375 protein-coding genes, 3 tRNA genes and 13 pseudogenes are annotated in these 427,915 nt (G+C 71.4%); 239 read left to right on the top strand and 152 right to left on the bottom strand.

Annotated features, from left to right (window positions below):
* Positions 1-501: 501 nt before the first annotated feature.
* Together EJK16_RS11250 and EJK16_RS11245 are read right to left on the bottom strand one after the other, a co-directional pair.
* Positions 502-587 (bottom strand) — tRNA-Leu (locus EJK16_RS11250).
* A gap of 155 nt (positions 588-742) precedes the next feature.
* Positions 743-1,606 carry an SDR family oxidoreductase gene (locus EJK16_RS11245; protein WP_127129266.1) on the bottom strand — a complete coding sequence of 288 codons (864 nt, stop codon included), beginning with the start codon at positions 1,604-1,606 and terminating at the stop codon, positions 743-745.
* 60 nt (positions 1,607-1,666) lie between these two features.
* Between EJK16_RS11245 and EJK16_RS20250 the strand changes: the two genes are divergently transcribed.
* The 4 genes from EJK16_RS20250 to EJK16_RS11225 all read left to right on the top strand — a co-directional run bounded on the left by EJK16_RS20250 (position 1,667) and on the right by EJK16_RS11225 (position 7,424).
* The gene (locus EJK16_RS20250) at positions 1,667-2,905 is read left to right on the top strand and encodes a bifunctional GNAT family N-acetyltransferase/nucleoside triphosphate pyrophosphohydrolase family protein (protein WP_127129264.1); all 1,239 of its coding nucleotides are present in this window, start codon (positions 1,667-1,669) and stop codon (positions 2,903-2,905) included.
* 125 nt (positions 2,906-3,030) lie between these two features.
* A complete protein-coding gene (locus EJK16_RS11235) occupies positions 3,031-5,169 on the top strand; it encodes a M3 family metallopeptidase (RefSeq protein WP_240645941.1) in 2,139 nt (712 codons plus the stop codon).
* Between the two features lie 216 nt (positions 5,170-5,385).
* Entirely contained in the window at positions 5,386-6,603 is a 1,218-nt protein-coding gene (locus EJK16_RS11230; protein ID WP_240645940.1) for an NRAMP family divalent metal transporter, read from the top strand.
* A gap of 5 nt (positions 6,604-6,608) precedes the next feature.
* Positions 6,609-7,424: a putative hydro-lyase gene (locus EJK16_RS11225; protein WP_127129262.1), complete on the top strand. Its 816-nt coding sequence runs from the start codon at positions 6,609-6,611 to the stop codon at positions 7,422-7,424.
* A gap of 39 nt (positions 7,425-7,463) precedes the next feature.
* On the opposite strand, the gene EJK16_RS11220 is transcribed toward EJK16_RS11225, so the two are convergent.
* From EJK16_RS11220 to EJK16_RS11210, 3 genes are read right to left on the bottom strand one after another with little or no spacing between them, the layout of a single operon-like run.
* Positions 7,464-9,236 (bottom strand): biotin carboxylase N-terminal domain-containing protein, encoded by a 1,773-nt coding sequence (locus EJK16_RS11220; RefSeq protein WP_127129260.1) that lies wholly within the window; start codon positions 9,234-9,236, stop codon positions 7,464-7,466.
* A 13-nt stretch (positions 9,237-9,249) separates the two neighbouring features.
* On the bottom strand, positions 9,250-10,860 hold the full coding sequence (locus EJK16_RS11215; RefSeq protein WP_127129258.1) for a 5-oxoprolinase/urea amidolyase family protein: 1,611 nt from the start codon (positions 10,858-10,860) through the stop codon (positions 9,250-9,252).
* Positions 10,857-11,615: a LamB/YcsF family protein gene (locus tag EJK16_RS11210; protein WP_205739723.1), complete on the bottom strand. Its 759-nt coding sequence runs from the start codon at positions 11,613-11,615 to the stop codon at positions 10,857-10,859. Before EJK16_RS11210 ends, EJK16_RS11215 begins: the two co-directional genes overlap by 4 nt.
* 59 nt (positions 11,616-11,674) lie before the next feature.
* On the opposite strand from EJK16_RS11210, the gene EJK16_RS11205 reads away from it, so the two are divergent.
* On the top strand, positions 11,675-13,018 hold the full coding sequence (locus EJK16_RS11205; protein WP_127129254.1) for a M20/M25/M40 family metallo-hydrolase: 1,344 nt from the start codon (positions 11,675-11,677) through the stop codon (positions 13,016-13,018).
* Between the two features lie 126 nt (positions 13,019-13,144).
* Here the strand turns inward: EJK16_RS11205 and EJK16_RS11200 are convergent, their stop codons facing one another.
* The gene (locus EJK16_RS11200; protein ID WP_127129348.1) at positions 13,145-13,354 is read right to left on the bottom strand and encodes a DUF5703 family protein; all 210 of its coding nucleotides are present in this window, start codon (positions 13,352-13,354) and stop codon (positions 13,145-13,147) included.
* A gap of 133 nt (positions 13,355-13,487) precedes the next feature.
* On the opposite strand from EJK16_RS11200, the gene EJK16_RS19600 reads away from it, so the two are divergent.
* Positions 13,488-13,781: a DNA primase gene (locus EJK16_RS19600; RefSeq protein WP_164737302.1), complete on the top strand. Its 294-nt coding sequence runs from the start codon at positions 13,488-13,490 to the stop codon at positions 13,779-13,781.
* Positions 13,782-13,868: 87 nt separating this feature from the next.
* On the opposite strand, the gene EJK16_RS11190 is transcribed toward EJK16_RS19600, so the two are convergent.
* A complete protein-coding gene (locus tag EJK16_RS11190) occupies positions 13,869-14,852 on the bottom strand; it encodes an aldo/keto reductase (RefSeq protein WP_127129252.1) in 984 nt (327 codons plus the stop codon).
* 105 nt (positions 14,853-14,957) lie between these two features.
* Between EJK16_RS11190 and EJK16_RS11185 the strand changes: the two genes are divergently transcribed.
* Complete coding sequence (locus tag EJK16_RS11185; protein WP_127129250.1) at positions 14,958-15,809, top strand: undecaprenyl-diphosphate phosphatase; 852 nt, start codon at positions 14,958-14,960, stop codon at positions 15,807-15,809.
* A gap of 269 nt (positions 15,810-16,078) precedes the next feature.
* Positions 16,079-17,386, top strand: a complete 1,308-nt coding sequence (gene mshC / locus EJK16_RS11180; RefSeq protein ID WP_164737301.1) for a cysteine--1-D-myo-inosityl 2-amino-2-deoxy-alpha-D-glucopyranoside ligase — start codon at positions 16,079-16,081, stop codon at positions 17,384-17,386.
* A gap of 31 nt (positions 17,387-17,417) precedes the next feature.
* On the opposite strand, the gene EJK16_RS11175 is transcribed toward mshC, so the two are convergent.
* On the bottom strand, positions 17,418-18,371 hold the full coding sequence (locus EJK16_RS11175) for a PAC2 family protein (protein WP_240645939.1): 954 nt from the start codon (positions 18,369-18,371) through the stop codon (positions 17,418-17,420).
* A gap of 99 nt (positions 18,372-18,470) precedes the next feature.
* On the opposite strand from EJK16_RS11175, the gene EJK16_RS11170 reads away from it, so the two are divergent.
* Positions 18,471-19,181: an HAD family phosphatase gene (locus tag EJK16_RS11170; RefSeq protein WP_240645938.1), complete on the top strand. Its 711-nt coding sequence runs from the start codon at positions 18,471-18,473 to the stop codon at positions 19,179-19,181.
* Between the two features lie 31 nt (positions 19,182-19,212).
* On the opposite strand, the gene EJK16_RS11165 is transcribed toward EJK16_RS11170, so the two are convergent.
* Complete coding sequence (locus EJK16_RS11165) at positions 19,213-20,160, bottom strand: PD-(D/E)XK nuclease family protein (protein ID WP_205739710.1); 948 nt, start codon at positions 20,158-20,160, stop codon at positions 19,213-19,215.
* A 92-nt stretch (positions 20,161-20,252) separates the two neighbouring features.
* On the opposite strand from EJK16_RS11165, the gene EJK16_RS11160 reads away from it, so the two are divergent.
* From EJK16_RS11160 to EJK16_RS11125, 8 genes and pseudogenes are all read left to right on the top strand, one after another.
* Entirely contained in the window at positions 20,253-21,410 is a 1,158-nt protein-coding gene (locus EJK16_RS11160) for a site-2 protease family protein (RefSeq protein ID WP_127129246.1), read from the top strand.
* Between the two features lie 123 nt (positions 21,411-21,533).
* Positions 21,534-22,571 (top strand): tRNA (adenine-N1)-methyltransferase, encoded by a 1,038-nt coding sequence (locus EJK16_RS11155; RefSeq protein ID WP_205739722.1) that lies wholly within the window; start codon positions 21,534-21,536, stop codon positions 22,569-22,571.
* Between the two features lie 153 nt (positions 22,572-22,724).
* Positions 22,725-24,344: pseudogene (gene arc, locus EJK16_RS11150) on the top strand (proteasome ATPase); the annotation flags it as partial.
* A gap of 178 nt (positions 24,345-24,522) precedes the next feature.
* Positions 24,523-26,175, top strand: a complete 1,653-nt coding sequence (dop, locus tag EJK16_RS11145) for a depupylase/deamidase Dop (protein ID WP_127129240.1) — start codon at positions 24,523-24,525, stop codon at positions 26,173-26,175.
* A 49-nt stretch (positions 26,176-26,224) separates the two neighbouring features.
* A complete protein-coding gene (locus EJK16_RS11140; RefSeq protein ID WP_127129238.1) occupies positions 26,225-26,416 on the top strand; it encodes a ubiquitin-like protein Pup in 192 nt (63 codons plus the stop codon).
* A complete protein-coding gene (gene pafA, locus EJK16_RS11135) occupies positions 26,413-27,813 on the top strand; it encodes a Pup--protein ligase (protein ID WP_127129236.1) in 1,401 nt (466 codons plus the stop codon). Before EJK16_RS11140 ends, pafA begins: the two co-directional genes overlap by 4 nt.
* A 42-nt stretch (positions 27,814-27,855) precedes the next feature.
* Positions 27,856-28,803: an FKBP-type peptidyl-prolyl cis-trans isomerase gene (locus tag EJK16_RS11130; RefSeq protein WP_127129234.1), complete on the top strand. Its 948-nt coding sequence runs from the start codon at positions 27,856-27,858 to the stop codon at positions 28,801-28,803.
* 25 nt (positions 28,804-28,828) lie between these two features.
* Positions 28,829-29,263 (top strand): annotated as a pseudogene (locus EJK16_RS11125) (SRPBCC family protein); the annotation flags it as partial.
* Positions 29,264-29,268: 5 nt separating this feature from the next.
* On the opposite strand, the gene EJK16_RS11120 reads toward EJK16_RS11125, so the two are convergent.
* On the bottom strand, positions 29,269-29,871 hold the full coding sequence (locus EJK16_RS11120) for a dephospho-CoA kinase (RefSeq protein WP_127129230.1): 603 nt from the start codon (positions 29,869-29,871) through the stop codon (positions 29,269-29,271).
* 75 nt (positions 29,872-29,946) lie between these two features.
* On the opposite strand from EJK16_RS11120, the gene hisF reads away from it, so the two are divergent.
* Complete coding sequence (gene hisF / locus EJK16_RS11115) at positions 29,947-30,717, top strand: imidazole glycerol phosphate synthase subunit HisF (protein ID WP_127129228.1); 771 nt, start codon at positions 29,947-29,949, stop codon at positions 30,715-30,717.
* 101 nt (positions 30,718-30,818) lie between these two features.
* On the opposite strand, the gene EJK16_RS11110 is transcribed toward hisF, so the two are convergent.
* Positions 30,819-31,466, bottom strand: coding sequence for a TIGR03085 family metal-binding protein (locus EJK16_RS11110; protein ID WP_164737300.1), 648 nt, complete (start codon positions 31,464-31,466; stop codon positions 30,819-30,821).
* Positions 31,467-31,646: 180 nt separating this feature from the next.
* Between EJK16_RS11110 and EJK16_RS11105 the strand changes: the two genes are divergently transcribed.
* The 18 genes from EJK16_RS11105 (at position 31,647) to EJK16_RS11020 (ending at position 54,359) form a co-directional block, all read left to right on the top strand.
* Positions 31,647-33,680: an ABC transporter ATP-binding protein gene (locus EJK16_RS11105; RefSeq protein WP_240645936.1), complete on the top strand. Its 2,034-nt coding sequence runs from the start codon at positions 31,647-31,649 to the stop codon at positions 33,678-33,680.
* Positions 33,677-35,461, top strand: a complete 1,785-nt coding sequence (locus tag EJK16_RS11100; RefSeq protein ID WP_127129224.1) for an ABC transporter ATP-binding protein — start codon at positions 33,677-33,679, stop codon at positions 35,459-35,461. Before EJK16_RS11105 ends, EJK16_RS11100 begins: the two co-directional genes overlap by 4 nt.
* Before the next feature lie 192 nt (positions 35,462-35,653).
* Positions 35,654-36,040: a phosphoribosyl-AMP cyclohydrolase gene (gene hisI, locus EJK16_RS11095; RefSeq protein ID WP_127129222.1), complete on the top strand. Its 387-nt coding sequence runs from the start codon at positions 35,654-35,656 to the stop codon at positions 36,038-36,040.
* Positions 36,037-37,647: an anthranilate synthase component I gene (locus EJK16_RS11090; RefSeq protein WP_127129220.1), complete on the top strand. Its 1,611-nt coding sequence runs from the start codon at positions 36,037-36,039 to the stop codon at positions 37,645-37,647. The genes hisI and EJK16_RS11090 overlap by 4 nt, the downstream gene beginning before the upstream one ends.
* Positions 37,644-38,252: a Trp biosynthesis-associated membrane protein gene (locus EJK16_RS11085; RefSeq protein WP_127129218.1), complete on the top strand. Its 609-nt coding sequence runs from the start codon at positions 37,644-37,646 to the stop codon at positions 38,250-38,252. The genes EJK16_RS11090 and EJK16_RS11085 overlap by 4 nt, the downstream gene beginning before the upstream one ends.
* Before the next feature lie 107 nt (positions 38,253-38,359).
* Positions 38,360-38,641 (top strand): HGxxPAAW family protein, encoded by a 282-nt coding sequence (locus EJK16_RS11080; RefSeq protein ID WP_127129216.1) that lies wholly within the window; start codon positions 38,360-38,362, stop codon positions 38,639-38,641.
* A 79-nt stretch (positions 38,642-38,720) separates the two neighbouring features.
* The gene (locus EJK16_RS11075) at positions 38,721-39,251 is read left to right on the top strand and encodes a DUF4190 domain-containing protein (protein WP_127129214.1); all 531 of its coding nucleotides are present in this window, start codon (positions 38,721-38,723) and stop codon (positions 39,249-39,251) included.
* A gap of 132 nt (positions 39,252-39,383) precedes the next feature.
* On the top strand, positions 39,384-40,199 hold the full coding sequence (gene trpC / locus EJK16_RS11070; RefSeq protein WP_127129212.1) for an indole-3-glycerol phosphate synthase TrpC: 816 nt from the start codon (positions 39,384-39,386) through the stop codon (positions 40,197-40,199).
* Positions 40,196-41,530: a tryptophan synthase subunit beta gene (trpB, locus tag EJK16_RS11065; RefSeq protein ID WP_240645935.1), complete on the top strand. Its 1,335-nt coding sequence runs from the start codon at positions 40,196-40,198 to the stop codon at positions 41,528-41,530. Before trpC ends, trpB begins: the two co-directional genes overlap by 4 nt.
* An 11-nt stretch (positions 41,531-41,541) precedes the next feature.
* Positions 41,542-42,372, top strand: coding sequence for a tryptophan synthase subunit alpha (gene trpA / locus EJK16_RS11060; protein ID WP_127129336.1), 831 nt, complete (start codon positions 41,542-41,544; stop codon positions 42,370-42,372).
* 48 nt (positions 42,373-42,420) lie between these two features.
* Positions 42,421-43,491: a prolipoprotein diacylglyceryl transferase gene (lgt, locus tag EJK16_RS11055; protein ID WP_370276017.1), complete on the top strand. Its 1,071-nt coding sequence runs from the start codon at positions 42,421-42,423 to the stop codon at positions 43,489-43,491.
* A 363-nt stretch (positions 43,492-43,854) separates the two neighbouring features.
* Positions 43,855-48,426, top strand: a complete 4,572-nt coding sequence (gene gltB / locus EJK16_RS11050; protein ID WP_127129210.1) for a glutamate synthase large subunit — start codon at positions 43,855-43,857, stop codon at positions 48,424-48,426.
* Entirely contained in the window at positions 48,419-49,903 is a 1,485-nt protein-coding gene (locus EJK16_RS11045) for a glutamate synthase subunit beta (RefSeq protein WP_127129208.1), read from the top strand. The genes gltB and EJK16_RS11045 overlap by 8 nt, the downstream gene beginning before the upstream one ends.
* Positions 49,904-50,068: 165 nt before the next feature.
* The gene (gene pyk, locus EJK16_RS11040) at positions 50,069-51,493 is read left to right on the top strand and encodes a pyruvate kinase (protein WP_127129206.1); all 1,425 of its coding nucleotides are present in this window, start codon (positions 50,069-50,071) and stop codon (positions 51,491-51,493) included.
* 33 nt (positions 51,494-51,526) lie between these two features.
* Positions 51,527-51,823: a hypothetical protein gene (locus tag EJK16_RS11035; protein WP_127129204.1), complete on the top strand. Its 297-nt coding sequence runs from the start codon at positions 51,527-51,529 to the stop codon at positions 51,821-51,823.
* Positions 51,824-51,941: 118 nt separating this feature from the next.
* Positions 51,942-52,023: transfer RNA gene (locus EJK16_RS11030), tRNA-Leu, on the top strand.
* A 202-nt stretch (positions 52,024-52,225) separates the two neighbouring features.
* On the top strand, positions 52,226-52,840 hold the full coding sequence (locus EJK16_RS11025) for an ANTAR domain-containing response regulator (protein WP_127129332.1): 615 nt from the start codon (positions 52,226-52,228) through the stop codon (positions 52,838-52,840).
* 268 nt (positions 52,841-53,108) lie between these two features.
* Positions 53,109-54,359 (top strand): ABC transporter substrate-binding protein, encoded by a 1,251-nt coding sequence (locus tag EJK16_RS11020; RefSeq protein ID WP_127129202.1) that lies wholly within the window; start codon positions 53,109-53,111, stop codon positions 54,357-54,359.
* Between the two features lie 174 nt (positions 54,360-54,533).
* On the opposite strand, the gene EJK16_RS11015 is transcribed toward EJK16_RS11020, so the two are convergent.
* From EJK16_RS11015 to EJK16_RS10995, 5 genes are all read right to left on the bottom strand, one after another.
* Positions 54,534-55,340 (bottom strand): ABC transporter ATP-binding protein, encoded by an 807-nt coding sequence (locus EJK16_RS11015; RefSeq protein ID WP_127129200.1) that lies wholly within the window; start codon positions 55,338-55,340, stop codon positions 54,534-54,536.
* Positions 55,337-56,227, bottom strand: coding sequence for an ABC transporter ATP-binding protein (locus EJK16_RS11010; protein ID WP_127129198.1), 891 nt, complete (start codon positions 56,225-56,227; stop codon positions 55,337-55,339). Before EJK16_RS11010 ends, EJK16_RS11015 begins: the two co-directional genes overlap by 4 nt.
* Positions 56,217-57,203: a branched-chain amino acid ABC transporter permease gene (locus EJK16_RS11005; RefSeq protein ID WP_127129196.1), complete on the bottom strand. Its 987-nt coding sequence runs from the start codon at positions 57,201-57,203 to the stop codon at positions 56,217-56,219. Before EJK16_RS11005 ends, EJK16_RS11010 begins: the two co-directional genes overlap by 11 nt.
* A 15-nt stretch (positions 57,204-57,218) precedes the next feature.
* On the bottom strand, positions 57,219-58,709 hold the full coding sequence (locus tag EJK16_RS11000; RefSeq protein ID WP_240645934.1) for a branched-chain amino acid ABC transporter permease: 1,491 nt from the start codon (positions 58,707-58,709) through the stop codon (positions 57,219-57,221).
* A 108-nt stretch (positions 58,710-58,817) separates the two neighbouring features.
* Positions 58,818-59,273 (bottom strand): hotdog fold thioesterase, encoded by a 456-nt coding sequence (locus EJK16_RS10995; protein ID WP_127129194.1) that lies wholly within the window; start codon positions 59,271-59,273, stop codon positions 58,818-58,820.
* Positions 59,274-59,448: 175 nt separating this feature from the next.
* Between EJK16_RS10995 and polA the strand changes: the two genes are divergently transcribed.
* Positions 59,449-62,082 carry a DNA polymerase I gene (gene polA / locus EJK16_RS10990; protein ID WP_240645963.1) on the top strand — a complete coding sequence of 878 codons (2,634 nt, stop codon included), beginning with the start codon at positions 59,449-59,451 and terminating at the stop codon, positions 62,080-62,082.
* 125 nt (positions 62,083-62,207) lie between these two features.
* Here polA and EJK16_RS10985 read toward each other — a convergent pair whose 3' ends face one another.
* Positions 62,208-63,374 (bottom strand): Gfo/Idh/MocA family protein, encoded by a 1,167-nt coding sequence (locus EJK16_RS10985; protein ID WP_127129192.1) that lies wholly within the window; start codon positions 63,372-63,374, stop codon positions 62,208-62,210.
* 86 nt (positions 63,375-63,460) lie between these two features.
* Positions 63,461-64,954 carry a glycoside-pentoside-hexuronide (GPH):cation symporter gene (locus EJK16_RS10980; protein ID WP_127129190.1) on the bottom strand — a complete coding sequence of 498 codons (1,494 nt, stop codon included), beginning with the start codon at positions 64,952-64,954 and terminating at the stop codon, positions 63,461-63,463.
* Positions 64,955-65,372: 418 nt separating this feature from the next.
* Here EJK16_RS10980 and EJK16_RS10975 point away from each other — a divergent pair, with 418 nt between their 5' ends.
* From EJK16_RS10975 to EJK16_RS10960, 4 genes are all read left to right on the top strand, one after another.
* Positions 65,373-66,200, top strand: coding sequence for a sugar phosphate isomerase/epimerase (locus EJK16_RS10975; protein WP_127129188.1), 828 nt, complete (start codon positions 65,373-65,375; stop codon positions 66,198-66,200).
* Positions 66,197-67,084 carry a sugar phosphate isomerase/epimerase gene (locus EJK16_RS10970; RefSeq protein ID WP_127129186.1) on the top strand — a complete coding sequence of 296 codons (888 nt, stop codon included), beginning with the start codon at positions 66,197-66,199 and terminating at the stop codon, positions 67,082-67,084. The genes EJK16_RS10975 and EJK16_RS10970 overlap by 4 nt, the downstream gene beginning before the upstream one ends.
* Before the next feature lie 30 nt (positions 67,085-67,114).
* Positions 67,115-68,116: a Gfo/Idh/MocA family protein gene (locus EJK16_RS10965; RefSeq protein WP_127129184.1), complete on the top strand. Its 1,002-nt coding sequence runs from the start codon at positions 67,115-67,117 to the stop codon at positions 68,114-68,116.
* 114 nt (positions 68,117-68,230) lie between these two features.
* A complete protein-coding gene (locus EJK16_RS10960; protein ID WP_205739709.1) occupies positions 68,231-69,091 on the top strand; it encodes a sugar phosphate isomerase/epimerase in 861 nt (286 codons plus the stop codon).
* Positions 69,092-69,171: 80 nt separating this feature from the next.
* Here the strand turns inward: EJK16_RS10960 and EJK16_RS10955 are convergent, their stop codons facing one another.
* The 3 genes from EJK16_RS10955 to EJK16_RS10945 form a co-directional block, all read right to left on the bottom strand.
* Positions 69,172-70,038 (bottom strand): class I SAM-dependent methyltransferase, encoded by an 867-nt coding sequence (locus EJK16_RS10955; RefSeq protein WP_127129183.1) that lies wholly within the window; start codon positions 70,036-70,038, stop codon positions 69,172-69,174.
* A gap of 42 nt (positions 70,039-70,080) precedes the next feature.
* The gene (locus tag EJK16_RS10950; RefSeq protein ID WP_127129182.1) at positions 70,081-70,791 is read right to left on the bottom strand and encodes an SOS response-associated peptidase; all 711 of its coding nucleotides are present in this window, start codon (positions 70,789-70,791) and stop codon (positions 70,081-70,083) included.
* 142 nt (positions 70,792-70,933) lie between these two features.
* A complete protein-coding gene (locus EJK16_RS10945) occupies positions 70,934-71,524 on the bottom strand; it encodes a TetR/AcrR family transcriptional regulator (protein ID WP_127129181.1) in 591 nt (196 codons plus the stop codon).
* A gap of 284 nt (positions 71,525-71,808) precedes the next feature.
* Here EJK16_RS10945 and rpsA point away from each other — a divergent pair, with 284 nt between their 5' ends.
* Positions 71,809-73,284 carry a 30S ribosomal protein S1 gene (gene rpsA, locus EJK16_RS10940; RefSeq protein ID WP_127129180.1) on the top strand — a complete coding sequence of 492 codons (1,476 nt, stop codon included), beginning with the start codon at positions 71,809-71,811 and terminating at the stop codon, positions 73,282-73,284.
* A 153-nt stretch (positions 73,285-73,437) separates the two neighbouring features.
* Here the strand turns inward: rpsA and EJK16_RS10935 are convergent, their stop codons facing one another.
* Entirely contained in the window at positions 73,438-73,869 is a 432-nt protein-coding gene (locus tag EJK16_RS10935; RefSeq protein WP_127129179.1) for an OsmC family peroxiredoxin, read from the bottom strand.
* Between the two features lie 180 nt (positions 73,870-74,049).
* Between EJK16_RS10935 and EJK16_RS10930 the strand changes: the two genes are divergently transcribed.
* Entirely contained in the window at positions 74,050-74,904 is an 855-nt protein-coding gene (locus tag EJK16_RS10930; RefSeq protein ID WP_127129178.1) for a siderophore-interacting protein, read from the top strand.
* Here EJK16_RS10930 and EJK16_RS10925 read toward each other — a convergent pair.
* Both EJK16_RS10925 and EJK16_RS10920 read right to left on the bottom strand, forming a co-directional pair.
* A complete protein-coding gene (locus EJK16_RS10925; RefSeq protein ID WP_205739708.1) occupies positions 74,901-76,121 on the bottom strand; it encodes a glycosyltransferase family 4 protein in 1,221 nt (406 codons plus the stop codon). The genes EJK16_RS10930 and EJK16_RS10925 overlap by 4 nt on opposite strands.
* Positions 76,122-76,189: 68 nt before the next feature.
* Positions 76,190-78,316, bottom strand: coding sequence for a glycogen debranching N-terminal domain-containing protein (locus tag EJK16_RS10920; protein WP_127129177.1), 2,127 nt, complete (start codon positions 78,314-78,316; stop codon positions 76,190-76,192).
* Positions 78,317-78,497: 181 nt separating this feature from the next.
* Here EJK16_RS10920 and coaE point away from each other — a divergent pair, with 181 nt between their 5' ends.
* Positions 78,498-79,127, top strand: coding sequence for a dephospho-CoA kinase (gene coaE / locus EJK16_RS10915; protein ID WP_127129176.1), 630 nt, complete (start codon positions 78,498-78,500; stop codon positions 79,125-79,127).
* A 23-nt stretch (positions 79,128-79,150) separates the two neighbouring features.
* Here coaE and EJK16_RS10910 read toward each other — a convergent pair whose 3' ends face one another.
* The gene (locus EJK16_RS10910) at positions 79,151-79,744 is read right to left on the bottom strand and encodes a YdeI family protein (RefSeq protein WP_127129175.1); all 594 of its coding nucleotides are present in this window, start codon (positions 79,742-79,744) and stop codon (positions 79,151-79,153) included.
* 12 nt (positions 79,745-79,756) lie between these two features.
* Positions 79,757-81,544 (bottom strand): BCCT family transporter, encoded by a 1,788-nt coding sequence (locus tag EJK16_RS10905; protein ID WP_127129174.1) that lies wholly within the window; start codon positions 81,542-81,544, stop codon positions 79,757-79,759.
* A gap of 178 nt (positions 81,545-81,722) precedes the next feature.
* On the opposite strand from EJK16_RS10905, the gene EJK16_RS10900 reads away from it, so the two are divergent.
* The 4 genes from EJK16_RS10900 to EJK16_RS10885 all read left to right on the top strand — a co-directional run bounded on the left by EJK16_RS10900 (position 81,723) and on the right by EJK16_RS10885 (position 86,847).
* Positions 81,723-82,244 (top strand): MarR family winged helix-turn-helix transcriptional regulator, encoded by a 522-nt coding sequence (locus EJK16_RS10900; RefSeq protein WP_164737299.1) that lies wholly within the window; start codon positions 81,723-81,725, stop codon positions 82,242-82,244.
* Between the two features lie 79 nt (positions 82,245-82,323).
* Complete coding sequence (uvrB, locus tag EJK16_RS10895) at positions 82,324-84,420, top strand: excinuclease ABC subunit UvrB (protein ID WP_127129172.1); 2,097 nt, start codon at positions 82,324-82,326, stop codon at positions 84,418-84,420.
* Between the two features lie 296 nt (positions 84,421-84,716).
* Positions 84,717-85,871, top strand: a complete 1,155-nt coding sequence (locus EJK16_RS10890; protein ID WP_127129171.1) for a TerC family protein — start codon at positions 84,717-84,719, stop codon at positions 85,869-85,871.
* 118 nt (positions 85,872-85,989) lie between these two features.
* A complete protein-coding gene (locus tag EJK16_RS10885) occupies positions 85,990-86,847 on the top strand; it encodes an IclR family transcriptional regulator C-terminal domain-containing protein (RefSeq protein WP_240645933.1) in 858 nt (285 codons plus the stop codon).
* 9 nt (positions 86,848-86,856) lie between these two features.
* Here EJK16_RS10885 and EJK16_RS10880 read toward each other — a convergent pair whose 3' ends face one another.
* The gene (locus EJK16_RS10880; RefSeq protein ID WP_127129169.1) at positions 86,857-88,203 is read right to left on the bottom strand and encodes a lyase family protein; all 1,347 of its coding nucleotides are present in this window, start codon (positions 88,201-88,203) and stop codon (positions 86,857-86,859) included.
* A 288-nt stretch (positions 88,204-88,491) separates the two neighbouring features.
* Between EJK16_RS10880 and pcaC the strand changes: the two genes are divergently transcribed.
* Both pcaC and EJK16_RS10870 read left to right on the top strand, forming a co-directional pair.
* Positions 88,492-89,655, top strand: a complete 1,164-nt coding sequence (gene pcaC, locus EJK16_RS20640; RefSeq protein ID WP_127129168.1) for a 4-carboxymuconolactone decarboxylase — start codon at positions 88,492-88,494, stop codon at positions 89,653-89,655.
* Positions 89,656-90,489: an IclR family transcriptional regulator C-terminal domain-containing protein gene (locus EJK16_RS10870; RefSeq protein ID WP_127129162.1), complete on the top strand. Its 834-nt coding sequence runs from the start codon at positions 89,656-89,658 to the stop codon at positions 90,487-90,489.
* 160 nt (positions 90,490-90,649) lie between these two features.
* On the opposite strand, the gene EJK16_RS10865 is transcribed toward EJK16_RS10870, so the two are convergent.
* Genes EJK16_RS10865 through EJK16_RS10855 form a run of 3 tightly spaced genes read right to left on the bottom strand, consistent with a single transcriptional unit; the run spans position 90,650 to position 93,174 of the window.
* Positions 90,650-91,819, bottom strand: a complete 1,170-nt coding sequence (locus tag EJK16_RS10865; RefSeq protein WP_127129160.1) for a thiolase family protein — start codon at positions 91,817-91,819, stop codon at positions 90,650-90,652.
* A gap of 12 nt (positions 91,820-91,831) precedes the next feature.
* Positions 91,832-92,488 (bottom strand): 3-oxoacid CoA-transferase subunit B, encoded by a 657-nt coding sequence (locus EJK16_RS10860; RefSeq protein WP_127129158.1) that lies wholly within the window; start codon positions 92,486-92,488, stop codon positions 91,832-91,834.
* On the bottom strand, positions 92,485-93,174 hold the full coding sequence (locus tag EJK16_RS10855; protein ID WP_127129156.1) for a 3-oxoacid CoA-transferase subunit A: 690 nt from the start codon (positions 93,172-93,174) through the stop codon (positions 92,485-92,487). Before EJK16_RS10855 ends, EJK16_RS10860 begins: the two co-directional genes overlap by 4 nt.
* Positions 93,175-93,434: 260 nt before the next feature.
* On the opposite strand from EJK16_RS10855, the gene EJK16_RS10850 reads away from it, so the two are divergent.
* Together EJK16_RS10850 and catA are read left to right on the top strand one after the other, a co-directional pair.
* On the top strand, positions 93,435-94,361 hold the full coding sequence (locus EJK16_RS10850; RefSeq protein WP_127129154.1) for a LysR family transcriptional regulator: 927 nt from the start codon (positions 93,435-93,437) through the stop codon (positions 94,359-94,361).
* Between the two features lie 83 nt (positions 94,362-94,444).
* Positions 94,445-95,302, top strand: a complete 858-nt coding sequence (gene catA, locus EJK16_RS10845; protein ID WP_127129152.1) for a catechol 1,2-dioxygenase — start codon at positions 94,445-94,447, stop codon at positions 95,300-95,302.
* 65 nt (positions 95,303-95,367) lie between these two features.
* On the opposite strand, the gene EJK16_RS10840 is transcribed toward catA, so the two are convergent.
* From EJK16_RS10840 to EJK16_RS10830, 3 genes are read right to left on the bottom strand one after another with little or no spacing between them, the layout of a single operon-like run.
* Complete coding sequence (locus EJK16_RS10840; protein WP_127129150.1) at positions 95,368-95,655, bottom strand: YciI family protein; 288 nt, start codon at positions 95,653-95,655, stop codon at positions 95,368-95,370.
* Positions 95,656-95,700: 45 nt separating this feature from the next.
* Positions 95,701-96,426, bottom strand: a complete 726-nt coding sequence (locus tag EJK16_RS10835) for an MBL fold metallo-hydrolase (protein WP_370276015.1) — start codon at positions 96,424-96,426, stop codon at positions 95,701-95,703.
* Positions 96,427-96,449: 23 nt separating this feature from the next.
* Entirely contained in the window at positions 96,450-98,390 is a 1,941-nt protein-coding gene (locus tag EJK16_RS10830) for a glycoside hydrolase family 15 protein (protein WP_127129148.1), read from the bottom strand.
* Between the two features lie 239 nt (positions 98,391-98,629).
* Between EJK16_RS10830 and uvrA the strand changes: the two genes are divergently transcribed.
* The gene (gene uvrA / locus EJK16_RS10825; protein WP_127129146.1) at positions 98,630-101,485 is read left to right on the top strand and encodes an excinuclease ABC subunit UvrA; all 2,856 of its coding nucleotides are present in this window, start codon (positions 98,630-98,632) and stop codon (positions 101,483-101,485) included.
* 171 nt (positions 101,486-101,656) lie between these two features.
* On the opposite strand, the gene EJK16_RS10820 is transcribed toward uvrA, so the two are convergent.
* Complete coding sequence (locus EJK16_RS10820) at positions 101,657-101,917, bottom strand: endonuclease domain-containing protein (RefSeq protein ID WP_127129144.1); 261 nt, start codon at positions 101,915-101,917, stop codon at positions 101,657-101,659.
* Between the two features lie 329 nt (positions 101,918-102,246).
* Between EJK16_RS10820 and EJK16_RS10815 the strand changes: the two genes are divergently transcribed.
* The 10 genes from EJK16_RS10815 (at position 102,247) to EJK16_RS10770 (ending at position 112,356) form a co-directional block, all read left to right on the top strand.
* Positions 102,247-102,759, top strand: a complete 513-nt coding sequence (locus tag EJK16_RS10815; protein WP_127129142.1) for an OsmC family protein — start codon at positions 102,247-102,249, stop codon at positions 102,757-102,759.
* Positions 102,760-102,819: 60 nt separating this feature from the next.
* Positions 102,820-105,000: an excinuclease ABC subunit UvrC gene (gene uvrC, locus EJK16_RS10810; RefSeq protein WP_127129140.1), complete on the top strand. Its 2,181-nt coding sequence runs from the start codon at positions 102,820-102,822 to the stop codon at positions 104,998-105,000.
* 5 nt (positions 105,001-105,005) lie between these two features.
* Positions 105,006-105,956 carry an RNase adapter RapZ gene (gene rapZ / locus EJK16_RS10805; protein WP_127129138.1) on the top strand — a complete coding sequence of 317 codons (951 nt, stop codon included), beginning with the start codon at positions 105,006-105,008 and terminating at the stop codon, positions 105,954-105,956.
* Positions 105,957-106,123: 167 nt separating this feature from the next.
* Positions 106,124-107,107 (top strand): uridine diphosphate-N-acetylglucosamine-binding protein YvcK, encoded by a 984-nt coding sequence (yvcK, locus tag EJK16_RS10800; protein ID WP_205739720.1) that lies wholly within the window; start codon positions 106,124-106,126, stop codon positions 107,105-107,107.
* Between the two features lie 17 nt (positions 107,108-107,124).
* Positions 107,125-108,105, top strand: a complete 981-nt coding sequence (gene whiA / locus EJK16_RS10795) for a DNA-binding protein WhiA (RefSeq protein ID WP_127129320.1) — start codon at positions 107,125-107,127, stop codon at positions 108,103-108,105.
* 221 nt (positions 108,106-108,326) lie between these two features.
* A complete protein-coding gene (gap, locus tag EJK16_RS10790; protein ID WP_127129134.1) occupies positions 108,327-109,331 on the top strand; it encodes a type I glyceraldehyde-3-phosphate dehydrogenase in 1,005 nt (334 codons plus the stop codon).
* 124 nt (positions 109,332-109,455) lie between these two features.
* Positions 109,456-110,646 carry a phosphoglycerate kinase gene (gene pgk, locus EJK16_RS10785; RefSeq protein WP_127129132.1) on the top strand — a complete coding sequence of 397 codons (1,191 nt, stop codon included), beginning with the start codon at positions 109,456-109,458 and terminating at the stop codon, positions 110,644-110,646.
* Between the two features lie 4 nt (positions 110,647-110,650).
* Positions 110,651-111,448, top strand: coding sequence for a triose-phosphate isomerase (gene tpiA, locus EJK16_RS10780; protein ID WP_127129131.1), 798 nt, complete (start codon positions 110,651-110,653; stop codon positions 111,446-111,448).
* Between the two features lie 304 nt (positions 111,449-111,752).
* A complete protein-coding gene (gene secG, locus EJK16_RS10775; RefSeq protein ID WP_127129129.1) occupies positions 111,753-111,998 on the top strand; it encodes a preprotein translocase subunit SecG in 246 nt (81 codons plus the stop codon).
* Positions 111,999-112,008: 10 nt separating this feature from the next.
* The gene (locus EJK16_RS10770) at positions 112,009-112,356 is read left to right on the top strand and encodes an RNA polymerase-binding protein RbpA (protein ID WP_127129127.1); all 348 of its coding nucleotides are present in this window, start codon (positions 112,009-112,011) and stop codon (positions 112,354-112,356) included.
* Between the two features lie 194 nt (positions 112,357-112,550).
* On the opposite strand, the gene EJK16_RS10765 is transcribed toward EJK16_RS10770, so the two are convergent.
* The 5 genes from EJK16_RS10765 to tkt are packed head-to-tail and all read right to left on the bottom strand — an operon-like array spanning position 112,551 to position 120,133.
* Positions 112,551-113,477: a glucose-6-phosphate dehydrogenase assembly protein OpcA gene (locus EJK16_RS10765; RefSeq protein WP_127129125.1), complete on the bottom strand. Its 927-nt coding sequence runs from the start codon at positions 113,475-113,477 to the stop codon at positions 112,551-112,553.
* Positions 113,478-113,529: 52 nt separating this feature from the next.
* Positions 113,530-115,068 (bottom strand): glucose-6-phosphate dehydrogenase, encoded by a 1,539-nt coding sequence (gene zwf, locus EJK16_RS10760; RefSeq protein ID WP_127129123.1) that lies wholly within the window; start codon positions 115,066-115,068, stop codon positions 113,530-113,532.
* Positions 115,065-116,753 (bottom strand): glucose-6-phosphate isomerase, encoded by a 1,689-nt coding sequence (locus EJK16_RS10755; RefSeq protein WP_370276014.1) that lies wholly within the window; start codon positions 116,751-116,753, stop codon positions 115,065-115,067. The genes zwf and EJK16_RS10755 overlap by 4 nt, the downstream gene beginning before the upstream one ends.
* A complete protein-coding gene (gene tal, locus EJK16_RS10750) occupies positions 116,750-117,880 on the bottom strand; it encodes a transaldolase (protein ID WP_127129121.1) in 1,131 nt (376 codons plus the stop codon). Before tal ends, EJK16_RS10755 begins: the two co-directional genes overlap by 4 nt.
* A 57-nt stretch (positions 117,881-117,937) precedes the next feature.
* Positions 117,938-120,133 carry a transketolase gene (tkt, locus tag EJK16_RS10745; RefSeq protein WP_127129119.1) on the bottom strand — a complete coding sequence of 732 codons (2,196 nt, stop codon included), beginning with the start codon at positions 120,131-120,133 and terminating at the stop codon, positions 117,938-117,940.
* Positions 120,134-120,558: 425 nt separating this feature from the next.
* Between tkt and EJK16_RS10740 the strand changes: the two genes are divergently transcribed.
* Both EJK16_RS10740 and xerD read left to right on the top strand, forming a co-directional pair.
* On the top strand, positions 120,559-121,467 hold the full coding sequence (locus EJK16_RS10740; protein WP_240645959.1) for a heme o synthase: 909 nt from the start codon (positions 120,559-120,561) through the stop codon (positions 121,465-121,467).
* Between the two features lie 12 nt (positions 121,468-121,479).
* Positions 121,480-122,418 carry a site-specific tyrosine recombinase XerD gene (gene xerD, locus EJK16_RS10735; protein WP_127129115.1) on the top strand — a complete coding sequence of 313 codons (939 nt, stop codon included), beginning with the start codon at positions 121,480-121,482 and terminating at the stop codon, positions 122,416-122,418.
* 179 nt (positions 122,419-122,597) lie between these two features.
* Here the strand turns inward: xerD and EJK16_RS10730 are convergent, their stop codons facing one another.
* A complete protein-coding gene (locus EJK16_RS10730; protein ID WP_164737298.1) occupies positions 122,598-123,530 on the bottom strand; it encodes a type IV toxin-antitoxin system AbiEi family antitoxin in 933 nt (310 codons plus the stop codon).
* A 306-nt stretch (positions 123,531-123,836) separates the two neighbouring features.
* Between EJK16_RS10730 and EJK16_RS10725 the strand changes: the two genes are divergently transcribed.
* The 9 genes from EJK16_RS10725 to EJK16_RS10685 all read left to right on the top strand — a co-directional run bounded on the left by EJK16_RS10725 (position 123,837) and on the right by EJK16_RS10685 (position 132,635).
* Positions 123,837-124,694, top strand: coding sequence for a ParA family protein (locus tag EJK16_RS10725; protein ID WP_127129316.1), 858 nt, complete (start codon positions 123,837-123,839; stop codon positions 124,692-124,694).
* Complete coding sequence (locus EJK16_RS10720) at positions 124,684-125,634, top strand: ScpA family protein (protein WP_127129111.1); 951 nt, start codon at positions 124,684-124,686, stop codon at positions 125,632-125,634. Before EJK16_RS10725 ends, EJK16_RS10720 begins: the two co-directional genes overlap by 11 nt.
* Before the next feature lie 184 nt (positions 125,635-125,818).
* A complete protein-coding gene (scpB, locus tag EJK16_RS10715; protein ID WP_240645955.1) occupies positions 125,819-126,409 on the top strand; it encodes an SMC-Scp complex subunit ScpB in 591 nt (196 codons plus the stop codon).
* Complete coding sequence (locus EJK16_RS10710; RefSeq protein WP_127129109.1) at positions 126,409-127,170, top strand: pseudouridine synthase; 762 nt, start codon at positions 126,409-126,411, stop codon at positions 127,168-127,170. The genes scpB and EJK16_RS10710 overlap by 1 nt, the downstream gene beginning before the upstream one ends.
* A 120-nt stretch (positions 127,171-127,290) precedes the next feature.
* Positions 127,291-128,421, top strand: a complete 1,131-nt coding sequence (locus EJK16_RS10705) for a prephenate dehydrogenase (RefSeq protein ID WP_127129107.1) — start codon at positions 127,291-127,293, stop codon at positions 128,419-128,421.
* A gap of 5 nt (positions 128,422-128,426) precedes the next feature.
* Complete coding sequence (cmk, locus tag EJK16_RS10700) at positions 128,427-129,176, top strand: (d)CMP kinase (RefSeq protein ID WP_127129105.1); 750 nt, start codon at positions 128,427-128,429, stop codon at positions 129,174-129,176.
* The gene (locus EJK16_RS10695; RefSeq protein ID WP_127129103.1) at positions 129,176-129,898 is read left to right on the top strand and encodes a 1-acyl-sn-glycerol-3-phosphate acyltransferase; all 723 of its coding nucleotides are present in this window, start codon (positions 129,176-129,178) and stop codon (positions 129,896-129,898) included. Before cmk ends, EJK16_RS10695 begins: the two co-directional genes overlap by 1 nt.
* 5 nt (positions 129,899-129,903) lie before the next feature.
* Positions 129,904-131,490 carry a ribosome biogenesis GTPase Der gene (gene der / locus EJK16_RS10690; protein WP_127129101.1) on the top strand — a complete coding sequence of 529 codons (1,587 nt, stop codon included), beginning with the start codon at positions 129,904-129,906 and terminating at the stop codon, positions 131,488-131,490.
* On the top strand, positions 131,490-132,635 hold the full coding sequence (locus EJK16_RS10685; RefSeq protein ID WP_127129099.1) for a hypothetical protein: 1,146 nt from the start codon (positions 131,490-131,492) through the stop codon (positions 132,633-132,635). Before der ends, EJK16_RS10685 begins: the two co-directional genes overlap by 1 nt.
* A gap of 32 nt (positions 132,636-132,667) precedes the next feature.
* Here EJK16_RS10685 and EJK16_RS19595 read toward each other — a convergent pair whose 3' ends face one another.
* Positions 132,668-132,847 (bottom strand): hypothetical protein, encoded by a 180-nt coding sequence (locus EJK16_RS19595; protein ID WP_164737297.1) that lies wholly within the window; start codon positions 132,845-132,847, stop codon positions 132,668-132,670.
* 145 nt (positions 132,848-132,992) lie between these two features.
* Between EJK16_RS19595 and EJK16_RS10675 the strand changes: the two genes are divergently transcribed.
* A complete protein-coding gene (locus EJK16_RS10675; protein ID WP_127129095.1) occupies positions 132,993-133,397 on the top strand; it encodes a VOC family protein in 405 nt (134 codons plus the stop codon).
* Positions 133,398-133,476: 79 nt separating this feature from the next.
* Positions 133,477-133,550 (top strand) — tRNA-Pro (locus EJK16_RS10670).
* A 761-nt stretch (positions 133,551-134,311) separates the two neighbouring features.
* On the opposite strand, the gene EJK16_RS10665 is transcribed toward EJK16_RS10670, so the two are convergent.
* Entirely contained in the window at positions 134,312-135,235 is a 924-nt protein-coding gene (locus tag EJK16_RS10665) for an SDR family NAD(P)-dependent oxidoreductase (protein WP_164737296.1), read from the bottom strand.
* A 738-nt stretch (positions 135,236-135,973) separates the two neighbouring features.
* Between EJK16_RS10665 and EJK16_RS10660 the strand changes: the two genes are divergently transcribed.
* The 16 genes from EJK16_RS10660 (at position 135,974) to EJK16_RS10585 (ending at position 152,294) form a co-directional block, all read left to right on the top strand.
* Positions 135,974-136,897, top strand: coding sequence for a LysR family transcriptional regulator (locus EJK16_RS10660; RefSeq protein WP_164737295.1), 924 nt, complete (start codon positions 135,974-135,976; stop codon positions 136,895-136,897).
* A gap of 619 nt (positions 136,898-137,516) precedes the next feature.
* The gene (locus tag EJK16_RS10655; RefSeq protein WP_127129089.1) at positions 137,517-138,020 is read left to right on the top strand and encodes a nuclear transport factor 2 family protein; all 504 of its coding nucleotides are present in this window, start codon (positions 137,517-137,519) and stop codon (positions 138,018-138,020) included.
* Positions 138,021-138,067: 47 nt separating this feature from the next.
* Positions 138,068-139,366, top strand: a complete 1,299-nt coding sequence (locus tag EJK16_RS10650; protein ID WP_127129087.1) for a cytochrome P450 — start codon at positions 138,068-138,070, stop codon at positions 139,364-139,366.
* Between the two features lie 2 nt (positions 139,367-139,368).
* Positions 139,369-140,604 (top strand): NAD(P)/FAD-dependent oxidoreductase, encoded by a 1,236-nt coding sequence (locus EJK16_RS10645; protein ID WP_164737294.1) that lies wholly within the window; start codon positions 139,369-139,371, stop codon positions 140,602-140,604.
* A gap of 15 nt (positions 140,605-140,619) precedes the next feature.
* Positions 140,620-140,937 (top strand): 2Fe-2S iron-sulfur cluster-binding protein, encoded by a 318-nt coding sequence (locus tag EJK16_RS10640; RefSeq protein ID WP_127129083.1) that lies wholly within the window; start codon positions 140,620-140,622, stop codon positions 140,935-140,937.
* 96 nt (positions 140,938-141,033) lie between these two features.
* Positions 141,034-142,491, top strand: a complete 1,458-nt coding sequence (locus EJK16_RS10635; RefSeq protein WP_127129081.1) for an aldehyde dehydrogenase — start codon at positions 141,034-141,036, stop codon at positions 142,489-142,491.
* A 67-nt stretch (positions 142,492-142,558) separates the two neighbouring features.
* Positions 142,559-144,190, top strand: coding sequence for a GMC family oxidoreductase (locus EJK16_RS10630; RefSeq protein WP_127129079.1), 1,632 nt, complete (start codon positions 142,559-142,561; stop codon positions 144,188-144,190).
* Between the two features lie 72 nt (positions 144,191-144,262).
* The gene (locus EJK16_RS10625; RefSeq protein WP_127129077.1) at positions 144,263-145,555 is read left to right on the top strand and encodes a cytochrome P450; all 1,293 of its coding nucleotides are present in this window, start codon (positions 144,263-144,265) and stop codon (positions 145,553-145,555) included.
* An 85-nt stretch (positions 145,556-145,640) separates the two neighbouring features.
* Entirely contained in the window at positions 145,641-146,033 is a 393-nt protein-coding gene (locus tag EJK16_RS10620; protein WP_127129075.1) for an EthD domain-containing protein, read from the top strand.
* 23 nt (positions 146,034-146,056) lie between these two features.
* The gene (locus EJK16_RS10615) at positions 146,057-146,839 is read left to right on the top strand and encodes an NADPH-dependent F420 reductase (protein WP_370276011.1); all 783 of its coding nucleotides are present in this window, start codon (positions 146,057-146,059) and stop codon (positions 146,837-146,839) included.
* A 159-nt stretch (positions 146,840-146,998) separates the two neighbouring features.
* Entirely contained in the window at positions 146,999-148,027 is a 1,029-nt protein-coding gene (locus EJK16_RS10610) for an alcohol dehydrogenase catalytic domain-containing protein (protein WP_164737293.1), read from the top strand.
* Between the two features lie 533 nt (positions 148,028-148,560).
* On the top strand, positions 148,561-148,893 hold the full coding sequence (locus EJK16_RS10605; RefSeq protein ID WP_370276020.1) for an SDR family NAD(P)-dependent oxidoreductase: 333 nt from the start codon (positions 148,561-148,563) through the stop codon (positions 148,891-148,893).
* A 35-nt stretch (positions 148,894-148,928) separates the two neighbouring features.
* Positions 148,929-149,867 carry a VOC family protein gene (locus tag EJK16_RS10600; protein ID WP_127129067.1) on the top strand — a complete coding sequence of 313 codons (939 nt, stop codon included), beginning with the start codon at positions 148,929-148,931 and terminating at the stop codon, positions 149,865-149,867.
* Between the two features lie 40 nt (positions 149,868-149,907).
* Positions 149,908-150,222 (top strand): YciI family protein, encoded by a 315-nt coding sequence (locus tag EJK16_RS10595; protein ID WP_164737292.1) that lies wholly within the window; start codon positions 149,908-149,910, stop codon positions 150,220-150,222.
* On the top strand, positions 150,207-151,037 hold the full coding sequence (locus tag EJK16_RS10590) for an SDR family NAD(P)-dependent oxidoreductase (RefSeq protein WP_127129063.1): 831 nt from the start codon (positions 150,207-150,209) through the stop codon (positions 151,035-151,037). Before EJK16_RS10595 ends, EJK16_RS10590 begins: the two co-directional genes overlap by 16 nt.
* A 276-nt stretch (positions 151,038-151,313) precedes the next feature.
* Positions 151,314-152,294, top strand: a complete 981-nt coding sequence (locus tag EJK16_RS10585) for a VOC family protein (RefSeq protein WP_127129061.1) — start codon at positions 151,314-151,316, stop codon at positions 152,292-152,294.
* Between the two features lie 74 nt (positions 152,295-152,368).
* Here the strand turns inward: EJK16_RS10585 and EJK16_RS10580 are convergent, their stop codons facing one another.
* Complete coding sequence (locus EJK16_RS10580; protein ID WP_205739706.1) at positions 152,369-153,187, bottom strand: IclR family transcriptional regulator; 819 nt, start codon at positions 153,185-153,187, stop codon at positions 152,369-152,371.
* Positions 153,188-153,735: 548 nt separating this feature from the next.
* Between EJK16_RS10580 and EJK16_RS10575 the strand changes: the two genes are divergently transcribed.
* The 7 genes and pseudogenes from EJK16_RS10575 to EJK16_RS19590 all read left to right on the top strand — a co-directional run bounded on the left by EJK16_RS10575 (position 153,736) and on the right by EJK16_RS19590 (position 159,860).
* Complete coding sequence (locus tag EJK16_RS10575) at positions 153,736-155,148, top strand: MFS transporter (RefSeq protein WP_127129059.1); 1,413 nt, start codon at positions 153,736-153,738, stop codon at positions 155,146-155,148.
* 101 nt (positions 155,149-155,249) lie between these two features.
* A complete protein-coding gene (locus tag EJK16_RS10570; protein ID WP_127129057.1) occupies positions 155,250-156,644 on the top strand; it encodes a flavocytochrome c in 1,395 nt (464 codons plus the stop codon).
* A gap of 99 nt (positions 156,645-156,743) precedes the next feature.
* Positions 156,744-156,932 (top strand): hypothetical protein, encoded by a 189-nt coding sequence (locus EJK16_RS10565; protein ID WP_127129055.1) that lies wholly within the window; start codon positions 156,744-156,746, stop codon positions 156,930-156,932.
* Positions 156,933-157,524: 592 nt separating this feature from the next.
* Positions 157,525-157,719, top strand: coding sequence for a helix-turn-helix domain-containing protein (locus EJK16_RS10560; protein WP_240645932.1), 195 nt, complete (start codon positions 157,525-157,527; stop codon positions 157,717-157,719).
* A 3-nt stretch (positions 157,720-157,722) separates the two neighbouring features.
* Positions 157,723-158,040, top strand: a pseudogene (locus tag EJK16_RS20235) (site-specific integrase); the annotation flags it as partial.
* 341 nt (positions 158,041-158,381) lie between these two features.
* Positions 158,382-159,011 carry a tyrosine-type recombinase/integrase gene (locus EJK16_RS20230; RefSeq protein WP_240645931.1) on the top strand — a complete coding sequence of 210 codons (630 nt, stop codon included), beginning with the start codon at positions 158,382-158,384 and terminating at the stop codon, positions 159,009-159,011.
* 483 nt (positions 159,012-159,494) lie between these two features.
* A complete protein-coding gene (locus tag EJK16_RS19590; RefSeq protein ID WP_164737291.1) occupies positions 159,495-159,860 on the top strand; it encodes a hypothetical protein in 366 nt (121 codons plus the stop codon).
* Positions 159,861-160,156: 296 nt separating this feature from the next.
* On the opposite strand, the gene EJK16_RS10545 is transcribed toward EJK16_RS19590, so the two are convergent.
* The 5 genes from EJK16_RS10545 to EJK16_RS10525 all read right to left on the bottom strand — a co-directional run bounded on the left by EJK16_RS10545 (position 160,157) and on the right by EJK16_RS10525 (position 164,529).
* A complete protein-coding gene (locus EJK16_RS10545) occupies positions 160,157-160,672 on the bottom strand; it encodes a hypothetical protein (protein ID WP_240645952.1) in 516 nt (171 codons plus the stop codon).
* A 111-nt stretch (positions 160,673-160,783) separates the two neighbouring features.
* Entirely contained in the window at positions 160,784-161,323 is a 540-nt protein-coding gene (locus EJK16_RS10540) for a single-stranded DNA-binding protein (RefSeq protein WP_164737290.1), read from the bottom strand.
* 127 nt (positions 161,324-161,450) lie between these two features.
* The gene (locus EJK16_RS10535; RefSeq protein WP_127129045.1) at positions 161,451-161,750 is read right to left on the bottom strand and encodes a DUF1330 domain-containing protein; all 300 of its coding nucleotides are present in this window, start codon (positions 161,748-161,750) and stop codon (positions 161,451-161,453) included.
* Positions 161,747-162,712, bottom strand: a complete 966-nt coding sequence (locus tag EJK16_RS10530) for an aldo/keto reductase (RefSeq protein WP_240645950.1) — start codon at positions 162,710-162,712, stop codon at positions 161,747-161,749. Before EJK16_RS10530 ends, EJK16_RS10535 begins: the two co-directional genes overlap by 4 nt.
* Before the next feature lie 86 nt (positions 162,713-162,798).
* Complete coding sequence (locus EJK16_RS10525; protein WP_127129043.1) at positions 162,799-164,529, bottom strand: acetolactate synthase catalytic subunit; 1,731 nt, start codon at positions 164,527-164,529, stop codon at positions 162,799-162,801.
* Positions 164,530-164,715: 186 nt separating this feature from the next.
* Here EJK16_RS10525 and EJK16_RS10520 point away from each other — a divergent pair, with 186 nt between their 5' ends.
* A complete protein-coding gene (locus EJK16_RS10520) occupies positions 164,716-165,708 on the top strand; it encodes an NAD(P)H-quinone oxidoreductase (protein ID WP_127129041.1) in 993 nt (330 codons plus the stop codon).
* Between the two features lie 40 nt (positions 165,709-165,748).
* Here the strand turns inward: EJK16_RS10520 and EJK16_RS10515 are convergent, their stop codons facing one another.
* A complete protein-coding gene (locus tag EJK16_RS10515; protein ID WP_127129039.1) occupies positions 165,749-166,540 on the bottom strand; it encodes an IclR family transcriptional regulator in 792 nt (263 codons plus the stop codon).
* A gap of 234 nt (positions 166,541-166,774) precedes the next feature.
* Between EJK16_RS10515 and EJK16_RS10510 the strand changes: the two genes are divergently transcribed.
* From EJK16_RS10510 to EJK16_RS10470, 10 genes and pseudogenes are all read left to right on the top strand, one after another.
* Complete coding sequence (locus EJK16_RS10510; protein ID WP_164737289.1) at positions 166,775-168,004, top strand: ABC transporter substrate-binding protein; 1,230 nt, start codon at positions 166,775-166,777, stop codon at positions 168,002-168,004.
* Between the two features lie 77 nt (positions 168,005-168,081).
* The gene (locus tag EJK16_RS10505; RefSeq protein WP_127129035.1) at positions 168,082-168,948 is read left to right on the top strand and encodes a branched-chain amino acid ABC transporter permease; all 867 of its coding nucleotides are present in this window, start codon (positions 168,082-168,084) and stop codon (positions 168,946-168,948) included.
* Between the two features lie 71 nt (positions 168,949-169,019).
* The gene (locus EJK16_RS10500; protein ID WP_164737288.1) at positions 169,020-170,030 is read left to right on the top strand and encodes a branched-chain amino acid ABC transporter permease; all 1,011 of its coding nucleotides are present in this window, start codon (positions 169,020-169,022) and stop codon (positions 170,028-170,030) included.
* A gap of 89 nt (positions 170,031-170,119) precedes the next feature.
* Positions 170,120-170,464: pseudogene (locus EJK16_RS20635) on the top strand (ATP-binding cassette domain-containing protein); the annotation flags it as partial.
* A 57-nt stretch (positions 170,465-170,521) separates the two neighbouring features.
* Positions 170,522-170,761: a hypothetical protein gene (locus tag EJK16_RS20630; protein WP_370276019.1), complete on the top strand. Its 240-nt coding sequence runs from the start codon at positions 170,522-170,524 to the stop codon at positions 170,759-170,761.
* A complete protein-coding gene (locus tag EJK16_RS10490; RefSeq protein WP_127129029.1) occupies positions 170,748-171,476 on the top strand; it encodes an ABC transporter ATP-binding protein in 729 nt (242 codons plus the stop codon). The genes EJK16_RS20630 and EJK16_RS10490 overlap by 14 nt, the downstream gene beginning before the upstream one ends.
* Positions 171,477-171,557: 81 nt before the next feature.
* Positions 171,558-172,355 (top strand): SDR family NAD(P)-dependent oxidoreductase, encoded by a 798-nt coding sequence (locus tag EJK16_RS10485; protein WP_205739705.1) that lies wholly within the window; start codon positions 171,558-171,560, stop codon positions 172,353-172,355.
* A gap of 46 nt (positions 172,356-172,401) precedes the next feature.
* Positions 172,402-174,138, top strand: coding sequence for a thiamine pyrophosphate-binding protein (locus tag EJK16_RS10480; protein ID WP_127129025.1), 1,737 nt, complete (start codon positions 172,402-172,404; stop codon positions 174,136-174,138).
* 101 nt (positions 174,139-174,239) lie between these two features.
* Positions 174,240-175,712, top strand: a complete 1,473-nt coding sequence (locus tag EJK16_RS10475; protein WP_127129023.1) for an NAD-dependent succinate-semialdehyde dehydrogenase — start codon at positions 174,240-174,242, stop codon at positions 175,710-175,712.
* Positions 175,713-175,898: 186 nt separating this feature from the next.
* Positions 175,899-177,170, top strand: coding sequence for an ABC transporter substrate-binding protein (locus EJK16_RS10470; RefSeq protein ID WP_164737287.1), 1,272 nt, complete (start codon positions 175,899-175,901; stop codon positions 177,168-177,170).
* Between the two features lie 152 nt (positions 177,171-177,322).
* On the opposite strand, the gene EJK16_RS10465 is transcribed toward EJK16_RS10470, so the two are convergent.
* Both EJK16_RS10465 and EJK16_RS10460 read right to left on the bottom strand, forming a co-directional pair.
* Entirely contained in the window at positions 177,323-177,610 is a 288-nt protein-coding gene (locus tag EJK16_RS10465; RefSeq protein ID WP_127129020.1) for an SDR family oxidoreductase, read from the bottom strand.
* Between the two features lie 183 nt (positions 177,611-177,793).
* Positions 177,794-179,320, bottom strand: a pseudogene (locus EJK16_RS10460) (type IV secretory system conjugative DNA transfer family protein); the annotation flags it as partial.
* Between the two features lie 313 nt (positions 179,321-179,633).
* Here EJK16_RS10460 and EJK16_RS10455 point away from each other — a divergent pair.
* Positions 179,634-180,800, top strand: a complete 1,167-nt coding sequence (locus EJK16_RS10455; RefSeq protein WP_255411483.1) for an MFS transporter — start codon at positions 179,634-179,636, stop codon at positions 180,798-180,800.
* Positions 180,793-182,220: a glucose-6-phosphate dehydrogenase gene (locus tag EJK16_RS10450; protein ID WP_240645929.1), complete on the top strand. Its 1,428-nt coding sequence runs from the start codon at positions 180,793-180,795 to the stop codon at positions 182,218-182,220. The genes EJK16_RS10455 and EJK16_RS10450 overlap by 8 nt, the downstream gene beginning before the upstream one ends.
* A 285-nt stretch (positions 182,221-182,505) precedes the next feature.
* On the opposite strand, the pseudogene EJK16_RS19585 reads toward EJK16_RS10450, so the two are convergent.
* Positions 182,506-182,981, bottom strand: a pseudogene (locus EJK16_RS19585) (SCO6880 family protein); the annotation flags it as partial.
* Between EJK16_RS19585 and EJK16_RS19580 the strand changes: the two are divergent.
* Together EJK16_RS19580 and EJK16_RS10440 are read left to right on the top strand one after the other, a co-directional pair.
* Complete coding sequence (locus tag EJK16_RS19580; RefSeq protein ID WP_370276009.1) at positions 182,898-183,518, top strand: MFS transporter; 621 nt, start codon at positions 182,898-182,900, stop codon at positions 183,516-183,518. The pseudogene EJK16_RS19585 and the gene EJK16_RS19580 overlap by 84 nt on opposite strands.
* Positions 183,519-183,949: 431 nt before the next feature.
* Positions 183,950-185,419, top strand: coding sequence for a glucose/sorbosone family PQQ-dependent dehydrogenase (locus EJK16_RS10440; protein ID WP_127129014.1), 1,470 nt, complete (start codon positions 183,950-183,952; stop codon positions 185,417-185,419).
* A 132-nt stretch (positions 185,420-185,551) separates the two neighbouring features.
* On the opposite strand, the gene EJK16_RS10435 is transcribed toward EJK16_RS10440, so the two are convergent.
* Positions 185,552-185,755, bottom strand: a complete 204-nt coding sequence (locus tag EJK16_RS10435) for a hypothetical protein (RefSeq protein WP_127129012.1) — start codon at positions 185,753-185,755, stop codon at positions 185,552-185,554.
* 136 nt (positions 185,756-185,891) lie between these two features.
* On the opposite strand from EJK16_RS10435, the gene EJK16_RS10430 reads away from it, so the two are divergent.
* A complete protein-coding gene (locus EJK16_RS10430) occupies positions 185,892-186,221 on the top strand; it encodes a hypothetical protein (RefSeq protein WP_127129010.1) in 330 nt (109 codons plus the stop codon).
* 239 nt (positions 186,222-186,460) lie between these two features.
* Here the strand turns inward: EJK16_RS10430 and EJK16_RS10425 are convergent, their stop codons facing one another.
* A complete protein-coding gene (locus EJK16_RS10425) occupies positions 186,461-186,748 on the bottom strand; it encodes a hypothetical protein (protein WP_164737261.1) in 288 nt (95 codons plus the stop codon).
* Here EJK16_RS10425 and EJK16_RS10420 point away from each other — a divergent pair.
* Positions 186,711-186,866: pseudogene (locus tag EJK16_RS10420) on the top strand (putative PEP-binding protein); the annotation flags it as partial. The gene EJK16_RS10425 and the pseudogene EJK16_RS10420 sit on opposite strands and share 38 nt — an antisense overlap.
* 39 nt (positions 186,867-186,905) lie before the next feature.
* Here the strand turns inward: EJK16_RS10420 and EJK16_RS10415 are convergent.
* Complete coding sequence (locus tag EJK16_RS10415) at positions 186,906-187,907, bottom strand: MBL fold metallo-hydrolase (RefSeq protein ID WP_127129006.1); 1,002 nt, start codon at positions 187,905-187,907, stop codon at positions 186,906-186,908.
* A gap of 163 nt (positions 187,908-188,070) precedes the next feature.
* On the opposite strand from EJK16_RS10415, the gene EJK16_RS10410 reads away from it, so the two are divergent.
* Complete coding sequence (locus EJK16_RS10410; protein ID WP_205739704.1) at positions 188,071-188,937, top strand: tyrosine-protein phosphatase; 867 nt, start codon at positions 188,071-188,073, stop codon at positions 188,935-188,937.
* A 12-nt stretch (positions 188,938-188,949) separates the two neighbouring features.
* On the opposite strand, the gene EJK16_RS10405 is transcribed toward EJK16_RS10410, so the two are convergent.
* From EJK16_RS10405 to EJK16_RS10395, 3 genes are read right to left on the bottom strand one after another with little or no spacing between them, the layout of a single operon-like run.
* Positions 188,950-189,738, bottom strand: coding sequence for an SDR family NAD(P)-dependent oxidoreductase (locus tag EJK16_RS10405; RefSeq protein ID WP_127129002.1), 789 nt, complete (start codon positions 189,736-189,738; stop codon positions 188,950-188,952).
* 15 nt (positions 189,739-189,753) lie between these two features.
* On the bottom strand, positions 189,754-190,959 hold the full coding sequence (locus tag EJK16_RS10400) for an acyl-CoA dehydrogenase family protein (RefSeq protein ID WP_127129000.1): 1,206 nt from the start codon (positions 190,957-190,959) through the stop codon (positions 189,754-189,756).
* A complete protein-coding gene (locus EJK16_RS10395) occupies positions 190,959-191,993 on the bottom strand; it encodes a phosphotransferase family protein (protein WP_127128998.1) in 1,035 nt (344 codons plus the stop codon). Before EJK16_RS10395 ends, EJK16_RS10400 begins: the two co-directional genes overlap by 1 nt.
* A 136-nt stretch (positions 191,994-192,129) precedes the next feature.
* Here EJK16_RS10395 and EJK16_RS10390 point away from each other — a divergent pair, with 136 nt between their 5' ends.
* Complete coding sequence (locus tag EJK16_RS10390) at positions 192,130-192,882, top strand: SDR family oxidoreductase (RefSeq protein ID WP_164737284.1); 753 nt, start codon at positions 192,130-192,132, stop codon at positions 192,880-192,882.
* A gap of 33 nt (positions 192,883-192,915) precedes the next feature.
* Here EJK16_RS10390 and EJK16_RS10385 read toward each other — a convergent pair whose 3' ends face one another.
* Entirely contained in the window at positions 192,916-193,947 is a 1,032-nt protein-coding gene (locus tag EJK16_RS10385; RefSeq protein WP_205739702.1) for a TIGR03617 family F420-dependent LLM class oxidoreductase, read from the bottom strand.
* Positions 193,948-193,986: 39 nt separating this feature from the next.
* Positions 193,987-194,802, bottom strand: coding sequence for an enoyl-CoA hydratase/isomerase family protein (locus EJK16_RS10380; RefSeq protein ID WP_127128994.1), 816 nt, complete (start codon positions 194,800-194,802; stop codon positions 193,987-193,989).
* A gap of 159 nt (positions 194,803-194,961) precedes the next feature.
* Here EJK16_RS10380 and EJK16_RS10375 point away from each other — a divergent pair, with 159 nt between their 5' ends.
* The 5 genes from EJK16_RS10375 to EJK16_RS10355 all read left to right on the top strand — a co-directional run bounded on the left by EJK16_RS10375 (position 194,962) and on the right by EJK16_RS10355 (position 200,957).
* Positions 194,962-195,705, top strand: coding sequence for an SDR family NAD(P)-dependent oxidoreductase (locus EJK16_RS10375; RefSeq protein ID WP_127128992.1), 744 nt, complete (start codon positions 194,962-194,964; stop codon positions 195,703-195,705).
* A 49-nt stretch (positions 195,706-195,754) separates the two neighbouring features.
* Positions 195,755-197,059: an acyl-CoA dehydrogenase family protein gene (locus EJK16_RS10370; RefSeq protein WP_127128990.1), complete on the top strand. Its 1,305-nt coding sequence runs from the start codon at positions 195,755-195,757 to the stop codon at positions 197,057-197,059.
* Complete coding sequence (locus EJK16_RS10365) at positions 197,056-198,138, top strand: phosphotransferase family protein (RefSeq protein WP_127128988.1); 1,083 nt, start codon at positions 197,056-197,058, stop codon at positions 198,136-198,138. The genes EJK16_RS10370 and EJK16_RS10365 overlap by 4 nt, the downstream gene beginning before the upstream one ends.
* A gap of 33 nt (positions 198,139-198,171) precedes the next feature.
* Entirely contained in the window at positions 198,172-198,960 is a 789-nt protein-coding gene (locus tag EJK16_RS10360) for an SDR family oxidoreductase (protein ID WP_127128986.1), read from the top strand.
* A gap of 185 nt (positions 198,961-199,145) precedes the next feature.
* Positions 199,146-200,957, top strand: coding sequence for a sigma-54-dependent Fis family transcriptional regulator (locus EJK16_RS10355; RefSeq protein ID WP_127128984.1), 1,812 nt, complete (start codon positions 199,146-199,148; stop codon positions 200,955-200,957).
* A 75-nt stretch (positions 200,958-201,032) separates the two neighbouring features.
* Here EJK16_RS10355 and EJK16_RS10350 read toward each other — a convergent pair whose 3' ends face one another.
* Positions 201,033-202,295, bottom strand: a complete 1,263-nt coding sequence (locus tag EJK16_RS10350) for an acyl-CoA dehydrogenase family protein (RefSeq protein ID WP_127128982.1) — start codon at positions 202,293-202,295, stop codon at positions 201,033-201,035.
* 249 nt (positions 202,296-202,544) lie between these two features.
* On the opposite strand from EJK16_RS10350, the gene EJK16_RS10345 reads away from it, so the two are divergent.
* The 5 genes from EJK16_RS10345 to EJK16_RS10325 all read left to right on the top strand — a co-directional run bounded on the left by EJK16_RS10345 (position 202,545) and on the right by EJK16_RS10325 (position 207,669).
* On the top strand, positions 202,545-203,558 hold the full coding sequence (locus tag EJK16_RS10345) for a TIGR03617 family F420-dependent LLM class oxidoreductase (RefSeq protein ID WP_164737283.1): 1,014 nt from the start codon (positions 202,545-202,547) through the stop codon (positions 203,556-203,558).
* A gap of 2 nt (positions 203,559-203,560) precedes the next feature.
* Positions 203,561-204,364: an enoyl-CoA hydratase/isomerase family protein gene (locus EJK16_RS10340; RefSeq protein WP_127128978.1), complete on the top strand. Its 804-nt coding sequence runs from the start codon at positions 203,561-203,563 to the stop codon at positions 204,362-204,364.
* Positions 204,365-204,481: 117 nt separating this feature from the next.
* Positions 204,482-205,696 carry an acyl-CoA dehydrogenase family protein gene (locus EJK16_RS10335; RefSeq protein ID WP_205739701.1) on the top strand — a complete coding sequence of 405 codons (1,215 nt, stop codon included), beginning with the start codon at positions 204,482-204,484 and terminating at the stop codon, positions 205,694-205,696.
* Positions 205,693-206,802 (top strand): acyl-CoA dehydrogenase family protein, encoded by a 1,110-nt coding sequence (locus tag EJK16_RS10330; protein ID WP_127128976.1) that lies wholly within the window; start codon positions 205,693-205,695, stop codon positions 206,800-206,802. The genes EJK16_RS10335 and EJK16_RS10330 overlap by 4 nt, the downstream gene beginning before the upstream one ends.
* A gap of 42 nt (positions 206,803-206,844) precedes the next feature.
* A complete protein-coding gene (locus tag EJK16_RS10325; protein WP_164737282.1) occupies positions 206,845-207,669 on the top strand; it encodes an enoyl-CoA hydratase/isomerase family protein in 825 nt (274 codons plus the stop codon).
* Positions 207,670-207,743: 74 nt separating this feature from the next.
* On the opposite strand, the gene EJK16_RS10320 is transcribed toward EJK16_RS10325, so the two are convergent.
* Both EJK16_RS10320 and fabG read right to left on the bottom strand, forming a co-directional pair.
* The gene (locus tag EJK16_RS10320; protein ID WP_205739700.1) at positions 207,744-208,742 is read right to left on the bottom strand and encodes a phosphotriesterase; all 999 of its coding nucleotides are present in this window, start codon (positions 208,740-208,742) and stop codon (positions 207,744-207,746) included.
* 32 nt (positions 208,743-208,774) lie between these two features.
* Entirely contained in the window at positions 208,775-209,530 is a 756-nt protein-coding gene (fabG, locus tag EJK16_RS10315; RefSeq protein WP_240645928.1) for a 3-oxoacyl-ACP reductase FabG, read from the bottom strand.
* Between the two features lie 137 nt (positions 209,531-209,667).
* On the opposite strand from fabG, the gene EJK16_RS10310 reads away from it, so the two are divergent.
* Positions 209,668-210,402, top strand: a complete 735-nt coding sequence (locus EJK16_RS10310; RefSeq protein ID WP_164737281.1) for a thioesterase family protein — start codon at positions 209,668-209,670, stop codon at positions 210,400-210,402.
* Between the two features lie 55 nt (positions 210,403-210,457).
* Positions 210,458-211,495, top strand: a complete 1,038-nt coding sequence (locus EJK16_RS10305; RefSeq protein ID WP_127128968.1) for an LLM class F420-dependent oxidoreductase — start codon at positions 210,458-210,460, stop codon at positions 211,493-211,495.
* A 15-nt stretch (positions 211,496-211,510) separates the two neighbouring features.
* Here the strand turns inward: EJK16_RS10305 and EJK16_RS10300 are convergent, their stop codons facing one another.
* The 4 genes from EJK16_RS10300 to EJK16_RS19575 all read right to left on the bottom strand — a co-directional run bounded on the left by EJK16_RS10300 (position 211,511) and on the right by EJK16_RS19575 (position 215,048).
* A complete protein-coding gene (locus EJK16_RS10300) occupies positions 211,511-212,347 on the bottom strand; it encodes an enoyl-CoA hydratase-related protein (protein ID WP_205739699.1) in 837 nt (278 codons plus the stop codon).
* 78 nt (positions 212,348-212,425) lie between these two features.
* Complete coding sequence (locus tag EJK16_RS10295) at positions 212,426-213,334, bottom strand: SMP-30/gluconolactonase/LRE family protein (protein WP_127128964.1); 909 nt, start codon at positions 213,332-213,334, stop codon at positions 212,426-212,428.
* Positions 213,335-213,349: 15 nt separating this feature from the next.
* Positions 213,350-214,540, bottom strand: coding sequence for an acyl-CoA dehydrogenase family protein (locus EJK16_RS10290; RefSeq protein WP_127128962.1), 1,191 nt, complete (start codon positions 214,538-214,540; stop codon positions 213,350-213,352).
* 157 nt (positions 214,541-214,697) lie between these two features.
* The gene (locus EJK16_RS19575; protein WP_164737280.1) at positions 214,698-215,048 is read right to left on the bottom strand and encodes a nitroreductase/quinone reductase family protein; all 351 of its coding nucleotides are present in this window, start codon (positions 215,046-215,048) and stop codon (positions 214,698-214,700) included.
* A gap of 285 nt (positions 215,049-215,333) precedes the next feature.
* Here EJK16_RS19575 and EJK16_RS10280 point away from each other — a divergent pair, with 285 nt between their 5' ends.
* Complete coding sequence (locus EJK16_RS10280) at positions 215,334-216,497, top strand: acyl-CoA dehydrogenase family protein (RefSeq protein WP_127128958.1); 1,164 nt, start codon at positions 215,334-215,336, stop codon at positions 216,495-216,497.
* Positions 216,497-217,267, top strand: coding sequence for an enoyl-CoA hydratase/isomerase family protein (locus EJK16_RS10275; protein ID WP_127128956.1), 771 nt, complete (start codon positions 216,497-216,499; stop codon positions 217,265-217,267). The genes EJK16_RS10280 and EJK16_RS10275 overlap by 1 nt, the downstream gene beginning before the upstream one ends.
* Positions 217,268-217,282: 15 nt before the next feature.
* Here EJK16_RS10275 and EJK16_RS10270 read toward each other — a convergent pair whose 3' ends face one another.
* The 5 genes from EJK16_RS10270 to EJK16_RS10250 form a co-directional block, all read right to left on the bottom strand.
* Positions 217,283-218,323: an LLM class F420-dependent oxidoreductase gene (locus tag EJK16_RS10270; protein ID WP_127128954.1), complete on the bottom strand. Its 1,041-nt coding sequence runs from the start codon at positions 218,321-218,323 to the stop codon at positions 217,283-217,285.
* Positions 218,324-218,362: 39 nt separating this feature from the next.
* Positions 218,363-219,910 carry an AMP-binding protein gene (locus EJK16_RS10265; protein WP_127128952.1) on the bottom strand — a complete coding sequence of 516 codons (1,548 nt, stop codon included), beginning with the start codon at positions 219,908-219,910 and terminating at the stop codon, positions 218,363-218,365.
* A gap of 33 nt (positions 219,911-219,943) precedes the next feature.
* Positions 219,944-220,420 carry a Zn-ribbon domain-containing OB-fold protein gene (locus tag EJK16_RS10260; RefSeq protein ID WP_127128950.1) on the bottom strand — a complete coding sequence of 159 codons (477 nt, stop codon included), beginning with the start codon at positions 220,418-220,420 and terminating at the stop codon, positions 219,944-219,946.
* A gap of 32 nt (positions 220,421-220,452) precedes the next feature.
* Positions 220,453-221,529: a thiolase family protein gene (locus tag EJK16_RS10255; RefSeq protein ID WP_127128948.1), complete on the bottom strand. Its 1,077-nt coding sequence runs from the start codon at positions 221,527-221,529 to the stop codon at positions 220,453-220,455.
* 86 nt (positions 221,530-221,615) lie between these two features.
* Positions 221,616-222,722, bottom strand: a complete 1,107-nt coding sequence (locus tag EJK16_RS10250) for a hypothetical protein (protein ID WP_127128946.1) — start codon at positions 222,720-222,722, stop codon at positions 221,616-221,618.
* 145 nt (positions 222,723-222,867) lie between these two features.
* Here EJK16_RS10250 and EJK16_RS10245 point away from each other — a divergent pair, with 145 nt between their 5' ends.
* The 17 genes from EJK16_RS10245 to EJK16_RS10165 all read left to right on the top strand — a co-directional run bounded on the left by EJK16_RS10245 (position 222,868) and on the right by EJK16_RS10165 (position 241,811).
* The gene (locus tag EJK16_RS10245) at positions 222,868-224,013 is read left to right on the top strand and encodes a thiolase family protein (RefSeq protein WP_127128944.1); all 1,146 of its coding nucleotides are present in this window, start codon (positions 222,868-222,870) and stop codon (positions 224,011-224,013) included.
* A gap of 48 nt (positions 224,014-224,061) precedes the next feature.
* Positions 224,062-224,736, top strand: a complete 675-nt coding sequence (locus EJK16_RS10240; protein ID WP_127128942.1) for a TetR/AcrR family transcriptional regulator — start codon at positions 224,062-224,064, stop codon at positions 224,734-224,736.
* Complete coding sequence (locus EJK16_RS10235; RefSeq protein WP_127128940.1) at positions 224,733-225,599, top strand: enoyl-CoA hydratase-related protein; 867 nt, start codon at positions 224,733-224,735, stop codon at positions 225,597-225,599. The genes EJK16_RS10240 and EJK16_RS10235 overlap by 4 nt, the downstream gene beginning before the upstream one ends.
* 40 nt (positions 225,600-225,639) lie before the next feature.
* A complete protein-coding gene (locus EJK16_RS10230; protein WP_127128938.1) occupies positions 225,640-226,842 on the top strand; it encodes a phosphotransferase in 1,203 nt (400 codons plus the stop codon).
* A 134-nt stretch (positions 226,843-226,976) separates the two neighbouring features.
* On the top strand, positions 226,977-228,521 hold the full coding sequence (locus tag EJK16_RS10225; RefSeq protein WP_127128936.1) for a class I adenylate-forming enzyme family protein: 1,545 nt from the start codon (positions 226,977-226,979) through the stop codon (positions 228,519-228,521).
* A 122-nt stretch (positions 228,522-228,643) separates the two neighbouring features.
* Positions 228,644-229,648: a hypothetical protein gene (locus EJK16_RS10220; RefSeq protein WP_127128934.1), complete on the top strand. Its 1,005-nt coding sequence runs from the start codon at positions 228,644-228,646 to the stop codon at positions 229,646-229,648.
* A 5-nt stretch (positions 229,649-229,653) separates the two neighbouring features.
* Complete coding sequence (locus EJK16_RS10215) at positions 229,654-230,019, top strand: DUF6285 domain-containing protein (protein WP_127128932.1); 366 nt, start codon at positions 229,654-229,656, stop codon at positions 230,017-230,019.
* Positions 230,016-231,050 (top strand): phosphotransferase family protein, encoded by a 1,035-nt coding sequence (locus EJK16_RS10210; RefSeq protein WP_205739697.1) that lies wholly within the window; start codon positions 230,016-230,018, stop codon positions 231,048-231,050. Before EJK16_RS10215 ends, EJK16_RS10210 begins: the two co-directional genes overlap by 4 nt.
* 217 nt (positions 231,051-231,267) lie before the next feature.
* A complete protein-coding gene (locus EJK16_RS10205; RefSeq protein WP_164737279.1) occupies positions 231,268-232,290 on the top strand; it encodes an ABC transporter permease in 1,023 nt (340 codons plus the stop codon).
* A gap of 65 nt (positions 232,291-232,355) precedes the next feature.
* Entirely contained in the window at positions 232,356-233,393 is a 1,038-nt protein-coding gene (locus EJK16_RS10200; RefSeq protein WP_127128926.1) for a sugar ABC transporter substrate-binding protein, read from the top strand.
* A gap of 41 nt (positions 233,394-233,434) precedes the next feature.
* On the top strand, positions 233,435-235,624 hold the full coding sequence (locus tag EJK16_RS10195; protein ID WP_127128924.1) for an SMP-30/gluconolactonase/LRE family protein: 2,190 nt from the start codon (positions 233,435-233,437) through the stop codon (positions 235,622-235,624).
* Positions 235,621-236,691 carry a hypothetical protein gene (locus EJK16_RS10190; protein WP_127128922.1) on the top strand — a complete coding sequence of 357 codons (1,071 nt, stop codon included), beginning with the start codon at positions 235,621-235,623 and terminating at the stop codon, positions 236,689-236,691. The genes EJK16_RS10195 and EJK16_RS10190 overlap by 4 nt, the downstream gene beginning before the upstream one ends.
* Complete coding sequence (locus EJK16_RS10185; protein ID WP_127128920.1) at positions 236,688-238,178, top strand: sugar ABC transporter ATP-binding protein; 1,491 nt, start codon at positions 236,688-236,690, stop codon at positions 238,176-238,178. The genes EJK16_RS10190 and EJK16_RS10185 overlap by 4 nt, the downstream gene beginning before the upstream one ends.
* A gap of 41 nt (positions 238,179-238,219) precedes the next feature.
* A complete protein-coding gene (locus tag EJK16_RS10180; RefSeq protein WP_127128918.1) occupies positions 238,220-239,329 on the top strand; it encodes a phosphotransferase in 1,110 nt (369 codons plus the stop codon).
* Positions 239,322-239,588, top strand: coding sequence for a hypothetical protein (locus tag EJK16_RS10175; RefSeq protein WP_127128916.1), 267 nt, complete (start codon positions 239,322-239,324; stop codon positions 239,586-239,588). The genes EJK16_RS10180 and EJK16_RS10175 overlap by 8 nt, the downstream gene beginning before the upstream one ends.
* 228 nt (positions 239,589-239,816) lie before the next feature.
* The gene (locus EJK16_RS10170; protein WP_127128914.1) at positions 239,817-240,605 is read left to right on the top strand and encodes an enoyl-CoA hydratase/isomerase family protein; all 789 of its coding nucleotides are present in this window, start codon (positions 239,817-239,819) and stop codon (positions 240,603-240,605) included.
* A gap of 60 nt (positions 240,606-240,665) precedes the next feature.
* On the top strand, positions 240,666-241,811 hold the full coding sequence (locus tag EJK16_RS10165) for a flavin reductase (RefSeq protein ID WP_127128912.1): 1,146 nt from the start codon (positions 240,666-240,668) through the stop codon (positions 241,809-241,811).
* Positions 241,812-242,125: 314 nt separating this feature from the next.
* Here the strand turns inward: EJK16_RS10165 and EJK16_RS10160 are convergent, their stop codons facing one another.
* From EJK16_RS10160 to EJK16_RS10150, 3 genes are all read right to left on the bottom strand, one after another.
* On the bottom strand, positions 242,126-244,342 hold the full coding sequence (locus EJK16_RS10160; RefSeq protein ID WP_127128910.1) for a 3-hydroxyacyl-CoA dehydrogenase NAD-binding domain-containing protein: 2,217 nt from the start codon (positions 244,340-244,342) through the stop codon (positions 242,126-242,128).
* Positions 244,343-244,378: 36 nt separating this feature from the next.
* Positions 244,379-245,590 carry an acetyl-CoA C-acetyltransferase gene (locus EJK16_RS10155; RefSeq protein WP_127128908.1) on the bottom strand — a complete coding sequence of 404 codons (1,212 nt, stop codon included), beginning with the start codon at positions 245,588-245,590 and terminating at the stop codon, positions 244,379-244,381.
* 121 nt (positions 245,591-245,711) lie between these two features.
* Positions 245,712-247,508: a helix-turn-helix domain-containing protein gene (locus EJK16_RS10150; RefSeq protein ID WP_164737278.1), complete on the bottom strand. Its 1,797-nt coding sequence runs from the start codon at positions 247,506-247,508 to the stop codon at positions 245,712-245,714.
* Positions 247,509-247,692: 184 nt separating this feature from the next.
* Here EJK16_RS10150 and EJK16_RS10145 point away from each other — a divergent pair, with 184 nt between their 5' ends.
* The 3 genes from EJK16_RS10145 (at position 247,693) to EJK16_RS10135 (ending at position 251,125) form a co-directional block, all read left to right on the top strand.
* Positions 247,693-249,246, top strand: a complete 1,554-nt coding sequence (locus tag EJK16_RS10145; protein ID WP_127128904.1) for an AMP-binding protein — start codon at positions 247,693-247,695, stop codon at positions 249,244-249,246.
* Positions 249,247-249,314: 68 nt separating this feature from the next.
* Positions 249,315-250,379: a phosphotransferase family protein gene (locus EJK16_RS10140; protein WP_127128902.1), complete on the top strand. Its 1,065-nt coding sequence runs from the start codon at positions 249,315-249,317 to the stop codon at positions 250,377-250,379.
* Positions 250,376-251,125, top strand: a complete 750-nt coding sequence (locus EJK16_RS10135; protein ID WP_127128900.1) for a thioesterase family protein — start codon at positions 250,376-250,378, stop codon at positions 251,123-251,125. Before EJK16_RS10140 ends, EJK16_RS10135 begins: the two co-directional genes overlap by 4 nt.
* On the opposite strand, the gene EJK16_RS10130 is transcribed toward EJK16_RS10135, so the two are convergent.
* Positions 251,119-252,894 carry a sigma-54-dependent Fis family transcriptional regulator gene (locus tag EJK16_RS10130; RefSeq protein WP_127128898.1) on the bottom strand — a complete coding sequence of 592 codons (1,776 nt, stop codon included), beginning with the start codon at positions 252,892-252,894 and terminating at the stop codon, positions 251,119-251,121. The genes EJK16_RS10135 and EJK16_RS10130 overlap by 7 nt on opposite strands.
* Before the next feature lie 314 nt (positions 252,895-253,208).
* Between EJK16_RS10130 and EJK16_RS10125 the strand changes: the two genes are divergently transcribed.
* The 6 genes from EJK16_RS10125 (at position 253,209) to EJK16_RS10100 (ending at position 259,285) form a co-directional block, all read left to right on the top strand.
* Positions 253,209-254,429 carry an ABC transporter substrate-binding protein gene (locus EJK16_RS10125; protein WP_164737276.1) on the top strand — a complete coding sequence of 407 codons (1,221 nt, stop codon included), beginning with the start codon at positions 253,209-253,211 and terminating at the stop codon, positions 254,427-254,429.
* Positions 254,430-254,524: 95 nt separating this feature from the next.
* Positions 254,525-256,561, top strand: a complete 2,037-nt coding sequence (locus tag EJK16_RS10120) for an ABC transporter permease (protein WP_127128895.1) — start codon at positions 254,525-254,527, stop codon at positions 256,559-256,561.
* The gene (locus tag EJK16_RS10115; protein WP_127128893.1) at positions 256,558-257,334 is read left to right on the top strand and encodes an ABC transporter ATP-binding protein; all 777 of its coding nucleotides are present in this window, start codon (positions 256,558-256,560) and stop codon (positions 257,332-257,334) included. The genes EJK16_RS10120 and EJK16_RS10115 overlap by 4 nt, the downstream gene beginning before the upstream one ends.
* Entirely contained in the window at positions 257,327-258,055 is a 729-nt protein-coding gene (locus EJK16_RS10110; RefSeq protein ID WP_127128891.1) for an ABC transporter ATP-binding protein, read from the top strand. Before EJK16_RS10115 ends, EJK16_RS10110 begins: the two co-directional genes overlap by 8 nt.
* A gap of 9 nt (positions 258,056-258,064) precedes the next feature.
* A complete protein-coding gene (locus EJK16_RS10105) occupies positions 258,065-258,889 on the top strand; it encodes an SDR family NAD(P)-dependent oxidoreductase (protein ID WP_164737275.1) in 825 nt (274 codons plus the stop codon).
* A 24-nt stretch (positions 258,890-258,913) separates the two neighbouring features.
* Entirely contained in the window at positions 258,914-259,285 is a 372-nt protein-coding gene (locus EJK16_RS10100) for an EthD domain-containing protein (protein ID WP_127128887.1), read from the top strand.
* 44 nt (positions 259,286-259,329) lie between these two features.
* Here the strand turns inward: EJK16_RS10100 and EJK16_RS10095 are convergent, their stop codons facing one another.
* Both EJK16_RS10095 and EJK16_RS10090 read right to left on the bottom strand, forming a co-directional pair.
* Positions 259,330-260,868, bottom strand: coding sequence for a class I adenylate-forming enzyme family protein (locus tag EJK16_RS10095; protein WP_164737274.1), 1,539 nt, complete (start codon positions 260,866-260,868; stop codon positions 259,330-259,332).
* 91 nt (positions 260,869-260,959) lie between these two features.
* The gene (locus EJK16_RS10090) at positions 260,960-261,745 is read right to left on the bottom strand and encodes an enoyl-CoA hydratase-related protein (RefSeq protein ID WP_164737273.1); all 786 of its coding nucleotides are present in this window, start codon (positions 261,743-261,745) and stop codon (positions 260,960-260,962) included.
* A 444-nt stretch (positions 261,746-262,189) separates the two neighbouring features.
* On the opposite strand from EJK16_RS10090, the gene EJK16_RS10085 reads away from it, so the two are divergent.
* The 4 genes and pseudogenes from EJK16_RS10085 (at position 262,190) to EJK16_RS10075 (ending at position 265,389) form a co-directional block, all read left to right on the top strand.
* Complete coding sequence (locus tag EJK16_RS10085) at positions 262,190-263,272, top strand: acyl-CoA dehydrogenase family protein (protein WP_127128881.1); 1,083 nt, start codon at positions 262,190-262,192, stop codon at positions 263,270-263,272.
* Positions 263,273-263,292: 20 nt separating this feature from the next.
* Complete coding sequence (locus tag EJK16_RS10080) at positions 263,293-264,411, top strand: acyl-CoA dehydrogenase family protein (RefSeq protein ID WP_127128879.1); 1,119 nt, start codon at positions 263,293-263,295, stop codon at positions 264,409-264,411.
* Between the two features lie 3 nt (positions 264,412-264,414).
* Positions 264,415-264,657, top strand: a pseudogene (locus tag EJK16_RS20225) (alcohol dehydrogenase catalytic domain-containing protein); the annotation flags it as partial.
* 63 nt (positions 264,658-264,720) lie between these two features.
* A complete protein-coding gene (locus EJK16_RS10075) occupies positions 264,721-265,389 on the top strand; it encodes a zinc-binding dehydrogenase (RefSeq protein ID WP_240645946.1) in 669 nt (222 codons plus the stop codon).
* A 28-nt stretch (positions 265,390-265,417) separates the two neighbouring features.
* Here EJK16_RS10075 and EJK16_RS10070 read toward each other — a convergent pair whose 3' ends face one another.
* Genes EJK16_RS10070 through EJK16_RS20445 form a run of 3 tightly spaced genes read right to left on the bottom strand, consistent with a single transcriptional unit; the run spans position 265,418 to position 267,707 of the window.
* Positions 265,418-266,200, bottom strand: coding sequence for a thioesterase family protein (locus tag EJK16_RS10070; RefSeq protein WP_127128876.1), 783 nt, complete (start codon positions 266,198-266,200; stop codon positions 265,418-265,420).
* The gene (locus EJK16_RS10065; protein WP_127128874.1) at positions 266,197-267,318 is read right to left on the bottom strand and encodes a thiolase family protein; all 1,122 of its coding nucleotides are present in this window, start codon (positions 267,316-267,318) and stop codon (positions 266,197-266,199) included. Before EJK16_RS10065 ends, EJK16_RS10070 begins: the two co-directional genes overlap by 4 nt.
* The gene (locus EJK16_RS20445; RefSeq protein WP_255411489.1) at positions 267,318-267,707 is read right to left on the bottom strand and encodes a Zn-ribbon domain-containing OB-fold protein; all 390 of its coding nucleotides are present in this window, start codon (positions 267,705-267,707) and stop codon (positions 267,318-267,320) included. Before EJK16_RS20445 ends, EJK16_RS10065 begins: the two co-directional genes overlap by 1 nt.
* 147 nt (positions 267,708-267,854) lie before the next feature.
* Here EJK16_RS20445 and EJK16_RS10055 point away from each other — a divergent pair, with 147 nt between their 5' ends.
* From EJK16_RS10055 to EJK16_RS10040, 4 genes are read left to right on the top strand one after another with little or no spacing between them, the layout of a single operon-like run.
* Positions 267,855-269,018, top strand: coding sequence for an acyl-CoA dehydrogenase family protein (locus EJK16_RS10055; protein WP_127128870.1), 1,164 nt, complete (start codon positions 267,855-267,857; stop codon positions 269,016-269,018).
* Between the two features lie 33 nt (positions 269,019-269,051).
* A complete protein-coding gene (locus EJK16_RS10050) occupies positions 269,052-269,486 on the top strand; it encodes a hypothetical protein (protein ID WP_127128868.1) in 435 nt (144 codons plus the stop codon).
* Between the two features lies 1 nt (position 269,487).
* The gene (locus EJK16_RS10045) at positions 269,488-269,952 is read left to right on the top strand and encodes a MaoC/PaaZ C-terminal domain-containing protein (protein ID WP_205739696.1); all 465 of its coding nucleotides are present in this window, start codon (positions 269,488-269,490) and stop codon (positions 269,950-269,952) included.
* Entirely contained in the window at positions 269,949-271,064 is a 1,116-nt protein-coding gene (locus tag EJK16_RS10040) for a CaiB/BaiF CoA-transferase family protein (RefSeq protein WP_164737272.1), read from the top strand. Before EJK16_RS10045 ends, EJK16_RS10040 begins: the two co-directional genes overlap by 4 nt.
* 59 nt (positions 271,065-271,123) lie before the next feature.
* Here the strand turns inward: EJK16_RS10040 and EJK16_RS10035 are convergent, their stop codons facing one another.
* Positions 271,124-271,585, bottom strand: a complete 462-nt coding sequence (locus EJK16_RS10035) for a pyridoxamine 5'-phosphate oxidase family protein (protein WP_127128866.1) — start codon at positions 271,583-271,585, stop codon at positions 271,124-271,126.
* Positions 271,586-271,700: 115 nt separating this feature from the next.
* On the opposite strand from EJK16_RS10035, the gene EJK16_RS10030 reads away from it, so the two are divergent.
* The 5 genes from EJK16_RS10030 (at position 271,701) to EJK16_RS10010 (ending at position 275,387) form a co-directional block, all read left to right on the top strand.
* Positions 271,701-272,117 carry an SRPBCC family protein gene (locus tag EJK16_RS10030; RefSeq protein WP_164737271.1) on the top strand — a complete coding sequence of 139 codons (417 nt, stop codon included), beginning with the start codon at positions 271,701-271,703 and terminating at the stop codon, positions 272,115-272,117.
* Between the two features lie 105 nt (positions 272,118-272,222).
* The gene (locus EJK16_RS10025; RefSeq protein ID WP_127128862.1) at positions 272,223-273,806 is read left to right on the top strand and encodes a class I adenylate-forming enzyme family protein; all 1,584 of its coding nucleotides are present in this window, start codon (positions 272,223-272,225) and stop codon (positions 273,804-273,806) included.
* A gap of 45 nt (positions 273,807-273,851) precedes the next feature.
* Positions 273,852-274,310 (top strand): MaoC family dehydratase, encoded by a 459-nt coding sequence (locus EJK16_RS10020; protein ID WP_304999942.1) that lies wholly within the window; start codon positions 273,852-273,854, stop codon positions 274,308-274,310.
* On the top strand, positions 274,307-274,825 hold the full coding sequence (locus EJK16_RS10015; protein ID WP_127128860.1) for a thioesterase family protein: 519 nt from the start codon (positions 274,307-274,309) through the stop codon (positions 274,823-274,825). The genes EJK16_RS10020 and EJK16_RS10015 overlap by 4 nt, the downstream gene beginning before the upstream one ends.
* Positions 274,826-274,952: 127 nt before the next feature.
* Positions 274,953-275,387, top strand: a complete 435-nt coding sequence (locus EJK16_RS10010; RefSeq protein WP_127128858.1) for an acyl-CoA thioesterase domain-containing protein — start codon at positions 274,953-274,955, stop codon at positions 275,385-275,387.
* A gap of 41 nt (positions 275,388-275,428) precedes the next feature.
* Here the strand turns inward: EJK16_RS10010 and EJK16_RS10005 are convergent, their stop codons facing one another.
* Both EJK16_RS10005 and EJK16_RS10000 read right to left on the bottom strand, forming a co-directional pair.
* The gene (locus EJK16_RS10005; RefSeq protein ID WP_240645926.1) at positions 275,429-275,962 is read right to left on the bottom strand and encodes a MarR family winged helix-turn-helix transcriptional regulator; all 534 of its coding nucleotides are present in this window, start codon (positions 275,960-275,962) and stop codon (positions 275,429-275,431) included.
* Between the two features lie 51 nt (positions 275,963-276,013).
* Positions 276,014-277,183, bottom strand: a complete 1,170-nt coding sequence (locus tag EJK16_RS10000) for an acetyl-CoA C-acyltransferase (protein ID WP_127128854.1) — start codon at positions 277,181-277,183, stop codon at positions 276,014-276,016.
* A gap of 167 nt (positions 277,184-277,350) precedes the next feature.
* Here EJK16_RS10000 and EJK16_RS09995 point away from each other — a divergent pair, with 167 nt between their 5' ends.
* The 12 genes from EJK16_RS09995 (at position 277,351) to EJK16_RS09940 (ending at position 293,438) form a co-directional block, all read left to right on the top strand.
* Positions 277,351-278,850, top strand: coding sequence for a CoA-acylating methylmalonate-semialdehyde dehydrogenase (locus EJK16_RS09995; protein WP_127129295.1), 1,500 nt, complete (start codon positions 277,351-277,353; stop codon positions 278,848-278,850).
* A gap of 15 nt (positions 278,851-278,865) precedes the next feature.
* Positions 278,866-280,008 carry an acyl-CoA dehydrogenase family protein gene (locus EJK16_RS09990; RefSeq protein ID WP_127128852.1) on the top strand — a complete coding sequence of 381 codons (1,143 nt, stop codon included), beginning with the start codon at positions 278,866-278,868 and terminating at the stop codon, positions 280,006-280,008.
* Complete coding sequence (locus tag EJK16_RS09985; RefSeq protein WP_127128850.1) at positions 280,005-281,069, top strand: enoyl-CoA hydratase/isomerase family protein; 1,065 nt, start codon at positions 280,005-280,007, stop codon at positions 281,067-281,069. Before EJK16_RS09990 ends, EJK16_RS09985 begins: the two co-directional genes overlap by 4 nt.
* Positions 281,066-281,989, top strand: coding sequence for a 3-hydroxyisobutyrate dehydrogenase (mmsB, locus tag EJK16_RS09980; protein ID WP_127128848.1), 924 nt, complete (start codon positions 281,066-281,068; stop codon positions 281,987-281,989). Before EJK16_RS09985 ends, mmsB begins: the two co-directional genes overlap by 4 nt.
* A complete protein-coding gene (locus EJK16_RS09975) occupies positions 281,986-282,762 on the top strand; it encodes an enoyl-CoA hydratase (protein ID WP_127128846.1) in 777 nt (258 codons plus the stop codon). Before mmsB ends, EJK16_RS09975 begins: the two co-directional genes overlap by 4 nt.
* A 66-nt stretch (positions 282,763-282,828) precedes the next feature.
* Complete coding sequence (locus tag EJK16_RS09970) at positions 282,829-283,605, top strand: electron transfer flavoprotein subunit beta/FixA family protein (RefSeq protein WP_127128844.1); 777 nt, start codon at positions 282,829-282,831, stop codon at positions 283,603-283,605.
* A gap of 11 nt (positions 283,606-283,616) precedes the next feature.
* On the top strand, positions 283,617-284,603 hold the full coding sequence (locus tag EJK16_RS09965) for an electron transfer flavoprotein subunit alpha/FixB family protein (RefSeq protein ID WP_127128842.1): 987 nt from the start codon (positions 283,617-283,619) through the stop codon (positions 284,601-284,603).
* Between the two features lie 804 nt (positions 284,604-285,407).
* A complete protein-coding gene (locus EJK16_RS20215; protein ID WP_240645925.1) occupies positions 285,408-286,190 on the top strand; it encodes a cytochrome b/b6 domain-containing protein in 783 nt (260 codons plus the stop codon).
* 81 nt (positions 286,191-286,271) lie between these two features.
* Positions 286,272-287,276: a glucose-6-phosphate dehydrogenase (coenzyme-F420) gene (gene fgd, locus EJK16_RS09955; RefSeq protein WP_127128837.1), complete on the top strand. Its 1,005-nt coding sequence runs from the start codon at positions 286,272-286,274 to the stop codon at positions 287,274-287,276.
* A gap of 200 nt (positions 287,277-287,476) precedes the next feature.
* Positions 287,477-287,956, top strand: coding sequence for an aspartate 1-decarboxylase (gene panD / locus EJK16_RS09950; protein WP_127128835.1), 480 nt, complete (start codon positions 287,477-287,479; stop codon positions 287,954-287,956).
* 23 nt (positions 287,957-287,979) lie between these two features.
* Positions 287,980-291,423: a pyruvate carboxylase gene (locus EJK16_RS09945; RefSeq protein WP_127128833.1), complete on the top strand. Its 3,444-nt coding sequence runs from the start codon at positions 287,980-287,982 to the stop codon at positions 291,421-291,423.
* Between the two features lie 74 nt (positions 291,424-291,497).
* A complete protein-coding gene (locus tag EJK16_RS09940) occupies positions 291,498-293,438 on the top strand; it encodes an MFS transporter (protein WP_205739695.1) in 1,941 nt (646 codons plus the stop codon).
* A gap of 97 nt (positions 293,439-293,535) precedes the next feature.
* On the opposite strand, the pseudogene EJK16_RS09930 reads toward EJK16_RS09940, so the two are convergent.
* The 6 genes and pseudogenes from EJK16_RS09930 to EJK16_RS09915 form a co-directional block, all read right to left on the bottom strand.
* Positions 293,536-294,575 (bottom strand): annotated as a pseudogene (locus EJK16_RS09930) (integrase core domain-containing protein); the annotation flags it as partial.
* Positions 294,576-294,883: 308 nt separating this feature from the next.
* Positions 294,884-296,239, bottom strand: a complete 1,356-nt coding sequence (locus EJK16_RS09925; RefSeq protein WP_164737270.1) for an amidohydrolase family protein — start codon at positions 296,237-296,239, stop codon at positions 294,884-294,886.
* Entirely contained in the window at positions 296,229-296,720 is a 492-nt protein-coding gene (locus EJK16_RS20210; protein ID WP_240645945.1) for an LLM class flavin-dependent oxidoreductase, read from the bottom strand. Before EJK16_RS20210 ends, EJK16_RS09925 begins: the two co-directional genes overlap by 11 nt.
* Positions 296,721-296,728: 8 nt before the next feature.
* Positions 296,729-296,887, bottom strand: a complete 159-nt coding sequence (locus tag EJK16_RS20205; RefSeq protein ID WP_240645967.1) for a hypothetical protein — start codon at positions 296,885-296,887, stop codon at positions 296,729-296,731.
* Positions 296,888-296,900: 13 nt separating this feature from the next.
* A pseudogene (locus EJK16_RS20200) lies at positions 296,901-297,242 on the bottom strand (gamma-glutamyltransferase); the annotation flags it as partial.
* Positions 297,243-297,314: 72 nt separating this feature from the next.
* Positions 297,315-297,923 (bottom strand): annotated as a pseudogene (locus EJK16_RS09915) (aldehyde dehydrogenase family protein); the annotation flags it as partial.
* A gap of 8 nt (positions 297,924-297,931) precedes the next feature.
* Between EJK16_RS09915 and EJK16_RS09910 the strand changes: the two are divergent.
* Positions 297,932-298,300, top strand: a complete 369-nt coding sequence (locus tag EJK16_RS09910; protein WP_127128823.1) for a TetR family transcriptional regulator C-terminal domain-containing protein — start codon at positions 297,932-297,934, stop codon at positions 298,298-298,300.
* Positions 298,301-298,403: 103 nt separating this feature from the next.
* A complete protein-coding gene (locus EJK16_RS09905; protein ID WP_127128821.1) occupies positions 298,404-298,682 on the top strand; it encodes a hypothetical protein in 279 nt (92 codons plus the stop codon).
* Positions 298,683-298,850: 168 nt separating this feature from the next.
* Here the strand turns inward: EJK16_RS09905 and EJK16_RS09900 are convergent, their stop codons facing one another.
* The 7 genes from EJK16_RS09900 to EJK16_RS09870 all read right to left on the bottom strand — a co-directional run bounded on the left by EJK16_RS09900 (position 298,851) and on the right by EJK16_RS09870 (position 308,203).
* Positions 298,851-299,846, bottom strand: coding sequence for a hypothetical protein (locus tag EJK16_RS09900; protein WP_127128819.1), 996 nt, complete (start codon positions 299,844-299,846; stop codon positions 298,851-298,853).
* A 201-nt stretch (positions 299,847-300,047) separates the two neighbouring features.
* The gene (locus EJK16_RS09895) at positions 300,048-300,851 is read right to left on the bottom strand and encodes an SDR family NAD(P)-dependent oxidoreductase (protein WP_127128817.1); all 804 of its coding nucleotides are present in this window, start codon (positions 300,849-300,851) and stop codon (positions 300,048-300,050) included.
* A gap of 408 nt (positions 300,852-301,259) precedes the next feature.
* Positions 301,260-302,795, bottom strand: coding sequence for a UxaA family hydrolase (locus tag EJK16_RS09890; protein ID WP_127128815.1), 1,536 nt, complete (start codon positions 302,793-302,795; stop codon positions 301,260-301,262).
* 770 nt (positions 302,796-303,565) lie between these two features.
* The gene (locus EJK16_RS09885) at positions 303,566-304,189 is read right to left on the bottom strand and encodes a flavodoxin family protein (protein ID WP_127128813.1); all 624 of its coding nucleotides are present in this window, start codon (positions 304,187-304,189) and stop codon (positions 303,566-303,568) included.
* Between the two features lie 157 nt (positions 304,190-304,346).
* On the bottom strand, positions 304,347-306,590 hold the full coding sequence (betT, locus tag EJK16_RS09880; protein WP_127128811.1) for a choline BCCT transporter BetT: 2,244 nt from the start codon (positions 306,588-306,590) through the stop codon (positions 304,347-304,349).
* Between the two features lie 285 nt (positions 306,591-306,875).
* Positions 306,876-307,604 (bottom strand): SDR family NAD(P)-dependent oxidoreductase, encoded by a 729-nt coding sequence (locus tag EJK16_RS09875; protein WP_127128809.1) that lies wholly within the window; start codon positions 307,602-307,604, stop codon positions 306,876-306,878.
* 77 nt (positions 307,605-307,681) lie between these two features.
* Entirely contained in the window at positions 307,682-308,203 is a 522-nt protein-coding gene (locus tag EJK16_RS09870) for a pyridoxamine 5'-phosphate oxidase family protein (RefSeq protein WP_127128807.1), read from the bottom strand.
* Positions 308,204-308,626: 423 nt separating this feature from the next.
* Here EJK16_RS09870 and EJK16_RS09865 point away from each other — a divergent pair, with 423 nt between their 5' ends.
* Positions 308,627-310,762: a DEAD/DEAH box helicase gene (locus EJK16_RS09865; protein WP_127128805.1), complete on the top strand. Its 2,136-nt coding sequence runs from the start codon at positions 308,627-308,629 to the stop codon at positions 310,760-310,762.
* Positions 310,763-310,815: 53 nt separating this feature from the next.
* Here the strand turns inward: EJK16_RS09865 and EJK16_RS09860 are convergent, their stop codons facing one another.
* Positions 310,816-311,820, bottom strand: coding sequence for a LacI family DNA-binding transcriptional regulator (locus EJK16_RS09860; protein ID WP_164737268.1), 1,005 nt, complete (start codon positions 311,818-311,820; stop codon positions 310,816-310,818).
* 286 nt (positions 311,821-312,106) lie between these two features.
* Here EJK16_RS09860 and EJK16_RS09855 point away from each other — a divergent pair, with 286 nt between their 5' ends.
* The 12 genes from EJK16_RS09855 to EJK16_RS09800 all read left to right on the top strand — a co-directional run bounded on the left by EJK16_RS09855 (position 312,107) and on the right by EJK16_RS09800 (position 326,310).
* Positions 312,107-313,081 (top strand): ribokinase, encoded by a 975-nt coding sequence (locus EJK16_RS09855; protein WP_127128801.1) that lies wholly within the window; start codon positions 312,107-312,109, stop codon positions 313,079-313,081.
* Positions 313,082-313,178: 97 nt separating this feature from the next.
* Positions 313,179-314,222 (top strand): BMP family protein, encoded by a 1,044-nt coding sequence (locus EJK16_RS09850; protein ID WP_127128799.1) that lies wholly within the window; start codon positions 313,179-313,181, stop codon positions 314,220-314,222.
* Positions 314,223-314,334: 112 nt separating this feature from the next.
* Positions 314,335-317,391 carry an ATP-binding cassette domain-containing protein gene (locus EJK16_RS09845; protein WP_127128797.1) on the top strand — a complete coding sequence of 1,019 codons (3,057 nt, stop codon included), beginning with the start codon at positions 314,335-314,337 and terminating at the stop codon, positions 317,389-317,391.
* A complete protein-coding gene (locus EJK16_RS09840; protein WP_127128795.1) occupies positions 317,391-318,332 on the top strand; it encodes an ABC transporter permease in 942 nt (313 codons plus the stop codon). Before EJK16_RS09845 ends, EJK16_RS09840 begins: the two co-directional genes overlap by 1 nt.
* A 13-nt stretch (positions 318,333-318,345) precedes the next feature.
* Entirely contained in the window at positions 318,346-319,290 is a 945-nt protein-coding gene (locus tag EJK16_RS09835) for a nucleoside hydrolase (RefSeq protein WP_127128793.1), read from the top strand.
* Entirely contained in the window at positions 319,290-320,228 is a 939-nt protein-coding gene (locus EJK16_RS09830) for a nucleoside hydrolase (RefSeq protein WP_205739694.1), read from the top strand. Before EJK16_RS09835 ends, EJK16_RS09830 begins: the two co-directional genes overlap by 1 nt.
* Positions 320,229-320,242: 14 nt before the next feature.
* Positions 320,243-321,190 (top strand): nucleoside hydrolase, encoded by a 948-nt coding sequence (locus EJK16_RS09825; protein ID WP_164737267.1) that lies wholly within the window; start codon positions 320,243-320,245, stop codon positions 321,188-321,190.
* On the top strand, positions 321,183-322,205 hold the full coding sequence (locus EJK16_RS09820; protein ID WP_127128789.1) for a nucleoside hydrolase: 1,023 nt from the start codon (positions 321,183-321,185) through the stop codon (positions 322,203-322,205). The genes EJK16_RS09825 and EJK16_RS09820 overlap by 8 nt, the downstream gene beginning before the upstream one ends.
* A complete protein-coding gene (locus tag EJK16_RS09815) occupies positions 322,202-323,011 on the top strand; it encodes an SDR family oxidoreductase (RefSeq protein WP_127128787.1) in 810 nt (269 codons plus the stop codon). The genes EJK16_RS09820 and EJK16_RS09815 overlap by 4 nt, the downstream gene beginning before the upstream one ends.
* A gap of 98 nt (positions 323,012-323,109) precedes the next feature.
* Entirely contained in the window at positions 323,110-324,282 is a 1,173-nt protein-coding gene (locus EJK16_RS09810; RefSeq protein ID WP_127128785.1) for a sugar MFS transporter, read from the top strand.
* A gap of 155 nt (positions 324,283-324,437) precedes the next feature.
* A complete protein-coding gene (locus EJK16_RS09805; protein ID WP_127128783.1) occupies positions 324,438-325,367 on the top strand; it encodes a pseudouridine-5'-phosphate glycosidase in 930 nt (309 codons plus the stop codon).
* Positions 325,348-326,310: a carbohydrate kinase family protein gene (locus tag EJK16_RS09800; RefSeq protein WP_164737266.1), complete on the top strand. Its 963-nt coding sequence runs from the start codon at positions 325,348-325,350 to the stop codon at positions 326,308-326,310. The genes EJK16_RS09805 and EJK16_RS09800 overlap by 20 nt, the downstream gene beginning before the upstream one ends.
* 299 nt (positions 326,311-326,609) lie before the next feature.
* On the opposite strand, the gene EJK16_RS09795 is transcribed toward EJK16_RS09800, so the two are convergent.
* From EJK16_RS09795 to EJK16_RS09775, 5 genes are all read right to left on the bottom strand, one after another.
* Positions 326,610-326,960 carry a WhiB family transcriptional regulator gene (locus EJK16_RS09795; RefSeq protein WP_370276004.1) on the bottom strand — a complete coding sequence of 117 codons (351 nt, stop codon included), beginning with the start codon at positions 326,958-326,960 and terminating at the stop codon, positions 326,610-326,612.
* Between the two features lie 248 nt (positions 326,961-327,208).
* Positions 327,209-327,970 (bottom strand): SDR family NAD(P)-dependent oxidoreductase, encoded by a 762-nt coding sequence (locus EJK16_RS09790; protein WP_127128777.1) that lies wholly within the window; start codon positions 327,968-327,970, stop codon positions 327,209-327,211.
* Positions 327,971-327,973: 3 nt separating this feature from the next.
* Positions 327,974-329,521: a sugar ABC transporter ATP-binding protein gene (locus EJK16_RS09785; RefSeq protein WP_127128775.1), complete on the bottom strand. Its 1,548-nt coding sequence runs from the start codon at positions 329,519-329,521 to the stop codon at positions 327,974-327,976.
* Positions 329,522-329,569: 48 nt separating this feature from the next.
* Positions 329,570-330,700, bottom strand: coding sequence for a sugar ABC transporter substrate-binding protein (locus tag EJK16_RS09780; protein ID WP_127128773.1), 1,131 nt, complete (start codon positions 330,698-330,700; stop codon positions 329,570-329,572).
* 90 nt (positions 330,701-330,790) lie between these two features.
* Entirely contained in the window at positions 330,791-331,849 is a 1,059-nt protein-coding gene (locus EJK16_RS09775; RefSeq protein WP_127128771.1) for an ABC transporter permease, read from the bottom strand.
* A gap of 283 nt (positions 331,850-332,132) precedes the next feature.
* Here EJK16_RS09775 and EJK16_RS09770 point away from each other — a divergent pair, with 283 nt between their 5' ends.
* The 8 genes from EJK16_RS09770 to EJK16_RS09735 all read left to right on the top strand — a co-directional run bounded on the left by EJK16_RS09770 (position 332,133) and on the right by EJK16_RS09735 (position 341,609).
* The gene (locus tag EJK16_RS09770) at positions 332,133-333,158 is read left to right on the top strand and encodes an alpha/beta fold hydrolase (protein WP_127128769.1); all 1,026 of its coding nucleotides are present in this window, start codon (positions 332,133-332,135) and stop codon (positions 333,156-333,158) included.
* Positions 333,143-334,126: a helix-turn-helix domain-containing protein gene (locus EJK16_RS09765; RefSeq protein ID WP_127128767.1), complete on the top strand. Its 984-nt coding sequence runs from the start codon at positions 333,143-333,145 to the stop codon at positions 334,124-334,126. Before EJK16_RS09770 ends, EJK16_RS09765 begins: the two co-directional genes overlap by 16 nt.
* 151 nt (positions 334,127-334,277) lie before the next feature.
* Complete coding sequence (locus EJK16_RS09760) at positions 334,278-335,486, top strand: acyl-CoA dehydrogenase family protein (RefSeq protein ID WP_127128765.1); 1,209 nt, start codon at positions 334,278-334,280, stop codon at positions 335,484-335,486.
* Positions 335,487-335,514: 28 nt separating this feature from the next.
* The gene (locus EJK16_RS09755) at positions 335,515-336,102 is read left to right on the top strand and encodes a flavin reductase family protein (RefSeq protein ID WP_370276003.1); all 588 of its coding nucleotides are present in this window, start codon (positions 335,515-335,517) and stop codon (positions 336,100-336,102) included.
* 16 nt (positions 336,103-336,118) lie between these two features.
* Positions 336,119-336,844 (top strand): alpha/beta fold hydrolase, encoded by a 726-nt coding sequence (locus EJK16_RS09750; protein ID WP_127128763.1) that lies wholly within the window; start codon positions 336,119-336,121, stop codon positions 336,842-336,844.
* Between the two features lie 67 nt (positions 336,845-336,911).
* Positions 336,912-338,141, top strand: a complete 1,230-nt coding sequence (locus tag EJK16_RS09745) for an amidohydrolase family protein (protein ID WP_127128761.1) — start codon at positions 336,912-336,914, stop codon at positions 338,139-338,141.
* A gap of 202 nt (positions 338,142-338,343) precedes the next feature.
* Positions 338,344-339,825: a SulP family inorganic anion transporter gene (locus EJK16_RS09740; RefSeq protein WP_127128759.1), complete on the top strand. Its 1,482-nt coding sequence runs from the start codon at positions 338,344-338,346 to the stop codon at positions 339,823-339,825.
* Between the two features lie 92 nt (positions 339,826-339,917).
* Entirely contained in the window at positions 339,918-341,609 is a 1,692-nt protein-coding gene (locus EJK16_RS09735; RefSeq protein ID WP_205739693.1) for an FAD-dependent oxidoreductase, read from the top strand.
* 15 nt (positions 341,610-341,624) lie between these two features.
* Here the strand turns inward: EJK16_RS09735 and EJK16_RS20520 are convergent, their stop codons facing one another.
* From EJK16_RS20520 to EJK16_RS20625, 5 genes and pseudogenes are all read right to left on the bottom strand, one after another.
* A complete protein-coding gene (locus EJK16_RS20520; protein ID WP_127128757.1) occupies positions 341,625-344,207 on the bottom strand; it encodes a DUF4153 domain-containing protein in 2,583 nt (860 codons plus the stop codon).
* A complete protein-coding gene (locus tag EJK16_RS09725; RefSeq protein ID WP_127128755.1) occupies positions 344,207-344,899 on the bottom strand; it encodes a response regulator transcription factor in 693 nt (230 codons plus the stop codon). The genes EJK16_RS20520 and EJK16_RS09725 overlap by 1 nt, the downstream gene beginning before the upstream one ends.
* A 157-nt stretch (positions 344,900-345,056) precedes the next feature.
* Positions 345,057-345,722 carry an SIMPL domain-containing protein gene (locus EJK16_RS09720; RefSeq protein ID WP_127128753.1) on the bottom strand — a complete coding sequence of 222 codons (666 nt, stop codon included), beginning with the start codon at positions 345,720-345,722 and terminating at the stop codon, positions 345,057-345,059.
* Between the two features lie 59 nt (positions 345,723-345,781).
* Positions 345,782-346,366 (bottom strand): annotated as a pseudogene (locus EJK16_RS09715) (NAD(P)/FAD-dependent oxidoreductase); the annotation flags it as partial.
* Positions 346,357-346,470, bottom strand: a pseudogene (locus EJK16_RS20625) (FAD-dependent oxidoreductase); the annotation flags it as partial. The pseudogenes EJK16_RS20625 and EJK16_RS09715, both read right to left, overlap by 10 nt.
* Positions 346,471-346,693: 223 nt before the next feature.
* Here EJK16_RS20625 and EJK16_RS09710 point away from each other — a divergent pair.
* Positions 346,694-347,482, top strand: a complete 789-nt coding sequence (locus tag EJK16_RS09710; protein WP_240645922.1) for a DUF4386 domain-containing protein — start codon at positions 346,694-346,696, stop codon at positions 347,480-347,482.
* Positions 347,483-347,486: 4 nt separating this feature from the next.
* On the opposite strand, the gene EJK16_RS19565 is transcribed toward EJK16_RS09710, so the two are convergent.
* The 6 genes from EJK16_RS19565 to EJK16_RS09680 form a co-directional block, all read right to left on the bottom strand.
* Positions 347,487-348,824, bottom strand: a complete 1,338-nt coding sequence (locus tag EJK16_RS19565) for a VTT domain-containing protein (protein ID WP_164737265.1) — start codon at positions 348,822-348,824, stop codon at positions 347,487-347,489.
* Between the two features lie 16 nt (positions 348,825-348,840).
* The gene (locus EJK16_RS09700; RefSeq protein WP_127128751.1) at positions 348,841-349,584 is read right to left on the bottom strand and encodes an anti-sigma factor; all 744 of its coding nucleotides are present in this window, start codon (positions 349,582-349,584) and stop codon (positions 348,841-348,843) included.
* Positions 349,584-350,180 (bottom strand): ECF RNA polymerase sigma factor SigK, encoded by a 597-nt coding sequence (gene sigK, locus EJK16_RS09695; protein WP_240645921.1) that lies wholly within the window; start codon positions 350,178-350,180, stop codon positions 349,584-349,586. Before sigK ends, EJK16_RS09700 begins: the two co-directional genes overlap by 1 nt.
* Positions 350,181-350,309: 129 nt before the next feature.
* A complete protein-coding gene (locus tag EJK16_RS09690) occupies positions 350,310-351,020 on the bottom strand; it encodes a hypothetical protein (protein WP_127128747.1) in 711 nt (236 codons plus the stop codon).
* Between the two features lie 213 nt (positions 351,021-351,233).
* Positions 351,234-351,707 (bottom strand): hypothetical protein, encoded by a 474-nt coding sequence (locus tag EJK16_RS09685; protein ID WP_205739690.1) that lies wholly within the window; start codon positions 351,705-351,707, stop codon positions 351,234-351,236.
* A complete protein-coding gene (locus tag EJK16_RS09680; RefSeq protein ID WP_127128745.1) occupies positions 351,704-351,940 on the bottom strand; it encodes a hypothetical protein in 237 nt (78 codons plus the stop codon). Before EJK16_RS09680 ends, EJK16_RS09685 begins: the two co-directional genes overlap by 4 nt.
* Positions 351,941-352,049: 109 nt before the next feature.
* On the opposite strand from EJK16_RS09680, the gene EJK16_RS20515 reads away from it, so the two are divergent.
* Together EJK16_RS20515 and EJK16_RS09670 are read left to right on the top strand one after the other, a co-directional pair.
* A complete protein-coding gene (locus tag EJK16_RS20515; RefSeq protein WP_304999941.1) occupies positions 352,050-354,332 on the top strand; it encodes a LuxR C-terminal-related transcriptional regulator in 2,283 nt (760 codons plus the stop codon).
* Between the two features lie 19 nt (positions 354,333-354,351).
* Positions 354,352-356,868, top strand: a complete 2,517-nt coding sequence (locus EJK16_RS09670; RefSeq protein WP_127128741.1) for a PEP/pyruvate-binding domain-containing protein — start codon at positions 354,352-354,354, stop codon at positions 356,866-356,868.
* A 41-nt stretch (positions 356,869-356,909) separates the two neighbouring features.
* Here EJK16_RS09670 and EJK16_RS09665 read toward each other — a convergent pair whose 3' ends face one another.
* Positions 356,910-358,172: an amidohydrolase gene (locus EJK16_RS09665; RefSeq protein WP_127128739.1), complete on the bottom strand. Its 1,263-nt coding sequence runs from the start codon at positions 358,170-358,172 to the stop codon at positions 356,910-356,912.
* 231 nt (positions 358,173-358,403) lie between these two features.
* Between EJK16_RS09665 and EJK16_RS09660 the strand changes: the two genes are divergently transcribed.
* On the top strand, positions 358,404-359,279 hold the full coding sequence (locus EJK16_RS09660; RefSeq protein WP_240645920.1) for a trimeric intracellular cation channel family protein: 876 nt from the start codon (positions 358,404-358,406) through the stop codon (positions 359,277-359,279).
* 148 nt (positions 359,280-359,427) lie between these two features.
* Here EJK16_RS09660 and EJK16_RS09655 read toward each other — a convergent pair whose 3' ends face one another.
* Both EJK16_RS09655 and EJK16_RS09650 read right to left on the bottom strand, forming a co-directional pair.
* A complete protein-coding gene (locus EJK16_RS09655) occupies positions 359,428-359,667 on the bottom strand; it encodes a hypothetical protein (protein WP_127128737.1) in 240 nt (79 codons plus the stop codon).
* Positions 359,668-359,904: 237 nt separating this feature from the next.
* Positions 359,905-360,069 (bottom strand): helix-turn-helix domain-containing protein, encoded by a 165-nt coding sequence (locus EJK16_RS09650; protein ID WP_240645919.1) that lies wholly within the window; start codon positions 360,067-360,069, stop codon positions 359,905-359,907.
* A 215-nt stretch (positions 360,070-360,284) separates the two neighbouring features.
* Here EJK16_RS09650 and EJK16_RS09645 point away from each other — a divergent pair, with 215 nt between their 5' ends.
* Genes EJK16_RS09645 through EJK16_RS09615 form a run of 7 tightly spaced genes read left to right on the top strand, consistent with a single transcriptional unit; the run spans position 360,285 to position 369,613 of the window.
* Positions 360,285-360,875: a biotin/lipoyl-containing protein gene (locus EJK16_RS09645; RefSeq protein ID WP_127128735.1), complete on the top strand. Its 591-nt coding sequence runs from the start codon at positions 360,285-360,287 to the stop codon at positions 360,873-360,875.
* The gene (locus EJK16_RS09640; RefSeq protein WP_127128733.1) at positions 360,872-362,281 is read left to right on the top strand and encodes an acetyl/propionyl/methylcrotonyl-CoA carboxylase subunit alpha; all 1,410 of its coding nucleotides are present in this window, start codon (positions 360,872-360,874) and stop codon (positions 362,279-362,281) included. Before EJK16_RS09645 ends, EJK16_RS09640 begins: the two co-directional genes overlap by 4 nt.
* Entirely contained in the window at positions 362,278-363,738 is a 1,461-nt protein-coding gene (locus tag EJK16_RS09635) for a pyruvate/oxaloacetate carboxyltransferase (protein ID WP_127128731.1), read from the top strand. Before EJK16_RS09640 ends, EJK16_RS09635 begins: the two co-directional genes overlap by 4 nt.
* Positions 363,735-364,601: an HAD-IIA family hydrolase gene (locus EJK16_RS09630; RefSeq protein WP_127128729.1), complete on the top strand. Its 867-nt coding sequence runs from the start codon at positions 363,735-363,737 to the stop codon at positions 364,599-364,601. The genes EJK16_RS09635 and EJK16_RS09630 overlap by 4 nt, the downstream gene beginning before the upstream one ends.
* Positions 364,598-366,511 carry a PEP-utilizing enzyme gene (locus tag EJK16_RS09625; RefSeq protein ID WP_127128727.1) on the top strand — a complete coding sequence of 638 codons (1,914 nt, stop codon included), beginning with the start codon at positions 364,598-364,600 and terminating at the stop codon, positions 366,509-366,511. The genes EJK16_RS09630 and EJK16_RS09625 overlap by 4 nt, the downstream gene beginning before the upstream one ends.
* 9 nt (positions 366,512-366,520) lie before the next feature.
* A complete protein-coding gene (locus EJK16_RS09620) occupies positions 366,521-367,612 on the top strand; it encodes a PEP/pyruvate-binding domain-containing protein (RefSeq protein ID WP_127128725.1) in 1,092 nt (363 codons plus the stop codon).
* A 3-nt stretch (positions 367,613-367,615) separates the two neighbouring features.
* Positions 367,616-369,613: an acetoacetate--CoA ligase gene (locus EJK16_RS09615; RefSeq protein WP_127128723.1), complete on the top strand. Its 1,998-nt coding sequence runs from the start codon at positions 367,616-367,618 to the stop codon at positions 369,611-369,613.
* 61 nt (positions 369,614-369,674) lie between these two features.
* Here EJK16_RS09615 and EJK16_RS09610 read toward each other — a convergent pair whose 3' ends face one another.
* Positions 369,675-370,457 carry an IclR family transcriptional regulator gene (locus EJK16_RS09610; RefSeq protein WP_127128721.1) on the bottom strand — a complete coding sequence of 261 codons (783 nt, stop codon included), beginning with the start codon at positions 370,455-370,457 and terminating at the stop codon, positions 369,675-369,677.
* A 74-nt stretch (positions 370,458-370,531) separates the two neighbouring features.
* Here EJK16_RS09610 and EJK16_RS09605 point away from each other — a divergent pair, with 74 nt between their 5' ends.
* The 3 genes from EJK16_RS09605 (at position 370,532) to EJK16_RS09595 (ending at position 372,446) form a co-directional block, all read left to right on the top strand.
* Positions 370,532-371,137 carry a biotin transporter BioY gene (locus tag EJK16_RS09605; RefSeq protein WP_127128719.1) on the top strand — a complete coding sequence of 202 codons (606 nt, stop codon included), beginning with the start codon at positions 370,532-370,534 and terminating at the stop codon, positions 371,135-371,137.
* 91 nt (positions 371,138-371,228) lie between these two features.
* Positions 371,229-371,975: an SDR family NAD(P)-dependent oxidoreductase gene (locus EJK16_RS09600; RefSeq protein ID WP_127128717.1), complete on the top strand. Its 747-nt coding sequence runs from the start codon at positions 371,229-371,231 to the stop codon at positions 371,973-371,975.
* A 183-nt stretch (positions 371,976-372,158) separates the two neighbouring features.
* Complete coding sequence (locus EJK16_RS09595) at positions 372,159-372,446, top strand: hypothetical protein (protein ID WP_127128715.1); 288 nt, start codon at positions 372,159-372,161, stop codon at positions 372,444-372,446.
* A 51-nt stretch (positions 372,447-372,497) separates the two neighbouring features.
* On the opposite strand, the gene EJK16_RS09590 is transcribed toward EJK16_RS09595, so the two are convergent.
* A complete protein-coding gene (locus EJK16_RS09590; RefSeq protein WP_127128713.1) occupies positions 372,498-373,364 on the bottom strand; it encodes a hypothetical protein in 867 nt (288 codons plus the stop codon).
* Between the two features lie 319 nt (positions 373,365-373,683).
* On the bottom strand, positions 373,684-374,652 hold the full coding sequence (locus tag EJK16_RS09585; protein WP_164737263.1) for a metallophosphoesterase: 969 nt from the start codon (positions 374,650-374,652) through the stop codon (positions 373,684-373,686).
* 70 nt (positions 374,653-374,722) lie between these two features.
* Between EJK16_RS09585 and EJK16_RS09580 the strand changes: the two genes are divergently transcribed.
* The gene (locus EJK16_RS09580) at positions 374,723-374,947 is read left to right on the top strand and encodes a hypothetical protein (protein WP_127128709.1); all 225 of its coding nucleotides are present in this window, start codon (positions 374,723-374,725) and stop codon (positions 374,945-374,947) included.
* A 100-nt stretch (positions 374,948-375,047) separates the two neighbouring features.
* Here EJK16_RS09580 and EJK16_RS09575 read toward each other — a convergent pair whose 3' ends face one another.
* The gene (locus EJK16_RS09575) at positions 375,048-377,195 is read right to left on the bottom strand and encodes a beta-glucosidase (RefSeq protein WP_205739688.1); all 2,148 of its coding nucleotides are present in this window, start codon (positions 377,193-377,195) and stop codon (positions 375,048-375,050) included.
* Between the two features lie 349 nt (positions 377,196-377,544).
* Positions 377,545-377,982: a DUF3592 domain-containing protein gene (locus tag EJK16_RS09570; protein ID WP_127128707.1), complete on the bottom strand. Its 438-nt coding sequence runs from the start codon at positions 377,980-377,982 to the stop codon at positions 377,545-377,547.
* Between the two features lie 274 nt (positions 377,983-378,256).
* Between EJK16_RS09570 and EJK16_RS09565 the strand changes: the two genes are divergently transcribed.
* Positions 378,257-378,505, top strand: coding sequence for a WhiB family transcriptional regulator (locus tag EJK16_RS09565; RefSeq protein WP_205739713.1), 249 nt, complete (start codon positions 378,257-378,259; stop codon positions 378,503-378,505).
* A 148-nt stretch (positions 378,506-378,653) separates the two neighbouring features.
* The gene (locus EJK16_RS09560; RefSeq protein WP_127128703.1) at positions 378,654-379,823 is read left to right on the top strand and encodes an NAD(P)/FAD-dependent oxidoreductase; all 1,170 of its coding nucleotides are present in this window, start codon (positions 378,654-378,656) and stop codon (positions 379,821-379,823) included.
* Between the two features lie 82 nt (positions 379,824-379,905).
* On the opposite strand, the gene EJK16_RS09555 is transcribed toward EJK16_RS09560, so the two are convergent.
* The gene (locus EJK16_RS09555; protein ID WP_127128701.1) at positions 379,906-382,503 is read right to left on the bottom strand and encodes a fibronectin type III domain-containing protein; all 2,598 of its coding nucleotides are present in this window, start codon (positions 382,501-382,503) and stop codon (positions 379,906-379,908) included.
* Between the two features lie 368 nt (positions 382,504-382,871).
* Between EJK16_RS09555 and EJK16_RS09550 the strand changes: the two genes are divergently transcribed.
* Positions 382,872-383,654, top strand: a complete 783-nt coding sequence (locus EJK16_RS09550; RefSeq protein ID WP_127128699.1) for an SAM-dependent chlorinase/fluorinase — start codon at positions 382,872-382,874, stop codon at positions 383,652-383,654.
* A 27-nt stretch (positions 383,655-383,681) separates the two neighbouring features.
* Here the strand turns inward: EJK16_RS09550 and EJK16_RS09545 are convergent, their stop codons facing one another.
* A complete protein-coding gene (locus tag EJK16_RS09545; RefSeq protein WP_127128697.1) occupies positions 383,682-385,664 on the bottom strand; it encodes an APC family permease in 1,983 nt (660 codons plus the stop codon).
* 259 nt (positions 385,665-385,923) lie between these two features.
* On the opposite strand from EJK16_RS09545, the gene EJK16_RS09540 reads away from it, so the two are divergent.
* The gene (locus tag EJK16_RS09540) at positions 385,924-387,054 is read left to right on the top strand and encodes an ATP-binding protein (RefSeq protein ID WP_240645918.1); all 1,131 of its coding nucleotides are present in this window, start codon (positions 385,924-385,926) and stop codon (positions 387,052-387,054) included.
* Positions 387,051-387,719, top strand: coding sequence for a response regulator (locus tag EJK16_RS09535; protein ID WP_127128695.1), 669 nt, complete (start codon positions 387,051-387,053; stop codon positions 387,717-387,719). The genes EJK16_RS09540 and EJK16_RS09535 overlap by 4 nt, the downstream gene beginning before the upstream one ends.
* 4 nt (positions 387,720-387,723) lie before the next feature.
* Here the strand turns inward: EJK16_RS09535 and EJK16_RS09530 are convergent, their stop codons facing one another.
* The 17 genes from EJK16_RS09530 to EJK16_RS09450 form a co-directional block, all read right to left on the bottom strand.
* Positions 387,724-388,047, bottom strand: coding sequence for a WhiB family transcriptional regulator (locus tag EJK16_RS09530; protein WP_127128693.1), 324 nt, complete (start codon positions 388,045-388,047; stop codon positions 387,724-387,726).
* A gap of 287 nt (positions 388,048-388,334) precedes the next feature.
* On the bottom strand, positions 388,335-388,976 hold the full coding sequence (locus EJK16_RS09525) for a TetR/AcrR family transcriptional regulator (protein WP_127128691.1): 642 nt from the start codon (positions 388,974-388,976) through the stop codon (positions 388,335-388,337).
* Positions 388,977-389,154: 178 nt separating this feature from the next.
* Entirely contained in the window at positions 389,155-390,087 is a 933-nt protein-coding gene (locus tag EJK16_RS09520) for an MFS transporter (RefSeq protein WP_127128689.1), read from the bottom strand.
* A gap of 78 nt (positions 390,088-390,165) precedes the next feature.
* Positions 390,166-390,393 carry a hypothetical protein gene (locus tag EJK16_RS09515; protein WP_127128687.1) on the bottom strand — a complete coding sequence of 76 codons (228 nt, stop codon included), beginning with the start codon at positions 390,391-390,393 and terminating at the stop codon, positions 390,166-390,168.
* Positions 390,394-390,697: 304 nt separating this feature from the next.
* On the bottom strand, positions 390,698-391,951 hold the full coding sequence (locus EJK16_RS09510) for a M18 family aminopeptidase (RefSeq protein WP_127128685.1): 1,254 nt from the start codon (positions 391,949-391,951) through the stop codon (positions 390,698-390,700).
* 56 nt (positions 391,952-392,007) lie between these two features.
* Positions 392,008-392,424, bottom strand: a complete 417-nt coding sequence (locus EJK16_RS09505; protein ID WP_240645917.1) for a YchJ family protein — start codon at positions 392,422-392,424, stop codon at positions 392,008-392,010.
* A gap of 101 nt (positions 392,425-392,525) precedes the next feature.
* Positions 392,526-392,906, bottom strand: coding sequence for a VOC family protein (locus EJK16_RS09500; RefSeq protein ID WP_127128683.1), 381 nt, complete (start codon positions 392,904-392,906; stop codon positions 392,526-392,528).
* A 94-nt stretch (positions 392,907-393,000) separates the two neighbouring features.
* Positions 393,001-393,288 (bottom strand): hypothetical protein, encoded by a 288-nt coding sequence (locus EJK16_RS09495; protein ID WP_127128681.1) that lies wholly within the window; start codon positions 393,286-393,288, stop codon positions 393,001-393,003.
* Positions 393,289-393,449: 161 nt separating this feature from the next.
* Complete coding sequence (locus EJK16_RS09490) at positions 393,450-393,875, bottom strand: DUF1810 domain-containing protein (protein WP_127128679.1); 426 nt, start codon at positions 393,873-393,875, stop codon at positions 393,450-393,452.
* A 59-nt stretch (positions 393,876-393,934) separates the two neighbouring features.
* Positions 393,935-394,141, bottom strand: a complete 207-nt coding sequence (locus EJK16_RS09485; protein ID WP_127128677.1) for a hypothetical protein — start codon at positions 394,139-394,141, stop codon at positions 393,935-393,937.
* A 403-nt stretch (positions 394,142-394,544) separates the two neighbouring features.
* Positions 394,545-395,936, bottom strand: a complete 1,392-nt coding sequence (locus EJK16_RS09480; protein ID WP_255411480.1) for an LLM class flavin-dependent oxidoreductase — start codon at positions 395,934-395,936, stop codon at positions 394,545-394,547.
* Positions 395,933-397,252 (bottom strand): monooxygenase, encoded by a 1,320-nt coding sequence (locus EJK16_RS09475; RefSeq protein WP_127128675.1) that lies wholly within the window; start codon positions 397,250-397,252, stop codon positions 395,933-395,935. Before EJK16_RS09475 ends, EJK16_RS09480 begins: the two co-directional genes overlap by 4 nt.
* Positions 397,249-398,889 (bottom strand): ABC transporter ATP-binding protein, encoded by a 1,641-nt coding sequence (locus EJK16_RS09470; protein ID WP_127128673.1) that lies wholly within the window; start codon positions 398,887-398,889, stop codon positions 397,249-397,251. The genes EJK16_RS09475 and EJK16_RS09470 overlap by 4 nt, the downstream gene beginning before the upstream one ends.
* Positions 398,886-399,779, bottom strand: a complete 894-nt coding sequence (locus EJK16_RS09465) for an ABC transporter permease (RefSeq protein WP_127128671.1) — start codon at positions 399,777-399,779, stop codon at positions 398,886-398,888. Before EJK16_RS09465 ends, EJK16_RS09470 begins: the two co-directional genes overlap by 4 nt.
* Positions 399,776-400,699: an ABC transporter permease gene (locus tag EJK16_RS09460; RefSeq protein ID WP_127128669.1), complete on the bottom strand. Its 924-nt coding sequence runs from the start codon at positions 400,697-400,699 to the stop codon at positions 399,776-399,778. Before EJK16_RS09460 ends, EJK16_RS09465 begins: the two co-directional genes overlap by 4 nt.
* A complete protein-coding gene (locus tag EJK16_RS09455) occupies positions 400,699-402,354 on the bottom strand; it encodes an ABC transporter substrate-binding protein (protein ID WP_127128667.1) in 1,656 nt (551 codons plus the stop codon). Before EJK16_RS09455 ends, EJK16_RS09460 begins: the two co-directional genes overlap by 1 nt.
* A 704-nt stretch (positions 402,355-403,058) precedes the next feature.
* A complete protein-coding gene (locus tag EJK16_RS09450; protein WP_127128665.1) occupies positions 403,059-403,592 on the bottom strand; it encodes a DoxX family protein in 534 nt (177 codons plus the stop codon).
* 181 nt (positions 403,593-403,773) lie between these two features.
* On the opposite strand from EJK16_RS09450, the gene EJK16_RS09445 reads away from it, so the two are divergent.
* The 4 genes from EJK16_RS09445 (at position 403,774) to EJK16_RS09430 (ending at position 407,841) form a co-directional block, all read left to right on the top strand.
* Positions 403,774-404,844 (top strand): hypothetical protein, encoded by a 1,071-nt coding sequence (locus tag EJK16_RS09445; protein ID WP_127128663.1) that lies wholly within the window; start codon positions 403,774-403,776, stop codon positions 404,842-404,844.
* Between the two features lie 2 nt (positions 404,845-404,846).
* Positions 404,847-405,884 carry an ABC transporter ATP-binding protein gene (locus tag EJK16_RS09440; RefSeq protein WP_370276018.1) on the top strand — a complete coding sequence of 346 codons (1,038 nt, stop codon included), beginning with the start codon at positions 404,847-404,849 and terminating at the stop codon, positions 405,882-405,884.
* A 40-nt stretch (positions 405,885-405,924) separates the two neighbouring features.
* Positions 405,925-406,812 (top strand): ABC transporter permease, encoded by an 888-nt coding sequence (locus EJK16_RS09435; protein ID WP_127129274.1) that lies wholly within the window; start codon positions 405,925-405,927, stop codon positions 406,810-406,812.
* 141 nt (positions 406,813-406,953) lie between these two features.
* Positions 406,954-407,841, top strand: a complete 888-nt coding sequence (locus tag EJK16_RS09430) for a hypothetical protein (RefSeq protein ID WP_127128661.1) — start codon at positions 406,954-406,956, stop codon at positions 407,839-407,841.
* Positions 407,842-407,860: 19 nt separating this feature from the next.
* On the opposite strand, the gene EJK16_RS09425 is transcribed toward EJK16_RS09430, so the two are convergent.
* From EJK16_RS09425 to EJK16_RS09415, 3 genes are read right to left on the bottom strand one after another with little or no spacing between them, the layout of a single operon-like run.
* Complete coding sequence (locus EJK16_RS09425) at positions 407,861-409,390, bottom strand: SpoIIE family protein phosphatase (protein ID WP_127128659.1); 1,530 nt, start codon at positions 409,388-409,390, stop codon at positions 407,861-407,863.
* On the bottom strand, positions 409,387-410,184 hold the full coding sequence (locus tag EJK16_RS09420; protein WP_127128657.1) for an alpha/beta fold hydrolase: 798 nt from the start codon (positions 410,182-410,184) through the stop codon (positions 409,387-409,389). The genes EJK16_RS09425 and EJK16_RS09420 overlap by 4 nt, the downstream gene beginning before the upstream one ends.
* Positions 410,185-410,231: 47 nt before the next feature.
* A complete protein-coding gene (locus EJK16_RS09415; RefSeq protein ID WP_127128655.1) occupies positions 410,232-411,011 on the bottom strand; it encodes a DUF4386 domain-containing protein in 780 nt (259 codons plus the stop codon).
* 138 nt (positions 411,012-411,149) lie between these two features.
* Between EJK16_RS09415 and EJK16_RS09410 the strand changes: the two genes are divergently transcribed.
* The 5 genes from EJK16_RS09410 to EJK16_RS09390 all read left to right on the top strand — a co-directional run bounded on the left by EJK16_RS09410 (position 411,150) and on the right by EJK16_RS09390 (position 416,799).
* Positions 411,150-411,371, top strand: coding sequence for a hypothetical protein (locus EJK16_RS09410; protein WP_127128653.1), 222 nt, complete (start codon positions 411,150-411,152; stop codon positions 411,369-411,371).
* 161 nt (positions 411,372-411,532) lie between these two features.
* A complete protein-coding gene (locus EJK16_RS09405) occupies positions 411,533-413,062 on the top strand; it encodes an ABC transporter substrate-binding protein (RefSeq protein WP_127128651.1) in 1,530 nt (509 codons plus the stop codon).
* Positions 413,063-413,088: 26 nt separating this feature from the next.
* Positions 413,089-414,033 (top strand): ABC transporter permease, encoded by a 945-nt coding sequence (locus EJK16_RS09400; RefSeq protein WP_127128649.1) that lies wholly within the window; start codon positions 413,089-413,091, stop codon positions 414,031-414,033.
* A gap of 1 nt (position 414,034) precedes the next feature.
* The gene (locus EJK16_RS09395; RefSeq protein ID WP_127128647.1) at positions 414,035-414,919 is read left to right on the top strand and encodes an ABC transporter permease; all 885 of its coding nucleotides are present in this window, start codon (positions 414,035-414,037) and stop codon (positions 414,917-414,919) included.
* The gene (locus EJK16_RS09390) at positions 414,916-416,799 is read left to right on the top strand and encodes an ABC transporter ATP-binding protein (protein WP_127128646.1); all 1,884 of its coding nucleotides are present in this window, start codon (positions 414,916-414,918) and stop codon (positions 416,797-416,799) included. The genes EJK16_RS09395 and EJK16_RS09390 overlap by 4 nt, the downstream gene beginning before the upstream one ends.
* Before the next feature lie 105 nt (positions 416,800-416,904).
* Here the strand turns inward: EJK16_RS09390 and EJK16_RS09385 are convergent, their stop codons facing one another.
* From EJK16_RS09385 to EJK16_RS09365, 6 genes are all read right to left on the bottom strand, one after another.
* A complete protein-coding gene (locus tag EJK16_RS09385; RefSeq protein WP_240645942.1) occupies positions 416,905-418,491 on the bottom strand; it encodes a ribonuclease J in 1,587 nt (528 codons plus the stop codon).
* Positions 418,492-418,651: 160 nt separating this feature from the next.
* The gene (locus EJK16_RS09380; protein ID WP_205739686.1) at positions 418,652-420,256 is read right to left on the bottom strand and encodes a peptide chain release factor 3; all 1,605 of its coding nucleotides are present in this window, start codon (positions 420,254-420,256) and stop codon (positions 418,652-418,654) included.
* A 164-nt stretch (positions 420,257-420,420) separates the two neighbouring features.
* The gene (locus EJK16_RS09375) at positions 420,421-420,957 is read right to left on the bottom strand and encodes a DUF2243 domain-containing protein (protein ID WP_240645916.1); all 537 of its coding nucleotides are present in this window, start codon (positions 420,955-420,957) and stop codon (positions 420,421-420,423) included.
* A complete protein-coding gene (locus tag EJK16_RS20175) occupies positions 420,954-421,118 on the bottom strand; it encodes a hypothetical protein (RefSeq protein ID WP_240645915.1) in 165 nt (54 codons plus the stop codon). Before EJK16_RS20175 ends, EJK16_RS09375 begins: the two co-directional genes overlap by 4 nt.
* A 30-nt stretch (positions 421,119-421,148) precedes the next feature.
* The gene (locus EJK16_RS09370; protein WP_127129270.1) at positions 421,149-421,565 is read right to left on the bottom strand and encodes a hypothetical protein; all 417 of its coding nucleotides are present in this window, start codon (positions 421,563-421,565) and stop codon (positions 421,149-421,151) included.
* A gap of 151 nt (positions 421,566-421,716) precedes the next feature.
* Positions 421,717-421,998 carry a dsRBD fold-containing protein gene (locus EJK16_RS09365; RefSeq protein WP_127128642.1) on the bottom strand — a complete coding sequence of 94 codons (282 nt, stop codon included), beginning with the start codon at positions 421,996-421,998 and terminating at the stop codon, positions 421,717-421,719.
* 457 nt (positions 421,999-422,455) lie between these two features.
* Between EJK16_RS09365 and EJK16_RS09360 the strand changes: the two genes are divergently transcribed.
* Positions 422,456-422,950 (top strand): hypothetical protein, encoded by a 495-nt coding sequence (locus EJK16_RS09360; protein WP_127128640.1) that lies wholly within the window; start codon positions 422,456-422,458, stop codon positions 422,948-422,950.
* A 70-nt stretch (positions 422,951-423,020) separates the two neighbouring features.
* On the opposite strand, the gene EJK16_RS09355 is transcribed toward EJK16_RS09360, so the two are convergent.
* Positions 423,021-423,956, bottom strand: a complete 936-nt coding sequence (locus EJK16_RS09355; RefSeq protein ID WP_127128638.1) for a carbohydrate kinase — start codon at positions 423,954-423,956, stop codon at positions 423,021-423,023.
* A 232-nt stretch (positions 423,957-424,188) separates the two neighbouring features.
* Here EJK16_RS09355 and EJK16_RS09350 point away from each other — a divergent pair, with 232 nt between their 5' ends.
* Together EJK16_RS09350 and fucP are read left to right on the top strand one after the other, a co-directional pair.
* Positions 424,189-424,491, top strand: coding sequence for a putative quinol monooxygenase (locus tag EJK16_RS09350; protein ID WP_127128636.1), 303 nt, complete (start codon positions 424,189-424,191; stop codon positions 424,489-424,491).
* A 156-nt stretch (positions 424,492-424,647) separates the two neighbouring features.
* Entirely contained in the window at positions 424,648-425,988 is a 1,341-nt protein-coding gene (gene fucP, locus EJK16_RS09345; protein ID WP_127128634.1) for an L-fucose:H+ symporter permease, read from the top strand.
* A 128-nt stretch (positions 425,989-426,116) separates the two neighbouring features.
* Here fucP and EJK16_RS09340 read toward each other — a convergent pair whose 3' ends face one another.
* Entirely contained in the window at positions 426,117-426,758 is a 642-nt protein-coding gene (locus EJK16_RS09340; RefSeq protein ID WP_240645914.1) for a vitamin K epoxide reductase family protein, read from the bottom strand.
* 166 nt (positions 426,759-426,924) lie between these two features.
* Here EJK16_RS09340 and EJK16_RS09335 point away from each other — a divergent pair, with 166 nt between their 5' ends.
* The gene (locus EJK16_RS09335) at positions 426,925-427,821 is read left to right on the top strand and encodes a hypothetical protein (protein WP_127128632.1); all 897 of its coding nucleotides are present in this window, start codon (positions 426,925-426,927) and stop codon (positions 427,819-427,821) included.
* Positions 427,822-427,915: the final 94 nt, after the last annotated feature.

Below are 427,915 nucleotides of genomic sequence, written 5' to 3'. Positions count from 1 at the left end.
TAACCACCAACAACGACCCACCCCCGTTCTGACCGGGACGGACTGACACGGCCTGTCCGGGGTAAACCCTCGCGTAGCTGCTCGCGTAGCTGCTCCCGTTCGAGCCGACAGACTCGCGTCTCGCCGCTCACCGCGGTCAGCTCCCGCGTGACACCGACGCCCGCGACTGGCCACGCACCTAGTCAGAGCACGACGACCACGGACCCGCGTCACAGCACGACGACGAAGATGCCTCCGTCGCCCGTCCCCGCGGCAATGACACGGCCACGTTGAGGATCTCGGCGCCGTTCTGGGTCAGCGTTTCAGACAGGTAGTGGTTCTTGATCGCGATCTCGGTGGTATGCGGGGGCATCAGCGCCAACGCCGCGGCAGCGCGTGCCGCTACCGGGGCGGCCCGGACGGCTTCGAGAGCGTGAGGGTTGCGGTCATGGGACCGGTGAACGACAAAACCCCCGACCGCGTTACCGCGTGTCAGGGGCTTGTCGTCGCTGTCTCAACGAGTGTCCGGAGGGGGACTTGAACCCCCACGCCCGATAAAGGGCACTAGCACCTCAAGCTAGCGCGTCTGCCTATTCCGCCACCCGGACAGGTGGTGCTGCCGCCGGTTGGAACCGGTCTTGCGACCGCTTCCGTCTTGCTGGGCAACGCCAGAAAAGATAGCACGCGCTCGGGGCCGGATCCGAACCGGGAGGCCCGCCGGACCGCCATTGGTGACCGATGCCACACTCGCGGCGTGGGTTGGTCAGAAGACCGGCTTGCCTCCCGTGACACCGAGGACGGTGCCCGAGACATAGCTCGCCTCGTCGCTGGCGAGATACACGAAAGCCGTGGCGACCTCGACCGGCTGCCCGGGACGACCCAGCGGCGTGGCCTTGCCGAACCCCTCGACGTCGGGCTTGGTGGCGGGCTGTAGCGGCGTCCAGATCGGGCCCGGTGCCACGGCGTTGACGCGCACGCCCTTCGGTCCCAGCTCGGCCGCCATGTTCACGGTGAGGTTGTTCAGTGCCGCCTTGGTCGCGGCGTAGTCCATGAGGGACTCGGACGGCTCGTACGCCTGGATGGAGGTGCAGTTGATGACGCTCGCGCCCGCTGTGAGGTGGGGGAGGGCCGCCTGCGTCAGCCAGAACGTCGCGAATACGTTGGTGGCGAAGGTCTGCTCGAGCTGGGCTGCTGGGACGTCCTCCAGCCCACCCGGTTGGGCCATCTGAAAGCCCGCATTGTTCACAAGCACGTCCAGGCCGCCGAGGGCGTCGACGGCCTTGCTCATCAGGGCGACGTTGGCCTCCTGGGTGCGCTGGTCGGTGGGCAGCAGCACGCAGGTGCGCCCGGCCGTCTCAACGTGCTTCTTCGTTTCCTCGGCGTCGGCCTGCTCCTGGGGCAAATAGGCGATGGCGACGTCGGCGCCCTCCTTGGCGAACGCGATCGCGGTGGCCCGGCCGATGCCCGAGTCACCGCCGGTGATCAGGGCCTTCTTGCCGACCAGACGCTCGCGGCCGGTGTAGCTGGTCTCGCCGTGGTCGGGGACGGGCGTCATGTCGTCGGTGCGCCCCGGCCACTCCTGCTGCTGCTGCGGGATGTTCTTCAGGGCTTCGGTGTCGATGTCCATGCGTGCCAGGATGACCGGCCGGGCGTCGGCCCGCACGCCCGGCGTCGTATCGTCGGGCTCATGGATCCCTTCCCGCTGAGCACGCCCGACGGCACGTTGCTGCTGACCGCCCCGACCTCCGCGGACGTCGACCGGATCACCCAGCTTTGTCAGGAGCCGGAGATCCAGCGCTGGACCACCGTCCCCAGCCCCTACCGGCGGGTGGACGCCGAAGCCTTTACCGGCCAGGTCGTTCCCGCCGGCTGGCGGAAGGACTCGCCCACGTGGGCCGTCCGGACCGTCGGCCCGGACGGGACGGCGACGCTCGTGGGCATGGTCGGCCTCGAGGACGTCAAGCACGGCAAGGGCGAGCTGGGGTACTGGCTCGCGGCCGAGGCAAGCGGCCAGGGGATCATGCACCGTGCGGTTGGCCTCGTCCTCGACGCCGGGTTCGGGCAGCTCGGCCTGGAGGTCGTGCAGTGGCGCGCGGACGTGCCCAACTGGGCCTCGTGGCGGGTGGCCTGGCACCACGGCTTCCGCAAGGAGGGCACGGTCCGGGCGCTGAACCCCTCGCGCGGGCAGTGGAAGGACGGCTGGATCGGCACGCTGCTGCGCACGGACCCGCGCACGCCGTTCGCGCCGTGGGACGGGCCCGGGCGGGCGAGCGACTCGGAGGGGGCGGCGGGCTACACGGCCGGGGCGACCGCCACCGAGCCGACCGCTACCGAGCCGACCGCTACCGAGCCGACCGCTACCGAGCCGACCGCTACCGAGCCGACCGCTACCGAGCCGACCGCTACCGAGCCGGCGAGCTCCCCGGCGGTGGGCAGCCCGGCGGACGGCGCGCCCTCGGCCCGCGACCCCGAGGCCCTCGTCCGCCAGTTCCACCAGACGTACCACCTGCCCGTGGTCGCGGACGCCCCGAGCGTCGACCGGGACCGGGTGCACATGCGCATGGCGCTGGTGGCCGAGGAGCTCGCCGAGCTCGTCGAGGCGGTGTACGGCGAGGCCGCGGGCGCCGAGATGGCCGCCGCGTTCACCCGGGCCGTGGCGGCCGACGACGGCACGCGGGACACCGTCGAGGCCGCCGATGCGCTGGGTGACCTCACATATGTCATCTACGGCATGGCGCTTGAGTGCGGCATCCCACTCGAGGACGTGCTCGCCGAGATCCAGGCCTCCAACCTCTCCAAGCTGGGTGCCGACGGCCGCCCGATCTATCGCGAGGACGGCAAGGTCCTCAAGGGCCCCGGCTTCTTCCCGCCCGATGTCGTGGGCGTGCTGGCCCGGCACGGGTACCGGTCGCCCTCGCGCCACTGACCCGGCGGCGGGCCGCGCCCGCCGGACAGCCGTACCACGCCGTCAGGCCCCGCTGGGCGGGCCGGCGACCCGGAACGGTCCCGGACACACACCGGTCCTGAGCCGAACGACGGCACAATGGCGGCATGCCTGCTGATGCCGCCCCCACCGCCGCGACCGCCATGCTCGACGCGTCCAACCCGTTCGCCGCGCCGTCGACGCTGGCCTACGGACTGCCCGACTTCGCCGCGGTCCGTACGGAGCACTTCCGGCCGGCCATCGCGGCCGGCATGGCAGCGCAGCGGGCCGAGTGGGAGGCGGTGGCCACGGACGAGGCCGTTCCGGACGTCCGGAACACCCTCGAGGCGATCGAGCGCTCGGGCACGCTGCTGCGCCGCGTCATGGCCGTGTTCCACACCCTGGCCAGCTCGGTCGGCGGGGACGAGATCCATGCCATCGAGTCCGAGGTCGCCCCCCAGCTCGCCGCGCACGGTGACGCGTTCTGGCTCGACCGGCGCCTCTACGGGCGGCTCGAGTCCCTCGCCAACGCGACGGCGCTGCTCGACCTGGATGCGGAGACGGAGTGGCTGCTGCAGACGTACCGCAAGAACTTCCGGCGCGCCGGCATCCGGCTCGGCGACGCGCAGCACGAGCGGCTGCGCGAGCTCAACGGCCGGCTCGTCAGCCTTGAGACCGAGTTCTCCCAGCGCGTCGTCAAGGCCATGGAGGCGGGCGCCGTCGTCGTCGACGATCCGGCGCAGCTCGCGGGACTGGACGCGGGCACGGTCGCGGGCCTGGCGCGCAACGCCGCCGAGCGGGCGGGCCTGACGCTGGCGGTGCCCGGGGCGGCCCACCTGATCACCCTGCAGCTGCCCACCCAGCAGCCCCTCCTCGCCCGGCTCACGGACCGCGGCCTGCGCGCCCGCCTGCTCGCCGCGTCGACCATGCGCGGCACCGGCGTCGACGCCGCCTCCGACACGCGGGCCACCCTCCTCGAGATCGCCCGGCTGCGGGCGGAACGCGCCCGGCTGCTCGGGTACGCCCACCACGCGGCGTACGTGGCCGAGGACGGCACCGCCTCCACGACCGAGGCCGTCTCGGAGATGCTCGCCCGGCTGGCCGCACCGGCCGCCCGCAACGCGGAGCGTGAGGCCGCCGAGCTGCGGCAGGTGCTGGCGAACGACCCGGCCGCCGGGACGGGCGCGGCCCTCGTGGCGTCCGACTGGGCCTACTACGCCGAACGCCTCCGCAAGGAGCGGTTCTCGGTCGACGACGCCGTGCTGCGCCCGTATCTCGAGCTCGACCGCGTGCTGGCCGACGGCGTCTTCTTCGCCGCCAACCGGCTCTACGGCCTGACCTTCCGCGAGCGGCCGGACCTGGCCGGGTACGCCGACGGGGTGCGGGTGTGGGAGGTGCTCGAGGAGGACGGTACGGGTCTCGGGCTCTTCGTCGGCGACTGCTACGCCCGCGCCGGCAAGCGCGGCGGCGCGTGGATGCACAACCTCGTGGACCAGTCGCACCTGCTCGGTGAGAGGCCGGTGGTGGTCAACAACCTCAACCTCACGGCGCCGCCGCCCGGCGAGCCGACGTTGCTGACCTGGGACGAGGTGCGCACGTGCTTCCACGAGTTCGGCCACGCGCTCCACGCCCTCTTCTCGGACGTGCGCTACCCGTCCCTCTCCGGGACCTCGGTGCCCCGCGACTTCGTCGAGTACCCCTCGCAGGTCAACGAGATGTGGATGGAGAACCCCGCGGTCGTCGCCCGCTTCGCGCGCCACCACGTGACGGGAGAGCCGTTGCCCGCGGAGGTGCTCGAGAGGGTCCTCTCGGTGGGCGCGCACGGGGAGGGGTTCGCGACCACCGAGTACCTCGGGGCCGCCCTGCTCGACCAGGCCTGGCATCAGGTCACCCCCGAGCACGTGCCCACCGACGTCGCCGACGTCGAGATCTTCGAGCGTGAGGCGCTCCAGCGGGCGGGGGTGGGGCTGGAGCTGGTGCCGCCGCGCTACCGCTCCACCTACTTCAACCACACCTTCGGTGGCGGGTACGACGCCGGCTACTACTCCTACATCTGGTCCGAGGTGCTCGACGCCGACACCGTGGAGTGGTTCAAGGAGGAGGCCACTGACGGCGACGGCGGGCTCAACCGCCGCGCGGGTGGGCGGTTCCGGCGGGCGCTGCTCTCGCGCGGGTACTCCCAGGACCCGATGGCCTCCTTCCGGGACCTGCGCGGGCGGGATCCCGTCATCGACCCGCTCCTGGTGCGTCGCGGGCTCACCGACTAGCACGACCCGCCCGGCCCATCCGGTCGCCCGGCCCATCCGGTCGCCCGACCGGTCTGGTCGCCCGCCTGCGCGCGTGCCGACCGGCGCGTGTCGCCTCATCATGGATGGCGGGCGCCGGGACGGGCCGGCTGCGGCTCGCCTGCGCCCAGGCAAAGCCAGTCCGGGCGCCGCCACGCCGGCGCACGGCAGCACCCGCCGTCGCAAAGGGGTTCAGAGATGAGCACGCCGACGCCTGTACCCGCCCGCACCGCCAAGCAGGACCGCTCCGCCCTGCTGGGGGCCATGTTCCTCATGGCCACCAGCGCCATCGGCCCCGGGTTCATCACCCAGACGACCAACTTCACCGTCCAGCTCGGTGCGGCGTTCGCGTTCGCCATCCTCGCGTCGGTGGTCGTCGACATCTGCGTCCAGCTCAACGTGTGGCGCGTCATCGGGGTCAGCGGGCTCCGCGCGAGCGCGCTCGGCAACCGGGTGCTCCCCGGCGTGGGCGTGCTCCTCTCGGTCCTCGTCTTCGCCGGCGGCCTGGTGTTCAACATCGGCAACACCGCCGGCGGCGGCCTCGGCATCAATGCCACCTTCGGGCTGGACCCGACCATCGGCGGCGTCATCACCGCGGTGATCGCCATCGCCGTGTTCCTCAGCCGACGCGCCGGCATCGCCATGGACCGGATCGTCGTCGTGCTCGGGGCCCTGATGATCCTGCTGACGCTCTACGTCGCGATCGTCTCCCAGCCCCCGGTCGGCCAGGCCCTGAAGAACATGGTGCTGCCCGAGAAGGTGGACTTCTTCATCATCACCACCCTCATCGGCGGCACGGTCGGCGGGTACATCACGTACGCGGGGGCGCACCGCATGATCGACGCCGGCGTCCACGGTCCAGAGAGCATCCGGCAGATCAGCCGCAGCTCCGCCATGGGCGTGGTCATCACCGGCCTCATGCGTTTCCTGCTCTTCCTGGCGATCTTCGGCGTCGTCGCGGGCGGGGCGCAGCTCGTCGGGGAGAACCTCGCCGCCAAGGCGTTCGGCATCGCGGCCGGCGAGCTGGGCCTGCGGCTGTTCGGCGTGATCCTGTGGGCCGCCTCCATCACCTCGGTCATCGGCTCCGCGTACACGTCCATCTCCTTCATCACCCGGCCGACGACGGCCCCGCGCACCCGCAGCCTCCTCACCTGCTTGTTCATCGCCGTCAGTGCGGCGATCTTCGTCCTGGTGGGGCAGACCCCCTCGGCGCTGCTCATCTTCGCCGGGGCCTTCAACGGCCTGATCCTGCCCATCGGGTTCGCCGTCATCCTGTGGGTGGCGTGGCGGCGCCGGGACCTCCTGCACGGCTACCGCTACCCGCGCTGGCTGCTGGCCCTCGGCGTGCTCGCCTGGCTGCTCACCCTCTACTTCGGCTACAACTCCCTCGCCGGCATCTCGGCCCTGTGGAAGTGATCGCCATGACCTCCTCGACAGTTTCGCCCGCCGACCTCGCCGACGTCGCGGGGCTCGCGCCCGCCGCGGCGCGCGGCCTCTTCCGGGAGGGGCTCGTCACCCCGACCGCGGGGTGGTCGCACGGCTACGCCCAGGCGAACCTCATCATCGTGCCGCGCGAGCACGCCTTCGACACCCTGCTCTTCGCCCAGCGCAACCCCAAGCCCTGCCCGATCCTCGGGGTCCTCGACGCCGGGGAGGTCAGCGGCCCGCTGTTGCCCGGTGGGGACATCCGCACGGACCTCCCGCTCTACACGGTGTACGAGCACGGCGAGAAGGTGGAGGACACCACGGACATCCTCGGCCGCTGGCGGGACGACCTCGTGACCTTCATCGTCGGGTGCAGCTTCACGTTCGAGACGGCGCTGCAGGACGCGGGGATCTCCATCGCCCACATCGAGCAGGGGGTGAACGTGCCGATGTACCGCACGACCACCCGCTGCGCCGGCGCCGGCAGCATGTCCGGCCCGCTGGTGGTGTCCATGCGGCCCATCCCGGCCGGCGCCGTCGCCGACGCGGTCCGCATTACCGCGCGGTACCCGGCCGTGCACGGCGCCCCCGTCCACGTGGGCGACCCGGAGGCCCTCGGCATCCGCGACCTCGCCGTCCCGGACTTCGGGGACCCCGTGACCATCGCCGACGGCGAGATCCCCGTCTTCTGGGCGTGCGGGGTCACGCCCCAGGCCGCCGTCATGGAGTCGAGGCCGCCGCTGGCCATCGGGCACGCCCCCGGGCACATGCTGATCACGGACGCGAGGGACTCGGCCTACCAGGTGCCGTGACGGCCGCGGCCCTGAACGAGGGAGCGTTGGCCGCCGGCCTCAGGCCTCGATGAGGGCGAGCGTCGCGCCGGCCGTGACCCGGTCCCCGGCGGCGGCCCGGGGCTCGCCGAGGACGCCGTCGCGGTGCGCGGTCACCTTGGTCTCGGTCTTCATGGCCTCCAGGAGCAGGACGGCGTTGCCGCGCGTGACCTGCGCGCCGGGCTCCACGAGCCACCGGACCACCGTGCCGCCCATGGGGGCGGTCAGGGCCGCCGCGTCTTCCGCCACGGCCGGGCCACCGCCGCGCTCACCGCCGCCGTCCTGGCCGCCTCCGTCCTCGCCCCCGCCGGCGGACCGCGCCGTCGCCAGGCCGGCGAGCAGGTCCGCGGGCAGGCCCAGGACCACCCGGCGGCCGTCGACGTCGATGACCACGCGGCGCCGGCCCGCGCCGGCCGGCCCCTGCGCGAAGTCCGGGTCGGCAGGGACGCGGGTGGCGAACTCGTCCTCGATCCACGTGGTGTAGATCCCGAGCCCGTCGGGCGAGGCGAAGTCCGGGTCCGTCAGGACGGCGCGGTGGAAGGGCAGGACGGTGGCGACCCCGGCGATCTCCATCTCCGCCGCGGCCCGGCGCGCGCGGCGCAGGGCCTGCTGCCGGTCGCGGCCGTGCACGACCACCTTGGCGAGGAGGGAGTCGAAGTCCCCGGAGACGACGGAGCCGGCGCGGACACCGGTGTCCACGCGCACGCCCGGCCCGCTGGGGGCGTCGAAGGTCGTGAGCGTGCCCGTCGAGGGCAGAAACCCCCGGCCGACGTCCTCCGCGTTGATCCGCAGCTCGATGGCGTGCCCGACCGGGTCCGGGTCGGCGACCACGGGCAGCACCCCGCCGTCGGCGACGGCGAACTGCAGCTGGACGAGGTCGTGCCCGCTGGTGACCTCGGTGACGGGGTGCTCCACCTGCAGGCGGGTGTTGACCTCGAGGAAGGACAGGACCCCGTCGGCGCCGAGGAGGAACTCCACCGTCCCCGCGCCGACGTACCCGGTCTCGGCGCAGATGGCGCGCGCGCTCTCGTGGACGCGGCGGCGCTGCTCCGGCGTGAGGAAGGGGGCGGGGGCCTCCTCGACCAGCTTCTGGTGGCGGCGCTGCAGGGAGCAGTCCCGGGTGCCCATGACGACGACGTTGCCGTGGGTGTCCGCCATCACCTGCGCCTCCACGTGGCGGGGCCGGTCGAGGAACCGCTCGACGTAGCACTCGTCCCGGCCGAACGCGCCCCGGGACTCCCGCTGCGCCGAGGCAAAGGCGTCCTCGACGTCGTCTAGGTGGCGGACCACGCGCATGCCGCGCCCCCCGCCGCCGAACGCCGCCTTGATCACGACGGGCAGCCCGTGCTCCTCGGCGAAGCGGTGGGCCGCGGCCGGCGTGGGCACCGGCCCGTCGCTGCCCGCCACGAGCGGGGCCCCGACGCGGCGGGCGATCTCACGGGCCTGGACCTTGTCGCCGAGCACGCGGATGGCCTCCGGGGGCGGGCCGATCCAGGTCAGGCCGGCGTCCAGGACCGCCTGGGCGAAGGCGGCGTTCTCGGCGAGGAAGCCGTAGCCGGGGTGCACGGCGTCGGCGCCGCTACGGCGCGCCACATCCAGGAGCTTGCCCGCGTCGAGGTACGTCGCGGTGGCCGAGGAGCCCTCCAGGGCGTACCCCTCGTCGGCGAGCTGGACGTGCAGGGCCGCGGCGTCGGGGTCGGCGTAGACGGCGACGGAGGCCAGGCCCGCGTCGGCGCAGGCGTGCACGACCCGGACGGCGATCTCGCCGCGGTTGACGATGAGAACCTTGCGCACGGGTGGCCTCCTTTCACCGCGCCGGGCGGCCGGGGTCGACGGGCGCGAACCGGATCTCGTCCCCCGGGCGCACCTGCGCGAGCCGGTCGAGGTCGGCGTCCCGGACGACGGCGATGACGGGGTAGCCGCCGGCCGTGGGGTGGTCGGCGAGGAAGACCACCGGCAGGCCGGAGGCGGGGATCTGGACGGCCCCGGCGACGGTGCCCTCGCTGGGCAGCTCCTCCGCCCGCGCGCGGGCGAGGGGCTCGCCGGCCAGCCGGAGGCCGACGCGGTTGGACTGGTCGGTGACCGTCCACGCCTGGGCGTACAGACGTCTCAGCGACTCGGCGGTGAACCAGTCCTGGCGGGGGCCGGGCACGACGGCGACCGTCACGGTTCCGTCCGGCCAGTCCCGTTCCGGGTCGGGCAGGGCGACGACGGCGCCCGGCCGGGGCGCGAGCACGGCGAGCGTGGCCCCGGCCTCCAGGGGCGGCGGCCCGATCCCGGACATCGTGTCGGTGGCCCTGCTGCCCAGGACCTCCGTGACGTCGAGCCCGCCGCGGACGGCGACGTAGGCGCGCAGCCCCGCGGTGGGGTTCCCCACGGCGAGGGTCTGCCCGTCGCGCAGCGCGAAGGGGGCGTCGGTGGGCGGGCGGAGGACGACGGCGTCGTTGTCCGCGAGGACGGCGAGGGGGACGCGGGCGCCGGTGACGGCGAGCACCTGGTCGCCGCGGGCGCGCAGCCGCAGGTCGCCCAGCAGCGTCTCGATCACCGCGGCCCCGCGGTCGTTGCCGACCAGCCGGTTCGCCCGGACGGCCGCGCCGCGGTCGAGCGCCCCCGAGGGGCACACGCCCAGGTCGAGGTAGCCGGGCCGGCCCAGGTCCTCGACGAGGCTCTGCAGGCCGGGCGTGACGACGGTGAGCGCGCCACCGGGCGGGTCGGTGCCGACGGGGGCCTCGGCGTCCGCGGGGGCCTCGACGCCCGTGGGCGCCTCCGCGCCAGCGGGGGCCTCGACGACCTCGCGCACGGCGTGGTAGCGGACGCGGTTGCCGGGTCGGACGAGGGCCGGCTCGGGCCGCCCCAGGTCCCACATGCGCGCGCCCGTCCGGCCGATCAGCTGCCAGCCGCCGGGGGACTCGCGCGGGTAGACGGCCGAGAAGCCGCCCGCGAGCGCGACCGAGCCCGCCGGCACGGACGTCCGCGGGCTCGTGCGGCGGGGGACGTCGAGGACGTGGTTCTCCCCGACGAGGTAGGCGAAGCCCGGCGCGAAGCCGCCGAAGGCCGCCGTCCAGACCTGCCCGGTGTGGGCGCCCACCACGCCCTCGGCGCTCAGTCCGGTGAGCCGGGCCACCTCGGCCAGGTCCTCGCCGTCGTACACGACGTCGATCGTGACCAGCCGGTCGTCCTTGGCGCCGCCGCCCCGCGCGGGCATCTCGGCGACCTGCCGGGCGAGCCGGTCCACCGCGGCCGGGCCCGTGGCGCGCACCAGCACCGTCTCGGCGGCGGCGAGGACGTCGAGCTGTCCGTCGAGGGGGTCGCTGACGAGGGCGGCGTGGAGGTCGACCACCTCCTGCAGGCTCCCGCACTCCACCAGCAGGGCACGGTCACCGACCGGGCGGACGCTGCGTGGGGGAGCGGCGGTCACAGGAAGCTCGTGACCGTGACGCCCGCGTCCTCCAGGGCGCGGCGCACGGCCGTGGCGATGGCGACGGCGCCCGCGGTGTCCCCGTGCACGCACACGCTCTCGGCGTCCACGCCGACGACCTGCCCGTCGATGGTCTCGATCGTCGACTCCTTCGCCATCCGCACCACCCGCGCGGCGATGACGTCGGGGTCGTGGAGGACCGACCCCTCCAGGCGCCGGGAGACCAGCGAGCCGTCGGCGTTGTAGGCCCGGTCGGCGAAGGCCTCGACCACGGGCCGGAGGCCGGCCTGACGCGCCTCCTCCTGGATCACGCTGCCGGGCAGGACCAGGATCGGGAGCGAGGGGTCAAGCGTCCGGATCGCCTCCACGACGGCGCGGGCCTGCTCGCGGTGGTGCGCGATGGTGTTGTACAGCGCGCCGTGCGGCTTGACGTAGCGCACGGACGTGCCCGCCACCGCCGCCATGGCCTGCAGGGCACCGATCTGGTAGATCACGTCGTTCGTCAGCTCGGTGGGGGAGACGTCCATGAACCGCCGGCCGAAGCCGGCGAGGTCGCGATAGGCCACGTGCGCGCCCACGGTCACGCCTGACTCCGCCGCGGCGGTGCACGTGGCGCGGGCGGTGACCGGATCACCGGCGTGGAAGCCGCAGGCGATGTTCGCGCTGGAGACGACCTTCATGATGGCCGCGTCATCGCCCATCGACCACGAACCGAAGGACTCACCGACGTCGCTGTTGAGGTCCATGCGCCCGATTCTCCACCGCCACCGGACCGGCGTCACGCGCTACGGGCCGGGGTCGGTAGCCTGGCGGTATGAGCGCCGAGACCATTCCCAGCCCGGCCCCGGCGAGCACGCGGCCCGAGGACGAGGTGGTCGGCATCTGCCGGGACCTCATCCGCATCGACACCTCCAACTTCGGGGACGGCTCCGGGCCGGGGGAGCGCGCCGCCGCGGAGCTGGTGATGGCGCTGCTGACCGAGGTCGGGTGGGAGCCCGAGCTCGTCGAGTCCGAGCCCGGGCGTGCCAGCGTCCTCCTGCGCATCCCCGGCACCGACCCGGCGCGCCCGGCGCTCGTCCTGCACGGCCACACCGACGTCGTCCCGGCCCACGCCCCGGACTGGTCGGTCGACCCCTTCGCCGGCGAGGTCCGGGACGGGATGATCTGGGGCCGCGGCGCGGTCGACATGAAGGACATGGACGCGATGATCCTCGCGGTCGTGCGGGACATGGGGCGCACGGGCTGGCGGCCGCCGCGCGACGTCGTCGTCGCGCTGATGGCCGACGAGGAGGCGGGCGGCAAGCTCGGCGCGCACTGGCTCGTGGACCACCGCCCGGAGGTCTTCGCCGGCGCCACCGAGGCCGTCAGCGAGGTGGGCGGGTACTCCGTCGAGGTCGACGGCCGGCGGGTCTACCTCCTCCAGACGGCGGAGAAGGGCCTGGCCTGGCTGCGCCTGGTGGCCGACGGCACCGCCGGCCACGGCTCCCAGGTCAACACGGACAACGCCGTCACCCGGCTGGCCGGGGCGGTCCACCGCATCGGCGCGCACAGCTGGCCGATGCACCTGACCGGGACGGTCCGCCAGCTCCTGGCGGGCGTGGCCGACCTGACCGGCACCACGTTCGACCCCGACGACCCGGCCGGCGTCGCGCGCCTGGTCGACGCGCTCGGCCCGGCGAAGAAGTTCGTCGGCGCCAGCCTCGGCCCGGGCGCGAACCCCACCCAGCTCGCCGCCGGGTACAAGGCCAACGTGGTGCCGGGGCACGCCACGGCCGCGCTCGACGTGCGGTTCCTCCCCGGCCAGGAGCAGGAGGTCATGGACACCCTCGCCCGCCTCGCCGGGCCCGGGGTGCGGTTCGAGGACATCCACCGGGACACCGCGCTGGAGGTGCCCTTCGAGGGGGACCTCGTCGACGCGATGGTCGCCGCCCTCGACGCCGAGGACCCGGGCGCCGTCGTCCTGCCCTACCTCCTGTCCGCCGGGACCGACAACAAGGCGCTGAGCCGCCTCGGGATCACCGGGTACGGCTTCGCGCCGCTGCGCTTGCCGGCGGACCTGGACTTCGCCGGCATGTTCCACGGCGTGGACGAACGGGTGCCCACGGACGCCCTGCGGTTCGGCACCCGCGTGCTCGAGCGGATGCTCCGCACCTGCTGATGCCGCGGGGCCGCCCGACCGGCGCCGCTGGGCTGGCGCCAGCGGGCGCCGCTGGACGGCCCCAGCGGGCGCCGCTGGGGCGGCGATACCGGGGGGCGGCGATACCGGCGCCGCGGTCCCGCCGGGTCAGAGCGTGCTGGGGACCTTCATGGCCTTGCGGCGCAGCCACACCTTGCGCGTGCCCCCCACGTAGACCCGCGTCCGCGCCAGCTCCCAGCGGCCGTACTCCGCCTCGTCCGTGAGCAGCCGGCGCACGTCGCCGCGGCTCACCGAACCCGGCAGGGTGACGGTGCGGTACTCGAAATACGTCGTGCCCGACCCGGTGCGCCGTGCCATATCCACGGATCGGTGGTTCATCCTCGGCATGTCCACATGCTCCCCCGCGCTCTCGGTAGACGCGAAATCTACCGTGTCCACGCTGGTCAGGGGCGGGGCTGTGCCACCCCGGCACGGGCGCTACGCTCGGCACATGGCTAATGACCCCCGCGCTGCCCTCGACCGACTGATCGCCGCGTTCGAGGCGCACTACGACGCCGTGGCGGCGGCCCAGGACAGCGACGCGCCGGCCGTGGTGGCGGCGGCGAACACCCTCATGGACGCCTTCGACACCTACGACGACGCGCTGTTCACCGGGTTCGGGGTCGACACCCCCTTCGACATCTACTCCGAGGACGACGACGAGGACGACGACGAGGAGTACGAGGACGACGACCCCCTCGCCGAGGGCGAGCTCGACGACGAGTTCGTCGACGAGGAGGAGTAGGCGCCCGGCGGCAGACCGACACACAACCCGCCGTCGCCCGTCGCCCGACGGCGGACGGCGCCGCGCGCGGCGCCGTCGGCGGTGCCCTCAGAACCGCTCGGGATAGCCGATCTCGATGCCGGTGACCTCGTCGAGGACGCTACGGATCGGCTGGGGAAGCGCGAGGTCGTCGCCGGCGAGCACCCCGCGCAGCTGGCCGGCGGTGCGCGCCCCGGCGATGGCGCAGCTGACCCCGGGCGCGTCGCGCACCCAGGCGAGCGCCACCTCGAGGGGCCCGCGCCCCAGGCCCGAGGCGGCGGTGGTCACGGCCTCGACGACGCCGTGCGCGTGGTCGTTGAGATACGGCTCGACGAAGCCGCGCAGGTGCGGCGACGCGGCCCGCGAGCTCGCCGGGACGGTGCTGCGGTACTTCCCGGTGAGCACCCCGCGCCCGAGCGGCGACCACGCGAGCACGCCGGCGCCGAGCGCCCGGGCGGCCGGCAGCAGCTCCCGTTCGATGCCGCGCTGGAGCAGGGAGTACTCCACCTCGACGGCGGCCAGGCCGGGCGCCGCGCCCGCCCCCGCGGAGAGCAGCGTGGCGGCCTGCGCCGTCGCCCACGCCGGGAAGTTCGACAGCCCCACGTAGCGGGTGCGGCCGGTGCGGACGGCGTGCTCCAGCGCACCGATCGTCTCCTCGATCGGTGTCGAGAAGTCCGGGGACTGCACGAGCCACAGGTCGAGGTGGTCGGTGCCGAGCCGGGCCAGCGAGGCGTCGAGCGTGTCCAGCAGCGTGCCGCGTGAGGCGTCGACCACGCCGCCGCCGTCCGCGGTGCGCCGCGACCGGACGCCGGCCTTGGAGACCAGGACCACGTCCTCGCGGTCCACCGCGCTGGCCAGCAGCGAGCCGATGACCCGCTCGGCGTCGCCGTCGCCGTACGTGGCGGCCGTGTCCACGAGGTTGCCGCCGGCCTCGAGAAACATCTCGAGCTGGTCCGCGGCCTCGTGCGCGTCGGTGTCCCGGCCCCACGTCAGGGTGCCCAGACCCACGCTCGAGACCGTCAGACCCGTGCGACCGACCCTCCGCTGCTGCATAACCCCACGGTAGTGGCCGGTGGGCGCGGCTCCCGCGCACGTCCACGGTCCCGCGGCGCCCGGGCGGACCGGGGGCGGCAGGCGGGTGCCGTATGGTATCCGACCGTGACATGGTGGGAAGCAGTGATCCTGGGCCTCGTGCAGGGCCTGACCGAGTTCCTCCCGATCTCCTCGAGCGCGCACCTGCGCATCGTCGGGGACCTGATGGGGGCCGACCCGGGTGCGGCGTTCACCGCCATCACCCAGATCGGCACGGAGGCGGCCGTGGTCCTGTACTTCCGCCGGGACATCGTCCGCATCGTCAGGGCCTGGTTCCGGGCACTGCCGGTCGGTCCGTGGAAGAACACCGTGCCGAGCGACGACCCTGACGCGCGCATGGGCTGGTACGTCATCGTCGGGTCGATCCCGATCGTCGTGCTCGGCCTGCTGTTCCAGGACGCCATCGACACCACGTTCCGGAACCTCTACCTCACGGCCGCGAGCCTGGCCGTGTTCGGCGTCATCCTCGGTGCCGCGGACGCCACCTCACGCCGCACGAAGACCCTGGACCACATGACGTGGCGCGACGCCGTGCTCCTCGGCCTGGCCCAGTCCCTCGCCCTCATCCCGGGCGTCTCGCGCTCGGGCGGCACGATCACCGCGGGCCTCCTGCTGGGCTTCACCCGGGAGGCGGCGGCGCGGCTGTCCTTCCTCCTGGCCATCCCGGCGGTGCTCGGCTCGGGCTTCTACAAGCTGTTCACCGACGGCACGGGCGGCACGGGCGGGGCTGGCGCCGGGGCGACGGTCATCGCCACGCTGGTGGCGTTCGTGGTGGGCTACGCCGTCATCGTCTGGTTCCTGAGGCTCGTCTCCACCCGCAGCTACCTCCCCTTCGTCATCTACCGGCTGCTGCTCGCCGTGCTCGTGGTGGTGCTCCTCGGCGCGGGGCTGCTCTCGGCGGTCCCCTCCGCGGTGTGAGGGGCCCGTCACATCCAGCCCGACAGCCTGAACGGCCGGCGCAGCGTCAGGACGATGGTCACCATGGCCGCGAGGGTCAGCGGGTACCCGAACGTCCAGCTCAGCAGGGCAGGCACCGGAACGTGACGGGCTCCACATCGACGTCCGCGGTGGCCTCCTCGAACCGCCGCGACGACGGCACCGGCGTGTCCACACCAGCGTCATGACTGCACATGGTGCTCCGGCGTCCGTACCGGGGCCCGGGACGTCCGGCGGTTAGAGTCGGGCGTGTGCATGCCTGGACCTCTCCCGCTCTGCCCGACCTCCCTGGCTCAGGTGCCGACGTGCACCTCTTCGACACGCCCGCCGGTGCGCTAGCGCCCACGCGGCCGGTGCGCGACGAGCCGGCCACGCTCTACGTCTGCGGCATCACGCCCTACGACGCCACGCACCTGGGCCACGCGAACACCTACGTCGCGTTCGACCTGCTCGTGCGGGCCTGGCGCGACGCCGGCCGAGAGGTCAAGTACGTGCAGAACGTGACGGACGTCGACGACCCCCTGCTCGAGCGGGCCACAGCGACGGGCCGGGACTGGCGTGAGCTCGCGGACAGCCAGATCGACCTGTTCCGCTCCGACATGACCACCCTGCGGGTCGTCCCGCCCACGCACTACGTCGGCGCCGTCGAGGCGATCCCGCTCGTCGTGCGCAGGGTCGAGGAGATGCTCGACGAGGGCTCGGCCTACCGCGTGCCGCTGCCCGCGGGCGAGGGCGCCGGCGGCGACGACCCGGGCCTCGGCGACGTCTACGCGGACCTGTCCGGCGACCCGCTCTTCGGCACCGGCGCGGACCTGCCGGTGGACCGCATGCTCGCCGTCTTCGCCGAGAACGGCGGCGACCCCGAGCGCCAGGGCAAGCGGCAGCCGCTCGACCCCCTGCTGTGGCGGCGCAGCCGCCCGGGGGAGCCCGACTGGGACGGCGCGAGCCTGGGGACCGGCCGGCCGGGCTGGCACATCGAGTGCGCGTGCATCGCGCGCGCCTACCTCGGCCCGCTCGTCGAGGTCCAGGCCGGCGGGCGGGACCTCGTCTTCCCGCACCACGAGATGAGCGAGTCCCACCTGCGGGCCATCACCGCGCAGCCGGCACCCGTGCTGCTGCACGCCCACGGCGGCATGGTCGCCTACGAGGGCGAGAAGATGAGCAAGTCGCTGGGCAACCTCGTGCTGGTCTCCCGGCTCGTCGCCGAGGGCACCGACCCGATGGCCGTCCGCCTGGTGCTGCTGGCCCATCACTACCGCGCCGACTGGGAGTACACGGACGCCGCCCTCACGGAGGCGACCGGGCGCCTGGAGCGGTGGCGCGCGGCGATGGGCCTGCCGTCCGGCCCCGAGGCGGACACGCTCCTGGCACGCGTGCGGGCGGCGCTCGCGGACGACCTCGACGCCCCGACAGCCCTGGCGGCCGTGGACGAGTGGGCCGCCCGGGCCCTCGAGGCGTCCGGCGGGCGGCCCGGCCCGGACGGTGCCGTCACGGGCTCGGGCGGCGCACCCGACCTGGCGCGCCGCACGGTCGACGCGCTGCTCGGCGTCGCGGTGTGACGGGCGCCTACCGCCCGGCGGGAGCGGGCGCCTACCGCCCGGCGGGGCCGGGCGGCCCGCCCTTGTCGCCCTTGTCCCCGCGGATGTCCCGGCGCCGCAGGTAGCGCTCGAACTCCCGCGCGATGGCCTCCCCGGAGGCCTCGGGCAGCTCGGCGGTGTCCTTGGCCTCCTCGAGCTGTTGGATGTACTCGGCGACGTCGGGATCCTGGCCGGCGAGCTCGTCGACGCCGGCCTGCCAGGCGCGGGAGTCCTCGGGGAGGTCGCCCACCGGCAGCGGCTCGCCCACGAACTCCTCGAGCCGCAGCAGGATCGCCAGGGTCGCCTTGGGGGAGGGCGGCTGCGCCACGTAGTGGGGGACGGCCGCCCACACGCTCAGCGTGTGCAGGTCCCGCTCCCCGGCCATGTGGGCGAGCACGCCGACGATTCCCGAGGGCCCCTCGTAGTCCGAGCCCTCCACGCCGAGGAGCGCCTGCACCTGCGTGTCGTTCGAGGTGGTCTGCACCGGGATGGGCCGCGAGTGCGGGACGTCGGCCAGCAGCGCGCCGATGCCCACGACGGTGCCCACGCCAAGCCCCTCGGCGACGTCGAGGATCTCGTCGCAGTAGTCACGCCACCGGAACGAGGGCTCGATGCCCTGCACGAGCACGACGGTCCTGCCGGTCATCGGGGCCCGGGCCACGGAGATGGTGGTGGACGGCCAGGTGAGGGTGCGGCGGCCGTCCGGGCCGACACCCACGTGCGGCCGGTTGACCTGGAAGTCGTGATAGTCCTGCGGGTCGAGCTCGTGGACGACGTCGGCGTCCCAGGCGTCGGCGATGATCTCCAACGCCTGCGTGGCGGCACCACCCGCGTCATTCCATCCCTCGAAGGCCGCCAGGAGGAGCGCGGGAGGCGCGCCCGGGGAGGGCTGCGCCTCGTCCGCGTCGGCGGCCTCGGGCCCCTCCGCCCGGGGCGTCCCCATGCCGGGGTCGTCGGTGCTCGTCATACGTCCACCCTAGGCGCCCACCCCGGCGGGGTCGCGCGACGGCACACCCCCGCATGCCGGGTCGCGGCGCGCCCGCCGGCGGCCGGTAGGGTCGGGCGCGTGCACACCCCCCACCTTCCTGCGGCGGTCCTGTGGGACATGGACGGCACCCTCGTCGACACGGAGCCGTACTGGATGGCCGCGGAGACCGCCGTCGTCTCCCGCCACGGCGGCACCTGGACCACCCTGCAGGCGCTCGAGCTGGTGGGCAACGACCTGATCACCTCCGCGCAGATCATCCGGGCCCGCACGGGCATCCCCGGCACCGACGAGGAGATCGTCGCGGAGATCCTCGCCGGCGTCGTCGCCCGGGTCGCGGCCGACGGGGCGCCCTGGCGGCCCGGCGCGCTCGAGCTGCTGGCCGGGCTGCGCGCGGCGGGCGTGCCGTGCGCGCTGGTGACGATGTCCTACCAGGTGCTCGCGGACGCCGTGGTGGCAGCCGCGCCCGCCGGCGCGTTCGACGCGGTCGTCACGGGCGACCAGGTCAGCCACGGCAAGCCGCACCCCGAGGCCTACCTCACCGCCGCGCGGCGGCTGGGCGTGGACATCACCCGGTGCGTCGCCATCGAGGACTCCTCGGTGGGCGTCGCCGCGGCGCTGGCGTCGGGGGCCCGCACGATCGCCGTGCCCCTCATGGTTCCCGTCGCGGCGCAGGACTCCCTGAGCCGGCTGCGGTCCCTGGCCGACGCCGACCTCGACCTCCTCGGCCGGGTGCTCGGCGGCGAGGTGGTCGACGCCCTCGAGCCGGCCCCGGACACCCTGCGCGGCTGAAGCCGGTCGCCGCCCGTCGTCGCCGGTCGGGTCAGCGCGTCGCGACCGAGAGCAGGTGCTCGACGCCGGCGGCGGGGAGCTCGGGCGGCTGGCCGCCGAAGGCGGGGCACAGCGCCTGGAAGCTGCACCAGTCGCACAGCCGCGACGTCTTGGGGGCGAAGTCTCCCGACCGTGCCGTGGCGGCGATCGTGCCCCAGAGCTCGTCCAGCTCACGCTCCAGCGCGACGAGCTCGGCCTCCTGGGGGTCGTGCGTGAGCGTGCGGCCGTCACCGAGGTAGACCAGCTGGAGCCGCGCCGGGACCCTCCCGTGCAGGCGCCACAGCATCAGCCCGTAGAACCGCATCTGGAACAGCGCCTCGTTCTCGAAGCGCGGCCTGGGGGACTTCCCCGTCTTGTAGTCGACCACCCGCACGGCACCGTTGGGGGCGACGTCCACCCGGTCCACGAAGCCCCGCAGGAGGACGCCGGAGCCCAGCTCGGTCTCCACCAGCATCTCCCGCTCGGCCGGCTCGAGGCGCTGGGGATTCTCCATCTGGAAGTACTGGGTCAGGAGGCTCCGGGCCTGGGCGAGCCACGCACCGAGGTCCTCCGGGCCCGTGAACATCGAGAGCACCTCCGGGCGCCGCTCCCGGAGCGCGGCCCACTCCGGGTCGAGGAGGGCGTGCGCGGCGTCCTCGGTGCGCCCGGCGGCGGGCAGGTCGAAGAGGTGCTCGAGGACGGCGTGCACGAGGGAGCCCTTGACCGCCGCGGGGCTCGGCGGTTCGGGGAGGCGGTCCACGGTGCGGAAGCGGAAGAGGAGCGGGCACTGCATGAAGTCCTTGGCCCGCGACGGCGACAGGGCGGCCCGCCGGCGCCGGCTCGCGGCCGCCGCGTCGGGCGACGTCGCGGTGTCCGGCGTGGTCGCCCGGTCCGGGGAGACCACGCCGTCGGGGGCTGTTCCGTCGGCCGGGGCGGTGAGCGTGCTGGGCTGGTCGGGCATACCTGCACGCTAGCTCCCCCCACCGACACCGCCGCGCAGGGTGTGGACGGCGTGGCCGCGGGCGGGCGGCGGCGGCCCCGTAGGCTGGGACGATGAACCGACCTGCCGGCGCCACCAGGCGCCTGGGTGCCCGCACCACCTCCGGCTGGGTGATCGGGCGGGTCGGCGGCACGCCGGTGATCCTGGCGCCGTCCTGGCTGGTCATCGCCGCGGTCCTCGTGTTCCTGTACTTCCCGCTCGTGCGCGGCATCGTCCCGGGCGCGAGCGTCGGCACGGTCGCGGCGACCACGGGCGCCTTCGTCGTCATGCTGTTCGTCTCGGTCCTCCTCCACGAGCTGGCGCACGGCCTGACGGCGCGCCCGCTCGGCGCGCAGCCGCGCGAGTACGTCGTCACCTTCTGGGGTGGGCACACCTCCTTCGACCGGGAGCTCCCCGGCGCCTGGTCCTCGGCGGCCGTGTCCGTCGCCGGGCCGGCCGCCAACGCCGTGCTGGCGGGCCTCGCGTGGGCGGCGCTGCAGGCGGGCACGCCGAGCCAGCCGCTCCAGCTGGTGCTGTGGGGCGCCGTGATCTCCAACGCGTTCGTCGCCGGCTTCAACCTGCTGCCCGGGCTGCCCCTGGACGGCGGGAAGGTCCTCGAGGCCCTGGTGTGGAAGGCCACGGGCGACCGCACGCGCGGCACCGTCGTCGCCGCCTGGGGCGGGCGGGTGGTCGTCGTCGGCGTCCTGCTCGTGGTCGTCGGGCGGCCGCTCCTCCAGGGCCACCGGCCCGACCTCGGCACCGTGGTGTGGGTGGCGCTGCTCGGCTCGTTCCTGTGGGCGGGGGCGAGCCAGTCGCTGCGCGCCGTCCGCGTCGAGCGGTCCGCGCGCGACCTCGACCTGCGCACCCTGGCGGCCCCGGCCGTGGTGCTGCCCACCTCGGCGTCCCTGGCCGACGCCGACGCGGTCCTCGCGGACCGTGGCCCGGCCGGCGTCGTCCTCGCCCACGACGGCGTGCTCGTGGCGCTCCTCGACCCCGCCGCCGCCGCCCACGTGCCGCCGGCGCGCCGGGCCACCACCGCGCTGCACGCCGTCGCCCGCACCCTCGCCCCCGAGCAGGTGGTGAGCGTGATGGCGGGCCCGGCGGCGCTCGCCGCGATGGCTCGCGCGCAGGGGCACGGCCCGGTGGCGGTGCTACTCGACCACGGCACCGTGCTCGGGGTGGTGGAGGTCGCCCGCGTGGCCGCCCGGCTCGGGGAGCAGGGCCGGCGGTAGCGACCCGCCCCCGTAGACTCGCCCGTCGTGACCCGCCACCTGGACGACAGCCCCACCGACCCGACCGAACCCGTCGGCGCCGCGCTCGCCACGGGCCCCGCCGAGACCGACGGGGCACCCGACGTGCCGGGCGGCCCGGCCCGGCGCCGGGGCCCGCTGCGGGCGGGCGAGCGCGTGCAGCTGACCGACTCCAAGGGCCGACTCCACACGATCCTGCTCACCCACGACGGGTACTTCCAGAGCCACCGCGGCTCGTTCCGCCACTCCGAGCTCATCGGGCGCCCCGACGGCACCGTGCTCACCACCGCGAGCGGCCACCAGCTGCTCGCGCTGCGCCCCCTGCTGAGCGACTACGTGCTCTCCATGCCCCGCGGCGCCGCCGTCGTTTACCCCAAGGACGCCGGGCAGATCGTGCAGATGGGCGACATCTTCCCCGGGGCCCGGGTCGTCGAGGCCGGCGTCGGCTCCGGCGCGCTGAGCATGAGCCTGCTCTCCGCCGTCGGCGAGCGGGGCTCCCTCCTGTCCGTGGAGCGGCGCGAGGACTTCGCCGACATCGCCCGCGGCAACGTCGAGTCCTGGTTCAGCGGCCCCCACCCCGCGTGGGAGGTGCGCGTCGGTGACCTCGCGGACGTGCTGGACACGCTGGCGCCCGGCTCCGTGGACCGGATCGTGCTGGACATGCTGGCCCCGTGGGAGAACCTCGACGCCGTGGCCCGCGCCCTCGCCCCCGGCGGCGTGGTCATCGCCTACGTCGCGACGACGACGCAGCTGAGCCGCTTCGCCGAGGACGCGCGGTCCGCCGAGAGCTTCACGGAGCCGCAGGCCTGGGAGGCGATGGTGCGTACCTGGCACCTCGAGGGCCTCTCCGTCCGGCCCGACCACCGCATGATCGGCCACACCGGGTTCCTCGTGACCGCCCGGCGGCTGGCGCCCGGCAGCACGCCCCCGCAGCGCACCCGCCGGCCCGCCAAGGGCGCCTACCCCACGGCGGAGGAGGAGTGGTCGCCCGAGGACGTCGGCGAGCGGGCCATCTCCGACAAGAAGGTCCGCCGGGTGCGCCGGGACATCCACCGCCGGGCCACGATGGAGCAGACCGGGATGGCGAGCCAGCAGGTGGAGGCTCCCCGCCCGGGTGACCCGCTCTCCCACCCCGAGGTCTAGGCCCGCGCCGCACGACGGCGCCGACTGGGCGGCGGCCGCGGCCCCGCGCGCGCCGGGCCAGAAGTGCCGCCTGCGGCGCGGTCCCGCGGACGCCGGATCACGGTGTCGGGGGCTCGGCCTACGCTGGAGACGTCGAACGAGGAAGGGACCGTCATGGCAGAAGCGGACCGTTACAGCGAGGCCCGCGCCCGCGAGCTCGAGCAGCAGGCGATCTCGCTCGCGAGCAAGAACGAACGCCTCGCGACCGCGCTCGACAACGCGCGCCAGCGTCTGGTGCAGATCCAGGACCAGCTCGACAACGTCTCCAAACCGCCCGGCTCGTACGGCACGTTCCTCGCCGCGCACCTCGAGGAGCGGGAGGCGGACCTGTTCGTCGGCGGCCGGAAGATGCGCGTGGCCGTCTCGGCCGCCGTGCCCCTCGGGGCGCTGCGCCCCGGCCAGGAGGTGCGCCTCAACGAGCAGTTGCTGCTCATCGGGGCTGGCGCCTTCGAGACCACGGGCGAGATCGTGACTGTCAAGGAGATCCTCGACGGCGACCGGGTCCTGGTGCTGGCCCGCGCCGACGACGAGCGCGTGATGCGCCTGGCGGGCCCGCTGCTCGCCACCGGGGTGCGCGTGGGCGACGCCCTCACCGCGGACATGCGCACCGGGTTCGTGACCGAGCGCGTGGTCCGCTCGGAGGTCGAGGAGCTCGTGCTCGAGGAGGTCCCCGACACCGACTACGCCGACATCGGCGGCCTGGGACCCCAGATCGAGCAGATCCGCGACACCGTCGAGCTGCCGTTCCTGCACCCCGAGCTCTACCGCGAGCACGGCCTCAAGCCGCCCAAGGGCGTGCTGCTCTACGGCCCGCCCGGCTGCGGCAAGACCCTGATCGCCAAGGCCGTGGCGACGTCGCTGGCGGCGACCGCCGCCGAGCGCGGCGGGCCGCCCCACGAGCGCCACGGCACCGAGTCCCGGTCGAGCTCGCCGCGCAGCTACTTCCTCAACATCAAGGGCCCCGAGCTGCTCAACAAGTACGTGGGGGAGACCGAGCGCCAGATCCGTGTCATCTTCGCCCGCGCGCGGGAGAAGGCCGTCCAGGGCATCCCGGTCGTGGTGTTCTTCGACGAGATGGAGTCCCTCTTCCGCACTCGCGGCACAGGGGTCTCCTCCGACGTCGAGACCACGATCGTGCCCCAGCTGCTCAGCGAGATCGACGGTGTCGAGAAGCTCGAGAACGTCATCGTCATCGGCGCCTCGAACCGTGAGGACATGATCGACCCGGCCATCCTGCGCCCGGGCCGGCTGGACGTGAAGATCAAGGTCGAGCGGCCCGACGCCGACGGGGCACGGGAGATCTTCGCCAAGTACCTGACCACCGACCTGCCGCTGCACGCCGACGAGCTTGCCGCCCACGACGGCGACCCGGCCGCGACCGTGGCCGCCATGATCGACGCGGTCGTGACCGCCCTGTACGCGACCGCCCCCGAGAACGAGTTCCTCGAGGTCACCTACGCCAGCGGCGACCGTGAGGTGCTCTACTTCAAGGACTTCGCCTCCGGGGCGATGATCGCCAACATCGTCGACCGCGCCAAGAAGCGTGCGATCAAGGACCTGCTCGCCACCGGCGGGCGCGGCCTGCGCACGATCCACCTCCTCACCGCGCTCGCGGCGGAGATGCGCGAGAACGAGGACCTGCCCAACACCACCAACCCGGACGACTGGGCCAGGGTCAGCGGCAAGAAGGGGGAGCGCATCACCTACATCCGCACCTTGGGCACCGGCCACGCGGACCTGGACGCGGAGGGCCGCGCGGTCGTCCCGCACGGCGGCACCGCGCCCGCCGGCGGGCACGCCGAACCCACCACGGTCGACGGCGTCCACCCCGCTGCGGCCGACCGGGTGGGCGAGCGCGAGGTCGACACCATCGCGCCGGCCGGCGGCTACCTCTAGGCCCGGGGAGGGCAGCATGAGCGTTCACCGCCCGATGGGCATCGAGACCGAGTACGGCCTCGTTGAGCCCGGGAACCCCGGGGCTAACCCGATGGTGCTCTCCGCGCACGTGGTCGCCGCCTACGCCGCCGCGCCCGGCAGCGCCGGTCGCGGCGGCCACGTGCGGTGGGACTACGCCGGGGAGGACCCGCTGGCGGATGCCCGCGGGTTCCGGCTGGACCGGGCCAGCGCCCACCCGTCGCAGCTGACCGACGACCCCGACCGCCCGGCCCCCTCGGCGGAGGACGACGACGCGGTCGCCGGCGGGACCCGCACCTCGATGCTGCGCCGGCCCACCGCTGAGGAGCTCGCCCTGCCGACCGCGAACAACGCGGTGCTCACGAACGGGGCCCGCCTCTATGTCGACCATGCGCACCCCGAGTACTCCAGCCCGGAGGTCACCAACCCCCTCGACGCCGTGCGCTGGGACCGGGCCGGCGAGCTCGTCATGCGCGGCGCGATGGACGCGCTCCGCGCGCAGCCCGCGCTGCCCGACGTGGTGCTGTACAAGAACAACGTCGACGGCAAGGGCGCGGCCTACGGCACCCACGAGAACTACCTGGTGCGCCGCGAGGTGAACTTCGGCGACATCATCCGCTACCTCACCCCCTTCTTCGTCACCCGTCCCGTCTTCTGCGGCGCCGGCCGCGTGGGCCTGGGCCAGCACAGCGAGCGCCCCGGGTTCCAGATGTCGCAGCGGGCGGACTACGTGGAGAACGACGTCGGCCTCGAGACCACCTTCAACCGGCCGATCATCAACACCCGCGACGAGCCGCACGCCGACGCCGGGCGGTTCCGCCGCCTCCACGTCATCGGCGGGGACGCCAACCTCATGGACGTGTCCACGTACCTGAAGATGGGCACCACCTCGCTGGTGCTGTGGCTGCTCGAGGCGGACGCCGTGCCGCTCGCGCTCGACGCGATGATGCTGGCCAACCCGGTGGGGGAGACGTGGCAGGTCAGCCACGACACGACGCTGACCCACCGCCTCACCCTGGCGGACGGCAGGGAGATGACCGCCCTGCAGATCCAGCGCGTCTACCACGGCGTCGTCGCCGACGCCCTGAGCCAGGCCGGACGCACCGACCAGGCCACCCACGACGTCCTGGAGCGCTGGGCCGGCGTCCTGGACCGGCTGGCCACCGACCCCGCCTCCGCGGCCGCCGAGGTCGAGTGGGTCGCCAAGCTCCAGCTGCTGGACCGCATGCGCGAGCGCGAGGGCCTGCCCTGGCACCACCCCCGACTGGCGGCGCTCGACCTGCAGTGGTCCGACCTACGTCCGGAGCGCTCGATCCTCGCGCGCCTCGTCGCCGCCGGCCGCGTCGAACGGCTCGTCACGGACGCCGAGGTGGCCGCCGCCGAGCACACGCCGCCCGCCGACACCCGCGCCTGGTTCCGCGGGCAGGTCGTCGCCCGGTATCCCGGTCAGGTGGCCGGGGCCAGCTGGGAGTCCGTGGTGCTCGACGTCCCCGGCGCCAAGCACCTCGTGCGCGTGCCGATGACGGACCCGCTGCGGGGCACCCGCGCGCACGTCGGCGCGCTCCTCGAGGGCGCGGACACCGCCGCCGAGCTGCTCGAGGCCCTCACCGCCGGCACGCCCGCCGCCGCACCCGGCCCCGCGGCCGGCTGAGCGGCCTAGGATCAGTACGACGAGCCGTTCTTCGACAGGGAGAATTCCCATGGCACAGCAGGAGCAGCGACACACCATCCGCCGCGAGGACCCGGGCACCGACGCCATCGACCCGCCCGTCGCCGTCGCCGCCCAGACGCGAACCCAGCAGGTCGACGACCTGCTCGACGAGATCGACTCCGTGCTCGAGGCCAACGCCGAGACCTTCGTGCAGGGCTTCGTGCAGAAGGGCGGCCAGTGACCGCTCGGCGCATCTTCGGCGTCGAGACCGAGTACGGGATCACCTGCGCGCAGCCGGCGCCCGCCCAGGGCGCCGGCACCACGGGCGTGTCCGCGGACGACGCCGCGCGCTACCTGTTCCGCAAGGTGGTCGCGTGGGGGCGGTCCTCCAACGTCTTCCTGCGCAACGGCGCGCGCCTCTACCTCGACGTCGGCTCCCACCCGGAGTACGCCACGGCCGAGTGCGACGACTTCCACCAGCTGGTCGTCAACGACCGCGCCGGGGAGCGGATCCTCGACCGGATGGTCGAGGACGCCAACGCGCTCCTCGCCGACGAGGGCGTGGCCGGCACGATCCACCTGTTCAAGAACAACGTGGACTCCGCGGGCAACTCCTTCGGCTGCCACGAGAACTACCTCGTGCGCCGCCGCCGGGACTTCCAGGCCATGGGCCAGGCACTGATCCCCTTCTTCATCACCCGGCAGATCCTCACCGGCGCCGGGCACCTGCGCCCCCGCGCCGGCGGGGGCGCCTCCTACGCCTTCTCCCAGCGGGCGGACCAGACGTGGGACGCGATGAGCTCGGCGACCACCCGCTCCCGGCCGATCATCAACACCCGCGACGAGCCGCACGGGGACGCCGACCTCTACCGGCGCATGCACGTCATCGTCGGCGACTCCTCCGTGGCCGAGACCACCACGATGCTCAAGGTCGGCATGACCGACCTCCTCCTCGGGATGCTCGAGGACGGCGTGAAGCTGCGCGACCTCGCCCTGGCCGAGCCGATGCGCGCCATCCGGGAGATCTCCCACGACACCACGGCCACCGTGCCCGTGGAGCTCTCCACCGGGCGGCGGATGAGCGCCCTGGACATCCAGGAGGAGTTCCTGGCCCGCGTGACCGGCTACCTGGACGCGGGCGGGTTCACCGCCGAGCTCACCGAGGTGCAGCGCCGGGTCCTCGAGCTGTGGGAGCGGGGGCTGCTGGCCCTGCGGACCGCGGACCGGACCCTGGTGGACACCGAGCTCGACTGGGCGATCAAGGCCACGCTCATCGAGCGCTACCGCTCCAAGCACAACCTCGGCCTGGACGACCCACGTGTGGCGCGTCTCTCCCTCGCCTACCACGACATCTCGCCCGCGCGCGGGCTGGCCACCACGCTCGCCCGGCGCGGGCTCATGGCCCGCATCACCACGGACGAGGAGGTGGCCGCGGCCGTGGACACCCCGCCGGCCACCACGCGCGCCAAGCTCCGCGGGGAGTTCGTGGCCACCGCGCAGGACCGGCGCCGGGACATCACCGTCGACTGGGTCCACCTGAAGATCAACGACGCCGCCCAGCGCACCGTCGTCCTCAAGGACCCCTTCGCGCCGGTCGACGCGCGCGTCGACGCCCTCATGGCGGCGCTGCAGAACTGACGGCCGCGCGGGACGCCCGGCGCCCCGACGTAGGCTTCCCCCGTGGAGCAGGACGCAGCGACAGTCACCGACCCGCGCCGCCGTGCGCACCGAGCGGCCACCATGGTCGTCGCCGCGCTGCTGGCAGTGGTCCTGCTCGTCGCCTGCACCGACGCCCAGGACCGGGACGATCCCGCCGCCGACGACGTGTTGGTCTCCGGCTCCTTCGGGTCCGTCCCCGTGGTCACCTTCACCCCGCCGCTGCCGCTCGAGGACTCGAAGGTCGAGACCCTGATCCAGGGGGACGGGCGTGAGCTGGCGGCCGACGCGCCCCTCCTGATGACCCTGACCGCCTACGACGGCGAGGACGGCAAGCTGGTCGAGGGCCGGGAGGTCGGCGTCGCCCGCACCCTGATGCTGACTCCGGAGGACGTCGGCGACGACCTCTACCCGGTGCTGCTGGGCACCCGGGAGGGCAGCCGCCTGCTGGTGCGCCAGCCCATCAACCAGGACGGCACCGACCGGATGCTCATCCTCGTCATCGACGTCCGTTACACCCGGGCCGCGGGCGAGGCCGTGACCCCGCCCGAGGGCCTGCCGACCGTGGCCCTCGCGGAGGACGGCGCGCCGAGCATCACGCTGCCCGAGGGCGAGCCGCCCGCCGCGCTCGTCGTCCAGCCGCTCATCCGGGGCGAGGGCCGCCAGGTGCGGCCGGCCCAGGACGTCACGGTCCAGTACACCGGGGTCGCGTGGGAGACGGGCGAGCCGTACGACTCCACGTGGGCCACCGGCAAGGTGCCCCAGACGGTGGCGATCGACGAGACCTTCCAGGGGCTGCGGGACGGCCTCGTGGACCAGACCGTCGGCTCCCAGGTGCTGCTCGTCATCCCGCCGGGCCTGGCGCAGGGGACCAGCACCCTGGTCCTCGTCGTCGACATCCTGGCCACCTCCGGCGGCGACGACGCCACGGTCGTCTCGCCGTCGGGCGGCGCGGTGACCGGCAACGACTGACGCGGCGCGCTACTCGCTCACCTCCACGTGGCGGATCCCGGCCGGCCCGGAGGAGGTGTGGGCGGCCCTGTGGGACGTCGGCTCCTGGCCGCGGTGGTGGCGCGACGTCGCCGAGGCGCGGACGCTGCGCCCCGGCGACGAGTCCGGCGGCGGACGGCGCGCGCTCCTCGTGTTCCGCAGCCCCCTGGGCTACCGCCTGGCCTTCGAGACCGAGATCGTCCACGCCGAGCGGCCCCGGTGCTTCCGGGCCGTGGTCTCCGGCCAGCTGCGCGGCACCGGCACCTGGACCCTGACGCCGTCCGGGGACGGGGTCGTCGCCGTGATCACCTGGGTCGTCGAGGTGCGGAGCCGCTGGATGCGGGCGCTGTCCCCGGCGGCCGCGCCGGCGTTCCGGTGGGCGCACCGCCGGGTCATGCGCCGCGGCGAGCGCAGCCTGGTGCGGTACCTGGCCCGTCGCTGACCTGTTCAGCCCGTGCGCACCACCAGGTCCGCGGCCGCGCGGGCGTCCCGGGCGTCCAGCAGCGCCTGCTCCTGCGCGCTCCAGGCGTCCCACAGGTCCGCCCACGCGCCGTCGTCACGGGCCATCGCCCGACGCCGCCGCTCGGCCTCCGGCGCGTCCAGCCACACGAGCACGTCGACGAACGGGGCGCAGGCGGCCGAGCCCGCCCCGCAGCCCTCGAGGACAAGCACGCGAGGCAGCGGCGCGCCCGGTGCGGGGACGGTCAGCGGGCCGTCCAGCTCGCCGGCGCCCCAGTCGAAGCGCCGGACCGTCCCCGGCAGACCGCGGGAGAGAGGCTCCAGCACCCCGGCCGCCACGGCGCCGACCCCGACGCCCAGGCCGTACCAGCCCCGGTAGGCGTCCTCCAGGGCGAGGAGCGCGACGGCGCCCGGGCCCGCCAGGTCGGGGAGCGCGCGCAGGCGGTCCACGACCTCGCCGGCGAGGTCGGACTTGCCCGAGCCGGATCGCCCGTCGATCCCGACCACCAGCGGGCCCGGGGCGGCTCGGCCGGTCAGGGCCGTGCGGACGAGCGCGGCGACCGCCGCGGCCGGCGGTGTGTGGGCCGTCATGACGTCCGACGCTACCGGGCGGCTAACCTCGGTCTGTCACCGGCCCGCGCGGGCGTGGCAGAGAGCGAGCAAGAGATGAGTGTGGCGGTCCGGGTCATCCCGTGCCTTGACGTCGCCGACGGCCGGGTGGTCAAGGGCGTGAACTTCCAGGGTCTGCGGGACGCCGGCGACCCCGTCGAGCTGGCCCGGCGCTACGACGCCGAGGGCGCGGACGAGATCACCTTCCTCGACGTCTCCGCCTCGGCCGAGGCGCGCGAGACCACCATGGAGATCGTCTCCCGCACCGCCGAGCAGGTCTTCGTGCCCCTGACCGTCGGCGGCGGCGTGCGGGCGGTCGCCGACGTCGACCGGCTGCTGCGCGCCGGGGCGGACAAGGTGGGCATGAACACGGCCGCCATCGCGCGGCCGGAGCTCATCAGCGAGGTGGCCGAGCGGTTCGGCAACCAGGTCATCGTGCTCTCCGTCGACGCGCGCCGGTGCACCGGCGAGACGCGCACGCCGTCGGGCTACGAGGTCACCACCCACGGCGGGCGGCGGGGGACCGGGATCGACGCGGTCGAGTGGGCGGTGCGCGGCGCCGAGCTGGGCGCCGGGGAGATCCTCCTGAACTCCATGGACGCCGACGGCACCAAGGACGGCTACGACCTCCAGATGCTCACCGACGTCCGCGCCAAGGTGACCGTGCCGCTGATCGCCTCCGGCGGGGCGGGAAAGGTCGAGGACTTCACCGCCGCCGCCCGGGCCGGCGCGGACGCCGTGCTCGCCGCCTCCGTCTTCCACTTCGGGACCCTGACGGTCGGGCAGGTCAAGGACCACATGCGCGCGGCGGGCCTCCCGGTCCGCTAGCCGCAGAAGGAGGCAGCGTTGCTGGGGTTGGAGGGGGGGCTCGAGCGGTCAAGTCCTCGCAGCGTTGGTGGGGGAGGGCAGCGTTGGTGGGGTTCGAGCGGTCAAGTCCTCGCTCGGCCGACGACGGCGAGGAACTGGTCGACGGTCTCCGGTCGGCCCGTGACGTCCACGTCGGCGGCTTCACGCCGCCCCGCCGCGTGCAGGGCGAGCTCGACGGGGTCGCCGGTGAGCAGGACGGCGTCCGGGCGGCGGCGAACGACCTTCCGCGGGCCGCCGGGGACGGCCAGGACGACGCCGACGGGGCTGGTGCGGTAGCCGAGCCTGGCCATGGTCGCCACCTGGCCCCAGATGGCCCGGACCTCGTCGGTGGGCAGGACGCGGGGCTCGGCCGGGTCGGTGCCGGCGCGGCGGATGTCCTCGTGGTGGATGACGTACTCGAGCAGGTGCCCGCGCTCGCCCAGCCACCCCATCGGCTCCCAGGGCGTGAACCCCCGCTCGAACCGGCGCACCAGCGCCTCGTAGCCGTCCCGGGTGCGGGCGCCGTCGACGAGGCGGCTCATGAACGGCTCCCGGCCCGGCGTCCGCGTGACGACGGCGTCCGCCCCCGCACGGAGCGGATGGTGCTCCCGCTCGACGAGGTGGGCGAGCAGGTGCCGCACCGTCCATCCCTCGCACAGCGTGGGTGCGTCCGGGTCCGCCCGGCGGAGGGTCTGCACGAGCGCCGCCCTCTCGGTCTCCATCCACGTCATGCGCACGCCTCCAGCATCGGGTGCCCCCATCGTGTCACCGCCCCGGCGCGAGGGCGCGGCCTGGTTAGTACTTGACCTGTCGGCGTCAGAAGAGGGGGCCTGTCGGTACCTCCGGAAGGGGGTGTGGGAGGATCACCGTGCCGGGATCGCCGGACACCCTGCCCGAAGGAAGTATCAGCCGTGCCCGTCCCCGCGTCCGTGCCGCGCCCTGACGCGCGCGCGGCGACGCGCCCCTACGCCCTCCGCGGCGGCACCCTGCGCCGGAGCCTGGGCCTGATCCGCCGCGGGCTGGCCGACTCGCCGCGCACGTCCACCGTCGCGATCCTCGCCTCCGCGGTCTACGGCGTCGGCACCGTCGCCTCCGGGTGGCTCCTCGGCCGGCTCACCGACACCGTCGTCGCGCCCGCCCTCGAGGCCCGGTCCGTCGAGCCCGCGCACGTGTGGTGGGCGGGCGCCGTGCTCCTGGCCGTCGGCGTGGTCACCGCCGTCGGTGTCGCGCTGCGCCGCATCTACGCCGGGTGGGCCACGTACGAGGTCCAGGCGGCGCACCGGCTGCGCGTCACCCGCCAGTACCTGCGGCTGCCCATGAGCTGGCACCGCCGCCACCCCACGGGGCAGCTGCTCTCCAACGCGAACGCCGACGCCGAGGCGGCCGGCGGGGTCTTCGTCGTCCTGCCCTGGGCGCTGGGCGTCGCGGTCATGCTCGTGGTCGCCGCGGTGGCCATGGTCCTCGCCGACCCGCTGCTGGGCGCCGTCGGCGTCGCCGTGCTGCCGTTGATCATCGTCGCCAACGCCGTCTTCCGGCGGAAGATGTCCCCGGCGGCGACGCGGTCGCAACGCCTGCGCGCGGAGGTCTCCGACGTCGCCCACGAGAGCTTCGAGGGCGCCCTGCTCGTGAAGTCGCTCGGCGCGGAGAGCGTCGAGGAGGCGCGCTTCGCCGCCAAGGCCGAGGAGCTGCGCGCGGCGAACGTGGAGATGGGACGCATCCGCTCGGTCTTCGACCCGGTCATCGAGCTGCTGCCGTCGGCGGCGACCCTGGCCGTCATCGCGGTGGGCGCCTGGCGGGTCCGCGGCGGCAACGCGGAGACCGGCGACGTCGTCACCATCGCCTACCTCCTGACCGTGATGACCATGCCGGTGCGCGCCATCGGCTTCCTCCTGGGCGAGCTCCCGCGCTCCCTCGTGGGGTACGAGCGCATCGCCCGCGTCGTCGACGCCACCGGCGCCCTGCCGAGCGGCAGCACGCCGCTGACCGGGACCGGCGGCCTCGACGTGCGCCTGGAGGACGTGGGCCTGACCGTCCCCGCGCGCATGGCCCCCATGGCCGACGACGCGCCGGCCGCCCGGCCGGGGGCGGCGCCGGGCGCGGTCGACCTGCTCAGCGGCGTGTCCCTGCACGTCCCGCCGGGCGCCACGCTCGCCCTGGTCGGCCCCACCGGGGCGGGCAAGTCGACGCTGACCGCGCTCGTGGCCCGGCTGATGGACCCGACGTCGGGGCGGGTGCTGCTGGACGGCGTCGACGCCGCCGCGGTGGACGCCGCCAGCCGGACCGACGCCGTGGCCCTGGTCAGCCAGTCCACGTTCGTGTTCGACGACACCGTGCGCGGGAACATCACCCTCGACGACACCGGCCGCTTCGGCGACGACGAGGTCTGGGCCGCCCTGCGGACCGCCCGGGCGGACGGGTTCGTCCGCGCGCTGCCCGGCGGCCTGGACGCCACGGTCGGCGAGCGCGGCGCGACGCTCTCCGGCGGGCAGCGCCAGCGCCTGGCCATCGCCCGCGCCCTCGTGCGCCGGCCGCGGCTGCTGATCCTCGACGACGCCACCTCCGCCGTCGACCCCCTCGTCGAGCAGCAGATCCTCGCGGGCCTGGGCCCGGCCGGCCGTGGCGCGGACCGCGCGGTCACCGTGCTCCTGGTGGCCTACCGCACCGCCACCATCGCCCTCGCGGACCGCGTCGTGCACCTGGACGGCGGCCGGGTGGCGGGGGCCGGCACCCACGCCGAGCTCCTCGCCCGCGACGCCGGCTACCGCGCGCTCGTCACCGCGTACGCCGCGCGCACCGCCGAGCGGGAGGCCGAACGGGCCGCCGAGCGCGAGGCCGAACGGGTCGCCGCGCGCGGGGCGGGCGACGCCGCGGCCCCCGCGGCGACGGGCGGCGCCAGTCATGCCGACACCGCCAGGCGCGCCGTCGCCCCCGAGGAGGCCCGATGAGCTCCGAGATCTCCTCGGCGAGCGGCCTCGGGGTGGTCGCCACCGTCCGGCGCGGCCTGCAGCTCTCCCCGGCCATGACCGAGGGCATCGCCGGGACGCTGGCGCTCGCGGCGGTGGCCACGGTGGGACGCGTGGTGGTGCCCGTGACGGTCCAGCAGGCCACCGACCACGGCATCCTCACGCCGGGCGGTCCCGACGTCGGCCGCGTGGTGCTCTCGTGCGTGCTGGGCCTGGTCGTCCTCCTGGTGACCGGCCGCGTCAGCGCGCTCGTCAACGTGCGCCTCTACCGCACCAGCGAGCGGGGCCTGGCCCAGCTGCGCGTGCGCACCTTCCGCCACGTCCACGACCTCTCCGCCCTGACGCAGTCCGCCGAGCGGCGCGGCTCCCTCGTCTCCCGGGTCACCTCCGACGTCGACACCATCTCGCTGTTCGTGCAGCGCGGCGGGCTCATGCTCATCCTCAACGCCGGGCAGCTGCTGCTGGCGAGCGCCGCCATGCTGATCTACTCCTGGCGGCTGGCGCTGCTGGTGTGGCTCTGCTTCGTGCCGATGCTCTTCCTCGCCCCCCGCGCCCAGAAGGCGGTCTCCGCCGCCTACGCCGGGGTGCGGGTGCGCGTGGGGATGATGCTCTCCGCGATCTCGGAGTCGGTGGTGGGCGCCGAGACCATCCGCGCGTACGGCGCGTCCGCCCGCACGCAGGACCGCGTCGACGTGGCCGTGCGCGCGCACCGCGGAGCCGCGGTGCGCGCCCAGACCTACGTCTCCCTCGCGTTCTCCTCCGGGGTGGTCCTCTCCGGGGTGGCGCTCGCGGCGGTGGTCGTGGCCGGGACCTTCCTCGGGGTGCGCGGCGAGGTGAGCATCGGCGCGCTGCTCGCGTTCCTGTTCCTCGTGCAGATGTTCACCGGGCCGGTGCAGAACGCCACCGAGATGCTCAACGAGCTCCAGAACGCCGTCGCCGGCTGGCGCCGGGTCATCGCCGTGCTCGAGACGCCCGTCGATGTCACCGACCCGGCCCACCCGGTGGTGCCGCCGCGCGCCGCGGACCGGGCGGCGCGCGTCGACTTCCGCGGCGTGCGCTACGCGTACCCCCACGGCCCCGAGGTCCTCCACGGGATCGACCTGACGATCGAGCCCGGCACCCAGGTCGCTGTCGTCGGGCAGACCGGTTCCGGCAAGACCACGCTCGCCAAGCTCCTCGTCCGGCTCATGGACCCGACCGACGGGGAGGTGCTCCTCGGCGGCGTCGACCTGCGCGACCTGGCCCTCGCCGACCTGCGCTCCCGCGTGGTCCTCGTGCCGCAGGAGGGCTTCCTCTTCGACGGCACCCTCGCCCAGAACATCGCCTACGGGGCCCGTCCCCGCACGCCGGGTGACGTCGCGTCCGCCGTCGCCGCGCTCGGCCTGGACGCGTGGACTGCCGCGCTGCCCGGCGGGCTCGACACCCCGGTCGGGCAGCGCGGGGAGTCGCTCTCCGCGGGGGAGCGCCAGCTCGTCGCGCTGGCCCGCGCCTACCTCGCGGACCCCGACCTGCTCGTCCTGGACGAGGCCACGTCCGCGGTCGACCCGGCGACCGAGACCCGCATCAACCGCGCGCTGGACCAGCTCACGGCCGGCCGGACGTCCGTCACGGTCGCCCACCGGCTCTCCACCGCCGAGGCCGCGGACCTCGTCGTCGTGGTGCACGACGGCGAGATCGTCGAGTCCGGCACCCACCGCGGCCTCCTGGCCGCCGACGGCCTCTACGCCCGCATGTACGGCTCCTGGGTCGTCCAGACGCGCTGACCGGCGGCGCGACGCGGTCGACGTCGAGTCGATTGCGGGCTCATAAGCCGTAAATAACGTACGGATAGTCCGTACGTTATTTACGGCTAGGTCCTCGGCGGCCTCGGCGGCCTCGGCGCGACGCGCGGCCGAGGAGCCAGCTGTCCCGGACGCGGACGTGGCCCCGGCGCCCGGCCGTGGCAAGATCGACCGGTGCCCGAGACCACTTCCCTGGACCCCACCATCGCCGCCCGCCTCAAGCGGGACGAGCACGGCCTCGTCTGCGCCGTCGTCCAGCAGCACGACACCGGCGAGGTGCTCATGCTCGGCTGGATGGACGACGAGGCGCTCGGGCGAACCCTGACCAGCGGGCGCGTGACGTTCTGGTCGCGGTCGCGGCAGGAGTACTGGCGCAAGGGGGACACGTCAGGCCACACGCAGCACGTCAAGAGCGTGGCCCTGGACTGCGACGGCGACGCGCTCCTAGTGCGGGTCCACCAGGTGGGTGCGGCCTGCCACACCGGCACCCGCACGTGCTTCGACGCCGGCGGCGACCTCGGCGCCGTCGTCGGGACCGCCCCGGGGGAGGGGGAGTCGTGAGCGCCCCGACGAGCCCGGGCGCCGTCGTCAGCGCCGAGACGATCGAGTGGGGCCAGACCTGGCCGGCGCTGCCGGCGTTCCGGCAGATGGCGGCCGACCGCCGGGTCATCCCCGTCGTCCGGCGGCTCCTCGCCGACGACGTCACCCCCGTCGGCCTGTACCGCCAGCTCGCCGGCGGGCGGCCCGGGACGTTCATCCTCGAGTCCGCCGAGCACGACGGCGCGTGGTCGCGCTGGTCCTTCGTCGGCGTGACCTCCCGCGCCACGCTGACCAGCCGGGACGGCCACGCGCGGTGGAGCGGCGACGTCCCCGTGGGCGTCCCGGAGTCGGGCCCGGTGCTCGAGGTCCTCGCCACCACGCTCGAGCAGCTGCGCACCCCCTCCGTCCCCGGCCTGCCGCCGCTGACCGGCGGGCTCGTCGGCGCGATCGGCTGGGACGTGCTGCGCCAGTGGGAGCCCACCCTCCGGGCGACGGCCCCGGTCGAGCACGACACCCCGGAGGTGGCGCTGTGCCTGGCGACGGACATGGCCGCCGTCGACCACCACGACGGCTCGGTCTGGCTCATCGCGAACGCCGTCAACTTCGACAACACGGACGCGCGCGTGGACGCCGCGCACGCGGACGCCGTCGCCCGCCTCGACGCCATGCAGGCCGCGCTCGCCCGCCCGACGGTGACGCGCGCCGCCGTGCGCGTGCCGGGCGCGGAGCCCGAGCTGCGCTTCCGCACCCCGCGCGCCGACTTCGAGCGCTCCGTCCTGGCCGCCAAGGAGGCCATCCGCGACGGCGAGGTGTTCCAGGTGGTGCTCTCCCAGCGCCTCGACATCGACTGCGCGGCCGACCCGCTCGACGTCTACCGGGTGCTGCGCACCATCAACCCCAGCCCGTACATGTACTACCTGCAGCTGGCCGACGGCGGTGCGGACGGCGCGTCCGACGGCGCGAGCGGCGCGGGCGCCGGGTTCGCCGTCGTCGGGTCGAGCCCCGAGACGCTCGTGCACGTCCAGGACGGCCAGGTCACCACCTTCCCGATCGCCGGCTCGCGCCCACGGGGCGCCACCCCGGCGCAGGACAAGGAGCTGGCCGAGGAGCTCCTCGCCGACCCGAAGGAGCTCGCCGAGCACGTCATGCTCGTCGACCTCGCCCGCAACGATCTCGCCAAGGTGTGCCGCCCCGAGACGGTCGAGGTGGTCGAGCTCATGGAGGTCAAGCGCTTCAGCCACATCATGCACATCTCCTCCACCGTGGTGGGGCGGCAGCGCCCCGAAGCCAGCGCGCTGGACTGCCTGACCGCGACGTTCCCCGCCGGGACGCTCTCCGGCGCGCCGAAGCCCCGGGCCATCGAGCTCATCGACGCCCTCGAGCCGGCCCGCCGCGGGATCTACGGCGGCGTCGTCGGGTACTTCGACCTCGCCGGCAACGTCGACATGGCCATCGCCATCCGCACCGCCGTCATCCGCGACCACCAGGCCACGGTGCAGGCCGGCGCGGGGATCGTGGCCGACTCCGTGCCCGCGACCGAGTACGAGGAGACGCGCAACAAGGCCGCCGCGGCCGTCCGCGCGATCCAGGTGGCCGCCGGGCTGCGTCCCCTCGTCGACGCGACGTGAACCGGCTGCTCGAGCGGCGCACCGTCGTCCTGGCCGCCCTGCTGCTCGCGGTGGCGCTCGTCGCCCTCGGGGCGGCGCCGTGGGTCCACGCCACGGTCGCGACCGTCATCGACGTCCGCGACGTCAGCGTGAGCGGCTCGGCCGCGGCGCCCGCGCTGACCGCCGGTGCGCTCGTCGTCGGTGCGGCGGCCCTGGCCGTCGGGATCGGACGCCGGGTGGCCGCCGCCGTCGGGGGCGTGGCGCTGCTGGTCGCCGCCGTGCTGGTCGAGGCCGCCGTCGTGAGCTTCCTCCGGGACCCGCGCTCCCCGGCGCTGACCGCGGCCTCCGAGCTGAGCGGGGTGCGCCAGCTCTCGGGCGAGGTCGTGACGACACCGTGGCCGTGGGTCGCGGTGGTCGTCGGTGCGGCGGTGGCGCTCCTCGCGCTCGTGCCGCTGCTGCGCGGCGGGCGCTGGCAGGCGGCCGGCCGGCGGTTCGAGCGCGGCGAGCCTGGGCGCGCCCGCGGCCGGTCCGCGTCGAGCGACGCGACCGACGCCCGGACCCGGGCCATGGACGACTGGGACGCGCTCGGTCGCGGCGAGGACCCCTCCACCGAGGCGGAGGAGTAGCCCGCGGGCGGGGCGGCGGGGGCAGCCGTGGGCGCGCCCGGCGCCGCGGCACCGCCGGTGTCGATAGGGTAGGACCAGCACAGACGCGCCATCACAGAGGAAGAGACATGCCCCAGAGCCCCGAGCCGCAGACCTACTCGCTCCCGTCCGCCGCGCCGTACACGAACCACGGCAAGACGAAGGCGGCGTGGACCCTGATGTGGGGCATCTGCCTCGGGGTCCTCGTGGTGGGTCTCGGGCTGATCCTCCAGAACAACGCGGTCGAGATCGCCGGCGTCGTCATCGTGGTCGTCGCGCTGGTCGCGAGCCAGATCATGCGCGGGATGGGGCTCGGGCAGCCCGCGGCGGCCAGCGCGCCGTCGAAGGAGCCGGACTGGTACGGCGCCTGACCCGACCGCCCGGCCACCGGCCGGTGACCAGCACGGCCGGACCGATGGTCGGTGCGGCGTTCCACTGGAGGATGACGTCATGAGCACCCCATGGGCGGACCAGCCCGGCAACGACGCCCCGCGGGAGACGCCCGGGCAGCCGCCGTCCCACGGGCAGGGCACGCCCGGGTACGCGCAGCCCGACACCGGGTACGGCCAGCCGGCGCCGCAGTACGGCCAGCCGGCGCCGCAGTACGGCCAGCCGGCGCCGCACTACGGCCAGCCGGGCCATTTCCCCACCCCGGCGTACGGGGCCGGCTACGGCGCGCCCGCCGCGGCGACGGAGAAGAACAACCTCGGCATCATCGCGCTCGTCGCCGCGCTGGTCGGTGCCGCCAGCCTCGTCGTCCCCCTCGTCGGACTGTTCCTCGCGCCCATCGGCGGCATCGTCGGCGTGGTGGCCGGGATCATGTCGATCCGCGCGGCCCGGGCCGGCCGTGCGACCAACAGGGGCATGGGTATCGCGGGCCTGCTCGTGGGGATCGTGCTCCTGGCGCTCCTCGTCCTCGCGGTGGTCGGCGCGGCGATCCTTTTCAGCAGCTACGACTTCAGCTCGTACGACTTCAGCTAGCGCGCGCGCTCTCGCGGGCCGCGTCGCCGCCCGCGGTCACAGGCCGTCAGGTGTCCCGCGGTGGACAGCGACGAGAGGCGTCAGTGGCGCGGCCTACCATGGGGCCAGCCGACAACGAAGGGGGACAGCGCTGTGACCGTGCTGGAAGACATCGTCGCAGGGGTCCGTGAGGACCTCGCCGAACGTGAGGCGCAGCGTCCGCTGGACGTGCTCAAGGAGATGGCGCAGCGGCAGGACAGCGCCAAGGACGCCGTCGCCGCCCTGCGCGGCGAGCACGACGCCGTCACCATCATCTCCGAGGTGAAGCGGTCGAGCCCGTCCAAGGGCGCCCTCGCCGACATCGCGGACCCGGCCGGGCTGGCCTCCGAGTACGAGGCCGGCGGCGCCAGCGTGATCTCCGTGCTCACCGAGCGGCGCCGCTTCGGCGGGTCCCTCGAGGACCTCGCCGCCGTGCGCGCCGTCGTGGACATCCCCGTGCTGCGCAAGGACTTCATCGTCACCCCCTACCAGGTGTGGGAGGCGCGGGCCTACGGCGCGGACCTGCTGCTCCTCATCGTCGCGGCGCTCGAGCAGGAGGCCCTCGTCTCCCTCATCGAGCGGACGGAGTCCCTCGGCATGAACGCCCTGGTCGAGGCCCACAACCGCGAGGAGGCCCAGCGCGCCGTCGACGCGGGGGCCCGCGTGGTCGGCATCAACGCCCGCAACCTGCACACGCTCACCGTGGACCGCTCCGTGTTCGCCCAGGTCGTCGATGTCGTCCCCGCCGGCATCCTCAAGGTCGCGGAGTCCGGCGTCCGGGGCCCGCACGACGTGCTGGACTACGGCCGCTCCGGGGCGGACGCCGTCCTCGTCGGGGAGGCGCTGGTCACCCAGGGCAACCCGCGCGGTGCCGTCGCGGACATGGTGGCCGCCGGCGCGCACCCGTCCCTGCGGGCGGTGCGCAAGTGAGCGACCTGCAGACCGGCCACCTCGCGGACGCGGCCGGACCCTACTTCGGTGACTTCGGCGGGCGCTTCGTCGCCGAGGCGCTGGTCGCCGCGCTGGACGACCTGACGCAGGCCTGGGAAGAGCTCAAGGTCGACCCCGAGTACCTCGCCGAGATCGACCACCTCAACCGGACCTACACCGGCCGCCCCAGCATCATCACGGAGGTGCCCCGCTTCGCGGAGCACGCCGGCGGCGCCCGGATCATCCTCAAGCGCGAGGACCTCAACCACACCGGCTCCCACAAGATCAACAACGTTCTCGGCCAGGCCCTGCTGACCCGCAAGGTCGGCAAGAAGCGCGTCATCGCGGAGACCGGAGCGGGACAGCACGGGGTGGCCACGGCCACGGCCGCCGCGCTCCTCGGCCTCGAGTGCACCATCTACATGGGCGAGGAGGACACGCGCCGCCAGGCGCTCAACGTCGCCCGCATGCGGCTGCTCGGCGCCGAGGTCGTGCCGGTCACCGCCGGTTCGCGCACCCTCAAGGACGCCATCAACGAGGCGTTCCGCGACTGGGTGACCAACGTCGAGACCACCAACTACATCTTCGGTACCGCCGCGGGCCCCCACCCCTTCCCGGCGATGGTCCGCGACCTGCAGAAGATCATCGGTGACGAGGCCCGCGCCCAGGTGCTCGAGCTGACCGGCCGCCTGCCCGACATCGTCGCGGCCTGCGTCGGCGGCGGCTCGAACGCGATCGGCATCTTCAACGCCTTCCTCGACGACGAGGGCGTGCGCCTGGTCGGCCTCGAGGCCGCCGGGGACGGCGTCGAGACGGGACGGCACGCGGCCTCCATCACGGGCGGCGACCCCGGGGTGCTGCACGGCGCCCGGACCTTCGTACTCCAGGACGAGGACGGCCAGACCAAGGAGTCGCACTCGATCTCAGCGGGGCTCGACTACCCGGGCGTGGGCCCCGAGCACTCGTGGCTCGCCAGCATCCACCGCGCCGAGTACCAGCCCGTCACGGACACCGAGGCCATGGACGCGTTCCGGCTGCTGTGCCGCACGGAGGGCATCATGCCGGCGATCGAGAGCGCCCACGCCCTCGCCGGCGCCATCCGCCTCGGCCTGGAGGCCAAGGACGCCGGCCGGCCCGCCCCCACCATCCTCGTGAACCTGTCCGGGCGCGGGGACAAGGATGTCGAGACCGCCGCCGCCTGGTTCGAGCTCCTCGACGCGGGCGAGCACGACGGCAACGTGCCGGAGACCTCCGCGGACCCCGGCGACGGGACCAAGACCGGCTCGGTGGACGGCGCCGGGTACAACGCCACCGGCAGCGTGGAGAAGTGAGCAGCGCACCCATGACGAACACCCCGACCACCGCCGCGACGACGTCGAAGAGCGCGGCGGCGATCGACGCCGCGAAGGCACGCGGGGGAGCGGCCCTCGTGGGCTACCTGCCCGTGGGGTTCCCCGACGTCGACACCTCGGTGCGCGCCGCGCGCGCGCTCGTCGCCGCCGGCGCGGACGTCATCGAGCTGGGCCTGCCCTACTCCGACCCGGGGATGGACGGCGAGGTCATCCAGCGGGCGGCCCAGGCGGCGCTCGACGGCGGCACACGCACCGCCGACGTGCTGCGCGCCGTCGAGCGCGTCGCCGAGACGGGCGCCGCCGTGCTCGTGATGACCTACTACAACCCCGTCTACCACTACGGCGTGGACCGCTTCGCGCGCGACCTGGCCTCCGCCGGCGGCGCCGGCCTCATCACCCCGGACCTGATCCCCGACGAGGCCGCCGAGTGGGTCGCCGCCTCCGACGCCCACGGCCTCGACCGGGTCTTCCTCGTCGCGCCCAGCTCGACGGACGCGCGCCTGCGGATGACCTCCGAGGCCTGCCGGGGCTTCGTCTATGCGGCCTCCACCATGGGGGTCACGGGAGCCCGGGCGAGCGTCGACGACCACGCCCGCGGCCTGGTCGCCCGCACCCGGGAGGCGGGGGCCGAGCGCGTGTGTGTCGGCCTCGGCGTGTCCAACCGCGAGCAGGCAGCGGAGATCGCCGCGTACGCCGACGGCGTCATCGTCGGCTCGGCGTTCGTGCGGGCCCTCATGCGGGACGACGGCGACGCGGACGCCGGCGTGCGCGACCTCAGCGTGCTCGCCGAGCAGATCGCCGCGGGGGCCCACGGGGCCTGAGCCCGGACGCGGCGGCTCGCCGCGGCACCGGACCAGTACGCTGCGCAGGTGCTCCCCGACCTCCTCGCCTCCGCGCCCGGCCTGCTCCCCTCCGGGATCCCGAGCCCCTCGCAGGGCGTGTGGCACCTCGGGCCGGTGCCGCTGCGCGCGTACGCGATCGCCATCCTCCTCGGCGGGATCTTCGCCTGGTGGATCCTCGACCGGCGCTACACCGCCAAGGGCGGCCCCAAGGACACGGCGGTCGACGTCGTCTTCTGGATGGTGCCCTTCGGGATCGTCGGCGCACGGTTGTATCACGTCCTCACCACGCCGGACCCGTACTTCGGGCCGGACGGGAACCCCTGGAACGCGTTCGCCATCTGGAACGGGGGCCTGGGCATCTGGGGGGCTGTGGCCCTCGGCGCGGTGGGCGCCTGGATCGGCCTGCGGCGCCGCGGCCTGCGGCTGGCCCCCTTCGCCGACGCGCTCGCCCCCGGCCTGCTCGTCGCGCAGGCCGTCGGGCGGCTGGGGAACTACTTCAACCAGGAGCTCTACGGCAGGCCCACCACGCTGCCCTGGGGCCTGGAGATCGACGACGCCCACCTCGTCGCCGGAGCCGCGCCCGGCACGCTGTTCCATCCCACCTTCCTCTACGAGATGCTCTGGAACCTGGCCATGGTGGCCGTGCTGGTGTGGGCGGAGCGGCGCTTCCGGCTGGGCCACGGCCGGGTGTTCTGGCTCTACGTCATGCTCTACACGCTCGGCCGGGTCTGGATCGAGATGCTTCGGATCGACGAGGCCGAGATGGTCCTCGGGCTCCGGCTGAACGTCTGGACCTCGATCGTCATCTTCCTCGTCGCCCTCGTGGTCTTCGTGGTGGTCGGGGCCCGGACCCGCGGCCAGGCGGACAGCCTGTGGCTGCCCGGCCGTGAGCCGCACGACGACGACGTGGACGCGTCCGCGGGCGCAACCGTCGCGGCATCCACGGGCTCCGTCCCGTCGACGGACGCAGCAGCCGCATCCACGGACTCCGCCGCTGAGAAGGCCGACGCCGCCGAGGAGGCCGTCGCCGACGACGGGGCCACCGGACGCGGGCCGGCGCAGGGCACCGGTTCCGGGCACGGTCCCGTCCGCGCCTGAGGCGCCCCGCCCGCGCCTGAGGCGGCCGACCCGCGCCGGAGGCGGCCGACCCGCGCCGGAGGCGGCCGGCCCGCGCCCCCGGCCGCCGTCCCGTGACCCGGTCGCTGACCCGCTCGCGCGGGCCGCGCCTGCCCTCCTCTTGACAGGTGCGGCGGCCAGGCATTTCTCTGGAACGGAGCGCGCCGTCGTACGGGCGTTCCGGCGTCACGCCGTCGAGTGTCAAGCATGTGGACACCTTGTGTTTCGCACTGGTCATCAGCGAGTAATATCGCGGCACCCGAGGGACGACGGCGCCCCACCGGCATCACTTGCTCGACGATGCGGGGAGCCTTCTGGGCGCCTCGCGGTGAGGACGACACCCGGATGGATGCAGCTCAACCCACGGCCGGCCCCTTCAGCGCGCCGGCCCGCACCGGCCTCTACGACCCCGGGCACGAGCACGACGCGTGCGGCGTCGCCTTCGTCGCCACCCTGCGCGGCACGGCGGGCCGGGACATCGTCGACGCCGGGCTGACCGCCCTGACCAACCTCGACCACCGCGGCGCCGTCGGGGCGGAGGAGAACACCGGCGACGGCGCCGGGATGCTCACCCAGGTGCCCGACGCCTTCCTGCGGGCGGTCGTCGACTTCGACCTGCCCGCCGCCGGGCGCTACGCCGCCGGCCTGGTCTTCCTCCCGGGGGCCGGGAAGGGAGAGGACGCCCGCGCCGACGCGGTGGCCCGCATCGAGGCCATCGCCGCCGAGGAGGACCTGACCGTCCTCGGCTGGCGCGAGGTGCCCGTGGACGCGTCCATGATCGGGCCGAGCGCGCTGGAGACCATGCCGACGTTCCGCCAGCTCTTCGTGACCGGCGGCGAGCTGGCGGGCCTCGAGCTCGACCGGCGCGCCTACCGGCTGCGCAAGCGCTCGGAGCGGGAGACGGGCATCTACTTCGCCTCGCTCTCGGCGCGCACCCTCGTCTACAAGGGCATGCTCACCACGACCCAGCTGCGCCCGTTCTTCCCGGACCTGTCCGACGAGCGGTTCGCGAGCGAGATCGCCCTCGTGCACTCGCGCTTCTCCACGAACACCTTCCCGTCGTGGCCGCTGGCCCAGCCGTTCCGGATGGTCGCGCACAACGGCGAGATCAACACGGTGCGCGGCAACCGCAACTGGATGGCGGCACGCGAGGGCATGCTCGGCTCCGACCTGCTCGGCGACCTCGACCAGCTGCTCCCGGTGTGCACCCCCGGCGCCTCCGACTCGGCGACGTTCGACGAGGTCCTCGAGCTCCTCCACCTCGCCGGCCGGTCGCTGCCGCACGCGGTGCTCACGATGATCCCCGAGGCGTGGCAGAACCACACGTCCATGGACCCGGCCGTGCGGGCCTTCTACGAGTACACCTCCACGCTCATGGAGCCGTGGGACGGCCCGGCGGCGATGACGTTCACCGACGGCACGGTCATCGGCGCCGTCATGGACCGCAACGGGCTGCGCCCGGGGCGCTTCTGGGTGACCGAGGACGGGCTGGTGATCCTCGCCTCGGAGTCAGGCGTGCTGGACATCGCCCCGGAGAGGATCGTGCGGAAGGGGCGGCTCGAGCCGGGCCGGATGTTCCTCGTGGACACCGGCTCCGGCCGGATCGTCGAGGACGAGGAGATCAAGCGCACCCTCGCCGAGCTCCACCCCTACCAGCAGTGGCTCGACGAGGGCCTGGTCCGGTTCGAGGACCTGCCGGAGCGAGAGCACGTCGACCACTCCCGCCTCTCCGTCGTGCGCCGGCAGCAGACCTTCGGCTACACCGAGGAGGAGCTGCGCATCCTCGTCGCGCCGATGGCCGCGACCGGCGCCGAGGCGATCGGCTCGATGGGCACCGACACCCCCGTCGCGGTGCTCTCCTCCCGGCCGCGCCTGCTCTTCGACTACTTCAGCCAGCTCTTCGCGCAGGTGACGAACCCGCCGCTGGACGCCATCCGCGAGGAGCTCGTCACGGCGCTGGGCGGGGCGATCGGACCGGAGCCGAACCTCCTCGAGGACACCCCGGAGCACACCCACAAGCTGGTCGTGCCGTTCCCGACGATCGACAACGACCAGCTCGCCAAGATCCGGAACATCGGCAAGGTGCCGCACCTGGGCCACGGGTTCACGTCCGTCACCGTCTCGGGCCTCTACCCCGTCGCCGGGGGCGGCGCCGCGCTGCAGGCACGGCTGGAGGAGATCTTCGCCGAGGTCGACGCGGCCGTGGAGAGCGGCGTGAGCTTCATCGTCCTGTCCGACCGCGAGTCGACGGCCGAGCTCGCCCCGATCCCGTCGCTGCTCCTGACCTCGGCCGTGCACCACCACACGCTGCGCCAGCACACCCGGACGAAGATCTCCCTGATCGTCGAGGCCGGGGACGTGCGCGAGGTCCACCACGTGGCGCTGCTCATCAGCTACGGCGCGGCGTGCGTGAACCCGTACCTCGCGATGGAGAGCGTCGAGCACCTCGTGCGCTCCGGCGTCGTCTCCGGGGTCACGCCGCAGCAGGCGGTGAAGAACCTCATCAAGGGCCTGGGCAAGGGCGTCCTCAAGGTGATGTCCAAGATGGGCATCGCGACCGTGGCCTCCTACCGCGGGGCGCAGGTCTTCGAGGCCATCGGCCTCTCCGACGACCTGGTGGAGGAGTACTTCACCGGCACCCCCTCCCCGCTGGGCGGGGTGGGCCTGGACGTCATCGCCGCCGAGGTCGCCGCCCGGCACGCCACCGCCTACCCCCGCTCGGGCATCTCGCCGGCGCACCGCACGCTGCGCATGGGCGGGGAGTACCAGTGGCGCCGCGAGGGCGAGCCGCACCTGTTCGACCCCGAGACGATCTTCCGGCTGCAGCACTCCACCCGCACCCGCCAGTTCGACATCTTCCGCAAGTACACCGACGGCGTGAACGCCCAGTCGGAGCGGCTGATGACGCTGCGCGGGCTGATGACGTTCAAGGACGGCCGCGAGCCGATCAGCATCGACGAGGTCGAGCCGGTCAGCTCGATCGTCAAGCGGTTCTCGACCGGGGCGATGAGCTACGGCTCCATCTCCGCGGAGGCGCACGAGACGCTCGCGATCGCCATGAACATGCTCGGTGCGAAGTCCAACACGGGCGAGGGCGGCGAGGACACCGACCGCCTGCACGACCCGCGCCGGCGCTCCGCGATCAAACAGGTCGCCTCGGGCCGGTTCGGCGTCACGTCGGACTACCTCACCAACGCCGAGGACATCCAGATCAAGGTCGCCCAGGGCGCCAAGCCCGGCGAGGGCGGCCAGCTGCCCGCGCACAAGGTCTACCCGTGGGTGGCCAAGACGCGGCACTCGACCCCCGGCGTCGGGCTCATCTCCCCGCCGCCCCACCACGACATCTACTCGATCGAGGACCTCGCCCAGCTCATCCATGACCTGAAGAACGCGAACCCGGCGGCGCGCATCCACGTCAAGCTGGTCAGCGAGATCGGGGTGGGCACGGTCGCCGCCGGCGTCGCGAAGGCGCACGCGGACGTCGTCCTCGTCTCCGGGCACGACGGCGGCACGGGCGCCAGCCCGCTGACCTCGCTCAAGCACGCCGGGGCGCCGTGGGAGATCGGCCTGGCCGAGACCCAGCAGACGCTCGTGCTCAACGACCTCCGCGACCGGATCGTGGTCCAGACCGACGGCCAGCTCAAGACCGGCCGCGACGTCGTGGTCGCGGCGCTGCTCGGCGCCGAGGAGTTCGGCTTCTCCACGGCCCCGCTGGTCGTGGAGGGCTGCATCATGATGCGCGTGTGCCACCTGGACACCTGCCCGGTGGGCGTCGCCACGCAGAACCCCGAGCTGCGCAAGCGGTTCACCGGCAAGGCCGAGCACGTGGTGACGTTCTTCGAGTTCATCGCCCAGGAGGTGCGCGAGCTGCTCGCCTCCCTCGGCCTGCGCTCGATCGAGGAGGCCGTCGGCCAGGTGGACCTGCTCGACACGCGCAAGGCGGTGGACCACTGGAAGGCCTCCGGCCTGGACCTCGCGCCGCTGCTCGCCAAGGTCGAGCCCAAGGAGGGGTCGGCCCTGCGCCAGGTCCGGCACCAGGACCACGGCCTCGAGAAGGCGCTGGACAACCAGCTCATCGCCCTGTCCGAGCCGGCCCTCGAGCGCGGCGAACGGGTCACGATCGACCTGCCGGTGCGCAACGTGAACCGCACGGTCGGGACCATGCTCGGCCACGAGATCACCCGCCGCCACGGCGCGGAGGGCCTGCCCGACGGCACGATTGACATCACCCTGACCGGCTCGGCCGGTCAGTCCTTCGGCGCCGTCCTCCCGCGCGGCATCACGCTGCGCCTGGTCGGTGACACGAACGACTACGTCGGCAAGTCCCTCTCCGGCGGGCGCATCGTCGTGCGGCCCGACCCGCGGTCGATCTTCCCCGCCGAGGACAACGTCATCGCCGGGAACGTCATCGCCTACGGCGCCACCTCGGGGGAGATCTACCTCCGCGGCCGCGCCGGCGAGCGGTTCGCGGTGCGCAACTCGGGGGCGACGGCGGTCGTCGAGGGCGTGGGCGACCACGCCGCCGAGTACATGACCGGCGGGACCCTGCTCATCCTGGGCCCCACCGGGCGGAACTTCGGCGCCGGCATGTCCGGCGGCACCGCGTACCTCCTCGACGTCGACACCGGCCAGGTCAACGCGCCGGCCCTCGCCGGCGGCGAGCTGATCCTGGCGGAGCTCGACCCGGAGGACCACGCGATCGTCGTCGACCTCCTGCGCCGGCACCGCGACCTGACCGGCTCGTCGGTGGCCGGGGAGCTGCTGGAGGACCTCGGCACCCTGGACGGGCGGATCACCAAGGTGCTCCCGCGTCAGTACGCCGCCGTCTCCGCCGCCCTCGTCAAGGCGGCCGAGGACGGCCTGGACCCGAGCTCGCCCGACGTGTGGGCCAACATCATGGAGGCGACCCGTGGCTGACCCGCGCGGATTCATGCAGTACACCGAGCGCGAGCTCCCGAAGCGCCGGCCGGTCCCGGTGCGCATCATGGACTTCCACGAGGTCTACGAGCGCCGCGCGGAGGACGCCGCGGCGCTCACCCGGCAGGCCAGCCGCTGCATGGACTGCGGCGTGCCGTTCTGCCACAACGGCTGCCCGCTGGGCAACCTCATCCCGGAGTGGAACGAGCTCACCCGCCACGAGGACTGGCAGGGCGCGATCGAACGCCTGCACGCGACGAACAACTTCCCGGAGTGGACCGGGCGCCTGTGCCCGGCCCCCTGCGAGACGGCGTGCGTGCTGGGCATCAACCAGCCGCCGGTGACGATCAAGAACATCGAGCAGTCCATCGCCGACAACGCCTGGGAGCTGGGCCTCGTCCGGCCGCGCATCCCCCAGCGGCTCACGGGGTACACGGTCGCCGTCATCGGCTCCGGCCCCGCGGGCCTCGCCGCCGCGCAGCAGCTCACCCGCGCGGGGCACACGGTCGCCGTGTACGAGAAGGACGACCAGATCGGCGGGCTGCTCACCTACGGCATCCCGGACTTCAAGATGGAGAAGGACCAGGTCACGCGCCGCCTCGCGCAGATGGAGGCCGAGGGCACCCGCTTCCGTCCCTCCGTCGACGTCGGCGGCCCGGGACCCGGCTCGCTCAGCGGGCAGGACCTCCTCGAGCGCTACGACGCCGTGGTCCTCGCCATGGGCTCGACCGTCCCCCGCGAGCTGGGCGTGCCCGGACGCGACCTGGGCGGGATCCACCCCGCCATGGAGTACCTCGTCCAGGCCAACCGGGCGGTGGACGGCCAGGACGTGCCCGGCCAGGTCCTCGCCGAGGGCAAGGACGTCGTCATCATCGGCGGCGGCGACACCGGGTCGGACTGCCTCGGCACCGCCACGCGCCAGCGGGCCCGGTCGGTCACCCAGATCGACATCAACCCGCTGCCCTCCGGCGACCGGCCCGAGAACCAGCCCTGGCCGACCTACCCGAAGGTCTACCGGGTCTCGACCTCGCACGAGGAGAACGGTGAGCGCCTCTACGCCAGCTCCACCGTCGAGTTCCTCTCCGACGGCTCGGCCGGCGAGGGGCAGGTCACGCACCTGCGCCTGGTGGACGTGGACCGCACGTCCGGGCAGACCGTGCCGGTCGAGGGCACCGAGCGGGTCATCCCCGCCCAGCTGGTGCTCCTCGCCCTCGGCTTCACCGGCGTGCCGCGCACCGGCCTGGTCGAGCAGCTCGGCCTGGAGCTGGACCACCGCGGGCGGGTGGTGCGCGATGAGAGTTTCGCCACCTCGGTGCCCGGCGTCTACGTGGCCGGTGACGCCGGACGGGGCCAGTCCCTCATCGTCTGGGCGATCGCGGAGGGGCGCTCCGCGGCGTCCTCCGTCGACGCGTTCCTGCGCGGGGAGACCGAGCTTCCGGCCCCGATCCTGCCCTCCACGGTGTCCGTGTCCGCCTGAGCGGCGCCGCCGCCACCGCACCCCCCGGCGGCCCGGCGGTCCCTGCCCCGGGGCCGCCGGGGGGCGCGGGCGGCCGCCCGGGGACCGCCGGGCCGGCGAGGCAACTCGTGGCACCCGGGACCTCGCGCGGGCGGCCTGGGACCTCCAGGCTCTAGGCTGGGGACCATGCGCAGAGCGAAGATCGTGGCCACCCTCGGCCCCGCAACAGAGTCCCCCGAGAAGGTCCAGGAGCTGGTCGACGCCGGCATGGACGTCGCCCGGATCAACCGGAGCCACGGAGCCGTGGAGGAGCACGAGGCGGTCTACCGCAACGTGCGCGCCGCCGCGCAGGCCTCCGGCCGGGCCATCGCGGTGCTCGTCGACCTCCAGGGCCCGAAGATCCGGCTGGGCAACTTCGCCGACGGGAAGGTCGCGCTCCACGAGGGCGACACCTTCACCATCACCACCGAGGACGTCTCCGGCACCGCCGAGCTCGCCTCAACCACCTACAAGGGCCTGCCCGGCGACTGCCACCCGGGCGACCGCATCCTCATCGACGACGGCAAGGTCGCGGTGCGCGTCCTCGAGGTGGACGGCCCCCGCGTCGTCACCCGCGTGGAGGTGGCCGGCGACGTCTCCAACCACAAGGGCCTCAACCTCCCCGGCGTCGCGGTGAACGTGCCCGCCCTGTCCGAGAAGGACAAGGAGGACCTCCGCTGGGCCCTGCGCATCGGCGCGGACCTCATCGCCCTGTCCTTCGTGCGCTCCGCCGCCGACGTCGAGGACGTCCACGCGATCATGGACGAGGAGGGACGCCGCGTCCCGGTCATCGCGAAGGTCGAGAAGCCGCAGGCCGTCGAGAACCTCGTCGAGGTCGTCGACGCCTTCGACGGCATCATGGTCGCCCGCGGGGACCTCGGCGTGGAGCTGCCGCTCGAGCAGGTCCCGCTCGTCCAGAAGCGCGCGATCGAGCTCGCCCGCCGCAACGCCAAGCCCGTCATCGTCGCCACCCAGATGCTCGAGTCGATGATCACGAACCCCCGTCCCACCCGGGCCGAGGCCTCCGACGTCGCCAACGCGATCCTCGACGGCGCCGACGCGGTCATGCTCTCCGCCGAGACGTCCGTGGGCGCGTACCCCATCGAGACCGTGCGGACCATGGCGCGCATCGTGGAGAACACCGAGGAGAACGGCGGCGAGCGGATCGCCCCGCTGGGGTCCAGCCCGCACACGCGCGGCGGCGTCATCACCCGCGCGGCCGCCGAGATCGGCGAGATGCTCGAGGTCAAGTACCTCGTCACCTTCACCCAGTCCGGTGACTCCGCGCGCCGGATGTCCCGCCTGCGCTCGCCCATCCCGCTGCTCGCCTTCACGCCGTCGACCGACGTGCGCAACACCCTCGCGCTGACGTGGGGCGCGCAGACGTACACCGTGCCCGAGGTCAGCCACACCGACGACATGGTCAACCAGGTCGACCAGCTCCTGCAGACCACCGGTCTGGCGGAGGAGGGCGACCGGGTCGTCATCGTCGCCGGGATGCCCCCGGGCAAGGTCGGCTCGACCAATTCGATCCGCATGCACAAGATCGGGGAGACCTACACCAAGGCCTGATCTCAACCCGAGGACCGGGCCGGGGGAGGGACGATGACCGGCGTCGCGCGGTGGACGGTCGCACTGGCGGCCGCGAGCGTGGTGTGCTGGCTGTTGTCCTTCTCCTGGGTCCTCGGCGGGGCCATCCCCGTGGGCGTCCCCGCGGGGTGGCGGGTCTCGCCGTGGGTCGTCGCCGAGCTCGCCGCCATCCCCCTGGGGGTGGCGGCGGCCGTGTGCGGGGCGGTGGAGCTCGGCAACAGCGCCTCCCCGGGCCGGCGGTGGATCACGCTGGCGGCGTGGGCCGGCGGTTTCGCGGCCCTGCTGGCGACGATCGGCGTCGCCAGCTCGTAGGCGCCGCGGCGCGCATCCGCGCCGGCCCTCCTCGCCGGGCCGCCGGTCTCGCGCACGTGCCGGCGCGGACGGTGGCACGGGCACCCCGCGGGCCGCGCTAGCCTGAGGCCCGCAACACGCTCCTGTGGTGGAACTGGCAGACACACCGCACTCAAAATGCGGCGCCGCGAGGCGTGCGGGTTCGAGTCCCGCCGGGAGCACCGTCCGGCCGCCGGATCCCACGGGGGTGCCGGGGACGGGGTGTTAACCGTGTCACGTGACCGGGGGGCAGGGCTGCCCGGGAGCCTCACGGGCTATACGCTTGCACGCGTGACAGACAAGCAGACCGAAGCTCCCACCAGTGGCGACGCGGCCACCTCCAGCGACGACGCACCGGAGAACCCCGCCGCTGACGCCGTCGAGCTGCCCGGCCCGGAGGCCGGCGCGAGGCAGGAGGCCGTCGGTCGGCGCCGCGTGGTCGTCGCCGAGGACGAGACCCTCATCCGCCTGGACATCGTCGAGAGCCTGAACGACGCCGGGTTCGACGTCGTCGGGGAGGCCGCCGACGGGGAGGCCGCGGTGCGCCTGGCCACGGAGCTCGAGCCCGACGTCGTCGTCATGGACGTCAAGATGCCCGTCATGGACGGCATCACCGCCGCCGAGCGGATCATCGCGGGCCGTACGTGCGCGGTCGTGATGCTCACGGCGTTCTCGCAGAAGGAGCTCGTGGAGCGGGCGCGCGACGCGGGGGCCATGGCCTACGTCGTCAAGCCGTTCACCCCGGCCGACCTGCTTCCCGCCGTCGAGATTGCGATCTCGCGCCACCAGGAGATCACCTCGCTCGAGGCGGAGGTCGCCTCGCTGTCCGAGCAGTTCGAGACCCGCAAGCGCGTGGACCGCGCCAAGGGGCTGCTCATGACGAAGATGGGCCTGTCCGAGCCCGAGGCCTTCCGGTGGATCCAGAAGACGTCCATGGACCGCCGCCTCACCATGCGCGAGGTGGCCGACGCCGTCATCGAGCAGGTCGGCTCCAAGTAGGCCCACGCCCGTCGACGCAGGCCCGGCCCTCCTTCTGGAGGGCCGGGCCTGCGTCGTCGGCCCGCGCCCTCGCACGGTCCGTCCCCTCGCACGGCCCGCGCCGGCGGGGCGTGCGTGCGCGCCCAGGAGCGCCCGGCCGCCCCGACCGGCGCCGCAATCGTGACCGTTCCGTGATGGTCCGGTCGCGAATTCCAGGACACGGACACATGTCCCCAATACGTTTCTCCCACGACGGCGTGACCTGGGCGCTGCGGACGAAGGAGACGGTATGAGTCGCAGGAGAACAGCGGTCCGGTCCCTCGCGCTGGCGGCGGCGGTGTCCCTCACCCTCGCCGCCTGCGGGTCCGCGGAGGGGGAGGGCGAGCCCGCCGAGGGCGGCAAGGGCCTGGTCCTGGGCACGCTGCTGCCCCAGACGGGTTCGCTCTCGCAGCTGGGACCGCCCGAGATCGCGGGCGTCGACCTCGCGGTGAAGGAGATCAACGCGGCCGGCGGCGTGCTCGGCGCCGACGTCACGACGTCGCACAAGGACTCCTCGGACGCCGACAACGCCCAGGTGGCGACGCAGTCGGTCACCGAGCTGCTCAGCGAGAACGTCTCCGTGATCATCGGCGCGGCCTCCTCGCAGGTCACGCTGAACGTCATCGACGACGTCGTCGGCGACGAGACGGTGATGTTCTCCCCGGCGAACACGTCGGCGACGCTCTCGGGGTACAGCCCCTTCTTCTTCCGCACCGCTCCGCCGGACACCGTCCAGGGCGACGTGCTGGGCAACCTCATCCTCGCCGACGGCGTCTCGAACCTGGGCATCCTCGTCTTCAACGAGGACTACGGCACCGGCCTGCGGGACGTCATCCAGGGCGTCGTGGAGGGCGCCGGCGGCACCGTGACCTACGGCAAGCCCGGCGAGGAGTTCGACCCGACCGAGCAGAACTTCGCCACGATCGTGGGCAACGCGCTGGCGACCTCGCCGGACGCCATCGCCATCGTGACCTTCACGACCCAGACCCCGCTGATCATCGCCGAGCTCGTCAACCAGGGTTTCGACATGTCCAAGGTCTACTTCGTGGACGGCAACCTGCAGAACTTCGGCGCCGACTTCGACCCCGGCACCCTCGAGGGCGCCCAGGGCACCCAGCCCGGCGCCTTCCCGAGCGAGGAGTTCCAGGCGCGGCTCAAGGAGGTCGACCCGGACCTGAAGGACTACAACTACGCGGCCGAGTCCTACGACGCCGCGGTGCTCTCCGCCCTGGCGGCCGTGCGCGGCGGCGCCACCGACGGGCCGACCATCAAGGACAACATGGCGGCCGTGTCCGGCGCCGACGGCGGCACTGACTGCACCGGGTTCGAGGAGTGCGCCAAGCTCCTCGAGGACGGCGAGGAGATCGTCTACAAGTCCGTCTCGGGCAGCGGTCCCTTCAACGCGGACAACGACCCGTCCGCCGCCAACATCGGCATCTACCTCTTCGACGCCGAGAACAACAACGCCTTCCAGCGGGCGGAGTTCGGCGAGATCGGCTGACCTGCGGCGCGGCGACGAGGGCGGGGCCCCGGTGGCGACCACCGGGCCCCGCCGTCGTGCGTGCCACGTGCCACGTGCCACGTGCCACGTCCGTGCCCGGCCCCGTCCTCGCGCGTGCCCCGCCCCCCTCACGCGTGCCCGGCGCCGCCGGGTGCCGGGCCGTGACCGTGGGTGCTACGCCCCCGGCGGGCGGGCGGCGTCGGCCTTCTCGACGTCGGTGGCGAGGGTGCCGAGATAGAGCTCGACGACCTTGGGGTCGTCCATGAGGTCCCGGCCGCGGCCGGAGTAGGCGTTGGCGCCCTGGTCCAGGACGTAGGCCCGGTCGCAGATCTGCAGGCACCGGCGGGCGTTCTGCTCCACGATGACGATGGAGACGCCGGCCTTGTTGATCTTGCGGGTGCGGATGAACGTCTCATCCTGGCGCACGGGGGACAGGCCCGCGGACGGCTCGTCCAGGAGCAGCACCGAGGGGTCCATCATCAGCGCGCGGGCCATCGCCACCATCTGGCGTTCCCCGCCGGAGAGGGAGCCGGCGCGCTGGCGCCGGCGGTCGCCGAGGGTGGGGAAGATGTCGACGATCGCCGCGAAGCGGTCGGCGAACCTCCCCGGCGACTGGTAGAGGCCCATCTGGAGGTTCTCCTCGATGGTCAGCGAGGGGAACACGTTGTTGTTCTGCGGGACGAAGCCGATGCCGCGGCGCACGAGGGAGTCGGCGCGCTCGTTGGTGATGTCGTCGCCGTCCAGGACCACGGAGCCCGACCGGACCGTCACGAGGCCGAAGAGGGCCTTGAGGAGGGTGGACTTGCCCGCGCCGTTGGGGCCGATGATGCCGACCAGCTCACCGGGGTGGACCTCGAGGTTGCAGCCACCCAGGATGTTCACCCCCGGCAGGTAGCCGGCGACGACGTCCCGGGCGCTGAGCAGCGGGTCGCCGTCGGGGGCGCCGGCGTGGGTGGTGGTCTGGCTCGCGGCGGTGGTCATCGGTCCTCCTCGAGCAACGAGTCGTCGCCCAGGTCGGTGTCGTGGTGGGCGCCGAGGTAGGCGTCGATGACGGCCTGCTCGTGCATGACCGTGTGCGCGGGGCCCTCCGCCACGATCCGCCCCTCGGCCATGACCACGACCCAGTCGGAGACGTGCCGGACCATGTGCATGTCGTGCTCGACGAACAGCACGGTCATGCCCTGGTTGCGCAGGTCGGTGATGTGCCCGAGCAGGGACTGCGTCAGCGCCGGGTTCACCCCGGCCATGGGCTCGTCGAGCATGATCATCTCGGGGTCGCTCATGAGCGCCCGCGCCATTTCGAGGAGCTTGCGCTGCCCGCCGGAGAGGCTGCCGGCGAAGTCGTCCCGCTTGGCGTCGAGCCTGAAGCGGGTCAGGAGGTCCATGGCCTTCTCGGTGACCTCCCGCTCGCGCGCCCGCCACAGCGGGGGCAGGAGCGCGACGGCGGGGTTCTCGCCCGGCTGCTGCCGCGCGCCGAGCCGCATGTTCTCCAGGACGGTCATGCGGCCCAGGGCCTTGGTGAGCTGGAACGTGCGGACCATGCCGGCGCGGGCGACCTTGGCGGCCCCCATCCGCTCCACGCGCCGGCCGTCGAAGGACCACCGCCCGGAGCTGGGCCGGTCGAAGCCCGTCAGGAGGTTGAAGAAGGTCGTCTTGCCCGCGCCGTTGGGCCCGATGAGCGCGGTGATGGCGTGCCGGGGGACCTCGAGGTGGTCCACGTCCACCGCCTTGATGCCGCCGAAGCTGCGGGTGACGTCGTCGGCCACGAGGATGGGGTCGGCCTTCGGCGCGCCGGGGACGTGCTCGGCGCGGCCCAGGTCGGGTACGGGCGCCCGCGCTGCGGCGGGCGTCTTGGCCTCAACGGACATTGATCGCCAGCTCCTTCTTGTCGCCCAGGAGGCCCTGCGGCCGGAAGATGATGAGCAGCATCAGCGCCACGCCCACGAGGATCCATCCGAAGGCCTCGATCTGGGCGACGCTCAGGACGTCTGCGGGGACGGCCGCGCGCATGACCGACTTGATGAGCATGAGGCCGGCCCAGAAGAGCATCGAGCCGAGGATCGGGCCGAAGACCGTCGCGGCCCCCCCGAGCAGCAGGATGGTCCAGATCCAGAACGTCGTCGGCCTGCCCATGGCATCGGGCTGCACGGCCCGGGGCAGCACGTACAGCACCCCCGCCAGGGCGCCGATCGTGCCGCCGAGGATCAGGGACTGCATCTTGTAGGAGAAGACGTTCTTGCCGAGGGAGCGCACCGCGTCCTCGTCCTCCCGGATCCCCTTGAGCACCCGTCCCCAGGGGCTCTTCATGAGCCGCCAGACGAGCAGGGCGACGAGCGCCACCACGGCCCAGCCGACGATCCGGAGCCACCAGCTGTTCGAGGCGTTGATGGCGTACGTGAACGGGCCGAGGGAGAACGTCCCGTCGGGCAGCGGGGAGGCGCCGGCGAAGGTGTGCTTGAAGGCGTTGCCGAGCAGGCCGTTGGACGCACCGGTGAGGTCGGTGAGCGCCGTCGACCGGCCGACGAGGCGGACGATCTCCGCCGCGGCGATGGTCACGATGGCGAGATAGTCCCCGCGCAGCTTCAGGGTCGGGATGCCCAGGATGATCGCGAAGACGACGGCGCAGCCGATCGCGACCGCCACGGCCGCCCACAGCGGCCAGCCGGCGATGGTGGAGATCGCGAAGCCGTAGGCGCCCAGGAGCATGAAGCCGGCCTGGCCCATGTTGAGCAGCCCGGTCAGGCCGAAGTGCACGTTCAGGCCGATGGCCGCCAGGGCGAACGCGGCGGTGGTGGGGGCGAAGAGCTCGCCGGCGACATTCGTGAGCAGGTTGGACCAGTCCATGTCGAGCCCTTTCCGTTAACCGACTCGTTGCGCGCGGCCGAGGAGGCCCTGAGGCCTCAGGAGCAGGACGACGATGAGGATGACCAGCGCGGCGGCGTAGCGCATGTCGCTGGGGATGACGAGGGTGGACAGCTCGACGACCAGGCCGATCACGAGAGAGCCGGCGAGCGCGCCGAACGCGGTGCCCAGCCCACCCAGGGTCACGGCCGCGAACATGAGCATGAGCAGCGCCGTCCCCATGTTCCACCGGGTGGCGCTGAGGTAGAGCCCGAGCAGCACGCCGCCGAGCGAGGCGAGCCCGGTGCTCAGCGTCCACACGAGCCGGACGATCCGGTCCACCCCGATGCCGGACGCCGCGGCGAGGGCGGCGTTGTCCGAGACGGCGCGGGTGGCCCGCCCGATCCGGGTGCCGGTGAGGAAGTACGCCACCGCGATCAGGACCATCACCGCGATGATGACCGACACCGCCGACTGCTCGGTCAGGCGGACCGGGCCCAGCCGGATGATGCCCGGGTTCGAGGTGACGATGCGCAGGCTGCCGCCGCCGGCGAGGAGGTTGAAGGCGTACTGCAGCGCCATGGACAGCCCGATCGTGACGATGATCTGCTGCGTGACGCCGACGCCCCGGCGGCGCAGCGGCGCCCAGATGGCGGCGTCCTGCAGGTACCCGGACAGGAGCCCGACGGCGACGGCCAGGACGCCGGCCACCACCAGGGGCAGCCCCACCACCTGGACGAGGTAGTAGGCCAGGAGCGCCCCGAGGGTGACCTGCTCGCCGTGGGCGAAGTTGCTCAGCCCGGTGGTGCCGTAGATGAGCGAGAGCCCCACGGAGGCGAGGGCCAGCATGAGGCCGAAGATGAGGCCGCTGACCACGAGCTGGATCACGCGCCCCGCGGTGATGTCCGAGCCGGCCGCCGCGGCGCTCTCCGGCGAGACCTCCGCCTCGCTGCCGCCCGCGGTGGTGCCGGCGGCGGTGGAGCCGGTCGTGGCCTCGTCGGGGCCCGTCGAGGCGTCGGGGGGCGGGGTGGCCGCGGCGGCGCCCCCGGCGGCGGGGGCGCCCAGCGGGAAGAGCGCGCCGGCGGTGCTGCCGAGCTCGACGGTGACGGTGCGCGGGTTGTTCGCGGGGTCGCGCAGCGTCTCCCCGGGCGGGAGGGTCGAGGCGTCGACCGCGACGGCGTACTCGCCGGCCGCGGTGACCGCGGCCGTCCAGCGGCCCTGCCCGTCCGTGGTGGCCACGACCCGGGTGCCCGCGCCCTCGACGGTGAGCGTCACGCCCGCGGCGGGCTCCCCGGCCGCGGTGCGGATCGTGCCGCCCAGGCAGCCCGTCGCGGCGTCGGGGGCGCACGCGGCGGTGGCGGCGCCCGCCGGGGCGGTGGTCCAGGGGAGGGGCGCCAGGGCGAGCAGCGCCGCCACGGCCAGGGCCAGGAGGACCGGGAGCGCGCCGAGCGGCGCACGAGCACGGGTGGCGCCGAGCGGCGCAGAAGCACGAGTGGCACCGGGTGTCACCGGGAGCCTCCGTCCGGTCGGCTGATCACGCCCGGCGGCCCGCGGTGGCCGCCCGAGTGGTGGTGAGCCTAGGGGAGGAGGTCTGCGAATCTGGTGACGTTCACCACATCAATTCGTCACGGAAGCGTTCCGGTTCGTCGCGGCGTCACCGCCGGGCCTCTCGACGAGCATGCAGCTCAGCCGTGCGGTACAGGTGCGGCGGCCCTCGTCGTCGACAATCACGATCTCGTAGGTGGCCGTGCGCCGGCCCTCGAACAGCGCGGTGGCGGTGGCGGTCACGGAACCGGCGCTCACCCCCCGGTGGTGGGTCGCGCTGATCTCGGTGCCCACGGCGGCGCGGCCGGGCCCCGCGTGGATCGTGGCCGCGAAGGAGCCCACCGTCTCCGCGAGGGCGGCGGAGGCCCCGCCGTGCAGGAGGCCGTGCGGCTGGGTGTTCCCGGCCACCGGCATGCGGGCCACCACGCGCTCCGGCCGCGCCTCGAGCACCTCGATCCCGAGCCGCTCGACGAGGGTGCCGACCGAGGCCGCGCGCAGCGCGGTGAGGACATCGTCCGTGTCGTTCATGTCTCAAGGGTGGCACGACGGTGCCGGCGCACCGCGCCGCCCACCAGCGACGGCGCGGCCCGCCGCCCCCGCCGGGGCCCGGGCGCGGCCTGTGCCCGCGAACCCGCCGCCACCTAGGGTGTCCTGTGTGACCGACAGCCAGCCCCCGCGTCTCCTCCTCGTCGACGGCCATTCGATGGCGTTCCGCGCGTTCTACGCCCTGCCGGTGGAGAACTTCTCCACCTCGACCGGGCAGCCCACCAACGCCGTCTACGGGTTCCTCTCGATGCTCATCAAGATCATGGCCGAGGAGGAGCCCACGCACGTCGCCGTCGCGTTCGACGTCTCCGACGTGACGTTCCGGACCCAGGAGTACGCGGAGTACAAGGGCACGCGCGACGAGACGCCGCAGCCCTTCCGCGGGCAGGTGCCGCTCATCCAGGAGATCCTCCACGCCATGAACGTGGCGGTCCTGGAGAAGGACAACTACGAGGCGGACGACATCCTCGCGACCCTGTCCACCCAGGCGGCCGCCGCCGGGCTCGACGTGCTCGTCTGCTCCGGGGACCGGGACACCTACCAGCTCGTCAACGAGCAGGTCACCGTGCTCTACCCCGTCAAGGGTGTCTCGACCCTGACCCGGATGACGCCCGAGGCTGTCACCGCGAAGTACGGGGTCGAGCCCGCGCGGTACCCGGAGATCGCCGCCCTCGTGGGGGAGACGAGCGACAACCTTCCCGGCGTCCCCGGCGTCGGGCCCAAGACCGCCGCCAAGTGGATCAACCTCTACGACGGCCTGGACAACGTGGTCGCCCGCGCGGACGAGATCGGCGGCAAGGCCGGGCAGAGCCTGCGTGACAACCTCGACCTGGTGCTGCGCAACCGGCGCCTCAACCACCTCCTGACCGACCTCGAGCTGCCGCTGGGCGTCGACGACCTCGCGCGTCGTCCCCTCGACCGCGAGGAGGTCCACCGCGTCTTCGACGCGCTGGAGTTCGACACGCTCCGTGAGCGCCTCTTCGCGACGATCCCCGAGGGGGAGCCGGAGGAGTCCGCCCACGGCCTGGACGTCGACGTCGTCCACGCCACCGACCTCGACGGCGGCCTGGGGCCGTGGCTGGAGCAGCGCCGCGGCGCACGCCTCGGCCTGGACGTGACCGGCCGCGCCGCCTCGGGCACCGGTGACGCGTGGGCGCTCGCCGTCGCCGATGACGACGGCCACGCGGTCACGGTGGACCTGACGGACCTCGACCCCATGGAGGAGGAGGTGCTCGCGCGCTGGCTCGCCGACGCCGACGCCCCCAAGGCCCTGCACGAGGCCAAGGCCGCGTGGCACGCGCTGGACGGGCGCGGCCTGGCGCTGTCCGGGATCACGTTCGACACGGCGCTCGCGGCGTACCTGTGCCACCCCGACCAGCGGCGGTTCGCCCTGCCGGACCTCAGCCTGCGTCACCTGGGCCGCGAGCTTCGCCTCGACGAGGACGAGGGCGGCCAGGGCCTGCTCAGCCTGGACCCCGAGGGCACCGACAAGCTGGCCGGCCTGCGCGCCGGCGCCATCGTCGAGCTGTCCGGGGCCCTGGCGTCCGAGCTGGCCGACCGGGGCGCGGGTGCGCTGCTCGACCGGCTCGAGCTGCCCGTGCAGCGGGTCCTCGAGCGCATGGAGAAGTCGGGCATCGCGGCGGACCTGACCAACCTCGAGTCGCTCCGGTCGGACTTCGACCACGCCGTCGAGCGGGCGGCCGCCCAGGCCTTCGAGGCGATCGGCCACGAGGTGAACCTCTCCAGCCCCAAGCAGTTGCAGGAGGTGCTGTTCACCGAGCTCGACATGCCCAAGACCAAGAAGACCAAGACCGGGTACACCACGGACGCCGACGCGCTGGCGGACCTGTTCGTCAAGACCGAGCAGCCCTTCCTGGCGCACCTCCTCGAGCACCGCGACCAGATCCGGCTGCGGCAGACGGTCGAGGGGCTGCTGCGCTCGGTCGCCGAGGACGGGCGGATCCACACCACCTTCCAGCAGACCATCGCGGCCACCGGGAGGCTGAGCTCGACCGACCCGAACCTGCAGAACATCCCCGTCCGCACCGAGGACGGCCTGCGGATCCGCGAGGGGTTCGTCGTCGGGGAGGGCTACGAGACCCTGCTCACGGCCGACTACTCGCAGATCGAGATGCGGATCATGGCGCACCTGTCGGGCGACGCAGGGCTCATCGAGGCCTTCCGCTCGGGCGAGGACCTCCACTCGTTCGTGGGGTCCCGGGTGTTCGAGGTGCCCACGGACCAGGTCACCTCCGCCCAGCGCAGCAAGATCAAGGCCATGAGCTATGGCCTGGCCTACGGGCTCAGCGCCTTCGGGCTCTCGCGCCAGCTCAAGATCGACGTGGCGGAGGCGCGCGCGCTGATGGAGGGCTACTTCGAGCGGTTCGGCGGGGTGCGGGACTACCTCCGCAGCGTCGTCGACGAGGCGCGCAGGACGGGGTACACCGAGACCATCATGGGTCGGCGCCGGTACCTGCCCGACCTGACGAGCGACAACCGGCAGCGTCGTGACATGGCCGAGCGCATGGCGCTGAACGCCCCGATCCAGGGCTCCGCCGCGGACCTGATCAAGGTCGCCATGATCAACACGCACCGGGCGCTCGAGGCGGGCGGGCTGCGGACCCGGATCCTCCTCCAGGTGCACGACGAGCTGGTCCTGGAGGTCGCGCCCGGCGAGGCCGTGGAGGTCGAGCGGATCGTCCGCGAGCAGATGGGCTCCGCCGCGGACCTGTCGGTCCCGCTCACGGTGTCCGTGGGCACCGGCCGGTCCTGGCGCGACGCCGCGCACTGACGCCCGCGCCGCCGCACGCGCAGGCCCGCGACGCCGTCGGGCACGGCGGTGGCGGCAGCGCGAGGCCCCGCTGCCCGGTCTGGGCGGCGGGGCCTCGCGCGGTCATCGCGCCTGGGAGGAGAGCGTCAGCGGCGCTCGGGGAACTTGCCCTCCGCGGCGATGCGCGTGTTCAGCTCGGTGAGGTACTCGTCCTCGTCGAAGTCGAGCGGCACCTCCCGGCCGGTCCAGCTGGACAGGTGGATGGCATTGGCCAGGCGGACGCCGTTGATGCCGTCCGACCCCGGGGCGAGCAGCGGAGTACCGTCCAGGATGTTCGCGGCGAAGTTCTCCAGCACGCCGGAGTGCTGCGCACCCCAGGCGGACTCGAACTCGATGACCTCGGACGAGTAGTAGTCGGCGGTGTCGACAGTGCCCATGAAGAGCTTGCGGACGTCCTCCATGCCCATGTTGGCGCTGAGCTTCTGCTCGTCGTCGACGAGGCGGGTCACCGTGGCGGTCTTCGAGCCGTCGACCACGATCTTGCCCTTGTCGCCGAGGATCTCGAAGCGGTCGGTGCCGGCGAGGTCGTGGGTGGCGGTGACGAAGACGCCGGTGGCGCCGTTGCCGTAGTCGACCAGCGCGGTGACCTCGTCCTCGACGGCGATGTCGCGGCGGAAGCCGTACGCCACCTTGGAGAACACGGACGTGGGCACGCCGCAGATCCACTGCCACAGGTCCAGCTGGTGGGGGGCCTGGTTGACCAGGACGCCGCCGCCCTCGCCGCCCCACGTGGCGCGCCACTCGCTCTGGTCGTAGTAGCCCTGCGGGCGCCACCAGGTGGTGATGATCCAGCTGGTGTGGCGGATCTTGCCGATCTCGCCGCCCGCGACGATCTCCTTGATCCGCTGGTAGAGCGGGTTGATGCGCTGGTTGAACATGATGCCGAACGTGAGCTCCGGCTTCGTCGCGGCGAAGGCGTTGAGCTCCTTGACCTGCTTGGTGTAGACGCCGGCGGGCTTCTCCACGAGGGCGTGGACGCCGCGCTCGAGCGCGGCCATGCCCATCTCGGGGTGGAGGTAGTGCGGCACGCACGTGATGACGGCGTCCACGTCGCCGCTGTCGAGCATGGCGACGTAGTCGTCGTAGAAGGGCACGCCGGGGTACTCCGCCGCGACCGTCTCCTTCTTGGCCGGGTCGGTGTCCGCGACGGCGCCGATCTCCATGTTCGGGACCATGCCGTCCTTGATGAACTTCGCGTACATCGATCCCTGCGTGCCGAGCCCGATGATGCCGAGCCTCACCTTGTTCGCCATGAGATGGCTCTCCGTTCAGTCGTGCGTGGGTTGTTGGTCAGTGCGCGCCGGCCCCGGGAGCCGGCAGGGCCGGCTCCCGGGGGTGGTCAGTTCGCCGAGTCGGCCAGCGCGGCGGCCTTCCGTGCCTCGGTCTCGGTGGTGATCTCCTTGAACCGCGAGTCCGTGAGGGGGTACCTCGCCATGATGAGCACGGCGAGCAGGGCCAGGGCGGCGGGCACCAGGCCGGCCGCGATGCGGATGCCCTGGATGGCCTCGGGGGACTGGACGGCCGCGGCGCCGACGTAGCCGGTCAGGCCGATGATGCCGGCGGCGGCGAAGCCGCCGAAGGCCTGGCCGAGCTTGCGGACGAAGGAGAACACCGCGTACGTGGTGCCCTCGGTGCGGCTGCCGGACTTCCACTCGCCGTACTCGACGGTGTCGGCCTCCATGGCCCACATGAGGGTGTTGAACAGGCCCTGGCCCACGCCGAGCAGGAAGTACGCCACCAGGGCGACCGCGGGGGTCGAGGCGGGGGCGACGAACAGCAGAAGGGCGCCGACGATGAAGACCGCCCCACCGATGAGGTAGCCGCCCTTCTTGCCGAAGCGGATGACGATCTTGGAGACGAAGGGCGCGACCACGAAGATCGCGCCGGTCATGAGCAGCGACAGGACCGGGTAGAGGCCGGCGTTGCCGAGGACGTCGCGGGCGTAGTAGATGCCCAGGGTGTTCAGCGCCAGGACTGAGGTGATCATCGCCAGCGCGCTCGCGCACAGGAACATCAGCGGCTTGTTCTTCACCACGATCTTCAGGGCGGCACCGAACTTCACCGAGTCCTCGGCCGGGCGGACCACCTGCTCCTTGGCGGTGAGGAAGGTGAAGAAGTACAGCAGGAAGCCGACCACGACGAAGATCAGGGTCAGGGTGGTCAGGGATGACTGGAGGCCGGTGGAGGCCTCGGCGCTGGCCGCGGCCTGGGCGGCGTCGAGCTGGGCCTGGGTGGCGCCGGAGCCGAGCTCGGCGGACTTGCCGGCGAAGAGGTTGGCCGCGCTCCAGCGCTGCACCTGCGGGGCGACGACGAGGGCGAGCATGAGGCCGGTGGCGGCCGCCCCGAGGGACCGGAAGGTAGCGAGCTTCGCGCGCTCGGTGGGCACCTGGGTCATCGTGGCCGCGAGCGAGCCGTACGGGATGTTGACGGCGGAGTAGAGCGTGGAGAGGACGGCGTAGCTGACGTAGCCCCAGAACAGCTTCATCCCGACGGTGTCGGAGGCCGGCAGGGTGAAGGCCCAGACGCTGGCGAGCAGGAGCGGGAGGGAGCCGAAGAGGATCCACGGCCGGAACTTGCCCCACCGGGTGTGGGTGCGGTCGACGAGGCGGCCGATGAGCACGTCGACGAACGCGTCGTAGATGCGCACGACGAGGAAGATGGTCCCGGCGGCGGCCGCGGGGATCCCCACGACGTCCGTGTAGTAGAGCAGCAGGAACATCGACGCCATCGAGAAGGCGAGGTTGTTCCCGGCGTCCCCGGCCGCGTAGCCGAGATAGTTCTTCAAGGTAAGTCTCTTGGTCGCCGTGTGCGGCGACGCCTGTGTGACGGCCATGTGTATTCCTCGTTCCGCGCCGTTTGGCGGGCGCTGGTGCGGCACCTTTGCGGGATTCACTATGGGCGTGGCGCGGGCGGCGACAAAACGGTTGCCATATGTTGTCACCCGGCCTGACCCGGGCCCCGCGGGTCGCCGCGACGATGGTGCAGGTCAGGGCGGCGCGGCCCCCGCCGGCTGTCTTCATCCCGCGCGAACCGCGGGCTGTCGCGGCCTTGCGGTGCCGCGAGGGACCGCGGCGCGGGTCGGCGTGGTGTGCCCGGGCCGCGCCCCACCCGGATGGCGACGCGCGGTTCGCCGACCACGCCGCGGGGCGCGCTGCAACATGTGGCAACCAGTTGTTGCCCTCGATGCGGGCGTGACATAAAGGGGGAGCATGATTTTCAGTTCTCGCCACTCAGTGAGGAGTCGCGCCCAAATGTGGACGCTTTCCGGATTTTCCGACGAAATTTCACCCGACCTCGAGCAGCAGTGCGCCCTCGTAAAAAAGCTTGGGCTGAAATACATCGAGTTTCGCAGCGCGTGGGGCACCAACGTCCTCGACCTGGACGAGGAGCAGCTGGCGCGGGCGACGGAGATCCTCGCTGCGCACGGACTCCAGGTCTCCAGCATCGGCTCGCCGATCGGCAAGATCTTCATCGACGAGGACTTTGGTGCCCACCTCGAGCGGGCGAGGCACGCGGTGGAGGTCGCGAAGCACTTCGACGCCCCGTACATCCGGGTCTTCTCGTTCTTCATCCGCCCCGGTGACGACCCGGACGACCACCGCGACGAGGTCATCCGCCGCATGCGGGCGCTGGCGGACGTGGCCGAGGAGGGCGGCGTCATCCTCCTGCACGAGAACGAGAAGGACATCTACGGCGACATCCCCCGCCGCTGCCTCGACATCGTCGAGTCGGTGGCGTCCCCCAGTCTCAAGGTCGCGTGGGACGCGGCGAACTTCGTCCAGGTCGGGGTGCACCCGTTCACTGAGGCGTTCCCGCTGCTCCGCCCGCACCTGGAGTACGTCCAGATCAAGGACGCACACCTGAGCAACGGCGAGGTCGTGCCCGCCGGCGGCGGTGACGGCCAGGTGGTCGAGACCATCCGTGCCCTCAAGGCGGACGGCTTCGACGGCTTCTTCTCCCTCGAGCCGCACCTGAGCACGGCGCACAGCCTGGGCGGCTTCTCCGGGCCCGAGCTCTTCACCGAGGCGTTCGAGGCCTTCACCGGGATCCTGGCGCGCGAGGAGATCTCATACGCATGAGCGGGCGCCGCACCTGCCGGGTGGCCGTGAACCCGATCCTGTACTGGGACCGGGACCGCGGCGTCGACAGGTCGCCGGCGGTGTTCGCGCAGGCGTTCGCCGACCTGCAGGACATCGGGTTCACCGCCGTGACGGCGGACGTGCCCGAGGACGTCAGCACCACGGACTACCACCACTGGATCTCCCTGTACGGGCTGTCGCCCTCGCCCGGCCTGTTCAGCGCGCGGTTCGACGAGACGGTGGACCTCGCGAGCGAGATCAACCGCGCGAGGCGGTTCGCCGCCGAGCAGGTCGCCCTCGGTCTCGACCGCACGATGGTCGCCGGCGCCATGGTGCCGGCCCGGGAGCTCCGCCCGGCCGTGGGGGCGGACTTCTCCTACGACCGGCTCGCCGGCGCGGTCGACCGGCTGGGGGCCCTGTGCCTGGCCCTGCAGGAGGAGGGGCTCCGGGCCCTGCTCCACCCGCAGGTGGGTGGCCTCTTCGAGACCGAGGAGGAGGTCACCACGGTGCTGGACACCCTCGGCGCGGACGTCATCGGATTCGGCCCGGACACCGGCCACCTGCGGTGGGCCGGGATGGACCCGGCCCAGATGGTGCGGCGCTACGCCGGGCGCGTCGGCGGCATCCATCTCAAGGACGTCTTCGGCGACCACCTCGAGCCCGGCCGGCTGGGGCGCATGAGCTACCGCAGGACGGTCGAGACCGGCCGGCTCTGGGCGGAGCCCGGCCGCGGGGTCGTCGACCTCGACGCGGTGCTCGCGGCCATGCCGGACGGGTACGACGGTGACTACATGATCGAGATCGACCGGACGAGCATCGACTCGGCCTACTACTCCCTCAAGGAGGCCTACGCGTGGGCGACGCGGGCCTTCGCCCTGACCTAAGACCCTGACCCCTGAACCAGAGGAGCACCCATGCCAACGGCGGCAATCATCGGCTGCGGCGACGTCTCGACCATCCACGTGGAGGCCATCACGGCCATCCCCGGCATCGAGCTGGTGGCGGTGTGCGACACCGACCCCGACGTGCTCTCCGCCGCGGCGAGCGCGAACGACGTCCCGGGCTTCGCCGACCACCGGCAGCTCCTCGAGGAGATGCATCCCGACGTCGTCCACATCTGCACCCCGCACCACCAGCACGTCCAGGTGGCCATCGACTGCCTCGCGGCCGGGGTGAACGTCATCATGGAGAAGCCGCTGGCGCACACCAGGGCGGAGGGGGAGCGCCTCGTCGAGGCGGCCGAAAGCAGCCGGGCGAAGATCGCCGTGTGCTTCCAGAACCGATACAACGCCACGTCGCAGGCGATGCGGGCGCTGCTGGACTCCGGGGAGCTCGGTGAGGTCCTCGGCGCCTCCGCCACGGTGATGTGGCAGCGCTCGGCCGAGTACTACCGCGCCAAGCCATGGCGGGGACGCTGGGAGACCAGCGGCGGCGGCGTGCTCATCAACCAGGCGATCCACACGCTCGACCTGCTCCAGTGGCTCGTGGGGGACGTCACGGAGGTGCGCGGGCACGCGGCCACCCACCTGTTCGCGGACGTGATCGAGGTCGAGGACACCGCGGAGATGGTCCTCACGCACGAGGGCGGGGCCCGCAGCGTCTTCTACGCCACCCTCGGCAACGTCGTGCACGACCCGGTCACGCTCGAGATCGTCACCGAGAACGCCACGATGTTCCTGCGCAAGGACCTGACTGTCACGTACGCGGACGGCCGCACCGAGGTGGTGGCGGAGCGCGCCGCGCCCTCGGCGGGGCGCTCGTACTGGGGCGTCTCCCACGAGCTGCTCATCCGTGACTTCTACGACCGGCTGGCGGACCAGGGGCCGTTCTGGATCAGCCCGCGAGAGGCGTCCGCGTCGTTGCGCATCCTCAAGGAGGTCTACGCGCAGAGCGGCGACCTCATCCGCGAGGTCTGACCGGCCGGCACGCACGCCCGGCCGGCACGAACACCGGGCGCCCCGGCGCGTCCCACGAACCATCCGCACGAACAACCACCAACACGAAACAACCACCAACACGAAGGAGCTGGCATGGCGAAGATCGGCGTCCAGGCAATGATGCTGAAGAAGAAGATCGAGGAGGACGGCGCCTTCGCGACCCTCAAGAAGGTCAGCGAGCTCGGCTTCAACGCCGTCGAGATCTCCCAGATCCCGATGACCCCCGAGAACGTGGCCGAGATCAACCGCGCCCGCACCGAGCTCGGGATGGAGATCGCCTCGCTCTCGGCCACCCTTGACTCCAAGCCGGGCGGGGCCAACGACTCGCTCGTGACCGACTTCGACAAGGTCGTCGCGGACTGCAAGACCCTGGGCGCCACCATCGTCCGCATCGGCATGCTGCCGTTCGACGCCATGGCCTCCCTGGACGCCGTCCTCGAGTTCTGCCGCACGGCCGACGAGACCGCCGTCCGGCTCGCCGAGCACGGGATCGGGCTCTACTACCACAACCACCACATCGAGTTCACCAAGTACGACGGCAGGTACCTCCTGGACCTCATCCGCGAGAACGCCCCGCACCTGCGGTTCGAGATCGACGTGCACTGGGTCCAGCGCGGCGGGCTGCACCCGCAGTCCGTGCTGAAGGAGTACGCCGGCCTAGTCGACCTCGTCCACCTCAAGGACTACCGCATCGGGAAGATGCCCCCCGCGGCGTTCGAGGCCCTGGGCAAGGGCGACTACCCGGCGTTCATGGCGGCGTTCACGGGCGTCGTGCAGTTCGGGGAGGTCGGTGAGGGGAACCTGGACTGGAAGGGCGTCATCGACCAGGCGATCGAGAGCGGCGCGAAGTACCTCCTCATCGAGCAGGACGACCAGTACGGCCGGGACCCCTTCGACTGCCTCGCGACGTCGCACGAGAACCTCGTCGCACTCGGGTACTCGCACCTGTTCTGACCCGCCCCGGCCCGTTCGGGACCGGGAGACGACGGCCGCGCCGGCACCGCCGGCGCGGCCGTCGCGGTCCGGGCGCGGGCCTATCGATCCTGCCCGCCGCCGGGCTTGCGGGTCACGAAGATCGCGGTGCCCGGCAGAAGCGCGCCGCGCTCGGGCCCCCAGCCGCCCCAGACGTTCTCGTTGCCGGCCGGCCACTCGGGCTCGACGAGGTCCTCGACGACGAGGCCGGCGGCGACGACGTCACGGACGTGGTCGCCCAGCGTGCGGTGGTACTCCGCATAGAGGGGGGCGCCCGCGCCGTCGGTCTCCACGTACGGGGTGCGGTCGAAGTAGGACCGGTGGACCCGCAGCCCGCCGGCGCCCGGGTCGTCGGGGAACGCCCACCGGATCGGGTGCGTCACGGAGAACACCCACCGCCCGCCCGGCCGGAGCACCCGGGCCACGGAGGCGTGGACGCGCGCGGCGTCCGGGACGAACGGGATGGCGCCGAAGGCCGTGAACGCCACGTCGAAGGCGCCGTCGGCGAAGGGCAGGTCGCGGGCGTCGGCGAGCACGGCCGGCACGGCGACCCCGGTGGCGGCGTCGAGCTCGCCGGCACGCGCGAGCATGCCGGCGGCGACGTCCGTGGCGACCACGGGCACGCCGCGGGCCGCGAGCCAACGCGAGCACTGCGCCGCGCCGCACCCCACCTCGAGCACGCGCGCGGCGCGCAGCTCCTCCAGCGGCCCGAGCAGCTGGGCGTCGCCCTCGCGCAGGCCCTCCGGGCACCAGCAGAAGTCCGCCGCGCCGAGGAAGTCGCCGTGCTCGGCGAGGTACTCGCCCGCTCCGGCGCTCCACCAGGCCGCGTTCGCGCGGGCGGCCGCCTCGCCGTCCACGCTCTCGTACGCCGCGCGCCCGAGCGGCGCCGCGGGTGCCGGCGTCGGGTCAGCGTCGGGATCGTCGCGCATGGGCCCGGTCTGCGTGACCCGGGCGGGCGCCCGGCGGAGGCGTCACCGGGCCTCCTCGACCAGCTCGGGACCGTCGTTGCGGACGTTGCCGACGGCCTTGCCCACCCGCCGCGGGGTGAGCGTGGGGGAGGGCATGGCGTCGATCATCGCCCGCACGTCGGCCGCGTCGGTGGTGGCGGGGTCGAGCCAGTCGTCGACGAGGTCGGGCGGGACGATCACGGGCGTGCGGTCGTGGATGTGCCCGAGCGCGTCGGTGGCCGTGGTGGTCAGGATCGTGTTGGTCCACAGCCACCTGCCCGGGTGGTCGTCCGGCAGCGTCGGGTCCGGCCACAGCTCGTACAGGCCCGCGAAGGCCAGCGGCGCGTCGCCGTGGAGGAAGTAGGGCTGCTTCTGCCCGTCCTCGAGCTTCTGCCACTCGTAGTAGCCGTCGGCGGGGACGAGGCAGCGACGCCGGAGCGCGGCCGCCTTGAACGACGGCTTCTCGGTGATGGTCTCGGAGCGCGCGTTGATCAGGCGGGCGCCGGTCCTGGGGTCCCGCGACCAGGACGGCACCAGCCCCCACCGGGTCGTGCGGAGCTGGCGGGTGGCGGCCCCGTCGGGCTCGCCACGCGGCGAGCGCTCGAGGACGGCACGGACGTCCTGCATCGGGGCGACGTTCCAGGACGGTCCGAGGTCGTCGCCGACGATGTCGTCGACCCGGAAGGCCGCGGCCAGGTCGGTGTCCCGACGGGCGTTGGCGTAGCGACCACACATGCCTCAAGTGTGCGGGATCGCCGGGCGCTGGGCGGGGAGCCCCGGCCGCGCCGCGCTCCACCGCCGCCGAGCACGGTGCCGGGCGCCGCGGTCCGCCGTCGCCGCGGTCCGTCGCCGCCGGGGGCGCCGTCGGCGGGCGGACCTACGCGGCGAGGGACGGCTGCAGCGGTTCGGGCAGCATGTCGACGAAGCGGTCGACGGTGCACGCGATGTCGAGCTCCCGGTCGGCGATGACGGCCTCGATGAGCCCGTAGGCACCGAACCCGAGGGTGAGCGCGAGGGCCCTGTCGTCCATCCCGGGCCGGTCCCCGCGGGCCGTGGCGGAGGCCAGCGCCCGCTCGGTGCACAGAGTGAGCCGGTCGCACAGGCCGCGCATCAGCACCGGGTCGCCGTCGGTGCACAGGAAGTGCCGGTAGACCTCCCGGTCGTCGGCGACCTGCTCCAGCACGGCCACGAGCCAGCTCGAGAAGCTGTGCCGGGCACGGCCGGAGGGGCCGTCGACGCGGTCGAGGAGCTCGGTCAGCAGGGACCCGGCGAGCTCGGAGACGGTGTCGAAGTGCTTGTAGAACGTGGTGCGGTGCACGCCGGCGGCGCGGCACAGGGCGGTGATGTCGATGTCGGCGGTGGGCGTCCCGTCGGCGATCTCGCACAGCGCGTGCTGCAGGGCGGCGATCGTGCGGCGGGCCCGCGGGTCGCGGCGGGCCCCGGGGTCGCCGTCGTGTGAGTGCGTCATACAACTCATGATCGCGTCGTTCGTCCGAAATGACGCTGGCCGATATGTGCCACGGCACCTACCTGCCTCCCTGTGGCGTCGGTCCCACGTGCGCCGGCGCCGCCCGCGCGGCCGCGCCGTCGTCACCGGCGGATGCGCCGCCAGGGCCGGCGCATGGTTGCCCGGTCTCCGTCGGCGCCGGTAGGATCACCTCTGGCGTACGTATGCATTCACGCCATTTGAACGATCAGCAGCACTCACCTCTGTCCACAACTATTCCTGTCCGCATCGGAGTCCACAGCTCAATGACCACCACTACGCCCACGCAGCCGACGTACCCCCAGGTCGCGATCAACGACATCGGCTCTGAGGAAGACTTCCTCGCCGCTATCGACGCGACCATCAAGTACTTCAACGACGGGGACATCGTCGAGGGCACCATCGTCAAGGTCGACCGGGACGAGGTCCTCCTCGACATCGGTTACAAGACCGAGGGCGTCATCCTCTCCCGCGAGCTCTCGATCAAGCACGACGTCAACCCCGACGAGGTTGTCTCCGTCGGCGACCAGATCGAGGCGCTGGTCCTCCAGAAGGAAGACAAGGAGGGCCGCCTGCTCCTGTCGAAGAAGCGCGCGCAGTACGAGCGGGCGTGGAGCACCATCGAGAAGATCAAGGAAGAGGACGGCGTCGTCACCGGCACCGTCATCGAGGTCGTCAAGGGCGGCCTGATCCTCGACATCGGCCTCCGTGGCTTCCTGCCCGCCTCCCTGGTCGAGATGCGCCGCGTGCGCGACCTCCAGCCCTACGTGGGCAAGGAGCTCGAGGCCAAGATCATCGAGCTGGACAAGAACCGCAACAACGTCGTGCTCTCCCGCCGCGCATGGCTGGAGCAGACCCAGTCCGAGGTGCGCTCGCACTTCCTGCAGACCCTGCAGAAGGGCCAGGTCCGCACGGGCGTCGTCTCCTCGATCGTCAACTTCGGTGCGTTCGTGGACCTCGGCGGCGTCGACGGTCTCGTCCACGTCTCCGAGCTGTCCTGGAAGCACATCGACCACCCGAGCGAGATCGTGGAGGTCGGCCAGGAGGTCACCGTCGAGGTCCTCGACGTCGACATGGACCGCGAGCGCGTCTCGCTGTCCCTCAAGGCGACGCAGGAGGACCCGTGGCAGGCCTTCGCACGCACCCACGCCATCGGCCAGGTCGTGCCCGGTAAGGTCACCAAGCTCGTCCCGTTCGGTGCGTTCGTGCGGGTCGAGGACGGCATCGAGGGCCTCGTCCACATCTCCGAGCTGGCCCAGCGCCACGTCGAGCTGCCCGAGCAGGTCGCGAAGGTCGGCGACGAGCTCTTCGTCAAGGTCATCGACATCGACCTCGAGCGTCGCCGGATCTCGCTGTCCCTCAAGCAGGCCAACGAGGGCGTCGACCCCAACAGCGAGGACTTCGACCCCTCGATGTACGGCATGGCGGCGGAGTACGACGAGGCCGGCCAGTACAAGTACCCCGAGGGCTTCGACCCGGAGACCAACGAGTGGCTCGAGGGCTACGACACCCAGCGCGAGGCGTGGGAGAACCAGTACGCCCAGGCCCAGGCCCGCTGGGAGGCGCACAAGAAGCAGGTCGCCGCGGCGATCGACGCCGACACCGAGGCCGCCGAGGTCGGCACCCCGGGCGCCGGCACCGCCGGCCCGACGTCCTACACCTCGGCCCCGGTCGAGGCGCACGGCACCCTGGCCTCCGACGAGGCCCTGGCCGCGCTGCGCGAGAAGCTCACCGGTCACTGAGCCCCAGGGCTCACCGGGCCTGACGGCCCGGCGGGTCGGATGACCCGCTGACCACGGACGAGGCCCGTCACCCCTTTCGGGGGTGGCGGGCCTCGTGCCGTGCTGGACGCGCACACCGTGCCGGCGCCACCCCTGCCCGAGGTGGCGCGCCGGTCAGGCGAGGGTGGCGGTGAGGGTGATGTCCGTGCCCTTGAGGGCCTGGCTCACCGGGCAGTTCTCCTTCGCGGAGCCGGCGATGCGCTGGAAGTCCTCCGCGGAGATGCCCTCGACCTGGCCCTCGACGGTCAGGTGGATGCCGGTGATGCCCGAGCCGACGGCGAACGTGACCTCCGCGGCGGTGCGCAGCCGGGTGGGGGACGTGCCGTTCTCCTTGAGCTCGTTGGAGAACTGCATCGCGTAGCAGGTCGCGTGCGCGGCGGCGATGAGCTCCTCAGGCGACGTCTTCGCGCCGTGCTCCTCGGTGCGGGCCTTCCAGTCGACCTCGAACGTCCCCAGGCCCGAGCTGTCCAGCGACGTGCTGCCCGAGCCGGAGAACAGGTCGCCGTTCCAGGTGGTGGTGCCCTTGCTCACGAGTGGTGTCGGCATGATGCTCCTCTCCTGCGGGCCGGTCCCTCCGGCCCGCGACGGTCGGGTCCATCCTGCCTCGGCGGGCTGCGGCGCGCAGCGCCCGGGAGCTGCCGGCGGTCCGCGCGGCACCGTGCGGCGGCCGTCCGGCCGTGATGGGCGCGTGGGCGTGACCGCACGGCGGCGGGCTAGGGTTCGGCCATGCCTGAGAACCTCGCCGCGGCCCCCGCTCCCGTCCTCGCCCGCGAACGTGTGCGCCACTCGCTGGCGGCGCGCCGGCTCACGGTGCTGCGCCGGGAGGCCCTGAGCCCGCGGATGCTCCGGCTCACCCTCGGCGGGGAGGAGCTGGGCGGCTTCGTGGCCGACGGCCCCGCCGACCACGTCAAGCTGTTCGTGCCCGACCCGGCCACGGGTGAGCTCCACGTGCCCCGGGTCGGTCCCCAGGGCATGGAGCGGCCCGCCGGCGCCCCGGTCGTCCGCGACTACACGCCCCGCGCCGTGCGGCCGGGGGAGATCGACATCGACGTCGTCCTCCACGACCACGCGGGCCCGGTCTCCGCCTGGGCGGCGCAGGCGGCGCCGGGCGACGCCGTCGCCATCGCGGGCCCGCGCGCCTCCCAGCTCGTGCCCCTAGGCGCGGACCACCTGCTGCTCGGGGGCGACGAGACCGCCCTGCCCGCGCTGGCGCGCTGGCTCGAGCGGGTGCCCGTCGGCACGCCGGCGGACGTGCTCGTCGAGCTCTCCGACCGCGCGGACGAGGGCTACCTCGCCGCCGCCGTCCGCCCCGAGCACACGGTGCACCACCTCTACCGCGACGGGCGTGAGCCCGGCACCACGACGCTCCTCGCCGAGGCCGCGCAGGAGCTGGTGCCGCGCGACGGCACCGGGTACGCCTGGTTCGCGGGGGAGGCGACCTCCCTCGTGCCGCTGCGCCGGTGGCTGCGCGGCGAGTCGTCCTTCGCGGCCGGGAACGTCAAGGTGGACGGCTACTGGAAGCGTGGCGTGGTCGCCCTCGACCACCACGCCCCGATCGATCCCCAGGACACGGACGACTAGGCCGTGACGTCCCGGCCGGGCGGCCGGGAGTGCGGCGGGACGACGGGCGCGGCGTGCCCGCCGGTGTGCGGCGCGGGCTCGCCGACCGCCCGCTGGGCCGCCGCCCCGGCGACCGTGAGGGTGAGGCCGGGCCGCGGCGCCTCCCGGCGCGGTGCCGGCCGGGTGGTGGGCGTGCCGCGGCGGGTACGCAGCAGGACGCTGCGGTACACGTCCTCGTAGCCGGCGGCCATCACCTGCGGCGTGAAGCGCACGAGGACCTCCTGGCGACAGCGCGCCGGGTCGATCTCGCCCACGGCGTCGAGGGCGTCGGCCAGCTCGTCGGTCTCGTCGCAGACGATGCCCGTGACCCCGTGCGCGACCACCTCGGGCACCGAGCCCCGGCGCATGGTGACCACCGGCGTGCCGGCGGCCATCGCCTCGATCATCACCATGCCGAAGGGCTCCTCCCACTGGATCGGGAAGAGCAGGCACCGCGCCCGGGCGAGCAGGTCCGCCTTGCGGTCGCCCCCCACCTCGCCGAGCCACTCCACCGCGTCGCCGAGGCGCGGCCGGATCTCGGCCTCGAAGTACGCTCGCTCCTCCGGCTCGCTGCACTTGGCGGCCAGCCGGATGCCGCGGCCCGCGCACCGTGCCGCGTCGATGGCCAGGTGCATCCCCTTGTCGGGGGTGCAGCGGCCGAGGAAGAGGACCCACTCCTCCTTCTCCGCGCAGAACCGCAGGTCGGCGGGATCGATCGCGTTGTGCACCGTGCCGCACCAGTGAAGGTCCGGTGCCCACCGCCGCTGCGCCTCGGAGATCGCGACGAGGTGGACCGTCGCGCCGAGGTGCCGGTAGTACTGGCCCGGCTCGCCGGCGACCGGACCGTGGACGGTCACGACCGTCGGCGTCTCCCGCCCGCGGGCCAGCAGCGGACCGGCGAGCGTGTGGTCGTGGACGACGTCGACGTCGAGGTCCGCCAGGATCCGCGCGGCGGCGGCGGCGTGGAGGACCTCGGGCAGCGGCTGCCCCAGCCGGGGGCCCTGCGGCTCGCGGAAGGTGCGGCGGAAGTGCGCGGTGGTGCCGTTGCGGCCGGCCCCGATGAGGGTGACGTCGTGCCCGCGGGCCACCAGGGCGTCGGTGAGCTTGGCGAGCACGGTCTCGATGCCCCCGTAGCCCCTGGGCGGCAGCTCGTAGAACGGTGGAGCGACCATGGCGATGCGGAGTGACGCGGCATTCATGGGAAGACGCCCTCTCGTGATCTCTGCGGACCCGCGTGCGCGGGCCCGGCTCCGGGCCCCCGAGCGGCTCAGGCGGGGGTCATGCAGTCACAGCCTTCGTCGACCACCCGGATTCCCGCGGGCAGCCCGGTCACGACGGCGCTGCCGTTCGTGACCTCCACGTCCACCCTGGTCCCGGCGATCGGCACGCCGTGCAGGCGGAGCGGCTCGAGCTCGGGCGGGACGGCGGGATCGAGCCGCAGGCAGCCGTGGGGCACGCAGGCCTCGGCGCCGAGGAGCACCCGGACGAGCTCGAGCGGTGCGGCCGAGGCCCACGCCTGCGGCGAGCACGCCGTCGGGTAGGGGACCGGGGCCGCGTACTCGGACCGGTCGAACCCGCAGATCAGCTCCGGGAGGCGCCCGTCGAACGCCTCGGCGGCGGTCAGGATGGCGGAGGCCACCCTCTGGGCGTGGCCGTCGAACCCGTACCGGCGCAGGCCGCCGGCGATGATGGCGTTGTCGTGGGGCCAGACGGACCCATTGTGATAGCTCATGGGGTTGTAGGCGCCCATCGAGCTCGCGAGCGTCCGGACGCCCCAGCCGCTGAACATCTCCGGCGAGAGCAGGAGCTCGGCGACCGCGGGCGCCTTGTCGGTGTCGACGATGCCGGTCCACAGGGCGTGGCCCATGTTGGAGGCGAGCGCGTCGACCGGGCGCTTCTCCCCGTCGAGGGCGAGGGCGTACCACCCGCGCTCGGGCAGCCAGAACCGCTCGTTGAAGGCCCGCCTGAGCTCGGCGGCCCGCTGGTACCACGGGCGACCGGCGCCGGCGCCGTCGAGGACCTCGGCGAGCAGGGCGCGGGAGCGGTACGCGGCGTAGACGTAGGCCTGCACCTCGCATGTCGCGACGGGACCCTCCGGGATCCGCCCGTTGGCGTAGGTGATGCCGTCGAAGGAGTCCTTCCAGCCCTGGTTCAGGAGGCCGCGGTCGGTGGCCCGCTGGTACTCGACGAAGCCGTCCCCGTCGGCGTCGCCGTGCCGCACCACCCAGTCGAGCGCCCGGTCGACGTGCGGCATGAGAGCGCGGACCCGGTCCGGGTCCGCGCCCCAGCGCAGCAGCTCTCCCACAAGCATGACGAACAGCGGGGTGGCGTCGGCGGTCCCGAAGTACCGGTTTGCGCCGAGGGCGACGGAGCCGTTCACGCCGAAGCGGATCTCGTGGACGATGCGCCCCGGCTGTTCCTCGGTGAGCGGGTCGACGCCGCCGCCCTGGTGCGCGGCGAGCGTCTCCGCGGTGCCGAGCGCGAGCGACCGCTCCATCGAGACGGTCATCAGCGAGGTGATGATGGAGTCCCGCCCGAACAGCGCCATGAACCAGGGCGCCCCGGCGGCGACGACCGGGAGCTCGGGCCTCGCGGGGTCCTGGATCTGGAGGGCCCCGAGGTCACCCGTGCTGCGGGCGAGGGTGGTGCGCACGGCCTCGTCGGGCACGTCGATCCGCGGCGTCGCCCCGAGCCACGCGCGACGGCGCAGCGCGGCGGCCGTCTCCTCGATGGCCTGCCCCTGCGGGAAGGACTGCGGGGGCTCCTCGCCGTCGACGACGGGGGCGACCTGGATGGTGGTGCACCACATGCCCCGCGCGGGAACGAGCGCCCGGTACGTGAGGTGGTCGGAGCCCGTCGTGGCGCCGGGCGCGATGATGCGCACTTCGTGGGAGTGCTCGTGCCAGTCCCGGCGGAGCCTGATCACGCCGTCATCGTGTGCGACGGAGTGGTGACCACGATCGCGCGGGCGCCCCTGCTTCACCTCGAACAGGTCGCCGAAGTCGGCCTCCAGGCGCACCGTGACCTGGCACGCGGTCGCCTCCCGGCCCAGGTTGCGCAGCACGAGGTCCTCCCTCATGCCGGCCCCGACGAAGCGGTGGCGCTCCACCAGCAACGTGCTGTCCGCCAGGCCCGTGAGCGGCCGCGCCCGGCCCACAAAGGTGGCCTTGTACGTGTCCTCGCCGAGCACCGTGAGGGCCTCGACCGGCTCGTCGTCGACCCTCAGCTCCCAGCGCGAGAGGAGGCGGGTGTCGCGGTAGAACAGGCCCTGGGTCAGGCCGTGCTCGATGTCGCCGCACGGCGTGCTGAGGCAGAACGACGACCCCTCCAGGAGGGTGACCGTCGCGCCGGTGACGCGCACCGGGCGCCGGATGTGCGTCTGCGTCTGCGTCATGCCCTGCCCTCCGCCGTTCTACCCCACGGCGCGTGGTTCCGCGGTGCTGGCGCGGCGGTGCGCGGGGGCTCGTCGACAAGTGTAGAGCGGGCTCGGGCGTGGTGTGCGGCGGGCACCGGCCAGGTTCGGCGGGCGACGCGGCGTCCCGCCCCGCACGCGGCCCGGCGCTAGGCTCGGCGCCGTGCTCACCATCGGCCTGACGGGCGGCATCGCCTCGGGCAAGTCCACGGTCTCGCGGGAGCTGGCCCGGCTCGGCGCGGTCGTCATCGACGCCGACGAGATCGCCCGCGCCGTCGTCGCCCCGGGAACCCCCGGGCTCGCGGCCGTGGTGGACGCGTTCGGCCCGGAGGTGCTGCGACCCGACGGCGCCCTGGACCGTCCCGGCCTCGGCAGGCGCGTGTTCGGCGACCCGGCGGCGCTCCGGCTGCTGGGGGAGCTCACACACCCGCTCATCGGCGCGGAGACCGCCCGCCGCCAGGCGGCGGCGCCGCCGGAGGCCGTCGTGGTGCACGACGTGGCCCTCATCGTCGAGAACGACCTGGCCGGCAGGTACGACGTCGTCGTGGTGGTCGGCGCCGACGAGGACGTCCGCCTCGGCCGGCTCGTGCGGGACCGCGGGATGTCCCCCGAGGACGCGCTGGCGCGGATCCGCGCCCAGGCCTCCGACGCGCGGCGGCGTGCCATCGCCGACGTCTGGCTGGACAACTCGGGGACCCCGGAGGAGCTCCTCGCGACGGTGCGGCGGCTCTGGGAGGAGCGGCTGGTCCCCGAGAACGCGAGGCTGCTCGCGCAGGCGCGCGGGCGCGCCTGAGCCGGCCTGCCCCGCGCGGCACCTCAGTCCGGCATCCGCGTCTGCGGGTACGGCGTCTCGCGCCGGGCCAGCATGGCGACCACCTCGGTGATCTTCCGGGCGCGGCTCTCCGGCCTCTTGAGGGAGCCGATCCGGTATATCAGCGCGTACCGGTTCGTCGCGGTCAGGACGTCGAACATGGCCTGGGCGGCCGCGTCGGCGGCCACCGCGGCGGCCAGGTCCGCCGGGACCTCGGCCGCGGCCTGGCCCGCGTACGCCCGCTCCCAGCGGCCGTCCGCCTGGGCGAGACGCACCGCGGCGCGACCGGCGTCGGTCATCCTGCCCTCGCGCTCGAGGCGGGTGACGTGTTCGACGTTGCGGGCCGACCACGCGCTCCGCGGGCGGCGCGGCGTCATCCGCTGCAGCGAGCTGCCGGCGTCCCGCGCGGCGCCCTGCCCGTCGATCCAGCCGAAGCACAGTGCCTCGTCGAGGGCCTGCGCGTACGTCAGCGACGTGACCGTGCCGCCCTTCTTGTGCAGGACCAGCCAGACGCCGGGGGAGGAGCCGTGGTGCTCCGCCAGCCAGGCGCGCCACGCGGGCGCGTCGGGGACGAGGAGCTGCGGCAGCTCGACGGCCATGGTGCCCTCACGTCAGCCGTCGTGCCCGCGGCGTCGCAGCAGGCGGCTGCGCAGACGGTCCGCCGCCGCGCTCCGTTCGATGGGCCGGTTCGGCGGTGTGTCGGGCCCGCCCAGCTCGCCGACGACCGCGGTGACCAGGCGCTCGCGCACCAGGGCTCGCCGGATCTGCTCGGAGGTCGCGTGGTCCGCGCCGAGGGACCGGTACAGCGCCACGCACATCGCGATCATGACGATGCTGAACGGGGCGGCCACGAGGATCGCCATCGTCTGCAGGGACGCCAGCGCGCCACCGGCGCCACCGGTGCCCAGCAGCACCGCGGCGATCGCGCCGGAAAGTACGGCCCATGTCAGGCGGGTCCACAGCGGCGGGTTGGGGTCCCCGCCCGTGGAGAGCATCGAGACCACGTAGGAACCAGAGTCCGAGCTGGTGACGAAGAAGATGACGACGAGCAGGATCGCGAGGCCCGAGAGCACGGGGCCGCCCGGCAGCGCCTCGAGCATCTGGAAGAGGGCCGTGTTGTTGTCCACCTTGCCGTCGGTGATGAGGCCGCCGTCGCCGAAGAGCTCGCGGTACAGCGCCGTCCCGCCCATGATCGAGAACCACAGGAAGGTCACCAGGGTGGGGGCCAGCAGCACGCCCACGATGAACTCGCGGACCGTGCGGCCCCGTGAGATCCGGGCGATGAAGATGCCGACGAACGGTGACCAGCTCATCCACCAGCCCCAGTAGTACGTGGTCCAGCTCGCCAGCCACGCCTCACCCGCGGCGCCCTGGTACGGCAGCGTCGCGAAGGAGAGCCGCACGATGCTCTCCAGGTACGAGCCGACGGACTGCACGAACTCGCGCAGCAGAAAGAGCGTGGGTCCCGCCAGGAGGACGGCGAGGAGGAACAGGCCCGCGAAGACGAGGTTGATGTTCGAGAGCCACTTGATGCCCGCGTCCAGGCCCGTCGCGACCGAGAGCGCGGCCATGCCCGCGATCACGATGATCAGGACCACCAGCGCCGTGCGGGTGAGCTGCAGCACGCCAAGGTGGTCGAGCCCGGCACCGATCTGGACGACGCCGAAGCCGAGCGACGTCGCCACGCCGAACATGGTGCCGACGACGGCGACGACATCGACCACGTGGCCCCAGCCGCCCTGGACCCGCTCGGTGCCCAGCAAGGGCTCGAGCGCCCAGCGCAGGGACACGGGGCGACGACGCCGGTGCACCACGTAGGCCATGGACAGGCCGACGACGATGTAGATCGCCCAGGCGTGCAGCCCCCAGTGCAGGAACGTGTACGTCATCGCCCCCTGGGCGAGGGTTTCCGGCCCGCCCACCGCCCGCGGCGGCGGCGACGCGAAGTGGTTCAGCGGCTCCGCCACGCCCCAGAACACCAGGCCGATGCCCATCCCCGCCGCGAACAGCATCGCGAACCAGGTGAACATCCCGTACTGCGGCTTCTCCTCGTCACGCCCGAGCTTGATGTCACCCAGCCGGGAGAACGCCAGGTAGAGGGCGAACAGGACGAAGCCGGTGACGATGAGGACGTAGTACCAGCCCAGGGAGCTCACCACGACGGTGTTCGCCGCGGCCATGAGCGAGCCCAGCCACCGGGGGAACGCCACCGCCACGAGCACGAACGCCAGGACGATCGCCGCGGCCGGGATGAAGACCTTCAGGACGACACCGTGGGAGGTCACCACGGGCCGGGTCGTCGAACCGACCCTCTCGAGGGCGACGGCGCCGGCGGGCACGTCGGTCTCTGTGTCGGGCTGCGCCGGGTGCTGACGCTGACCGGTCCTGTCGTCGTCCATGGCACACTCCCGCGAGATCGACGCCTCCGAGGATGCCCCAGGAGGGGTGGTGCCGCCAAGGGGGTGCCGGGGACCGGTGCGTCGCCGCGGCCGCCGCCAGGAGGACGGCCGCTCGTGCTCACGACTCCGGTGCGCCTCGATGGCGGGCGGCCGATTTGGTTGGTGTAGCCTCACTAATGTGGAGACCATCGGGGGCCGCGCAGCTGCCGCGGAGGACGGCGCCGGAGAGGGCTCGAGCGAAACCGAGGACGGGCTTCAGGCAGCGTTCGCGGCGATGCTGCGGTGGGCGAGCCGGGCGAGCGTGCGGACCCGCCTCTGGGGCGGCGACGGCACGGAGCTGACGCCCACCGACGCGTGGCTCGTCGAGGCCCTCGCAGGCCACGGCCCGATGCGGGTGTCGACGCTGGCCGCGTGGCAGGGCGTGGACAAGTCCACCGTCACGCCGCAGGTGCGCCGGCTGGAGCGCGCGGGCCTTGTGGACCGGGTGCCCGACCCCCAGGACGGGCGCGCCGCCCTGCTCAGCCTCTCCCCGCGCGGGCGCGAGGTACGGGACCGCGTGCGGACCTCGGGCACCGAGGTGCTCGCGGAGCAGCTCGCCTCGTGGAGCGCGGCCGACCGCCGGACGTTCACGGAGCTGCTGACCCGCTTCGCCGCCGGGCTCGCGGGCGGGCCCCCGGCGGGCCGCCGCGACCCGGCCTGAGGCGCCGGCGCCGCCAGGGTCCCGCCGGGGCGCCGCGGCCGCGGCGCCCCGTGTCGGTGCCGGGACGTACCGTTACCACATGCGTCCCGTGACCGATCTGCAGCGTTCAGTCGCCCCGTTCGAGGTCATCTCGGAGTACACGCCCTCGGGGGACCAGCCCACGGCGATCAAGGAGCTCACGGAGCGGCTGACCGCGGGGGAGAAGGACATCGTCCTCCTCGGCGCCACCGGCACGGGCAAGTCGGCCACGACCGCCTGGCTCATCGAGCAGGTGCAGCGGCCGACCCTCGTGATGGCGCCCAACAAGACGCTCGCGGCGCAGCTGGCCACCGAGTTCCGCGAGCTGCTGCCCAACAACGCGGTCGAGTACTTCGTCTCGTACTACGACTACTACCAGCCCGAGGCGTACATCGCCCAGACGGACACCTACATCGAGAAGGACTCCTCGATCAACGACGAGGTCGAGCGGCTCCGGCACAGCGCGACCAACTCCCTCCTCACCCGCCGGGACGTCGTCGTCGTCGCCTCCGTGTCGTGCATCTACGGCCTGGGCACGCCCCAGGAGTACGTCGACCGCATGGTCCAGCTGCGGGTGGGGCAGCAGGTGGATCGCGACGACCTGCTGCGCCAGTTCGTCCAGATGCAGTACGTGCGCAACGACATGGCGTTCACCCGCGGCACGTTCCGGGTGCGGGGCGACACGATCGAGATCATCCCGGTCTACGAGGAGCTCGCGATCCGCATCGAGCTCTTCGGCGACGAGATCGACGGCCTGAGCACCCTGCACCCCCTCACCGGCAACACCGTGCGCACCGAGGACGCCGTCCACCTCTTCCCCGCCACGCACTACGTGGCCGGCCCGGAGCGGATGGAACGCGCCATCGCCGGCATCGAGGAGGAGCTGGCCTGGCGCCTGGAGGAGCTCGAGCGCCAGAACAAGCTCCTCGAGGCCCAGCGGCTGCGCATGCGCACCACCTACGACATCGAGATGATGCGCCAGATCGGCACCTGCTCCGGCATCGAGAACTACTCCCGCCACATCGACGGCCGCGCGGCCGGCACGGCGCCCAACACCCTGCTGGACTACTTCCCCGAGGACTTCCTCCTCGTCATCGACGAGTCCCACGTCACCGTCCCGCAGATCGGGGCCATGTACGAGGGGGACATGTCCCGCAAGCGCACGCTGGTCGAGCACGGCTTCCGGCTGCCCTCCGCGATGGACAACCGGCCGCTGCGGTGGGAGGAGTTCCTGGAGCGGATCGGGCAGACCGTGTTCCTCTCGGCCACGCCCGGGCCGTACGAGCTGAGCCAGTCCGACGGCGTGGTGGAGCAGATCATCCGCCCCACCGGGCTCGTGGACCCGGAGGTCGTCGTCAAGCCGACGCAGGGACAGATCGACGACCTGCTCGGCGAGATCCACGACCGGGTGGAGCGGCACGAGCGCGTGCTCGTGACCACGCTGACGAAGAAGATGGCGGAGGACCTCACCGAGTACTTCCTCGAGCGCGGCGTGCGCGTCCAGTACCTGCACTCCGACGTCGACACCCTGCGCCGCGTCGAGCTGCTCCGCGAGCTGCGCATGGGCAAGTTCGACGTGCTCGTGGGGATCAACCTCCTGCGGGAGGGCCTCGACCTGCCCGAGGTCTCCCTCGTCGCGATCCTCGACGCGGACAAGGAGGGCTTCCTGCGGTCGTCGACGTCGCTGATCCAGACGATCGGCCGCGCCGCCCGCAACGTCTCCGGGCAGGTGCACATGTACGCCGACAAGATCACCCCGTCGATGGCGCAGGCCATCGAGGAGACGACGCGCCGGCGCGAGAAGCAGGTCGCGTACAACACCGAGCACGGCATCGAGCCCACCGCCCTGCGCAAGAAGATCGCCGACGTCACGGACATGCTCGTCCGGGAGGACATCGACACGGCCGAGCTCCTCGAGGGCGGGTACCGCGGGGCCGGGAAGGGGCCCGGCACGCGCGAGCGGAAAAAGACGGGGGAGTCGGTGCGCGAGAAGCTCGCCGGCGCCGCGGCCGGGGACCTCGCCCAGCTCATCCAGGAGCTCTCGGACCAGATGCACGGCGCGGCGGAGGAGCTCCAGTTCGAGCTCGCCGGCCGCCTCCGGGACGAGATCTCCGACCTCAAGAAGGAGCTGCGCCAGATGACGGCGGCGAACGCGTAGCCGTGGCGGACGCGTAGCGGCGGGCCCGTCGCCGCCGCCCGCGGGACGCCGACGAAGGGCCTGAGCGTAACGTCACCGCGGAGCGTCGTCGCCATCCGGCCCCGCCTGCCGTATTCTTTCCGCAGCGGAGGGGAGTATTCCCCGAACAGTGACGTCGTCATCACGGTGGGTGAAGCAGCCCACCCGGCGTCATCGGCCCGGACCACGACGGTCATCCAGCCCCTCACCAGGGTCGAGGATTGCCCGGACCAGGCGGAAGAGACCTCCGGTACCTGCCCCTACGTACCGGAGGAACTGTGGAAGTTCATGCACTCGGTTGGATCATTCTCGCGGCGGTCGTCGTCGTCCTCATCACCATCGACCTCGTCGGGCACGTCCGCACCCCGCACGCACCCTCGATCCGCGAGGCGGCCCGCTGGACGGCCTTCTACGTGTCCCTGGCGGTGGTGTTCGGCCTGATCCTCTGGGGGGTCTACGGCGGTCAGTACGCCGGCGAGTACTTCGCCGGCTACATCACCGAGTACAGCCTCTCGGTGGACAACCTCTTCGTCTTCATCATCATCATCGGGGCGTTCCGGGTGCCGCGGGAGTACCAGCAGAAGGTGCTGCTGGCCGGCATCATCATCGCGCTGGTCCTGCGGCTGGTGTTCATCCTGGTGGGCGCCGCGGTCATCCAGAACTTCTCCTGGGTCTTCTTCCTCTTCGGCGCGTTCCTCCTGTACACCGCCTACACGCAGGCCCGTGAGGGCACGGGTGCCGCCCCCGCCGAGGTGGAGGAGGGGTATCACGAGAGCGCCGTCGTGCGGTTCATCCGCCGCGTCCTGCCCGTGACGGACGGGTTCGTCGGCGACAAGATCGTCCACCGCCACGGCGGCAAGACCTTCATCACCCCGCTGCTCATCTGCATCTTCGCGCTGGGCACGGCCGACCTGATGTTCGCCGTCGACTCCATCCCCGCCGTCTTCGGACTCACGAAGGAGCCGTACATCGTCTTCGCGGCCAACGCCTTCGCGCTGCTCGGGCTGCGTCAGCTGTACTTCCTCATCGACGGCCTGCTCGACCGGCTCGTGTACCTGCACTACGGGCTCGCGGCGATCCTCGGCTTCATCGGCGTCAAGCTGGTCGTTCACGCCCTGCACGAGAACGAGCTGCCCTTCATCAACGGGGGCGAGCACTGGACGGCCATCCCCGAGCCGACCATCGTCGTCTCGCTGTCCTGGATCGTGGGCGTCCTGCTCATCACCGTCTTCGCCAGCCTCGCGAAGAACAAGAAGGATGCGCGCGTGGCCGCTGCGGAGCGCGCCGTGGCGGAGGCGCGCGCCGTCGGCGAGCACCACGTCACCCCCGCCGCGACGTCCGGCACGGCCGCGTCGCCGAGCGCGGCCGAGGCCGACGCGTCGGTGGAGGCCCGCCCCGCCGAAGAGCAGGCCGGCACGCCGACCCGCGACTGAGCACGCGCCGCACGGGGAGACCCGCGCGGCCACGGCACGCCCATGTGGCCCGGCCCCTCCCGAGGGGCCGGGCCACGTGCGTCCGGGGCGCGTCCGTCCGGCCGCTAGCATGCCGAGGGTGAGAGCTGGGGACGGCGTGAGCCACGGTGTGGAGGGCACGGCCGCCTCCGGGCGCGACGCGGACGCGGACGTCGACGCCGTCCGGGCGCCCGAGACCATCCGCGCGCTGGAGCGCGGGCTGTCGGTCATCCGGGTCTTCGACGCCGACCACCCGAGCCTCACGCTCAGCGAGGCGGCCGCCCTCTCGGGGATGCCGCGGGCCGGCGCGCGGCGGGCCCTGAACACCCTCGTCGAGCTGGGCTACGCCGAGCAGGTGGGGCGCGAGTTCTCGTTGCGGCCGCGGATCCTCGAGCTCGGGTTCGAGCAGCTCGCGGACCTGACCCTCGCCGAGGTCGTCGACCCCCACGTGCAGGAGCTGTCCGAGCGCGTGGGCGAGTCGGCGTCGGCGTCGGTCCTCGACGGGGGCGAGATCGTCTACATCGCCCGCGCGGCCACGCGCAGCGTCATGCGGGTGCACATCCGCACCGGCACGAGGTTCCCGGCCGAGTCGACCTCGATGGGGCGCGTGCTGCTCGCCGCCCGGTCCGACGACTGGCTCGACGGCTTCATCGCCTCCGTCAGGGTCGAGCGCCGCTCCTCCTTCACGACGACGGACACCGCGCGGCTCCGCGCCATCCTCGAGCAGACCAGGGAGCAGGGCTACGCCCACGTCGACCAGGAGCTCGAGGAGGGCGTGCGCTCGCTCGCGGTGCCGGTGCACGACCGGGACGGGGCCGTGATCGCCGCGGTCAACGTCGCCACCGCCGTCGCCCCCGGCAGCCCGAGCGACCTCGTCCGGCGGGTACTGCCGGAGCTGCGCCGCACCGCCGCGGCCATCGACGCGGACCTGCGCCCGTTCGGGCACATGGAGCCCTGACCGGGCGGCTCAGCGGTCCAGGCTCGCGAGGGCCCGGTCGATCAGGCCGTCGACCGCCCCGAGCGCGGACGCCGGCACGAGGGCCCCCATCAGCACCTCGCGGGAGACTCGGTCGGTCCTGGCCGTCAGCGCCTCCACGAGCTGGGCGTCGGAGAGCCCCTGCCCGTGCTCGGCCGTGGCCGCCGCGAGCGCCTCCGTGACCACCCGCTGGGCCTCGCCACGCCCCAGGGCGGGGGCCAGGCGGGTGGCCAGCGCCTCGGCCATGACGGACGGGCGCGCCCGGTCCAGGTTTGCCTGCACCGCCTCCGGGCGGACGTCGAGGCTCGCCAGCAGCTGGTCGACGCGCTCGGCGGCCCCCTGGGCGAGGAGGAGCAGCTCGCGCAGCGGCTGCCACTCCGCGTGCCAGTGCCCCGTCGCGCGCTCGTGCTCCTGCAGGGACGCCGCGAACACCGTGGCGACGAGCCCGGGGCCGCGCACGGCGGCGGAGCGGACGAGGACGGACGTGACGGGGTTCGCCTTGTGCGGCATCGCCGAGGAGCCGCCGTGGCCCGGGCCGCCCCCCTCGCGCACCTCGCCCACCTCGCTGGTGGCCATCTGCACCACGTCCGTGGCCACCTTCCCGGCCGCCGCGAGCACCGACCCCAGGGCGGCGGCGAGCTCCCGCACCCGGGACCGTTCGGTGTGCCAGGGGGCCTCGGGCGCCACGAGGCCCAGCTCGCGGGCGAACGCGTCGACGACGTCGGTCCCGGCGCCCCCGTAGACCGCGAGGGTGCCGGCCGCCCCGGCGAGCTGGACCGCCAGCCGCTCGGTGCGCACCCGCTGGAGGTCCCGCGCCGCGGCCCGCAGGCCGGTCGCCCAGCCCGCCGCCTTGAGGCCGAAGGTGGTCGGCACCGCCACCTGACCGAGCGTGCGCCCCGCCATCGCCGTCGCGCGGTGCTCGCGGGCGAGCCGGGCCGCGGAGCCCACGGCGCCCTGCAGGTGCGCGAGCACCGCGTCCGCCGCGCGCGCGCCGAGCAGCATGAGGGCCGTGTCGACGATGTCCTGGCTCGTGGCCCCGACGTGCACCCAGGGCCTGACCTCTGGCGGCACGGCGGCGAGGAGGTCCTTCACGAGCGGGACGACGGCGTTGCCCGCGCCGCGGGCGCGGCGGCCCAGGTCGCCCGGGTCGATCTCGAGCCCGGCCGCGGCGCGCTCGAGCGTGGCCGCGGGGTCGCCCTCGGCGGGGACGACCCCGCAGGACTGGGCCGCGCGCAGCAGGGCGACCTCGGCGCGCGTCATGGCGTCGATGACGGCGCGGTCGTCGACGGCCGGGGTCGCCTCGCCCGGCGAGGGTCCGAACAGCTCGTCGTCAAACATGGCGGCCTCCAGGTCGGCTCGCCCCGCGGGCCTGCGGGGCCGTCGCGCGCCATCCTTCCATCGTTGTTCGCGCACGCGGCGGACCGTGCGGCTGGCGTCGCCGCGGCGATCCGGTCCGGGCCGCGCGGCGGCGGCCGCGTGTCCGCGAAACGGCTGCGCTGCCAGTAGATTCGGGCAGAGGGGGGGCCGCCAGGGCCTCGTCCGGCACCACCCCAGAGTTCGTCAGACGAACCGGCGGACCGGTCCGCTCACGCCGGCGCCGCCGTCGCCGACCACCGAAGGAGCGCCATGCAGGACGCCGAGTACCTCCCGGCTCACGAGATCAGCGGGCCCGAGCACGCTCCCGTCGTGGTGATGGGCTCGTCGCTGGGCACCGACCGGCACATGTGGGACGCCCAGGTCCGGCTGCTGGAGCGGCGCTACCGCGTCGTGCGCTACGAGTTCCGCGGGCACGGCGCCTCGACGTCCCCGCCGCGCCCGGCGGGCCCGGCGACGATCGCGCAGCTCGGCGAGGACGTCGCGCGCCTCATGGACCACCTCGGGGTGGGCAGCGCGCACCACGTGGGGCTGTCCCTGGGCGGGATGGTCGCGCTCTGGCTCGCGGAGCACCGCCCCGAGCGGGTGCGCCGCGTCGCGGTCGTGTGCAGCGCGGCCTTCTCCCCGACGACCGAGAGCTGGCTCGAGCGCGCGGCCACGGTGCGCGAGCAGGGGATGGGCGCCATCGTCGACCCGGTCACGGCCCGGTGGTTCACCGAGACCTTCACCGACGAGGAGACGCGCGGGCGCCTGCGCGAGACGTTCCTCGCCGTCGAGCCCGAGGGCTACGCCCAGTGCTGCGAGGCCATCGCGGGGATGGACCTGCGCCCGGACCTCTCCCGCATCGCCGCGCCCGTGCTCGTGCTCGGCGGCCGGCAGGACACCGCCCTCCCCGCCGCGATGTCCGAGGAGATCGCGGCCGGCGTGCGCGCCGGGGGCGCCGAGGTCCGTCTCGAGCTCGTCGACGACGCCGCCCACATCGCCGCCGTCCAGCAGGCCCCGACCGTCACGCGCTACCTCCTGGACCACCTCGACGCCGAGCGGCCCGGGCACGCGGCCGGCATGACGGTCCGGCGCGAGGTGCTCGGGGACGCCCACGTGGACCGGGCGCAGGAGCGGACCACCCCCTTCAACGCGGACTTCCAGGACTTCATCACCCGCTACGCCTGGGGTGACGTGTGGACACGGCCGGGCCTCGACCGGCGCACGCGCAGCGCCATCACCCTGGCCGTGCTCATGACGCTGGGCCACGACGGGGAGTTCTCCATGCACGTGCGCGCGGCGCTGCGCAACGGGCTGAGTGTCGACGAGCTCCGGGAGGTGCTCCTGCACGTGGCCGTGTACTCCGGCGTGCCCGTCGCCAACCACGCCTACGCGCTGGCGGCCGAGGTCCTGCGCGACGAAGGGCTTCTCTGAGTGCCCGCCGCCCCCCGAGACGAGGACCGGGACGCGGCGGCCCCCGCCGAGGGGCTGCAGTCGCTGGCCCGGGGCCTGGGCGTGATCAGGGCCCTGGCCCAGGCCGACGAGCCGCTCACCCTGGCGCAGGCTGCCCACGCCGCGGGCCTCAACCGCGCGGTGACGCGGCGCGTGCTGCTCACGCTCGTGGAGGTCGGCTACGTCCTGGTCCGAGGGCGCGAGTTCAGCCTGCGCCCGCGGGTCCTCGAGCTGGGTGCGGCCTACCGGTCCAGCCTGCTGCTGCCCGAGCTCGGCGCCGGGCCGATGCGCGCCCTGGTGGGCGCCACGGGGCAGTCGTGCTCGATGGCGGTGCTTGACGGGGCGGAGATCGTCTACGTCCAGCGGATCCCGGGCAGCCGCATCATCGACGCGGTGATCCACATCGGCACGCGGGCGCCGGCCCACGCGACAGCCATGGGGCGCGTGCTGCTGGCCGCCCTCGACGACGACGCGCGCGAGGAGGTCCTCGGCGCCGGGCCGCTCCCGGGCCTGACGGAGCAGACCCTCACCGACGCCGGCGCGCTGCGCGCGGAGCTGGCGGCGGTGCGCGAGCGGGGCTACTGCCGGGTCGACCAGGAGTTCGAGCGCGGCCTGACCACGCTGGCTGCCCCCGTCCGCGACGAGGCCGGCGCGGTGCTGGCGGCGGTCAACCTGCCGCTGAGCACGTACGCGCTGCCCGGCGGCGTGGTGCCCGAGCACCAGGTCACGGCGCTGCTGCGCACGGCCGACGCGATCTCCGCCGCCGTCGCGCGGCGCCGCGAGCGCATGCCGGGGCCCGCGGCGGCCACTCCCTGAGCGACCGGTTGCGACGGCTCGCGACGCGCGCCGCGGCGGCCATCCCCCACGAGCCCCCGGCGGCCAACCGCACGAGCACCCGGCGGGCCGCCGCGCCGGGCGAGCCGGGAACGGGACGGCCCGGCCCCCGCAGGGACCGGGCCGTCCGGAGCGGCGCCGCTCAGGCCTCGAGCACGACCGCCAGGCCCTGGCCGACGCCGATGCAGATCGCGGCCACGCCGATGCCGCCGCCGCGGGCCCTGAGGGCGTGGGCGAGGTGGCCGATGATGCGGCCGCCGGAGGCGCCCAGTGGGTGCCCGATGGCGATCGCGCCGCCGTCGACGTTGACCTTCTCCGGGTCGAGGTCCGGCCACTGCTTCAGGCACGCGAGCGACTGGGAGGCGAAGGCCTCGTTGAGCTCGACGAGGTCGACGTCGGCCCAGGTCTTCCCGGCGCGGCGCAGGGCGATGTTGGCGGCCTCGACCGGTCCGGCGCCGAAGAGCTGCGGCTCGAGGGCCGAGACCCCACGGGAGACGACCCTGGCCAGCGGCTCGCCGTCGAAGCTCTCGCCCGCGAGGAGGACGGCAGAGGCGCCGTCGGTCAGCGGCGACGCGTTACCGGCGGTGACGGTCCCCTCCTCGGCGGGACGGAACGCGGGCCTGAGCTTGCCGAGCGCCTCGATCGAGCTGTCGCGGCGGACGTTCTCGTCCCGGTCGAGGTCGACGCCCGGCACGGCCACGAACTCGGCGTCGTAGCGGCCCTCGTCCCACGCCGAGGTGGCCAGCCGGTGGCTGCGCAGGGCGAACGCGTCCTGGTCCTCGCGGGAGATCCGGTACATGTCGGCGAGGATCTCCGCCCCCTCGCCCAGCGAGACCGTCCACTCCGCGGGCATCCGCGGGTTGACCAGGCGCCAGCCCAGGGTGGTCGAGACCAGCGTCTGGTCGCCGGCCGGGAAGGGACGGTCGCCCTTGAGGAGCACCCAGGGCGCGCGGGACATCGACTCGGTGCCGCCGGCGAGGATCACGTCGGCGTCGCCGGTCTCGATGGCGCGCGAGCCCTGGATCACGGCCTCGACGCCGGAGCCGCAGAGGCGGTTGACCGTCACGCCGGGGACCGAGACGGGCAGCCCGGCGAGCAGGGAGGACATGCGCGCGACGTCGCGGTTCTCCTCGCCGGCGCCGTTGGCGTTGCCGAAGATGACGTCGTCGATCCGGGCCGGGTCCAGGTTGGGGTTACGCTCGACGACCGCCTTGATCACGGCAGCGCCGAGGTCGTCCGGGCGGACCTTCGCCAGGGCCTTGCCGTACCGCCCGAACGGCGTCCGGACGGCGTCGTAGATGTAAGCGGACACGTTGTTCCTTCCTCAGCGGACCGGGACGGCCCGGTCGATGAGCGCCAGCCCGGTGGACTCGCGCAGGGTGTCGATGGTGTCGTCGCCGTAGATCTCGGTGACGGCGACGCCGTCGGCGGTGAGGTCGAAGATCGCCACGTCGGTGTACACGCGGCTGACGCAGCCGATGCCGGTGAGCGGGTAGGTGCAGCTCTCGACGAGCTTGGACTCGCCCTTCCTGGTGTAGAGCTCCATCATCACGAACGTCTGCTTCGCGCCGATGGCCAGGTCCATTGCGCCCCCGACGGCGGGGATGGCGCCGGGCTTGCCGGTGTGCCAGTTCGCGAGGTCGCCGGTGGCCGAGACCTGGAAGGCGCCCAGGACGCACAGGTCCAGGTGGCCGCCGCGCATCATGGCGAAGGAGTCGGCGTGGTGGAAGTAGGAGGCGCCGGGCAGCTCGGTGACCGGGATCTTGCCGGCGTTGATCAGGTCGAGGTCGATCTCGTCCCCGTGGGCCTCGGGGCCCATGCCCAGCATGCCGTTCTCGGTGTGCAGGGTGACCTGCCGCTCGGCCTCGAGGTAGTCCGAGACCTTGGTGGGCATGCCGATGCCGAGGTTGACGTAGGCGCCGCGGGGGATGTCCCGGGCGACGCGCTCGGCGATCTCGTCGCGGGTCAGTCGTTCGGTCACTGTCCGGCCTCCTCGTGCGCCGGCGTCGGCTCCACGACGGCGACGCGGTTGACGTACACGCCCGGGGTGATGACCACCTCGGGGTCGATGGCGCCGGTCTCCACGACCTCGCTGACCTGCACGACGGTCGTCCGGGCGGCGGTGGCCATGATCGGGCCGAAGTTCCTGGCGGTCTTGCGGTAGACCAGGTTGCCGACCCGGTCGGCGCGCAGCGCCTTGATGAGGGCGAAGTCGGCGTGGATCGGGTGCTCCAGGACGTAGTCGCGCCCGTCGATCCGGCGGGTCTCCTTGCCCTCGGCCAGCAGCGTCCCGAAGCCGGTCGGGGTGAAGAACGCGCCGATGCCGGCGCCGGCCGCGCGGATGCGCTCGGCGAGGTTGCCCTGCGGCACCACCTCGAGCTCGATCTCGCCCGCGAGGTACTTCGCGTCGAAGTGCCACGAGTCCTTCTGGCGCGGGAAGGAGCACACGATTCTGCGCACCCGCCCCAGCCGGATGAGCTCGGCGAGCCCGACGTCGCCGTTGCCCGCGTTGTTGTTGATGACCGTGAGGTCCGTGGCGCCCTGCGCGATGAGCGCGTCGATGAGCTCGACCGGTTGCCCGGCGGTGCCGAAGCCCCCGATCATCACGGTCGCGCCGTCGGGGATGTCCTGGACCGCCTCAGCGGTGCTCTCGGTGACCTGCAGCATCGGTACCGCCTCCCCGTGTTCGGTATGCGCACACCTGCGCGCGGAATGAACACATCGTGTCGTGGGTGCCCGGGTAAGTCAAGGAACGGCCGCACGCCGTCGCTCACCGCCGGCCTCACAGCGGCGCCCGGGGCCCACTCAGTCGCAAGGGGCATGAATCGGGACGCCAGAAGTATTTGTGCGAATAAATGCGCACGCCTATGCTCGTGGAGCCGTCGTGTGCCGTCCGTCACACGCGTGCGCCACGGGAGGGGAGGGCAATGGAGCTCCGGCACTTGAAGTACTTCGTCGCGGTCGCGGAGCACCGGCACTTCGGCCGTGCGGCGGAGCACCTGCACATCTCGCAGCCACCGCTCTCGCAGCAGGTGCGCCAGCTCGAGCGCGAGCTCGGCACGGAGCTGCTCAGCCGCACCACCCGCAGGGTCGACCTCACCGAGGCCGGGCGGGCCTTCTACACCGACGCCGTGGCGATCCTCGCCGACCTCGACGCCGCCCGCGCCCGGGTGCGGGCGCTCGCCCAGGGGTGGTCCGGCCTCCTCCGGGTCGGCTTCACCGGGTCCGCCTCCTACCGTCAGCTGCCCCAGGTCGCGCGGCTCAAGCAGACCTACCTGCCCGACGTCGAGCTCCAGATGTCCTCGGAGATGCTGACGCCGACGCAGGAGCGGGCCCTCGTGGAGCAGCGCCTGGACGTGGGGCTCCTCCGGCCCCCGGTGCAGATGCCGGGACTGACGACGCGGACCCTCGCCGTCGAGCCGCTCGTCCTCGCGGTGCCCGCCGGCCACCGCCTGGCGGGTGCCGCGGCCCTCGGCATCGCCGACCTGGCGGGCGAGGTGCTCCTCACCTACCCCGGCGGCGCGGGGTCGGTGGTGGGCGGCGCCGTGGAGTCGGCGCTGCGCCAGACCGGCACGCGCGTCGCGCGCACGCACGAGGTCGAGCAGACGTCCAGCATGGTCGCGCTCGTCGCGGCCGGCCTCGGCGTCGCGCTCGTGCCGGACTCCGTGCGCGCCCTGACCCTCGAGGGCGTGCGCTACCGCGAGATCGCCGGCGCCGGCACGGTCGAGCTCGCGCTCGCCTGGCGCGAGGACGACGCCTCGCCGGTCGTCGCGCGGTTCGTCCGCATGCTCGGGGACCACCTCGGACCGAGCAGGCCGAAGGAGGCCGACGCGCTCACCACCGCCGTCGCGTGAGTGTTCTCCGCACCATCCCCGACGCACCCCACCCCGACACATCCCACCCGACACACCTCACCCCAGAGAGACGAAGGAGTCCCATGAACGCCCACACCGAGACCGCGCCCGCGGCCGCCGCCTCCGGCGGCAGCGCCACCGACAAGTTCCTCCACAAGGAGGTCAGGGCGGACACCTCGCCCGAGCGCCTCTCCGCAATCATCCGGGACGTCCTCGCGGCACTCTTCGAGGTCATCCGCAAGCACGAGATCACGTACGCCGAGTACGACGCGCTCAAGGCGTGGCTGATCAAGGTGGGGGAGGACGGCGAGTGGCCGCTCTGGCTCGACGTGTTCGTCGAGCACGAGGTCGAGGCCGTGGTCAACCGCAACCGGCAGGGCACGGCGGGCTCGATCGAGGGCCCGTACTACGTGCCGGGCGCCCCCGAGCTGCCCGCGGAGTGCGACCTCCCCAGGCGCGCGGACGAGGAGGGCACGCTGCTGCTGTTCCAGGGCCAGGTCCGGGCCGTCGACGGCACCCCGCTCCCGGGCGCGACGATCGAGCTGTGGCACGCCGACAACGACGGCTACTACTCCCAGTTCGCCGAGGGCCTCGGCATCCCGGAGTGGAACCTGCGCGGCACGATCGTCACGGACGCCGAGGGCCGGTTCCGGATCAGCACGATCCAGCCGGCGCCCTACGCCATCCCCACAGATGGCGCGACGGGCCAGATGACCATCGCGGCGGGCTGGAGCCCGTTCCGTCCGGCGCACCTGCACCTGAAGGTCTCGCACCCCGGCTACCAGCTCATCACGAGCCAGCTCTACTTCGAGGGCGGGGAGTACACGGACAACGACATCGCCCAGGCGACGAAGCCCGAGCTCATGCTCAACCCCACGCCGCGCACCGACGGTGGCGCGGGCAACGAGGTCACCTACGACTTCGTGCTCGACCCGGAGTAGGACCGGAGAGAGCACGACCCGCCGGTGGCGCCGCACTCGTGCGGCGCCACCGGCGTACCTCGTCGTCAGGCGAGGGAGCCGATGACCGGCTGCCAGGCGCGCGCGGCGCGGTGCGTGATCAGGTGTGCCCGGTGGAGGGGGTCCGGGTCCAGGGCGTCGAGCGCGGCATGGTGGTCCGCCGCCCGGATGAGGATCAGCGCGCCGGGGGCGGCGTTGTCGAGCCACGGGCCGGAGGCAATGAGCGTCCCGGCCTCGTGCAGCGACTTGAGGAAGGCGCGGTGCTGGGGGCGCAGCGTCTCGATGTCCTGGGTGCGGGTGGTGTCGTAGTGGTACTCCACGGCGAAGATCGTCATGCTCCAGAGAGTAGCCGTGGGGGAGGTGCCGCCGGGCCCCCAGGCTCACCAGCCGCGCGCCCGCCACTCGCCCAGGTGCGGGCGCTCGCGGCCCAGGGTGGTGTCGTCGCCGTGGCCGGGGTAGACGCGGGTGTCGTCGTCGAAGCGGTCGAACACGCGGCGCTCCAGGTCGTCCATGAGGCTCGTGAAGTCTCGGGGTGACGTGGTGCGGCCGGGCCCGCCGGGGAAGAAGGAGTCGCCGGTGAACAGGTGCACCCTGCCGGGGTGCGGTCCGTCGTCGGGCTCGGTCAGCGCCAGCGCCACCGACCCGGGGGTGTGTCCGCGCAGCGCGACCACGTCGAGCGTGAGGTCGCCGACGACGACCGTGTCGCCGTCGGTCAGCGTGCGGCCGGCGGGGACCGGGAGCTCCGCCGCGTCCGGCGCGCCGGCCAGGGTTAGTGCGCCGGTCGCCGCGACGACCTCGGGCAGGGCCCGGTGGTGGTCCCAGTGCCGGTGGGTGGTGACGACGGCGTCGAGACGCCCCGAGCCCTCGGCCACCAGGGCGAGCAGCCGGGGGGCGTCGTCCGCGGCGTCGACGAGCAGCTGCGCGCCGTCCGCGGCGGTGACCAGGTAGGCGTTGTTGTCCTCCCCGGAGACCGACGCCTTGCGCACCGTGACCCCGCCGAGACGGTGGACGGCGGAGGGGCCGCCGTGGGTGACGTGGGCGCCGGCGAGGTCGTCGGCGGGCTCGGCGGCGGTCATGGCGGTTCCTTCGTCGGTGGGCTCGGTCATGCTGCTCCTACTGCTGGGAGGGGTCACGGGCGGTCCGCCGCGGGCCGGGGGTCGGCGGTGTCCTCGCCCGTGCGTGTGCCCTGTTCTGCGGGGATGACCGGCTCGGTCGGCGCCGCGGCGCCGACCGGGACCGGGGCGGACTCGGCGACGGACAGGGAGTGCGCCGCCCGCACAAGCGCCAGGTGGGAGAACGCCTGCGGGAAGTTGCCGGTGAAGCGCCGGTTCACGGGGTCGTACTCCTCGGCGAGCAGGCCGACGTCGTTCGTGACCGCGACCAGCTCGTCCATGTTCCGGCGCGCCGCGGCCGTGTCGCCGGTCCGGGCCAGCGCGTCCACGAGCCAGAAGCAGCAGGCCAGGAACGGGTGCTCCCCGCCGCTGAGCCCGTCCACCCCGGTGCTCGTCAGGTACCGGCGCACCCACGGCCCGTCGGCGAGCTCGGCCCGCACCCGGGCGACGGTGCCGAGGATCCGCGGGTCGTCCGGCGGGAGGAACCCCACCTGGACGAGCTGCAGCAGGGAGGCGTCGGTGTGCTTGGCGCCGTAGTGCTGGACGAAGGAGTTCAGCGCCGGGTCGAACCCGTTGGCCAGGACGTCGGCGCGGATCTCCTCCCGCGCCGCCCGCCACGCCTCGGCGGGGCCGTCCAGGCCGTGCTCCTCGACCCCGCGGACGGCGCAGTCCAGCGCCGCCCAGCACATGACCTTGGAGTGGGTGAAGTGCCGGCGGGGGCCCCGGACCTCCCAGATGCCGTGGTCCGGCAGGCGCCAGTGCCGGAGCATGTTGTCGACGAGGTGGCGCTGCAGCGCCCAGGAGTGACGGCTCTTGTGCAGGCCCGCACGGCGGGCGAGGTCCAGGGCGAGCATGACCTCCCCGAGCACGTCGTTCTGGTGCTGGTTCACCGCGGCGTTGCCCACCCGCACGGGGACGGACCCGGCGAAGCCGGGGAGGTGGTCGAGCTGGCGCTCGGGCAGCTCGCGGGAGCCGTCGAGCCGGTACATGATCTGCAGCTTTTCCGGCTCCCCGGCCGCCGCGCGCAGCAGCCACTGCCGCCACTTCTCGGCCTCGCCCCGGAAGCCGAGGTCCACCAGCGCCTCGAGCGTGAGGGCGGCGTCCCGCAGCCAGGAGTAGCGGTAGTCCCAGTTGCGCTCGCCGCCGATCTCCTCGGGCAGCGAGGTGGTCGCGGCGGCGGCGATGCCCCCGGTCGGCTCCTGGGTCAGCAGTCGCAGCACGAGCAGGGAGCGGGTCACCTCTTCGCGGTACGGGCCGTCGTACGTGTTGGCCCGGGACCAGCCGGCCCACAGGGTCTCCGTGCGGGCCAGCTCCGCGTCGACGTCCGGCAGCACCGGGATGGGGTCCCAGGAGCTCGTCCAGGTCAGGACGTGGTCGACACGCTCGCCGGCCGCGACCTCGAAGACGTCCTGGTGGCGCCCGTCGGCGGCCCTCGGCAGGCGGTCGCCGTGCAGGGTGAGGGAGTCCGGGCCGGCGATCGCGCGGATCACCCGCACGCCGTCGGGGTCGATGTCGCGGTGGATCCACGGCTTGGTCTTGCCGTAGCTGAAGCGCACCATCCACTCGTGCACGAAGGTGACGCGCCCCGACAGGCCCTCGACGCGGCGGATGAGGTCGGCCCGCTGGTCCTCCAGCGGCATGGTCTCGATGACCCGCGCGCGCCCGGTCGGCGTCGTGTACGTGGTCTCGAGCACGAAGCTGTCACCGACGTACCGGCGCTCCGCCGTCACCTCGCCGTCCTCGGCGACGGCGGTCAGCAGCCAGCGCCCGTTCTCCGGCGTGCCGAGCAGGGCGGCGAAGAACGCCTCCGAGTCCAGCCACGGCAGACACAGCCAGTCGACGGAGCCGCGCCGGGAGACGACGGCGACCGAGTGTGAGTCGCCGAGGACGGCGTAGTCCTCGATCCGTTCGGGCCCGGTGGGGAGGGCGGCGATGAGATCGGCGGCGGTGGCAGGCATCTCCGCCATCCTCGCAGAGCGGTGCCGCGGCGGCGCGCCGGCATTGGAGGGTGACTGGTCAAGTCCTCGCACGCGGTCGCCCGCCTCCCGGCCGCGAGCGGTCAAGTCCTCGCGCGGCCCGCGGGCTGGGATGCGCCGGGCGCCGGTGGGGGCGTTTGGGAGGCGCGTGGGCGGCGAGCGGCGCCACCTGTGATCGAACACATGTGCGCCACTCTGGTGCGGCCACGTATCATCTCCGGGTGAGCGATCACCTTCTCGTGCGCGGTGCGCGCGAGCACAACCTCCGTAACGTCAGCATCGACCTCCCGCGCGACAAGCTCGTCGTGTTCACGGGGCTGTCCGGGTCGGGCAAGTCGTCGCTGGCCTTCGACACGATCTTCGCCGAGGGGCAGCGGCGTTATGTGGAGTCTCTGAGCTCCTACGCCCGGCAGTTCCTCGGGCAGATGGACAAGCCGGACGTCGACTTCATCGAGGGGCTGTCCCCGGCCGTCTCGATCGACCAGAAGTCCACGAACCGGAACCCGCGCTCGACCGTGGGCACGATCACCGAGGTCTACGACTACCTGCGGCTGCTCTTCGCCCGGGCGGGAACCCAGTACTGCCCCGTGTGCGGGGAGCAGGTCACCGCACAGACGCCGCAGCAGATCGTCGACCGGCTGCGCGAGATGCCCGAGGGCACCCGCTTCCAGGTCCTCGCCCCCATGATCCGGGGGCGCAAGGGGGAGTACTCGGAGCTGTTCCGCGACCTCCAGACCCAGGGCTTCGCCCGCGTCCGCGTCGACGGGCAGGTCGTGCCGCTCTCCGACCCGCCCACGCTGGAGAAGAAGCTCAAGCACGACATCGAGGTGGTCGTCGACCGCCTCGTGGTCCGCGAGAACGTCCGCCAGCGCCTCACCGACTCCGTCGAGACCGCGCTGCGCCTCGCCGACGGCCTGATCGTCGTCGACCTGGTCGACCTCGACGCCGACGACCCCGGGCGCGAGCGGCGCTTCTCGGAGAAGCGCTCGTGCCCCAACGACCATGCGCTCACGCTCGAGGAGATCGAGCCGCGGACCTTCTCCTTCAACGCCCCGTACGGCGCCTGCCCCGAGTGCACCGGCATCGGCGCGCGCCTGGAGGTCGACCCGGAGCTGATCGTCCCCGACGAGGAGCTCAGCCTCGCCGACGGCGCCGTCGCGCCTTGGGCCGCGCAGTCCGAGTACTTCCTGCGCCAGCTGCGCGGCCTGGCGGAGCAGCTGGACTTCTCCGTCGACGTCCCGTGGCGCGCCCTGCCCAGGAGGGCCAAGGACGCGGTGCTCCAGGGCAACGACTACGAGGTGAAGGTCAAGTACCGCAACCGGTGGGGCCGGGAGCGTTCGTACACCTCCGGGTTCGAGGGCGCGATCTCCTTCGTCAAGAGGAAGCACGCCGAGACGGAGTCCGAGTGGTCGCGCGAGCGCTACGAGGGCTACATGCGGGAGGTGCCGTGCCCGGTCTGCAAGGGCGCGCGCCTCAAGCCCGAGGTGCTCTCGGTGCGGCTGGGGACCCTGTCGATCGCCGAGCTCTGCGACCTGTCCATCGCCGACGCCAAGGCCTACCTCGACACCCTGGCCCTCGGGCAGCGCGAGGCCGCCATCGCCGGCCAGGTCCTCAAGGAGATCCACGCCCGCCTGGGCTTCCTCCTCGACGTCGGCCTGAACTACCTCTCCCTGTCCCGGGGCGCCGCGACGCTGTCGGGCGGGGAGGCTCAGCGCATTCGGCTTGCCACCCAGATCGGCTCGGGCCTGGTGGGCGTGCTGTACGTGCTGGACGAGCCGAGCATCGGCCTCCACCAGCGCGACAACCGCCGCCTCGTCGAGACCCTGACCCGCCTGCGGGACCTGGGGAACACCCTCATCGTCGTCGAGCACGACGAGGACACCATCCGCGCCGCCGACTGGATCGTCGACATCGGCCCGGGCGCCGGCGAGCACGGCGGCCGGGTCGTCCACTCGGGCGACCTAGCCGGGCTGCTCAGCGCCGAGGAGTCGGTGACGGGGGCGTACCTCTCGGGCCGGCGGCAGGTCCCCGTCCCGGCCACGCGCCGCAAGGTGGACAAGAGCCGCCAGATCACGGTGGTCGGGGCCAAGGAGAACAACCTCAAGGACGTCACCATCTCCTTCCCGCTGGGGACGTTTATCGCCGTCACCGGCGTGTCCGGGTCGGGCAAGTCCACCCTGGTGAACTCGATCCTGTACCAGGTGCTGGCGAACGAGCTGAACCGCGCCCGGGGCGTGCCGGGCCGGCACAAGCGGGTCACCGGCCTGGACGGGCTCGACAAGGTCGTCCACGTGGACCAGTCGCCCATCGGGCGGACCCCGCGGTCGAACCCAGCCACCTACACGGGCGTGTGGGACCACGTGCGCAAGCTCTTCGCCGAGACCACCGAGTCCAAGGTCCGCGGCTACGGCCCCGGGCGGTTCTCGTTCAACGTCAAGGGCGGGCGGTGCGAGGCCTGCAAGGGCGACGGCACCATCAAGATCGAGATGAACTTCCTGCCCGACGTCTACGTCCCGTGCGAGGTGTGCGGCGGCGCGCGGTACAACCGCGAGACCCTCGAGGTGCACTTCAAGGGCAAGACGGTCTCCGACGTCCTGCACATGCCCATCGCGGAGGCGGTGGAGTTCTTCGCCGCGGTCCCCAAGATCACCCGGTTCCTGCGCACGCTGGTGGACGTCGGCCTGGGCTACGTCCGGCTTGGGCAGCCGGCGACCACGCTCTCCGGCGGTGAGGCGCAGCGCGTCAAGCTCGCCGCCGAACTACAGAAGCGCTCCAGCGGCCGCACGGTGTACGTGCTCGACGAGCCCACCACCGGGCTGCACTTCGAGGACATCCGCAAGCTCCTGGAAGTTCTCCAGGGACTGGTCGACAAGGGCAACACCGTCATCGTCATCGAGCACAACCTCGACGTCATCAAGAACGCCGACTGGGTCATCGACATGGGTCCCGAGGGCGGCTCCGGCGGCGGGACCGTCGTCGCCACGGGCACGCCCGAGCAGATCGTGAAGGTGCCGGAGTCGTTCACGGGCCAGTACCTGGCGGAGCTGCTCGCGGCACGGGTGCTCGTCGCGAGCTGACCGCGGGCGACGGCGGAGCCGACCGGGTGGTGCGCCGCCCCGTCGGCTCCGCGCGGGGGCGGCGGGGCTCACCCCGTCACTCGCCGTCGCCGTGCGTGGGTGCCGACGGGGCTCATCACCGGGCCGGCCCGCCGGCTGCCCTCCCTTCTGGCGCACCGGCCGCGGCGGCGGTCATCGAGCAGCACGCGCGAGCGTGCGGGCGATGAGCTCGACGACGGCCCCTGGCTGCTTCGTCTGCCGCCGATCGATGACGAGCACGGTCCAGCCTGCTGCCCGGAGGTTGTTGATGCGCACGCGATCCTTCGCGATCTGCTCGGGAGCGTCGTGGTAGGCGCCGTCGTACTCGACCGCCGCCCGCAGCTCCGGCCAGGCGAGGTCGACCCGGGCGACGAACGCTCCGTTGTCCAGCCCGCTGTAGTTGACCTCGGACATCGGGAGGCCCGACTCCAGCACGTGACCCGGAGGCGCGACTCCGGTGGCGACTCAGCCAGCCCCGAGACCATCGTCAGCGCCCGATCAAGCAGGCGGCTGCCGCGGGCGCCGGGGTGCGCGCGGCGGAAGGCGATCACTGCCGGGACGGTGATGCCGCTCGCGCGGACGAGCGCGTCGAGGAGCGGCACGGTCAGCATCGGCGGTCCGAGGCGGCCGACTTCGGTGCGGAAGGTGTCGCTCGGCGTCGGGTGCGGACGGACGGTGTCATTGGGCGTGGGGACGTCCCGGAACCCCTCGCCCACCCCAGGGCGGACGGCTAGCGTGGGGTCATGGGAGCACTCCAGACGTACAACGTGACCGTCGACTGGACGGGCGCCGACGAGCGTGGCACCGCCAGCTACACGAGCTACTCCCGCGACCACGAGGTGCGCGTCGAGGGCAAACCCACCCTGCTCGCCACCTCTGATCTCAAGGTGCGCACGGACGTGAGCCGGTACCGCGCGGAGGAGCTCTTCGTCGGCTCCATCTCCCAGGCCCAGATGCTGTGGTTCCTCCGCACGGCGGCCAAGCACGACGTCGTCGTGACGGGGTACTTCGACAAGGCGACCGGCACCCAGCGGATCGAGGGCGCCGGTGCCGGCCCGTTCGTGGAGGTGGTTCTGCGCCCCCGCGTGACCTACGCGGAGCCGGGCATCACCGAGGAGCTCGCCGCTCGGCTCCACCACGAGGCCCGCGAGCACAACCACGTCGCGCGGTCCGTGCACTTCCCGGTCCGCGTCGAGCCCGCGGTGCCCGCCGCCCCGGCGCAGAGCGCGGCCGGCGCCGTGCCCGTGGCCGACTGAGGGCCTGGCCGGCCCCCACCCCCGGCCGGCGTGTGGGCACCCTGACGTAGGCTTCCTGGCATGGCCGACCCGTCCACGTACCGCCCTCGGCCGGGTGAGGTGCCCGATGCCCCGGGCGTCTACCGCTTCCGGGACCCGCACGGGCGGGTCATCTACGTCGGCAAGGCCAAGAGCCTGCGCAGCCGCCTGGGCAGCTACTTCCAGGACCTCTCGGCGCTGCACCCTCGCACCCAGCAGATGGTCACCACGGCCGCCTCGGTGGAGTGGACCGTGGTGGGCACCGAGGTGGAGTCCCTCTCCCTGGAGTACGCCTGGATCAAGGAGTTCGACCCGAGGTTCAACGTCAAGCTCCGCGACGACAAGTCCTACCCGTTCCTCGCCGTGACGATGGGGGAGGACGTGCCCCGGGTCCAGGTCATGCGCGGGGCCAAGCGCAAGGGCACCCGCTACTTCGGTCCGTACACCCACGCGTGGGCGATCCGCGAGACCGTCGACCTGCTGCTGCGGGTCTTCCCCGTGCGGACGTGCTCCGCCGGTGTCTACCGGCGCGCCGAGTCCTCGGGCCGCCCGTGCCTGCTCGGCTACATCGACAAGTGCGCCGCCCCGTGCGTGGGCCGGATCTCCCAGGACGACCACCGCGCGCTCGCCGAGGAGTTCTGCCGGTTCATGGAGGGTGAGACCGGCCCGTACCTGCGCCGCCTCGAGCGCGAGATGCGCGAGGCCGCCGGGGAGCAGGACTACGAGCGCGCCGCCCGCCTGCGCGACGACGTCGCCGCCCTGCGCCGGGTGGTGGAGAAGAACGCCGTGGTGCTCCCCGACGGCACGGACGCGGACATCTTCGCCCTCGTCGCCGACGACCTCGAGGCCAGCGTGCAGGTCTTCCACGTCCGCGGCGGGCGCATCCGGGGCCAGCGCGGCTGGGTGGTGGAGCGCGTCGAGGAGCTGGACGAGCCGGGGCTGGTGGAGCACATGCTCCTCCAGGTCTACGGCGGCGCGGACCGGGCGCCCGTGGCCCCGCGGGACTCCCGCTCCGTGGGCAAGGCCCGCGCGCGCGCCGTCGACGGGGAGGCCACCAGCGTCGACGACGTCGCGCACGCCCCCACCACCGCCGTGCCCAAGGAGATCCTCGTCCCGGCCCTGCCCGCCGACGTCGACGGCATGACGGAGTGGCTCTCCGGGCTCCACGGCTCGCGCGTGAGCATCCGCGTACCCCAGCGCGGGGACAAGAAGGCGCTCGCGGAGACCGTACGGACCAACGCGACCCATGCCCTCGCGCTGCACAAGGCGCGCCGCGCCGGGGACCTGACGTCCCGCTCCAAGGCGCTGAGCGAGCTGCAGGAGGCCCTCGAGCTGCCGGAGTCGCCCCTGCGCATCGAGTGCTACGACATCTCCCACACGCAGGGCACCTACCAGGTGGGCTCGATGGTCGTGTTCGAGGACGGCGTGCCGAAGAAGTCCGAGTACCGGCACTTCGTGGTCCGCGGGGAGAACGGCGAGGGCGCCCGGGACGACACCGCCGCGATGGACGAGGTGCTGCGGCGCCGCTTCAAGCGCTACGTCGCGGAGCAGGAGGCGCTCGTGGCCGGCCCGGACGCCGCGACGGCGTCCCTCGACCCTGTGGCCGCCGCCCTGGACGGCGGGGACCCGGACGACGCCGGCCCGGACCTCGACACCCTCGACGACGACGGCGTGCCCCTGCGCTCCGGACCGGTGGACCCGCGCACGGGTCGCGCCCGCAGGTTCGCGTACCCGCCCAACCTCGTGATCGTCGACGGCGGCCAGCCGCAGGTCGCGGCGGCGCAGCGGGTCCTCGACGACCTGGGGATCGAGGACGTCGCCCTGGTCGGCCTGGCCAAGCGGCTGGAGGAGGTCTGGCTCCCCGGCGACGACTTCCCCGTGGTGCTGCCGCGCACCAGCCCGTCCCTGTACCTGCTGCAGCACCTGCGTGACGAGTCCCACCGCTTCGCCATCACGCACCACCGCTCGCGGCGCGCCAAGGCGATGACACGGTCCGTGCTCGACGACGTACCCGGGCTCGGGCCCACCCGTCAGGCCGCGCTGCTCAAGGCCTTCGGCTCCGTGAAGAACATCCGGGCCGCCACCGTGGAGGAGGTCGCCGCCGTCAAGGGCATCGGTCCGCGCACCGCGCAGGCCATCCTCGGCGCCCTCGGGCCCACCCCATCCGGCGGTGAGGCGACGGCGGACCCCGGGCCTGCCGACGACGACTACCTGGCATCCTGAGAGTCATGGACACCCAGGGCACCGACGAGAGCAGGCCGCCGACAGTGCCGGAGGGAATCCCTCTGCTGGACGCCCAGGCGCGGCTGCCGGAGGCCACCCCGCCGGAGCTGCTCATCATCACCGGCATGTCCGGGGCGGGCCGCTCGCGCGCCGCGGCCGCGCTGGAGGACCTCGACTGGTACGTGGTGGACAACCTGCCCCCGCGGATGCTGGCCGCCCTGGCCCGCATGATGACCCCCACCGGCGGCGGGGTGCACCGCCTCGCCGCGGTGGTGGACGTGCGCAGCCGCGAGTTCTTCGCCGAGCTCGTCGCCGTGCTCGACGAGCTGCGCGTGCAGGGCACCGACTACCGCATCGTCTTCCTCGACGCCACCGACGAGGAGCTCGTCCGCCGCTACGAGTCCGTGCGCCGGCCCCACCCGCTGCAGGGCGACGGCCGCCTCATGGACGGCATCGCCGCGGAACGCAAGCTCCTCGCGCACCTGCGCCGCCGCGCGGACGTCCTCATCGACACCACCGAGCTGTCCGTGCACGACCTGGCCCGCAAGGTCCGCGAGCTGGTCGCGGGGGAGGGCGAACGCCCGCTACGCCTGACCGTCGTCTCCTTCGGCTTCAAGTACGGCCTCCCGCTCGACGCCGACCACGTGGTCGACGTGCGTTTTTTGAGCAACCCCTACTGGGTCACCGAGCTGCGCCACCTCACCGGCAAGGACAAGGAGGTGCGCGACTACGTGCTCGGCCAGGACGGCGCGGAGGCCTTCGCCGACCGCTACGTCGACGCCATCGCGCCGGTGCTGGACGGCTACATCAACGAGCTCAAGCCGTTCGTGACGATCGCGGTGGGCTGCACGGGCGGCAAGCACCGCTCGGTGGCCATGACGGAGGCGATCGCCGCGCGCCTGCGCGAGCGCGGGCAGTCGGTCCGCACCCTGCACCGGGACCTGGGGCGCGAATGAGCCGGCAGCCCGAGCCGAAGGTGCCGCCGGAGCCGGAGCCGGAGCCCCGACCCCGGTTGCCGCGGTCTGCCATGCCCACCGGACCGGCCGACGCCTCGCTCGCCGCCCTCCTCGGCGGGCCGGGGATCCCCGAGGTGGTCCCGGGCACGGCGCGGGCGCGCGCCGGCATGCAGTCGGGGGCCCGGGGCCCCGCCGTCGTCGCCCTCGGCGGCGGCCACGGGCTCGCGGCGACCCTCGGCGCGCTGCGGCACGTGTCCCAGAACCTCACGGCCGTCGTGACGGTCGCGGACGACGGCGGCTCCTCCGGGCGCCTGCGCGAGGAGCTCCGCGTGCTGCCCCCGGGCGACCTGCGCATGGCGCTGTCGGCCCTGTGCGACGACGGCGAGTGGGGGCTGACCTGGCGCGACGTGCTCCAGCACCGGTTCTGCTCCGAGGGACCGCTGAACAACCACGCGGTGGGCAACCTCCTCATTGTCGCGCTGTGGGAGCTCCTCGGGGACGAGGTCGCGGGCCTGGACTGGGTCGGGCGCCTGCTCGGCGTGCGCGGCCGGGTGCTGCCCATGGCGGCGGTGCCGCTCGAGATCGAGGCCGACGTGCGCTCCGCGGGGCAGCTGCGCACGGTCCGCGGCCAGGCGCAGGTCGCGCTCAGCGAGGGACGGGTCGAGCACGTGCGCGTGCTGCCCGAGAACCCGCCCGCCCGGCCGGAGGCGCTCGAGGCGGTGCGGGACGCCGACTGGGTCGTGCTCGGCCCGGGCTCCTGGTACTCCTCCGTCATCCCGCACCTGCTCGTCCCCGACCTCTCCGAGGCCCTGCACACCACCCGCGCCCGGCGCGCGCTCACGCTGAACCTCTCCGCCCAGGCGGGCGAGACCTACGGGATGAGCGCCGCCGACCACGTGCGCAGCCTGCACGAGCACGCCCCCGACCTGCGCCTCGACGTGATGATCGCCGACCCCGCCGCGGTGGAGGATCTCGACGACCTCACCGAGGCCGCGTCGGCCTGCGGCGCCGTCCTGCTCCTGCGGCAGGTGGGGGTGGGCGACGGCAGCGCGCGGCACGACACGCTCCGCCTCGCCGCCGCCTACCGGGACGCGTTCGAGGGCGTCCTGGGGGACGTGGACGCGGCCGGCGGAGGAACCACCCGCCGATGAGTGCGAAGATGACCGGCATGTCGTTGACCTCCGCCGTGAAGGATGAGCTCGCCCGCCTGAGGGTGGAGAAGGTGTCTGCCCGGAAGGCGGAGGTGGCCGCGACACTGCGTTTCGCCGGCGGCCTGCACATCATCTCCGGCCGGATCGTCGTCGAGGCCGAGCTCGACACGGGCATCGCCGCCCGCCGCCTGCGCCAGACCATGCACGAGGTGTACGGCCACTCCAGCGACATCATCGTCGTCTCCGGGGGTGGGCTGCGCCGCGGGAACCGGTACGTCGTGCGGGTCGTCAAGGACGGGGAGTCCCTCGCCCGCCAGACGGGCCTCCTCGACACCCGGGGCCGCCCGGTGCGCGGGCTGCCCCCGCAGGTGGTCTCCGCGGGCGTAGCCGAGGCCACCGCCGCCTGGCGCGGGGCGTTCCTCGCGCACGGCTCCCTCACCGAGCCCGGGCGGTCGAGCTCCCTGGAGGTCACGTGCCCCGGCCCCGAGGCCGCCCTCGCGCTGGTGGGCGCCGCGCGCCGGATGAGCATCGTCGCCAAGGCCCGTGAGGTCCGGGGCGTCGACCGGGTCGTCATCCGCGACGGCGACGCGATCTCCGCCATGCTCACCCGCATGGGGGCGCACGACGCCGTCCTCGTCTGGGAGGAGCGGCGCATGCGCCGGGAGGTCCGCGGCACCGCGAACCGGCTGGCCAACTTCGACGACGCGAACCTGCGTCGCTCGGCCCGAGCGGCCGTGGCCGCCGGGGCGCGCGTCGAGCGGGCCTTCGAGATCCTCGGCGACGAGGTGCCCGAGCACCTGATCCAGGCGGGCCGGCTGCGCCTCGAACACAAGCAGGCCAGCCTCGAGGAGCTCGGGCAGCTCTCCGACCCGCCCCTGACGAAGGACGCCGTCGCCGGGCGCATCCGCCGGCTGCTCGCGATGGCGGACAAGCGCGCGCACGAGCAGGGCATCCCGGACACCGAGGCCATCCTGACGCCGGACATGCTCGACCTCTGATCGCCGGGCGGGCCGCCCCGGTGGGGTGAGTCCCCTCACAGCAGCGGGCGGCGGACCATGGTCCTCGTGTCGTTCTTCCCTTGAATGGGTAAACTCGTCCGTGCTGGCCACGGCCGGTCCGCGCGGCCTCGGCCGCGCGGATGCCGTGGTCGGAGCACCGTCACCGGTGCTGAGGATTCCGGACAATGCGTGCGCCGAGCGGCGCACTCCAGGAGGACATAGTGACCATCCGCGTCGGTATCAACGGCTTCGGCCGCATCGGCCGTAACTTCACCCGCGCCGTGCTCGAGTCGGGCGCTGACATCCAGATCGTGGGCGTCAACGACCTGACCGACAACAAGACCCTCGCCCACCTGCTGAAGTACGACTCCGTGTTCGGCGTCCTCAAGGAGGCCGTGTCCTTCACGGAGGACTCCATCACCGTGGGCAACCAGACCTTCAAGGCGCTGGAGGAGAAGGACCCCGCCGCCCTGCCGTGGGGCGAGCTCGGCGCCGACATCGTCATCGAGTCCACCGGTCGGTTCACCGACGCCACCAAGGCCAAGGCGCACATCGACGCCGGCGCCAAGAAGGTCATCATCTCCGCGCCCGGCAAGAACGAGGACGCCACCTTCGTCGTGGGCGTGAACCACACCGAGTACGACCCGGCGAGCCACCACGTCATCTCCAACGCGTCCTGCACCACGAACTGCCTGGCCCCGATGGCCAAGGTCCTGGACGACGAGTTCGGCATCGTGCGCGGCCTGATGACCACGATCCACGCCTACACCGCGGACCAGAACCTGCAGGACGGCCCGCACAAGGACCTGCGCCGCGCCCGCGCCGCCAACCTGAGCATGATCCCCACCTCGACCGGCGCCGCCAAGGCCGTGTCGCTCGTGCTGCCCCAGCTCAAGGGCAAGCTGGACGGGTACGCCATGCGCGTGCCGACCCCGACGGGCTCCGCGACCGACCTCACCTTCACCGCCAGCCGCGAGGTCACGGTCGACGAGGTCAACAACGCGATGAAGAAGGCCGCCGAGGCTGACACGCTGGGCGTCCTCGAGTACACCGAGGACCCGATCGTCTCCGCGGACATCGTCGGCAACCCGCACTCGAGCATCTTCGACGCGGGCCTGACCAAGGTGATCGGCGACCAGGTCAAGGTCGTCTCGTGGTACGACAACGAGTACGGCTACTCCAACTCCCTGGTGAAGCTCACCGAGTACGTCGGCCAGCGCCTCTGACCGGTCGGCTCCGGCCACGCACAACAAACGGACGTCCGCGTGCGCAGCTTCTCGCTCGCGCACGCGGACGTCCGCGCGTCGGGGCCCGCCGCCCCGGCGCACCGACGACATAAGGAGAATGTCGATGAAGACCATCGAGGACCTCGGCGACCTGCGCGGCAAGCGCGTGCTCGTCCGCTCTGACTTCAACGTCCCGCTGGACGGGACGACCATCACCGACGACGGCCGCATCCGTGCCGCGCTGCCGACGCTGGAGGCGCTCACCGGCGCCGGCGCGAAGGTGGTCGTCACCGCGCACCTCGGACGCCCCAAGGGCGCCCCGGACGCCAAGTACTCCCTCGCCCCCGTCGCCGAGCGTCTCGGCGAGCTGCTGGGCAAGAAGGTCACCCTGGCCAAGGACACCGTCGGCGAGGACGCCCAGGCCGTCGTCGCGGGCCTGGGCGAGGGTGACGTCGCCCTGCTCGAGAACATCCGCTTCGACGCTCGCGAGACCTCCAAGGACGACGCCGAGCGCGGCGCCCTCGCCGATGAGCTCGCCGCACTGGCGGACGCCTACGTCTCGGACGGCTTCGGCGTCGTCCACCGCAAGCAGGCCAGCGTCTACGACGTCGCCAAGAAGCTCCCGCACGCGGCCGGCAAGCTGGTCTTCAAGGAGATCGACTCCCTGTCCAGGGCCACCGAGGAGCCGGCCCGGCCCTACGTCGTCGTGCTGGGCGGCTCGAAGGTCTCCGACAAGCTCGGGGTCATCGCCAACCTCCTCGGCAAGGCCGACCGCCTGCTCATCGGGGGCGGCATGGTCTTCACGTTCCTCGCCGCCAAGGGCTACGGCGTGGGCACCTCGCTGCTCGAGGAGGACCAGGTCGAGACCGTCCGCGGCTACCTCGCCCAGGCGGAGGCGAAGGGCGTCGAGATCGTCCTGCCCACCGACATCGTCGTGGCGCCGGAGTTCAAGGCCGACGCCCCCGCCACCGTCGTGGCCGCCGACGCGATCCCGGCCGACCAGATGGGCCTGGACATCGGCCCGGACTCGGCCGCGCTGTTCGCGTCCAAGATCGCGGACGCCAAGACCGTCGTGTGGAACGGGCCCATGGGCGTCTTCGAGTTCGACGCCTTCGCCGCCGGCACGAAGGCCGTCGCGCAGGCGATGAGCGACGCGGACGGCTTCACCATCGTCGGCGGCGGCGACTCCGCCGCGGCCGTGCGCATCCTCGGGTTCGACGAGTCGACCTTCTCGCACATCTCCACCGGTGGCGGCGCCTCGCTGGAGTACCTGGAGGGCAAGACCCTCCCCGGCATCGCCGTCCTGGAGGACTGAGACCATGGCAACCAACCGCACCCCGCTCATGGCGGGGAACTGGAAGATGAACCTCGACCACCTCGAGGCGATCGCGCTCGTGCAGAAGCTCGCCTGGACCCTGAAGGACGCGAAGCACGACCACGAGCAGGTCGAGGTCGTCGTCCTCCCGCCGTTCACGGACCTGCGCTCGGTGCAGACCCTCGTCGACGGGGACAAGCTCGACGTCCGCTACGGCGCGCAGGACGTCTCCGCCCACGAGTCGGGCGCCTACACGGGTGAGATCTCCGCGGTCATGCTGGCGCGGCTCGGCGCGAGCTACGTCGTCGTCGGGCACTCGGAGCGCCGGGAGTACCACCAGGAGGACGACGCCCTGGTGGCCGCCAAGGCGAAGGCCGCGCTCGCCAAGGGCATCACGCCGATCATCTGCGTGGGCGAGGGGCTCGACATCCGCAAGGCCGGCGAGCAGGTGGGGCACTGCCTGCGCCAGGTCGACGGCGCCTACGCCGGCCTCACCGCCGAGCAGGCCGCCACGACCGTGATCGCCTACGAGCCCGTCTGGGCCATCGGCACCGGGGAGGTCGCCACGCCCGAGGACGCCCAGGAGGTCTGCGGCGCGATCCGCGCCCGCCTGGCCGAGCTCTACGACGCGTCGGTCGCCGACGCGGTCCGCGTGCTCTACGGCGGGTCGGTGAAGTCCTCCAACGTGGCCTCGATCATGGCGAAGGACGACGTCGACGGGGCCCTCGTGGGCGGCGCGAGCCTGCAGGCGGAGGAGTTCGCCGCCATCGTGCGCTACCAGGACCACAAGGTAGGCCTCTGACCGACCGACCCCGGGTTGGCTGACAGGGCCCAGGTTGGCTGACAGGGGCCCAGGTTGGCTGACAGGTCATGTCCTGACGCGACGGTCGCAGTGTGGCTGACAGGCCCAGGTGGCTGACAGGTCATCTCCTGACCGAGCGCCGGGCCGCCCCGCACGCCCTGCCCGATCTACGACCGGGCGAGGGACGCGGGGCGGCCGACGCGTTGATGGCGCGGTCTGCTACTTCCAGACCACCTCATCGCTTATCCTTGTTCCGGCGCGCCCGGCGCGCCGGAACACCCAAGACGACGAACGGACACGCCCCGTGGATGCACTGCGGATCATCCTTCAGGTGGTGCTGGTCATCACCAGCATCTTCCTCATCCTGACCATCCTCCTGCACAAGGGCAAGGGCGGCGGGCTGTCCGACATGTTCGGCGGGGGCATCTCCAGCAGCATCGGCTCCTCGGGTGTCGCGGAGCGCAACCTCAACCGGATCACGGTCGGGATCTCCCTCGTCTGGGTGACCTCGATCGTGCTCATCGGGTTGATCCAGAAGTTCGAGATCTGAGGAGGCCGACGTGGCTGGAGGAAGTGCGATCCGCGGCTCGCGCGTCGGCGCGGGGCCCATGGGCGAGACCGAGCGCGGCGAGGCCGCGCCCCGGGAGTGGGTCTCCTACTGGTGCTCCCAGGGGCACGAGGTGCGACCCAGCTTCGCGAAGGGCCCCGACATCGTCATCCCCGAGACGTGGGACTGCCCGCGCTGCGGGATGCCGGCCGGGCAGGACAAGGAGAACCCGCCCGTGCCGCCCCGGAACGAGCCGTACAAGACGCACCTCGCCTACGTGAAGGAGCGCCGGTCCGAGGAGGACGGCGCAGCACTCCTGGCCGAGGCGCTGGCCGCCCTCCGGGAGCGCCGCGGCGGCTGACACGCTCCGGGCACCGTGACGGCGCCTGGGGAACTTCGGACCCGAGGTGACCTGGGAACTTCGGACCTGAGACACGAACGCAGGACGCCCCCGGCACCATGTGCCGGGGGCGTCCTGCGTTCGTGCTGCGCCGTGCGGTGAGGCCTTGGCCTCCCACCGTGTGAGGACTTGACCTCTCACCAAAAAAGGCGGGGTTAGTCCAGCTCCAGCAGCACCAGGCCCTCGGTGAGGACCTGGCCGTAGGTCGTGTCCGGGTCGAGGCGCCGCAGCTCCTCGATGAGGCTGTTCTGGATCTCGCGCTTCGGGAGGTTGAGGCGCTGGTCCGGGCGCCCGGGGCGCGAGAGCAGGGCGATGGTGGAGTTCTGCGGCCGGGTCAGGTTGATCGGGCCGGACTCCCGCTCGAGGACGACGCCGCTGATGGCGTCGTGCCCGTCGCCGTTCATCGTGACGGGCACGCCCAGGCGCATCGCCAGCCAGCCCGCGAGCAGCGCGATCGACGGGTGCGAGGCTGAGCCCGAGACCGCCGCGGCCGTGATCGGCTCGAAGGGCGGCTCGTCGAGGGTGGCCGCGAGGATGCTCCGCCACATCGTCACGCCCGCCCACGCGAGGTCGCTGTCACCGGGGGCGTAGTTCTCCGCCAGGGTCGCCAGGACGGCGCCCGGGTCGGCGCACCGGGTGGTGTTGGTGATCCGGCGCTGCGCCATGAGCCCGATGGGCTCCTTCGACGGCGCCGCGGGCGGCATCCCGGTCCACCAGGCCACGATCGGCGTGTCCGGGAGCAGGAGGGGCATGACGAGCGTGTCGGGCCGGGAGCCCGCCCCGCCGTGGGGGCGCAGCACCACGACCTCCGAGGCGCCGGCGTCGCTCCCCACGCGGATCTCGGCGTCCAGGCCGGACTTGTCCTCGGCCGCGCCGTCGGGCAGCACGACGATCACCCGGGCGGGGTGCTCGTGCGACGCGACGTTGGAGATGTGGATGGCGTCCTCGGCGGAGGCCTCGTCCTCGGCGAGGATCACGAGCGTGAGCACGCGGCCCAGCGCCACGGCGCCGCCCTCCTCGCGCAGCGACACCAGCCGGTTGCCCACCGCGGCGGACGTGGTGTCCTCGAGGGTGACGATCATGTGCGGTCCTTCCTGGAGCTGTTCGACGTGGCGGGGGCGTGCGCGCGGGGCGTCACGGGCGGCGCCACTCGCGGCCGTCGCGGGCGAGCATCGCGTCCGACCCGGCGGGCCCCCACGTGCCGGGCACGTACTGCTCGGGCTGCCCGAGCTTCTCCCAGGCGGCGATGATGGGGTCGAGGATCTTCCACGACAGCTCGACCTCACGCTGCCGGGGGAACAGCGGCGGGTCGCCCAGGAGCACGTCCAGGATGAGCCGCTCGTACGCCTCGGGGGAGTTCTCGGTGAACGCGTGGCCGTAGCCGAAGTCCATCGTGACGTCGCGGACCTCCATCGCGGTCCCGGGCACCTTCGCGCCGAAGCGGATGGTGACGCCCTCGTCCGGCTGGACGCGGATGACGAGCGCGTTCTCGCCCAGCTCCTGGGTGGCCGCGAGGTCGAAGGGCAGGTGCGGCGCGCGCTTGAAGACGACGGCGATCTCCGTGACGCGCCGACCCAGGCGCTTGCCCGCGCGCAGGTAGAACGGGACGCCCGCCCAGCGGCGGGTGTCCACGTCCAGGCGCATGGCCGCGTAGGTCTCGGTGATGGAGGAGTCGGGGATGCCCTTCTCGTCCAGGTAGCCGAGGACCTGCGCGCCGCCCTGCCACCCGCCGGCGTACTGCCCGCGCGCCGTGTGCGCGGCCAGGTCCTCCGGGAGCCGGACGGCGGAGAGGACCTTCTCCTTCTCGGCGCGCAGGGCGTCGGGCTCGAAGGAGACCGGCTCCTCCATCGCCGTCAGCGCGAGGAGCTGCAGGAGGTGGTTCTGGATGACGTCCCGCGCCGCGCCGATCCCGTCGTAGTAGCCCGCCCGGGTCCCGATGCCGATGTCCTCGGCCATCGTGATCTGCACGTGGTCGACGTAGTGCGCGTTCCAGACCGGCTCGAACAGCTGGTTGGCGAAGCGCAGCGCCAGGATGTTCTGGACGGTCTCCTTGCCCAGGTAGTGGTCGATGCGGAAGACCGCGTCGGGCGGGAAGACCTCCGAGACGACCTTGTCGAGCTCCTGGGCGGAGGCGAGGTCGTGCCCGAAGGGCTTCTCGATGACGACGCGGCGCCACCCGTGGCCGTTGTCCCGGCCGGACAGGCCCGAGCGGGAGAGCTGGCGCAGCACCACGGGGAACGCGTCCGGCGGCACGGAGAGGTAGAAGGCGTGGTTGCCGCCGGTGCCGCGCTCGGTGTCGAGGGCGGCGACCGTCTCGGCGAGGCGGTCGAAGGCGGCGTCGTCGTCGAACTCGCCCTGCACGAACCGGAACCCGGACACGAGCTGCTTCCAGGTGCGCTCGTCGAAGGGGGTGCGGGCGTGCTCGCGCACGGCGTCGTGGACGACCTCGGCGAACTCCTCCGTGCTCCAGTGCCGGCGGCCGAAGCCCGTGAGGGCGAACGACGGCGGCAGGAGCCCCCGGTTGGCGAGGTCGTAGATCGCCGGCATGAGCTTGCGCTTGGCGAGGTCGCCGGTGATGCCGAAGATCACCAGCCCGGCCGGCCCGGCGATGCGCGGCAGGCGCCGGTCGCGGGCGTCGCGGAGCGGGTTGAGGACCTGTGTCGTCTCGGTCATGCGGTTGCCGGTCCCATCAGTAGGCCGGCGAGCCAGGAGAGCGCGTCGGCGTTGGTCACATGCAGGCGCAGCACCGGCCGCCCCAGGTCGGCGAGCACGCGGGCGTCGCCCGCGGCCTGCGCCGAGATCAGCGTGGCGAAGTCGAAGTCGCGGCCGGGGATGTTGACCTCGTGCTGCGGCGTCCCGGTGATCTGCAGGAACACCCCGACCGGCGGGCCACCCTTGTGGTACTGGCCGGTGGAGTGCAGGAACCTCGGTCCCCAGCCGAAGGTCACGGGCCGGGCGGTCCGCGCCGCCAGGGCGGGGCGGACGTCGTCGAGGAGGGTCGCGGCGCGGCCCTCGCGGTCGAGGTAGGCCATGACCGCGACGTACCCGTGCTCACCCAGCTGGCCGAGCAGCCGCTCGAGGGCCTCGTCCACGGTGGCCGCCGCGCCGAGCAGCCCGGCCGAGGCGCGCACCTCGACGCCGGAGTCGACGAAGGCGGGGGCCCCCGCGGCGGGGGCCCCGTCCAGCAGCCCGCGGGTGGCCGCCTTGGCGGACTCCACGTCGGGCTGGTTGAAGGGGTCGATGCCGAGCAGGCGGCCCGCCACGGCGACGGCGTACTCCCACAGGAGCATCGTGCCGCCGAGGGTGCCCGCGACGGTGACCTCGGTGGCGTCGGCGGCGGCCGCGTCGACGGGCGTGTCGACCTCGTCCGCGAGCGGGAGCAGCACCACCGGGAGCACGTCTGCGGCCGGCGCGGCGAGCTCCGGCGCGCCCGCCCCGACGACGACGGGCAGGAGCCCCGTGCCCTCCTTGCCCGTCGACTCGGCGACGAGCTGCTCGGCCCAGTCCCCGAAGTGGAACAGGCCCGAGCCGCCGTCGCGGATGACGATCTTGTCGCGCAGCGGCGACGTCCCACCGAGCGCGGCGCCGAGCACGAGCGCGGGGTTCGCCTCGGAGTCCTCCGCGAAGAACGGCGCGACGGCGGCCGCCTCGTCGAGCAGCTGCTCGACGTCGACGCCCGCCAGCGCCGCGGGCACCAGCCCGAAGGCCGTCAGCGCGGAGAAGCGGCCGCCGACGTTCGGGTCGGCCTCGAAGACGGCGCGGTACCCCGCCTCGGTGGCCGTGGCCCGCAGCGGCGAGCCCGGGTCCGTGACGACGACGATGTGCCGCGCCGCGTCCAGGCCGGCGGCCGTGAATGCGGCCTCGAAGGTGCGCCGCTGGGAGTCGGTCTCGACCGTGCCGCCGGACTTCGACGAGACGACGAGGACGGTGCTGCGCAGGTCGCCCTCGAGGGCGCGGCGCACCTGGTCGGGGTGCGTCGAGTCGAGGACGGTGAGCTGGGCGCCGGCGGAGCCCGCGAGGACCTCGGGGCCGAGCGAGGAGCCGCCCATGCCCGCGAGGACCACCCGGTCGATGCCCTCGGCGAGCAGCTCGGCCCGCAGCTTGTTCAGCGGCGCGAGCAGCGGCCGGGAGGTCTCGTGCAGGGCGGTCCAGCCGAGGCGGACGGCGGCCTCGGCCGCGGCCGCCTCGCCCCACAACGTGGCGTCGTGGGCGGCGATGCGGCTCGCGACCTTGTCGGCCACCAGACCCGGCACGTGCGCGGAGACGGCGCTCGCGCCGTCGCCGGTGGCGCTGACCTCGATCAGCGCGCCCTCCTCGGGACCTACCCAGGCCACCGTGGCGGTAGAGCCCTCACTCACGCGACGACCGCCTTGGCGCGTTCCAGCGCCGTGGTGACCGTCTCGAGCAGCTCGGCCCAGCTCTTCTCGAACTTGTCGACGCCCTCGACCTCGAGGAGGTCGGTGACGTCCGCGTAGGACACGCCCACCCGCTCGAGGCTGTCGAGCAGGGCGCGGGCCTCGTCGTACGTGCCGTGGACCGTGTCGCCGCGCAGGTTGGCGTGGTCGGCGGCGGCGTCCAGGGTCTTCTCGGGCATGGTGTTGACCACGCCGTCGACCACGAGCTCGTCGACGTACATGGTGTCCGGGTAGGCCGGGTCCTTGACGCCGGTGGAGGCCCACAGCGGGCGCTGGGGGTGGGCCCCGGCCGCGGCGAGCTCCTGCCAGCGGGGCGTGGAGAAGATCTCCTCGTACGCCTCGAAGGCGAGGCGAGCGTTCGCGATACCGGCCTTGCCCTTGAGCGCGGCCGCCTCGTCCGTGCCGATGGCGTCGAGGCGCTTGTCGATCTCGGAGTCGACGCGCGAGACGAAGAAGGACGCGACGGAGCGGATGGTGCTCAGGTCGATTCCGGCGCGCTGGGCGCGCTCGAGGCCGTCGATGTAGGCGGAGGTCACGGCCCGGTAGCGGTCCAGGGAGAAGATCAGCGTGACGTTGACGCTGATGCCCTCGCTGATCGCCTGGCTGATGGCGGGGAGCCCCTCCTGGGTGGCGGGGATCTTGACCATCGTGTTGGGGCGGTCGACGGTGGACCACAGGACGCGGGCCTGCTCGATGGTCTTCTCGGTCTCGCGCGCCAGGCGCGGGTCGACCTCGATGGACACGCGGCCGTCCTGGCCGTCGGTGGCGCGGTAGACGTCGGCGAACAGGTCCGCGGCCGTGCGGACGTCGTCGGTGGTGACCGCGATGACGGCGTCGTCGACGCTGGTGCCCGCGGCGGCCAGGGTGGCCATCTGGGCGTCGTAGTCGGTGCCCTTGGACAGGGCGCCGGCGAAGATCGTCGGGTTGGTGGTCACGCCCACCACGTGCTTCTCGGCGGTCAGGGCCTTGAGGCCCCCGCCGGTGAGTCGGCCGCGGGACAGGTCGTCCAGCCAGATGGAGACCCCGCTCTCGCTGAGGGTGGCGAGGCGGTCGGTCGTGGTGTCAGTCATCTCAGACTCTCCAAAGGTGTGCACTGGGGAACGAAGCTCGTGGTGGGCGTGACGGTGCTACTTGGGCAGGTCGCCCGTGCCGGCCTGGGTCGGCGTGGTGCCCTGGGTGGGGGCGGCGTCACCGGCGGCGGCGGCGATGGACTCCTTCGCGGCGGCGGCGACGGCCTCGGCGGTGATCCCGAACTTCTCGTAGATCACCTTGTAGTCCGCGGAGGCGCCGTAGTGCTCGAGGGAGACGGAGCGGCCGGCGTCGCCGACCAGGTGGCGCCAGCTCATCGCGAGGCCGGCCTCGACCGAGACGCGGGCACGGACGGCGGCGGGCAGGACCTGCTCGCGGTACGCCTCGTCCTGCTCGGCGAACCACTCCTGGCTCGGCACCGAGACGACGCGCGCCTTGATGCCCTCGGCGGCGAGCTGCTCGCGGGCCGCCAGGGCAAGCTGCACCTCGGAGCCGGTGCCCATGAGGATGACGTCGGGCGAGCCGCCGTCGGCCTCGGCCAGGACGTAGGCGCCCTTCAGGGTGCCCTCGGCGCCGGCGAGCGTGTCGCCGGTCGCCTCGCCGTCACCGCGGGCCGGGTTCGGCACGTCCTGACGGGTCAGGATGATGCCGGCGGGCCGGTCGATGCGCTCGAGGATGCCGCGCCAGGCGTAGGCCGTCTCGGCGCCGTCGGCGGGGCGGACGACGTCGAGGCCCGGGATGGCCCGCAGCGCCGTGAGGTGCTCCACGGGCTGGTGGGTGGGGCCGTCCTCGCCGAGGCCGATCGAGTCGTGGGTCCACACGAAGGTGGACGGGATGCCCATGAGGGCGGCCAGGCGCACCGCGGGGCGCATGTAGTCGGAGAACGTGAGGAACGTCCCGCCGTAGGGGCGGGTCAGGCCGTGCAGCGTGATGCCGTTGAGGATCGCGCCCATCGCGTGCTCCCGGACGCCGAAGTGCAGCGTCCGGCCGTAGGGGTTGCCCGGGAACATCTTGGTCGAGCGCTCCACGGGGAGGAAGGACGGCTCGCCCTTCATCGTGGTGTTGTTGGAGCCGGCGAGGTCGGCGGAGCCGCCCCACAGCTCGGGCAGGACCGGGGCGAGCGCGTTGAGCACCGTGCCGGAGGCCGCGCGGGTGGACACGGCCTTGCCTCCCTCGAACGTGGGCAGCTTCTCGGCCCAGCCCTCGGGCAGGTCGTGGGCGCGGAGGCGCTCCAGCAGCTCGGCAGCCTCGGGGTTGGCCGTGCGCCACGCCGCGAAGGCGGCGTCCCAGGTCTCGTGGGCCGCCTGGGCGCGTGCGGCGACGTTGCCCCGGGTGTGGGCGATGACGTCGTCGGCGACGTCGAAGGCCTTCTCCGGGTCGAACCCGAGGACCTCCTTGACGGCCTTGACCTCGTCGGCGCCGAGCGCGGAGCCGTGGATGGCGCCGGTGTTCTGCTTGTTCGGGGCCGGCCAGCCGATGATGGTGCGCAGCGAGATGATCGAGGGCCGGCCCGTCTCGGCCTTGGCGGCCTCGATGGCGGCGTAGAGGCCCGCGACGTCCTCGGAGTACTCGGTGCCGCCGTGGGTGAAGTCCACGCTCTGCGTGTGCCAGCCGTAGGCGGCGTAGCGGGCGAGGACGTCCTCGGTGAACGCGATGTTCGTGTCGTCCTCGATGGAGATGTGGTTGTCGTCGTAGATGACGACGAGGTTGCCGAGCTGCTGCGTGCCGGCCAGGGAGGAGGCCTCGGAGCTCACGCCCTCCTCGAGGTCGCCGTCGGAGGCGATGACGAAGATGTGGTGGTCGAAGGGGCTGGCGCCCGGGGCGGCCTCGGGGTCGAGCAGGCCGCGCTCGCGGCGGGCGGCCATGGCCATGCCGACGGCGGAGGACAGGCCCTGGCCGAGCGGCCCGGTGGTCATCTCGACGCCCTTGGTGTGGCGGAACTCGGGGTGGCCCGGGGTCTTCGAGCCCCAGGTGCGCAGCGCCTCCAGGTCCTCCAGCTCGAGGCCGATCCCGGCCAGGTACAGCTGGATGTACTGGGTGAGGGAGGAGTGGCCCGCGGAGAGGACGAAGCGGTCCCGGCCCAGCCAGCCCTCGTCTGCCGGGTCGAGGTGCATGACCTTCTGGTAGAGGAGGTAGGCGGCCGGGGCGAGCGACATCGCGGTGCCCGGGTGTCCGTTGCCGACCTTCTGCACGGCGTCGGCGGCGAGCACGCGCACGGTGTCCACCGCGCGCTGGTCGAGCTCGGACCACTCCAGGGCCGTAACCTGGTTGGTCGTGGCGGGCGATGCGTTCACAAGTCCTCGTTTCCGTCCCGGGTGCCCCCGGGTCTGCTCGGAGAAGGTGCCAGGATCGCGGCGCTCCGGCCGCGGCACCTCGGTGGTTGGTCCAGTCCGACCTTACCGCCGGGGGGTCCCTTCGGACCCGGCGGGTTCGGCGGCGAGACTCGCCGTGGACGGCGTTGTCAAGGTTCCGGAGGTTCCGGACCAGGGCGCACCGTCCACGTACGATGGAAGAACCGAGTGCCGAGCAATATTCCGTTGCCGGTTCACCTGTGACGCGCCTCATGCGCGTCCGCAGCAGATGGGGAGCAGAGGTCCGCGTGCACAGTGCTCAGCCAGCCGCCAGCCGGCCCGTCCACGACCCCGCGGCGCACGTCGCGGTCGTGGGCGCTGAGGCGCCGGGGCGTGATGCGCTCCCGCCGGCGTCGGTCGCGGGGCCCCTGCACCCGACCGGGACCGCCCGTCCGACCCGCTCGAGGTTCTGGGCGTACGTCGCCCTGACGAAGCCCCGGATCATCGAGCTCCTGCTCGTGACCACGATCCCGACGATGATCCTCGCGGCCGGCGGCTGGCCGGGCACCGGGCTGGTGCTCCTCGCGCTGGTCGGCGGGGCGTTCGCGGCCGGCTCGGCGAACGCGTTCAACATGTACCTGGACCGGGACATCGACCGGCTCATGAACCGGACGAAGCAGCGCCCGCTCGTCACGGGCGAGCTCACCGGGCGGCAGGCCCTCGTCTTCGCCACGGTGCTCGGCGCCGTGTCCATCCTGTGGTTCGCGGTGCTGGTCAACGCGGTCTCGGCGCTCCTGACCCTGGCGGCGATCCTGCTGTACGTCGTCTTCTACACGATGGTGCTCAAGCGGCGCACCTCGCAGAACATCGTCTGGGGCGGGGCGGCGGGCTGCATGCCGGTGCTCATCGGCTGGTCGGCGGTGACCGGCTCGCTGGACTGGGCCGCGCTGGTGCTGTTCGCGATCATCTTCTTCTGGACGCCGCCGCACTACTGGCCGCTGTCGATGAAGTTCAAGAAGGACTACGCCAAGGCCGGCGTCCCGATGCTGCCGGTGGTCTCCAGCGACGTGGTGGTGGCCCGGAACATCCTGGCGTACGCGGTCGTCATGATCGCCGTGACCTTCGCGCTCGTCCCGGTCGCCTCCATGGGCTGGCTCTACACGGCGGCCGCGGCGGCCGCCGGGGCGTGGTTCCTGTACTCCTGCGTCCAGCTCTACCGCCGGGCCCTGCACCCGGGGCGCGGCAAGCTCGCGGCGATGAAGGTCTTCCACGGCTCGATCACCTACCTCACCGTGGTGTTCGTCGCGGTGGCCGTCGACCCGTTCCTGCCCTTCTAGGCCCAGCGGCGGATGGCGGCAACCACGGCGCTGGGGCGTGCGCTGGGGGAGTACCTCGCGCACCTCGCCGTCGAGCGCGGGATGAGCGAGCACACGGTCGCGGCGTACCGCCGGGACCTCGAGCGGTACTGCGGCTATCTCGAGGCGTGCGGCGTGACCGGCCTGGACGAGGTCCGCGAGAGCCACGTCGTCGCCTACGTCGAGACCATCCGCACGGGCGCGGACGGGCGCAGCGCGCTCGCGGCCTCCTCGGCGGGCAGGGCCGTCACCGCCGTGCGCGGCTGGCACCGGTTCGCCCTCGGGGAGGGGACGGCGACGGCGGACCCCACCGCGGACGTGCGCCCGCCGGTGTCCTCGAAGCGGCTGCCCAAGGCCATCAGCGTCGAGGAGGTCGAGCGGCTCCTCGAGGCGGCCTCGCTCGGCGGCGGGGCCACCGCGCTGCGGGACCGGGCCCTGCTCGAGGTCCTCTACGGCACCGGGGCCCGCATCAGCGAGGCCGTCGGGCTGACGATCGACGACCTCGAGCTCAACGGCGAGGTCGCCGCCGCCCACCTGTTCGGCAAGGGCCGGAAGGAGCGTGTCGTGCCCGTCGGGCGCTACGCCGTCGAGGCGATCGAGGCGTACCTGGTGCGCGGCCGGCCCGAGCTGGCTGCCGCCGGGCGGGGGACGCCGGCGGTGTTCCTCAACACCCGCGGCAACCCGCTGAGCCGGCAGAGCGCGTGGGCGGTGCTCCAGCAGGCGGCCGCCCGGGCCGGGCAGGACCAGCACATCTCCCCGCACACGCTGCGGCACTCCTTCGCGACGCACCTGCTCGCCGGCGGGGCCGACGTGCGCGTGGTCCAGGAGCTCCTCGGGCACGCATCGGTGACGACCACCCAGATCTACACCCAGGTCACCGTCCAGACGATGCGCGAGGTCTACGCGGCCGCGCACCCCCGCGCCCTGGGCTGACCCCTGAGGTGGTGAGAGGTCAAGTACTAACCCGCAAGTCCCCCCCGCAGCCGGTGAGAGGTCAAGTACTGACAGGGACGGCGCGGAGGGCGACGGCGGACCAGGGGCGCCGTCGGGCGGGCAGCGGCCGGTACACGGCACCGGTTCGCACCGCCGTCGGCCGCCTGGCCAAAGCCCGGTCACCACACGCGGCGGGCCGGGACGCCGGAGATTCCGAGCGCCTCGATGATCGTTGCCTCGACGACCGGACGCCGGCCGAGGACATCCCCGACGTGGAACGCGTAGGTCGTCCAGCCCCACCGGCGCTCGATGTCCGTCCGGCGCGCCTGGTCGTGCCGCGCCTGCTCCGTCGTCGTGCGATGGAACTTTTCGCCGTCGAACTCCAGCGCGACCTTCCGGTCGCGGTAACCCATGTCAAGCCGGTAGATCTCACGACCGGTCTCGTCCCGGAGACGGATCTGGAGGTCCGGCATCGGCAGGCGTGACTCGTGGATGCGCAGCCGCGTCCACGACTCGCCGGGCAGCTCGGTGCGGGCGTCGGCGAGGGCGAGCATCGCCCGGGCGCGCGCGATCCACCGTTGACCCGGCATCGCGGAGATCCGGTCGGTGACCTCGTCGAGGGTGATCAACCGTTGGTGGCTGAACATGTCGAGGGCGGCGAGGCCCATGTACCGTTCCGTGTACCGCGCGAGATCCAGCGCGGTGCGGGCCGGTGACGTCACGCGCAGGCCCGAGACCGTGACGACGTCCCCCGGCGGCAGGTCCGCGACGTATCCGACCACGTCGGGCCGCCGGACCCGGTTGAGCAGCATGTCCGTGCTGCTGACGACCTCCAACGCGGGTGGCTCGCGGAAGCGCCCGGGCGGCCGGATGTCGACGCCGTGCAGCCAGGCGGCGGACTCCCGCGCCAGCGCCGCCCCCTCGGGGACGAGCAGGCCAACCGCGCGGACCAGCGCATCCGCGTCGGTGGCCAGGTCGGCGGGGGAGTAGATGCCGCGGAAGGGGCGGACGAGGCCGCCCGCGCGGGTGAGTGCGGTGAGCTCGCGCGGGGTGACGCCGGCGCCCAGCGCGCGAGCGAGCGTGAAGGGCTCGTCTGTCGGGAGGCGCGTCATGGACGCAGGGTTCCGCGGCGAACCGCCGTGCCGCGCGGGGAGCCCGTCCGTCTGTGGAACGCGAGGCGTCGGCCGGCGCTGTGGACGGCACGAGGAGCGCGGGCCGTGCGAAGCCGGCCGGTCAGGACTTGACCGGTCGCCAACATGCGGGCCCGGCGATAGCCGCGCCGTTAGAACTTGACCGGTCACCAACATCACCAACATCACCAACATCACCAACATTGCGGGGGCGACGCGCGCCGGGCGGTGTTGGGACGGCCGCGGCGCGTCGACTAGCGTGGCGGGGTGAGCATCGAGCAACCAGGAATGATTCCGACGATCGTCGTGGGTGCGAGCCCCGACGGCGCGGTGGACGACTTCCCGGTCCCCGCGCCGCTCGACACCCACGGACCCGCGCGCGTCATCGCGATGGCCAACCAGAAGGGTGGCGTGGGCAAGACCACCTCCACCATCAACCTCGGCGCGGCGCTGGCGGAGTACGGCCGCCGGGTGCTCATCGTGGACTTCGACCCGCAGGGCGCCGCCTCGGCCGGCCTGGGCATCAACGGCCACGAGCTCGACCGCACCATCTACAGCCTGCTCATGGAGCCGCGCTCGGACGTGCGCGAGATCATCGAGCACACCGCCGTCGAGGGCCTCGACCTGGTGCCGGCGAACATCGACCTCTCGGCGGCGGAGGTCCAGCTCGTCAACGAGGTGGCCCGCGAGCAGGCGCTGACCCGGGTGCTGCGGCCGGTGATGGACGACTACGACGTCGTCCTCATCGACTGCCAGCCCTCGCTCGGCCTGCTCACCGTCAACGCGCTGACCGCGGCCCACGGCGTGCTCATCCCGCTGGAGGCGGAGTTCTTCGCCCTGCGCGGGGTCGCCCTGCTCGTCGAGACGATCGAGAAGGTCCAGGACCGGCTCAACCCGCGCCTGCGCATCGACGGCATCCTCGCGACCATGGTGGACCTGCGCACGCTGCACTCCCGCGAGGTCATCGACCGGGTGCGCGAGGCGTTCGGCGAGAAGGTCTACACCACGATGATCTCCCGCACGGTGAAGTTCCCCGACGCCTCCGTGGCCACCGAGCCGATCACCACCTACGCACCCACCCACCCCGGTGCGGAGGCCTACCGGCGCCTGGCGCGCGAGCTCATCTCCCGTGGCGATGCCGCCTGACACAGCGCCGACGGCGCAGCTCCTCGCCCCCCGGGCGGAGGAGCCTGAACCACCCTCCGCGGCACCGTCACCGCACGCGCCGCCCGCACCCGAGCGGCAAGCACCCGAGCCGCCCGCACCGGCCGGCGCCCGCGTCGCCACGTTCGAGCTGACCCTGGAGAACTTCACCGGACCGTTCGACCTGCTCCTCTCCCTCATCGCCAAGCACCGCCTGGACATCACCGAGGTGGCCCTGGCCGAGGTCACGGACGAGTTCATCGCCCACCTCTCCGCCCAGAGCGAGTGGGACCTGTCCCAGGCGAGCGAGTTCCTCGTCATCGCCGCCACCCTCCTCGACCTCAAGGCAGCCCGCCTCCTGCCGCGCGGCACCGTGGAGGACGACGACGATCTCGAGCTCCTCGAGGCCCGCGACCTGCTCTTCGCCAGGCTGCTCCAGTACCGCGCCTTCAAGGAGGTCGCCGAGCATCTCGGCGCCGAGTGGACCGCGAACGCGAGGTCCTTCCCCCGCAGCGTGCCGCTCGAGCCGCACCTGGCCGCCCTCCTGCCCGAGCTCGTCCTGCAGGTCGGCCCGCAGGAGATCGCCCGCCTCGCCGCCGGCGCCTTCGCGCCCAGGCCCGGCGCGCCCCAGGTGGAGATCACCCACATGCACGACCCCGTCGTGCCCGTGCGCGAGCAGGCCGCGCTCCTCGTCGAGCGCCTCCGCCTGCACCGCAGGGCCACCTTCGCCACCCTGACGGCGGACGCCGGCTCGACCGCCGTCGTCGTCGCGCGGTTCCTCGCCCTCCTGGAGCTCTTCCGTGAGCGGGCCGTCACCTTCGAGCAGGCCGAGGCGCTGGGGGAGCTGACCATCCTGTGGTCGGGCACCGAGGACGGCGAGGTCGTGGTCGACGCGGAGTACGACGGCGAGGAGCCCGCCAAGACCGGAGGCAGTGTTGAGTAGGACACGTTTCTCGCCGACAGGCGGCTCCCCGGCGGGGGTCACGCTGCCCGAGGAGGCCCCCGCGGACGACGTCCTGGCGGACGGGCTCCTCAGGGACGGCGCCGGCCCCACGGGCGACGCCGCGTCCGCCGTCACCCGACTCCTGCGCGACGGCGACGCCCCCCTGCCCGGGGACGGCGCCCACCTGCGCGGCGACGACGCCCCCTCTTCCGACGTCGGCCCGTCCCCGGAGCACTTGGCGGCGCTCGAGGCCGTCCTCATGGTCGTCGACGAGCCCGTCCCGGCGACGCAGCTCGCCGGGGTGCTGGACCTGTCGATGGCCCAGGTCAGCGCCCTGCTGGAGGAGCTGGCCGCCGACTACCGCGGGGAGCGGCAGGGACGGCGCCGGGGCTTCGAGCTGCGCGAGGTCGGGGGCGGCTGGCGCGTGTACTCGGCGCCCGCCCACGCCGACGTCGTTGGGCGCTTCGTCATCGACGGGCAGACGGCCCGCCTGACGCAGGCCTCCCTGGAGACCCTCGCCGTCATCGCCTACCGCCAGCCCGTGGCGCGCGGGCGCATCGCGGCCATCCGCGGCGTCAACGTCGACGGCGTGGTGCGCACCCTGCTCGCGCGGGGCCTGGTCGAGGAGGCGGGGCGCGACGCCGACGGCGGACCGATGCTCTACCGCACGACCGCATACTTCTTGGAGAGGATGGGGCTGGGATCCCTGGCGGACCTGCCGCCCCTCGCCCCCTTCCTACCCGACCTGGACATGCTGGACGACGGAGAGCTGTGATGAACGAGAACGGCAAGGACAGAGACGTGCACGTGCCCGGAGGGGTGCGGCTGCAGAAGGTGCTCGCCAGCGCGGGCCTCGGCTCGCGACGCGCCTGCGAGGACATCATCTCCACCGGGCGGGTGACCGTGGACGGGCAGGTGGTGCGCGAGCTGGGCGTGCGCGTCGACCCCGCCACCGCCGTCATCCACGTGGACGGCATGCGCGTCCAGCTCGACGACTCCATGGTGACCGTGGCCCTGAACAAGCCCGCGGGCGTGGTCTCCACGATGGACGACCCGGACGGCCGGCCCAGCCTGGCGCAGTACGTCGCCGACCGCCCCGAGCGGCTCTTCCACGTCGGTCGCCTCGACGCCGAGACCGAGGGCCTGCTCCTGCTGACCAACGACGGCGAGCTCGCGCACCGCCTCACGCACCCCTCCTACGAGGTGCTCAAGACCTACCTGGCCACGGTCGAGGGCCGCGTGCCCCGCGGGATGGCGCAGCAGCTCAAGAAGGGCATCGAGCTCGAGGACGGCCCCGTCCAGGTGCACTCCTTCACCGTCAAGGAGACGGCGCCCGACCAGACGCTCGTCGAGATCGTCCTGCACGAGGGCCGCAACCACATCGTGCGGCGGCTCTTCGAGGAGGTCGGCTTCCCGGTCACCCGCCTCGTCCGCACGCGCATCGGCCCGATCGTGCTGGGCAACCTGCGCCCGGGCCGCACCCGCGTGATCTCCGGCACGGAGCTGGGCACGCTCATGCGCGACGTCGGGATGTGATCCTGGTCGCGCCGTGCCGGGCGTGACGGCGCGACGCCGGAGGTCGGCCCGGTCACCCGGCCGGGCGGCCCGGCGCGGTCGGCCGCCGGACCCGGCACGCGGTGGCGGTACCCTCCTCGGGTGCCCCAAAACCCCGCGTCCGCCGTCCCCGTCGCGACCACGGGCCCGGTGCGGGTCGTCGGCACGGGCCTGCTGGGCGCGAGCCTCGGCCTGGCGCTGACCGCCGTCGGGGTGCCCGTCCAGCTCGAGGACGCCTCCCCGGGCTCCCTCGCCCTGGCCCGCGACATCGGCGCCGGCCGGCCGGCCGCCCCGGGGGACCCGGAGCCCACGCTCGTCGTGGTCGCCACCCCGCCCGACGTCGCGGGGCCCGTCGTCCTCGCGGCGCTGCGGGCGCACCCGGGCGCCGTCGTCACCGACGTCGCGTCGGTCAAGGCCCGCGTGGCGGAGCACGTCGAGAGCCGCGGCGGCGACGACGTCGCCCGCTACGTCGGCTCCCACCCCATGGCGGGCCGCGAGCGGTCCGGCGCCGCAGCCGCCGACGCGGACCTCTTCGCCGGCCGCCCCTGGGTCATCGTGCCCGGGCCGCGCTCGCGGCCCGACGCCGTCCTGGCGGTGCGGACCCTGGCCGTGGACGTCGGCGCGGCACCCGTGACGCTCGGCGCCCAGGAGCACGACGACGCCGTCGCCCTGGTCTCCCACCTGCCGCAGCTGGCCGCCTCGATGGTGGCCGCGCGCCTGAGCGAGGCCCCCGAGGCCGCCCTGGGCCTGGCCGGCCAGGGCCTGCGCGACGTCACCCGCATCGCCGCGTCCGACCCGCAGCTGTGGGCCACGATCCTGACCGGGAACGCCGGGCCGGTCGCCCGCGCCCTGCGCGCACTCGGCGAGGACGTCGCCACGGCCCTGGCGGCGCTGGACCGCGCGGCCGCCGACGGTCCCGGGGCCGAGGGCTCCACGGGGCCGCTCGCCCGCGTCATCGCCGCCGGCAACACGGGGGTGGCGCGCATCCCCGGCAAGCACGGCGGGGCGCCGCGCCGCTACGGCGAGGTCACCATCCTGGTGCCCGACGAGCCCGGCGAGCTGGGCCGGCTGTTCGGCGAGGTGGGGGAGGTGGGCGTGAACATCGAGGACCTCCATCTCGAGCACTCGGCCGGCCAGCGGGTGGGCCTCGCGACCCTCTCGGTGTTGCCGGCCGCCGTCGCCGTGCTGGAGACCGAGCTGGGCCGGCGCGGCTGGCACGTGGTGGCGGGATGAGACTCATGGACCTTAACGAGGAGAACACGGTGGAGCAGGCACGGCAGGGCGGGCACGGGATCGTGGTCGCGATCGACGGCCCGTCGGGCACCGGGAAGTCCACCGTCTCCAAGCGCGTGGCCGCCGAGCTTGGCCTGGCCTACCTCGACACCGGCGCGATGTACCGCGCCGCCACGTGGTGGTGCCGGCGCAGCGGCGTCGACCTCGACGACGCCGCCGGCGTGGCGGCCGCCGTGCGGGCCATGCCGCTGGACATGGTCACCGACCCCGCCGGGCCCCGCGTGGTCTGCGACGGCGTCGACATCACCGCCGCGATCCGCGACGCGGACCTCACCGCCGTCGTCTCCAAGGTCGCCACGAACCTCGAGGTGCGTGCCGAGCTGTGCCGCCGCCAGCGCGCCGTGATCACGGCCGAGGCCACCGGGGCGCCCGGCAGCCGGGCTGGCGGGCGCGGCATCGTGGCCGAGGGCCGGGACATCACGACCGTCGTCGCCCCCGACGCCGACGTCCGGATCCTCCTGACCGCCGACGAGCAGGCCCGCCTGGCCCGCCGCGCGCGGGAGCGGCACGGCAGCGTGGACGCCGCCACCATCGCGGCCACCCGCGACGAGGTGGTCCGCCGCGACGCCGACGACTCCACCGTCTCCGCGTTCATGACCGCCGCGGACGGCGTCATCACCGTGGACACCTCGACCTTCGAGGTCGAGGACTCCTATCGTGCGGTGCTCGGCCTCGTCCTCGCGGCGGGTCGCTGATGGCAGCCACCCGGGGCCAGCGGGTGCGCCCGCAGGACATCTACCGCTGGGGGCCGACGTGGTCGCGCCGCGTGGGGTGGTTCCTCGACCACGTGTACTGGAACACCCGGGTGCACGGCGCCGGGAACGTGCCCGCCACCGGGCCCGTGATCATCGCCTCCAACCACACCGGCGTGGTCGACGGGCCGGTGCTCCACGGGGCGCTGCCGCGCGGCTCGCACATCCTGGTCAAGCAGGAGTTCTTCGACGCCAGGATCGGCTTCCTCATGACCTGGTCCGGCCAGATCCCCGTGGACCGCACCTCCGGCCGCGCCGCGCTGGCCGTCGGCAAGGCGCTGCTCGACGAGGGCCGCGTGGTCGGGATCTTCCCCGAGGGCACCCGCGGGCGCGGCGACATCAGCTCGGTGCGCGCGGGCGTGGCCTGGCTCGCCGTCCAGTCCGGCGCGCCCGTGGTCCCGGCCGCGTGCCTGGGCACCCGGCGCACGGGGGACCGGCGCGGCCACGTCCCGGCGCCCCGGGCCCGGCTCGACGTGGTCTTCGGCGAGCCCATCCGCCTGGGCCCGCCCGCCGCGAGCGGCCGGGAGACCATGAACCGGGCGATGGAGACGATCACCGCGGGCCTGGCCGCCCACGTGGACCGCGCCATCGCGCTGACGGGGGTGCCGCTGCCGGACGACTCCGGCCTCCCTGTTCGTCCGTTCCGCGACGACAAGGGAGAATGAGCCTTATGAGCACCGAACCCACCCGCGCGCGCGCCGAGACACCCCCGGCCCAGGCCGGGCCCGCCGAGCCCCTGCACGCCGCAACCACCTCGCCCGACGACTCCGCGCCGGCGACCGACCCGCGCACCCCCGAGGAGCGCGCGGCGGCCGAGGCCGAGGAGAACCGCCGCGCCGAGGCGCTGCGCGCCGGCCTGGCCGAGTACGTGCTCGACGAGGAGGACCTCGCAGACCTGGCCGAGGAGGGCGGCGAGGGCCCGGCCGGGCGCCACCACGCCGGGCTGCCCGTGCTCGCCGTCGTCGGGCGCCCGAACGTGGGCAAGTCCACCCTCGTCAACCGCATCCTGGGCCGCCGCGAGGCCGTCGTCCAGGACACCCCCGGCGTCACCCGCGACCGCGTGAGCTACCCGGCCGAGTGGGGCGGGCGCCGCTTCACCGTCGTGGACACCGGCGGCTGGGAGGTCGACGTCGCCGGCATCGACGCGCGCGTCGCCGAGCAGGCCGAGGTGGCCATCAGCCTCGCGGACGCCGTGATGTTCGTCGTCGACGCCGTCGTCGGCCCCACCGACACCGACGAGCAGGTGGTCCGGCTGCTGCGCCGCTCCGGCAAGCCCGTCATCCTCGCGGCGAACAAGGTCGACTCGGCGGTGCAGGAGGCCGACGCCGCGATGCTGTGGTCGCTCGGCCTGGGTGAGCCGTACCCCGTCTCCGCCGTGCACGGCCGCGGCTCGGGCGACCTGCTGGACGCCGCCATGAAGATCCTGCCCGAGGTCTCCGCCGTCGCCGGCAAGATCCCCGAGGGCGGCCCGCGGCGCGTCGCCCTGGTGGGCCGGCCCAACGTCGGCAAGTCCTCGCTGCTCAACGCCCTCGCGGGCGCCGAGCGCGTCGTGGTCCACGAGACCGCCGGCACCACCCGCGACCCCGTCGACGAGCTCATCATGCTCGGCGACCGGCCGTGGTGGTTCGTCGACACTGCGGGCATCCGCCGCCGCGTGCACCAGACCTCCGGCGCGGACTTCTACGCCTCGCTGCGCACCCAGGCCGCGCTTGAGAAGGCCGAGGTCGCGGTCGTGCTGATCGACGCCTCCATGCCGATGACGGAGCAGGACACGCGCGTGATCCAGCAGGTCATCGACTCCGGCCGCGCGCTCGTGGTGGCCTACAACAAGTGGGACCTCATGGACGAGGACCGCCGCCCGTTCCTCGAGCGCGAGATCGAGCTGGACCTCGTCCAGATCCAGTGGGCGCCGCGGATCAACGTCTCGGCGAAGACGGGCTGGCACACCAACCGCCTGGTCAAGGCGCTGGAGACCTCGCTGGAGTCGTGGGACAAGCGCATCCCCACCGGCCGGCTCAACGCGTTCCTCGGCGAGCTCACCGCCGCCCACCCGCACCCGGTGCGCGGCGGCAAGCAGCCCCGGATCCTGTTCGCGACCCAGCCGTCCACCCGGCCCCCGCGGTTCGTGATCTTCGCGAGCGGGTTCATCGAGGCCGGGTACCGCCGGTTCATCGAGAACCGCCTGCGGGAGGCGTTCGGCTTCGAGGGCAGCCCGATCGAGATCAGTGTCCGGGTGCGGGAGAAGCGCCGCCGCTGATGGGTGCGCCACCGGGCCGGGGCTCGGCCAGCCGGGGTGCCGCCGACCAGACGGCGGCGCCCGGGTCAGTGGGCGCGCCTGGCCCGACGGCGGCGCCCGGTCCGACGGCGGCGCCCGCCCCGCGGCCGCCGCGGCTCCTGCGCTGGGGGCTGCCCCGCGACCCGGAGGGCACCGGGCACGTCACCGGCTTCGTCGTCACCGCGCTGCTGACGGTCGTGGTCACCCGCGGCTACCTGCAGCTGACCGGGTTCCCACAGATCGGCGGCGGCGTGTTGCACGTGGCCCACGTGCTCTGGGGCGGCCTCATGATGGCGGTGGCGATGGTGCTGCTGCTCTCCTTCGCCGGGCCGGTGATCCGGCCGATCGCCGCGTTCGTCGGCGGCATCGGCTTCGGGCTCTTCATCGACGAGGTGGGCAAGTTCCTCACCCGGGACAACGACTACTTCTTCACCCCGGCGCCGATGATCATGTACGTGACCCTCGTGCTGGTCATGATCGCCGCCGACACGCTGCACGGCCGCCGCGCCCATCACCCCACCGAGTACCTCGCCGGGGCCGCCGACCACGCCGTGGCCGGGCTCGCCGGGGGGCTGAGCAAGCGCCGGCGGGCCATCGCCGTCGACCTCCTCGCCCAGGGGCGCGCCGCGCCCGGCGGCGCGGAGACCGAGGCGCTCCTCGCCGCGATCGCCCCGGACGAGGAGGAGATCCTCGACCCCCTCGACGTCGCGCGCCGGCGCGTGGGGCGCGCCATGGGTGCCGTGGCGGCCCGGTGGGCGACGGCGACGACCGGCGTGCTGCTCGCGGTCCTGGTGGTCGCCGCCCCCGCCACGCTCGCACTCTCTCGCGCCCAGGGGGACCGCACCCCGGGCTGGGCCGGCTGGGGGGCGCTCGCGGCGACGGCGCTGACCATCGCCGTGGCCGGGCGCGGTCTCGTGCTGGTGCGCCGCGACCGACCCCGTGCGTTCCAGTGGCTCCGCGGCGCGTTCCTAGTCAACCTCTTGCTCACCGAGGTGGCGCTCTTCCGCGTCGAGCCCTGGCTGGCGACGGCGGGGCTGTGCGTCGCCGTCGTGGGGCTCGGGGTGGTCGTGGCGGAGCGGCACCGGCTCCAGAGGCTGGGCGATGCGGTGGCGGCGCCGACGGCGTAGGCACCGCCGTCGGGGTGCGCGCCGCCGTGGGCCTACACCCCCTCGGGGGTGTCGGAGTCCTCCTCGCCCTCGAACGAGCTGGCCTTGCCCGCGCCCATCCCGGCGCCCGACTCCTTGTTTGGCACGCCGCCCTCCTCGGCGGGCTTGCGCTGCCTCTCCTGGAGCTCCTCCTGGCTCAGGTCCGTGAGGTCCCCGCTGTCCTGCTCGCTCATGGCTGACTCTCCTTCGCGTGGGTGTCCGGCGTCCTCCGAGTGTGTGGCAGGCAACCCGGCGCGGCAACGCGACGGCGTACCCGCGGGCGTGCGCGGTAGGTTGCTCGGAGAAGCACAGTCCCCGCGACCGCGCCGAGGAGCCCCCATGATCAAGATTGCGACGACGAGCGTCTTCGTCTCCGACCAGCACAAGGCCCACACGTTCTACACCGAGGTGCTCGGGTTCGAGACACGGATGAACGTCCCCGTCGGCGAGCATCTCTGGCTCACCGTCGGTGCGGTGGGGGCGCAGCACGACGTGTCGTTGCTGCTCGAGCCCGGCGACAGCGAGATCGCCAAGAACTACACCACGGCGCTGTACGCGGCGGGCCTACCGGTGATGGTCTTCTCGGTCGACGACATCCACGCCGAGTACGAGCGGCTCACCGGACTGGGTGTCGCCTTCACCCAGGAGCCCACCGCGCACGGCCCCGTCATCACCGCGATCCTGGACGACACCGTGGGAAACCTGCTGCAGCTGGCGCAGTACGTTGAGCACCCGGAGATGTGAGTCGGGCGTCACAGTGCGGCGGATTCGGCCGCGGAGGCCATGCTGAGGTAATCTCTACGAGGCCCGCCAAGCGGGCCAACGGGCTGTGGCGCAGTTTGGTAGCGCACTTGACTGGGGGTCAAGGGGTCGCAGGTTCAAATCCTGTCAGCCCGACAGAAACGAAGTAAAACCGCAGGTGAGAGCCTCGTCCGGGACAATCGGGCGAGGCTCTCTCGCGCTCGGTGGGCGTTGCTGAAGTCAAGACGTCACCAGCCGGTCATGCCTGGCTCCTCAGCTAGAAGCACTGGAATCACGCCAATTCCACGCGGTCGGGCCGCGCCCGTGCCGTTACCACGCCAGTCATGTAGCCATCGATGTAGCCATGACACACCGGATGGTGCACGAGCCGGATGACGTGGGGGCTCCGTCGCGGCCTCGGGTAGGGCGTCATCGGGCCACGCCAGGACCCGCGCTGAGTCGGACCGCCTGCTCGGCGTGCAGTCTGGCGCGGCCATGCCTCCGTGGCGGTTGCGTCGTCTAGCGGGGCGAAGATGAGCTTGTGGTCGTCCTGTGTGACGACGGCCGAACTCAGTCCGGCCTCAAACCGATTGCCCGGTCGCGGCTGGGGGTGTCGGCGTCGCGGACGAGTTGGTCGAGCAGGAGCCGCCGCGGGATGACATGCTCGATGACGATCCCCATGCCCCCATCTGGCGCGCGCGGTTCGCCTATAGGCAGACCGGTCGGGGGAGTCGCGGGAGCTCCCAGATGTCCCAGAGCGTCTCCCGCAGCACCCCGTGGGTGTCGGGCACGCAGAACGGCAAGAAAGCCGGCCGCGTCGGCGAGGTGCCCCTTGCTGACTGGTCAGGCGCCCGCCGGCTGCCCGGCTCTGGCTCACGGAATGGTGCAGAGCCGGGCAGGTCGGTTACGTCGTGGTGTCAGGCGCCCAGGTCGGCCGTGTTGATGTCCTTGAACGCGTCGGCCACCGAGGGGTTGGACGCGATCATCTCGGAGGCGAACTGGTCGCCGGTCACCCTGAACGGCTCGACCGTGTCGGAGTCGGCGCGGAGCTCGTCAGCCTTCTCAGCCCACTCTTCGGCCGACCCGTCCGCCACGAAGACGCGCGGAAGGCCCGAGAGCACCAGCCGGCCCGCGTGGTTGCCGCCGACCTGGAAGAAGTCGCCGTGCACGGTGGTGTCCTGGTGGGCCAGGTACGTGATGAATGCGGCAACCTTCTCGGGACCCATGGCATCACGCAGGGTCGAGATGATGGTGGGGTGGCTGTAGGCGGACTCCGTCATCGGGGTCCAGGCGGTCGGCATGATCGTGGTGACCTGCACGCCGACCCGGTCGCCCTCCATCGCCAGGGTGTTACCGAGCGCCCAGATCGCGCCCTTGGCTGCGCCGTAGGCGGCCGCGCCCGGGTTGGCCAGCACACCGCTGGAGGAGATCAGGATCAGCCGCCCGGAACCCGACTCGACGAGGTGCGGCCACGCGGCGTGGGCCAGTTCCACGGTGCCCTTGAAGGAGACGTCGAAGACCTTCCAGAACTCGTCCTTGGGCTGCTCGCCGAACAGGCCGACCCGGAGAATGCCGGCGTTGGCGACGACGACGTCGAGCTGACCGAAGCTGTCGATCGCGGTCGTAACGATGCCCTCAGCAGCTGCCGCGACGTCGTGGGTGTCGGCGACAGCCTTCCCGCCCGCGTCGGTGATCTCCTTGACGACAGCCTGCGCGTTGGCCGCGACCACGTCATTGACCACGACACGCGCACCGCGAGAGGCCAAGGTCATCGCGTGGGCCTTGCCCATGCCCTGCCCGGCGCCCGTGACGATCGCGACGCGACCATTGAAGTCCAACATGAAGTCCTCCTGTTCGATGCTGACGGAGCACCGTGCGAGATGCAGGAGCTGCCGCCATGTACTTGCAACCGTGACAACAAACTCTCGGTCGCAGTCCTTTCCCATACGTCCCCGGACCGTGCCATCCAAGAGCGCGCAAGGAGCGCGACTGAGCGCTCCTAGGCGGTACACACCACCGCAGGCTGCAGGATCTCTACAGGACCGGGCAGGCCATCAACCCGTCCGGTCGGGTGGTCGATATCGCCGGCGCCGCCGTCGGGGGCTGTGCGCAGTCAGTCAAGTCTCCGACGGGTGCCACGGCAGCGCTCAGATGACTGGAAACGTCCCCGGGCGAGGAGGCCGCCTTCCGGCGGCATCGACGCCCGCCACGTCGCCGCGCGCCGCGGACGACAGGGTCGGCGCTGCCGTCCCGGCCGCATGATCCGACACCTTCCACCTCGTTATCCGAACCAGGCCCGCGGCTCGGCGACGCCAGACCTCGCGCGAGACGTCGAAGGAGACTCAGCAATGACCTATCACGACGCTGTCTGCGCGATGGGGGTCCAGGGCGCCTCATCGGTTGCCGGCGTCCGCTCGTCAGACGGGCTGACCTCCCAAGGTCAAGACCGCCGCAGAGACGACTTTGTCCTGGCCGTGACGCCTTCCTAGACTCGGGACTGCATGCGGGGCGTTCAGCCATTCGGTACGCACGCCCACGCCGAGGTCCAACCCAAGCACGGACGCAGCCGGAGGACGCAATTGCTCGACGTCGAGCTTCTCAAGATCTTCCTTGCGGTGGCCGAGGAGGGCAGTATCCACGCGGGCGCCCGGAAGCTGATGGTGGCCCAGCCGGCCGTCTCCCGCTCGCTCCAGAAGCTGGAGCGAGAAGTCGGGGCCCAGCTGCTCGTCCGATCCCATCGTGGCGTGGACCTCACCCCGGCCGGCGGTGAGCTTCTTGCGCACGTGCAGGACATCATCCAAAGGATGGAGCGGGTGTCTGACGCCGTCCGCCGCGCCGCTCGACCCAGCCGCCCTGTCACGGTCGGCGTGATCGCCGGAGCCGTCTCGGCATCGAAGCTGACCGAGGCGATCTTCGCGGCCTACGCCGAACGCGTCCGGGGAGTGGAGATCCACGTCCAGGAACTCACCTTCGTCGACCAGTTCAGTCGTATCGAGCAAGAAGCCGTTGATGTCGCACTGGTCCGGCCGCCGTACCGGGGGGAGCAACTCGTGGTCGAACCGCTCTTCGGAGAGCCCCTCGCTCTTGGCTGCCGCGCGGACAACCCGATCGCACGCTTCGCGCGGGTCGACGTCGACGGCATCCTCGACCTGCCGATGGTGGAAATGATCGGGGTGCCGGACTACTGGAACGACTTCTGGTTGCTCAAGCAGCAGCGAGGAGGTAGGGCCGAGGTGCATCGCCGTCCGGTGGCCACTATGGCGGAGCTCCGCTACGCCATGATGACGACGGGTGGCGTCATGCCGATCTCCCAGGGCTCGGTGGGGTACATCGCCTCGGAGCCGATGGCGGCGGTGATTCTTGACGGTGCGCCGCTGTCCGTCGCCGCGGTCGCCACGCGCCGGGGCGAGGCGCGCCCGGAGGTGCTGGAGTTCGCGGCCTGCGCCCGGCGCGTGACACGAAAGTTCGTCAACCGCATCGAGGGCGGCGTGCTCCTGACCTGACCAGGGAACCTCTACATTGCCTTGGTCAACGATTAGATGGCGCCGCGACCTGCGGTGCACACGGACCGTGGGAGCAACACGCCCGAAGGGCACCACGACGGGCAGGCGTGTCCACATGGTCCGTCACCGGCCGCGTCACGGGACTAGGGGCGCACGTCGTGCGAGTCGCCCTCGAGCGAGGGCATTCGTGGTCGTGGACGCTCGACACCCGAGGTCCACGGGCGGCGCCGTCTGGATGACCCGCACCTCGCTGGGCGAGAGGGGCGACCTCCGCCACGTCGTCCCGGTGTGTCATGCGGGTGGGCGCGAGCGTCCCCACCTGACCTGAGGTTCGCCCTCGCACGAACCTGCCGGCCGGGCCCCAACGCGGAATGGCCGGCGCGCTTGCTGTCCGGCACCTGAGCGCCACCACAGGTGATGCGGGCGAAGCATCCCCTGATGCCCAATCAACGGCTACCGGGACCTTTGGCCCACCGGCAGGCTGAAGGAGTCAGCAGGAGCCGTCGACGCAGACGAACCTACCCACCGCGACACGACGAGGACGTCGTCAGTGGATGTGGTCGCCGCAGACGGCACCGACGCACCGGGCTCCTCCGGGGCCGCGTCAGAGGGGGAAACCATGGCCGGAACCATCGTCACCGAAGACATGACCGTCGTCGAGCTCGCTCAACGGCTCGCTGAGGTGCTGCGCCGTCTCCAGGTCCTCGAGGACAAGGAAGCCCTCGGCAGCCTGATGAACAGGTACTGCCGGACATCCGATGCCAAGGACTGGGACGGATGGATGCGGTGCTTCGTCGAGGACGCGGAGTTCGACTTCGGGCCGTTCGGCACTCACCACGGACGCGAGAAGATCCGCGAGGTCTGCGAGGCCGCTGAGGCGTCGTACGTCGACATGCAGCACTCGATGACCAACATGCAGTTCGAGATCGCCGCAGACTCCGCCACCGGGACGGCGTACCTGTGGTTCGCCGGCATCCCCGACCCGTCGAAACCGGGGGAGCACTTCGACATCGGTGGCCCCTACCGGTGGGAGTTCCGACGCACCGACGAGGGCTGGCTCCTCAGCAAGATGCAGCTGCGCATGGTGTGGACCCGCGGCAACGAGGACGCGAGCGTCTTCTGACCGAGCCCCCGCCTACGACTGAGCACACCACCGAAGAGGAGAAACAGATGTCCACCGTTATCGACCAGGAACAGGTCGTCATCCCCGACGACGTCGCGCGCTCCGTGATCCTCCCCTCCTCCTACCGGGACGAGGCAGGCATCGTCCACCCGGCCCTCGCCTGGCTTCGGGCGAACATGCCGTTCGCCCGGGCGGAGGTGGACGGGTACGCCCCGATCTGGTTGGCGACGAAGCACGCCGACATCATGGAGATCGAGAAGACCCCGAAGATCTTCCGCAGCGGACTCGGTGAGCCCTACATCAACTCCAGCGTCGACACCGAGTTCCTCAAGGAGATGAACGAGGGCCGGCGCGGGCTCGACACCCTCGCCAACATGGACGCGCCGGAGCACACCAAGATCAAGAACGTCACCAGCGCGTGGTTCATGCCGGCGAATGTCCGCACCCGCGAGGAGTCGATCCGACGAATCGCACGGGCGTCGGTGGAGAAGCTGCTGTCCTTCGACGGCGAGTGCGACTTCGTCAAGGACGTCGCCCTGTACTACCCGCTGCACGTCGTCATGAGCCTCTTCGGCGTCCCCGAGCAGGATGAGCCGACCATGCTCAAGCTGACGCAGGACATGTTCGGCAACTCCGACCCGGAGCACCAGCGGAAGGACGTCCCCGCCACCCCCGAGGCCGCCGCACGTGCCTGGCGCGCGGCCATCCTGGAGTTCCACGCCTACTTCAACGAGCTGGCCGCCGCCCGGAGGGCGGAGCCCACGGACGACCTCGCCTCCATCATCGCTAACGCCAAGGTCGACGGCGAGTACCTTCCCGACTCCTTCGTGAACGGCTACTACATCGCGATCGCCACAGCCGGTCACGACACCACCTCCGCGACCACGGCGACGGCGATCCAGCAGCTGGCGAGCCGTCAGGAGCAGTTCCAAGCAGCCCAGGCCGACCCGAGCCTGATCCCCGGACTGGTAGACGAGGCACTGCGCTGGGCCTCGCCGGTGAAGCATTTCCACCGCATCGTCGGCGAGGACACCGACTTCCGCGGCCGCCGTCTCGAGGCCGGGCAGAGCGTCATGCTCATGTACCCCTCCGCGAACCGCGACGAGGACGTCTTCGACAACCCGTGGGAGTTCGACATCACGCGCCGCCCGAACAAGCACATCGCGTTCGGGTACGGGCCCCATCAGTGCATCGGACAGCACGTCGCGAAGCTCGAGATGCGCATCTTCTTCGAGGAGCTCCTGCCCCGGCTCAAGTCCTTCGAGCTCGCCGGGCCCGTCAACTACGTCGAGGCCAACTACCTCTCCGGCTTGAAGACCCTGCCCATCCGCTTCCGGAAGGCATGACGATGGGCCCGTCCAGCGCGCCCACCAGCGTCTTGGTCGTCGGGGCCGGCCACGCCGGCACCGCCACGGCGGTCGCGCTCCGGCAGTACGGCTTCGCCGGGCACGTGACGGTCCTCGGTGCCGAGGCGGAGCACCCGTACCATCGCCCGCCCGTCTCCAAGGCGTACCTGTCCGACGACGCCCAGCCGGAGCTCCTCAAGGGCCCCACCTGGTTTCAGGACAACGACGTCGATCTCCGTCTCGGCCGACGCGTCACCTCGGTCGACCATGGTTCCGGGCGCGCAGTGCTGGACGACGGCGACGTCCTCTCGTTCGACACCCTCGTCCTCGCAACCGGTGCGCGGGCGCGCGCTATTCCGCTGAGCCTGCCGCGCGCCGGGTGCTGGACACTCCGCACGTTCCGCGAGGCGGTCGCGTTCCGCCAGGTGCTGCGGAACGGCGCACGGATCGTCATCGTCGGCGGCGGGTTCATCGGCCTCGAGGTGGCCGCCGCCGCACGGCGATCCGGCTGCGCCGTCACGGTCGTCGAGCGTGAGGCGCGGTTGCTCCAGCGCATCGCGAGCCCGGTGCTCTCCCAGGCCGTCACCCGTTATCACCGGGACCAGGGCGTCGAGATCATGCTCGAGGCCTCGGTGACGGAGATCGTCGAAGGAGCGGACGGCAGCGCCCGCGCCGTGCGCCTCGCGGACGGCACGGAGCTCGAGTGCGACGCCGTGGTCATCGGGGTCGGAGCCGATCCGCGCGATGATCTCGCCCGGGAGGTCGGCGCCGACTGCGACGGCGGCGTCCTGGTCGACGGGGGCGCGCGCACCAGCGTCCCCGGCGTCTACGCGGTCGGGGACGTCACGCGGCGAGAGGTCGCCGGCTACGACGGGCGCTTCCGGCTCGAAAGCATCCCGAACGCCGGCGAGCAGGCGAAGCAGGCGGCTGCCGCCATCGTCGGCGCGCCGCCCCCGCGGCCCGAGGTCCCGTGGTTCTGGTCCGACCAGTACGACCTGAAGGTCAAGATCGCCGGTCTCCTCGTGGGGGCCAATCATCACGTCGTCCGAGGCGATCCGGACGCCGGGCAGTTCGCGATCTACCACCTCGACGCCCAGCAGCGCCTGGTGGCCGTTGAGGCCGTGAACTCGGCGGGCGACTTCATGGCCGGCAAGAAGTGGATCGCCTCCCGCGCCACACCGTCGGTCGACCTGCTGCCCGATTCCACTGTCCCCCTGCGGGAGCTCGTCCCCGCCTGATTCTCGGAGGTTCCGATGAAGATCACCTACACCACCGCCGACGGCGTCCCGCAGCCCGTCGAGACCGAGCCCGGCATGAGCCTCATGGAGGCGGCCGTGCTCAACGGCGTCGACGGCATCGTCGCCGAATGCGGCGGCGGCTGCTCCTGCGCCACCTGCCACGTCTACCTCGACCAGGGCTGGTGCGACACGTTCGACGAGCCGGCCCCCGAGGAGTCGTCGCTGCTGGAGTTTCTCGATGGCGTCGAGCCGAACTCACGCCTGTCGTGCCAGCTGCTCTTGCGGCCCGACCACGACGGGCTGTGCGTGCGCACGCCGGCCTCCCAGGGCTGAACGCCCCAGCACCAGCCATCCCCGAACAGTCACCGCCGCTCGGCCGAATCCCAGCGCAGCGCTCGGCGGGCAAGCCCCCAACGAAGAGGAGTAGTCATGACCGTGACACAGGAAACCATCACCCGCGACCGCCTATACATCGGCGGTGAGTGGGTCGCGCCGACGACGGAGCGGACCTTCACCGCCGTCTCCGCCTCCACCGAAGAGGTCATCGGCCACGCGCCCGAGGCCGCCGAGGGCGACGTCGACCGTGCCGTCACAGCCGCGCGCGCCGCGTTCGACGACCCGCAGGGCTGGTCGCGGTGGGACGTCGGGCGCCGCGCCGATACGATCGAGCGCTTCGCGGACGCCGTCGAGAAGCGGGCCGGCCAGACCGCCCGCCTCGTCAGCAACCAGAACGGCATGCCAATCTCGATGTCCGAGGCGGTCGAGGGCGGCTTCCCACCAGTCGCGCTGCGCTACTACGCGGGCCTGATCCGCGACGGGATCGAGGAGCGCCGCGAGGGCGTCTTCGGACGGGCCACCCGGGTTCGCCAGGAGCCCGTCGGCGTCGTCGCCGCGATCGTCCCCTGGAACTTTCCCCAGGCGCTCGCCTTCACCAAGATCGCCCCCGCGCTGGCTGCGGGCTGCACGATGGTCATCAAGCCCTCGCCTGAGACCGTCCTCGACTCCTACCTGATCGCGGAGGCCGCCGAGGAAGCCGGCATCCCGGCGGGTGTCCTCAACTTTGTGCCCGCCGGGCGCGAGGTCGGCGCCTACCTGGTCTCCCACCCGGGGGTCGACAAGGTCGGGTTCACCGGCTCGACGGCCGCCGGTCGCTCCATCGGTGAGGCCTGCGGGCGGCTCCTGCGCCCGGTCACCCTCGAGCTCGGCGGCAAGTCGGCCGCCATCGTGCTGGACGACGCCGACCTCGCGTCGCACACGGCGGACTTCGTCAATGCGACCCTGCAAAACCAGGGACAGACCTGTTACGTCTCCACCCGTATCCTCGCCCCGCGGTCCCGCTACGGCGAGGTGGTCGACTGGATCACCGAGACCGTCGCCGCGCTCAAGGTCGGAGACGCGCTTGACCCGGTGACCGAGATCGGGCCGCTCGCCTCCGAGCGGCAGCGCGAGCGGGTCGAGGGTTACATCGCCAAGGGGATCGCCGAGGGCGGGCGTCTGACGACCGGTGGCAAGCGGCCCGCCGGCCTGGACCGTGGCTACTTCGTCGAGCCGACCGTCTTCGCCGACGTCTCCAACACCGACACGATCGCCCGCGAGGAGATCTTCGGCCCGGTCCTCGCCGTCATCCCCTACGAGACGGACGCCGAGGCGATCGCACTCGCGAACGACAACGAGTTCGGGCTCGGCGGGTCGGTGTGGAGCCGCGACACCGAGCGGGCGATCGAGGTGGCCCGGCACGTCGACTCCGGCGGCCTGGGCATCAACTACTACAGCCACGACATCGGGTCCCCGTTCGGCGGGGTGAAGGCCAGCGGTCTCGGCCGAGAGCAAGGCCCCGAGGGGCTGGCCGCCTACCAGGTATCCAAGACGATCTACAACGTGCCGTGACGGCCACCGGCGGGTTCCGCCCGTGCAGTCACCTCCACCCATCAATGACGAAGATTGGACAGACACCATGACGGAGTACGACTACATCGTCGTCGGCGCGGGCTCCGCCGGCTGCGTCGTCGCAGGACGTCTCAGCGAGGACGGACACCGCGTCCTCCTCCTCGAGGCGGGCGGGGACGACGACGACGACCTCATCCGCACGCCGCTCCTCTTCTCGGGCCTGTTCCAGGGCGAGAAGGACTGGAACTACAACTCCGAGGCGGAACCAGGACTCCATGGCCGACGCGTCTACCTGCCGCGCGGCAAGGTCCTCGGCGGCAGCTCCTCGCTGAACGCCATGTTCTACATGCGAGGCACGCACGAGGACTTCGACCAGTGGGCCACCGACCACGGGGCGACCGGCTGGTCCTACGAGGAGGTGCTGCCCTACTTCAAGCGGTCCGAGAACAACCCCGACATCCGCGACGAGTACCACGGCACCGACGGACCGCTCCACGTGACGACCCAGCGCTGGTTCAGCGGCTACGCCGACGCCTACATCGAGGCAGCCCTCAACCTCGGGATCGAGGCCAACCCCGACTTCAACGGGGAGAAGCAGGCAGGGGTGGGTCTGCTCCAGGTCACGGTTCGCGATGGCCAGCGGTGCTCAACCGCCGACGCGTTTCTGCGGCCGGCGCTCGGCCGCTCGAACTTCACCCTCGTCACCAGGGCGACGGCGCGACGGGTCCTCGTCGAGAACGGACGAGCCGTCGGCGTCGAGTACGAGCACGACGGCGAGGTCGTCACGGCGCACGCCCGGGGCGAGGTCGTCCTCAGCGCCGGTGCCTACAACACCCCCCAGCTCCTCATGCTCTCGGGCCTCGGACCCGCGGAGCACCTGCGGGAGGTGGGCGTCGACGTCGTCCTCGACCTGCCCCAGGTCGGGCAGAACCTCCAGGACCATCCCTTCACCCTCACGCACTACGCCACCGACCAGCCCAACACCCTCGCAGTGGCGGGGGCGCACGGCGCCCTCGAGGAGTGGACGCAGTCCCGGTCCGGCGTGCTGAGCTCCGCCGCGGGGGAAGCAGCAGTCATGTGGAAGTCCGACCCGGCGCTGGCCAGCCCGGACTTCCAGATCATCTTCGTCCCCGGCTGGTTCTGGGACCACGGCTTCCGGGCGCCCTCCACGCCCGGCATGTCGATCGGCCTGTCCTACAACGGCCCGTCATCACGCGGGTCGGTCAAGCTGCGCTCCTCCGACCCGCACGCCGCACCGAGGATCGTGAGCAACCTCCTGAGCCAGCAGTCCGAGGTCGACGCCGTGCTGAGGGCGCTTGACTTCGTCACCGAGCTGACCAACCAGGAGCCGCTCAGGGGGCTGATCACGGAGCGGGTGAACCCCGGCCCGGCGGTCGACAAGGACATGATGGAGCACTGGGTCCGCGCCGAGACGCAGCACATGTACCACGCGGCCGGCACGTGCCGGATCGGCACCCCGGAGACCGGAGTCGTCGACCCCGAGCTCCGGGTGCACGGCATCGAGGGCCTTCGCATCGCCGACGCCTCCGTGATGCCGCAGATCACCAGCGGAAACACCAACGCCCCCTCGATCATGATCGGCGAGAAGGCGGCCGACCTCCTCAAGGGCATCCGATCCGCGCGCGAGCCGGAGGCGGCGCAGTGCCCCTTCCTGGCCGCGACGACCGGCGTGGCGTGACCAGCACCTCCTGACGAGATGGCCGGTGGCGGCCCGAGCCGCCACCGGCCACGCACCCGAAAGGCGTCAACGATGACAGATCTGCTCAGCTCCACCCGTGTGCCGGACGACCTCGCGCAGGCCGTGATGCTCCCCGGGCCCTACGCGGACGAGGAACACATCACCTACCCCGCACTGGCCTGGCTGAGGAAGAACCAGCCGTTCGGCCTCACCCACATCGAGGGCTACGACCGGACGTGGCTCGCGACCAAGCACGCCGACATCATGGAGATCGAGAAGACGCCGCAGATCTTCTCCAGCGCCATGGCCGACCCGTTCCTGCTCGACAAGGCCGGTCGGGAGTACATGCGCGCCACCAACGGCGACAAGCGCACCCAGGACACCCTCGCCTACATGGACGCGCCCGAGCACACCAAGATCAAGAACGTCACGACGGCGTGGTTCATGCCGGCGAACGTCCGCAAGCGGGAAGAGGACATCCGCACGCTGGCGAAGAGCGCCGTCGACCGCCTCATCACAGGCGAGCGCACGGTAGACATCGTCAAGGACTTCGCGCTCTACTACCCGCTCCGCGTGATCATGAGCCTGTTCGGCGTCCCGCCCGAGGACGAACCCAGGATGCTGCACCTCACCCAGAGCCTGTTCGGCACCACGGACGAGGACACCAAGCGGGACGACGTCGACGACAGCGACGGCGCCAGCGCGCGGGCATGGAAGGCGACGCTCCAGGAATTCTTCGACTACTTCAACGTCCTGTCGGCCGACCGCCGCCGGAACCCGACCGACGACCTCGCATCGATCATCGCCAACGCCAAGGTCGACGGCGAATACCTGCCCGAGTCATTCGTCAACGGCTACTACGTAGCCATCGCCACCGCCGGGCACGACACCACGTCCTCGACGATCTCGGGCGCGATCGAGCAGTTCTGCCGCCATCCGGAGCAGCTCGAGGCCGTCCGCGCCGACCCCAGCCTCGTGCCAGGGGTCGTCGAAGAGGCGCTCCGCTGGGTCTCACCCGTCAAGCACTTCTTCCGTGTCGTCAAGGAGGACACCGAGTTCAGGGGCCAGACCCTCCTCCAGGGCGACGGCGTCATGCTGCTCTACCCCTCCGCGAACCGCGACGAGGAGGTCTTCGAGAACCCCGACACCTTCGACATCACTCGCAAGCCCAACAAGCACATCGCGTTCGGGTACGGCCCACACCAGTGCATCGGGCAGCACGTCGCCCGTCTCGAGATGCGCATCCTCCTCGAGGAGCTCATCCCGCGTCTGGCGAAGGTTGAGCTCGCCGGAGAGCCGCAGTACGTGGCCGCCAACTTCCTGTCCGGACCGAAGACGCTGCCGGTCCGGATCACTCCGGCCTGACGCCCGTCCCGAACTCACCTCCGCCGGGGCAACCAGCGGAACGCCCCCAACACAAGTCCAAACACCACAAAAGAAGGAAGACACCATGGCCGACGGACCCTACCTCGCCTTCGAGGTCTACCGCTGGGCAGGCACCACGTACGAGGAGTTCCGCACGCACTACAAGGACGTGCACGCACAGATCGGGAAGAAGATCCCCGGCCTCGTCTGGTACGAGACGTTCATGAACAACAACGCCCAGGAGGGGTGGCCAGTCATCGGCGGCGCCCCCAAGCCCGACGCCCTGGTCGTCATGCAGTTCGACTCCGAGGAGTCCAAGCAGAACATCGGCAACTCGCCGGCATGGCTGGAGGCCGCCGAGGACGACATCGGGTTCTGCAGCCACTTCGAGATCTTCGATGTGGAGCGGTTCACCTGGATCCCCGAGGCGTCACCTCGCGAGCCGCACCGCGAAGAGGCTGCCGTCGGCGTGGAGTGAGCAGACCCGGGCTCGCAGGCGGGATGCCTCGGGAGGTAACTCTCGTGGCATCCCGTCGTCCGAGAAGAGGTCGGTCCCCAAGGCGGGGACGGCAGGAGGTACTCGTGGCAGGAGACGGCATGACGATTGGAATCATCGGGAGCGGCAACGTCGGCAGGGCGGTGGCACGCCTGGCCGTGCGGGCGGGATTTGACGTCGTGCTGAGCAACTCGCGAGGGCCGGAGAGCCTGGCGGATGCGGTCTCCGAGCTCGGCGAGCACGCACGCGCGGGCTCTGCGGCCGACGCCGCACGGAACGGGCGCGTGGTCCTCGTGGCGGTGCCCCTGAAGGCGTGCGCCGACCTACCGGTGGAAGCCTTCACCGACAAGGTGGTGATCGACGCGACCAACTACTACCCCGCTCGCGACGGGCAGATTCCCGAGCTCGACGACGCGTCGACGACGACGAGCGAGCTGCTGCAGGCGCACCTGGCGAACTCCAAGGTCGTCAAGGGTCTCAACAGCATCGCTGCCGACACGCTGCCCCGGCTTGCCCGTCCCGCCGGCTCGGACGATCGAACCGCCCTGCCGGTCGCGGGCGACGACCAGGCCGCGAAGGCGGCGGTGATCGACCTGCTCGACCGGCTGGGGTACGACGCGGTGGACGCCGGCCCGTTGTCCGAGGGGTGGCGCTTCCAACGGGACACCCCCGCGTACGTCGCCCCGTACATGGGACCTGGTGGCGTCGCCGACGCCCGGCCCACATCTGCCGAGAGAATCCGGACGGAGCTGCGCCAGGCGGACCGGGACCACCAAGCCATCTCGTGACGCCCGGTGCTACTACCGGTCCGTCCGTTCGCTCAACCTCACGGCAGATGCCGCCGGCTCGAACGGAGGTTGGGGCGGTCCAGGTGCGCCGACGAAGTTCTACGATCAAAGAGCGGTGTCGCTGTGCGGTGCACCGTCGAACGGATTGGACTGATGTCGATGGCAAGCATGCAGGCATACCAGATCGTTGAGTGGGGCAAGCCGCCTGAGTACCGCGAGGTCTCCGTCCCTGAGCCCGGCGCGGGTCAGTTGCTTGTGAAGATGGCCGGCGCGGGGCTGTGTCGGACAGACCTGAACATCATCAAGAGCCCGTCGGGATTCTGGCCCGACCCACCCTTCACGATCGGTCATGAGAACGCCGGCTGGGTCACCAAGGTGGGATCGAGCGTCGAGGGGTTCGCCGAGGGCGACGGAGTTCTGGTCTCTTCCATGTATTACTGCGGCTACTGCGAGAAATGCGCTCGCGGTATGCATGAACAGTGCCGGAACATCGGCCTCCCCGGGTACGGCGTCGGCTATGACGGCGGGCTCGCCGAGTACATCCTCATCGAGGCGAAGCACGCCATCCAGCTCGGGACGCTCAGCCCCGTGACGGCCGCACCTCTCGCCGATGCTGCCGCGACGTCGTATCACGCGGTCAAGCTGATGCTCGACTTCCTGGTGCCCGGCAGCACCGCTGTGGTCATCGGCGTCGGTGGTTTGGGTGCCTACGCGGTGCAGTACCTCAGACTGCTCTCCGGCACCCGGATTATCGGTGTCGACACGGCTCGGGGCCGCCTGGAGGACGCCGCACGGCTGGGTGCCCACGAGACGGTCCTGTCCGACGAAAACGCGGCCGAGAACATTTTGGAGCTCGCGCCTGCGGGCGTCGACGGCGTGTTCGACTTCGTCGGCCGCACGGAGACGATGGGCACCGGCGTGAAGATCCTCAGCCAGGGAGCGCGCCTGGTGGTCGCCGGCATCGGCGGCGGCGAGATCCCCATGGGCTGGGAGAAGATCGCCATGAACGCCGGGTTCATCAACACCCGTGGATTCAACGTGCCCGACCTCAACGAGATCGTCGCTCTGGCCCGCGACGGCCGGATCGAAATGGCCGCAACCCATTTTCCCTTTGACAAGATCGAGGACGGACTGCAAGCCCTCGAGGGCGCATCGGTGAAGGGCCGCGCCGTCGTCACCTTCGACTGACCGCTCTCCAGGCTGGCAGGTGGCCGCACCACACGTCATGGGTGCGGCCACCTGCTGCGGCTGGTAGGCCTTCCCATCGCGTTGCAAACTAATGCCGCTCCGACGCGGCGTCACAACAGGAGCTGTCGCGATCGCTTCTCAGCCACCGAGAACGCGCCTTGTGGGACCAAACCCCCAACTGCCATGGTTTCAGCATTGGCGCTGCCACGGGAACGCAGGGACGGAAAGTTCGCCGACGCAGCAGGCTGTGATACTTCCCGGTACTGCAGAGGAGAAGCGGCGTGGCTTCCGACATCAAACTACGGCAATGGTGTTCCTCTACTTCACGCCGATCACCGCAGGAATTACTTCTTGGCTGTTTGTGGTGAAGCTCGCCTCTATCTCGGTCGACGCCTAGCCCGCCGGGCGCGAACGTAAGCGGCCGAGGTGCGGACGGCCGAATGGGCGCGACCTGAAAGAACTTCTGTGAGTGATGTTAGGAGAACTGCCATGAGCGCGGAAACCGCGGCGGACCCAGCTCCAACTATTGCGCCATCGCCACGCTGCCTGACGGAGTCCTGTCTCACTACGGCTTCGCGAAGATGGCCGTGCTGCAATACACCCGCAGCCTGGCGACGGAGCTCGGGCCGGACGGCATTCGAGCCAACTGTGTCTCGCCGGGCATCACATACTCCGCCCGGGTCGCCGCGCAGGCGAGGGCACGCAACCTCGGCACCGAGGAGGACCTCCTGCGCATCCCCCTGCGACGGTTCGGCCAACCGGACGACATCGCGAAGGCGGTCGAGTTCCTGTCGGGCGACATGTCGTCGTACGTGACGGGACAGTGCCTGTCCGTCTGCGGCGGCAACGTCGTCACGCCCAACTAGGGCATCACGCAACACAAGGACGAGGAGAACAAGGCATGAGCTATCAGGTACCGATGATGTTCCACCCGACTCTCATCGTTGACGATCTCCCGCAGGCAACGGAGTGGTTCCAGCGGGTGTTCGGAAGGCGCGGCATCCGGTGGGAAGAAAAGTACGACTTCTCCAAGATCAACGCGGACTACCCGACGGAGTACTCCATCTTCATCCACCTCGGCGACGTCGTGCTGGACGTCCTGTCCCCGAAGCTGCTGACCCTTCCGGGAGGGAAGGAGGCCCTGTATCCGCAGGGTGAGGGCCTTGTAGACATCGCGTGGTACGCCGAGGACGCTCGCGAGGTCGCGCGCCACCTGGTCGCCCATGGTGTCCGCGTCCGTGACCAGGAGGGCGCGCTCGTCGAGGGCGGCATTCTGCCCGTCTCGCACCTCGCCGACGACTGCTACATCCTCTGGACGCTGCCTGAGGACACCGGACTGACCTACGAGTTCCTGGAGATGGGGGAGCAGCATCGCGAGTTCTACTCGCGCGTGGGCGACCCACGTCTCGATCCCGGCTGGTCGCTCCCGCCGGTGAGCGCCTCCGACCCGCTCGGTGTGGTCCGCCACCTGCACCACACCATTCTCACCCCCGACCTAGAACGGGCCGAGCGCCTGTACACGGAGGTGTTCCGGGGAAAGATCCGGCGCCGGGGCCCGGATGAGACTTGGGACGCAGACAGCGTCCTCATCGAGTTCGCCGACTCGGTACTCCAGTTCGCCCGGCCCCGCTCGGGCACCGTGACCGACCTCTTCACGGGTGAGCCGGCCAGCGGCGACAGCTACGTGGGCATGACGTTCCAGGTGGTGGATGTCGACAAAGTAGCGAGTCACCTCGCCAAGCAGGGCGTGAGTTACGAGCGGACGAACGGCTCGTTGTCCACCATGCCGCCGGAGACCATGGGCGTCCGGTGGACCTTCACCGAGAACGACGGCCAATAGAACACGACGTCAGGGAGGACTCGCTGTGGCGATATTTGCTGTGACGTACAGCTATGGACCTGAGAAGGCGGAGACCCGGGCGGAGCTACTCGATCAGCACCGCGGCTGGCTGAGGAGGTTCGACGAGGAGGGCCGGATCTTGGGGGCCGGCGTGTTCGCGGACAAGTCGGGCGCACTCCTGGTGCTCAGCGCCGCATCCCTCGAGGAGATGGAGGACGAACTGGCGAAGGATCCCTTCGCCGAGGCCGGAGCAATTCACGGCACCGTCGTCACGGAGTGGACACCCAACTGGGGTGCGTTCTCCCAGGGCCTCGTGCCAGAAGGGAATGGCCAGAGCCCATGCGGACCTGGCTGATCACCGGAGCGTCGCGAGGGTTGGGGGCCCAGCTCGTCCGCGTCGCGCTGGAGCACGGGGACAACGTCATCGCGGGGATGCGAGATCCATCATCGATCCTGGGGGTCGGTGACATCCCGCGCGCGTTGCTGCCGGCAGCCCTCGACGTGACCGATGCAGCGTCGACAGCGCGAGCCGTGGCTGCGGGTCTGGAACGGTTCGGCAAGATTGACGTCCTCGTCAACAATGCGGGCCGTCACCTTCGCGGCGCAGTCGAGGAGATCTCCGACTCCGAGGCGCGCGCAGTCTTCGACGTCAACTTCTTCGGCGCACTGAACGCCATTCGCGAGGTCCTCCCGCACTTCAGGACGCGGCGGACGGGCCGCATCATCAACATCGGTTCCATGTCGGGCTTCCGCGGCACCCCGGGGGCGGGGATGTACAGCGCAACGAAGTTCGCGCTCGAGGGCCTGAGCGAGGCGCTGTCGGGCGAGCTCGTCTCCCTGGGGATCCACACAACCGTCGTAGAGCCAGGCGGCTTGCGAACGGACTTCCTCGACGCGTCGTCCCTGCGGGAGGCGACCTCCCGCATCGCTGACTACGAACCGACACCGGCAGGTGCCAGCCACCGCGCGTGGGTCCGGGAGAGCAACCACTCACAGCCTGGTGACCCCAGGAAGGCTGCGGAAGCGGTCTACACGGTCGCCACGGCAGAGCACCCTCCGACACACATGCCGCTCGGTAGCGACGCCATTGCCGCATGGGAGAAAAAGCGGGCCGAACTGTCGGAGGAGATCGCTGATTGGCGGCCGCTCTCTGACATCGGGCTCGAATGACCACCGCAAAGCCGGACGGCCCGACACCCAGACCGCTCTCGATCAGTGAGAAGAGCCCTAGGTGGAATCCGTTCCCTTAGGCAATGTTGGGGGACGTCGGTGCGATGACACGACGCGCACCGAACCGAACAACAATTCGTCGTGCTGCGTGCGGAAGGAATCACCCCGTCAAGCCTCGGCCGCGCCGCGCGCAGCAACGAGCCCCTTTACTCGCGCTGTCGCAGGCGACCATAGATCCGCACAGCCCTCGCAGATCCCAGCAACAGGAGCGCAACCATGACAACCGTCTCACCCGTGATTCGTCCCGACGATAGGACGAGCCCGAGCGTCTTCGCCCTCTACCACCCCACGCTCGGCGTCCATGATCTTGAGGCCGCCCGAGAGTGGTTCAACCGGGTGTTCGAGCTTCCCGACCTGCGTTGGGAGGAAACCCTGGACCTGGACCTGCTTCAGCCCGACTATCCCGTCAACTACTCGTTCTTCATGTTCATCAAGGACTTCCATTTTGTGGTTCTTTGCCCCGAGTTGCACGCCCGCGGTGCGCTGGCCGGCCAGTCCCGGTACGAGGGTGTTCCGGACGGCATGATCGGGATCGGATGGTACACCGACGACGCCGTTGCCACATTCGACCGGCTCGCGGCGTTCGGGTTTCCGGCCCACGACCAGAAGGGGCAGGTCATCACGCCCGAGAATGTGCCCACGTCGTCGATCGCGCCCGACATTCTCGTGGGGTTCACGTTCCCGGAGCAGGCCGGGATGCGGCACGAGTTCGAGGAGCTCGGGGAGCGGCATCGCGAGTACTACTCGCGCAAGGCCGACCCGCGTCTCCGACCCGGATGGACGAGGACCCCGGTCGACCCCGGCGACCCTCTCGGTATTGTGCGCAGCTCGCACCACACGATCGTCACGGAAGATGTTGAACGTGCGAAGAAGCTGTACGTCGAGGCTGCGGAGGGCCATGTTCTAGCCCAGAGCCGAAATGGCGAGCTTGGCGCGGAGAGCACGTTCGTAGCGCTGGGTGACGCCGTCGTCGAGTTCGCCGTCCCGGACGCGGGCAGCGAGCTGGAGGCGAAGGTGTCCGGGGGGAGCGACTACTACCTTGGCATCAGCCTCGAGGTAGCGGACCTCGATGCAGCCGCCTCCCATCTGGCGCGTGTCGGCCTGACGCCGCGCCGTCCCAGCGACGGAGCTGTCACGATCGAGCCGGAGGAGGCGTTCGGAATGCAGTGGCGGTTCATCCGCGAACTTCCTTACTGACAGAGCCGCGAGCTGCCCGGTCTCGCGACTCCTTGCCGGGGCACGCACGAAACCGTACGCGCGTGCCCCGCGGTTTAGCTGGCCCCGGTCGCGCGGCGGATCTGCTGCCTGAGCAGGTTCAGCCGCGGATCAAGCGGTTGGTTCTCCGCGCGCACCGCTCGGGCGATGACGCGTGCCGTTGTGCTCAGGGCGGGCAGGAGCGTGAGCTGTTCCGCGACGCCGCGGGGTGTGGTGACCGACAGCGCGGCGATGGCAGTCGAGCCCGCGCCGAGAATGGGCACTGCCAGACCTGTTGTGTCGGCGTGTATCCATCCCGGCGCCAGGGCGTAACCGGTTCGTCGCGTCTCGGCAACGATCCCCCGGAGGGTGGTGCGATCCACGACAGTCTCCTTGTTGAACACCGTGATCCTCCCGGTCGTGAGCAGCTCCTCCTGGGTTGCCGGTGAGGAGAAGGCGGCGAGAACGATCCCTGGTGCGCATGCGAGGGCCGGGAGGCGGGTTCCGGGGCCGGCCAGATTCGTTGCACTCGTGTGTCTCGAGGAGAGCTTCTCGATATAGAGGACATCGTTCCTGTCCAGCACGGAAAGCTGCGTGTGCTGCTTGACCACGGCGTGAAGGTCTTCCATGAAGGGCAGCGCAATCTCGCGCAGGGAGAGTGCGCTGGACGAGCGGGTCGCAAGCTCCCACAGGCGTAGGCCCACCCGGACCCGGCGATCCGGTTCGCGTTCCAGCAAGCCGGAGCGAACTAGGTCGCCCACGATGCGGTGTGCCGTCGGGACGGGCAGCCTCGCCCGCCGGGCGATGTCCGACGCCGACAGAGAGCGCTCTCCTGGGCCGAACACCTCGAGGACACGAACAACACGCTCGATCATCGTCTCGCTACCAACCGGCATCGTGGCACACCTCCATCGACCGCGGCCGGCGCCGCCCGACGCCGGCCGCGAACCCTGTACGTGACGGCCAGGTCAGCACCGTCGGCGCCGGCACGAGGCATTGGGCCCATGCTTTCACACGCTAAGGGGCGCGTAGCGCCGGGCCTGCGCAGCCCTCGAACACGACGCGGATGCGCGGGCCAGGGTTCCCGTTGAACGCGGCGTTGCCGATGTCAGCCTCCGGAAACATGCTCCTGCCGACACATCTCGCTTCGTGGGCTTCTCGCCTAGTGAGAAGACTACTGTCCCGTTCGGGAGTGGTCAGGCAGGGTCCTCTAAGTCGGTAGCCGCTGATCGAACTGTCCTCGGCACCTATCGGCGTGGGTGTCGAACAAGCCAGCACAGATTCTCGTGCGGCAGAGGCCGACGTCCGCTCGTCTCAACGACAGCTGGCTCGTCTCAAAGACGACTGAGCCGGATGTACGACGCTGAGCATTGCAGGCCTCGTCATGACGAGGATCGGTGACCTCTCGTCACTTCGAAATTCCCTCCTGGAAGGCGAACGGAATATGACGCATCAACAGCGTGTCGTAGGCAAGGAGACTGCTGGCCGGTCCACCAACCAGACGAAGAAGGCAGCACTATCTGCCTTCCTCGGCGGGGCCCTCGAGTACTACGACTTCGTGCTCTTTGCCGCAGCGGCAGCCATCATCTTCCCGACGGTCTTCTTCCACAACTCCGAGTCCGCGACCCTGCTCTCCTTCGCGACATTCGGCGTGGCTTATCTAGCTCGTCCGCTCGGCGCCGTGGTATTGGGGCACTTCGGCGACAAGTTCGGACGCAAGAAGGCCTTGCTGGCCAGCCTCCTCATCATGGGGCTCGCCACATTCGTCATTGGGATCCTGCCCAGCTACGATCAAATCGGATTCGTGGCACCAGTCCTGCTCGTCGGCATGCGACTGCTGCAAGGGTTCTCCGCGGGAGGGGAGGTCGCTGGTGCTAGCTCGCTGACGATCGAACATTCGCCCGAGGGGCGACGGGCGTTCTGGGGCAGCTGGACCGTTCAAGGCGTGGGTGCCGGCATGCTGCTCGCAACACTCGTCATGATCCCCGTTGCTGCCATGCCGGACGAAATTCTCTTCTCCTGGGGCTGGAGGCTGCCCTTCCTGGCGAGCATCGTCGTCCTTCTCGTCGCCTTCTTCGTGCGCAGGACGCTCGAAGAGCCGGAGGTGTTCGAGGACGTCAAGCAGAGCGGTCGGACCGCGAAGGTGCCCGTAGTCGAAGTTTTCCGAGAGAACTGGCGCGGAGTTTTGCGCGTAGTCTTCGCCACTCTCTACTTCGTTCCCGATTCGATCATGAACGTTTTCGGTGTTGCATTCGCAGTTTCGATGGGCATCGACCGGACGACCGTGCTGTGGTCAGCTGTCGTGACGCAGATCGTGGCGCTTATGACCAGGCCAGTCGCCGGAATTCTCGCGGACAGGTTCGGCCGTAAGCCCGTTTTCGTGGTCGGCGCACTCGGAACGGCCGCCATGACCTTCGGGTTCTTCTCGGCCGTGTCCACCGGGAATATCCCGATGATGTTCGTGACCAATGCCCTGATGGTGGGCTTGTTCCTCGCGTGCTGCGGCGCCATCTACCCCGCCTTCTACGCGGAGATGTTCACCGCGAGAACCCGATACACCGGTATGGCAGTGGGCCTGCAGCTTGGCTCTGTCGTGTCCGGCTTCGCGCCCTCCGTCGCCACGTTGCTCACCCGAAGCGACCCGACGAACTGGCTGCCGGTTGCCGGCATGACAGCCGCTGCATTGGTGATTGCCGCCGTCGCCGCGTTGACGGCCCGGGAGACCCACAGGACCCCGCTCCACGAACTCGGCCTGGGCAAGGGAAACGTCGTCCATGCGCCCGGTTCGCCGGTCATCCACAACCGCCCGGACCACGACGATGCTCCGGACGCCGTTCCGTCCCTGATCCAGAACTGAGTCCCGCACCGCGTACGCGGCAAGCATCTCCAACAGCTTCCGGGCGCTCATCACGTCCGGAACGCGTCCCTCGATTGAAAAGTCACGAAAGCGAGTGCGACATGACCACCTCTGAACACGTCTTCGATCTTGTCGTGGTCGGTTCCGGCATTGCCGGGCAGACGGCCGCGACCGCCGCGGCGGAGGCCGGGCTGGCGGTGGTGCTGCTGGAGAAGACGGAGAGGCTGGGCGGCTCGTCGGCGATGAGCGGTGGCTGGTTCGCGTTCTCCGGCACGGATGAGCAGGCCGCGGAGGGTGTCGAGGACTCGGCTGAGCTGTTCCTGCGCGACATGCTCGAGGTAGGGGAGTACCTCAACGACCGGTCGCTGCTGGAGGCCTACCTGGCGAACCAGGAGGAGACGTACCGGTGGCTGAAGTCCCACGGCGTGGTGTTCCGGGAGGTGGAGATCAGCTCGGGGCAGTCCGCCCGGCGCGGCCACAACTCGGTCATCACGGAGGTGCTGGCCACGCTGCACCGGGCCTACACCGACCTGGGCGGGCAGACCCGGCTGAGCTCGCGCGCCACGGGCCTGGTGCGCGACGACGCCGGCACGGTCACCGGCGTCCTGGCCGAGACCCCCGACGGCGAGGCGCTGTTCACCGGTCGCGCCGGGGTGGTGCTGGCCACCGGCGGGTTCTCCCGCGGCACCGACCTGCTGAAGGTCTTCGCGCCCGAGCAGCTCGCCGCCATCCCCTACGGCGGGAGGGGCAACACCGGGGACGGGCTGAAGATGGCCTGGAAGCTCGGCGCCGGCATGGCGGACATGTCCTTCGTCTCGGGCACGTACGGCTCCCACCCGGACACCGGGGAGGAGTTCCACGAGCTGCTCACCGCCTACTACATGGGCGCGATCATCGTGAACACCCACGGGCGGCGGTTCGTGGACGAGTCCCTGGACTACAAGACCCTCGGCCGGGTGGTCCTGGACCAGCCGGGCGGCCTGGGCTTCGAGGTCTTCGACGCGACGGTCCGGGCGAAGTCCCACCGCGGAATCCCGCTGAAGGACATCGACACCCTCGAGGAGATCGGCCACGTCTTCAAGGCCGACACCCTCGCCGAGCTCGCCGAGGTCGCCGGCATCGACCCCGCCGCCCTGGTGGAGACTGTGGCCCGGTACAACGCCGCCGTCTCGGGGCAGCTCGAGGACGAGGTGGGCCGCACCAGCCTGTGCAACGGCGTCGGGGATCTCCTGCCGATCGAGACCGCGCCGTTCTACGCCTACCCCGCCAAGTCGTTGATGACCACGACCTACTGCGGCATCACCATCGACCCGCGCGGCGAGGTCGTCGACGTCGACGGGGAGGTCGTCGCGGGCCTGTACGCGATCGGCGAGGTCACCGGCGGGTTCCACGGCGCCGCCTACATGACCGGCACCTCGCTGGGCAAGGGCACCGTCTTCGGCCGCATCGTCGCCCACCACGCCGCCGCCAAGCTCGCCGCCGGCCTCCGCGCCTGACCCCCACACGTGGTGGCTGGTCGCGCCTCGAGCCGACCAGCCACCGCACCCACCCAGCGCCCATCCTGACCTCGTTCGCCACCGAAAGGTGAGGCAACAATGACTCAGCGTCTCAACATCGATGTGGTCGGGCGTGTGGACGCCGCCATCGTCGGCTCCGACGTTTCGGGCTCCGACGCCGCGATGACCGCCGTCCGGGCCTGGACGCGAGCGGCACTGCCGGAGAAGTCGCAGACCTTCGGCGGCTCGGCCGCCCTCTCGGCCGGGATGTTTGCCTTGCGGCGATGACGTCGAAGCGGACGTCGCCGGTAAACATTTCAGCGGTGCGGGTAGTTGAACGGGCTGTGCCTGCAGCGGTTCGAAGTCGTGCGTGGGAAGAGCCTCCCTTCAGCACAGGGGAGTGGTGCTGGCGCGGAGACCCAGTCGCGAGCCTCAAGGAGGTGAGCGTGTAGCCAAAGATGTAGCCATGAAACGGCCTCCGCCCCGGTTCGGAAGGGTTCGCCGGCGTCGATGAAAGATTCTGACCTGCATATACGTATCGGGGCGGACGGGTGCGTATGGGGTGCCTTGATCTGGGGGTCAAGGGGTCGCAGGTTCAAATCCTGTCAGCCCGACCGCGTGAGAGCCTCGGACCTGCGAACCTGCAGGTCCGGGGCTTGTTCGTTCCGGAGCAGGACTGGTGACCGTGACCGGAAGGTTGCCAGTCGTGAGTCACGGGACATTTATGGGACAAGAACCCGTCCCAGGAGGCCGGATTGGGTCTCGAAACCGCCCCTGCTCGCGGACGACGGTCCGAGCAGGGCTGAGGGGGCTGGGGCGAGTCACGCGCCTAAGGTGCATGACGAACCACACCGCCCCTGGCGGCGGGCTTGAGCCGCTGATGAGCATCGACACCCTCTCGGAGATCCTCGGGGTGCCGGTCAACACGATGAAGGACTGGCGCACGAAGGGCGAAGGCCCGGTCGCCTACAAGATCGGCAACCACCTGCGCTACGCCGTCAAGGACGTGCAGGTGTGGCTGGCCACGTGCCGCGAGCAGGCCGCCGGCATCGCCCCCGCTGTCGGGAAGCGGTGATCGATGATGGCCCGACCCCGCACCCCCATCGGTACCTTAGGCTCGCCGAGCTATGAGGAGCTGCCTAGCGGCACGGTCCTCGTGCTGGTCCGCTTCCGCGACTTCGACGGACGCACCCGCAAGATCAAGGCCACCGGCAGGTCCAGGGCCGGGGCGCTGCGCAAGCTCAAGAATAAGATCGCCGACGACGCCCTGGCTGAGACGTCGGACGAGCTGACCGGCGACTCCCTGTTCGGCGAGCTCGTCGACGCGTGGCTGGAGTCCCTCGACGACACGAACCGGCTCGCCCCGACGACTCGACTTCGGTACGAGCGAGACATGCGCACGCTCGTGATGCCGGCCTTCGAGAACTACGCGCTGCGGGAGATCTCCTTACGCAAGGTCGACCGGCTCCTCAAGCAGCGCTACAAGCGCTCCTACGACAGAGCCCAGAAGGCCAAGGTCGTGCTCAACCTCGCGTTCAAGCTCGCCGTGCGTTGGGAAGTCCTCGAACGTAACCCCGTCCGCGGCGTCGACACGCTGCACCGCCCGCCCCGGCAGGCCCAGGCGCCGAGCCTGGAGACCATCAGGCTCGTCCGTGACCTCGTCGCTGAGTGGGAGAAGGGTGCCGAGGGCAAGCCAGGCCCAAAACCGGACGGTCAGGTGCTGCGGTCATCGAGACGATGCTCGGCAGCTCGGCCCGCATCGGCGAGGTCCTCGCGCTGCGCCGGCGCGACGTCGACGTGGCGTCCGATCGACCCAGCGTCACGATCGCCGGCACGATCGTCTCGCTCGCCAAGGGACCAACCTATCGGCAGGACCATCCCAAGACCGCACGGTCGGTACGGACGGTGTTCCTTCCGAAGTTCACCGCCAAGGCGCTGGCAGAACGGCTGGCGAAGATCGGGGACGTCGAGTCCGACCACCTGATCTTCTTCACCCGCAACGGCACGCCGATCACGACGAACAACTTCCGTCGCTCGCTGCGCAAGATCCTCAAGGGGACCGAGGCCGAGCACATCACGCCTCACGCGTTCCGGCGCACCGTGGCCACGACGGTCGACCGGGCGCAGGGCATCGACCTGGCGGCCGAGCTGCTCGGCCACACCTCGACGGAAATCACCCGGGTGCACTACATCGAGCCGAATCGGTACGTGAACCCGGTGACTGCGGAGATCTTGGAGAAGAATCTCGGCCCGGCCGCCGAGCCGATCGACCCGACCAAGCCCAGACGTGCCGCACGGAGGAACGCCAACGGCAAGCAGGAACGGCTCGACGACGGCGACGAGCGCTCGGCCAGCGTCCTGGCGTGAAATCTCGAAGTATCCACGACGAGCACAGCGGTGGGTGCTTCGCTCGGCGGGTCCGTCGGAGCCGAGCGTGGTTGACCCGACCACGCGCCGAGAGCGCGACCGCACGGGCGGATGCCTGCTCGCGTGGGTCTGCTCATCGCTCGAGCCCGGGGTGGCCGTGGGCTCGGCGGGAGTGGGGGCGCGGGATCGACGAGGTGATCGGCCGGCCGCGCTGGCGGGTGAGGTCGGCGACGGACGGCTCCTGCGGCCGGGGACGGGTGGCGGCTGGGGTGTAGGCAGGCCTGTGCGGAGTGCGTGGGCGGTGACGTTGCCGAGGGCCTCGGCCAGGTCGCGGTCGAGGCGGTCGGGCGGGCTGGAGACGGTGACGGCGGCGGGTCCCCAGGCGAGGGGGTCGGCGCCGACGGTGCCGAGGACTTGGCCGATGTTGTTCTCGAAGTAGGTGTTGATCTCCACGTCGCGGTCGTCGACGTGGATGGTGGTGGTGTGCTCGAAGTCCTGCGACCGTGTGCCCTCATCGTCGGGCCGGCGTTGGAGGACGAGCAGGTCGGTGGGCAGGTCCAGGCCGGGGAGCCGGCGGTGGGCGCCGGCCGGCAGGCGGACGGCCCCGAGGAGGTCGGCGCCCAGGTGCGGGTGCCGGCGCGCTTCGGGGAACGGGTGGTCCATCAGGTCGTGGGAGGCGAGCAGCACCGTGTACCCGCCGGGGCGGGTGAGCTTTTCCATGGTGACGGCCAGCTCGGCCTGGACGGCGCGCCTCAGCAGGACGTGCTGGGGGTCTTGGAGACGCACGTCGTTGTACGGCAGGGACGCGATCACGACGTCGAACCGGTCGTGCGCCCTCGGGACCCGTAGCTGCACCGAGAACTGGCTGCCCGGGGTGTGAGCGGCGGTGAGGTCCGCGACCAGGGACAAGAACGAGTTGCCGTCGGTGTGCGGCAGCCCGATCAAGGTCGCGGCGTCGTCACCAACGGCCAGCACCCGCCCGTCGGTGAACCCCAGACTGCGGAGCATGGTCCGCAGGTGGGTCGCGATGATCCGGTGCGCGGGCCGGGCCGAGGTCGCGGCGTGGTCGTCCAGGGCGATGTGGTCGGCTTCCAGGCGCAGCGCATGCGGGTCGCGGGCGTCGTCGCGGTAGGGCTCGGTGGTCATCACGCACCTCGCTCCTGCTTGGCGGCACGGGCGTTGCGGGCCGCGCGGGCGCTGGTGGCGCGGCGGGCGTCGAGGTCCGCGGCGACGAACGCCGCGAAGTCTGCCTGCCGGTCGGTGATGGGCCGCTCCTCGGCTGGGGCGACGGCGGGCTCGCCGGGCCAGGCGGTGGCACGGGTGGGCCGGTCGCGGTCCAGGCGGGTGCCGGAGGTGGCCACCCACTCGCGCAGCCGTTCACGGGCGTCGGCGAAGTCGGCGTGCCAGGCGACCGGCCACGAGCCCGAGCCGCCCGGCTCGTAACACGCCAGCCAGTGCGTGTGCAGCGCGGACAGCTCCCACACCAGCTCGGGGTGCCGGTGCCACAGCGGCGGGACGACGGTCGGCGGCAGGCCGTACGTGGTGCGCAGCCAGTGGACGAACGTGTCCAGCGCCCGCCAGTGCGCCTGCGCCTCGGCGGCGGTCAGGGTCCGCCAGTCGACGGGCTCGACCTCGCCGACCTCCTCGACCGCGCGCTTCAGCTCGGCGGCGAGCTCGGCCTCGTACTCGGCGAGGTGCTCGTCGGACACCAAGTCGTCGGGCAGGTGGAGGGGGGTTCGTTTCGAACTGCCAGGGAACCTCACCGTCCATGGTCACAGCCCGATCCCGTGGCCAGGCGACGCGCCCGGACGCAGCGACGCCGGACGGTCCGCTACGGGCGGGGTCAGCGGCGGAACGACCTGCCCGGCACCGGCCGACGGGTGCCCGTTCTCGGTGCCGACCGCAGCCAGCCCCTCGACCTGCCGGAGCTGCTGGGCGGCCTGCCGCGCGGAGGCGGGTGTGCGGTCGACGTCGTAGGCCGTGCGCGCCAGGTCGTGCCCGATCCTGCGTGCGACGTACACCTCACGCTCGGCCGGCCGGGCCGGCGGCTCGGCGTACCGGGTGTCGACGTACCCGTGGGCGACGAACTGATCGCCCCTACGGAACCGGTCAGCGGCTCGCTCGGCGGTCTTGCCGGAGATCAGCAGGTCGTGGAACGAGTTGTCGAGCTTGGTGAAGGTCCCGTCCTGCTCCCGGCGCCAGTGCTCCACCCCGACCCGGAAGCGGACCTGCACGGTACCGGCGTCGGTGAACGAGACGTCCGCGTCGCTGGCGATGAACCCCGCCAGGGACTGCTGCACAGGGATGGTCACGATGACCCCTCCTCATGTCGGGCGGTGCCCTCTGCGGCGAGCGTCCGCTTTGACAAGCAGGTGTGGTCGTGTCGTCGGCGCCGTCCCGGCAAGCGTGGTGGAGACGCTTGCCCAGGCCTCGTCGGCTTCACGGCTGCGGCATTACTCCGTCGACGATGCCGATCTGGACGATCGTCGCGCCCTCGCGAAGATTGCGGAGCGCGGTGTACTCCTCCGAGTTCCAGAACGTGTCGGCGGCCTCGCGCGAAGGGAACTCGATCACGGCGATCCGTTCGGGCTCGCCGCCCTCGGCGACGTCCTCCAAGGCTCCCCGTACGAGGTAGCGCCCGCCGTATTGGGCGAGTGCTGCTGGCATTCCGGTCCGGTACTCGTCGAAGCGGTCGGGGTCCATGATCTCTCGGATGCGGGCGATGACGTAGGTGGTCATGTCTTGTCCTCCCCTCTAGCAGTGGCGTCGAAGATCGCCGAGATCTCGGCGATGACCTCGTCGGTCGGGTTCCACTCCGATGCCGCCGCGACGTTCTCCACCGCCTGCTCCGGCCGGGTGGCACCGGCGATGACGCTGGTCACCGCCGGCTGTCGGAGCAGCCACGTCAGCGATGCGGTCAGCATGCTGACCCCGTGATCGCCGCACAGGGTGCGGTACCGCTCGAGCTTGTCCCACGGCGCGTCGTCCACGAGATACTTCCGGATCTGCATGATGCGGCTCTCGGCGGGTCCGCCGTCCCGTGTGAACTTCCCTGTGAGTAGCCCGTTCTGCAGCGGGTAGAAGGGCAGAAACCCGATCCCCAGGTGCTCAACCGCAGGCAGGAGCTCCTTCTCCGCGCCCCGCACCAGGAGGCTGTACTCGTTCTGCGCTGAGATGAACTTCGTGTGCCCCTGCAGCTCGGCTACGTATGTGGCCTCGGCCACTTGCCATGCGGCGAAATTCGAGTGCCCGATGTAGCGGATCTTGCCCTCGCGGATCAGATCGTCCAGCACCGACAGCGTCTCGCCGATCGGTGTGAGCGGATCGGGAGCGTGCATCTGGTATAGGTCGATCCAGTCCGTCTGCAGTCGCTGGAGTGACGCCTCCACGGCGAGGCGGACGTACCGGCGCGACCCACGTGCACCCCAGTCCGGCCCGTTCATCCCGGCCATGTCCATGCCGAATTTCGTTGCCAGTACGATCTGGTCACGCTTGCCCTTGAGAGCGTGACCCATGAGCGTCTCGCTGGTACCGGGCGGCCGCAGGTAGCTGTCTGCGGTGTCGAACAGCGTGACACCGGCGTCGATAGCAGCATCGATGACGGCCCGAGTACCCTCGAGCGACTCGGTCGCGACCCCGGGGCGGCCGAAGTTGTTGCAGCCGAGACCGATGGCGGAGACGGCCAGGCCAGACCGCCCCAGGCGTCGCGACGCCGTCGAGGACCGCCCCTCTGCGGTGTGCCCGTCCTGTCGTCCCGAGCGGTCGACGATGGGCACGCTCGTCGCCCTCACAGGTAGTCCTTGAGGAGCGCCTCTTCCTTGCCGTCCCAGGCCGTGATCGGCGGGTACGCCGTCGGATCGGTCATGATCTCGATGAGCGTCGGGAGATCGGACGCCAGCGCCCCTGCGAGAGCGGGTGCGAGCTCAGCAGGATCGCTGATCCGGACGCCCTCCGCGCCGACGGCACGGGCGATCGCGGCGTGGTCGACGGGCTGGAAGTCCACGGCGCTCGTGTGTGCCCCGAACAGGTAGTTCTCCCCGTGCTTTTGGTAGCCGAGGATGGAGTTGTTCAGGACGATCGAGACGATCGGGAGCCGCTCTCGCACAGCGGTCTCCAGCTCCGCCCAGACGTGACCGAACCCGCCGTCGCCCGAGAGCACGACGACCTTGCTCTCTGGCTCTGCCACCTGGGCGCCCAAGGCCATGGGGAAGCCCCAGCCGAGCCCCGCCAGACCGCGGGGGAGCAAGAACTTCTGACCCGCCCGACGGCTCGTGATGTAGTTGCCGATCCAGTTGGAGGAATAACTCGCATCCGCGACGAGGATTGTGTTCTCGTCGATGAGCTGGTCCAGCTCGGCCACCACGCGCTCGGGGCGGATCGGGGTGGTCGCCGCCTCGCGCACCCGTGCGGACTCACGACGGTGCTCCTCGCGGGCGATGGCGATGGCAGCCTTCACATCGTTCTCGACGCCGCGCCGCTTGGTCAGGTCCTCCTGCTGGATCGCCATCGTCAGGTCGGCCAGCGCGGCGCCGGCGTCACCGACGAGACGGATGCCCTCGTAGTTGCGACCAACCTCCTGACCGTCGATGTCGACATGGATGAGCTCGGCGCCGCGCGGGAGAAGAGACCAGCCGTCGGTACCGTTCTCGTTGGTCCGCGTCCCGACGAGGAGCACCACGTCGGCACCGGTGACCATGCTGCGCAGGTACTTCGTGGCGCTGTTGGTGCCCATGTAGTTGCCGACGACGCCGACGGAGAGCTCGTTGGTCTCGTCGATCGCGCCCTTGCCCATCGGGGTGGTGGCGACGGGAATCCCGGAGGCCTGCTGGAACGCAGCGAGCTGCTGCGCGGCGTCGGAACGGTTGACGCCACCACCGGCGATGACGATCGGCCGCTCGGCCTTGGCCAGGAGCGCAGCGGCCTCTGCAACAGCGGTACCGTCCGGGCGGGGGCGGTCGAGCGGGTAGTGGCCGAGCACGGTGTGGCGGGCCGGGACGTTCCGGTCAGTCGGTGCCTCGAGGACGTCGGCGGGGAGCAGGAGGACCACCGGACCGGGGCGTCCGGACGTCGCCGCGACGATGGCCATGTCGAGGTACTCGTCAGCCCGGTCCGGGTCGTCCAGCCGCCGGGTCCACTTGGACACCCCGGCAAAGAGCGCGAAGTGGTCCAGCTCCTGGAACGCGTTCTTGTCCCGCTTGGAGGCAGGCACCTCCAGGACGAGGGACAGCATCGGCGTGGACGCCTTGAGGGCCTCGGCCATCGGCGGCACCAGGAGCGTCGCGGCGGGGCCGTTCTGTGCACCGACGACGGTGATGCGGTTGGAGACCCTGGCGAATCCGTCGGCCATCGCCCCACCGGCGTTCTCGGTGCGGTACACCACCTGACGCAGCCCGGCTTCCTCTGCCGCCAGGAACACGGTGGAGGGCAGACTCTGGCCAAAAAGATCGGTGATTCCGTGCCGCTGCAACGCGGCGACGATGACATCGGCGGCGGTGCGGGTACGCGTGAGGATCGTCATTGATTCTTTCCTTATTTGCCGGTACTGGCTCGTGGTGCTGCGAGTGATCAGATGGAACCAGATCGATAACGGCACCGGGGTGCTTTTATGGCGATGTCCCGTGGGTCAGGCCATCGAAGTCCGCATCGTGGTAACAATGGAGGAGCCGGGGGAAGTGCTGTGAGCTCCGTGCCACACTCCAGCGCCATGCGAGCAATCACCATGGATTCCTTTGGCGGCCCCGACGTCCTGCGCTGGAGCGAGGTCGCCGATCCGGTACCGGCTGCCGGGGAGATCGTCATCGACATCACCGCCACGGCCCTCAATCGGGCGGACACGCTGCAGCGGCAGGGCCTGTACCCGCCCCCGCCCGGATCGAGCGAGATTCTTGGCCTGGAGTGTTCCGGTGTGGTGAGCGTCGTCGGGGCGGACGTCGACGGCTGGGAGGTTGGGCAGGAGGTCTGCGCGCTGCTCGCCGGCGGCGGGTATGCGGAGCGGGTCGCCGTCCCGGCGGAGCAGGTCATGTACATCCCCGCCGGGATCGATCTCACGACGGCGGCCGCGCTGCCGGAGGCCGCATGCACGCTGTGGTCCAACCTGGTCATGCGGGCCGACCTCAGTGCGGGGGACGTACTGCTCGTTCACGGGGGCGCGGGCGGCCTGGGCACGATGGCCATCCAGATCGGGGTGGCCCTCGGATGCACGGTGGCTGTCACCGCCGGGTCCACCGCCAAACTCGCCCTGTGCGAGGAGCTCGGCGCCACGATCCTCGTCAACTACCACGAGGAGGACTTCGTGGAGCGCGTGCGCGAGGCGACCGGCGGCCATGGCGCTGACGTCGCCCTTGACGTCATGGGCGCGGTATACCTGGACCGCAACGTCGACGTCCTCGCCCACGACGGTCGCCTGGCCGTGATCGGCATCCAGGGCGGCACCGTGGCCGAGCTGGACCTGCGCAAACTCATGGCGCGACGAGGCGCGGTGATTGCGACCAACCTGCGCAGCCGACCCGTGCGCGGTCGGGGCTCTAAGGCCGAGATAGTCGCCGCGGTCCAGCAGGACCTGTGGCCGCTCGTCGAGGCCGGCTCGGTGGTGCCCACCATCGGCACCACGCGACCGATCCACGAAGCTGCCCGGGTCCACGCAGACTCCGCGGACGGCACGGCACCCGGAGGGAAGGTCCTCCTGACCGTCCGGTGACGTGTCACCGCTGATACGGGCGGCGGGCGCGCGCCGGCGGTCAGCCCTTGGTCCTGGTGTCGGCGCCCCCCAGCTTGTCGCTGAGCGCCTTCGACGTGGCGATGACGAGGTCACGGTAAGACGCGCCGGCGTTCTCCCCGGTGACGTCCTCGGTGGGGCCGGCGACCGAGATGGCGGAGACGCACGAACCGGTCGGCCCGAAGATCGGTGCCGAGACCGACGTGATCCCGACGACGCTGTCGCCGGTCGCTATCTCGTACCCGCGCGCCCGGATGAGCTGCAAGCGGTTCTTGATCGCCTCGACGTCCACCAGGGTGCGCGCCGTGATGGCCTTGGCTTCACCGTTTGCGAGGGCCTCCGCCTCCCAGGCATCCACGGTCTCCGCGCGGCCGAAGGCGAGCAGGACGCGCGGGCCGGCTCCGGCGTGCAGCGGCAATCGGCCACCGAGCTGCATGCCGACCGGGTACACCTCCGAGCCGTCCATGCGCTCCAGGCAGATCGCCTCGGTGCCGCGCGTCACGAGTAGGAACACGGTCTGCTGCGTGCGGTTGCGAAGAGCCCGCAGGAACGAGATCGCCGTCTGGCGCAGCGGGGATTGATCCAGGGCGCCGCGCGCGGTGGCGAACATGGTCACGTCGAGCGCGAACCGGCCGCGCTGCTCCGTCTCCTTGACCCAGCCCAGTTCCATGAGGGTATTCAGCAGGCGGTAGACGGTGGTGCGCGGTTGGCCGAGGGCGGTCGCCAGCTCCGCGGCCGATAGGGGCGTGTCGGCACCGAGCTCACGCAGCAGGGCCGTGGCCTTGTGGAGGACCTGAACGCCTTCTGATGACATGTGTTCACCTCGACGTTGAGAGAGACAGTAATGCCGACCATATACCACCAGGCGGACAACGAAGTACCGATCTGCGGGTTTTCACACGACCTGCCGTTGACCTTCGCGTGCCCCTACCTATGCTTCCCAGGGTGATCCAAAGGTGGATCGCACTGACGTGCTCAATGATGTGCATGAGGAGTTGCCTTGAATAATTCACGACGTCTTCGCGGAATTCTTGCTGCGGGTGCAAGTGTGGCGCTCATTCTTTCCGCTTGCTCGGGAAACGGCGCCGGCGCAACTGATGGAAATGGTGGTGGCGATGCTGACGCAATTACCGTCGGAGTTCTCCTCCCGCTCACGGGAAACCTCGCCGCCCTCGGCAACGAGATGTACAACGGGTACAAGGTGGCCCAGGAGATCATCAACGAACAGGGTGGCATCGACGGTCGCCCGATCGAGTTCAAGGTCTCCGATGCTCCGACCCCGGAGGACGCCGTCGCCGTGGCCGGCACGCTGAGCATGGACCCGGACGTCTCGGTGATCCTGGGTTCCTACTCCAGCGGTATCGCGATCCCTGCCTCCGAGGTGGCCAACCGCAACGGCAAGCCCTACTGGGAGACCGGCAGTGCTGCGGCCGAGACCACCGAGCGCGGTCTGGAATACCTCTTCCGCACCAATGCCAGCGTGGCGATGGAGAGCTACAACAAGATCAACATCGACTTCTTCGAGAAGGTCGTCGGTCCGGCCCTCGGCAAGGATTTCAGCGACGTCCGGATCGGCATCGCCCACGAGGACAGTGCGTTCGGCACGTCCGCCGTTGACGCCTTCCGCGCCAACGCCGAGGCGAACGACTGGAACATCGTCGCCGAGCAGGCCTACACCGCCACCACCAACGACCTCTCTTCGGTGGTGCAGAGCCTCAAGAGCGCGGACGTTGAGTTTCTCTACGCCGCGTCTTACGTCAACGACGCCATCCTCCTCATGAAGCAGTCGAAGGAGCTCGGCTTCGAGCCGGACGTCGTCTACGGCTTCGGTGCAGGCTTTACCACGCCCGACATCGCCCAGGCGCTCGGTGACGACGTCAACGGCATCGTTGCAGCCGATGGCGCCCCGCTGAACATCACCGACGACCTCATCAACGACGACGTCTCGCCGACCTACAGCGAGTTCATCGACACCTACAACGAGATGATCGGCCGCGACCCGCTCGTCCACGCCACGATCGGCTTCCAGGGTGCGATGGTCCTCTTCCAGGAGGTCCTGCCCAACGCCGACCCCGCTGACCCCGACTCGATCCTCGACGCCGCCCGCGCCGTCGACGTCCCCGCCGGCGGGTCCGTGGCCTACTACGGCACGAAGTTCGACGAGACCGGGCAGAACGAGCGCGCAGGGTTCTTCGTCATGCAGTACACGGACGGCAAGCTCACCACCGTCTACCCGGACGAAACGGCCGCGACCGAGTTCGTCCTCGCCGGCGAGTAACGCCACACTCGCTCCTTCGTCCCCAGGTGCTCTACGCCTCACCCGAGCGCTTGGGGACGCAGAACAAAGGAACCCTTATGGCAATCGCTCAAGTCATCGTCTCCGGGCTGCTCATCGGAGGCATCTACGCCCTGCTCGCCTCAGGCATCACCCTGATCTTCGGCGTTCTCAAGGTCGTGAACTTCGCCCACGGCGAGCTCCTCATGATCGGCATGTACGCGACGTTCTTCCTCAATCAGGCCTTCGGGATCCACCCGTACGTCGCCATCCCGATCGTCGCGGTACTGCTCTTCGTCGTCGGCGCAGCGATGCACGCGGGCCTGATCCGGTGGACGATCTCCGGCGGTCACTCACGCCAGATCGTGCTCACGCTGGGCATCGGCATCTTCCTGCAGAGCGTCGCCCTCATGGCGTTCGGAGGAAACTACCGGTCAGTGCAGCTCGAGCCAATCCTGGGTGGCTCCCTCCAGGTGTTGGGTATCAGCATCGGCACCACGCGGCTCGCGGCGTTCATCATCGCGCTCCTCATGACCGGTGCGTTGCTGCTCTTCCTGGACAAGACGCTCATCGGCAAGGCGATCCGCGCCACCGCGATGGATGGCTACGCAGCCCAGCTCATGGCGATCCCGGTCAACCGGATCTACCTGCTCACGATGGGTATCGGTGCCGCGATGGCCGGCATCGCCGCCGCAGTGCTCGTGCCGATCTACCCGGTGTATCCGACGATCGGGCTCAACATGCTCACGATCGCGTTCGTCGTGGTGGTGCTCGGTGGCCTCGGCAGCGTCATCGGTGCCCTGTACGGAGGATTGATCATCGGGGTCGTCGAGGCCCTCTCCGGATACCTTGCCGGCGCAGCCATGAGCCAGGTGGTGGTCCTCGCACTGTTTGGGGTCATCCTGCTCGTGCTCCCGCAGGGCCTAATGAAGGCGGAGGCAGCCTAATGGTCACCGAAACACGCACATCTCGCCAGGAGCGCACCGCGCGCACGAGCGGCGCCCTCAGCCTTCGTGCGGTGGTGACCGCGCTGGTGGTCATTGCGGCGTTGCTCGGCGTCCTCACCGTGGCGGCAGCACAGCTGCCATCGATGTGGGGCCACATGATTGTCATGACGCTGATCTGGGCCGGGCTCGCCACGGCCTGGAATGTCGTCGGCGGTTTCGCCGGTCAGATCTCTCTCGGGCACGCTGGATTCTTCGGCGTCGGGGCCTACGCGAGCACGCTGCTCTATGTCGACTACGGCATCTCACCGTGGTTCGGCCTGCTCGTCGCCATCGTCCTCGGTGCGGCGCTGGCGTGGGCGATCGGTATCCCGTCCTTCCGCCTGCGCGGGCCGTACTTCGCCCTCTCGACGCTGGCGTTCGGACTCATCGTCTTCCACCTCTCGGTGCACCTGCGGGACCTGACATACGGGCAGGTCGGCGTGCCGGTGCCGTACGACCCCAGCTTCGGGAACATGATCTTCCCGGACCGCTGGCAGTACGTGATCCTCGCTGGCCTCTTCCTCGTGCTCTGCCTTGCCGTGTCGCAGGCCATCGCCCGGTCGCGGATGGGCTACCGGCTTGCCGCCGTGCGTGACGATGAGGACGCCGCCCGGGCGCTCGGAGTGAACACCAGTCGGGTCAAGCTCGTCGCGGCGATCTTCAGCGGCGGCATGGCAGCCGGTGTCGGCACGATCTACAGCCAGTACATCCTCTTTCTCTCGCCCGACAGCGTCTTTGGTATCGCCGTGTCCATCGAGGCGCTCGCCCTCGCCGTCGTGGGAGGGGCCGGGTTTGTCTTCGGTCCACTGGTCGGCGCCGCAGTGCTGGTCCCGGTCAGTCACATCGTGCTGGCAAGGTTCGGTGGCGATGCCCCCGGCGTGCACACGCTCGTCTACTCCGCCGTGCTCATCTTCGTCGTCCTCCTCGTCCCCGGCGGGCTGTGGAGCCTCGTCGAACGGGTCAAGCTGCGGGTACGGGCCCGTAATGGACCGCCCGTGAGCGCCGCCGAAGAGCAGCAGGTCAAGGAAGGGGAGCTGGTGTGAGCACCGAGTCCGTGATCACCGCCACGAAGGTCAGCAAGCACTTCGGTGGCGTCAAGGCGGTCGACGAGGTCGACCTCGAGGTCCACAGCGGCGAGCTGCTGGCCCTGGTCGGGGCCAACGGCGCCGGCAAGAGCACGCTGTTCAACCTCATTGCAGGCGCTTTCCGGCCCACGTTCGGAACCATCACCGCATTCGGCCAAGACGTCACCAATACGCGTGACTACGACATGTGCCAGATGGGCGTGGCGCGCACGTTCCAAGTGGTCCGCCCACTCCAGGGCATGACGACGCTGGAGAACGTCATGGTCGGTGCGTTCGTGCGGACGGCATCGGTCGAGGCTGCCCGCGGGGCGGCGATGCGAGCCGTCCGGCTGGTCGGCCTGGAGCCACTCGCCGACGTCTCGGCCGCGAGCCTCACGCTCTCCAGTCGCAAGCGCCTCGAGGTGGCTCGGGCACTGGCCACCGAGCCCAAGGTGTTGCTGCTCGACGAGATGATGGCTGGCCTCAACCCGGCCGAGCTCGAGAGTTTCATCGAGACAGTGCGGGGCATCAACCGGGAGGGCATCACGATCGTCGTCGTGGAGCACGTCATGCGGGCGGTGACCCAGCTAGCGCAGCGCATCGTCGTGATGAACCAGGGCAGGAAGATCGCCGACGGCTTGCCCGACGCCGTCATGAAGGATCCCCGCGTCATCGAGTCCTACCTGGGAGAGAGCTATGCCACTGCTTGAGGTGAACTCGGTCGAGTTCCACTACGGCGAGGTGCAGGCGCTCAATGGCGCGACCTTGCACATCGACGAGGGCGAGATCGTTGCCCTGGTCGGCGCCAACGGTGCCGGCAAGACCACGCTCATGAACGCGATTTCGGGCGTCTACCGCATCAGTGCTGGCACCATCAGCTTCGACGGGAATCAGGTCCACGAGAAGCAAGCGCACCTGTTGCCCGAGCTAGGCCTGGTCCAGGTTCCGGAGAACCGACACCTCTTCCCCTACCTCACGGTCGAGGACAACCTCCGGCTCGGTGCCTTCGCGAAGAACGCCCGGTCGCGGTCGAAGGAGACCGAGGAGTGGATCTACGAGCTGCTCCCCGCGCTCCAGGAACGGCGCAAGCAGCGGGCTGGCTCCATGAGTGGTGGCCAGCAGCAGATGCTCGCGATCGGCCGGGCGCTCATGGCTCAGCCCCGACTGCTCATGCTGGACGAGCCCTCGCTGGGCCTCGCGCCCATTATCGTCTCCCAGCTCTTCGAGCTCATCACGGAGATCCGGCAACGGGGCACGACGATCCTGCTCGTCGAGCAGAACGTTCGGCACGCGCTGAGCATCTGCGACCGCGGATACGCACTCCAGGAGGGGCAGGTCGTCATGGCGGGCACCGGGCAGGGGCTGCTGAACGACCCCGGCCTCACCGACGTCATGCTCGGCATCGCCGAGATCGCCCGTACTTGAGGCACGCCGCTCGGCATCTCGCTCATCGACCCAATTGATCTTCCGCACCGAATGACAAGGACAGACGTGGACAACGGAAACTTGAAGCTTCAGGGAAAGACGGCACTGGTCACCGGGGCAGGCCGCGGCATCGGACGGTCCTACGCCCTCCGCCTCGCCGAGCTGGGCGCCGACGTCGCCGTGCTCGACTTCGACCTCAAGTCCTACGAGGCGTTCGAGCTGGAGAAGAGCTCCATGCAGGGCGACTCGACCGCAGCCGAGATCGAAAGCCTCGGACGCGGGGCCCTCGCCATCGAGGCCGATGTGACCGAGCCAGAGGCCATGCAGGCCGCCGTCGACCAGATCATCGAGGCATGGGGCAGGCTCGACATTGCCGTCTGCAACGCCGGTGGCGGGATCGGCGCCATCAGCGAGACCAAAGCCACCGAGGTGGCCGACGACGTGCTCGACGGCGTCCTCCAGCGCAACCTCTACGGCACCATCTACACCTGCAAGGCCGCCGCCGGACCCATGAAGAAGCAGCGCTCAGGTCGCCTCATCACGGTCTCGAGCCAGGCCGGCCGACGCGCCGACCGCACGGGAGGCTACGCCCACTACGGCGCCGCCAAGGCAGGTATCGCCATGTACACGAAGTACCTCGCGCAGGAGGTCGGGCCCTACGGCATCACCGCCAACTGCATCGCTCCGGGGTACATCGGCACCGGTCGCCTCATGCCGCTCTTCGACACCATGGGCGGCGAGCAGCTCACCGACAGCGTCGCTCTCCGCCGCCTCGGCACGCCCGAAGACTGCGCGGGCGTCGTCGAATTCCTCGCCACGGACCTCGGCGCCTACGTCACCGGGACGGTCATCCCCGTCGACGGCGGATCCACCCTCTAGACCCCAAGCCACCCCTTTCGCATCGATCGACAACGGAGTTAGTGACATGACGAACATCACCGCATCGACCACCGGCGCCCAGGGCGTCGCCGAGGTCATCGCCACCTTCGAGAAGCCCATCGTCTTCGGCATGCCGGGCGGGCACACCGTCCAGATCTACGACGCGCTGCGCGACCACCAGGACACCGTCGAGAGCGTCCTCGTCCGCGAAGAGTCCATCGGCACCGTCATGGCCGAGGCCTACGGCCGCCTCTCCGGGCGCGTCGCCGTCGTCATGGCCCAGGGCGCGTGGGTGCTCGGCGCCGGCGGTATCGGGGTCATGGAGGCCCACCTCGGCTCCTCCCCGATGGTCATCCTCATCGACACCACTGAGGGTGGGACCTACTCCCACCACGGCCCCTACCAGTCAGGGTTCGGTGGCTACGGCGCCTACGACCTGCCCACTGCCATGGCCGCCATCACCAAGCGGACCTTCGTCGCGACCGACCCGGTCCAGGCCGTGCAGATGACCCAGCTCGCCGCCAAGCACGCCCTCGACGGCGAGCCCGGCCCCGTCGCTGTGGTCTTCCACAGTGACGCCCTGCTCAACCGTTTCACCGAGGCCGACGCCGCCCGCGTCTTCATCGACCGGAGCTACCTCTCGCCCGTGCCCACCACCACCGACGCCGCCATCGCCGACGCCGCTGCGGCCATCAAGGGCGCGGCCCGCCCGATCATCGTCGCCGGCAACGGTGTGCGTGACGACGCCGGCCTCGATGCGCTCCTCGCGTTCGCCGAGGCCCTCGACATCCCGGTCGCCACCACCACGAGCGGCAAGAGCGTCTTCGCCGAGGATCACCCGCTCGCCGCCGGCGTCATGGGATCCTTCGGGCAGAACTCCGCCAACACCCTCGTGGGCGATTCCGACCTGATCATCGCCGTGGCGACGAAGCTCGGCTCGACCGACACGATCGACGAGAAGCCCGAGCTCATCGACGCCGGGCGGCAGACGATCGTCCAGGTCGACATCGAGGCGCTCAACATCAACTGGACCCACCCGGTCGCGCACGGCCTGCTCGGCCGCGCCGGCGACGTGCTGCCCCGGCTCGCCTCGGCGGCCACGGGCGTCGCCGCCGGCGGACGCATGCGCGTGGCGCAGGTACGCGAGCAGGTCGGGTACTTCGAGGAGATCGCCGCCAGCGATCCGGACGCTCAGGTGGTGAACCCCCGAAAGCTCGCCCGCACGCTCGGGGAGACCCTCCCGGCCAACGCCGTCGTCATGTGTGACGCAGGGGAGAACCGCATCTTCATGCTGCACGACTACCAGGTCCGCCAGGGTGGCGTGCTCATGCAGCCCAACGGGGGTGGCGGCATGGGCTACGCGGTCTCCGCCGCATTGGCCGCGACCTACACCCACCCCGACCGCCAGGCGGTCGCGGTCACCGGCGATGGTGGGTACGCGATGAGCCTCCACGGACTCATGACGGCGGTGGAGAACAAGCGCAAGGTGCTGGTCGTCGTCATGGACAACCAGGCGCTCGGCTGGGTCAAGCACGGTCAGGGCGAGCGTTCGTTCCTCGCCGACTTCGCGCCCTTCGACCTCGGGGCGATCGCCGCCGCCATTGGCTGCACCGCCATCACCGCCACATCGGACGACGAGGTCCGCGCCGGTGTCGCCGCTGGGCTGGAGAACGACGGAGTCACCGTCTTGGTCGTGAAGACGAACCTCACCGAGTCCTACCTCACGATCCAGACCTCGATGGCAGGGGTCAGTCACGAGCAGGTCACCAGCAAGACCGCATGACACACGCCGGGCCCGCTACGACATTCATGTCGCAGCGGGCCCGGGGCCGTCCCGGGCTGACGGGCACGTGACGGTGGCAGCTTCGAGCAAGGAGGTCTGGTGTGACAAGCACGAGCGAGGTTCTCGACGATCTGGAGGATCGGCTGTTCATCGGCGGACGCTGGCGCGAGAGTGCGTCCGGCACCCGGTTCGACGTAGTCGACCCCGCGACCGGGGATGCCATCGCCCACGTGGCGGATGCCACCCCGGCGGACGGGATCGCGGCACTCGACGCCGCCGTCGCGGCGGCCGAGTCCTGGGCGGCGACCACGCCACGCGTGCGCGGTGAGATCCTGCGTCGGGCGTTCGACCTGGTGCAGACCCAGTTCGAGGAGCTCGCACTTCTCATGACGCTGGAGATGGGCAAGCCTCTCGCCGAGTCGCGGTCCGAGGTGACCTACGGTGGCGAGTTCCTCAGGTGGTTCAGCGAGGAAGCGGTCCGCATCAACGGCCGGTATGGCACCAACCCCGAGGGGACCGGGCGGATGATCGTCTCGTACCGACCGGTCGGGCCCTGCTACCTCATCACCCCGTGGAACTTCCCGCTGGCGATGGCCACCCGCAAGATCGCCCCGGCCCTCGCCGCCGGGTGCACAGTGGTCCTCAAGCCGGCCGAGCTCACCCCGTTGACGACACTCGCCCTCGCCGGCATCCTCCAGGAGGCAGGCCTGCCCGACGGGGTCGTCAACGTCGTGACGACCACCGACGCCGCCGGCGTCTCCGGTCCGATCATCCGTGATCCCCGGCTGCGCAAGCTCAGCTTCACGGGCTCCACACCGGTGGGCAAACAGCTCATCCGACAGGCAGCGGACTCGGTCCTGCGCGTGTCCATGGAACTGGGCGGCAACGCGCCGTTCCTCGTGTTCGAGGACGCCGACCTCGATCTCGCCATCGACGGCGCGATGCTGGCGAAGTTCCGCAACATCGGCCAGGCGTGCACCGCCGCGAACCGGTTCCTCGTTCACGAGAGCGTCGCCGAAGAGTTCGCCGAGCGTGTCACAGCGCGGGTGCGAGAACTGCACATGGGACGCGGCACCGAGCACGGAGTCACGATCGGGCCGCTCATCGACGACCGTGCGGTGACCAAGGCGCAGGACCTCGTCGACGACGCAGTCATGCGCCGCGCAGCCCTTCGTGTCGGCGGTACGTCCGCGCCGGGGCCGGGGACGTTTTTCGAGCCGACGGTACTCGTCGGTGTCGCGACGGGCAGCCGCATCCTCGAAGAGGAGATTTTTGGTCCCGTGCTGGCGATCGTCCCGTTCGCGGACGAGGCCGACGCCGTTCGGCTGGCCAACGCCACGGAGTTCGGGCTCGTGAGCTACGTCTTCACTCAAGACCCCGCTCGCGGGCAACGGATGATCGACCGGCTCGAGACCGGGATGATGGGCCTCAATGTCGGCGCCATCTCCAACGCCGCCGCCCCGTTCGGCGGCGTGAAGCAGTCCGGGATGGGCCGAGAGGGCGGTGTTGAGGGAATTCACGAATACCTCTCGGTGAAGTACACCCTGACGCCTGATCCATACGCGAAGAGGTGATGATCGCCGTAGGCCGGATTCTGGCCTGATGTCGATTCCAGTCCCCCTGGGTGTACCGGCCCGCGGGTACGTCGAGCCCCAGTTGATCGCGATTTCGGACTGACGGTCAGTACGCGATCTCAAACGGCACGTCTCCCACAGGAGAATCGGCGACCCACATGCCCAAGGATGCGCATAGGAGTTGCCATGAAGTTCAGTCGTAAGAGCCGGATCGTCACGCTCGGAGCGGGAATCACGCTCGCCCTCGCGGCGTGCTCGTCGAGCACAGGCGATAGGCCGGGGGGAGGCGAGAGTGGAGAAGACCCGATCACCGTCGGCGTCCTCCTCCCGCTCACCGGAAGTCTCTCGGCACTCGGTAACGAGATGTACAACGGATACAAGGTCGCCCAGGCGATCATCAACGAGCAGGGCGGCATCGATGGTCGCCCGATCGAGTTCAAGGTCAGCGACGCGCCGACCCCAGAAGACGCGGTCGCCGTCGCCGGGACGCTGAGCATGGACCCCGACGTCTCGGTGATCATGGGCTCCTACTCCAGCGGCATCGCCATCCCTGCCTCGGAGGTGGCCAACCGCAACAGCACGGTGTACTGGGAGACGGGCAGTGCCGCCGCCGAGACCACCGAACGCGGTCTGGAGCACCTCCTCCGTACCAACATCTCCGTGTCACTGCCGGCGTATCAAGAGACGGCGGCCGACTTCTTCGACGACGTGGTCGGCCCGGCGATGGCCAAGGACTTCAGCGACGTCCGCGTCGGGATGGTCTACGAGGACAGCGCGTTCGGGACATCGTCGGCCGACGCCGTGCGGCAGATGGCGGCGGACAACGACTGGAACCTCGTGGCCGACCTGCCCTACACCGCGACCGCGAACGACCTGTCCTCCGTGATCGAGAACCTCAAGAGCGCCGACGTGGAGTTCCTGTACGCGATCTCCTACGTCAACGACGCCATCCTGCTGATGAAGCAGTCGCAGGAGCTGGGGTTCGAGCCCGGTGTGGTGTTCGGGTCCGGGGCAGGATTCACGACACCGGACATCGCGGAAGCGCTCGGTGACCGAGTGAACGGCATTCTCGCCGGCGATGGAGCCCCGCTCGGTATCACCGACGAGCTACTCAACGACGGTTTGTCGACCACATACGAGGAATGGACCGCGAAGTACGAGGAGATGATCGGCCGCCCGCCGCTGGCGCACGCCACCATGGGATTCCACGGGGCGTACGTGCTGTTCGAAGAGGTCCTTCCCCACGCGGACGTCAGTGACCCGGACTCGATCCTCGAGGCGGCCCGATCCCTGGACCTCCCTGACGGTGGCACCCCGACGTACTACGGTGTCCAGTTCGACGAGACCGGTCAGAATGTCCGAGCGGGGTACTACATCATGCAATACCACGACGGCATCATGAAGACTGTCTACCCAAATGCTGCGGCCGCTGCCGAGTTCACGCTTATGGGGGAGTAGCCGGGGTGTCCTTCAGCGAGCTTGCACCCTCGGGGTCATAGCTCAGTTCTCCGGGCCTGCTGGGCATGCCTCCGATCTTCGGGGTTATCCCCAGCAGGCTGTGTCCTCCGCCTGGCATCTCGCAAGGTAGGGCTTGGACTGGCCCGCAGGCCTCACGGCAAGAGGGCGGCGCCGTTGAGATCGAGAACGCTTCCGGTGATGAAGCCGACCCGGTCGTCCCGAACGAAGCCCACGGCGTGGGTCACCTCAGCCGCCGCGCCGATACGCCCGACCGGCACTTGTTGCATCTGCTCATCGATGATGTCCGCTGGCTGTACGCCAGCGATGAGGAGACCCTCTGGCGCGACAGTGTTCACCGTGACGCCGAACCGGGAGCACTCACCAGCAACGATCCTGGACGGGCCGATCAAGCCCGCCTCGTAGCCGCTGTAGTAGTCCACGTCGCTCGCCTCGACGTGGGTTCACCCTGGCCACGGGAATAGCGACATTGATGATCCGCCAGCATCGAGTGCACCTTGCCGACCTGCTGCTCGTGAAGCGGCGGCAGGCCAATGAAACAGGTTCGTGCCATCTTCCGGTGACTGCTGTTATCGGCAGTCGTTGAGCTGGGCGCGCCACCCAGTTCATGAACGGCGCAGGGTCCGCTCGATCGCTGCGCGCTCGGTGGTGAGCTGTTCGGCGTCCTTGCGGTTGATCCATGCCCGTAGGTCGGTGACGAGGGGGCGCGGACCGCAGGAGCACGAGGGCGGTGCCGAAGGGAAGCATGCGGATGGTCTCAGGTGGCATGACGGGGACGCGGCGCATGGATCGTTGGACGGAGCGGGAGCCGTGGTCGCCGACGGAGACGGACTCTGTGATCTCGTCACGCTCGCCAATGAGCGCGGAGACGTCCTGGAGGTCTTTGGCGACGGACGCCCCGCCGAGGACGATCTTGACGATGGATGCGTCCCCGATGGCTCCGGCGTTGTGGTCGCCCCACCTGGCGCGTGCTTGGGACAGGGACTGGAGGACCGTCATGGTGGTGAGCCCGGTGCCTCCGCCTTCGGCCATGAGCACGGGCAGTGACGGCAAGGGGGAGAGGTTGCCGATCTCGTCGAGCGCGAGGAGCAGCGGCGGGTCCAGCCGCGCACCCGGCGAGGCGGCGGCCAAGGCGCGGGCGGTCTCGACGAGGTCCTCGATGAACGCCGCGACGAGTGACCAGGACGCCGAGGCGCCGGCCCCGGTGGCCAGCAGGTACATCGTCCCGTTGCCGCGCAGGAACTCGGCCGGGTCGGACGACTCGCCGGGCCGGGGGAGACGGCGTCCATGACGCGGGGGTCCGCCAGGCAGGTCAGCGCGAGGGAGACGCCCATCCAGATCGAGTCTCGGGTGCGCGGGTCGGAGTGGATGGTGGATTCCAGCGACTCGGCCCAGCCGGGCGCGGCGTGGGGCTGTGAGGACAGGATGGCGACGGCGTCCGCCGCGGCCGAGGGGGACAGGGACCAGGCGAACAGGTCGCGCGGTGAGCACTGCCCGAGGGCGGCGGCATGCAGCAGGGCTTGCAGGGCCGTGCGGGTCTTGCCTTCCCAGAAGCCGCCGGACTCGACTCCGCCCGTGGATAGCCCGGTGGCCGAGCTGAACCCGGTGGCGCGGATCATGGCCGTGAGGGGGTTCTCGCACCCGCGCACGAGAGACCAGCGCAGCCCGGTGGGCAGTCCGTGGGCCAGGTGCTGGGGATCGAAGACGGCGATCGGGCCGCGTCGCTCGCGCGCCTTCATGGTGGCGGTGAGGTTGTCCGGGCGGGTCGAGGTGGTGATGACGGCCCCGGGCGCGTCGAGGATCGAGTTGATGACCACGTGCAGGCCCTTTCCCGACCGGGGCGGGCCGAGCACTAGGACGGAGTCCTCGACGGACGCCCACACGTCCTTCCCCTTGGAGGAGCCGAGCAGATAGCCGACGTCGGACGGGGCCGGCTTGATTAGCGACGGGCGCAGGGCTCGGGAGCGGGCGAGCAGGGCCTTGGTGGATGCGGCCTTGGCGACGTCGCGGCCGGTGGCGGTTCCGGCGAGCCGGCGCGGGTCATCACGCGGGACCCCGGTCTTGTCGCGGCGGAACAGCCGCCACACCCCCCAGGCCGTCGCGCCGAGCCCGGTGAGGATGACACCGACCACCCGACGAGTCCTACGCCGGGTGCCCAGGATGCCCAGCCGGGCTCCCAGTTCTAGAGTCTTCGGGTCGGGGCGTCCCACGAGAGACGGGGGAACTCCATGTCGACCTCCACCGGTACGCACTCGTACACGTATGTGACGCTGGTCGCGGCGGGAGCCGCCGTCGGGGGCCTGCTCTTCGGGTTCGACACCTCGACGATGAACTCGGCGATCAACGGCATCCGGGAGACGATGGCGCTGCGCGCCGGTGAAGTCGGTTTCGTGACCGCGATCTCGTTGATCGGCTGCGCCGTCGGCGCCTGGTTCGCTGGCCCGGTTGCCGCGCGGACGGGTGCTCATGGCCGGCATCGCGATCGTGCTCGGATCGGTCGGTGCCGCATTCACTGGTTCTCCGGGGCTGCTGACGGTCTGCCGGTTGGTGACCGGCGTGGGCGTCGGCGCGGCCAGCGCCGTCGTGCCGTCCTACGTGTCCGAGATCGCGCCGACGAGCATCCGGGGACGTCTCGGCACGTTCTGGCAGTTCGCCATCGTGATCGGGCAGCTGCTCGGCCTGCTCTCTGGCTACGCGCTGGCGCGATGGGCCGGCTCCGAGTCGGCGCCCCTGTGGTGGGGCGGAGCCGCGTGGCGGTGGATGTTCGTCGTGGTGGCGGTTCTCGCGTCGGGCTACGTGGTGATCACCCATTTACTGCCGAGGTCCCCGGCGGATCTGCTGCGCCGGGGGAGGGAGTCGCAGGCAGGGGCCCTGGTGGTCAAGGTCGGTGGCCGGGGCCAGGGGGTTCGCGACCACCTGGCGGCCATGAAGGAGAGCCTGGCGGGAACGAGCAAGGTGCCCTCGCTCAAGGTCTTGCGCGGGTCCCGGTTCGGGCTGAAGCCGATCGTGTGGGTCGGCCTCCTGCTGGCCGCGTTCCAGCAGCTCGTCGGAATCAACATCGTCAAGAGCTATTCGAACACGCTATGGCAGGTCGTCGGGTTCTCGACGGGCGCCTCGTTCGGGATCAGCATCTTCACGGTCTGTGTGAGCATCGCCTCGACCGTTGTCGCGATACTCGTGATGGACAGGGTCGGTCGGCGGACGCTGCTCGTGGCTGGGGCGGCAGTCATGGTGCCGGCGCTCGGCACCCTGACAGTGTGCTTCGCCTCCGCCACCCCGACGGGGGCCGGAGGTGGTCTCGCCATCGGTCAGGGCGCCGGGATCGCCGCTCTGATCGCGATCAACGTGTTCGCCGTGGGTTTCGGCGTGACCTGGGGACCGGTGATGTGGCTGATGCTCGCAGAGCTGTTCGACAGCGGCACGCGCACCATCGCGGTGGCGCTGTGCACCGCCGTGAACTGGCTGACCAACTGGGCCGTGACCTTCACCTTCCCCGTGCTCGCCGGTGTGGGGCTCAGCTTCGCGTACGGGATCTACACCGCGTTCGCGGTGCTGGCGCTGATCTTCGCGCTGCGGGTGCTGCCGGAGACGAAGGTGAAGGTCCTTGACTGACACGACGGGGCAGGGCAAGCCCCAGATCCGGACGCTCGTGATCCTCGGTGCGTCCGGAGACCTGACCGGCCGCCTGCTGCTACCGGGCCTGGCCAGCCTGGTGGGCCGTGGCTCGGCGCCCGGCCTCCGGCTGGTCGGAACCAGCACCAGCGACTGGACGGACGAGCAGTGGCAGGACCGGGTCCGGGAGTCCTTCGCGACAACCGCCGCGGACAGCGACGCGACGCAACGCGCTGCGCTGGAACGGATGGTGGACTCCGCCACCTATCACGAGCTCGACGTCACGGCGCCGGGCGCACTGGCCGGACTGATCGCGTCGGTCGAGCCACCCGTCGCCCTGTACTTCGCGCTGCCACCCCAGGTCACCCAGCAGGCGAGCGAGCTGCTCACACCCGCCGACCTACCGGCAGGCACCCGCCTCGCCCTGGAGAAGCCCTTCGGGACCAGCCAGGAGGCGGCGCGCTCCCTGAACGCCACGCTGGCGACCCTGGTGCCCGAGGACCACGTGTTCCGGGTCGACCACTGGCTGGCCTCCCCCACGGTCGTGAACATCCTCGGTCTCCGCTTCGCCAACCCCCTGCTCGAGCCGGTATGGAGCGGAAGGTACGTCGAGAAGGTAGAGATCACCTTCGACGAGGACCTGACCCTGGAGGGACGCGCCGGCTACTACGACTCGACCGGTGCTCTGCGGGACATGATCCAGAGCCACCTGCTCATCGTCATGGCGCTTCTCGCCATGGAGCCTCCCGCCACCCTGGACCAGCGCGACGTGCGAGACGCGATCACCACCGTCCTGCGTGCCGCCGCGATCGGCGACGACCTTGCCGGGAGCACCAGGCGGGCCCGTTACACCGCCGGAACCATCGGCGACCGGTGGGTGCCGAACTACCTGGACGAGCCCGGCGTCGACCCGGACGGGAAGACCGAGACGCTGGCCGAGGTTAAGGTCGGGATCCACAACTGGCGGTGGGCGGGGGTGCCCTTCATCCTGCGCTCGGGGAAGTCGCTGGCGCGTTACCACAAAGAGGCAATCGTCACCTTCAAGCCCGTGCCCCACCTGCCCACGGGTTTCGCGGGCCACCAGTCACCGGCCCGCATCCGCATCGGCTTCGCCCCCGAGATCGTCGGTATCGAGTTCGACGTCAACAGCCCGGGTGACGTGTTCTCCCTGGACCGGGTCGTGCTGCGGACACACCTGGCGGAGTCGGACCTGCTCCCGTACGGACAGGTGCTGGAGGGGGTGCTCACCGGTGACCCGCTGTTGTTCGTCCGGGGGGACGCCGCGGTCGAGTGCTGGCGAATCGTGGAGCCAACCCTCGCGGCGTGGGCCGCAGACACCGTCCCCCTCGAGACCTATCCCGCCGGCTCCAACGGACCAGAGGGCTGGGCAACCTCCCGCGGAGAGCGCACGCTGACGTAGACACCTCCCGGCGAGCCGCGACTCAAGCGGGTCCCGGACGAGGCGAACGGTCGATCGGACGGTCAGACCGGGTGCAGAGCTACCCACCGACCTTGGAGTTGTCGGGGTGCCGCTCTGCCTTGTCCCTCGTCTCATCCTCGCCCACAACCGCAGCGCACGCTGACGATCACCACTGCCGGCTTCGCCCCCGGCGTAGTCGTCACGGTGGTCAAGACAGTGGGTCGACATAGGTCGACTCTTCCAAGGTTCGAGATCTAGCGTCCGGTGTTTCATGCGTCCACAGCGCTAGACCGCTCGGCACAGCGGAGCGCTGCTGCGGCGAACGCCTGGGCCTGCTGGCCCCACAGGCGCCGGGTCTCGCACGACGCCTGGATCGCGGCTTGCTCGATGGAGGCGACTGCGCGTTCGAGCTCGTCTGGAGTGGGGGCGCTGACCGAGACGAGGCCGACGGCGCGCAGGATGCCGTGCCCGGTGGTGAGGTCGGTCTCCTGCTGGAGGACGTCGGTGTTCTCGGCGGACTGGGCGGCGTCTTCCATCTGACCGATGCGGGCGCGTTGGGCCGCGTCGGAGATGTGCTCGGTCTTCTTTTTACGGATGTCGCGCGCGGCGACGTCGGCGCGGACGGGCGTGAACAGCATGGAGAACGTTCGCCGCACGCCGGAGGCGAGGAGTACGGGGTGGAGGAAGTCGGGGTAGACCAGGGAGCGCGGCCATTCGGAGATCCACAGCACGGCGTGGTGGGCACCGTGGGTGCGTGCCCGGAGCCTGGCGGCCTACATGTTCGTCATGCAGGGCGCTCAGGCGGCGGGGTCCGCCGTGTGGGTGTCGCCGCCCCAGCCTTCGGGTACCCGGTCAGGCTCGCGGCGAGTGGGCTGCTGCTCCTGCTCATCCCCCTGAGCATCGCGATGTGGCCCTTGCCGGCGACCATGGGCAACCTGGACCGCACCATCGAGCCGGCCAAGGACGCGCTGATCGACCCGCAGGAGAGGGCGGACCCCTGCGCCGGCCCGGTTACGGTCGTCACGACCTATCGGGTCGACGCCGAGCACGAGGCCGACTCCGTGCGCGCGATGGCCCAGGTGCGCCTCTTCCGGCTGCGCACCGGTGCCACCAGTTGGAGGATGACCCGCTCCCTGGAAGACCCAAACGTGTTCACCGAGGTCTACACCCTGCCCACCTGGCGTGAGCACATCCGCCAGGAGCGGGACCGGACCACGGGCGAGGACCGCAAGCTGCTGGCCCGAGCGCGGGATCTGGCGCGCGATGAGCCGGTCACCAGTTGGCACCTGCCCGCCTGACCCGGCGCGCCACGGCACCCCGGGCGAGGTCACCAGCCCCTAATTGGGCCTCGCGGTCGTCCTGTCCCGTCGGCCCTGTGCCCGGGACCGGTGGAGGAGTAGCGTGCCTCCCGGCGAGAGAGGACCCGGCGCGGTGGCATAGCGCCCGGGTTCGTCCGGCCTCTCAGACACGGCCGACCGCCTGCGCCATGGCGCCCACTACGGTGCGCCGTCCGCTCCCCGAGGGCAATGAACGCCGAGGCCACCCAACCCTCGGGCAGCACTCGTTTCACGACCTCCACGCGTCGCCCACCCCCGCAAGGACCTCCGGGCGCCGGCGTCGGCGAGGGGAGAGGGGCCGCCCGGGCACGACCACACCGGCGGGCGTCCTCCTCGAGCGCGCCCGGGACCAGCAGGCACGGGCGCACCGCCCGACGAACCGGAGAGCAGCCATGAAACGTATTCGGGCGGCGGCCCTGGGGGCCGCTATCATCCCGCTCGCCCTGGGGCTACCCAGCGCAGCCGCACAGGACCGCGACCAAGAACACCCTGAGGACCTCGCCCAGGAGCAGCCGGCGACCGACGCCGACTTCACCCGGTCGGTGCTGGCGACCGGCCTGTCCGACCCGTTCGAGATCACGTTCGGGCCCGACGGGATGATCTGGACGACCGAGCGCACAGCCGGCCGGGTCACCCGCGTCAATCCCGAGACCGGCGAGAAGAAGACGGCGCTGACCATCCCCGACGTCCTGACGACGCCCGGCGAGCAGGACGGCCTGCTGGGCATGGCCCTGCACCCGGACCTGCTCGACGGGAACCGGAACCAGTACGTGTACCTCTCCTACACCTACGACGGCGGCGGGCAAGGCCCCGAGGGTGAGCAGATCGACCGGCGCCAGCGCATCGTCCGGTACACCTACGACGCGGATACCGAGACCCTGGGCGAGCCGAAGGTCCTCATCGAGAACCTGATCGCGAGCGACGACCACAACTCCGGCCGACTGATCTTCCGCCCCGACGGCACCCTCCACTACACGATCGGCGACCGCGGCAACCTTCAGGACCTCAACGCCTGCAAGGTGAACCAGGCCCAGCGCCTGCCCACGCAGAACGAGATCGAGAACAAGGACTGGACCGCCTACCAGGGCAAGACGCTGCGGCTGAACCCGGACGGCTCCATCCCCAGGGATAACCCCAAGCTCAAGGGCGTGCGCAGCCACATCTTCACCTACGGGCATCGCAACGCCCAGGGCCTCGTGGTGGGCCCCAAGGACCGGATCTACTCCTCCGAGCAGGGACCCAAGAGCGACGACGAGCTGAACCTCCTCCGGGCTGGCGGCAACTACGGCTGGCCGAACGTCGCCGGGTACAAGGACGACAGCGCATACGTCTTTGGGAACTGGGCCGCATGGCCCGAGTGCACCCCGGAGAAGTACAACGCCTTCGAGATCCCCGACGCTGTCCCCCAGATGGCCGAGCACGAGTTCAACGACCCCGCGTTCGTGCCCCCGCTGCGGACCTTCTACACCGTGCCGCCCGACTACAACTTCCGCGGCGCGGCGTGCGCGCCGTCAGGGTTCTTCTTCATCTGCTACCCCACCGTCGCCCCGGCCAGCCTGGACTTCTACTCCGACGACGCGATCCCCGGGTGGGAGAACTCGTTCCTCATGCCCACTCTCAAGAACGGCACCCTCTACCGCCTGCCGCTGCTCGACGGTAACGGCACCCGGGTCAACGGTGCGCTGCCCCTGTTCACCAGCGTCAACCGGTACCGGGACACCGCCGTCAGCCCTGACGGGAGCACAATCTACGTCGCCACCGACAGCGGCGGCCTCGCCCGCGGCACCAACGGCGATGCCACGTCCGAGCTCCAGAACCCCGGAGCGATCCTCACCTTCCGCTACGACGGGTCAACCGACTGAGGACCGCACAGCGCGCGGCACCGGCACGCGAGGGGCTGGGGGACGACGATGGCCGCGTCCCTGTGGGACGCGGCCATCGTGCTCGGCCGGCGCGGGCGGGGGCTGCCTGCGCCGGCCGGTCTGGGGCTCGGGCTACATGCCGCCGAGCATCTGGTCGAAGGAGGGGACGTCGGCGTAGAGGTCCGCCGGCCCGCCGTTCTCCCCGTCGGCGACCATCTCCGCGAGCTCGCGGCCGGCCCGGGGGCGGAGCGCGCCGCAATCCGACCCGAGCGCCGGACCGCCGCGAGCGGTGACCAGGAACCGCTCGTCTCGTCGCCCCGGCGCGCATCGGGTCACAGGAGCCGGTTAGGGCCGTCCACAGGAGCGAGTTGTCCACAACCTCACCGTCCGCCCACGCCCGACGGGACCGTTTGTGCGCACCCTTCGCGAGAGGCCGGCTCTCGCGAACCGGCCATGAACGAGGGGCGACATCGTGCTCTTCTACGTCATCCTCCGGTTCTGGTTCGCACTCGGGCTCCGCGCCTACGCCTTCTTCCAGGTATGGATGCCAACGAATTACCCGGTCCGCTGGGCCAGCACCGACCCTTGGATCAAGTGGGGCCTTCCCGTCGGCGTCGCTCTGACGCCCGTGTACTACCTGGCGATGACCTGGAGCGGGGAGTACTTGGACGCTGCCGGCTCAGGCTGGTGGTGGGTGCCGACGCTGTGGGGCGTGATAAACACGATCAAGTTCGCCCACGTCGCCATCCGCAGCCCGGTCGTCTGGGTCTACCGGACCGTACGCCGTCGCACCGAGCGCTGAGTGGAGGCCTACCAGCGGTGGCCGGTGCAGTAGCCGTTGGTCCGACGCGCACACCTGTCCGCCGAGAACAGGGCAGAGGTCGTTCTGGTCATAATCGGAAGGGAACGCGTGATGACTTTTGTGCGCTCGCCGAGACCGCGACCGCCGAGCACCTGCACGACTACGGGGACGTCCTTGACCTGATCGACTCCCTGCAGGAACGAGTACGTCCGCACGAAGGCCTTGGCCTGGCTCTTGAACTAGATCTGCTCATCCTCGTCGAACTGCTCGATGTACTCGGCTGCGCAGCGGTCGAGGATCGGGTCAAGCTGCGACCGATCGACGTCCTCGTCCGAGTACACCCCGGCGCGGGCGAGCGCGGCCTGCAGATCGTGGAGCTTGTCGGGGTCGGTCTCTCCGGTCAGAACGGTGGTGCGGTAGTACGGCTCGAACGCCGCCCGGATCTCGTCGGCGGTGTCGAAGTCGATCACTGCGGTGTCGGACTTACCGGGCGTGTGCGGGGAGCACGGCGGCGACCCCGAGTCCATCCACTTCTTCCACCGGGCCGGGCTGGACTACGTCTCCTGCTCGCCCTATCGGGTACCGGTCGCGCGGTTGGAGGCCGGACGGGCGGCAGTGATGGCAGGGGCGGACGCGACGGCCTGACGGGGAGACGACGGCGACCCGAGAGTGCGTGCCGACGGCTCAGGCGAGGCTCCGCATCCGCAGGTGTCGCAGGTGGGCCGTGACCTCCATGAGAGCCATCCGGCGGTTGGGCGAGTCGAGGTTCTCCCAGCCACGGGACCACGTGATCCTCTCGGCGATCTGCCAGACCGTCGCGTGTGGCTGGTCGCCGAGCAGCTCACGGATCTCCGCGGAGCGCTCTGCCTGGTGCGCCCGGAGCTCGGCCGTTCGGTCGGCCAACCCACGGAACCGGTACTGGTGGGCGGGAAGGACCTCGAAGTCCGCCCACGGCTCCACCGTGGCGAGCGAGCCGAGATACTCGGCGACGGAGTTGCGGTCCGGTTCGTGCGGCCCGACGCCGACGTTGGATGAGATCGTCGGCAGCACGTGGTCCCCGGTGAGGATGACACGGTTGTCCGCGTCGACGACGCTGAGGTGACCCGCGGTGTGCCCGGGGGTGAAGAGGACGCGGACGTCGCGTCCCTCCAGGGGGAGCAGCTCGTCGTGCTCGAGCTCTCGCAGAGAGGTCTCGAGCGCCCGTGGCACCCACGGTTCGGCCCGGAGGAGCTCGGCGGTGACCTGTGCCGGAGTTCCCCCGTCCTCCAGCCACAGCCGGTCGGCCTGCGCCCGGGTGGTCCGGTCGCTCGTCATGAGGCGCCGGATGCTGGCGGCCTCGACCCGGTGCGTGCCGACCCACGCACCGCTCGCCGAGGCCAGCCAGGGCGCCATGGCCAGGTGGTCGGAGTGGGCGTGGGTGACGACGACTCCGACCAGCCGTGACAGCCGCAAACCTGCTTTCTCGATGGCGCTGGTGAGCTGGTGACGCCCGGTGTCCTCGTCCCAGCCGGGATCGACGACGAGGAATTCCCCGGCGTCATTGCTCAGCACATAGCTGAAGGTGTGGCGAATGCTGTACGGACACGGAACGGGAACGACCCACACGTTCGCGGCCAGCTGCTCCACCGGTGGGAGTGTGCGGGCGTGCCAGGCGTCGTACTGCGCGGAGCCCGTGATCTCGATCATCGGCCCGATCGTAGCGGCCCCCCGATGGCGAGGGACCGACTGTCGCACATTGCGATGAAACGGCCGCCCGGCCCCCTGTCCAAGGATTTCTCCCGAGTGTGCCGAATTGAAACACCTGGAATGCGCGACCTACTGCACAAGGAGAGTCGGTCTACCCTCGGGAGTGCTGACTATTGTCGCGGTGAAAGGCGATCTCCATGTGCTTGACCAGGGTCGGGCTGCCCGAGCGGTCGCGGCGGTGAGGTACGGCGAGTCCGTGCAACGGAGCGAGACCGGCCTCACCAACTTCCGAGACGTCGGTGGGCTGCTCACCGCCGCAGGCAGCCCGACGAGGAGTGGCGTGCTGTACCGCAGCGATGTGCCGCTCGCTGGTGACGACGTGCCGGAGGGCGCGGCGGTGTGGCCGCCCAGGACGGTCGTGGACCTGCGGTCTCCTGGCGAGTGGCGTGGCAGCGCCCACCCGCTGGCGGATGCTGCAGAGGTCCGCCGGCGCCCCGTGGTCACCGACGAGGTCGACAGGGGTGCCGCGGCGGGTCGAGAGCTGCCCGGGAACGCAGACCTCGGCGCCTACTTCACCACCATGTACATCCGCTGGCTGGAGAGGCGCGGAGACGCGGTGACCGCCGCAGTCGCGGCCGTCCTGGACAGCCCTGGGCCCACCCTGGTCCACTGCGCGGCGGGCCGCGACAGAACCGGCGTCGTCGTGGCTCTGCTGCTGCGCGCCGCGGGGGTGGAAGCCGGCGAGATCGTTGCGGACTACCGCAGGACCGAGGGCAACATCAAGGCGTGCATGGCGCGTCTGGCACGGGCCGGTGCGCTGGGATCGGTCCCCCTCGACGCTGACTTCGTCACGCCGGCAGCCATCGAGGCGGTTCTTGGCCATGTCGACCGAACCTACGGGGGCGTGCGGGGCTGGCTGACCATGAGGGGGGTCAGTGAGGCACAGCTCGAGCAGTGGGTCGACCGCATCGTGGGGAGCGAGCCACACGACCATCGTCCGGTCCTCCGCGAAGCCGACCCGATGCCCTGACACCAGGCGGGGTCACAGAGTCGCGGTGAGGCCGCCGTCGACGACCAAGGACCCTCCGGTCATGTAGGACGAGGCCCGCGAGGCGAGGAAGAGGAGTGCTGCGTCAAGCTCCTCCTGCTCGCCGAACCGGCCCAGGATGCTGTTGTCTGCGACCATCTCGCGGAGGAAGTCCTCCCCCTTGGACGTCGTCATCTCGCTGGCGAAGTATCCCGGGCACAGGGCGTTTACCCGTATCCCGCGCCGAGCCGACCACTGCTGTGCAAGGTCGCGGGTGAGACCGAGGACGCCGGCCTTGCTCGCGGCGTAGTGCGCCTGGGGGGACAGGGATGCCACCAGTCCCACGACGCTCGCGATGTTGACGATCGATGACCCCTTGGGCATGTGCGGGGCGCAGGCAACCGCGACACGGTAGGTGCCGACGAGGTTGATGTCGATGGTGTCCTGGAAGACCTGCGGGTCCTCGCGCAGCGCAGGACCGGCAGGTCCGACGCCGGCGTTGTTGACCAGGACATCGATGCGCCCGAACTCCGCGACCGCGGCACTGGCCAGCGCTTCGCACTCCGCCTGGAGGGAGACATCGGTCCGGTGCACGAGCACGCTCGTCCCTGCGGCGCGCAGCTCGTCCGCCAGGGCAGTGAGGCGGTCCTCCCGTCGGGCGGCGAGCACGAGGGTCGCGCCCACAGCGGCCAAGGCCCGGGCGAACCCGAGACCCAGGCCTGAGCTCGCGCCCGTGATGACGACGACCTTGTCATCGAGACGGAATCGTTCCAAGAGGTCCACCGTGCTGAATGCCTGTGTCATGCTTGCCTCCGACTCTCAGCCGATGAACGGCGGGCTCTTCTTGAGTTCCCTGCGGGCGATGGTGCGGCGATGGACGGCATCGGGTCCGTCGACGACGCGGAGCGCTCGGGCCCAGGCGTACAGACCAGCCAGGACCGTGTCGTTGGAGACCCCCATGGCGCCGAAGACCTCGATGGCGCGGTCGATGACTCCGATGGCCACGGCGGGGGCGGCGACCTTGATCTCGGAGATCTCCGTCCGCGCACCTTTGGCGCCGTGCTTGTCGATGAGCCAGGCGGCGTTGTAGACGAGCAGGCGTGCCTGGTCGATCTCGATGCGGGAGTCCGCGATCATGTCCTGCACGTTGGCGTACTCGGAGAGGTGCTTGCCGAACGCCACTCGGTTCTTGGCGCGGTCGACCATGAGGGCCAAGGCGCGTTCGGCCATCCCGATCGCGCGCATCGCGTGGTGGATGCGTCCGGGGCCGAGGCGGGCCTGGGCGATCGTGAAGCCGTCGCCTTCGTCGGCGAGCAGGCTGGTGACCGGGACACGAACGTCGTCGAAGGTGATCTCGGAGTGGCCGTGCTGGTCCTGGAAGCCGAAGACGGGGAGGTGGCGCTCGACCGTCACTCCGGCCGTGTCGCGCGGGACCAGGATCATCGACTGCTGTCGGTGGGTCTCCGCGTCCGGGTTGGTCTTGCCCATCACGATGAAGATCTCGCAACGCCGGTCGGCGACTCCGGTGATCCACCACTTCCGGCCGTTGATGACGTAGTCGTCGCCGTCACGGGTGATGCTCGTCGTGATGTTCGTGGCATCGGAGGACGCGACATCCGGCTCGGTCATGGCGAAGGCAGACCGGATCGTCCCGGCGAGGAGCGGATCGAGCCAGCGCTCGCGCTGCTCCGGCGTCGCGAAGAGCTCGAGGGTCTCCATGTTCCCCGTATCGGGAGCCTGACAGTTGATCGCTTCCGGGGCGATGACGGGGGACCAGCCGGAGATCTCCGCGACGGCTGCGTACTCGAGGTTGGACAGGCCAGACAGCTTGGGGAGGAAAAGGTTCCACAGTCCCCGCCGGCGTGCCTCGGCCTTGAGGTCCTCGATGACCGGCGGGGTCGAGTGCGCGCCGTGCTCGGCGAGGTGGGCGTCCCAGACCGGTTCGGACGGGAAGACGTGGGACCGCATGAAGTCCCACATGTCCTCGCAGGTCTCCTGGGCCTTGGCCGACAGGGCGAAGTCCATCAACTGTCTCCTTGGATGTGGTCGAGCCCGGCCTGCGCCAGACCGAGGATCTCGTCGTCGAGGTCACCGAAGTCCTGGCCGCCCATCGCACCGGCGGCGGAGCGGGCCGCCACACCCTGGACGATGATCGCGAACTTGTAGTGGGCGAACGCTTGGTAGTAGCCGATGTCGGACAGGTCGGCTCCGGAGGCGGTGGCATACCGCTCCAGCAGTGCGGCGCGGTCAGGGAAGCCCGGCAGGTGGCTCACGCCAGGCGCGAGACTGAGCTGCGGCTCCTCGGCGCCGCGCCAGAAGAGCGTCAAGAACGCAACGTCGGTCAGCGGGTCCCCGAGGGTGGAGAGCTCCCAGTCCAGCACGGCATTGATCCGTCCCGGGTCGGTCGGGCTGACCACGACGTTGTCCATCCGGTAGTCGCCGTGGACGATGGTGCCGCGCTGCTGGTGGGGGACCCGCGTCGCCAACCGGCGCCCCAGCTCGTCGATCTCGGGGACGTCGTGGGTCTTGCTCCTTTCCCACTGGCCGGTCCATCGCCGCACCTGGCGTTCCATGAACCCCGCCGGGCGGCCGTAGTCGTCCAGCCCCAGTGCCTCCGGGACCACGGCGTGGAGGGCGGCGAGGGTGTCGACGAACGCGGACGCCAGCTGCTCGCGCTCGGCTGGGGTCGTGGCGAAGCCGGCGGGCAGCTCGTCCCGGATGATGTGGCCCGGCACCTTCTCCATCACGTAGCACCTGATGCCGATGAGGTCGCCCTCGTCCTCGAGCACGACCCGCGCCACCGGGACCCTGCTACCGGCCAGGCCCCGCTGCACCCGAGCCTCTCGGCCCATGTCGTGCGCGCTTGGCAGCAGGACCCCCGTGGGAGGTCGCCGCAGCACCAGCTCGCCGGCCGCGCTGGACAGTGTGAACGTGAGGTTGGACTTGCCGCCACTGATGAGGGAGGCGCTGACGTGCAGCCAGGCGTCGTCTCCGGTCGCCACCGCCAGGGCCGGGCCGAGTCGGTCCAGGCGGACGAGGTCGTGGGTGTGCGTGGACATGCTGTGCATTGAATATGACGGAGTGCTCGCCGGTGCGGGGCTGTTCGATTTTGCGACGAGGGCGCCGCGGCGTCCGGCCTGGTCAGTAGCGTGTCACCGCGCGGCGGAACGCCTGCGGACTACAGAGAGGCTCGTAGTGAACCAGAAGAACGGAGCGCTCGTGCTCCTCGGAGGAGCCGCGGGTGTCGGCGGCGAGATCGTCCGTGCATTCACGAAGGAGTTCGCCGGTGCGCCCCTGTGGGTGGCGTACGCGACCGACGATGCCGCAGCAAGGGCGCTGTGCGAGGAGGTCGGTAGGGGTGAGGCCGTCCAGTGTGACGTCACGAATCCTGAGTCGCTCCGTGCCCTGGCACGACGCGTCGAGGAAGCTGGGCACACCATCGACGCGCTCGTCCATGCTGCGGTCAAGGCCGAGCGGACCCCCCTGACGGGAGCGGCCGGCCCGTTGCTCGAGGCGCTCGACGTCTCGGCGGTGTCCCTGGTGAGGGCCGTGGAGGCGTTCGACACGCTCTTCACCGACACGACGTCGATCGTCTACCTCACGAGCAAGGGGTCCACCCGAGTCGTGCCGAAGTACGGTCTGGTCGGTGTGGCGAAGGCGGCCGCGGAGGCGATCGTGCGCTACCTGGCCTTCGAGCTCGGTCCCCGCGGGGTGCGCGTGAACGCACTTGGGTTCGGTCCGATGGACACGAAGGCGTTTGGGGCCATGGTCGGTCCGAATATCACCCCGGAGGAGGTGGTCGCCGCCGCTGCCAGGAACTCCCCGCTCCAGCCCGCAGCCGACGCCGCCGCGGTGGCCGACGCCGCCGTGTTCCTGTGCAGCGAACGATCCCGTGGGATGACTGCGCAGGTGGTCGATGTCGACGGCGGGCTGATGCTCCGCGCCTGACCGGCGGGCTCGCGGTGCTGCCCCACCGGCGCGCTACGTCGTCCGTGCCGGAGCGGCCAGGATCGCGGCAAGGAGCTCCACGGCGAACGGCTCGGCGGAGTAGAGCGTCACCCGGTCCACGAGGCCGGCGTAGCGACGGTTCAGCTCGGGGACCACGTCGTCGGGCCGCCCCACCACCGAGAAGATCTCGAGGACGTCGTCGCTGACCGCGGCGGTCATCGCCGCCCACTCGCGCCGCTTGGACAGTGCGGTCAGTTTCTGCTGCAGGCCGCCGAGCCCGAGGTGGTCCATCACGGGGAAGTAGCTGGGCGTGGACGCGTAGAAAGCCACTCGCGCCCGGTTCGCCTCGACGGCAGCATCGAGCTCGGCCTGGTCTCGACCGGACGAGACGAAGGGCATGCCGGAGACGGTGAAGCCCGGGCGGGGAGCAGCGGAGCGCTCGGCCCCGCGCCGGAGGTCCGGCAGGACGTGGTCGGCGATGTAGGTGGGAGGTGCCAGGGGCGCCACGAGGAAGCCGTCGGCGACCTCACCTGCGACCGCGGTCATCGACGGACCGACCGCTGCCAGGAACACCGGAGGTGGCCCGAATGGGTTGGGTCCCGGGTCGAACAGCGGCGTCATCAGGGTGTGCCTGTAGAACTCACCGGTGAACTCGAGTGGCTCGCCGGAGTCCCACGCGTGCCAGATCGCCCGCACGGCCAGCACGAACTCCCGCATCCTCTCGGCGGGGCGCGACCACGGCATGCCGAAACGGCGCTCGATGTGCGCCTTGACCTGGCTTCCGAGCCCCAGCGTGAAGCGCCCGCCGGAGAGCTGCTGGAGGTGGTTCGCGGTGGTGGCCAGGGACATCGGGTTCCGTGCCAGCGCGACCGCGATCGAGGTGCCGAGGTCGAGTCGCTCGGTGCCGAGGGCTGCCGCGGTGACCGAGACGAAGGGATCCCATGCGGTCTCCGTCACCCAGCCGGCGTCATAACCCAGCTCCTCGAGTGTCCGTGCATCGTCGCCGACGCTCACCTGGCTCGGCAGCATGGCGTCGACCATGAGCCGGGTTGTCGTGTTCGTCATGAGAGGACGTCCTTTCCGTGCCTGGGGCTTGGACCACGGTCAGCGTCGGGGAGAGCGCGGTACCCGTGGCTCGGGCTCGACTGCGTGCTTGCTCGTGACCCAGGACGGCTTGCGCCGCTCCAGCATCGCGGAGATGCCTTCCTGCGCGTCGGGCAGGTTCCCCAGCCAGCCCAGGATCTCGTTCTCCCTGTCGACGGCCCACGCCGGGTCGCTCACCCCCTGGAACTGCCAGAGCAGGCGCTTGACCAGGGCAGCGGACAGAGGGGAGACATGGTCGGCGATGTCATGGGCGATCGTCATCGCTGCGTCGAGAACCTGCTTACGTGGGACGGCACGGGACGCCAGCCCCATGCTCACCGCCTCCCGGCCGCTGAACCGGCGTCCCGTCAGGAGGAGATCCATGGCGGTCGCCGCCCCGACCAGACGAGGCAGGAACCAGTGGGCACCTGCCTCGGGCAGGAGACCGAGGCGCGAGAACGCGAAGCTCAGCGGGGCATCCTCGGCGACGACGCGGAGGTCCCACTGGATGGGGAGGGTGAGGCCAACCCCGATGGCAGCCCCGTTGATCGCGGCGATGACGGGGGTGTCGAGCGTCCACGCGCGGAGCTCGTCCAGCTCGTCGATGTCGCGCTCGAAGCTGTCACGGTCCTCGGTCGTGTCCAAGCCGGCGCAGAACGCAGTGCCCGCGCCCGTGACGACGACGGCGCGCACGGTGTCGTCGGCGTCCGCCGTGCGGAGCGCGTCGTTGAGCTCACTCAGCAGACGGAGCGTGAACGCGTTACGCCGATCCGGCCGGTTCAGGGTGATGACCCGAACCTGCCGATCGTCGGCCGTGACGATCGTGGAGTCGTCCATGGTCCTCGGGGCTCCTCTCGGTCCGTCCGACGATGGGGGCCGCGCTCTCGTGCGCGCCAGCCGATGATCGAGATTGGGACATGGTGCGGCCCGCGGCTCCGCCTACGGTGACGGCGTGAGGACGATGGTGGTCCTCCGCAACGAGGAGACGGAGCTGCGGTGCACGAACTCGAGAACAAGGTCGTCCTGGTGACCGGCGGTAGCCGTGGCCTGGGCCTGGCGATGGCGGAGGGCTTCGCCGCTCAAGGAGCACGGACGATCGTGGCGAGCCGGAAGCTCGAGGCGTGCCGTGAGGTCAGTGAGCGGCTCACCCGCACCTACGGCGCGGAGTCGATGCCCTACGCCTTCAACGTGAGCCGGTGGGCGGAGTGCGATGCGCTGGTCGAAGCGGCGTTCGACGCCTTCGGAGGGGTCGACGTGCTGGTCAACAACGCGGGGCTCTCTCCGCTCTACGACACCTTGGACCAGGTGAGCGAGGAGCTGTTCGACAAGACGATCGCCATCAACCTGAGAGGGCCGTTCCGGCTCAGCTCGCTCATCGGGACGAGGATGGCGGAACAGGGCAGCGGGTCGATCATCAACATCAGCTCGATCGGTGCGATGCGACCCGACCCCATCGCCCTGCCGTACGCCGCGGCGAAGGCCGGGCTGCACGCACTGACGGAGGGCTTCGCCCGTGCTTTCGGACCTGCCGTCAGGGTGAACACCATCCAGGTCGGTCCGTTCCTCACCGACGTCTCCGCGCACTGGGACGCCGAGTATCGCCAGAAGCTGGAGGCGACGCTGGCACTGGGCCGGTGTGCCGAGCCGGAGGAGGTCGTCGGTGCGGCCCTCCACCTCGCGGGCGCGACCTCCTCCTTCACGACCGGTGCCCTGCTGCGTGTTGACGGTGGCTGGCCGTGATCCCGCCGCACCTCGCTGACCGCTGAGTTGACCTGACAGGAGTGCTTGCATGGCGTGGGACTTCAGTACCGATCCGGAGTATCAGAAGAAGCTCGACTGGGTGGAGGAGTTCGTCCGGGAGAAGGTCGAGCCACTCGAGCACGTGGACTTCCATGCCTTCGACATGAGTTCCCCGCTTCGACAGCGGCTCATCCCGCCGCTCCAGGAGGAGGTACGAGAGCAGGGACTGTGGGCCTGCCACCTCGGACCCGAACTCGGGGGACCGGGCTACGGCCAGGTCCAGCTCGCACTCCTCAACGAGATCATCGGCCAGACACGCTGGGGCCCGATCGTGTTCGGGGCTCAGGCTCCCGACTCGGGGAACGCGGAGATCCTCGCGCACTACGGAACGTCGCAGCAGAAGGAGCGATACCTCGAGCCGTTGCTCGCCAACGACATCGTGTCGTGCTTCGCCATGACCGAGCCGCAGGGCGGAGCAGATCCGCTGATGATGGAGACGACGGCGCGGCTCGAGAACGACGAGTGGGTCATCTCCGGGGAGAAGTGGTTCGTCTCGAACGCCCGGTTCGCGTCGTTCCTCATCGTCATGGCGCTGACCGACCCGCAGGCGCCCAAGGCGCACGACCGGATCTCCGCGCTTCTCGTCGACGCCACGACGCCGGGGATCGAGTTCGTTCGTCACGTCGCGTACGGCGGCGAGCCGGCGGACGACGGCGATCACGCCTACGTCCGGTTCAACCACGTCCGCGTCCCGAGGGACAACCTGCTCGGTGAGCGCGGGCAGGGCTTCGTGGTGGCGCAGACGCGCCTGGGCGGCGGCCGCGTTCACCACGCGATGCGAACGGTCGGACAGGTGAGACTCGCCTTCGACATGATGTGCGAGCGTGCGCTGTCACGCGAGACCCGGGGAGAGTCGCTCGCTGCCAAGCAGCTGACCCAAGCTGCCATCGCGGAGTCCTGGATCAAGCTGGAGTCCTTCCGCCTTCTCGTCCTGCGTACGGCTGCGCGGATCGACGAGCTGAACGACTACCGCCGGGTGCGCGGTGACATTGCCGCGGTGAAGGCCGCGATGCCGACCGTCCTCCAGGAAGTCGTGCTGGCGGCGATGCGTCTGCACGGGTCGCTCGGTGTCTCCACGGAGATGCCGTTCAAGTACCTGCTCGATGAGGCGGTCGCGCTGTCGCTCGGTGACGGACCCACGGAGGTCCACCTCGTGACCCTGGCTCGGGAGGTGCTCAAGGGCTATGAGCCGGCGCCCGACATGTGGCCGAGCCGTCACCTGCCGCGGCGCCGCGAGCACGCGGCCCGGCTGTATCCCGACCTCGTCGACGCCGTCGTGGGGGACCGGTCATGAGCCGGGCAGCCGACCCGGAGATCGGTGAGATCCGCGAGGAGCTCGACTGGACGGCACTGGACACGTACCTCCGCGACACCCTCGCCGTCACCGGCGAGCTGTCGGTGCGGCAGTTCCCCAACGGGTCGGCGAACCTCACGTACCTCATCGCCTACGGCGCCTGGCGTGCTGTTCTCCGGCGGCCACCCTTCGGGCGTGTCGCTCCTGGGGCTCACGACATGCGCCGCGAGTACCGCGTGCTCAGCGCACTGTCCCAGGCGTTCGACCGTGCTGCTCAGACCCTGGCGTACTGCGAGGACACGGCAGTCCTCGGCGCACCGTTCTTCGTCATGGAGTACCGCGCCGACGGTGAGGTGGTCCGTGACGAGGTACCCGTGTCGATGAGCGACCTCCCGGACGTGGGCCCGCGACTGACGAAGGCCTTTGCCACGGCGGTCGCCGAGCTGCACCGGATCGAGCCGGACGCCATCGGTCTGGGCGACCTCGGTCGTCCGGACGGATTCGTGCTGCGTCAGCTCGAGGGCTGGACGCGGCGCTGGGACGCAGTTCGCCCGGGCGACCCCGAGACGTCGTCGTTGATGGACGAGGTGGGGCGGGCGCTCGCGACGGACGTCCCGCAACCTCAACGCGTCTCGCTCGTCCACAACGACCTCAAGCTCGACAACTGCCAGTTCCGCGTGGGTGATCCGGACCGGGTCCGCACCATCTTCGACTGGGACATGACGACGATCGGCGACCCGCTGCTCGACCTCGGCGTGATGCTGAACTACTGGCCCGACGACGGCGAGCTGGGAGAACTGGCACGGATGCTCTGGCCGGGGCAGCAGAGGATGGGCCTGGAGTCGAAGGCGCGTCTGACGTCGGTGTACGCAGAGGCCTTCGACCTGGACCTGCGACGGCTGCCCTGGTACGAGGCGATGGCGGCGTGGAAGACCGCCATCCAGCTGCAGCAGCTCACCGCGCGCTTCGAGCGCGGGGAGAGCACGGACTCGCGCATGGCGTACTACGCCACCGTCGTCCCGGTTGCGGCGAGGATGGCCGCCCGGCTGCTCGACAGGCAGCACGTGCACGGTGCATGACCCACGGTGAGATCGGCGAGGAGGAGACAACGGATGCAGCGATGGGGAGACGGTGGGGTCGTCGTCACGGGCGGCGCGAGGGGAATCGGGTTCGCGATCGCGGAGCGTCTCGTCGCAGAGGGCGCCGAGGTCCTCCTGGCCGACCTGCCGGGCGAGGCCCTCGACCAGGCAGCCGACCGGCTCGGCGTCTGGGCGGTCGCGGCTGACGTCGGCACGGCCGAGGGGGTCGACGCGGTGATCGAGGAGTCCTCTCGGCGCCTGGGCAGCGTGGGCACGTTCGTCGGGAACGCCGGCTACCCGGGGGGCCGCGGCGAGGCACCCACGGACGAGGTGTGGCACGAGGCGCTGGAGGTCAACCTCATGGCACACGTGCGCGCTGCACGCCACTTGCTGCCCGCCTGGGGGGAGCGGGGGTCGGGTCGTTTCATCCTGACCGCCTCGTCCGCCGGACTGGTGACGATGGTCGGAAACGCCCCCTACACCGCGAGCAAGCACGCTGCGGTGGCGTTCGCAGAGTCGATGTCCATCTCGTACGGCGACCGCGGCGTGGTGTTCCAGGTGATCTGCCCCCAGCTCGTGAAGACGCGCATGCTCGACGACACGGTCGGCGTGACCGACGTGTTCGGCGAGCAGACGATCCTCACCCCGCGTGACGTCGCAGCCACCGTCTGGGAGGCCATGGCCGACGATCGGTTCCTCATCCTGCCCCACCCGGAGGTCCACGAGTACTACCAGTTCAGGGCGAAGGACACCGGGCGGTGGATCCGCGGCATGCGTGGCTTCGCCCGGCGCATGGCGGAACTGGACCCGCTCCCGGACTGACCGGCCGGCGCACGTCTGCGGCCGTGACGCAGCTGGCCGTGTCCGACGAGCCCCACCGGGTGTCCCAGGATGGGACACCCGGTTGCGTGTGGCCCGTGTCACCATCGGAGCGACCAGCGCATGCGACGACGGTGTCGGCGCGCAGGTCGGCACCCACTTGCAGTCATGGCGAAGGAGCGTGAGCGATGGTGGACATCGAGGTGTTGGACCGCGTCAGGAGGGCCCGGGAGTCCTTCTTCGGCGAAGGGCTGGTCCCTCCCCCCGAGGTGGTCCGTCCAGTCATCGTGGACTCGTGGAAGAGATCACTGCTGTACGGCCTGGATCCTGGCTCCGTCCGACCGGTGGCTGTCGCCACCATCGAGCATGACAACCAGCTCACGCGGGTGGCTCGGCCGGTCATCGAGTCGCGGTTGGACTGGCTGGTCGACCTCGAGTGCGGACTCACGCTCACCAACAGCGAGGGCGTCGTGCTGGAGAGCTGGACGACCGGGGAAGGCTTCGCGCACAGGCTGCGCGTGCGGTCGGTGCTGCCAGGGTTCAGCATCGCCGAGAACGCGATCGGTACGGCGAGCGTGGGAATCGCCCTGGAAACCGGGCAGGGGACCTTCGTCAGGGGCTGGGAGCAGTACACGGACAAGGGCTACCGGATGTCCTCGGCGAGCGTGCCGATCCGCCACCCTCTCACCCAGCGATGTGCTGGGACCCTCAACATCAGCTGCGACATCGCTGACTCCTCACCCATCATGCTCCAGTGGATCAAGGAGGTCGGCGCGCTGATCGAGCGCGAGATGCTCAACGCGAGCACCGAGGACGAGCGGCACCTGCTCGATGTGTACCTAGCGGTCAAGCGCGACCGCCGGCAACCAGTGGTGTGCCTCAACGACCACACGATGATCGGCAACGCGGCGGCCGCCCGTCTGATGGACGGCCTTGACCGCGGTCTGCTCTGGGACGCCGCGAGCGACGTGATCCGATCCAGGCGGGAGAGTGTCCTGTCGCTCGCGAGCACCGAGCGTGAGGGGCACATCAAGGTCACCTGCCAGCCAGTCCTCAACGGTGACCGCGCTGTGGGCGCGATGCTCCGCCTCGATGTCCCCCAGCTCGGGAGCGCATCGCCCGGGCGGTCAAGTCGTGCGCCGGCGCCGGCGCCGGCGCCGGTGCTCGACGACATGCCTGGCACCAGCCTCGCGTGGCGGACGTTCCGGCACCAGCTGCGCGACGGCTTGGCCAGCGACCGGTCGGTACTCCTCGTCGGTGAGCCCGGCGTCGGGAAGACGACGATCCTCAAACGCCTCACGGCCGACGCGAGGACGCTCACGCTCGACGGTGCGAGCCCTGATCCGGATGCGCACGCGACCTGGCTGTCGCGGCTCATCCCGGCACTGACGTCCGACCTGGACTACGTCGTGCTCGACAACGTGCTGCTGCTGCCCCGTCCCCTGCTGGTGGCGACGGCGGAGGCGGTCCGGTCGATGGGCGACGGCGCTCCGCACGTGCTGGCGAGCGGACCTCACGACTTCGCTGACACGCTCGACCCGGAGTTCATGGAGTCGTTCTCGGGCTGGCCCGGGACGTCGGTTCGCGTACCACCGGTGCGGGAGCGGCTCGGTGACATCCCGCTGCTTCTCGACGCCATCACTGCATCGAGGGCGACGTTGTGGAACCGCCCGGTCTGGACCCGGGAGGCGGTTCAGGTGCTGAGCAGGATCGGCTGGTCGGGCAACCTGCGGTCGCTGGAGAGCCTGGTGAACACCATGCTCAGTCGACACGTCGGACCGTACATCCGACGCGAGCACCTCCCGTCCGACGTCCTGGCCGGGGCGACCCGTCGGGACCTGTCAACGCTCGAGCGACTCGAGGCGCAGGCGATCGTCGCGGCCATGAAGGCGGCCGACGGCAACAAGAAGCTCGCGGCCGCCAACCTCGGGATCGCCCGGTCGACCCTCTACCGCAAGGTTCGGGCCCTGGGGTTCGACCTCGACCACACCGCTTACTGAGCCAGCCGGGACACAAGAAGGTCCCCCCTTCCTCAACCGGTTCGGTTGAGGAAGGGGGGACCTTCCTGAGCGGGTTCAGCTCCAGGACGGCAGACCCTCACGCAACGTGTGTGCAGCGATCGAGCGCTGCATGATCTGGTCGGTGCCCTCGGTGATCCGGCAGATCCGCGAGTAACGCCAGCCGTCGACCATCTTGGTCTCCGCCGTCACCCCCATGCCGCCGTGCAGCTGGATCGCGTTGTCGAACACCCGGGTGCACGCGTTCGTCCCGAAGTACTTGACGATGTGCGTCTCCAGCCGGACATCGTCGCCGGCGTCGGCGCGAGCGGCGCAGTTCATCGTCATGCTGTGTGCGGCGTAGAGTTCGGTCGCCATGTCGGCGAGGAGGTTCTGCACCGACTGGTGCTGCGAGATCGTCTTTCCGAACGTCTTGCGCACCTGGGAGTAGTCGCGGCACTTGTTGAACGCCCACCTGCCCTCGCCGATCCCGCGCGCGACAACCCACAGGCGGGTCGTCGTCAGTGTGAGGAACCCCATGGCGAGGCCGTCGCCCTCGTCGCCGATCCGGTAGGCGTCGGGGACGCGGACGTCGGTGTAGGAGGTGATGCCCTCGTTGCCGCCGGCGTCCTGGAACAGCCGGATCGTCGACTCCAGCTTGTAGCCAGGGGTGTCGGTGGGAACGAAGAAGCAGCTGATCCCGCCCTTGCGCGCGGCGAACTTCTCCGGGTCCGTGATGGCGAAGACGAACAGGTAGTCCGCGTGGGCGACCCACGACGTCCACTGCTTGCCACCGTTGATGACCCAGTGGTCGCCGTCGCGGACGGCGGTCGTGCGCATGCTCCACAGATCGGACCCAGCGTCGGGCTCGGACATGCCGAAGGAGCCTTGCCACTCCCCGGCCAGAACCTTCGGCAGCGCGATCGCCTTGAGCTCGTCCGACGCATGGTTCCAGATCGGGCCTGCCCCGGTGAACACGTTCGCCAGCGCGTCGTAGGCCAGCAGCTCCTGGGGCTCGCTCGGGCCGTACTTCTCATACAGGGCCTCGGTCACGCGCACGAAGAAGCGCATGCTCATGCCCTCGCCGCCGAGCTCGGTCGGCGTGAAGATGTTGTAGTACCCGGCCTGAGCGGACGCCCGACGAACCCGTCGACGCGCCTCCGAGACGGCAATCGCTTCCTTGCCGTCGTTGTCGAAGTACAGCCGGATGTCGTTGAAGTACGCCTGCACCTCCGCCTGGATGGGGAGGACCGTCTTGTCGATGAAGCTCATCAATCCTTCGAGGATTGCGTCCTCGTCGGCGGTCGTCGTCTGGTCGATGTCTGCACTGGTGATGGCCACGGCGTACCTCGGGTATCAACGTAGTGATGCTTGTTGATGCGAAGTTAGCCAGCCCGTCGCGGTGTCGGGCCCCCCTTGTTTCACACTGCGACACCGGTGCGCGACGCGTTCTCGGCGACGTGCGCGTCACGGATGTCGCAATTCGCGACCAGAGCCGTCCCGCCGCCCGACGGGGCCTACCGTGCGCTGTCGAGGCCGGGTCGAGGACGACAGTCTTTGTGCCGGCGGCAGGTCGCGGAGGGAACAGGCGTGAAACTCACCGGATATCTGGGACAAGGCCCCGTGCGCACGATCGCCCAGAACGTGTCGTGGGCGGAGGACGTCGGCCTCGATCGGCTCTGGACCTCCGAGCTGGCGCACGACCCGTTCCTCCCTCTCGCGCTGGTGGCGGACCGCTCCGACGTCCTGTCCATCGGCACCTCCCTGGCGATCTCCTTTGCTCGCACGCCGTGGGCGACCGCCCAGGTCGCCTGGGACCTCCACCAGATGTCCGGCCAGCGATTCGTCCTCGGTCTGGGTACCCAGGTGAGGGCGCACGTCGAGCGACGGTTCGGCGGCAGGTGGGAGTCCCCGGTGGGATACACCCGTGACTACGTGGGAGCACTGCGCGCGATCTGGCGGCACTGGACCGACGGGGGGCCGCTCGCGTTCGAGAGCGAGACGTTCAACCTCGACCTCACGGCCCCGATTTTCCAGGCCGAGGCCGGCGGCGCGGCACCGCCCGTCTACCTCGGTGGGGTCAACCGGCAGATGTGTCGTCTTGCCGGTCGGATCGCCGACGGCTTCCTCGTGCACGGTTTCGGATCTCCCACCTATGTCCGGGACCACGTGATCCCCGAACTGGTCCGTGACCGTGACCGGGACTCGATCTCAGTGGTGATCCCGGTGCTCATGGGAACCAGCGCCGATCCCTCAGGCCTCGACGCCGCCCGCGAGCGCGCACGTCAGCAGGTCGCGTTCTACGCATCGACCCCGGCATACCGGCCGGTGCTCGAGGTCCACGGCTGGGAGTCGCTCGGGGAGAAGCTGTCGGCCTTGGCCCGGGAGCGGCAGTGGTCCACGATGACGGCGCTGGTCGATGACGAGGTGCTCGACACCTACGCCGTCTGCGGACCGCCGGAGGACGTGGGGCGCGAGATGGTGCGCCGATTCGAGGGCCTCGCCGACGAGGTCGCAGTCCTGCAGTCGCTCGACGAGCTCGGGCCGGAGTGCTACAGGCGGATCCGTGCCGGCTTCGACCGCGCCGCGACGACGGTGGGCTGACCATGGTCAGGACCCGTTCCGGTGGTGTCGTCGAGGTCGAGCAGCGGGCCGACGTGGTGGTCATCCGCCTCAACCGGCCCGAGCGCAAGAACGCGTTGACACAGGAAGTCATGGACCTGATGCGCGAGGTCTGCGCGGAGATCGCCGACGACCCTGACGTGCGCGCCGTCGTGATCACGGGCGCGGGGGGCGCATTCTGCGCCGGACTCGATCTCGAGGCGCTGGGCAGCGGCGACCTCCGGCTCGACGGCTCGTTCTGCGAGGCTGTGCGCGGGCTTCCTTACCCGACCATCGCGGCGGTGGACGGGCCCGCGATCACGGGCGGCCTCGAGCTGGCCCTCGCGTGCGACATGCGACTGGGCTCGTCCGGCGCGCTCCTGGCCGATACGCACGTGCGGGTGGGCGTGCCCCCGGGCGGTGGTGCGTCGGCGACGCTGCCCCGGGTGGTCGGGGTGGGACGCGCCAAGGAGATCTCCCTGAGCGGACGGATCGTCTTCGCCGAGGAGGCCGAACGATGGGGACTGCTCAACAGGATCGTGCCCGAGCCTGCCGTCGATTCAGCGCTGGAGCTCGCCCGGACGATCGCCGCCAACGATCGCGCGACCGTCGCCGCAGTCCGAGATCTCATCGACTCCGGGCTGGACGTCGGGCACAGTGACGCGCTCGAGCTCGAACGGGTCCGGGCACGGCAGTTTGCCGAGGCCTTCGACTCCTCGCAGTGGGCACCGAGACGAAGCGCGGTGGTCGCGCGGAACCGCACGGAGACGCACGCCGACCCGCCCGGCCCACCGCTCGCCGACGCCTGAGGGCATGTCGCACTTCAGTGCACACGGGGTCGGAGGCTGCGGGTACCGCCTACTGTCGAACTGCCAGCGGACGGACGACGTACGGACGCACCGAGAACACTGATGGAGGTGATGTGCGTGTCCGACTTCCGCGATGTCGAGGAGTTCCGCACGCATGTACGGGAGTGGCTGGCACAGAACGTGCCGCCGGTGACCCTCGCCACCGGCGATGAAGCCGTGGAACGCTCGAAGCGTTTCACCAAGAAGCTCTTCGACGCCGGGCTCGCCGGCCTCGAGGTCCCGCGAGCCTATGGCGGGCAAGGGCTCGGCCCGAGCCACCAGCAGATCTGGCGCGAGGAGGCGAGCAAGGTGCCGGTGCCGATGGGTATCTACGACATCGGCCTGGGCATGTGCGGGCCCATCATCCTCGCTCTGGGGACCGAGGCTCAGCGCACGCGCTACCTCCCGCCGCTGCTGGAGGGCACGGAGATCTGGTGCCAGCTGTTCTCGGAGCCTGCGGCGGGGTCCGACGTAGCGGCTCTGCGGACCCGGGCGGTGCGTTCCGGTGACGGGTATGCCATCACCGGGCAGAAGGTCTGGACCACCGGGGCCCACTTCTGCGACTTTGGCATCCTCTTGGCGCGAACCGACCCGGATGTTCCCAAGCATCGGGGAATCACGATGTTCATCGTGGACATGAAGGCCCCCGGGGTCGTCGTCCGCCCGCTGCGCGACATGTCGGGGCAAGCCCACTTCAACGAGGTGTTCCTGGACGACGTGCAGGTCGGCCTGGACGCCGTCGTCGGTGAGATCGACAAGGGGTGGGAAGCCGCCCGGCTCCTCCTGTCGTTCGAGCGCCTCGCCGTCTCCGGTGGAGGGTCGGGAATCGAGGGTGGCGCGTCGGGCCCGCTCTCCTTCCACGGCCTGGTCGAGGCCGCACGCGGCGCAGGCACGCTGCGCAGCAGTGGGGCACGGGAGAGCCTCGTGGACCTCTACCTGCTCGAGCGCTCGGTCAACGTCTTCAACGAGCGGCTCTCCCGGGAGTACGACTCCGGCATCGATCCCGGTGCCCGCGGCTCGATCGGCAAGCTCCTCAAGGCGCGCCGCGAGGTGGCGGCAGCCGGGCTGACGACGCGGCTCATCGGACCTGCGGCTGACTTCGATGCGGGTGCCTCACCTCGGAGGACCGACGCCACGCTGCGGTCCTTCGCCCTGCCGATCGGGGGCGGGACCAACGAGATCCAGCTGTCGATCATCGGTGAGCGCGTCCTGGGTCTCCCTCGGGAGCCGCAACCGGATCTCCACACACCGTTCAGTGATCTCGACTCACGCAGGAAGGACGTCGCCCGATGAGCGCAGTGCTCGCCGAGGAGCTCACCGCCTACCGCGATGCCGTCAAGGCGTTCGTCCGTTCACACGCCACGAGCGACCGTGTGCGAGAGAGCTTCTCGTCCTCGGACGGGGTCGACGCCGTCGCCTGGGCACGTGCTGCGGAGCAGCTCGGCCTCCAGGGTCTGCTCGTGCCGGAGGACCTCGGCGGCTCGGGCGCGGACGTCGCCGTGGCTGTCGTCGCGCACGAGGAGCTCGGCGCCGCACTGCTCCCGGGGCCCTACCTCGGCTCGACGCTGGCGGCCTTCGCGCTGTCCTGGCACGGGGCGCAGCGGTTCGGGCCAGAGATCGCCGGGCTCCTCGACGGAAGCATCGTGGTGACGACTGCCCTGCCGCAGGTGACGCTCGAGGGCACGGTGGACCCCTCAGGGCTGGTTTCGATGGCGGGGCCCGGTGACGAGGTCGTCCTCGACGGGACGGTCCCCGCAGTCGCGCACGCCGCTGGGAGCCACGTCCTGGTGCTGCTGATCGGGGCTCCTTCCCAGTGGCGGCTGGCGGTGGTGGACCTCGCGGCCGCCGAGGTGGACGTCGAGCAGCTCGATGCGCTCGACCTCACCACCCCGATGAGCACGGTCACGCTGTCGGGAGCGTCCGCGCGGACGGTCCCACTCGATGACGACGACGTCGTCGAGCTCCTCGACCTGGCGAGCGTCCTGGTCGGCGCAGAGCAGCTCGGACTGCTGCGGGAGGTCCTCGATCGCGACGTGGCTTACGCCCTGGAACGGACAGCGTTCGGCCGCGAGATCGGGTCCTTCCAGGCGGTGAAGCACCAGCTCGCCGAGTTCGCCTGTCTCTTCGAGCAGTCGCGAGCGATGCTCGATGCCGCGGTGCTCGCCTTCGACGGCCCAGCCGCGGCGCGCAGTCTCGCCGCCGTGTCCGTGGCTGCGTTCGTCGGCCCGGCCTCGGTCACAGTCGCCACGGAGGGGCTGCGTCTGCTCGGCGGGATCGGCTACACGTGGGAGCACGACGCCCACCTCTTCTACCGACGTGCACGAGGCGCCGAAGCGCTCCTCGGCAATCCCTACGGGCACCGCGAGCGGCTCGCGGCTCTCCTTGGCCTGAACGCCTAGCCCCGCCCTTCGGGGTCCATGTCGACGGAGGTCGCGATAGCCGTGAGGTACGAGCAGCTGATCGTCGAGATCGACGACGGCGTCGCCGTCATCACCCTGAACAACCCGCGGCGTCAGAACGCGCTCTCGCACCTGACGTTCGGTGACGACCTGCCGCGGGTGACCGAGGAGCTCACCGGTCGCGCCGATGTACGCGTCATCGTCATCACCGGAGCGGACGGGACGTTCTGTGGGGGAGCGGAGCTGGACAGCGACGGCTTCTCGCGCTCCACGGAGCCCGAGACCATCGCGCTGATCGAACGGGTCAACCGCTTCCCCGCGCTCCTACGAGACGCCCCCGTCCCGTCGATCGCGGCGATCGACGGCGTCGCGATCGGCGGCGGCGTCGGGATCGCCGCCGCCTGCGACCTTCGCGTGGGATCGCCGACGTCTCGCTTCCGCATCCCGTATGTCGCCCTCGGTCTGACCCCGGACGTGGGGATCACCGTGACCCTGCCCCAGATCGTCGGGACGTCTCGCGCGCTCGATCTCGTCCTCACCGGACGATGGATGGAGGCGTCCGAGGCGGCAGCGGCCGGCCTGCTGACCGTGGTGGATGACGATCCGGTCGGACGTGCGATGGCGATGGCCCGAGCCATCGCGGACTCCTCGCCCCTCGCCGTCTCGCGGGCACGCGACATGATCGTCAATGCCGGCCACCGGCCCATGACGGAGGCGCTCTTCGAGCACGAGCCGGTGTCCCACGCGAGCACCCTCCACGCGCCGGACCGGATGGTCCACTTTCGTCGCTACCTCACCAGCGTCGGGCTCATGCTCGACGCCGACGGTCGGATCCGTAGGGCCACGCCGTCCGGATCGCCCAGCTAGCGCGAGGCCACGCGCAGCGGGCATCGTCGCCCTCCGAGCGAGGGTGCTGGCAAACGGTCGTACTCCGCGCCGGATCAGTAGGGTCCGGCGCCCGTCGTCTCGAGCAGCCGGCGCGGGTTGTCGCGAGTCATCGTGGAGATCGCCTCGTCGGACACGCCTCGTTCCCGAAGCCCGGGCACGATGATCTCGGCGACTGTCGTGTACTTCCAGTTCGGCGCCAGCTCACCAGACAGCATGGCAGCGGGCACCATGTCCGAGAAGGCGTGGCTGTCGTGCGAGAGGAGGATCCGGTCGGAGTGTCCCCGGCGGACGAGCTCCGCAATGGCGTCCATCCGCTTCTCGTCCGCGTCCTCGACCCAGGGAATCCCGATCTGGTCCACCGCGATCCACGAGCCGCGGTCGACGAGCGACTCGACGTAGTCGAGATCCTCGTCGTGGAGCAGGACCCCGTCGAGATGGCTGAGCATGACGCGGGAGAGGTCGACACCCTCGGCCTCGAGGATCCGCTGGGCGTCGACGGCGTTCGGGATCTCATGCGTGTGGACCACGATCGGCACGCCGGTTCGGCGGTGAGCCGAAGCGGTGGCCCGGAGCACACGGGTCACGTCGGCATTGGGGCCCGGTGGTCCGATGGCGCACTTGAGCACCGCTGGCCGGATGCCGGTGTCGGCGATTCCGTCCTCGATCTCCCGGACGAGCAGGTCATCGATGAACTCGGGTCCCCCGAAGGTGGTCCCGGGGCCGGTGATCGCGAAGTGCATGGGGAGGCTGGACCACGCGTAGACCCCCGTGGCGACGAGGATGTTGATGTCGACCTCGGCCGCCACCCGCTGGATCCTCGGGATGAACCTGCCCAGGCCGATCACCGTGAGGTCCACGATGGTGTCGACACCCGCGTTCTTCGCCGCGACCAGCTTGTCCACGGCCGCGGCGATGCGCGTGTCCTCGTCGCCCCACGTCGCTGGGAAGTTCTGGTTGATCTCGGGACTCAGCGTGAAGATGTGCTCGTGCGGAAGCACGAACCCTAGATCGGTCGAGGCGACCGGGGAGCCGGACGCGGTCGGGAGCAACACGGCGGATGTCTCCACGTGTGGTTGTGGTCGCATCAGCCGGCCGGTCCGCCGGATACGTACAGCACCTGACCGGAGACGAACCCGGCGGCCTCGCTGACGAGGAAGGAGACCGTGTGTGCGATGTCGTCTGGCTGCCCGACCCGCCGAACCGGGATCTCCTTCGCCCCGGCTGCCTTGAGCTCCTCGAACGAGATGCCCATGCGCTCGGCCGTGATGCGCGTCATGTCGCTCTCGATGAACCCCGGTCCGATGGCGTTGGCCGTCACGCCGAACTTGCCCAGCTCGATCGCCCAGGTCTTCGCCAGTCCCTGAAGCCCCGCCTTTGCGGCCGAGTAGTTCGACTGCCCACGGTTACCGAGCGCGCCGATGCTCGACATGTTGACGATCCGACCGAACCGCGCCTCGACCATGTAGCGCTGCGCTGCCCGGGTGATGAGGAAGGCGCCGCGCAGGTGCACGTTCATGACCGCGTCCCAGTCGGCGACCGACATCTTGTGCAGCAGGTTGTCGCGCAGAATACCCGCGTTGTTGACGACGACGGTCGGGGGGCCCAGCTCGTCCGCGACGCGCGCCACGGCGTCCTCAACGGCCGCCTCGTCGCTCACGTCGACTCCCACGGCGAGCATCTGTGCGCCCTGGCCGTCGAGCTCGTCGACGAGCCTGGCGCACGCCGCCTCGTCGATGTCGAGGACGGCAACACGCAGTCCATCGTGGACCAGCCTCCGGCACACAGCGGCACCGATGCCTCTGGCCCCGCCGGTGACGATCGCAGTTCGGTTCTGAGTCAAGGCACGTCCCTTCGACGACGGCACACACGTGGGAAAACCCATGTGCAGGTTAACCACGCGAATAGGGCGTGATGGCCCGTCGTCCCATCCTGAAACACCGCGGACGCAAAGGGTTGGTCCATTGCGATGCTGGGGGAGTGACACCATCGACGCACACCTACGAGATTCCGATCCGGTGGCGTGACCTGGATTTCCTCGAGCACGTCACGAACGTGGTGTACACCGAGTTCGCGACGGATGCGCTGGCGGTGATGAGGAGCGAGGGGATGCTTCGCCCGGAATTGTCCCCCGTCGCCATGCACGTGGACTACGTGCGTCCCGTGGACCTGGACCACGAGATGGTCCGCGTCGTGTCGACGCTCGGCGACGGCGTCGTCGAGCAGGAGATGCTCACCGCCGGTGCCGAGGGGGAGCAGATCGCGGCCAGGGTCCGGACCGAGCTGGGCTCGCCGGGGCGGTTCGAACGCGCTTGGGGCCGAGGTGGCATGGCGACGTCTCATGTCGTCAGGCCGAGCGACATCGGTCCCGACCGTCAGATCCCTCCCTCCGGTGTCTTCACCTTCTTCCAGGAGGCGCGCGCGCGCCTGCAGCGGCTCGCGGAGGTGCCCGAGCCGTCGAGGCACACCGTCGTCGTGCACAGCGCATGCTGGTTCGGTGAACCGCTTGTGTGGACCCCCGACCCGTACACCGTGCGGACGTGGGTCGAGGCAGTGGGCAGCTCGTCGGTCACGTTCGCCGGTGAGCTCGGCGACGCGCACGCCGTCTACGCCCGCAGTCGTGCGGTGGTCGCCGGTTTCGACCGTGAGTTGGGGTCCTCACGACCTCTCACTGCGGGCGAGCGGGGCAGGATCCAGGCGTACGTGAGCCGATGATCGCGGCCCCAACCCGCGCTCCCTCGACCGAAGTCACGACACAAGGAGCGTTGACATGCAGCTGGGCAACAACCTCGACTACGCGGGTGATCCGACCACCTCTGCCGCCCTGGCGTCGGTGCGGGAACGCGCCGGGGTCGACGTCATGTGGGTCTCCGAGGCCTGGGGGTTCGATGCTCCCACGATGATGGGATACCTGGCGGCGAAGACCGAGCGGCTGCAGGTCGGTTCGGACATCATGAACGTCTTCTCCCGCACGCCCTCCGCCATGGCTCAAACCGCTGCCGGCCTGGACAACGTCTCGGGAGGGCGGGCGATCCTCGGGCTGGGTGCCTCGGGTCCCCAGGTCGTCGAGGGTTTCCATGGCGTCCCGTACACCAGGCCTCTCTCGCGGGTCCGCGACACGGTCGAGGTCATCCGCAAGGTGTTGCGGCGCGATGAGCCACTCGTTCATGCCGGGGCGACGGTCACGATCCCGCTCCCCGAGGAGCAGGGCACAGGGCTCGGAAAGCCTCTCAAGCTGATCAACCACCCTGAGCGGCCGACCCTTCCGATCTTCCTCGCGTCGGTCACCAACGCGAGCGTGGCGATGACGGCCGAGCTCGCTGACGGCTGGCTGCCGGCGTTCTTCATCCCCGAACGTGCCGCCGAGGCCTACAGGGAGCCGCTCGCGAAGGGGCTCGCCAAGCGCGATCCGGGACTGGGGCCCCTTGCCATCGCGGCCGGTGGCTTCCTGGCAGTGGCCGAGGGGGAAGAACGGGTCCGGATGCTCGACCGGAGCCGTGCGCAGTTGGCGCTGTACATCGGTGGAATGGGTGCCCGGACGAAGAACTTCTACAACGACCTCTTCGTCTCCTACGGTTATGCCGACGAGGCACGGCTGATTCAGGACCTGTTCCTCGACGGCAAGAAGGCGCAGGCCGAGGCCGCGATCCCGCTCACGGTCCTGGAGAACGCCAACCTGGTCGGGTCGGAGGCCTTCATCCGAGAGCGTATCGCCGCCTACGACGAGGCCGGCGTGACGATCCTCAACGCCAACCCGCTCGTCGACGACCCGGAGCTGCTCTCCAAGGTGAAGAGCTGGCTGCCGTAGACCGCCCGGGACGCACTACAGCGTCGACGCGAAACTGCCGAGGTTCCGCGCGATCGGCGGCAGCCCGTCCGACACCTTGTCCCGCCAGACCGGCTCACGCTTGGTGAGGAACGCCTCCATGCCCTCGGCAGTATCTGCGGAGAGGGCGCGATCCGGTAGCAGCGAGCTTTCCATGAGATGGGCGACCATCGGGTGGTCGGCCGTCATCATCCGCCAGACCATTCGTCGAGTCAGAGCGACGGAAACCGGTGCCGACCGATCGGTCAGCGCATGACCGAGGGCGACGGCGGCGTCAAGAAGTTCCGAGGGCTCGTACAAGGAGTGCACCAGGCCGGCGTCCAACGCCTCCTGAGCCGAGAAGACTCGCCCCGAGTACAGCCACTCGAGGGCCTTCGAGGGTCCAACGAGCCTCGGCAGGAACCACGACGACGCGGACTCCGGCATGAGCCCCCGCCGGGCGAACACGAAGCCGAAGCGCGCGTCGGTGGACGCGAGCCGGAAGTCCATCGGCAGCTGCATCGTCGCGCCCATGCCTGCGGCGACGCCGTTCACTGCGGCGATGACCGGCTTGACGCTCTCGAAGATGCGCATCGTGAGGATGCCGCCGAAGTCGCGGGTCTCGTTCGCCTCCGCCACTCCGCCCCCGGAGGCCATGGCCGCCAGGTCCGCTCCCGCGCAGAACGCCCGCCCCCGGCCGGTGACGACGACCGCGCGGACCGTGTCGTCGCGATCGGTCTCGTCGAACACGGCCGCCAGCTCGAGCGTCGTTGCTCGGGTCAGCGTGTTCAGCTGCTCCGGCCGACGCAGCGTGACGACGGCGATCCCGTCGTCGATGCTCAGGTCGAAGGTCATCCTGCCCCTCGTCATCGTGCGGATATGGCAACGGGCTTGCCTGGTGGGTAGTCCACCAGGCAAGCCCGTCGGTCCGGATCAGGCCGGCACGTCCACGGTCACCGACAACAGCACGGCTTCGGCTGCAGCAGCACGGGCCGCGTAGTAGAAGTCCGGCGCAGCGCAGATGAACAGCGTCCGCCCGTCCGGCCCGCCGAGCGTGCACGAGTAGGCGCCCATCCCGAGCGCCTCGGTCGAGATCTCCTGGAGGATCTCACCGCCCTCGGCGACCCGGATGACCCGCGGCTTGAGCGCGTCGGCGACCCAGATGGCTCCTTCGGAGTCCGAGACGATGCCATCGGACCCCACCACCACGCCGGGCATGACCTCCATGAGGTCGTCGCTCACCGGGGGGCTACCGAACCGCGCCCAGTCGCGGCGCGGGCCGAGCGTGCCGTCCGCAGCGACGTCGAAGGCACTGAGGCGGTTCCCCAGGGTCTCTGCGACGACGAGGACGCCGTCGGTGACCATCGTCATCCCGTTCGGCATGTAGAGGTCGTCGGCAGCGATGCTCGCTGAGCCGTCGGGCTGGATCAGGACGACGGGTGCGGTCCGCACGGGCTCGGGGATGTTGGAGTCGAACCCGGTCGACCCGACGTACGCCCTGCCGTCGGCGTCGACCAGCATGTCGTTGAAGTCGGCGTCGCTGAAGCTCGACAGGTCGGCGTGGACGACGAGCTCCCCGGAGTGCTCACGCCGGAGCACCGCGCGGTCGGCCATCGACACGACCAGCAGCCGGCCATCGGGCAGCCAGCCCAGACCGGAGGGGAGGTCGTTGAGCTCCGCCTCGACCCGGACGTCTGTGCCATCCGCGTTGGCGGAGAGCACCTCGTGGGCGTGGAAGTCGGACACCCAGATGCGGCCGTCCCGCCACCGGGGCCCCTCGAGGAAGTGCCGGTCCTTGAGGACGGTCGTGAAACCCCCGACTACCGTCGTTGACTCGGTCATCGCGATGCTCCTTTGCTATCGGATCTGGTACTTGGGAAGGATCCCGCCGGCGGCGGACACCAAGGTCGCCGGCTCGACGAGAAGGTGCTGCGTCGTCGCCGAGATGTCGCGGAAGGCGCGGCCCATGGCGCTGCCGTCGCGGATGGAGGAGCTTCCCGTCCACAGGTGGGCGAAGTCCGCGACACCCTTGGCGACGATGTGGCTCCAGCTCACCACCTGGTGCAGCGGCGCGAGCTGCTCAGCGGTGAGGACGTGCTCGGACGTCTCGGCAATGCTGAGCATCTCCTCGAGAACCGTGTAGAGCAGGAGCCGCGCAGCTCGCAGGTTGGCCTCCTGGACGGCAAAGCCGTACCGGAACAGATCCGAATCGCCGACGATCGCCGTCTGCCCAGGGCGGACCTTGTTGGCGGTGATCGACGCGACCTCCTCCAGGGCGCGCTGGGCCGTACCGAGCGCGACCGGAGCGTGCACGATGACGCCGAGCCCCACCGGACCGATGCGGTAGAAGGCCTCGGGGCGCTGGGGCGTCGCGGTCAAGGGCATGGTTCTGTCCTCCGGGACGAACAGCTCCCGGATGGTGTAGTCGCGGCTCGCCGTGGCTGCCAGGCCCCAGACGTTCCAGTTGTCGTGCAGCTCGACCTCGTCCGGCCGCATGAACGCGATGCGCGCGTCGGGCATGCCGTTCTCGTCGATGATGGGGTTGCCGTCGGCGTCACCGACGAGGAAGCCCGCGCCCATCCAGTCCGCGTAGTTCGACCCGCTGGCGAAACCCCACCTGCCGTTGACGACATATCCGCCGTCGACCCGAGGAGCCGTTCCCTTCGGGAGCAGCTGGCCCGCGATGCGCGGCGGCTGTCCCGCGGCGTACATCGACTGCGCCATCCGCGGCTCGAGAAACCCGCAGAGAAGGCCTGCGTTGTGCGCCGGCACCATGTAGGACCACGCCGTGGATGCGTCAGCCCGTGCCAGCTCCTCGATCACCCGGACCTCGTCGATGATCGAGAGGCCCAGGCCGCCCAGGTCCGATGGGACGAGGATCGAGTGCAAACGGGTCTGGGCGAAGGCGTCGATGACCGGCTGGGTGATCGCAGCATCAGCCTCGGCCTTCGTGGCCTCGCTCTCGATGAGGGGTGCCAGCTGCTTGGCGCACTCCAGCGCCTCGTCACCTGTCTTCGGCACGCTGAGTTCGGCAGTGGTAGAGGTCATGAATGGTTCCCTTCTGGAATCCGTGGAGTCGAGCGGCTTGGCCCGTCGGTGGGGGCGCACTCAGGACTCGTCACGTGATCTGCATCACCCTTGACGCCGTCAGTGTTTCAGAGCGAGCGGCGGGCGAGGTGTCCGAGATTGACACACGCTTGCCTGCTCAGGAGCGTGTGCACCGGAAGACGGGCAGCTCTCGGGTTGTCCGTGTCTGGTAGCTGGCGAAGGGCAGGAAGGTCCGCACCGCCGTCTCCCAGACGGGCGCGCGGTCAGCGCCCTCCAGGAGGGTCGCGACCGCGTCGATGACCAGGTCTCGATCCCGCAGTCGGATCCGAGGGGCTGCGCGGAGGTTGTCCACCCAGAGCGGGTCGCGCGGTGCACCTCCGAACGAGCCGACGAGGACGTACGTGTCGTCGTGGACCACACGGATGAGCGGGCTCTTGCGGATTGCGCCCGTGCGCCGGCCGCGGTGAGTGACGATGACGACGGGGTACTCGCCAGAGGTGGGGTCCATCAGCCCTCGGCCCCGTTGGTCGCCTCGTAGGTCGCGACGTGGTCTCGCACGGTCGTGAGTGAGCTGGGCAGCGGGGCTCGACCGGCGCGGACGGATGCATCGAACTGCTACACGGACGCTCGTGAGCGGACACCCGGCGGTGTGCCGGAGCTCCGAAGGACGCCGCCCACCGGCGTTCGCTGTCGCACTCTGGAACAGCTCCTCGGAAGCCCGAGCCGACCCGCCTAGCGTGGCCGGAGACCGCGGCTGCAGCATGCGCCGTGGGACACGAGAGGTTGGCTGCAGATGGCGTCTGACGACGTGGAGGACCTCATCGGAAGCGTCCGCACCGCGGTCGAAGGCGTCACGGGGCGCTGGGACCGTGACTACTACCGCGAGAAGACGCGCACGGGCGACGCTCCGGTGGAGATGTACGCAGCCATGGCCGAGCAGGGGCTCTTCGCACTCGGAGTGCCGGAGGAGCACGGGGGCGCCGGCGGTGGGCTCGTCGCGACGGCGGCCGCCATGGAGGCGATGTCGGAGGCAGGGATGCCTCCGTTGCTGTTCTCACTCACCTCGTTCGCCCGCCAGGCGATCCTGCACAGCGGCTCGTCGCAGCAGGTCACCGACCATGTGGTGCCGTCCCTGACGGCCGAGCGCACGTTCTCGTTCGCCATGACCGAACCGGAGGCCGGCACCAACTCCTTCGCGATGCGGACACGCGCCGATCGCCAAGCCGATGGCTCCTACCGGGTCAACGGGCAGAAGGTGTTCATCTCCGGTGCCGACCAGGCGGACCACATGCTGCTCGTCGCGCGGACCACGCCGGCTGAGTCGGTGGAGCGCAAGGCCGACGGAATCTCCCTCTTCGTCCTGCCGCGAGACACCGCCGGTGTCTCGATGGACCGGATGGCGATCGACTGGAAGGCGCCGGAGAAACAGTTCAGCGTCTGGTTCGACGACGTCCTTCTGCCCCCGGAAGCGCTGGTGGGGGAGGAGGGGAAGGGCGTCGCAGCGATGTTCCAGTCGTTGAACTCCGAACGTGTCGTCATCGCGGCCTGGACCCTGGGCCTCGGCACCCGCGCGGTCGCCAAGGCAGTGGCCTATGCGCGGGAGAGAGCTCCCTGGGGCGCCCCGATCGGGAGCTACCAGAGCGTCGCGCACCCGCTGGCGAGGGCCAAGGCTCAGCTGGTCGCGGCCCGGCTTGTGACGTACGAGGCCGCCCGGGTCTTCGACGCCGGCGGGCAGGCGGGCGACCTTTCGAACGTGGCGAAGTACCTGGCGTCGGAGGCCTCGTATGCGGCCGTCGACGCCGCGCTCCAGGCTCACGGTGGATCCGCCTTCGACGAGGACAGCGACATCGTCACCCTCTGGCCGATGATCCGGTTGCTTCGCATCGCTCCGCTCAACAACGAGATGGTCCTCAACTACATCGCCGAGCACATTCTCGGGCTGCCCCGGAGCTACTGATGGACGGTGTCGTCACGAGCGAGATCGAGGATCGCATCGGTGTGCTCACGCTCGAACGACCACACAAGCTCAATGCGCTGACACTTGAGATGATCGAGCAGCTCCGGGAGGAGTCGAGGCGGCTGGACCAGGACCCCGAGGTGCGGGTGATCGTCGTCCGTGGAGCCGGTGAGCGCGCCTTCAGTGTCGGTGGGGACCTGGTCAGCCTGCTTCCGCAGGTGCTCGACGCAGGCTGGGACATCCTCAACCCGGATCCGTCGAATCGGTTCTTCAGCGGCGTCTACACCCCGGTGGTGGCGGCAGTGCGCGGCCTGTGCCTGGGCGGGGGCTTGGAGATCATGCTCGGCACGGACGTGCGCATCGCGTCAGACGATGCGACCTTCGGCCTGCCCGAGGTGGGCGTCGGGCTGATCCCCGGGAGTGGCTCGACGGTGCGTCTGCCGCGCCAGATCGGGTGGGCGCCCGCGATGCAGCTGATGCTCACAGGCGAGCCCATCGATGCGACGACCGCGCTCCGGCTCGGTCTCGTGAGTGAGGTCGTCGCACCGGACGACGTGCTCGATCGCGCCATGGCCGTCGCCGCGCGCATCGCGCAGAACGGTCCGCTGGCGACACGCACGGTCAAAGAGGCAGCCCTGCGGAGCCTGCGTCTCGGCGACGCGTACGAGCTCGAGCACAGACTCAACACGCGGGTCATCGGCTCGACCGATGCGCGCGTGGGTGTCGACTCGTTCCGGAACGGCACGCCGCCGGAGTTCACCAACGGCTGAGCCGGCGCGCAGCTCTCATGCGGGAAGCCAGCTCTTCACCTTCGTCACGAGGTCGAGGTCGGGCTGCCCGAGATACACGTTGAGAACACTGACACCGGACTCGTTGAAAGCGGCGATCCGCTCCTTGATGAATGACTCCGAACCGACGAGGTGGAGGCGCTCAACGGCCTCCGCGGGGACGGCTGCCGCGGCCTCGTCCTTCCGCCCGGCGAGGTAGAGGTCCTGGATCGTCCGCGCGGCGTCACCGTAGCCGTACTTGACGAAGACGTCGTTGTAGAAGTTCTTGCCCCGTGCGCCCATGCCGCCGACGTAGAGGGCGACCTGCTGTCGCGCTTTCCACAGGAGACGCTCGCGCTCCTCCCCCTCGGCGATCGCCACGATCCCGCCACAGGCGATGTCGAGCTCGCCAAGAACGGGATCGCGCTGTGCGCGGCCCACGGACAGGCTCTCGCTGTACACGGCGGGCGCCAGCTCGGGTATCCAGAGAGCGGGCAGCCAGCCGTCGGCGATCTCCGCGGCCATCGCGATGCTCTTCGGGCCGAGGGAGGCCAGGTAGATCGGTACGGCGGGACGTTCGGGGTGGTTGATCAGCTTGAGGGGCTTGCCGAGCCCGGTCCCCTGCTCAGGCGGCAGCGGGATCGTGACAGTCGCTCCGTCCAGCTCCAGCGGAGCCTCACGTCGCAGCACCTGACGGACCGTCGCGACGACGTCGCGCACCTTGCCGAGCGGGTTGCGGTAGGAAACACCGTGGAACCCCTCGATGACCTGCGGGCCCGAGGCCCCGATCCCGAGGATCGCCCGCCCGCCGCTCACGTTGTCCAGCCCGGCCACGGTCTGCGCGATGGCGGCAGGGGTGCGCGAGTAGACGTTCAGGATGCCTGGCCCGAGCTGGACCGTGCGCGTCTGACCCGCGAGGTACCCGAGCATCGTCGGTGCGTCGTACCCGTAGGCCTCCGACACCCACACGATGTCGATGCCGGCCGCTTCGCGCTCCGTCACCTGGGCGGCGGCCTTCCTCGGATCGCCTGCGTACTCCAGCATGCTTGCCAGCTGCATGTCTCCGGCTCCTTCTCGTGGGGCGGTGGTCCTCGGCGGTCAGCCGATGGCGCGCTCTGCGCCCACCCAGTACGGGGCGCGCAACGTCTTCTTGTCGATCTTCCCGAACGGCGTCTCAGGCAGGGAACTGAGGATCTCCACCGACTTCGGCCGGGCGTAGGCGGCGAGGCGAGGCCGGACCCACGCGAGCAGGTCCTCGGGGGTCATCGCGGGATCGGAGGTGACGACGCACGCATGGACCGCCTCGCCCCAGTCCTCGTGGGGGATACCGATGACCGCGACGTCGACGACGCCGGGGTGGGTCGCGATCGCGTCCTCGACCTCTCTGCCGTAGACGTTCATGCCTCCGGAGATGATCATGTCGTTCTTGCGATCCTTGAGGTAGACGTAGCCGGCGTCGTCCATGACGCCGATGTCGCCGGTGCGGATCCAGGAGCCGATGAACTTGTCCTCGGTCGCCGGCGCGTCGTCGAGGTAGCTGTCGAGTGTGTAGGGGCTGGACAGGCAGATCTCACCGGTCGTGCCGGCGGGGACCGGGTTCCCGTCCGGATCGACGATCTGGACGTCGCACATGATTGAGGCCTGGCCGCATGACGCGAGGAGCCCGGGTCGCGCGGTGTCGTGATCGGCCTTCGAGAGCCGGGTCCCCCAGTTGGGGTTCTCGGTCTGTCCGTAGAGCTGGATGAAGACGGGTCCGAAGACCGACAGCGCCTGCTCGAGGCGGACGGGGGCCATCGGCGCCGCACCATAGACGACGGTACGCAGTGCTCCCTGATAGTCGTCCGGCGTCACAAGGTCCAAGATCCGGTAGATCATCGTCGGGACCAGGAAGGTCCAGGTGATGCCCGCGTTGCGGATCGCAAGGAGCGCCTTTGCCGCGTCGAACCCGTCGGTGAGGATCACCGTCGCCCCGCGCAGCAGGGCTGTCTGGGTGAACAGCCCTGCTGCGTGCGCCAGCGGCGTCATAAGAAGGAGTCGCTCGGAGTCGGTGATCTCTGCCTCGAGCATCTGGGCGTAGTGCAGCGAGACCGTCGACGCCTGAGTGTGGACGACGCCCTTGGGGCGTCCGGTGGTGCCCCCCGTGAAGTAGATCGCGGCTGGTGAGCTCGCCGTCGCGGTCGAGCGCACGTCGTCGCCGCGTCGGTGTTCCCGACCGGCCAGCATCTGCACCGACGGCGCCGCGGCGGTCTGCCCGCCGACCTGGAACAACGCCGGCCCGTCGGCGCCGTCGGCTCGATCGGCGAGCGGGGCGATCAGGCTCTCACTGGCGACGACGGCCGTTGCTCCGGACGTCTCGACGATGTATCGAACCGTCGACTCGGGGAGCATGTAGTTCACGGGCACCTTGACTGCGCCGAGCCGGGCGATGGCGATGTCGGCGACGACGAACTCCACGCCGTTACGGAGGTAGAGGGCGACGGCGTCACCCGTCCCGACGCCCGTGTCGGCGAGCTGCTCCGCGACGGCGGCGGACCACACGTCGAGGTCGTCGTAGGTGTACCTGTCACCCGACTCGAGCTCGATCGCCGTTCGTCCGCGATGGACGTCCAGCGAGTGACGGTAGGCATGCCAGAGGGTGTCACGCATGGGTATCTCCTCAGCCGCTCGGTGTCGGCCGGATCAGGCAGAAGGGTCGACGACGAAGTGCTCGATGTCGGTGATCGAGGCATCGGGGCTCTGCGACCAGACCGCGCGGACCCGCGTACCGGGAGCGATGGTCGTCCGCGCCCCCTCGGCGTCGGTGAGGTCGACGCCGCCGACGAAGTGCATGAGCATCGTGTCGGTCCCGTCCACCTCGATGGCGCCCACGGCGTAGGGCGCCTCCGGGCCTCCGTCGAAGCCCTGGTAGACGATCGTGGCGGCCTTGATGGTGCCGACCGGCTCGACCTGCCGCCAGTCCTCGTCGGCCACGGCCTCGAAGCAGGACTCGCAGAAGCTCTTCGGCGGGACGTACGTCCGGTCGCATGCGTCGCATCGACTGGCCCACAGCTGCTGGTTCTGCAGGCCCCGCATGAAGCGCGACCATGCCTTCCCCAGTCGCAGGTTGTAGTCGAGGTTCCAGTTAACCGAGTGGTAGAGCGGCTCAGTGCTGGTCATGGTGTCTCTCCCTTGGGTTGGACGGAGGTCGGTCACGAGACTCGTTCGAAGATCGTTGCTGTGTGGAACTGGAAGAAGGTCCCGCCGGAGCTGTGGGCGAGGGCTCGCTGGGCACCGTCGACCTGTCGGGTCGCGGACTGCCCCATGACCTGGAGCGCGGCGTGCGCCGCGGGTGCCATCTGGCCGGAGACACCCGGGTTGGTGCACGTCACGCCGCCGGACAGGTTGATCGGCAGGCGGCCGCCGTAGCTGGTGACGCCGTCGTGCAGGGCCCGTGCGGCGCCGCCCTTCTCGCAGAGGCCGAAGTCCTCCATGAGGAGGAACTCCATGGGGGAGTACGGGTTGAAGAGCTCGGCGTAGTCGATGTCGCGAGCCGCGTCGACGACCCCTGCCTCGCGGTACACGCGACGTGCAAGCAGCTCGACGACCTCGAACCGGGAGAAGTCCCGGCGCGTTCCACCGAGGTAGCCGTCGCTGACCGAGCCGTGCGCTGCGATCCTCACGACGGGGTTCTTCGCCACGGCGCGCGCGTCGTCCTCGGCCGACACGACCATCGCGACCGCCCCCGAGCTGACCGGGCACACCATGCCGAGCCGCAACGGTGTCGACAGCATGCGCTGCGCATGCGCGGGATCGAGCGACGTGGTCACGTGCGCGTACGGGTTGTGGTCGGCGTTCGCGCGGTTCTTCTCGGCGAGGGCCTCGAAGTCGGAGTCCGGCGTCCCCCACTGCTCCTGGTACGCGGCGGGGAAGAAGGCGCCCATGTGCAGTGCGCCCATGCCGAGCGGCTGCTCCATCACCATCGGTGAGTTCGTGTTGATGACCTCCTGGAGGTCCAGCGGGCCGTCGAACGTGTTCGGAGCCACGCAGAGCACATTGCGCGCGAAGCCCGCACGGACGAGGGTCGCTGCCTGGTTCACCAGGTGCCCGCCCGAGGTGCCGCCGGTGCTGATCGGCAGGACCGGCGTCAGGGGCGCGAGGCCGAGCCGCGGAGCGAGGGTCTTGGACTGGACCGAGTGGGCCTCGAACCCCGCGATGTCCCCGATGATCACCGTGTCGATCTGCCGTCGGTCGATCCCCGAGTGCTCGATCGCGATGTCGACTGCCATGCGGCACAGCTCGTCCTTCGAGAGCTGCTGGCGCCGGGGAGACGTTGTCGGTGTGAAGCCCACACCGGTGACTGCCGCGTGCTGTCTCACATTTCCTCCATCACCAGTACGGATGCGGTCGAGGTGGGCAGGCCGGCGAGATCGTCGAGTGTGTGGGCCACACCGCGAGTCGCCGTCCCGTCCTTGATCGCCTCGGCGACTTCGATCACCCGAAGCACACCGTTGACGATCCCGGGGTAGTTGCTACGGACGCCGCCCGAGGGGTTCACCCTGTCCCGGGGCAGGCTGCTGAGCTGCAGCGCTGCGAGCAGCTCGGCGCTCAGCGCGGGAGAGAGGTCCGTCATCTCCAGGACGTCGATCTCCCGTGCGGCGTCAGAGATGCCGGCCACCTCGTACGCGCGCCGGGCAGCGGCCTCCGTGGCGGCCGCCGGGGAGTCGAGCCACCCGGCGGAGTCGGTGTCGGGTGCTGTCGCCGATCCCCAGCCGGTGATCCGTGCGAGGGGACGGGGGGAGCGCCGGGCCACGGCGCCCGTCGCCAGGACGAGTGCTCCGACGCTCATCGTCGGCGCGGGGAGCATGAGCTCGGTCAGGGGGTCGACCACGCGCAGGGCTGACGCCACGGCGTCGGCACTGACGGCCGGGCGAGCGCCGCGCTTCTGGGCGCCGCGGGTGATGTCGTCCGCGCTGCGCGCCGCCATCTCTGACAGGTCTGCCTGACCCGAGGCCACCCGAGCGCTCGCATGCATCCCGAGAGTTGCCTCGGCCGTCACTCCGACGGGGCGGTTGAGGTGGGCGTCCACCGTGTAGCTGCTGATCTTCTCGCGGAACCGCCGCAGCTTCTGCTCGTCTGCCGCCCCGATCTCGGGGATCTGTGCGGCGAGGACGATCGCGACGTCGACCTGGCCTGCGACGATGGCGGCCGTCGCGAAGAGGGTTGCCGCCATCGCGTCACCCTCGACCCGGTACTCCTCGTTGAGGTACCCGGCGGCGGCCGGTGCGATGAGCGCGTTGGAGATCGAACGGCCGTCGTACAGGTCGAGGGACGAGATGACCGTCAGGCCGACCTGGTGCCGCGCGATACCAGCGGACTTCAAGGCGTTCGAGACGGTGGCAAACACCGACTCGTCAAGTTGCAGCTCGGTGTCCTGCTCGACTTGTTGCCAAGCCGAGCCCACCAGGTAGACGTCGGACATAGGGTCTGCTCCTCCTTGCGCGGATCTCGCTGCCACGGGTTTTTGTGACCTCGACACATACTTGCCGGACCTGACAACCAACCGATAGTTTGGTTCTATCAACTCTAGGGCCCATCGGGCAAGGGCTTGGCCAAAAGGAGACACCATGACCGACGCCGTGATCGTTGAAGCCGTCCGCACCCCGCTGGGGAAGCGCGACGGAGCCCTGGCGGGAATCCACCCCGCCCAGCTGTCCGCGCACGTCCTCACCGCGCTCGCGGAGCGCTCGGGGGTCGACCCCGTTCACGTCGACGACGTCATCTGGGGCTGTGGAGGCCAGGTGGGGGACCAGGCCATGAACGTGGCGCGCAGCGCGGTCCTCGGTGCCGGGTGGCCGGAATCCGTGCCAGGCGTGACCATCGACCGGCAGTGCGGGTCGTCCCAGCAGGCGGTGCACTTCGCCGCGGCCGGCCTCGTCGCCGGCCACTACGACGTCGTCGTCGCTGGCGGCGTCGAGTCGATGAGCCGGGTGCCGATGGGTGCGACCGCTCAGGGCGGCGTGCCCTACGGCCCGCTCGTGGAAAAGCGCTACCCGGGGCTTCCGTTCAACCAGGGCATCAGTGCGCAGAAGGTCGCCGACCGCTGGGGCGTCTCTCGTTCAGCCATGGATGAGTACTCGGTCCGTTCCCACCAGCGGGCACGGGCGGCGACGGATGCTGGGCTGTTCGCCGGGGAGATCGCACCGATCGTCAATCCGGACGGGATCGAGGTGACGCGCGACGAGGGGATCCGGCCTGAGAGCACCGTCGAGATCCTCGGGCGTCTGCGTAGCGCATACCGGGAGGGTGATGACATCACGGCTGCCAACTCCTCGCAGGTCACCGACGGCTCGTCCGCCCTCCTCATGATGACCTCGGCGAAGGCGGAGGAGCTGGGGGTCCGGCCGCTCGCCAGGGTCCACACCGCCGTGGTCGTGGGGGACGACCCGGAGATGATGCTCAGTGCGCCGATCCCGGCGACCCGGAAGGCGCTGGCCAAGGCGGGGCTCTCGCTGGAGGACATCGGCGCCTTCGAGATCAACGAGGCGTACGCCTCGGTGGTGCTGGCCTGGCTGCGGGAGATCGGCGCCGACGAGGGGCTCGTCAACACGCTCGGAGGTGCGGTGGCGATCGGTCATCCGATCGGCGGCTCGGGAACACGTCTCATGACGACGCTCGTGCACCATATGCAGCGCGAGAACATCCGCTACGGACTGCAGTCCATGTGCGAGGGCGGTGGGCTCGCGAACGCGACGATCCTGGAGCGGCTCTGACCCGGACGCTGCCGGCTACCACGTGCGTGACGACGAAGGGAAGGATCCATGACCCAGCGGAAGACGCGGACGCGGCACAAGGCGTTGTCTACCTTGGCGACAGATGGCGGGCAGCAGGAGGTCGAGGCCCGTTCCGACCGCGAGCAAGCGCTTGTCGACGTCGCCGTTCGGCAGTTCCGTAGCCGCGGGTACGACGCGACCAGCCTGCAGGAGATCGCGGACGAGCTCGGCTTGCTCAAGGGGAGCCTGTACCACTACATCAACTCCAAGGACGACCTCCTCTGGGCGGTGATCCTGCGCCAGCACCAGTCGATCCTCGACCTCGTCGCGACCTGTAAGGCGATCGACGGCCCGGCGGATGTCCGGCTAGCGGCCCTGGTGCGTGGCTACGCCCGGTCGCTACGGGACGACCGAGACTTCGTCTCCGTCTACCTCCGTGATGTCAACCGGCTCAGTCCCGAGAGGCGAGAGCGCATCATCACCGAACGTGATCGCTACATGACGTACGTCGTCGGTCTGCTCACCGAAGGGCGTGACGGCGGGGTCTTCCGGTCGGACCTCGACCCCGACCTGTCCGCTCAGGGCGTGATCGGCATGCTCAACTCCGTGTACCAGTGGTACCGGCCCGAGGGGCCGGCCACGCCCGAGCAGATCATCGAGGAGATGCTCCGCCTGATCATCGGCGGGATCAGCGCCGCGCGTTCCCGGGTAGAGGTCCCATGATCTCGGTCGAGACCGACGAGCGCGTGATGACCATCGCGCTCGACCGTCCGGAGAAGCGCAACGCGCTGACTCTCGATGGGATGCTCGACATCGTGCGCGCGCTCGATCGCGCCGACGCCGACGACGACGTCCGAGCGGTCGTGGTGACCGGGAGAGGAACAGCCTTCTGTGCCGGTGCCGACCTTTCCGCCGGGGAGGACTCGTTCGCCGCGGAACACATCGCCGGCACGTCGGGGCAGGCAGCTGCCGGCGAACCGCAATCCGTGCGCGATGCGGGAGGCGTCCTGGCACTGCGGATCTTCGCCTCTACCAAGCCGATCATCGCGGCGGTCAACGGGCCCGCGATCGGTGGCGGGGCGTCGCTGACCCTGCCGATGGACGTGCGGCTCTGCTCGACCGACGCGCGCTACGCATTCCCGTTCGTCCGACGTGGGATCACCCCCGAGGGCTGCTCCAGCTGGTTCCTGCCACGCATCGTCGGTATCGCAGCCGCACAGGAGTGGGTCCTCACCGGCCGGATGATCGGGTCCGACGAGGCGTACACCCGGGGGCTTGTGCACCAGCTGCACGAGCCGCAGGACCTCCTGCCGGCGGCCTACCGGTTGGCGCGCGAGATCGCCGACGGAGCAGCGCCTGTGTCGGTCGCGCTGAGCAGGCAGATGCTGTGGCAGATGCTGGGAGCCTCTCACCCGATGGAGGCGCACCAGCTGGAGTCTCGTGGCGTGCTCTCGAGGGGAGCGTCACCCGACGCCCGGGAGGGCGTGCGCGCGTTCCTGGAGAGGCGCACGCCCTTCTTCACCAACAAGGTCAGCACTGACATGCCCGGCTTCTACCCATGGTGGAGCGAGCCCACGTTCTCGTGAGCGCGCCCGAGGGCCCAGGCGCCCGATCTGGAGGATCGCCATGACCGATGTGAGTACGCAGTTCGCCTCTCTGCGCCGCGTGGCGCGGGTGGCTCAGGGGGTTCTCAAGGACGCCGTAGCGCCGACCCGGCCGCTCACGCTCGACGACGTGCCCGCCTCCGCCGCGGACGTCACCCCGGAATGGGCCACGGCCGCCGTGTGCTCGGGCACGGCGGCGAGAGTGATCGCCGTGCGACGGGAGCCGGTGAGCGACGGAACGTCCGGCCGGAGCCGACTCCACCTCACGTACGAGGGCCCGGCGGATGACGTCGCCGAGCTGCCGGCGACCGTATTCGTCAAGGACGCCCCGTCCTTCGGCAACCGCATGCAGGTTGGTATCACCGGCGCGATCTGGGCCGAGACGCGCTTCTACCGTGACGTCCGACCGCTGATTCCCGACCTCAGGGCTCCGAGGGGCTACTTTGGCGCCTCGGACAGGTCGACGGGTCGCGCGCTCGTCCTCCTGGAGGACATGGACCGCACACGGTCAGGCGTGACGTACGGGGACATCCGAACGGTATACACGACGCGGGCGATGGCCGAGAGCCTCGTCGACAACCTCGCCATCCTGCACGGGTCCTTCCTCGGCAGCCCGCGCTTGGAGAGCGAGCTGCGCTGGATCATCACCTCCAAGGCTCTGCAGGTGCACCTCAACGCGGCTGTCGACGTCGAGAAACGGACGCTCGTGGGGTTCGACCGGGCGAGGGGCATCATCCCCGCTGCTCTCCACGGCCGCCGGAACGACGTGCAACCGGGCCTGATGCGCGCCCTGGAGCTGGATGCCCTCGGCCCCCTCGGGATCGTCCACACCGACGTCCACTCGGGGAACTGGTTCGCCCAGGACGGTGAGCGGATGGGGCTGTACGACTGGGCTGCCCTGGCGCGGGGCCAGGGTTCCCGCGACCTCGCATACGCCCTCATGTCCGCCCTCACCATCGAGGACCGGCGCACGTGGGAGCGCTCGCTCGTCGAGCTGTACGCAGAGCGGGTCGGAGAGGTCTCCGGGATCGGGCAGGACCCCGAGACCGTGTGGACCGCCTACCGCCGCCAGACCCTCCACGGGTTCGGCTACTGGCTCTACACACTCGGGCAGGGCATGCTCCAGCCCTCGATGCAGCCCGACGAGGTGTCACGCATCAACATCGAGCGGATGGCGCAGGCGGTGCTCGACCTCGAGACCTTCGAGGCGCTGAGCCGGGCGTGACGCATCCGCTCACCTGCCACCTCGCTAGAAGGTGGGCGGACGAGGTGTACCACTGTGCGACACCGCTGCGCCACAGTGCCAGCGCTCATTAACGTCGACGCTGACGAGACAGCCGACAGCGTGGGAGGCCATCGATGACACACGTGCGGTTGGATCAGGTGGTCAGGCGGCACATCGGGTCGGTCGACGGCGGCGGCCGAGCTGCGTTGTCGACCCGGAACGGGGACGTGACGTTCCTCGACCTCGAGGAACGGGCCGTGCTCACGGCGCGCCGGCTGCGTGCGGCTGGTCTTCAGCGCGGCGACAGACTGCTCATCCTCATGAACAACAGGGTCGAGTGGTTCGACCTGCTGTTCGCGTGCGCGAAGCTCGGCGTCGTCATGGTGCCGGCCAACAACTTCTCCGTCGGCGAGGAGCTGACGTACATCGTGGAGGATGCGGGCGCGTCGTTGGTCGTGTCGGACCCCGACCTCTCTCCCGCGCTCGACTTCCTCCTGGGTCACGAGGTCCTCGGGAGCAGGCTGGTCCTTGTCGGAGGGGAGCGGGCAGGGTGGACGGCGATCGACGAGATCGATCCCGGAGCAGTCGACCCGGCGGACGTCGACGAGGAGGTCGCTCCCGACGACCCGTTCCTGCTGCAGTACACCTCAGGCACGACCGGGACCCCGAAGGCGGCCGTCCACACGCAGTCGACCCTCATGTACAACACGCTCCTCATGGTGCACGAGTACGCACTGACCGAGGACGACGTGTACCTGCTCATGGTCGCCATGTGCTGGGTCGCCGGCTTTCACTTCCTGACCCTGGCGACGCTTCTCGTGGGCGGCCGGGTGGCGATGTACCCCGACGTCAACCGGATCAAGCCGGAGGAGCTCGTCCGGGCCTGGGCGAAGGACCGGGTCACCCTGGGGGCGGTCGTCCCGACGTTGCTGCGACGGCTGATCGACGGAGGCCACCTGTCGAGCGAGATGGCGGGCACGCTCAGACTCATGATCACCGGGTCCGAGCCGGTCCCGGTCGACCTCCTCCGGGCGGTGCACCAGGCGCTGCCCCGCTGCGAGGTCGTGCAGTCCTACGGGATGAGTGAAGCCCCTGCCAGCGTCCTGCGGCTGCGGGGCGCGGACGCAGTCGCCAGGGTCGGCTCGGTCGGGAGGCCGTCGCTGCTGTGCGAGGTCAGGATCCTCGACGCGTCGGGCTCCGTGGTGTCCCCCGGGCAGGTGGGGGAGATCGTCTTTCGGTCACCACACACCGCACAGGGCTACTGGAACCGTCCGGAGCAGACAGCCGCCGCGTTCCGTGATGGGTGGTTCCACTCCGGCGACCTGGCGACGGTCGACGAGGACGGCTTCGTCTTCATCGTGGGCCGCTCCAAGGACATGATCATCAGCGGGGGGATCAACATCTACCCCGCCGAGGTCGAGCGCGTCCTCAACGGGCACCCGGGGGTGCGCGAGGCCGTCGTCTTCGGCGTGCCGGACCCGGACTGGGGCGAGACCCCCGTGGCCGTCGTCGTGCCCGACGGTGAGGTGTCGCAGGAGGAGCTCGCCGCCTACGCTGCCGAGCGCCTGTCGAAGTTCAAGGTTCCCAAGCGGTGGCACTTCCGCGACGCGGCCTTTCCCCGTACCGCATCCGGCAAGCTCCAGAAGTTCCGCGTACGAGACGCGATCGTCGACGGCTGAGGTGTCGCATTTCGCAACGAGCCGCGGTCGTGGGGGCCAACCGTGGAAGCCTCGGAGGAACGGGATCCCGGTGTACCCGCAGCGAGTGCGACCGCGCAGCAGTTGAGGAGAAGAGGGGCAGAATGCTGTCAGCCGAGGCCACGATCGTCCCGCAGGACGAGTACATGCACACCCCGACCGACCATCCGCAGTTCAACGAGTCGGCGTACTACCAGTTCTACGACGCTTCCCAGACGTACTACCTGGTGCGGATGGGTAACCGTGTCAACGAGGGGCATGCCGAGCTGACGATCTTGGCGTTTTTCCCGGACGGCTCCGCCGGGTTCCGGTTCGACCGCGTGCCGATCTCCGACAACTCCGGCTTCGACGCCGGGGGGCTGCGCTTCGACGTCATCGAGCCCCTGCGGAAGACGCGCGTGCGCTACTCCGGCCCCCTGCACATGCTTGCGAGCTCGTTCGACCTGGAGCTGCCGGCGAAGGAGTTCACGAAGGCGCCCGTTCGTCAGCTGACCATGGACCTGGAGTACACGACGCTGCACGTCTACGAGGGGCTCAACCACGAGCCGGGCGACGAGAACGCCGACGCCATGGCCTCCACGCTCGCGACCGGACACTTCCGGGGCCCGAACTCGGTCACCGGCGTGATCGGCTTCGACGGTGAGCTCGAGGAGGTCCGCGGCTTCGGCTTCCGCGACCACTCGTGGGGCCCCCGGCAGTGGAACAGCCCCAACTACTGGCGCTGGATCTCCGGCATCGCCGACCAGGACAACTGGTTCGAGGTGCTGGTGATGAAGGTCGAGGGCCACCTGCTCCCCGACTTCGGCGTCGTGTGCGAGAACGGGAACGTGCGCTTCGTCGACAAGTTCGACATCACCTCCACCTACAGCGCTGAGACTCCCCACTATCCGGAGACCGTCCGCCTGACGCTGCACCATCCCGACGGGGACGTGGAGGTCACGGGTGAGGCGCTCAGGGTCGCGCCGCTGCGCCATCGAAAGGGCGACGAGGTCGCACGTATCGCGGAGGTGATCTTCCGCTGTGAGCTCGCGGGCTTCACCACCCACGGCTTCGCCGAGTATCACGACCGGATGCTGGACGGGGTCCCCGAGGGGATGGGGGAGGTCTAGGCCGGATGCAGCCTGCTCCCGACCGCGCGCGGTTGCTCGAGGTCGTCAAGCACGTCGTGGACGAGTGCGTGGCCGTGGTGCCCGACGCGGACAGACACCGGATGCGGGTGGCCTCGAGCCTGCTCGGCATCCTGCACCGGGAGGAGGTGCTCGGGGACGAGGTCCGCGCGGCCGAGACCAGAGCGCTCGCTGGCCTGGTCGACGCCCCTGGTGAGGCCGACCCGGAGGAGGTGTCGCGCCGTGTCGTCGAGCAGCTCCGCAATGATCCCGGTCCGGAGTTCGTCCACGAGGCCTGGAGTGCTCTGGTGGACGTCACGCGAGGCGACCTGCGCATCGCGCGGCCCGGGCACGACGAATGGAGCGGAGAATGACCCGCGCCCTCACCGACGTCCTGGCCGAGACGCTGTCGGACCTCTGGGGAGCGGGCGCGGTGGAGATCCGCGATCTAGCACGCCCCACTGCCGGCGCGCATCGCGAGATCCACAGCTTCGTCGCGGTCGTCGGCGATCGACGCCGGAAGCTCGTCGCGACGCTCATGCCCGAGCACATCCAGGGAAACCCGGCGACAGCGGAGGCCGGGATCATCCGACTCGCGGCGGAGCACGGCGTCCCCGTGCCCGCCGTCCACGCGGTCGTCGAGGATGCGGCCGACCTGGGACGCGCGGTCATCATCAGTGACTTCATCGCGGGGGAGTCGATCCCCCGACGCGTCCTGCGGCTGGCCAAGGAGCGGGGGACCGGGCGCGCCATCATCGGACAGCTGGGCCACGCGATGGCGAGACTGCACGGCATCGATGTGGCAAGAGCGCCGGTCGACCTCCGGAGCTATCCCGACGCGCCGTCGCCGGCAAGCGCTGCCCTGGCGGCCGTACGGGAGTCGGTGGGCGGGCTCGAGAGCCCCCGGCCGGTGCTCGAGCTGGGGTTGCTCTGGCTGGAGCGCAACCTGCCCCACCCGATCGGATCGACAGCGATCGTGCACACCGACGTCCGCAACGGCAACATCATCGTCGACGACGACGGCCTGGCAGCCGTCCTCGACTGGGAACGTGCGATCCGTGGCGGCGACCCGATGGAGGACCTGGCGTGGGCGGCGAACCGGATGTGGCGGTTCGGGGTGGACGACCTCGAGGTCGGTGGTCTGGGCGGCCGCTCCGACCTCGTGGAGGCGTACGAGGCCGAGGGCGGGACCTTCGACGTCGCCCGGTTCGAGTGGTGGAAGGTGCTGTGGGCCCTTCGCTGGGCCCTGGGCCTCGCAGACCTCGCTCGGCCGGTCGTCACGGGGACCTCCGACAACATCGTGTGGGCGGCGAGCGGGCGACGTATCCCCGAGGTGGAGTGGGACCTGCTCATGCTGCTCCGACGTGACATGGCCGCCGGCACGGGTGGTGGTGCGCGACGCTGAGCCCGCGTGGGCTTGCGCGGTCGAGCAAACCCCGACGAGACCGTCCGCAAGTTGCCGATTGATGCACCGTCGCGCCGACTGGGTGGTTCACGGTCCGAGCACTCGGTCTGCACTCTTCTCGTCGTCGTGCGTCGACGTTCTGTGTGCCAACCGCAAGGGTGTGTCTCATCTTGGCGCACCGGCGCTGCGAGGGGTGCGCAACGTCTACCTTTCCGGCATGTCGACCGTGATGCACGTCACTCCAGCAGCGCCTTCCTGGCGGGACCGCGTCGTGTCGATGGATCAGGGACATCTCATCGGCGTGTTCGCCATTGCGCTCCTGCTGATCGGTGGTCTCACGATCGACGGGGTGCTGACCGTCGAGAATCTCCGGTCCATCGCGCGTCTCGCCGCCCCGCTTGGAGTACTTGCTGTCGCAGCCTCCATCGCTCTCATGAGCAAGAACATCGACCTTTCCGGTATTGCCGTCGTCGGCATCTCTGCGATGGCCGGTGTCCGGCTCCAGACGGCACACGGACTGAGCGAGCTCGAAGCCTTCCTCGCGGTGCTGGTCATCGCCGTGGTGATCGGTCTGATCAACGGATGGCTCGTGGCGTTCGTAGGAATCTCCTCGCTCGTCGCGACCTTGGGAACATGGATCCTCTTCGAGGGCCTCTTCAATGCCACCCTCCTGAGCGGCGACATCGTCTTCACGCTGCCCCAGCAGGCGATCGTCCGGCAGATAGGAACCGGCCGGCTCCTCGGGGTTGATCTCGTCATCCTCGTGGCGGCAGCGGTGTTCGTGGCAGCCGCCTTCGCGATGCGGCATGTCACGTACGGCAAACTGATCAAGGCCGCGGGCGACAGCCCGGAAGCGGCTCGGTTCACGGGGCTGCCGATACGCTCGATCGTCATCGGCGTCTTCGTTGTCGTCGCGCTCTTGGCGGCCGTGTCCGGCGCCCTGTACCTAGGAGTCAGTGGCTCGTACTCCCGAGCGTATGCTCCGGGACTCGATCTGATGTTCAACGCGATCACTGCGGCCGTCATCGGAGGCGTGTCCCTCTCCGGTGGGCGAGGAACGATCCTCGGGGTTCTGGCCGGGACCGCGTTCATCTCGATCTTCGTCAATCTGATGATTCTCCTCGACGTCAGTGTGGTGATGAGCTCCGTCCTTCGAGGCGGGCTGCTCCTTGCCGCGCTGGCGATCGATTCGTCGTTGCACCCGCGCGATGAGGAGACCTCCCGGGCGGGCGATCTCTGACGTCGACCGCTTGTCGTGCGTCATCAACCCATGGCTCGACACCGTCCAACCGAAAGGTCGAGAGAATGCTGCTACGCAAGCGAATCGCCGCCGTCCTGGCCGCTGCCGCCCTGCCGGCCTACCTGGCCGGGTGCACGGTGAACTCCTCACAGAGGGACGCGGAGTCGCCGGAGGACAGCCCTGCGATTCCCGCGGTCGCCGACTTCGGGGAGAAGCGAGCTCTCGTCAGCGAGATGCTCGAGGGAAAGGTGGTCGCGTACGTCCCGATGATCTTGGACAATCCGCAGCCGCGTGCCTGGGGTGATGTCTTCAGGTCGGTATTCGAGGCCAACGGCATGCGCTATGAGGAGCACGACCCGGGTTATGACGTGGCGGCGCAGGGCCGCATCATCGACTCCCTCATCGGCGACGAGGTCGATGTCCTCATCATCCAGCAGCCGGATGCCGGCATCTTCGGCAGCCAGGTGGAACGCGCGCAAGCGGCTGGCATCTATGTCGTCGACATCTACAACCCGGCCAACCGGTCACCGGACGCTTTCGTGGGCCCCGACTTCGAGAACATGGCCTACACCGTCGCCCTGCGACTCGCGGACAGCTGCGAGGCCGCCGGCAGCGACAAGGTCGCGATCGTCAGCGGGACGGGAACGGACGGGATGTCGATCGCCACCAGCGCCGGATTCGAGCGCGCCTTCGACGAGAGAGGTCTGGACGTGGTGTCCCACCAGAACACCGACTACCTGCCTGTCAACGCGAACAACGTCGCATCGACAGTCCTGCAGCAGCACAGCGACCTGTGCGGCTTCGCGGTGATCCACGACCAGACCGCACTTGGAGTGGCGGAAGCCGTTTCGGTGGCCGGCCTGGAGGGAGATGTCGGGGTCTACGCCACGGGCGTATCCGCGGTCGGGTGCGAAGCCATCGCCCAAGGTCGGCTGACCGCCACCGTGGGCAACTCCGAGACCGCCCTCGCGACGGCGGCGGCGTGGGCTGTTCAGGACCTGCTCATCTCCGGTGAGGGTCCCGGGTCGAACCGGGGCGTCGGGTACGTCCCGTTCACCATGCTGGACCAAGCCAACATCGCCGGGCACTCGGACATGTGCTAGGTGCGACCCCCGGTGCCCCCACGACGAATGAGGTGCCCCCGATGAGTGTGCAGGGTAAGCCAATGGCGAGACAGAAGGCTGTCGACGGGTACTGGACCACCGGTCAGCCGCGGATTCGACGCCTCGCTCCCGGACGCACGGTCAGTGATGTCCTGGCGAAGCCATGGATGGAGGGCGGGCTTCCCGTCGTCCTCGCCGTTGCACTGGCAGCAGCATTCGCCATGACGACGCCGGCCATCCTGTCGTCGAGTGACCGACACGTCATCCTCTCTCAGTTCGTCGAGGTCGGTCTTCTCGCGGTGGCCATGACGATCGTTCTCCTCGGCGGTGGCTTCGACCTGTCGGTCGGCGCCATCATGGGCAACGCGGCGATCGGGAGTCTGGTGCTCCTGCGTGTGTATGAGCTCCCGGCGACGCTCACTATCGTGGTGGTGCTCATCGGTGGAGCGCTCCTCGGGTCGTTGAACGGGTTCTTCATCGCCGTCGCGAAGACCCGCCCGTTGATCACCACTCTTGTCATGATGGTGGCGCTCTTCGCGATGCTGCAGCTCGTGCAGTCGCACTACTCCGCACGGCTGGTCGCCCCGGTCGAGAGCCTGTCGTGGGAGTTCGTGGGCCACGGCGCCATCGCGGGCGTCTCCGTGGGGCTGTGGGTTATGGTGGCGGTCGTCGCAGTCACCCACGTCGTCCTCACCCGATCCCGGTGGGGGTGGTGGTTGGCTGCTGTCGGGACTGATCGCCGGTCGGCTCGCCGCAATGGGATCTCGATCGGCCGTGTCACGTTCCTCACCTACGTCATCAGTGGAGTGCTCAGCGCATCGGCAGGAGTCTTCATCTCGGCCCGGCAGGGAAGTACCAGCGCGTCCGTGGGCGTCGGCTATGAGATCGTCGCACTCACCGCGGTCGTGCTGGGAGGGGTGAGCCTGGGCGGTGGACGCGGCTCTGCCATCCGAGCCGCCGTCGGAGCCCTCGTCGTGGCGATCCTCAGCCAGTCGATCTTCCGCCAAGGTCTCGACCAGGAGTGGTACTCGTTCGCTCTCGCGCTCACGCTGATCGTCTTCGCCATTCTTGACGAGAAGTTCTACAAGTATCGCGGAAACCTCGTCCAGAAGCTCGCCATGTCACCCTTCCGGTACGAGTCCGGTCCGTTGCTCGACTACACCTCGCAGTCGGTGTGGAAGCTCAACGAGGACCTGACCTCCGCCGAACCGATCGGGCTGGGGGTTGTCGAAGGGCCGGAGGACTGCGTCGTCGACGATGCGGGTCGCCTCTACTGTGGCGATCGGCGCGGCTGGATCTGGCGCTTCTCTGGCGAGAACTTCGAGGACTCCGAGATCTTCGTCAGAACGGGCGGTCTGCCACTCGGCCACGTCTTCGACCCGAGCGGGAACCTCGTCGTCGCCGTGGGAGGCATCGGCGTGGGCCGGATCGCCCCCGATCGGTCGATCGAGTGGGTGGCGACGAAGACGCGGCGGACGCGATTTCGGGTCTTCGACGACTCCGCCATCAGATTCGCCGACGATCTCGACATCGCCGCCGATGGGTCCATCTACGTCAGTGATGCCTCGACGAGACTGCAGGCCAGCAACCATCACCTGCTCGCTGCCGAGTTCCGTCCGGACGGGCGGCTGCTGCGCATCGACCCTGACGGGTCGGTGGAGACGGTCGTGAGGAACATGATGGGTCCGAACGGGATCGCCACTGCCCACGACGGCATGTCGATCCTCATCGCCAGCACCTTCTCGTGCCGGGTCGACCGCCTCTGGATCGCGGGTCCGAAGCAAGGGCAGCTCGAACCCTTCATGGAGAATCTGCCGGGCAATCCCGACAACATCAACAGGGCGTCCGACGGCGGGTACTGGCTCAGCTTCACCGGTATGCGCACCGGATTCTCGGACCTGATCCTCAAGCATCCCGAGTTTCGCCGCAGGATGATCAGGCAGCTGCCCGTCGACGACCTGGTGTTCGGGCAGACGAACGTGTCATGCGTCGCCAAGTTCACGGAGGCGGGTGAGATCGTGCGCGTGCTGTGGGACAGCACGCAGGAGCGGCACTCGATGGTGACATCGATGAGCGAGCGGAACGGCTACCTCTACCTCGGCGGCCTGCACAACAATCGCGTCGGACGGCTTGCCCTCGATCCCGCCGACGTCGGGCCGATCGACCCGTACAAGGTGCCGGGGACGGTCGCGGGCGACACGTCTGCTGTCGGAGAGGTCGTCGCACGATGAGGGTTCGCCTGTCAGACGTCATGGAGTGGCTGGCTCCTTCGCGCGTGCACCGTCCGACGATCCCGCCCATGGAGGGCCGGCTGACACCGAACGACCGGCTGGACCGGAGCGTGGCGCTTGGGTCGACCTTCGATGTCGATGACATCGTCTCGCTCGACGGCTCCGTCATCGCAACCGACGGGACGGCGTTGAGGCGGTGGGACGGCGGCACGTGGGAGCGCGTGATCGCGCTACCTGGCCGAGCAAAGGCGCTGGCTGTCGACGGCGGGAGGCGCGGGCTCCTCGTCGCGGTGCAAGGAACTGGCATCTGTGCGGTGACCCTTGACGGGTCGGTGGTCGTCGTGTGCGCCGACCCGGTCGTCAGGCAGTGCGTCACGGCACTGTCCGTGATGCCTGACGGCGCCCTGCTGGCATGTGTCGGGTCCACGAGCGGTCTCTCGTGGTCCCGCGCGCTGGTCTCCGGCGTGTCGGACGGAGCCCTCGCGCGTATTGCGGGCGACTCGGTGGAGATGATCGCTGACGGGCTGGCTTGGCCGGCGGGAGCTGCCCCGTTCACGGACGGCGGGTACTTGGTGTCACTGAGCCACGACCATGCGATCGTCGTCCTCGGCGCGGGCGGTGGCCGCGCGCGCCGAGAGCTGATCGCCAACCTGCCGGGCTATCCGGGTCGGATCTGCGCCACGGGCGCCGACTGGTGGGCGGCGGTCCCGTACCCTCGGAGCCGCGCGTTCGAGCTGCTCCTCGACGAGGACGACGTGTTGAACGAGATGGTGTCGGACCTGCCGGAGCGAGCCTGGCTGATCCCGCGACTGACGGTCGAGAAGGACATCCACGCGCCTCTCCAGCTCGGGCAGGCGCGAGAGATGGGCGAGATCAAGCCGTGGGCGCCTCCGCGGAGCTACGGCCTCCTGCTGCGGTTCGATGCCGAGGGGCGAGTGGTCGAGAGCGCGCATTCCCGAACGTCCGGGCGCATCCACGGAATCACCGCCGTCTGCGAGCTGGAGGGTACGGTCGTCGTGGGCTCAGCCGGCGCACGAACCGTCGTGACCGTCGAGAGGCAATCATGAGCGAGCCCCTGTTGAGCGTGTCCGGACTTACCAAGCACTATTCGGGACAACTCGCCGTCGACGACGTCGACTTCGACGTCGGGGCGGGGGAGATTCACGCCGTCGTCGGTGAGAACGGCGCGGGCAAGTCGACTCTCGCGAAGATCATCTCGGGAGCGACGAAGCCGGATGCCGGGGTCCTTTGCCTGGAGGGGGCCGAGGTCAGTTTCGACGAGCCCCGTGACGCGGTCGACGCGGGGATCGGCATGGTCTACCAGGAGAACTCGTTGGTCGACTCTCTCACGGTGACTCACAACCTGTTCTTGATGGACAGTGGGCTGTTGAACAACCTCCATGACTTGCACATCAAGGCCAGGATCCTGCTCGCATCGCAGAACTTCCACATCGAGCCGACCTCGCCCGTCTCCGCGCTGGGCGCAGCGCAGAAGCAGATGGTGGAGATCGCCCGTGTCGTGGCGCGGTCCGCGCGGGTCATCATCTTCGACGAACCCACCGCGTCGATCACTCCGGAGGAGTCGCGTCAGCTGTTCCTGTCGATGAACAGCCTCAAGCAGAACGGCGCGGGCATCATCTTCATCACCCACAACCTGGAGGAGGCGCTCACGCATGCGGATCGCATCTCCGTGATGCGGGACGGGGTGCTACGTGCCACCGAGCCGGCCGCCGAGATGACCAGGGAGAAGATCGTCCGCCTCATGGTCGGTCGGGACGTGGCCCTGGGTCGCAAGCCGCGCACGTTCGAGGCCGGCGTCGAGCCAGCACTCGAGCTCGACAACGTCACCTTGCCGCCGGTCGTGCAGAACATGTCCTTCTCGGTGTACCCGGGGCAAATCGTCGCGCTCGCCGGCATCGTCGGTGCGGGGAGGTCCGAGGCGGCCATGATCGCTGCGGGCGCCTTGAAGCGACGGCGCGTGGGGGGTGGACAGATCCGGGTGGACGGACGCACGGTGCGCTTCAGGACGCCCCGGGCCGCTATTCGCGCGGGGCTGGTCTACATCACCGAGGACCGCAAGGCGAAAGGAATCTTCACCAATCTCACGATCGCCGACAACATCGCAGCCGGCCGGCTGGGGACGCAGCGGCTGATCCAGCCCGTCATCAGGCCACGGCCGATGAGCCGGCTCGTGGCGGACCTCGTGGAGAAGTTCTCGATCCGCACATTACGTCCTGAGAAGGCACTGCTCGTCGAGCTGTCGGGCGGCAACCAGCAGAAGACGATGCTCGCGAAGTCCCTCACTCGCACACCCAAGATCGTCATCTTCGACGAGCCCACACGCGGTGTGGACGTCGGCTCCATCCAGGACATCCACACGGCGATCCGGGAGATCGCCGACCAGGGCGCCGCCGTCGTCGTCATCTCGTCCTACCTTCCCGAGGTCATGGCGCTGGGCGACCGGGTCCTGGTGGCCCGCAGTGGGCGCGTCGTCGCAGAGTTCGAGGGCGAGAGCGTGACCGAGGAACAGATCATGTTTGCGGCGGTCCATTGATCGCGCCCCGGCTGCGGGCGCGAGCCCGGATCAGCACTCAGGTGATCTGGGACCATCTCACGTCCCCGTCCGCGGAGATCGGTGAGGTTCCGTGGAGCGTCGAGGCGCTGACGCCGGCGTGGCTGACGGACGTTCTCTGCGTCGGCGTGGGCGGCGCGACGGTCGAGGACTTCTCCGTCGGCGCGGCGGACACCGGCTCGACCGTCCGGCGCTCCGTCGCGGTGCGGTACAACGACGTCGGACGCTCGGCCGGACTGCCGGAAGCACTGTTCGCTCGGGCGTCGCCGGGTGTCCTCAATCGCCTGTCCACCTGGATGGGTGGGATCCCGGAGGTCCGGTTCTATCGGGAGGTCCGCCCTGCCCTGGACGTCGAGGCACCGGTCAGTCGCTACTCGGGCGCAGACCCGGCCTCGGGCCGATCGTTCCACCTCATGGAGGACCTGGTCGTCGGAAAGGGGGCGACATTCCTCATGCCCTCGGCGCACGTGTCCAGAGCAGAGGCCGAGCAGGTCGTCGACCTCCTCGCGGACCTGCACGGACCCCACTTCGGCGACGCCCGGCTCTGGGGTGAGGGCGGCTGGTTACCGCACTACGAGACGTTCATGCAGGCGATGGTCCGGCTGGGGGTCCGGGACGGGCACGAGGGAGCACGCGACCTGGCTGTCGACGTCATCCCGCCCATCGTCCGGGAGCGGTGGGGAGAGATCTGGGCGCAGACGGATAAGGCAGTCGCCGCTCATGCATCTGCTCCCCGGACGTTCCTGCACTCTGACGTCCATCTCGGGAACTGGTATCGAACGAGCCAGGGCAGGATGGGCTTGGCGGACTGGGGCGACATCTGTGCCGGGCACTGGGCCAGGGACGTCGCATACGCGGTGGCGACGACGCTCGCGGCCGGCGACCGCCGGGAGTGGGAACTCGACCTCCTCCGCCGTTATCTCGACCGGCTGCGGGACAGGTTCGACGTCCGCATCTCCTTCGACGACGCGTGGCAGGCGTATCGGCTGCAGCTGTTCACCGCGCTGCTCATGTGGACTCCTACGCTTGTCCACCCGCCGTCCATGCCGGACATGCAACCGCAAGACATGTCCCTGCTCATGATCGAGCGGCTGACCGCCGCCATCGCCGACACGGGGGCCCTCGATGCATGAGCAGCCGACCTCGAGCTTCGACGGCGTCGCGCCAGACGAGGTGGACCTCGCGTCCTGGGGAAAAGCACTCCTCGAGGAGGTGCTGTTCCGCGCGGCGACGCGAGTCACGACCGGCGCGGTGGCGGTGCGCGTGGACCTGACGCTGGTCGTGGATGCTGACGCTGAGGTCGTCCGCGCCACGCTCATCCGGGCCGCTGACCCGCCGATCGTCACCTCGGTCGTGCCTCCGGTGACCGGCGTCGGGGCCGGCAGCGACTAAACCGACGCGAGACAGGGGCGGGGCGGGCGCCCCCTGAAGCCCGGCGATGGTGGACGGGGCGGTCCAGCACCCGGATCTGGGACCATCGACACCACCTTGGGATGGACGCCATGGTCGTGCTCATTCTCGTGCCCGACCTCGTGTGCTCACAACCGGACCCCCGATCGCGCCCGGGACGTGTCGCAGTAAGAGACAGGACCGTCGCGTCTGGTCTGCCAGTCTGGCGGTATGGATGCGGCAGAGCCGGCTGGCGTGCGGACTCGTCTGACGGACGAGGCCTTCGAGATCCTGCTCGACCGCCCGCGACGCAAGAACGCGCTGACGAACGAGATGATCCGGGGGCTTCCCGAGCTGTTCGACGCGGCATCGAGCGATCCGGGAGTACGGGTGGTCGTCCTGCGTGGAGCTGGAGGCGCCTTCTGTTCAGGGGCGGACTTCACCGAGGGGGTGGACGCGGCCCTCGCGGGGCGCCCCACCATCCAGTCACGTGACGTCGAGCGGCTGGTCGGGTCGATCGCACGGTGCGCCAAGCCCGTCGTGGCCGTGTTGGACGGGCCGGTAGCGGGTCTCGGCGTAGCGCTGGCCCTGGCCTCACACGTGGTCATCGCGGCCGAATCGGCGAGCTTCATGATCGCCTTCTCGCGCCTCGGCCTCATGCCCGAAGGCAACGCCAGCCTCCTCCTCGCCGCCTCGACGGGCCGGATGCGTGCGCTGCGGATGACGCTGCTGGCCGAGCCGCTGTCCGCGTACGAGGCGGAACGCGCGGGACTCGTCACCTACGTGGTGGCGAAGACCCACCTCGACGAGACCCTCGAGCGCGTGCTGAGCACCTTGCGCGCGAGCTCGGCCGACGGGCTGAGGGCGTCGATCGAGGCCGTTGATCTGGTGACGCTGGCCCCATGGCGGGCCGCCGCCGACCACGAGGCGCGGACGATCCCCCAGCTCGTCAACTCCCCGGCGTTCCGGTCCCGCCTGCACGGCGTGCTCGGCGCGTCCCGTGGGGATCGTGACGAGTAGGCGCTCGCGCACTCTCGGATCCGATGACCCTTGAGACAGCACCCCACGGTTGGAGGCGGCATGACGATCGACCCGATGTGGTTCCGTGAGGTGATGTCCTGGTACCCGACGGGTGTGGTGGTGGTGACAGCCTCCGGTGAGGACGGGACGCCGTTCGGCATGGTCGTCGGGACGTTCACGTCGGTGTCCCTGTACCCCCCGCTCGTGGGATTCCTGCCGGCTCGGACGTCGACCACGTGGCCGCGTATCCAGGAGGTCGGCCGGTTCTGCGTCAACGTGCTGGGCGCTGGCCAGGAGGACCTGTGCCGGGCAGTCACCCGCAAGGAGCCCGGCGCGCTCGATCGCATCGCCTCGCGGCGGACGCCGGGTGGTGCACCGATCCTGGACGACGCGGTGTCGTGGATCGACTGCGACCTGCACGGCGTGAGCGTGGCGGGCGATCACTACTTCGTGACCGGTAAGGTCAACGCCCTCGACGTCCAGGCAGGCAGCCTGCCGCTGCTCTTCTTCCAGGGTGGGTACGGGGCGTTCTCCACGCCCTCCATCACCATCGACGACCCCCTCACCGATGCGGACCTCCGTCACCTCGACGTGGCACGGCCGACACTCGAGCGCTTGGCCAGGACACACGAGGCGAAGGCGAACGCGACCGTCAAGGTGGGTGAACAGATCATCATGGCGGCGACCGCCGGGGTGACCACGCCCGCGGTTCACACCTACGTGGGTCGTTGGCTGCCGGCAGTCGGGCCGCCGGCGGTCCTGTTCAGTGCGTACGGGAATGACGCGACGCGAGAGCACTGGCTCGGGCGCACGCGAAACCCCGAGGAGCGCGCCGACCTGGTGCGTCGCATGGAGGACGTCCGACGTCGCGGTTACTCGTTGAGCTTGCGGCGGGGGCAGGGGCACGCCGAGTTCGAGCGGATGTGGCGCCAGGGCCTCCTCTCCCGACCCGCGGACGAGCTGACCGACGAGGCCTGGAGCGTGCTCATCGATCTGCCCTACGATCCGCCGGACGCGTCCCTGGACGACTTCGCAGAGATCCGGAGCCTCCACGCCCCGGTCCTCGGACCTCAGGGCACCGCCGTGCTCGGTCTCAGTCTGGTGCCGGGCAAGACGGCCATGCGCACGCGGTCGACGGCTGAGCGGTGGGCCGAGCAGCTCCTCGAGGAGGCGGCCGAGCTCAGCGAGCTCGTGTCCCGGGCGTAGCCCGACCGCACGTCAGGGGAGAGGCCCGGCCGACTCGCCGGTGAGGCGTGGCCGCGCGGCCCGCGAGTGGACGGTCCCCGTCCAGCGTGAGCTGCGCGTGCTGCCCCGTCCCGGCGCGACCTGCGAACGGGTTGCGCCCGTCCCAGCGTGACCTGCTCGCGCTGCCCCCCGGTCCCAGCGTGACGTGCGCGCGGGTGGCGCCCGTCCTCGACCCAGCGGACGGTCCCGCGTGCGAGCGTGACCTGGCGCGCAAACTGCCCCCGTCCAGCGCGAGGAGCGCGGGACGGGGGCAGCAGCGGTGCGGTCCCGGACTGCTACCGGAGGGTTGCTCCTCCGTGCACGGCCTCCCGGCGCCGCGGGCTCAGGTCGGAAGCGAACGGCCGAGAGCTCTCGACGGCATCGACCACGGACTGCGGCGGGGTGAAGCGGTCGCCGTACCGAGCGGCCAGCTCCCGGGCCCGACGCACGAAGCCGCCGACCCCTCCGGGGTAGCCGTTGATGAACTGAACGACACCCCCGGTCCACCGAGGGAAGCCGATGCCCAGCACCGAGCCGACATTGGCGTCGGCGACGGAGCGCAGGATGCCCTCGTCGAACGCGTGGATGGTCTCGATCGCCTCGCTGAACAGCAGCCGGTCCTTGATGTCCTCGAACGGGACCGCGTCGACGTCGACTCCGTAGCGCTCGGCCTGCCCCTTCCACGGCCCGATGCGCCTGCCGTCCTCGTACTCGTAGAAGCCGGCGCCCGCTCGCCGACCATGGCGACCGAGCTCGTCGACGATGGTGTTCATCACGGCCTCCGCCGGGTGCTCGACCCAGGGGATCCCCTCCGCCTCGGCAGCCGTGCGCGCCTCGTGCCGCACCTGCTTGGGCAGGGTGATGCTGGTCTCGTCGATCAGCTGCAGCGGACCTGCGGGGTAGCCAGACTGTGTCGCGGCATGGTCGATCGACAGGACGGGCACGCCCTCGCCCACCATGGCGATCGCCTCGTCGATGTACTTGGTGATGACCCGGCTGGTGAAGAACCCGCGGCCGTCGTTGACGATGATGCAGGTCCTGCTCAGGGCGACCCCAAGATCGAATGCCCGGGCGATCGCCTCGTCGCCCGTCTGCTCACCCACGATGATCTCGACCAACGGCATCTTGTCGACCGGTGAGAAGAAGTGCATGCCGATGAAGCCTGCGGGGTCGTGAGCCCCGGTCGCCAGCCCGGTGATGGGCAGCGTGGAGGTGTTCGATGCCAGGAGCGCGTCGGGAGCGTGCCGAGCGATCTCGGCGAACGTCGCCTTCTTGAGGTCGGTGTCCTCGAACACCGCCTCGATTACGGCCTGGCTGCCCGCGATCCGCGCCATGTCGTCCGTGACGACGATGCGGTCCAGGAGTGCTTCGGCATCGTGCTCCGTCATGAGCCCGCGGCCGATGTTCTTCTTCACGAGGGTGCGGCTGTAGTCCTTGCCACGCTCGCCGGCTTCCAGCGAGACGTCCTTGAGGATGACCTCGATGCCGTTCTTCGCGGCGACGTACGCGAGCCCGGCGCCCATCATCCCCGCGCCGATCACCGCGATCCTGTCGAAGCTGAACCTCTCGAACCCTTCCGGGCGCCCGGCGCCCGACCGCACCGCCTGGGTGTCGAGGAACTGGCCCTGGACCATGTTCTTTGCGACCTGGCCGGTCAGCAGCTTGACGAAGTAGCGGGTCTCGTTCGCCAGTGCCTCGTCGAGTCCCCGCTGGGCGCCCTCGACGGCCGTGCTGAGGATCGCCCAGGGTGCCGGGTACGGGGCGCCCTTGAGCTGCTTGGCGAGGCGCGCCGTCGCGACGGCTGCGAGCTGAGCGATGGACCCCTTCGCGGATCCCGGAACGACGTAGCCCTTCCTGTCCCAGGGCTGGACGACTTCGGGGTTCGCCAAGATCCATGCCCGGGCGGCTGCGAGGAGGTCCGCGGAGCTCTCGACCAGCTCGTCGACCAGCCCGAGCTCGAGCGCCTTGGCAGGAGTGTGGCTGGCGCCGCTGAGGAGGACGTCGTCGAGCGCCCGCTGCAGGCCGAGGAGGCGGACCGTTCGCACGACGCCGCCGCCTCCGGGAAGCAGTCCGAGGTTGACCTCGGGCAGTCCGATCCGGACGTGCCTCTCGTTGACCGCGACGCGGTGGTGACAGGCGAGTGCGATCTCGAGGCCGCCGCCGAGCGCGGCTCCGTTGATCGCGGCGACCACGGGTCGTCCGAGCGTCTCCAGTGCACGCAGCTGCGCCTTGATGTGGTTGGTGCGGTGGGTCTGCTCCTCGGCGTGCTCGGGCCCCTTCGTGAGCAGGTCGTGCAGATCACCACCCGCGAAGAACGACTTCTTCGCCGAGGTGATGATGACGCCGGTGATCTCGTCCCGCTCCGCCTCGAGACGCCTGACGGCGGACTCGAAGTCGTTGAGGAACGCGTCCGTCATCGTGTTCGCGCTCGAGTCCGTGGCGTCGAGGACGAGCGTGACGATGCCGTCGTCGTCCTTGGTCCAGGTGAGCTCTGTGGTCAGCGTGCTGGTCATGGGTGCAACCTCGCGGGTGGTGGGGGTGGTCGACGGTCAGACGCGCTCGATGAGCGTGGCGATGCCCATGCCCGCGCCGATGCACAGCGTCACGACTGCGCGGTGGAGGTCGCGGCGCTCCAGCTCGTCGAGGGCGGTGCCGAGGATCATGGCGCCGGTGGCACCGAGGGGGTGGCCCATGGCGATCGCTCCGCCGTTGACGTTGATCCGGTCATCGGGGATGCCAAGGTCCTTCTGGTACTTGAGCACGACCGACGCGAACGCCTCGTTGAGCTCGAAGAGGTCGACGTCCTCCGGGCGCAGACCGGCGCGCTTCAGCACCTTCCGGGTCGCCGGGGTGGGGCCGGTGAGCATGATCGTCGGGTCGCTTCCCGAGACGGCGGTCGCGACGACCCGACCTCGTGGTCGCAGACCGAACTCCCTGCCGGCGTCCTCGCTGCCGAGCAGGACGAGGGCGGCGCCGTCCACGATTCCCGAGGAGTTGGCGGCCGTGTGGACGTGATCGATCTTGTCGATCCAGTGGTACTTCTGGATGGCGACGTCGTCGAATCCGATCGCCCCGAGGTCGGCGAAGGAGGGTGACAAGGCGGCCAGGCTCTCGACCGTCGATCCGGGTCTCAGGTGCTCGTCCCGCTCGAGCAACCCGACGCCGTTGAGGTCGCGGACGGGAACGACCGATCGCTCGAAGTAGCCGTGGTCCCAGGCGTGGGCGGCGCGTTCGTGCGAGCGGGCCGCGTAGGCGTCGACGTCGGAGCGCGTGAAGCCCTCCACCGTGGCGATGAGGTCGGCCCCGACGCCCTGCGGGACGAAGCCGAGCCGGTGCATCGTCTCGGGGTCGTCGGTGAGGGCTCCGCCGTCGCTTCCCATCGGGACCCGCGACATCGACTCGACACCGCCCGCGAGGACGAGATGCTCCCAGCCGGAGGCGACCTTCTGCGCTGCGATGTTCACCGCCTCGAGCCCCGACCCGCAGAAGCGGTTGACCTGGAGGCCGGCCGCCGTTTCCGGCAGCCCCGCCACGAGCGCCGCAGTGCGGGCGATGTCGCCACCCTGCTCACCGAGAGGCGACACCACGCCGAGAACCACGTCGTCGATCTGGTGCGGGTCGACCGACGCGTTGCGCCTGAGCAGCTCGACGATGAGCCCGGAGATCAGACTGACGGGCTTGACGGGATGGAGCGCTCCGGCGGCGCGCCCGCGACCTCGAGGAGTCCTGATCGCATCAAAGATGAACGGCTGCGGGCTCATGGGCAGAGATCCTCCGATTAGGGGCGCGTCGCGCCGACGCCGTGCTTACGCGGCAATATAAGGAGGATCAACGGCGAGGCGTGACCGGTGTCTCCGGATGGGACATCGACGTACCTCGCTCTCAGTGGTGGATGCCGTACGCCCTCAGCTTTCGGTGCAAGCTCGATCGAGAGATGCCGAGTGTCTGGGCTGCCAGGCGCTTGTTGCCGGCGGCGGAGTCGAGCGCTCTCGTGATGGCATCAGCCTCCACCCGCTCGAGACCCGTCAGCTCCCGACGCGTCATCAGGCGACGCACGGAGGCAGGCAGGTCGGCGGGGCGGACGACCGGCCCGGCCTGTCGGCGGAGGACCTCGGCGACCACGCCCCTCAGCGAGTGCAGGTTGTCCGGCCACGTCACCCGCCTCAACAAAAGGAGCGTCTCAGGTGCCCACGTGCGTCGCTGAGTCGCCAGCGCGCGCACGAGGTCGGGCACGTCCTCCAACCGCTCGCGCAACGGCGGCACGAACACCGTCGTCCCGGGCCAGCTGGCGGGGCCGGGCTGGCCGTCGGAGTCGGCGAAGTCGTGGTTCGCCGGCACCGACCAGGTCGCGAGGACGGTGACCCCGCGCGACGCGGCGTCGGCGGCGAGGTCGCACACCGCCATCACGTCCGCCTCGGACAGGAGGTGCACATCCTGTAGGACGACGCGCGACCGACGTCCGCCCAGCGCGTCGGTCACCGTTGCGAGCCACCCGTCCGGTCCATCGGCGAGCTCCGCGACGTCGACGATCACGCCGTTCCTGCCACGCAGCTGCTCGACGATGGCGCTCTTTCCCGTGCCCGGCTCTCCCACGACCAGGAGCGGAGTGCTTCCGTCCCAGGCCGCCACGGAGGTGACCAAGGTGCGCCAGGCAGGCCCGGTGCCGACCAGACCCGGTAGCGGGGGCGTGGACGTCGACTCGAGCTCGTCCGCGTCGCGCTCCCGCACCTGGACGGCTCGGCTGGCGAGGGGGCGCGGTTGCCGCTGCGTGGTCGGGCTCGTCAGGTGCAGCGCGATGCCGACGGCGCGCCCACCGTTCTCGACGGTCTCCCAGGTCGCTGGGATCGTGGCGTCGGACTCCCGCACCCGAAGGTTCACCGCACCGGTCCGTGGACCGTTGTGCAGGGAGGACGCGAGCTCGGCGACGAAGGAGCGGTCGAGCCGGCGCGCAAGGCGGGAGGCGGGGGCGCTCGCGATGAAGCTCTTCTCGCTCACGTAGACCACGGGTCCGCGTCGCGTGTGCGAGCGGCTGAGGTAGGCGCGCAGGAGCGCCCGCTCCGTCGACTCGAGTGACTCGACGAGCTGGCCCTGGACCAGTCGGGCCAGCTCCTTGGCCCAGTGCAGCATGACCGGTGTGGTGAACTCGAGCTCACAGGCGAAGTTGATGGTGCCCAGGACGCGGCCGTCGCTGGGGTGGTGCAGGGGCACGCCCGCCGACGATCGGCCGTGAGCCAGCTCGGAGAAGTGCTGCCCGCCGACGAGCAGGACCGCTGAGTCGAGGACGAGGGAGAGCCCCGGGCTCAGCGTGCCGAAGTCGTGCTCGGCAAGCCGGAAGCCGGGGACACAGTCGGTCTCGCGCATGAGCGTGGTGAAGGGTCTGTTCGACCCGTAGGTGTCGAGGACGGTGCCCTCGTGGTCCGTCACGGCAACCCCGCAGGGCATGTCCGCGAGGTTCTCCAGGCGCGCACTCACCACCGGGCGCGCCGCCCGCAGGAGGAGATGGTCCGGGTCGACCTCGCTGACGCTGACCGGTCGCACGGAGTCGGGCCGCAGCCCGACGTCCCGCGAGCGACGCCAGGAGTCGATGACCACGGGCGGAATGACCTGCGGGTCTGGTATTCCGTCGTGCTCGAAGAACGCGTCCCGCGCTCTCCAGAAAGCGGGTGTCATCGTGTGCATGGGCGTTGTCCGTTCGGGGCTGGTGGCAGCGCATCCTTGCGACAGCCACGAGTCGAGGGGAAGGCCAAGCCGTCCCGAACTGGGACAGCCGACGACCGGCCGATAGTCACAGGATAGAGGTGTCCGAGGACCCGCACGCCGCAACGGCGCGAGGTGTCGGCGCAGGGACGACAGAAGGAGGCCGATGTACCCCAACGAGCAAGCCCGCCACGATCCCGAACGGCCGGCGTTCATCATGGCCGACACGGGCGTCACGCTGACCTACGGTGAGCTCGACCGCCGCGCGAACCAGCTCGCACACCTGCTCCGTCGGGCTGGTCTGCAGCGCCTCGACCACGTCGCCCTCTTCATGGAGAACCGCCTGGAGTTCGCCATCGTGGCGTCAGCCGCGGAGCGCACAGGCCTGTACTACACGCCGGTCAACTTCCATCTGACGCCCTCCGAGGCAGCCTGGATCATCAACGACAGCCGGGCCAAGGTCGTCGTCGCCTCCGCGGAGATCCCGGCCTCACGGGACCTTCCTGACCTCTGCCCGGACGTCGACGTCTGGTTGCTGGTGGGAGCGGACGGGCCACTCGGGGCGTTCGACGACTTCGACCACAGGATCGCAGACCTGCCCGCGACGCCGGTCGCCGACGAACGGCTCGGCACGCCGATGGCGTACACGGGCGGGAGCACCGGCCGACCGAAGGGTGTCATCCGGCCGCTTCCGGACGTCGGCCCCGATGAGCAGCTGGAGACCCTGGTCCACGCCGCCCGCGCCTTTCAGCTCGACAGGGACCACGTGGTCTACCTCCACGCCGGTCCGCTGTACCACGCGGGACCCCTGGGTTCCGCGGTCCTGACGACTCGGGTGGGCGGCACCAACGTGGTCATGCCACGGTTCGACGCACGTGAGTTCCTCGCCGCCGTCGAGCGGTACCGCGTCACCCACACATATGTCGTCCCCACCATGATGTCCCGCCTCCTCGCGCTTCCCGACGACGTCAAGGCCGCTTACGACGTCGGCTCGTTCACCGCCTTCCAGCACGGTGCCGCACCGATCCGCCACTCGGTCAAGCGAGCCATCATCGACTGGTTCGGACCCGTGGTCATCGAGCAGTACGGGTCGACCGAGGGCAACGGGATGCTGCTCGTCAACACCGAGGACTGGCTGGCTCGGCCGGGGACGGTGGGCCGGCCCTTGCTCGGGGAGCTCGTCATCCGCGGCGTCGACGGCGAGGAGCTCGGTCCCCGTGAGATCGGCGAGGTGTGGTTCCGGGGGGCGACCAGCTTCGAGTACTTCAACGCCCCCGAGCTCACCGCCGAGGCGCAGAGCGCGGACAGGAACATGAGCACCATGGGGGACATCGGTTACGTCGACGAGGACGGGTTCCTCTTCCTGACGGACCGGAAGGCGTTCACCATCGTCTCCGGAGGGGTGAACATCTACCCCCAGGAGATCGAGAACGTGCTGGGTGACCACCCGGTCGTGCACGATGTCGCCGTTCTCGGAGTCCCGAACGAGGAGTTCGGCCAGGAGGTCAAAGCGGCCGTCCAGCTCGTGACCGGAAGAGCAGGGACGCCCGAGCTCGAGAGCGAGCTCATCGCGTACTGCCGGGCGCGGCTGGCGGCCTTCAAGTGCCCGCGGTCCGTCGACTTCTTCGACGAGCTACCCCGGACCGAGACCGGCAAGCTCTTCAAGCACAAGCTCCGTGACCACTACTGGGCAGGCTCCGAAGGGTCGTACCTGGTGTGAACGCGGCCCTCGACGCCGGAAGGTCAACCAGCGGTCGGACGTACCGCGCGACGCAGGAGGTTGTAGGGATGGCGGGTTCGATGATCGTCGGAGGCGTGGATCTGGAGCGGGCCGGCCAGTGGCTCGACTCCCAAGGGCTTCCGTCCCGGATCACGGAGCCGCGCCTGCTGGGCGGCGGATCACAGAACGTCGTCATCAGCCTCGTGCTGGACGGTCGCCGGCTCGTCCTGCGGCACCCGCCGCTGCGCGGGCGCCAACACAGCAACCGTGCCATCGCACGAGAGATGCGGGTCTTGCGAGCCCTGTCGGACACGGATCTCCCGACGCCTCGGTTCTTCGCCGGCACCGATGACCTCGAGGTGCTCGGGGCCGCCTTCTACCTCATGGAGGAGGTGGACGGGTTCAACCCCGTCGTCGAGCTCCCGGAGGTGTATCGGAGCGACCCGACGTTCCCGTCTCGGGCAGGGTTGTCCATGGCGACGACGCTGGCCCAGCTCGGCGCCCTCGACCCGGACGCGCTCGGCATCGGCGACGAAGGTCGCCCCGAGGGGTTCCTCCAGCGGCAGGTCGACAAGCAGCTCGCCCTGTGGAAGTCCTTCCACGACGACCCGCGGTACGACCGATCGTGGCTGGGTGACGTCGAGGGCGCGGCACGGTGGCTCACCGCCAACCGTCCCGCCGAGACGTCGCCTGGAATCACCCACGGGGACTACCACTTCAACAACGTGCTGCTGGGCAAGCAGGCTCCCGAGGTCACGGCGATCCTCGACTGGGAGATGGTGACGATCGGGGACCCGCTCCTCGACCTCGCGTGGCTCCTGCTGTGCTGGCCCCATGACGGGCAGCCCTCCTACGTGCCCAGCGGAGGAGACCTCATCCACCTGTCGGCACTCCCGTCCCGACGGCAGCTGGCCGAGGCCTATGCGCAGCACAGCAACCGAGACATCGGCTCCCTGGACTGGTACGTCGTGCTGGCGTGCTTCAAGTGGTCGATCCTCTTCGAGACGACGTATCTGAGGTCGCAGGAGGGCAAGGCGCCCCGCGACATCGGCGACACGGCGCACGAGGTCGGCCGCGAGCTCATGCGCACCGCACAGTCGCTCATGAGCGGAGAGGCGACGATCCTCGAATGAGCGTCCGGCGGCATCTCTACCGGGTCCGGGTGCGGTCCAACGACATCGACCTGCTCAACCACGTGAGCAACGTCGTCTATGCCGAGTACGCGACGGACGCCATGGCCGCTGCGGCCCGTGACGGGTTGCTTCCGGCGGTACCGCGTGTGCGGCAGCTCGCGATCGACTTCCTCGCCCCCATCCGGCTGGCCGACCGCGACGTCGTGGTGGAGTCGGCCGTCGACGGTGCGAGCGTTCGGCAATCCTTCCTCGTGCACCGCGATGGAGCGCCGGTGCTCGCGGCGCGGACCGAGATCGCCTGCGGGCCGCCGGCGGCACTCCCGCCGTCGCGACCCGGCGGCCAGGTGTACGAGCACGTCGTGCGGCCGAGTGACACCGACGGGACCGGGTCGCTCACCGCGGCACGGGCGTTCCGGCTCGTCCAAGAAGCCCGTAACCAGCTGTTCGAACCGTCTCGTGAGCCCACCGAGGCGGACTACCGCGTCGTGGCGAGAACGGAGTGCGTCCTGGGTGCGCCCATGCCGTGGCGGGACGAGCCCTACCTGCCGCGGTCGTGGGTCGACCACCTCGGGACGAGCTCCGCCACAGTGGTGACGGAGGTCGGGGACGAGCAACGCGTCCACCTCCGGGCCACATCGGTCATCGTCTCCTGGGACCACCGAGGTCGACGGTCCCGGCCGTTGACTCCCGACCTGCGCGACCGTTGGTCCAGGCTCGGGAGTGGACCCGCAGGAACCGCTCAGTAGGTCGTGTTCTCCAGGTCGAGACCGAGCGCCTGGATCTTCCGGTACAGCGTCGACCGTGCGATGCCCAGCATGTCAGCAGCACGCTTCTTGTTGCCGTTGGCCGCGGTGAGCGCCTTCGCGATCGCCTGGGCCTCGACCCGATCCAGACCTGAGAGTCCCAGGTGAGTAGCCGACGCGCGGATCTCAGCGGGCAGGTGATCGAGCCGGATCGTCCCTGACGGCCGATCGCGAGTGAGGCGCCCGACCAGGATGGCCAGCGAGCGAAGGTTCGCCGCCCATGGAACTCGGCTGAGGGCCTGCACAGCCTCGGGGCTCCACTCGATGTGGGCACCATGGTCGCGGCTGATCGCGTCGAGCAGCATCGGCAGATCCTCCAGCCGGTTCCGCAGTGCGGGCACCTCGTGGTTGTCGCCGGACCACTCGACCTCGACCGCTCCCGGGGGCTGCGAGCGTGACCGGGTCCATGTCACGAGCAGCTGAGGACCGTCGGTTCGCCATGAGCGGCTCAGCGCCCGTGTCGTCCCGACCAGCTCCGCGGGGCTGAGCAGGTGGAGGTTCTCCATGACGACGAGCTCGACCTCGCTTCGCACGGCAGCGTCGACCTGGCGCAGCCACGCGGCTTCGTCGCTGCCGCTGTGGGCGATGAGCGTGACCGTCGTACGCGACCGGGCGAGGGCAGCGACGACCGCACTCTTGCCGACACCGGGTTCCCCCACCAGCGACATCGGGCGGCGCTCCACCAGCGACCGGTCGATTCGTTCGCACAGACGCAGCCACGCCGGACTGGCTCCCACAAGGTCCGGGAGCAGCCGATGAGCCGCGTGGGCCGACTCGGCCTGGGCCGACGGCACGGGGCGCAGCACGGCACCCACCACCCGGCCCTCTCGCTCGATGGGTGCGCACGTCACGGCAACCGTGTCCGTGCCGTCTGCGAGGGAGACCCACGCCAGAAACGGACCGTCGGCGCTGATCGTCCTCGACGCCAGCTCCCACAGCATCGTCTGGTCCAGTGACTCCAGCCGGGCCGCAGCCGCGGCGTTCCCGACGATCGAGTGCTCGTTGACGCAGAGGACCGGTTCGGAGCTGTCCTCGATGCTCTCGAGGTAGGCCTCGACGATGTCACGGTCGTGCTCCGCGTGTCGGTGCGTCAGCGCGTCCTCGACAGACCGGGCAACCTCATGAACAAGGGCCAGCATCAGCGGGCTTGCGTGAACCAGCCGTGAGTAGGCGTTGATCGTTCCGATGACGCGCCGGGTCACGGGTTGCAGGACGGGTGAGCCGGCGGAGGCCAAGTCGGCGGCGTCGGACCGGTAGTGCTCCGCTCCCCACACCCCGACGTCCAGACCTCCCTCCAGGGCGATGCCGACGCTGCTCGTCCCGACGGCGGACTCGCTCTGAGACGCGCCGGGAACGATACGGAGCCCGTCGAGGGCAGCGGTGATCGACGGGTCATCCGCCCAGCGCTCGAGCACCCGTCCCTCCCCGTCGGTCAGGACGAGAGCGTGCGGCAGGTCGGTCAGCCACGACCACCGGTCGGCCACCGCCTCGCGTGCGGCGTGCACGAGCGCACTGTCGACAGGAACCTGGGACGGCGTCGCCACCGCGATGCCTGCACGGTCCGCGGCGTGGTGCCTGGAACGGCGCCAGGACTGCAGGATGACGTCGCGCACGTGGGTGCCCTCCGGCAGTCTGCCGTGCGCCGCGAAGTAGTCGCGTGCGTGCGCTAGGTCCGCGGGCTGGGACGACGAGGGCCCGCTGTCAGAGGTCATGCGTCCTCCGTGACGGGCAGCGTCCGTCGCCGGCCATGACGCGCGGGGCCGGCGACGCGGCGACAGGCGTGCCGCTCCTCGACGAGATCTGTCATGGTCGAACCCTATGGCCGGCACCCGCTCGGGTGGGCGCCTGTAGCGCGGCGCGACAGCTGCGCCGATCTGGGCGTCGATGTAGCGCGAGATCTACGCCTGCAGCCGTTCCTTCCTGTGCTGAATTGGGACACGGTGGCGGCGCATGTCCTGGCGATACTTCAACGAACGCCCGGCACGGCTCGATGTCGGCGCGCATGCCAGACCGGAAGAAGGATCCCATGCGAGGACTGAACATTCGAGGATCGGTAATCGTCGCAGCTGCCGTCGTTGCCCTGGTCGTCTCAGGCTGTGCGGCAGAAGACGACTCTTCCGCGGGCAATCTCGAGGGCGACCCCCTCACGATCGGCGTCTACGCAGCGCTCGCCGGAACCCCTAACGAGCCCGCCTCGGAAGCCGCCATCAAGGCGGTCGAGAAGTACGTCAACGAGGAAAAGGGCGGCATCAACGGGCGTTCGATCCAATTCGACATCTGCCGATCTGACGGCACTCCGGAACTTATCATCACCTGTACGCATCGTTTCATCGAAGATGATATTCCCGTCGTGTTCGATGCGATGGTGAACGTCGTGTCCGCGGCTGTTCCCGCTCTTTCCGCAGCGGAGATCCCGATTGTCGGAGCGTGGTCCAACGCGCCATCGGTGACGGCGCAGCCCTACGGCACGAGCTTCTACTGGAACAACGACGCACATGTGGCACCGAGCACGATCGAGCTCATCAAGACCACCGGGGCCTCGACCGCCGCGCTGAGCATCGTCGACTCGCCCGAGGCCAAGATCTACTTCAACGACCTCCTCATTCCCACCGGCGAAGCCGCCGGCGTCGAGGTGATCCCGCAGTACGCGACCATCGGCAACATCAACCACGAGGTGCTCGCTGCCCGCGCGTTGACCGAGGATCCTGACATCGCGGGAGTGTTCCAGCTGCCGGAGGACGACTGCACGGGGCTTCTGCGTGCCTTGCGCGGCCAGGGGTACGAGGGCCCGATGATCTCGGCGGCGTGCACGTCGTTCGTCGAGGAGATGGGCGGTGAAGCGGCCGGAACGCTGCTCATGGCTCGCGCCTGGCTCCCGGCGACGAAGGAGCACGCGCCGCCGGACGTGCAGGAGGAGATCGACGTCCTCGTCGAGGCGCTCGCCGCGGTCGGCGAGGAGCAGTACACCGACAACGTCCGTGCGGTCGGGGTCTTCGCCGGGCTGATGACGCTCGCCAACGTGCTGAGCGACATCGACGGGGAGATCACCTCGACGTCCACCAAGACCCAGCTCGAAGGGCTGCAGGACTATCCCGCGTTCCTGCAGGGCACGATCACGTGCGACGGCTCGGCATGGCCATCGGTGCCAGGAGCATGCAGCTCCACGAACCTCTTCCTGGAGGTCCAGGAGGACGGCAGTCTCAAGCCCGTGAGCGACGGGCTGACCACCGTCAGCGCGCCCAGCTAGTACGCGCGGCCGGCAACCGTCGGCCATGAAGGGCGTCCCGTTGCTGCCGGCCCTCGGGCCGGCGGCTCCGCGACACCACCCCTGATGAAGGGCCTGTGATCTCTGTGGATACCTTGCTCCAGTTCGCGGTGCTGGGCCTTGGCCTCGGCGCGACCTACGTGGCCGTGGCCAGTGGCCTGCTCCTCATGTATCGCGCGACGGGGATCGTCAACTTCGCGCAGAGCGTGATGGGCGCCTGGGGCGCGTACGTGTTCGTCGGTCTGCGGAGCGACGGGACGCTCGTGCTCCCGATCGGCAGCGTCCGCATCACCGAAGGCCCGACCCCGCTCCTGCCCGCGGTCGTGATCGGGCTCGTGTATGCCATGGTCCTGGGCGTCGCGTGCTACTGGCTCGTGTTCCGGCCGGTGCGTCACGCACCTGAGCTGGCCCACGTCGTCATCTCGGTCGCCCTGATGCTGACGCTCGCCGCCCTGGCGACGATCCGCTTCGGATCGGCCCAGCTGCCCGTCGAGTCGGTCTTCGGCTCGGACCGGACGAACCTGTTCGGAGTCGACGTCTCGTCCCGCGAGCTGTGGATGGCCGGGTCGGTGGTGGTGATCGCCGTGGTCATGTGGGCCTACCTGCGGTTCACCCGGTCGGGAGCCGCCACCCGCGCGTCTGCCGAGAACGAGCGTGCCGTCGTCCTCATGGGATTCTCCCCGAACCTCCTCGCCACCATCGCGCTGGGGTTCGGGACCGGGGTCTCCGCCCTCGGCATCATCTTCGGGGGGTCGCTGTCCGGTCTGAGCGTCGAGAACTCCCTCGCCTGGATCGTCCCGGCCACCGCGGTGCTGTTGATGGCGCGGATGAGGTCGGTGTTCGTCGTGCTGGTCGCAGGACTGGCGCTGGGGGCGTTCCAGTCCTCCATCTATCTCCTCACGGCCAAGCCGTGGTGGCCCCAGTGGGCGCAGTCGGGCATCGAGTACGTGCTCTTCTTCGCGATCGTCATCGCCATCCTGCTCGTCCTCGGTCGCCGGTTGCCGTCGCGCGGGTCGATCCAGACCGTCAAGCTTCCCGACGTCACGATCCCGCGGTTCCGTCCCGTGCCGGCCGCGCTGCTCGTGGCCGGGGCGTTGCTCGTGCTCGTCGTGACCGACGGCGGAGACCGCTTCGCCTTCACGATGTCCCTCATCTTCGCGACCCTCTTCCTGTCCTTCGTCATCGTCGTCGGGTACCTGGGCCAGGTCTCCTTGGCGCAGCTGGCCGTCGCTGGAACCGCCGCCTTCACGCTGTCCAAGCTGACCATGAACACCGGCCTGGGATTCCCGTTGACCGTCCTCCTCTCCGCGACGGTGGCCACCGTGCTCGGCGTGCTGGTCGCGATTCCCGCGATCAGGATCCGCGGCTCCCAGCTGGCGATCGTGACGTTGGCGGGCGCCCTGGTCCTCGAGCGCTTCGTGTTCGGCAACGTGGCGTTGACCCCGCTGCAGGGAAACGTGGTCGGTGCGGCGAACGTCCTCGGCATCAACCTTGCCGTGAGCGAGGGCCGCGACGTGGCGCGACTACCGTTCGCGCTCATGGTGCTGGCGACCTTGGTCCTCGTCGTGCTGCTGTTCATCCGTATTGCGTCGGGGTCGACCGGCCGTGCGTTCCTCGCGGTACGGGCGAACGAACGATCTGCTGCGTCCTCAGGAGTCGATGTCCGCTCGACCAAGCTGATCGGCTTCGGCCTCGCGGCCTTCGTCGCCGGGCTCGCGGGCACGATGATCGCCATGGCCCAGGGGCAGGTCTCGGAGGCGTCGTTCTCGGTCCAGCACGGGCTGACGTTCCTCGCCATCGCCTATCTAGGCGGGATCAGCTCGCCGGGAGGCGCCATCGTCGCCGGGTTCCTCGCGCCGGCCGGCTTCATCTACACCCTCACCCAGGAGTGGCTCTCGATCGGGGACTACTACGCCCTGATCTCGGGGATCGCCCTGATCATCACCGCCATCGCCAACCCGGTGGGCATCGCGGGGACGACGGGCCACCAGATCTCCTGGGCGCGTCAGCGGCTCGTCGGCGACCGGCAGGACCGGTCGGCGCCTCCGCCCGAGGACAGAGGCGAGCCAGCTACCCCCGACGCGGCCAAGGTTCTCTCGGAAGGTGTGCGATGACGGCGAGCGAGGGCAGGTCCGGGCTGGCAGTCTCGGGCCTCACCGTGAAGTACGGCGGCGTCGTCGCGAACAACGACGTCTCGCTGCGGGTGCAACCGGGCCGGGTCAGCGGCCTCATCGGCCCGAACGGCGCCGGCAAGACGACGTTCGTCGACGCCGTGAGCGGCTTCGCGGCCTCCACCGGCAGCGTCACCCTCGACGGGAGACGGATCGACAACCTGCGGCCCTTCCGTCGCTGCGCGGCCGGGCTGACCCGCACCTGGCAGTCCGGCGAGCTCTTCTCCAACCTCACCGTGACCGAGAACGTCCTGGTGGCGTCGACGCCCGGTGGCCTCGGCGCACTCGTCCGAGACGTCTTCGAGCGTCGTCGTCGGTCGCGCCCGGAACGAGTCGATCGGGTGCTCGAGCTCATGGGCCTGTCCGACCGCGCGGAGGTTGTCGCCGGACAGCTCCCGTTGGGGCAGCAGAAGCTCGTCGGCGTGGCGAGGGCCCTCGCGGGGCACTGCTCGGTGGTCCTCCTGGACGAACCCGCGGCCGGCCTCGACAACGACGAGAGCGAAGAGCTTCGAGCTCGGCTGCGCGACGTCGCGGCCGCGGGGATCGGCGTCCTCCTCATCGACCATGACATGTCGCTGGTGGTGGACGTCTGCGACTCGGTCGACGTGATGCAGTTCGGCTCGATCATCTTCTCCGGGCCGCCGAAGGAAGCATTGAGCGACGACGCCGTCGTCGAGGCATACCTGGGTGCACCCTTGGAGGCGAGCCATGAGTGAGGCAGTGCTGCAGGTGGACCGGCTGACCGCCGGGTACGGACAGGTGCCGGTCATTCGCGATGTCTCCTTCGCCGTGGCGGAAGGGCAGGTCGTCGCCCTGCTCGGGCCGAACGGTGCCGGCAAGACCACGACGCTGCTCGCCGCGGTGGGCCTGTTGCCGATGATGGCCGGTTCCGTCGTCGTGAAGGGCTACGGTCGCCGCAAGCTGAGGGCGTCCGCCCTCGCGCGCAGCGGGGTGGCCCTGATACCGGACGACCGAGGCCTGTGTCCGGGGCTCACGGTCAAGGAGCACTTCCGACTGGTCCAGCGCCGTCGGTCGCGGGAGCGTGAGGACGCGGCCCTCGAGACGTTCCCCCAGCTCCGGGACATCCAGGGCAGGAAGGCCGGTCTGCTGTCCGGAGGCGAGCAGCAGATGCTCACCATCGCCAAGGCGCTGCTCTCCGAGCCCCGGCTCCTGCTCATCGACGAGATGAGCCTGGGACTGGCGCCCAAGGTGGTCCGCGAGATGTTCCCGGCGATCAGGAGACTGGCGCGGGCACGCAACATCGGCGTGCTCCTGGTCGAGCAGCACATCGAGGTCGCGCTGTCCGTCGCCGACCGTGCGCTCGTGCTCAACCGCGGCTCCGTGGTCCTCGACGAGCCTGCCGAGGTCCTCCTGCGCGACCGCGACCGCGTGCAGGCGGCGTACTTCGACGACACGGTCGCAACCCCCAGAGCGTAAGGAATGCAGATGTCGGCACCGATCGCGATCGTCACGGGCGCCGGCAGGCGGGCCGGGATAGGAAGTGCCACCGCGCGCCTCCTGGCCGAGCGCGGCTGGGGCGTCGTGGTCACGGAGCGCTCCCCGGACTCGCTGACCCAGGCTGAGCGCGAGACGGGATGGAGGGGCGCGGCCTCCGTGGCCGAGGAGATCACCGCGGCGGGAGGTAGGGCCTGGAGCCACGCCTGCGACGTCCGTGACGACGCGTCCGTCGACCGGCTTGCCGACTTCCTCACCGCTCTTGGCCCGGTGACACTGCTCGTGAACAACGCGGGGACGGCGGGCGAGGCAAGCTCCTACCGGGTGCACGAGACGCCCGACGACGTGTTCCAGGCGACGATGGACATCAACCTCACCGGCACGTACCGCGTCGTGCGCCGGGTGGTGCCGATGATCGAGCAGGCCGACGCCGTCGGAAAGGCCGTCGTCAACGTGTCCTCGACGGCGAGCATCAGGCCGCTGACCCACTTCGGCTCCTACTCGGCCTCGAAGGCGGCGGTGGACACGCTGACCCGCCAGATGGCGCTCGAGCTCGGACCGTTGGGAATCCGGGTAAACGCGGTCTCTCCCGGCGCCACCGACACGGACATGGCCGAGGGAACCATCCGCCGGTCGGCGGATCGGTACGACGTGTCCGCCGAGAAGGTGCGCGCCGCGACTGCCAAGCGCCTGCCCCTCAAGCGGACCGCGCAGCCGCGCGAGGTGGCCGAGGCAGTCGTCTTCCTCGCGAGCCCGGCGGCCTCCTACATCACCGGCCAGGTGCTGCAGGTCGATGGAGGGCTGTCCCTTGTGTGAGTCACAGACCCGAGGAGGACCCCGATGATCTCCGTCATGTTCAGCGTTCGGCGCAAGAAGGAGCTGAGCGTCTCGGAGTTCCACGAGTACTGGAGGAACGTGCACGGGCCGCTGGTGTCCGCGCACGCCGCGGTGCTCGGCATCCGCCGGTACGTCCAGCACCACGGGGTGCCAGGTCGGATCACGGACGCCCTGGGTCGCGCACGCGGCACGGACGTGCCGTTCGACGGAGTGGCGCAGGTGTACTTCGACGACCTTGAGGCGATGCTCGCGGCGGGGAGGTCCCCAGCAGGACGCGCAGCCATGGAGGAGCTCGTTGCCGACGAGGCGCGGTTCATCGACTTCGCCACCTCGTCGATCCTCCTCGCCGACGAGGTCGTGCTGGCCGAGCGTTGAGCGCCATGCTCGGCCGGGCATAGCACGGCCCCCGGCGGGCAGGGTCAGCCGTCCAGCCGGTCGCGTACCTCGAACTTCTTGAGCTTGCCCGACACGGTCCGGGGGAGCGGCTGCTCCTGGAACAGCCACCGGCGCGGCCGCTTGTACTTCGCCAGCCGCTCGCTGGCGAACGAGACCAGCTCCTCCACGGTCACCGGCGCCCGGGGCACCACGACGGCGAGGGCCACCTCCCCGAAGCGGTCGTCGGGGACACCCACGACGGCGGCCTCACCGACCGCCGGGTGCCGCGCCAGGACCTGCTCGACCTCGGCCGGGTAGACGTTCAACCCGCCGGTGATGATCATGTCCTTGCTCCTACCGGAGATGAACAGGAACCCGTCCTCGTCCAGCCGACCGAGGTCACCGGTGCGATACCAGCCCTCGGCGAAGGCCACGGCGCTCTCCTCCGGTCGGTTCCAGTAGCCCAGCGCAGTGGCAGGTGAGCGGATGACGACCTCGCCCACGACGCCCGGCGGCAGATCCTGCATCGCGTCGTCGACGACGCGGAGCTGGGTCATCACGCCCCCCTTGCCGACCGACCCGAGCTTGGTGTCGGCGTACCCCGGGAGCAGGAAGACGCCGCTGGAGGGGAACTCGGTCATCCCGTAGAACTGGACGACATCGCAGCCGGGAACACGCTCGCCGATGGCGCGCATCAGCTCCACCGGCACCGGCTCACCCCCGGTCACGATCATTCGGAGCTGGAATCCACGCTCGGCGCTGAACTCCTCGATCTCGAGCAGCTTGCGCATCACCAGGATCGGCAGGGCGGTGATGGTGACCCCCCGCTCGACGAGAGTGCGGCTGAGCTCGACCGGATCGAGGGCGTGGCCCGAGCCGACGACGACGGTGCCGCCGCTGAGGAGGGTCGCCAAGGTGAACCCGTGGAAGCCGGCAACCCAGCCGAAGGACGAGACGACGAACATGACGTCGCGGGGACCCAGCTGGAAGTCGCCGACCTGGCTGAGCGCGTTGAGCAGCACCGTGCCCTGCGTGTGGACCGCCCCCTTGGGCCGCCCCGTCGTGCCCGACGTGTACTGGAGCAGGAAGGGCTCGTCGGTCGCGGCTCCCTCGTCGAGCTCCAGCGCCGGGTCGACGGGAAGGGCGGCGACGTCCACCGACTGCCAGCCCGGCCGCTGCCCCTCGACCAGCAGCAACCGGTTCGCAAGCCCTGGGTGGTCGACAAGGAAGTCGGCGCCTGCCACGAGCTCACCGTCCGTCACCACGGCGACGGCACCGGAGTCCTGGATCAGGTGCTCGAGCTCGTCCGGCACGAGGAAGTGGTTGGCGGGTACCAGGACCGCCCGCAGCTTGGCCACCGCGAAGAACAGGTCGAACCACTCCACGCGGTTGTGCATGAATCCGAGCACGCGATCGCCACGGCGCACGCCCACCGAACGCAGGTAGGCGGCCAGCCCGTTCGCCCGCCGGTTGAGGTCGGCGTACGTGTGCTCTCTGCCGCGGGCGACCACGGCCAACCCGCGCTCGTTGACCGCGCCCGAGGCAGGGTGCTTGCTGATGAGGTGGTCGAGTCGCAGGTGCATGCGGAGATGGTCCGACCAGAAGTGCCGGCCGGTCGTCCGGTGTTGCAGCTTCGGACAGGGCGACGTGACGTTATCGGTGAGGAACCGGACCTCACGGCTCGGGCTGCAGGGGCTCGAACCGGGGGCGGCGCTTGTCCTGGAAGCTTGCCACTCCCTCCGCGAAATCGGGCCAGGCGAAGGAGTCGAGCATCTGTTGAGCCGAGTGTTCGACGGCATCGTCCCGCGACATCCCGGGGTGGAGATTCACCTGCTGCTTGATGACGCGCATCGAGGCCGGGGAGACGTTGTCCACGAGGTCCTTCGCGTAGGCCAGCGCCTCGTCGAGAAGATCCTCGTCGCTGACGACGCGGTGCACGAGCCCCATCTCCAGCGCTTCGACGGCGGTGATGGTCCGGCCGGACAGCAGGAGGTCGAGGGCGACGGCACGTCCGGCGATGTGAGGTACCAGCCACGCGAGTCCCTGTTCAGCCACCAGCCCCCGCCGGCTGAACATGGCGCTCAGCGTCGCTCCGGCGGCTGCGAAGCGGATGTCGCAGGCGAGAGCGTGGACGAGCCCGAGCCCCAGACAGTAGCCGTTGACGGCCGCGATGACCGGCTTGGACAGCGACATGGCAACGAGGTGCCCGCGCGGGTCGTCGGCTCCCGCATCCGCCCCGTGCCGGGACAGGTCCGCGAGTGCGGCCATGTCCCCACCGACGCTGAAGGCACGCCCTTGTCCCGTGACCACGATCGCCCGCACGGAAGGATCGCCCGCTGCCGCCTCGAGGGCGTCGAGGTACTCGCGGACCAGCTTGTGGTCGAAGGCGTTGAGCTTCTCGGGGCGAGCCAGCGTCACGATCCGGACGCCCGTGACGTCGACGATCTCGACGCTACTCACGCCGAGCCCCCGGCAGCAGGAGCTCGGCGCCGCGCGTGCAGGGGCCCTCGGAGTCCCGTCATGACCAACCTCGCCGACTGGTGGATCGCTCCCACGGAGCGCGTGACGACCACTATGGCCGACGGCGTCGCAGCCTCCATGTCGTGCTTTGAGACATCCAACCGACGGCACCGGCACGTCGTCACCCGCCGCCTTTCGCGGGCTGTGATGGCTCATCGTGCGACACCGCCCCGGTGACCTCCGACCCCACACTTGGCACAGGAGCAGTCGGCAGGTCCGTACTTCGGGACAGGGAGGTGGGCACTAGTGAGCGTGTCAGATCGAGTTGCGGTCGCGCAGGTGCCGGCACTGGACGAGTTCGTCGCCGGTGCGGAGAGCTTCCTGGCGGGGGCTCGCGCGCGTCGTGTGAGCAGGGCGTCCAGGTGGGGGCGTGGACGTGACTCGGTGAAGCTGGTGGGGTCCGACATCGATGACGCTGCCGCACCGGGTGTCCTGGCGGCGCGCGCGTGGCAGGCCGAGAAGGCCGCTGCGGGCTACGGGTGGATCACCGGGCCCAGGGAGCTCGGAGGTACCGGGCTGCCCAGCACGCATCAGCTCGCCTTCTCGCGTCTGGAGGCGCAGTTCGATGTGCCGGATCCGACGTCGTTGGTGATGGGTCTGCACCTGCTGCGACCGACGGTTGCTGCGTGGGGACATGGCGAGCTGCCGAACCGGGTGTGCCGAGCCTTCACGAATGGCGAGATCCTGGGCTGCCAGCTGTTCTCCGAGAGCGAGGCCGGGTCTGATCTGGCGGCGCTGCGGACGACGGCCAGTCGGGAGGGCGATGTCTGGCGGGTGACGGGACAGAAGCTGTGGAGCTCCATCGCGCACATCGCCGATGTGGGCCTGCTGCTGTGCCGCACGGGTGATGAGGCAGATCGGCACCGCAACCTCACGATGTTCCTCATCGACATGGACACCCCCGGGATCGATGTCCGCCGTATCCGGCAGATGACGGGGGAGGCGTCGTTCAACGAGGTGACGTTCGACGACGTCTACGTGCCCGACGACCGTCGGCTGGGCGAGGTCGACGGCGGTTGGAAGGTGGCGATGTCGACCATCTCCAGCGAACGCTCGGCCATCGGTGGGGGCCAGGCGAACAACCCGGTCGACGTCGAGCTGTTGGTGGAGATGGTGCGTCGCTTCGGCGCGGGGGACGACGTCACGCGCGACCTACTGGCGCAGGCGCTCATTGCGATCCGGGTGGCCGACGCGTTCAACGCGCGGTGCACCGAGGAGATGCTCAGCGGCAGCTTCCAGGCGCCGGTTGCGTCGGTGGCCAAGCTCTTGATGATCAGCTCGGTGCGCAAGGTGGCCGGCCTGGTCGACCACGTGCTGGGGCAACGGGCGGTTGCCGATACCGGTGAGTGGGGGACCTACGCCTGGCGAATGATCGGGCTGGAGATCTCGGCGTACAGCGTCGGGGGCGGAAGCGACGAGATCCAGCGCAACGCCGTGGCCGAGCGTGTCCTTGGTCTACCCCGGTGAGACCGAATGCAAAGGATGACATGACCTACACACTCACTGCCGATCAGCAGGACATGCGCACGGTCGTGGCCGACGTGCTCGCCAAGCGGTCGGGCTCGGCCGACGTGCGCCGCGTGATCGCCGGCCCCGAAGACGTCGACGAGGCCGTGTGGCGTGCACTGGCCGTCGAGCTGGGACTCGCCGCTGTGCTGGTGCCGGAGGACGCGGGCGGGTTGGGCCTTGGTTGGGCCGAGGTCGCCGTCGTCCAGATCGAGCTCGGCAGGTCCTTGGCCTGCGTGCCGTACTTCGCCAGTGGTGTGGTGGCCACGCACGTGCTGACCCGGGTGGATCGTGACGGTGTCCACCGTGACCTCCTGGAGGCCATGGCCGCGGGTTCACTGACGGCGACCCTCGCGCTCCGCGGCCCCGACACCCGATCGTGGTCGGTGGACGGGACCGGGGTTGCGGCCACCACCCGTGGGGGAGGGGTCGGTGTGCTCACCGGTGAGGCGCTGTTCGTGCAGCACGGCGCCTCGGCCGATGTGCTGCTCGTCAGCGCCGCCGACGAGCAGGGTCTCGGCCTGTACCGCGTCGAGAGCAGCCAGGCGGGTCTGACTCGCACCCCGTTGCCGACCCTCGACGCGACCCAGCCCCAGGCCCGGCTGACGTTCGAGGGGGTGGAGGGGACGCGGGTCGGGGACGGTGACGTACGAGGGCCGTTGACCGAGGCGCTGGGTCGCGCGCAGATCGCCCTGGCCGCCGAGCACGTGGGGGTGGGGCGCGCCTGTGTCGAGATGACCATCGACCATGTGACGCACCGCGAGCAGTTCGGCCAACCGATCGGCGCCTTCCAGGCCGTCAAGCATCGCCTCGCGGACGCCTTCTGCGGTGTCGAGGCCGCTGACGCTGCGGTGCGGCTCGCGGCCGAGCAGGCCGATCTCGACGCCACGGACGCCGCGCTCTGCGCGGCCGTGGCGGTCGCGGCCGCCAGCAGCGCGATGCTCACCGCGGCGGCCGAGTGTGTCCAGCTCCATGGCGCGATGGGCTTCACCGAGGAGAGCGATGCCCATCTCTACCTCAAACGCGCCAAGACGTCGGCCCAGCTCCTCGGAGCACCAGCCCAGCACCGCTCGACGGTCAGCGCACTCTCGGGCCTCTGATCGGTGCGGGCCGCCCGGATCGAGGCCTTCGCTGGGCCCGACGCAGTCCACGTCCGAGAGATCGACGCACCGGCACCCGGTCCGGACGAGGTCCTCATCGACGTCCATGCGGCGGGCCTGGCGTTTCCCGATGTCCTGCAGACACTGGGAGGTCATCAGTCCCGTCACGAGCTGCCGTTCGTGCCCGGGTCCGAGTTCGCAGGACGTGTCGTCAGCGCCCCGCGTGGATCCCGGTACCGCCCCGGCGACCGCGTCGTCGGCATCGGGCCCACTGGTGGGCTGGCCCAGCTGGCGGTCACCCCGGTATCGATGACTCTCCCCCTCGGGCAGGGCATCTCGTTCGAGCAAGGCGCCGCGCTACCCGTCAACTACCTCACCGCCGCCTACATGCTCCTCGACCGTGGGGGCATCCGGCCCGGGGACTCCGTGCTCGTCCACGGAGCCGGAGGCGGCGTGGGTGTCGCCGCCATCCAGGTGGCGCGCGCTCTCGGCGCCGGCCGGATCCTGGCGGTGGCCTCCTCGGCGGAGAAGAGGAGGCTGGCCGAGGACGCCGGAGCCGACGACGTCCTGGAGATCGAGGGCTTCAGGGGGGCAGTGCACGACGTCACCGGAGGCAGGGGCGTCGACCTGGTCGTGGATCCCGTCGGTGGCGATCGCTTCGACGACTCGGTCCGGTGCTTGGCCGACGAGGGACGACTGCTGGTCGTGGGGTTCGCCGCAGGCGGCATCCCCACGGCACAGACGAACCGACTCCTGCTCCGCAATCTCGCGGTGGTCGGCGTCCACCTCGGGCGCAAGCTCATGCTGGACCCCGGTGCGGCGCTGCGCTGGTGGGAGCGGCTGCTGCCGCACATCGAGGCCGGCCGGCTCGTGGCACCGGTCGCCCAGAGCTTCGCCCTCGACGACGTCCGGGTCGCCCTGCACCGCCTTGCCGACCGGGCTGTGGCCGGCAAGCTCGTCGTCAGGCTCCGCCCGTGAGCAGCTGGAGTGTCGACGTGGGGCGCGGCTACGTCAGGAGCTGCAGCTGACGGGCTTGGGCAACGAGGACACCGTCACGATCCCACAGCTCACAGTTCTCATCGTGCAGCCCGCCCTCGAGGTACCGGGTGCTCATCCGGGTCGCGAGCCATCCCGGTGCCGGAGCAGCGTAGAGGTGGACGGTGAGCTGGAGGGTCGTGGTCGAGTACTCACCGAGCTCGAAGCAGGTGCTGACGAAGCTGTCGGTCAAGAGGGCGAGCGCGGGTGGGCTCACCTCCGTTCCGTCCTCGAGCAGCTGCCATCCGTCGATCACCGGGTCACCGGTCGGTGCGCCCAGCGACCAGCCCGGGGGTGTCGGTGTGGCTTGGGCAACTCTCTCGAGCAGGCCGCGCCGGAGCATCGTGTCAGGGATGGGATCGACGCACTCGTCCGGGGAGGGCAGGTTCGGTGCGGGGAGGCCCTGGTAGAGCTGGCCCTCACGGCGCCCTCCGAAGCTGGCGGTGAGAGTCGCCAGCAGCTTGTCGCCGGCCATGAGGTCGGCCTGCGCAGTGTGGATCCGGCGGCCCTTCTTCAGCGAGCGGCAGCGCAGCTCTGCTTCACCCACCCGAGCCGGCGAGAGGAAAGTGACGGAGGCCACGACCGGGTCGTCCCGGCCGATCTCCTCGCCGAGCCCGCGGAGCATGGACGCGAGGATGTAGCCGCCGTTGACCTTCCCGAAGGGCGTGAGCCAGCGTTCGGAGAGCGACAGGCGGCGGACGCCCTCACCATGCGGCGTCGAGGCCGTGTCGCGGGAGAACCAGGTGGACGTCATGCGCTGAAGACCGTGACGACGCAGGCGTTGCCGTCGACGCCCCCGGCACCGCCCCCCATGGTCTCGACGAGGCCGGTACGAGCTCCGTCGACCTGACGGGGCCCGGCCTCCCCGCGGAGCTGGGTGACGATCTCGGCGACCTGCGCGGCCCCCGTCGCGCCCAGGGGGTGCCCGCGGGAGAGGAGCCCGCCCGAGGGGTTGACGGGTTGCCGACCTCCGAGTCGGGTATGGCCGGACTCGACCAGTCGGCCGCCCTCGCCGACCGGACACATACCCAGAGCTTCGGTGGTCACGATCTCGCCGATCGTGAACGCGTCGTGGACCTCGAGGACATCCACCTCCTCGATACCCCGGCCGGCCGCCACGTAGGCGTCCTGCGCCGTGCGTGCGGCGAGGTCGAAACCCCAGACGTGGGGGCTGCGATGGTCCCACAGCCCTCCCGTCCGCATGGCCGAGCCGGCGACCGTCACATCGCGTGAGGTCCGCCTGGTCCTGCTCACCACGGCCGCCCCGGCGCCGTCGGCGATGGCGCAGCACTGGAGCAGTGTCATCGGGTCGGCAATGAGCCGAGAGGACAGGACCTCGTCGAGCGAGACCTTTGCCCCGTGCTGGGCGCGGGGGTTGAGGAGCCCGTGTTCATGGTTCTTGACCGAGACCATGGCCAGCTGTTCCGCGGTGAGGCCGTACAGCTCCTGGTAGCGGGTCGCCGACATCGCGTACAGGGCGGGCAGGGCGAGTCCCGTCCGTCCTTCGTGGTCCCGCTGTTCCACGGGGATCGCGCCGGTGAAGCGCGAGGTCAGGTGCTCGACACCGACCACCAGCACGGTGTCGTAACGGCCGAGGTCGACCGCTGCCGCGGCCTCGTGGAACGCCTGTGTCGAGCTCGCGCAGGCGTTCTCGAAGATCGAGATCGGCAGGTCGGTGATGCCCATCCGGTGCAGCGCGCGTTGCGCGATGCCAGGTTCACCGAAGCAGGTCCCGAGGAAGACGGCGTCGACCTTCTCGACCTCCGCGTCCCGCAGCGCTTCGCCGACCGCCGACCAGACGAGCTCGGCGGTGCTGCGCTCGGGCTGCTTGCCGAACATCGTGGTGCCGACACCGTGGACGAATGTGGGCATCAGGCGTCCGTCCCGTCGAAGAGAAGGTCACCCAGTGCCGAGCTCCCACGGAGCGTGACGGCCGCCCCGACGGGCAGCCTGTGCGGCGAGCTGAGGTGCCCGAGCACCCGGGGCCCGTCGTCGAGATCGACGTAGGCGAGGGCGTACGGAGGCTCGCGTCCGGGCAAGGGCACTCGGACGACGGTGCTCGACCAGACGGTTCCGTGCGGCCCGAAGTCGTGCTCGCGTAGATCGCCGCGACACAGAGGGCACCACGGCGCGCGGAGAGCGAGCGGATGGACGCACCGAGTGCACCGCCAGCCCGCGAGGCGAACCTGTCCGCCGGCATCGACGGCGGTGGCCGGCCGCGGTTCGGGGAAACGTTCCGTCGCAATCACATCGGTGCTCATCGTCATCTGCTTCCTCAACGTCGACGTCTCGAGGCGGACGCGACTGCGAACTTCCGTCGAACCGCTGGAAGTGCACGGCGTCGTGTGGCTAAGATACCAAACAACCAGACGGTTGGTTGAACTTGGGACTGTAGGCGGGAGGCCGAGATGGTGGAGCTGAGCTCAGAACGGCGTGCGTTCCAGGGGACCCTCCGAGACTGGGTGGACCGGGAGTTCCCGAAGACGCTCGTCATCGAGCTCGAGAGACAGGAGCACGTGTACCCGCACGCCCTGTGGGACGAGATGACGAAGATGGGGTTGCACGGGCTCGGCATCAGCGAGGAGTACGGGGGAGCCGGTGGCGGGCCCGTCGACTCCGCGATCGCTGCCCGAGAGCTCGCGCGCAACCTCGGCGGCCTGACCTGGGTCTGGGCGATCACCGCCTTCGCCGGCTCACGTGCGATCGGCTCTGCGGGGAGCGACGAACAGAAGCGTGAGTTCCTCCCGCAGATCGCCGAGGGGCGCCTCCGGTTCGCGATCGCGGCGACGGAACCGGGTGGAGGGACGGATCTTCTCGGTGCCATGCGCACCCGGGGGGAGCGCGTCGACGGCGGGTGGAAAATCAACGGCCAGAAGATGTGGTCGACCGGTGCCGCCGAGGCCGACTACCTCCTGCTCATCGCCAAGACGTCGGAAGCCAGGGAGGGCTCCCGCCACCCGGGGACCACGGCTTTCCTGGTCAAGCGTGACCAGCCCGGTATCACCACCTCCTACATCCCCAAGATCGGGATGCGCGCCGTCGGCTCGTGCGAGGTGTTCCTCGACGACGTCTTCGTGCCCGACGAGCACGTGCTCGGGGAGGTGGACCGAGGGTTCCGGGCGATGACGACGACGCTCAACCACGAGCGGGTCATCAGCGCCGCGATGGCGCTGGGAATGATCGACGGCGTCGTCGAGGAGGCCGTCGACTACGCCACCCAGCGCGAGGCGTTCGGCAAGGTCATCGGCGGCCACCAGATCATCCAGCACTACATCGCGAACCTCGTCATCTGGCAGAAGCAGGCCGAGCTCCTGGCCTTCGACGTCGCGGGGCGTGAGGAGGCCGGGCTGCCGTACGAGATGGAGGCCAAGATCGCCAAGGTCGCGACCTCCGAGCATGCCGTGGCCGCAGCGGACCTGGGGTTGCAGGTGCTCGGCGGGATGGGCCTTGCCCAGGAGACCAACATGCAACGCTACTGGCGAGACGTCCGTCAGTTCAGGATCGCTCCCATCTCCAACGAGATGGCTCGCAACTCGATCGCCGAGTCGGTCGGCATGCCCCGCTCGTACTGACGCCAGCGAGGAACTGACGATGAGAGGGACACCGTGACTGTCGAACTTGCCGTGCTCGAGTCGCTCCGGGAACGTGAGCTCCCCGGCGGCACCATCGAGATCCCGCGCCACGAGAGCTTCATCGCAGACCATGCGGTGCGCGCGCCGGGCGACCCGGATGTGGCGCACCCCGTGTGGTTCATCGTCGCGTCGCTGCGCTGCATGGGCATCTCCGTCGACGAGCTCATGGCACTCGCCAGCGCCGGCCCTCACGACGTCCTCTTGTACGGGCAGGTGGACGTCTCGATCGAGCGGCCCCTGCTGGTCGGTCGCACCTACCGCGCCGCAGCCACGATCGTCGACGTCGGTCGCTCCGCCATGCGTGACGACACCGTCCTGGACCGGATCGTCGTCCGGGTGGCGATCGGTACCGACGAGGACCCGCACGGCGTCGTCGAAGCGACGTATCTGTTCAAGCGAGGGGACTGACGTGACGATCCAGCAAGCAGAGGCGGGCACCGTGGCGGTGGGCGACGAGCTGCCCACCATGGAGGTCGGCGACATCGACGTCGAGCACATCCTCCAGCTCGCGCTCATCCTCAGGGACGCCAACCCCATCCACTACGACCTCGACGCCATCGCGGCGGCTGGTCTGGGGGAGGTAGAGGTCAACCAGGGAGGCGCGACGGCCGCGTACATCCTCAACCTGCTGAGTGCGTGGTCAGGCTCCCGATCGAACATCCGCCGGTTGAGGTGCCGGTTCAGTGCGAACGTCTTCGCCGGCGACGACGTCCTGGTCGGAGGAACCGTCACCGCCATCGAGGAGTCCTCCGACGGGCAGTTGGTGACCTGTGACGTGTGGGCTGCCGTGCATGGTGGGGACCGAGCGATCACCGGTACCGCGACTGTCCTCCTCCCCGCCGACGGAGGCATGCGTGTCGGAGGACGGTCATGAGCACGCCGGTGGCCGGACCGCTCGTCGGTATGAGGGTGGTGGAGCTCGCGGGCATCGGGCCCGGTCCCCACGCCGCGATGATCCTCGGAGACCTCGGTGCGGACGTCGTCCGGATCGAACGTCCGGGAACGGCGGCGCTGGACCCGATGGACGGCGTGCCGAACCACGTGCTGCGCAACCGACGTTCGGTCGCGGCCGATCTCAAGAACGTAGAGGACCGTGAGCGTGTGCTGCGGCTGGTCGAGCGCGCCGACGTGCTGATCGAGGGGTACCGGCCGGGGACGGCCGAGCGGCTGGGGCTCGGACCCGACGACTGCGCGGAGGTGAACCCGCGGCTGGTCTACGCACGGATGACGGGGTGGGGCCAGGACGGGCCGCGCAGCGCCACGGCCGGCCACGACATCAACTACCTTGCACCGACCGGGATTCTCCACGCGATCGGTCGGGCAGGTGAGCGGCCCGTGCCGCCCCTCAACCTCATCGGTGACTTCGGCGGCGGTTCCATGCTGTTGGTCGTCGGTGTCCTCGCGGCGCTGTGGGAGCGGGAGCGGTCCGGCTTGGGGCAGGTCGTCGACGCAGCGATGGTCGACGGCGCGAGTCTGCTGGCACAGCTGGTCTGGGCCATGCGCGCGGCCGGCGCACACACCGACGCGCGAGAGGACAACCTCGTCGACGGTGGCGCGCCCTTCTACGACACCTACGAGTGCGCCGACGGTCGCTACGTCGCGGTCGGTGCGATGGAGCCCCAGTTCTACGCCCAGCTCCTCGACGGCCTGGGGATCGATCCGACGACGCTGCCGGCCCAGCTGGACCAGTCCGGATGGCCCGAGATCAGGCAGCGCATCGCCGAGGTCTTCGCCACTGAGAGCCGCGCGCACTGGGCGGCCGTCTTCGACGGGACCGATGCCTGCGTCTCACCGGTCCTGAGCTGGGCGGAGGCCAGTGCGGACGAGCACCTGAGCGCGCGTGGCACGGTCGCCGAGATCAACGGTGTGACCCAGGCTGCGCCGGCACCTCGGTTCTCGCGGACGTCGGCGCGGGCGCCCCGAGCGCCCCGCGCGGCCGGCCAGGACACCGCCGAGGTGTTCGACGAGTGGGGCGCGGAGCGCTGACCGGAAACGGCGGACCGGGCTCCTCCTGTGGAGGAGGAGCCCGGTCGGTGGCACCGCGGTCAGCTGACCGGCGACTTCAGCCTGATCTTGGCGTTGTTCCACGTCAGTGCGTCGCCCGTCGGGTCGAGCCGAAGCATGACGGTCTTGGCGTAGTGGTTCTGCGCCGCACCCGGCATCTCCTCGGGAGGAGTGCGGAACTCGGCGTACTTCTCCTCGTAGGCGGCCATCGCCCGGTCGGCCTCGGCGCCCTCGACGACGGTGGCACGGGCAGGGAAGCCGACAGCGGCGAGCTCTTTCCACTTCTCGCCCGACTCCACGAGGAACCACGCCCGGTCGTCGTGCCGGATGCGCTTGACCTTGGCAGCGGACTCGGGCGAGCCGACGTAGACCTTGCCGTCCAGGTACGCGTACCAGACCGGGAGGCTGACCGGCGACCCATCGCGTCTCAGCGTCGTGATGATTCCCGTGTGGCCGTTCTGCAGAAACGTCTCCCGCTCCTCGGCACTGAGTCTGACACCCATGGTTCCACCTCTCTCTCGGCGCGGGTCACGCACCGAGAACCAACGTCGGAATCGTCATGACCATGGATGTCACGGATGGCCTAGCCAAACGACAGAACGTACGAAAGAGGGACACATGGAACAGGTTCGCGTCGAGCAGGTCATCGCGCACCCCGTTGCCGAGGTCTGGGCGGTTCTCTCCAGCTTCGGTGGGCTTCGCGGATGGATCCCCCGGCTGGAGAGCTGCAGCCTCGACGGTGCCGGTGTGGGGTCGGTGCGCACCGTCACGGTGGCGGGGTACACGGTGCAGGAACGGCTCGAGACGTGCGACCCCGCGGCCCACGTGATCTCCTACGCGGTCCTGCCGCCGCACCACTTCCCGGCCGACGACGTGGTCGGCACCACGCGCCTGACCGGGACGAGCGACGGCCGGACGAAGGTCGAGTGGTGGTGCGAGGCGAACGTCGTCGGCTCACGCGAGGAGTTCGTCGCAGTGGTCGAACGGCTGTACCGGGCGTCGATCCGCGGGCTCGACCGGTTCCTAGCCTCCTGACCAACGAGGGCGTCGCGGACGTGTCGCATACCGCTGCACGCCGGGCTCCGGGAAACCGGGTGACGCATAAAATCCAGGCACCAGCAATGACGCGGAGGCCCCCACGTGACCTATCTTCGACTCGATCAGCTCATCACCAAACCGACGAGCGTTCTGCATCAGCATGCCAGCCGCGTCGCTCTGGTCACTGACAGCGCCGAGTACACCTACGAGGAGCTCAACGAGCGCGCGAACAAGCTCGCCGGGAAGCTGCGCGAGCTGGGCCTGCAGCGAGGGGACCGCATCCTCGTCCTCATGCACAACCGGGTCGAGTGGTTCGACCTGTACTTCGCGGCGGCGAAGCTGTCGGCGGTCATCGTGCCGGCGAACTACATGTTCGTTCCGGCGGAGCTCGACTACCTGATCGAGGACTCCGGCGCCCGCTTCGTCATGTCCGAGAGCGGCCTGTGCGACAAGCTCGACCACCTCACCGAGCGCCCGGAGTTCGCCGGCGCGATGCTGGTCGTGGACGCGGACCGCCCCGGTTGGCTGCGGGTCGACGTCGAGACCTACCCGTTCAGCCCGGGGCTGGAGCTAGAGGACGGCGCGGGAATGGAGGAGCCGTTCCTCCTTCAGTACACCAGCGGCACGACGGGACGACCGAAGGCCGCCATCCACACCCAGGCCACGATCCTGTTCAACGTGCTCCAGCAGATCGGTGACTACGACATCACGGCCGAGGACACGTACGTGCTGATCGTGGCGCTCGCCTGGGTCGCCGGTTTCCACTCGTTCACCCTTGCGACATTCATGGTCGGAGGGCGTGTCGTTCTCCAGCCGAACCACGCGATCGACGCTGCGAGCCTGACGCGTGCGCTTGACCATCACCAGGCGACGATCAGCGGGCTCCCACCCGTCATCATCCGCAGGATGCTTGAGTTGGATGCGTTCACGCACGAGCGACTCGGCCGGCTCCGGATGGTGTTCACCGGCTCGGAGCCGGTGCCGGCAGAGCTGCTGTCGACGCTCGCCGATCGCCTCCCCGGCTGTGACGTGGTCCAGATATACGGCATGACCGAGGGGCCGTTCAGCGGCACCTACCTGCCCGCACGGAACGCCATCGCCAAGGTCGGGTCGGTGGGCAAGGGCGGGCTCATCAGCTATCTCAGGGTCGTCAACGTCGAGCTCGAGGACGTCGAGGTGGGCGAGGTGGGCGAGATCGTCGTGCGGTCCCCCGGGACCGCGACCGGCTACTGGCGGCGGCCGGAGGAGACAGCGGCGACCTTCGCCGACGGATGGTTCCGCACCGGTGACCTCGCGACGGTCGACGAGGACGGCTTCGTCTTCATCGCGGGACGCCGCAAGGACATGATCATCAGCGGCGGCCTGAACATCTACCCGGCCGAGCTCGAGCACGCGATCATGCGTCACCCCGCGGTGCGCGAGGTTGCGGTGGTCGGCTCGCCGGACGAGAAGTGGGGAGAGACGCCTACCGCGGTCGTGGTCCTCAAGGACCCGGTGAGCGAGGCCGAGCTCAGCGCCCACGCGCGCGAGAATCTCGCGAAGTTCAAGGTGCCCAAGAAGTGGGTCGTCCTCGACGAGCCGTTGCCCCGGACGGCGTCCGGGAAGCTCCAGAAGTTCAAGATCGTCGATCGGCTCACATCGGCATCCGAGGCGCCGGCACAGGCCTCCGACCGCATCGTGACCTGAGGGCTCCGCCGGATGCGTTCGGCTGTGGGCGGGAGAAGGAGAGACATGGTGCGAGTGTTCGACGACGTGGCGGCGTTCAGCGCGGCCGCCGGAGAGGTCCTGGGCACCAGCGACTGGGTCACGGTCACCCAGGACCTGGTGGACCAGTTCGCCGAGGCGACGGGTGACCGGCAGTGGATCCATGTGGACCCCGAGCGCGCCGCGTCCGGGCCCTTCGGGGGCACGGTCGCGCACGGCTTCCTCACGCTGGCGCTCGTCCCGGTGCTCATGCAGACGATCTACCGCATCGAGGATCTCGCGTTGGGCGTGAACTACGGCGCCGACAAGGTGCGTTTCCCCCAGGCGGTTCCGGTGGGCTCGAGGGTCCGAGCGTCGGCGACCCTCGACCGCGTGACGCCGAGCGGTCCCGGGATCCAGGCGCACATCGGCGTGGTCGTCGAGATCGAGGGCGCGGCCAAGCCGGCCTGCGTCGTCGAGGCCATCTTCATCCTGGCCGGCTCGTGAGCAGGACACGAGTGCGACCGCCCGGCTTCGACGAGGTCGTGCAGCTGCCCCAGGCCCTGCAGCGAGAGGTCCCGCCCGAGTACCTCGATGCGAACGACCACATGAACGTGCAGTACTACCTCGTGCTCGGGTCTCTCGGGCTGGAGCTGAGGTTCGGCCAGCTCGGGCTCGGTGTCCACAACATCCCGGAGCTCGGCCAGACCCAGTTCGTTGCCGAGCACCACCTGCGCTACCACGCGGAGCTGCGCGCAGGCACTCCCATCTCGGTTCACACGAGGCTGCTGGACCGCTCGGACCGTGCGCTCCACGCGATGGCATTCCTGCTCGACCGGACCAACAACCGCCTGGCATTCACGATGGAGCTGGTGGCGGTCCAGGTGGATGTCGCCACCCGTCGCGCCACCGCCTTCCCGCCGCGCGTCGAGGAGAGCATCGATCGCGCCCTCGCCGAGGACGCGGCGCTCGGGTGGCCGGCTCCGGTGAGCGGAGTGATGGGCATCCGCCGGTCCGACTGACGCCGCCGAGCGGGGCTCGCACAGGCAGGCTCCGCCGGCGATGCGTCCGCCCCGGCGGGCTCCGCCGGCGATGCGTCCGCCCCGGCGGTGCGGGCGCTCCATCGCGACCTGAGCAGGGAGTTGAGCGATGGGATCCACGACCGTCGAGCGTGCGGATTCGTTCTACCTGCCAGTCACCGAGGCCCAGGTCGTCCGCTCGGGCCGACGCATCGAGCTGGTCGAGGCGAAGCTCTGGGCCAACGGCCGACTCGCCGTCAGCGCGACGGCCTGGCGAATCCGCCGCGCCTCAGGGTCGTTACCCATCCAACGACTGGCGGTCGTCGCGGACTCGGTCAATGGCTTGTCGGCGGAGCTGCCGCTCTCCGACTGGACGTTCATCCCGCCCACGATGACGCTCACCCTCGGGCGGGCGCCCGCAGGCGAGTGGATCAACATCGTGGCGCGAACAGTGATCTCTGCCGGCGGCACGGCCGTTGCTTCCGGCGATCTTCATGACAGGGAGGGATTCGTCGGAACCGTCAGCCAGCCGCTCCTGGTGCGTCCGCGACGCCTGCGCGATTGACGCGGCCACCCCGTGCCTGCCCGTCCGCTCCGAGGCGCGGCTCAGAGCGGGTCAGGCAGCGAGCGGGGCTCGGCGAAGTCACCGGCGCGCTGCCGGAGCGCTGCGAGCGTCCGGACGAGTGTCTGCGTCTCGTCGTCGTCCAGGCCGGGCTGCTCGAAGACCTCGGCGTTGAGAGAGCGGGTCGCCGCCTCGACCAGTTCCCGACCGGCGTCCGTGAGCACGAGGATCGTCGCGCGGCCGTCGTGTGGGTGGGGCTCCCGACGCATCAGGCCGTCGTGCTCGAGTCGGCCTACCGTATTGGTCACGCTGGCCGGGTGGACCTGAAGCCGTGCGGTCGCGCTGGCCATCGGGAGGCGGCCCTCACGGGTGAAGGCGAGCAGGCGGAGCATCTCGAAGCGGGCGAAGCTCAGTGAGTGGGGTCTGAGCGCCTGGTCGATCCGCGCGAGCATGAGCTGCTGTGCCCTCATCACACTGGTGACGGCGGCCATCCCGTCCGCAGCGCGCTCCCAGCCGTGGGCTCGCCAATGTCGTCGGGCCTCCGCGATCGGGTCGACGGGGAGGGGTGGGCGTTGCACGATCGATCACTTCCTTCACGCATTCGTGCCTGGTCATGAGTGGCCGGGAGGTCAGACCCGCAGGATGAGGGCATCACCCTGGCCGCCGCCCCCGCAAAGGGCGGCGGCCCCGAGACCGCCGCCGCGGCGACGCAGCTCGAGGGCCAGGGTCAGGGCGAGACGAGCGCCTGACATGCCGACGGGATGACCGAGAGCGATCGCCCCGCCGTTGACATTGACGAGCTCGGGGTCGATGCCGAGCTCCCGGGTGGACGCGATCGTCACGCTCGCGAAGGCCTCGTTGATCTCGACGACGTCGAGGTCGGAGGGAGCGACACCCGCGTGGCTCGCGGCCTGTGCGATCGCGCGGGCCGGCTGATGCAGCAGAGAGGGGTCGGGTCCGGCCACGGTCGCAAACGACACGATCTCGGCGAGCCAGGGGATGCCGCGACGCTCGGCCTCGGCCTTGTCCATGACGACGACGGCTGCGGCACCGTCCGAGAGCTGTGACGCTGATCCCGCGGTGATGGTGCCGTCGGGTGCGAAGGCTGGACGGAGCGAGGCGAGTGACTCGGCGGTCGTCTGCGGACGAATACCCTCATCCTGTGCGACGGTCTGCTCGCTGCGACCGCGCCGTACCGTTACCGGCACGATCTCCTCAGCGAAGACACCACTGGCGGTAGCGGCAGCCGCGCGTGCGTGCGACCGTGCAGCAAGGTCGTCTTGCTCCTCGCGGGAGATCCCCAGGCCGGCCTGGTACTTCTCCGTCCCGGCCCCCATGCTGACGTGGTCGACTCCGCACACCAGGGCATCGCGGTCCAGCGCGTCGGCCAGTTCGCCCGCTCCGTACTTCACCCCTGTGCGCACGTGGGTGAGGTGTGGGGCGTTGGTCATCGACTCCGTCCCCCCAGCGATGACGGTGCGCGCAAGGCCTGCGCGCACGGCGAGGTCGGCATGGCCGATGGCGGTCATCCCGGACAGGCACAGCTTGTTGATCGACGTGGCCGGGACACTCAGCGGAACACCCGCGGAGATCGCCGAGAGACGCGCCGGGTTGGGGCCCACACCGGCCTGGACGACGTTGCCGAAGTAGACGGCCTCAGCGTCACCGGGTTCGATCCGTGCCCGATCGATGGCCGCGCTGATGGCGGCGCCCCCAAGGTCCGCGGCGCTGACGGAGGCCAGGGCGCCCAGCAGCTTGCCGATCGGTGTGCGCGCTCCGGCGACGATGACGCTGGCCATGCCTTCTCCTTCGTCGAGTGTGGCCCGCCGTCGATGGCCGGCCTGGGATGGTTTGACAACATAGTATGTACTTGACCTTCGTAGTATATAGTTGAGTGTCATAGTATCCTGCAGAGAGCCCCGAGCTCGCCCAACGAAGGGACCGCAGCATGACTCACACCACGACTCTGACCCGGGAACTCACCCATTTCATCGGTGGACGCCACGTCAGCGGCACGTCAGGTCGCTTCTCCGACGTGTTCGACCCCAGCACCGGAGAGGTGCAGGCCCGGGTGCCCCTCGCGAGCGCCGACGAGGTCGCCGCGGCCATCACGGTGAGCGAGGAGGCGCAGCGGGTCTGGGGGGCGTTCAACCCGCAGCGGCGCGCTCGCGTGCTCCTGAGGTTCCTTGACCTCATCGCCAAGGACACGCCGAGCCTCGCCCGGACCCTCTCCAGCGAGCACGGCAAGACGCTCGACGACGCCAAGGGGGACATCCAGCGTGGCGTCGAGGTCATCGAGTTCGCGGCCGGGGCGCCGCACCTCCTCAAGGGCGAGTACACGACGGGTGCCGGCACCGGCATCGACGTCTACAGCATGCGTCAGCCCCTCGGCGTCGTCGCCGGGATCACCCCGTTCAACTTCCCGGCGATGATCCCCCTGTGGAAGATGGGCCCGGCGCTGGCCGCCGGCAACGCCTTCATCCTCAAGCCGAGCGAACGCGACCCCTCCGTGCCCTTGCGCATCGCCGAGCTGTTCCTCGAGGCGGGCCTTCCCGAGGGTGTCCTCAACGTCGTCAACGGCGACAAGGAGGCGGTCGACGCGATCCTGCACGACGAGCGGGTCAGGGCAGTGGGGTTCGTGGGGTCGACCCCCATTGCGCAATACATCTACGCCACGGCGGCGGCGAACGGAAAGCGCGCCCAGTGCTTCGGCGGCGCCAAGAACCACATGGTAGTCATGCCGGACGCGGACCTGGACCAGGTCGCCGACGCGCTCATCGGAGCGGGCTACGGTTCGGCCGGCGAACGGTGCATGGCGATCTCGGTAGCCGTTCCCGTCGGCGAGGCCACAGCGGAGGCCCTGTCCGCCAAGCTCGTCGAGCGGGTTACGAACCTCACGGTCGGCCCGGCGCTCGCCGAGGGCGTCGACTACGGCCCGCTCGTCACGCGCGAGGCGGTCGACCGGGTCAGCGCAGCCATCCAGCAGGGCGTCGAGGAGGGCGCGACGCTCCTCGCCGACGGACGCGGGTACACCGTGCCCGGTCATGAGAGCGGCTTCTACCTGGGCCCCACCCTCTTCGACCACGTGACGACCGACATGACGATCTACCGGGAGGAGATCTTCGGCCCGGTGCTGACCATCGCGCGCGCTGCGGACTACGAGGAGGCGGTCGCGATGGTCAACGACCACCAGTACGGGAACGGCGTGGCGATCTTTACCCGTGATGGTGACGCCGCCCGGGACTTCTCCGCGCGGATCGATGTCGGCATGGTCGGGGTCAACGTGCCGATCCCCGTGCCGATCGCCTACCACACCTTCGGCGGCTGGAAGAAGTCCGGGTTCGGCGACCTCAATCAGCACGGTCCCGATGCCTTCCGCTTCTACACGAAGACGAAGACGGTCACGAGCCGCTGGCCCTCCGGGATCAAGGACGGCGCCAGCTTCGTCATCCCGACCATGGGCTGAACCGTGGACGCAACCATGACCGAGGAGCGCGGGGCGCTCGTGGCGGCGGTGCGCGACTTCGCGAAAACGGCGCTCGCACCGTACGCGAACGAGTGGGACGCCGAGAAGCACTTCCCCGTCGACACCCTGCGCCTGGCCGGCGAGATGGGCCTGGGCGGCGTGTACGTCCGCGAGGACGTCGGCGGGTCCGGTCTGAGCCGTTCGGACGCCGTCGCGATCTTCGAGGAGCTGGCACGCGGTGACACCGCCATCGCGGCGTACGTCTCCATCCACAACATGGTCGCCTGGATGATCGACCGCTTCGGCGACGAGGAGCAGCGTCACCGCTGGGTGCCGCGTCTCGTGACCATGGAGGATCTCGCCAGCTACTGCCTCACCGAGCCCGGGGCGGGCTCGGACGCGGCTGCGCTCACGACGTCCGCGCGCCGCGACGGCGACCACTACGTCATCAACGGCACGAAGCAGTTCATCTCGGGTGCCGGTGCCTCGGCCGTGTACCTCATCATGGCGCGTACCGGGGGCCCAGGCCCGAGCGGCATCAGCGCGATCGTCGTGCCGGCAGGGACCGCGGGGCTGAGCTTCGGGCCGAACGAGCGGAAGATGGGCTGGAACGCCCAGCCCACCCGGCAGGTCATCTTCGACGACGTCCGAGTGCCGGTGACCCACCGGCTCGGCGACGAGGGCGACGGCTTCAAGATGGCGATGAAGGGGCTCAACGGCGGCCGGGTCAACGTGGCTGCGGCCTCGCTCGGCGGCGCGCAGTGGGCGTTCGAGAAGGCCGCCCGCTACGTCCAAGAACGCGAGGCGTTCGGAGCGCCGTTGTCGGCGAACCAGAGCATCGTGTTCGGGCTCGCCGACATGGACACCGAGCTGCAGGCCGCGCGGCTCCTCCTGCAGCGGGCGGCGCAGAAGATGGATGACGCGGCGCCGGACGAGGCGGTGGCGTGTGCGACGGCGAAGCGGTTCGTCACCGACGTCGCCTTCCAGGTGGCCAACACGGCGCTGCAGATGCACGGCGGGTACGGGTACCTGCACGAGTACGGGATCGAGCGCGTCGTCCGCGACCTGCGGGTGCACCAGATCCTCGAGGGCACCAACGAGATCATGCGGGTGATCATCGGCCGCGAGGTGCTCCGCAACGCGAAGGGACGTCAATGAACGCGACCGACGACGCCGTACTCCTCGAGCGCCGAGGGGCGCTCGGGCTCATCACCCTCAACCGCCCGCGGGCGATCAACGCCCTGACCCACGAGATGGTCAGGCTCGTGTCCGATGCCCTCGACAGGTGGGAGCACGACGACGGCGTGCGGACCGTCGCCATCACCGGGGCCGGTGACCGTGGTCTGTGTGCCGGCGGTGACGTCGTCGCCCTCTACGAGGCGGCGACGGTCGGCCCGCCGGAGCCGGCCGTGGAGTTCTGGGCCGACGAGTACACGATGAACGCGCGGATCGCCGCGTACCCCAAGCCGGTCGTCGCCATCCAGGACGGGCTCGTGCTCGGAGGCGGGATCGGGATCTCGGCGCACGCCTCCCACCGCATCGTGACCGAGCGCTCGCGCCTCGGTTTCCCCGAGGTCACCATCGGCTTCGTCCCGGACGTCGGCGGCACGTGGCTGCTCTCGCGCTCGCCGGGCGAGCTCGGCACTCGGCTCGCCCTGACCGGCGCCCACGTCGGTGCGGCGGACGCGATCCTCGTCGGGCTGTCCGACCACTTCGTGCCGGCGGCGGACGTCGCAGCACTGCTCGGTCGGCTGGAGTCTGAGGAACCCGACTCCGCCGTCGCCGCGGTTCGAGCCGACCCGGGACCGGCACCGCTCGCGGCCGAGCGCGAGCTCACCGACCGCGTCTTCGCACGGACGACCGTCCCGGAGATCCTCAGCGCCCTCGGCACCGACGGCCCGGAACGGGCGATCCGCGAGACCATCGCGGCGAAGTCGCCCACCGCGCTCACCGTCACCCTCGAGGCGGTGCGCCGTGCCCGGGCACTGGACTCCCTCGAGGAGGCGCTGGAGCAGGAGTTCCGGGTCTCCACCAGGCACCTGACCACGCCGGACTTCACCGAGGGTATCCGCGCCCAGGTCGTCGACAAGGACCGTTCGCCGGCATGGCGTCCGGCGACGCTTGGTGACGTCACAGCGGACCTCGTGGAGACGTTCTTCCAGGAGTCCCCGTGGAGCTCGTTCCGCTCCGTCCGCGTCCCGTCAAAGGAGACCTCATGAAGATCGGATTCATCGGACTCGGCCACATGGGCGGTCCCATGGCCAAGAACCTGCGTGCCGCCGGACACGCGGTCCGCGGTTTCGACCTCTCCCCGGCCGCCCTCGACGCCGCTCGTGCGGCAGACATCGAGGTCGTGGAGTCGGCCGACGAGGCAGTGGCAGGGGCGCAGGTGGTCATCACCATGCTGCCCGCAGGCAGGCACGTCCTCGATCTCTACGCGGGCACCGACGCGCGCACCGGGATCCTCGGGGCCGCCCCTCCGGACACGCTGTTCATCGACTCCTCCACCATCGCGGTCGATGAGGCTCGGCGCGCGCACGACCTCGCCGTCGACGCCGGTCACCGCTTCCTCGACGCTCCCGTGTCGGGCGGCGTCGTGGGCGCTGAGAACGGGACCCTGGCGTTCATGGTCGGCGGGGACGAGGGTGACTTCGCCCAGGCGGTGCCGCTGCTCGAGAGCATGGGACGAAGGGTGGTCCACTGCGGCGGACCCGGCCTCGGGCAGGCCGCGAAGGTCTGCAACAACATGCTCCTGGCCGTCTCGCAGATCGCGGTCGCAGAGGCGTTCGTGCTCGGCGAGCGTCTCGGACTCACGCATCAGACGCTGTTCGACGTGGCGTCCAACGCGACGGGCCAGTGCTGGGCGCTCACCACGAACTGCCCGGTCCCGGGCCCGGTGCCGACCAGCCCGGCCAACCGTGACTTCCAGCCGGGGTTCGCCGGAGCGCTCATGGCGAAGGACCTCGGACTGGCTGACCAGGCGATCGAGCTCGCCGGTGTCGACGCGCGGATGGGACGCCTGGCTCGTGACATGTATGTCGCATACGCGGACGGTGAGGGTTCCGACCGAGATTTCTCCGGCATCATCCGATCAATCCGTGCACACAGCACCACGGCGACGCAGGGAGCTCAACGATGACCGCCTACACCACCATCCTCGTCGAGAAGCGGGGGCGCGTCGGGTGGATCACCCTCAACCGGCCCGAGGCCCTCAACGCTCTCGACGCGGCGTCGGTGGCCGACATCGTCGGGGCATCGACGGCCTTCGACGACGACCCCGACGTCGGGGCGATCGTCCTCACCGGCTCCGAGCGTGCGTTCGCTGCGGGAGCCGACATCAAGGAGATGGCCGACAAGCAGTACATCGACATGTTCCTCAACGACCCGTTCGTGCGCTGGGGCGACTTCGAGAAGCTGCGGACACCGGTCATCGCCGCCGTCGCCGGCTACGCCCTCGGAGGCGGCTGTGAGCTGGCGATGATGTGCGACATCATCCTGGCCGCCGACACGGCGAAGTTCGGCCAGCCCGAGATCAACCTCGGCGTCATCCCGGGCATCGGTGGCACGCAGCGCCTGCCGCGGGCGGTGGGCAAGTACAAGGCCGCTGAGCTGGTGCTGACCGGCCGGACGATGGACGCACACGAGGCCGAGCGCGCGGGGCTGGTGTCCCGCGTCGTGCCGGCCTCCGAGCTCCTCGAGGAAGCGGCGCGCGTCGCCGAGACGATCGCCGCAAAGTCCCTCCCCGTCGTCTACGCCGCAAAGAACGCACTCCAGGCGGCGCAGGGCACCACGCTGGAGGAGGGGCTCCGCCTCGAGAAGCAGGCGTTCGCCGCGACCTTCGCCCTCGCCGACCAGACCGAGGGCATGGCTGCCTTCAGCGGCAAGCGCGAGGCCGACTTCACCCACCGATGAGTGACGCGGTGACCTGAGCTCTCACAGGCCGCAGACCGGACTGTGCTCGACTGGAAGGAACGAAAGATGAAGATTGTCGTCCTCGTGAAGGAAGTGCCGGACACCTACGGTGACCGCAAGCTCGACCTGGAGACCGGACTCGCCAACCGGGCCGCAAGTGAGGCCGTGCTCGACGAGATCTGCGAGCGGGCCCTCGAGGTCGCGCTCTCGACGGCCGACTCGTCGGGGGATGTCGACGTCGTCCTCCTCACGATGGGTCCGGAGTCGGCGGTCACGACGATCCGTAAGGGACTCGCCATGGGTGCCAGCTCCGCGGTGCACATCGCCGACGAGTCACTGCTCGGAGCCGACCTCGGACTGACGTCCGAGGTGCTGGCAGCGGCACTGGAGCGGATCGGGTTCGACCTGGTGATCGCCGGCAACCTGTCGACGGACGGGTCAGGGTCGGCCGTGCCGGCGATGGTCGCCGAGCGGCTCGGAGTTCCTCATGTCACCGCCCTGTCGACCGTCGAGATCACCCCGGACGAGGTGCGTGGAGCTCGCGTCACGGAGAACGGCGTCGCCCAGGTGTCGGCCAAGCTCCCCGCGGTGGTCTCTATCACCGAGGCGCTGCCCGACGCCCGCTTCCCGAACTTCAAGGGCATCATGGGGGCGAAGAAGAAGCCTTACGAGATGCTCACGCCGGCCGACCTGGGCATCGCCCCCGAAGCCGCGGGCACTGGCCGCTCCATCGTCATCGCCCTGTCAGAGCGGCCACCGCGAGGGGCCGGCGTCAAAATCGTCGACGAAGGCGACGCGGGTTCGCAGCTCGCGGAGTTCCTCGTCGCCAACCGTCTCGCCTGAGGGGTAGACCCATGACGAACGCACAGCAGGCCCCTGTCCTCGTGCTGGTGGAGGTCACGCCCGATCTCGGGCTGGCCAAGAGCGCCGCTGGCCTCCTTGGGGCGGCCGCCGGCATCGGCGCCCCTGTCGCCGTGGTCGTTACCCCGCCCGGATCCCACGAGCGGGCCGCCCAGGCTGCGGCGGACCTCGGTGCGGTCCGGGTGCTCGTCCACGAGAGCGTCGACGCGACGTCGCTGCTCGGACGCCCCGTGACCGACGCCCTGTCCGCCGCGATCGACGTCGTCCAGCCGGACGCCGTCCTTATCTCGAACTCCGTCGACGGCCGAGACGTTGCCGGCGCGGTGGCTGCACGCCGCGGGCTCGGCATCGCTGTTGACGCAGTCGGTGTCTCTCGGGACGAGGAGGGGATCGTCGCACACCACTCGGTCTTCGGTGGCGCGTACAACGTCGACTCAGCGGTGACCTCGGGGACCTTTGTCGTCACCATCCGCCAGGGGGCCGTCGATGCGCGGGCGGAAGCCCGCCCGCTCGTGGTCGAGCAGCTCGACGTCGCTCCTTCGGCTCGCAGGGCGGCCCGGGTCGAGAGCTTCGACGAGGTCAAGGCCGTGTCTAGCCGGCCCGAGCTCCGCGGGGCGAAGAAGGTCGTCTCGGGTGGCCGCGGTCTCGGCTCGAAGGAGCAGTTCTCGCTGGTCGAGGAGCTCGCCGATGAGCTCGGAGCGGCCGTGGGAGCGTCTCGCGCTGCCGTCGACGCGGGCTACATCCCGCATGCGCACCAGGTGGGCCAGACGGGGGTCGCCGTCGCCCCCCAGCTCTACGTGGCACTCGGGATCTCGGGTGCGATCCAGCACCGGGCGGGCATGCAGACGGCGAAGTCGATCATCGCCGTGAACAAGGACGCGGACGCTCCCATCTTCCAGATCGCGGACTTCGGTGTTGTCGGCGACGTGTTCACCGTCGTTCCTCAGCTCATCGAGTCGCTGCGGGCACGGAAGGACTGACCGATGGCGACACAATCGCGAACCCGCCAAGGGTTGCCGCGCCGCACGGGGGGTGCGGCCTGGCCTGCGGCCACCGGTCCCGCGACGGCGCCCGACGGCGGGCACGCCGCGACGGTTGAACCGACCGCGGACGCCGTCACGGTTGGACCGACCGCGCACTCCGCTGCACCGGCCGCCGCGGCGGGCGGTGCTCCTGATCCGTCGAGCGCCCCGCCGCCCGGCCCGACCCGGACCCGCAGCGGGCTGCCCCGACGGCCCGGTGAGGGCAACGGGTCGCAGGCCTCCACCGCGCCGGCGGCAGCCGGGGCGCCTGCGTCCCCGACGGCGGCACCGGCGACCGCGGTCGCTGCCGGTGCCGCGGTCACGTCGACGGATGGGCCACCAGCTGCCGGACGTCGCCAGGGGCTACCACGCTCGACGCAGCCGGTTCCGCCTGTCTCCGCTTCAGCGGCTCCCGACGAGACGACGGCGGCCGCACCGGTCTCGGGACGCCGCGCAGGTCTCCCGCGACCCGGTGCAGCGCCCGCCGCCCCGGCTCGCGCTGAGGCGGTCCAGGCTCCCGCCGAGCCGCCGTCGACGAGGGAGCCCGGTCGCCGGTCGGGTCTCGCGCAGCAGTCCGGCGCGGCCCCGTCGACGAGCAGCACGCCCGCCATACGTCCGCCTGCGAGCGGCGCCGAACGTCGGCGTTACGGCCCGTACACGGCACCGCAGTGGGGTGCCGCAGCGGTCGTCACCGTCGTCGGGCTGGCGGTCGTCGCGACCTTGGCGGTCCTGCTCGGCCGCTGGTTGGTCAGTCTCGATGCCGTGGCCGACTTCCTCACGAGGTACCCGGGCGCCTATGAGCTCCCGGAGGCCGCACCCGTGGGTTTCCCGGGGTGGCTCGGGTGGCAGCACTTCTTCAACATGTTCCTCATCGTGCTGATCATCCGCAGCGGTCTGGGGGTCCGCCGCGAGCAGCGCCCGGCGGCGTACTGGACCCCACGCTGGAACAGCAGGGGCAAGATCAGTCTGCAGCTGTGGTTCCACCAGTCGCTCGACATCCTCTGGCTGGTCAACGGCGTCGTCTTCGTCGTGCTGCTGTTCGCGACCGGCCAGTGGATGCGCATCGTGCCCACCAGGTGGGAGGTGTTCCCCAACGCGGTGTCAGCGGGACTGCAGTACCTCTCGCTCTCATGGCCGACGGAGAGCGGCTGGGTGAACTACAACGGGCTGCAGCAGCTGGCCTACTTCACCACCGTCTTCATCGCGGCGCCGTTGGCCGCGATGAGTGGGGTGCGGATGTCCGGCATCTGGCCCAAGAACGCCCGGAAGCTCAACGCGCTGTACCGCGTGGAGTGGGCGCGAGCCGTCCACTTCCCGGTGATGCTCTACTTCGTCGCCTTCATCATCGGCCACGTCGCCATGGTCTTCGCGACCGGAGCCCTGCGGAACCTCAACCACATGTACGCCACCCAGGACGCGACGAACTGGACCGGGTTCTGGATCTTCCTCGGGTCGATGGTTCTCGTCGTGGCTGCGCTGGTGGCCGCGAGGCCGCTCGTCCTGGCCCCGGTCGCGAGGCTGTTCGGCAAGGTGAGCGCGCGCTGAGCACCGGCCGGCAATCCACCGGTCAGCAGACGAGGACGTCGGACTCGGGTGCGTCATGACGCGAGAGACAGTGAGGACGAGATGGTGAGGATCGGTTACAAGGCGTCGTCGGAGCAGTTCGGACCGTCCGAGCTGGCCGACTACGTCGTGCTGGCGGAGCAGGCCGGGTTCGAGTCCGCCTTCATCTCCGACCACTTCCAGCCCTGGCGACACGACGGCGGACATGCACCGGCCGCCCTGCCGTGGCTCGGGGCGGTCGGTGCACGGACCGAGCGGATCGTGCTGGGGACCTCGGTGCTCACGCCCACCTTCCGCTACCACCCGGCCGTCATCGCCCAGGCGTTCGCCACCCTTGGGTGCATGTACCCCGGACGCGTCATCCTCGGCGTGGGGAGCGGCGAGTCCCTCAACGAGGCCGCCCTCGGGATCGACTGGCCCGCCGGCAAGGAGCGACTAGCGCGCCTCCGTGAGGCGGTCAGCCTCATCCGTGAGCTGTGGGCGGGGGAGCGCGTGACCTTCGAGGGCGACTACTTCCGGACCGACAAGGCGACGATCTACGACCGACCGGACCGCCCCGTCCCCATCTACATCGGTGCCTCAGGACCGATCGCCACCCGCTTCGCGGGGAGCGAGGGAGACGGGTTCATCACGACATCGGGCAAGGCGCCGGAGCTCTACAGCGACAAGCTCCTGCCCGCGCTGCGGGAGGGTGCGGCACGTGCCGGACGATCCCTTAGCGACCTGGACATGCTCATGGAAGTCAAGGTGTCCTTCGACCCAGACCGTCGCAGAGCGCTGGGGGACACCCGCCACTGGGCGGCCCTCGCCCTCTCCCCCGAGGAGAAGACGGGGGTAGAGGACCCGATCGAGATGCAGCGGCTCTCCGATGCCCTGCCCATCGAGCGCGCAGCGTCGCGCTGGATCGTCTCGGATGATGCCGACGAGCACGTCGAGCAGATCCGTCGGTACGTCGACCTGGGCTTTCGGCACCTCGTGTTCCACGCCCCGGGTCCCGACCAGGCACGCTTCATCGAGCTCTACGGGGAGGAGGTGCTCCCCCGCCTGCGCAACATCGATGCTGCGTGAGGGCGGCTGCTCGGCGCTGCGGACGGGGGCGTGACCGCACAGAGCCGTCCCGGGCGAACGCGCCGGTGAGGTGCGCCGCCGAGGGGTAGACCACTGCACGACCGCCAGGCGTTTGTATGCACAGACCGCCTTGTGGACGAGTAGAACGACGAGAGTACGGCCTAGCTGTATACGACCTACACACAGGAGGGCTAGCGACGATGCCCACGCCCAGCTCGCTCCAGCGCCCCATGCTCATCGGCAAGATCCACCGCGCCACCGTGACGGCGGCCGACCTCCACTACGTCGGCTCCGTCACCGTCGACGCCGACCTGCTCGACGCCGCGAACCTGCTGCCGGGCCAGCAGGTCGACGTCGTAGACATCACCAACGGCGCTCGGCTCACCACCTACGCCATCCCGGGGGAGCGGGGCCAGGGCGAGGTGAAGATCAACGGCGCGGCTGCGCACCACATCCGTTCCGGCGACGTCGTCATCGTCATCGCGTACGGAATGCTCAGTGACGCCGACGCGCACAGCTACACGCCGTCCGTCGTCCTCGTCGACGCCGCGAACCGGGTGCTGGAGGTGGGGAGCGAACCCGGTCAGGTTCCGGACACTGGGGACGCGCTGCCGTTCCCGGTGCAGTCCAGCGGTGTGCCGTTCGAGGACGCGCGTGCCGGCATGTCGGCTGGTCGCTGACCAGCGGCCGGGGAGGAGTCCCGATGTTCCGCAAGATCCTGGTCGCCAACCGTGGCGAGATCGCGATCCGCGCGTTCCGCGCCGCCGTCGAGCTCGGTGCGCAGACGGTGGCCGTCTACCCCTTCGAGGACCGAGGTTCGATGCATCGGCAGAAGGCCGACCAGGCCTTCGAGATCGGTACCCGCGGTCAGCCGGTGGCCGCGTACCTCGACGTCCACGAGATCGTCCGCGTCGCTGCCGATGCCGGTGCCGAGGCGATCTACCCGGGCTACGGCTTCCTGTCGGAGAACCCCGCGCTGCCCCGCGCCGTGGCCGCCGCCGGGCTCACATTCGTCGGACCCTCGGCCGAGGTCCTCGAGCGCACCGGCCACAAGGTGCTCGCCAAGGAGCAGGCAGTCGGTGCGGGGCTACCGGTGCTGCGCTCCACTCCCGCCTCCGCCGACCTCGACGAGCTGCTCTCGGCGGCTGATGACCTCACCTTCCCGGTCTTCGCTAAGGCCGTCGCCGGCGGCGGTGGACGCGGGATGCGACGGATCGAGAACGTCGACGAGCTGCGCGAGGCGCTGGACGCGGCCATGCGTGAGGCCGGTGCCGCGTTCGGCGACCCCACCATGTTCCTCGAGGAGGCCGTCCAACGGCCCCGGCACATCGAGGTGCAGGTCCTCGCCGACGCCTACGGTGACGTCGTCCACCTCTTCACCCGAGACTGTTCCGTCCAGCGCCGTCACCAGAAGGTCATCGAGGTCGCGCCGGCACCGAACCTGCCCGACGACGTGCGCGAACGGCTGCACGCAGACGCCGTCGCCTTCGCCCGTGCCGTCGGTTACGTCAATGCCGGGACGGTCGAATTCCTCGTCGAGACCGAAGGGTCGCGCGCCGGCAAGCACTTCTTCATCGAGATGAACCCGCGGATCCAGGTCGAGCACACAGTCACCGAGGAGGTCACCGGTGTCGACCTGGTCCAGGCGCAGCTGCGGGTCGCTGCGGGGGAGTCTCTCGCCGAGATCGGCCTGCGGCAGGAGACGATCCGCCTGCATGGCGCTGCCCTGCAGTGCCGGATCACCACGGAGGACCCCGCCGCGGACTTCCGCCCCGACACCGGCCGGATCACGACCTACCGCTCCCCGGGCGGGGCGGGCATCCGCATCGACGGCGGCACGGTGCACACCGGAACCCAGGTGAGCCCGTACTTCGACTCGATGCTCACCAAGCTCACCTGCCGCGCGCCCGACCTTCACCAGGCCGTGGGCCGGGCGCGGCGGGCGCTCGCGGAGTTTCGCATCCGCGGTGTCGCGACGAACATCCCCTTCCTCCAGGCGGTGCTCGACACCCCCGACATACTCGCCGGGGACGTGAGCACCCGGTTCATCGAGGAACGCCCCGACCTCCTGACCTCCCACAAGCCGCAGGACCGGGCCACCCGCCTACTCACCTGGTTGGCCGAGGTCACCGTCAACAAGCCCCACGGTCCCCGTCCCCGGGTCGTGGACCCCACGGCCAAGCTGCCGACCACCGACCTTCGCGCCGAGCCTCGCGCCGGCTCCCGGCAGCTGCTCACGGAGCTCGGCCCCGCCGGCTTCGCCCGCGCGCTGCGCGAGCAGCCGGGGCTCGCCGTCACCGACACCACCTTCCGTGACGCGCACCAGTCCCTCCTCGCCACCCGCGTCCGCAGCAAGGACTTGGCCGCCGTCGCACCGCACGTGTCCCGGCTCACTCCCCAGCTGCTGTCGGTCGAGGCGTGGGGCGGGGCGACCTACGACGTCGCGCTGCGCTTCCTCGGCGAGGACCCGTGGGACCGGCTGGCCGTGCTCCGCGAGGCGATGCCGAACCTCGCCCTGCAGATGCTCCTGCGCGGCCGCAACACGGTCGGCTACACCCCGTACCCGACGGTCGTCACCGAGGCTTTCGTCGCCGAGGCCGCCGCCACCGGCATCGACATCTTCCGGATCTTCGACGCCCTCAACGACGTGTCCCAGATGCGACCGGCGATCGACGCCGTGCTCGCCACCGGTACCACTGTCGCGGAGGTCGCCCTGTGCTACACCGGCGACCTCACCAACCCTGCCGAGGACCTCTACACCCTCGACTACTACCTGCGTCTCGCCGAGCAGATCGTCGACGCCGGCGCCCACGTCCTGGCCGTCAAGGACATGGCCGGCCTGCTCCGCCCGGCGGCCGCAACGACGCTCGTCACCGCTCTGCGAGAGCGCTTCGACCTGCCCCTCCACGTTCACACCCACGACACCGCCGGCGGCCAGCTCGCCACCTTGCTCGCTGCGGCGAACGCCGGGGCCGACGCCGTCGACGCCGCCTCCGCAGCCCTGGCTGGGACGACGAGCCAGCCAGCCATGTCTGCGCTCGTCGCTGCGCTCGCCCATACCGAACGCGACACGGGGCTGTCGCTCCACGCAGTCGCGGACCTCGAGCCCTATTGGGAAGCGGTCCGCCAGGTCTACCGCCCTTTCGAGAGCGGCCTTCCCGCCCCCACCGGGCGGGTGTACGCCCACGAGATTCCTGGCGGTCAGCTGTCCAACCTGCGCCAGCAGGCGATCGCCCTGGGCCTGGCCGACGAGTTCGAGCGGATCGAGGAGATGTACGCCGCCGCCGACGCCATCCTCGGCCGCATCCCCAAGGTCACGCCGTCGTCCAAGGTCGTTGGCGACCTCGCCCTCCAGCTCGCCGCCCGGAAGGTCGACGCCGCCGACTTCGCCGCGGACCCTGGCGCCTACGAGGTGCCCGACTCGGTCATCCGGTTCATGGCGGGCGAGCTGGGTGAGCTGCCCGGTGGCTGGCCGGAGCCTTTCCGCACGAAGGTGCTCGCCGGCCGCGAGCCCGACCTGTCCGAACAGCCTCTCGAGCCAGACGACGCCGCCGCGCTCGCCGAACCGGGCCGGCCGCGCCGTGACGCCCTCAACCGACTCCTCTTCCCCGGCCCGGCAAAAGACTTCGCCCAGGCGCGGGAACGCTACGGCGACGTCTCGGTCATCGACACGCTCGACTACCTCTACGGGCTGCAGTCGGGCACCGAGCATGTGGTCGAGATGGACCGTGGCGTCCAGCTGCACATCGGGCTGGAGGCCGTGGGTGAGCCGGACGAGAAGGGCATGCGGACGGTCATGACGACTCTGCATGGCCACCTTCGCCCCGTCTACGTCCGCGACCGCTCCGTCGAGGCCGTCGTCGACACGCGGGAGAAGGCCGACCCCGAGGTGCCCGGTCACGTCGCCGCGCCGTACTCCGGTGCCGTGACGGTCCGGGTCGCCGCCGGCGACCGGGTGGAGAAGGGCCAACAGGTCGCCACGATAGAGGCGATGAAGATGGAGGCCGCGATCACAGCGCCAGTTGCCGGCACCGTGGGCCGGGTCGTCCTGGTTCCCGGGCAGGACGCCGAGGGCGGTGACCTTCTCTGCGTCATCGAGGCCGTTCCGGCCACCACAAGTCCGGCCCAGGCGAGCGTTGCTCTGTAGTTGGTGGGGAGGACATGAAGATCCGAGCAGCGTCCAGTAGGCGCGACACGACGGACCGTCGGAGTGTCCACGTCATGCTCGCGCTGTCGTTGTGCGGCACGGTGGTCTCGCTCCAGCAGACCCTCGTTCTCCCCATGCTGCCGGACTTCCCGGCACTCCTCGGCACCACCGCTGAGAACGCCTCGTGGCTGGTAACGGCGACCCTGCTCAGCGGAGCCCTGGCGACTGCATCCATCTCGCGGCTCGCCGACATGTTCGGCAAGAAGCGGATGCTTGTCATCACGCTCGGCATCACGGTCCTCGGGTCGCTGCTTGGGTCGGTCAGCGGCACCCTGGCCTGGACCCTCGTCGCCCGCGTGCTCCAGGGTGTGGGGATGGCGTTGGTGCCGGTCGGCATCGCGATCATGCGTGATGAGCTACCGCGTCACCGGGTACCGCTCGGCGTCGCTCTCATGAGTGCCACGCTGGCGATCGGTGCGGGCGTCGGGCTGCCCGTGTCGGGGCTGATCGCTGAGTACCTGGATTGGCACGCGATCTTCTGGCTCACCGGAGCAGTGGGGGCGGTGATGCTCGTCGTAGCGCTTCGCGTGCTCTCAGAGTCGCCGGTGCGCACCGGCGGGTCCTTCGACTACGGCGGCGCCATCGTGCTCTCGGCTGCACTGACGGCTGGGCTGCTCGCGCTCTCGAAGGGCGGGCAGTGGGGATGGTCCTCGCCGCTCACGCTGCTCCTCGGCGGGACGGGTGTCCTGCTGCTCGTCGTGTTCGTCCCGCTGGAAACCCGCGTCCGCAACCCGTTGATCGATGTCCGGGTTACGGCCCGTCCCGCCGTGCTGTTCGTCAACGTGGCGGCGGTGCTCGCCGGGTTCGCGATGTTCACCAACATGCTCATCACCACCCAGCTGCTCCAGCTGCCCACGAGCTCCGGCACCGGACTCGGACTCGGACTCGACATGTTGCGGACAGGGCTGTGGATGGCGCCGACGGCACTGGCGTTCGGAGCGATGGCGCCGGTCTCGGCAGCCGTGACTCGGCGCTGGGGTGCGCAGACCACTCTCCTGGTCGGTGCACTCGTGATGGCTTTCTCCTATGTCGCACGCGTATTCCTCAGCACGGACCTGTGGCAGGTCGTCACGGGCTCGGTCGTGGTCAGTGCCGGCACTGCTCTGGTCTACGCGGCGATGCCGACCCTTGTCATGCGGGCGGTGCCAGTGACAGAGACTGCCTCGGCGAACGGACTCAACACGCTCTTGCGGTCGGTGGGTACGTCGGCGGCCAGCGCGGCCGTCGCGGCCGTCACCGCTATGGGGGTCGTGCGGGTCGGAGACCAGGTGTTCCCCAGCGCACACTCGTTGATGCTGGTCTTCTGGGCGTCGTCGGCGGCTGCGCTGGTCGTCGCGATGCTGGCGCTGCCCATGTTCGGGATGCGCGACTACGCCGAGCACTCCCGGGAGTCGGTCGGTCACCTGGGGGACGTCCTGGTCCACGGACGGGTCATGAGCGCGGGGGGCGCCCCGGTCGGTCATGCCGTCGTCACGTTCCTCACCCCGACTGGGCAGCAGGTGGACTGGGGCACTGTCGACCCGGATGGTGAGTTCACGGTCGCCGTGCCGCGCCTCGGCCGTTACGTCATGGTGGCTGCGGCCGACGGCTGGCACCCGCAGTCACGGACGGTGGAGGTTTCGGGGGATGGCGACACCGGTTCGACAGTGCTCGTCGATCTCCTCACCCTGTCGGGGACAGCCCACGACGCTGCCGGCTCGGTGGCCGGAGCCGTGGTCGTGCTGACCAGGCAGGGTGGCGACGTCGTCGACCGCGCATGGACGGACGCCTCCGGCCGCTACGAGTTCCTGCTTCCCGTCAACGGTCAGTACGTGCTCACGGCGCTCCTTCCGAACGGGGCGACGTCAGCGCGTGCGGTCACCGTCTGGAGTGGCGCTCTCACCATCGATCTCGTGGTGGAGGAACGTGGGGCCGAGTCCTCGGACGAGGAGGCACGACAGGAGGTTGTCCGGTGACAGACCCCGGGACGGGCGCTCGACGTCGAACGGCCGGGGACCGCGGTTCGGCGGGAATGCCCGCCTGCGAACTGTCACCATGGCGTCTCACCCATGCGAGTCGGCGCTGGTTGTACCAGTCGACCCAGCCGGCGGTGGCGACTCGACGTCGGCGAGCGTCTTGAACGGCCCGGGGTGGAAGATCGTGGTGCGGATGCACTGGGTCTTGTACAGCCCGTTGATCGTCTCCATCAGGGCGTTGTCGTAGGCGTCGCCGACCGACCCGATCGAGGGCTGGATGCCCTCGAGCTCGAGGTGCTCGGTGAACCGGATCGAGGTGTTGCTTCCACCGGTTGAATCCGCCCTGCGACCCGGCGTCGGAGTGGTGGATCAGCCCGCGGCCCTGGACGGGGTGGCCCTCGTGGTCGCGCTGCCAGATCGCCATCCGCAGCGGGGTCATCCGCTTGCCGTCCTTGCCCGGCACGGTGGTCCGGGCGGCCTTGCCGCGCCGCACGCCCTCCACGCCAGGGCCCGCATGGCGCGGTCCACCGCCCAAGCCGAGGCATCCGGCACGGTGGTGCGGCGGATCAGGGCCGTCATTTTCCGCCGGCCGTAGAGCCCTTCGGGGGTCATCACCCGCACCGCGGCGGCGTTGATGGTCCACGCGGCGTCGCGGACCGCGTCCAGGACGACCGCGTCGGTGAGCGTGCGGGCCGCGACTATTCGCTGCGGGGCCGTCCAGGACCGGTAGGCGCGTGCGGCGATCTGCAGGCCCTGCTCGCGCAGGACCCGGCAGATCGACTCGACCGCGTGTCCCTGGGCGCGCTGTTCGTCGACGAACGCCAGGATCATCGTTGCGGGGGTCGAGCCCCCCGCGAAGAAAGACGTCGCGGCCTTCAAGATCGCCACGTCCTCACGCAGCCGCCAGTTCTCGGCCTTCAGCCGCTTGATCTCCTCGTTCTCCTCCGTGGTCACCCCGGGGCGTTCGCCCGCGTCGACCTCGGCCTGCGCGACCCAGCGTCGCAGGCTCTCCTTCCCGACCCCGACCTGCTTCGACACCGCCAGTACCGCGGCCGTCATCGTGGGGTACTCCGCTCGGTGTTCCATCACCAGACGCACCGCCCGAGCCTTCACCTCGGGATCGATCATCTTCGGCATGCTGCCATCCTCCTGGACTCAAACAGGAGCGGCATCAAACCTGGGGCGCTTCAGTGACCTGCACGGACGTATCAGGGCGAACAGGTGCGGATGGGGCGCCTTCAGCTGGGGGTCAAGGGGTCGCACGCTTAAATCTGTCAGCCCGACAGATTTGTGAGTGAGCCGCAGGTCAGGGCCTCGTCCGGGACAATCGGGCGAGACTCGCACCCAGTGGGCGTTGTTGCAGCCAAGAGGTCACCTGCTAGCCCGGCCTGGCTCCGGTTCCGGCGGGAGATGGATAGGGCCGCCGCCGACGTGTGATCGCGCCCCTACAACGATGGTCTCGGGAGGCGGCCGGGTCGCTCTGCGGTCACGGCATCCTCCTCGAGCAGCGCCCGTCGGGCGACCACGCGGCCGCCGTGCAGCACCAGCCGGTCAGCCGGGACCCGGGCGAGGGCCTCGCCGGCGTCGTGGGCGCCCACCACGACGAGATCGGCGGGGCTGCCTGGCGTGATGTCTCCTCCGCAGGCCCGACGGTCGGTCGCCGCACCGACCACCCGAGCTGCCGAGGTCGTGACGAGCGCGAGGGCCTCCGAGCGGTCGACGTCCGCGACCGTCGCGAGCAGGCGGGCCACGTCGAGGGGGTCGGCCGGTCCGTAAGGGTTGAAGGCGTCACGCAGGTTGTCGGTCCCCGCGGCCACGGCGACGCCGGCGTCGAGGAGGGCGCGCACCGCTGTCAGACCCCGCCGGGGGCCGGTGGGCACCTCGCGCTCCTGCAGCCACAAATTCGTCCGCGGCAGGGTGACGACGCCGATGCCGGCCTCGGCGAGCTGCGCCGCGATCTCCTCCTGGCGGTGAGGCTCGGCGCTGCCGAGGGAGACGGCGTGCGAGGCGGTGACGGCACCCGGGAAGCCGCGAACCGCCGTGAGCAGGCCGGGGAGGTTCTGGACCGCCGGGTTGGTCGTCTCGTCCAGGTGTACGTCCAGCCCGACCCCGCGGTCCGCGGCGAGGCCGACGAGGAACTCCAGCGCCCCGCGGGGGTCCGGATCCAGCCAGGGTGCGCCGCCGAGCAGGTCAGCCCCGGCATCGAGGGCCGCCGCGGCGGCGGCGCGCGCGGGGGCGCCCGCAGCCCCGGTGAGGGGGACGCCGGTGAGGGCGACCACCTGCACTGCGACGACGTCCCGCAGCGTGTCACGAATGCCCGCCAGCGCCCCGACGGCGCGGGTCCCGATCGCCGGGCCGGCGTCGGCGTGCGTGCGCAGCGTGCCGACGCCGTGCCGGACGTACTCGCCGGCCGCCCGCACCGCGCGGGCACTGATCTCCTCGACCGTGCGCTCGGGGTAGTGCTCGATCCAGGCTCGCACGGCCGCCATCAGTCCGGGGCCCGTCCCGGGAAGGGTGAGCAGCGCCTTGTCGAGATGCGCGTGGGGCTCGACCAAGGCCGGCAGCAGCAGGCGCCCGGCGAGGTCCACCGACATCGCCGCGGCAGCTGGCTGGGCGGCGCCAGCCTCGGAGCGGAGGTTGCCGGTCGGTCCCGTGGGCCCGGTGTCACGCGTGGGCGCGACGCGGACGATCACGCCGTCGTCGAGGGTGATGTCGACGAGCCGGCCGTCACCGAGCCGGGCGCGGTGGAGCAGGCCGACCCGCGCCCCCAGCGCCGGTTGGTGCCAGAGGTCATCGCTCACGTGCCGACCCCAGCAGCTCGGGGACGACCTGTTCGGCGAACAACGCGAGGCCGGCGACGGGGTCCGGGCCGAGCACGTGCCACCCGAGGATCCCGCGGATCCCCGCATCCACCCATGCCTGGAGCCGCTCGCCCACCTCGTCGGGCTCGCCGGTCGCGGCGAAGACGTCGATGAGGTCGTCGGTGACCGCGGCGGCGCCGGCGTCGGGGCCGTCGGACGCCACGACGGCGCGGACCGCCTCAACCTGGTCCGGGTCGGCGCCCGAGTGCTCGACGACGACGGCCTCGACTCGCCACAGGTAGTACGCGACCACCCGGCGCACCGCGTCGCGCGCCCTGCGGCGGTCGTGGTCGACACTGATGAGCACGGGGGAGACGATGTCCACGCCGCCGGGGTCGCGGCCCGCGGCGCGCGCGCCGGCGCTGATCTCCCCCCACGCCCATCGGGCATATCCGGGGCTCGTGATGGCGCCGTACTCCACACCGTCGGTCAGCGCCCGGACAGGGCGAGCATCTTGCGGTTGATGGCACCGGCGTAGACGGGGAGGTCGCGGCGTACGGGCTCGAAGTCCAGCACCCCGTCGGCGCGGGAGGGGTAGACGACGCCGTCGGTCCCCGAGAGCCGGGACCGGGAACTCGGCGGGGGCATCGGTAGCCGCCCACAGCTGCGCAGTGATCGCGGCGACGGCGAAGCCCCGCTCCGCCACCTCGATGGCATCGACCAGGCACTCGCCGAGGCTGAGTCGACCGTAGCGTTCGTTGAGCTCCGCCCATCCGGCCACCGCGCCCGGGACGGTGACCGACCGCGGCCCGCGCACGGCGGGGCTGTCGTCATCGATCCGGGCGGGCGCCGGCCCGGCGGCGTCGAGGGCCTCGACGTGGCCGTCGCGACACAGACGAGCGCAACATGATCCACCGGTTGCTCGGCTCGCCGCTGCAACTGCGGGTCGAAGCCGAGGCCACCGCGCGCGTCGGCGCCGAGAAGCACCAGCGCACCGACGCACGCTCTGGGGTGGCTTCTTCGCCTCGTGGCGGAGCTTCTGTCACCGCTTCCGGGTGACTCCTGGCATCGCCATTCAGTAGCTGATGACGTGTGGGGCGCCGAGGTGCTTGAGTCCCTCGACGCCGAACTCGAGCCCGTAGCCGGACTGCTTGACACCGCCGAAGGGGACGCGCGGGTCGACGGCGCCGTGCTTGTTGATCCAGACGGTGCCGGCCTGGATGCGGGCGGCGACCTTCCGGGCCTTGGCGACGTCCGTGGACCACACCGAGGCGCCCAGACCCACCTCGAGGGCGTTTGCCATCTCGACCGCCTCGTCGATGGTGGTGTACCTGACGATCGGCAGGGCGGGACCGAACTGCTCCTGGGTCACGAGCGGGTTGTCGTTGTCGATGTCGGCGACCAGGGTGGTCGGGTAGAAGTAGCCGGGCTGGCTCTCCGCCGGGTTTCCGCCGAGGACGATGCGGGCGCCGGCGTCCTTCGCGGCCTGGACGAGGTTGGCGACGATGTCGAACTGGGCCCGGTTCTGCAGGGGGCCCAGCACGTTGTTCTCGTCCAGACCCACGCCCATGGGCATGGCCTGCGCAACCTCGGTCAGCGCCTGGACGACGTCGTCGTAGAGATCTTCGTGGACAAAGAGCCGCTTCAGGGCGGCGCAGGTCTGGCCGGTGTTGATGAACGCGCCTCAGCGACCTGTCGGCCACCGAGACGATCGACGCGGACTTCGCACGGTCCCTGGTCGATCTGGTGGCGGGCGAGCCACATCTCCAGCTCTTCCAGTACGAGTTCGTCCTCGAGTCACGCCGTCGGCCCGAGCTCCGCGAGGAGGCGGTCAACCTCTACGAGGGATACATCGCCGCGCTCGAGGACGCTCTCGGCAGGCGCGGACACGTCCATGCCCGGCCGCTCGCCCGTGCCGTGTTCGCCGCCCTCGACGGGCTCGTGCTGCAGCAACTCACCGTGGCGGATGCCGGGGAGGTGCGCGAGGCCGTCGAGCAGGTTGGAGAGCTCCTCGCCAGCTCTCTCCGCCGCGTGCAGGCAGGCACCCAGCGCGGCGGGTAGGCGGCTGCACGAGGACCGTGCCCGGACCTGTCCTCATTTTGCTCAGCCACAGCCGCCTGTGGCACCGTACCCAGGCGCCTCGTACCTCCCGAAGGGATCCTCCATGCCTACCCCTGCCCAGCTCGCCGCCTTCGACGACGCCCTCGCGGCCGCCCGGGCGGCGCGCATCGCCGCCACCGTCGAGAAGGGCGCCGAGCCGGACCGGACCCTGGCGGAGGGGAACCGGCGTGCACAGAGGGCGCTGGCCGAGCTCGTGGTCGCGACCCCGGGCTGGTCGGAGCGTCGCTACGCCGACATCCCGCCGGTGGACCACACCGCCACGCGCGAGCGGCTCGCCGCGGAGAAGGCCTCCGCCCGGAAGCTCCTCAGCCCGTCGGCCTGAACCGACCCCCGCCCGCCGCCCAGTGCAGGTTGGCCGTGCGGGCGGCGTCGTGCTCTGCGGGGCATGGTCGTGATGGTCCGGCGCTGCGTCAGCCGCCCGCGATGCGTAGCCGGGTTCAAGACCGACGGGGCCGACACACGATCGGCCTCGATGCACCCGCAGGCGAAATCAGCTCGGCGGCGGCAATGTGGTGCGGCCGGCGACACGCGACCAGCCACGGGTGTGGACGGGGCAGCGCTGTGGTGCGTGGGCTCGAGCTTGTGAGCGTCCACCGGCCGCGACGCGGGTGAGCCAGCGGAGCCGACGCCGCAGGATGAACAGCGCGAGGATCGCGAGGACCCCAACGTCGGGCCAGCGTGGCGCCGGCCAGTTGTCCTCCGCGGGCGGGTACCCGCCGATGTACAAGCCGGCGTCGCGCTCGAAGTGGTTGCGGGAGGAAGGGAACAGGGCCCCGTCGATGACGTACGCGGCCGGGAACGCGAACGGGCCGGCGAGGAGGCAGCCCACGGCCCACTGGTCCACGTGCCGCCACTCGTGGAGGGCGACCTCCTCCTCGTTCAGCCGGGTCTGGGTGAAGTTCGGGCCGTAGCGGAAGTACGCGCGCTCGTTGGCGATGCCGTACCCGTTGACGTTCAACGGGCCCACGGGGTCCCTGGGAGGCATCCACGCCACGAACACGTCGCCGAGGGTGGTACCGCCGCCGCTGGTGCGTGGCGGGAGCCAGAACATGACCAGCAGCGCCGGACCCGCGCACGACTCCATGCCAAGAGCGCGCCCGGCCACTACGCCGAGGCCGCTGACGGGTGCGACCAGCACGTCGCGGGTGACGCGCCACGCGGTCGGTGGCGAGATCGGGAGGCGGGGCTCCGGCTGGATCTGTCCGTTGCGGGTGACGTGGCTGTGGCAGACGAGCTGCGAGGACAGTGCCTCCTGGGCGCGGACGCCGGCTCCCGCGACCAGGAGGACCGCGAGTGCGAAGACCACGACGGTGCCCACCCGCTGGTGGGACGCGCACGTCGCGCACGCCGCGGCCCGGCGCAACCGGCGAGCACGAAGCGGCGGGACGGACCAGACGAGCCCGGCGATGCCGAAGCAGATGGTGCACGCCAGGGCACGCGCGAGGAGTCCCGTGCGGTCGACCGCGCGCCGGACTCGTCCTGCCATGTCTGCACACATCGCGTCCCGGCAAAGTCACACCTGGTCAGCGGGCCACTGGTGCGAGCTTGCCAACGATCCAGTCCTTGAGTTCCGAATCGTACGCGCGATCGTGGGGCCGGCCGCGGTGTACAGGGTGGGGGGCCGCGCACACGCACGACGGCCGCGAGCCCGGCAGCGGCCGGGCTCGCGGCGAGACGCCCGGTCCAGCTACTGGAGGAGCTTGCCGCCGTCGACGACGACCATGGACCCCGTCATGTACGTGGACAGGTCGGTGGCGAGGAAGAGCACCGCCTTCGCGATGTCGTCAGGCTCGCCCCAGCGCCCCATCGGGACGCCTGAGCCCGCCGCGCGGATCTCGTCGGTGTTGGAGCCGGCCATCGCGGCGACCCCCGGGGTGGAGATGCCACCCGGCGCGACCCCGTTCACCGCGATGTCGTACTCCGCCAGCTCGAGCGCGACCGTCTTGGTGTACCCCCATACGGCGTGCTTCGAGGCGTCGTAGGCTGCGAGACCCGCGCCCGAGGGGTGGAGCGAGTCGATGGAGCAGACGTTGACGATGCGGCCCGGCCGCCGCTCCGCCTTGAGGTGCGCCGCGACGAGCTGGGTGAACATGTGCACGCCGCGGACGTTCGTGGCGTACACCCGGTCCAGGAGCTCTACGTCCAGCTCCTCGAGCGACGCGAACGGGAAGATGCCTGCGTTGTTGACAAGGATGTCGATGCCCTCGAAGCGCTCGACCGTGGCCTCGATGACGGCACGGACCTGGCTCGAGTCGGAGACGTCGCACGCCTGGGCGACGGCGGAGCCCGGCCGGCCGCCGTCGAGCTCGGACGCGAGCCTGGAGGCCGTCTCCGCGTCGAGGTCGGCGATCATGACGTTGGCGCCGGCCTCGTGAAGCCGCCGGGTGATTGCCTCGCCGATGCCCTTGGCGCCGCCGGTGACCACGGCGGTCTTGCCCTCGATCGACAGCAGTTCCCTCAGGGTGGGGAGCGTCTCCAGCTGGGTGCTCATCGTCGAACCCTCTCTCGCGGTGTCGGTGTGTGCCACCAGTCAACGCGTCGCGGGAGGCGGGAAGCTGAGCCGGTAGTCCTGGTCGGCGCGTGATGCGAGTCACAACGCCCCGCCAGATCCAAGCCGCCCGGCCAACGGACGCTCTGGGCGAGCTGCTCAGACCACCGCGCGCAACGACCCCGCTCCTGCCAGCGAGCTCATGGGGGCGGTCTTGCTTCGCTGGGCGGCGACCTCCACCCGAAGGGCGCCGCCCTGCGAGTCCAGAAGACGCCTGTCCGGGCAGCGGCAAGGCGGGCTCGACGACACAGTCGGCCGGCGCTCCCACGGTCGCCCGCAACGCGCTCTAGAGCGGTCGTGCCGAGCTGGGCGAGCACCCTAAGGTGACGGCGCCGAGCTGGGCGAGCACCCTTAGGTGACGGCGCCGAGCTGCCAGGGGACGAACTCGTCCTGGCCGAGATCAAGCTCCTCGCTGACGCTCTTCCGGCCCGAGGCGACGGCCACGATCGCCTCGAAGATCTCCTCGCCGACCTCCTCGACCGTGGCGGTGCCGTCGACGATCCGTCCACAGTTGAGGTCCATGTCCTCGTGCATGCGCTCGTACATCTCGGTGTTGGTCGCGAGCTTGATGGTCGGCGCGGGTTTGGACCCGAGCACGGACCCGCGCCCCGTGGTGAAGCACACGACGGTCGCGCCGCCGGCGACCAGGCCGGTGACCGAGACGGGGTCGTACCCGGGGGTGTCCATGAAGCCGAAGCCGGGCGTGGCGATCGGTTCGGCGTACTCGTAGACCGCGCGGAGCTCGGCGGTGCCGCCCTTGGCGACGGCGCCCAGGGACTTCTCCAGGATGGTGGTCAGGCCGCCCGCCTTGTTGCCGGGGGAGGGGTTGTTGTCCAGCGTGCCCCCGCCCGCGGCGGCGTAGTCCTTCCACCAGTCGATGCGCTCGAGGAGCTTGTGGCCCACCTCGGGCCGGACCGCCCGGCGGGTGAGCAGGTGCTCGGCGCCGTAGACCTCCGGGGTCTCGGCCAGCACGGAGGTGCCGCCCGCGCCGACGAGGAGGTCGGAGGCATAGCCCAGGGCCGGGTTGGCGGTGATGCCGGAGTAGCCGTCCGAGCCGCCGCAGTTCAGGCCTAGCACCAGGTGGGAGACGTCGGCGGGCGCGCGGCGGGCCTGGTCCACCACCTCGAGCATGGCGTGGATCTTCTCCACCGCGGCGCGCACGGTCGCGCGGATGCCTCCGGAGTCCTGGATGGTCATGGTCTCCACCACCATGCCCTCGGGGAGGCCGAGATTTTCCACCAAGGCGGTGACGGGGATCATCTCGCAGCCCAGCCCCAGGACGAGCAGGCCGCCGAAGTTGGGGTGGCGGGCGTACCCGCGCAGCGTGCGCAGCAGCACCTGACCGCCTTCGGAGGCCGGCACGAGGCCGCACCCGGAGTCGTGGGTCAACGCCATCACGCCGTCCACATTTGGGTAGGCGTCCAGGGCACGAGGCCCACGGAACTGGTCGGCGATCATCCGGGCCGAGGAGGCCGAGCAGTTCACCGAGGTGATGACCCCGATGAAGTTGCGCGTGCCCACCCGCCCGTCACCGCGGTGGTAGCCCTCGAACGTGCGCCCGGCCATGATCGGCGGCACGTGGACCCGGTGGGTGCCGAACTCGTGCGCGCGCTCGGTCTCGTCCATGCCCAGGTTGTGCGTGTGGACGTGCTCGCCGAGCGCGATCGCGGCGGTGGCGCGGCCGATCGACTGCCCGTACTTGCGCACCTGGGCGCCTGTCGCGACCGTGCGCACCGCGATCTTGTGACCGCGCGGGACCGTCGTGGCCACCTCGGTCGCGCCACCTCCGGGCAGGCTCAGTCGCCGGCCGGCCGCGAGGTCACGCGTGGCGATCGCAACGTCGTCGTCCGGTCGCAGCAACACCATGTCGGGCACGAAACCAGTCATGCGCACACCCTAAACGGTCGCCCAGCTGTCACGGCGACCCTCGCGCGACCTCCACCGTGCGCGAGAACGGGCAGGGTGGCCGCCCAGGTGCCCTTCGAGCACATTCGCGTACTGCCCGGCGTTGCCAATAAGCGGCCGACGCGGGGCGAGGTTGAGGCGACGCGCACGATGTGCGTCGGGTGCGATCAGAGCGGCGGCGTAGCCCACGTGACGGTTCTGCGGATTCTCCAACGCTCAGACCGCGTCTGGGAGTACAGCGTCAGTGAGGTCGCCGGCCCCGCCATGGCGACCGCCCGGACGCCGTAGCCGTGGCCCGTACAGCCGAGCCCGGACGGCGGCGACCTCGAGTGCACTGCTGCCGAGCATGCGCTCGCACGGTGTCGTTGCGGGATGAGGCGACGTTCCGGGCGCCCGACGATGCGGATGGCGCCTCCTGATGCGGAAGGCAGCCGGGGCGCAGGTCGGGGCCGGCGAGATCCTTGAGGATCGCGCCCGCCCGTCGCGTAACCGGGCGGGCCGCTGCCCGGCGCCGGAAGGGCAACCGGCCTTACGCGTCGGCCAGGGCGCCGCGCGGGAGGAGGGAGAGCACCATGTAGTTCTTGTCCGTGGCGTCGGGCCGGCGCCATCGACGGCGCCCCCGCCGCCCAGTGGCTCCGCGCCTTCCAGACGGTGATCGAGAACCCTCTGGCGATCCTGACCTGACGGGGCGCGCGTGGGCAGGCGGCGAGCGGCGACCAGGGGCTCGGGATGACGGGCAGAATCCCGGGCCGTCAGACCGCCGGATACCCGTCGCGGCGCAGCACCCGGGCGAGGTGGGCGGCGTTGCCGGCTAGGGTGGCCGTCGCAGAGGCGGTTTCCTTCGGGGTCTCCTCGAGATCCTTGTAGTCGACCGTGTGCATCGCTTCGCCGTTCCAGTAGGTGACGCCGTTCGCCGGGATGGTAAAGCCGACGTCGTTGAGGCACTGGAAGGCCACCGCGGAGATGTGGTGGGCGCCGTCCTCGTTGCCGACGACCACCACGACCGCCACCTTGCCGAACGTCAGGAGCCGGCCCTCGTCGTCGGTCTCGGACAGCTCCGCATCGAGGCGCTCGAAGACCCGCTGCGCGACGCTCGAGTGCTGTCCCATCCACGTGGGGGTGGCGAGCACGAGAATGTCGGACTCCACGATCCGCTGACGGATGGCCGGCCACTCGTCGCCCTCACCCATGTCGAGCTCGACGCCAGGACGCACGTCGTGGTCGACGACCCGCACCTGCGAGCCGGAGACGCCGTGCTCGGCGAGGGCGTCGAGGACCTGCTGGCCCAGCACCTCGGTGCTCGAGTCGGCGGGGGAGGGATGGAGCGTGCAGTTGAGCATGAGCGCGGACAGCGAGCCGGATCCATTTGCGGTCATGCCGGCACGGTATGCCGGCGTGCGGCACCGCGCACTGCCGGTCGCATGGCCGGGCCCCGCCCGTCCCTCGACAGGGGCGCCGACCACACGGTGCGCGACGCCGGTGAGATCGTTCCACCACCCTGACCTGGACCTACGTGGACAGCGGCGGAGCAGCTCAGTCCTCGATGCGCTCCACGTCGTCCGCCACCGCCGGGACGGGCGGCGTGGCCGCGACCGCCGGGGTCAGGACCGAGGCGTAGTCGTGCTCGCTGGAGTAGCTGAGGAACGACAGGTGGGCCTCGTACCGGTCGAGGACGTCGTTGATGACCTGCTGCTGGGTCAGGCCCATGAGGTCGTAGCCCTCGGTGCCGGTCTGGGTGAAGACCTCCACCTTGTAGTAGACGTCGTCGCCCTTCGACATGGGCCGGCCGCCGATGCGCGGCACCGGCGCCTCGACCGCGGCGGCCTGGTAGTGGAAGTCGCGGTCCTCGTTCATGTTGACGACCAGCGTGTGCTCGTCGATGCCGGTCTCGGCGTTCGGGGTGGTGGACAGCGTGGTCTCGTTGCCGAGCTCGCGGAACTCGGCGGCGACGGCGGTGAGCGCCGGGTGCACGGTCCGGTCCATGAACTGGGAGACGGACTTCTTCGACGGGTAGGACCGCAGCTGCGCCAGGCGCTGCTTCCACGTCTTCTCCGGCACCTGGCCGCCGTGGGCGGCGGCCGAGCGGCGCCGGATGACCTGGCCCTCGCGCTCGGCCCGCTCCATGCGGAGCACCTTGGAGAACGAGGCCATGACGAGGTAGGCGATGATCGTCACCGGGAAGGCGAAGATCAGCGTCGCATACTCCATGGTGGTGACGCCGCCGGCGATGAGCATGGCGATCGTCAGCAGGGCGGTGAGCACGGCCCAGAAGATGCGCAGCCACTTCGCGCCGTCCTGGGCGGGATCGGGGATCGTGGAGGAGAAGTTCGCCATCACCATCGCGCCGGAGTTGGCGCTTGTGAGGTAGAAGAGCATGCCGGACAGCGTCGCCAGGCCGATCAGGAACGCCGCACCGGGGAACATCTCGAGGAGGGCGTACCAACCCTGCTCGGGCTGGTCGATGGCGAGCTGGGCGAACTCGGTGTTGCCGTCCATGACGACCGACAGGGCGGAGTTGCCGAAGATGGAGACGATGATGAAGTCGCACAGCACGGGGGCGGTGATGGCGGCGATGACGAACTCACGCAGGGTGCGGCCGCGGGAGATGCGGGCCAGGAACAGGCCGACGAACGGGCCCCAGGCCAGCCAGAACGCCCAGAAGAACAGCGTCCAGCCGCCCATCCAGTCGGCGCCGCCGGGCTCGTAGGCGAAGGTCTCGAGGGTGCGCTCCGGCAGGGTGCCGATGAACCGGCCGATGTTGGTGACCAGGGCGTTGAGCAGGAACGCGGTCTGGCCGGTGACCAGGATGTAGAGCATCATCGCGGCCGCGATCCAGATGTTCAGCTCGGAGACCAGGCGGATGCCCTTGTCGACGCCCGAGAGGCAGCCGGCGACCGTCATGACGACGGCGACCAGGACCAGGGCGATCTGCAGGGCCAGGCCCTCGGGCAGGCCGAACAGCCAGGAGAAGCCGACGTTCAGGAGGACGACGCCGATGCCCATGGAGGTCGCGACCCCGAAGACGGTGCCGATGAGCGCGAAGATGTCGATGGCGTCGCCGGCGGCGCCGCGCACGCGCTTGCCGAGCAGCGGGTACAGGGCCGCGCGGATCGACAGCGGCATGCCCCACCGGTAGGCGAAGTACCCCATCGCCATGCCCAGCAGGGAGTACATCGACCAGCCGGAGATGCCGTAGTGGAACATCGTCCACACGACGGCGTCCTGGGCGGCCTGGGCCGACTGCGGGTCGCCCGTCGGGGGCATCATGTACTGCGCGATCGGGCCGGTCACGGAGTAGAACAGCATGTCGATGCCGACGCCGGCGCCGAACAGCATGGCCACCCAGGTGAACAACTTGTACTGGGGGCGGGAGTGGTCGGGGCCGAGGCGCACCCGGCCCTCCTTCGAGAAGGCGACCCAGAGCACGAAGAGGATCACCAGCACGACGGTCACGACGTAGAACCAGCCGAGGTTCGTCGCGACGCGGGAGGTGAGGTCACGCATCACGTCCGCGGCCTGCGTGGGGGCGAGCAGCGCCCACAGCGAGAAGGCGACGATCACGGCGGCCGAGATGATGAAGACCCGCCAGTTGACGCGCGCGCCGCGGTCCTCCGCGAGCTCGGTGGGGCCCTTGCTGAGCTCGGCGCTGGAGATCGGTGCCCGGTTCTCGTGATCGATCCGGGGCTTCCGTCGCTCCGTGGCGCCGAACCGGCCGCGGTCGATCTTCGCCTCGGACGCTTCGGTGTTCGGTGTCACTTCGTGGCCAGATGTCGCCACTCGTTTCTCCTTCGCTCGGGACGTGATCCGCGGGGCGCGTCCGGGCGCGCGCCGCAGTCATGCAAGGACCGAAGCGATGAGGGGAACGAGTCCGGCGGTGCAGTCACCCAGCCGTGCCACCGCCGTGGGAACACTAGCTCGCTGTCCACCATACGGGCAGAGCACGAGGTGTCGAACGGTTTGTCGCCTATGTCATAAGTGACGCCCGGGTCGTGTGACACGACTGCCGCACGGACGACGGGCAACGGATGGTCGTCGCCACGGTGCGCTTCACGCTCGGCGGGGTCAGCTGAGGCCGACCCCGGTGAACCGGACGAGCTCGTCGAGCAGCTCGTCCTGGAAGCGTGGGTCGTGGACCGACGGGTGCGGCTGGCGGCGACGCTGGTGGTGCCAGTAGCCGCCGCTGGTGCGCGCGTCGTCGTCGTCGCTGGTGGCCAGCCATTCCTGGGTGAGGTGCCCCAGCCGCAGGTCGTCCGGCGCGCCCGGGCCGCCCATCCGGGTGGGGACCCATCCGGGATCCACGGCGTTGCTCAGCGTGCCGGGCCACCGGGCCGCGACCGCGGCCATCAGGGTCGTGACGAACAGCTTGCTGTCCGAGTACGAACCGGTGGCGCGCCGACCACTCCAGTCCAGGGCGTCGACCCGGGCGCGGCCGCCCTGGTGCATGCCGCTGCTGACGTAGATCAGCCGTCCCGGTCGGTCCATGAGCGCGGTCAGCAGGTACGGGGCGACGACGTTGACGGGCAGTACGGGTGGGCCGGCGTACACCCCCGCGTTGTGGATGACGGCGTCCAGCGGGCCGAGCCGGTTCGCCTGCTCGGCCAGGGCGCGGACCTCGTCGGCGTCGGCCAGGTCGCCGACGACCGCCGTCGCGCCGCGCTCCGTCAGGTCACGCACCGCGGCGAGCCTCCCGGTGCTGCGCGCGTGCGCCACCACCTCGTGTCCCGCCCGGAGCAACGTGTCCGCGGTCGCCTTCCCCAGGCCGTCCGCGGAGCCGGTGACGAAGATCCTCAACCCCACTCACCTCCCGGCCCCATGATGACCCCGGTCCGGCGGACCGGCGGTCGGGTCCAACCAGGGCGCCCGGTGAGCTACTCGGGCTGTCGGCCTCGCCCGCCGCGGTGGCCGAACCTCGACCGAGCCAGCTCCTCGACCGCGTGAGGAAGACGCGTCTCGAAGTCGTGGATCGCGACCCACGTCGGAGTGATGTCGATGCGCGCCATCTGGTCGTAGAGCGCACGCACACCGGCCTCCCAGCTCGGGAACTCGTCGGCGGGCGTCAGCTTCCTGGCGCCGGCGACGTACTCCGGGAAGACGCCGTCGACGACGGTCACGCTCGCCGTGCCGCGGATCAGCAGGACGTTCGGCGGCCAGGCCGGAGGGCTGGTGTCGATGGTCAGCGCCACGGCCGGATTGGCCTCGAGCGCGCCCACCTTCGCCGACCCCGGGACCGTGCCGACCACGATCGTCGTGCCGTTCCAGTCGAACCCGACGGGGACCACGCGCGGCGAACCGTCCCGCGCCACATAGGCCAGTCGGGCCGGGTTCGCCGAGCTCAGCAGTCGCTGCGCGACCGGGTCCTGCATGAGGGCGGCGACGTCGTCCGGCGTCACGGGACCACCTCCTCGGGTATGCCATGCACCGGAGCCCAGACTGCCACCGTCCGCCCCCGGATGGGCCACGACGCCGGTGAGTCGCAGGATTCATCGGCCCCCGGCGGGCAGACATCACCGAGCTCGCCGTGCCGTGCACCGGAGGCAGGCGGTATGCTGAGGCTTGCACTGACCCCCAGCCGAGCCGCTCGCGACGACGACTCGTGCGCCGAGGTCGGTGATCGGCCCTCGTACGAGGGGTCGGGCGTCCCATGGTGGTCGGGCCGTTCGGGTCCGACGCGTCGATCCGCAGATCCGCGAGGCCGGCTCACGTCGCGGCGGTCCATCTCGGCCGCCTCGATCGACGTCCATCGTCCCGACCGCGGGGCTGTGTGCGGGTGTCCCCGCCATGGTGACCGGTCGGAAACGCTAGAGGAGGACTTTGTGGCTCGAGGAGCCCAGCGCCAGTCGGGCGCGCGCCGTACCGCCCCACGCAGTCAGCGACGGGCCCGGCACCACGACGAGGACGGCATCATGCCGGTGCTCGCCCGGGTCGTGCGCGAGGTCGAGGCAGCCGTGCAGCGCGGTCGCGTCATGCCCTCGGTCCGGACGAAGTTCCAGGTCGTCGCCTTGCTGGTGCGTGAGGAGGTTGCCCGGCTGAGGGCGGACACCACCCTCGGCGAACCCCGGCGCGCCGAGCAGCTCAAGCGCCTCGACGGCATCGCCGTCATCCTCGCGAAGACCGCGGCCCGAGACACGTCCCTGCTGGCGCTCCTCGACGACGACGCCGTCGTCTCGGACAGCGCCAGGTCACTGCGGCGCGAGCTGCTGCATGACGCCGGCGTCGAGGTGGGACCCGACGAGGTCGCGCCGGCCGAGCCGCCCGAAGCGTCCGCACAGGCTCCCCGCCGGGTCGTGCCGCAGTCGGTGGTGTCGCGGCAGCTTGCCAACCCCTTCCTCGCTCCGGACTTCTCCTCCGTCGCGAAGCGCCGCGCCCAGCCGCGCCGCCTGGCCGGCTGGGAGCTGCTCGGGCCCCTGTTCCGCTCGTTCGAGCTCGGGGGGGCCTCGTCCTGCATGGACCTGCCCGCGCCGTCCTCGATCCGCCTGCCGAGCGACCTCCAGCTGATGCCGCACCAGGCCGGCGTGGTTGCTGCCGCCGCGGCGGGGCACCGGACCTTCCTGCTCGCCGACGAGCCGGGCCTGGGCAAGACGGCGCAGGCGCTGCTCTCCGCGGAGGCGGCGAACGCCTACCCGCTGCTCGTCGTCGTGCCGAACGTCGTCAAGACCAACTGGGCGCGCGAGGCCGGTCTGTGGACGCCGAACCGTCGCGCGACGGTTGTCCACGGCGACGGCGACACCGTCGACGGCTTCGCCGACATCATCATCGTCAACTACGAGGTGCTCGACCGGCACGTGGGTTGGCTCGGCGACCTCGGGTTCCGCGGCATGGTGGTGGACGAGGCGCACTACATCAAGAACAAGAAGTCGCAGCGCTCCCAGCACGTGCTGCAGATCTCCGAGCGCATCCGCGCGCGCACGGGCAGCGCGTTGCTGATGGCCCTGACCGGCACCCCGCTGATCAACGACATCGAGGACTTCCACGCCATCTGGCAGTTCCTGGGCTGGATCGACGACAAGAAGCCGCTCGGCGAGCTGATGGAGGCCCTCGAGGAGACCGGCCTGACTCCCGCCGACCACGCCTTCTACGCCGCGGCGCGCACCTGCGTGATCGACCGCGGGATCGTGCGTCGCCGCAAGGTCGACGTCGCCGCCGACATCCCGGCCCGGCGCGTCGCCGATCTGCCCGTCGAGCTCGACGACGAGGCCGGGCGGTCCATCCGCGCGGCCGAGCAGGCGCTCGCCCGTCGCCTCGTGGCGCGCTACGAGAGGGCGCTCGAGGCGCGCCACGGCCACGCCGTCGTCGAGGGCATCGACCACGACCTCGTGCTCCAGGTCGCCAGGGGAGAGCGGGCCGACAAGGCCGCCGCGACGTCCGGCGAGAACGTGTTCGCCATGATGCGACGGATCGGCCAGGCGAAGGCAGGCCTCGCGGCCGACTACGCCGCGCAGCTCGTGCGCAGCGTCGGCAAGGTCGTCTTCTTCGCCAAGCACGTCGACGTCATGGACGCCGCCGAGGAGACGTTCGCCCGGCGCGGGATCCGGTTCGCGTCGATCCGCGGCGACCAGACCGCGTCCACGCGGCAGAAGAACATCGACGCGTTCACGAACGACCCCGGCGTCGCCGTCGCGGTGTGCTCGCTGAGCGCCGCGGGGGTGGGGCTCAACCTGCAGGTCGCCTCGAACATGGTGCTCGCGGAGCTCTCGTGGACCGACGCGGAACAGACCCAGGCCATCGACCGCATCCACCGCATCGGTCAGGCGGAGCCCGTCACGGCGTGGCGGATCATCGCCGCGCAGACCCTCGACGCGCGGATCGCGGAGCTCATCGACAGTAAGGCCGGGCTCGCCGCCAGGGCGCTCGACGGGTCGGACGAGGAGTTGTCCTCCTCGACGGACGTGCAGCTGGACGCGCTCGCCGCGCTCCTCACGGACGCGCTGTCGGAGCGGGTCCCCGCCTAGGACCGATCTGCGAGATGTCGCTGACGGGTGCCACCAGCTAGGCGCCGTCGCCGTCAGGTCAGCCCGGTCGAGTCCCGGATGACGAGCTGGGGCGCGAAGATGCTCTTGCGCGGTGGGTACGCCCCGTCCTCGGGGTGCGTGTCCAGGAGCCGGATCGCCTCCTGTGCCATCACGTCCAGGGGCTGGCGGACCGAGGTCAGGCGCGGGACGGTCAGGAGTCCGAGGCCGGAGTCGTCGTAGCTGACGACCTTGACCTGGACGGGCACCTCGACACCGGCGCCGCGCAGGGCGGTGAGCACGGAGACGGCGATGACGTCCGCCCCGCAGACGATGGCGTCGGGCAGGGGCCCGGCCTCCAGCAGGTGACGCGCGGCCTCGGCGCCCCAGCCGGCACTGAACTCACCGAGATACACCGGGGCGTCTGTGCCGCCGTCGCCCCGCGTGAGCTCCTCGAACGCCCGCAGGCGCTGCGCGGCGGTCGACGTGGTCGGCCGTGCGCCGATGTAGGCGATGGTGCGGCACCCGCGGTCCCGGAGATGGTCGATGCACTGGTGGACCCCGTCGTAGTCGTCCGCGCCCACGAAGTCCGTCCTCGCCCCCTCCGCGATCCGGTCGAGCTGGACGACACGGCTCTGGGCCGCCGCGGCCCGGAGGGCCGGCGCCGACTCCTCGGCCGAGACCGGGATGACGACCAGTCCGTCCACCATGCGGTTGAGGAGCAGCGAGACCCGGGCGGCCTCCGTCGCGACGCTGTCCCGGGAGTCGCAGAGGATCAGCGACCGGCCGGAGCCGGAGAGAACGCCCTCGACTGCCTCGACGGCGCCGACGAAGTAGGGGTTGCCGATGGACGGCACGACCATGCCGACGGTGTCGGTGCGGCGCGTGCGCAGCGCCCGGGCAAAGACGTTGGCGCTGTAGCCCAGCCGGGTGCTGGCCTCGGTCACGCGCCGGGCCATCTCGGGGTTGACCGACGGGTACCCGGACAGCACCCGCGAGGCCGTGGCGGGGGAGACGCCGGCGGCGGCGGCGACGTCCCGCACGGTGACCTTGTTGCCCATGGGAGCGACGTGTCTCCTCGGTGAGAAATGGATTTCCGGTCTGGCCCTGTCCTCATCGTCGAGGCATGCGTGGATGTGACGGGTCTCACCATACGCCGTCACGGGCTCCGCGGACGCCCGTCCATCGATAACCGCGCACAGTCCCGGGAACATGGCGACATGTCACCGTTAAGTCTCGATCTGCCGTCAGTCGCACGAATGGTTGACACCGGACCGGCCCGCCCCTTTAATCAGGCGCAACGCGAGAGAACGATCTCTCACCCGTCGGTGTGGACAGGGGTTGGCGATGGAGCCCGGTGGTGTGGACGTGGCCGTGGTCGGCAGCGTGAACGTGGACCTCGTCGCGACGGTCCGGTCCCTTCCCTTGCCCGGGGAGACGGTCTCGGCGGTCGGGTTCGGCGAGTTCCCCGGCGGCAAGGGCAGCAACCAGGCGATCGCGGCGGCGCGGCTGGGCCGGACCGTCGCGTTCGTCGGCCTCACCGGGACCGACCCGGAAGGGCGCTCGGTCCGGGCCTCCCTGCTGGGAGAGGGCGTCGACGTGCGCCAGGTCGGCACCGACGACACGGCACCGACCGGCCGCGCCATCGTCCTCGTCGACGAGGCGGCGGAGAACTCCATCGTCGTGGTCCCCGGCGCGAACGGTCGCCTCGCACCCGCGCACATCGAGGGCGCCGGCGAGGTGGTGCGTCGCGCCAAGGTGGTCGTCGCCCAGCTGGAGATCCCGGTGGAGGCGGTCCTCGCGGCCGCGGTGCGGACCACGGGTGTCTTCGTGCTCAACGCGGCCCCGGCGCGCGCGCTGCCCCCCGAGCTCCTGGAACGCGTCGACGTCCTCGTCGTCAACGAGGTCGAGTACGAGGCGGTGACAGGGCGGCCGCTCCTCGTGGGCGCGACCGGTGCCCCCGAGGTCCCCGCACACCTCTCGCTCCCGTGCTCGCTCGTCGTCACGCTCGGCGGGCGGGGGGCGATCGTGCTCCACGAGTCGGTCCTCACCCGTGTCTCGGCACCCGCGGTCAGCGTCATCGACACCACGGGTGCCGGCGACACCTTCATCGGTGCGCTCGCCGATGCGCTGAGCCGCGGCGAGGACCTCCCGGCCGCGACCCACTGGGCCGTGCACGCGGCGTCCATCTCGGTCGGGGCGCTCGGCGCCACGACCGGTATGCCGGGACGGGCCGAGGTCCTGGCAGCGATCCACCGGTCCGGTGGCAAGGGGGTGCCCACGACACCCGACCTCGACCCGCCGCGACCCGGGCGCGGCTAGCGGCCCGGCGGCCTGCGCGAGCGATCGGCCCACCACGCCCGCAGCGTCCTGTTCACAGCATTCCCACCCCCGTACACCAGTGCAAAGGAGCACCACCATGAAGCAGCGACTGATCGGCGGACTGGCCGCCGTCGCGACGGCCCTCACCCTCACCGCGTGTGGCGGCGGCGCGGCCGAGCCCGAGGAGAGCGCCGGGACCGGCGCCGAAGGGGGCGCCCCCTCGGTCGCGAACGTCATCAACGGGCCGCTCGGCGACCAGGGCTTCTTCGACGACGCGGCCCGCGGCATGGCCGAGATGGAGAAGGCCGGCAGCAAGATCCAGAACATCCAGGCGGACGCGAACAACCCGGCGCAGTGGAAGGCCAACCTCGAGTCGGTGTCCACGGGGGACTGGGACTACGTGATCACCGGGACCTCGCAGATGGTCGACATCCTCGACGAGGCGGCCCAGAAGTACCCGGACCAGAGCTACATCCTCTACGACTCCGTGGTCGAGCAGCCCAACGTCGCCTCCATCACCTACGCGCAGAACGAGGGGTCCTTCCTCGCCGGCGTGCTCGCCGCGCAGGTGACCACCAACCCCGACAAGTTCGAGCACGCGACGGGCAGCAAGAAGGTCGGGCTCGTCGGCGGCATGGACATCCCGGTGATCAACGACTTCGTCGAGGGCTTCAAGGCCGGTGTCGAGGCCGTCGACCCCAGCGTCGAGGTGCTCGTCTCCTACGTCGGGGACTTCGTCGACTCCAACAAGGGCTTCGACCAGGCCAAGGTCATGTACGACCAGGGCGCGGACGTCGTCTTCCAGGTCGCGGGCGGAGCCGGGATCGGCGTCCTCAAGGCCGCCGAGGACACGCAGCACTACGCGATCGGTGTCGACTCGAACCAGAACGGGCTGCACGAGGGCTACATCCTGGCCTCGATGCTCAAGAACATCGGCGCGTCCCTGAAGTCCGCGGTGGACGCCGCGGCGGCGGGCGAGCTGAAGTTCGGGGAGACGACGCCCTACGGCCTCGCCAACGACGGCGTCGGCCTGGTCTTCGACGACAACGGCGGCATCGTCCCGGACGACATCCAGGCCGAGGTCGACGCCTACGCCAAGAAGGTCGTCGACGGCGAGATCACGGTCCCGACCGCCCTCTGACACCCCCCACGCGGATCCCGTCCGCCGGCCCTGCGCGGGCCGGTGGACGGGCCGCCGGGCGGCACCCCCAAGGCCGCCGACCCCGGGCACGAGCGAAGAGAGATCCCTTCTCATGGCCACACCCCTCCTGGAACTTCGTGGTGTCACCAAGTCCTTCGGACCCAAGGTCGCCAACGACCGCGTGTCCCTGACCGTCGAGCCCGGCCGCGTGCACGCGCTGGTCGGGGAGAACGGCGCGGGCAAGACCACGCTGATGACCATGATCGCCGGCACCGCGAGGCCCGACGACGGCACGATCGTCTTCGACGGCAGGGCCGTGGACATCACCAGCCCGCAGGTCGCCTCCGGCCTCGGCATCGGGATGGTGCACCAGCACTTCAAGCTCGTGCCCTCGCTGACCGTGGCCGCGAACGTCTTCCTCGGCCGGGAGCTGCGCACCCGCGCCGGCGTGCTCGACACCGACGCGATGGAGGCCCAGGTCGCCGCGCTCGGCAAGCGCTTCGGTCTCGACATCGCCCCCCGGGCGCGGGTCGCGGACCTGTCCGTGGGCGTGCGTCAGCGCGTGGAGGTGCTCAAGGCGCTCAGCCACGACACCCGGCTTCTGATCCTCGACGAGCCCACCGCCGTGCTCACCCCGGGGGAGACGGACGAGCTCTTCGTCGTCATCCGCTCCCTTGCGGAGAGGGGCTGCGCGGTCCTGTTCATCTCGCACAAGCTCGGCGAGGTCCTGCAGATCGCCGACGAGGTCACCGTCATCCGGGACGGGCGGACCATCGACACCCTCCCGGCGGCCGGGCTCTCCCAGGCCGACATCGCCCAGATGATGGTCGGGCGCGAGGTCCTCCTGCGGATCGACCACACCCCTGCCACCCCCGGCGAGGAGGTCTTGGCCGTCGAGGACCTCCGGGTCGTGGACGGGCGCGGGGTCACCGTGGTCGACAACCTCTCCCTGAGCGTGCGTGCCGGCGAGATCGTCGGCATCGCCGGGGTCGAGGGCAACGGGCAGTCCGAGCTCAGCGCCGCGATCGCCGGCATGCAGCCTGTCGACGGCGGCCGGGTGCGCCTGCGCGGGACGGACATCACGACGGCGAGCGTCGCCCGGCGTCGCCACGCCGGGCTGGCCTACATCCCCGAGGACCGCCAGGAGGTGGGGTCCGGGCCGACCCTGAGCGTCGCCGAGAACATCGCCCCGACCCACCTGCGCGCGCCGGTCGCCCGCCACGGCTGGATCTCCAACCGCGGCATGCACGCCTTCGCGCGCGAGCTCATCGCCCGGTTCGACGTGCGCGGCGCGTCCTCCGCCACCCCCATCGGCACCCTCTCGGGCGGCAACGTCCAGAAGGTCGTCATCGCCCGCGAGTTCTCCACCGACCCCGACCTGCTCATGGTCAGCCAGCCCACCCGTGGCGTCGACGTCGGCGCCATGGAGTTCGTCCACAACGCCGTCGTGGTCCGCCGGGACAAGGGTGCCGGGGTCCTGCTGATCTCCGCCGACCTGGGCGAGGTCATGTCGCTGTCCGACCGGCTGCTCGTGATGTTCCGCGGGCAGATCGTCGCGGAGTTCACCCAGGAGACGATGAGTGAGGCCGCCGTCGGCCTCGCCATGGCGGGCACCCGACCCAGCGAGCAGAAGGTCGCCGAGGCCGTGGCCGCCCACGAGGAGGTCGTCGCGCTCGTCTCCGCCCAGGATGGGGGTGACACGTCCCTTCTTGTCGGTGACACGTCAAGTCCTCGCGGTGACACGTCACTTGCTGACGGCGTCGGGACTGCCCCGGCCGCGTCGTCGCCCGCCGAACTGCCGGCGGGCCGTCACGCCGCGGCATCACCGGCCGCGGCATCGGCCGCGCGGCCCGCCGCGGGCACCGCCGCTACGGACACCGACGCCGCCGGCCGCACGGAGGGCGCCGTCGGCACCGAGCGCGGGGACGGTACCGGCCGACGTCTCCGGCTCGGCGTGGACCGCCTGCTCCATGCCTCCGTCCAGCCGGTCGTCGCGATCCTGTTCTCGCTCCTGGTCGGGGCGGTCATCATCCTCGCGCTGGGGGAGAGCCCGCTGAGGGCCTACGGCGAGCTCTTCTTCTCCAGCTTCCGTTCCCCGCAGGGGATCGGGGCCCTCGTCGCCCAGTTCATCCCGCTCGTCGTGCTCTCGGCGGCGGTGATCATCTCCTTCCGGGCGGGGTTCTTCAACATCGGTGGTGAGGGGCAGCTCTACATCGGCGCCTTCACCGGCGCGCTGGCCGGCTTCACGTTCACCAGCCTTCCCGGGCCTCTGCTCACGCTGGTCGTGCTGGTCTTCGGGATGCTGGGGGGCCTCATCTGGGGACTGATCCCCGGCGCGCTGCTCGCGTTCTGGCGGGTGGACATCATCGTCACGACCCTGATGATGAGCTCCATCGCGATCCGCCTGACCGCCTACCTCGTCACCGGGCCCTTCCAGGACCCGACGGCAGGGCTGGCCGCCTCGGAGAAGATCGCCCCCCAGGCGCTGTTCACGATCTTCAGCCCGCCCCTGGGGATCGGGACGGACCTGCTCGTCGCCCTCGTCGCCGTCGTCGTCCTCGGGCTCGTCCTGACCCGCTCCGTCTGGGGCCTGAAGGTGCGTCAGCTCGGCGAGATGAACCGCTTCGCCGAGTACACCGGCGTCAGCACCAAGGCCATGAGCATGCAGGTCATGGCGCTGTCCGGGGCGTTCTCCGGCCTCGCCGGCGCGATCTTCGTGCTCGGCCCCAACGGCGGCCGGTTCCTGCAGACCTTCTCGCCCGGCTACGGGTTCCTCGGCATCACCGTCGCGCTCCTCGCCCGGCTCAACCCCTGGGCCGCGATCGTCGCCGCGGCGTTCTACGCGAACATGATGGCCGGCTCCAACGCCATGCAGATCAACACCGCGGTGCCCTTCCCGCTGGTCAACGTGCTCCAGGGCCTGATCATCCTCACGATCACCGCGGTCTTCGTGATCGACCGCCGCACCCGCCGCCGGGTGCTCGGCCTCGTCCGGGGCCGACGCGGAACCGGTGGGGCCGCGGCGTCCGGGGCGCAGACGGGCAAACCCGCTCCGGCGTCCCCGCCCGACGGGCGGGAGGCCCCTGGCGTCCCGCCGCCCGGGTCGCCCGACCCCGCGCCCGAAGGTGCCGACGAGAAGCCAGCCACCACCCGCAGGGGAGAGATCTGATGGACGTCCTGGGACAGCTCTTCACCGCCGCCACGCTCGCCGTGGTGCTCATGAAGGTCGCGCCGATCCTGCTCGCCGCCATCGGGGGCGCGTTCACCCAGCAGGGCAACATCCTCAACATCGGCCTCGAGGGCATGATGCTCATCGGCGCCTTCACCGCGATCTCGGTCGGCTCGGCAAGCGGCAGCGCGCTCGTCGGCGTCCTCGCCGCCATCGTCGCCGGGCTGGCGCTCGCCCTCGTCTACGCCGTGGCGACGCTCAACCTCAAGGCCGACTTCATCGTGGTCGGCATCGGCGTCAACCTGCTCGCCGCCGGCCTGTCAGTGTTCCTCCTGCAGGTCCTGTACGGCAACCCGGGCGTGACCCCGTCCACCTCGAGCATCGCCCTGCCCCGCATCCCCATCGGGCCGCTGGCCTCCATCCCCGTCCTCGGCCCGGCCCTGGACAACCAGACAGCGCTGGTGTGGGTGGCGTTCCTGTGCGTGCCGCTGGCCTCCTTCGTCCTCTACCGCACCCGCTTCGGCGTGCACCTGCGCGCCGTGGGCGAGGACGAGGGCGCCGCCGAGGCCGCGGGCCTGAGCGTGAAGAGGGTGAAGTTCCAGTCGATCCTCATCTCCGGTGTGCTCTGCGGGGCGGCCGGCGCGCAGCTGGCCATGGCCACCCTCGGCACCTTCACCGCCGGGATGACGTCGGGCCGCGGGTTCATCGCCGTCGCGGCCCTCACCTTCGGGCTCGCCCGGCCGGTGCGCACCATGGTCGCCGCCTTCATCTTCGGCGCGGCCGACGCCGTCGCGGACCAGCTCGGCATCGCGGGCTTCAACTCCAACCTCGCCCTCATGACGCCGTACATCATCACGATCGTGGCCCTGGTCCTCGCCGGCATCCGGTTCCGCAAGATCAGGTCCGCCGCCGTGCCCTCGTCCACGCCGCAGATCGCCTGAGCAAGGAGCACCCATGACCGAACGCGTCATCCTCGACTGCGACCCCGGGCACGACGACGCCCTCGCCATGATCCTCGCGGCGGGGGACCCGCGGATCGACCTGGTCGCCATCACCACCTGCGCCGGGAACCAGACCGTCGAGAAGGTCACCCGCAACGCGCTCGCCGTGTGCGCCGTCGCCGGCATCGACGTGCCCGTGGCCGCCGGCGCCGCCGCGCCGCTCGTGCGCCCGCAGATGGTCGCCCCGGACATCCACGGCGAGTCCGGCCTGGACGGCCCGGTCCTGCCCGCCCCGGCGCGCGAGCCCGAGGCCTGCCACGCCGTCGACCTCATCATCGACATCGTGATGGCGGGCGAGCCGGGCACCATCAACCTCGTGCCGACCGGCCCGCTGACGAACATCGCCCTCGCGATGAGCAAGGAGCCGCGGATCATCGAGCGCGTCAAGCGGGTCGTCCTCATGGGCGGCTCGGCCGGCCGCGGCAACCGCACCCCGGCCGCCGAGTTCAACATCGTCGCCGACCCGGAGGCGGCCCAGGCGGTCTTCGCCGGTGCCTGGCCGGTGACCATGGTGGGCCTCAACCTGACCCACCAGGCCACCGCGGACGCCGACGTCATCGCCCGCATCGCGGCGATCGGCTCGCCGCTGTCGGAGTTCGTCGTCGAGATCCTCGGGTTCTTCGCCAAGACGTACCGCGAGCACCAGGGCTTCGACGCGCCTCCGGTCCATGACCTGTGCACCGTCGCCAAGCTCGCCGACCCGGCCGTGTTCACCACCCGCGACGCGTTCGTCGCCGTCGAGCTCGCCGGCAGGTGGACCACCGGCATGACGGTCACCGACTTCGGGGACGCCTACGGCGAGGAGCACAACACCCAGGTCGCGACCGAGCTGGACAAGCCCCGGCTGTGGGACATGACCGTCGACGCCATCGCCGCCCTCTCGGGGAGCCGCTCCTGATGGCCGTCATCCTCGACTGCGACACCGGCATCGACGACGCGCTCGCCATCCTCTACGCGGCCGGCAACGGCGCGGACCTCACCGCGTGCACGGTCACCCACGGCAACGTGCCCGTGGAGATCGGGACCCGGAACACGCTGACGATCCTGGACCGGCTCGGCCTCACCCACGTCCCCGTCCACCAGGGCGCCGCCCGGCCCATCGCCCAGCCGCTGGCCACCGCCGAGCTCGTCCACGGTCAGGACGGGCTGGGCGACACCGGCATCGCGGCGTCCACGCGCGCAGCCGCCGGCACCCTCGCCGCCGCGGAGATCGTGCGCCTGGCCCGGGACCGACCCGGCGAGCTCACCCTCGTCGCCGTCGGGCCGCTGACCAACGTCGCCCTCGCCCTCCTGCTCGAGCCCGCGCTGCCCGCTCTCCTCGCGGGCGTGGTCGTCATGGGCGGCGCCGTCGGCGTGCCCGGCAACGCCTCCGAGCTCGGCGAGGCCAACGTCTGGCACGACCCCGAGGCCGCCCAGCTCGTCATCGACGCGCCCTGGGACGTCGTCTTCGTCGGGCTCGAGATCACGATGCGGACCCAACTCCCCGCGCCGGCGATCGAGCGGATCGCCGCCAGCGCCGACCCGCGCGCGCGACTCGCGTGGTCCCTCATGCAGCACTACCTGGACGTGTACGAGCCGATCCTGGGGGCCCGCACCTGCGTCCTGCACGACCCCCTCGCCATGGCCCTCGCCCTCGACCCGGACCTGGCGACCTACCGGCTCGTCGCGGCGAGCGTCGAGCTGCGCGGCGCCCGGACCCGGGGCCAGCTCGTGGGCGACCTGCGCGGGTACGACCCGGCGCCGGCCGATCCGCGCGCCCCCGGCGTCATCCGCATCGTCGACACCCTCGACATCCCCGCCTTCCACGCCAAGTTCCTCGCCGCCCTCGGCGCCTGAGCCCCAGGAGCACCGTGACCACTCCCGTCATCATCGACACCGACCCCGGCATCGACGACGCGCTCGCCATCATGCTGGCGTTCGCCAGCCCCGAGCTCGACGTCCTGGGCCTGACCACCGTCGGCGGCAACACCGGCCTGGCGCACACCACGGAGAACGCGCTGCGCCTGCTCCACCTGATCGACCGCGACGACATCCCGGTCGCGGCCGGGGCCGACGTGCCGCTCGTGCGCCGGGACTCCAGGCCCGACCCCGGGGTCCACGGCGAGGAGGGCCTGGGCGGGATCCGGCTGGAGCCGGCACCCCGCAGCGTGGACTCCCGCTCCGCCGTCGAGCTCCTGGTCGACCTCATCGAGGAATCCGCCGACCCGGTCACGCTCATCGCCCTCGGCCCGCTGACGAACGTCGCCGTGCTGGTCGCGGCCTTCCCCCGGACGGCCGCGAAGCTCGACCGGATCGTCCTCATGGGCGGGGGCGCCCGCGTGCTCGGCAACATGACGCCCACCGCCGAGTTCAACATCTGGTACGACCCCGACGCCGCGTCCCGCGTCTTCGCCGCCGGCATCCCCATCACCATGGTGGGGCTGGACGTGACGCACCAGGCGCTGACCTCACCGGGGGACTGGGAGCCCCTGCGCGGCGGCGGCCGCATCGCCGACGTGGTGCTGCAGACGGTCGACTTCTACACGGACTACCACCTGCAGCGGTACGGGACGACCTCCACCGCCCAGCACGACTCGCTCGCCGTCGCCGCGGTCATCGACCCGCGGCTCGTCAGGACGACGCCGCACTTCGTCGACGTCGAGTGCGCCGGCGAGCTGACCCGCGGCATGACCGTCGTCGACCTCGACTCCATCCTCGGGGCCGAACCCAACGCCGACGTGGCCCTGGAGGTCGACGCGGCCGCCTTCAACCGACTCCTCGTCGACCGCCTCGCCGCGCTGGACGACGGCCGTGGCTGAGACCCTCCCCGAAAGGACCACCGTGCCCACCAAGATGCTGCTCGACTGCGACACCGGCGTCGACGACACCATGGCCATCCTCTACGCCGCGCTCCACCCCGACGTCGAGCTCCTCGGGGTCGGCTCGGTCTGGGGCAACGTCGACGTCGAGACCGCGACCCGCAACAGCCTGCACACCGTCCACCTCGCCGGGCGCGGGGAGGTGCCCGTCGCCCGCGGCGCGGCCGGGCCGCTGGCCGGGTGGCCGGCCGGCACCGACCCCGTCTACGCGTTCCACGTCCACGGCGACGACGGGCAGGGCAACGCCGGCACCGGCCGCGCCGTCGGGCGGGCAGTGGCCGAGACGGCCGCCGAGCAGATGGTCAGCGTCGCCAAGGCCCACCCGGGCGAGGTCGAGATCGTCGCCGTGGGGCCCCTGACGAACGTGGCCCTCGCCCTGGGCCTGTGCCCCGAGCTGCCCGCCCTGGTCCGCGGCATCACCATCATGGGCGGCGCAGCGAACGCGCCCGGCAACGTCACCGAGGTGGCCGAGGCGAACATCTGGCACGACCCCGAGGCCGCCGCCGCCGTCTTCAACGCCGACTGGCCGCTGACGATGGTCGGCCTCGACGTGACCATGCGCACCACCCTGGACGAGAGCCACCGCGCCACCCTCGCCGCCGGCGGCACCATCGGGCAGTACACCTCCCGCATCCTCGACTTCTACTTCGACTTCTTCGCCCGCGAGGCCTTCGGTGAGCGCCGCAGCTGCCTGCACGACGCCCTCGCCGTCGCCGTGGCCTGCGGGTCCCTCGAACCCACCCTCGCCCCCACCGTCAACGCCCACGTGGTGGTGGGGGAGGGCCCCACCCGCGGGCAGACCGTGTGCGACCTGCGCGGGATGTACATGGGCTTCCCCGCCCAGGAGGGCGCGCACTGCCGCGTCGTCCTCGAGTCCGACCCCGCCTTCGGCGACGCGGTCGTCGCCCTCATCGCCGGCGCCGGCGACGCCGCCATCGACCTGGAGCAGCCATGATCGACCTCACCGGACAGGTGGCCCTCGTCACCGGCGCCGCCCGCGGCATCGGCCGCGCCACCGCCCTCGCGCTCGCCGAGGCGGGCGCCAAGGTCGTCCTCACCGACCTCGACCACCAGGTCGAGGGCCTGACCTACGGCACCGCCACCAACGCCGACCTCGAGGCCACGGCCGCCGAGCTCAGCGGCGCGGGGGCGGAGGTGGCCACCGCCTTCGTCGACGTGCGCGACCACGCAGCCCTCGTGCGCGCCGTCGAGACCGCCGTCTCCCGGTTCGGCGGGCTCGACATCGTCGTCGCCAACGCCGGCGTCGCCAGCTGGCCGACCACCACCTGGCAGGCCACCGAGGAGCAGTGGCACACGATGATCGACGTGGTCCTCACCGGCACGTGGAACACGTGCCGCGCGGCGATCCCCGCCATCCTCGGGGGCGGCCGGGGCGGCTCCATCGTGCTGATCGGCTCGACCGCCGCGGTCAAGCCCGTGCCCACCATCGGGCACTACGCCGCGGCCAAGAGCGGCCTCGTCGGGCTGCTCAAGTCCCTGGCGCTCGAGCTGGCGGGGGACAGCATCCGCGTCAACGCCGTCCACCCGGGCGGCACGGGCACGGAGATGACGCAGAACCCGGCCGCGGAGCACTGGCAGGAGACCGCGGAGGGCGTCGGCGGCACCCTCGAGCTGCCGCTGCCCATCCACCGGATGGAGCCGATCGACGTCGCCCACGCGGTGCGCTGGCTGTGCTCCTCCGAGGCGCGGTACATGACCGGGGCGCAGATCGTGCTCGACGCCGGCGCGACGCTGCAGTAGTGGCTCGCCCCACCCGCGGGGCCCCCACGCGCGGTGCTCCGACGCGCGGCGCCTCCACGCGCGGCGCCCCCACGCGCGGCGCCCCGGTTCACGACGCCATGACGGTGGCGCTCTTCGCGCTGCTCATGTCCAACGCCGTGATGCAGGGCGGCCTCGGCGGTCTCCTGCCGTTCCTGCGCGCCGAGCTGTCCATGAGCCACACGGTCGAGAGCCTGCACATCACCGCGCTGGCGGCCGGCGGCCTCGTCGTCTCCCTGCTGAGCGAGACCCTGCGTCGCCGCCTTGGCCGCACCCGCGTGCTCGTGCTCGCCGCCTCCCTGGGGGCCGGCGGCGCGCTCGCGGTCGCGCTGGCCACGAACCCGACGATGACGATCGCGGGCATGACCCTCGTCGGCGCCGGGATGGGCGCCTCGCTCATCACCGGCCAGGCCCTCATGGTGGTGCTGCACGGGCCACGCTCGGGCCGGATGATCGGGGAGTTCAACGTCGCGTACAGCGTCGGCGCGGTTCTCGCGTCCGCGGTGCTGCCGGTGGTCGTCGTCTCGCCCCTGGGCTGGCGCGGCTACGCGGGCCTGCAGACCCTCCTGCTGCTCGCCGTCGTCGTGCCCCTGATCCTGCGGGCCGCCCGCCGGATCGACGCCGACGGCCCGGCGGCCTCCGTCGCGGCCGCGGGCGGCGGGATGCGCCGACCTCGCATGGCGGTGGTGGTCATGGGCCTGAGCGTGATGGTGGAGTGGTCCTACCTGTTCTGGGTGGCGACCTACCTCACCGACGCCGGCGGCCTCGCGAGGCACACGGCGGCGGTGGCGGTCTCGATCATGTGGGCCGTGGTCCTCCTTGGCCGCGTCCTGGGCAGCCGCGTCATCCTCCGGCTCGGCGCGCACCGACTCCTCGTCCTCTCCCTGGCGACCACCCTGCTCGCGTTCGCCCTGCTCACCACCGCGTCGGGGACCTGGGCCGCGTTCGTCGCCGCCGCGGCCGCCGGGCTCGGCGCCGCCAACCTCTACCCGGCCTCGATCGCGTTCGTCGTCAGCAGCGACCCGACCGGCGCCGACCGTGTCGTCGCGCGCGCCAGCCTCCTGGCGGGCACGATGACGATCCTCTCCCCGGTCGCGCTCGGTGCTCTGGCGGACGCGGTGGGCCTGGCCCGCGCCTATGCCGCCGTCCCTGTCGTCGCCGTCCTGGCGATCGCCGCGATCGCCGTCGCGGGCCCCGCGCGTCCCTCAGGCGCGCCTCCTGATCAGCGAGGTAGAAGAGTTGCGGCGAGCTAGGACATCTAAACCTTCGATCTCGCCGCACCTCCTCTACCTCGGGCCACAAAACCGAGGCTGAAGTGGCGCGCTTCGGCCGCCGACGCCGCGCCTCCCTCCCGCCCCGGCCGCCCCGGTCGCGACCTCGTCCTACCCCACCAGCAAGGAGACCCTCGATGACCCAGCCTCCCATCACCCTGTCCGACGCCGTCGCCGACGCGTTGGCCGAGGGGCGTCCAGTCGTCGCGCTCGAGTCGACGATCATCTCCCACGGCTTCCCCCGCCCGCGCAACCTCGACGCCGCCCGCCTCTTCGAGCGGCTGCTGACCGAGGCCGGCGTCACCCCGGCCACCATCGCCGTCATCGACGGCGTGCCCCGGGTGGGCCTGGACGACGCCCAGCTGGCCCGGATCGCCGAGGACACCGCCGTCGTCAAGGTCTCCGCCCGCGACCTCGCCCCGGCCATGGTCCGCGAGGCCACCGGAGCGACCACGGTCGCCGCGACCGCGCTGCTGGCCCACCGCGCCGGGATCCGCGTCTTCTCCACCGGCGGGCTCGGCGGCGTCCACCGCGGCGCCGCCCAGTCCTTCGACGAGTCCGCCGACCTCGTCGCGCTGGCCGGGCTGCCCGTCACGGTCGTCTCGGCGGGCGCGAAGTCGATCCTGGACGTCCCCGCGACCCTCGAACGCCTCGAGACCCTGAACATCACCGTCCTGGGCTACCGCACCAACCGCTACCCCGGGTTCTACCTCGCCGACTCGGGCCTGGGGGTGGACTGGCGCGTGGAGGCGCCCGACGAGGTGGTGGAGGTCATGGCCGCCCAGGACGCCCTCGAGCTGCGCCGCGCGGTCCTGGTCGCCAACCCGCTGCCCGTGGACAAGCAGCTCGACCCCGCCCTGCACGACCGGGTCCTGGCCGAGGCGCTGGCTCGGGCCGACGCGCAGCGGATCAGCGGCAAGGACGTCACGCCCTTCCTGCTGGCGTACTTCCAGCAGCACACCGCCGGCGCGAGCCTGGAGGTCAACATCGACATCGCGTCCAACAACATCGTCCTCGGTGGCCAGATCGCCACCGCCTGGGCCGGCCGTGCCGCCCGCGTCGGCTGACCGCCCGGCGCGCCGCCCGGTGCTCGTGGTCGGGGACGTCATCAACGACGTCCTGGTGCGGCCCATGGGCGAGATCACTGCGGACTCGGACACCCGCGCGCAGATCGTGCGCCGGCCGGGCGGCTCCGCCGCCAACCTCGCCTGCTGGCTCGGCTCCCTGGGGCGGGAGGTCACGTTCGTCGGCCGGGTAGGGACGGGGGACCAGGGCTACCACGCGTCGTTCTTCGCGCGCTTCGGGGTCGAGGCGCACCTGGTCGTCGACCCCGAGCTGGAGACCGGCACGATCGTCGTCCTCGTCGACGCCGGGGGTGGGCGCACCATGCTCACCGACCGGGGCGCCAACCTCCGCCTCGCCGTCGAGGACGTCCCGGCGGCGCTGCTGCACCGCGCCGCCGCCCTGCACCTCAGCGGGTACTCCTTCTTCGAGGATGGCGTGCGGGCCACGGCTCGCACCCTGCTGGCCCGGGCCCGGCGGGCGGGCACCCCCGTCTCCATCGACCCGAGCTCGTCGGCCTTCCTCGAGGAGGTCGGCCCGGACCGGTTCCTGGCCTGGACTGCGGGCGCGGACCTGGTCTTCCCCAACCGGGACGAGGCCGCGGTGCTGGCCGGGACGGCGGACCCGCTGCTGGCCGCGGAGAGGCTCGCCACCCACTACGGCACCGTCGTGGTCACCCTCGACGGCGACGGGTGCGTCGTCGCCCACGGCGGGCGGTCGCCGGTGCTCGTGCCCGCCGAGCGGGTCCGGCCCGTGGACACCACCGGCGCCGGGGACGCCTTCTGCGCCGGCTTCCTCGACCGCTGGCTCGACGACGCGGACCCGGTGGCCGCCGCCGGCGCCGGCGCGCGGGTCGCCCGGTCCGCAGTCGCGCGCATGGGGGCGCGGCCGCTGCCCGACGACGGGGCCGGCGGCCGGGCCCCTGGGCCGAGCCCGGCGACCTCATGACCGTGCCCATGGACGTCGCCGGGCCGTAGCGCCCCTCGCGGTGCGACCCGGATCAGCGCGAGAGGTAGGCGCCCCAACGGGCCGGTCGATCGGTTGAGCAGGCGCGTCAGAGCCCGGGGCCGCGAGTTCGGCGAGATGTGTGCACGCCACCGGGGAGGAAAGGCTGCCTCGATGAACAGGTGAGTGGACGCTAACGGCTTGGGCAGTATTGGTCGCACGCGTATGTAAATTATGTGCGCCCAGGACGACGTGAAAGTCCGACTACTCCTCGCCGTACATCGCGGCGACGCGCTCGACGCCTACCTCGACGCGGCCGCGGACGGCACCGGAGCCTTCCGTGCGGCCGTGAAGTGCGGCGGCCGGCGAGCCGTGAGGTCCGCGACGAGCTCGTCGTCGTCCTGCTGCAGGCGGCGGCTCCAGCTGTCCACATCGGGGAAGCGGCGCAGGAGCAGGCGGCGCTCACGCTCGGTGAGGCCGCCCCACACCCCGAACTCCGTCCGGGAGTCCAGGGCGTCGGCGAGGCACTCCGTCCTCACGCGGCAGCTGAAGCAGAGCTCGCGTGCCGGGCGCTGGGCGGCCCCGCGCACGAACAGCAGGTCAGGTTCCTGTGTTGCGCACGCGGCCTGCGACGCCCACGTGGTGTCTTGCATGGATGACATCGTGCTCTCCGCGTCTCGTGCTGAACTCTCACCGAATACCGGTAAACCAACACGCTAATGCGGTCGAAAGGATTCGGAGCACTCGAAGCGAAAACTTCACCCGCGGGGGTGAGGTGGGGTTAGCGAGGGTGAGAAGGTCGGTCGCGGAACAAATCCGGCGAAAAGGAGGAAGGAACGCGTCGGAGGGACCAGCCCAGGTCTGGCACCACCGACTCCCGGTCGGCGGTGCTGGGCGCCGCTCAGTGAGCGGTCTGCCCGCCGTCGACGGTGAAGACCCCGCCGGTCGCGAAGGTGGCCAGGTCGGAGGCCAGGTAGAGCACGATGCCCGCGATCTCCGACGGGTCCGCCGCCCGGCGCATCTGCGAGCCCGCGACGACCGTCTCGCGCATCTCCGGGTCGTCGAGCCAGCGCTGCGTCAGGGGTGTGTTCACCAGCCCGGGGGCGACGGCGTTGACGCGGATGCCCTGCCGGGCGTAATCCACCGCGGCCGCCCTCGTCAGACCGATGACGCCGTGCTTGGCGGCGACGTACGGCGCCATGCCGGGGTCGGCGATCACACCGGCGACGGAGGCGGTGTTGATGATCGACCCACCGCCGTGCTCGGCCATGTAGGCGATCTCGTACTTGAGGCTGAGGAACACGCCGGTGAGGTCCACGGCTATGGTGCGGTGCCAGTCGTCGAGGGTCATCTCGGCCAGCGGCTTCGTGGCCGGCAGGACGCCCGCGTTGTTCCAGGCGGCGTCCAGCCGCCCGTACGTGTCTGTCGCCGCGTCGACAAGAGCGGCGACAGAGTCCTCCTCGGTCACGTCGGCCTCCACGAACAGCCCGGTCCCCCCGGCCTCCTCGATGAGCTGGACGGTCTCCGCGCCGCGGGCATCGCGATCTCCGACGACGACCCGCGCGCCCTGGGCGCCGAACTTGAGGGCGGTGGCCCGCCCCATCCCGGTGGCCGCCCCGGTGATGAGGACGACCTTGTCCGTGAAGTCGAGCAGTGGTGGCACGGGTCAGCCTTTCGCCGTCTCGGGCAGGGTCTGAGCCTGCTCCGAGGTGTTGATCTCGGTCAGGAGGGTGTGTCGGGTCAACGTCTCGCCGGCGAGCTCCGCCGTGATCCTTCCGCGCCGGAAGACCAGCACGCGGTCGCACAGGTCGACCAGCTCGTCCAGGTCCGTCGAGCAGAGCAGCACGACGGACCCGGTCGAGAACGTGCGGATGAGGCGGTGCAGCTCCGCCTTGGACCCGACATCGACGCCGCGGGTGGGATCGTCGAGCAGGAGCGTCCCGGGGGAGGCCTCGAGCCACTTGGCGAGCGCGACCTTCTGCTGGTTGCCGCCCGAGAGGCTGCCCACCTCCTTGTTCACGTCGTCTGTCTTGATGCCGTACTCGTCACGGCGTCGGCGCATTCGGTCGCGCATGACGTTCTTGCGCAGCCAGCTGCCGTCGCGCCCCAGCGCGATCGACCGCACGTGCGCACCGTTCTCCCAGATCGGCTTCTCGGTCATGACCCCGACGGCACGGTCGCCCGAGACGATGCCGACACCGGCGCGGACGGCACGATGCTGGTTGGTGGGATGCCGCCCCGGCTTGCCCTCGCCGCCCGGCAGGGTGATGGCGCCGGCGGTCGAGCGGCGCCGCCCGCCGAGGACCTCCAGGAGCGTCCGGTGCCCGGCCCCGGCCACCCCGGCGAGCCCGACGATCTCCCCGGTCCGGGCGGTGAGGTCGACGCCGTCGAGCTCGCCCGGGACGACCAGGCCGCGGACCTCCAGGGTGGCCCGGCCGCCGGGTGGCGCGACCGTCGCCTGCTCGACGGCGCCGCGCCCCTCCTCGGTCCGCACCGGCTGACCGAGCATCGCGGAGACGACGTCGTCCAGCGTGACGTCGGCCCGCTCCACCCCGGCCATGGCGACCTGCCCGTCCCGCAGCACGGTGATCCGGTCGCTGAGGCTCATCACCTCTTCGAGGATGTGGGAGACGAAGACCACCCCCACCCGGCGTTCACGGAGGACCGCGAGGACCTGCAGGAGCCGCTTCGAGCCCTCGTCGTCGAGCGCGGACGTCGGTTCGTCGAGGATGAGCACCCGGGGGTCGACGAGGAGCGCCTTGGCGATCTCCACCATCTGCCGGTCCGCGAGGGGCAGCTTCCCCAGCGGCGTACGCGGCGAGACGTCGAGGTGGAGCTGCTCCAGGACGGGCGCGGCCAGCTTCTCCATCGCGGACCGGTCGAAGAACGGGCCGCGCAGGTGCTCACGGCCCAGGAACAGGTTGGCTAGAACGTCCAGGTCCGGGAACAGGCTGAGCTCCTGGGAGACTACCGCGACGCCGTGACGGGCCGCGTCGCCGGTGTCGCGGAAGTGCACGGGGCGCCCGTCGAGAGCGATCGTGCCCTCGTCCGGCCGGACGGCGCCCGTCAAGATCTTCACGAGCGTGGACTTCCCGGCCCCGTTCTCGCCGAGCAGCGCATGCACCGAGCCGGCCTCGACCGTCAGGTCGCACCCGCCCAGCGCCAGCGTCGCGCCATAAGCCTTTCGGATGCCCCGTGCCTCCAGGAGTGCCAATTCCTTGCCCTTCTCGTCAGACGTTCTGCTGGTCGACCTGCGGGTCGGTTACTCGGCCTTGTCCATCGACGACAGGGGCGGCGTGGCCAGCTGCTCGGCGATGACCGGTGCGAACCACTCCTTGCGCGTCTCCTCGTCGGCCTGACGCTCGATGACGTCGCCCACGTTGCTCGAGTCGATGAGCAGGCTGCCCGAGTTCCACCAGCCCTCGACCAGCGGCTCGCACGCGCGCTGGGCGTCGATCAGGAGCTGGATGGCGATGTAGCCCTTGAGCCAGTGCTCGGGCGAGGAGAGGGCGAACAGGCGACCGTCCTCCACGGCGGCCAGGGCGTCCGGCGAGATGTCCGCCGACCCGGCCAGGTAGTCCTTGCCGAGCTGCTGCTTCAGCAGCGGGAGGGAGACGCCGTCCTGGTCACCGACGCCCAGGTAGGCGACCGCGTCGGGGTTCGACTGGATGATGTTGCGCCAGGTGTTGAGGTTCTCGGTGGGTTCGGACTTGCTGTCGAGCGGTCCGACCACGGTCAGGTCGGACCGCTGCTCCGCGATGACGCTCTGGAGGCCGTCGAGTCGCTGGCCCAGCAGCGGCAGCGACGGGATCGCGTTGCCGAGCACCACGGTGCCGCCCTCGGCCGGGTCCTGCGCCACGAACGCCTCGCCGAGCGCCACACCCAGGTCGAAGTTGCTGTTCCCCACGAAGGTCGTCACCTCGGTCCCGGCGGGCGGCGCGGCGTCGACCGCCACGACCGGGATGTCCTGGCTGACCGCGTCGTTGAGGGGGCGGACCATCAGGTCGGGGAAGAGCGACTGGTAGGCGACGCCGTCGCCGGCCACGCGGACCGCGGACTGGAAGAGGCTGACCTGCTCCGGCCCGTCGACGGCCGTGGGGGCCGAGAGGGTGAGCTTGACGTTGCCGTCATCATCGGCCGCGGCCTGGGCGCCCATCGCCATCTCCTGGAACGCCGACAGGCCTGTGGTGGCGTAGACGAACGCCAGCTCGAGCTGCCGGTCGGCGCCCTCGCAGCTCGCTGCGCCGCCGTCTCCGGCGGCCGCGGTCGTTGCGGCGTCGGCGGTGGAGGAGCTGTCGCTGCAGGCGCTGAGCACGAGCGCACCAACGGCGAGAAGGGCGGCGACGGTGGCCGGACGGGCGGGAAGGTGACGAGCGATGGACGGGACGGTCATGATTTCCTCCTTGAAATCTACGGGTGAGGCGCGCGGTCCGAGCCTGTTGGCTACGGATCCGGGTTGGTCGGGCGTGCGGTCGAGGTGTGGTCAGGGGTTGGTGGTCAACGACTTCGGTCGCGCCGTGCGGCGCCGTCGCGCCAGGCTGTCGAGCCCGACGGCGAGCAGGATCGCCGAGCCCGTGGCGAAGGCGCTCCAGTTCGCGGGGATCCCGAAGTACGTCAGGCCGGCGGAGACGACATTGAGCAGGATCACACCGACGGCCGCGCCGAGGATCGTCGCGGTGCCGCCGCGGAGGGCCGTACCGCCGATGATGGCCGCGGCGATGGCCTGCAGCTCGAACCCGGTGCCGATGTTGGGGTCGCCGGACGTGAAGTAGGCGAGGCCGAGCACCCCGCCGAGACCCGCCAGGGCGCCCATGATGACCAGGCCGGCCGTCCGTACCCGTCGGACCGAGATCCCGGAGAACTCGGCGGCCTCGGGGTTGGACCCCACGGCGAGGATGCGGTAGCCGAACGGCGTGTGGTGCAGCGCGATCGCCATGATCACCAGGACCACGGCGACGACGCCGATGCTCACCGGGATGCCGGCGATCTTGCCGCCGAGCACGGTGAAGAACGCGTGGTCCACCGGCAGCCCGGTGACCTGCGTGCCGCCCGTGATCCCGACCCCGAGGCCGCGGAACACGGACATCGTCGCCAGCGTGGCCACGATCGTCGGGATGCCGAGAAGGTTGACGGCCGCGGCGTTGACGGCGCCCAGCACGGCGCCCAGGACGACACCGAGCACCCCGGCGATCCACGGGTTCACCCCCGCCTGGATGAGCAGCGCCACCGCGATGAGCGTGAGCGCGAACATCGAACCGCTCGAGAGGTCGATCTCCCGCATGGCGAGGAGGTAGGCGGCGCCGCCCGCGAGGAGCGCGATGTAGGTGGAGGACTGCAGGACGTCGAGCAGCTGCCCGACCTGCAGGAACCGGGGGTTGAACACCGCGATGGCCACTGCCAGCGCGACCGTGGCGGCGACGACGCTGAAGGCGCGGGCATGGAGGATCCGGTTCACGAGGGTGACGTTGCCGGGCTGCGCCTCGGGCTGCCTGCGCGAAACCTTCGGCTCCGGGCTCGCAGTGCGGTCGGACGTCAGGGTCATGGGAACCTCGCAGAGAAGATCGACGGTGATCGGGGGACGCGAATGTCGTTCGCGGAACTGTGGCACAGGGTGTAATGCCCGAACCCTCGATGGCACATCTGAGCAAGTGACGTGGCGCGCAGGTGCAAGGAAGGCGGTCCTGCGCCGCCGGTATTTCCTGATCCGGACATCTGCCCAGCCCGATCCGGACATCGGACCAGCCCGATCCGGACACTCGCCGCGACGCGGCTACCTCCGTGCCATCCTGAGCGCCATCACGAAACGCGCAGCAAAGGAGCTGTTGATGTCCGAACGCACCGCAGAGCGCCTCGCCCCGCCCCACGAGGCGCCCGCCGATCTCGTCACGTCCCGCCGCGGGGCCTTCTGGATCCCGGGTGACGTCGTGCCGACGGGGCAGGGCACCCTCCAGTCCGGGCCCGCCTACGTGCAGTGGGAGGCGCCCGAGCACGTCACCCAGCCGTACCCGCTGGTGCTGGTCCACGGCGGCGGGGGACAGGGCACCGACTGGCTCACCACGGTCGACGGACGGCCGGGCTGGGCGGCGCACTTCGTCGCCGCCGGCTTCGCCGTATACGTGGTCGACCGCCCCGGGCACGGCCGGTCGCCGTTCCACCCGGTCGCGATCGGCGAGATGGGCCCCCCGTTCCCCTACGAGGCCGCGCGGGGGCTCTTCCTTCCCGACGACGCCGCCGCCGAGCAGACCCAGTGGCCGTACGGGCGCGAGCCCGGCACGCCCGAGCTCGACCAGCTCCTCGCCGCGATGGGCCCGCTGCCCGCCGACCTCGGACTCTCGGAACGGCTCGACGCCGACCGGATCGCCCGCCTGCTCGACCGGACCGGACCCGCCGTCCTCGTGACCCACTCCGCCGGCGGACCGGTGGGCTGGCTCGTCGCCGACGCCCGCCCCGACCTCGTCCAGGGGATCGCCGCCGTCGAGCCGATGGGGCCGCCCTTCGCGGAGTTCCCCGGCATGGGGACGCTGTCGTGGGGCCTGACCGCCGCGCCGATCACCTACGACCCGCCGGCGCGGGCCCCGGAGGAGCTCCGGGGACTTGCGCCGTCCGAGCGACGCCTCCCGAACCTGGACGGGCTCCCGGTCGGGCTGTTCACCGGCGGCGCCTCGGTGTTCGCGACCTTCGCGCAGGACGTCGTCGACTACCTCAACGCCGGCGGCGCCGACGCCAGGTGGATCCACCTGCCTGACCTCGGCATCGACGGGAACGGCCACGGCCTGATCTTCGAGGCCAACTCGGACGACACGGTCGTGCCGGTCGTGAGGTGGATCGAGGGGCAGTGGCAGGGGCGGTAGCCGTGCGGGGGTCGGCGCGCTCGAGCGACCCGCCGCCGCCCGACGCCACGAGGTTCTCCACCCTCTACGTCCCCCCGGCCGAACGGCTCGCCACGTGGGAGGAGCACAACCACGAGAACCTCATCGGCATCAGGCCCGCCACGCACGCCGAGGAGGGGCTGGTCGCGACGATGACGTCGGTGTCGCTCGTGAATGTGCACCTGACCGAGATCTCGGGAAACGCCCACGTCATCGACCGGTCGCCGCGCAATACCAGGAGGCTGCCCGAGGACGCGATCTTCATCTCGTTCATGCTCGAGGGCGAGGCATTCTTTTACCACGGCGGCGGGACCGAGATGCTTCATGGTGGCGAAGCCATCATGTATGACGCCGACAAGCCGTTCCTCTTCGGATTTCCGCGCGCCATGCGGGAGGTCATCCTCGAGATTCCCCGCGCGACCTTTCTCGAGGCCACCGGCATGGAGGGGCCCGCGAAGCCCACCGTCTTCGTCCACCGCGGCGTGGGGCCGCAGGCCCAGCGCGCCGGCTCCCTGGCCCGCCTGGTCCAGGGCGCCATCCGTGAACCGTCGTCGGGGACGGCACAGGAGATCGAGCTTTCCGCGCTGGAGCTGCTGCAGCTCGTCACCGGGGGGCCCGGAGCGGACCACACCGCCGCGTATCTGTTGGCGGCCAAGGACTACATCCACCGCCACCTCCGGGACCGGAACCTCTCGGCCACGACGGTCGCCCGTGCCGTCGGCGTCAGCGACCGTCATCTCAACCGGGTGTTCGCGAGCGACGGCACCACCCTCGCCAGGTACATCCTCGCGCAGCGCCTCGAGCGTGCCCACGCCGAGGTCGTCGCCGGTCCGGGCGAGCGGATCGCCGACATCAGCGCGCGCTGGACATTCGCCTCGCAGGCTCATTTCTCGCGCGTCTTCAAGGACCATTTCGGGTGCACGCCTTCCCAGGCGCGCGCCGCCGGCTGACCCGACCTGGGACATCGTCAGGTCAATTGACTCCCGGCGTCACGGCCTTTGCCCACATGAGCCAAACCGCCGCACCGCGGTTCCCCTGGGCCATTCGATGCGCCACCCTTCTAGGGAATCGCCAGAATCGTCGATGAGCAAGGATGGGAAAATGACCCAGGATCTGATCGAGAGCACGGCCACGCTTCACGTCAGCGACGAGTTCGACGCCCTGATGGAGCGTCTCGACGCCATCGAGCCCGTTCTCAAGGCGAACGGCGCGGCCAACGAGGACGCCAAGCGCCTCAGCGACGACGTGGTCGCCGCGCTCCACGAGTCCGGGGTGTTCCGCATCGGGATCCCGGTCTCGCTCGGCGGGTACGAGTTCTCTCCCCGCCAGGTGATCGCGGTCATCGAGAAGCTGGCCTACGCCGACGCCTCGACGGGATGGTCCGTGATGGCGCTGCAGATGGAGTCCGGCACCACCGCCGCCTACCTGAGCGACGAGGCGACGAACGACCTGTACGCCGACGGGGGCTACGCCCTCATGGCGGGCCAGGGGACACGGCCCGGCAACGGCCGTGCGCACAAGGTCGACGGGGGCTACCTCCTGAGCGGGTCGTGGCAGTTCGCCTCCGGTGTTCCCCACGCCCAGTACATCCACACCGCGGCCCTGGTCGAAGCGACCGGGGAGGCGAAGATCTTCACGATCCCCAAGAACCTCACTACGGTCGTCGACAACTGGAACGTCATGGGCCTGCGGGCGACCGGCAGCCACGACTACATCATCGAGGACGCCTTCGTGCCGGATGCCTACGTCTACGACATTGGCACCAAGGAGGCCTCGCACGGCGGCGCCCTCTACCACGTGGGACTGGCCAACATGGCCGGCATGAACCACGCAGGCTGGGCCCTCGGCGTCGGCCGGCGCCTCCTCGACGAGATGGCGGTCCTGGCACGGAAGAAGAGCGGGACCCCCGGGGCGTCCGTGGACACCGACCAGTTCTACGCCGAGTTCGCCGAGGCGGAGGCGAAGCTGCGATCGGCACGGGCGTTCGTCATGTCGGTGTGGGAGGCGAACGAGGCCGCCCTCGCGGAGGGCCGCACGCTGGGCACCGAGGAGGAGACGCTGACCCGGCTCGCGCTCAACAACGCCACCTGGTCCGTGCACGCCGTGGGCGTCACCGTCTACAAGTGGGCGGGGACCGCAGCGCTCCGGACGGGGGACCTCCAGCGCTACTTCCGCGACCTGCACGCAGGCACCCAGCACATGACCTCCGGTCCCGTCGTCCTCCAGCAGACCGGGAAGGCGCTGGCCGGGCTCGCGAAGAACCCGTCCTGGCAGTTCTTCAGCCTCGTCGAGACCGACGACCAGGCGTAGCGCCGGGGAACTGCAGGAGGAGAGAACGATGACCATGACCAGGGCGGTCGAGCTCGACGAGGCCGGGGAGATCGTCGAGACGCGGCACGCGCGCCAGGCCTTCCTGGGCCCCGTCACGGCCGCCGACTTCAAGAGGGTGTTCCGCAACTACCCGGCCGGGGTCGCCGTCATCACGGCCGACCCCGGCGACGGGCCGGTGGGGCTGACCGCCACCTCCGTCATCTCGGTCTCGGCGGAGCCGCCGCTCCTGGTGTTCTCGCTGGCCGCGGGATCGTCCGCGACGCCCGCGCTGCGCCGGGCCGACACGGTGGTGGTGCACCTCCTCGGCGCCGACCAGATCGACCTCGCCAAGACCTTCGCGACCAGCGGGATCGACCGTTTCGCCGACCCCAGCGTCTGGTACCGGCTGCCGACGGGCGAGCCCTACCTTCCCCGTGCCGCGACGTGGCTGCGTGGCCGCATCGTCAACCAGATGGCGGCGGGAAGCTCCGTCGTCATGGCCGTCCAGGCCCTGCAGACCCACGCCTCCATCCCGGAGGACGTCGACGACCAGCCACCCCTCGTCTACCACAACCGCACCTGGCACGCGCTGAGCCACGTGTCGAGGATCGACTGACCACGAAGGAGGCCATGTGGCCACGTACCTGTTGATCCACGGCGCCTTCTACGGCGCCTGGAGCTGGGAGTCCACCCAGGCGGCGCTGCGTGCCAGGGGGCACCGGGCCGAGGCCGTCGACCTCCCCGGCTCGGGCGCCGACGACTCGCCGGCGGAGGAGGTCACCCTCGACGCGTACGTCGAACGAGTCCGGCAGGCGTTGGCGGCCCTCCCGCAGCCGGTGACCCTCGTGGGGCACAGCATGGGCGGCGTCGTCATCACCCAGGTGGCCGCCCGGTACCCCGAGCTGGTCTCGTCGCTGATCTATGTCGCGGCGTTCCTGCCCGGTCACGGTCAGAGCCTCGTCGCCATGACGGAGCTGCCCGAGGGGGCCGACGACGGCGTCCAGCGCTCCATGGTCGTCGCCGGTGAGCCCCCGGTCGCCTCGCTGTCGGCAGCGGACGCACGCGCGATCTTCATGGGCGAGTGCCCGGCCGGCCTGGTCGCGCAGGCGCTGCCCCTGATCGGCACGCAGGCGCTGGCCCCGTTCCTCACCCCGGTCGAGCTTCCCGACGGCGGCGTGCCGGTGCGCCGCGACTACGTGCTGAGCGCCCTGGACCGGGCGATCCCGCCGGCGCTGCAACGGCGGATGGCCACCGAGGGGGGCGCCACGACCGTCATCGAGCTGGCCGCGGACCACTCGCCGTTCTACTCGTGCCCCGACGAGCTGGTCGACGCCCTGGAGGAGCTCGCCGGCCCATGAGCACGACCGCCGGGCCCGGGGCGTCGGCGCGCTGGCCGCCGCGCGTGCCGGGGAGCACAGTGGTCCGGTGAGCACCTCAGTCCTGGTGTGCGGCGCGGTGTTCGACGGCGTCTCGGGCGAGCTGGGCGGCCGGGCGGAGATCGCGGTGCGTGACGGCGTGATCACCGAGGTCGGGCAGTCGGTGGGCCGTCCCGACGGGGCGGAGGTCATCGACCTGACCGAGCGCACCGTCAGCCCGGGGTTCATCGACACCCACGTGCACCTGACGATGGACGCGGCCGACCTCGCCCGGCAGACGCTCGCGTCCTCGGCGACCAAGGCCCTGACGGGCCTCGCCCTCGCGCGCGACTACCTGCGGTACGGCTTCACGACGCTGCGCGACCTCGGCAGCATGGACCCGGAGTTCCCCACCGTCGACCTGCGCGATGCGTTGGCGGCGGGGCTGGTCGAGGGGCCGAGGCTGGTGGTCGCCGGTCACGTCCTCAGCGCCTCGGCCGGCCACGGCGACCTGGGCGGCTTCTACGCCCCGCGCTGGGACCTGCCGGTCTCCGCCGTCGCCGACGGCGCCGCGCAGGTCCGGCGGCTGGTCCGGCGCGAGCACGCGTACGGCGCCGACTGGATCAAGACCGCCAACGCCGGCGGCTACTTCAGCGCCGGCGACGACCCCGCCCGGGGCACCTGGTTCGACGACGAGATGGACGCCCTGTGCGGCGCCGCGCGGTTGCTGGGGATGCCCGTCGCCGTGCACACCGGCGGCGCCCAGGCGTGCAGGCAGGCGATCCGCGCCGGTGCCCGCAGCCTCGAGCACGCCTACCTGATCGGCGAGGAGGGCATCGAGATGGCCGCGCGCGCCGGGGTGTACATCGTGCCCACCATGCAGATGACCCAGGAGGATCTCGCCGCGCTGCGCGCCGGCACGCTGCCGGGGCAGGCCGTCTGGAAGTTCCGCCGCGACCACGAGGCGATCCTGGAGGCCCAGCGGCTCATCGCGGCCAGCGACGTCAAGATCGCCTTCGGCACCGACTGCGGCATGTTCCCCTTCGGCCACGGCATCCGCGAGTTCCAGGCGATGGTCGCCGCCGGCCTGAGCGAGCTCCGGGCGCTGCGGGCGGCCACCTCGGTCGCCGCCGAGATGCTCGGCCGGGCGGACCTCGGCGTCCTGCGACCCGGTGCCCGCGCGGACATCGTCGCCATGCCGGGGAACCCGCTCGACGACATCACGGCCACCGCGCGCGTCGACTTCGTCATGCGCGACGGCGCCGTATACCGCCGGCCGGGCGGCGGCCCGGGCGGCTGACGGGCCGGCTGCGGTGCCGCGAACCTTACAGCCGTCCGCTCCCGCGCTGCGTTAGAGTCTGCCTCGACGTCACCCCACCGGGCTGCCCCCGGTCGCGGCGGCGCCCCTGGTGTGATGGCGCGCCGCCCTGACCATCCGTGCTCGCCCGCTGCCACTGGGAGTTCCCGTGACCTCACCACATGCTGTCCTGCGCCCTCGACGCATGCCCGGGGAGCGTGAGGACCTGTCGGTCATGGGGGCCCTGCGCTCACCGAGGCGGTTGCGCATCGAGGTCCTCGGCGGCCTGGTGGTGGCGCTGGCCCTGATCCCCGAGGCGATCTCGTTCTCGATCATCGCGGGCGTCGACCCGCGGGTCGGGCTGTTCGCCTCCTTCACGATGGCCGTCTCCATCGCCTTCCTCGGCGGCCGCCCGGCCATGATCTCCGCGGCCACCGGCGCGGTCGCCCTCGTCATCGCCCCGGTGGTCCGCGAGCACGGGATGGACTACCTCATCGCCACGGTCCTGCTCGCCGGCCTCATCCAGGTGCTCCTCGGCGTCCTCGGGGTGGCCAGGCTGATGCGGTTCATCCCGCGCAGCGTCATGGTCGGCTTCGTCAACGCCCTGGCGATCCTGATCCTCCTCGCCCAGCTGCCGCACCTGACCGGCGTGTCCTGGGTGGTCTACGCGATGGTCGCCGCCGGGATCGCGACCATCGTCCTCCTGCCCAGGGTCACGACGGCGGTGCCCGCGCCGCTGGTCGGGATCGTCGTCCTGACGGTGATCACCGTGGCGTTCGCGCTCGACGTCCCGACCGTGGGCGACCAGGGCGACCTGCCCGAGTCCCTGCCGTCGCTGTTCCTCCCGCACGTGCCGCTGACCCTCGAGACGCTGCAGATCATCGGCCCCTACGCCGTCGCCATGGCCCTGGTCGGCCTGTTGGAGTCCCTCATGACGGCCAAGCTCGTCGACGACGTCACCGACACCCGCTCGAGCAAGTCGCGAGAGGCCTGGGGCCAGGGGGCGGCCAACATCGTCACCGGCATCCTCGGCGGCATGGGCGGCTGCGCGATGATCGGGCAGACCATGATCAACGTCAAGACCTCCGGTGCCCGCACCCGCATCTCGACGTTCCTGGCGGGAATGTTCCTGCTCGTCCTCGTCGTGGGCCTGGGCGACGTCGTGGCCACCATCCCGATGGCCGCACTGGTCGCGGTGATGGTCATGGTCTCGGTCGGCACGTTCGACTGGCACTCCATCCGGCTGGCCACCCTGCGCCGCATGCCCCGGTCCGAGACGCTGGTCATGCTCGCGACCGTCGCCGTCACCGTCGCGACCCACAACCTCGCCTACGGGGTCATCGTCGGTGTGCTCGTCGCCGCGGTGATGTTCGTGCGCCGCGCGGCCCACCTCACCCGGGTCGTCGACGTCGCGCACCCCGACGAGGACACCCGCGTCTACGCCGTCGCCGGCGAGCTGCTCTGGGCCTCCAGCAACGACCTCGTCCACCGGTTCGACTACGCCGGTGACCCCGACAACGTCGTCATCGACCTGTCCGCCTCCCGCATCTGGGACGCCTCCACCGTGGCCACCCTCGACGCCATCACCACCAGGTACGCCGCCAAGGGCAAGACCGTCACCATCGTCGGTCTCGACGAGGCCAGCGCCGAGCGTCACGGGCGGCTCGCCGGCCACCTCGGCAGCTGACCGGTAGCGCGACGACCCCAGCCCCTGCCACCGCGTTCCCCCGGCCACCGGGCCTGGCGCCGCAGGAGGCGCGCTCGTACGATCGAGCCCGTGTGGGCAACACCCGCCCGACGGCCCGGCCCGCCGGCATGAGCCGCCCCCTCCTCGTCGCGGTCGACGACGACCCCGACCTGCTGCGAGACGTCGAGCGGGAGCTGCGGGGCCGGTACGTCCCTGACTACCGCGTCCGCTGCCTGCGCTCGGCGGGCGAGGCGCTCGCCACCCTGGAGGAGCTCGCCGCCGCCGGCGAGCCGGTCGCCCTGGTCCTCGCCGGCGAGACGCTCTCGGGCGAGCCCGGCACGCGCCTCCTGGCGGAGGTGCGCCGCCTCTTCCCCCACGCGCAGCGCGTGCTGCTCATCGGGTGGGGCCGGCTCGGGCACCCGGCAACCGGCGCGGCGATCCTCGAGGCGATCACCGCCGGCCACATGGACCACCACGTCGTGCGGCCCGCCGCGCCGCCGGACGAGCAGTTCCACCAGGCGATCTCGAGCTTCCTGCTCGCCTGGGCCGAGGCCCTCAACAGCGCCCCCTACACGACCGACGTGATCGGGGAGACCTGGTCGGGCCGGGCCTACGAGCTGCGAGCGGTGCTGGAGCGCTGCGCGATGCCGCACCGGTTCTTCCTCGCCGACTCCCAGGAGGGGCGCGCCGTCCTCGGCGGAGTGGGCGCAAGGGCGAGGCTGCCCGTCGTCGTGCTGCCCGACGGGCGCGTCCTCGAGGATCCCAGTGACGCGGACATCGCGCGGACGGCGGGGACGGTGGTCGTCGGCGAGAGCAACCAGTACGACCTGGTGATCGTCGGCTGCGGACCCGCCGGCCTGTCCGCCGCGGTCTACGGCGCCTCGGAGGGGCTGCGGACCCTGATCATCGACTCGGGCAGCATCGGCGGGCAGGCCACGTACAGCTCGTCGATCCGCAACTACCTCGGCTTCCCCCGGGGCGTGAGCGGCGCGGAGCTGGCCCGCCGCGCCTACGAGCAGGCGTGGCTCTTCGGGGCACGCTTCGCCTTCATGCACGAGGTCACCACCCTCCGCCGCGAGCCCGGCATGACGGTCCTCGGCCTGAACACAGGCGGCGTCGTGGCGGGGCGCGCCGCCGTACTGGCGATGGGCGCCAGCTACCGCCGCCTCGGCGTCGCGCCTCTGGAGGCGCTGCAGGGGGCCGGCGTCTTCTACGGAGCCGCGGCCGAGGAGGCGCCGCTCGTCGCCGGCGAGGAGGTCTACGTCGTCGGCGGCGCGAACTCCGCGGGGCAGGCGGCCCTGCACCTGGCCCGCTACGCCAGGCGGGTCACCCTCGTGGTGCGCGCCGCGACGCTCGACGCCGGCATGTCGCACTACCTGGTCCGTGAGGTCGAGGCGACCCCCAACGTCGAGGTCCGGACCGGCACCGAGGTGGTCGACGGCGGCGGCGACGGCTGGCTCGACCATCTGGTCCTGCGCGAGCGTGCGGGCGGCCGGGAGGAGACGGTCGGCGCGCACGACCTCTTCCTCATGATCGGGGCCCGCCCCCACACTGCGTGGCTGCCCGAGACCATCGAGCGAGACCCCGATGGCTTCGTCATGACGGGGCCGGACATCGGTGCCGACGGGCCCGGCCGCCCCCCGATGGCGCTGGAGACCAGCGTCCGGGGAATCTTCGCGGCGGGGGACGTCCGGCACGGGTCCGCGAAGCGCGTGGCGTCCGCCGTCGGGGAGGGCGCGATCGCGATCCGGCTCGTCCACCGCCTGCTCGCCGCGCCCGCCTGAGCGCGGCGGCGCCGGTCAACGGGGGCAGTCGCCAGGCAACCCGGCGGGGCCGGGCCAGGCCTCCGCGGCACGCGAGCGCCCGAGGTTCCAGGACCAGACGTCGTCGCCCCGCGCCGGGCCGCCGACCGCGCACCGCGCCAGCTCCTCCGGGAGCCGTCGGGCGATGGTCGGCGTCGCGTCGGCGCCGAGCGTGGCGAGGTACGCCGTGTCGATCTTCCCCGTCTCGTGGTAGCGGTCGATGTTCTGGCCGGCCACCCACGCCTCCGGGTTGCTCAGCCCGATGACGAGCAGGAAGGCGGCCCCGGAGAGGAGCGCCGCGCGGGGGAGCCACCAGCCGGACCCCCGGAGGCCGGCGATCATGACGAGGACGACGATCAGGCCGAGCCAGAGCTCGAAGGAGTCGACGAGGACCCGCAGCACCGTGAAGCCGAACGCCTGCTGGTAGACCGCCATGCGGAACAGGGCGGAGGCGACGACGACGAGCGTCAGGACGCACAGCAGCCCGAGGACGACGCGGAGCAGCAGGCGCTCGCGGGCGGTGCCCCGGGGCGCCTTCCGCACCGTGAGGGCGACGGTGGCCAGGGTGAGCGCGGTGGCCACGGTGAGCTGGCCGAAGCCCTCGTGGACGTAGTCGGCGTAGCTCAGGCCCGTCACCCGGCGCAGGTAGTCGTGGCCGCCCCACATGGCGGACGTCTGGGCCACGACGAAGCCCGCGAAGACCGCGATGACCAGGCCCACGGGCACGAGCCACTCCCACGCCCGCGTCACGGGGCGGGCACCCGGCACGGCGAGGGCCTCGACCCGCGGCGGGTTCAGCGCCAGGTAGCACGCGGCCAGCACGGAGCCGCCGACGGCCACGAGGACGAACGACCGGAGGATCAGGCTGTCCCAGGCGAGGTCCGGGACCAGGTGGGAGACCCAGGACCCGAAGACGGCGTCGCCGGAGGCGAACAGGCCGCCGAAGACGACGAGCCCCGCCGCGGAGACGGCCGCGGTGCGCAGCACGGGCCACAGCAGCGTGTGGCGGGTCAGGGCGGTGAGCGTCCTGCCCAGGAGCGGCAGGCCCCGCAGGGCCGACAGGACCCAGGAGGCCGCCCCGGCGAGGATCGCCACCAGCCGCCGCGCGTCGGTCAGCGCGGTCGTCACCAGCAGCCCGACCACCACCAGCGCCAGGAGCGTGAGCCACTCCGCGGCCCGCAGCACCGCGAACGAGCCCAGCGCCAGGCACAGGCCCGCGGAGAGGAGCACCCAGGGCCGTGCGCGCCGGGGGGACATCCGCAGGACGAGGGCGCCGGCGAGGACGAGCACCACCAGGGCGCCCAGTCCGATGTTGCGGTACGGCAGGAGCACGGAGGCCACCACGCCGACGGCGAGGGAGCCGAACAGGGCGGCCGGCGCCGTCCGTGGTCCGGACTCCGGCCAGACGTCACGGAGCAGGCCGTCGGCGACCGACGGGGCGGCCGGCGCCGGGGGCGCGGCGGGGGCGGTGGCGGACATCGGGGGCTCCTTGTCGTTCGGTCCGGCCGCCGTGGCCGGGGCGGGCGTGGCTCGGGTGGGCGGGGCGCCCCGCACGGCGTGCCGGGCGGGCGCGGGGTGCCGGGGCAGCACGGCGCGGATCCGGGCACCGGTGGTGCCGGGCGCCGGCGGCAGGGCGGCGATCCACCCGCCGTGCATCTCGACGGCCCAGCTCGCGATGGACAGGCCGAGGCCCGTCCCGCCGCCGCCGTCGTCGGCGGTGCCGAACCGGGTGAAGACGTGCTGCTCCCGGCCGGCAGGGATACCCGGTCCCTCGTCGGTGACGGTGAGCGACCACCGGTCGGGGCCCTCGCCAGCCGCGCTGACGGTGACGGTGCCGCCCGAGGGGGAGTGCCGCGCCGCGTTGTCGAGCAGGTTGGCGACGACCTGGGCGAGCCGGCCGGCGTCGGCGGACACGGTGAGGCCCGCGGGGCTGATGATCTCGTACCGCACGCCACGGGTCCCGAGCCGCGCCTCGGCGACGGCCTGGTCCAGCAGGTGGGCGACGTCGACGGGCGCGAGGTGCAGCGGGACGGCGCCGCCGTCGACCTGCGCGATGCCCAGCAGGTCGCTGACGAGGTCGCTGAGGCGCTCGGACTGGGCGAGGGCGCTCTCGATGGCCGTGTCGTCGGGACGGACGACGCCGTCGGCGAGGTTCTCCAGCAGCGCGCGCTGGGCGGCGAGGGGGGTGCGCAGCTCGTGGGAGACGGCGGCGACGAGCTGGCGTCGCTGCTGGTCGGCGGTGGCGAGGTCGACGGCCATGGTGTTGAAGGCGCGGGCGAGCTGCCCGACCTCGTCGGCCGAGGTGGCGGTGACCCGCCGGGAGTGGTCGCCGGTGGCCATGCGGGCGGCCGCCGCGGTCATCTCGCGCAGCGGGGAGGTCATGCCGCGGGCGAGCCACTGGGTGACGGCCAGGGCGGCCGCCACGGTGACGGGGAGCGTGAGCCACACCGGCACGCCGGCGCGGTTCCCGATCTCCGCGACCAGTGCGGCGGCGACGACGCTCAGACCGACGAGCAGGCCGATCTTGACCTTGATCGAGCCGACCCGGTCCAGCGGCCGGTCGGGCGTGGGCGCGGCCATCAGCGTTCCACCGCGTAGCCGACGCCGTGGACGGTGCGGACCCGTGCGGGCCCGATCTTCGCGCGCAGGGCCCGGACGTGCGTGTCGAGGGTGCGCGAGCCGCGGGCGTCCGCCCAGCCCCACACCTCGCGCATCAGCTCCTCGCGGGTGCGCACGGCCCCGGGGTCGGCGGTCAGCGTCGTGAGGAGGTCGAACTCCAGGGGCGCCAGGTGCACCTCCTCGCCCGCGACCCACACGCGGCGGGCCGTGACGTCGACGGCAAGGTCCCCGAGCTCGACCAGCACCGGCCCGGCGGCGGCCAGGTCGCGGTCCCGCTCGACGCGCCGGAGCAGGGCGCGGACACGGGCCACGACCTCCCGCATCCGGAACGGCTTCGTGACGTAGTCGTCGGCGCCGACGCCGAGCCCGACCAGCACGTCGGTCTCCTCGACCCGGGCGGTCAGCATGATCACGGGCACCGGCCGGATGGCCTGGATGCGGCGGCACACCTCCAGCCCGTCGAAGCCCGGCAGCATGACGTCGAGGAGCACGAGCTCGGGCCGGTGGCGCTCGAAGGCCGCGACCGCCCCGGGGCCGTCGTGGGCGCGGACGACGCCGAAGCCCTCCGCGAGCAGCCGGTCGGTGAGGGCCTGGTTGATCGTCGGGTCGTCCTCGACGACGAGCAGCGTGGGGGTGTCGGCTCGCTCTTCCATGTGGCTGAGCCTAGGAGCGGCGCCGTGCGCAGCTGGTCGGCAGGATGTGAGTGTCCTGTGAGGATCTTCCGGAGTGCCCGAGCCCGGTCCGCTTCGGGCGCTGCGGGACGAGGAAAGGGATCACCTGTTCGCGGCCGGGGCCGGATGGCATCCGCCGTCACTCGGCGGCGAACCGGGCGTGCACGACCACCTCGACGGTGATCTCCTCGGGCCTCAGCGTGAAGCCGCCAGGGCGTGACGCGTCGGCGGCGAACGCGGACAGGCGCGCCGCGCCCTTCGGTGACGGCCCGTCGTCGTGCTCGAGGAGCCCCGGATCGCTGAGCGCCGTCGCCCGCACCCGCGACAGGCCGAGCGACTCGGCGTAGACGGCGGCCTTGTGGGCCGCCGCGGCGATGGCCCCGCGCCTGGCCTCGTCGGTGATCGCGGCGAGCGTGTCCTCGGTGAGGCCCCAGGTGACGCCGTCGACAGTGATCCCGTCGAGGAGCGAGATCTCGGTGAGCCAGGACGAGAGCACAGCGACGTCGACGAACGTCGCGGCGACCCCGGCAGCGGCGTAGTACACGACCGGGAGTTGCCTGCCCTCCTGGTTCCAGGGCCGCTGGCCCCACACGCGGAGCTGGTCGCTCGACCAGGACGTGACGGGGCCCGCCGCCGGGTCGTGCAGCGCGCCGAGCTGGCGTCCCATCTCACCGTGGAGGCGTGCCGCGCGCTCGACCACGTCGTCGCGCGAGGAACCCTCCAGCGCGACCGAGAGTCGCACGGTGCCGCGCTCCGCGTCGTGGCGCACCAGGAACTGGCCGGTCACGGCGATCGTGGCAGGCATGTGCCCTCCTCCCGGATGTCGTCCCGTGGATCGTAGGACGGCGCCGGGCTACCGGCCCGTTACCGGGACGTCACGGTGCGGCCCGCGACGGCGTCGCGCACGTCCTCGTCGACCAGGTCGGCGTTGATGGCGATGGCGGCCGCGGATCCCTGACCGGCAGCGGTGATGACCTGCGCGCGCGGGTCGGTGACGTTGCCCGCCACCCACACGCCCGGGACGGTGGTCGCGCCGCCGGGACGGGTGACCGCCCACCCCTGCTCGTCGATCTCGCAGCCCAGACCGGCGAGGAGGCCGTTGTTCGGGACGAACCGCGGTGGCACGAACAGCGCCGCACGCGGGACGGTCCGGCCGTGGTCCACCTCGATGCCGGACAGGCGGTCGTCCTCGACCACGACCCGGGTCACAATTCCTTCGACGATCTCGACGCTCCGGGCCGTCAGCTCCGAGCGCTGCCTCTCGGTCAGGGTGCCGCGCGGCGCGAAGAACACGACGTCGTCGGCCCACTGCCGGACGATCTGGGCGTAACGGACGGCATCGGGCCCGCCGCCCAGGACGCCGAGCTGTTGGTCGCGCACCTCGTAGCCGTGGCAGTACGGGCAGTGCAGCACGTCCCGGGCCCACCGCTCCCGCAGTCCCGGGACGTCCCGGAGTCGACCACGAGGACCCGGCGGCGCGCCCGCGACAGCACCAGCGCCGCCGACAGCCCGGCGGCACCGCCGCCGACGATCACCACGTCGCACGCGCTCATGCCCGCAAGGATGGCCTGGCCGTTCCCACCCCGACAAGCACCGGCGCCGTTCCTGCGCGGGCGCACCGCGGCGCCGGACCTCGTCGGGGCCACACGGTCACCCCCTCACTCACCACATGTGGTGATGCTCGCTCATCACCTCTCCCTCTACGTTCCGGAGCGAAGGAACGTCCCCGACGGCCGGCGAACCCCGCTGACGCATCACTCCACGAGAGGAACGGACATGCCCACCACCGCGCGCACCACGATGACGAGGAGGGCCCCGATGGGCTCGCTGAGGAAGACCGCGCTCCTTGCGGGCGCCCTGTACCTGGTCACCTTCATCGCCTCGATCCCTGCGCTCTTCGTCCTGGCCCCCGTCCTGACCGACCCCAGCTACATCGTCGGCCCGGGCGCCGACACCCGCGTCGTCCTCGGGGCCCTCCTCGACATCGTCAACGCCCTGGCCTGCATCGGCACCGCGGTCGTGCTGTTCCCGGTGGTCAGGCGCCAGAACGAGGCCGCCGCCCTCGGCTTCGTGGCGGCTCGCGTGCTGGAGGCCGCGATCATCTTCGTCGGCGTGGTGAGCCTCCTCGCGGTCGTGACCCTGCGGCAGGACCTGGGCGGCGCCGCCGGGGCGTCAGCGGACTCGCTGGTCACCGTCGGCGCGGCGCTCGTCGCCGTCCGTGACTGGACGTTCCTGCTCGGGCCCGGCCTCGCGGTCGCCAACGCGCTGCTGCTCGGCACCCTGATGTACCGGTCCCGCCTCGTGCCCCGCGTCATCCCGCTGATGGGACTCGTCGGAGCCCCGCTGCTCCTCGCCTCGAACACCGCGACGATGTTCGGCGTCAACGACCAGTTCTCCGTGCTGTCCCTGATCGCGCTCCCCGGGATCTTCTTCTGGGAGCTCTCCCTCGGCGTCTACCTCGTCGTCAAGGGTTTCAAGCCGTCGCCCATCACGGCGGGGATGGCCGCGCTGTCCCCACCCCGCCTGTCCGTGAGCGGTCAAGTCCTCGCACGTGCGAGGACTTGACCGCTCACGCCCCCCGGGGGCGGCGCGTGAGCGTGGCACGGATCCCGGCGCAGCACGCGAGCCACACGACGGCGAGCGCGAGCCCGGCGCTGACATCGGTGAGCCACTCCGTGCCGAGGTAGAGCGGGGCGCCGGCGGCGAGCACCGCCAGGACCACGACGACCGGGACGAGCCACCGGCGCCTTGCTCCGCCCGTGTGGTGGGCGAGGACGTGGACGAGGACGGCGGCGGCGACCACCGCCTGCACGGTGTGGGCGGAGGGGTAGGTGGACAGGACGCCGGTCGAGGCGCCGCCCGGGGTGGGCCGGTCCACCAGGGCGGCGACGAGGTCACGCAGCAGGACCGCGACGAGGTAGACGCCCAGCAGCTCGACCACCGGCCACCAACTCCCGGTGGCGGGGCGGACCAGGGGCGCGGCCACCAGCAGGATCGGCACCAGGACGGGCGTGCTGCCCAGCCAGGTCAGGGCATGGGCCGGCGCGGCTAGCCACGCGAGCTGGTGGGAGTGCAGCCAGGCCCGCGCGGCCGGGTCCAGGAGGGCGAACTCCTCGCGGGCCACGACGTCCTGCGTGGTGCCGATGAAGAACCACAGGGCGGCGGCGCCGACGAGGACCGCGACCGTCAGCGTGAGCCCGGACTCCCCGGCGGCGAACCGCGCCTGCACCCAGGCCACCTGCCGGGGATGACGTCGCCGCAGGCGCCGGAGCCGCTCGCTCGAGCTCACGCGGGCGGCCAGGCGGCGGCGCCGCTCGGGCCGGAGCAGGCGGCCCAGGAGGAAGACGAGGACGACCAGGACCAGGATGCCGAGCCCCACGCGGGAGGCGATGTGCTCGACGTGCCGCCAGCTCTTCCCGCCGAGATAGCCCAGCAGGACGGCGGCGACCGCCCAGAGGGTCCCGCCGGCGACGTTGTAGGCCGCGAAGGTGCGATAGCGCATGCGGGCCATCCCGGCCAGGCCGGGGATGAGCACGCGCAGCGCGGCGGTGAAGCGGCCGACGAACACCGCGCTGCCGCCGCGCTCGGCGAGGAACGCCTCGGCACGGTCGAGGTGGTCGTGCTTGACCCAGCGCCCCACGGCGGACGTGAGCATGCGCCGTCCCCACCGGCGTCCGACGGCGTAGCCGACGCTGTCGCCCACGACGGCGCCCAGGACCCCCGCCACCAGGACCGCGACCAGGCTGACGCGCTGCTCGAACGCGAGCACGCCGCCCAGGATCAGGGCGATCTCCCCGGGGAAGACGAACCCGACGAAGGCCGAGGACTCGAGCGCGGGGGCGAGGAAGACGACCGCGATGGCGACCCATCCGGGCAGGGCGAGGATGTGCTCGGCGACGGCGTTCATGACGCTCGGGTGTCCCTCAGGCGCCGGTGGTGAGCGTGACGATCGGCGGGCTGGAGGGCTGCGCGGAGCCGCCGGCCGGCTCGACGGTGACGGCGAGCGCGCCGCCGGCGGGCAGGCCGCTGACGTCGGCACTGACGCGCCCCTGAGTCGGCGTCATGACACCGGCCGACGCCGGGCCGTCCTCGTCGACCACCCACAGCTGGTAGACGTGCCGGTCCGCGAGGGGAGGCAGGTCCTGCGCGGTGAAGACTGCGGCGCCACCGGCGACGACGGCGACGGCGCGGCCGCCGCCCTCGACGTCGGCCCTGAGCACCCGCGCGTCCGGACGGGCGAGCGCCTCGGCCAGGGACGTCACCTGCTCCTCCGCGCGCTGCGCGCGCTCGGCCTGCTGCACGGCGAGCGCGCCCGGGATGGCCGCGGCCAGCAGGACCGCCGCGGCGGCCGCCCACATGCCCCGTCGGCGCACCATGGACGAGCCCGCCGCGCGCGGCGTCTGTCCATGGTGCTGCCGCCCAGGGCCGGCACCGTCTTGCTGTGCGGTGTCACCGACGGCGGCGAGCACACGGTCCCGTACCTGGGCGGGCGGTGTGACGGCGCTCGCGGCCGCCAGCAAGGAGGCCGTCTCCTGGAGCGCGCGCGCTTCCTCGGCGAGCGCTGGGTCCGCTCGGATCGCGCGCTCGACGGCGACGCGCTCGACGTCGTCGACCGCGTCGAGCACCCAGGCGCCCAGCAGTTCGCGCTCCGCGCGGTGCTCGCTCATCACGCCACCCCCAGGCACGTGCGAAGTCGGTTCAGACCGTCCCGGATCCTGGACTTCACCGTCGGCAGCGGGGCGGCGAGGTCGTCCGCCACCTCACGGTAGGTGCGCCCGCCGTAGTAGGCCCGCACGACCGCCTCACGCTGCAGGTCCGTCAGCGTTCCCAGGCAGTGCTGGACGCGGTCCTGGTCCACGGTGTGCTCGACGGCCTCCGCGACGTGGTCGTATGGCGCGTCATAGTCGCGCGCGGCGACGAGGCCGTCGCGGTTGCGTTGTGCCTGGACCGAGCGCACCCGGTCGACCGCCCGGCGGTGGGCCATCGTCGCGATCCAGGCGACGACGCCACCCCGGGCGGCGTCGAAGCGGTGGGCGGTGCGCCACACCTCGATCATGACGTCCTGGGTGACCTCGGCCGCGAGGTCGGGGTCGCGCAGCACGCGCAGGGCCGTGCCGTGGACCATCGGCGACGTCGCGTCGTACAGCGACTCGAAGGCGCCACGGTCACCGCGGCTCACCCGGTCCATCAGGCCACGCAGATGGTCGGCGCGCCGGGTCGTCGGGGGCGACGTGCCGCTCGGGTCCCGGCCGGGTGACGTCACCGTGCCATTGTGCCGCGATTCCCGGCGGACGCCTGGCGTGGCCGGACAGCCACATGCCGATGGCCCGGCCTGATCGGATGGGCCATCGGCATGTTCGGTCATTCGCTTGCCGTTGTGCTGAGGCGTGGCTCAGTGCAGGATTCCGCACGCGACCGGGTCGGTGGCCTCGGCCGGCAGGCTCGGGTCGAGGTCGCTGGCGCCTTCCTTGCTGTTGCTGTACCTGCCGTCGCCGTTGTAGTCGATCCCGTGGACGACGACGACCGCCTCGCCCTCACGGACCTCCTCGGCGATGTGCTCGGCGCTGGCGGTCCCGCCGTCATGGCCGGCTCCCGGCACGTCCGTGAAGGTGATGGTGCTGCGGCTGTAGTGGTACCTGCCGTGCTCAGCCACGGGGAACCGGGTCACCGCAAGGGCGCTGGCGGGGGAGGTGTCACCATTGGTGGTCAGGGAGACGACGATCGGTCCGTATCCCGGGGCCCCCTCGGTCGTCGTCAGGCGCCCGTCCCGGTTCTTGTCGTCCTTGAACAGTGCCGGGCACTCCTGGCGTGCCTCGTCCCCGAAGTGGATGTGCTGGGCGTGGGGAGCGTCCGGGCTCAGCCCCTTGATGCGTACACCGACGGTCTTGATGTCCTCGCCGCGCACCACCACCGTCGCCCTGCCGGACGCCCCGGAGCCGTTCAGCTCGGTGAGCCTTGCGTGCAGGGTCATCGCGTGGTCGGCGCCCCCGCCCTCCGCCGACCCAGAGCCGTGGGCCAGTGCCGGACCAGCCCCGACCAGGGCCATGGCACACATCGCCAGAGCCGAGGTACCGAGGGCCGCCACAGAAAGTCGCTTGTGCATGGTCTGCTCCTTGCGAGTCGGAGAAGCCGACGAGGCGATCCCGCCAACCACGATGGGTTCGTAGCCGGTGGGCCGCCGGATGGGATCCTGTCGGCCCGGCGTACTCGTCCGCGTCAGAGCCCCGATCGCAGCGACGCGATCGAGGCTCTTCCCGTTGCCGCGGCACCCCACCGGTGTCCAGGCGTCAGGACCGGTGTGTCCCCCGCGACTTGGTCAGCGGCGGCGGTCCGGCCGCCAGCGGTCGCCGCGCTGCAGGACGTAGCGGTTCAGCACGAGGCGCCACGGGATGACGGCGAGGATGATCACGACCCAGCCGACGGAGGACGCCTTCTCCGCCGTGGCGGCGTCCAGCTGGCCGGCGGTCCACAGCGGCAGCGCGACGACGGCCAGCCAGATCAGCTTCCAGGCCGATTCGAACAGCAGCAGCGGCAGCATCTGGACCGGGTAGCGCAACCCGACGAACGCCAGGAGCGACATCGCCAGGAGCATGCACTCCACGACCCCTTCCATGAGGGGCCACGGCTCGTCACGACCGATGAACGCCGGCCACTTCGTGAGGGCGAGGCCGACGCCCATCACGAGGTACCCCACCCTCAGGAGGTGGAGGCGGGCGAGCGACACCTGGGCGTCCCTGGTTGTCGGCGCGCCGTCGCGGCGCGTGCCGGTGATCGTTCCACGAGTGTTCAACGGAGCTCTCCCTCGACTTGTGCTGGCGGGGCCGCCGGCGCGGACTGCAAGGTGAGGACCTCGTAGCCGCGCAGCGCCTCGAGAAATGGTTGGAAGCTGCCGGTGACCAGGCAGCGCACGGTCGGACCGGTGGCCTCGACCCTGCTGACGCCGGAGGCCCGCTCGATCTGCCGGGCGGGGGGTGCGCCGACAAACGTGACCTCGACTCGCTGGGCCGGATGCTCCGTCGTCATGACCACGAACCTAGGGACCGCGCTCACCGCGGTCATCAGTGGAGTCACGGAGCCGGTACTGACGGGGCATCTCCGGGACAGGACAGGGCGGGCGCAGTACGGTGCGTCCGTGCCGAGTCCCGCCCAGCGAGCTGGGAACCTGCCCGCCGAGGTGACGAGCTTCGTCGGGCGGCGCCGTGAGCTGGCCGAGGCCAGGAAGGCCCTGGCGACGGCGCGGCTGGTCAGCCTGGTCGGACCGGGGGGCGTGGGCAAGACCCGCCTGGCGGTGCGCATCGCGACCGGCCACGGGCGGGGATTCCGGGACGGTGCCTGGCTCGTCGAGCTGGCCGAGATCCAGGAGCCGGCGCTGCTCGGCAACGCCGTCATGGCCGCCCTCGGCCTCCGCGACCAGGCCGCGACCGAGCCGGCGGCCCTGCTCCGCGACTACCTCCGGGACAAGGAGCTGCTCCTGGTCCTCGACAACTGCGAGCACCTGCTCGGCGCGGCCGCCGAGCTGGCCGGCGACGTCATCCGGGCGGCGCCGGGCGTGCGGGTGGTCGCCACGAGCCGGGAGCCGCTCTCGGTGCCCGGCGAGCACGTGCTGCCCGTGCCGCCGCTCCAGCTCCCCTCGCCGGACGTCGACGAGCCACTGCCTCGGCTGCGCCAGAACGAGGCGGTGGCGCTCTTCGCCGAGCGGGCGGCGGCGGCATCGGGGCGCTTCGAGGTGACGGCGGCCAACCGGGCCGCGGTCGTGGACATCTGCCGCCGGTTGGACGGGCTGCCGTTGGCGGTGGAGCTGGCGGCGGTGCGGGCCCGGGTGCTGACACCCGGCCAGATCCGTGACCGGCTAGGCGCCCGGTTCGACCTGCTCACCGGTGGCGGGCGTGCGGCGCTCCCGCGCCACCAGACGCTGCGCACGACGATCGACTGGAGCTACGACCTGCTGACACCGGTGGAGCGGACCCTGCTCACGCGGCTGTGCGTGTTCGCGGGCCGGTTCACGCTCGACGACGTCGAGGCCGTGTGCTCCGCCGACGACCTGCCGGCGGCCGGCATCCTCGACCTGCTGTCGTCGCTGCTCGACAAGTCGCTCGCCACCAGGGAGGACGTGGGTGGGACCGCCTGTTACCGGCTGCACGAGACCATGCGGGAGTACGCGCGCCTCAAGCTGGACGAGGCGGGCGGATGGGACGCCGTCGAACGGCGCTGCGCCGACTACTACCTGGCGCGGTGCCACCAGTTCGCGGCCGAGGGCCGGCATCGGCTGCTCGAGTGGCTGGCCTGGATGGACCTGGAGATCGACAACGTCCGGGCCGTCCTGCGCAGGCACCTCGACCAGGGCCGACTCGACCGCGGTCTCGACCTGGCCACCAGCCTGGTCTGGTACTGGGTCACCCGCGCCACGACCGAGGGCGTCCGGTGGATGGACGAGGTGCTCTCGCGGGAGGCAGGGCCGCACCCCTGGGCGTACTTCGTCCGCGGGTTCCTCGCCGTCCTCCAGGGCGACCCGGCGGCGGCGACGTCGGCGCTCGACCGCGGCGTCGCGGCCGCCCGGGCGGGCGGGAGCCCGGAGGTCCTGGCGCAGTCGCTCGCCATGGCGTCGATCGCCGCGAGCATGGCGCGCGACCGGACGGCGGCCACCCGGCTGCTCGACGAGGCCCGCGCCGTCGGCGCGGGCCGCGGCGACCTGGGCGCGACGCTGATGACCCACCAGGCGCAGGCGCTAGGCGGCTTCCTCGACGGCGATCTCGCCGCGGTCACCTCCGCGGCCACGGCGGGCGCGCGGCTCAGCCGGGACGCGGGTGACCTGTACAGCCTGGGCATGATGCTCATGAACCAGGGCTTCGTCGCGCTCATGTCCGGCGACCTGCGCGAGTCGGAGGAGCGGTTCACGGAAGGCCTGCGGGTCGCCGAGCAGCTCGACGACCGGGTGGCGCAGTGCTACCTGCTCGGGGGGCTGGCGTGCTGCGCGGCCGCGGGTCGCGAGCCCCGGCTGGCCGCGCAGCTCCTCGGGGCCATGGAACGCCTGCGCAGCGAGGCCGGAGCCACCACCAACGCGGGACTGGCGCCGGCACTGGCGCACGCCACCAGCGCGGCGTCGGCGGCGCTCGGCCCCAGGTTCGAGCCGGAGCTCAGCGCCGGGCGCCGGCTGAGCCGGGAGGACGCCGTCCGGCTCGCGCTCCGCGAGGGCCCGGCGGCCGCGGCGCGCGACCACGCGGACGCCGGCGTGCTGGGGAGGCGGGGGACCGAGGTGGCGCGGCTCGTCGCCGACGGCCTCAGCAACAAGGAGATCGGCGCCCGCCTGTTCATCTCGGAGCGCACCGTCGAGAGCCATGTCCGCAACGCCCTGAACAAGCTCGGCTTCAGCTCCCGGGCGCAGATCGCCGGCTGGATGGCGCTCTCGGACGGATGAGGTGCGAGAGGAGTCCGGGATGACCGGGGAGACGGCGGCAGCCGGTGGCCACCAGGAGACGCCCCTGGTCGGCGCGCTCGCCGACTTCGGGGCGGCGGACGTCGCAGCCGCCGGCGGCAAGGGCGCGAACCTGGGCGAGCTCGTCCGGGCGGGGTTCCCGGTGCCGGGCGGCTTCGTCGTCACCACCGCCGCTTACGCGGCGCTGCTGGCGGAGACCGGGCTGGGCGCCTCGCTCGCCGAGCTGCTGAGGGCCGGGGTCGACGGCGAGAGGATCCGGGGTGCCTTCGCCGCCGTTCGCATGCCCGAGGCGGTGCGCGGCGCGATCACCGCCGCCTACAGGCAGCGCGGCGGTGGCCCGGTGGCGGTCCGCTCCAGCGCCACCACCGAGGACCTGCCGGGGGCGGCCTTCGCCGGAGCGCAGGAGACCTACCTCAACGTCGTGGACGAGGACGCCGTGATCGACGCGGTCGCGCGCTGCTGGGCCTCGCTGTGGACGGACCGGGCGCTCGCCTACCGGCGGCACCAGGGGATCGACGAGGACGACCTGGCCATCGCCGTCGTGGTCGAGGACATGGTGCCCGCGGACGTGGCCGGCGTGATGTTCACCGCCAACCCGGTCACCGGGCGGCGGGACGAGACCGTGGTGGAGGCCGGCAGGGGCCTGGGCGAGGCGGTGGTCTCCGGGCGGGTGACGCCCGAGCGCTACGTCCTCTCGCGCGGCCGGCTGACGGAGTGGACGCCCGGCGGCCAGGAGACCGTCATCCGCGTCGCGGCCGGCGGGGGCACCGACGCGGCTCCCGGCGAGAGGCGCACGAGGCCCATCCTCACGAGGCAGCAGCTCACCCGGCTCGCCGACCTGGCCCGGCAGACAGCCGCGCACTTCGGCCGCCCCCAGGACCTCGAATGGGCCATCTCCGCCGGGCGGGTGTACCTGCTGCAGGCACGACCCATGACCGCGCTGCCGCCGGAGCCCCTGGCCCTGAACCCGGTCCAGCGGAAGGTCGCACCGTTCTTCGTCGAGATGTTCCAGGAGCGTCCCTACCCGCTCGACGTCTCCGGGTGGCTGCAGCACGGGATCTTGGACATGCTCGGCCGCATGGCCGGCAGCATCGGCGTCGTGTTCCCCTCGGCGTCCGAGCTCCTGCCCGAGGAGGACGGCGTGGTCCTCCGGCTCGTGCCGCCGGTCCCGCGCCCCACGGTCCGGGCGCTGGCCGCACCGGTGTCGGTGCTGCGGCGCGTGCGCCGCTTCGACCCGTCGACGTGGACGCACGACCCGCGCTTCGCGGCCTTCCTGCGCGAGGCCGAGCGGTTGCGGGCCCAGGACCCGCGGCAGCTGGACTGGCCGGGGCTCCTGAGCCTCGTGCGTCAGCTGTTCGACGCACTCCGGCCCATCTCGGAGCTGCGGGTGTCCTACCTGCCCGGGTCGTTCCTGCCCCAGCTGACGCTCCGGCTCGCGCTGCTGGCGCTCGGGAAGCGCCGGCTGGCCCCGGCGCTGATCGCCGGGGCGCAGACGCGGACCAGCCAGGCCAACCGCGACCTGGCGGCGCTCGCGGACCACGTCCGCGCCGACGACGACCTGCGCCGGGCGTTCGCGCGGCTCGACCCGCCCGACCTCCTGCCCCTGCTCTCCGGCGACCCCCGGTTCGCCGAGCTCGCCAGGCGGCTCGACGCGTTCCTGGGCGAGTACGGGCACCGGGAGACGGTCAGCCTGCTCCTGGTCAGCTCGCCGACCTGGTCGGACGCCCCCGAGGTGGTCCTCGGGCTCGTGAAGGCCCTCACGCACGACGGCGGACCGGCGGTGGACCAGACCGGCGACGCGCTGCGGGAGCTCACCGCCCACCCGGCGCTGCGCAACGCCACGCTGCGACGCCACGTCCTGGGCTGGGTGCAGGCGGCGAAGACCGGGACGGGCTTCCGCGAGGACACCCACTTCTACGCCACCATGGTGCTTCCGCCGCTGCGCCGGGCCCTGCTCGAGCTCGGCGACCGGCTGCGCGCCGCCGGCGTGCTCGACCAGGCCGCGGACGTCTTCCACCTGCGGTTCGAGGAGCTGACCGCGATCCGCGACGCCGGCGCGCTGGCACCCGAGGAGCGGGACCGCCTCCGCGTCACCGTGCTCGCCCGGGCGGCGAAGCGCCGCGAGCTGGCCGGCCTCCCGCTCCTGGACCTGGACGCGCTCTTCGCGGACCGCGCGACGCGCGCCGGCGCGCTGCTCACCGGGTCCGGTGCCAGCCGCGGCACGGCCACCGGCGCCGCCCGCATCGTCCGCGGACCCGCCGACTTCGCCAGGCTGCGGGGCGGCGAGGTGCTCGTCTGCCCCTACACCAACCCCTCCTGGACCCCGCTGTTCCAGCGCGCGGCCGCCGTGGTCGTGGACGCCGGCGGGCTGGGTTCCCATGCCGCGATCGTCGCGCGCGAGTACGGGATCCCGGCCGTGATGGGCACCGGGAACGGCACCCGTGCGCTGCGGGACGGGCAGCGCGTCACGGTGGACGGGACCACCGGGCTCGTCACGGCCGCCCCGGACGAGCGCTGACCCTCCGCTCGACGCGGTGACCGCACGCCTCGCGGCAGGGGCTACCCGCCCAACCAGGCGAGGGCCGCGACGACGGCGGCGGCCGTGCCCGTCTCGAGGGTGGGCCGGATGACGGGCGCGAACATCGGCGAGTGGTTGCCCGGGATGTCCCGGTTCACCGTGCCGCGCTCGGCGGCGGCCTTGTAGACGTCGGGGTCGATCCCGCCGAGGGCCCAGTAGGTGTACGGCACCTTCAGGGCGGTGGGGATGTCGGTGAAGTCCTCGCTCGCCGTCTGTCGGCCGAAGTCACCGGCCGCCTCCCCGAAGCGGGCCTGGAACGCCGTCGCGACCCTGGCGGTGACGGCCGGGTCGTTGTCCGTGAGCGGGTAGCGGTCGTAGGTCTCGAACTCCGGGTCCTTCGGCGAGCCCGAGGCGGCGCACTCGGCGCGGACGATGCGCTCGATCGCGGCCGCCATCTGTGCCCGCGTCTCCTCGCTGTAGGCCCGCAGGTTGAGCTCGAGCACGGCGTGGTCGTCGATGATGTTGCTCTTCGTCCCCGCCGCGATCCTGCCGACGGTGAGCACGGCGAACTCGCCCGGCGCCACCTCGCGCGAGACCACGGCCTGGAGGCGGACCACGATCATGGCGGCGAGGACGGCGGGGTCGACGGACAGGTGCGGCATGGACCCGTGGCTGCCCCGCCCGTAGACGGTGACCCGCACGCTCTCGGCGAGGGAGAGGAACGGGCCCGGGTGGGTGCCCACGGTCCCGGCGGGGTAGGCCAGGACGTGCTGGGCCAGGGCGACGTCCGGTGTCGGGACCAGTGACGCGAGGTTGTCCTCGGCCATACCCCGGGCGCCGTCGGCAAGCTCCTCGGCGGGCTGGAACAGCGCCACGAAGGTGCCCGACCACGCGGACCGCGCCCCCGCGAGCAACCGGGCCGCGCCCGCCAGACAGGCGACATGCACGTCGTGCCCGCACGCGTGCATGACCGGGACGTCGTTCCCGTCGGCGTCCGTGGCCCGCGCCGTGCTGGCATAGGGCAGCCCGGTGGCCTCCGCCACGGGCAGCGCGTCCATGTCCGCGCGCATGAGCACCACCGGGCCGTCCCCGTTGGCGAGCACCCCCACCACGCCCGTGCCGCCGACGTGCTCGTGCACCTCGAACCCCAGATCCCGCAGCCCCGCCGCGACGAGCCCGGCGGTGCGGCTCTCCTGGTGGCCCAGCTCGGGATGGGCGTGGAGGTCCCGGTACAGGTCCTCCTGCCAGTCCCGGATGGTCGCCTGTGCGCCCAGTACGGCGTCCGCGCTCGATGGTGCGCTCATCTCACTCCCTGGGGCGTCCCGCGCCTCGTCGACGCCGGTCCGGATCTCCGTGGCATCCTCGGTCCCGTCCAGCATGCTCCGCGCCGGCACGGACCGCATCGCCGCGGACCGCTCCCTCACCACCGAGTGGCCGTGGCCGGGGCCGGGGCCGGGGCCGGGAGGACGAAACGGGCGCGGACGGCGGCCCCTCATTGCCCCCGCGCCACGGGTGGGCGACCATCGGGTGTGGCCGTGGACGTGACAGCGCAGCTCGCCGACCTGCTCCCCGACGTCTTCCGGGCCATCGACCTCACCGGCGTCCTCCTCAACGGCGTGCTGGGCGGCATCGTCGCCCGCCGGCGCCGCTTCGACCTCGTCGGCTTCGCGATCCTCGCGATCTTCTCCGCGCTGGGCGGCGGGATGCTGCGCGACACCCTCCTGCAGGCCGGGCCGCCCGTCGCCCTGACCGACCCGTACTATCTCGCCACCGCCCTGGCCGGGGCCGTCATCGCCTTCTTCGTCCCGCTCAAGGGGCGGTGGTGGAACCGGATGTTTATGGTGGCCGACGGCATCGTCCTGGGCTCCTGGGCTGCGACGGGGGCGACCAAGGCGCTGGCCGCCGGGCTCGGCGTCCTCCCGGCGATCCTGCTCGGGGTGACCACGGCGGTCGGCGGCGGCATGATCCGCGATGTCGCGGTCGGCGAGGTGCCGGCCATCTTCGGTGGCAACACCCTCTACGCCACCCCGGCGGTCTTCGCCTGCCTCGCCACGATCCCCCTCCACTACCAGGGACTGGACAGCATGGGCATGCTGGCCGCCATCGTGGTCGGCGCCGGCCTGAGCATCCTGGCCCACTGGCGGCAGTGGAAGCTGCCGGACGCCGAGGCGATGCACCTCGGCGGCCGCGTGCGCCACCGCCGGCGGGCCGGGGACGGGGCGCCGGATGGGGACGGGGGTCCGGATGGGGACGGGGGCGCGACGGTGTCCGGGGCGCCGGACAGGGACGCAACCGGGGACGCACCCGCGGCCGGACGCCCGGCCGGGGACGGCAACCCCGCCGAGGGCGGCCGCCGGCCGTCGCGCCTCGAGGGCTGGTGGCGTCGGCATCTCTACGGCGACCCTCGCTGAAGCCGCCCCCGATGCCCGGTAGCCGCCTCTGCTACGCCGCAGGCGCGGACATTCTTTCCGGCCCGGAGATCGCCGGGCCGGCCGCACACCAGAAAAGTGACGTCGTCACGGTCTCGGCCGCCCCGACAACCCCGCCGCAGCTGCGTCCCTACGCCACGGCGTAGTATTCGGCGTCGACATTGCCGGCCATCTGGGTGGCCACCTCGACGAGAGCGTCCGCCGGGTTCGGCGCGAGCGACGAGAAGTTCTCCGTGCTCCAGGCGGCCATCACCTCGCGGCGCAGCCCCCGGGTGCGCAGCCGTAGCTCCACCGCGTCACCGCGCCGCCGCAGAGACCACGCGAAGCCCTCCGGAGCCTCCGGGAGCACATTCTTTACCCGCAAACGCATTCTTTCCTCCTCATCCGTGACCGAGGTGCGCGACGAGGACGAGCCGTTCGCGGTGGCACGGGCCACACCCGGTCACCATTAGCTGATGATCTTTTCGCGGTCCGATCTAAATCGAGCCTAGCCGAGATTGTGGAAATGTCAAGTATTGACCGAACAAATGCGTGCGAAAGCGCGGTGCGCGTTGTGGAATGGAAGAGGTAATCGCTGCACGGAAAACAATGCCCGCGGGCGCCGCGGTCAGGACGTCGTGAGGGCGGTGAGGCGTGGGCGGTCCAGGACGGCGGTCCATCGGCGCCCGGAGTCGATGATCCCCTCCCTGCGGAGTCGGCTCATCACCCGCGAGACGGACTCGGGCGTCGAGCCGGCACGCCGGTCCCGCTGCACGTCTGATCGGTCGACCACGCCCGGCCCGCTGCACGTCTGATCGGTCGACCACGCCCGGCCCGCTGCACGTCTGATCGGTCGACCACGCCGTCCGCTCCGCGGCGGGGATTCCACATATCGGAATGTGCGCCGGGCCCGTTGCGGGATGCGGGATGCGTTCGTACGTTCTACACGCGGCTGGACGTGACGTACCCCACAGTCCCCAGCCGGGCAAGCAAGGAGGCTTGGACAGCATGGACGTTGACCTCGAAGAGCTCGCGGCGATCATCGAGCAGCTGGACAAGACGGAGTTCACCGAGTTCCTGTACGAGAACGGGCCGCTCCGGATCCACGTCCGGCGCGGGCTCCTCGCGCCCCTCGAGGAGTCTCCGGGCAACGGCCGGACGGCGGAACACCCTTCCGGCCCCGGCGGCGCCGCCCCTGAGCGGGCCGCGCGGTCGCACGAGGGGCACGCGGACGCCGGCTACGCCGTGGCACCCGAGCAGCCGAGGGGCGGTCGGTCTGCCGCTGCGGCACCCGCCCCGGCGGCGGCCGCCCCGGCGCCCCGGGACGCGGTGAGCCCCGACGCGCTGCCGCCCGGGCACGTGCTCGTCAAGGCGCCCATGCTCGGCACCTTCTACCGCGCCCCCAAGCCCGGCGAGGCGGCGTTCGCCGAGCAGGGCGAGACCGTGGCCGCCGACTCGGTGGTCTGCATCATCGAGGTGATGAAGCTGATGAACTCCGTCCCCGCGGGCGTCGCCGGTGAGCTCGTCGCGGTGTACGCCAGCGACGGCGACCTCGTGGAGTTCGACCAGCCGCTGTTCGCCATCCGGGAGGCGTCATGACCCCCCGGGTCTTCGTCGCCAACCGCGGCGAGATCGCGGTGCGGATCATCGACGCCTGCCAGCGCCTGGGCCTGGAGACCGTCCTCGGCGTCTCGACGGCGGACCGCGCCACGCTGGGCGCCCGTCGCGCCGACCGCGTCGTCACCCTCGGGCCGCCCCGGTCAACGGACAGCTACCTGAGCGTCCCTGCCGTCGTCGAGGCCGCCTCCGCCACGGGGTGCACCCTGGTGCACCCCGGGTACGGGTTCCTCTCGGAGCGGCCCGACTTCGCCGAGGCCTGCGCCGAGAACGGCCTGGTCTTCGTCGGCCCCAGCCCCGAGGCGCTGCGCGCCCTGGGGGACAAGCTCGCCGCCCGGGACCTGGCGGAGTCCGTCGGCGTCCCCGTCTCGGCCGGCGGTCGGGCGCGCACGCCCGAGGAGGTCGAGCGCCTCGCCGCCTCGATCGGCTACCCGGTCCTGGTCAAGGCCGCCCACGGCGGCGGGGGGCGCGGCATGAAGCGCGTCCACGACCCGGCGGACCTCCACGAGGCCTGGCAGGTCGCCTCCGCCGAGGCGCAGTCCGCCTTCGGTGACGGCACCGTCTTCCTCGAGCGCTTCGTCGAGGACGCCAAGCACGTCGAGGTGCAGATCCTCGGTGACCGCCACGGCAACGTCGTCCACCTCGGCGAGCGGGAGTGCACCGTGCAGTTCCGCTACCAGAAGGTGGTGGAGGAGTCGCCCTGCGCCGCGCTGCCGGAACAGACGCGGCGTCTGCTGCACCACAGCGCCGTCCGCATCGCCCGGGCCCTGCACTATGTGGGCCTGGGCACCGTGGAGTTCCTCTACGACGTCGACCGAGACGAGCTCGCCTTCCTCGAGGTCAACCCCCGCATCCAGGTGGAGCACCCGGTGACCGAGGCCGTCACCGGGGTCGACCTCGTCCGCGAGCAGCTCCTCGTCGCGCTCGGCGAGCCCCTCGGCTTCACCCAGGCGGACGTCCATGTCGGCGGTCACGCGATCGAGGCGCGCATCACCGCGCAGGACCCGGAGAACCACCTGGCCCCCTCACCGGGCACCGTCACCCGCTGGCGCCCCTCGGCCGCCGGGGGCCTGCGGCTGGACTCGCACATCTACGAGGGCTACCGGTTCCCGCCGTTCTACGACGCGCTCATGGCCAAGCAGGTGGCCTGGGCGCCCGACCGGGGCGCGGCCCTCGGCCGGCTCAGCGAGGGGCTGAGCCGCTTCGAGATCGGTGGCGTCAAGACCTCGCTGCCGCTGCTGCAACGGATCCTGGACGAGCCGGCCTACCGGGACAACACCGTCACCACCCGCTGGCTCGACCAGCTGCTGGCCGGCACCGACGCCGCGCCGGCCGCGGTCCCCGAGGACCCGGGCACCTCGTCCCGGGTCGCTGAGGAGGCACGATGAGTGAGATCTCCCTGGTGGACGTCTCCCTGCGCGACGGCAACCAGAGCATCTGGGGCGCGACCGGAGTGACCACCCGCATGGTCGAGGGCGTCACACCTGACCTCGACCGCGTCGGCTACCGCGCCCTGGAGATCGTCTCCTCCACCCTCATGGCCACCGCGGTGCGCTACCACCGGGAGGACCCGTGGGCGCGGCTTCGCGCGGCGCGGGACCGGGCCCCGCGCACCCAGCTCGGCTTCCTCACCACGGGCAAGCGGTTCATCACGTTCCACCGGACCCCGGACGCCGTCTTCGAGCTCGCGTTCTCCCTGCTCGTGCGCAACGGCATCCGCCGGCTGTGGGTCATCGACCCCATGCACGACATGGCGGGCGCCAAGCGCACCGCCGAGATGGCCAAGCGGGTCGGGTTCGAGGAGGTCATCGGCGGGATCTGCTACACCACCAGCCCGGTTCACACCGACGAGTACTTCGCCGCGAAGATCGCCGAGCTCGACGACTCCCCGGCCATCGACCACATCTACCTCAAGGACCCCGCCGGGCTGCTCACGCCGGACCGCGTCAGGTCCCTGATCCCCACGCTCCAGGGCAGCCTCCGGCACAAGAAGCTCGACGAGATCCACTCGCACAGCACCACCGGCCTCTCGCCGATCACCGTGCTCGAGGCGGCCGACCTGGGCATCTCCACCATCCACTGCGCCCTCCCGCCCCTGGCCAACGGCAGCTCCCACCCCGAGGCCCAGCACCTCGTCGCCAACCTCCGCGCCCGCGGACACAGCGTCGACGTGGACCTCGACGCGATGGACCGGGCGTCCGCCTACCTCGTGCGCCAGGCGAGGATCAAGAACCTCCCCGTCGGCACCCCGAACCAGTACGACGAGGCCTACTACCGCCACACCATCCCCGGCGGGGTGCAGTCCACCACCCGCCGGCAGCTGACCGAGATCCGCCGCCCGGAGCTCTTCGACGCCGTCATCGAGGAGTCCGTGCAGGTCCGTGAGGACCTCGGGTGGCCGATCGTCATGACGCCCTTCGCGCAGTACATCGTCACCCAGGCCACCCTCAACGTCATCACCGGCGAGCGGTACAAGCAGCTCTCCGACGAGGTCATCGACCTCCTCCGCGGCGACTTCGGCCCCCTGCCCGGGACGGTGAACCCGGACCTGCTCGACCGGGCCATGAGCACCAAGCGGGGCCGGCAGCCCGTCAACGACGGCGGCGACGTCACCATTGCCGACCTGCGCCGCCGCTTCGGGCAGACGATCGGCGACGAGGAGCTGCTGCTCCGCGCGGTGATGCCGGCCGAGCAGGTCGACGCGATGTACGCCGCCGGCAACGCCCCGGCCGCCACCCTCAAGCGGCTGCTGGCCACGGTCGAGGAGCGGCCCTCCGTCACGTCGGTGTCCGTCAGCGACGGCGCCACGCGGTTCTCCCTCGAGCGGGCAGGGGCTGCGCGATGAGCGAGGCCGGGCTCGCCGCGATCCACCGGACCCGGGCGTGGGTGATCGACGTGGACGGCTGCCTCATGCGCACCGCCCACGCCGGCGGCGCCGGGGGAGAGGCCATGCCGCGGGCCGGCGAGCTCCTCGCCGCCCTCAAGCGGGCCGGGCACCACGTGGTGGTGTGCACCAACGCCTCCCAGCGCCCGCCCGCGGAGTACGCCCAGCACCTGCGCGAGAAGGGCATCGGCGTCGCGGACGAGGACTTCGTCACCGCGGGCAGCGCCGCCGCGGACCACGTCGCAGCCCACCACGCCGGCGCCCGCGTCCTGGCCGTGGGCGACGTGGGCCTGGCGCAGCCGCTGGTCGACCTCGGCGTCGAGACCGCCCTGCCCGGCGGCCCCCTCGCGGACGTCGTCGTCGTGGGCGCCGCCTCCGAGTACCGCACCGAGGTCATCAACGCGGCGTGCCTGGCCGTCGACGCCGGCGCCGTGCTCTACACCACCGTCGACACACCCTGGTTCCACGGCGGCCTGGGGCGCTCGGTCACGGTCTCCGCCACCATCGCCCACGCCATCGGCTGGGCCACCGGGACGTCGCCGCGCGTGCTCGGCAAGCCCTCCGCCTCGCTGGCCGAGACCCTCCTGCGCCGCCTGCCCGAGCCACCCGAGCGCATCGCCGTGGTCGGCGACGCCGGCGCCGAGATCCGCCTCGCCCGCGCCATGGGCGCCACCAGCACCCTCGTCCTGTCCGGCGCCATCACCCCGGAGACGCTCGCGCCCCTCCAGGGTCCCGATCGGCCCGACGTCGTCCTCAGGGACGTCGCCGAGCTGTACGACCTGTTGTTCGCACCCCTTCCGATGTCGCAAGGAGCCCCCTCATGACCGAGACCACGCGCCGCTTCCCGTTCTTCGACGAGGCCGAGCCACCCGCCGGGGCCGAGGGGTGGGAGTCGATGTACCCGTACTACCTCGTGCCCTCGGAGGAGACCCGCGAGCACGAGAACGCCCAGTTCTGGTTCGCCGACACGATGCACTGGTCCCGCGGGTGCCACCCCTTCGACAGCATCGGCGCCGAGGCCGTGTACCTCGGGGTCGGGACATTCAGTACCCGGATCTTCGCGCTGCCGGTCTCCCTCGGCCTGGACGTGCGCGTCGTCAACGGCTACGTCTACATCTCCCCGCTGAACGTCGCCGACCCCGAGGAGGTGCAGCGCCGCGCGGCGATCTTCCAGGAGCGCGCCGGCTACTACTACGCCAACTGGGACGAGCTGTACGGCAGGTGGAAGACCAAGATGGAGGGGGCCATCGAGTCCCTGCGGACCATCTCCTTCCCGAAGCTGGAGGACTTCGACCCCGCCGAGGTCGTCACCGAGGCCCGGGGCCGGTCCACCTCCCTCGCGGTCATCGAGAACTACCACCGGCTCATCGACGAGTTCTTCGCCATCTGGCAGTACCACTTCGAGTTCCTCAACCTCGGCTACGGCGGGTACATCACCTTTTTCCAGTTCTGCAAGCAGGCCTTCCCCCTCATCACCGACCAGACGATCTCCCGCATGGTCGCCGGCGTGGAGGTCCTCGCCTTCCGCCCCGACGACGAGCTGCGGGGGCTCGCCGCGCTCGCCGTCGAGCTCGGCCTCACCGACGTCGTCACCGCCGAGGGCAGCCCCGAGCAGACCCTCGCCGCGCTGGGCCGCACCGAGGAGGGACGGCGGTGGCTGGACGCCTTCGAGCGGGCGAAGACGCCGTGGTTCAACTACTTCGCCGAGTACGGCTTCACCCACGACCAGCAGACCTGGGCCTCCGACCTGTCCATCCCGCTCCAGGGCATCGCCCGCTACGCGACCAAGATCGCCGCCGGGGAGGACATCGCCCGGCCGGTCGAGCGGCTGCGGGCCGAGCGTGACGAGATCGTCGCGGAGTACCGCGCGCTGCTCACCGAGGAGGAGGCCCAGCAGTTCGACGAGCTCGTCGGCCTCGCCGGCAAGGTGTTCCCCTACATCGAGGAGCACAACATCTACGTCGAGCACTGGGCGCACGACGTCTTCTGGCAGAAGGCCTGGGAGCTCGCCGACTTCCTGCTCGCGGCCGGCTTCACCGAGCAGCGCGACGACATGTTCTACCTCAACCGCTACGAGCTGGACACCGCCCTGTTCGACGTCGTCGACTCCTGGGCCATCGGCGTCCCGGCGCGCGGCAAGCAGCGTTGGCAGAAGGAGATCGCCCGACGCCGCGGCATCGTCGCGGCGCTGCAGGGCGAGACGGCCCCGCCCGCCTACGGCATCCCGCCCGAGCAGGTCACCGACCCGTTCGCCGTCATGAACTACGGCGTGACCACCGAGCGGGTGGCCGACTGGCTCGGCACCGGCGAGGGCGGGTCGACGACGCTCACCGGCGGGCCCGGCTCCCTCGGCGTCGTCGAGGGCCCGGTGCGCGTGCTCAAGTCCGAGAAGGACCTGCCCGAGCTGCTCCCCGGGGAGATCCTCGTCGCCCCGATCACGGCCCCCTCCTGGGCGCCGGCCTTCGCCGTCGCCTCCGGGGTCATCACCGACATCGGCGGGATGATGTGCCACGCCGCCATCGTCTGCCGCGAGTACGGCATCCCCGCCGTCGTGGGCACCGGCTTCGCGACGGCGCGGCTCACCACCGGGCAACGGGTGCGCATCGACGGCAAGGCCGGGACCGTCACGATCCTCGACGGCGCCCCCGACGACTCCGCCGGCACAGGACCCGCGGCCACGCAGGACGTCCCCGGCAGTCACGCCACCCCCGCACAGGCTCAGAAGATCGGCTAGGAGAGTCCCATGTACACCGTCCAGTTCACAGAAGAGGCATGCCGGGACGTGCGGTCCGTCGGCGGCAAGGCCGCCGGCCTGGCGGACATGGTCGCCGCCGGCCTCCCCGTCGCACCGGGCTACGCCGTCACCGCCGAGGCCTACCGCGCCTACCTCGCCCAGCACGGGCTGCTCGAGTCCACGTCGCGCATCCTCGACCGCCTCGGCCGGACCCACGACCAGGGCGCCTTCGAGGAGGCGGAGCGGGAGATCGCCGAGCTGGTCAGCGCCGCACCGGTCCCGGACGAGGTCGCGACCGAGGTGCGCGCCGCGTACCGCCGCCTGTGCGAGGACACCGGCGTGCCCGACGTCGCCGTCGCGGTGCGCTCCAGCGCCACGGCCGAGGACTCCGTCGGCGCCAGCTTCGCCGGCGAGTTCGAGACGTGGGTTGACGTCGTCGGCGAGGACGCGGTCCTCGAGCACGTCGCCCGGTGCTACCGGTCCGTCTTCTCCGGACGCGTGCTGTCCTACCTCGCGGAGAAGGGCATCTCACCGCACGCCATCGAGATGGCCGTGGTCATCCAGAAGACGGTCCGCGCCCGCGCCGCCGGCGTGATGTTCACCCTGAGCCCGACCAGCGGGGACCGCTCCAAGGTGGCGCTGGAAGCCAGCTGGGGGCTGGGCCTCTCGGTCGTGGGCGGGGAGGTGACGCCGGACCGGTTCCTCGTGGACAAGGTCGGCCTCGCCATCGTCGAGCGCACGCTGGGGCGCAAGCTCATCGAGTACCGCCGCGGCGACGCGCCGGTCCCCGTGGCCGAGGAGCGCCAGCACGTGCCCTGCCTGAGCGACGAGGAGATCACCGCGCTCGCCCAGCTCGGCAAGCGGCTCGAGAAGATCCACGGCGCGCCGCAGGACATCGAGTTCGCCCTCGACGAGGAGCTCCCCGCGGGCGCCAACGTCATCCTCCTCCAGTGCCGGCCGGAGACGGTGTGGTCCAGCGCCCAGCGCAAGCCCGCCTTCGACGCCTCGGCGGGGATGATGTCCTGGATCACGGGCAGCATCTCCGGCGCGCCGGCCGGCGGCGGCGCGGTCGGCCACCGCCACGAGAGCAAGGCGAGCTGACCCGTGGCAGCCGTGACACCGGGGGCGCTGCTCCGCCCAGCGCCGCCCAGGAGCGACTGGGCGGCAAGCGAGCTGGGCCGGTTCCTCCTGTCCGTGGAGGGGAGGACCGGCAGGCGCTTCGCCACGTACGAGGACGCCTGGCAGTGGTCCGTGGACGAGCTCGAGACGTTCTGGACCCTGCTCTGGGACCACTTCGCGATCATCGCCCACGAGCCGCCCACGGCCGTGCTCGAGCCGGACACCATGCCCGGCGCCGGGTGGTTCCCCGGGGCCACCCTCAACTACGCCGAGCACGCGATCCGCGCCCTGCGCGAGCGCCCGGACGCGGTGATCGTGGTCGCCCGGAGCCAGACCACCGGCGCCCGGGAGTGGACCGCCGCCCGGCTGCTCGAGGAGATCGGCCGGATCCAGCGGGGCCTGTCCCGCCTCGGCGTCGGGCGCGGCGACCGGATCGCCGCCTACCTGCCCAACGTGCCCGAGACCCTGGCCGTGTACCTCGCGGCCGCGGCGATGGGCGTGGTGTTCTGCGCGGTGGCGCCGGAGATGGGCCCCCGTGGGGTGCTCGACCGCATCGGCCAGCTCGAGCCGGCGCTGCTCCTCGCCGTCGACGGGTACCGCTGGGGCGAGAAGGAGGTGCGCCGCACCGACGAGCTCGCCCGGATCCGCGCGGCGCTGCCCAGCACGACGACCGTGCTGCTGCCCTACCTCGACGGGGCGGCCGAGCCGCCGCCCGGCGCGCTCTCGTACGCCGACCTCACCGCACAGGGCGGGGAGGTCACGGTCGTGCCCGTGCCGTTCGCCCACCCGTTGACCGTGCTGTTCTCCTCCGGCACCACCGGCAGGCCCAAGGCGATCGTCCACTCCCACGGCGGCCTGCTCCTCGAGCACCACAAGGCCATCGCGCTCCAGTTCGACCTCGGGCCGCAGGACCGCGCCTTCTGGTTCACCACCACCGGGTGGATGGTCTGGACGCTCGCGGCGTCCTCCCTGCTCACCGGGTCCGCACTGGTGCTCATGGACGGCGACCCCTCCTGGCCCCGGCTGGACGGCGAGTGGTCGCAGTGGGCGGTCGCCGCCGAGACGGGCGCGACGTTCCTGGCCTCCGGCTCCGCCTACCTGGCCGCGTGCGCGCACGCCGGGCTGCGGCCCGGCGAGACCTGGGACCTCAGCCGCCTGAAGGAGATCAACTGCTCCGGCTCCCCGCTCGCCGCGGACGTCGCCGCCTGGGTGTACGACGCCGTCGGCGACGCGGTGCTGCTCGGCCCGACCTCCGGAGGGACGGACGTGTGCACCGCCTTCGTCGGCGGGAACCCGCTCGTCGCGGTGTACGCCGGGGAGATGTCCTGCCGTCCGCTCGGCGCGGCCGTGGACTCCTGGGACCCGCAGGGCCGGCCGCTGCGGGGCACGCCGGGCGAGCTGGTCGTGACCCGGCCCATGCCCTCGATGCCGGTCTTCTTCTGGGGCGACCGCGAGGGCGAGCGGTACCGCGCCAGCTACTTCGACGTCTACCCGGGCGTGTGGTGCCACGGCGACTGGCTCGTGCGGACGGAACGCGACACCTGGGTGATCACCGGCCGCTCCGACGCCACGCTCAACCGGGGCGGCGTCCGCCTCGGCACGGCCGAGTTCTACGCCGTGCTGGACGGCATGCCCGGCGTCGCGGACGCCATGGTCCTGCACTTCGAGGACGGCACGGGCATGGGCACGCTCCTCCTCCTCGTCGAGGCGGCGGGCGAGGACCACGCGGAGCTCGAGCGCCGCCTGCGGACCACCATCCGCCGGGAGCTCTCCCCGCGGCACGTGCCCGACGTGGTCGTCTTCGTGCCCAGCGTGCCGCGCAACCCGGCCGGCAAACGGCTGGAGGTCCCGCTCAAGCGCATCGTGCAGGGCGCCGCCGTCGACGAGGCCCTCGACCTCGGGGTGGTCGTCCGGCCGGGGGACGTCCCGGGCGTCGTCGCCCGCGTCAGGGCGGCGCTCCACTCCGCGGCCGTGCCGGGATGAGGCGGCGGGCGGCGAGGGTGACGGTGCGTGCGGCGGTCGTCGCGGGTGCCGCCGATCCGGCTCAGTCCGTCGTGGGCGCCCGTCGGCCGCGCAGCCGGTCCTGGATGGCCTGCGCGCATTCGCGCAGCGCGGTGACGTAGCCGTGCATGTCGGCCTCCTGGAACCGGGCGCGTGGCATCGCGATCGTGACGGCGCCGACCGGCTGGCCGGTGTCCGAGTGCAGGCAGACCCCCAGGCCCACGACTCCCCGCTCGGTCTCCTCGAAGTTGGTGCCGAAGCCGGCCCGTCGCGTGGCCGTCAGGTGGCGCTTCAGCTGCGCCAGGGACGTGATCGGGCTGGACGGCCACGGCGGGAGCCCGCCGCGGTAAACCTGCTCGAGGTCCACCGGGCTCAGCTCGGCGAGCATCGCCTTCCCCCCGGAGGAGCAGAACGCCGGCATCTGGTCGCCGATGCGGACCCCGACCCGCAGGTTGGCCCGCCCCTCGAGGCCGTCGACGAACTGGATGTTGCCCCCGCGCAGGATCATCAGCTGCACCGTCTCGCTCACCTGCGCGTGCAACGCCGCCATCGGCTCGTGGGCCGCCTCCCGCAGCCGGCCCAGAGTGAGCGGCTCCGTCGACGTCTCGCCCAGGGCGGGCCCCGGCCGGTAGCGGCGGTCGCTGCCCTGCGCGGCGAAGCCGCGATGGGTCAGGGCCGTCAGGAGCCGATGCGCCGTCGAGGGGGCCACGTCCAGGCGCTGCGCCGTGTCCTTCACCGACATCGGCTCGCCGCCCCGGAGCAGCAGGAGCAGCTGGAGGGCCTTGTCGACCGACCCGAGAGGCGAAGACACGTCAGCGTTCCGCATGTGGGAATTGTGACATACAACATTCCGGGGTGCGGCGCGCGCTCGCACCCGTCCCGCTTCACCAAGGAGATCACATGTCCGTCCCAGCCGCCGCGCCGGGTGTCCTGCTCGACGCCCTGCCCGTCAGCCGCCTGCGCGACGCCTCGGCCGTCGTCGGGGGCGCCGCAGCCATCGCCCTCATCGGCCAGGCCGTGGTGCCTCTGCCGTTCACGCCAGTGCCGCTGACCCTCGGCACCCTGGGCGTGCTGCTGTTCGGAGCCGCCCTCGGGCCGGTCCGGGCGGCGGCCAGCGTCGCGCTGCTCCTGCTCGTCGGCGTCGCCGGGCTGCCCGTCTTCGCCGACGGCACGAGCGGATGGGCGTTCGCGTCCTTCGGCTACGTGCTCGGCTACCTGCCCGCGGCCGTCCTCATGGGCCGGCTCGCCCGCCGCGGCGGTGACCGGTCGCCGTGGCGCACGATCGCTGCCGCGGCGGCCGCCTCCACGACGGTGTACGCGCTCGGCGTGCCCTGGCTGATGGCCTACCTCCACGTCGGGCTGGTCCCGGCGCTCACGATGGGCGTCGTCCCGTTCGTCGCCGGCGACGCGGTCAAGGCCGTGGTCGCCGCGCTGTGCCTGCCCGGCACGTGGCGCCTGCTCCGCATGTCCCGCGCCCGCCGCGGCTACGGACGGGAGGCGGCGTGACCCGCGCCTGGGCCCGAGGTCCCCGGCACGCACCCGCTGCCGAGCTATCGTGAGCGTCATCCCACCAGTCGTTCCGAAGGAGATCGCCCCAATGCCCATGGATGGAAAAGTCGCGATCGTCACGGGCGCCGCGGCGGGTCTCGGCCGCTCGGTCGCCCGATGCTACGCCAAGAGGGGCGCCCGGGTCGTCGTGGCGGACATCAACGACGAGAAGGGTGAGGAGACCGTCAGGCTCATCACCGACGCCGGCGGGACCGCGAGCTTCCGGCACGCGGACTCCAGCTCGCTCGAGGAGAACGAGGCCCTCGTCGCGTTCGCCCGCGAGACCTACGGCAAGCTCGACATCGCGTGCAACAACGCCGGCATCGCGCCGCCGTCGACGCCGTTGGCGGAGGTCTCGGCCGAGCTGTGGCGCAGGACCCTGTCCATCGACCTCGACGGGGTGTTCTTCGGTATCAAGGCCCAGATCCCCGCGATGCTCGACAACGGGGGCGGCACGATCGTCAACATGGCCTCGATCCTCGGGCAGGTCGGTTTCCTGGGGCTGGGGCCCTATGTCGCGGCCAAGCACGCGGTCGTGGGCCTGACCAAGCAGATCGCCGTGGACTACGCCGCCCAGGGCATCCGGGCGATCTCGATCGGCCCGGCGTTCATCAAGACCGGCCTCGAGGCCGCCCTGGACGAGAAGTCCCGGGCCGAGCTGGACAGCTCCCATCCCGTGGGCCGGATGGGCGAGCCCGACGAGGTCGGTGAGGTCGTGGCGGCCGTCTCCGAGAGCTCGTGGTCCTTCGTCAACGGCGCCTACATCCCCGTCGACGGCGGCTACCTCTCCCGCTGAGCCGGGCACCACACCGAACGAGCCTTCCGGTCAAGGATGGCCACGGCCCTGGTCCAGGTGGTCGCCCGGGGCTAGCGTGGTGACCTGGCGCGGACCTCCCGGTGCCGACGCAGCGGGCCGCGGCCACCGGCCACCCGCTGCCGCCCGTCGGGGTGCGCAGACGCACATCGACGGGAGACGGCCATGGCCTACGGAATCGTGCATCACTTCGCGGGTGGCACGAAGGAGCAGTACGAGGCGTCGATCGCCGCGGTCCACCCGAGCGCGGACCGCCTGCCCGACGGGCAGATCTTCCACGCGGCCGGCCCATCGCCCGGCGGGTGGACGGTCATCGCCGTCCACGAGTCGCAGGAGAGCTGGGAGCGCTTCCGCGACGACATCCTCCTCCCCGCGTTCCAGCGGGGGATCGAGGGCGGCTTCGCGACGGCCCCGGAGGAGACGGCCATCGACCTGTACACCGTCAGGCCCTAGGGACGCGGCCCGGGCGCGCACCGCGGCTCCCGCGCGGCGGGCGTTCGCCCGTCAGGCGCCCTTGGGCTCCGCGGCGACCTCCGCCATCTCCGGTGCGGCCGGGCGGTGTGCGAGCGGGCGCCCGGACGACTCGGCCGGCACGACCGCCAGGTCCCTGCGGGAGACCGACAGGTAGATGACGACGCCGAGGATGACCAGGAGGAACAGTGCGCTGGTTCCCACGGTGCCGAGGCCCAGGCCCCCTTCGGTGCGGGGCTGGGAGAGGAGGTCGCCCAGGGAGGCGCCGAGCGGCCGGGTGAGGATGTAGGCGAGCCAGAACGCGAGGATGGCGTCCAGGTGGAGGCCGCCGTAGGCGATGGCGACGACGGCGATCAGGCCCGCGAAGATCACCACGGACGTCCCGTAGCCCCAGCCCAGGCCCTCGGCCGTGAGGTCACCGGCGGCGGTCCCGAGGGCGAACGTGAACAGGATGGCCAGCCAGTAGAAGGCTTCGCGACGCGGCGTGTAGATGCTGTGGATGGACAGGGTCTTCTCGCCCGCGTACCAGGCGGCGAACGTGACGGCCAGGGCGATGGCGAAGACGACCGTGGTGGCCTGGAGGGGCACGCCCAGGTTGTCCGTGAGGTTGTCGGTGATGAGGGTGCCCACCACCGAGATCAGGACGACGGCGAGCCAGTAGACGGCCGGAACGTACCGACGGGTGCGGAACTGAAGGATCAGGGCGACGGCGAGCAGGACGCTCATCACGACCGTCGTCCCGCTGAGGCCCAGCCCGAGAGTCCCGTTGAGGAAGTCCGCCGCGGTCTCGCCGACGGTAGTGGCCATGACCTTGACGACCCAGAAGTAGAGGGTGATCTCGGGAACCTTGCTCCAGGGCTGGCGCGTGGCGGAGTCGGTTCGCGGGGATGGTGAAGGCATAGGTGATGACCTTTCAGGAGGACGCCTGAGGATGGCTGCGGCCGAACGGGCCACCTCTTGCGCGACGCGGCCCGCACTGCTTGATAGGCCCGGTTGATGCCGGCCGGCCGAACCATGCGTGCCCCGCCATCCTTATGAGCCCGCTTGAGAGGACGCTGAGGCTGCCTGTGAGTCGTCGGCGTGGACCGCGCGCCTCGTCGCGTGCCGCCGCGGCCAACCGGGCCGGCGGAGCCGCCCGCCTCGCTCAGCCCCGCGGCCACCGAGGTACTCCGGGCACGCAAGTGGCCCGCGCGTCGGCACGGTGGGCCGGGTGCAGGCGTCAGCGAGTGAGGGTGAAGGTGTCGAGGACGTTCCCGTCGGGGTCGATGGCGGTGCCGGTGAGGTGGTCGCCGTAGACGGCGAGGTCGAGGTACTGCAGGGTCGAGGTGCTGATGGCGGTGAACGGCTCCTTGCCGACCGGGCGGAGCTTCGCGCCGGCGCCGGAGACGACGTAGGTGACGCCGTCCTGGGGGGTGGTGCGTTCGTAGTCGTGGTCGTGGCCGGCCAGGACGAGAGGCACGTGGTACTTGGTGAACAGCGGGACCCAGCGCTGCTGGATGCTCGGGGTGGAGCCGTGCTGGCCGGAGGAGTAGGCGGGGTGGTGCATCGCGGCGATGGTCCACGTCCCGGACGGGACGGTCTCGGCCAGGGTGGCCTCGAGCCACCGGGCCTGCTCTGGGTCGTCGACCCGGTTGGAGTCGAGCACGATGAGGCGCACGGGGCCCACCTGCTGGGTGTACCAGCGGTCCTTCCGGCCGAGCTTGCTCAGGATCTGCTGTTCCTCGTCGCTCTTGTAGTCGTGGTTGCCCAGGACGGGCACCAGCTGGGCGCCGTCGCCGAGCACCGGCGAGAACGGTTCGGTGATCCGGTCCCCGACGTGGGACGCGTCGCCGTTCTCGTAGATGAGGTCGCCCAGCAGCAGGAGGGCGTCGTAGGTGTCGTCCCGGCTCTGCACGTCCATCTCCCGCGCGATGGCGTGCTCCGCGTCGGTGCCGGTCCCGGTGTCCCCGGCGACCGCGATCCGCACCTCGGGCCGGTCGGTTCCCGGCGTTGTCGCGTCACCGGCGCCGGTCGACGGCGCCGCCTGCTCTGCCGCAGAAGAGGGCTGGCTCGCCCTGGCGGCCGGCGACGGCTGGTCGTGACGGAACACCGACGTGACGAGGGCGGGGGACAAGACCGCGACGAGGCCAGTGATGGCCGCGATCGCCAGGACGAACCCCAGGACGATCATGACTCCGCGTCGCGTCATGCCCGCATCCTGGTCGAGGCGCCTGAGAGAACGCTGAGATACGGAGTCACGTTGCTTGCCGGGCGGGGACGTGACCGCGTCCCTCGGCAACATCGTGACGCGGGAGATCGAGTACCGCGGCTCCTACCGCTTCAGCGACGAGATCACCGACGCCTTGACCCTGCTGGGGGAGGGGCTGGACGTCGAGCCGCTTCTCACGCACACCTTCCCGCTGGTCGACGCGCTCGCCGCGTTCGAGACGGCCGGCGACCGCTCGACCGGGTCGAGCAAGGTGCTCCTGCAAATCGGCGGATGACCCGCGACGGCGTGGGGAGGGCCCGTGCCGCCCCACGCCATCGCGGGTGCGCGCCGGTCGTAGGCGGCTGACGCGGCGCGTCGGGTCCGGCGGGAGGGTCTCAGGCCGGGACGGTGAACGTCTGCCGGAACGGCGTCCGCTCGCTCGAGGTGCCGACGTAGACGGTGTGCTCGCCCGGCACGGTGACGAAGTCGTGCTCGCCCCGGCTCCACACCGACAGCGGGTGGTTCGTCGCGCCGGGGTCGACGACGATCTCGACCGCCGCGGTGGCGCCCGGCTCGACCTTGACCTTCTCGAACCCCACGAGCCGCTTGGGCGGCTGGTTCGCCGATGCCGGGAAGCCCAGGTAGACCTGCACGACCTCCGCCCCCGCCTCCGCGCCGGTGTTGGTGACCCTGGCGCGCACGGTCACGGGGGAGGAGCCCGGCTCGGCCCCGGCGTCGACCGACGCGTCCGAGACGTCGAACGTCGTGTAGGACAGGCCGTGACCGAACGGGAACAGCGGCGCGACGCCCCGCGCCTGGTACCAGCGGTACCCCATCTCGAGGCCCTCGGTGTACCGGATGACCGGGTACCCGTCGCCCTCGTCCGTGCCCGGGTGCCGCTCGGGATGCCCCGCCATCAGCGTCTCGTCCGCGGAGCGCGGGTAGGTGGTGGGCACCTTGCCGGACGGGTTGACGACGCCGAACAGGAGGTCGGCGACGGCGTGCCCGTCCTCGCCGCCCTGGTTCCACGCCTCGAGCACGGCCGGGACGGCGTCAATCCAGGGCATGAGCACCGGGTTGCTGTCCTTGAGGACGACGACGGTCCGCGGGTTGACGGGGCCGACCTCGCCGACCAGCCGGTCCTGCTCGTTCAGCAGGTTCATGTGCGGCTGGTCGTTGCCCTCGGTGGCGACCAGGCCGGCCATGAGGACGACGACGTCCGCGTCCGCGGCGGCGGTCTTCGCCTCCTCGAGGTTCGACAGGTCGTCCGCGACGGTGACCTTCGTGACGGTGGCCGAGCCCCCCAGCCCGGCGATGACGTCACGCAGGCCGTCCATCGGCGGCACCGTGTACAGCGGGTCCACCTTGGAGCTGCCGCCGCCGCCCAGGCAGGCGTCGTCGACGTACTCGGACTGGCCGATGACGACGACCGAGCCGGCGTTCGGGTCGAGCGGCAGGACCCCGCCGTCGTTCTTGAGCAGCACCGCGATCTCGGTGCCGATCCGGCGCGCGACGGCGCCGTGCGCCTGGGCGTCGATCTCGCCGGGCGCGTAGGGCCGCTCGAACTGGCCGAAGCGAAACATCTGCGTGTAGCGGCGGACGAGCGCCCGCTCCACCGTCTCGATCTCGAGGCTCGTGTCCGCCAGCGCGGCCTTCACGTTGTCCTCGTTCAGCCACTTGGCGTCGGGCATCTCGTGGTCCATGCCGGCGTTGAGCGAGGGCGCGGCGGAGCGGCACGACCAGAAGTCGGACTGGACGTAGCCCTGGAAGCCCCACTCGTGGCGGAGGATCTCGGTGAGGGTCTCGCGGTACTCGGTGGCGTAGACGCCGCGGATCCGGTTGTACGCGCTCATCATCGCGGCGATCTCGGCGTCCTTGACGAGCATCTCGAACGGCAGGAGGTAGAGCTCGCGCATCACGTGCTCGTCGGCCTCGACGTTCGTCCGGAACCGCTCGTGCTCCTGGTCGTTGAGGACGAAGTGCTTGCCCATGGCGATGATGCCGTGCTCCTGGATCGCCCGCGCGACCTCCACGCCCATCACCCCGGACAGGTAGGGGTCCTCGCTGAAATACTCGAAGTTGCGGCCCGCGATCGCCGTGCGGTGCAGGCAGACCCCGGGCCCCTCGAGGACGTGCTGGCCGAGGGTCGCGGTCTCCGAGCCGATGATGGTGCCGTACTCGCGGGCCAGCGCCCGGTCGAACCCGGCCGCGAGCCCGATGGTCATGGGCAGCGACGTGGCGGGCGGGCTCGGCGTGCCGTCCCCCATCCCGACGCCGACCGGGCCGTTGGTGATCCGGAAGCGCGGGATGCCGAGCTCGTCGATGCCGTCGACGTGGCGCTCGATCCGGATCTGCGCGGCCAGGGCGTCCATGTCCTCGCGGGACTCGGTGGCCTGCTTGGTGAGGCCGTAGATGTCGATGGTCTCCATGGCGCCGTGCAGCTGGGCGATCTTCTGCTCGAGCGTCATGGCGGCCACGAGCGCCTCGGCGCGCTCGCGCGGGGCCCACGTGCGGTTCTCCCAGGGGCGTGCGGACTCGTTCACGTCAGCTCTCCAAGGTCGGTTACCCGGTGGCCCCTCATTAACCCACCGCCGGCGCGGGCCGTCGAGGGGCGGCGGGTCAGCCCGTCGGCGGCGCCCAGGCGGTCACGGAGACGGCGCTGCCGGTGATGTCCGTCTCCACCCGCACCATCCGGCGCTCGGCGCCGTGGTGCGCGGCCACGTGCAGCCACTCGGCCTTGCCCGCGGCTGCCCAGCGCGGCGTCCGGCTGCCCGACGGTGAGCGCGAGCTGACCGCTCGTGCACCGCAGCGGGTCGGCCTGCCACTGTCCGGGCGCCCACGCCCGGACGATGCGCACCCACGGACACTATCCGTCCGGGACGGCTGGGGCGGTCAGGTCAGGGAGGCGACGACGGGCGCGAAGAAGAGGGAGAAGAACAGCAGGCCGAAGCCGAGGAACGCCACGACACAGCCGACGACGACGGACCCGGAGGAGGACCCGGCCGGGTGCAGCTTGACGTCCGCCGGGTTGCGCGGGTCGACCCAGACGGTGAGCCGGTCGCCTCGCGCGCTCGCGGCATGACGGAACCCGGCGGGCGACACGGACACCTGCACCTTGCCGCGCCAGGGGCGTCCGTCCGGACCCGGGTACTCGAGCTCGAGGATCGGTGGCTGGACGAACGTGCTCGCGTCGACGACGACGGCGGGCACGGCGATGCGGTGCGTCGGCCGCCGCGCGCGTCCCCGGCTTGACCGGACGACCAGCCAGATGCCCAGCCCCAGGAGGGCGAGGCCGAGGACGATCGGGATGGCGATGATGGCGGCAGACACGTGGAACCTCCGGTTTGGTCGGCGCCCAGCGTATGCGCTGGCGCCACGGCTCCGGTGATCGGACCTCCTCCGGACGCGGCGGAGCCTGGCCTCTCACAGTGCGAGATCCTCGCCGTCGAGCGCGCGGGAGGCCGTACCACCGGGTTGAGTCACCTGTCGGCGACGTCGTCGGACCCGCGTTCCTCGTGGCGGCACCCCAGCAGGAAGGCCGGCAGTGATTGCAGATCAGACATGGGCGTCGAGCGCGGCGTGCGCGCAGGGCGACCCCGATGACATGTTCGTGCGTGGGGCGGCCCAGCGGTCCGCCCGTCAGGTGTGCTTCGCCTGCCCGGTGCGCACGGAGTGCCTGGCCGACGCCCTGACCTCCGCGACCGAGTTCGGCGTGTGGGGCGGGCTGACCGAGCGGGAGCGCCGCGCGCTGCTGCGCCGCCACCCGGGAGTCAGGGACTGGGGCAGCTGGCTCGAGCAGCGAGACGACGACGTCGAGGCGGCGGTGTCCGACGGCCGGCGGACGCTCGCCTGAGTGCCCGCTGTCAACGCAAGCGACGGGCGTCGCGCCGGGATGTGCGGCGCGGGACTGGCCGGGCGGATCCCCGCGACGCGGGACTGGCCGGGCGGACCCGCGTGGCGAAGACTGGCCGGGCGGAGCCCCGCGGCGCGAGACTGGCCGGGTGTGGGACGTCATCGTCGTCGGGGCGGGACCCGCGGGCTGCGCCGCAGCGCTGGCCGCCCTGCGGGAACGGCCCGACGCCCGGGTCCTGCTGCTGGACCGCGCGGAGTTCCCGCGGGACAAGGCGTGCGGGGACGGTGTCGCGCCGCACGCGGTCGACGTGCTCGGCGAGCTGGGGGTGACCGGGCTGCTCGACGACCGCGTCCCGGTGCACACCTTGGAGCTCAGCCGTGGTCCGGCGACGGTGACGCGGCAGATGCGCCGTGCGGCCTGGGTGGTCCCGCGTTCCGTTCTCGACGCGCGGCTGGTCGACGCGGCCGTGGCCGCCGGCGCGGAGCTGCGGCGGCACAGGGTCCGGGAGTCGCGGGTGGGCCCCGACCGCGTGACGCTCGACGGCCACCTCGAGGGCAGGGTCGTGGTCGCCGCCGACGGGGCGTACTCGGTGCTCCGGCGCGCCAGCGGTCTCGCACCGCCGCGCCGGCGGGCGCTGGCGCTGCGGGGCTACGCGCCCACACCTGGTCCTCGCCGGGACCGGCAGATCATCCGCTTCGGGCGCGCCGGGGCGCTGTGCTACGCGTGGGCCTTCGATCGCGGCGACGGGTGGTCGAACGTCGGGTTCGGCGAGCTCCTGGGGACCGGGCGGGTCGCGCCGACGCGGACGGCGATGATCGACCAGCTGGACGTGCTCGTGCCGGGAGCCTCCCGCGGGGCGCGGGACTGGCTGGGCCACCACCTGCCCCTGTCGACGGCGCGGTGGCATCAGCCCGACGGGCGGCTCCTGCTCGCCGGGGACGCCGCCGCGCTCGTGAACCCGCTGACGGGGGAGGGGATCTACTACGCGGTCCTGAGCGGCGCGTCAGCGGGCAGGGCCGCGGTTCTGTCCGCGGACGCGGACGCCGCGGCGACGTACCGGCGGGACCTGTGCCGCCTGCTGGGCCGGCACCTGGCGACCACGGCGATGGTCGGTGAGCTGACCCGAGTTCCCGGAGTTCTCGCCGCAGGCCTGCGCGCGGCCGACGGAGACCAGGCGGTCTTCGACGACCTGGTGGAGCTCGGCCTCGGCCGCGGTCGCCTCACGCGCCCGGTCCTGCACGGCCTGGTGCGGCACTCCCTCCGGCGCGGACGTCCCCGAGGCGATCGTCCAGGCAGCGACCCGCGCCCGAGGGCATGACCGCCCGTGGGTGCCATCGAAGATGGGCGCCGTCCCTCCCGGGGACGGCGCCCATCACTGTCCGCGGCGCGGATGCGTCAGGTCACTTGTTGTGGCCCGGCGCCTGGGCGGACCTGCCCCGGTCGTGCATCGTGTCCTTGTTGTGGCCCGGCGCGTCCGCGGACTTGCCCCGGGTCTTCGCGGGCTCCTGCTCGTCGGGGAGCTCGTAGGTGACCCAGAGGACGGGCGCCTCGTCCTGCCCGCCACCCTCGAAGGCCTCGGCGCTGCGCGTGCCGGTGCCCTCGAGGAGCAGCGTGAGGGCGTTGCCCGCCGCCCAGGCGTCGCGGTCGACGATCTCCTGGATCACGGCGCTGAGGTCCGGGGTGCGCTGGTCCGCGCCGGACTCCTGCTCCATGGTCCAGGCCGGGACGTCGGTCCAGGCCGCGGAGGCTGCCGTGCGGGCCCGGTTGGTCAGGTCGAAGCCGGCCGCGCCGAACGCGGCCGAGCTGTCCGCGGCCTCGCCGAAGACGTTCACCGCGAACGGGTCGGTGTTCTTGTCGGCCTCGTCGGTGGTGAGCTGCACGTGCGCCGAGGTGATCCGCGCGCCGGCCGGGATGTCGAGGCCGGCGTACCGCAGGCCGACGAGCTGGTTCTCCTTCTCGTCGACGATCTCGAGGTCGGAGGAGCCGTGGTCCATCTCCCCGCTGGTGCCGTACTGCTCGACGTCGTCGTTCTCCGTCTGGATCTTGGCCTCGACCTCGGTGCGGCCGTCCAGGGTGTAGGTGACGAAGAGCTTGGGCGCCTCGGCGCCGGTGCCGCCCTCGTAGGCCTCCGCGGTGCGGTTGCCCACGCCCGAGAGGGCGAGGGTCAGGGCGCTGCCGCGGGCCCAGCCCTCGTTGTCGACGACGCCCTGGACGAGCTCCGTCAGGTCAGGGGTGCGCTGGTCGGGGCCGGCCTCCCCGTTGGTCGTCCAGAGCGGGGCACCCGTCCACGCGACGGTGGTGTCGAGGAACTCGCGGGAGGTGACGTTCCCCGCGTCCTCGGTGAAGGGCCGCGAGTGGCCGGCGTTCTCGGCGGCGATGGTCACGTCGAACGGGTCGGCGGACCGGTCCGCCTCGTCGACCGTGAACTGCAGGTGCGCCGAGGTGATCGTCGCGCCGGCCGGGATGCCCAGCTCGTCGTAGCGCAGGCCGATGACCTGCCGCTCGGGGTCGGCCTCGCCCGGGCTCTCCTCGGTGACCTCCAGGTCGGAGGAGTCGAGGTACATCTCGCCGGTGGCGGCGGACTGCTCGACGTCGTCGTTGCCGGTCAGGATCCGGCCCTCGACGCTGACCGCGCCGGTCTCCGGATCGACGACCGACGGCACCGGCGCGTCCTTGGCGGGCTCGGGCTCGAAGACGGTCTGCGCGGGTCCCTCCGGCACGGGGTTGGGCGTGGCGTCCTCCGGGGCGCGGGTGAGCGTGACGTCGTCGAGCACCGTGCCGTCCACCTGGTAGGTGACGGCGTGCAGGGCGCCGTCGGTGACCTCGACGTGCGTGTAGCTCGGGGTGCGGTTCTGGCTCGTGACGGCGTTGAAGGGGAAGTCGACGTCCTGGACCGTGTAGTACTTCGAGCCGGTCGAGGAGTTGCTGGTGAGGTAGAGGACCTCGCCCGGGAACTTCGCCAGCTCGCCGGGCGCCGTCAGGTCGCCCACGGGGTGGCCGCTGTGGATGAGGTGCGAGCGGGTGTAGACGTGGTCGTGGCCCGAGAGCACCAGGTCGACGTCGAGCTCGGACATCTCGAGCGGCATGTCCTCGCGCCGCTTCTCGATGTCGCCGTCGGTGGCGTGCGAGGCGGTGGAGTACAGGCCGTGGTGCCAGGTGACGACCTTCCACTCCGCGTCCTGGCCGTGCTCCGCGAGGACGTCCCGCATCCAGTCGAAGTGCTGCTGGTTGTCCCGGACGTTCGAGTTCAGCGACAGGAACAGCACGTCGTTGTAGATGTACCAGTAGTCGCCCAGGCCGGCGTGCTGCGCGCCGGCGGTGGGGTCGGCGTTGGGCATGTTGAAGTGCTCGCCGTAGGCGATGCCGACGTCGTGGTTGCCGACGTTCGTCGCCAGCGGGTACTCGCGCAGCTCGTCGGGCGCGAGGAAGTCGGCGTACTCGGCCTCGCTGTCGTCGGTGTCCACCTGGTCGCCGACGGACAGCAGGAAGTCGGCGCCGGGGAACCGCTCCGTCGACGTCGTCAGCGTCTGCTGCCAGGCGGCGCCGTCGGTGGGCTGGCCGCCGCCCGAGCCGATCTGCGCGTCGCCGTAGACGAGGAAGTCGAAGTCGCCGTCGGCCTGGGTCGAGAACTCGAACGTGTCCGACCAGCCGTCGACGTCGGAGCCGACCTGGTACGTGTAGGTGGTCTGCGGCGCCAGGCCCTCGAAGGTGGCCTGGTGGTAGGTCCAGCCGGCGTCCTGGGCGGCGCCGGTCCGCACGGGGGCGACCGTCGTGCTGGTGGCGGCGTCGCCCTTGACGGCGATCCGGGCCACCTGCTCGCCGGCCGAGGTGGAGTACCAGACGACGTTGCGCTGTGTCGCGTCGGACCCGATGTTCAGGACGGTGGCCTTGTACTGGGCGGGCGCCGGTGCGGCCGACGCGGCCGGGAGCGTGCCCAGCGCCATCGTGAGACCGATCGTGGCAACGGTGACCGGTCGCAGCACCTTGTGTTTCAACATGAAAGCTCCTGTCCTGGTGGGGGCGGGCGGATGCGCGATCGTGCCCACCAGGGCAAGCTATGGTTTCGGACCAAACCGTAAGTTAACTACCGGCGACATGATGGTGAAGCAGGGGCGCCCGGGGCCCGTGCGAGCGTGAGGCCGTCCGGGCGAGGTGGCTCAGCGCAGGACCCGCGGCGCCGTCAGGACGAGCGCCGCCACGACGCCGGCCAGGGCGCCGGGCTGCTCGAACGTCCACATCCGGCCGCCGCGGTGCTGCTCTTCGGTCATCGGGCCTCCTCGGTCCGGCCGCCATGATGCCGTCCCCGCCGCGGGGTCCATGGACCGCCCCGCGGGTGGACGGGCCCGACCCTGGGTACTGTCGTGCCGTGCTGGTCCACCTGGTGGCTGACTACGGGCCCGGTGACCTCGCGGCCGCGGAGGTGCGCTCACGGCTGGCCGTTCACCTGCCGGGCGCCGACGTCACCTACACGCCCGTGGGCCCCTTCGACACCGTGGCCGCGGGCTTCTGCGTGGCGCAGCTCGCCCTCGGCGACGGGCCGGCGGAGCGCCTCGTCTACCACAACGTCGCCCCGCGCGAGGACCGCCAGGAGCCGCGGCCGGACAACGAGGGCGAGCCGCTCCTCGTCGCCCGGCTCACGAACGGGGTCCTCGTCGTCGGCGTGTCCGCCGGCGCGACGTTCGCCTTCGTGGCCGAGGAGGCGGTGGAGGTGTACGAGGTCGCCGTGCCCCCGAGCGGCTCGCAGTTCCGGTCCCGTGACGCCTTCCCCGCTCTGCTGCCCGGTCTCGTCGCCGGCGACCGCTCCCTGCGCGCGGCCGACGTGGACCCGGCGGGGCTGCCCGCGGTCCCGCGGCGCGTGGTGGCCTATGTCGACGGCTACGGCAACCTCAAGACCACCTGGCACGAGGTGACGGCGGACCCGGGCACCCGGCTCCGGGTGCGCGTCGGCACGGTCGAGGCCGAGGCGGTCGTCGGTGACGGCACCTTCGCCGTGCCCCCGGGCGAGCTCTCGTTCGCGCCAGGCAGCTCCGGCTGGGACACCCGGGACAGCGGCCGGCGGCGGTGGTACGAGCTGCTCGCCCGGGGTGGCGACGCCGCAGCCCTGTTCAACTTCCCCACGCCGGGCACGCCGGTCGAGGTGGTGGGCTAGGCGCGGGACGTGGGCGCCCGGTACGGCTCACCCGCCCACGTGGATGCCCGGCCGCCGCGCCGGGTCCGGCTCGACCTTGCGGATGATCTCCCGGACCACGGGCGGGGTGTCGCCCTGGCCGAGGAGGAGGTAGCGGAAGAGGTGCAGCAGCGGTGAGCCCTCGGACCACTCGAAGTAGCAGTGGGGACGGATCCCGGTGGCGTCCCGGAGCGCCAGCAGCACCGCCGCGATCGCGTTGGGCGCTGCCGGGCTGGCCAGTCGCAGGACGCGATAGCCCTCGACCTCCACGCCGCGCACGTGCAGGACCTCGCTGAAGCGGGACGGGTCGTCGATCTCGACCTCGAGGAACAGCACCGAGGCGACGCCGGGGACGGGGTTCATCCCGCGCTGCTCGAGCTCCTTGGTGGCGTACTCGGCCCCGTCGCCCGCCTGGCGCTTGTTCGCGATGATGTTCAGGGCGCGGTCCTGGCGCAGGGAGTCGTTGATGAACCGCCGCGCCTGCTGGTCGAACTCGATCCGCTCCACGCGCAGCTCGGTGGTGCGCGAGACCCGGGAGACGAGTGAGACGACGACGATGCCGAGGATGAACATCGCCGAGATGGCGATGCCGTCCGGCTTCTCGATGACGTTCGCGACGAGGGCGTAGACGAGGATCAGCGCGAGGATGCCGAAGCCGGTGGCCGCCCCGCGCTGGCGGTGGCGGACGGCGGAGAGGGTCACCGCGACGGCGCCGGAGACCATCATGGCGAGGATGCCGGTGGCGTAGGCGCCGGCCTGGGCGTTGACGTCGGCCCGGAACGCGAGCGTGATGACGATGGCGATCGCGGTGTAGACCAGGACCACGGGGCGCACCGCGCGCCCCCACTCCGGGGCCATGCCGTACGAGGGCAGGTAGCGCGGGACGATGTTGATCAGCCCGGCCATGGCCGACGCCCCCGCGAACCACAGGATCAGGATCGTGCTGATGTCGTAGGCCGTGCCGAACGCCTCCCCGAACCGGGCGTGGGCCAGGTAGGCGAGGGCGCGCCCGTTGGCCTGCCCGCCGGCCTGGAACTCCTGCGGGGGAATCAGGACGGCGGTCACGAAGCTCGTGCTGATCAGGTACACCGACATGATCAGCGCCGCCCCGGCGAGCAGCTTGCGGGTGTTGCGGATCCGCGAGCGAAGACGCTCCTCGGGGTTCCTCCCCGTGGCCGCCACGAGCGGCATCATGCTGACGCCGGTCTCGAACCCGGACAGCCCGAGCACGAGCAGGGGGAAGGCGAGGACCGCGGGCCCGACGATGCCCGTGATCCCGCCCCGCCCGGCGGTCACCGCGTCCCACCACGCGGACCACGTCCCACCACCCGTGAAGATCGCCGCCAGGCCGTCCACCACCACCACGGCGTTCAGGGCCAGGAAGACGGCGACGAGCGGGATGGCCACGCTCACCGCCTCGCTGAACCCCATCAGGAACACGCCGCCCAGGACGAGCAGGAGGAACGTCGTCAGGGCGACCGCGTGCCCGTGGAGCGCGGCGGGGAAGAACGGGCTCTCCAGGACGTGCACGGAGGCGTCCGCGGCCGACAGGGTGATCGTGATGATCCACGACGTGACGACGAACCCGAGGAGCACCAGCACGAAGGCCTTGCCGCGCCAGAACGGCAGGAGGTGCTCCAGCATCGCCACCGAGCCCTGGCCGTGCGGGCTCTCCCGGGCCACGCGTCGGTACATCGGCAGCATGCCGAGCAGCGTCAGCGCCACGATGAGGAGCGTCGCCACCGGCGAGAGCGCGCCCGCGACCAGGGCCGCGATGCCGGGCAGGTACGCCAGGGTGGAGAAGTAGTCGACACCGGTCAGGCACATGACCTTCCACCACGCCTGCGGCGTCGCGTGCTCCTCTGCCGCCCCCGGGCCGACCGGCTGGACCCGGTGCTCCAGCAGCCAGCGGGCCAGGCGCCCGGCGGGTGCCGCCGGGCGCGCGGGGCGCGCCACGGCCTCCGGCACGGCCAGCACCTCAGGGCCGTCCATCGCTTCTCTCGGCCACGGGACCCCCCACGCTGAGCCGTCAGCCGAGGCCCCGGCCCTTGGCGCCCGCCACCTCTGTCGCCTCACCTGCATGAGCACCGCCCTCGACTCATCTGCATGAGGACCACCCTCGACGGCGGATGGCGCATTCGAGCGTAAGGAGCACCCACCTCGCCGGCGCCCGGGGAGGGGCGCCGGGCGCGTCAGGATTTCGTTAAGACTGGCCGGCGGCCGGCCCGGCCCGCTGTGCCACGCTGGTGAGGTGTCAGATCGAGGGTCGGGACGGTCGCCGGTGCGCCGGCACCGCGCGCCGTCGGGTGTCTCCCCGGCCCGGCGCCTCACCGCCCTCGTCCTCGTCCTGGCCGGCCTGCCCTTCACGACGGCGGCGCTGGTGGGCGCTCGCGGCGAGCTCGCGCTCGGCAGCCTCCTCCTGCTGTACCTGCTTGTCGTGGTGGTGATCGCGGCCGTGGGTGGGCTGGCGCCCGGGCTGCTGGCGGGCGGCCTGTCCTTCGGGCTGGCCAACTGGTTCCTCACCCCGCCGTACCACACGCTCGCCGTCGCCCGGCGTGACAGCGTCGTCGACCTGCTCGTGTTCGTCGTCGTGGCGGCCATCGTGAGCGCCACCGTCGAGCTGGCGGCGAGGGACCGCGTCGCCCACCGGGAGCAGCTTGCCGCGCAGGCCGCCCGGACACGAGAGCTGGCCGCCGTCGACCGTGTCCGCTCCGCGCTCCTCGCAGCCGTGGGGCACGACCTGCGCACGCCGCTGGCCGGCGCGAAGGCCGCGGTGAGCGCCCTGCGCCAGGACGACGTCGAGCTGCGCGCGGACGAGCGCGCCGACCTCCTGGCCACGATCGAGGAGTCGATTGACCGGCTGAGCCGGGTGATCACCAACCTGCTCGACATGACCCGTCTGCGCTCCGACGCGCTCACCGTCCACCTCGCGCCGGTGGGTCTCGACGAGGTGGTGTCCCGGGCCCTGCTGGCGGAGCGGGCCGCGGCGGTGCGGACCAGCATTCCCGACGACCTGCCGCTGGTCCTCACCGATGCGGCGCTGCTGGAGCGGGTCGTCGACAACCTCGTCGAGAACGCCGTGCGGTTCAGCCCGGCGGGGGCGCCGGTAGAGATCAGCGCCGAGGTGACCGGTGGGGGAGGCCGGGGCGGGCGTGCCCGGCTGCTCGTGGTCGATCATGGCCCCGGCGTGCCCCTCGACCGGCGGGACGGGATGTTCGTGCCGTTCCAGCGCCGGGACGACCGCGAGCGCGGCTCGCACGTCGGGCTCGGGCTGGCCATCGCCCACGGCTTCGCCGAGGCGATGGGGGCCGGCATCACGCCGTCGACCACGCCGGGCGGAGGACTCACCATGACCGTCGACCTTCCGCTGGCGACGTCATGACGAGGGTGCTGGTCGTGGACGACGACCCAGCCCTCGTCCGCACGCTGTCCATCAGCCTGGGCGCCCGGGGCTTCGACGTGGGGTCGACGGAGCGGGGTGCGAGCGCGGCGGAGCTGGCCAGGGCGACGTCCCCGCAGGTCGTCATCGTGGACCTCGGACTGCCGGACATGGACGGCGTGGACGTCGTGCGGGCGCTGCGCGCCTGGTCCTCGGTGCCGATCCTCGTCCTGTCCGCCCGGGACGCGCAGGAGGACAAGGTGGCCGCCCTGGACGCCGGCGCGGACGACTACGTCACCAAGCCGTTCGGCATGGACGAGCTCCTCGCCCGGGTGCGGGCGGCCCTGCGACGCGCGGACCCGGTGCCGGCCGTGGTCCGCGCGGGGTCCGTCGTGATCGACCTCGCGGCGCGGCGCGTGGACCGCGCTGGCGCGGCCGTGCACCTCACGCCCACGGAATGGCGGGTGCTGGAGGTGCTGCTGCGCGCCCGCGGTGCCCTGGTCACCCAGCGGGACCTCCTCCAGGCGGTCTGGGGGCCGCAGTACGCGGACGAGACGAACTACCTCCGCGTGTACATGGCCCAGCTGCGCCGCAAGCTCGAGGACCATCCCTCCGCCCCGCGCCACCTGCTCACCGAGCCGGGGGTGGGCTATCGGTTCGAGCCCTGACGGCTCAGGCGGTGACGGCGGACCGCCGCCCTGTGCGCCCACCGAGCAGGACGGCGTCGACCTCCTCGTTCTGCTGCCCGAGCCAGGTCGCCCAGTCGTCGACCTGCGGGTAGCGGCGCAGCAGCGCCCGGCGCTCCCGTTCGGTCAGGCCACCCCACACGCCGAACTCGGTCGCGGAGTCCAGCGCGTCGGCCAAGCACTCCGCGCGCACGGGGCACGCAGAGCACACGGCCCGGGCCGAGCGCTGCGCCGCGCCGCGGACGAACAGGGCATCGGGCTCGGTTTGCGCACAGGCTGCCTGTGCCGCCCACGACTGGTCTGCAAGCATTGCCGGCCCTCCTGATGATGGTGCCTCCGCGAGGCGGCGCGGGTGCGTGACCTCTTTCGACAGCTGACGGTAACCCCCGTGATATGGATCACGGAAGAGCTGAATCGAAAATGCGCTGATAGGGGTGCGCAGCGCGTCGGGGGCTGCCCGGCGCACCGGTTACGGACAACGTCGATGGGGACCGGGCGGCCCGCGGTCAGGGCGCGAGCCAGCCCCGTCCCTGCCTCGCGCCGGGGGTGGGGCAGGCGCCCCTGACGTTCGCCGCGGCGCCCACCACGCGGGCGGCGTTATGCGGACAGACCCCGCAGGACCATCTCGACGAGGTCGGTGACGTACTGCTCGAGCTCGGCGCGCAGCTCCCCGTGCGTGGTCGGAGGCGCGAGGATGACGTGGAAGAGCACTCCACCCTCGATCGCGTTGAGCAGCAGGTTCGGTGAGGTTCCGGGCGGAAGCTCGCCGTCGATGATGGCCTGGTCGATCCGGCCCGACAGGGCCAGCACCCCGCTGTCGATGATCTCGCCGCGGATCTCGGTGAAGTCCACCGGGTTGCTGAACGCGGCCGAGAAGATGTTCGCCATGGCCGCGCCGTGCTCGCCGAGGTAGAGCTCCGCCCGGGCGCGCGTGTAGGCGATGAGATACTCCCGCAGGTCGAGTCCCTCCTGCGTGGGGTTGACGTGGCGTGACTCCATGTCCCGGATCGCGTCCAGGAGGAGGGCGCGCTTGTCCTTCCAGCGCAGGTAGACCGCTGACTTCCCGATCCCGGCGTGATGGGCGACGGCGTCGAGGCTCAGCCCGGACCAGCCCTTCTGGCCGAACAGCTCGAGCACCGCGAGATAGCACCGCTCCTCGGTGTCCGCGCGCCGGGGACGTCCGGGGCCGCGGCGGGCGGGCGCGGCCGCGTCAGCGGTGGGGGTCTGCGCCTGTGTCATCTGGAGTGCCTCTCTGTTGTCGGGAGGAACACTATCCGCGGCGCTCCGGCCCGCGTGAGGGTTTCCACGCCCGAGCTCCTCCTACACAGCCCGCGGCGGTGCGGCCCCACGACTGGGCCGCCGTCGTGGCGGTCACGGGCGGGGCGGCGCCGGCTGACCGGAAGCCGTTGTGGTTCCGTCAGGCACGGGCGAGGTGCCCTACGGTCAGTACTTCAGCGCCGGCCGGGTGTGGGCGGTGAGCGAGAGCCGAGCCCGCCGCCCGAGCGCCGCGTACCCGGGGCCGGAGCGCGGCCATGACGAGCGCCGAACCCACCACCAGGCGGCGTCTGGGCACCCGGCCGGCCAGCGCCCCGGACCGCGTGGACGCCACGAGGTAGGCGGCCGCGCCGCCCGCCAGCAGCCACCCCGCCGCGGACTCCCGCACGCCGAAGCGCTGGATGAAGTACGCGCCGGCGAAGGTCAGCAGCGCTGTCCAGCCGGCGTACCCGACGGTCTCCGCGCCCAGCCAGCGCCGCGCGGGCGGCACCGTGACGAGCGCCCGCACCCCCGTGGCGGACCGCCCGGCCGGCACGGGCGTCGCGAGATGGGCCGTCGCCATCACGGCGGCCGCGACGGCCGCGGGCACCGCCTGGGCGGCCCGCCACGAGAGCCGCTCGGTCAGCGCCGCGGCGAGCGGGTTGACCAGGATCCATGCCGCCGCATTCGCCGAGGCCACGTACCCGGTGGCCGCCGCCCGGCGCTCCGGGGCGAACGCGGCCAGGCCGGCGAACGCACCCGAGAGCAGGAGGGCGAACGCGAGACCCACCACGGCGTGGGCGATGAGGAAGGACGTCGTGCTCCGCGACGCCGCCACGGCCGCGCAGGCCGCCACGGCCGAGCCGGCGAGCAGGAGCCGCGAGACCCGGGCGGCGTCGGCCCGCGCGCTGATCGCCACCGACGCGGTGATGGACACCGCGGCGGTGACCGGGCGCGCCCGGCCCACCGTGGCGACCGAGGCGCCCAGGTCGGCGCCGATCGCCACGATCGTGGGCGCCAGCACGACCAGCAGCGCCTGGGACGCCATCGCGCCCAGCACCAGCGGGACGAGGGCCCGCACCCTGGAGGCCGCCATGACTGTCAATGTCCATGGCCGGTGCCGGGTGCGCCACCGGCGCAGGCGCCCCCGGGAGCCCGCAAGTGCCCTGGTGGGTCAGTGGCCGTGGTGCCGCGCGACGTAGCCGACGATGCGCCGGACTGTCTCGGCGGCGTCCGGGTCCAGGGACCCGGTGTCGACGCCGACGTGCTCCCGGCCGTCGTCGTCGGCGAAGGCGCGCACGGACACCCGCCGGGAGAGGTGCGGGACGATCGTGAGCAAGGCCTGCTGCACCTCGATGACGGCGGCCACGAGGTCGGTGTGCTCAGGTGCGGTGGCGGTCAACGGTCACCCATCGCGTTCACACACTCATTATCGAACAGTTGTTCGCCTCAGTCCAGGGGTGTGGATGGGGCATCTTCTGCTGCCTCGCGGCCGCCGGCCGGCCGCGGGGTGTTACCGGAAGTCAGCGAGCCACAGGTCCGGCCCGAAGACCTCGGACTGGATGTCCCGCGGGCGCACGCCCAGCACGACGTGGTCGCTGCGCACGGCCTGCATGAGGCCAAGGGGGTAGGTCAGCCCGTGTCTGGGCGCGTGCGTCCGCGCTGCGGCCCGGACCGTCCTAGGTGCCGGCCGGGTTCGGACCGCTCTAGGCGCCTGCGAAGAAGGCGACGATCGCGCCGGCGAGTGCGGCGACGTCGCCCACGTGCGCGAGCTCCCGCGCGGAGTGCATCGACAGGAGCGGGATGCCGACGTCCACGGTGCGGATGCCCAGCCGGGTGGCGGTGAGGGGCCCGATCGTCGAGCCGCACGGGACGGCGTTGTTCGACACGAACTCCTGCCACGGCACCCCGGCGCGCTCGCAGGCCCGCGACCACAGCGCGGCGCCGTGCGCGTCGGTGGCGTAGCGCTGGTTGGCGTTGATCTTCAGCAGCGGTCCACCGCCGAGCATCGGCGCGTTCACCGGGTCGTGCCGCTCGGGGTAGTTCGGGTGGACGCCGTGCCCTGTGTCGGCCGAGACGCACCAGGAGCCGGCGTACGCGCGCAGCAGCTCCTGGGTCGTGCCGCCCGAGACGCGGGCGAGCACGTCGGCCAGGAACGGGCCGCTCGCGCCGGAGCGCGACGCCGAGCCCAGCTCCTCGTGGTCGAACGCCGCGAGCACGCTCACGTGGTCGCCGTCCGTCGGCGCGGCGAGCAGCGCGGTGAGGCCGGCATGAACGGAGGAGAGGTTGTCCATGCGCCCGGCCGCGAGGAGCTCGTCGCCCTGCCCGAACCGCCGCGGCGCCTGCGTGTCCGCCGTCAGGACGTCGTAGCCCGCCACCTGGGCAGCGGGGAGTCCCGCGGCCTCCGCGAGGCGGTCGAGCACGTCGCCCAGGCTGCCGACGCCGAACACTGGGGTCGTGTGCCGCTGCCGGTCGAGCGTGAGGCCGTCGTTGACGGAGCGGTCGAGGTGGATCGCGAGCTGCGGGATCCGCAGGAACGGCCCGGTGCGCACGAGGTGCTCGGCACCGTCGCGGGTGACCAGCCGGCCGGCGAGCTCAAGCTCGCGGTCGAGCCAGGAGTTCAGCAGCGGCCCGCCGTAGACCTCGACGCCGGCCTGCAGCCACCCGTGGGCCCTGATCGTCGGCCGGGGCTTCAGCTTGAAGCCGGGGGAGTCGGTGTGGGCGCCGAGGATGCGGAACGGGGAGACGGCGGTCGCGCGCTCGGGCTTGGCCCAGGCGATGACGGCGCCGTCCCGGAGGACGTAGTGCCGGCCGGCGCCCTGCCAGTCCTCCATCTCGTCCAGGCGCGCGAACCCCGCCGCCTCGAGGCGGCGTCCGGCCCCCGCGGCCGCGTGGTAGGAGGAGGGCGAGGCGGCGAGGAAGGCGGTCAGGTCATCGATGTGGTCAGCGGTGTCAGGCACGGTCCGATTCAAGCACCCCGGGTCGCGCCGCACGACGGCGGCGCACCCCTCGCGCGCTATGCGGGGTGGGTGCCCTCGACGTAGTACCAGCGCCCGTCCTCGCGCACGAACCGGCTCACCTCGTGCAGCCGCCCGCGCCCCGCGGCGTCACGGTAGTGCGCCACGAACTCGACGACGCCCGTCGTGTCGAACGGGCCGCCCGCCGCGGCCCGGAGGATGTCCAGGCGCCGCCATTCCGTGTCGTCATCCAGGTCGAGGGCACCGGGGCGCGTGGCCGGGTGCCAGGTTGCGAGCAGGTAGTCCGCGTCGCCGACGGCGAACGCGCTGAAGCGCGACCGCATGAGCGCCTCCGCCGTGGGGGCGTGCGGGCTGCCGACGGCGAGGCCCGCGTGGAACCGCCCGCAGCAGGCCCCGTAGGTCTCGCCCGACAGGCAGGGGCAGCGGGCGTCGCCGGGCAGGGGAGAGGGTGGCACGAGACCATTGTGGTGGCACACGTGTGTAGCGGTGCCGCGTCGCGGGGGCGCGGACGCTCACCGCGACGCCACGGAGGACAGACAGCGCGAGACGTAGTCCCTCAGCCGGCGGTCTCCACAGCGATGATGTTCCCGTCCGGGTCGGCGAACCAGACCACCCGCTCGTCACCCATCGACATGACCCCGTCCGACCAGGAGGCGCCGTCCAGGTCGAACGTCTGGAACTCGAGGCCCTTCTCCCGTAGGGCGGCGATCTCGGTGTCGAAGGCGTCGGCGGGCACCTGGAAGGACACGGCCGTGGCCTTGTTCGTCCCGGCGTAGGAGGAGGGGTAGACGAGGAACTGGCTCGCACCCGCGGTGTACAACACCCCGTCCGGGACGTCGTCCCCGGCCGTGAAGCCGAGGACGCCCTCGTAGAACTCGCGCGCAGAGGCCAGGTCCTTGACGGCGAGCGTGGGAACGGGTGTGTAGGTGGAGAGCACGGGAGCCTCCTGTGCGGTTCGGACGGTCATCGGCCGACCGGCAGAGCGTCGGGCGGCGGGGGAGAGGGGACGATCGCTCGGGGCGCCCGGGGGATCAGGCAGAGAACGAGACGATCGACTCGCCCTGCAGGACGTCGGGCGGGGAGACGCTCAACGCCGACAGGTTGGTCCGGATGTACTCGGCCGCCCGCCGGACCGACTCCTGCGTGCCGGTGGCGTCCTCGTAGACGCTGACGCTGAAGCCGCCGTCTGACGTCTTCACCAGGTGGTACGACACGAAGCCGGGGACGCCTCGTATCAGCTCCTCGACCTCGCCGGAACGGCGTCCCAGCTCGTCGATCAGCTCGGAGGCACCCTTGTAGTGCCTGATCACCACGTCCATCGGACCCTCCAGGTGCGCGTCGGTGTCGGCCTCTCACAGGGCGCACACCGGGCATCGCCCTGGACGGCGCGGGGCGCGGCGATGCAAACCTGCACGTCTACCGTACGCGGGGGGCACGGGCGCGTAAGGCCCCCATTCGTGGGGCAGGTTGGCCCGGAGACTCAGAGGCGGCGAAGGGTCTCGGGATCGCCCGCGCCGCCGAAGAAGCGGTCGAGCACCCGCTGGAAGGCGGGCTCGCCGGGCGCGGCGCGCGCGAAGAGCGTCATGGACGAGCGCAGCTTCACGGCGTCGATGTCACCGAAGACCTCCTCCGCGCTACCGGCACCGGTCTCGGCGACGACCTGCGCGCTCTCGCGCAGCCGCGGCCCGAGGACGGGGTGGCGGGCGTAGGCCTGCGCCTCGGCCAGCGACGAGACCGCAAAGCGTCGGGAGGTCGCGCTCCTGCCCAGTCCCGCGATCTGCGGGAAGACGAACCACATCCAGTGGCTCGTCTTGCGGCCACGGCGCAGCTCGGCGAGCGCCTCGTCGTAGGTGCCGTTGGCGTCCTGGGCGGTGACGAAGCGCTCGAGGTCGTACGTGTCGTGCACGGGCGTTTCCCCCTCCTGGTCCCCCTTGCGGCCGAGTCGGTCGCGGCACGAGGCGATCGTCAGGACACCGGCGGGGCCGCCGCTGCGGAGGACGCCATGTCGCGGACCATCTTGGCGATCATGTCCCGGGCGAGCCCCATGAGCACATCCATCTCGTGGACGTTCCCGCAGGGCAGGGCGGAGATCCTGTCGGCGGCCTCGTTGAGCGCACGGACGCGCTCGTCGAGGCGGAGGTCATGCTCGTTCAGCACGGCAGCGGTGCACATGGGTCGTCCTCCTTCGGGCACGCCGGGATGGCTTCGCGGACGCGAGACTCTCAAGATCCTGCGCATACCTTGTTATTCGGCTGCCGCCCTGCGGACGGATGCAGCGGCTAACCGCGCCCCGGCCGGGCGCGTCCCGTGCCGCGCCCGGCCACGCGGCACCGGGGCCGAAGGGGCCCCGTCCGTGCGATATGCGCATGCCCAAGATCTATCAGGGACCACTGACATCGCGGTCGCCGCGGCAGGGGCCCGCGCCGGGCCCCGCGCTCACTCGGCGCGGCCGGCCCAGCCGGATGGCCGTGGCGGCGCCGCGACAGGAGGACGACGGCCGTGAGGGTGGGACGCCCGACGACCGTCGGGCACCCCACCCGCGACGACCGTCGGGCACCCGACCCGGCCGGAGGAGCTAGCGGGACCGCTCGGACGCGCCGGCGCTCGCGGGCTGAGGCGCGAACGCCCCGCGGTAGCGGGCGGCGGGGTGTCGCTCGTTGAGCCTGTCCGTGCCGAACAGCTTGCGGCGCAGGGTGCCCTCGGCGTACTCGGTCTTGGCCAGGCCGCGGCGCTGCAGGGTGGGCAGGAGCAGCTCGTTGAACTCCTCGAACGTCCCGGGCAGGCGCATGTTCATGAGGTTGATGCCGTCCACCCCGGCCGCCTGCCAGGCCCCCAGCTGGTCGGCGATCTCCTCCGCGGTGCCCGCCACGTACCCGTTGCGCAGCCGCGCGCCGGCGAGGTCGGCGAGCGTCGGCTCGCGGTCCGGCGTCGCCCGGCGCAGCCACTCCACGTGCGCCCGTCCACCGTTGTTCGGGATGTCCTTGAGCAGGGTGTCGTCCGGCAGGCGGGTGCCGTCCGGCAGGATGCCCAGCGAGGCGTGCGTGAGGTAGCCGGTGACGGACGCGTACCGGAGGTACTCGGCCTCCCGCGCGGCGACCTCCTCGTGGCTGCCGCCGATGACGAGGGTGAGCCCCTGGTAGAACGTGACGTCCGCCGGCGCACGCCCCGCCGCGACGGCGAGGTCGCGCGTGCGGGAGATCTGGTCGCGGGCCACGCCGGGGTTCGGCGTCATGATGAAGACGGCTTCGGCGTTCTCCGCGGCGAAGCGCGTGCCGCGGGGGGAGCCGCCGGCCTGGAAGAGCACCGGGGTGCGCTGCGGCGACGGCGAGGGCAGGTGCGGGCCCTCGACCTGGTAGCGCGGGCCCTCGTGGTAGATCTTGTGGATCTTCGCCGGGTCGGAGAACCGGCCCCCCTCCTTGTCCCCCAGCAGGGCGCCGTCGTCCCAGGAGCCCTCCCACAGCTTGTAGACCACCTCGAGGTACTCGTCCGCCCAGTCGTAGCGGGCGTCGTGCTCGACCAGGGCGGGGAGACCGAAGTTCCGGGCCGCGTTCTCCTGCGTGGACGTCACGACGTTCCAGGCGATCCGACCGCCGGAGATGTGGTCGAGGGTGGAGACCTGGCGGGCGAAGTTGAACGGGTGGTTCTGCATGACGTTGGACGTCAGGGCCAGCCCGAGGTGCTTCGTGTGGGTGGCCAGCGCGCCGAGCAGCACCGCCGGGTCGTTGGACGGGATCTGCAGGCCCTCGTGGACGTTGTCCACGTACTGCCCGTCCGCCGGGCCGTACAGGCCGGTCACGTCGGCGAAGAACATGGCGTCGAAGAGGCCGGCCTCCAGCGTCTTGGCGAGGTCGATCCACAGGTTGACGTCGTTGAACTCGGCCTGCCGGGCGCCCGGGTGGCGCCACTGCCCGTGATGGATGTGCGAGCCGGTGTTCATGACGAAGGCGTTGAACAGCAGGTGAGTCACTTCGCTTGCTCCTTGTCCAGGGTCGATGCGGCGACTCCGACGGCGCCGACGAGGTCGGGGATGCCGCCGTTGACGGCGTGGTCGCCGAGGATCCGGGCGCGGTAGACGACCGGATTGTGCGAGAGGATCGTCCGCGCGTTGCGCCAGTGCCGATCCAGTGAGGCGCTGACCCGCACGGCGGACGAGCCGAGGGCGTCGAACAGGTGCGTGGCCGCCCGGGGCACGAGACCGGCGAGCACGACCTGGACGCGGTAGACATCGAGCTCGACGCCGTAGGTCGCCTCGAGCGAGGGGACGCCGGTGCGCGACTGGACGTGCTCCTCGCGCGCCGCGGCGAAGGCGGGCGCCGTGGAGAGCACCAGGGCCCGGGCGGCGTGGGCCGTGCTCGCGATCTCGCCGACGATCTGGAGGATCTGCGGATCTTCCCGGGCGAGGTCGGCGTTGCCGTGGCTGTACACCCTGCTGCGGTGACGGACCGCGTCCGCCGTGTCGTCCGAGAGCCGCCGCGCAATACCCGCGACCGCGGCGAGCAGGACGATCTGGTACACCGCACCGAGGTAGCTGAGCCGCTCCGACCGGTGCTGGAGCGCACCGGGTTCGACGACGGCGTTGGTGAAGACCGTCGTCCCGGTCCCGGTGAGCTTCTGGCCGAAACCGTCCCAGTCATCGCTGAGCTCGACGCCGGGCTGTCTCGCCGAGACAAGCACGTTGACCTGCTCACCATCCGCGAGCGAGGCGGAGGCGTCGATCCAGTCCGCGAAGATGCTGCCGGTGGAGTAGAACTTCGTCCCCGTCAGCCGCCACCCGTCACCATCGGGCACCAGGACCGTCTGCTTCTTCAGGAGCGGCGTGCTGCCCGGCTCGGTGGAGGCGTTCCCGACGATCTCTCCCCGCCCGAAGCGGGTTAGCCAGCGGTCCCGTGTCTCGCTTGGCGGGGCGGCAAGCTGCTCCTCGACGACGGCGATGTGGCCACGGTAGAGATGCGCCACGTTGGGGTCGGCGGCGCCGAGGTCGACCAGGAGGGACAGGAACTGCTTCCAGCCGGCCCCATAGCCGCCGTGCTCCCGGGGAACGCGGAGCGCGCCGAAGCGGACCTCGCGCAGCCAAGCGACCGGCTCGAAGGGAAGCACACGATCTGACTCCCGCTCGAGCGCCGTCGCGGCGATGCGCTCGAGCACGGGCCTGAAGACCGCGGCGAGGTCGGCGTCGCTCGGGCGCCCCGGGCCATGGGCTCCCGGCGTGAGAGCCCGTGCCCTCAGCCCGGAGGGCGCCGTGCCTCCGGGTGCCGTGCCGTGCCGTGCGGTGGTCGTTGTCATGCGGGGACCTCTTCCTTCTGTGGCGGTGCAAGGCGGGGGATGGCCGCGATGAGCTCGCGGCTGTACGGATGGCGGGGCGTGTCGAACACACTGCCCACGTCGCCCTGCTCGACGACGCGTCCGTCCTTCATGACGAGCACCCGATGGCTGACGTGGTTGATCACCGCGAGGTCGTGCGAGATGAAGAGGTAAGAGACCCCGGTCTCGCGCTGGAGGTCGACGAGAAGGTCGAGCACCTGAGCCTGGATCGAGACGTCCAGGGCCGAGACGGGTTCGTCGCACACGATGACGCGCGGCCTCGGGGCCAGGGCCCGGGCGATCGCCACCCGCTGCCGCTGTCCTCCCGAGAGCTCGAGCGGGCGGCGCCCGAGCACCCCGGTCGGCAGGCCGACCGAGTCGAGCAGCTCGCCCGCGGCCTGCCGGCGCCGGCCCCTCGGCACGCCGGCGACCCCCAGGGCCTCACCGAGGACCCGGGCGACGGTGTAGCGAGGGTCGAAGGAGCCGAGTGTGTCCTGGTAGACCACCTGGATGGCCCGCCGCTGGGCGACGCGCTCGCGCTTGTCGAGATCGGCCCAGGCGCGCCCATCGATTTCGACGCGGCCGGAGTCCGGCTCGGTGAGCCCGAGGAGAATCCGGGCCGTGGTCGTCTTGCCGGACCCGGACTCCCCGACGAGGCCGACGGTCTCGCCGGCGTGAAGCTCGAAGGTGACGTCGTCGACGGCCGTGTGGCGATGGCCGCCGGGGGACCTGAAGACCTTGGTCACGGAGTGCGCCCGGGCCACGACGGTCCCGGAGGCACGGTTCAGGCGGAGCGACCGCCCCTCGGGGACGGCGTCGATGAGGAGGCGGGTGTAGTCCTCCCGCGGGGCGAACAGCACCTCCCCGGCGGGCCCGGCCTCGACGATCTCGCCGTCGTGCATCACCGCGATGCGGTCGGCTAGTCGGCTGACGACGGCGAGGTCGTGGCTGATGACGAGCAGGGCCAGCCCCTCGGCCTTGAGGTCCTCGAAGAGCTCGAGGATCTGTGCCTGGACGGTGACGTCGAGGGCCGTGGTGGGCTCGTCCGCGATGATGAGGTCCGGGTCGCCCGCCAGCGCGGTCGCGATGAGCGCACGCTGGCGAAGGCCGCCAGAGAGCTCGTGCGGGAGCTGGTCGGCGCGGCGCGCCGCCTCCGGGATGCCCGCACGCTCGAGCAGCGCGACGGCACGGTCCCGACGCTCGGACCTGGTCATCCCAGGAGCGTGGGCCGCGATGGCTTCCTCGACCTCCCGGCCAACCGTGCGGAGCGGGTCGAGAGAGACCAGGGCGTCCTGCAGCACGAAGCCGATCCTGTTGCCCCGGACGGAGCGCCAGCCCCGCTCCGACAGGGTGAGCAGGTCGGTCCCGTCGAGCTCGAGCCGGCCGGCGTCTACCTGGGAGCCTGCCCCGGCGAGCCCGATGAGCGCGCGGGCAGTGACAGACTTTCCCGAGCCGGACTCACCCACGATCGCCAGGCATTCGCCCCGGCGCAGCTCGAACGAGGAGTCCTTCACGACGGCGGCGTTGTGGCGGAACGCCACTCGCAGGCCGGTCACCTTGAGCAGTGCAGTCTCGGCGTGTGCAGGACTCCCCGGGCTCGTGAGCGTCTGGACGCTCATGCTGTTCTCCCTTCGAACCTTGCCTGGAGTGCGCGGCCGAGCACGCTCGTGCTGACCACGAGCGCGGTGATGGCGAGTCCCGGGAAGGCGCCGTACCACCACGCCTGCTGGATGAATGTCCGGGCCGTGGAGAGCATTGACCCCCACTCGGGGGTGGGCGGGGAGACCCCGAGGCCGATGAAGCTCAGCGCGGCGCCGGCAAGTGTGGCCGTGCCCACACCGATCGTCGCGATGACGATGAGCGGACGGACGGCGTTGGGCAGCACGTGCCGCACGAGCACCTGTGCCGGGCGCAGGCCGAGGGCATGTGCGGCCTCCACATAGCTTGAGCCGCGGACGCCGAGCGTCTGGGCCCGGATGACGCGGGCGTAGCTGGGGATGGTGGCGATTCCGATCGCGATGAGCGCGTTCCGGGGGCCGGGGCCGGCGACCGCGATGAGCACCAGGGCGAGGAGCATCTCGGGAAATGCCAGGCCGACGTCGACGATCCGCATGAGCAGCGAGCTGGTCACGCGGTTGCCCAGCGCGGCCGACAGGCCGAGCAGGGTGCCGCCGACGAGGGCGATCGCGACGGCCCCGAACCCGAGCAGGAGCGAGTTCGCCGCTCCGTGGACGATGCGGCTGAGCACGTCCCGGCCGTTCTCGTCCGTGCCGAACACGTGCTCGGCGCTCGGGGCGGCAAGGATCTTCTGCGGGTTGACCTCGTCGTATCCGTACGGGGCGAGGAGTGCCGGCGCGACCGCCGCGACCACGAAGAGGGCCAGCACGACGCCGGCGAGAACCACCGGGATGCTGCCGCCGGTGCTCCGGCGTGCCCGGCGGCGCACAGAGGTTGCCGGTGCGGCCGTGGAGGGCGCGACGGGCTGCTGGGCTGTGTCGATGAGGCTCATGCTGGCTGTTCCCTCAGGCGGCGGTCGATGACGGGGTAGGCGAGGTCGACGAGAAGGCTGACGACGGCGAAGACGGCGGCGCTGAGCAGGACGACGCCCATGACGACGGGGAGGTCCTGCCCGGTCACGGAGCTGAGCAGCAGCCGCCCGATGCCCTGCCTGTTGAAGAGCGTCTCCGTGACGACGGCGCCGCCGAGGAGGGCGCCGACGAGGTAGCCCGACATCGTCAGGTATGGCACGAGGGCATGCCGCAGGGCGTGTCTGAGCCGGATAGCCGTGTCTGTGAGCCCGCGCGCCCGGGCGCTGACGATGAACGGCTGCTCGAGGGCTTCCTCCAGGGCGGTGCGCAGGACCTGGGTGAGCAGGCCGGCGATCGGCAGGCCCAGGGTGAGCGCGGGCAGGACCACCGACAACGGGTCGGAGCTGGTGATCGCGGGGAACCAGCCCAGTCCGTAGGAGAACGTGCTGAGCAGGAGCAGGCCGAGCCAGAAGGTCGGCGTCGAGGCCAGCGTCAGCTCGACAGCCCCGGAGACCCGGCGGCTCGGGCGTCCGGCCGTCAGGAGCGCGACGACGGCGGAGACCACCGTGGCGACGACGGCGGCGGACAGGGCCAGCACGAGGGTGGGGCCCGCCTGCTCGGCGATGGCTGCGGAGACCGGTGTCTGGAGGCGGTACGACGTCCCGAGGTCACCCGTGAGAAGGCCACCGAGATAGGTCGCGAGCTGCACGTGGAGCGGCTGGTCCAGCCCGTAGTCCGCCCGGATCTGCGCCAGGAGCTCGGGTGTCGGCTGGGCGTCCGGCCCTCCCGCGATGGCGAGTGCCGGATCGCCCAGGGCGCGGACGGCGACGAACGTGACGAGCGCGGCCCCGAGGACGACCCCGACTGCGGCAGCCACACGAAGGACGATGTGGCGCGCCATCAGCGGTCGAGCCAGACGTCGAACCAGTACGGCTGCAGGTAGGCGTAGTCGAAGATGACGCCCTTGACGTCGTTCGGGAATGCCGCCGTGCGGGGGTCACCGTAGAGCGGGACGCTTGGCGCCTCCTCGACGAGCAACGCCTGCGCGTCGCGGTAGAGCTCGGTCCGCTCCGCGGGGTCGGTCGACTCCCGCGCCTGCTCCACCAGGGCATCGAACTCGGCGTTGGCGAACTGGGACACGTTCTGCCCGAGGACCTCGGGGGTCGAGATGTTGGCCGAGGACCACCGCAGCCACAGCATGTCGGCGGTGTTGCTGGACCAGAGACCGCCGAGGAGGTCGTAGTCGCCGGTCCACTGGCGCTCGGAAAGCTGCTGCCACGGCAGGAGCTCGATCTTGATCTCGATCCCCGCTTCCTTGGCCTGTGCCTGTGCCAGCTCGGTCAGCCGCTTCCGCGCGGCGTTCGTGCCGTCGAGCGGGAGCGCGGCGGTCAGCCGCTCACCGTCCTTGGTCCGGTAGCCCTCGCTGTCCCGCCCGGTCCATCCCGCCTCATCCAGGAGCTCGGCAGCCCGATCCGGGTCGTAGGTCAGCTCGACATCGAGGTCCTCGGCGTAGTCCGGGGTCGAGGGCGTGAGGAAGTTCGACGGCTTCCACTGCCCGAAGGAAGCGGCGGGGACGATCTCCTCGCGGTTGATGGTGTGGAGCAGGGCCTGCCGGACGCGCTTGTCGTCGAAGGGCGCGCGGCTGGTGTTGATGTGCAGGGCGTACGGCGTCCCCGGGCGGATCGCGCGGATGAAGCCGAAGTTGTCGCTCTGCTCGAACTCGGTCACGTTCTCCGGCGGCACGAAGTCGACGGCGTCGACCTCGCCGGACTGCAGCGCGTTGTAGCGCACCGAGTCCTCCCCGGTGAACAGCAGGTGGAGGCCGTCGACGTAAGCCGCGCCCTCGTGGGTGCCCGGCGGGCCCCAGCTGTAGCTCTCGTTGCGCACGTACTGGATGCTCTGGCCCTTGTTCCACTTGTCCACGACGAAGGGGCCGGATCCGATCGGGGCGTCGCATGTGGTCTCGGGCGCCTCGGTGAGCTGCTTGGGAGAGAGCAGGGCGAAGTAGCTCTGGGCGAGGATGTTGATGAAGGAGTTGTAGGGCTGCTTGAGGTGCACCTCGAGCGTGTCCTCGTCGAGGACGACGGACTCCTGGTAGGGCTTGAAGTACGCGGCGGAGAGCTGCGACTTCGTCGCGGGGTCGACGATGTAGTCGAAGTTCATCTTGACGGCCCCGGCGTCGAGAGGAGTCCCGTCGGTGAAGGTGACGCCGTCACGGATGTGGAGCGTGTAGACCGTGCCGTCGTCGGACACCTCGTAGCCGGTGGCGAGCCAGGGCTCGAACGTGCCGTCCTCCGTCTGCCAGAAGAGCGAGTCTGAGTACGGGCGCGAGGTGATGACGCCGGCGGTGGCGTCGATGAGCGGGTTCAGGCAGGCGGGCTCCTGGCCGTTCGTGGCCACGGTGAGAGCGCCACCGGACTTGGGCGCCCCGTCCTGGGTGGTCTCGTTGCTCGCTGCCGATCCCCCCGCACAGGCGGTCAGGAGGAGGGCCGGGGCCAGCGTCGCGGCGACCGCGAGGCCGCGGGCAGGGGCGGAAGAGCGCCGTGGGTGGGTCATGGTGCCTCTTTCGTCGAGAGTGGGGTCGGCCGGCGGTGCCGGGGCCGTCGTGGTCAGGGACGCAGGCTCGCCCGGGGGCAGCTGTCGCGTCTGGGTGGGTCGGCTCGGCCGCGGAGTCGGCAGGGCCCGGACCTCCCGAGAGGGCTGTCGCGTCCCGGTGACGGGGCCGGGCTGGTGAGGGGGCGTCCTGCGCGGGGACCCGGGTGGGTCAGCCGGCGCAGGACCTGCGCATGTGCGGCGCGGGACGCACGTCCGGGCGCAGGGCCGCACGGCCATCGAGGAGGCGGGAGGCGCGGTGACAGGTGCAGGAAGGTGACTTCATCGTGCTCTCCAACCTTGTCGCTCTGCGCCCCTCGGGCGGTCCGGTGTGCTCAACCGTGACGATGGCAGGGCGCGACGGAGCCGTCGGCCAGGTGGCGTGGCCGGCTTACGATGTGGGACGCGCGCGCCGCTTCAACCAGGCGCGTCTCTCCAGGTGGACAAACCGGGCGCGATCGGTCCGATGTTGCGCGTCTCTGCCGCAGACCCAGGTGTGGTGGCGTCGTCGCCCCCAACCGGTGCTGCGCTCCGCCCACGACACACCTGGGGCCTGCGGACCGGGTCCTCGTCGACGGCCCAGCCCGCATGTTCCTTCATGGGCGCGCGCGGATCGGCGCGCCCGCTGGTGGCGTGAGTGCCGCCGCCGACGCGCATCGGCCGGGGCGCTAACCCTCGCCGCCGTCCTTCTCGCGCTCCGCGCGGAGGGCGTTGGCGCGACGCTGCAGCACCACCGTCGCCGCGGCGACCGAGAGGAGCAGGGCGCTGCCGGTCATCCACGGCTCGTCGAGCCGGTACCCGAAGACCCTGTCCAGCGACCACGTGCCCGGCCCGGTGAGGGCGAGGGCGGCGCTGGACACGCCGAGCAGCGCGGCGTACTCGTAACCACCCGTCTGCGCAAAGAAGCCGGCCGGGAGGTGCACGGCCGTGGCCGCCACCATCGTCCCGGCCGCCGCCGCGCCCGCCAGCGGCGTCCCAAGCCCGAGGGCGATGAGGGCGCCGCCGCCCGCCTCGCCCAGGCCGGCGGCGAGCGCGCTGGGGCGCCCCGGCCTGAACCCCATCGACTCGAAGGCGGCCGCGGTGCCCTGGAGGCCGTGGCCACCGAACCACCCGAAGAGCTTCTGGCAGCCGTGGGCGACGAGGACGCCGCCGATCCCGGAGCGGAGCAGCAGCTGCCCGGCGTCCTTGAGCGAGTCAGACATGGGTCGTCCCTTCGTCAGCAACCTCGCCGTACGCGGCACCCGTGCGGGCCACCGCCGGCGCGCCGAGCCCAGGCTCCCACCGCACGCGTGCGCGATCAACGGCCGGCGCCGCCGGGAGGGGCTGGTGGGGACCCCCCGCAGGACGTACCGTTTCGTGAGGGCGTCCCGACGGAGGCATGCGATGTCCAGAACGTGGTCCCGGTGGGTGCCCGCAGTCGTCGTGCCCGCCGTCATCGGGGTGGCCGTCGCGGCCACCGCCCAGACGGGCGCTTCCGCGCACCTGCCGGACAAGTCCCCGGCCGAGGTCCTCGCGATGATGGGCGGGCGCACCGTCGAGCCGTTCTCCGGGACGTACCGGCAGACCAGCCACCTCGGCCTGCCCGCGCTGCCCGAGGGCACGAGCTCGGGAAGCGCGGCCGGCGACCCGAACGCCGCGGACGTCCTCGCCATGCTCACGGGCACGCACACCGGGCGGGTCTTCGTGGGTGGCCCCACCACCGCCCGGGTGCAGGTGATGGACTCCTTCGCCGAGCGGGACCTGGTGCGCAACGGCGCGGACGTGTGGGCCTACGACTCCGCCGACAACACGGCCACCCACCTGACGCTCCCGGCCGACCACGCGAGCTCCGCGGGGCCGACGGCGGGCGGGACGCCGACGCCCGAGGAGCTGGCTGACCGGCTCGTCAAGGCCATGGGCCCGAGCACCAACCTCACGGTGGGCCAGGACACGGAGGTGGCCGGGCGGGCCGCCTACGACCTCGTCCTCACGCCGCGGGCGGCACAGACCCTCGTCGGCTCCGTGGCGATCGCCGTCGACGGCGAGACGGGCCTGCCGCTGGGCGTCACCGTCCGGGCCCACGGGCAGAAGGCCCCGGCGTTCGAGGTCACCTACACGTCCCTGGAGGTGGCGGCGCCGGACCCGGGTCTCTTCGCGTTCGCCCCGCCGCGCGGCGCGACGGTCGTCGAGCACGCTGTCCCCGCGCACGGCGACCAGGCACGTGACCGGACAGGCGCATCCGGGGCGCACGAACCGAGCGTCATCGGGTCCGGGTGGGACGCGGTGGTCGTCATGCCGGCCGACGGCAAGACCCTGTCCGCGGCCGACGGCGTGCCGCTCGACCAGCTGACCACCGTCGTCCAGGGCGGTCGCCTGCTGTCCACCGCGCTCGTCAACGTGCTCGTCACGAACGACGGTCGCGTGCTCGCCGGTTCGGTGCCCCTGGAGCGGCTGCAGGCCGCGGCCGCGTCGTGACGCTGGGCGCCCCGCCGACGGCCGAGGTGGCCGGCGAGCTCGGAGGCGCGGAGCTCACCGGCGCGGACCTGGCCATCGAGACGCACGACGTGACCAAACGGTTCGGCCACCAGTGGGCCGTCGACGGCATCGACCTCGCGGTGCCCCGCGGCAGCGTCTTCGGCTTCCTCGGGCCGAACGGCTCGGGCAAGACCACCACCATCCGGGTGCTCCTCGGCCTGGCCGCCGCCACCGGCGGCCACGTCCGCGTCCTCGGGCAGGAGGTACCCCGCGACCTGAGCGAGATCCTGCCGAGGGTCGGGGCGCTGGTGGAGGGGCCGGCGTTCTACCCGTTCCTGACCGGGGCCGCGAACCTGCACCGCCTCGACACCGCCGACCGGCACGCCCCGGCGACCACCCGTCGCGCGCGGGTCGACGGCGCGCTCGAGCGGGTGGGCCTCGGCCACGCGGCCGACAAGAAGGTGCGCGCCTACTCCCTGGGCATGAAGCAGCGGCTGGGGATCGCGAACGCCCTCCTCTCCCCGCGTGAGCTGCTCGTCCTCGACGAGCCGACCAACGGGCTCGACCCGCAGGGCACCCGCGAGGTGCGGGGCCTGGTGCGGGCGCTCGCGGCCGAGGGCACCACGGTGTTCGTCTCCAGCCACCTCCTCACCGAGGTGGAGCAGATGTGCACGCACGTGGCGGTGATGAGCGTGGGGACCCTGGTCGCGCAGGGCAGCCTCGACGCGCTGCGCCGCGCGGGACGGGCGCACGTGCGTGTGCTCACCCCCGACGTCGACGGCGCGCGCCACACGCTCTCCCGCCTCGGCCTCGTGCCCGCGGTGGAGGGCGATCCGTCGGCCCCGTCCGGACCCGCGTGGGCGGCCGACGGCGGCGCCCTGGTCACGGCGCCCCTGCCGGACGCCGCTCCTGCCCCGGAGTCGATCGTCGCGGCCCTGGTCGACGCGGGGGTCCGGGTGCGCGGCTTCGCCCTGGCGGAGGCCACCCTCGAGGAGCGCTTCGTCGCGCTGACCGGCGAGGGGTTCGACGTTGCCCAGTGACGACGCGGCGCGACGGGAGACGGCGGAGGCGGCGCGCGACGTGCCGCCGCGCGAGACGGCTGAGGCGGCGCGCGACGGGGCGGGACCGCCGCGCGAGGCGGCGGCGCCGTCCGCCGGCTGGGCGCTGCTCGGCTCGGAGCTCACCGTCCTCTTCCGGCGCCGCCGCACGTGGGCCATGCTGCTGGCGCTCGCGGCCATCCCGGTCCTCATCGCCGTCGCCGTGCGCCTCTCCTCCTCCCCGCCGGGGCCGGGGGAGGGGCCGCCGTTCCTCGACCGGATCACCCAGAACGGGCTCTTCGTCAGTGTCACTGCCATCGTGGTGACGATCCCGCTGTTCCTGCCCCTGACCGTCGGGGTCGTCGCCGGCGACACGATCGCCGGCGAGGCGGGCCTCGGCACGCTGCGCTACCTGCTCGTGGCACCGGCGGGACGCCTGCGGCTGCTGCTCGTGAAGTACGCCGGCGCCGCGGCGTTCTGCGTGGCCGCCACGGTGACCGTCGTCCTGGTGGGTGCGGCCATCGGCGCCGCCCTCTTCCCGGTGGGCCCGGCGACGCTGCTCTCCGGGACCACGATCGGCGTCGGCGAGTCGGTGGTCCGCTCCCTGCTGGTGGCGGCCTACGTGACGGTGTCCCTGCTCGGCTTGTCCGCCGTCGGGCTGTTCGTCTCCACCCTCACCGACGTGCCGGTCGGGGCGATGGCCACGACCGTCGTGCTCTCCGTCGTCGCGCAGGTGCTCGGGTCTCTCGACCAGCTCGCGTGGCTGCACCCCTGGCTGTTCAGCCGGTACTGGCTCGGTTTCGCGGACCTCCTGCGCGAGCCGGTCCTGTGGACCTCGTTCGCGGACAACGCCCTCCTCCAGGCCGGTTACGTCCTCGTGTTCGGCGCGCTCGCCTACGGGCGCTTCGTCACGAAGGACGTCCTGTCCTGACCGCGCGTCCCGCGCACCCCGCCGCCGCCCGCCGCACCTCGCCGCCGCCCGCCGCGCGGTCCCACCAAGCCGCCGAGCCTGTGGCGCGCCCCACCCGGCCTCGCGGCGTGTGGCCATCGGTCCGCCACTAAAATCGATGCCTTGACCTCGACGAACCAGAAGCCCACCGGATCCACGTCCACCGCCGCGCAGCCGGCCGATCTCGCACCCGAGCAGGCGGAACCAGAGCCCAGGGACACCCGGGCGGCGCCGGACCGACCGTCGGGCACCCAGATCACCGCGAGCGCGCTGGCCGCGGTCACCGCGACGATCCTGCTGTCGTACCTCGGTGTGGCCGGGACGATCATCGGCGCCGGGCTGTCCAGCATCCTCACGGTGCTGGGCAACTACGTCTACACGACCTCCCTGCGGCGTACCGCCGAGCGGGTCACCTCGGCGGCACCGATCAGGACCGTGCGGTCGCGCGCCGTCCGGACCGGGTCGACGGCCATCGGCGCCCACGGCGGCACGCGGCAGCCCGACGGCAAGGCCCCGGGCCGGTGGCGCGCCGCATGGCGCGCCGCGGTGAGGCGCTACGGCCGCCGGAGGATTGTCGTGACCATCGGCGCCGTCTTCGTGACCATGCTCGGTGCCGTCACGCTCGTCGAGCTGGCCGTGGGCAAGCCGCTGACCGACGTCGTGCGCAACGAGCAGGGCGCAGGGACCTCGTTGCTCGGGACCACGTCCGTCGACGAGCCGGCCCCCGCGCCGGGGGCCCCCGACGCGCCGACCGCGACGTCGGACCCCACCGCGACGTCGGACCCCACCGCGACGCCGGGGCCCGAGGAGCCGACGCCCGACCCCACGGCGACTGCGGGAACCGACCAGCCGACGCCGGACCCCACGTCGACGCCGGAAACCGACGAGCCGACGCCCTCGCCCGGCCCCGCGAAGACCACGGAGACCCACGAGCCGGCGCCGGCGCCCACGCAGCTGCAGGCTCCGGCGGAGGATGCCGGCCGGGGCGGCGGGAGCGACCCCACGCCCTGATCGGGCCGGCGACGCCGCTCTAGCTCGGACCGAGCCAGGACAGCAGCAGCACGCAGACGTCGTCGTGGCCCTGCTCGTCCTCGAGGAGCCGGCGCACGAGGACGTCCACGGCCTCGGCGGGCGGCGCGCCGTGGACGTCGGCGGCGACCCCCTTCAGGATCTCCAGACCCTCGCGCAGCGAGCGCCGCCGCCGCTCCACGAGCCCGTCGGTGAACAGGAGCAGCCGGTCACCGGGGCGTAGGTGCAGGTCCGCCTCCGCGCGCTCGACGCCGGGGCGCACCAGGCCGAGGGGCGTGGAGCGCCCGTCCCAGACGAGGCGTGCCCCGCCGCCGGCCGGGAGCAGCAGCGGCGGCATGTGCCCGGCCGAGGCGTGCCGGATGCGTCCCGTGGCGAGGTTCACCTCCGCGTACGCGAGGGTGGCCGACGCCGCCGCATCCACCTGCCCGACGAACCTGTCGAGCCGCGACAGCACGCCCGCGGGGCCGATCTCCGGCCCGGCCACCGCCCGCACCGCGCTGCGCAGCTGGCCCATGGCGGCGGCGGCCCCCAGGCCGCGGCCCACCACGTCGCCGACCACGACGGCGAGGACGTCCCGCTCGACGAGGAAGGCGTCGTACCAGTCGCCACCGACCTCGAGAACCTCGACGCCGGGCCGGTACGCGGTCGTGACGACGAAGCGGCCGTCCTGCGGCACCTCGACGGCCAGCAGCGACTGCTGGAGCTGGTGCGCGACGCTCGCACTCTGCTCGTACAGCTGCGCGCGGTCCAGGGCGAGGCCGCCCTGCTCCCCGACGGCGGTCAGGACCTGCAGGTCGAGGGGGTCGGCCATCGGGTCGTCCCGGGGCGCTATCGACAGGACGCCCCGGAGGCTCGACTGCCCCTGCAGCGGCACGAGCACCCGCCCGCCGTCGGCCACCGCCGCGCGCGCGCGAGGACCGGCCGCGGGGCGCGGCGCGACCCCGAGCGGCTCTCCCGACGCCGCGCGCGGGACCAGCCCCTCCCGGGGCTCCGCGAGCCAGAACGTCGCCGAGGCGGCGCCGAGCGTCCCCGTCGCCTGGGCGAGCAGGGCGCCCATGACGCCGTCGACGCCGACGGCGCTCGACAGCGCCGACGTCACCCGCTGGAGCACCCGGGTCTGGGCCGCGGACCGGTCCGCCTCCTTGCGGGCGGCGAGCAGCTCGCGCTCGTACCGGGAACGCTCGCGGGCGCTGGAGAGCGCCACGCGCACGCTGACCGGCTCGCCCTCCGCCGCGGGGCCCACCACCGCCGTCACGAGGACGGGTAGCCGGCCCTGCGGCGCGCGGAGCTCGAGGGCCACCTCGTCGATGCGGCCGTCGACGAAGAGCATGGGGGACAGGTGCGTCTCCCAGTAGATCCGCCCGCCGACGGAGAGCAGCTCGCTCAGCCGCAGCCGCCCGGCGACCTCCGCCTCGCCCCGCCCGACCCACTCCAGGAAGGTGGCGTTGGCCTCGACGACGGTGCCGTCCTCCCGGAGGGTGAGCAGGCCGCAGGGCGCCAGGTCCCACGCGCCGTCCCGGTCGGGGCTCACGCGGTGAGATAGCTCTTCATGGCCGTGATGAGCTGGTCCGGGGCGCTGAGGTTGGGGCAGTGGCCGATCGCGTCGAGGATGACGAGCTCGCTGTCGGTGAGGTTCTCGTGCACGTAGGTGCCGACCTCGACGGGGGCGATGACGTCGTCGCGGCACTGGACGACCAGGGCCGGCGTGGCCACCCGTGCCAGGTCGTCACGGTTGTCGGACAGGAAGGTCGTCTTGGCGAACTGGCGGGCGATCACGGGGTCCATGCGGCAGAAGCTGCTCGTGAGCTCCTCGCCGAGCTCGGGCCGGTCGGGCACGCCCATGATGACCGGGGCGATGTGGGCGGACCAGCCGAGATAGTTGTCGTCCATGGTCTCGAGCAGCTCGTCGATCTCCTCCTGGCTGAACCCGCCGCGGTAGCCGTCGTCGTCGATGTAGCGCGGGCTCGGCCCGATGAGGACCAGACGGTCGATGAGCTCGGGCCGCTGGAGCCCCGCGAGCACGCCCACCATGGCGCTGACCGAGTGGCCGACGAAGGTGACCGGCCCGAGCGCGAGCGCGTCGATGATCTCCACCACGTCCGCCGCGTACCCGTCCAGCCGGCCGTGACGGGCCGGGTCGAAGGCGGAGGCGTCCGAGCCGCCGGCGCCCACATGGTCGAACAGCACCACGCGGTGCGTCTCCTCGAACGCCGGCGCGACGTACCGCCACATGCCCTGGTCGCAGCCGAAGCCGTGCGCGAAGACCATCGGGGGCCCGCCGGGGCGGCCGCTCACCCGCACGTTGTGCCGTGTCATGACGTCCATGCCCGCAGTTTAGGGGAACCGCCCTCCACGCCGGGCTCACCGGGTGCTCAGGCGCCCGCCTGGACGGCGTCCGGCAGCGCGGGCCCCGACCGTCCGGCCCCCGGCGGCTCGTCGCGGACGCGGCGGAGGAGCAGCGTGACGCCGAGCGCGGCGACCCACAGGCCCCAGGCGGTGCTCCCGAGCAGGCCGGCAAGCTCCCAGACCGGGAAGCCGGGGACGGCCGTGGCGAGGATGTCGCCCTGGTTGAGGAGGTAGAGCGCGCTGACGACGACGCCGCCGGCGCCCAGCCAGCGGGGGAGGGCGTGGGTGCGCATGACGACCACGCTGACCGTCACCGACCAGGCGATCACGAGGAGCTGCCCGAGGTGCTCGCCGAGGAGCGCGCCGCCGAACTGGTGCTGCGCGGTCCAGGCGCCCTCGACGGCCGCCCGGGTGGTCGCGTCCCCCGCGACGAAGGCGCGCGCCAGGGGCGGGACCACGAACACCCAGCGGAGGAACCCGATGAGGGACAGCAGCACCGAGGCCGCACCGACGGCGGTGGCCACCCTCAGCGCCGGGTCCTCCCGCAGCCCGAGGGCGGCCGGCAGCAACAGCATCGGGACCGCGATGATCGCGTACGTCCACGCCGTCGCGAACCAGGTCCAGACGAGGGAGGGGCCGCCGTCGGCGAACGCGGGCAGGACGACGCCGGCGGGCTCGCGGAGGATGTCCGGCCAGTCGAAGGTCGCGGACAGGACGCTGGCCGCCAGCGCGAAGGCGACGGCGCCCACCACGAAGAGCGCCCCGGTCGTGCGCTGCAGGTTCCTGGTCGTGCGCCTAGGTGCCATGGTCGCCTGGTTCCGGGGTGGGGGCTCGCGTGTAGGCGCACGCTATCCGCCCGGCGCTCACGTGACCAGGGCGCCGCCGGCGTTCCGCGCCGCGAGACAGCATTCGCCGCGCGGTGGTGGCCTCCATAGGATCGACAGGTGATCAGCGACGAGCAGCGCGGGGACGAGGCTTTGGACCGCCTGGTCGCCGGCGCGTACTTCTTCAGGGCCGTGACGCACGAGCAGTGGGTGGAGTTCGTGGCGGCGCGGGCGGGCTTCTACGCCCTGCCCGAGGTGCGCAGGGGCGCGGAGCGCGAGCGGTTCGTCGCCCGGCTGCCGTTCGTCCAAGAGCTCATCGAACGCGACCGCGCCCAGGCGTAGCCCGCCCGCCGCGCCCCCTCGCGGCATCACGTCCGCGGCCCGTCCCGCGTCTGTGGCATGCTCCAGCGATGCGGACGGCGCAAGTCCGTCCCAGCCATGGCGGAAAATTGGGCGGGACCCCGTGCGGGGGGTCGCGGGCCCGCGGAGGATCGGACGAGCAGATGTGGCAGAAGAAGGTCATGCGGGCGGCGATGGCGGTCGTCGCGGCGACGGCGCTGACGGCCTGCAGCGCCGGCGCCTCCAACAGCGCCGACGCCGGCGGCTCGGAGGTCGGTGCGGACACCCTCACCGTCGCCCTGACCGGTGAGCCCGTCAACCTCGACTTCACCACCACCGCGGGCGCGGCCATCCCGCAGGCCCTCATGACCAACGTCTACGAGGGCCTCGTTCAGATCGACCAGGACGGCCAGATCCAGCCGCTGCTCGCCCGGTCCTGGGAGGTCAGCGCCGACGGCACGGTCTACACCTTCGACCTCCAGCCGGGCGTGACCTTCTCCAACGGGGAGGCCTTCACCGCCGCGGACGTGAAGTTCTCCATCGAGCGGGTGCAGTCCGACGCGTGGCGCTCGTCCCTGAAGGCGCAGATGGACGTCGTCGAGTCCGTGACGCCGCTCTCCGACACCCGCGTCGAGGTCCGGCTCGCGCGGCCGTCCCACGCCTGGCTGTTCGCGATGGGCACCCTCGTCGGGGCCATGTTCGACCCCGCCGGCGTCGACGACCTCGCGAATGAGCCCATCGGGACCGGCCCCTTCACCGTCGCCGACTGGGCGCGTGGACAGGCCATCACCCTGGCCGCCCGCGACGACTACTGGGGCCGGGCGCCGGGCGTCCGCACCGTCGTCCTGCGCTACTTCGCCGACGCCGTCGCCACCACCAACGCGCTGCGCGCGGGCGACGCCGACGTCGTCTACAACATGCAGGCACCGGAGCTGCTGCAGACCTTCGAGGACGACGACGCGTTCCAGGTTCTCGAGGGCACCTCCAACGGGGAGGTCATGCTGTCGATGAACAACAGGGCCGCGCCCTTCGACGACGTCCGCGTCCGCCGGGCCGTCATGCACGCCATCGACCGGCAGGCGGTCGTCGACACCGCCTGGGACGGCCACGGCACCCTGATCGGCGCCGCGGTGCCGCCGACCGACCCGTACTACGAGGACCTCACCGGCGTCTACCCGTACGACCCCGACAAGGCGCGGGCCCTCCTCGCCGAGGCCGGCCACCCGGACGGGCTGGACGTCACGTTCACCGTGCCCACCCGCCCCTACGCGACGGCGGTGTCCGAGATCGTGGTCTCCCAGCTCGCCGAGGCGGGCATCCGCGCCACCATCGAGTCCGCGGAGTTCCCCGCGGTCTGGCTGGACCAGGTCTTCACCCGCCACGACTACCAGATGTCCGTCATCCTGGCCGTCGAGGCGAGGGACTTCCTGACGATGTTCGACAACCCCGACTACTACATCGGGTACGACGCAGCGAGGATCGCCCCCCTCGCCGCGGCCGCCGACGCCGCCGTCGGCGAGGACCAGTACGTCCGGGGGATGCGCGAGGTGGTCCGCACGGTCACCGAGGACGCCGCCGCCGACCCCCTCTTCCTGTTCCCCACCCTCGTCGTCGCCAAGGCGGACATCACCGGGATCCCCGCCAACTCCGTCACGGAGGCCCTCGACCTGACCGACATCGCCTGGGCCGCCTGACGGGGCGCCGAGCAGTGGGACTCCCCGTGGCCCAGCGAATGCTGGCCTACGTCGCGCGATTCGCCGTCACGCTCGCGGGCGCATCGGTGGCCGTCTTCCTCGTCATGCGCGTCATCCCGGGCGACCCCGCCCAGATAGCCCTGGGGGTCAACGCCACGCCCGAGCTGCTCGCCCGGACCCGCGCCGAGATGGGCACCGACAGGCCGCTCGTGGTGCAGTACGCGGACTGGGTGCTCGGCCTGCCGGTCGGTGACTTCGGCACCTCCGTCGTCACCGGGCAGCGACTCGGCCCGCTCATCCTCGACCGCGTCCAGGTCAGCCTCATCCTCGTCGGCCTCGCCATGCTCGTCGCCCTGGTCGTCGCCGTCCCGCTGGGCACCCTCGCGGCCGTGCGCCACCGCAGCGTGACCGGCGTCCTCCTCTCCGCGTTCTCCCAGGTGGGGGTGGCGGTGCCGAGCTTCCTCGCCGGCATCCTGCTGGTCGTCGTCTTCGCGGTGAACCTGGGCTGGCTCCCCGCCAACGGGTGGACCGCCCCCGCCGTCGACCCGGGCGACTTCCTGCGCCGCGTCCTGCTGCCCGTCCTCGCCCTGGCGTCGGTGCAGGGCGCGGTGCTGACGCGGTACGTCCGCTCGGCCGTCCTGGAGGTGATGGGGGAGGACTACCTGCGCACGGCCCGCGCCAAGGGGCTCAGCCCGACCCGGTCGCTCGTGCGCCACGGCCTGCGCAACGCCGCCATCCCGGTGCTCACCATCTCCGGCGTGCAGCTCGCCGCCCTGGTGATCGGCGCCGTCGTCGTCGAGCGCGTCTTCGCCATCCCGGGGCTGGGCTCGATGCTGCTGGACTCGGTGGGCAACCGCGACCTCGTCGCCGTCCAGGGCGTGGTCATGGTCCTCGTGGTGCTCGTGCTGACCGTCAACCTGCTCGTCGACCTGCTCTACACCGTCCTCGACCCGCGGATCCGGAGGGCGTGAGATGTCCCTGATCCCGAGCGACCCGCACGGCCCCGCCGCCGGGCTCGGCGCCCGGCCCGGCCCACGCCGGCGCGGGCCGTCCGCCACCCTGGTCGTCGGCGCCGCGCTCGTCGCCGTCGTGGTGGGCGCCGCGCTGCTCTCGTTCGTCTGGACGCCCTTCGACCCGGTCCGGGCGGCGCCCCAGGACCGGCTGCTGGGCGCGAGCGCCGCCCACCTCATGGGCACCGACCGCTACGGGCGGGACGTCTTCTCCGGCATCCTCGAGGGCGCGCAGGTCACGCTGCTCGTGGGCGTCGTCGCCGTGGGGATCGCGCTCGTGGTCGGCACCCCCCTCGGCATCGTCGCGGGCATGCGGGGCGGCCGGGTCGAGCAGCTCGTCATGCGCGTCTCCGACGTCGTGCTGGCCTTCCCGGCCCTGCTACTGGCCATCATGCTCGGCGCCGTCCTCGGCGCCAGCACGACGACCGCCATGGTCGCCATCGGCGTCGCATCCGTCCCCGCGTTCGCCCGGGTGGCGCGCTCGGGCACCCTCCAGGTGATGAGCGCCGAGTTCATCCTGTCCGCCCGCGCGTCCGGCCAGCGGCCCCTGCGCATCGCCCGGCGTCACGTGCTGCCCAACATCGCGGGCATGGTGATCGTGCAGAGCTCGACCTCCTTCGCGCTCGCCGTGCTGGCCGAGGCGGGGCTGTCGTTCCTGGGGCTCGGCACGCCACCGCCGGTGCCCTCCTGGGGGCGGATGCTGCAGGAGTCGCAGCAGTTCCTGGGCACCGAGCCGATGCTCGCCGTCTGGCCGGGCCTGGCCATCGCCGTCGCCGTCCTTGGCCTCAACCTCCTCGGTGACGGGCTGCGGGACCACCTCGACCCCAGGCTGGGGCGGAGGGCATGAGTGCCGGGCCGTCCGCCGCCGCGGCCACGACCGCCGGCGAGGTCACCGCCGCCCTGCTGACCGTGACCGACCTGAGGGTCGCCACGGGGCGCCGCACCCTCGTCGAGGGCGTGAACCTCACGATGGCCCGCGGCGAGCGCGTCGGCCTGATCGGTGAGTCCGGCTCCGGGAAGTCGATGACCGCGCTGGCCCTGATGGGGCTGCTGCCCGAGGGCGTGCACGCCGCGGGCTCCGTGCGCCTCGCCGGCGTCGCGCCGGACATGGTCACCGGGACCGACCGCGAGCTGCGGGCCGTGCGCGGCAAGGACATGACCATGGTCTTCCAGGAGCCGCTCTCCGCGCTGAACCCGCTCATGCGGGTGGGCACCCAGGTGGCCGAGGTCATGGACATCCACCGCACCGCCGGCGGCCGCGCCGGCTCCAGGGCGCGGGCCCTCGAGCTGCTCGCCCAGGTCCGGCTGCCCGACCCCGCGCGCGCGGCACGCGCCTACCCCCACGAGCTCTCGGGCGGCCAGCGCCAGCGCGCCATGCTCGCCATGGCCCTGGCGAACGACCCCGCGCTCCTGGTCGCCGACGAGCCCACCACCGCCCTGGACGTCACCGTCCAGCGCCAGGTCCTCGACCTCGCGCTCGCGTCGGTGACCGAGCGCGGCACCGGGCTGCTGTTCATCACGCACGACCTCGCCGTCGTCGCCAACGTGTGCGACCGGGTCCTGGTCATGAACGACGGCCGGGTGGTCGAGGAGGGCGCCACCGAGGAGGTCTTCACCCGCCCGCGGCATCCCTACACCCGTGGGCTGCTGGCGGCCTCCGACCTCGACGCCACCGACTCCCGCGGCCGGTTGTTCACGGTCGCCTCGGCCGCCTGGTACGTGCCGCCGCGCGCGCACGACGGCGGAGCGCGGCCGGCGGGGCCGGCCGCCACGGGGCCGGCCGCCACGGGGCCGGTGGCCACGGGGCCGGTGGCCACGGGGCCGGTGGCCACGGGGCCGGTGGCCACCACCCTTGTCCCGCCCGCGGCCCGCGAGCAGCCCGGGCCCCGCCCCGGCGTCGCGCCGATCGTCTCGGTCAGGGATCTCCTCCGCACGTACCGCCGAGGCCGCCCCTCCCTGCTCGGCAGGTCCGTCGAGGTCGAGGCCCTGCGCGGCGTCTCCTTCGACGTCGCCCCCGGCCAGCGTCTCGGCGTGGTGGGGGAGTCCGGCTCGGGCAAGTCCACGCTCCTGCGCATCCTGGCAGGGCTGGACCAGCCGACGTCGGGCAGCGTGCGGGTGGCCGGCGACGAGGTCGCCGGCGCGACCGAACGCGACCTGACCGCGCTGCGGCGCAGCCTCCAGATCGTGTTCCAGGACCCGATGGGGTCCCTCGACCCGCGCATGACCGTCGAGCAGGTCGTCGCCGAGCCGCTGCAGACCCCGGGCTCCGCCGTCGGGCGGCGGGAGCAGGCGACGATGGTGGCGGACATGCTCGCCGCCGTGGGGCTGCCGCGGGACTCGGCGGAGCGTTACCCGCACCAGTTCTCCGGCGGCGAGCGCCAGCGCATCTCCATCGCCCGGGCCCTCGTCCGCCGGCCGCAGGTCCTCGTCGCGGACGAGCCGGTCTCCGCGCTCGACGTCTCGGTGCGCGCACAGGTGCTCAACCTGCTCGCCGACCTCGTCGACGAGTACCAGCTGAGCCTGGTGTTCGTCTCGCACGACCTGGGCGTGGTGCGCCGACTCTGCGACACGGTCGTCGTCCTGCACGGCGGCGAGATCGTCGAGTCCGGCCGCGTGGAGGACGTCTACGAACGGCCCCGCGACCCGTACACCCGCACCCTGGTCGGCTCCTCCATGTCGCTGCGCGCCGAGCTGGCCGCGCGGGAGGCCGCGCGCCGGGCCCGATGAGGCCGCTAGGACCGCGCGGCCGGGGCCGAGGAGGCCGCGCGCCGGGCCGATGAGCGGACGCGGTCGCCACGCCCCAGGTTCGGGGACGTGGCGACCGAGGGGCTGCTACGCGTCGACCACGATGGCGATGACGGCCGGCTCCCGCCGGTAGGTGCGCTGCATGTAGCGGCTCACGGCGTTCGCGATGATCGACTCGAGCCGCTTGAGGTCGTTGACCTTCTGCTCCGCGGCCCTGGTCAGCGCCTTGACGACCTCCGCGGACGCGCCGTCGAAGGTGCGGTCGTCGTAGACGAAGCCGCGGGTGAGGAACTCCAGCGGCTCCGCCGGCATGTTGGTGTCGGGGTCGAGCAGGGCGAGCACGGTGACGACGCCGCCCTCGCGCAGGAGGCGCCGTTCCTGGAGGGTCTCCTCCGTGGCCGCCCCGACCATCTGGCCGTCGACATAGACCAGCTCGGCCTGGACCTTGCCGGAGACCTTGGCTCGGCCGTCGATGAGGTCGATCGTGACGCCGTCGCGCCCGATGATCACCTGGTCCGGGTCCACCCCGGTGCGGATGGCCAGCTCGGCGTTGGCGTGGAGGTGCTTGGACTCGCCGTGGACCGGCAGGACGTTGCTGGGCCGGACGATGTTGTAGCAGTAGACCAGCTCGCCGGCGCTGGCGTGCCCGGAGACGTGGACCTTCGCGTTGCCCTTGTGGACGACGTTGGCGCCCAGGTCGGTGAGCTTGTTGATGATGCCGTAGATGGCGTTCTCGTTGCCCGGGATGAGGGAGCTGGCGAGCAGGACGGTGTCGCCGTCGCCGATCCGGATCTGGTGGTCGCCGTTGGCCATGCGGGCCAGCGCCGCCAGCGGCTCGCCCTGGGACCCGGTGCACACGAGGGTCACCTTGTTGTCCGGCATGGACTCGAGCTTCTTGAAGTCCACGACGAGGCCGCGGGGGATGTTCAGGTAGCCGAGGTCGCGCGCGATGCCCATGTTCTTGACCATGGAGCGGCCGACGAAGGCCACCTTGCGCCCGTGGGCGTGCGCCGAGTCCAGCACCTGCTGGATCCGGTGAACGTGGCTGGCGAAGCTCGAGACGATGATCCGGCGCGGCGCGGTGGCGAAGACCTGGTCGATCGCCGGGATGAGGTCCCGCTCGGACATGGTGAAGCCGGGGACCTCGGCGTTGGTGGAGTCGGTGAGGAAGAGGTCCACGCCCTCCTCGCCCAGGCGCGCGAAGTGGCGCAGGTCCGTGATGCGGTTGTCCAGCGGGAACTGGTCCATCTTGAAGTCGCCGGTGTGCAGCACCAGCCCGGCGTCCGTGCGGATCGCGACGGCGAGGCCGTCGGGGATCGAGTGGTTGACGGCGACGAACTCCAGGCCGAAGGGGCCCATCTGGCGAACGTCGCCGGCCTCGACGTGCACCGCCTTCGGGGTGATGCGGTGCTCCTTGAGCTTGGAGGTCAGGAACGCCAGGGTCAGCTCGGACCCGATGACGGGGATGTCGGCGCGCTCCTTGAGCAGGTACGGCACGCCACCGATGTGGTCCTCGTGGCCGTGCGTCAGGACGATCGCGACGACGTCGGAGAGGCGGTCCCGGATGGAGGAGAAGTCGGGCAGGATGACGTCGATGCCGGGCTGGTTCTCCTCGGGGAAGAGGACGCCGCAGTCGACGATGAGGAGCTTGCCGGCGTTCTCGAAGACGGTCATGTTGCGACCGATCTCACCGAGCCCGCCGAGCGGGGTGACGCGCAGCCCGCCGCGGGGGAGGGCGGGCGGTGTCTTGAGGCCGTTCAGGGCAGATGACAAGTGTTCAGTCTTTCGTGTGGGGGACGGGGCGGGTGCCCCGGGATGACAGGTCGCGGCCCGGTCAGGCGGCCACGAGAGGTTCGAGGGCGGCGTCCGGGTGGACGCGGCGCACGGACTGCAGGCGCCACTTGTCCGGGAAGAGGGCGAGGAGGTCGCCGTCCTCGCGGCGCAGCACCTCGACGCCGAGCTCGCCGTCGAGCACGGGCGCCCACTCGGCGGTCGTGCGCAGCGCGAGGGAGTAGCTGAGGGTCTCGAGGTGCACCGGGGCGTTGAACTCGCTGGCCATGCGGTGCTGGGCCACCTCGAACTGCATAGGGCCGACGGCGGCGAGGACGGGAGCCTGGTCCCCGCGCAGGTCCGAGCGCAGCACCTGGACGACACCCTCGGCGCTGAGCTGGGCGATGCCGCGGCGGAACTGCTTGTACCGGCCGGCGTCGCGGGCGCGGACGGTGGCGAAGTGCTCCGGGGCGAAGGTCGGCAGGGCCGGGTACTCGATCGCGGGGCCGAGGTACAGGGTGTCGCCGACACGGAGGTCGGTGGCATTGACCAGGCCGACGACGTCGCCCGGGAAGGCCTGCTCGATCACGGCGCGCTCCCGGCCGAAGGCCTGCTGCGCGTACTTCGTCGCGAACGGCCGGCCGGTGCGCGCGCACGTGACGACCATCCCGCGCTCGAACGTGCCCGAGCACACGCGCACGAAGGCGAGGCGGTCGCGGTGCGAGGTGTCCATCCCCGCCTGCATCTTGAAGACGAAGGCGCTGAAGGGGTCCTCGACCGCCCGGGCCTCGCCGACGGCGGTGGGCCGGGGCGCCGGGGCGGGGGCGAGGTCGACGAGCGTGTCCAGCAGGGCGTGGACGCCGAAGTTGCGCACCGCGGCGGCGAACAGCACCGGGGTGGAGACCCCCGCGAGGAACGTCTCCTGGTCGTGGTCGGCGCCGGAAATGCTGAGGAGGTCGGCCTCCTCGACGGCGGTCGTCCAGGCCTCGCCCTCCTGCGCGGCGGCGTCCTCCGGGCCGAGGACGTCCTCGGGGGCGATGTGGGCGCCGCCGGCGGTGGCGGTGAAGTGCACGTACTGCCCGGTGCGCCGGTCCAGCACGCCGCGGAAGTCTCCCGCGCTGCCGACCGGCCAGGTCCGCGGTGTCGGGCTCAGGCCCGTGCGTTCGGTGATCTCGTCCATGAGGGCGAGCGGGTCCAGGCCGGGCCGGTCCCACTTGTTGATGACCGTGATGATCGGGATGCCGCGGTGCTTGCAGACGTTGAACAGCTTCATCGTCTGCGTCTCGAGGCCCTTGGCGGCGTCGATGAGCATCACGGCGGCGTCGACCGCGGACAGGACCCGGTAGGTGTCCTCGGAGAAGTCGGCGTGCCCGGGCGTGTCGACGAGGTTCAGGACGGTGTCGCGGTAGTTCAGCTGGAGCGAGGCCGAGCTGATGGAGATGCCGCGGGCCTGCTCGATGTCCATCCAGTCGGAGACGGTGTGGCGCCGGCCGCTCTTGCCGTTGGTGTGGCCGGCCTCGTTGATCGCGTGCGCGTGCAGCGCGAGGGCCTCGGTCAGGGTGGACTTGCCGGCGTCGGGGTGGCTGATCACCGCGAAGGACCGGCGGCTGCCCGCCTGCGCGGCGACGTCGGCGTCCTGGGGCGCCGTGCTGATGACGCCGTGTCCCACGGGCCCTCCTTGTTGTGATTGCTGGCAAACCACCCCATCCTACGCTGGCGTTGCCTTAAGATTCGCCCGGCTGCGTGTGGGATGCGACGCCCGGCCCGGCCGGCGAGACGTCGGCCTCCCTCGTCCGCCGCTCAGGGCGCACGCAGCCGGGGCGTGCCGTGGGCTCAGGCGGCCGAGACGAGGAGCGCGCCGAGCATCCATGCCGCGGTGCGCCACAGGCTCCACACCGGCAGGGTGCGAGGCCTGGCGAGCACGGCGCCGAGGTAGGCGAGCGGAGGCGCTGCGGCGACGAGCACCGTCGCCCACCAGCTCGTCACCGCGCCCCCTCCACCACGCACACCGCCACGGTCTCCACCCGACCGCCGTTGCGTCACCGGCGCGGTGGGGCGTCTGCCGGCGCCCGGCCGCGTGCCGAGCGCCAGATGATCAGCGCGCCGACGAGGCAGGATGACGCCGACGGCGTTCCAGGGCAGGTCGTAGGGGAGGAGGTCTACGTCGTAACGGATCTCGTGCAGACCCATCACCTTGTGGTTCACGAGCCCGTCGAAGACTTGGAAGCCGCCCACGCCGAGGAGGAATCCGCCCCACGCGGGCGCAGGTGCCAGGCCGCGCCGGCGGGCGAGGTCGGCGACGAGGAAGATGCCCGCCACGAGCATCATGAGCTCGACGGCGTGGAGGAAGCCGTCGGAGGCCAGCGTCACCTCCGGCGTCGAGCGGTCGTAGAAGTGGTGCCAGCCCAGGAGCTGGTCAAAGCGATCTCGTCGATGGCCGCCATGACGCCCGCGCCGATGAGGACGGCCGCGCCCACGGACCGACGCCGGTCCTGGTCCACCCGGCCCGGCGGGGCCTGCTGCTCGCTCATAGCTGCTCCCCGGCACGGGCCTCGTCGCGGTCAGTGGCTGCTGACGCCTCGGGGGGACTCCAGGACCGGCGGGATCCACCGGTCCGCCACGATCCCGGTCACCACCGAGTAGACGGCCTTGTGCAGGACGTCGACGACCTGTTCCTCGGCGGGCCAGGAGCGCGGCGGCGAGCCCACCCCCGTGGCGTTCTCCAGGGTCTGGTCGAACGCGAGGCGGGTAGCGGTGTGCCGGGTGTGCACCATCGGGCCGCGCAGACCGGTGACCGACCAGACCCCGCGCAGGGCACCGAGGACCGCGCCGGTGCCCCAGTGCATGGCGTGGTTCCACCCGGGCGGCTGGTCACCGTCGTCGGGGTGCCGGCCCAGCAGCGTGAGGAGGGCGCGCGCGGGGACGTAGGAGCTGGGCCGCCTCGTCAGCCGCTGCTCGAGCTTCTCACCCGCCGTCATCACCGCCACGCCCACAAGACCGGCCGCGACCGGCCGCGCGGGCGAGCTCCCGCGGTCTCGTCACCTCAACGGGCAGCGCTCGCTCCTCTCGGCACGCCCGCGAGCATAGGGCGGCCCTGCAGGGGGCGCCTTCCGAGCGTGCCGACGGCCGTCAGGGATGCACGTGGACCTTGTGGTGCTCGATCGCCGCGAGGTCGTCCGAGGTGGCGCGGAGGAGTCGGTCGGCCAGGTCACGCAGAGCACGGGCGGCCGCGAGCTCCTCGCCGATCTCGGGGATATCCGGGTCGTGGGGATCCTTGCGTGCGCGCCCGAAGCCGCGCAGCGTCGTCCCGCCCGACGTCGTCAGCTCGGCCTCGGCGGTGGTGAGCGGCTCGTCGGAGCGCACCTCCTCCGCGCTGAAGAGCTGGATCTGCACGTTCCACGTGTGTGCCATGACGTGACTCCTCTACCAGCCGGGCCTGGGGTTCACTGATCGCTGACCCAAGTCTCCCCGCTCGACGTCTGCGTCACCAGGCCGCACCCCGCCCGGCGGACGTCGTGCCGGCGCAGCAGCCCAGTCCCAGCCGCCCGGGGCCATCACCGACCAGGCTTCGGGGAGCGCGCCGCCCGGCCGCGCGTCTGCGTGACCGGCCGGCGTGGCCCAAGGTGGAGTGACAGAACCGAAGGTCCCCCGGGGCCGGCGGGCCGCGCGGCAGCTGATGAACCGTTCGCGCCGGCGCTCCACGCGCTCGCCCCTCGGCGTGCGTTAGCCCGTCTTCCTCCCGCGTGTGGGTGCCCCGGGCCCTCGTGCGGCGTACCGTTTGAGGTGCCAGCCCGGGGCGTCGCAGCCCGGGGCGGGCGCTGCGAGTCCTTCGTGGTCGGTGTTCGTCGCAGGGAAGCGAGAACGAGCGATGAGCGAGAACGGAACCCCAACAACATCAGGCGCGACGCCGCGTCGTTACATGGTGCTTGCCTACCAGACGCTCGACCGTGACGAGCTGATGCAGGTGGTCCAGGAACGCGTGACGGCGGGACCGTCCGAGTTCTGGGTCGTCGTACCGGCGACCCCGGTGGGTGACCTGGCGCCGAGCCTGCCGGCCATCCCGGTGATGGGTGGCGTGCCCGTCATCCAGGCCTCACCCGAGGAGGCGCGCCGCATGGCCCAGACCAAGCTCGACGCGGCGCTGGAGCAGCTCAAGACCCTCGGCGCCCCGGTGGGCGGAGAGGTGGGCGAGGCGGACCCGATGCGGGCGGCGAAGCGGGCGATGGAAAGTCGTCAGTTCGACGAGATCATCGTCTCGACGCTGCCGGCGCACCTATCGCGCTGGTTGCACGAGGATCTGCCGCGGCGCCTCGAGCGCAAGTTCCACCTGCCCGTCACGCACGTCGCGGCCGTCCAGGACTGACAGCAGCGGCGGCGAGGACGCGCCACCAGCGGCGCGTAGGCGAAGTTGTCTCGGCCGGCGCCGGAATGCCTCAGCGTCGCTGCTTGCGGAGAGCGGCGTCGAGCTCCGCCCGGGTGGGCGGGTCGGCGCCGGGCCGCGAGCACGTGATGGCTGCGATCATGCCCGCCGAGTCGACCACGCTGCGGAGCGTCGCCTCATCGATCGCGGCGAGCGCGTCCCTGCGCTGGCCGCCGAGCAGGCCCGCGCGATGGAGCCCGTCGAGCAGGCCGGACGTGAAGGAGTCCCCCGCGCCGACCGTGTCAACCAGGTCGATCGTCACCGCCGGGAGGCGCAGCTCGCCCCCGGCCGCCACAGCGAAGACACCCTTGCCACCCCTCGTGACCACCACGACGGCGGGTCCCGAGGCGAGCCACTCGCGGGCCACGTCCTCGTCGGGCCGGTCGGGATAGAGCCAATGAAGGTCCTCGTCACTGACCTTCGCGACGTCGGAGAGGGCGACGAGCCGTTCGATGGACGGCCGCGCCTGGGCGGGGTCACCGAGCAGCGCGGGGCGCACGTTCGGGTCGTACGAGATGGTGACCCGGCCCCTTTCGCGCTCCCGCTCCATCAGCTGCACGACATTCGAGCTCCCGGGGGGCAGGACGGTGGCCAGCGACCCCGTGTGCAGGCAGCGTGTCTCAATGGGCAGCGGGTCGAGGGGACCGACGTCCCACTCGATCCGGAAGTCGTACGACGCCACCCCCGCCGCGAGGGAGGCGATCGCGAGGCTGGTCGCGACGCGTCCGTCCGGGCCGGCGTCGACCCGGACGCCGCTGGCTTGCAGGTGGGCCGAGATCAGCTCACCGAAGGCGTCGCGGCCCAGGCGGGTGGTCAGCGTCACGGGCTGGCCCAGCCGGCCGAGCCCCAGCGCGACGTTGGCCGGGCTGCCGCCCGGGTGCGCGACCCACGTGGTGCCGCCGCGCTGGCCGACCAGGTCGACCAGTGCCTCTCCGACAACAGCGAACACCGCGCCACCTCTTTCGACGAGAGGTACTACTCGTGCGCCGCCGCGCGGTCAGGACCGTGGCTGGCCCGCACAGCATACTGACGAGCCAAAGCGGTCGGCCACACGACAGCTCCGGCGGGCCGCCCGGCGGTGGCAGGAGATGGCCGGGCGCGGGACTCGGTGGCCCACGCGCGCCACTCGACGCTAGGCGCTCGGCGGGAAAATGCGGCGAAGGTGGAGTAGGAAGGGGGCCATGAGCGAGCAGGAGAAGGCCCTTTTCCTCGTGGTCACCATCAAGCCGCGGCTTGACCGGCTCGAAGAGGCAGAGGCGCAGCTGCAGTCCATGCGCCGCCACACGCTCAACGAGCCAGGATGCGTGTTCATGCACCTCGTGCAGCCGCAGGACGACCCGCACTCCTGGGTCATGCTCGAGATGTTCCGCTCGAGAGCGGCGTGGGACGAGCACATGCGGCAGCCCTACAACACCGAGGGGAACCGCATCCTGGAGGACCTGCTGCGCGAGCCGTCCGACCTGCGCTTGATGGACGAGAAGTAGGCGAGCGTTCGCGCCCGTGTGCACGGGCCGGCGCTCGGCGCCCGCGTAAGAGGAGAGTCTGGCGCGCCAGGGAAGTGGTTGCGGGTTTAGGGTTGTCCCCGGTGAAGTGTCCTACGTCACAGTTCGCGCTCGCCGCCGTCGTCGGGGGTGGTACCCATGCCGCAGGAGCCGGTTGTCGAGGGCCGATCGTCGGACGGCCGTGACAGGGGTAAGCCGGGCCTGGTCTACCCGGGCCTGACCGTTCCCTTCATCCTGCTGGTGTGTTGTTTCGCAGCATGGGGGTCGGCCGCCAACCTCACCGACGTGCTGGTCGGTGTGTTCCGGCGCATCTTCACCATGTCGAACTTCCAGTCGGCACTCGTGCAGTTCGCGTATTACGGGGCGTACTTCTCGCTCGCCATCCCCGCCGCCCTTATCAACAGGCGGTTCGGCTACAAGGCCGGCGTGCTCACAGGGCTGGGGCTGGCGGCGGTCGGAGGACTGCTCTTCATCCCTGCCAGCAAGCTCCTCGAGTACGGCTTCTTCCTGTTGGCGCTGTTCGTCCTCGCCGCCGGGCTCTCCATTCTCGAGACCTCCGCGAACCCCTTCGTGATCGCGATGGGGCCCGAGGTCACCGCGACGCAGCGCCTCAACCTCGCGCAGTCGTTCAACCCGGTCGGCGCGAATATCGGCGTCCTGCTCGGTGCGGTGCTCATCCTCCCGCGGATCACGACCGAGGCGCAGAAGGCGACGATGACGCCTGCGCAGCTCGGCCAGGCCCAGGCCGACGACCTCGGGCTGGTGCTGGGCCCGTACACGGGTATCGCCGCCGTGCTCATCCTGATCTGGCTCCTCATCCTCTTCCGGAAGATGCACACGCCGGCTGAGCACGACGAGGGCGCAGCGACCGGGCGCAAGGGCGCACTCGGACGGCTGTGGCACAACCGGCACTACCGGTACGGGGTGGCCGCACAGTTCTTCAACGTCGCTGCGCAGGTGTGCACGTGGACGTTCACCATCCAGTACGCCCAGGACGTGGTGGGCGTCCCCGTCAAGCACTCGGGCTGGTTCTTGCAGGCGAGCTTGATCCTGTTCCTCATCTCTCGCTTCGTGATGACCTACCTTCTCGGGATCATCCGGCCGACGAAGCTGCTGTTCGCCATGGGCGCACTCGGGGTGGTCCTTGGGCTCATCGCGGTCCTCTCGCCCAACATCGTGGGGCTGATCGCGGTCGTCGCAATCTCCGTGTCGCTATCCCTGATGTTCCCCACCATCTACGGCGTCGCCCTCCAGGGCCTGGGTGCGGACACGAAGTTCGGCGCGGCCGGCCTGGTCATGGCCATCCTGGGCGGGGCTCTGCTACCGATGGTCCAGGGCAGGGTCATGGACGTGGCCGGCACGAACGTGGGTTACATCGTGCCGGCGGTGTGCCTTGCCCTCGTCACGGCCTACGCCCTGTTCGACCTGCGCACCGCCCGGCATGGTGGCGCGCTCGTGACCGAGGGCGCCGTGTCCTGACCGGTGGCGGCAGTGCTTCTGCGGGCCCCTCGTGGTCCCTCGTGCGGGCGTCCGAGTCGCTTCGCGTCCATCGAGGGGTGCCCCCGGCACGGCTGCGTCCGTCTGCACGACGTGACAGGGCAGCCGGTCTACCCGAACAGCTCGTGCTGGTACTTGAGGACGATCGCGGCGGCGAGCGTGACGAACACGACGACGACGATCGCGTAGTCCACGCCCATGCGAAGCAGCGACTGCGCTCGTTCGTGCAGGCGCCGGCTCAGCCCGAAGTTGTTCTCGCCGATGTTGAACCGCAACAGGCTCGTGAAGACCGTCGTCGTGGAGGCCGTCACCAGGAGGCACCACGGGCACAGTGCGCCAATGACGAAGAACGACTGGGCGAAGAGCCAGTAGGCGAAGATCAGCCCGAGCAGGTACACGCCCTGAGCACTGAGCATGAACCACCGTGGGAAGCGGACGCCCGCGAGACCGGCCACGGCAATGGTGATGACGACCGGCTCGGTGACGAGGCCGAGGAAGGCGTTGGGGAACCCGAAGAGGCTTGCCTGCCACGCCTCCGCAACCTTGCCGCACGAGATGGCGGCGTTGATGTTGCAGGTGAGGGCGACGTCGGGGTTCGCGGCAAGGCGCACCGCGTCCACGGAGAGCACGAAGGAGGCCACGAGGCTCAGCAGGGAGGACGCGAGCATGACGGCGAAGACCCGCCGGTTGCCGCGGACTCTTGCGCCGGGGTCGTCGGGCAGCAGGTCGGTCTCAAGGGCGGCGGCGGTCACGGCCGGCTCGCCGATCGGGCCGGGCGGCGGGATGCGGCACTCATGAGGGAAGTATGTCCGGGTCTGCCTTGTCGGGACGTAGGACCTCCGACTCAGGCGCGGGCCAGCGCGCTTACGGGGCGGTTCGTGCTGCCATCCTGGAGCGACTCCGACCAGAGTGGGACGAATGCAGATGACGGACCTGATCGCGGTGGCTCACGACCTGTACGGCCGGGACCCGGCAGATTTCATTCAGGCGCGCAACGATCGCGCCCGTGAGATCAAGGCGGCCGGGGACCACGAGTTGGCCGGCGCGATCGGGGCGCTTCCGAAGCCTTCCGCCCCGGCGTGGGTGGTCAACATGATGGTGCGGCAGATGACCGAAGAGATCGGGCAGGTTCTCGATCTGGGCGCAGCGCTGCGGCAGGCCCAGGAAAGTTTGGACGGACCGCAGCTGCGGGAGCTGGATCTGCAGCGGCGGAAGCTGATCATGGCCGTCGTGCGGCAGGGGCGCTCGGCCGCCGGCGCACTCGGGCACCGGGTGACGGATGCGGTCGCGACGCAGGTGGAGTCGACTCTTCACGCGGCGATGGCAGACGAGGACGCGGAGGCCGCGCTGCGGACGGGTCTGCTCGTCCAGCCGATGTCGGCAACCGGGCTGGGTCCCGTCGACCTCACCGGGATTCTGGCGGTCCCGGAGGCAGTGACAGCGCAAGCGGCACGGCCCCGACCGTCCACCCGCGAGACACCGTCGGTAGCGCGGGACAGGACCCGGGAGCTTGCGCGTGCACGCAAGGAGGCCGAGGTCGCTGCGGCCACGGCGTCACGCGCGAAGAAGAGGCTGCGTGACGCCGAACAGCGTCTGCGCAGCCTCGATGAGCGGAGCATCCATCTGCGCTCCGAGATCGACGAGCTCCAAGAGCGGCTGGACCAGGCCGAGCGTGACCTCAGCCTGGTGGAGAAGGAACTCACCCAGACCGACGGCGAACGCAACGCCGCCGACGCTGCTTACGAGAACGCCCGCGCGGCTGCGGAGGCCGCGCGGGCGAAGATTGAGAGGCTCCGCCAGGAGCAACGTGCCTGACTCATCGAGGTGTGTTGCTGGGCCTCGCGATTTGCGCGCGTTGTCACCACATGCTCGGACTAGAACGGCGGTTCGTCGTTGTTGTTGGTGGCCC

The sequence above is a fragment of the Georgenia sp. SYP-B2076 genome (assembly GCF_003991205.1).
Taxonomy (GTDB): Bacteria; Actinomycetota; Actinomycetes; order Actinomycetales; family Actinomycetaceae; genus Georgenia.
Note: the sequence above shows the minus strand (reverse complement) of the source record. Positions and strands in the feature narration are given on the sequence as shown.

Excerpts from the sequence above, each read along its gene's own strand:
- EJK16_RS11245 (WP_127129266.1), bottom strand. The coding sequence starts at position 1,606 with ATGGACATCGACACCGAAGCCCTGAAGAACATCCCGCAGCAGCAGCAG.
- EJK16_RS20250 (WP_127129264.1), top strand. The coding sequence starts at position 1,667 with ATGGATCCCTTCCCGCTGAGCACGCCCGACGGCACGTTGCTGCTGACC.
- EJK16_RS11235 (WP_240645941.1), top strand. The coding sequence starts at position 3,031 with ATGCCTGCTGATGCCGCCCCCACCGCCGCGACCGCCATGCTCGACGCG.
- EJK16_RS11230 (WP_240645940.1), top strand. The coding sequence starts at position 5,386 with ATGAGCACGCCGACGCCTGTACCCGCCCGCACCGCCAAGCAGGACCGC.
- EJK16_RS11225 (WP_127129262.1), top strand. The coding sequence starts at position 6,609 with ATGACCTCCTCGACAGTTTCGCCCGCCGACCTCGCCGACGTCGCGGGG.
- EJK16_RS11205 (WP_127129254.1), top strand. The coding sequence starts at position 11,675 with ATGAGCGCCGAGACCATTCCCAGCCCGGCCCCGGCGAGCACGCGGCCC.
- EJK16_RS11200 (WP_127129348.1), bottom strand. The coding sequence starts at position 13,354 with ATGGCACGGCGCACCGGGTCGGGCACGACGTATTTCGAGTACCGCACC.
- EJK16_RS19600 (WP_164737302.1), top strand. The coding sequence starts at position 13,488 with ATGGCTAATGACCCCCGCGCTGCCCTCGACCGACTGATCGCCGCGTTC.
- EJK16_RS11190 (WP_127129252.1), bottom strand. The coding sequence starts at position 14,852 with ATGCAGCAGCGGAGGGTCGGTCGCACGGGTCTGACGGTCTCGAGCGTG.
- EJK16_RS11175 (WP_240645939.1), bottom strand. The coding sequence starts at position 18,371 with ATGACGAGCACCGACGACCCCGGCATGGGGACGCCCCGGGCGGAGGGG.
- EJK16_RS11165 (WP_205739710.1), bottom strand. The coding sequence starts at position 20,160 with ATGCCCGACCAGCCCAGCACGCTCACCGCCCCGGCCGACGGAACAGCC.
- EJK16_RS11160 (WP_127129246.1), top strand. The coding sequence starts at position 20,253 with ATGAACCGACCTGCCGGCGCCACCAGGCGCCTGGGTGCCCGCACCACC.
- dop (WP_127129240.1), top strand. The coding sequence starts at position 24,523 with ATGAGCGTTCACCGCCCGATGGGCATCGAGACCGAGTACGGCCTCGTT.
- EJK16_RS11140 (WP_127129238.1), top strand. The coding sequence starts at position 26,225 with ATGGCACAGCAGGAGCAGCGACACACCATCCGCCGCGAGGACCCGGGC.
- EJK16_RS11120 (WP_127129230.1), bottom strand. The coding sequence starts at position 29,871 with ATGACGGCCCACACACCGCCGGCCGCGGCGGTCGCCGCGCTCGTCCGC.
- hisF (WP_127129228.1), top strand. The coding sequence starts at position 29,947 with ATGAGTGTGGCGGTCCGGGTCATCCCGTGCCTTGACGTCGCCGACGGC.
- EJK16_RS11110 (WP_164737300.1), bottom strand. The coding sequence starts at position 31,466 with ATGACGTGGATGGAGACCGAGAGGGCGGCGCTCGTGCAGACCCTCCGC.
- EJK16_RS11100 (WP_127129224.1), top strand. The coding sequence starts at position 33,677 with ATGAGCTCCGAGATCTCCTCGGCGAGCGGCCTCGGGGTGGTCGCCACC.
- EJK16_RS11080 (WP_127129216.1), top strand. The coding sequence starts at position 38,360 with ATGCCCCAGAGCCCCGAGCCGCAGACCTACTCGCTCCCGTCCGCCGCG.
- EJK16_RS11075 (WP_127129214.1), top strand. The coding sequence starts at position 38,721 with ATGAGCACCCCATGGGCGGACCAGCCCGGCAACGACGCCCCGCGGGAG.
- trpA (WP_127129336.1), top strand. The coding sequence starts at position 41,542 with ATGACGAACACCCCGACCACCGCCGCGACGACGTCGAAGAGCGCGGCG.
- gltB (WP_127129210.1), top strand. The coding sequence starts at position 43,855 with ATGGATGCAGCTCAACCCACGGCCGGCCCCTTCAGCGCGCCGGCCCGC.
- pyk (WP_127129206.1), top strand. The coding sequence starts at position 50,069 with ATGCGCAGAGCGAAGATCGTGGCCACCCTCGGCCCCGCAACAGAGTCC.
- EJK16_RS11035 (WP_127129204.1), top strand. The coding sequence starts at position 51,527 with ATGACCGGCGTCGCGCGGTGGACGGTCGCACTGGCGGCCGCGAGCGTG.
- EJK16_RS11020 (WP_127129202.1), top strand. The coding sequence starts at position 53,109 with ATGAGTCGCAGGAGAACAGCGGTCCGGTCCCTCGCGCTGGCGGCGGCG.
- EJK16_RS11015 (WP_127129200.1), bottom strand. The coding sequence starts at position 55,340 with ATGACCACCGCCGCGAGCCAGACCACCACCCACGCCGGCGCCCCCGAC.
- EJK16_RS11010 (WP_127129198.1), bottom strand. The coding sequence starts at position 56,227 with ATGTCCGTTGAGGCCAAGACGCCCGCCGCAGCGCGGGCGCCCGTACCC.
- EJK16_RS11005 (WP_127129196.1), bottom strand. The coding sequence starts at position 57,203 with ATGGACTGGTCCAACCTGCTCACGAATGTCGCCGGCGAGCTCTTCGCC.
- EJK16_RS10995 (WP_127129194.1), bottom strand. The coding sequence starts at position 59,273 with ATGAACGACACGGACGATGTCCTCACCGCGCTGCGCGCGGCCTCGGTC.
- polA (WP_240645963.1), top strand. The coding sequence starts at position 59,449 with ATGGCGTTCCGCGCGTTCTACGCCCTGCCGGTGGAGAACTTCTCCACC.
- EJK16_RS10985 (WP_127129192.1), bottom strand. The coding sequence starts at position 63,374 with ATGGCGAACAAGGTGAGGCTCGGCATCATCGGGCTCGGCACGCAGGGA.
- EJK16_RS10980 (WP_127129190.1), bottom strand. The coding sequence starts at position 64,954 with ATGGCCGTCACACAGGCGTCGCCGCACACGGCGACCAAGAGACTTACC.
- EJK16_RS10975 (WP_127129188.1), top strand. The coding sequence starts at position 65,373 with ATGTGGACGCTTTCCGGATTTTCCGACGAAATTTCACCCGACCTCGAG.
- EJK16_RS10970 (WP_127129186.1), top strand. The coding sequence starts at position 66,197 with ATGAGCGGGCGCCGCACCTGCCGGGTGGCCGTGAACCCGATCCTGTAC.
- EJK16_RS10965 (WP_127129184.1), top strand. The coding sequence starts at position 67,115 with ATGCCAACGGCGGCAATCATCGGCTGCGGCGACGTCTCGACCATCCAC.
- EJK16_RS10960 (WP_205739709.1), top strand. The coding sequence starts at position 68,231 with ATGGCGAAGATCGGCGTCCAGGCAATGATGCTGAAGAAGAAGATCGAG.
- EJK16_RS10955 (WP_127129183.1), bottom strand. The coding sequence starts at position 70,038 with ATGCGCGACGATCCCGACGCTGACCCGACGCCGGCACCCGCGGCGCCG.
- EJK16_RS10950 (WP_127129182.1), bottom strand. The coding sequence starts at position 70,791 with ATGTGTGGTCGCTACGCCAACGCCCGTCGGGACACCGACCTGGCCGCG.
- EJK16_RS10945 (WP_127129181.1), bottom strand. The coding sequence starts at position 71,524 with ATGACGCACTCACACGACGGCGACCCCGGGGCCCGCCGCGACCCGCGG.
- rpsA (WP_127129180.1), top strand. The coding sequence starts at position 71,809 with ATGACCACCACTACGCCCACGCAGCCGACGTACCCCCAGGTCGCGATC.
- EJK16_RS10935 (WP_127129179.1), bottom strand. The coding sequence starts at position 73,869 with ATGCCGACACCACTCGTGAGCAAGGGCACCACCACCTGGAACGGCGAC.
- EJK16_RS10930 (WP_127129178.1), top strand. The coding sequence starts at position 74,050 with ATGCCTGAGAACCTCGCCGCGGCCCCCGCTCCCGTCCTCGCCCGCGAA.
- EJK16_RS10925 (WP_205739708.1), bottom strand. The coding sequence starts at position 76,121 with ATGAATGCCGCGTCACTCCGCATCGCCATGGTCGCTCCACCGTTCTAC.
- EJK16_RS10920 (WP_127129177.1), bottom strand. The coding sequence starts at position 78,316 with ATGACGCAGACGCAGACGCACATCCGGCGCCCGGTGCGCGTCACCGGC.
- EJK16_RS10910 (WP_127129175.1), bottom strand. The coding sequence starts at position 79,744 with ATGGCCGTCGAGCTGCCGCAGCTCCTCGTCCCCGACGCGCCCGCGTGG.
- EJK16_RS10905 (WP_127129174.1), bottom strand. The coding sequence starts at position 81,544 with ATGGACGACGACAGGACCGGTCAGCGTCAGCACCCGGCGCAGCCCGAC.
- uvrB (WP_127129172.1), top strand. The coding sequence starts at position 82,324 with ATGCGTCCCGTGACCGATCTGCAGCGTTCAGTCGCCCCGTTCGAGGTC.
- EJK16_RS10880 (WP_127129169.1), bottom strand. The coding sequence starts at position 88,203 with ATGTTTGACGACGAGCTGTTCGGACCCTCGCCGGGCGAGGCGACCCCG.
- pcaC (WP_127129168.1), top strand. The coding sequence starts at position 88,492 with ATGCAGGACGCCGAGTACCTCCCGGCTCACGAGATCAGCGGGCCCGAG.
- EJK16_RS10855 (WP_127129156.1), bottom strand. The coding sequence starts at position 93,174 with ATGCTGCAGGTCACCGAGAGCACCGCTGAGGCGGTCCAGGACATCCCC.
- EJK16_RS10850 (WP_127129154.1), top strand. The coding sequence starts at position 93,435 with ATGGAGCTCCGGCACTTGAAGTACTTCGTCGCGGTCGCGGAGCACCGG.
- catA (WP_127129152.1), top strand. The coding sequence starts at position 94,445 with ATGAACGCCCACACCGAGACCGCGCCCGCGGCCGCCGCCTCCGGCGGC.
- EJK16_RS10840 (WP_127129150.1), bottom strand. The coding sequence starts at position 95,655 with ATGACGATCTTCGCCGTGGAGTACCACTACGACACCACCCGCACCCAG.
- EJK16_RS10835 (WP_370276015.1), bottom strand. The coding sequence starts at position 96,426 with ATGACCGAGCCCACCGACGAAGGAACCGCCATGACCGCCGCCGAGCCC.
- EJK16_RS10830 (WP_127129148.1), bottom strand. The coding sequence starts at position 98,390 with ATGCCTGCCACCGCCGCCGATCTCATCGCCGCCCTCCCCACCGGGCCC.
- EJK16_RS10820 (WP_127129144.1), bottom strand. The coding sequence starts at position 101,917 with ATGTCCGAGGTCAACTACAGCGGGCTGGACAACGGAGCGTTCGTCGCC.
- EJK16_RS10815 (WP_127129142.1), top strand. The coding sequence starts at position 102,247 with ATGGGAGCACTCCAGACGTACAACGTGACCGTCGACTGGACGGGCGCC.
- uvrC (WP_127129140.1), top strand. The coding sequence starts at position 102,820 with ATGGCCGACCCGTCCACGTACCGCCCTCGGCCGGGTGAGGTGCCCGAT.
- rapZ (WP_127129138.1), top strand. The coding sequence starts at position 105,006 with ATGGACACCCAGGGCACCGACGAGAGCAGGCCGCCGACAGTGCCGGAG.
- yvcK (WP_205739720.1), top strand. The coding sequence starts at position 106,124 with ATGCAGTCGGGGGCCCGGGGCCCCGCCGTCGTCGCCCTCGGCGGCGGC.
- whiA (WP_127129320.1), top strand. The coding sequence starts at position 107,125 with ATGTCGTTGACCTCCGCCGTGAAGGATGAGCTCGCCCGCCTGAGGGTG.
- pgk (WP_127129132.1), top strand. The coding sequence starts at position 109,456 with ATGAAGACCATCGAGGACCTCGGCGACCTGCGCGGCAAGCGCGTGCTC.
- tpiA (WP_127129131.1), top strand. The coding sequence starts at position 110,651 with ATGGCAACCAACCGCACCCCGCTCATGGCGGGGAACTGGAAGATGAAC.
- EJK16_RS10765 (WP_127129125.1), bottom strand. The coding sequence starts at position 113,477 with ATGATCGTCACCCTCGAGGACACCACGTCCGCCGCGGTGGGCAACCGG.
- zwf (WP_127129123.1), bottom strand. The coding sequence starts at position 115,068 with ATGACCGAGACGACACAGGTCCTCAACCCGCTCCGCGACGCCCGCGAC.
- tal (WP_127129121.1), bottom strand. The coding sequence starts at position 117,880 with ATGACTGACACCACGACCGACCGCCTCGCCACCCTCAGCGAGAGCGGG.
- xerD (WP_127129115.1), top strand. The coding sequence starts at position 121,480 with ATGGCGGCAACCACGGCGCTGGGGCGTGCGCTGGGGGAGTACCTCGCG.
- EJK16_RS10730 (WP_164737298.1), bottom strand. The coding sequence starts at position 123,530 with ATGACGCGCCTCCCGACAGACGAGCCCTTCACGCTCGCTCGCGCGCTG.
- EJK16_RS10725 (WP_127129316.1), top strand. The coding sequence starts at position 123,837 with ATGATTCCGACGATCGTCGTGGGTGCGAGCCCCGACGGCGCGGTGGAC.
- EJK16_RS10720 (WP_127129111.1), top strand. The coding sequence starts at position 124,684 with ATGCCGCCTGACACAGCGCCGACGGCGCAGCTCCTCGCCCCCCGGGCG.
- EJK16_RS10710 (WP_127129109.1), top strand. The coding sequence starts at position 126,409 with ATGAACGAGAACGGCAAGGACAGAGACGTGCACGTGCCCGGAGGGGTG.
- cmk (WP_127129105.1), top strand. The coding sequence starts at position 128,427 with ATGGACCTTAACGAGGAGAACACGGTGGAGCAGGCACGGCAGGGCGGG.
- EJK16_RS10695 (WP_127129103.1), top strand. The coding sequence starts at position 129,176 with ATGGCAGCCACCCGGGGCCAGCGGGTGCGCCCGCAGGACATCTACCGC.
- der (WP_127129101.1), top strand. The coding sequence starts at position 129,904 with ATGAGCACCGAACCCACCCGCGCGCGCGCCGAGACACCCCCGGCCCAG.
- EJK16_RS10685 (WP_127129099.1), top strand. The coding sequence starts at position 131,490 with ATGGGTGCGCCACCGGGCCGGGGCTCGGCCAGCCGGGGTGCCGCCGAC.
- EJK16_RS19595 (WP_164737297.1), bottom strand. The coding sequence starts at position 132,847 with ATGAGCGAGCAGGACAGCGGGGACCTCACGGACCTGAGCCAGGAGGAG.
- EJK16_RS10675 (WP_127129095.1), top strand. The coding sequence starts at position 132,993 with ATGATCAAGATTGCGACGACGAGCGTCTTCGTCTCCGACCAGCACAAG.
- EJK16_RS10665 (WP_164737296.1), bottom strand. The coding sequence starts at position 135,235 with ATGTTGGACTTCAATGGTCGCGTCGCGATCGTCACGGGCGCCGGGCAG.
- EJK16_RS10655 (WP_127129089.1), top strand. The coding sequence starts at position 137,517 with ATGGCCGGAACCATCGTCACCGAAGACATGACCGTCGTCGAGCTCGCT.
- EJK16_RS10650 (WP_127129087.1), top strand. The coding sequence starts at position 138,068 with ATGTCCACCGTTATCGACCAGGAACAGGTCGTCATCCCCGACGACGTC.
- EJK16_RS10645 (WP_164737294.1), top strand. The coding sequence starts at position 139,369 with ATGGGCCCGTCCAGCGCGCCCACCAGCGTCTTGGTCGTCGGGGCCGGC.
- EJK16_RS10640 (WP_127129083.1), top strand. The coding sequence starts at position 140,620 with ATGAAGATCACCTACACCACCGCCGACGGCGTCCCGCAGCCCGTCGAG.
- EJK16_RS10635 (WP_127129081.1), top strand. The coding sequence starts at position 141,034 with ATGACCGTGACACAGGAAACCATCACCCGCGACCGCCTATACATCGGC.
- EJK16_RS10630 (WP_127129079.1), top strand. The coding sequence starts at position 142,559 with ATGACGGAGTACGACTACATCGTCGTCGGCGCGGGCTCCGCCGGCTGC.
- EJK16_RS10625 (WP_127129077.1), top strand. The coding sequence starts at position 144,263 with ATGACAGATCTGCTCAGCTCCACCCGTGTGCCGGACGACCTCGCGCAG.
- EJK16_RS10620 (WP_127129075.1), top strand. The coding sequence starts at position 145,641 with ATGGCCGACGGACCCTACCTCGCCTTCGAGGTCTACCGCTGGGCAGGC.
- EJK16_RS10615 (WP_370276011.1), top strand. The coding sequence starts at position 146,057 with ATGCCTCGGGAGGTAACTCTCGTGGCATCCCGTCGTCCGAGAAGAGGT.
- EJK16_RS10610 (WP_164737293.1), top strand. The coding sequence starts at position 146,999 with ATGGCAAGCATGCAGGCATACCAGATCGTTGAGTGGGGCAAGCCGCCT.
- EJK16_RS10600 (WP_127129067.1), top strand. The coding sequence starts at position 148,929 with ATGAGCTATCAGGTACCGATGATGTTCCACCCGACTCTCATCGTTGAC.
- EJK16_RS10590 (WP_127129063.1), top strand. The coding sequence starts at position 150,207 with ATGCGGACCTGGCTGATCACCGGAGCGTCGCGAGGGTTGGGGGCCCAG.
- EJK16_RS10585 (WP_127129061.1), top strand. The coding sequence starts at position 151,314 with ATGACAACCGTCTCACCCGTGATTCGTCCCGACGATAGGACGAGCCCG.
- EJK16_RS10580 (WP_205739706.1), bottom strand. The coding sequence starts at position 153,187 with ATGCCGGTTGGTAGCGAGACGATGATCGAGCGTGTTGTTCGTGTCCTC.
- EJK16_RS10575 (WP_127129059.1), top strand. The coding sequence starts at position 153,736 with ATGACGCATCAACAGCGTGTCGTAGGCAAGGAGACTGCTGGCCGGTCC.
- EJK16_RS10570 (WP_127129057.1), top strand. The coding sequence starts at position 155,250 with ATGACCACCTCTGAACACGTCTTCGATCTTGTCGTGGTCGGTTCCGGC.
- EJK16_RS10565 (WP_127129055.1), top strand. The coding sequence starts at position 156,744 with ATGACTCAGCGTCTCAACATCGATGTGGTCGGGCGTGTGGACGCCGCC.
- EJK16_RS10560 (WP_240645932.1), top strand. The coding sequence starts at position 157,525 with ATGAGCATCGACACCCTCTCGGAGATCCTCGGGGTGCCGGTCAACACG.
- EJK16_RS20230 (WP_240645931.1), top strand. The coding sequence starts at position 158,382 with ATGCTCGGCAGCTCGGCCCGCATCGGCGAGGTCCTCGCGCTGCGCCGG.
- EJK16_RS10535 (WP_127129045.1), bottom strand. The coding sequence starts at position 161,750 with ATGACCACCTACGTCATCGCCCGCATCCGAGAGATCATGGACCCCGAC.
- EJK16_RS10525 (WP_127129043.1), bottom strand. The coding sequence starts at position 164,529 with ATGACGATCCTCACGCGTACCCGCACCGCCGCCGATGTCATCGTCGCC.
- EJK16_RS10520 (WP_127129041.1), top strand. The coding sequence starts at position 164,716 with ATGCGAGCAATCACCATGGATTCCTTTGGCGGCCCCGACGTCCTGCGC.
- EJK16_RS10515 (WP_127129039.1), bottom strand. The coding sequence starts at position 166,540 with ATGTCATCAGAAGGCGTTCAGGTCCTCCACAAGGCCACGGCCCTGCTG.
- EJK16_RS10505 (WP_127129035.1), top strand. The coding sequence starts at position 168,082 with ATGGCAATCGCTCAAGTCATCGTCTCCGGGCTGCTCATCGGAGGCATC.
- EJK16_RS20630 (WP_370276019.1), top strand. The coding sequence starts at position 170,522 with ATGATGGCTGGCCTCAACCCGGCCGAGCTCGAGAGTTTCATCGAGACA.
- EJK16_RS10490 (WP_127129029.1), top strand. The coding sequence starts at position 170,748 with ATGCCACTGCTTGAGGTGAACTCGGTCGAGTTCCACTACGGCGAGGTG.
- EJK16_RS10480 (WP_127129025.1), top strand. The coding sequence starts at position 172,402 with ATGACGAACATCACCGCATCGACCACCGGCGCCCAGGGCGTCGCCGAG.
- EJK16_RS10470 (WP_164737287.1), top strand. The coding sequence starts at position 175,899 with ATGAAGTTCAGTCGTAAGAGCCGGATCGTCACGCTCGGAGCGGGAATC.
- EJK16_RS10440 (WP_127129014.1), top strand. The coding sequence starts at position 183,950 with ATGAAACGTATTCGGGCGGCGGCCCTGGGGGCCGCTATCATCCCGCTC.
- EJK16_RS10425 (WP_164737261.1), bottom strand. The coding sequence starts at position 186,748 with ATGGACTCGGGGTCGCCGCCGTGCTCCCCGCACACGCCCGGTAAGTCC.
- EJK16_RS10415 (WP_127129006.1), bottom strand. The coding sequence starts at position 187,907 with ATGATCGAGATCACGGGCTCCGCGCAGTACGACGCCTGGCACGCCCGC.
- EJK16_RS10405 (WP_127129002.1), bottom strand. The coding sequence starts at position 189,738 with ATGACACAGGCATTCAGCACGGTGGACCTCTTGGAACGATTCCGTCTC.
- EJK16_RS10400 (WP_127129000.1), bottom strand. The coding sequence starts at position 190,959 with ATGGACTTCGCCCTGTCGGCCAAGGCCCAGGAGACCTGCGAGGACATG.
- EJK16_RS10395 (WP_127128998.1), bottom strand. The coding sequence starts at position 191,993 with ATGTCCACGCACACCCACGACCTCGTCCGCCTGGACCGACTCGGCCCG.
- EJK16_RS10385 (WP_205739702.1), bottom strand. The coding sequence starts at position 193,947 with ATGACGAACACGACAACCCGGCTCATGGTCGACGCCATGCTGCCGAGC.
- EJK16_RS10380 (WP_127128994.1), bottom strand. The coding sequence starts at position 194,802 with ATGGACGACTCCACGATCGTCACGGCCGACGATCGGCAGGTTCGGGTC.
- EJK16_RS10370 (WP_127128990.1), top strand. The coding sequence starts at position 195,755 with ATGGCGTGGGACTTCAGTACCGATCCGGAGTATCAGAAGAAGCTCGAC.
- EJK16_RS10365 (WP_127128988.1), top strand. The coding sequence starts at position 197,056 with ATGAGCCGGGCAGCCGACCCGGAGATCGGTGAGATCCGCGAGGAGCTC.
- EJK16_RS10360 (WP_127128986.1), top strand. The coding sequence starts at position 198,172 with ATGCAGCGATGGGGAGACGGTGGGGTCGTCGTCACGGGCGGCGCGAGG.
- EJK16_RS10355 (WP_127128984.1), top strand. The coding sequence starts at position 199,146 with ATGGTGGACATCGAGGTGTTGGACCGCGTCAGGAGGGCCCGGGAGTCC.
- EJK16_RS10340 (WP_127128978.1), top strand. The coding sequence starts at position 203,561 with ATGGTCAGGACCCGTTCCGGTGGTGTCGTCGAGGTCGAGCAGCGGGCC.
- EJK16_RS10330 (WP_127128976.1), top strand. The coding sequence starts at position 205,693 with ATGAGCGCAGTGCTCGCCGAGGAGCTCACCGCCTACCGCGATGCCGTC.
- EJK16_RS10305 (WP_127128968.1), top strand. The coding sequence starts at position 210,458 with ATGCAGCTGGGCAACAACCTCGACTACGCGGGTGATCCGACCACCTCT.
- EJK16_RS10300 (WP_205739699.1), bottom strand. The coding sequence starts at position 212,347 with ATGACCTTCGACCTGAGCATCGACGACGGGATCGCCGTCGTCACGCTG.
- EJK16_RS10295 (WP_127128964.1), bottom strand. The coding sequence starts at position 213,334 with ATGACCGAGTCAACGACGGTAGTCGGGGGTTTCACGACCGTCCTCAAG.
- EJK16_RS10290 (WP_127128962.1), bottom strand. The coding sequence starts at position 214,540 with ATGACCTCTACCACTGCCGAACTCAGCGTGCCGAAGACAGGTGACGAG.
- EJK16_RS19575 (WP_164737280.1), bottom strand. The coding sequence starts at position 215,048 with ATGGACCCCACCTCTGGCGAGTACCCCGTCGTCATCGTCACTCACCGC.
- EJK16_RS10280 (WP_127128958.1), top strand. The coding sequence starts at position 215,334 with ATGGCGTCTGACGACGTGGAGGACCTCATCGGAAGCGTCCGCACCGCG.
- EJK16_RS10275 (WP_127128956.1), top strand. The coding sequence starts at position 216,497 with ATGGACGGTGTCGTCACGAGCGAGATCGAGGATCGCATCGGTGTGCTC.
- EJK16_RS10270 (WP_127128954.1), bottom strand. The coding sequence starts at position 218,323 with ATGCAGCTGGCAAGCATGCTGGAGTACGCAGGCGATCCGAGGAAGGCC.
- EJK16_RS10265 (WP_127128952.1), bottom strand. The coding sequence starts at position 219,910 with ATGCGTGACACCCTCTGGCATGCCTACCGTCACTCGCTGGACGTCCAT.
- EJK16_RS10260 (WP_127128950.1), bottom strand. The coding sequence starts at position 220,420 with ATGACCAGCACTGAGCCGCTCTACCACTCGGTTAACTGGAACCTCGAC.
- EJK16_RS10255 (WP_127128948.1), bottom strand. The coding sequence starts at position 221,529 with ATGGCAGTCGACATCGCGATCGAGCACTCGGGGATCGACCGACGGCAG.
- EJK16_RS10250 (WP_127128946.1), bottom strand. The coding sequence starts at position 222,722 with ATGTCCGACGTCTACCTGGTGGGCTCGGCTTGGCAACAAGTCGAGCAG.
- EJK16_RS10245 (WP_127128944.1), top strand. The coding sequence starts at position 222,868 with ATGACCGACGCCGTGATCGTTGAAGCCGTCCGCACCCCGCTGGGGAAG.
- EJK16_RS10240 (WP_127128942.1), top strand. The coding sequence starts at position 224,062 with ATGACCCAGCGGAAGACGCGGACGCGGCACAAGGCGTTGTCTACCTTG.
- EJK16_RS10235 (WP_127128940.1), top strand. The coding sequence starts at position 224,733 with ATGATCTCGGTCGAGACCGACGAGCGCGTGATGACCATCGCGCTCGAC.
- EJK16_RS10230 (WP_127128938.1), top strand. The coding sequence starts at position 225,640 with ATGACCGATGTGAGTACGCAGTTCGCCTCTCTGCGCCGCGTGGCGCGG.
- EJK16_RS10225 (WP_127128936.1), top strand. The coding sequence starts at position 226,977 with ATGACACACGTGCGGTTGGATCAGGTGGTCAGGCGGCACATCGGGTCG.
- EJK16_RS10220 (WP_127128934.1), top strand. The coding sequence starts at position 228,644 with ATGCTGTCAGCCGAGGCCACGATCGTCCCGCAGGACGAGTACATGCAC.
- EJK16_RS10215 (WP_127128932.1), top strand. The coding sequence starts at position 229,654 with ATGCAGCCTGCTCCCGACCGCGCGCGGTTGCTCGAGGTCGTCAAGCAC.
- EJK16_RS10210 (WP_205739697.1), top strand. The coding sequence starts at position 230,016 with ATGACCCGCGCCCTCACCGACGTCCTGGCCGAGACGCTGTCGGACCTC.
- EJK16_RS10205 (WP_164737279.1), top strand. The coding sequence starts at position 231,268 with ATGTCGACCGTGATGCACGTCACTCCAGCAGCGCCTTCCTGGCGGGAC.
- EJK16_RS10200 (WP_127128926.1), top strand. The coding sequence starts at position 232,356 with ATGCTGCTACGCAAGCGAATCGCCGCCGTCCTGGCCGCTGCCGCCCTG.
- EJK16_RS10195 (WP_127128924.1), top strand. The coding sequence starts at position 233,435 with ATGAGTGTGCAGGGTAAGCCAATGGCGAGACAGAAGGCTGTCGACGGG.
- EJK16_RS10190 (WP_127128922.1), top strand. The coding sequence starts at position 235,621 with ATGAGGGTTCGCCTGTCAGACGTCATGGAGTGGCTGGCTCCTTCGCGC.
- EJK16_RS10185 (WP_127128920.1), top strand. The coding sequence starts at position 236,688 with ATGAGCGAGCCCCTGTTGAGCGTGTCCGGACTTACCAAGCACTATTCG.
- EJK16_RS10175 (WP_127128916.1), top strand. The coding sequence starts at position 239,322 with ATGCATGAGCAGCCGACCTCGAGCTTCGACGGCGTCGCGCCAGACGAG.
- EJK16_RS10170 (WP_127128914.1), top strand. The coding sequence starts at position 239,817 with ATGGATGCGGCAGAGCCGGCTGGCGTGCGGACTCGTCTGACGGACGAG.
- EJK16_RS10165 (WP_127128912.1), top strand. The coding sequence starts at position 240,666 with ATGACGATCGACCCGATGTGGTTCCGTGAGGTGATGTCCTGGTACCCG.
- EJK16_RS10160 (WP_127128910.1), bottom strand. The coding sequence starts at position 244,342 with ATGACCAGCACGCTGACCACAGAGCTCACCTGGACCAAGGACGACGAC.
- EJK16_RS10155 (WP_127128908.1), bottom strand. The coding sequence starts at position 245,590 with ATGAGCCCGCAGCCGTTCATCTTTGATGCGATCAGGACTCCTCGAGGT.
- EJK16_RS10150 (WP_164737278.1), bottom strand. The coding sequence starts at position 247,508 with ATGCACACGATGACACCCGCTTTCTGGAGAGCGCGGGACGCGTTCTTC.
- EJK16_RS10145 (WP_127128904.1), top strand. The coding sequence starts at position 247,693 with ATGTACCCCAACGAGCAAGCCCGCCACGATCCCGAACGGCCGGCGTTC.
- EJK16_RS10140 (WP_127128902.1), top strand. The coding sequence starts at position 249,315 with ATGGCGGGTTCGATGATCGTCGGAGGCGTGGATCTGGAGCGGGCCGGC.
- EJK16_RS10135 (WP_127128900.1), top strand. The coding sequence starts at position 250,376 with ATGAGCGTCCGGCGGCATCTCTACCGGGTCCGGGTGCGGTCCAACGAC.
- EJK16_RS10130 (WP_127128898.1), bottom strand. The coding sequence starts at position 252,894 with ATGACCTCTGACAGCGGGCCCTCGTCGTCCCAGCCCGCGGACCTAGCG.
- EJK16_RS10125 (WP_164737276.1), top strand. The coding sequence starts at position 253,209 with ATGCGAGGACTGAACATTCGAGGATCGGTAATCGTCGCAGCTGCCGTC.
- EJK16_RS10115 (WP_127128893.1), top strand. The coding sequence starts at position 256,558 with ATGACGGCGAGCGAGGGCAGGTCCGGGCTGGCAGTCTCGGGCCTCACC.
- EJK16_RS10110 (WP_127128891.1), top strand. The coding sequence starts at position 257,327 with ATGAGTGAGGCAGTGCTGCAGGTGGACCGGCTGACCGCCGGGTACGGA.
- EJK16_RS10105 (WP_164737275.1), top strand. The coding sequence starts at position 258,065 with ATGTCGGCACCGATCGCGATCGTCACGGGCGCCGGCAGGCGGGCCGGG.
- EJK16_RS10100 (WP_127128887.1), top strand. The coding sequence starts at position 258,914 with ATGATCTCCGTCATGTTCAGCGTTCGGCGCAAGAAGGAGCTGAGCGTC.
- EJK16_RS10095 (WP_164737274.1), bottom strand. The coding sequence starts at position 260,868 with ATGCACCTGCGACTCGACCACCTCATCAGCAAGCACCCTGCCTCGGGC.
- EJK16_RS10080 (WP_127128879.1), top strand. The coding sequence starts at position 263,293 with ATGACCTACACACTCACTGCCGATCAGCAGGACATGCGCACGGTCGTG.
- EJK16_RS10075 (WP_240645946.1), top strand. The coding sequence starts at position 264,721 with ATGACTCTCCCCCTCGGGCAGGGCATCTCGTTCGAGCAAGGCGCCGCG.
- EJK16_RS10070 (WP_127128876.1), bottom strand. The coding sequence starts at position 266,200 with ATGACGTCCACCTGGTTCTCCCGCGACACGGCCTCGACGCCGCATGGT.
- EJK16_RS10065 (WP_127128874.1), bottom strand. The coding sequence starts at position 267,318 with ATGCCCACATTCGTCCACGGTGTCGGCACCACGATGTTCGGCAAGCAG.
- EJK16_RS20445 (WP_255411489.1), bottom strand. The coding sequence starts at position 267,707 with ATGAGCACCGATGTGATTGCGACGGAACGTTTCCCCGAACCGCGGCCG.
- EJK16_RS10055 (WP_127128870.1), top strand. The coding sequence starts at position 267,855 with ATGGTGGAGCTGAGCTCAGAACGGCGTGCGTTCCAGGGGACCCTCCGA.
- EJK16_RS10040 (WP_164737272.1), top strand. The coding sequence starts at position 269,949 with ATGAGCACGCCGGTGGCCGGACCGCTCGTCGGTATGAGGGTGGTGGAG.
- EJK16_RS10035 (WP_127128866.1), bottom strand. The coding sequence starts at position 271,585 with ATGGGTGTCAGACTCAGTGCCGAGGAGCGGGAGACGTTTCTGCAGAAC.
- EJK16_RS10030 (WP_164737271.1), top strand. The coding sequence starts at position 271,701 with ATGGAACAGGTTCGCGTCGAGCAGGTCATCGCGCACCCCGTTGCCGAG.
- EJK16_RS10020 (WP_304999942.1), top strand. The coding sequence starts at position 273,852 with ATGGTGCGAGTGTTCGACGACGTGGCGGCGTTCAGCGCGGCCGCCGGA.
- EJK16_RS10010 (WP_127128858.1), top strand. The coding sequence starts at position 274,953 with ATGGGATCCACGACCGTCGAGCGTGCGGATTCGTTCTACCTGCCAGTC.
- EJK16_RS10000 (WP_127128854.1), bottom strand. The coding sequence starts at position 277,183 with ATGGCCAGCGTCATCGTCGCCGGAGCGCGCACACCGATCGGCAAGCTG.
- EJK16_RS09990 (WP_127128852.1), top strand. The coding sequence starts at position 278,866 with ATGACCGAGGAGCGCGGGGCGCTCGTGGCGGCGGTGCGCGACTTCGCG.
- EJK16_RS09985 (WP_127128850.1), top strand. The coding sequence starts at position 280,005 with ATGAACGCGACCGACGACGCCGTACTCCTCGAGCGCCGAGGGGCGCTC.
- mmsB (WP_127128848.1), top strand. The coding sequence starts at position 281,066 with ATGAAGATCGGATTCATCGGACTCGGCCACATGGGCGGTCCCATGGCC.
- EJK16_RS09975 (WP_127128846.1), top strand. The coding sequence starts at position 281,986 with ATGACCGCCTACACCACCATCCTCGTCGAGAAGCGGGGGCGCGTCGGG.
- EJK16_RS09970 (WP_127128844.1), top strand. The coding sequence starts at position 282,829 with ATGAAGATTGTCGTCCTCGTGAAGGAAGTGCCGGACACCTACGGTGAC.
- EJK16_RS09965 (WP_127128842.1), top strand. The coding sequence starts at position 283,617 with ATGACGAACGCACAGCAGGCCCCTGTCCTCGTGCTGGTGGAGGTCACG.
- fgd (WP_127128837.1), top strand. The coding sequence starts at position 286,272 with ATGGTGAGGATCGGTTACAAGGCGTCGTCGGAGCAGTTCGGACCGTCC.
- panD (WP_127128835.1), top strand. The coding sequence starts at position 287,477 with ATGCCCACGCCCAGCTCGCTCCAGCGCCCCATGCTCATCGGCAAGATC.
- EJK16_RS09945 (WP_127128833.1), top strand. The coding sequence starts at position 287,980 with ATGTTCCGCAAGATCCTGGTCGCCAACCGTGGCGAGATCGCGATCCGC.
- EJK16_RS09940 (WP_205739695.1), top strand. The coding sequence starts at position 291,498 with ATGCTCGCGCTGTCGTTGTGCGGCACGGTGGTCTCGCTCCAGCAGACC.
- EJK16_RS20205 (WP_240645967.1), bottom strand. The coding sequence starts at position 296,887 with ATGCCCCCGCCGAGTTCCCGGTCCCGGCTCTCGGGGACCGACGGCGTC.
- EJK16_RS09905 (WP_127128821.1), top strand. The coding sequence starts at position 298,404 with ATGCCTACCCCTGCCCAGCTCGCCGCCTTCGACGACGCCCTCGCGGCC.
- EJK16_RS09900 (WP_127128819.1), bottom strand. The coding sequence starts at position 299,846 with ATGGCAGGACGAGTCCGGCGCGCGGTCGACCGCACGGGACTCCTCGCG.
- EJK16_RS09895 (WP_127128817.1), bottom strand. The coding sequence starts at position 300,851 with ATGAGCACCCAGCTGGAGACGCTCCCCACCCTGAGGGAACTGCTGTCG.
- EJK16_RS09890 (WP_127128815.1), bottom strand. The coding sequence starts at position 302,795 with ATGACTGGTTTCGTGCCCGACATGGTGTTGCTGCGACCGGACGACGAC.
- EJK16_RS09885 (WP_127128813.1), bottom strand. The coding sequence starts at position 304,189 with ATGACCGCAAATGGATCCGGCTCGCTGTCCGCGCTCATGCTCAACTGC.
- EJK16_RS09860 (WP_164737268.1), bottom strand. The coding sequence starts at position 311,820 with ATGGGCAACAAGGTCACCGTGCGGGACGTCGCCGCCGCCGCCGGCGTC.
- EJK16_RS09855 (WP_127128801.1), top strand. The coding sequence starts at position 312,107 with ATGGAGCCCGGTGGTGTGGACGTGGCCGTGGTCGGCAGCGTGAACGTG.
- EJK16_RS09850 (WP_127128799.1), top strand. The coding sequence starts at position 313,179 with ATGAAGCAGCGACTGATCGGCGGACTGGCCGCCGTCGCGACGGCCCTC.
- EJK16_RS09845 (WP_127128797.1), top strand. The coding sequence starts at position 314,335 with ATGGCCACACCCCTCCTGGAACTTCGTGGTGTCACCAAGTCCTTCGGA.
- EJK16_RS09840 (WP_127128795.1), top strand. The coding sequence starts at position 317,391 with ATGGACGTCCTGGGACAGCTCTTCACCGCCGCCACGCTCGCCGTGGTG.
- EJK16_RS09835 (WP_127128793.1), top strand. The coding sequence starts at position 318,346 with ATGACCGAACGCGTCATCCTCGACTGCGACCCCGGGCACGACGACGCC.
- EJK16_RS09830 (WP_205739694.1), top strand. The coding sequence starts at position 319,290 with ATGGCCGTCATCCTCGACTGCGACACCGGCATCGACGACGCGCTCGCC.
- EJK16_RS09815 (WP_127128787.1), top strand. The coding sequence starts at position 322,202 with ATGATCGACCTCACCGGACAGGTGGCCCTCGTCACCGGCGCCGCCCGC.
- EJK16_RS09810 (WP_127128785.1), top strand. The coding sequence starts at position 323,110 with ATGACGGTGGCGCTCTTCGCGCTGCTCATGTCCAACGCCGTGATGCAG.
- EJK16_RS09805 (WP_127128783.1), top strand. The coding sequence starts at position 324,438 with ATGACCCAGCCTCCCATCACCCTGTCCGACGCCGTCGCCGACGCGTTG.
- EJK16_RS09795 (WP_370276004.1), bottom strand. The coding sequence starts at position 326,960 with ATGCAAGACACCACGTGGGCGTCGCAGGCCGCGTGCGCAACACAGGAA.
- EJK16_RS09780 (WP_127128773.1), bottom strand. The coding sequence starts at position 330,700 with ATGACCGTCCCGTCCATCGCTCGTCACCTTCCCGCCCGTCCGGCCACC.
- EJK16_RS09775 (WP_127128771.1), bottom strand. The coding sequence starts at position 331,849 with ATGACCCTGACGTCCGACCGCACTGCGAGCCCGGAGCCGAAGGTTTCG.
- EJK16_RS09770 (WP_127128769.1), top strand. The coding sequence starts at position 332,133 with ATGTCCGAACGCACCGCAGAGCGCCTCGCCCCGCCCCACGAGGCGCCC.
- EJK16_RS09760 (WP_127128765.1), top strand. The coding sequence starts at position 334,278 with ATGACCCAGGATCTGATCGAGAGCACGGCCACGCTTCACGTCAGCGAC.
- EJK16_RS09755 (WP_370276003.1), top strand. The coding sequence starts at position 335,515 with ATGACCATGACCAGGGCGGTCGAGCTCGACGAGGCCGGGGAGATCGTC.
- EJK16_RS09740 (WP_127128759.1), top strand. The coding sequence starts at position 338,344 with ATGCCCGGGGAGCGTGAGGACCTGTCGGTCATGGGGGCCCTGCGCTCA.
- EJK16_RS20520 (WP_127128757.1), bottom strand. The coding sequence starts at position 344,207 with ATGGCCGCGCCCACGCCCGACCGGCCGCTGGACCGGGTCGGCTCGATC.
- EJK16_RS09725 (WP_127128755.1), bottom strand. The coding sequence starts at position 344,899 with ATGGAAGAGCGAGCCGACACCCCCACGCTGCTCGTCGTCGAGGACGAC.
- EJK16_RS09720 (WP_127128753.1), bottom strand. The coding sequence starts at position 345,722 with ATGCCTGCCACGATCGCCGTGACCGGCCAGTTCCTGGTGCGCCACGAC.
- EJK16_RS09710 (WP_240645922.1), top strand. The coding sequence starts at position 346,694 with ATGCCCACCACCGCGCGCACCACGATGACGAGGAGGGCCCCGATGGGC.
- EJK16_RS19565 (WP_164737265.1), bottom strand. The coding sequence starts at position 348,824 with ATGAACGCCGTCGCCGAGCACATCCTCGCCCTGCCCGGATGGGTCGCC.
- EJK16_RS09700 (WP_127128751.1), bottom strand. The coding sequence starts at position 349,584 with ATGAGCGAGCACCGCGCGGAGCGCGAACTGCTGGGCGCCTGGGTGCTC.
- EJK16_RS09690 (WP_127128747.1), bottom strand. The coding sequence starts at position 351,020 with ATGCACAAGCGACTTTCTGTGGCGGCCCTCGGTACCTCGGCTCTGGCG.
- EJK16_RS09680 (WP_127128745.1), bottom strand. The coding sequence starts at position 351,940 with ATGACGACGGAGCATCCGGCCCAGCGAGTCGAGGTCACGTTTGTCGGC.
- EJK16_RS09670 (WP_127128741.1), top strand. The coding sequence starts at position 354,352 with ATGACCGGGGAGACGGCGGCAGCCGGTGGCCACCAGGAGACGCCCCTG.
- EJK16_RS09665 (WP_127128739.1), bottom strand. The coding sequence starts at position 358,172 with ATGAGCGCACCATCGAGCGCGGACGCCGTACTGGGCGCACAGGCGACC.
- EJK16_RS09655 (WP_127128737.1), bottom strand. The coding sequence starts at position 359,667 with ATGCGTTTGCGGGTAAAGAATGTGCTCCCGGAGGCTCCGGAGGGCTTC.
- EJK16_RS09645 (WP_127128735.1), top strand. The coding sequence starts at position 360,285 with ATGGACGTTGACCTCGAAGAGCTCGCGGCGATCATCGAGCAGCTGGAC.
- EJK16_RS09640 (WP_127128733.1), top strand. The coding sequence starts at position 360,872 with ATGACCCCCCGGGTCTTCGTCGCCAACCGCGGCGAGATCGCGGTGCGG.
- EJK16_RS09635 (WP_127128731.1), top strand. The coding sequence starts at position 362,278 with ATGAGTGAGATCTCCCTGGTGGACGTCTCCCTGCGCGACGGCAACCAG.
- EJK16_RS09630 (WP_127128729.1), top strand. The coding sequence starts at position 363,735 with ATGAGCGAGGCCGGGCTCGCCGCGATCCACCGGACCCGGGCGTGGGTG.
- EJK16_RS09625 (WP_127128727.1), top strand. The coding sequence starts at position 364,598 with ATGACCGAGACCACGCGCCGCTTCCCGTTCTTCGACGAGGCCGAGCCA.
- EJK16_RS09620 (WP_127128725.1), top strand. The coding sequence starts at position 366,521 with ATGTACACCGTCCAGTTCACAGAAGAGGCATGCCGGGACGTGCGGTCC.
- EJK16_RS09610 (WP_127128721.1), bottom strand. The coding sequence starts at position 370,457 with ATGCGGAACGCTGACGTGTCTTCGCCTCTCGGGTCGGTCGACAAGGCC.
- EJK16_RS09605 (WP_127128719.1), top strand. The coding sequence starts at position 370,532 with ATGTCCGTCCCAGCCGCCGCGCCGGGTGTCCTGCTCGACGCCCTGCCC.
- EJK16_RS09600 (WP_127128717.1), top strand. The coding sequence starts at position 371,229 with ATGCCCATGGATGGAAAAGTCGCGATCGTCACGGGCGCCGCGGCGGGT.
- EJK16_RS09595 (WP_127128715.1), top strand. The coding sequence starts at position 372,159 with ATGGCCTACGGAATCGTGCATCACTTCGCGGGTGGCACGAAGGAGCAG.
- EJK16_RS09590 (WP_127128713.1), bottom strand. The coding sequence starts at position 373,364 with ATGCCTTCACCATCCCCGCGAACCGACTCCGCCACGCGCCAGCCCTGG.
- EJK16_RS09585 (WP_164737263.1), bottom strand. The coding sequence starts at position 374,652 with ATGACGCGACGCGGAGTCATGATCGTCCTGGGGTTCGTCCTGGCGATC.
- EJK16_RS09565 (WP_205739713.1), top strand. The coding sequence starts at position 378,257 with ATGTTCGTGCGTGGGGCGGCCCAGCGGTCCGCCCGTCAGGTGTGCTTC.
- EJK16_RS09555 (WP_127128701.1), bottom strand. The coding sequence starts at position 382,503 with ATGTTGAAACACAAGGTGCTGCGACCGGTCACCGTTGCCACGATCGGT.
- EJK16_RS09545 (WP_127128697.1), bottom strand. The coding sequence starts at position 385,664 with ATGGACGGCCCTGAGGTGCTGGCCGTGCCGGAGGCCGTGGCGCGCCCC.
- EJK16_RS09535 (WP_127128695.1), top strand. The coding sequence starts at position 387,051 with ATGACGAGGGTGCTGGTCGTGGACGACGACCCAGCCCTCGTCCGCACG.
- EJK16_RS09530 (WP_127128693.1), bottom strand. The coding sequence starts at position 388,047 with ATGCTTGCAGACCAGTCGTGGGCGGCACAGGCAGCCTGTGCGCAAACC.
- EJK16_RS09525 (WP_127128691.1), bottom strand. The coding sequence starts at position 388,976 with ATGACACAGGCGCAGACCCCCACCGCTGACGCGGCCGCGCCCGCCCGC.
- EJK16_RS09520 (WP_127128689.1), bottom strand. The coding sequence starts at position 390,087 with ATGGCGGCCTCCAGGGTGCGGGCCCTCGTCCCGCTGGTGCTGGGCGCG.
- EJK16_RS09495 (WP_127128681.1), bottom strand. The coding sequence starts at position 393,288 with ATGGACGTGGTGATCAGGCACTACAAGGGTGCCTCCGAGCTGATCGAC.
- EJK16_RS09485 (WP_127128677.1), bottom strand. The coding sequence starts at position 394,141 with ATGTGCACCGCTGCCGTGCTGAACGAGCATGACCTCCGCCTCGACGAG.
- EJK16_RS09475 (WP_127128675.1), bottom strand. The coding sequence starts at position 397,252 with ATGACAACGACCACCGCACGGCACGGCACGGCACCCGGAGGCACGGCG.
- EJK16_RS09470 (WP_127128673.1), bottom strand. The coding sequence starts at position 398,889 with ATGAGCGTCCAGACGCTCACGAGCCCGGGGAGTCCTGCACACGCCGAG.
- EJK16_RS09465 (WP_127128671.1), bottom strand. The coding sequence starts at position 399,779 with ATGAGCCTCATCGACACAGCCCAGCAGCCCGTCGCGCCCTCCACGGCC.
- EJK16_RS09460 (WP_127128669.1), bottom strand. The coding sequence starts at position 400,699 with ATGGCGCGCCACATCGTCCTTCGTGTGGCTGCCGCAGTCGGGGTCGTC.
- EJK16_RS09455 (WP_127128667.1), bottom strand. The coding sequence starts at position 402,354 with ATGACCCACCCACGGCGCTCTTCCGCCCCTGCCCGCGGCCTCGCGGTC.
- EJK16_RS09450 (WP_127128665.1), bottom strand. The coding sequence starts at position 403,592 with ATGTCTGACTCGCTCAAGGACGCCGGGCAGCTGCTGCTCCGCTCCGGG.
- EJK16_RS09445 (WP_127128663.1), top strand. The coding sequence starts at position 403,774 with ATGTCCAGAACGTGGTCCCGGTGGGTGCCCGCAGTCGTCGTGCCCGCC.
- EJK16_RS09420 (WP_127128657.1), bottom strand. The coding sequence starts at position 410,184 with ATGGACGTCATGACACGGCACAACGTGCGGGTGAGCGGCCGCCCCGGC.
- EJK16_RS09415 (WP_127128655.1), bottom strand. The coding sequence starts at position 411,011 with ATGGCACCTAGGCGCACGACCAGGAACCTGCAGCGCACGACCGGGGCG.
- EJK16_RS09405 (WP_127128651.1), top strand. The coding sequence starts at position 411,533 with ATGTGGCAGAAGAAGGTCATGCGGGCGGCGATGGCGGTCGTCGCGGCG.
- EJK16_RS09395 (WP_127128647.1), top strand. The coding sequence starts at position 414,035 with ATGTCCCTGATCCCGAGCGACCCGCACGGCCCCGCCGCCGGGCTCGGC.
- EJK16_RS09390 (WP_127128646.1), top strand. The coding sequence starts at position 414,916 with ATGAGTGCCGGGCCGTCCGCCGCCGCGGCCACGACCGCCGGCGAGGTC.
- EJK16_RS09385 (WP_240645942.1), bottom strand. The coding sequence starts at position 418,491 with ATGACCGTCTTCGAGAACGCCGGCAAGCTCCTCATCGTCGACTGCGGC.
- EJK16_RS20175 (WP_240645915.1), bottom strand. The coding sequence starts at position 421,118 with ATGAGCGAGCAGCAGGCCCCGCCGGGCCGGGTGGACCAGGACCGGCGT.
- EJK16_RS09370 (WP_127129270.1), bottom strand. The coding sequence starts at position 421,565 with ATGACGGCGGGTGAGAAGCTCGAGCAGCGGCTGACGAGGCGGCCCAGC.
- EJK16_RS09365 (WP_127128642.1), bottom strand. The coding sequence starts at position 421,998 with ATGGCACACACGTGGAACGTGCAGATCCAGCTCTTCAGCGCGGAGGAG.
- EJK16_RS09360 (WP_127128640.1), top strand. The coding sequence starts at position 422,456 with ATGAGCGAGAACGGAACCCCAACAACATCAGGCGCGACGCCGCGTCGT.
- EJK16_RS09350 (WP_127128636.1), top strand. The coding sequence starts at position 424,189 with ATGAGCGAGCAGGAGAAGGCCCTTTTCCTCGTGGTCACCATCAAGCCG.
- fucP (WP_127128634.1), top strand. The coding sequence starts at position 424,648 with ATGCCGCAGGAGCCGGTTGTCGAGGGCCGATCGTCGGACGGCCGTGAC.
- EJK16_RS09335 (WP_127128632.1), top strand. The coding sequence starts at position 426,925 with ATGCAGATGACGGACCTGATCGCGGTGGCTCACGACCTGTACGGCCGG.